This window comes from Bradyrhizobium ganzhouense (genome assembly GCF_049949285.1).
Lineage (GTDB): Bacteria > Pseudomonadota > Alphaproteobacteria > Rhizobiales > Xanthobacteraceae > Bradyrhizobium > Bradyrhizobium ganzhouense.
Window position 1 is genome coordinate 7443854 of sequence record NZ_CP181318.1, and the last position, 458105, is coordinate 7901958.

Here is a 458105-nt window from a genome sequence, read left to right on the forward strand (position 1 = left end):
CGGCCGGAGATGTCGACCGAGAACAGCGACGGTCCGCCATTGCCGCCGGGATCGCGGAAGAACATCAGCACGCGGCCGTTCGGCGAGAAGGTCGGGCCCTCATTGTGATAGCCGGAGGTGAGGAGCCGCTCGCCGGAGCCGTCCGGCTTCATGACGCCGATCGAGAACTGCCCGCCGCCCTGCCTGGTGAAGGCGATGTAATCGCCGCGCGGCGACCACACCGGTGTCGAGTAGGTGGCGTTGTTGTCGTCCTTCGAGAAGGAGATGCGCTGCGCCTGTCCGCCGCCCGCCGCCATCACATAGATCTGCGACCTGCCGCCGCGATCGGACTCGAAGCAGATGCGGGTGCCGTCCGGCGAGTAAGACGGAGACGTATCGATCGCCGGCGTGTCGGTGAGGCGCGTGGTCGAGCGCGAGCGCAGATCCATCGCGAACAGATTGGAATTGCCGCCCTGCTGCAGGCTCATGATGACGCGCTGACCGTCCGGCGAGAACCTTGGAGCAAAGGTCATGCCGGGGAAGTTGCCGACGATCTCGCGCTGGCCGGTCTCGATGTTGAAGAGATAGACCTTCGGATCGCCCTGCCCGAACTCCATATAGGTGATCTCTTGCGAGTTCGGCGAGAAGCGCGGCGTCAGCACGAGGTCGGCGCCCCGGGTCAGATAGCGCACATTGGCGCCGTCCTGGTCCATCATCGCCAGCCGCTTGACGCGGCGCTCCTTCGGCCCGGACTCGTCGACGAACACGACGCGGCTGTCGAAATAGCCCTTTTCGCCGGTCATCTGCTCGTAGATCTGGTCGGAGATGATGTGGGCGATGCGGCGCCAATATTCCGGCGAGGTGAAATATTGCTGGCCGGCGAGCTGCTGGCCGGTCACCACGTCCCACAGGCGGAATTCGGCCTTGAGGCGGCCGTCCGGCTGCCGCGTCATGCGGCCGGTGACGAGGGCCTGCGCGTTAAGGGTCTTCCAGTTCTGGAATTGCGGCGCGACGTCGATATTGCTGATGCGCTCGATGAAGGCGGCCTGGTCGATCGGGGCGAACAGGCCCGAGCGCTTCAGATTGTTGGTGATGACCTGCGTGACGCCGTTGCTGACATCGCCGTCGGCGGGCGAGCCCGGCACGAAATTGGTGATCGCGATCGGGATCGGGCGAAACTCCGTGGGATCGATGCGCAGCCGCCCCTGCGGCTGCGGCTGCTGAGCAAACGCCTGGCCGCCCCCGAGCAACGCGAGCGTCGACCCGGTCAGGGTCATGAAGCGGCGGCGGTTCATCGATCGAACGTCATTCATCGCAAAATTCTTTTGTTCGGATGTCACAACATGTCTTTCAGGCCGAAAGTCATCGGAATGAGCTTCCAGCTGTCGTATTGCTGCTTCGGCAGGAACGAATACACCTGGCACTGCACGATGGCGCGCTTGGCACTCTCCGCGACCGCCTGGGCGATCGACCGCGACGGTCCTCGCACCGCGACGATGACAGGCTCCGACGCCAGCGATCCGTCGACCCTCATGGGAATGTCGATGTCGGCTTCGTATAGGTTCGCGTCCTGCCCGTTATAGGTCGGCGTGAAGCAGCGCTTGACCGCGCCCTGGAATGCACCTTGCCAGGTCGCGACGTTGTTGGCGGCCGCCCCGGTCGTCGAGCCCAGTGACGCAGAAGCATTCAGCGCCGAGCCGGCGAGCTCGTGCCGGGTCGCAGCACGCTTGTCGAGGTCTCGGGCAATCTGCGCGGGATCGAAGGTACGTTCCTTGGGCTTCGGCTGCTGCTGCGGCTGCACCGCCGCGACCTTCTGCTCTACCGGCTTGGGCGGCGGCTTCTTGGTATCCAGCTTCTTCTGAAGCTCCGCAATCGGATCTTCCTTGGCCGGATCAGGCTTCTTCTCCTGCGGCTTCGGCTCTTCCTTCGGCTTGGTCTCCGCGACCGGCTTCGGCGGATCGGGCTTCTTCTCGACCGGCTTTTCGACAGGCGGCGGCGGCGTATCGGGGGTCGAGTTGGTCTTGATCAGCTCTTTCTTCTCGGTGACCTTGCCGGCGGCGTCTTCCTCGGGCTTGGCCTCGGCGATCTTCTCGACCTTGGGCTTCGGCTCTTCCTTCTTGCCGGTCTTCTGCCCCGACATCATCTGCGCGAGCTGGTCGCTGGAGATGATATCGACCGGAAGCGACTCTTCCGGCGCGATGAAGGCCTTGCTGCTAAAGGTGAGCAGGCCCCATCCAATCACGAGGACGTGGAGGGCAATCGACGCAACGAGTGTCTTGTCGACGTTCACCTTCACCGGCTTAGGACCCCTGATCCGCCTCGGTGACGAGCGCCAGCTTCTTGAAACCCGCGCCCGACAACAAACCCATCACCCTCGCCACCGTGCCGTAGTCCGCCTTCTTGTCGGCGCGCAGATAGATGCGTTCCTCGAGCCCGCCGCGCGCGTCCGTTATCGCCTTCAGCTTCGGGATCAGATCGGTCAGCGCCACCTCGGCGTCGTTGATGAACACCTTGCCCTTGATGTCGACCGACATCTGCAACGGCTTCTGGTCGTTCTGGTCGAGGCTCTTGGCCTGGGTTTGCGGCAGGTCGAGCGGCACGCCCACGGTCAAAAGCGGCGCCGACACCATGAAGATGATGAGCAGCACCAGCATCACGTCGACCATCGGCGTGACGTTGATCTCGGCCATGACCGGCTTGCGCCGGCTGCGGCGCCCGCCGCCTCCGGACGAACTGGCTACGTTCATGCCCATGGCTTGGTGCCCAATCTCGCCTTCACACTATACATGCCGTCCGTCAGCCCCGCTCGTCGATCTGACGGGACAGAATGGCTGAAAATTCATCTGCGAAGCCCTCGAGCCGCTGCGCCTGCCGGTTCACCTCGGAAGTGAACTTATTGTAGAAAATAGTGGCAGGAATGGCGGCGATAAGGCCGACCGCGGTAGCAAACAGCGCTTCCGCGATGCCGGGCGCCACCACCGCCAGAGAGGTATTTTTCGACGCCGCGATCGACTGGAAGCTCGACATGATGCCCCAGACCGTGCCGAACAGGCCGACGAAGGGGCCGGCGGAGCCGACAGTCGCGAGCACCAGCAGGCGGCGTTCCAGCCGCTCGACCTCGCGGGCGATCGAGACGTTCATGACCTTGTCGATACGCATCTGCAGGCCCGCGACCGAGCGGGCGTGGCTTTCGAACGAGCGCTTCCATTCGCGCATCGCGGCGACGAAACAGGCCGCCATGGAATGGGTCGGCTTGGCCGAGAGCGTGCGATAGAGCTCCTCGATCGACTCGCCGGACCAGAACGCCTGCTCGAACCGGTCCATCGAGCGGCGGGTGCGGGCATAGAGGAAGATCTTGTCGATCGCGATGGCCCAGACCCAGACCGAGCAGGACAGCAGGCCCAGCATGACACACTTCACGATCCAGTGAGCCTGCCAGAACAGCGCGATCAGCGACACGTCGGCGGAGGCGGCAACCGGAAGGGCGGACTGAGCCACGTCGGCCGGATTCATCAGCAGTATCCTCTCAAGGCGATCGTTACCTACGTCCTGGCCCGCAAATGGCGGCCGGTTCCCGAGTAGCCGCGCTAGAACCGGCGCGGCTGGCAAGCCCGCTCAAAGCCTTGTCTTTCTGGGGTGCAGGGGCTTGTCCAAAGCCGCCGCCTGCATTCCCTGCCAAGATGTCAAAACTAAGGGCCCCGACCCGAGGGACTTGACTTCGGGCTTTGGGCGCGGCTGTCCGTAATTACCAGAGCCCGGCCATGGTTAATGTGCGGTTACCGCGACCGAATTTGGCTGCGGGAAAGACAGCCAACGCAGGAGGTTGGACGCGGGAAGAGACGGCATTGAGCGCCTCATGGGGATGGCTCCGTCCCTTTCCGATCCACCGGCTCCTCAAGCTGGTTCCACGGTGTCGTCCGGGCCCATGACCGCCACGACATGCTCAGCGGAGCAGACCTTCGCCATGCAATTTGTGCGACGCACGACGGTCGCTTCGCTTCGCGAATGGCGGCACAGCTCTATTGTTTTTGCCTGCAAACCGCCTGAGAGTGTCGGATGGGCCGCTCGTCAACCGATGGTAGTGGCGAATGAGCGGCCGTCATAGGGGAGGTCTTCATGGAACAGATTCTGATCAACCTCATCTCCGGCGCGCTTGGTGGAGTTGGCGCAGGCAAGTCTTCGCCGACATTTGATCTCGGAATGGCCGGCAACATCATTTCCGGTCTGGTCGGCGGCGGAGTGCTCGGCCAGGTCGTGACGTTGTTGCTTCCCTCCGTCGCGGCCGCTGTGCAATCGGGAAATCTGAGCGTCGGCGGTGTCGTGTCGCAGCTCGTCGCCGGTGGCGCCGGCGGGGCGATCCTCACCGCGATCATTGGCGCCATCAAGAACAAGGCTGCCGCCTGATCCTTCGGGCTGCGCCCTACCACTTCTCCTTCGAGGTCCGCACGTCGAGTTCGAACGACCAGGCGCGCTCCGGCTGGCGGTAGAGGAAGGCGAAGGCATCGACGATGCCCTCGATGCTGATCAGGCTGTCCTCGCGACCTGCAGCGTCGGGAAAGCGCGAGAAGATCTTGTCGCCGGCGATCGCGCCGTCGACCACGACATGGCCGACATGGATGCCGTCGGGCGCATATTCCTTGGCCATGGCCTGCGCCAGCGTGCGCACGCCGGATTTGGCCGAGTTGAACGCGCCGTAGCCGGAGCGTCCGCGCAGCGAGGCGCTGGCGCCGGTGAAGAGCAGCGTGCCGGTCTTCTTCGGCACCATGCGGCGCACCGCTTCGCGGCCGAACAGGAAGCCGCCGAAGCAGACCACGCGCCAGGCATTCTCGAAGTAATCGGCGTCCATCTCGATGATCTTTCCCGGCGTGTTGTTGCCGGCGTTGTAGATCGCGAGGTCGAGGTCTTCGCCGGCGGCATCGAACAAGGCGGTGATGTCGCTCTCCCTGGTCGCGTCCGCGACGACAGGCGTGGCCACACCGCCTGCCTTTGCGATGTCATCCACGACCGCCTGCAACGCCGACAGCGTCCGGCCCGCAACGATCACCTTGAGCCCTTGGGCCGCAAAACGCTTGCAGAGCTGGGCGCCAAGGCCCCGCTCCGGTCCGACGCCGATCACGATTGCAGTCTTCATTGCACGCTCCGACAATTGAAAGGTGATGAGGTGAATCACACCGCCGAGGCGGGCTCGGGGCAGTTGGTGAGCCGCGCGGGATTGCCGACCGCGGTGCAGCCGCCGGGCACATCCGATGTCACGACCGTGCCGGCGCCGATTTTTGCAAAATCACCGATGCTGATGTCGCCGAGAATGGTCGCGCCGGCGCCGACATAGACGCCGCGCCCGATGCGGGGCGAGCGCGTCGGCAGTTCACCGCTGCGGCCGACGCTGACGTTCTGCAGGATCGTGACCTCGTCGCCGATCACGACATTGGCGCCGATCATGATGCCGGTGGCGTGGTCGAGATAGACGGACGAGCCGATCTGCGCGGCCGGGTGAATGCTGACCTGCAGGATGTTCGACGCCTCGTTCTGGAACAGCAGCGCCGCATCGCGATGGTCATGACGCCAGAGCCAGTTCGAGACGCGCCAGGCTTGCAGCGCGACATAGCCCTTGAAATGCAGCAGCGGCGCCAACGGGCTGGCGATGGCTGGATCGCTGCGCACGATGGCCTGCAAATCGCGGCCGGCCGCTTCGATCAATCCGGGTGAGCCGCGAAAGGCGTCGAGAGCAAAGGCGGTGAAGCGCGCACGCTCCGTGCCATCACCACCAAGCCTGCGCCCGATCAGATCGGCCAGGGCGGCGCCAAAACCGTCATGAACGAGGACCGCATCGGCAAGAGATTTGCCAAAGACAGGATCGGCCGCCATCGCGCGCTGCGCCTCGCCGCGTATCGTCTGCCAGAGACTGTCGTTGGTCGCAGCTGCCATCGTTGCCGCCTCCGGTATTTCAGCACTGATATCTCAAATATAGGCCGTGGGCAGCCCGCGCGCCACGCCGCGTCAGCGGCACTGTCGCTCTCCGCGCACCATGCCGCAGGTCCCCGTGAGGCTACGAGCTTGCATGCCAGGCATCTCCGACCATATAGTCCATTGAACTTTTGGCCGGCTCTGCGTCGGCCGGGGATGCCCACGTAAGGCGTCTCGTTCGAGCCCCGCGGTGGTCTGCCATCCGCGGGTTTTTCGTACCCGGCGGCCTTCGGCGCCGCCGACACGAATCCCCTCACCCAAGGTCACGCCAAGACATGTCGCCCAACGCGCCCGCCCACGACCACCACGACGACGTCATGTACCCCTCCGCCGTGCCGTTCGTGCTGGTCCATCTCGGCTGCTTCGCGGCCATCTGGTCAGGCGTCACCTGGCAGGCCCTCGCGATCTGCGGGTCACTGTATGTCGTGCGCATGTTTGCGATCGGGGCAGGTTACCACCGCTATTTCTCGCACAAGGCTTTTGCGACCGGCCGGGTGTTTCAGTTCATCCTGGCCTGGCTTGCGCAAAGCACCGCGCAGAAGAGCGTGTTGTGGTGGGCGGCCAAGCATCGGCACCATCATCTGCATTCCGATACCGAATTGGACGTGCATTCGCCGCGTCAGCGCGGTTTCCTGTACAGCCATCTCGGCTGGATTTTTTACCGGGAGCACGATGCGACCGACCTTGTGAAGGTCGGCGATCTCGCAGTCTATCCGGAACTGATGTGGCTGCATCGGCTGGAGCTTCTGCCGGCCGTGACGCTTGCGCTGCTCTGCTTCCTGGTAGCGGGCTGGTCGGGTTTCGTCGTCGGCTTCCTGTGGAGCACGGTGCTGGTCTATCACGCGACCTTCTGCATCAATTCCCTCGCGCACGTGCATGGACGCAAGCGCTACGTGACGGGCGACGATTCCCGCAACAACTGGCTGCTGGCGCTGCTCACCATGGGTGAAGGCTGGCACAACAATCACCACGCCTACCAGAGCAGCGTGCGACAAGGCTTTCGCTGGTGGGAAATCGACGTGACCTATTACATTCTGAAGATCCTGTCCTGGTTCGGAATCGTCTGGAACATGAAGGCACCGCCCGAGCAGGTGCTGCGCAACGAGCAGCCGCTCGGCGCACGTGTCATCAATCGCGCAGCCCGCGAGCTTGCCGGGCGGTTCGATGCGCACGCTCTGGCGCACGCGATCTCGTCGGCGCTGCACCGGGCCGATCTTGCCCCGTTGCAACTGCCGACGCTGCACGACATCCTCAATCGCGCGCATGACCGCGTCGATGCGCTGACGCATCTGCATCTGCCGAAGATTCCGACCCGCGAAGAGTTTCTCACGGAAGCCAGGGCGATGTTCGCGCGAACGCGATCACTCAACGAGATCGTCGACCACGCCTACGAACACTTCCTGACATCGGTCCGCGCGCAGCTCGTGACGGTGCGCTGAAGCTCGCGGCCATCGCGCGCATGGCCTGATCGGGTTCGCTTGCGCAAGCGGGGCGAGGTTGAAAAACCAAACCGCCCGCCTGCGGGGTGCGCAGGCGGGCGGCTCGGGGCCATCAGGACTTTGGGGGCATGCGCCTGAAGGCTTTGAGGGGTATCAGCCCTGCTGCTGGTCGGCCGGCGGCGGGGTCGGACGCGTCTTGTGCTGGGCCATGAACTGGTCGAACTCTTCCTTGTCCTTGGCGTGGCGCAGACGGTCGAGGAAGTTCTTGAATTCGACCTGCTCCTCCTCGAGCCGCTGCAGCGTCTCGGTGCGGTATTCGTCGAAGGCACGGTTGCCGGAGGACGGCGGGCCGAAGCCAAAGCCGAAACCACGGCGCTCCATGCGGCCGCGCATGCGGTCCATCTTGTACTGCATCCGCTCCATCTTGTTCTGCCAGCGATCCTGATTGCTCCAGCACGACATTCTTCTGCTCCCGAGTGTGAAAAAGAGAAGGGCAAGTCCGATCGGCCACCAGATGATGAAGCCGAGAATGGTCACGGCAATCCAGCCAGGATGCCAGGGCGTATCGAGCATGTGGGGCCGCTCGTACTGTTGCTGCTGATCCGAGGGGCCGCGCCAGCGATTGACATCAGCGGTGTAGGCCATTTCCCTTCTCCATCACGGCATCTGCCGTTGTGAATGTAAATAACATTTACATAGCTAGACCATCCCGCGATTTTGTCAAGCTGGCGGCCTGACGGGGTCGCGGAATTATTTGCGCAACTTTATTTCGGCTTGCCCCAGGGCCCACCTGGGGGGACGCCAGAACCGGAGGACGCCTCCGGTGGGACCGGCGGCGGCTCGGCGCTTTTTGCCTGCGGCCGGCGGTCGGTCGGGAAGCCGAGGCCGCGCAGATAGATCAGCACCTCGGCCTCTAACAGCTCATCCGGCGACATCGGCAGCTTTCGCCGCGCGGCGTCCCCGCGTGAGAACAGGGAGGCGACGCCGTGCGCCATCGACCAGATGTGCAGCGCCATCATCATCGCCGGCGGGCGCGGCGTACCAGGCGGAGCGAGCGCCGCGAGGCGCTCCGCGGCAGCGCGAATGACGTTAAAAGCGCGCTCGCTTGCGGCCTGCAGCGCCGCATTGGCATCGACCGGCAGGCCGGATTCGAACATCGCATTGTAGAAGGCCGGCTCCTCGCGGGCGAAGGCGAGATAGGCCCGGCCGACGCGCTCGAACGCGGTGACGGTGTCGGGGCGTCCGTCGTCCCAGGCGGCCGTGAGACGCGCTTCGAACTGCTCAAAGCCGCGCTGGGCGATCGAGGACAGCAGCTCGTCACGATCTCGGAAATGCCGGTAAGGCGCCGCCGCACTGACGCCGGCCATGCGCGCGGCATCGGCAAAGGTAAAGCCCGCCGCGCCCTTCTCGGCAATCAGCCCGAGGGCGGCCTGCAACAGGGCTTCCTTCAGATTGCCGTGGTGATAGCCGCGCTCGGCGCGGCCCTGCTCCTTGCGCCAGCTCATGTGAACGGCTTTTACATGAGCCGGCGGCGAAGGTCACTAGCGGCGATGGGGCGTGATTGACCCGTACTTCCACGGTCAGGCCGGGCCGGCAGCATCGCACCCCGGCACGACTTTCCCGGGAACTACATCTGCGGGATGGCCAGCACGGGCATGACCTCGACGGCCTCGCCGGGAAAGATCGCGAAGTGCGGATGGTTCTCGAACAGCTTTGCGGCGGCCTCCTGCGAGGCAGCCCGCACCACCGTGAAACCGGTCAGCGCATTGCTGACCTCGGTGATGCCGCTCGCGTCGATCTTGCGGGTCTTGCCGAGCGGGCCGCCCATCTCGACGATGACGTCCTTGTGCTTCTCGACCCAGCCATGCCATGCGGCCATGCCCTCGCGCTCCCTGGCTTTCCGATCGGCTTCGGGAAGTGCATTCCAGGCCGCCATTTTCGACCCGCTCACGCTGCCGAGATAGACGGCGAGGAATTTGTGTTCGGCACTCATCGGTTCTCTCCCTTGTTGATGGATGGACGACAGACGCGATCGCATCGCGACCGCCGCGACTAAGTCTTCAGATGGTCGAAACCGGCCGCGGCCGCCTGCACCTCCGGCGGAAAGTCGGACATTTCCTGCACCTGACGGATCTCGATGACCTCATTGGCCGAGGCCGGGCACTTTTTCGCCCAGGCAATCGCCTCCTCGCGCGAGCCGACCTCGATCATCCAGTAGCCGCCCAGCACTTCCTTGGCCTCCGTGAAGGGACCGTCGGTCACGATAGGCACGCCGGTCGCAAACGAGACTCGAGCGCCCATCGACGGCGGATGCAGGCCGTCCAGCGTGATCAGCACGCCGGCATCCTTCAGCGCCTCGTTGTAGCGCATCATCGCGGCGACCCGTTCGGGATCGAGTTGCACGTCCGGCGACGCGGTCTCGTAACCGGCCGGGATCATCAGCATCATGAATCGCATGCGGTTCCTCTCGAGCTTCGTCATTTCACATGACGCATGGGCGCGCGCCGCCGGCGCTGCCACGGAATGACGGGGAGATGGACGGGCCACCTGACCCGCGCTCCCTTGTAAGACGAACGAGCTTTTACAAGGCCGACAGGGCCGTGAAAATTATTTCGGAGGTCATTGCCGCGCCGACAGTCTGTCGCGACGGAGTGCGAATTTTTTCTCGAAGCGCGCCCGTAAAACTACGGTTGCATGATGTTCCCGTATGAATTGCGCTGTGCTTATGGAGCCAGAAGGCCCGTGAACTGAACGACATCGGAATCGCACGTGAAATTGCGGAACGCCTGCAGCTCCGTGCACAAGTTTACGGTTGCTCAACGAGCCTATGCAACTTTTTAGAGAAAGCGAGACGATACGTTGATCTCGTCGATTCGCCCCCAATTATTGCGGAGCATCACGTGTTCAATTTTCAGAGCAAGAAGGTCAGGCACGCGGTCGCTGAAGTCGAGGCGCTCGACCGGTCGCAGGCGGTGATCGAGTTCGGCCTCGACGGCACCATTCTCGACGCCAACGAAAATCTGCTGAAGATGAGCGGCTACTCGCTCGCTGAGATCAAGGGCAAGCATCACAGCATCTTCGTCAGCCCGGCCGAGCGCGAGAGCGCCCGCTACCGCGATTTCTGGGCCAGCCTGAATCGCGGCGAGTTCCAGACCACGCAGTACAGGCGCTACGGCAAGGGCGGCAGGGAAATCTGGGTCCACGCCTCCTACGCGCCGCTGCTTGACGAGAACGGCAAGGTGATCAGCTTCATCAAGTTCGCCACCGACGTCACCGCCTACAAGATGCGGAGCATGGAGGAAGCCGGCAAGCTCGCCGCGATCAGCCGCGCCCAGGCCGTCATCGAGTTCAACATGGACGGCACTATCGTCACCGCCAACGAGAATTTCCTGGGCGCGATGGGCTACTCGCTCGACGAGATCAAGGGCAAGCACCACAGCATGTTCGTGACGCCGGAGGATCGCGCAGGCTCGGCCTATGCCGATTTCTGGGCGCGGTTGAATCGCGGTCAGTTCGAGGCGGCCGAATACAAGCGGCTCGGCAAGGGCGGCAAGGAAATCTGGATTCTGGCGACCTACAACCCGATCCTCGACGACATGGGCCGGCCGTTCAAGGTGGTGAAGTTCGCAACCGACGTCACGGCGCAGAAGATGAAGGCCGCCGACAGTGACGGCCAGCTTGCTGCGATCCAGAAGTCGCAGGCGGTGATCGAATTCAACATGGACGGCACAATCCGTACCGCCAACCAGAACTTCCTGGCCGCGATGGGCTATTCGCTGGCCGAGATCAAGGGCCAGCACCACAGCATGTTCGTCGAACCGAGCGAGAAGAACTCGGTGGCCTACCGCCAGTTCTGGGAGACGCTCAATCGCGGCGAATACCAGGCCGCCGAATACAAGCGGATCGCCAAGGGCGGCCGCGAGATCTGGATCCAGGCGTCCTACAACCCGATCTTCGACGTCAACGGCAAACCCTACAAGGTGGTGAAATACGCCACCGACATCACCGCGCAGGCGATCGGGCGCAAGAAGGCCGACAATGCGCGCGGGTTGATCGAAGCGGTTGCGGCCGGCAGCGAGGAGATGAGCGCCTCGATCCGCGAGATCTCCGAGACCATGGCGAAGTCGCGCGAGACCTCCAAGGTCGCGACCACCCGGGTCGACGCCGCCGACGGCCAGGCGCAGCGGCTGAACGCGGCCGCGCAAGCCATGAGCGGCATCGTCGAGATGATTGCCGGCATTACCAGCCAGATCAATTTGCTCGCGCTCAATGCCACGATCGAATCGGCGCGCGCGGGCGAAGCCGGCCGCGGCTTCGCGGTGGTTGCCTCCGAGGTGAAGAACCTCGCCAACCAGGCCAAGCAGGCGACCGACACGATCACCTCCGAGATCGACGCGCTGAACACTATCTCCGGCGATGTCGTGAGCTCGCTCACTGCGATCAAGGTCGCGATTGCCGGCGTCAACGAGTTCATCGCCACCACCGCCGCCGCGGTCGAGGAACAGAGCGCGGTAACCGCGGACATGTCGGCGAACATGCAGCGGGCATCTGCCGAGCTGTCGTAACCTTCCTCGGCTCGTTTACTCCATCTCCGTCATCCCCGCGCAACCGCGAAGCGGTTGTCGCTGGAGGCGCTCACACTGCAACGCAGTGTGAGCCTCGAAGGATGAATCGGCCCGGATGCAGCCGGGCCGTCGCCCTTCGAGGGCCGCTGAAGAAGCGGCCACCTCAGGGTGACGGTTCAAACGGGTGAACGCCTGGCTCCATCAACACAGGCCCCTCCTCGTCGAGACGAAAGCGCAGTAAAAGGAGCGCGCCCCTTTTTCGAGACAGGACAGATCAACCAATGCCGCAAGCCCCGCAAAAAGTCGCCCTCGTCACCGGCGCCGCACGCGGCATCGGGCTTGCGACAGCCAAGAAGTTACTGGCCGAGGGCTGGCGGGTGGCGCTGCTCGATATCGAGGGCGAGCTGCTCGGCCGTGCGGTCGCCGAGATCGACCAAAGCGAGGCGACGCTGGCGCTGACCTGCGACGTGTCGGACGCAGCTGCCGTAGGCGCTGCAATGGCCGCGGTCATGAGCCGCTTCGGCCGGCTCGATGCGCTCGTCAACAATGCCGGCGTCGCCGTGTTCGCGCCGGTGCTGGAGACCAGCAATGCCGACTGGAACAGGATCATGGCGGTCAACCTCACCGGCCCGTTCCTGTGCACCAAGGCGGCCGCGCCGTTGATGCGCGAGCAGGGCGGCGGCGCCATCGTCAACATCACCTCGATCTCGGCCGTGCGCGCATCGACGCTGCGCGCGGCCTACGGCACCAGCAAGGCCGGGCTTGCGCACCTCACCAAGCAGCTTGCGGTCGAGCTGGCCTCGCTCAACATCCGCGTCAATGCGGTCGCACCAGGGCCGGTCGACACCGCGATGGCGAAGCAGGTGCACACCAAAGAGATCCGCGCCGACTATCACGACGCCATCCCGCTCAACCGCTACGGCCTGGAGGAGGAGCTCGCAGAAGCGATCTTCTTCCTGTGCTCGGAGCGCGCGAGCTACATCACCGGCCAAATTTTGGCCGTCGATGGCGGCTTTGATGCAGCCGGCATCGGCCTGCCGACGCTGCGCGGCGAACGGCGGAACGGATAGGAGCCTGTAGGGTGGGTTAGCCCTGCAGATGCGCGAAGCGCTTCTGCTCGGCGTAACCCACCTCTTCTCACGCGGCGACAAAAGTGGTGGGTTACGCTAGCGGACTGCGCTTCGCGCAGCCGCAGTGCTAACCCACCCTACGGAACCGAGCTGGTGGAGAGTTCATGCAACGCGTTGCTTTTGTTCCGGCCGCAATGCTTGCAGCAGCATTGCTCGCTTCCGTCCCGGCCAAGGCCGAGATCCGCATCATCCAGAGCCCCGGCGGGCAGGTCGGGCCGTTCCTCGACCTGTTCGAGAAGGTGCGCGAGAGCGGCGACCGCGTGGTGATCGACGGTCCCTGCCTGTCCGCCTGCACGCTGGTGCTCAGCATCGTTCCGGGCGAGCGCATCTGCGTCACCAAACGTGCCGTGCTCGGTTTCCACGCCGCGCGTTCGGTCGACCGGCGCGGACGCTTCTATGCCGAGCCGGAAGCATCCGAAGCCGTGCTTGCGGCCTATCCGGGCCCTGTTCGCGACTGGATCAGCCGTCGCGGCGGCCTCACCTCGCGGTTGCTGTTGCTGAAGGGACGCGACCTCGCCGCGATCTATCCGCGCTGCCGGTGACAATTCGATTGCAGAAGGCGATGTGACCGCGATGAATCCCGCGCTGTCCGACGATTAGGCAGATCCCGGCGGTTTCGGCCCTATCGGAGCGAAATCCGCTTAAGTGCTTCGCAACGCGTGCACAATTTACGCGGTTTCCAGCTTTTCCCCGGCGCCTATGATGATGCAGGCCATGTCGAGGCCAGTCCGGCTCGCCATGGCTGCGGAACCGTCATATCTCGGCAGCGGCGGCGGAATATGATGGTTCCACTTTTTCAGGATCAGTCATTTTCAAATGGTACGTTTATGGAGTCCATCGATTTTCGCTACCGCCTGTCGGATCAGGGACGGATCGTCCTCGGCCCACTGAGCTCCGAAGAAACCCTCGAATTCGAAGAGCTGTCGCGGCGCGACCGCGAGGGCCTGATCGACCTGACGTCGGAACTGCGGCTGCTCGAGCTGTACGTGAAGTACATCGGCTCGGACGCCAAGGTCTCGCTCGCGCCGTCGGAGCCCGTGCCGCTGATGAGTGAGTTGCACGTGAGTGAGACGCCGCGACGACGAAGACCATTGCCGCGACGACCCTCACGTCAGCGCGACTTTATTGTTCCCATGATCGTCGTGGTGGGCATGAGCTTCATGCTGATTGCACTGTTCATCAGCTGATGCATGGCGTCATGCGCCGACAACCAGACGCAGTGTGAACCGCGTCTTACGTGCTCGCACAGGGAGCCGTGGCCGTCGCAAACTGGCTGTTCCTCTAGTGAAAAACGATCTGCACAACCGGCGCAAGCTTCACGCTGGCGCAGATCAGCATTCCCCAAAGAGCAAAATTGATTTGTAGCGCCGCCGCCATCGGTCGCTCCCTTCCGAGTCACGCCCACCCTAATTTGTAGGTATTGTGACCGAAGCTAGCGATTCGGGTGCGAAGTTCACAGCCTAATCTTGCGCCAGTTGTTGTGCGATGCAATTCGCTTCATGTCACAATGGCGCTCGCGCTGTTCTCGCCAAGTGAATCGAGCGCACGAATCTCCTTTCGGCCATGGCGGTGACGCCGTTTTCCCTTAAGTCCCGGGTAAGCGTCGCGCTGCAAAGTTTTCCACGCGGATTTGCGTGGCGTACCGCACGGCAGGTTCGGCATGGCTCGACATATTCTCGTGTTGCTCAGTTTTTGCGCAGCGCTCGCGGGATGCGCAAGCGCGCCGGCGGCGGAGCGTCGCCCGATCGCATGGGACGGACTCGGTCAGGATCCCAATCGTCCTGCCGTCACAAAACGCCGACTTGCCAATCACACGGCGCCAGAGAGCGATCCCAATCTGGAGCGGCAAAGGGTGCTGGCCACGCTGCGTCCCTATTCCGACGCATGGTGGGCTGTCCAGGACGAGATCGAGGCCGAGAACGACAGGCAGCTCGGCTCGAAGCTCGTGATCTGCCGTAGCTGCGTGACGCAGCCGCCGGGCGAGGACGTGACCGGATCGATCCGCTGACGAGGCGTGCTCCCTCTCTCGAGACAATCGAGAGAGGGAGGCGCATCTCAGGGAATCAGGGGAATTTCGCGCTCACATGCCTTCCGCCGGGCAGTTCACCATCCAGGGGATGCCGAACTTGTCGACACACATGCCAAAGCCCTTGGCCCAGAACGTCTTGCTGAAGGGCATGGTGACGGTGCCGCCGTCGGCAAGCGCGTTGAACTTGCGCTCGCCCTCCGCGGGATCCGCGACCGTGACCGAGATCGAAAAGCCCTGCGGCTTCTGGAAATGCTCGGGCGGCGTATCGGAAGCCATCAGCACGGCGCCGCCGGGCAGCGACAGCCGCGCATGCATGATCGTCTTCTCGCGGCCGGGCGGGCCGGGAGGCATATCAGATGGCGGAGCGTCCGACAGACGCATCATGGCGTCGACCTTGCCGCCGAGTACCTTTGCGTAATAGTTGAACGCCGCTTCACAGGTGTCCTGATAGAACAGATAGGCACTGACCATCGTTTCTCTCCTCTTTGCGACTTGGTTTGGGTCTTGGGGCGGTGGCTGGCGTTACTTCTCGGTGAGCTTCTTCAGGCTGGCGAGGCCAGCCTCAAAATCCTTGCCGATCATGGTGTCCATGTTGATGAAGACCTGCATCACCTTGGACATGAAGGGAGCCGGACCGTACATCGCCCACGTGACCAGTGTCGCATCGCCTTGCGGCACAAAAGTGAACTCGGCAGTGTTGTGGCCCTCGAAAGGCCGTTCGAAATCGAGCTTGATGCGGAGTTTCGACGGCGTGCTCGCCTCGAGGATCTCCATATGACCGGCGCCGACATTGTTGTTGCCGTCCCAGGCATAGGTCGCACCCTTCCCCTTCGCAGTTCCGCCATAGGTGCGCTTCATGCCGGGGTCGCGCCTCTCATAGGGCGACCAGCTGGTCCAGAAGTGGAAATCGGAGACGAGCGGATAGATCGCCTCGGCCGGCGCCTTCAGCGCGAGCGAGCGCTCGACACGGAACGTGTCGGGTTTTGTGAGGGCGAAGACGAGGATGCCCGCGATCCCGACCGCGATCACGATGGCGACAATGGCAATAGCTTTCAGCATGAATGGCTCCCTGGATACGGGATTAAGACGAAGGGAGACGGCTGGGGCCGACAATTGGCGGGACAAAATTTTTGGCCGTCACCTTGACCGTCACTTGACCATCACTTGGCCTTCGCGCCCTGCCTGGCGCCGCCATCCTTCGGCTGGCTGTCCCGGATCAGCCGATCAATGTGCATGCGGATGTGAGCGGCCTCGGCCGAGGTGTTGGCCAGCGCGATGGCGCGGTCGAAGGCGACGCGGGCTTCGTCGTTGCGGCCAAGCTGCATCAGGAAGGCGCCGCGCACGCCGTAGAAATGGAAATAGTTGGCAAGCTTCGGCGCCAGCGGCTCGATCAGGTCGAGCGCGGCTTGTGGCCCGCGCACCTTGGAGACGGCGACCGCGCGGTTGAGCGTCACCACCGGCGAGGGCTGCATCACTTCGAGCGCGCCATAGAGCAGGTCGATCTGGGTCCAGTCGGTCTCCTCCGGCGTCGCTGCGCGCGCGTGCAGCGCGGCGATCGCGGCCTGGATCTGGTAGGGCCCGCTGCGGCGGTGGCGCATCGCCTTGTCGATCAGCGCCAACCCTTCGGCGATCATGTTGCCGTTCCACATCGAGCGATCCTGGTCATCAAGCAGGATCAGCGAACCGTCCGCGGCAAAGCGCGCAGCGCTACGCGCGTGCTGCAACAGGATCAGAGCAGTCAGGCCCATGATCTCCGGTTCGCTCTGGAACAAGCGCAGCAACAACCGCGCCAGCCGGATCGCTTCCTCGCACAGCGGCTTGCGGATCTCGGCAGTGTCGCCGCTCGCCGAATAGCCCTCGTTGAAGATCAGGTAGATCATCGCAGCGACGCCCACGAGCCGCTCGGAGCGCTCGACCGGCCCCGGTGTCTCGAAAGGCGTCCCGGCTTCCGCGACCTTCGCCTTGGCGCGCGTGATGCGCTGCTCCATCGCCGCGTCGGAGACCAGGAAGGCGCGCGCGATCTGCTTCACGGTGAGACCGGAGACGATGCGCAGCGCGAGCGCGATCTGCTGTGTCGCCGGCAATTGCGGATGGCAGCAGATGAACATCAGCCGCAAAATGTCGTCGCGGTAATGCGAGCCGTCGAGCCGCTCGGCGAGCGCGCCTTCGGCATCATCGAGATCGGAGATCGCCTGGTCGTCGTCGGGCAGCGGCTGCTGCTTGCGGGTGCGGCGCACCTCGTCGATCGCGACGTTGCGGCCGACCATGATCAGCCAGGCCGCGGGATCGCGCGGCGGCCCGTTCTGCGGCCACGTCTTGAGCGCGCGCAGGCAGGCGTTCTGAAACGCCTCCTCCGCCGTATCGAGGTCGCGGAAATAACGCAGCAGCGCGCCCACCGCCTGGGGTCGCGCCGAGGTCAGCGCGGTCTCGATCCAGCCGGTGTCGGCCTCGCTCACGCGGAAATTCCCCCGGGCCTGAACACACCGACGGGACGCACTTCATAGGCGCCGCCGGGATTGGCCGAGCCGAGATCGCGCGCAACATCGAGCGCCTCGTCGAGATTCTTGCAGTCGACGATGTAGAAGCCGAGCAGCTGCTCCTTGGTCTCTGCATACGGGCCGTCAAGCACCAGCGGCGGGTCTTCCTTGCGCAAGGTCGCCGCCGCTGTGGTCGGCAGCAGCCGGGCCACCGGCCCGAGTCGGCCCTGCTGTGTGAGCTTATCCTGCACCACGGCGAGCTTCTTCATCACGGCTTCGTCCTGGTCCTTGCTCCAGGAGCCGACGAAGTCCTCGTCGTGATAGCAAAGGATCGCATAAAGCATGGGCAGCACCTTCCGTGAACGCTTGTTTTGAAGACGATCCACTATGCCTCGCCCCGACAGGGCTGCGGAAAAAAATTGCAAGAAAAATCCGACAGATCATGCCAAGGAGGGCCTTCAAGCGGAACCCGACGAGGCACTTCGAATGACCAAAGGCACACTGGCCGTCCTGATCAACAGCACGCAGCAGAACTGGCTGCCGGAGCGCTGGAAGGCCCGGTTCGACTCGGTCTGCGGCGGCCGCCGCGTGGTGCTGCTGCCGGACGGCGGGCTCGATCCGGCCGACGTGCACTATGCCGCGGTGTGGAAGCCGGTACCCGGCGACCTCGGCTCCTTTCCGAATCTGCGGGCCATCTTCAATCTCGGCGCCGGCGTCGATGCGCTGATGGCGGACAAGAGCCTGCCTAACGTGCCGCTGGTGCGCGTCGCCGTGCCTGATCTGACCAACCGCATGACCGAATATGTCGTGCTGCACGTGCTGATGCACCACCGCCAGGAGCTTTACCTGCGCGACTCGCAACGCGCGAAGCGCTGGGAGCCGAAATATCAGTGGCCGGCGAGCGCGGTCACGGTCGGCGTCATGGGCCTCGGCACGCTCGGTGCTGACGCGGCCGACGTGCTGCGGCGGCTCGGCTTCCGCGTCGCCGGCTGGAGCCGTAGCCCACGCACGATCGAGGGCGTCGAGTGCTTCCACGGCACGGCCGGAATGGAAGCGTTCCTGCGCAAGACCGACATTCTGGTGTCACTGCTGCCGCTGACGCCCGACACCAATGGCATCCTCAACCGTGACGTCTTCGCAAAACTCAACCGTACCAGCCCGCTCGGCGCGCCTGTGCTGATCAATGCCGGCCGCGGGGCCTTGCAGAACGAAGCCGACATCCTGGCCTGCCTCGACGACGGCACGCTGGGTGCCGCCTCGCTCGACGTCTTCGTCCAGGAGCCGCAGCCGAAGGACAGCCGGTTCTGGACCCATCCCAAGGTCGTGCTGACCCCGCACAACGCCGCCGACACCGACGCGGACGCAATCTCGGCCTATGTCGCCGAGCAGATCGCAAGGTTCGAGGCGGGTGGCGCGCTGGAGAATGTCGTGGATCGCGGGCGGGGGTATTGAGACCGTACGCCCGCGCCTCCCTCTCGGAGTCGTCCTGGCGAAAGCCAGGACCCATTACCCCAGGGAGGAGTTGCGAAGCGAGGCGGTAACCCCGAGTCTTCGTCAAACTACTCCCTGGGGTAATGGGTCCTGGATCTGCGCTTCGCTTGTCCAGGACGACACCATTGATTTGGCTGGCACCCCCCAAACCATGACCAACCCTCCCCGCCCCATTCACCCTCTCTTAGCGAGAAGTTGATAGGCATTGTTAATCAATGCTCACCGAACGGGTCGGACATGCGCTCTCCCCTCGGCCTCAGGATGCGGATCACGGTTGCGCTGGCGCTGACGGCGGCGGCCACCGCGCTTATTGCCGTGCTCGGGGCCATGTGGATCATCGCAGGCATCATCGACCGTGCCGACCAGCGCGAGCTACGCAATTACTATGATGCCCTGCTGTCGCGGATCGCGGAAGAGTCCCATCGCGCCGCCGCCATGAGCGCGGTGGTGGCCGCGATGCCGGCGACGCAGGAGGCGATGGCCAGGCAGGATCGCGAGGCGCTGGTGCGCCTGTTCGGGCCGGTGTTCGCCGCCACCAGGTCGGAGTACGGCGTCGAGCAATTCCAGTTCCATACGCCGCCTGCGACCTCCTTCCTGCGCGTGCACCAGCCGGCGAAGTTCGGCGACGACCTCTCAAGTTTCCGCAAGACCGTCGTCGACGCCAATCAGGAGCACAAAGTCGTCGTCGGGCTCGAAGGCGGCGTCGCCGGGCTCGGCATTCGCGGCGTGGTGCCGATCGCTCAAGGGGCCAAACATCTCGGCTCGGTGGAATTCGGCCTGACCTTCGGGCAGTCCTTCCTCGACGACTTCAAGACCAATCGCCATGTCGACATCGCCTTCCATCTCGCCGATAGCGCGGGCTTCAAGCTGTTCGGCGGAACGCTGAAGGGCAAGAGCTTCTTCGACACGGCCGATTACGGTCGCGCCGCCGGCGGCGGCTTCACCGTGAAGCAAGCCAAGCTCGACGCGACGCCGATCGCCGCGCTGCTCGGGCCGATCAAGGACTTTTCCGGAAAACCGCTCGGCGCCGTCGAGCTGGTGATGGACAATTCCGATTACGAGGCCTCCGCCGATCGGGCCTGGATGCTCGCAATCGCCATCGCCGCGCTCGGGCTCGTACTGGCTGCGATCGTCGGCTATCTCATCGCCCGCGGCATCTCGCGGCCGATTCTTTCCATCACCGGCGTCATGCGCGAGCTCGCCGACGGCCGGCTCGACGTCGCGGTCCCCCAAAGCAAGGCGAACGACGAGGTCGGCGCGATGGTGAAGGCGGTCGCGGTGTTCCGCGACAATGCGGTGAAGTTCAGCAAGCTCCAGGCCGATCAGCTCGAGGCCAAGGCGCAGTCCGAGGCCGAGAAGCGGCGCGCCTTTGCCGCCCTCGCCGACAATTTCGAGGCCAGCATCCGCGACGTCGTCACCACGGTGTCCTCGGCTGCGGTCGAGATGGAGCACACCGCGCGTTCGATGTCCGATATCGTCGAGCAGTCGCGCAATCAGACCCGCACGGTGTCGTCGGCCTCGGCGCTGGCCTCGGAGAACGTGCAGACGGTGGCGGCGGCGGCGGAAGAATTATCCTCGTCGATGACCGAGATCAGCCGGCGGTTGGCGCATGCGACCGAGGTGGTGGGCAAGGCCGCCAGCGACGGCCGGCAGTCCAACGAGCGGGTGCAGAGCCTGGCGGATGCCGCGCAAAAAATCGGCGACGTCGTCTCCTTCATCAACGGCATTGCGGGCCAGACCAATCTGCTGGCGCTGAATGCGACGATCGAGGCGGCGCGTGCGGGCGACGCCGGCCGCGGCTTCGCGGTGGTCGCCTCCGAGGTCAAGGCGCTCGCGACCCAGACCGCGAAGGCGACGGAAGAGATCGGAGCGCAGGTGACCGCCGTTCAGGGTGAGACAACCGGCGCCGTCGAGGGTATCCAGTCGATCTGCGCGACGATTCAGCAGGTCGACGAAATCTCCGCCGCGATTGCGGCCGCCGTCGGCCAGCAGGGCACGGCGACGCAAGAGATCGCGCAGAACGTCCAGCAGGCCGCCGCGCGCACCGGCGAGGTCTCGCAGAACATCGCCGGCGTCACCGACGGCATCGCCGCCACGGGCACGGCCGCAGAAGAGGTGCTGGTCTCGGCGATCGAGCTGTCAAAGCAGTCGCAGCGCCTGCGCGACGAGGTGGACCGTTTCCTCGCGCAGATTCGGGCGGCGTAGCTAGCCAGGCTGGAGCCTCATTCTCGGTGTCGTCCTGGTTTTCGCCAGGACGACACCGGAAGATTGTCGCGCTTGTTCGGGACGACAGCTACCCCTTGGCGCCCACCATCACATCAATCGCACCCTTGACGATCGCTTCCAGCTCTTTCCGCGGGACGCGCGCGCGCGAGCGGATGGCAACCGTGTGGATGGTGGCGGAGGCGAGTTGCGCCAGCGCGGCCGGATCCGCGCTTTCCGGCAGCTCGCCGTTCTCCTTGGCGCGGCGAAAACAGTTTGCAAAGGCCTTGTCGAGCTCGGTCAGCCCCTCCAGCACCATGGCACGAATGTCGGGATCGCTAACCGCTTCGGACGCCGCCGTCACCACCGTGAAGCAGCCGCGCGGACCGGTCTCTCCGGAGAGATAGATGTTCAGCGCGGCGGCATAGATGCGCGCCAACCGCTCGCGCACCGGCATCTCCTCGCGAAAGATATCGACCATGCGTGCGCGCGCGTCTTCGCGGTAGCGTTGATAGCTCTTGATGTAGAGCTCACGCTTGTCGCCGAAGGCGCCGTACAGGCTCGGCCGGTTCATGCCGGTGGCCTCGCTGAGATCGTCGAGCGATGTCGCGGCAAAACCCTGCTTGCGGAAGAGATCGAGCGCCTTGCCGAGCGCGACGTCGGGCTCATAGGCGCGCGGCCGTCCCCGGCGCTTTGGTTCAGCGCGACGCTCAGGCTCAGTGGCAGCAGCTGGCGGCTTTGATTTTTGTACCATGTCGCAAATTAATCCTTGACCGACCCCATATTATGCAAGATGGTACAAAAATCAATCTGGCCAGGTTGAGCGACACTCACAAAGAGAATTGCCCAAGGAGGCCCACGATGGATCTTTATTTCTCGCCACTCGCCTGCTCCATGGCGACGCGCGTCGCGCTCTATGAGGCCGGCGCCGAGGCGAATTATCTCGAAGTCGATCCGCCGACCAAGAAGGTACTGAAGGACGGCTCCGACTTTCGCACCGTCAATCCGATCGGCCTGGTGCCGACGCTGCGCACCGACGAGGGCGTGGTGCTGACCGAGAACGCCGCGATCCTGCAATATGTCGCCGACCGCTTTCCGCAATCCGGGCTGGGCGCGAGCGCTGGCATCGATCGCACGCGACTGCATCAATGGCTCTGCTTCATCGGCACCGAGCTGCACAAGGGCCTGTTCGTGCCCGTGCTCGACCGCAAGGCGTCCCAGGAAGTGAAAGCCTACGTGCTGGAGAAGAACCTGTCGCGGCTCGACTATCTCGACAACTACCTGAAGGGGCGCGAGTTCCTGCTCGACCATTTCAGCGTTGCCGACGCCTATCTCGTCACGGTCATCAACTGGACCATGGCGACGCCGCCGATCGAGCTTTCGAAATGGCCGAACGTGAAGGCCTATTACGAGCGCCTGCGGCAGCGGCCATCGATCGTGAAAGCGATCGCGGAGGAATTCGAGCTGTACAAGGCCGAGCAGGCGCGAAAGAAGGCGGCGGCGTAACGTCGGTTCGTCAAGACATCGTCCCGGCCACCCAGGCCGGGACGAACCTTTTTCAGTTGCTCACCGCGCGTAGCCGTACACCGCGGCCGCGTTGTCTGACGACACCAGCCCGCTCTCGACATCGTCCTTCACTGCCGCGCGATCGCGCTCACTGGGCGTACCGATGCCGGCGCCACCTGGGGTCATCACCACGAGCCGGTCATCCGGCGGAATGGTCTGGAAGCCCTTGCCGCGCATCTTCTGGCCGGACTTCAGGCCGACATAGCCAGCCTCGCCATTCTGGCCACCATCGCGTCCGCGTGGCGGATGGTCGATGCGATCGAATGCCGCCAGGATGTCGAACGGTGCATCGATGCCGGTGCCGACCTCGATGATCTGCCCGAGGCCGCCGCGGGTGCGCCCTGCTCCGCCGGAATCCGGACGCAGCTCCTTGCGCCAGAAGATCAGGGGCGTCTGCGTCTCGGCGATCTCGACCGGCGTGCCGCGCACGCCGCTGGGATAGGCGGTCGCGGACAAGCCATCCTTGCCGAAACGCGCGCCTGTGCCGCCGTTGGACGTCACCGCCATCGAGAATCCGTAATTGCCGCCGACGCCCGAGCGGGTCTGACCGCGCACGTTCAGATTCCACAGGCACGAGGTGCCTTCTGCCGGCACGCGCTCGGGAATGATCTGTCGCAGGCAGCCGAACACCACGTCGGGCAGCATCTGGCCGACGATGTGGCGCGACGCCACGGGCGCCGGCTTTGGTGCATTGAGGATTGCTCCTGAAGGTGCCGACACCGTCAGCGGCGAGAGCGAGCCGGCATTGTTCGGGATCTGCGAGGCGACGACACAGCCGAGACCGAACACCGTGTAGGCCGTGGTGTAGGACAGCGGCACGTTGATGCCGAATTTGGACGCCGCAGAGGTGCCGTCGAAATCGACGTGGATGCCTTGATCCGAGATCGTCAGCGTCGCCGCCAGCGTGACCGGCGCGTCATAGCCGTCGACGACCATGCTGTTGCGCCAGCTCCCCTTCGGCAGTTTGGCGATCTCCGCGAGCACGGCCTCGCGCGAGCGGTCGCAGATGTAGTCGCCGAGCTCGTCGAGGGTGTCGATGCCGAACTCGGTCATCATCTCGACCAGACGCTCGCAGCCGACATCGTTGCAGCCGGCGAGGGAATAGGTGTCGCCCTCGGTGTCGATCGGCAGCCGCGTGTTGGTGCGGATCATCGCCATCAGCGTCTCGTTGACGACGCCCTGGTCGATCAGCTTCAGCATGGGGATGTAGAGCCCCTCCATGAACACGTCGGTGGCGTCGGGGCCAAAGCCGATGCCGCCGATGTCCATGAGATGGCTGGTGCAGGAGAACAGCGCGACGACCTTGCCGTCCTTGAAGCAGGGCGTGGTGACGACGAAGTCGTTGAGATGGCCGGTGCCCATCCAGGGATCGTTGGTGATGTAGGCGTCGCCTTGCTTCATCGTCTCCAGCGGGAAGTGGTTGATGAAGTGCTTGACCGATTCCGCCATCGAGTTGACGTGGCCGGGCGTCCCGGTCACCGCCTGCGCCAGCATCCGCCCCCTGAGGTCGAACACGCCGGCAGAGAGGTCGCCGCATTCGCGTACGATCGGGCTGAAGGCGGTGCGGAGCAGCACCTGCGCCTGCTCTTCGACCACGGCGATCAGCCGGTGCCACATGATTTGAAGGTCGATCAGGCTCGCGCCTTTTGCCTTGTTCATGATCAGGCCGCCTTCCGTTCCATGACGATGCTGCCGGCACCGTCGATATGGGCATCGAAACTGTTCGAGACAAACGTGGAGGTTTCGTCCTCGGCGATCACGGCAGGACCCGCAATCGTCGCGCCCGGCGCCATGTCCTCGCGGCGATAGAGCGGGATCTCGATCACCTCGCCTGCCCGTCCGTCGAAGAACTTGCGGCTGCCGGAGGCCTTGCCCGCGGGCCTGCGCGTGACAGAGGCCACCGTGGGCGGATTGCGCGCCTCGGTGGTCGCGAGCACCGACCAGCTCAGCACCTCGATCGCGGCGCCCGGGATCGGACGCTCGAACATCGCGGAATAGTCAGCCTCGAACATCTGGCGCAGGCCGGCGAGATCCGCACTCGTCAGCCGCCGGTTCGGCAACTCGATCGTGATCTCGTGGCCCTGGCCGACATAGCGCATGAAGGCGGCGCGCCGCTCGCGCACGGGCGCACCGGCAGCGCCGGGCTCGACCAGCGCACGCGCTTCGGACGCCATCTCCTGCAGGAGATCCGAGACTGCCGCGGTGTCGAAATCATCGAGCCGGACGTGACGGCTACGGACCAGTTCATAGGCGATCGGCGCCGCAAGAAATCCGACGGCCGAACCGACACCGGCATTCGACGGCACGATCACCCTGGAAACGCCGATCTTCTCGGCAACGCGCGCCGCATGCAGCGGCGCCGCGCCGCCGAAGGCGATCAGCGTGTGCTGGCCGATAATCTCACCGCGCTCGACCGCGTGCACGCGCGCCGCGCTCGCCATATTCTCGCAGACGACCTCGTGCACCGCATAGGCCGCGGTTTCCGCCGACAGGCCCAGCGCCTCGCCGACGTCGCGCAGCAGCGCCTGCTTCGAAAGCTCTGGATCGAGCTTGATCGTGCCGGCCGCAAACGCATCTGGATCGATCATGCCGAGCGCGACGTCCGCATCGGTCACGGCCGGGCGCTGACCGCCGCGGCCGTAGCAGGCGGGCCCCGGCTCCGACGAGGCACTCTCGGGGCCAACAGTCACCCGCTTCATCGCATCGACATGGGCGATCGAGCCGCCGCCGGCGCCGATCTCGACCATCTCGATCACGGGGATGCGGACCGGCAGGCCGGAGCCCTTGAGGAAGCGCGCGGCGCGATCGACCTCGAACACGCGCGAGGTCTCGGGCTGGTATTTCTCGATCAGGCAAATCTTCGCGGTGGTGCCGCCCATGTCGAAAGAGAGCACCTTGCTCTCGCCAAGACGCGCCGCGATCTGGGCCGCGAAGATGGCGCCGCCAGCGGGGCCGGATTCGACCAGGCGCACCGGAAAGCGCCGCGCCGTCTCGATCGAGGTGACACCGCCGCCGGAGGTGACGAGATAGATCGCGCCGCGATACTGTTCGACCTGCAAGGCATCGGACATGCGGGCGAGATAGCCGTCGATCAGCGGCTGCACATAGGCGTTGGCGACCGCCGTCGAAGTGCGCTCATATTCGCGGATCTCGGGGCACACCGCGGAGGACACGGTCACGGAGATGCCAGGCATCTCCTCACCGAGGATCGCGGCGGCGCGACGCTCATGCTCGGGATTGGCGTAGGAATGCAGGAACGCGATCGCGACGCTCTCGACCTTCAGCTCTCGCAATTTCGGCGCGAGCGCGCGCACGGCCGCTTCATCCAGCGGGAGGCGAACCGCGCCGTGCGCGTCGATGCGCTCAGGCACGGTGAAGCGAAGGGAGCGCGGCGCCAACGGCTTCGGCTTGTCGATGGAAAGGTCGTACTGGTCGTAGCGGCTTTCGGTGCCGATATCGAGCACGTCGCGAAAACCCTCCGTCGCAATCAGCGCGGTCTTGGCGCCGCGCCGCTCGATGATGGCGTTGGTCGCGAGCGTGGTGCCATGAATGAAGACGTCGATGTCGCTGATATGCGCGCGCGCATCGGTGAGAATGAGACGCATCCCGTCGAGCACCGCCTGCTCGGGCCGCTGCGGCGTCGTCAGCACCTTGCGCGTCTTGCGCACCTCACCCACGTCCAGCACGATATCCGTGAACGTGCCACCGATATCGACGGCAAGCCGCACTTCGGCTCCCTCAAGCATTTCAAAATTCTCCGTGCTGATCGTCAAACTGGGGGCAAACCCGCAGCAATTTCCATACCAGCGACCGCGCCGATGGTGAAGCGCGTGGCACCTATGCGATAGAGGGCGTGCCCGCCCTCCGCGTTCAAAGGAGGAATGCCAGCGCCGCCTCGCAGCGCTCCTCGACCTTGAGCGTCAGGAGATCGTCGGCACGGGTGCGCCCGAGATTGATCGCGGCGATCGGAATCTGCCGATCTGCGGCAGCCTTCACAAAGCGGAAGCCGGAATAGACCATCAGCGAGGAGCCTACGATCAGCATGGCCTCGGCCTGCGCCAGATGATCCTGCGCGGTCGCGACCACGTCGCGCGGGACGTTCTCACCGAAGAACACGACGTCGGGCTTGAGGATGCCGCCGCAAGCTTCACAAGGAGGTACCTTGAACGACGAGAAATCCGCATGCTCCAAATCGGCGTCGCCATCGGGCGCGTCCGCAGCGTCGAGCGTCAGCCATTCCGCATTGGCGCAGCCAAGCGCCTCCTGGAATTCGTTGCGCGGCGTCTTGCGGCCGCAGCCCATGCAGCGGACCAGGTCGAGCCGTCCGTGCAAATCGATCACCTGCCTGTGGCCTGCGGATTGATGCAGCCGGTCGACATTCTGGGTCAGCAGCATCTCGCACCGCCCGCTCGCCTCGAGCCGGGCGAGCGCACGATGCGCATCGTTCGGGCGCGCCTGGCCGAACCGCCGCCAGCCGATCAGGCTGCGCGCCCAGTAGCGCCGGCGCGTATGCTCTTCCGACATGAAGGCCTGGAAGTTGACCGGCTGGGTCCGCTTCCAGTTGCCGTGGCTATCGCGATAGTCGGGAATCCCTGAATTGGTGCTGCAGCCCGCGCCGGTCAGCACGAACAGCTTTTCGTGCCGACCGACGAAATCCTGGAGCGGCTGGTGTGCCAGCGGAGCATTTATCATGGCGCAGATGTAGTCCGTGCCGCCCGGTTTTGCCAGATCACCCCCCTCTCGGGCGGCGCGAAGCCGGTTCGCCCAAGAAAGCGGCAGGGAAGCCCTGATGCGAGTAGTCCGACTTTCACAATCTCCCCCCACAGGCCTCAGAAATATTCTGCAGTATTCGCGCAACTTGCTTGCGGCCGTGTGTTACGCTCTCACAGTCTGGCGGAAATGCCCGGGAATATCGCGAATGCATACCCGATGCGATGCGAGTTGGCCGTGACGTCTGAGGCCTCAATGCTCTCGGAGCTGATCGGCGACATCTACGACGCCGCACTTGATCCGACCTTGTGGATGCGGGCGCTGGAGCACTCGTGCTCGTTCGTCGGCGGCTCTTCAGCCGTCCTGTATTGGCACGATATCGCGACCGAGAGTTCGGCCGCGCTGCATTTGTTCAACGACGACCCACACTACACGCGGCTCTATTTCGAGAAATACATGCCGATGAATCCGGTATTCCCGGCAGCAACCTTTATCGAATCCGGATTGGTCTACACGCCGACCGACGTCGTCCCCGAAGCGGAGCTCGTTGAAACGCGCTTCCACAGGGAGTGGGTCGAACCGCAGGGGATCGCCGACGTCGTCTGCGTCAACCTGGAAAAAGGCACAACAAGTTCCTCCGTGCTCAATATCCGCAGGGATAAGACGCACGGGGTCGTCGATGACGCGGTGAGACAACGGGCTGCGCTGATCGTGCCGCATTATCAGCGCGCGGTCGCGATTGGCCGGTTGTTCGATCAGCGCAAGACGGCGCAGGCGGTTCTCACCGAAACCCTCGACAATGTCGAGGCCGCCATCTTCCTGTTGGGGCTGAACGGCCGGATCGTCTTTGTCAACGAGCAGGCGCGCGCCATGCTCGACGCGGGCGAACTGCTGCACGAGCGGCGAGGAGCGTTGGCGGCTGTCGCGCCCGAGGCGCAGCGCATGCTCCGCGATCTGCTGGCGGCGGCCGAGAGCGGCGACCTTGTGGCGGGACGCCATGGCGCGGCGATACCGCTTTCGGATTCACCCGCTCGCCGCTGGTTCGCGCATGTCTTGCCGCTGACGTCAGGCGACCGCCAGCGGGCCGGCGCGGTATATTCCGCGATTGCGGCGGTGTTCGTTCGCAAGACGTCGCCGGCCAGCCCGCCGCCGCTGGAAGCGCTGGCAAAGCTGTACGGGCTCACGGCGAGTGAAATCCGCGTACTCGACGGCATCATGAAAGTCAGCGGTGTGCAGGCCCTGGCCGACCTGCTGGGATTGTCGCAAGCGACCATCAAGACGCATCTTCACAACGTCTTTCGCAAGACCGGCACGGCGCGCCAGAGCGAGCTGGTGAAGCTGATTGCCGGCTTCGAACGGCCGGCCACAGGTTGATCCGCACCGGAAGATTGTCAGCGTACGCCTAGCTCGCCCAGTTCTCGCGGAACTCGGGGAACAGCGTCAGGCCACCGCAGGCGTAGATGGTCTGGCCGGTGATGTAGCTGGCATCATCCGAGGCGAGGAAGGCGAATACGGCGGCGATCTCTTCCGGCGTCCCGACGCGCCCGAGCGGGATGTGGCTCGCAACGTCGGCGCGCTTCTCGGCGTCGCCGGTCCAGGCCGCATTGATCGGCGTGTCGATGGCGCCGGGGCCGACCGCATTGACGCGAATGCCGCGCCCAGCGAATTCCAGCGCCAACGTGCGGGTCAGATTGGCTATGCCGCCCTTGCTGATCGAATAAGCGAGATAGCCCGGCTTCGGAACGATCTGGTGCACGCTTGAGCAATTGATGATGCTGCCGCCTGCGCCGCGCGCGACGAAATGCGCCAGCGCCTTCTGCGCGCAGAGCACGGCGCCGTTGAGATTGACGTCGATGATGCGGCGATAGGTTTCGATGTCGAGCTCCTCGCTCGGCGATTCCTGCTGGAAGCCGGCATTGTTGACGAGACAGTCGAGGCGTTTCCAGCGTGTCAGGATCGTCTCGAACATCGCAGCCACCTCCTGGTCGTTGCTGACGTCGGCCTTGACGACGACATGGTCGAGCTTGCCGTGGCCGCGATCGCCCGATCCCGTCCTTGCGAGCGCCAGCGTCTCCTCCGCCTTCTCTGGGTGATCGACATAATTGATGGCGACGGTCGCGCCTTCCTGGGCAAGCCGGACGGCGACTGCGCGGCCGATGCCCTGGGAGGCACCGGTCACCAGGGCATATCGGCCAACGAGGCGTGAGGGAAAGGCGGTTGAGAGATCGGTCTGTGGCATGAGCTTTCTCCGGGATGCCTCGTTATGGATCGAACCGGCATTTTGTTCCATCCCTCAGTGCATCCCTGCGATTCATTCCGCGCGGCGCGCGATCGGCGAGGTCAGGATCTGGTAGAGGATGATGGCGCCGAAGGTGGCGGTCCCGATTCCGCCGATCGTGAATGCACCGAATTTGAGCGTGAGATCGCCGGCGCCCGCGGTCAGCGCCACGGCGACGGTGATGAGGTTCGCCGGATTCGCAAAGTCGACCTTATTCTCGACCCAGATCCGGCCCGCCATCGCCGCGATCAATCCGAACAGCACGATCGAGAGGCCGCCGATGACCGGACCGGGGATCGACAGGATCAGCGCGCCGAATTTCGGCGAGAAGCCGAGCAGCAGCGACACGGTCGCGGCGAAGGCAAACAACAGCGTCGAATAGACCTTCGTCGCCGCCATGACGCCGATGTTCTCGGCGTACGTAGTGACGCCGGTACCGCCGCCACAGGCGGCCACGATCGTCGCGAGACTGTCGGCGAACAAAGCGCGGCCGAGATAGCCATCGAGGCTCCGGCCCGTCATGGCGCCGACGGCCTTGATGTGACCGAGGTTCTCGGCGACGAGAATGACCGCGACCGGCGCGATCAGAAAGATCGCATCGGCATGGAAGGTCGGCGTCGTGAAGTTCGGCAGGCCGAACCATGGCGCCGCCGAGAGTTGCGCGAAGTCGATCGGCTTGCCGAAGCCCAGGCCGTTCGCGAACAGCAGGTACAACAGATATCCGCCGATCGCGCCGAGGATGATCGGCAGGCGGCGCCACAGGCCCGGGGCGGCCACAGCAACCACGCCGATGATCAGAACGGTCGCGAGCCCGATCCAGGTCTCGAACGCGTTGGCGCTCACCGCCTTGACCGCCACGGGCGCGAGGTTGAGGCCGATCGCGGCGACCACGGCGCCGGTGACCGCCGGCGGCATCAGGCGCTCGACCCAGCCGATCCCCGACCACATCACGATCAGCGCGATGACACCGTACAGCACCCCGGCGCCAACAATGCCGCCGAGCGCAACGGAGATGTTCGGGTTCGGCCCATGCCCGGCATAGCCGGTGGCGGCGATGACGACGGCGATGAACGCGAAGCTCGAGCCGAGATAGCTCGGCACGCGCCCGGCGACGATGACGAAGAAGATCAGCGTGCCGACGCCGGAGAACAGGACCGCAACATTGGGATCGAACCCCATCAGGAGCGGCGCGATAATCGTCGACCCCGACATTGCAACGCAATGCTGGAGACCGGAGACGATGGTCTGGCCCCATGGCAGCCGCTCCTCCGGCATGATCACGCCCGAGGTCTTCAGCTTCCAACGCGGAAAATAGCTATGCGCCTGCTCGTCCGAGCCCGTTGCGTTCGACATGTTCCCCCCATTGCGGTGCAGCGATTGATCTTCGTGCGATCCGACAAAAATGTGATTGTTGCTTATGCGGCGAACATCACATGATGTAAATCATGCAAGATCAATGCGTTCCGGGGCAAGCAATATGACACAAATCGCGATCCAGCCAGCCGTCCACCGCCGGCACCAGCCCTGGTACAAGATCCTCTACGTCCAGGTACTGATCGCGATCGTGCTCGGCGTGCTGATCGGCTATTTCTACCCGGACCTCGGCAAGGCGCTGAAGCCGCTCGGCGACGCCTTCATCGCGCTGATCAAGATGATGATCGCGCCGGTGATCTTCTGCACCGTGGTGCACGGCATCTCCTCGATGGGCGACCTCAAGCGCGTCGGCCGGGTCGGATTGAAGTCGCTGATCTATTTCGAGACCGTTTCGACCGTCGCGCTCGCCATCGGCCTGCTGGTCGGCGAGATTCTCCAGCCCGGGCACGGCTTCAACATCGATCCCGCGACCATCGATCCGAAGTCGGTGGCGACCTACGTCACCAAGGCCAAGGAGGAAGGCATCGTCGCCCATCTGATGGCGATCATCCCGGACAGCTATGTGGGCGCGATCGCGCGCGGCGACCTCTTGCAGGTGCTGCTGGTCTCTATCCTCTCCGGCTTCGCCATCGCCTTCCTCGGCAAGACCGGCGAGCCGATCGCGGAGGCGGTCGATAAAGCTGCAAAAATGTTCTTCGGCATCATCCGCATCATCGTGCGCGTGGCGCCGATCGGCGCCTTCGGCGCGATGGCGTTCACCGTCGGCGCCTACGGCCTCGGCTCGCTGCTCAACCTCGCCGCCCTGATCGGCACCTTCTATCTCACCAGCATCCTGTTCGTGCTGATCGTGCTGGGCTCGATCGCCAGGCTTGCCGGCTTCTCGATCCTGCGCTTCATCGCCTACATCAAGGACGAGTTGCTGATCGTGCTCGGCACCTCCTCATCGGAAACCGTGCTGCCGCAGATGATCCAGAAGATGGAGCATCTCGGCGCCTCGCGCTCGGTGGTCGGACTCGTCATCCCGACCGGCTACAGTTTCAACCTCGACGGCACCAACATCTACATGACGCTGGCGACGCTGTTCCTGGCGCAGGCGACCAATACGCATCTGACCATCTGGCAGGAGCTTGGCATCTTGGGCATCGCCATGATCACCTCGAAGGGCGCATCCGGTGTGACCGGCGCCGGTTTCATCACGCTCGCCGCAACGCTCTCGATCGTGCCCGACATTCCGATCCAGTCGATCGCGATCCTGGTCGGCATCGACAAGTTCATGAGCGAGTGCCGCGCACTGACCAACCTGATCGGCAACGGCGTCGCCTGCGTCGTCATCAGCATCTCGGAAGGAGAGCTCGACCGCGACGCGCTGCACGAAACCATGGCGCATCCGCTGGAGATGGGCGAAGCGCTGGAGCCTGGCGGCGGCGGGTAGAGCCGCGACGCACCGGCAGGTGCAACCGCGTTCCGTTGCGGTAGTTTCCCGGAGTGGTAAATTGTTGCGGTGCGAGTCACAACAACGGTGTTGGGATCACCGATCGATACTCATTCATTCCACCCGACGCGCTGGGGGCAGAGCGTCGGGTTTTTGTAGAATTCTCGCCAGCGCAGACGTATCAGGCCAGCTTTCTGGGCTTCAGCAGATCGCTGAGGCCCACCCGGTGCAGCATCTCGGCGCGGACGCGATCGAGCACGGTGAAGCCGACATCGGCGCCGTCTTCCGAGGGATCGATGTGGACGCGGAACGGCCGCTTGCCGAACGGAGCACCGACGATGTTCACGACCGCCTCAGCCACCAGGCCAACATCGGCATCCTCAGGCACGATCGCCGCAAACGCCTTCTGCACCTGCTCGCCAAAACCCTGATACGGACCGGCCTCGTATTCCGCGGCACGCGCGCTATCTGCCGGGCGACCCGAATGGGCGAAGTGATTGGTGCCGGAGGTGAAGGCGCCGGGCACGATGATCGAGGTCTCGATGCCCCAGCGCGACAGCTCGCGGGCGTATTGCACGGCGATCGAATCCATCGCCGCCTTGGCCGCAAAGTAGGGCGCGAGGTAAGGCGGCGTGCCGCCGGCGGAACTGGACGAGGAGATCCAGACCAGCAGGCCCTGCTTCTGGCGGCGCATAAGCGGCAGCACCGCTCGGTTGACGCGCTGCGTGCTCAGCACGTTGACGTCGTAGAGCTCGGCATATTGCTCGGGCGTGAACGCCTCCGCCGGGCCGAACACCATGTGGCCGGCATTGTGGATCAGGACGTCGATCCGTCCCGCTTCGGCGATCACCTGTGCGACCGCGGCGTCGACCGAGTCCTGCGATTGCACGTCGAGCTCCAGCGCGCGCAAATCGACACCGTTGTCGCGCGAAAATGCCGCCATCTGCTCCACTACGGCTGCGTTGCGGACTTTCGTCTGGCGCATCGAACCGTAGACGGTGTGGCCAGCCCTGGCCAAGGCTTCAGCCGTGAGACGGCCAAAGCCGCTGGATGCGCCGGTGATCAGAACAATCTTGGTCATGGGATATCTCCTTCGATTTTCGCGGTTGATGTCTGTCTTGATGTCTGTTCTTGCGGGATCAGATGATCCCGCCATTGGTCCGCAGCACCTGGCCGTTGATCCATGCGCCATCGGGGCCGGCGAGGAACGCGACCGCGGCAGCGACGTCGGCGGGCTGGCCGAGCCGCTCAAGCGGCGCGAGCTTGGCGAGATGGTCGATCACCTCTTTGGTCTTGCCGTCGAGGAACAGCTTCGTCGCGGTCGGGCCCGGCGCCACGGCGTTCACGGTGATGTTGCGACCGCGCAGCTCCTTGGAGAGCACATGCGTCATGGCTTCGACCGCCGCCTTGGTGGCGGCATAGACGCCATAGCTCGGCGACAGCAGTCCGGTCTGGCTCGAGGACAGGTTGATGATGCGGGCGCCACTGCGCAGCCGGCGCGACGCCTCGCGCAGCGTATTGAAGGTGCCCTTCAAGTTGATCGCCATCTGACTGTCGAACAGGGCGTCGTCGGCCTCGGCGATCGCGGCAAGCCGCATAATGCCGGCATTGTTGACGATGACGTCGACACCACCGAAGGCGGCGTCCGCCATGTCGAACATGCGCGCGACCGCAGCGGGGTCGCTGACATCGGCCTGCGCCGTCACGGCGCGGCCGCCGGCCTTCTCGATCTTGCCAGCCAGCGCTTCCGCGTCGGCGGCGCCACCCGCGTAATTGATGACGACCGTGAAGCCGTCGCCCGCGAGCCGTTCGGCGATCGCAGCGCCAATGCCGCGCGAGCCACCGGTGACGATTGCGACTTTTCCGTTTGCGTTGGACATTTGCCTTCTCCGTGGTTCCGAGCCGCTCCTTGCGGCTGACACGGAGGAAATTGCCCTTTGCGGGGCCAAAGATAATCCGGCATAAATTGGCATCATTGTTCTGACGAAGCGAACAATAGCCATGGACCGTCTGGACGCGATGCGGCTGTTCACGCGCGTGGTCGAGCGCCGCAGCTTCACCCAAGCCGCCAACGACATCGGCCTGCCACGGTCGAGCGCGACGCAGGTGATCCACCAGCTCGAGCGCCGGCTTGGCGTGCGGCTGCTCCAGCGCACAACGCGGGTGGTCCGCCCGACGCTCGATGGCGAGGCCTATTATCGCCGTTGCCTTGCCATTCTCGAGGACGTCGAGGATGCCGAGGGCGCGTTCTCGGGGACGAAGCCCAAGGGCATGCTGCGCATCGAGGTGCAGGGCACGCTGGCGCGGCACTTCCTGATGCCGAACCTGCCAAGGTTCTTCGCGCAATATCCCGACATCGAGATCGCGATGAGCGAGAGCGACCGCTGGGTGGATCTGGTCCAGGAGGGCGTCGACTGCGCCCTGCGCTGGGGCGAACTCGCCGACAGCGGCCTGATTGCGCGTCGGATGGCGGTGCTCGATCGCGTCACCTGCGCCGCGCCCGCCTATCTAAAACGCACCGGACGGCCGAAATCGATCGAGGATCTCGCGCGTCACCACATGGTCGGGCTGCGGCGGCTCTCCAGCGGCGATCTCGAACCGCTGCGGTTTGCCGTCGACGGAAAGCTGCACGACCTTTCGCTGCCCGCGCCATTCTCGGTCACGGGTCCGGAGAGCTATCTGCTGGGAACACGGCTGGGCCTCGGCATCGCCCAGATGCCGCGATTCCACATTGCCGACGATCTTGCGCGCGGAAGGCTCGTGGCCCTGCTCCCGGATAACCCGCCGCCGTCGGCGCCGGTCTCGCTGATGTATGCGCAGAATCGCCAGCTCACGCCGCGCGTGCGCGCCTTCAGCGACTGGGTGGCGCAGGAGTTTCGCAAAGACGGCTCATGACGCTGGCGTGCTGTCGGTCACACAGAGATCGAGCCGACGCGTGACCCCGATGGCCTGCAGGAACGCCTCGTCGTGGCTGACGACGAGCAGCGCACCGTCATAGGCGCGCAAGCCGGCTTCGACGGCTTCGATGGACCCGAGGTCCAGGTGATTGGTCGGCTCGTCCAGGATCAGCAGTGACGGTGGGCTCGATCCGCCCAGCACGCAGGCGAGCCCCGCGCGAAACAGCTGCCCGCCGCTCAGGCTACCGACGATCTGCAGGGCCGCATCGGCACGAAACATGAAGCGCGCCAACGCAGCATGGCATTCATTGGCGCCCGCCTTTGGGTTGAGACGTCCAAAATTGTCCAGTATCGAGATCGCGGGATCGAGCAGGCTGACCTTCTGGTCGAACAGCGCGAAGTCCGGCCTGACCTGCACGGTGCCCGAGACGGGGCGGATCTCGCCAGCAATGAGCTTCAGCAGCGTGGTCTTGCCGGATCCATTCGGCCCGGCAATCGCGACGCGCTCCGGCCCAACGATGGTGAGCGACAGATCACGCAAGACCGGTCGCTCCGGCTGATAGCCCGCACTGACGCAATCGAGCCAAACCACTTCCCTCCCCGCCGGCAGCTGCGTCGAGGGCAGCTTTACGGACAGCGGCTGGAGAATCTCGATGCGCCGGCGTGCGGTATCGACCGCATCGAGCGCTTCCGCGCGCCGCCGCTCGGTGATCTGCGCAGTCTTGCCGCCGCTGTCCTCGCTGCGATCCCGACGTGCGCCAGCGAGAATACGCGGCATGTCGCCCTTGGCGCGCTTCTTCTTGCCGCCGCTGTCCTTGCGCGCCTTCCGCTCGGCCGCCTCCTGCGCCTTGCCGTCGATCTCGGACAGGTGCTTCTCGGCATGCGCGAGGTCGTGCCTGACGGCCGCGAGCTCGACGGACTTCTGCGCGCAATAGCTGCTCCAGTTGCCGCCATAGCGCGCGGCTCCGAGCGACGTCAGCTCGACGATAGCGTCCATCGTCTCGAGCAGCGCCCGGTCATGACTGACGACGATCGCGCCGCCACGCCAGGCGGCCAACAGATCGATCACGGCGCGGCGTCCTTCTCGATCGAGATTGTTGGTGGGCTCGTCCAGCAGCAGGAAGTCCGGCTCGGCGAAGAGCAGCGCGGCGAGACGAACGCGCGTGACCTGCCCGCCCGACAAGCGGTCCAGTTCCGTGTCGGGCGCGATATCGAACCCAATGCGGGCCAAGGCCGATGCGAGCCGCGTCTCGAGAGTCCAGTCGACATCGGCGATAGCCTCGGCCGAGGCATCGCCGCGCTCGGCACGGCGCAGCAGCTCCAGGGCATCGCGCGCGCCGAAGAGGTCAACGACAGTCGCGCCCGCGCGGAGCTGGGCATCCTGGCGCAGGAGCCCGACTGTGCCGTTGGCGATCACACGGCCCGACTGCGGAACGTGCTCGCCCGTGATCGCGGCGAGCAGAGTTGTCTTGCCGACGCCATTGCGGCCGACAAGGCCGGCTCGCTCAGTGCCGAAGGTCAGATCGATGTTGGAGAGGAGCGAGCGGCCGTCAGGCGTGGACAGCGACAGGCGCGACAGGATGATTGAAGCAGGCATGGAATTCCCCGTGAGCAATGCGGATCGGCGTTGCGGTCGGGGTAAAATCCATGGCTGCGAATATCCTTGTTGAGCGTCTGCTCATAATCCCGCAGCGCGGCAAGATCAAGCCGTGTCCTCTCCGCGCAGCGCTGGCTGCGCGAGACCCTGGTCGGGATGTTCGCCAAATCGGACTGACCGGATCAGCCCTTCAGCGCCGTCACCACCACCTCGATCAGCGCGCCGCCGCCGAGATCGGCGACGCCGACGGTGGCACGGGTCGGCAGATTGTCGCCGAAGAACTCGGTCCAGGCCGCGTCCATCTCCTTCTTCTTGGAAAGATCGGTCACGAAGATCGAGGCGCTGACGATTCGGCTCTTGTCGGTGCCGGCTTCCTTCAGATAGCCGGCGATCTTGCCGAGGATGTTGCGGGTCTGGTCGCCCATCGAGACCGACGTATCGTCGGCGATGGTGCCGCCGACGAAGACGAAGCCGTTGGCTTCGACGGCGCGGTGCATGATGGGCGTGCGGATGCTGCGGGTGATGCTCATGATGTCCTCTTGGTCCTAGAGCGTGGAAGGATGGAAGCGGTCGATGCCGAGCTCGCTGACGCGGGTCTGTGTGCCGCCATTGACGATCAGCTCCGCCATCACGGCGCCGGCACCGGGGCCGAGCTGAAAACCGTGCAGGGAGAAACCGAATTGGTGATAGAGACCCTTGTGACGCGAACTCGGGCCGAACACGGGAATATCGTCCTTCATCTTCGCCTCGATGCCGGCCCAGGCGCGGACGATGGTGGCGCTGCGCATCACCGGAAACAGCTCGAACACGGTGCGCGCGCTGATCGCGAGGCTCTTCCAGTCCAGCACCGTCTCGTTGCGATCCTGATAGGGCGTGGCCAGATGACCGCCGCCGATCAGCACGGTGCCGTTGGAGAATTGCTTGAAGGACAGCTTTCGCCCGCGCAGGATCACGACGGGATCGATGAAGTGCGGCACGCGCGAGGTGATCATCAGCATCGGCGCCACCGTCTCGACCGGCACCGGCTCGCCGAGCGCAGCGGCGATCTTGCCGGCCCAAGCGCCGGCCGCATTGACCAGCACCGGCGCAGCAAACCTCTCGGTGCCGACATCGACGTGCCAGAGGCCGTTGCTGTAGCGGATGTTGCTGGCGGCCACGCCCTCGCGCACGGTGGTGCCAAGCTGCTCAGCCTTGCGCCGGAATGCCGTCGTCGTCTGCGCCGGGTTGGCGGCGCCGTCGCGGCGTGAGACCACGCCACCGGGGCAGGTCTCGGCCACCGCCGGCACCAGCCGGCGCAATTCGGTCGCGTCGATCAGTTCCTCGTGGGTGAACCCAAGCGCGTTGAGTTCGGCCACCCGCGCGCGGCAGACGGCAAGCTCCTCCTCGTTCTCCGCGACCAGGACCTGACCGTAGCTCTCAAAGCTGCAATCGTCGTCGAGAAGATCGTTGATCTTCTCCCAGATCCCCATCGAACGGATCGAGAGCGGGATTTCTGGAATGTGCCGTGCGAGCTGACGCACGCCGCCGGCGTTGACGCCAGAGGCATGCCGGCCGGCATAATCCTTCTCGATCAGCACCGGCTTCAGGCCGGCGAGGCACAGATGCAGCGCGGTCGAGCATCCGTGGATGCCGCCGCCGACGACGATCGCATCCACGTTTTGGGTCATCCGCGCACCACCGCCTTGACGTCATCTTCGCTCTTCGGAACGGCGGCGAGCTCGGCGAGCGTGATTGGCTTGACCGGCGCGCGCAGCCGGTAATAGCCGATCTCCTGCGGGCTCTTGCTGCGTGCCTGCGCCATCAGCTCGGTGACGGTGAGGCCGCAGAGGCGGCCCTGGCACGGGCCCATGCCGGTGCGCCGATAGGCCTTGAGCTGGTTGGGCCCGGTCGCACCGATCGCAACGGAATCAAGAACGTCTTTAGCGGAGACCTCTTCGCAGCGGCAGACGATCGTGTCGCCTGAGGGAATGCGGAACTGCACCGACGGGCGGAACAGCGTGTCGAGGAAAACGCGACCGCGCTCGGCTTTGGCGAGATCGGCGCGGAGCGTCGCCATCGCGGGCAACTTTGCAGCGGCGCCGGGCGCCAGTGCTTCGACCGCCGCGCGCGCAGCGATGCGGCCACGCACCACGGCGGAATTGGCGCCGCCGATGCCGGCGCCGTCGCCTGCGATCGCGATGCCGGCGACCGAAGAGTTGCCGCTGGCATCGAGCACGGGCGACCAGCACAGCTGCAAATCGTCCCAGCGATGCTCAACGTCTGCGGACATCGCAAGGTTGACGTTGGGCACGACGCCCTGATGCAGCAACAGCAGATCCGCAAGAATGGTCTCGCGCTTGCCACCGGCGACATAGCTGACGCTTGCGAGCTGGCCGTCACCTGAAGCAGAAAGCTCAGCGACGCCGGAGACGACCTGCACTTTCGCTTTCACCTCGCGCATCATCGACAGGCCCTTGGTGAAATAGGGCGAGGTCAGGAAGGCGAAGGCGTGCGGCAGCGCGGCGAAATAATTGCCGCGTTCGGTGGTGTCGAGGATGCGGTCGATGCGACCGCCGAGGCGCAATATCTGCGCGGCGAGCAGCCAGAGCAGCGGCCCCTGCCCCGCGATGACCGTGCGGCCATCGGGCACCAGCGCCGACGACTTCAGCATCGTCTGCGCGGCGCCTGCTGTCATCACGCCCGGCAGCGTCCAGCCGGGAATCGGGAACGGCCGCTCCAGCGCGCCGGTCGCGAGGATCACGCGCTTTGCCTTAACAAAGGCAGAGGCGCCACCGATCGAGACGGCGATATCGAGGTTCCGATCCAGGCTCCAGACGGTCGCACGGTGGATGACCTCGGCACTGCTCGCGCGGAGCGACTGCACGAGATCGGCACCGACCCAATAGTCGGCGCCAAGCTGGCTGCGCTCGGTCACCGGCGTGGACGAGATGGCACGAAACACCTGGCCGCCGGGACCGATGTTCTCGTCGAGCAGCAGCGTCGTGAGACCGGCTTCGGCGGATGTCGCGGCGGCCGCGAGGCCCGCCGGTCCAGCGCCGATCACCACGACGTCATAATCTTCGCGCTTGGGAGCCACAGTCATCGTCCGATCTCCCGCTTGCCCTTCTGGATTTCGATCTGCATGCCCTCGGCGACGGGCACGAGGCAGCCCTGGCGATTGCCGACGCCGTCGATGGTGACGAGGCAGTCGAAGCACACGCCCATCATGCAATAGGGCAGACGCGGCGCGCCGCTCACTGCGGTTGAGCGCCGCGCGTCCTGGCCGGATGCCAATAGCGCGGCGGAGACGGTGTCGCCCTCCCGTGCCGCGACGGCAACGCCGTCGACGAAGATTTGGACCTGCGGTCGCTTGTCCTGTTCGGATCGTCTAAACATGGGATGCCTCATGGCTCCTTCAGTATCTCTAGTAACCGCTGTTGTTCGCTGCGCCCGAACCGCCAAAGCGGCTCGCCGAGAACGCGCCGACCAGATCCGGCTCGAGCGCGCCTTGTGCGACCATGCGCGCGATCTCGAAAGCGTGGTTGGAAGCGAGCGTCACGCCGGAATGGCAGCAGGCGACAAAGGCGCCGGGATGCGTCACCGACTGGTCGTAGATCGGAAAACCGTCCTGCGGCATGACGCGGATGCCGGCCCAGCTCCTGACCACGTTGAGCCGCGCGAGATGCGGAAACATCCGCTGCGCGCGATCCGTCATCACCGCGCTGATCGAATGCTTCAGCGCGCGATCATCGAGCTCGTCTTCCTTGCTGTCGCCGATCATCACCGTGCCCTCGTCGGTCTGGCGGATCGTGGTCAGCGGATGCGGCAGGAACGGCATGGTGCGCTCGGTCACCACGATCTGGCCGCGGGTCGGGCCCATCGGCGCATAGAGGCCGACCATCGGCGCGAGCGTCTGGTTGGCATTGCCGGCGGCGAGCACGATCTTGGCGGCGCGCAGTTCGCCCTTCGGCGTGGTCAGGCGGAATTCGCCGCCACTCTTGCTGATCGCCGAGACCGGCTGCTCCGGGAAATAGTCGATGCCGAATTCCCTGAAGCCGGTGTGGAAGGCGCGAAACGTGCGCAGCGAATTGACGTGGCCATCGAGCGGACAATAGCTGCCGCCGGACACCTCCGGCCCGATCAGTGGAAGCGACTTCTTCACTTCGGAGGCAGACAGCATCTCCATCTTGTAGTCGGCCGCACCCGTCTGGTTGTGCATGCGCTTGACCAGCTCGGTGCGCTGGCCGAACTCGCCCTCGCCGAGCGTGAGATGAAAGCCGCCGTTCTGCTGGAGCGCAACGTCGAGCCCGGTCTGCTGTTTCAGTTCGGACGCGAGCCGGCCCCACGCCTGAGACGCCTGCACGGTCCAGACCGTATAGGCCGGCATGCCGAGCCCCTTGCTCTGGACCCAGACCAGCGCAAAATTCGCGCGTGACGCGCGCTTGGTGATGTCGCCTTCGTCGAGCACGGCAACGCTCTTGCCGAGCCGGCCGAGGCCCCAGGCAATGGCGGAGCCGAGCAGTCCGCCGCCGACCACGGCGACGTCGTATTCCCTGGACATGGGTTCTCCTATCGTCCCGTATCGCCCTTGCCGGCGAGCACACGGTCGAGCCCGTAGAAGCGATCGAGCAGAATGAGGGCGGTCATGGTGATCGCGATCACGCAGGCCGAGACCGACGTCACCAGCGGATCGATATTGTCCTGGATATAAAGGAACATGCGCACCGGCAACGTCTCGGTGCCGGGTGCCGCGAGAAAGACGGTCATGGTCAGATCGTCGAAGGACTGGATGAAGGCGAGCGCCCAGCCGCTGATGACGCCGGGCAGGATCAGCGGCAGCGTCACGCGGCGAAACAGCGTCCAGCCGCCGGCGCCGAGCGAGACCGCAGCCATCTCGACCGTGCGGTCCATGCCGGTCGCCGCCGCGAGCGTCAGCCGCAGCGCGAACGGAAACACGATGATGACATGCGCGATGATCAGTGCGGCAAAACTGCCGCCGAACCCGGCCGAGGTGAAGAACCGCAGGAAGGCGATGCCGAGCACCACATGCGGAATCATCAGCGGCGACAGGAAGAGAGCTGCCAGCGCATCACGCCCGCGGAAGCGATAACGCGCGAGCGCGAGCGCCGCCGGCACCGCAAACAGCAGCGCCACGAAGGACGACAGCGCTCCGAGGCCGAGGCTGACCCAGAAGGCATGGATGAACTCAGGATAATTGCCGATCGCCCTGAACCAGCGCAGCGAAAAGCCGTTGGTCGGCAGCGACAGAAAGCCTTCGGGCGTGAAAGCGACGAGGCAGACCACCAGGATCGGCGCCACCATGACGATGACGAAGATGGTGTGGAAGATCAGCGCGAGCGGGCCGTTCCGTCTCATCGGAACACCTCCGCGTAGCGACGTTCGATCAACGCGTTGCTGCCGACGACGATGAGCACCAGCGCGACCAGCAGCAGCGTGGCGACGGCCGCGCCGAGCGGCCAGTTCAGCGTGTTGAGGAACTCGTCGTAGGCCAGCGTCGCGGCAACCTTGAGCCGTCGGCCGCCGATGATCGCAGGCGTCGCAAAGGCGCTGGCCGAGAGCGAAAACACAATGATCGCGCCCGACAGCACGCCCGGCATGATCTGCGGCATGATGATGCGGCGGATGATGGTGATCGGGCCGGCGCCGAGCGACATCGCCGCATTCTCGATCTGCGGATCGAGCCGCTGCAGCGCGGCCCACACCGAGAGCACCATGAACGGCATCATCACATGCGCGAGCGCGACGACCATACCGGTTTCGGTGAACATGAAGGGGATGGGAGAGCGGATTACGCCTGCCGACATCAGCAGCTTGTTGACGAGGCCATTATTGCCGCCGAACAGCAGCGCCCAGCCGAGTGTGCGCGCCACCACGGAGATCAGCAGTGGCCCGAGAATGACCAGCAGGAAGAAGCTCTTCCAGCGGCCATCCATACGGTTGAGGATGTAAGCCTCGGGTGCACCGAGCGCGGCGGTGAGCAGCGTGGTCAGGATCGCGATGCGAAACGTTCGCCAGAACATCTCGGCGTAGTAGGGATCGGTCGCGATCTCCTGCCAGTTCTTGAGGATGAAGACCGGCTCGATGCCCTTGTACTGGCCCCAATCGTGGAACGACAGCATCACGGTCATCGCCAGCGGAATCAGCAGCACGCCGACGAACAGCATCAAGGCGGGCGCCGTCAGCGCCCATGGTGCACGCACGTTGCGTTCCTCGGCGGCCGCGCTCATGCGACGGTCCTCGCACGCACGCTCATGTCCTCGGGCCGCCAGGTGAGGCGAACGGCCTCGCCTTCGGCTGGCTGCCGCTCGCCGTCATTCTGGCGGATCACGATTGCCGGGCCACATTCGCTGTCGCACTGGAACAGCCAGTGATTGCCCTGGAAGATGCGCGTGACGATCTTTGCGCCGAGACCCGCATCGCCAAAGCCGATCCGCTCGGGGCGAATGCTGACGGTGACAGGGCCGCTAAGCCCGGCCGGCGCCGGTGCGCTCCAGGAGCCAGTAACCAACCGCGCCGGGGTCGCGGTTCGATCGATCGTCCCGGCAAAATCGTTGGTCTTGCCCAGAAACTGCGAGACGAAGGCCGAGGCCGGCTTCTCATACGTCTCCTGCGGCGTGCCGATCTGCTCGATCTTGCCCTGGCTCATCACCACGATGCGGTCGGACAGTGACATCGCCTCGTTCTGGTCGTGGGTGACGAGGATCGTGGTGGTGCCGATGGTGCGCTGGATCTGGCGCAGCTCGATCTGCATTTCTTCGCGCAGCTTGGCGTCGAGGTTGGACAGCGGCTCGTCGAGCAGCAGCACGCTCGGCTTGATCACCAGCGCGCGCGCCAACGCCACGCGCTGCTGCTGGCCGCCGGACATGCGGCGCGGATGACGATCCTCGTAGCCGGCAAGGCCGACCATTGCGAGCGCGGCGCGGACGCGCTCGGCTCGCTCATTGCGCGACACGTTGCGCATCTCGAGGCCGAAAGCCACGTTCTCCGCCGCGGTCATGTGCGGAAACAGCGCATAACTCTGGAACACGATACCGAGGCCGCGCTTGGCCGGATGGATCGCGGTCAGATCCTTGCCCTCCAGGCGGATCGCACCGCGTGTCGGATCCAGGAAGCCCGCGATCATCTGCAGCGTCGTGGTCTTGCCGCAGCCGGAGGGGCCAAGGAAGGAGATGAATTCCCCCTTGCCCACCGACAGACTGAAGTCGTCGACTACAGTCTGCGCGCCGAACTGTTTTGCCACCCGATCGAGCTCGAGATAGGCCATGAGCTGTCTCCGCTGCGGACGATCAGGTCAGCGCTCGACCTCGCGATTCCAGCGCTTGGTCCACTCCTCGCGCTTGTCGTTGATGACCGTCCAGTCCGGATTGTAGAGCTTTGCCGCGCGCTCGCCGATCGGGGCCATCTTGCCGAGCTCCGGCGGCACCACCAGCGATTTCAGCACCGGGCCGTAGCCGTAGTCCTTCAGCATCACAAGCTGGATTTTGGGATCAAGCAGCATCTTGACGAAGTTTGAGGCGAGCGGCGAGGCGTTGGGCTTGGCGATCGGACAGGCCGTCGTCAGCAGTGTGGCTGCGCCTTCCTTGGGATAGACGAAATCGACGGGGAAGCCGGTGTTGGCGAAGCTCTGCACGCGGCCGGTGCCCCACACCGCGATCACGGCCTGGCCGGACTGGAACAGCTCGGTCATCTTGCCCGGCGATGGCTCATAGGCGAGCACGTTCGGATTGATCTGCTCCTTGAAGATCTTGAAGCCGGAATCGACGTTGGACTCGCCGCCGCCATTCATCTTCGACAGCATCACCAGCGCTTCGAGGCCATAGGTGTTGTTGATCGGCGGAATGACCAGTTGCTTGGCGTATTTCGTGTCCTTCAGGTCATTCCACGAGGTCGGCGGCGCCCAGCCTTTCTCGGCAAACACCTTGGTGTTGTACATCAGACCGGTGGCGACGATGCCGATCGCGACGGCGCGATCGTCCTTGAAGCGGGCGGTGTCGTAGAGATCGGCGGCCGGCAGGCCATCGAGCTTGCCGCAGAAGCCGAGCTGGATCGCCTGATACATCGGGCCGTCGTCGACGATGGCGACGTCGATCTGCTGATTGCCCTTCTGCGCCTGGAGCTTTGCCAGCGTGTCGGTGGAGTTGCCGGCAACGTATTCGACCTTGACGCCGTTCTCCTTCTCGAAGGCCGGGATCACCTCGTCGCGGATCGTCTTCTCGAACGAGCCGCCATAGCCGGCGACATAGAGCGTCTTTTGCTGGGCCGAGACGGCCGTCGGGATGGCGATGAGCGCTGCGATGCTGACCGCGGTCAGAAGGCGAAAAGTCTTCATGTGGTCCGATCTCCAATACCGGAATGAGGTGACGTGCCGACGAGTCTCGCTGACTGAAGCGCCTTCCGCATTCCCTTCCGCGCAATCCCTCTCCGACCAGGGCTCCGGCCCCTGCTCGGCAGGTTTTGGCGCGATTCGGAGGTTTGAACCCCTCCAATCTGCCGAAAAAGCGGGCTGTCTCCAGCTCTGATGAAAAAGATCGCAAACCCTGGCTTCCATCGTCCAATGAATAATGGCACCCTTTGCATGCCAAAATGTTATGAATGGAAAACGAGATGGTGCGGATCAATTCGCGGCAGGTGGAGGCTTTCCGCGCGACGATGCTGACCGGCAGCGTCACCGAGGCGGCGGCGCTGATGACCGTGACGCAGCCGGCGGTGAGCCGGTTGCTGCGCGACCTTCAGGCGTTGCTGAAAATGGAGCTGTTCGAACGGCGCGGCACTGGCCTCGTGCCAACCGCAGCGGCGATGGCGCTCTATACCGAGGTCGAGCGTTCCTTTGTCGGCCTCGAACGCATCACCGCTGCAGCCGAGGAAATCCGCGGTCGCCGCACTGGCTCGCTGCGGATCGCAGCATTGCCGGCGCTGTCGAACGGCTATTTGCCGCGGCTGACAGGTCACTTCCTGAAGGAGCGGCCAAACCTCAACCTTGCCTTCTTCGGCGTGATCTCGCCGATCGTGGTCGATTGGGTGCTGAACAATCAGTGCGACGTCGGCTTTGCCGAGGTGCCGATCGCGCATTCCGGCCTGCCGAGCCAGAAGCTGCCGGCGCCCGCGCGCGTGGCAGTGCTGCCGACAGGTCATCGCCTCGCGGAAAAGGAGGTTCTGGAACCGCACGATTTCGAGGGCGAGACCTTCATCTCGCTGTCGGCGGGATCGTCGAGCCGGCACCTCGTCGACCAGATCTTCCATCGTCACGATGTCCGCCGCGTGCTGCGGGTGGAGACGGCGCTGTCCGAGATCATGTGCGGCATGGTGTCGTCGGGACTTGGCGTCGCGATCTGCGATCCATTCACCGCACAGGAATTTTCGACCCGCGGCGTCGTCGTGCGCCGCTTCCTGCCGCGCATCGACTTCGAGTTCTCCGCGGTGTTTCCCGCCCAACGCAGCCCTTCGCCGGTGGCGCTCGATCTGGTCGAGACCATGCGCAAGTCGCTCGTCGAGTTCGAGAGCTAGCCGTTGAACGCGGCTTGCGCTTCCGGCAGGTCCCAGATCTTGCCGATCGCGGCGGTGCCTGCCGCTGTGATCGCCGCCTCGTCGGCGCCGAGATAGCGTCCCTCATCGACCAGCACGCGGCCGTCGACCATGACCTGATCGATATTGGCGCGGTTGGCGAGCGCGATCAGCGCGCGGCGCGGATCGAACAGCGGTTGAAGATGCGGATGGGTGAGATCGACGACGGTGAGATCGGCGGTGGCGCCCGGCTCGATCCGGCCGAGGTCCGGCCGCTTGATGACGTCGGCGGCAACAGCCGTGTTCGCCTCGATCAGCTCCGGCGAGTTCGCAACGTCGGCGCGCGCAGAGGTGACCTTGGAGATCAGCGACGCCGCATTGAGCTCGCCGAGCAGGTCCATGTTGTAGCCGTCGGTGCCGACCACCGTGCGCACGCCGTGCTCGGCAAACCGGCTGAACGCCGCCGTGACGCCGGCGCGCGCGAACACCCGCGGGCAATTCAGCACGGTCATGCCGCGCGCGGCCATCAGCTTGAGATCGTCGTCGCTGCTGAACATGCAGTGCGCCGCCATCAGGTCGGGCGCCAATAGCCCGAGCCAATCCAGATATTGCGCCGGCGTGCGACCGCCATAGCGCTTGCCGATGGTCTCGACCTCGGCGCGGCTCTGCGCCATGTGCGTCGTGATCGGCACGCCAAGCTCGCGCGCCCGCGCGGCGCAGGCTTTCAATAGATCGGGACCACATGTGTCGGTGGCGTGCGGGCTCATGGCCAGGCTGATGCGGCCGTCGCCGCGATTATTCCAGCGCTGATAGAGCGCATCCCAGGTCGCCATGTCGGCGGTGCCGTCATCGCCGGAATATTGCACCACACCGTCCGGGCCAGCCTTGGCGTCGGAGGTCGAGAACAGATAGGGCGCGCCGTAGAAGCGGATGCCCATCTCCTCCGCCGCGTCGAACATTTCCGGGATCGAGTTACGGAACGGCTCCATCACCGTGGTGGCGCCGCCCTTGAGGAGCTGGAGGATGCCGAGCCGCGCCACAGCCATGCGCTCTTCGGCCGACAAGATATCGGCGCCGCGCTTGGTCAATGGCAGCAGCACCGTATAGACGATGCTCTGGTTGTTCTTGCGGCCGTTGCCGTCCTCGCTGTGGCTGCGCGCCACCGCTTCGGAGAAGCAGTGATTGTGCAGGTTCAGCAGGCCCGGCAGCACGAAGCGGCCGGGACGATCGTAGACCTGATCCGCGCTCGGCTTGTCGCGCGTGATCGCGGCGATTGTCTTGCCTTCGACCAGAACCCAGTGATCGCGCAGCACATCCTGCGCGCCGTCTTTGCGTGACAGCACATAGCTGCCGAAGATTGCTGTGGTGCTCATGCGGGGCGTACGTTCCAGAAGACGGCGGTGCCGTCGAGAATGCCGGTGATGGCTTTGCGATAGGCGGTCGGCTGCTTGTACAGGCCGATCGGAATATAGGGGATTTCCTCGAACGCCACCGCCTGGATCTCGCGGCAGATGCGCTGCTGCTCGGCAAGCTCGGACGCCGCGAGCCACTGGCTGCGCAATGGCCCCATCTTCTCGCTCGCATACCAGCCGGCGACCTTGCCTTCGCCGCGGATGTTGGTGTTGCCGGCCGGATTGAGCCAGTCGATCCCCTGCCAGTTGCCGACCGCCGCACTCCAGCCGCCCTGCCCGATAGGTTCTTTCTTCAACTGGCGCTGCAACACGACGGCGAAATCGAGCCCGGCATACTCGACATTCATGCCGGCCTTGCGCAGGCTATCGACCGCAATCTCGCCGAGCGGCTTCTGCGCCAGCGAATTGGTGGGGACCAGCACCACGATCTTCTCGCCATTGTAGCCGGCGGCTTTCAGGTCGGCCTTGACCTTGTCGTAGTTGCGCGGACCTCGGAACACATCGAGGCCGATATCGCTCGCCATTGGCGTGCCCGGTGCGAAGAAGCCGATCGGCGACACCTGAAACGCCGGATCGGTGCCGGCGACCGCCGTCATGAAGGCGGACTGGTCGATGGCGCCGAGCAAGGCGCGGCGGACGGCAGGATTGTCGAACGGCGGCTGTAGATGATTGAGGCGCAGCATGCACGCGTAACCGCGTGGATCAAGGATGCGTGTCTCGATGTCGCCGGCCGCCTTGATGATGGGCAGAAGATCGTGCGGCGTGGTTTCCTGCCAGTCCTGCTCGCCGGTCTGGAGCGCGGCGACGCCGGTGCCGGCGTCGGGCGTCGTGGTCCAGACCACGCGATCGTAATGCACGATCTTCGGCCCCGCGGTCCAATCCGGTTTGCCGTCGGTGCGGGGCTGGTAGCGATCGAATTTGGCGTAGGCGTTGCGGGCGCCCTGCACGCGTTCGTCAGCGAGATAGCGGAACGGACCGCTGCCGATGACTTCGGTCAGTGGCTTGAACGGATCCTGGCTCGCAAGCCGCTCCGGCATCATGAAGCAGGGATTGATCGCGGCCTTGCCGAGCGCCTGCGGCAACAACGGGAACGGACGCTTGAGACGGAAGCGGATGGTTCGGTCGTCCGCAGCCGAGAGTTCAGCGGTCGCCTCCATCAGTTCGCCGCCAAAACCGTCGCGCGCAGCCCAGCGGCGGATGCTCGCGACGCAGTCGCGGGCGAGCACGCGCTCGCCGTCATGCCAGAACAGGCCATCGCGAAGCGTGAGGTCCCACTGGAGCTGGTCGCCGGAGATCGCGTGGCCCGACAGCATCTGCGGCGAGACCTGCAGCGAGGAGCTCATGCCGTAGAGCGTGTCGTAGACCATGAAGCCATGGTTTCGCGACACCTGCGCGGTCGAGTAGATGGGATCGACGAAGGCGAGGTCGATGACGGGAATGAAGCGCAGCGTGCTCTGGGATTCGGCGCGGACGATGCCCGGCAGTGAAAGCGCCGGCACTGTTGCGGCAGCCTTGAGGAGCGAGCGGCGGGAGATAGGCATTACAAGAGACTCCTAAGGGTATCTTACATGTTCAACAAGACGGCGCCGATCGCAACCGCGACCGCCTGCTGTGCTGGCTCGACCACAGGCACACCGATCGCATCCGCAATCGCCGCGCGGTGCGAGGCCATGCCGGCGCAGCCCATCACGACGACGTCGGCGCGACATTGCGTGACCAGCGCGCGGCCGGCTTCGATCAAGCGTCCGCGGATATCGGCGCCTGCCGTCTCCGCCGCGCTTGCGCCGACCGACCAGCTTCCGGCATAGCGGCTGTCGACGCCCATGACCCGCGCCATGCGCTGCTGGCGGCGGATGCTCGACGGCGACAGCGCGATGATGCCGAAACGTTCGCCCAGCATCAGCGCGCGAAAGATGCCGCATTCGGCGATGCCCAGCACCGGCCGGCCGCCGGCCGCCTCGCGCACCGCATGCAGGCCGGGATCGCTGAAGCAAGCGAGCACGAAGGCATCGGCATTGTCATTCGACACGCGATTCACCAGCGGCATGACGACACTGTCGGCATCGCGCTGCGAGCTGATGCCGGGCGGCCCCTCGGCGAGGCCGACCACCTCGATCTCGGGCCCGCCGGCGACGCGCAGCGGCGCCACCGCATCATCGATCGCCGCCGTCACCGACGCCGAAGAGTTGGGGTTGATGACGAGAATGCGGCGACGGGTCATGGCAAGGCTCACTGGCATGGCTCAACGGTTGGCGGCCTCGTGGCGCAGGAAGTTTTCAGCGATCTTCTCGCCGGTGGTGATCCAGACGTCCGGGCACGACTTTGCGTAGGTCAGAAACTCGCGCAGCAGGCGCAGCCGCATCGGACGGCCGCTGCATTGCGGATGCAGCACCGTCGTCACCATCGCGCCCCAGTCCCTGGTCTCGTCGAGCTCGTCTTTCCAGATCGAGAGCACATGCTCCTTCGGGAAGATCGAACGCGGGCTGAAGCGCGCCGAGAGGCCGTGCATCCAGTCGTCATAGCTCGCCGTCACCGGCAGCTCGATCGTGCCCGGCTTGCCGTCGGCGAGACGATGGCGATAGGGCCGCACGTCATCGCGGAACGAGGACGTGTAAACGATGCCGTGGCGCACGAGCGCGACACGCAGCTCCTCGGTGAATTCGCCGTAAGGAGCCCGATAGCCGGTCGGCTTGACGCCGAGCCGGCGCTTCAACGCCTCGAAACCGCGCTCCAGCTCGTCCTCGATCCAGGGATCGCCGGGATCGGGCAGCAGATGGTGATAGCCGTGATGGCCGATCTCGTGGCCGGCCTTGAGGATCGACTCCGCCATCGCCGGATGCGCATCGACCGACCAGCCCGTGACGAAGAACGTCGCCTTGAGATCGAGCTGGTCCAGCAGCCCGAGCAATTTTGGCGTCCCGACACGGGCTTCATAGCCGCCATAGCTCATGGTGATGAGCCGCTGGGCATGCACCGCGTCCTTGCTGGTCCACGCGCTCTCCGCGTCGACGTCGAAGGACAGGAACATCGCCGACTTGTATGGCTTGGGCCAGGGGTATTCCGGCGCAGGATCTGCGGTGTTGGCTGGGGTGAGCGGAATGCTCTGGAGTGCCTTACTGTCCAGCATTGATGGTCGCCTTTTCGAGTGCGTTGTCCGTCAGCTTCCACTTCGCAAGCAGGGTCTTGTAGGTGCCGTCGGCGATCAGCGCGTCGACAGCCTCAAGCATCGCCTGTTGAAGCGTCTTTTCCTTGACCGGCAGCGCGATGCCGGTGAACTGCGTTGCGAAGGGATCGCCGACCGGCGCGTAGATGCCGGGCTCGAGATCCATCAGATAGGGCAGCGTCTCGTTGCCCTGCACGGCGGCGTCGATACGGCCCTGCCTGAGCTGCGTGCGCGCATCCGCCGAGCCGTCCGTGCCGACGAACTGGATCGGATTGCTGCCGCAATTCTTCTGGCTCCACTTGTCGATCTCGGCCGGAAACATGGTCCGGCGGCTGGCGCCGACTTTCTTGCCGCACAGCGCAGTCATGTCCTTGAACTCGGACGCACGGGATTGCTGCACGAAGAATTTTGGACCGCTGCGCAAATAATCGACGAAGGAGGCAATGTCGTGCCGGCTCGCATAGTCCGTGAAGCCGGACAGGATGGCATCGACCCGGCCCGTCGAAATCGACGGCATGAACTCGGCAAAGCTGGTTTCGGTCCATTCGATCTTGACGCCGAGCTTGCGCCCGAGCGCCTCGCCGAGATCGACGTCGAAGCCCGACAGCGCGTTGTTGGCGGGATCGCGGAACTCCATCGGTGGATAGTTCGGCACCAGCGCGACCTTGATGCTGCCGCGCTTGGCGATGTCAGGCGGCAGCTCGATCGCCCAAGCCTGAACATTTAGAGCCGACACAGCCACGGCCCCCAAAAACGCCGCCACAACCAAGACTCTCTTCATCAACACGCCCCCAATTTTCATTAGTACTCAGATCACCGCCGAAAGAAATGCCTTGGTGCGCTCCTCGCGCGGCGCGCCTAGAACGTCCGAGGCGCGGCCCTGCTCGACGATTGCACCCTGGTCCATATAGACGACGCGGTCGGCGACCTCGCGCGCGAAGCCGAGCTCGTGCGTCACCACCATCATGGTCATGCCGCTCTTCGCCAGCTCCTTCATCACCGCGAGCACCTCGCCAACGAGTTCGGGATCGAGCGCACTGGTCGGCTCGTCGAACAACATCAGCATCGGTTTCATGGCGAGCGCGCGTGCAATCGCGACACGCTGCTGCTGACCACCGGAGAGCTGGGCGGGATAGGAATTCGCCTTCGTCGACAGGCCGACGCGCCGGAGCAATTCGAGCGCCTCGGCGCGCACCTCGTCGGCTTTGCGGCCCTGCACCTGGAGCGGGCCCTCGATGATGTTCTCCAACGCCGTCTTGTGCGGAAACAGGTTGAAGCGCTGGAACACCATACCAGTCTTCAGACGCTGCTGCCCGATCTCGCGTTCACTGAGGCGATGCAGCCGTCCATTTTGCTCGCGCACGCCGAGCAGCTCACCGTCGAGCCAGATACCGCCGCTATCGATGACGGCGAGCTGGTTAATGCAACGGAGCAGCGTGGTCTTGCCCGAGCCGGAGGCGCCGATCAGGCACATCACCTCGCCGGGCCAGACGTCGAGCGAGACGTTTTTGAGAGCCTGGAACTCTCCAAAGCTCTTACTGACGGAGCGGATCGCGACGAGGGGCTTTGTCATCGCGCAAATCGCAATGTGCCGCGTGCAAAACGGCGCTCGAGCAACATCTGGAGCGGCGTCAGGATCGAGACGACGAGCAGATACCAGAGCCCGGCAACGATCAGGAGCTCGATCACGCGGGAATTGGCGTAGTAGATGTTTTCGGCGTTGTGCAGCACTTCGGGATATTGAATCACGCTCGCAAGCGACGTCGCCTTCACCATGCCGATGAACTCGTTGCCGAGCGGCGGGATCACGACGCGCATCGCCTGCGGCAAAATGATCCGGCGCAACGCGCGCAGCCGCCCCATGCCGATCGCCTGCGCCGCCTCATATTGTCCGATATCCACCGACAGCATGCCGGCGCGCATGACCTCGGACGTGTAGGCGCCCTGGTTGATACCGAGCCCGAGCAGCGCCGCCAGGAACGGCGTCATCACGTCGACGGCGCGCGCACTCCACAGACCGGGAATCCCGATGGTCGGAAACACCAGCGCGAGGTTGAACCAGAGCAGCAATTGCAGGATCAGCGGCGTGCCGCGGAACAGCCAGGTATAGCCGGCCGCAACCGTCTTCAGCACCGGATTGGGCGACAGCCGCATGACCGCGACGACCACGCCGAGAAAGATGCCGAGCGCCATCGCCAGCACCGCCATCACCATGGTGTTGGTGATGCCTTCGAGGATCACCTTTGCGGTGATGAAGCGGCTGACATAGGACCATTCGATCTGGCCATTGGCAAACGCTCGCCCGATCGCCGCCAGCACCAGGACGATCAGTGCTGCGCTGAGCCAGCGAAACCAGTGCGGCTCGCGCGCAATCCGCATTCCCGACAGATCGGGAAAACCTTCCGCGAGTGCCGGCGCCGGCCTCATTGCGGCGCCGCGTTCAGCATGGGCTGGGTCACGGCATTCGCGCCCAGGCCCCATTTGTCGAGGACGGCCTTGTAGGAACCATCGGCGATCATCGCCATGAGCTTCTCCGTCACGATTTCACGGAGTGCGGCATCATCCTTGCGGAACATGATTCCCTGATAGCCCTTCGCAAAGGACTCGCCGACGACGCGGTATTTGCCCGGCTCCTGCGTCTGCGCATAAGGCAGCGTCTCGCTGCCTTGCACCGCGGCGTCGATGCGGCCCTGCTTGAGCTGGTTGCGGACATCGATCGAGTTCTCGCCCGGCACATATTGAATCGCCGGCTTGCCGCCCGCCTCGCAATTCTGCTTGCTCCACTTCTCGATTTCGACGGGGAAGCTGGTGCTGCGGGTGGTGCCGACCTTCTTGCCGCAGAGATCGGTGGCGGCCTTCGCGTCGCTCTCGGCCATCACGAAGAACTGCGGGCCGGTCGTGAGGTAATCGACGAAATCGGCACTCTCGCGCCGCGAGGCGCGATCGGAGATGCCGGAGATGATGAAATCGGCGCGCTTGGTCTGGAGCGAGGGGATCAGCTCGGCGAACGGCGTCTCGCTCCAGACGATCTTGAGGCCGCCGAGCCGCTTGGCGAGCTCGTTCGCAAGATCGATGTCGAGTCCCACCAGCTCATTGCTGGCGGGATCGCGATATTCCATCGGCGCGTAGGTCGAGTTGACCGTGAGCTTTAGCGCGCCCGCCTGCTTGATCTCCGCCGGAAGCTCCGCCGCTTGCGCAGACGTCACGACTGCCAACGCTGCAAGAGCGAAAAGATGCGAGAGGCGTGTCATGTCAGCTCCTTTGTCAGCCTTTTGCTGTGCCAATCGTTACCAGCGCAGTCCTTTGCCAACGGCGTGCCAAATGCCAACGGCGTGCCAAATCCTCAGTCCGCGTCGAACACGGCCGGCTCGATGACACCGGCGCGCTCTGTGATCACCCTGTATTGCTCGGGCCGCCGGTGGGCGGCGAAATTGAACATCTTGTCCTTGCCCTGGCGACAGAGGTCGAGATCGATATCGGCGACGATCACCTCGTCGGTCAGTGTCGCGGCCTGCGCAACGATGCGGCCGTTGGGATCGACGATGCAGGAGCCGCCGATCAGGCCCGAGCCGTCCTCGTCGCCGGCCTTGGCGACCGAGATCGCCCAGGTCGCATTCATGTAAGCGTTGGCCTGCGTCACCAATGTCGAGTGGAATGTGCGCAAGGACGCGTCTTCGGTAGCGCCGCCATTGGGATCATAGGCCGCCGAATTGTAGCCGATGCAGACCAGCTCCACGCCCTGCAGGCCGAGCACGCGCCAGGATTCCGGCCAGCGGCGATCGTTGCAGATCATCATGCCCATGATCGCATGTGCCCAGGCCGAGCCGGCGCGGAACGCGGGAAAGCCGAGATCGCCATATTCGAAGTAGCGCTTCTCGAGCTGCTGATAGCGCGCGCTCTCGCGCGGCTCCACCGAGCCCGGCAGATGCACTTTGCGATAACGGCCGAGAATCTCGCCGTCGCGATCGACCAGGATGGCGCAATTGTAGCGGCGGCCTTCGGCGGTCTGCTCGGCGTAGCCGACATAGAAGCCGACGCGCAGCGCCCGCGCACGATCGAACAGCTTTGCCACGGCGGGGTTCGGCATGCCGTGCTCGAAATACTTGTCGAGCGCATCGCCTTCGAGCAGCCAACGCGGAAAGAAGGTGGTGAAGGCGAGCTCGGGAAACACCACGAGGCTGGCGCCGCGGCTCGCCGCTTCCTCCAGCATGGCCAGCATCCGCGAGAGCGTATGCTCACGCGTATCGGCTTTTTGCGTCGGCCCCATCTGGGCGGCGGCGGCGCGAAGGACACGAACCAAGATTGCCTCCAATCTGTGCGCAATGCTGCCTCAGTGGGCGAATGAACCCCTTGATCCAGCATGCAAATCCGCGACCATTAGGCGCAACGAGGGCTGCAAAAGCAATTCATCGTGCTATGATGTTTTGGCCCGGAGTATAATTGGCAGTGATATGAACCTGCGCCAGCTCGAGATCCTGCGTGCCGTCATCCGCCATCGCACCACGGTGGCGGCGGCCGACGAGCTGGCGCTGTCGCAGCCCGCGGTCAGCAACGCGTTGAAGACGATGGAGGCGCAGGCGGGCTTTGCGCTGTTCGAGCGCGTCAACAACCGGTTGTTTCCGACCGCGGAGGCGATGGCACTCTACAAGGAGAGCGACGCGATCTTCGCGCTGCACGCCAAGCTCGAGAACCGCGTCCGCGATCTGCGCGAGAACCGCTCAGGACATCTCGCGATCGTGGCGACGCCGCCGCTCGCCTACAGCATCATTCCCACCGCGCTATCAGGCTTCCTGCGCCGCCGTCCGGAGACACGCGTGTTCTTCGACGTAAGGCGCTATGAGGGCATCATCGAGGGCGTGCTCAGCCGCGTCGCCGAGCTCGGCTTCGCGCTCGGGCTGACGCATCATCCCGGCATCGCGCATGAGGTGGTGCACACCGGCGAAATGGTCTGCGTGCTGCCGCCGCAGCATCCGCTCGCCGACAGGCCGGTGATCTCGGCCGCGGATCTGTCCGGCCTGCCCTTCATCGGGCTCGAGCGCGGCACCCGGCTTGGAGAGGCCGTGCGCGACAGCTTTGCCCGCGCCGGTGCGCCGTTCCAGCCGACCGTCGAGGTGCGTTATTGCAATACGGCCTGCGTGCTTGCGGCCGCCGGCGTCGGCGCCGCCGTGGTCGATCCCTTCTCGCCGCGCCAGAACGGCGGCCACGGCCTCGTCGTCCGGCCGTTCACGCCGACGACCAGCGCGGTCGCCTACATGCTATGGTCGGAGGCAGAGCCGCTGTCGCGTCTGGCCAGGGCGTTTCTCGGCGAGATCCGCAAGGAGAGTGCGCTGTTGGGGCGCACAGCGCCACACCAGCAACATGGGGCAGGAAGCGACTGAGCTTCGCAATCTTTGACCTGAGGGGCACATGGCACGCATCACCATCATCGAGACCGGACAGGTTCCACCAAAATATCGCGAGCAGCACGGCTCGTTTCCGGACATGTTCGAGCGCATGGTCCGCGCCGAGGATCCCACGGCTAGTGTTGATGTCGTCAGCATCCCGAATGGCGATGCGCTGCCCGATCCGAGCAAGCTCGAGGCCGTGCTGATCACCGGTGCTGCTGCCGGCGTCTATGACGGGCTCGACTGGATCGCGCCGCTGGAAGATTTCGTGCGTACCGCGTACGCCAACAAGACGCCGATGGTGGGCATCTGCTTCGGCCATCAGCTGATCGCACAGGCGCTCGGCGGCACCGTGCGTAAGTCGGACAAGGGCTGGGGCATCGGCCGGCACGTCTATCAGGTGCTGCCGGAGAACGGCGTCGTCGAGGGTGAAGCGGTTGCGATTGCCGCCTCACATCAGGACCAGGTCATCGAGCCGCCGAACGATGCGCTCACGATCCTCTCGTCGGAATTCACGCCGCACGCCGGCCTGCTCTACGCCAACGGCGCGACGCTGACCGTGCAGCCGCACCCCGAGTTCGACGTGGCGTTCGCGCAAGTGTGCTGCGAGCTGCGCGACGGCAAGGCGCCGGATGATGTCGTGGCAACGGCGAGGGATTCGCTGACGCAGCCGCTGGACAACGCGAAGCTGGGTGGAGCGATTACGCGTTTCTTGGCGAGGCGCGCGGCCCTTTAGTTCGCGACGCTAGCCGCGAGCACCTCTTCCCTTCTCCACTTGTGGGAGAAGGTGGCGCGAAGCGCCGGATGAGGGGTTGCCTCCGCGAATTCAGACGGAAGAGAGCCACGCGCGGAGAGAGACCCCTCACCCGTCTCGCCGCTACGCGGCGAGCCACCCTCTCCCACAAGGGGAGAGGGACAACAGCGTCGCTTGTGGGAAATTTCAGAACGGATCCGTTCCAAGCCCCGGCACATCCGCCGGCCGCGGCCCGGGCGCTGCCCAGTGAAACCGCCGATCCTTCTCGGCAATCGCGATGTCGTTGATCGAAGCCTCGCGCCGCCGCATCAGGCCATGCTCGTCGAACTCCCACTGCTCATTGCCGTAGGAGCGATACCACTGGCCACTCGCATCGTGCCATTCGTACTGGAAGCGCACCGCGATGCGGCTTTCGTCGAAGGCCCAGAGGTCCTTGATCAGGCGGTACTCCTGCTCCTTCTCCCATTTGCGGGTGAGGAATGCGACGATCGCCTCGCGGCCCTGGAACACTTCCGCGCGATTACGCCAGCGGCTGTCCTCGGTATAGGCGAGCGAGACGCGCACCGGATCGCGCGAATTCCAGGCGTCCTCGGCCATGCGCGCCTTCTGCGCGGCGGTCTCTCGGGTAAAGGGCGGCAGCGGCGGGCGCGACATGATGACCTCATCGGTTGATAAGGGCCGCAATCTATCGCTGCACGCGCCGGAGTCGATAGGCCGTCCCCTATCGGGCGATCAGGAACTCAAATCGGCCTTCATCAGCGCGCGGATCGATTTCGGGATCGGCTGCGCCCGGCCGCCGCTGATGAAGGCGACGCGCACCTCGGCCTTGACCAGCACATCCTCACCGCGCCGGACCTCCTGCGCCAGCATGATGGAGGCGCCCTTGACCGCAACCGGCCAGGTCACGACGTCGAGCACGTCGTCCATCCGCGCGGGCTTGTAAAAATCCAGATGCATTGAGCGCACGACGAAGGCAAAGCCGGCGCCCTCGGTCTCGGGCTGATCGAACAGCGCCTGCTGCTCTGCGCCCATCAGCCGCAGATGATTGGTGCGACCGCGTTCCATGTAGCGCAGGTAATTGGCGTGATAGACGATGCCCGAGAACACTGATTTGACGATGTCGCAACAGAAGCCTAACGGGTTGCTTTCATTGGGTCGCTGGACGGCTAAGCCGTAAGACGCGATAGCTAGCAGACTCTAAATCTAAGCCGCTGATGATAGCGCCTCATCTCCAACAGGTTTGAGTTCTTCGACACTCATAGTCCGGACGGGTGGCGCCATCCGCAAAGGTAAGTTCCATAGGACACGGTTGTAAGGGGATTCCGCCACAATTGGGTAGGCTGCAGCCCAAAGGTGACCATGGCTATCCGACGAGGCAGCGCTTCAAGTGCGTTTCCCAAGGCCAGAAAGGCGAAAGTCGTCGAATTTCCTTGCAATCAGAGCCGAATCCCGCCTCTTTATTGAAGTTTTTAGAAATAACCTTGAATATGGATATATATAGAGCCTCCGTACCCAAGGTTTTCCGTGAACCGCGACCATCTCAGCCATGCCATCCGGGAGCGACTGAAAAGGCTCCCCCCGCCGTTCGACTCCCATTACGGGGTCGTTCCACTGCCACCGCCCGAGGAAGGGATTGCGGTGGGGCCGATCCTCGCACGGCTAAAGGCGGCGGACGCGGCCCTTGTCAGGATTGAGACACTCGCGGCGGAACTCAAGGACCCCTACCTTATCAGCCGTATATTGCCTCGGCGCGAGGCTGTGAGCAGTTCGTCGATCGAAGGGACGAATAGCACACTCGACGAACTGCTGTCAGTTGAGGAAAGCGAAGATTTCCCGCAAGGCGAAGCCGCTGCGCAAGTACGCGACTACGCACTCGCGCTCGATGATTTTCTACCCCGCGCGCGCAAAGAAAAGCTGAAACTGTTCACGACGGCTCTGGTTCAGGATTTGCATCGTGCCGTTATGCGTGGCGATGCTGATTATAAGGACAAGCCCGGCGATTTCCGAGAGCGGGTGGTGTGGATCGGCGGCAGAGGCGACATCGCGTATTCGACCTATAATCCAACGCCTCCCGCCGATATCGTGGCCTGCCTCGAAGACACCATGACATACATGCGCTGCGAGGGGATGCAGGCGATGTACCAGAGCTTCATCGTGCGCATGTCAGTGGCGCACGCGCATTTCGAGGCAGTCCATCCATTCCGCGACGGCAACGGCCGGGTTGGACGTCTGCTGCTGCCGCTGATGATGGCGGCGGAGGGAATGATGCCGATTTATCTCTCTCCCTACATCGAGGCCCACAAGACTGCCTATTACGACTCCCTCAAGGCGGCACAGCAACGCCTGGAATGGCACGAAGCAGTGGGGTTCATGGCAGACGCAGTAGTCGGCACGACCGACGAACTGCTCCGGACGCGAGAGGCCTTGGCCACGCTCGGCGCAATGTGGCACGAGCGTCGGAAATTCCGGCAGGGCTCTGCCAGCCTTCGCGCGCTCGATGTCTTACCGCATTATCCAGTTCTAACCGTGAAGCGCCTGGCTAAACTTCTCGACATCACTGTGCAGGCAGCTTCCCAAGCAGTGGAGCAACTTGTCGAGCGCAAGATTCTCGTGGAGCGGACCGGCTATGCCCGCAACCGCGTATTCACTGCGCCTGATGCGCTGTCGATTATCAACCGCCCGTTCGGCGAAGACCCGATTCTTCCCAGCCCACCTTCATGACGATTATCAGTCCATGATGATCTGATGGTCGTTCATGCCGGACAGTCTAGCACAAACGTTCGCATGCTATTGTCCACATACTATTGCTGAGTCAGGGCGATCATGAGCGATTTCTCGAATTTCCGTGCCGTCTATAACGAGCTGACCGACGCTGTAAAGCTCGGGAAGCCAGATTGGGCTCTGCTCGGCGTCGATGGAGCGGCAGAGCTTCCCGCAGTCCGATGGAAGCAGATCAATCTTGATAAGCTGCGTGCCGCAAATCGCGAAAAGCTTGTGGCTCAGTTAATCGCAGTTCTTAATTGACTGCATCGGGATGCATCGGGTCGTAAGCGCATGGGCATGCAGTAGGGTTGTGGAGTAGGCTCCGTCGCTACCGGATAAAGCAGGAGCCCTCATCGTACGTTGTCGCAACAGAAGGCTAACGGATTGCTTTCGTTGGGTCGATGGACGGCCGAGGCGTGAACGAGGAGCAGATTTTATCTGTGCCCTTCCATAGCAAGTCGCAGCGCCTTGGGAATGCGCTGCGCCCTTCCGCCTGAGATAAACGCCACGCGTACACGCGCCGCAACTAGGAGATCGTCTCCGCGCCTGCATTCCTGCAGCAAGGCAATCGACGCGCCTCTCACCTCTTGCAGGAGCGTTACGACGTCAAGCACGTCGTCTAACACCGCGGGCTTTAGAAAATCGATTGTCATCGAACGGACAACGAAGGCAAAGCCGGGCGCATCGTTCCGAGCTTCTGCGAGCAGCGCTCGCTGATTGGTTCCGAGCAGGCGCAAGTAATTCGTTCTGCCGCGCTCCATGAACCGCAAAAAATTTGCATGATACACAATCTGGCCAGAGTCGGTATCTTCAAAATAGACGCGGACCTGCATATGATGGCTTCCGCCGCGAATTTCGCCATCAAGAGAGGCTGTCACGGTACGTTCCTTGTTGCGCTTCCGGGAACCATTTGTCTTGCACAGAGGCGGCTTTCTGAGCAAGCGCCAAAAACCTTGAGCTCCACGCCCCGTCAAAGCCGATGCTCAGTCCGTGAACCTCGTCGGGCACGTGCTGCCAAAGTCCTCAATCCGTAGATGGTAGCCTGCGTCGCATAGTCCGCATCCCGGATGAGCTGCATCTGTGCCCGGAGCACCCGGCCGAATTTCAGGGTTCCAGCGACGCCAACCGCGGCGCCCGAATGGCAAACCGCATCTGGGAGCTGATGCTGGCCGTTGAGCCAACTGGTCGACCATCCTGTGAATCGGAGCGCAACATTGACCCCGTCGATACGAAGTTGATCAAGCACTTAGGATGGCCTATCGGCGCTCGGACCCCACGCCGATTTACACTGGTGCACGTATTCCGACGCACCGGCACCGAATTTGTCAGGTTCGAGACAAGTATCGATGTTTCGAAGGCACGCACAAACCACGAAGAATTCGCAAATCTGCATCGTGTAAGAGGCACGGCACTTGCTTTTGTTCACGGCGGCGCCACCCGAGTTTCGGGGCGTCGATCATTTGGTGACGCTCACATACGGCGTCGTTTTTGCTCCCGAGAGAACCAAAGACCTTGGCAGTTTTTGGGGCATTGACATCTGAGCCACCGGCGAGGGGAGCGACTAGTCGTCGGCGATCGCCCCGCTACGATCGGCGGTGGATTCCTTAGCTATGCTAGTACATAGGCCAATTCCAAGATACCAATGTTTGCCGCACCTGTATTTGGCGGGAATCATGTTGCTCGCCGCCGCGTCCATGTTGGTGGCCAGCATACCTGGTGTGCTGGCCACGGACTCGGATGACTGCGGTCCGACGAGTTCTCGAGCAAAGATCCTTGCGCTGTACATTTTGGATTACAGACAGTCGAAACGACGCTCTGTGTTGACCAAACCCGTCATGGATCTTTTCTGTATCGATCGGGCCAATGCTCCGCTGGGTACCGCCAGCCTTCCATCACTCTCGTGTCTTGGCCATTGGACTAAGTCGCGGCCCAGCAATGAGAGACCAAACTGCACTCGCCACATTCTAGAACACTGCGCGGAGGATCAAATTGCCGAATTTGTTAGAATAAGAGTTGTCGGGCAGCAGCGTCCGAAACTCTATGCGGATGGTCTTACCAATTTTGTCCTGATATCTACTTTCGCTTCCGTCGGAATCCATACATTTACATCATCCGACGGCACCAAGATTACCTACACCCTGATCATGGCCTTCAATGCCAGCCGCGACGCCTTTGGACCTCAGGTGTATATGGACGCAGACAATAAAGCTGTGATGTGCGCGATCTCGTCCTCGAACACGCAAACAATCTCCGGATTCCGGCGTTCTTTGGCTGACGCGTTCGTCAAAGAGGCTGCCGATCCCGGCAGAGGGCTTCCTCGCGTAGCGGTCGAACGATCCATTGCGGATGACTGGGCCGCCAAGGCTACGAATGGCATTATGAGCCGTTGTCTGCTTGCGAAAAATGGCGGAGGCGCTCCAATAATGATAGCCGCTCATGATCAGGGTCTTAACTTTTATTGAGTTCAGGCTGGTTGGAACACCGTTTCCACGGGAGCGACTGCAACCAAAGGCGTGAGTGATGCTTGCTGTTGCGTGATGGCAACGTTCCGGCGTCCAAGGTGAAGCAGCACAGATCCTGTGGCAGGCGCAGTGCCGGCAGTTGGAACCACTGATTGCCTTCTTGGCCCGCCATCTCATTGGCCTTTTTCATAGAAGTATATCCGACCAGAGGACGGACGGAAAATCACGCAAGGTTCGCTGAGGAAGAACACATGCTCAACGAGCACAAGGTCGTCTGGCCCGATCTGGCGGCTTGCTGAAGGAGCTGCCGGTATGGCAGACCCGGCGCGACCGCCTTGGCGGGTTGGTTAACGCCCGCAACTCGCGCGGCACGCGCGTTGTAGTTCATCTCGCTTACGGGCCGCGTTAACGCTGGCCGAGAGAGCGGTATGGCAGCGGGGATTTCGCTGACTAGACTTGGAGAATCGTCACCATGGGCGATTCATGTTGTTGTCGTGGCGATCCGCGTCCGATCTGAGGCGTCAATGTCCCGAACCCCACGGTATGACGGCAGGGTTCGCCAACGCACCAAAGATGCAATGGCACGTCGATTGCTTCAGATGCGAGGCATTCCGTTACGTCGATGACGGTTCGCAGCCCCTTTAACGGCTCAGATGGAACCTCGTCCGATTGATTCAGACTAGTGCGATGACGGACCTGTCGCGTGGATCGTACGGCGCGATCGTTAGCTGGGATTGTTGCGGTGCTTCTCCCGGTCGGCAGGAGCGCCTTACCGAGCTCGTGGAGTGTGTATGCGTGATCGCTCGCCGCCGAAGTTTAAGGCTTATCATCGCGGGTGTTATTACTACTTGCGGCGTTATTGCGCCCGCGACAGCATGGGCGGAAGCCTTCATCTACAATCAGCACCAATCGCGAGCTGCCCGACCGAAAGTGATCGGCGACAACCACATGCTCGTTCAGGCGACCGAGGTCGATTACGACTACAACAACAGCCGCATCTCGGCCGTCGGCAACGTGCAGATGTTCTACAACGGCACCAGCGTCGAGGCCGACAAGGTCATCTACGACCAGAAGACCAAGCGTCTTCATGCCGAAGGCAACATCCGCATGACCGATGCGGAAGGCAAGATCACCTACGCCAACATCATGGATCTCAGCGACGACTACCGCGACGGTTTCGTCGATTCGCTGCGCGTCGACACTGAAGACCAGACCCGCATGGCGGCGACGCGCGCCGACCGGTCCGGCGGCAATTACACGGTGTTCGACAACGGCGTTTATACTGCCTGCGCGCCCTGTAAGGATGATCCGAAGAAGCCGCCGCTGTGGCAGGTCAAAGGCGCGCGCATCATCCATAACCAGACCGAGAAGATGCTCTATTTCGAGAACGCCCAGCTCGAATTCTTCGGCGTTCCGATGGCCTATCTGCCCTACTTCTCGACGCCCGATCCGACCGTGAAGCGCAAGAGCGGCTTCCTGATGCCGGGCTTCACCAGCTACACGGCCTTCGGCTACGGCGTCGAAATCCCCTATTATTGGGCGATCGCGCCTGACATGGACGCGACCTTCAATCCGCGCATCACCTCGAAGCAGGGCGTGCTGTTCCAGAGCGAATTCCGCCAGCGCCTGTCGAACGGCTCCTATCAGGTTCGGCTCTACGGCATCGACCAGCTCGATCAAGGCGCCTTTGCCGGCCAGCCGGGTGACCGCCAATTCCGCTGGGGCGTCGACACCAAGGGCAAGTTCGCGCCGAACGACAAATGGGTCTGGGGCTGGGACGGCGTGCTGCTGTCCGACTACTTCTTCATGTCCGACTATCGGCTCGCCCAGTACAAGGACCCGTTCGGATCGATCCAGTCGCTGCCGACGGAAGCGATCACGCAGCTCTATCTGACCGGTGTCGGCAACCGCAGCTTCTTCGACGCGCGCGCGATCTACTATCTCAACTACTCGGGCAACCAGAACCAGGTCCCCGTGGTCGCTCCCGTGATCGACTACAACAACGTGATAAACAGCCCGATCCTGGGTGGCGAGTTCAGCTACAAGATGAACTTCACCAACCTGACCCGCGAGACCGCGTTGTTCGATCCGATCACGACGCTCGCCAACACCAACAGCCTATGCACGACCGCCTCCGCCGATCCGATGGCACGCTTGCCGTCGCAGTGTCTGCTGCGCGGCATGCCGGGCACCTACACAAGGCTGACGGCCGAGGCGCAGTGGCGCAAGTCCTACACCGACCCGCTCGGCCAGATCTGGACGCCGTTCGCCAGCGTCCGCGCCGATGCCATCAACGCGGATATCTCGAACCAGCCGGGCGTTTCCAATTTCCTGCCGGTCGGCGACACCCAGACGGTCCGTCTGATGCCGACCGTCGGCCTCGAATACCGCTACCCCTTCATCAATGTGCAGCCGTGGGGCACGACGATCGTCGAGCCGATCGCGCAAGTCATCATCCGGCCCAACGAGCCCGATGCCGGCAAGCTCCCGAGCGCGGACGCACAAAGTTTTGTGCTCGACACCAGCAACCTGCTCGCGGTCGACAAGTTCTCCGGCTACGATCGCGTCGAAGGCGGCAGCCGCGCCAATGTCGGCGTGCAGGCCACCACGCAGTTCGACCGCGGCGGCAGCATCAAGGGGATGTTCGGACAGTCCTACCAGATGTTCGGGATGAACTCGTTCGCGGTCGCCGACGTCACCAACACCGGCATCGACTCCGGCCTGCAGAACCCGCGTTCGGATTATGTCGCGAGCCTCGCCTATTCGCCCAACCGCACCTATACGTTCAGCGTCCGCTCGCGGATGGACGAGGCGACCTGGAACATCAACCGGTTCGAGGCCACGGCGAGCGCAAATTTCGACCGCTGGTCGGTCGCCGTGACGTATGGCGATTACGCAGCGCAGCCGGAACTCGGCTACCTGACGCACCGCGAAGGCATTCTCACCAGCGGATCGGTCAAGGTAGCGTCGAACTGGGTGGTTCAGGGCGCGGCGCGCTGGGACCTTGAAGCGAACAAGATCAACCAGTATGCCTTCGGCGCGGGCTTTGTGGACGACTGCTTCGTGCTGGCGGCAAATTACGAAAGTTCCTACAACTACTCTGTTGGTTCGGCACCGCCCGTGCTGAACAAGACCTACCTGCTCACTATCGGTCTACGAACGATCGGGGTAAATTCGGTCAGTTTTTGAGCGACGGTGTCACTGCTGAAGAGAAACAATTCACAATTGATGCAATTCCAGATGACACTCGGCCAGTCGAATGTTCAGCGCTTCGCAAACGGTCTGCGCCTCCACCTCACTCTGGCAGTGTATTCAGCCTTTGGCACCAACAGCGCGCAGATGTTCAAGCGCTGCTGCCTTTACACGCCCTACTTCATCATCGCTTCAACCTCGGCACGAAAGGCCTGGCGCGAGGCGTCGCGTGAATAGAACATGTGCCCGCCCGGATAGACCGCGAATTTGACCCGCGGCGCCGACGCAAAGGGCGGCAACTGATCGAGCGCCAGCTTCGAGCCGAAATAGGGCGTAACAATATCGAACAGGCCGTGCCCGACCATCACGTTCATCGTCGCGTCCGTGGCAAGGATCTCGCGCAGCTCTGAACGCGACTCCGGTAGGCTCTGGTGGCCGAAATCCCAGGCTCGTGTGACCGCGCGATTGAGCAGTTCATACGAGCCGTCCGGCCGCCAGTTGAGCTTGCGCGTCAGGACATCGACGGCGGCACTGCTCAACGGCGCCGCGAGCGCATCGCCCGAGGGATCGCCGAAGCGGGAGCTATCCAAGTCCGGATAGGGATCGAGGCCGCGCACCGAGGCGTCATAACCGCCGGTCACCTTGCCGCTCTTGCGGTCGAACTCGCGGCGGAATTCGCCGCGGTCAAAGCGCCCGGCGAGCCGTCGGCTTACGGCCTTGTCAATGCCGGTCAAAGCGGCGACCTTGTCGGCGAGACGGTTGGTGGCCTCCTTGTCTGCTTGGCCCTTGATGAGGTCGGCCAAAAATTCGCCACGCGCGTAAGCTTCGACATCGGCGAGATCGGCGCGTTTGACCGCCCCCCTGTCCTCGCCCTTGGCTTCGCGGGCCACCGCGACATAGCTTGGCAGCGATGCGACAAGTCCCAGAAGGCTCGTGCTTGTGAACTCTCGGTAGTCGAACAGCGGCGAGAGCAGGATCAGGCCCTTCACGCCGACGCCCTGCTCCATCTGCAGATTGCGCACAACCTTCGGTCCGCGAATGCCGCCATAGCTTTCGCCCGCGACGTATTTCGGCGAGGAGAGCCGCTCGTGCTTCTCGAGCCAGCGGCGGATCACAAGCGCGATTGAACTGGCGTCACCATCGACCGAATAGAACCGCCTGCGCACATCTTCGCCCGTCGCCACGAAACGGCTATAGCCGGTACCGACGGGATCGATGAACACGAGGTCGGTGAAATCGAGCCACGTCTCGGCGTTGGGCCTGACCTCGGGCGAGGCGGACGCTGTGACGGTTTCCGCATCGATCGGCAGCCGCCATGGCCCGGCATTGCCGAACTGCAGCCAAGCAGAGGATGACCCGGGGCCGCCGTTGAAGAGGAACGTCACCGGACGCGTGGCGTGATCTGTCCCGTCGAGCTGATAGGAGGTGTAGGCGATGTCGGCCTGCGGCTCGCCCTTGTGGTCGAACACGTGGATCGAGCCCGCAGTCGCGATGAAACGAAGCGTCCGCCCGGGCAGCTCCAGCGTCTGTTTGGTGGTGGAATCCGGCGGCAGGCGATGCTGCTCGGCCCCCGATGGGGAAGTCGGCGCGCTGGCGCTGCGCGCGCCGGGCCCGCCCTTCTGGCCGACCGGCGTCGGGGCGTCGGGACGCGGCGGCGGATCGTCGGCGCGGGCGCTCCCCATCACGGTGCACGCAAGTAGGGCCAGCGTAAGAGGGATGTGGCGCAGTGCGGTTAAATCGAACAGCATAGAGTTTTCTCCCGGTCCGGCTGCACCTTTCTGTCAGCGGCCGATTGCGACGGTTTAAGGTTGCGGGACAGCCTGGACTGTCGTGGTTCTGCCTTATGTTGCACTAGGCGTATCTGCCAAACGGCTCTCTTCAGTTAGCTAAGAGTCGGGAACAACAAACCTACTAAGTCTAGTAGTCGCCTCTATTCCTGAGGGCACGCGCCGCCTGCGCGATGGCACAAAGCCTACCTGCGGGCCAAGGGTGAGCATCGCGGCTTTTGAGCCGGCGCTACAGGCGTATTTTAAGGAACCGCGAACCGAAGCGGAGATTGCGGACTATCGCGCCAAGCGCGGCTTTTGTAAAAAGCTTCAGGACGAAGTGATGCCCGCTCTGCGCCATCTCCGGTTCGTAGGCGCGACCGGCGAAATCCGCTTCGAGCTTAACAGCAATGTTCCCGACTGCTGGCTCCGTGATGGCGTCGCCTCGGCGTCCCAACGTCTTGAAGTGACCCTGGCGCAATCGAGAGAACAGCATCTCGTCGGCATAGAACTCAACAAAAACGGCATCGGGCGAGGATTTCTTGGCTTGCCGGACTATGCTCCCGCCGAAGCTTTTTCCCAAGTGATCGCCCTCGCCCTCGCCATGTATTCAACGGAAGGTGCGCGCCGACTGCCGTTGGAAGCGGCATCAAGCGTTGTCTTGACAGCCCTTCCCATCACCATCGCGATCACCATCGCGCCACGTTCCAAGGCGCTCGAAACCCGACCTTTGATGGTGCGCCTAAATCCGCTCCTTCGGCGGCGACGGATTCTCCTCCCGATCTCGGATGCTGACGCGAGCGTGCCGCCGAAATCGGTGCGAAATAGTTCGTCACATCTCAGTGACAACTTCGCGCGAAGCCACATCACCGGGGCTTTGGAAGAGCATCGCGACCGATCTGTTTTAGGCGGTCAGGACTTATTTCACCTGTGGTCGCAGCTTCCAGAATTGTCGAGGCGACATGGGTGCGAGCACCGGTATCGTACCGGGAAAGATTTTTGCAGACATCGTCGAGGACCACCCGCAGGAGCGCAGTGGTGGGGGCATCTAGCATTTGGAGATCTCCCTCATTCTACAGGAGGCAACGATAGCGTCGATTTCGCGTTAGGAGCGCCACGTGCAAAACTACCCAAAGTAGAATAGCCATTAATTCACTATGGAAGAAGAAGCTGACAAAAGCGCAACAAGCAGATGTCTGTTTGAATTAAAGAGCGACTGCGCCTGACGCCCACGGGCCACTGCGTTCCAATCGTTGTTGCTTCGCGTTTTGATGCACCTGAGGAGATAGCATCGCGATGGCAGTCGCACGGGGGACGTCCGATCAGGCGGAAGTCTAACGTCTCTCAACCTTGCACGGAACGTCCATCTATATGAGCAATACTCAGAGGAATGTCTCGATCATGCTTGACGATCACACATCAGCGCAATTGTCCTCCCTGTCGCTGGAACGCGTAGATCGGATTCATACCGCAATAGGCGTAGGTGCCGGATGCGGTGGCCATGCACTGGTCATAGGTCGAGAACTGGCAATTGCCCGGATATCCCCAGGTACGCCCCTGCAGGCAATAAATGTCCTGCCGAGCCGGGGGGACGTACGACCGCCCCCGCTGAGCGGCGGTCGAAGGCGATCCAAAGCCGACAAGGATGGGAAGTGCAAGCACGCCGATAAACAGAAGGTTGCGCATGAGACCTCTAGCCTCCGTTAAGTCTTGCTGAAGGATAGAGGATTCTCATCTGATGTTTTGATCTTAATCAATGGCAAATAGCCGGTCGCAGCCCGTCCGGCGAACGCCTGCGAAAGAAGCTCGAGCGTGACGGCGCTCCCTGGAGCAGCATTCCTGCTATTTGCAGGAGAGGAACGCATCTTTCCAGCGCGGTGAGGGGTACATGTGCGGCAAACAAATCCCTGCGGCAAAGGATCAATCGAGCTTGAGAACTCTCGCGCTCCGGAATGAGCCGGTTCGGATCGGCGGCAAGCCCTACGACGAGCTTATCAAATGACCGAAGCGGCAGAAAATTCACCGTCTCAGGCCTGCCGTAGATCGCGTAGCGCTTGAGCTGCACGATCCCAAGGGACCTGACAGGGCTCATGAAAGGTTGAACGAGCTCTTCTAGGTGATCGGCCTGATTCGGCGCAGCAGCGAGTCGGCATACTCCTCGCGCTCGCGCATGAAGCGCTCTTGATGCGCTTTGAAGCACTCGACCCGCTTCCTGATCTCATCGCGTTCGCTGGCGCCATAGTCGGGCAAGCTGAGGACAACTCGCTCGTCGACTATTTTTGGGTGCGGCCGGGGCCGCTCGATCTCCACCTTCAACGATTTGGCGAACGCCATTGTTTCAGCGACGAGCGCATCGAGTTCGCTCTTCCAGTCATGCATTGACGTACCCCCCACGACTCGACCACGCTAGACGAGCCAGTTCATCACAAGCCAGGCATGCGACCATGGCGCAGACGCCAATCGCCAGATAGGGCAGCGTATCCCTCATCCGCTTCTCCTTGAAAAAGGCCGCCAACAATAAATATTCCCGGCGGCCGTCCGGGTTCAAAATGCCCATCGTGAAACAATGTAGTCCAGCCCCGGTCGCAACGATCCTAGACCTAGAACGCGTCGTTTCCTAGTTTTGCCATTCAGGAGGCTTAACGTAGCTCGATGCGGCCCCCGCTGGGAACAGGATGCGGTCTGGAAGGGATTACCACCACCTTCTTTCAAACAATCTGCACGGCCTGGACCTCTCTCGGACGGCTTGCATCAAGGCGTGTAATGGTCTTGTCTCGACGCGGTCAGCCGTATTACGGCGACCGCAAGAGGTGTTGGCCAAGATTAGCAGCTGGTGACGCCCGGCCATACATCGTAAACTGGATTTCTGAGTTAGTGAGCGGTGGAAATGATAGATTGTGTGATTGTTCGGGCCTCCGGCAGGCAATTAGACCATTTGCGCGAAGAGGCATCGCGCATTGCACGAAAAAACAAAGTCGACTGGTCGATTGAGCGGGGCTCCGAAGGGGCGCATTTTTCTTCGAGGACACAGAGGCGAAGAAGGCATTCGTCTCGATCTGCGAAGAGACTTCGCTGTTTCGTATAGAGATGCTAAACGGCCGAGGTCATGTGCAATACGTAGCGATGAGCCAAAGTGACACTGTGCCTTTTCAGGCGCAGATTCACATGACTGGGAGAGGATTCGATCCGAACAGAGAGCCAGCAGAAAGGCCAGCGTGAGCGGCGGTGGGCTCGCAAGCCTGCTCCCTTGGCGAATGCGTCCGAGAAGGAACGATCGACACTATCCGCGGCAACAAGCTTCCACTTGATGAGACCCCAGCGGAAGTAGAGGTCGATCGTGCCCTGCTCGTCTTTCGTCACACTGTCGTCGATCGGCACAATGCGCACCTTTGCGCGCGCGAGCCAATTCAGCGGCACCACGGCCGGCGATATGGGATTGCCGGAATGCCGGCCACCCTGTAAACGATCCCGGCACGCCGTCCGGCCGCCTTTTAGCGATTGCCCGCGGCGGGGGCCTGTAGCTCAATGGTTAGAGCCGGCCGCTCATAACGGTCTGGTTGCAGGTTCGAGTCCTGCCGGGCCCACCAGCATGATCAGTAGCTTACGTCGTTCTTGTTGCCTGCAGCACGGCCGCCGCACCAGGAACCGCACCAGATACATCCTCATTTCGTTCGTAAGCGAAGGCGGCTCAAACTCCACGATTGTCGTTCCCTCGCAGCAAGTGCCACGTCTGTTGAGGTCTGAGCTCGAGAACAAATTTTCAAATCTTGGTTGGCCCGCAGAGGCCAGAAGCGGACAGGCTTGGCTGTTCGTGAGCCTTCTCGACTGAGAGCACCACAGCAAGCGTCGGCATTGGAATACGGCATCGCCGTCGAATTGGCCCATCAAATAGCGTGCACCCGCCGTCATCCGGGTTCAAGGTCACCGAAGCCCGACAACCTCTCCCCTTTTCGGTCGACAATTCAAGTCGTCGGTTCGACTCGGCCGGACGCGTGATGCCCGAAGCATTGCTGAATGGCAGGGACCACGGCGACGATCCGCGCGCCTTTGAACTGATCGATACCCCGGCACATCTTCACCTCGTCTGGGCCGCAGGACCGACTTTAGACTGGCCCTGTCGAAGCGCGATGAGCGCCTGGAACAGCCGCTCCAGTTCGGCGCCTGACGGCACACCTCCGATGATCTGGTTCGCCCCGACGCAGATGCTGAGGAACGTCGCGCATGCGAAATCGAGCGTTTGCAAGGTCTCGCCTTCATCCGTAAGCCCATCGGCGACGATCGCGATGGAATGGTCGCTGTTTCGTTGAATGTGCCGGCCCAGCGAATCCGCCGAAGGGTGCGCGGCATCTGAAGACAGCTGGCCGTAGATGACGTAAGAGTCCTTGAGAACTCCGGCTTGAGCCAAGGCTTTGACGCTGAGCAGCTCTTTCGGCCTGCCCTTGATGCCCTTCAAATACGCATGCAAGTCCTTGGCAAAAGGAAGTTCGTTTTCCTGGCTGGACGCCCACTGCGCCAGCACCTGGCCGCGCATCTCCCTGCTCTTGTACTCGTTCGCTACGATCTCCTTGACGAAGCCAGCCCCATCTCTGGCAAGCTTGTCGATCCAGATCAGGTTCTCGACGCAGGAGCGCGTGAGTGTGCGCGCCTCGACGATCAATTGCTGCTCGATCATCGAGAGCGCACCACGGAAATTGCCGACCGTACGGCATAGCAAAGTTAGCGCGATCACCCGCGGATCGGCGGCCCCTGCTTCCGTCTCCATAAAGTCGGCCTCGGCATAGATCGCGCTCGCGAGTTCGAACAGTTCGTCAGCGAAAGCGAACCATTTCGATTTCTGATCCGTCGCGTCCGGGCTCATTGAGTCAATCCTTTCGCGAAGCGACGATGTCTCGCTTTCCTTAGTCATCGTCTTCCCCGTCTCCGGTTTGCTTGATTTCGTATTGGACGCCAGCATGCGGATAATTGAGATAGCGCTCGCTGTCATCGTCCCACCGGCGATACATGAACGACGGATCAACCACCGCGCATATTTCACGCAAGGCGAGTTGCGCGGCCCTTCGTAGACTCTTCATGTCGAGACGGCGGTAGAGGATCGCCCAAGCGACCGCGTAATCGTCGTAGTTGAGGCTCTTTCTGGAACCGAAGATGATTTCAGGGCGATCATCGCAATCAGCGAAGGCCTCGCTGATGCCGCTCGACGCGCCTTTACAGGCCGACATGACGAGCACAGCCGGGCAGTACCTGCCGCCTTGAAAATACGTGGCCAGCGACGCCCAGCTGACCTTGGTCAGGTCACCCAGAAAAATGCCCGTGCTGCTGCCGTGACAGGACAGGTGAACCACCCGATACCGGCTCGCCGTGGCTTCTGCGATGGCGCGCTTGAGATGAGTGCGATCGAGAGCATATCGGATATCTGGTTTGTAGCCCTGGAGCTTGAGCAACTGAAGGGTCGACGGACCGTCCAATTCATCATTGTAGAAATCGTCGGCGCGGCCCGACTCGATGATGAGCACTCGCATCTTCCGACCTCGTGGAAGGAATTGATTCGTCTCGAATGTAGTTCATTATATGCGAGGCGCCCCGTCGCCGCTCGATGTCGGGACAATGCCGGCACTCGGCATTGATCTGCGGTGCCGTTGGTCCGAGCCGTAGATGGCCTCGGTCAATTCCCGGTCGGTGATGCCGGGACGTCGTCGAATGACATAGGTGATCACGTCGCGCAATGCGGTCATGGAAGCCTCCGTGTCGGAGCTTCCTCATTACAGACGGGATTTTCGCAAGGCTAGTTCAGCCTGCCAGTTTATTTTCACGGGATCCAGGCGGTTGGCGGCCCCGTCGCTCTCTGTCACACATGCACGTGCTGAATGGATTGCGCTCGCTTAAACCCGCCGAGAAAAGCGGAGTTCGCATCTGGAAGGGCGGTGAAAACGGCGCACAGGGGCTCCGCCGCCGCCATGACGCTCGCGAAAGGTGACGGGCTCGCCCGGCCGGCTGATCGCGCTGAACCTCCCGCAAGAGTCGAATGGACTTCCGATCGGGATTTGCTAGGCGAAGAGCTTCAAGGCAGAATATCAATTTTGGATTGAACTGATTGATGCCCGATCCAGACTCCACCATTGAAAGTCTCCCCGATTATCCTGCACTGCAGCAACTGGCTCGCGCGCTCTGGCGGGACGGCTCGGTTCGCGGTGCTTCGATCCTTGTGGGAGCCGGCCTGAGCAAGAATGCGGTTCGTACCTCGCATCAATCGCCGGAGCCGCCGTCATGGTGGGATCTGAAGAAGAGGATGGTCCAGCGGCTCTATCCGCACGATCCGGAGGCTGCTCCGAGCGATCCACTGCGTATCGCCGAAGAATACCGCACCTATTTCGGCCAGTCCGGCCTCGATGAATTCATTCGCGACAACTTTCCCGAGAAGTCCTGGGCCCCGGGGCCATTGCATTCCGCGCTCCTGGAATTGCCGTGGGCCGATATCTTGACGACAAATTGGGACACGTTATTGGAGCGGGCTGCCGAGAGCAGCGACCGCGCCTACGAGACGGTGCGAACGGAGACTGACCTGACCTATGCAAGGTCGCCGCGGATCGTGAAGCTTCACCGCACGCTCGGCGATGCATGGCCTCTCATCTTCGCCGAAGAGGATTACCGGACTTATCCCGCGAAATTTGCCGCCTTCGTCAACTTTGCCCGTCAGGTCTTCATCGAGAACGAGCTTTGCTTGGTTGGCTTCTCCGGCAACGACCCCAACTTCCTGCAATGGGCGGGGTGGGTACGCGACCACCTGGGTGGCAGCGCACGGCGGATCTATCTCGTCGGCAATTTGCGGCTGGAACGGGCGACCCGGCGCTATTTCGAGGCTCATAATATCGCACCGATCGATCTTGCGCCGCTCGTGGAGCACCTGCCACGAGATGTCCGGCATTCGGAGGCTACGAGAATCTTTCTCGATGAGCTCCGCAAGGCCAAGCCCCCGCTTCGGCATGAATGGCAGCTGATTCCGCCCGACCGATTTCCGATATCCCGGGCGGAAAGCACAGCATATGACCGTTTGCGCACTGATTATGCTTTCGTCGCCGAGTTGGCCAAGGAAACCATCCCTCTGCTCCGGAACGATCGGCTTTCCTATCCTGGCTGGCAGGTCTGTCCGAGCCATCACCGGCAGCCCCTGCTCGATGCCGGCGGCGCTCGCTGGATGATGCGCAGACAGGTGCTCGATCTGCTCGAACCGGCTGTGCGTGCGGAAGCTCTGTCCGAAATTCTCTGGCGGCGAACGACGAGCCTCGCACCGCTTGATACGCAGCTGGCAGCAGCGCTGACGGAAGTGCTCAAGACCGAGCCCCTCGCGATTGATTCTACTATGCGCCTGGATTTCGCGCTGGCGCTGTTGCGCGACGCCCGGTTTTCCGCGGACGACGATGAGCTTAACCGATGGGCCCGCCTAATCGAAACGGAAGCCGCGCCTGGCTCGGCTCTGCGCCACGAGGTGACCTATCAGCTATGCTTGCGCGCACGCGATCGGATGGATCTCACGAAGCTCGAGACGCAGCTTGCGCAGCTGCCATCGGAGGAGCCGGTCTGGAAGCTGCGTCGCGCTGCGCTTCACTGCGAGCTCGGCGAATATGCGACCGCGACGAGGCTGATCAAGGAAAGTACGGCCGAGCTCGAACGGCGTCACCGGCTCGACCGAGATTCACTGGCGATCAAGTCGCAACTCTCTTGGGCGGCCTGGTTGAGCCGCGCCAGCGACGTGGGATCCAGACGGTGGTCCGATCTGCCGGTGCTGCGCGATTTCAGCGGTGAGGGCATCGATCCAATGAAGGAGCTGCAATATTTTAAGACCGAAGCCGCTTCGATCGAGAAGGAGCGGCGCGAAGATCAAGTAAAGGTTCAGGCCGCTTTCGAGACCGGTCACTATCGCGATGGGTCTGGCAAGATCAGGCTCGGAGCGGAAAATACTGGCATCTTGCTATTCTACGAATTCGATCAGCTGATCGAGCAGGTCGGCCTGCCCATCCGCATCAATTTCGCCAATATCTGCGAAGACGCTGCGATTGCAGTCGTCGAGGAAGGTCAACAATCGACCGTCGAATGGTATGTCTGGCTGCTGCGCGCGATAAGTAGCCATCGGGACAAACCGTTCGACCGTCATTTCGGCCGGCTCGCCGCCGCTCGTATGAGCGCCGGCTGCAGTTCATCGCTCCTCGCCACGATCGGTACCGCGGTCACTTTCTGGGCGCGCCGGATTGCCGAGTTGCGCGCGCCGGGCCTTCAACGCGATCGCCGCCGGGCCATCAATGCGCTTCGCGTGTCCCTCATGGCGCTTTCACGGCTGACGGTCCGGATGTCGCCGGACCGGGCTGGCACGCTGCTCCGCAGTGCCGTCGCGATGGCCAATGATTCCAACATTTTCGAGATCGGGCTGATCGAGGCACTAGGCGAAATCGTAACCCATGCATCCGCAGCGATACCTGTCGCCGAAAAGGGCGCCTTCGTTCTGGCGGCTCTCGAGTTTCCGCTACCATCGGAGAAGAATTCGAACATGCAGTTGTGGCCTCGGGCCGTGACCGCGATGTGGAAGGCGCAACCGGACCGCGAGCTCGGCGATCTGCGTTGGGACCGTCGGATTCAGCAGTTGCTGATCATGATGCAAAAGGGTCATCCGGATCGGGAGCATGCGAGCCTGCCGCTCGCCTACTTGTCTTTGCGCGGCATCCTGAAACCCGAAGAAGCGACCGCGTTCGGAACGGCACTTTGGTCCGACCTCGATGCGGAAGATCACACCGGTCTGCCGAGGAACACTTTCTTGATCGCCGGCAGTCTGCTGAAATGTCCGGTTCCTGACGGCGTCGATCTGAAGGCCAGGCTCACCGCGCGCCTACTTGACCCTGATCTGAGCGATGTCATGAAGATAGAACCGTCGGTCAGCTCGCTCGATGTCGGCCGAAAGGCGGACCATCTCCATGCAATCACCCTCGCGGTCAAACTCGGCTTGACACTGCCGCCAGATGTGGCCGCGCGGTTGTTCGACGAAATTGTCGCCTGGGAGCTGCAGACAGTCGATCGGCAGGATCCCTTCGCCCTTGCCTTCGCGAAAGGATTCAACGACAGCATCCGTAGCGCAGCCGGCGACGCAATTGCGGCAGCCGTCGCTCCCAACCTGCCGAATCAACAAGGTAGCGGGCAACGCACGCATGATCTCATGACGTTCATCGGGCGGACCGGATCATGGCGAGCCCTTTCGGCACTGCCGCTTTTCTGGGCACCGGCGGAGGGCGAACGTGATCAGATCGTCTCGATGATCCGCCGCAGCCTTGTCGCTTCGGACGACGTGAGGGTCGGCGCTGCGGCGATGGCCATCAGCCGCTGGGTCAAGCTATCGAAAGCCGGAACCGCTGCGGACATCCCCCGTGTCCTGGCCGATCAATTGATCGCGACGATCGAGACGTGCCATGAGATCGGACTTGCGATCATGCTGAGCACGGCGCGTAAGCTCATTGAAGACGGCATTTTGAACGCCGAAGATCACAAGCGCCTGGTGGAGACGATGGCCGTCATCCGCGACGTGTTTCGTTACGAGGACACTCCAAACGAGGGCATGCGCGCGGTCGTGGTCTCGTCCGTCCGCGCCGAATGCGTCAGGCTGGCAAAGGTTCTCGAGAGGTATGTTGCCGGTGTCAGCACTTTGCGGGCTTGGATCGACGATGCAGGATCGGATCCCTTGCCCGAGGTCCGCTTCGCCTTGCGGGATCAGAGCGAGCAAGCGGCTGATCCATGGGGGGCTCGTGACGCAGAGGTTTGAGGATATCATCGAACGCGAGGCTTTCCGGGTCTGTCCGCTGTTGCCTGCGTCGAATTTCATCAGCTTTTGCTGCAATCGAAACCTGAAAGTCGATGCCGAGCGCCTGCGGCAACTGGAGCGCGTCGGCTTGTTTCTTCCTTTGCTGCGGATTTACCGGATCGACATCACACGCAAGATCAAGCTGCTCGATGGCGTCCAGCGCTTCAGCTATATGGATTATCTCCCGAAAGACGAGCCTTGGGACGGAGATGTCCGCGTCGAGCTCGCCGATTTCGATTTCAGCCGGCGAGTGATCCGGAGCTGGCTCGAACATGGCAATGCCTGGGACCCTCGAGATAGAGCGGCGCTGCACCGGGCAACGATCGACACCGAGATGCGGCGGCACGAAGCCTATTACTCGCAGTTCCAAATCTTCGAGCTCGATCGCCTCCTGCGATCGATGACAGGAACCGTTGAGCTCGAATGGGCACTTCGCGAGGACGGGAGCATCGATCCGGAATGGGGCGACCAGCTCGGACCCAATCTGGCCACGGCCGCTACCCACATGGCTGGGACCGACAGGACGAGCGATAGCATGGTCGGCACCCTATGTCAGATCATCTCTGACCGATACTATCCGCGAACGCAGGGCGACGAGCGTGAGATTTCCGTCCCTACCCGCATCAGTCATTCCTTGGATTGGGACTGGTACGCATTCGCGCGCCAGTGGGATGCGGCAGGCATCGCACGCTCTCTCGGGCTCGACAAGGCCGAACTCAAGCGCCACTACGAGAATGTGTTTAGGTATTGCCGCCAACTCGACCCGCTGGAGAACTGGCGCATTCTGGTGCGTTTCGTCCGGCTTGAGAAGCGGCAGCGTTTGAAGGACGATGCTCTCAAGGCGCGGTCCTTCGATGAGATGGCTAAGATGTTGCGCCTGTTCTACGCGGATGCTTTCGGCGAGCAGCTCGACCCGGATGAGGATCTCGGCCGAACGCTCATCGACCGCATTCCAGATATCAGGGTCCAAGACGATCCACGGCGGGCACTCGAACTCGTCGTCAATGACTTCAGGCTGAACCCCAAACCTGATCTGGTCTTGTTCGTGGAGGGGCCGACCGAACTTGCTATCGTGCCGCACCTGATCGACAAGATGTATGCCACGAGCCTGAGTGTGCTTGGCATCGAGATGGTGAACCTCCGCGGCGTCGGGAATGCGACCGGGGGCAAGGACAGCTCCTACAGTGCCTTGTGGCGCTTGATCGACTATCTGCATCATCACCAGACGATCGCCTTCGTCCTGCTCGACAACGAGGGTCTTGTGCCCGTCAACATCGGCAAGGGCCTGCGGATCGCGCATTCCATTCATTCGAAGAATCGGCACGTGACGCGGCCTGACTATGTCAAACTTTGGAAGCTTTGCTTCGAGCTGGATAATTTCAACGACACCGAGCTTGCGAAAGCGCTGACGATCTATGCGGCGGGACAGGCACGGTTTACGGTCTTCGACGTCAAGCCGTGCCGCGAGAGCGCACGCGAACCGAAGCGTAAGGGCAAGTTGCGAACTCTGAACGTGCTCTACGAGGAGCGTACCGGGCTGGAGCTGAACAAGCCCCTCTTTGGCAAAGTGCTGTTCGATCTCATGGTGGATCCCGCGGCCAGGCGGAAGCCTCAACATCGACCGATCGTGCGGTTTCTGGAGAAGGTCGTTGAGCGCGCAGCGCGCAATCCCCAGCCGATAACTCAGGCGATGTGGGAATACAACCAGCTCACGGGCTATTTCGGAAAGCTCCATCCCGGCGCCGTCACGAAACGCAAGCCTCCGTTTTCGCTACATAAGCGTCGTGCCAAGTGATCCTGTTACGCGTACCTGGCCCTTCAGGACCGGGTTGTGGCGATGACTTCCGGCACGGACTGAGCGCGCAATCGCCGCCACGATGCAAATTCTGCCCGCACGGCCCCGTTTGCTGCAGTGCCCCGCAGCACGAACGCCGGCGGAGGGACGCGCCGCCTCGACGCCGGTTAGGGGGCCGGACCGGCGAAGGTTCTCCGCCGCGTCCTCGAGCGGAACGGAAACCGCTTACAGCGCCGTGGAGCAAAACTGCTACCGCGTCGGCGAGGCCGGTTCTTGTCTTCTCGGCCGCACGATATCGCCCAAGCGGAGCACGCCTCGAAGGCGGCTGGCCACAACCAAGCTGTGATGAAGAGAAAGTACGCACGAGCGCGCTTCCAACCGTTCTGCATCCGAAACACTGCACGAAACGAGCTGGCGCGAGATTCAAAGCAAAGGCCGCCATGGGTCGGGGTTCAGCGAGCATCTGACACGTCCGCCCTGCGCGCGACGAGCACGTATCTCCCTCTCAAGCGACGTGATAAACCGATTCGTCGCGGCGGCTGAGGTCTTGATGGCCCGCCGCGCGCAGTGCAGATTGATGGGAAGCCTCGACATTGGGAGCTGTTCGCGTGCCAACGACCTCGAAACCCGCGACTTACGTGGTCGAGCTGAATCTGACGAACGTTAAATCGTTCGCCGGAAGTCATACACTCAGTTTGCGCAATCCCAAGGGGGGAGCTGCGCGATGGACCCTCATTCTTGGCGACAACGGCGTCGGCAAGACGACCTTGCTCGAATGCATCACGCAGCTGACTCCCGTGTTTAACAGCGATGACCAGGGCAGCAAAGAGAATCCCAAGATGTTCGTCGAGCCGCGCATGGCTCAGGCCGAGAATCAAGTCTTCGAAAATCTAGCCCGCAACGGTGATGTGAAATGCGAGGTGAAGGCTAGCTTTGCGGTCGCGGTTCGCCTCGACAAAAAAATGGACTCCGCCGAAGTGGTCGAGACGTCGGTCCTATTCTCAAGGGTCGCAGGGAAACCCGAAATCATCGACGCATCGAGCTGGCCGGAAAAGCCGGAAGACTGGCCCAACCAAGACCGCGGCGTCGAGCTGCGTCGATGGAAACGCTTCTCGAAATTCGAAGAGCCGTTGATCTTGGCCTATGGCGCCGGGCGGCATATGGGAGTTGACAACGTCGACTTCAAGAGGGCGCCCGACGCAACGGACTCTCTACTGAAAGGAACGGGAGAGCTATTCGACGCCGAGGAATTGCTAAAGCAGATCGACTATGCGTCGACCGCCAAGGGTGAAGGCGCCAAGCGCGCGAAGGCGCAGAAGAATACCTTTCTGAAACTGATCGCGGCGCTTCTGCCGGAAGTCGAACATCCCAACAACATCGTGATCCATCGACCGGGTCCGCTCGGCGGAAACGATAGATACGGTGTCTATGTGACGACACATGACGGCGAAGTCAGGCTGCGTCAGCTGAGCTACGGCTACCAGACGATGGCCGCGTGGCTGGTCGACATCGGCTGGAGGCTTTTTCAGCGATACCCCCAGAGCACCAATCCCCTAGTCGAGCCGGCCATCGTGCTCGTCGATGAGATCGATCTGCATTTGCATCCAAAATGGCAGAGACAGCTGAGAGAGCGTCTGTCGAAGCACTTCCCCAACGTCCAGTTCATCGCGACCGCGCATAGCCCGCTGATGACGCAAGCGTTTCTGGACGCCAATCTCGCTGTCGTCATGCGCGACGGCGACCATTCGGTGATCGAGAACGATCCGGCTGTGCTCGAAAACTGGCGGGTCGATCAGATTGTGACGTCCGACCTCTTCGGGCTGGAAAGCTTCTGGCCTCCCAAAGTCGACGCGCTGTTCGAGGAGCAGCAGCGGCTCGCGGACAAACGGCGCAGAACGCCCGCCGAAAACGCGCGCCTGCGTCAACTTCAGAAAGACATGCTCGACCTGCCGACTGAAACCAATCCCGATGTCGAAGAGGCAATGCGTATCGTGCGCGACGCCGCAGCACGCCTCGCATCGAAGGGGTAGGCATTGATTAGGGTACAAAAGCCCAATGCGGCGCCTCAGCGTCTCGACGCAGGCGTCGCTCTTGTCGCAGCTTTGGAGCATGCCCTCGCGCTCGATCCCGCTGCTGGCGCAAGCAGCAAGACTGCATTCAAATTCGACAAGAGCGTTTATGGACACACTGACGTCAAGAACGCGTTGAAGGCGGCGCAGCACGACAAATGTTGCTATTGCGAAGCGAGGGTTTCACACATTGCCGCGGGGCACGTCGAGCATTATCGCCCAAAGACCTGTTCGCAGCAGGCCAAGGGCGAGTCCCTGCTCTATCCTGGCTACTACTGGCTCGCCTACGCGTGGCCGAACCTTTATTTCGTTTGCGAGCGCTGCAATTCGAGCGGCAAGAAGAACCTCTTTCCCTTGCGGATTACCAACCATCGTAACCGGAGGCGCACCGACGATCATGTTGAGGAGCCGTTGATCTTGGATCCCGGCGGCCCAACAGATCCACGTCGGCACATCAAATTCAACGGTCCGGCGATCGTGGCGACTTCCAGAATCGGCAAGACGACGGTTGCGTCGCTCGGCCTTAATCGCATCCCATTGAAAACGGCGCGGTTGAGCCACTTGAAATTATGCACGACGATTAGAGATTTCGTGCGGATACCGAGTGCTTCCTTTAACCAGGCCGTGCAACAGGAGCAAGAGCTGGCTCGGCAACAGCTCGCCCGTCTCGCGACTAGCGAGGCCGAATATAGTGCGATGGTGGGCGACTTTCTCGCCTCCCCCTGAGGCGCGGATCTGGTTCCCGCGGAGAACACATCGCATTCGATTGCGGCGGAGCTTCGCCGTGATCATGAGAAGGTGTAGACGAGCGTATACCTTTCGCCATGACGGATTTCGGACACGGCATGAAACGAACGCGGTGAAATCTCGAACGCGAAACCGCTGCCGTGCTGCGGCAGCAGGACTTGCCGGACCGTCTCGACGTTGTCTTCTTCGAACAACATCAGGAGTCCCCCCTGCGCGGCGGTCCAGCCTGTATTCAGCTGAATGAGGAAACGATGGGTTTCGGCTCCCTCGATATAATCGTTATGGACCCGAATGACCTGCTTCGAGGTCAGCCGGTGAGCGTTCACATCGACGAGGTGCAGGGTTCGATCAAGCGAAAAAGTCCGCTCGAGGAATTCACGAACCTGATCGATGAAGGCGCCGCTTGCGAGTGGTGCGATCGCATCGCCGAGCGCTACGTTGAGCAAGCTGAACTCGTGCTGAACGTAGAAGTCCTCGACCCGCAAGTCCCACGGCGCCTCACTAACCAGCCAAGAGAGCGCGGCGTTTGACGCGTCACGCGGAATGGCGATTGGCAGCAAGGCGTGAGGGAATGGCTTGTTTGAGGCTGCGGCCCGGTTGAAATCAAGTGTGATCATGCCGCCCCCCGATTTGCCGTCAAAATCGAACGCATACGCGCGATCAAGAGCCTCTGGTCCGAACAGAAGACACTTGGATTGTCGAAACCGTTGGCGTCGCGCCATCGGTGCGCCGGCATGCCGCCGCCACAGACGCCTAAATCCGGGCATTCGAGACATTGCGGTGCGGACGGACGCTGCAAAGCGTAGTAGCTGGCGAACTCCTCGGACGCCATCAGATTCACCAGATTGCCATCCATGACGGACCAGGACGCTTCGAACTGATCCGACGCCGAACCTGCGCTTTTCAGCGTATCGTTTTTGTTGATCGTACCGTCGGTCTCGACAATGAGAATGCCGTAGCTCTCCGTACCGGCGCCCTCCTTAACGCCGCGCCCACCTAGGATCAATCGCAGGAAGTCATCGAGAATGCGAACACGAGGCGGCGATCGGTCGGATAGGTAGATGTCCAAAAGCCGGCACATCCAGTTGCCGTATTCGACCGACTCGAACGAGGCCTTGCCGAAGGGCAACTGGCTGTGGTTGCCGTCGCGATAAAGGAAATCGAGACTGGGCGCCTCAGTCGACTTGAGGAAACTGTAAACCTCGGCCGGATCGCTGGCCGGATCGACGACGCACAATATGCCGGAGAACAGCCAACGCGCCTTCGGACGATCCCGGAGCAATGCGATGCCGCGAAGCACGCCAGCGTGAGAGCCGTGACCCGCATGGTCGATACGAAAGCGATCATGCAGCCTGGCGGGACCATCGAGGCTGATTGAGATTCCGACACGATGTTCAAGGCAGAGATCGACTATCTGGTCGTTCAGCAGCACGCCGTTGGTCTGGACATGCAGCCCGCAATCGGGCGGCAGCGCGGCACGCAATCGGGAGAAAAGGTCGGCGAGAGCGGCACCCCCCAGAAGCAACGGTTCTCCGCCATGAAGGACCACGCTGAATGGGCGGCCTTGCGCGCGCGCCAACTCGCCGAGCTGTTCGCATGTCCGCCCGATCACGAGCCGCGACATTCGCTTGGGCTGGTTCTTCCAGGCATCGTCGCCGAGATGATAAACGTAGCAGTAGGTGCAATCGAGATTGCACCTACTGGCAACTTTCAAAAGTACGGTGTCGACTTCCACCGTTCTCGCGCCACTTACCGGTTGTGTCGATTATAGGTACGATTATAGGCCGCCGGCGTGAACGACGTATCGTTGCGCACCTCTTCGAGGAGCCTGGCGAGCGCTTCGCTATCGAGACCTATGTCTCTTAGATCGCCAGGCAGACGATCTTGCTCCGAGGGTAGAGCTTGGCCTTCGCTCGATTTGTCCATGGTGATCTCCGACTCTCCACGCTGCTTATCATCTTCCGAGCGCAATAGATAGAAGAGCACGGAACCTTATTCGCATAATGTAGATGAATCTATCGCGCGACTTCTTGAAATATAGTTCTAATCTAACCTTTTAAATTGAAGTATTTTATCATATCGCTACGATAGAAATTAGATTTAGACAATATAAACTGGCCTGTCGGTTTTCGTGACTTGGATATAGCGAGATCAAATACTTAGTAGATGAATTTTGGTGGAATTTTTATTAGTATAGACTCACGCAATAGCACCACTCCGAGAAGCTAAATGGCCGCTGCTCGTCTCATCAGCAGCGTTGCTTGGGCTCGACCCGCAGAGTCTTCACGGCCGCCTGCGCGAGCACTGAGCCCATCCGACAGGACGCGACCGAGCAGTCGGAGGAAGTCTCCAGCGGCATGGCGTAGATTTCACCGATTTGCGTTGGTGAAGCGCGCCACAATCGCATTCAAGAGCAAGGTCCCAACGTCCGTCAAATCCTCCCTAAATACTGGGGAAGTGGCTTCGGTCACCTCTTCGGCAATCTGCGCACGGCGATCGCGGACATAATGGATGGTCTGACTGTCGCATGAGCCTTCGACCACCTCGAGGAAGGCATCGATGACGCCGAAGACATAGAGTCCGTGCATGACACCCTGAATCGGTCGCGCCATGCGCTTCCATGGCGAATAACGCGCGGCCTCCGGACGCTTCACCAGTGGCGTATGTCCCTCCAGAAGCGTGAGCTGAAGGTGCATCGCTTCGTGCAGGATTTCCTCCGCAAGCCTTAGTCGTCCCCGCTCGGTCTCATCTTCAGGCAGTGAAACAAATACCGAGAACGGGACCTGCGGGTCGCTGTGACTGACATCATAGGCAGGATCGGGTGGCCGGACTATATGAATGACCCGAACGAGATGCAAAATCGAAGCTATCAAGTCTTGCGCGAGTGAAAGACAATCAAACGCCGACCGGATCTTTCGGATCACCAGGAAGGCGTCGAGCTCGCGCGCCCCGTAAAATGATATGTCAAGCGTTCGATAGTAGCTTTCGGACCGGAACGGATGTTCGACGATCATGGCGGGCATTGACAGCTCGATCGCCTCGGGCGTCCTGATCTCGGCAAAGACATTGAGAGCACCTTCCGGGTCGCCCTCACGCACACGGTCAGTCCCGTAGGATGGGGGCAACAGCCCAGATTGTCGCTCCAGTGCCGCCCATTCGTGCTTAGCCAGCAAAGGCGCCATGCCCGGCAGCCAGATCAAGCCTTGCGCGAGCAGGTCAGCGGCCTGACGACCAATCTCCGCGGCGAGAAGTTCTAATGTGTCATCAGGCATCGCGCGGCTTACTTTTGTGGAGCCACCACACAAAGCTCAATTCAAAGCGGTCTATCATTGCCGTCAGGATCGTCGTTTGCTGTCCTCGATCTGCACTGTTGCTTAAATCAAGTAACCGCTTTCAGTTCGCAGTGACGCCAACATACTTCCCTTACCTTGTCTAGCTCTCCTTGAGAAGACTGCCGCTGCCCAGCAAACCAATGAGTGCAAGCACTCCCTTAGCTTACAAAGGCGCGCCCTATCGGACTGGGTCAGGGCCGTGGTTCATCCAGCGCTCGTAGTCTCGGATCGTCTCCTCCGGAAAGTTGGCCGACTGCTCGTCGTCCTGCCGCATCAGCCGAATTTCCCCGCAAATGCTGTGCACTAGGGAAGACGATAGGCCGAGTGCAGCGCCAACCCTGATCTCCGCTTCGGCCGAAGCGCCTTTCTCCCCTCGCTCTTGAGCCAATCTCAGTTCGCCCCGATAGTACGCTTCAACATGATGCTTCCACCACGGCCAGGTTCTGAAACACCTCCTTCGGTCATGGGCCGAGCTTTCCGGGCTTAGCAAGACTGAGAAGGCATTCAACCTTTCGAGGACGAACTCTTCGATAGATTGCGGTTGGCTAACCACCGGACGTCCAAGTCCTGCCACGGCTTGCATCCGCCGGCGAGCGACGGGATTGACGTCGAGCTTCTCAAGCCTTGAAAGGTCGGACTTCTTCCATTCGTGCCGCCGACGGTAAGCCTTTAGCAGCAATCCGCGGCGGTAGTTCCGCTCGAGGCTTTCGGCCCAGCCCGCCAGTGATTGGCTGACGGCGACCACGAGCACGCCGACAAGCGCGAACGTCCCCACCGTCTCAGGCGATAACGGGCTGCCCGGCCCCTTCCCATCATTCGAAATATTCAGCTCGGTCATCTTCACTACCTTCTGCGGTGAGTTGATGCCCCAATTTCCATCCGTCGGCCGCTCCGATCACGACAATTTAAGTCCAAGCGGCAACCACATCCCGCCGCGCAGCTTGGTGCCGTCTGCGCCGGCTGGAGCCGCAAGCGTTCCAGGTCGCCAGAACCCAAGGGACGCCTGAAGATCGGCAGCGCATCCGATAAGAAGATGCGATCAAGTTTGCATCGCCAGAGCATTAGCGTGCTTCGCGATAAATCCATTAGCCAAGTGAAACAACCCAGTAGCATAAGATCCCTTAAAGCCGAATACGTCGTATTCGCCCACAAGCGCGCTCAGCTTGTCGTCTAGCACGCCAAGATCATCCAGGCTCAGCCATTCTACAGTCGATGAGAGATCAACAGTTTTGAAAAGATCCCCCACAAAAATGACCTTATCTGCCGCATTGCAGACCTCAGCGACAATTGCCGCGTGCTCATTGTGCGTGAGAGGCCCGAGGTCACGCATCTCGCCAACCACCGCCAAGACGCGGCGACCTATACTTCGTTCGAGGGCCAAATGAGATATGAATCGTCGCATAGATAGAGGGTTCGAATTGTAGGCGTCGTTGACGACAGTTACGTTCGCGAGCTCAATTCTTTCAAGTCGACCCGGCGCTCCCGGAAACTCCGCCAAGCGATCGGCAAACTCATTCGCCGGACATTCATCCCCAGCCATCACCCTCCAAGCACCGTAGGCGCAGCCAATTACATTTGGTGGTATCAGAACATCGGACTTCAAGATGCACTCAATCCGAATTGCCCGAGGTTTATCAACTACGACGATCTTCCCATCGCTTTCCATGGCAATGATATCAGCGTCACTAGACTCATTGGTCGACGTTCGGAGAACGTTGACTCGACGCTCGCTTACGACCTTTTGTTTTTCGACAGCACGTCGGATAAACTCATTGTCAAAGTTGGCCACGATCGTCGAACCATCCGACATGTGTGTCGCAAGCATCGCTTTCTGATCAGCAATTTGTTGCAAGTCTTGAGAAAACGATGTGTGCACTTTGCCAACGGAAGTGAACACCAATACATCTGGAGGCAGCAACTTACCCATCAGACCCAGGTGCGCGCCGAGCGCAGCTTCCATCACGAACAAGCTGCACCAAGAACTGTTATTGTGAATCTGACTGCAAATCTCATGTGGGAAATTCCATGAGTCGGTAGAGTGTATCAAATCGCGCAATGGTTTCAGCAACCAGCTTAGCAGCTCCTTTGTGGTTGTCTTTCCGACCGAACCGGTTACAAAAATTAGGGACGCACCTTTTCGCCGGACCACCTCATGCGTCTCGCGAAACATGCTCTCGAACGGAATGGCCTGCAATCGATACCGGTTTCGGTAAAACGACGATTGATTCCGCTCACGAAATGCCGCGCTGACGATTTTCGTTGCCTCTTTTCCGATGTTAATCGAAAAATTAACGATCGACTTTTCGTTCAAACATATCTCTACTGTATGCAGCCCCAGCCGGGTCGCAGGAATTGCTTCAAACACTGCAATTGTATCCCGGCTAACTTTATGAACCACACTGCAAATTTTCTCTTCGTTGGGGCTAGAGACACTTATCGATAATGTCCCTTCTTGAAATACGAATGCGGGCTCAATTCTAACGCACAACGCACCCCGCACCGTATAAATATCTCCAGCACGAACAACGCGAACACCCTCAGAATCCAAGAGAATGATGTTCGCGATATTCATGGATTGGCGTTCGCGAAAAGTCTGGCGACGGCACGTGCGGCTCGAGCGGCATGAACGCCATAGTCCACCCGTACATGCTTATCTAGAAGGGAATAGGGCATTGCCCCGACTAAACTTGTCGATCCATGAGGAAGCATTGCAACGCCCTCATCGAACTGACAGCGAAATAGGAATCCTACCGCCTTGAGCAACCTGAGTTTTACCGCCTGCCTTTCTTCCGGTGTCAAAGGCACATAGGGAAGGAGTTCACCGACGGCTTCGACCGGAAGAGCAGTCTGGAACGACTCCAATCGCTCGAAAGCGCCGTCCTCCGCTGCACCAATGCTTGATGGCTGTCCAATGATCTGCGCTATAAGATCGCCAGCCAGGCAATGCGAAGCCCTGTCACCACAGCTGCAATTGAAAGCGATGATTTGTGCCGCGGCTAGCGAATAGAACAAGGCTTCATCTACCCACTGGCTGACCTCTGACGATTCGATAAGTTCCTGACGTAGATCGCCAACGCCCTGAACCTGGGGACCTAGCTCCCTCATCATACTCGCCAGATGTCCTAGGAACAGTCGAGCGGCTTTGTCTTGGCGGAGATCAACCGACGCTTTGCGGAAAAGCGGCGACCATCGTTGGAATTCTTCTATCGCCGCGGATCGATCATGAAACAGTTTGGCTCGAATATAAAAGACAGCCGCAGCGAGTTCTTGGAGGTTCAACGGCTGGTCGATCTCGCGAGGCAATAGTTTGCGGGATAATTGAGCGTCCAATCTTGTTGCAAGGTCGGCGCAACCACCTCCAACATCGTACTCGCGCAGATAGGAAAGAACGAGAGAGAAGTGAACTAAGTCGAGTTCATAGGTAGGCACTCGCTCGTGATGCGAAATAATATAAGGCGGAACATCTCCCCGGTGCTCTCGTCCCAGCCATCCATCGAACCGTCCCGGCAACAAAAACGGTGCATCTGCAACGCGGTAGAAGCCGGAACGTGGATTTGCATATTGAACGGGGACTACGGCCTCTTGGTTGAGAAGAAGCCATTCATCGACGAAGGACTTTTCGAGGTAGAATGGCGTGCCTGGCGCCAAGCCAGCCTTTTGTTCAAGGGCCTTATATACACGACCGGAGACATTTACCCGATCTGAGATGCAGGAATACGGAGTGATATATGTCGGAATATCGCTCGCATCTGAAGTCGAGCGGAACACGCAGGCGCCAATATCGCTCTCTAGAATATTCCCATCCATTAGAGGAGTGAAGCCATGAGGAATGGTGACCACGTAATAGGGCCAGCTTCCAACTGCGGCGATTGCGTCTGCGATGGACAGGGCGATTGATCGCCGGCGCGATCCGACGCAAACGCCAGACTTTTTTACATCGTAGCCATGAACAAAAATATGGGCGGATGGCTTAGAGGATTCCGACTTCACAGGGGTTCCGCAATCCAGATCCAAGTATTCGCCCATGGCTAAGGTGCGAGCAACCTCGCGAGGTTGGGGAATATTTTCCGGGCAAACTGATTCGTCGACCGTATCCGAGGCCAAGAACAAGGTCCTCCAATGCCACGGCTCAAAGCCGATTCGATCGCTTGCGAGGAATGGGCGAAAAAGACTACACGGAAGTTTCTGAGCCAATGTTGACAAAAAGAGCGTTAGTCGCTCTCCGTCTTCAACATCTAGCGCTGCGTCGACAATGCAATGATCGCTAAATTTTGGTGGCAAACAAAGGTATCGTCCTTTTTCATCGAATAAGGTTCCGTCAAGATACCTTGCGGCGAACAGAAGCGCCTGAAAAGTCGGGGATCGATAGGCTGAGAGCACTGCGGTGCTGTATCCGTAACTCTCCAAGCATTTCAGGAGATCGGCTTGCTGAGGCCCGAGCCTGGCGTTCGGATGTTCCGCCGCCGCAGCATCTACTTGGATTTCGGCTGCTCCCTCCACCGGATAGAGTTCAAGACATGCGCAAGCGCACCCCAAGAGTTCCGCCGGCAAGCCACGATACTCTAGTCCCTCAAACGAACTCACATCGTGAGGAATGGATATTAGGCTCTGTTCGGCATGTTTTCCGGATCCGTATACGAATCCCATTCTGGCCATCGCCGCCAACACAAGCGAGCCACTTGGTATATCCCTATATTCCGAATCGAGCAGACGGACGCTAAACACCGTTGCGACCAATTAGGACTGCCGACGCGTCGTTCCTTCCGCCACGCGAGCTTCGACAGTCCCGCCACCTTCGGCAACGCGCGAGCCTGTGGAGCCGCCTCCCTCTGAAACGCGCGAGCCCGTCCCGCGACTTCCTTCCGAAACCCGGCTTCCGTGAATATTGATTTCGACAAAAACGGATTCCGCCACTCTCGTCCCGCCGCCTTCTGCAACACGGGTGCCAGTTCCCCCTTCAGATACCCTCGAGGTCGTCCCCTCGGACGCTCGTGATCCAGTAGTACCTTCGGCTACTCGATCACCGTAGATATTGATCTCCACATAGACCGACTCGGCGATCCTGGTCGTCGACGTCCCCTCGGAGACACGCGTGGTCGAACCACCCTCTGAAACTCGTCCTGTGCTCGTGCCCTCGGCGACGCGAGTAGAAGTGCCCTCTGATGTCCTTGCCACGACAACCCTCGCTACTTCTGCCACTGGTTGCACTAATCAATCACAGCGCCAAGAACGAGTAAAGAGGGTTAGCGCCTGAATTCTGCCGTGCTCTGGCTGGGAGCACTGGGGATGAGCCCAAAATCGTGAAGGGACGCCCGCTCAAGGGAGCCCGGTACCGGTCACCAAATGACCAGTGCTACCATACAGTGGGCATTGACCAATGCTGGCAGCCTTCATGACGCGCAACAACAAGTAGCTCGTTGCATTGCCGAACCTCGACTTGTGAGGCACGAGAATCGTCGATCAAGGCCAGCCGCGGCTCATCTATCTTCGCTCGCATTCTCCTTGCCCGCCGATAGGCTTCCGCATCTTAGCGGCCAATGAGCGGTTTTCTCACGTGCCCCAAAAATCGCAGATTATTTCGTACAGGAACCGTCTCCTAACGCCGGTAGATTTTTCCAATTGCTCGTGAGCACTTCAAAATCTGCGGACGCACTCGGCGTGGTATCGCCGGTACTCGTCAAGAACACCGCATCATCTTTAATGCCGAATCGATCCTTTAACTCGTCGACTACTTCTTGGACCGCCGCCACGATTCGGTAATTAGGATTATGAGCAGAAGCGGATGATGAGATGAGGATACCGATCTCGCGGCCAGTACATTCCGAACCGGCAGTTGAAGGGATTCCCAGCCGTTCGATCTCAGCAACGAGGCCGTCGGGACCCACAAGATAATGATAGGAAACACCACCTTTGAGCTGTGCGTCCGGTTGCTTCAGATACGACAGCACCTCCTCTGTCGTAGCCAATCCACCTGTAGGCAACATACGAAGGACGATACGCTGATATCGTTGTGTTTCCCCGCCCAACATTCCGGCAGCTATTCCAGGATTCTTTTCACCTGGAGGATACAATCTAAAAGACGCAAGCTGGCATCCTCCCGCCCAAGTCTCACCCCGGACCTTTCGCTTCAGGTTCCTTATCATCATCGAAACTATCTCATCGTCATAACCACCGCGCGTATCTTCTGCCGACGCGCAAGTTTTCGCGATCGTCGTGTCTTCAACCTTGTTCGGATAGCGGCGCGCAAGCGCACAACCCAAAAACATCATGTCGCGAATCGGTTTTTCTCGACACATTCCTATCTCTGGAAGTGTAACCACTCTCCAAGCATTTGCAGAAGGCGCCTCGACATCCTTGCAATCGGTCGAAGGCCCACCCATACGATCGAACAGATCTCGCAAATAGCGACTCGACTTATCGCTGTCGCCCATCCAGAAGGCGATTACTGCTAGATGGAATCGCGCGGACTGACTATGGTCATCGCAACCGGACTCTCTAACGAATTGAGCAAAGCAGTTTTCTGCAAGTTCCGCGGCGCTTCTTGCTGAAAACCGTAATGCGGTCATACAAGTTAAAATCGAACCTTGGGCCGAAAGCCGCCGAGCTTCTGGCGTTGCCGGACGAATTGAATTCAAGATTCTTCGGAGCTCTACTTCGGAATAGTTTCGTGATTGCGCTGACAGTTCGACAAGATTGCACGCAGTACCAGTCAAACGATGCCACATCGTGCAGTCAACCATTTGAAGATACGGGACCCAAGCACTGTAGTATATCGCCCGCGCCCGTTCCGTTTGGTTCAGGTCCTGGGCATCTGCGAGTGCGCTGAACCAAATTGACGCAAGCCGATAAGCGCGATCACCGAGCAATGAATAAGCCTGAGAAAAATCTGCTTTGACATTGATAGAGAGTTCGGCGCGAGCATCGTGATCACGCCAACCTCCTGAGAGCGCAATTAGGGAAACGCCAACGTTCGCGAGGCGTCCGGCGTTGAGAATACAATCAGTTACATCCAGTTTGGTTAAGTCAGTTTCAGTAGATTGAATTTGACCGCAGGTTGTCTCGTACCTGACCGCCGCGCCGCCCTTAGCCTTTAGAAACAAGAACGCCCGCCAGCCCTTTTCCGTGCCATGGCCGGTTGCAAGCTCTACGCGCGGAGTACAGTTGAATGTCTTTGAGGTGCTTTGCTCCTCCGTAACCTGACACCTGGTATCCAATTCGACGAGTTCACGGATATCTCGTGACCCAGCAGACACCAGGAGATAGTAAGCTGAAAGCAGGGCTACCATTGCAAATGAGGCAAAGCCAATTTTGAAGAGTCGCGCTTTGTGACCGCTTTCACTTGCGGACACCAGGCGTCCCTCGTCGGGAGTCAGGGCGCGCATACCGAACCTGCCCCTTCTCACCAATTTGAGATCTTGCGATCCTAAGGTTGCGCCCTCTCCGCCGTCGCTCCAGTCCTTGGCTCGGCTCTCCAGCAAACGGCGAGCTCGTTGGCCAGGCAGGCGACTTCGATCGAGCTCCCGGATTGCTAACGGCGCAAGGGTATCGTGGACTAGACGTGTGCCACCTCGGGCATGTGTCTGAGCTTCGCCCCCAGAATCAACCAGGAGTGTGTGCAGTTTCAGGGTTCGTGCTGCGGCCACTGACGCTGCCCCAGCGTGGCTGTACTGCTCGTTGAGTTCTGATGGCGTGAGGAATTTCGACGTACCAAGTGAGGTTGTGTGCGCACTAAGGATGTCGAGGGTAAGGCCTGAGTTCCAGGCTTCTGGCGCGTCGCTTCGAGCTCGTTCCAATCGCTGTTTCAAGTAATCGTAGAGGCCAAATCCCTCCTTTGCGATGTTTCCATAAAGTTGAGACGTAAACGTGGGAGCTGAGTATGAGAGTCGCCTCGCTTCTACCCACATTTTTGTAAGTAGAACTTGAAGGGTCGGCGCAATGGGCGCATCCACGTCTTCGAGGAGTCTGTCAGCAATCCGTTCAGCGAGGCCCGTTTCGATCGACAGACCCCATTTCTCGCGCGAACGCTTCGTCTTGGCTACGCCTACTACGGCCTCGACAATCTCGGCTCTTGTCAATGAGGAGACAAAGATTCCAGGAGCGACCAGCCCCGCACGGCGAAGGCCTTGCTCAACTTCGGGCAGCCATTCCTTGCGGAAACTGAGGATGATGTTGCCTTGAGGTTTTCGAGGTGCATCTTCGAAGACGGACTTGATGCTCTGAACGAATTGTCTGAATTCGAGATAATTTTCTTTCTCCTGTCCGATTAGGACCTCTTCCAACTGGTCGACGATCACGACTAATGGTCTCTTGGATGAGTTCTCAATTTCGAGCCAAGACTCGACAAGATCATCCTGGTTCGCTCCGTCGCCGGCAACGCAAGTCACTAAAAGGCTGGCCAATGATTGCGCCGTCGTGGCACGGGCATATCGAACGGCATGACTTAGCTCCAACCTCGGTAAAATTCCCGCCGCGAGGAGCGATGATTTACCGACCCCAGATTGACCGTAAAGGAGAATGACTGGCTTTGCTGGTTGCGTCGTCAGTAAGCGGAAGAACTTGCGCATGACGGCGCATCGACCGAAAAATGCGTGCGCATGCGCGCTGCCAAAATACTCCAGGCCGACATAGGGTTCTGGTGGAAGATCCACCGTTGCGGGGGATGGAAGACCCCAACACAAGTCAGGATCGGGAATCTTTCCACCGCTCCCATTGACAACATCGGCGATCGGAACCGCAAAGACAGTTCCCCCCTTGGTCCGACGATCATCCTCCATTAGTGCGAACCGAAGGAGACCGACGACTACACCGTCTATAATGACTGGGGCTCCCGAGAGGCCTGGAAGCGGCGCTCCCTTTCCGGCAGATGCTTCCTGACAAAATAGCTGGATTACCATCGACCGTTGGAGCGGAACAGATGACGCCGTAACGGTGCCAACCACATCCATACCGTCGGGCTTGATGTCTGGAAACCCATGGCTCCGCCATGCGATCGTCGCAGAGTCTTCTTCCGCGTACTCCAAGTGCCCGAGCAGCAGAGGCTTGAGTTCGCGCGGCTTTGAGCAACGTAGAACCGCCCAATCCGCGAGATCATCGTAGCACCCGGGCTCAATGGTCGCATCGGTCTCACCGGAGGGAAATACCAATCTTACCGCACCGCGAAGCTCGGCCGTTGGCGCGGGATTATTGCGATCGCAAACAACATGGAATGCAGTCACCACCAACTCTGCGGTAACAAGGAATGCTGTGCCTCGAATAACGCCGCCATCTGGCAACGTCACTTCAACGCGAGCTATCGCATCCCTGAACGTGCTCAAATCAGCCCTCGTACTCCATCAGGTCCGCGGAAACCACTCTTCGGTCTGCGGAAGATATCAAGCGGACATATGTGGGCCTGAAGTAAAAGTACTTCTCAACGTCATTACGTCCCACGTCCATAACAAATTCTCGAAGCGCATCGTTCGCGATATTTGCGTCAACGTCGAAAATACTTTTCGGAAACCGCATCAAATTGGCCCAAGTACCCGAATTTAGATAAGCCCCGGTTTCCAGTTCAATCTTTTTTGCCAGATGGGTGTGGCCGAAGATGACAAACTTAAAGCCGCCATTCCTTATCAAGGTGCGAGCAGCGCTGAGGTAGGGTTTGTCAGCATCAATTGTTAGCTCGAAAGACGTATCGGTTTGTAGCACCCGAACTGCCTTCATCAATAGACCAAGCCGCGCTTTGAAATCGGAAGATGGATACGCCAGAAGCTGCAACAAACTCTGCAGTTGCTCACGAGATCCGATTTCACCTAGCTCTCGGTCTACCGGCCCAAATAGCGCGTCCATGAAGACTTGGCTATCGGCGGTCGACATCGTCCTGCGAAGCTCATCCGTCAAAATTCCTACCGGTTCGGGCGCTCTGCTTGGCGCGCTCACAAGATCTCCTTGATACACCTGCGACGAACCGCCAGTTGAGCCGATTTCACCTGCCCGAAGTGGCGTGACGCTATCGCGCAAACCATGGGTGGCGCCTCGCAAAAGGACTTTGATCGCGCGGGTAATGGTTGTCCGTGCTGCGGGCTCTAATGTGAGCAGCAACGGAAGCATTCCCTCATTCTCTGGCTTCAACAGATCAATGAAGCGATATTTTTCCTTCAACGGGTTGATCACCTCCGAAACCAGGCAGCTTCCCACCGGTGCGGACGGCATCAGATTGGAACCATCCAATCCGCGAGACAGTTGTGACCTGAAACGCCGGAAGGCATCGTGGTCCACCTGATTATATCGATCATATCGGTTGCCATGCTCGATAACGGCGTCGCCGACAGTGTAAGCTTCCCCGTCGAATATAAACTCAAAATCCGTGCCATTCACCACGTTCAACCGTTCCCGCAGCAGCTGTCTGATGACTGGGTACGTCAGTTCTAGGTCGTGGTTTCCCAATGTCATCACTAGACGATTGCCGCGGCATAGAAAGTGCTCTAGCGCCGAAAACACCAAGTGCTCTCGTTCACAGACGCGCCGGAAAGCCAAAGCTGCAGATTCGACAGAGTGCAAAGATGTCCAGCTATTGGAGTCAGCGCTTGGCTCGGTAAGAAAGTCCAAAAAGTCTCCATTGATCACAAGTTCGATCGATCCGTCGGCGGATGACCCATTCGCCAAATCTCGAATAAAACGCGCTATGGTCGCTCCTTGCGTACAAATCGCGAAACCCGGGTCGGTCGCCCCCGCAGCGCCTGCTGATCGCCCACCCAAATGTAGATCCGAGATGACGTATGTTTCACGCACGTCTAAAACTCCAACAGAACAGCATGCTCGCTCGCAAATATCCAACTAAGTCTGCGATGCTTCTAACACGCAATGGTAGCAAATGTCTGCCGCAGCGTCGCCAAGACCTGCCAAGGCTTTGGTCGGCATTCGCCAGAGGGCGTATGGCTTCAGTATTTTCGAACCGCGCGCCGCACCAGTTTCGCACCAGAAACATGGCGAACACGACGCCACGAACGCAGTCAAAATCGACGAAAGCGCAACAAAATCAACAAGGTTGGCGGGTAGCCGGCCGCTCATAACGGTCTGGTTGCAGGTTCGAGTCCTGCCGGGCCCACCAGAGATCTCAAGAGAATCACTTATTAGGTCTTGATTTCGTCGGCCGTCGGTCACCGCACCAGAAACGCATCGGTCCATTCCTCATCGCTTCAGTTCTGAGGTCCTCGACCTACCGCTCTACATGCGATCCCGCTACGGTCTCTCCGTAACGATCGTAGATTCGGATGCGCTATCGCAGAAATGGAAAATAGCTGATGGCATGATTATCTTCGGACTAGCCGACATCAGTGCTGACCTACCGACGGCCGGTGCGGAGATAGTGTCTCCAATCCAAAAACATCTGAACTTCATCTCAGGAGCGGCCCATGGAATAGAACTCGAAGTTCGGACGCATGCTTGTCACGTTGGCAAGCCGGTTCGACAGACCGAAGAAGGCTGAGATCGCGGCGATGTCCCAGATGTCCTCCTCGGTGAACCCGTGCGACCTTAGCGTAGCGAAGTCGCTCTCGGACACCTTTTGGGCCTCGATCGAGACCCGAACAGCGAAGTCCAGCATCGTCTTCTGACGATCGGTGACGTCGGCCTTGCGGTAGTTGACCGCTACCTGATCCGCGATAAGCGGGTCCTTAGCACGTATCCGCAGGATCGCGCCATGTGCGACCACGCAGTACTGGCACTGGTTGAGGTTGCTGGTCGCAACCACGATCATCTCGCGCTCGGCTTTGGTCAGGTTGCCGGGTTTGTCCATCAGCGCGTCGTGGTAGGCGAAGAATGCGCGGAACTCTTCCGGTCGGTGCGCGAGTACGAGAAAGACATTCGGAATGAAGCCCGACTTCTCCTGAACGGCCAGGATGCGGTTCCGGATGTCGTCGGGCATGTCGGCGAGATCTGGGACAGGGAAGCGACTGACTGCAAGTGTTTGGGTCATGACTTTGGATCCTGGGTTGCTACTCGTTGGAAATTGGTACGATCACGCGGCGCCGCACCGCTCCGCCGAGCTTCTTGAGTTAATCCGACGCCTCGATACTGGTATTCGGTTTGCGCGCAGAAGCTGCCGTCCTTATTGAATGCCTCGTGATCCACTTTCGCTATCGAGTTCATGGCAGTCGCCCGACGTCTGGATGAAGCAGGGGAGCGTCCTTCAGCCAGATTTTCGCACCTTCCGCACCGGAGACAGCGCGCAGCGCTTGTCCGGCCGGCAAGCGGATCCAGCTTTGCGAGATCAGCGTCTGATCGCCGACCGACAGGTTTCCCGCGAGTACGAGCATTTCGAGCCCCCGGACGTTCTCGACGGTGACGGGACTGCCGGGCAGCCAGCTCTCGAAACGTACGTTTTCCGATTCGTCGTCGAACAATTCGATTGCGCGCGCGGCGCCCGATCTCGGCTCGAGCGTACGACCTTCTCCGGGCCGCCGCACGATCTGCGCGCGATCGTCCGCCCGGAATTGCCAAAGGCGGACGAAGATCGTGCAACCATCCTTCGATGCGGGAACGTGCGAGGTGCCGGGAGGATTGCGGAAATAGCTGCCCGCCGGATAATCGCCGTGCTCATCCTGAAAAACCCCGTCGAGAACGACGATCTCCTCGCCGCCACCGTGCGTATGGCGGGGGAACGCGCTACGCGGGGCGTATCGCACGATCGACGTGGCGCGCGCGACCTCGTCGCCGATACGAAACAGCATGCGCCGGTCGACGCCGGCCGCCGGGCTTGATGCCCATGGGAGTTGCGCGGCGTGAACGATCACGGGAAGGGTCAGGTCGTCATTGATGCGCATGGCTCTTCTCCGTCATGTTCAACACCATTCCGAACTTGGCCTGCCCCGACCGCATCCGTGCGACCGGCTCCGCGGCTCTCTCCAGCGGGATGGTCTCGATGCACGGAAGTACGCCCGCGAGCACGCTGAAATCCAGCATCTTTCATTCTGGAAGGGCGTGCCTGTCATCGAACCCAACAAGCCGCGCTCGCCGCGGACGAGATGTCCCACCGATACGGGCAGAGGGTCCTTTCCCGCGCCCAACAGCACCAATTTTCCCTGCGGAGCGAGAGCGTCCATGAGCGCCGCAACCGCCTGAGCATGGCCGACCGTAGTGACAATCGCCCTCGCACCGCCCAAGCGCTGCAAACGGGCGACCGCATCTTCCTTATTCGTATCTATGTAGACATGCGCTCCCAAACGGAGCGCGTCATCTGCGATATCGGCGCCGCGTCCGGCGGCCACGACCCTGAAACCCATCTTTCTTGCGTATTGAAGCGCGAGATGTCCCAACCCGCCGATCCCCTGAACGACCGCTGTGTCGCCGGCTTCCGCACCCGACTTCTTGAGCGCGTCGAACGTCGCGATGCCCGCGCAAAGAAGCGGCGCGGCCTCTTCGGAACTCAGTTCATCGGGCACCGAGACGAGCCCGGTCGCGCGGGCGATCATCATCTCGGCGTAGCCGCCATCGCACGACGATCCAACGACCGGCTGGTTGAGACAGAGCTGAAATTCACCCCGCCGGCACTGGACGCATTCATTGCAATGGCCCCCGAGCCTTCCAACTCCAACCCTTTGACCGACCTTCCAGATCGACGGCGTTTCGGCACCGAGGGACGCGATGCGCCCCACCACTTCGTGACCGGGAACGCGCGGCGGTCGCATCGCGGGATCGGCGCGGTCGATGTCGGCGGCGTCCGCGCCGCAGATCCCGCAGGCTTCGACCGAGATCAGCACCTCTCCCGCGCCTGGCGACGGCGTCTCACGTTCCGCGATTTCGAGCGTGCCTGGCTTCGAGACCTGCGCGACGCGATGGTAGCGTTTCATGGTGTTGCCTCCGATGGGCATCGCTAGATATTTTCTCTGGGCGAGGCCCGATTAGTGGCGCGGGCGACTTCACCGCCAATGCGGAACGGCTTGCGGCGAGAGTTACTACGGGAAAGCTGCAGTGATCCGTTCTAGATTCCGACGAGTGGAACGCCGCTTGCCGCGTTCTGCGGTCGTCGCGACGCGATCAGGCGCCGCGCTTCGTCGGCGCGACCACTGCGCAGCAGCCCGCAGGTCACGGAATATTCCAGGAGGTCGCGCTGGGCGCGGCTGCCCCCGACCCTTTCATGGGTCTGCAAAACGGGTTTTAGTTCGTCGACGACCCGTGTCCAGTCGCCTCTCGCTAGACCGTCGAAGCCGCGCGCAATGGGTACCAGAATATCAGCAGCGGGTCCCTTTGGGGTCTCGATGATCCTCGCCAGAGCCTCCGCATCATCAGCCATCGCAAAGGCAAGCGCACTGTGCATATCGGCAAAGATGATCCCCGAGTTGGGAAACCACTTCGCCGCATACTGGCTGATCTCTCTCCACAATTCCGGAGATCGCGGCTCACCTACCATCTCGGCCCGTGCAAGGAACGAAGCGCAGTCCGTAAGGACATTGATCTGCGGGCCCCACGAACCGCCCGGATGCAGCGCTTCGCGATATATTTTCCATGCCTGGTCCCGCCTGCCGGTCTCCAGGGCCCAGAGGGCAAGATGCCAGCTTATATGGCAATGCAATTGTCCCCCGCGTGGATAGGCGGCATTCCATTGGTCGAGATAGGCGAGCCCTTCTTCGCGCTGCCCCTTCTCATAGAACAGATGGGCCTTGATATGCGCAGCGTGCGCGTTGCGGGGAAAACCGCGAAGTGCGGCCTCGATATTCTTGAAGCCAGTATCGAGCCTATGCAGCTCGATTTCGGCAAACGCGAGCACTGTTCGAAACCACCAATCATCGCCATAGTGCTTGGCAAGTGGCTCCAGCAGTGCCAGTTGCTCGACCTCGCGCCCGGACTTGCCCGAGAAGCCGATCAAACCAAACACACCGGTGGCCGGCGCCAGCGCCATGGCGTCGCGCGGCCAATCCTTGATGTGCTCGGCGATCATTGAAACTGCTTCAGCGCCCTGACCGCTCAGGATCGTGGCAAAGATCGCAATATGACTTTGCTCGCGAGCCGTCGTAGCTGGCGCGAGCGCCAACGCACGCTCGAGCGGCGCTTTTGCTTCGCCAACCCGGCCAAGCACTTGCAAGGTTCGCGCAAGTGCGATGTACGCCAGAGCAAAACCTTCGTCCGCGGCGATCGCGTCGCGGAATGCCCGGTCAATCCCCGTTCCGGCCGAGAGCAGCTTGTCGACGCCGCTCACATAAGCGTCGCGGGCGGTGCCGGAGCATGTGCTCAGCTTGTTGCCGTATCGGTCTTCAAGAACGCGCATACGATTTCTCACCGAGTTTTCAGTCATTATGATGACTACTCCTCAGCAGCCTGTTTGGCCTTTGCCTGCCGCAAGCGACGCTCATCGCCCAGTTTGAGCAGCCGCTCTCGATCCTCCGGATCCACTCTTCCGTATCGGGCCCGCCAGACGGCTCCTTCTTCGTTCCACCCAAACGGCGCTTTAACGGTTGTTCGGGGCGTCTTCGCCGTATCAAAAAGAGTGAGCGCCTGGCGTAGGATTTCGCGCTGCATATCGGGCCGCCAGGGATGCCCGCACGGATTACCCAATGGAAAATCCGTGAAGTAGAATCGTGGAACGCCGCAGTGCTCCACAACGTCCAGCGCCGAGCCGACGATGACGGTCGGAATGCCGTTCGCTTCGAGATGCCGGGCTACCAAGCTTACGGTCTGGTGACACACAGGGCAAAGGGGACAAAGGATTGCGGCATCCGGCCCATCTTTTCGAACGCGCGCCAGGATTTCAGGTGCATCCTCGGTGTTCGTTTTCCGTTGGCTGTATTCTGTCGGCACACCGTGAAAGTGCCGGGTCAATCCGACGAGGGCGCCTTCGCCGACTAATCCGAAAGCTGCTTCTATCGGCAAGAAGCTGCCCGGGTCATTGGTGTGGGTCGACTCCTTGTCCCATGCAACGTTGTCGGTAAACAGCCTCTTAGGCGGCGGCGAAACCAAACCTGACCACACCCGCTTCGCGCCGTCAAAATCAGGGGGACTAGCCGTGGTGATAAGTGCGATACGCAGGTCCGATGACGATTTGGCAGGTTTGGTGAAAGGGACATCATCGAAGCTCGCCCAGACATAATCGTTGTCGTAACCGAGGGCACGGTAATAGTGGCGCGTTTGCTCCATATATTGAACGGGGGTTTCCGCTACGGTCATGTGGTTTCTCCTCAAGACGCTAATTTGGTCGTGCGGCGGGCCGATATGAAAAGCCAATGAGTGCCAACAGCGCGGCGAGCAACGGTGCGAACGACAGCATCAGGACGGTCGACCAGCCGAAGGACGACAGCAGTCCGCCCGAGAGGAATGATCCGACCGTCATCGTGCCAAAAACTACGAAGTCATTGAGCGATTGGACTCGCGCCCTTTCCTCGGGACGATGGCACTCCAGAACCATCGCCGAAGCGCCGATGAATCCGAAATTCCAACCGATCCCGAGCAAGCTCAGAGTCACCCAGAAATGCGCGACGTCGATGCCGAGTAGACCAATGGACGAAGAGGCCGCGATGAGCGCCAGCCCGACCGCAACGATAGCGGATGCACCGAAGCGCGTGATCAAGCGTCCCGTCCAAAAGCTCGGAGCATACATCGCGATGACATGCCACTGCAGCCCAAGGTTGGCCGACTCCTGGGACAGTCCGCAGAACTTCATCGCCAGAGGGGCTGCCGTCATGAGGAAGTTCATGAGGAGATAGGATACGACCCCACAGATCACTGCCAGGATGAAACGCGGCTGCCGGGCGATGATAGCGAGCGGCCTTCCGGCGCTTAGATGAGCTGCAGTTAGCGGAGGAAGCTCAACGCCCGCCAGAATGACTGCGGAGAGAGCGGCAACTGCCGCCTGGCCGACAAACGTCACAGCAAAAAGGTAAGGCCCACAGGTTCATGGTGTGTGTCACGAGCTGTGGACCGATCACACCGGCGAACACGCCGCCAGCCATCACGGCAGAGAGAGCGCGCGGACGTCGTTCCGCCGCTACACAATCGGCGGCAGCAAAGCGAAAGGAGAGCACCACTGCCGCATAGACGCCACCGAAGAAGGTCCCCGCGCAGAATAGCCAGAACGACGAGTGGAGTACCGCGAGGAGCGCAATCAAGCCCGCGAGGACGCCGCTGCCTGCACCGAGCAGGAATGTCATGCGCCGGCCATACCGCTCGGCGACAGCGCCCGCCGGCAGTGTGCACAGGGCCATGCCGACGACAAAAACCGAAACCGGCAGCGTCGCAAGTGCCTTGGTGGGCGCCAGCATGTCACCGACCACGGCCCCGGTTGCGTAGACGACCGTGGAATTGGCGCCTGCGAGGGCCTGGGCGACAGCAAGCCTTACGACATTGCTGCGCTCTCGGCGAATAGCTGCCGACGCATCCGGCGCAAATCCGGCTATTTGCAATCCGTCTTGCATTTCATGTTCTCTGCGTCGGGTCGTCCGTCCGGAATGAACCCTTCTGCGTTTGCTACGGCAATCGATGCGCCTTCAGGCGCTCCCTCAGCCTAGAAATATTGCGCTGGTCTTTCCCTCTATAAAATGCCATTTTATGTCGATGAAACGACAACCGCCTCGGAAGGTTGGCTGGAGGCTGCTCGAGGCCCCTCAGGGTCTTGGTTCACCGAAACCGATGATCGTTCGGGTTGAATCGCTTCCGGCCAAGAGCTACTTCGCCGAACACAGTCACGGTTGGAATCAGCTGGTCTACGCGATTGCAGGCGCGCTCACAGTCAAAGCCGACGGAAGAAGCCTCGTCATTTCCCCAGAACAAGCCGTCTGGCTGCCGACCGGCACCAAACATTCGGTTGGATCCCTCATGGGCGCGGAATTCCGAAGCCTTTGGGTAGCCAATGAGGCAAGTCCCGGTATTACGTCCCGAAGCACCGTCATTCACGTATCTCCGCTTCTGCGAGCGCTCATCGTCGAGGCTGCATCGCTGAATCAGGAGGATCGTCACTACGCCGGTCGTGTTATCGCACTCATCCTCGAGCAGTTGCGACGGGCACCGCCCATCTCGGGAGCGCTGCCATGGCCAACCCATCCGCGGTTGCTTGCGCTTTGCGAGACCCTCTATGCCGATCCTGCAAATCCCCGACACAGCGACAAATGGGGAGCAGAGATCGGGATGTCCCCGCGAACCCTGACCCGGCAATTCGAGCGCGAAGTAGGCATGAGCTTGCGTACCTGGCGCCAGCGTCTGCGCCTCTTCAAGGCGATCGAATTGTTGGGCAGTGAGCTCCCGATCACGGAGATCGCGTTGCGTCTCGGGTACTCATCAGCGTCTGCATTCATATTCATGTTTCGCTCGGAAATGAGCATTAGTCCCCTGCAGTACAGACGCAATCTAACTTACGCAGGTAATACAGGGACTGCATGAAGACTGGCCAGAATCGTTTTGAGTCCAGGACGGAAAGGCTCTATCTGAACAGATGAATTTCCGCTTCTTATCCGATAGCGGAAGCTCGTGCGGCCATGCCTTGTTCATCCCCGATGGCCAAGACGATACCGCACCAGAAACAACCTTATCGAAACACAACGAACGCGATCTAGTTCAAAAGAAATCGCAGCCACCACTGCGTCGAGCGGTGCACTCACGGATCTGGACCCAGTTGAGAAAGAGATCGACCTGACGTCAATTCGAACAGATTGGAAGCCAACGATTGTGGTCGAGCCATTGGCGGAGATCGCGCTCAAGAAGATGTACCATCGGGCGACCATGTTGAAGCCTCGGGACATCTTCGAAATCACGGTCATCAAGAAGCTCGACGGCTGCTCCCTCACCACAAACTTGAGTGCAGTCGCTTCGAAAAAGGACGACCTTCTTCGCCGCGTCCACAGCATCCGCGCCGACTACCTAAGAGCCGACCTCGCAGAGCTCGACATCCAACCTGGATGGGAGCAAGAGCAAGAAACGTGTCTCGAAACGGTTCGCGCTCTCGTGGAGCAGATTCCAAAAGCCGGCTAGCTGCGCGATACGGGAACTCGGGCTTGATTCCGGGTCTTCAACACCGCACCAGTTTCGCACCAGAAACGGCCTTGCCAAAGCGCAACGAACGCGATCGAACCCAAACTAAATTGCAGCAAAATCAACAAATCCAACCATTCTCCGGCCGCTCATAACGGTCTGGTTCCTGGTTCGAGTCCAGGCGGGCCCACCAACAAGAAGAAGATGTATACGTCCACTATAAGAACGACTCGCTCGGGCTTTAAGAGCGACTCGATTCCGGGCTTTAAGAACGACTCGATTTTGTAAGTCGATGCCCGGTCATCGGAAATCAGCGGCCAAGTCGGGAGCCAAACATTAACGCCGCGAAGATTTCGCCGTAGGTAGCGTAAGCGGTTTTGCGGTGATCGCAATCGATTTTGATCGTTCTCCGGCGCCAGCAGCCGCTGGGCTGCCAACAATGCCGGTGGTCCATCGCGATGCCGATGCTGGTGCTGAGGGTGATGATGACGGTGATGATGCCGCCACAATGATGGTCGGCATGCCGATGAGCAGCAGCATCATGCTGATCATCATCATGGTGCCGCTGATGATCGGCGCTGGATATGCCGACCCCGGTCTTTTGAGCCTGACTGTTACGCCCGGGCCGCGGTGTCTTTCCTAACGAAAAGCGGCTCCGCGCTGTCTACACTTCTTTCGGAAGCATCCTTAGCTGTTCTGCGTCGAACGCTAGGTGAGTGAGATAGTTCGCGACCAGAGCCCCGACAGCTTCCGCCTGCGCTGCATCGCGTTGTCGCTTAAGCGGCTCCCTGTCCGCACGCCGGGACAGCCAAAGCTTATGTGCGGCCCAGACCCGCGGGTCTGGAGCGACGATGCGGACAGGTTCGCCCTTCTCGTCGATCGCGGTTGCCTCGAAAGCTGGTGAATTCTGCAGCCAATCGAGCCCTTCGATTTGAACGGCAGTCAGGTCTTCGGGGTCGGAGCCAATTTTATCCGGCGCCTTCCTCCAGGGAGGGCTCTGCATAGGCTTGATGAGATCGACGAGATAGCCGTCCCGGTTTACGGCGCGGAACGTCTGCTTCGTGCGCTCAAAGCTGGTATCGACACGTTGGAGTATCTTTAGCAGCGAAGACTTGGAAACGTCCTCGTTCGCCACAAACATAAGGCCGCCGCGCGCGTCGAACAGAAGATCGATGTCTTCCGTCGTGGTCAAGCCAGGATCGATTCTGACGCCGGAGGAAGCCTCATAGGCATAGATCGCGTTCGCTCCGAGAATCCGAATGCCGGAACCTAACATCCCGAAGCCGTCGAGAGCGCGCATGATGCGGGCACCGATCAGAGGCACGCGACCCAAGCCGAGGGCGCGATTGACCGCGGCTTGACGGTCCATGGTCTCGCGCAAGTTCTTCAGTCGGTTTTCCGCCGCTGCTCGCTTAGCCTCGAAGTCGGCCTTCATCTTTTCGGTGTCGGCCGAACGCGGGCCCAGCGAGCTTTGCTTTCGGAGGCCCGCTTTATCGTAGTAGCTCCGGATGAGGTATTCGTGGCCTTTTGACGCTACCCAGGTCAGGGAACCGCGATGAGCGTCATACGCCTCCTTGGCGTCTCGCAAGGCCTGGAAGCGCTGCTGGCTATTGACCACCTCGCGGCGCTGATCATTGTTAAGCTCTTGAAAATTCATGGTTTCAACACTTCGATCAGTTTTAGGGTCGTTCTGTTGAAACAACATTTATCATGCCAAATCAAAGGTTTCAACAGTTCCACCTCATATGAGGCCAAACTGTTGAAACCAGGAACTTTCCCTATTCGCATCCGCCTTGCTACCCGAACCACCGGTCCAGCTCCACGTAGTGGAGCCGAACACCGTCGACATCGATAAACTTACCCCGAGGCGGATTCTCGCGTTCCGCCTTCCGCGCCAGTTGCCGGTTCACCAGCGCCGTCGCCGCCAGCAAGGCGGCTCCCCCGGCAACCGCCGCGATGGCGGGCCGATGCCGGAGCAGGGCCGCGAAATCGAGCAAAAGCGATGACGAACGCGGGCGCGAGAGAGTCATGTGCCGTGCCTCGGGATGGTCCGCACGATGACCTGGGCAGCGCGGCATGGAGCAGAGCGACCCCCCATCGCTCCGCTACGTTCCTGCCGCGCTTGCCCTTAGGCCGACTTTTTCACCTTCAAGGCGCTCTCTAATCCTTGTCGCAGGGAGTCCGGGGTATACGGCTTCACGACAAGCACCGCGCCCAATAGTGCCGCCTCAGATCCGACGCCGCTGTCTCCGGTCGCCAGAACAAGACAAAGATCCGGCCGCCGTGCGCGCGCGTCCTTTGCCAGTTGCAAGCCAGACACCCCGGGAAGGCCGACGTCCGTGAGAAGGATCGTCACAGCAACTTCGTCCAGAACCTTCAGAGCCTCATGTGCCGTGCCGGCTTCTCGGACATGGCACCCGAGATCGCTCAGCATCTCTGTTGTCGTCAAGCGGATCAGTTCGTCGTCTTCGACGAGCAGCACGGTCGCCCCTTTCACCGCGTCTTGGTCGGCTGGCGGAGCTGATTTTGGAGCCGCGACGCGCCGTTGAGCGTGATTGGCCAGCACATGCCTGACCTTTCGGGCAAGCGCCTCCCGCGTGTAAGGCTTTGCCAACAGATCTACTCCGAGATCGAGCCGTCCGCCGTGCACGATGGCGTTCTGCGTGTAACCTGACGTGAAGAGGACAGCTACGTCGGGAAGCCGTTCCTTGGCTTTGCGCGCCAACTCCGGGCTGCGCAGCGTGCCTGGCATCATCACGTCGGTGAAGATCAAATCGATCGGTATGCCGCTATCGACGATGGCGAGCGCTGCAGCCGCGTCTCTCGCCTTGACGACGCGGTAACCAAGCTCGGTAAGCATGGAGACCGCGACCTCACGTACTTCGTCATCATCCTCGACGACGAGCACGGTTTCTTCGCCGCCTTTGATTTCGCCGGTGGTGGCGCTAACGAGCCTATCCTCAACCGCCATCTCTCGCGGAAGGTAAAGCTTCACTGTCGTTCCAGCGCCGACCTCGCTGTATATTTTGACGTGGCCGCCCGATTGTTTGAGAAAACCGTAGACCATGGCGAGCCCCAAACCTGTCCCTTTGTCCTCCGATTTGGTGGTGAAGAAGGGCTCATAGACCCGTTCCAGAATGTCTGGCGGGATGCCGGTGCCCGTGTCGGTCGCCGCGATCATCACATATTGTCCGGCAGTCAGATCGTCGTATTGGCGCACATACTCGTCGTCGAGAAAGGCGTTGCTGGCTTCGATCGTCAACCGGCCCTCGCCATTCATGGCATCGCGAGCATTGATCGCCAGGTTTAGAATGGCATTCTCAAGTTGATCCGGGTCGACAAGGCTGTTCCACAGCCCGCCACCGACCACCGTTTCCACTTCGATCTCTCCGCCCAGCGCGCGACGCAGCAGATCGTCCATGCCTTTTATCATACGGCCGACGTTGACCACGCGAGGCTCCAGCGGCTGTCGTCGCGCGAAGGCAAGCAATTGAGAGGCAAGTTTTGATCCGCGGGCGACGCCAGCCAATGCGCTTTGGACCCGCGTCTCGGCCCGGGCATTGCCCGCGATGTCTTTACTGAGCAGTTGCAGATTCCCGCTGATGACCTGCAGCAGATTGTTGAAATCGTGAGCGATGCCGCCGGTGAGTTGCCCGATGGCCTCCAGCTTCTGCGAACGGAGCATCGTCGCTTGCGCCGCCTGGAGCGCGGCTTCGGCTTCACGCCGCTCAGTAATATCGCGCGTTACCTTGGCGAAGCCGACCAGCTTGCCGTCGTCGTCCCGGATCGCGTCGATGACGACGTGCGCCCAGAATGGTGTGCCATCCTTTCGAACCCTTTGACCTTCGTGCTCCCACCGGCCTTCCCGTGCCGCGGTCTCCAGGCCTGTTCGTGGAAGACCCGCGGCGCGATCCGCTTCCGTGTAGAAATTGGAAAAATGGCGACCGATAATCTCTTCCGGGGCGTACCCCTTGATGTGCTGCGCGCCGGCGTTCCAGCTCGCGACGTTGCCGTCAACATCCAACATGTAGATGGCGTAGTCGGTCACACCCTGCACCAGCAGCCGAAACTGCTCTTCGCTCTCTCGTAATTTCGCCTCGGCCGCTCTTCGTTCGGTCAAATCGCGGGTGATCTTGGCGAACCCCACGAGGTCCCCCTCAGGTGAGCGGATTGCGTCGATGACTACGTGAGCCCAGAACTGCGTGCCGTCTTTGCGCACGCGCCATCCCTCGCGTTCGAAACGGCCGGTGCGCTCGGCCTCCTCCAGAGCCAACGCAGGCACTTTTTGCTCCCGCTCGGCGTCCGTATAGAAGGTCGAAAAATGACGACCGATGATCTCTTCCGCTTCATAGCCTTTGAAGCGCCTGGCACCCGGATTCCAGCTGGTTACGTGGCCCTCGCGATCGAGCATATAGATCGCATAGTCGGTGATCGCCTCGACAAGGAGACGGTACCGCCCCTCGCCAGACTGCGAGGCTTCGAACCGATCAGAGGTTTTCATGCGAATCCTATCCCGGTCCCAGCCGGGAGCGGGACCGTCTACGGTGAAACAATACTTTGTTGATCAGGTTCCATATGACGCGGCTTGCCGATCCCGATCCGAGCCCCGGCGGGGCCTCTATCTCCGGCCCGATACCGGGCTTACCTGGCCCGGGTCGATCCCATTTTGAGAGCCAGGTCACACGTCCCGATGCGATAGTCCGCTAAGTTCAGTGTCGTCCCTGTGAAGGAGATCGGACATGGAATGGGCGGCTAAGGCGCTGGCGCGGGCGACCGGTGCGGACGTGGACGTGGAAGAAATCAAGGCGGTCGCGATCTTCTGCTGCGCCGGACTGCTGCTGTCCCTGGCAGTGGCCATGGTCTTCGGCCCGAACGTCTGGGCCGCTCTCCTCTGAGCGAGATCTTCATCCTGACCGCCGAGCTGGATGCCGCGACCTTCGCTTAGCTGGACGGGCTCCGTCGCGACCACTTTCCACGGGAGCGCAATCTTCTACCGGCCCACCTCACGCTATTCCACCGCCTGTCGTCGGCGCAGACGGCCCGTCTGAGCGATTTGGCCGTCCTGGGTGATCCCGTGCCCATCCATAGCCTCCTCCTGCTCGGGTTCGGGGTCGCCGTCCGGATCGGGTCTACCAGGTTCGCGCAACTGCAGGTGGCAGCGCGGGACGTCATGCGCGGCGAATTCTCCCGCCAGGACAGCCAGACATGGCGGCCTCACGTCACGATCCAGAACAAGGTCACGCCGGACGCCGCGCAGCGGCTCCATGGTGACCACCGCGCCCGGACACAGGCCAGCCGGAGTATACTAATCCGCCTCTGCGGTGCGGAAGACGATAATAAAAGACCCCAACTCGGGTTTGGTGGAGTTGAGGCCAAGTTACTGGACCAGCTAGGCTTACCCTGACTCAGTACGTCAGCATGCACTAAGACAGCCTTGTGCGCGCGATACAGCGAGCGGCGTACCTCGAAATGGCAGGATGTTCTCTGTCCTTACCCGGCTGAAACTTGCTCGTCGGAGCGTATGGCGCATCGTCGGGTCGCGTTTATTGACCCGCTGCAACTTGCGATGACCATCGGTCAGACCTGTCACCTCGCCCCGCGCCTGCGCCCCATCGTATTCATCCACGAGCCGGCGTTTTGCCTCGATATCAAGCGCGTCGGCCTGCGCGCTAACGTCCTCGCCGTTTGCCGCGCGTCATCTGATCGCTGGACCATCGGGTGAAGCTAGAAGAGGAACGCCACCCCGGCGAAAGTATTGCGACGCCACACCAAGCGGCAAGCGAAGCTCGTTCGAAATTCGTCGAAGGATAGGTCGAAGTCAGTCGACGGGATCGGCGCATCTTCTGGCAGTATTCCGGCACCGAAAACTGAAAGGTCTCTCATTGCGCAGGGCGTGACTGTTGCACCGCCTGAGAGCGAAAGCATGACTGTCTGGTCGACCGTCTTGCGTGTGACGCGTCGCCGCTCAACACCCGCGCATTCAGACACCTTCGGCCTCCGAGGTTACCAGCATGACAGGGCGGGGCCGCCGACCGAGAGGGTGGCGCCCCCTCGCCGCGAAGGCGCCGGTACGCGAAACAAAGACGACTTCGCGACTGCATCCAGCTTCGGCTCCACAGTCTGCGAGCGCAATGAATTATGATCGTTAGCGTTACTTGGTTTGCTTAGTGACAGCTCACTTGGCTGCCGGCTTGCGCGAGGTGATCGCTTCGACCTTCTTCAGCGTCTGAAGAAACTGAGATCGAAGATGTTGTTCGTGCTCAGCATCGTTCGGCTCTGAGAGGAACGCGATCTTGACGAGGAAGTGGTTCAATAGCGACGCGATCCGAAGATCGTCCGAGTATTGAGAACGCAAGGTTGCCGACGCATCTCAATGAGATCGACAGTTTCGCGATATGACTGGCTCTTCAAATTGAACTCGCGCGCGAAGCCTACAATTAAACGAAGCCGCCGCGTCGAATATGATGGCGAAGCGGCTTCGCCACTGGGGACCCGGACTAAGGGCAATGTCCGGTGGCGAGGAAGCTATTGCGCGCCGCGTCCGATGCAATCGAAGACGCTGGTTAAGCTTGATGTCTCCGCGAAAGGTTAAATGTGGAACAGGCGCGTTGCTCTAAATCGAGCCGACGCGATCAAGATCAGAGCCAAACACCTTTGGCATGGATCGGCAGCGAAGACATGGCTCCGGATTGCGTCGACCAGCGGCATCAGGGTTGCCGCTGCTGCGCCCACCCAGTCTGCGAGCGTCGACACATCGAGGTCGATGCCTTCGCGCTGATAGACGTCGCTCTGACGATTGAGAGGCAGGTGCAGACCGTACTTGGCGAACAAGACATGGGGAAGGAGCCTGGGACCGGCAAGTCCACGCGCGATCGGGTGCGAGGGGGCCGGCGGTTGGGTGATCGCTTCGCAGCGCCCGGCAGACGAACTTCTCGCGCACGTGCTGGATCACCTTCCACTGGCGCGGAATGAGCTCCAGCATCTCGGTCACGTCCTCGCCGATCTTGCGCAATCGGTTGTCGCCGCAGCATGGGCCGATCGCAGGCACCGGATAGGGGATGTGGAGAACCGTCGGCTTAGATCGGTTTGTATTCGGCATCAGCTATCAACGCGGCAGTTCCGCGATGGCTTGACGAAGCGTGATTTCGATGCACCGAGCGCAAATCAACGCCATGACCGGACGGTGGCGCAAGAACGACTAGCACTTCTGGCGCAAATTCTTCTTTGCAGTGGTCGCAGCGGATGTGTTCGGACATGCGGCTCTTTGCTCACGCGCGTACGGCGGAATTCGGTAACCAACACGCGTGCAAATAAGAGGCCCGGCGCTGGTTTTGTTGGAGAAACGGCGTGCCCTATTTCATTCGCCAGTCTACCGCGTGTTCTGTTCACTAGTGAACAAATCGCGCAGACGCCTGTTAGCTCAGTATTCCCCGGTACGGCCCCACTACCTAAAGGGTAGTCCCGGTTCGCGTTCGGGCGCTCCTAAGTTGAATTGACGCCCGTAGGTTTCCTAGTTGAAACTGCAGAGAGGGGACTACGATGCAGGACATGTTGGCCCGGCTTGAAAAGTTGCGCACCGACGCAGCTGAGTGCGCCCTGATCCGCGATCTTGCAACTGATCCGGCTAAGCGCGCGCTATTCGACCGGCTCGCCAGCCAGCTAACGAGTCTGGCCGATCAGGTTGAGATGGCTATGCAGGAGCGGAAGAACGGCACCAAGTAAGGCCGCGCTTGCGCGCTGAGCATGAAGGCGCAAAACGACTGGCGTTCCGGTCTGGTCGTTATCTAGGACAGATCGATCCTAGTCCGCCAAGCTGTAAACGGATTGAAGCCTTTTCTCAATCGCCGCCAGCCGCCGCGTGCCATCACCTTGCATGTAGTGCCTGCTTCTAGCCTCCACGACGACACGCCAGTCAGTTCTCTTGCGACCGGAAACGATCGCAATGCCAACTGGGCTCATGCCGTCCTGTCTCAACTCTTCAAGAATAATCCAGCTCAAATCAGTTCCGGAAATAGGCTTCCTGGCCATAGGTTCTCCTCAAACCCTGCCAGAGCCTACCTAGGGGTGCTCCCGGCGCAAGCCCCGGCCGTCGGCATGGGTCAACGAACGGTTGCGGGTCGAAAAAGCCCCAAACCTGGCTCCTCCGTCCAAAGAGGCCCCCGGCCCCAACGGAGGGGATGAGGCCGGGACCAGTCATTCCCACATTCCCATCTTCCATAACTCGGGTGGGCACCCGAGCACCAAAATAAGAATCCATGCCAGTGAGAGTTCCGAAAAACAGCAATGTCTTAATCTGCTGACAGCGTCGAACGAGACGCCATTGCCGCAGTCGTGGCAGGAGATGAGTTCTGTCCGGACCATTTGAGGATCATCTATCCGTACGTCTTCCCGCCGGTGCTAAACTCATAGAGCGTACTCGAATAGGGCAAGCGAGCGATTATGGTGGCCTCTTTTCCCACCTGACCGAACACAGCTACGGGGCATGGCAGTTTACACCTCCCATTTTGCGAGCACAGATTGCGTCGGCACTACCGATGAAATTTACGTTCGTAAGCCGAGTGATGATAATTGTTCGGCCATCAGGTATTGCGCCAATAGGCTGAATGGCAAAAATCGTAACGAATTGCGTCGCGAAGACTGCCGCAACTGACACGCCGGCTACCTGCAACCAGCCTTTCATGATGAGCCTCCCCAGCCCATCGCCACCATAGGGCGAGGCTTCCGACCGCTGCAAGGTGCCCTTGATTGGTCCGACCGGTTGGGTTCTGATGCGAAGCGCTGGGGGAGCGTTAAATGTCAATCATAACAGGATGGCTGATACTATCGGCCGTTGTCTCGGTCGCGGCATCATCGCGCGGTCGAAACGGCGCTTGGTGGTTTGTAATCGCAGTCATTACGTCGCCGTTGATCGCGGTTCTTTTTGTATTCGCGCTGCCAAACCTGAGGCATGAAGAATTACTATCCAAGCTGGCCCACCGAGAGCCCGAGCGCCCTCTAAGGAGAATTGGCGGCCACTCTTCGCGCGTGACCGTGGACCGCTCTCCAAAACCGTTCGAGCCTGACGGCGTGCTTGGGGGCGTACCTTATCGTGTAATCGACGATGGATCGATCCACGCCATCATGCAGGGCGCGCTAGTGAAGTTCGCGAGCCTTGAACAGTTCACAAAGGCGGTAGGAATTAGGGTTTGGGGTCCTTCAGCGCCGATCGCATTAGATTTCGTAACCAACGAGCCCGCGGCGCTGAAGGCACCCCGTCAGAAATGGCGGCGTGTTTTGCTTGCTCTACTTACCCACTAGCTTTAACGCTGACTCTTGGCTGCCCAAGGGGAATACAGTGAGCAAGGTTCGCGAGTTTGTCGACTTCTGGACGGAGAACAGCATTCACGCCGTCGAGCAGTATCGGACTGCCGGTGCGTCGCAGGATGTGGCGGACCTCAGCCGACGTCTTGTCGAGGCTGCCAAGGGACAGGGCATTTCGGAAGCCGACTTGCAGGCTGAGATTGGCGAAATCTCTGGCTATATTGGAGAACGGCTCAAGGCAGTGAACAGTGCCGAGCGTGAGCGGCGCAGATCGACTTAGGCGTGAGAGGGCTCACTTGTCCAACCTGTGGACATCCCCAGGCGCCAGACTAAGTTCCTCGAAGAGGCGCTGCCGCTCGAGCGTCAGCGGGACATTCATTAATTCCGCAGTCGAACCCTCCGGTGCGGCAGCGAGGACCAATGTCAGAGCCTGGCTGGGCTTTGCAACGGCAACCCAAATCTGCGTCTTGTTGTCGTCGATCGTCACTTCAACAACGGTAAATGCCCCCCCGAAAGACTCGCCCATGTTGTCCACTCCGGCTACGAACAAAGGGAGGTTGGATCTCAGTCTGGCGGCTTTAGGCCCGGCAAGCGGAGCCACTCGCTGATATGGGAGCCAGTTTCGGCTTGGCGGGCCTTCTCCAACAGGCTCTCTCGCCTCTTGCCCGGCGGAAGCTTCTTCGCTTCCTCGCGCAAGATCTTTGCCTCTTCGTCCAGACGTTCTTCAAGGGATCGGGTGTGTTTGATGCGGCGCCTTTTTAATCCCATGCTGCTCGTTCCCTCATGTGATACCTGCCCAAAACGAAGATTAAAACATGGGGGGGAGGGCGCAAGGTTCCGGGCCAACGGCCGTTCTATTTTCAGGGTCTCCCGCGTTCGGGCGGCGTCTAGGCCTAGGCTGGCGTCAGAGCGATTGCCTTGAGATATTTCGCCCTAAGCTGCAGCCCGTAAACTCGTCGGTTAACTCCTCTGGGCACTCCACGGCCTTTAGGCGATCTTTGAGGCTGTGCCGAAACGAATAGGCTCCTCTATCTGCCGCCTTATTCTTCGCCAGACCTCAATCCGATCGAAATGGCCTTCGCCAAGCTCAAAGAACGCCCTTCGAAAGGCCAGCCAGATCAATCGAGGCCTTGTTCAACGCTATCGCCGGCGCCATAGGCGCATCCTCGGCCTGCTGAGTTGGCCGCTGCTGTCAGGTTGTTCTCGAACGTCGCACTACGAACCGCGAGTTCATCGCTTTTGCAACACCGCCGACAGTGCGACACCGTTGCCCAAAATCGAAAAAACCTCCCTGGACGAGAGATGCGCAGCGGCCAGCTCGAAGGTATCGCTCGCTTCGACCTTGGCACGACCGACGGCCAGGTTCGCGTCGATCATGTCAGGCCGAACGGCCCGAGCAGGCGGCAACTGGGCAATGTGAAAGGCCAACAGCGCGGGATCTTCGCGCAGCTCCAGCATGGCGGGCTTGATATCCGTATTCGCCGACGTGCTCAGTTCGTTCGCCCGACGCAGGACCGGTGGCGCCTCTCTTTCTTCGGGAGTGGCGAATTGCCCGCCGAACGCGGGCAAGGAGGTCAGAGCGCCCAGGGGAACAGCGAACAGCAGGCCGATGATTACGGGCGACATCCAGAGCAGAAGCGGAAGCGAGACGGCATACGCGCTTGCTGCCATCGCGACGCCGCACAAGGTTGGAATGCCGTATTTCCGGTAGAGCTCGCGGCGCTCTACCGTGCCGTCATCGCGCCTCTGCGTCTGCCACCCTGCATCGCGGCCGGCCAGGATCTCGATGACCGCGATCGACTGAAAGATCATCATCACGGGAGCCAACAACGCCGAGAGGACGATCTCCACGAAAACCCCGGCCGAGACACGAAATGCGCCGCCGAATTGCAGTCTCGCCGACCTGCGCGTCCAGACGAGGATCAGGCTGAGCAGTTTCGGCAACAGAAGCATACCCATCGTGGCGCCGAATACCCAGATGGCGAGTACCGGATCCTGGGCCGGCCACGTCGGAAACAAGGAGAAGCCTTTCGGGAAATATTCGGGACGCACGAAGCGGGCCTGCAGCGAGATCAACATTCCCAGCAGCAGGAACAGGAGCCAGAGCGGGGCCGTGAGGTATGCTCCGATGCCCACCATGAAGTGCAGACGCGACACCCAATGCAGTCCGCGCGCGGGAACGACCGCGAGATGCTGGAGATTGCCCTGGCACCAGCGTCGGTCGCGCGCGGCGAAATCGAGCAGCGAAGGCGGCACCTCCTCGTAGCTTCCGCCGAGCGTGGGCAGCATGTAGATGCCCCAGCCGGCCCGTCGCATCAGCGCAGCTTCAACGAAATCGTGGCTGAGGATGTGCCCACCGAACGGCTTGCGCCCGCGCAGCTGCGGCAGCGCGGCCGTTTCGGCAAAGGCCCTCACACGGATGATCGCGTTGTGGCCCCAATAGTTGCCTTCAGAGCCGTGCCACCAGGCGACACCGGCGGCGATCACCGGTCCGTATAGGCGCCCCGCGAATTGCTGAACGCGGCTGAAGAGACTTCTTGCGTTGACAATCATCGGAAGAGTCTGAATGAGCCCGGCGGTCGGATTGGTCTCGATGGCATGGACCAATCGAACGATGGTCTGTCCGCTCATGAGACTGTCGGCGTCGAGTACGATCATGAAGTCGTAAACGCCGCCGAAACGCGTGATCCACTCGGAGATGTTGCCGGATTTCCGCGCCGTGTTGTCGGCACGGTGGCGATAGTACAGCCGTGGCGTTCCGACGTCCTGTCGCAACGCGAGAAGTGCCTTTTCTTCCGCCACCCAGATATCCGGATCGGTGCTGTCGCTCAGAATGAACCAGTCGAACAGCTTTCCGTGCGAAGTCGCCTCCAAGGATTCGATGATCGCGCGCAGCCGTGCCGTAAGCCGATGCGGGTCTTCGTTGTATGTCGGAAGCAGCATGGCCGTGCGGCTTGCGATAGGCTGTAGTTCCAAGCCGGGCGCCGCCGCGTCCCCGTCCGGATGATGAGCCAGCAGGACAAAGAAGCCTGCCGCCGCCGACGCGAACGAAAAGGCGACCCAGGCGAACAGGACCAGGAAAAGGGTCAGCACCATGGCTTCGAGGACGGTAACGCCGCCGACCTCCAGCACGCGATACATCTCGTAGCCGCCCGCTCCCGTGAGCGCAGCCGTCGCGAGGAGGATGAGACCGCGTCTCCATACCATCGTGGTTGCGATGGGCGCAGGAACACGGTCCGACACCCGCTTCTGCCCCAAATCGCCAGGAGCCATGGGGAGGGGCGACTCGCGCGGCAGCAGGGGTTGGGTCGCGATATCACCGGCCGCGGACCGCGGTGCCGTGCTCAAGGTGCCCATCGATAGACCCAGACTTCGGACAAGGGCTTGTCGCCTTCGGCGAGAAACGCCCGCAGCTCGATCGGCTCACCCTTCAGCTGGCATTGGAAGCTGAGACGCCACCCCCCGGTATAGGGATTGGGCTGTGTGACGATGTTCTTCACCTCGGACTTCTCCGCCGTCACAACGGCTTTGACGCCCGCAGCGTCGACGCCTTTGAGGTTCTCGCCGAACAGATCGAGGACGAAGAGACGCTCGTCTTCGCCCCTCGCCCCTATTCCGGTTCGCGTGAACCTGGCGAGCGAGGACGGTTTGGGAGCATCCGGGCCCCAATGCAGGCGATAGGTGAAGTTGTGTTCGCCTTTGGCCTGCAGCGGGCTTTTGGGTCGCCAGAAAGCGGCGATGTTGTCGTGAACCTCCTCCTTGGTCGGAATCTCGAACAGCACCACGGCGCCCTCGCCCCAGTCTCCGATCGGCTCCATCCAGAGACTGGGGCGCTTTTCGAAGCTGGATTCGATGTCCTGATAGGCGAAGAAGTTTCTCTCCCGCTGCATCAAGCCGAAGCCGCGCGGATTGAGATCCTGAAAGGTGCTGATCTGGAGGTCGCGGGGATTGCTGAGCGGCCGCCACAGGCTTTCGCCCTTGCCGTTGAAGATCGCAAGTCCGTCGGAATCGTGGACGGACGGGCGGAAATCGTCGATGTCGTTGCGGTCGTTCGGACCGTAGAAGAACATGCTGGTCATCGGCGCGAGGCCGGCTCGCTGCATTTCGACGCGCGGGTATACCGACATTTCGACGTCGAACACCGTCGTGTCTCCGGGGCGTACGGTGAACCGGTAGCTCGCCGTGCAGCTTTTGCTGTCGAGCAGGGCGTGGATCACCAGCGAGGTCGCACCCGGCGCGGGCCGCTCGAGCCAGAAGGACTTGAAGAGCGGAAATTCCTCGCCCTTGGCTTCGCCCGTATCGATCGAGAGCCCCCGGGCGGAAAGCCCGTACGTCTGCCCCTTGGCGACGGCGCGGAAGTAGCTCGCGCCCAGGAAGACGCAGACCTCGTCATAGTAGTCGGCGCGGTTCATCGGCGCGTGTATGCGGAAGCCCGCGAAGCCGAGATCGGCGTCCTCGAACGCCGGGACCTTCTCGCCGAAGGAAAAGTCCGCCTTGCGATACTTGAGTTCAGTGGCCTTTCCCTCCGCGACCTCGAAGATGTTCACCCTGTTCTTGTAGAAGAAGCCGCGGTGGAAGAACTGCGCTTCGAAAGGAAGATTCTTGCCGCGCCACAGGGCGCGCTCCGGCAGAAAGCGGATCGAACGATACTGATCGTAGTCAAGGTCTTTCAAGCCGCCCGGCAGCTTCTCGTCCGGAGCCTCGTACGGTTTGGCCGCCAAAGCCCGTGCCAAGTCCCTTACGGTGGACGAGGCGAACACGTCGTCCGACGGGGCTGCGGCAGCAAGACCGCTCCGCGGAGCGACCAGAAGCGCCGACAGCACCGCCGACCCTTGAACAAGCTGGCGTCGATTCACGTGCTCTCCTACTCGCTACTGCTGCCGCAGGCCAAGCAACGGTCGCAGCGCCCGCGAGTTCCACCATCCAGGCTCGATTGCCGAGGCGCCCAAAAACCGACGGAATTCGGACCGCCATCAGTCCGAAGTACCGTCAGGCGGAACGTCTCTGCTCCGTGTGCCTTCTCCCGTCGGAGGCTTGAATGGCACGCGTTTGGGATACCCCCGTCTTCCTTGTCGCAACGGTCTATTTCACGATCGACGCCCTGTTTTCGACCGTCACTGGACCGATAACGGCATGGCTCAGCAAGAAGAGGTGGCTGGAACGGGTTCGGCGATGGGTAACGTCGTTGGGGCCCTACCAGTCCTTCGCCCTTTTCGCGGTGCCCGTCATCATATTGGAGCCCGCCAAGCCCCTGAGCGCCTATCTTCTCGGCACCGGTCATTTCCTTCCTGGGGCGATCGTCTTTATTGCCGCGGAAGTCCTGAAACTGACCGTTATCGAAAGACTGTTTCAGCTGAACAAGAAGAAGCTGCTGTCGATACCTCTGTTCGCCTGGGGTTACGGATACTGGCGGCGAATGATGGATTTTCTGGAGTCCACGTCGGCTTGGCGTACGTCTCGCCGAGTGTTCGCCGAAGCTCTGGAACGGATCCGAAATCTGAAATCGAGATTGCGATCCCGATTCAATTCTGTCCGGGCGAACCGGCTTAACTAGCTAGGATGGTGGGGCATTGGCGCTACGCTGGCGGTTTGCCCGGCCAATACCTGGACTTGGTCAATATCCATTCCTCGGCGTCCGCCTCGGTCTCAAAATCTCCAATATGGGAATCGGGCCCATACCCTGTTTTGACGGCCACAAACCAACGTCCACCCTTCATCATTTCGGTTCAAACTGGGGGAGTGTTTGCATCATCGTCTCAACGAGCGGCTGACGTCAGGCGCTGCCGACTACGGCCCGTTCTATCGCAGCAATAAACCCCGGATTTAATTAGACGGAACCGATTTAGTCAATGCTGCATTGTAAGCTGATTTCAGCGGAGTCCGGCTCCATGCATGACGCAGAAAAGGCCCTTCAAGCCGTCAGCGATGCGCAGCGCATTCTGGAAGAGTACTTAAAGCCTCAGCCGCGCAACAATGAGCGCGCTATTCTCGACCAACTGGTGGAAGTTCTTGAGCGGCCAGATCTCATTGCGGCGGTTGGTCGGATGCATCACCGGTAGCATCGCGGGCGAGCTTCAGCCATTCGTCAGCGAGCGCCAACCAAGCCTCCTCATCTGCACGATTGCGTGCATTGGTGGCGTGCCTTCTGCATTCTTCCGCGAACGCCAAGTATCTCGCTGACTCCTCGCCCATGGTGACATTACGCGGGGCGACGGCATTGGTTTCTACGACACAAAACCTTGGCACAACTTGTGCAGACTAATCCTCACCGGGGTTTTGCATCACACCCTCCCGGGGCTGGAAAGCCGCCGCCCGCGAGACATTGAAGCGGGCGGCGTTTTTGCATCCAATCCCGGGGCTGGTGAGGACTGGACTGCACCGACTGTACGCGCGTTGGCGCCGACGTCGTCATTCATATGAACAAATCCTTCGCAATCGCGCAGGGACAAATGCACCTGCCGAATTTCGATGGTGAGCGGTAGTGGACCGGGGATGCAGCACTGCACTTGCTGCTTCTATGTTGCCGCGTTGTCGAACGGGCCTTGGCATGACATGGGACAATCCACCTATCCTCATTTGTAAGGAATGTAGGCGGCGCATGGATTTCCTTGCGACTTTGCTGCGGCGCGTTCTTGACGTCGATAATTGTCAAAAGGGCAATGAAAACCGTCCTTGAAGCTCTGCTCCGTTATACCAGCGTAGAAATCCTTCGGCGTTGAGAAGCCAAGCAATGAGACAGTTGGGAAAAAGATTGGACTAGAGTCCTTCTTATCGTCGGCCTTCCCTTTGCCCGTCCAACGCTTAGTCGACCAACGGCAAGAAGCCCGAGCCGATCTCCATTGATCATGACCACAATCCCTTTGAGCGAATCGACGGCAGTAAGCTTCTTTGTTGGAGAACCGCTGGGAGCCACAGCCAAGGCAATATCTTACTCAAGCCACCCTAGTTGATTGCAATCAGTCCTATTTGTACGCCCCAGCTACCCGGCGGCCCTACCCGCGCTCTGGATTTCTTGCGCGAGAGCCCTGCGATCTTATTGCCTCCGACCGATCACGGTTTTGGACGGGCGCATGGGCCGCAAGGACGAAGAGATGCGGATCGGGATAACTGGGTCGCCAGACAGCAAGGAAATGCCGCCTGCCGCGAAGCGCCATCGCAAGAACCGTGGGGTGCCGCCGCCGGCGATGTTCGATATCGATGCGCTACCGGGCAGCTCCAATTTGACGGTATTAGAGGCGGCCGCGATCATCCGGCGCACGCCCGGAGCGCTGGAGCAGTGGCGGCGCGATCCGAACCATCCCCTGAAATGGCGCTATGTCGATGGTCGCCCCCTCTATCGTGTCGATGCGGTGCGCGACTATCTGGCCAAGTGCGATAAGACCACTAAGACGCCTCAACCGCATAATGCTCACGGAGACGGCCGAGGAGCTCGGCCTTGATCGGGTCCAGCGGATTCGTTCGCTGCAGGCGCACGATTTTGCCGACCCGTTTCGCGCCGACCAATTCCGCAATGTAATCGTGAGCCGCCTCGAACGCCATCTTGCGAATGATCCACTGTTCGTCGTGATTGTAGACCTGATCGATTCCACTTGGCTTTTGCCCGACACACAGCCGCTGGATCTCGTTGTCGTAGCCACAGCGTGACATGATGGTGCGCAAGCTGCGCCTTAAGTCATGCATGGTGAACTTGGCGACGCTCGCTTCCTTGACCATGCGGTTGACCAGCTTGGTGAAGCCAGACATCTGGCCGCCGGTCTTTGGTGACGGGAAGACATAGTCGGAAGTTGCCCGCTGGAAATGTTTTGCTGCCGTGAGCACCTCGTCAACCAGGTGAGTGCGGGGCACATCGTGGTGCAGCCCCATCTTGGTCCACGCCGCATCGAAGGTGATCCGATCGACCATGATGTGCTTTCGCCACTCGATCATGGTCGGCTCGCTGCGGCGCGGGCCGCCGAGCAGGCACATGCGTGCCAGGAGACCGAAAGTCCCGAGCTTGCCGGATGCATCCCAGACCTTGATGATTTCCTCATCGGTCAGCGCGCGGCCCTTCGTTCGGCGTCCGACCCTTTGCGCGCGGGTTTCCTTGGGCGCGCGATAGCCGGCGAGCACGTTGTGCTCGACATAGCCCTCGCCGACGCACCATTCGAGCAAGGTATGCACGTGCTTGCGCAAGTCCTTGGCTGCACCGCGCTTGCCGGTCTTGGCAATCTTGTCGACCGCAGCCATGATCTGCCGTCGCGTCAGGTCCCCCACGCCGCTCTCGGCGTGATCCTTGAGCCCGCGCCGCAGCGCCGACATTGCTGGCTTCCAGTTGACGACTTGACGTTCGGTCAAGGACGCCTGGTAGGGGCCATCTTCAACAATGAGGGTCGCGAGCGTGGTGCGCTGCTTCTCGGCTGCCTGTTGCCGCCTCGCCCCGCGCTTCGCGTCGTTCGGGTCCAAGCCCTTGACGACCTCGCCTGCGGCGATGGTGGCGGCCTTGCGCGCGGCCTTCTCATTATATTTGGGCCACGCGCCGAGGGTCTTGCGCTGGGTCCCCCTCACCCCCGGCTTGGTGAAGAGGTAGACCCAGGTCCGGCCGCCGGTGGCGCGCATGCGCAGGGCAAGGCCGGGCAGCTTATCGTCGTGGAGATAGTGCTGCGCCTTACCCGGCGGCAGCGTGGCGGTGCGGATCACTGCATCGGTGAGTGTCAGCTGGTTGGCCGGCCCCGTCATTATCCCTGCCCTTTCTTTGTGCCCCGGTGTGCCCCGCGGGAGGGTGATCAACCCCGAACAGAACCGGGTCTCAGACCTCCCCCCGTTTTTGTGCCCCAGGGGAAAATTCGCGGCGGGCACAACAGGGGCATACAAAATGCGGTATGGTCAGCTATGGCCAATTGAGGCCAGATATGGCCATAAGCCACTGCAATCGAATGGCTTATATCTATTCTACTATGGTTAGATCAGGTTGGCCATGGACTGCATATTGTGGTTCACACGGGAGAGGTCCAAGGTTCGATCCCTTGTGCGCCCACCATTCATCATCCTGAACCCGACCAGTTGCGGACGATCATCGACGCGGGCGGGTTTTCCGTCACCTGTGCCATCGAAAACGTCGAAACAACCCCATGCACAGTAGCCGGCGTCAGCCGGATCAATGATTTACGAATTTTCCGAAATTCACTTGCTCCGTCGGGCAAAACAGGGGCATGATGGCACCATTGGACGGCTGCGAGCGGTGCGCCGTCCGCGCGATGCAGACGGCGCCTTCACCAGCCTCACGCCGATGGAAACGGATCGGCGGCCTTGGTGTATTTCAGCGCGCCGATGCCAAAACCTTCCTGGCTGCGGTTTTGAATGAATTCCTTGTGCTCGTAGAACGGCGACAATTCGCGCCATAGCTGCGGGACGCCGCCGGCCCAGGCGCTGGTGTTGCCGCTGGACTCGCAGATGTCGTGGAACAGGATGATCCCGCCTTCGCGAACGAAATGCCGGTAGCAGAGAAAGTCCTGCTTGACGCCTTCGTAGCGGTGATCGCCGTCGATGAACAACGCGTCGATCAACCTGCCATTCAGGAATTTCTCGACCCGCTTGACGGTATCATCCGCGTAGGACGGCATGTCGAAGAAAGTCCATTGCTGCTTCGGCGTCGCAAGCAGCTTCAGCATTTCCTTGTTCTTCACGTGCAGATCGATGCAGATCATCGTCTCCATCGTTGGAAGAAACCGTCCGAACAGCAGCGAGGTTCCGCCGTTCAGCGTGCCGATCTCAACCACGAGCTTCGGAGCGGAGGCTGCGATGTAGTCGAGGGCCGACGAGATCTCCGTCTCGATCTGGCAGGAGCCGGTCCCCATATGCTGCTTGGTGAAATCGATGACGTCCTGCACGCTCGATCCGCGCTTGTACTCCCCGATGATCTCGTCTCTTTTTTGGGAGTTGAGCTTGAGACGCAATGCAGGCCCGCTATCGGCCAGCCGTTTCTTGATTTGTCTGACTGCGAGAACAGCGGGATGAAATTTCAGTTCCGTTAGACGCTCATTGAAGGCCTTGCTCAACGACATTATCGAACCTCACTTCATGCAGAGTTGCCCGACAGCTCCAAATGCTAGGATCGTTTCAAATGTTGATCAACTTAAGGTTTTTGCTTGACAGCAGGATGAACCGGGAAGCCCGGATCGCTACGCGATCTCGATAAGCTCAACCTCTTGTGTTCCCGAGCCGGCGACGTCACCAACCGCCTTGCCCATCAGCGACTTCGCAACCGGCGATACGAACGAGATCGACCCCGCCTTTGGATCGGCTTCGTCCTCGCCGACAATGCGATAGGTCTGCACGCGGCCGTCGGCGCGGCTGAACGTCACCGTGCTTCCGAAGGCGACGGTCGCGTTCGACGCGGGATTGGGAACCAGCTGCGCCGTGCGCAATCGTTCGGTCAGATAGCGCGCATCGCGCAACGGCACCGCCGATTGCCGGCGCTTTTCATTGACGTCATCGATGGCTTGCGCGGCTTCATAGGCCGCGCGCGCCTCCGTGAGCTGCGTCTGCAGCGCCTGCAAGCCTGTCTCCGTCACGAGGTTCGGATGCGGCGAGATCGGGCGATCCGGCAGCAGTGTCTCGGAGGCAGTCTCGGCGCTCTCTTCTTTGGTAAAGGCGACGCTCAATTCGAATATCCCGTCGAACAGTTTTGGAGTGACCACCGCGCCACCACACCGCGTTCCACCGCAATGAACCGCACCGGGCCGCCGGCGATCATCCTCCACTATATCTCAAGTTCGACGAAACGGCGGAGCTTGAAGACGAGGTCGGGCAGGGCCTGACGGAACCGGGTCGCGTTCCGGAACGTGGTCGAGAACGGCGCGAAGGTGATCATCGCGTTCCAGTGCCGATAGCCGTAGACCGTCACCGAGACGCCGGACGCCGGAAAATCCTCGATCTTGCGCAGCTCGCCGAGCACGAGATCGGCAATCGCGTCCGCCGGCAGAAGCCGCTTGCCGTCCGGCGTCGTGGGGTGACTGGGCGCAACCGGCTTCGGAGCCGCCACCGCATGATCGGATGCATCCTGGAGCTTCGGAGATTCCGCCTCCGGGATCTGCGCCAATTCCGCGATCGGTTCGGCCGCCGGCGCGACCGGCATGAAGTCGGCAAGCGGCGGCGGGCTGGCGGCCTCTGCGCGCTTGTTGCCTCCCAGGATGCTGCTGATCATGGCCACAAGGCCAGCATCCTTTGGATCGTCACTCATCACGGCTCCCCCCGGGCTTGGCCCAGTCTAACACCGGCGCCGGAGACCGCCACAGGGTCAGCTGATCCGATCACGCTATCGCTGCTGCATGGCTTCCGTCCGGCTCTACCGCGGCGCAAGGCGGAAGACACTTCGCGCCACGGTGCGATCGGTCACCGCTTCTCGAACGGAACATATTGCTGGTATTCTTTGGGCACCGAGCTGCGATAGCGCTCTGGCACGGTGCCGGTGTCGATCGAATGTTCGAGCTCCTGACGCCGCGTCATCTTCTTCGCCGGCTTCTTCACCGCACTCTTCTTCGAACCGGCTGGCGAGGTCGAATTGTCGATGGTCGCCGCCGGCGCAGTGGTGGCAGCAGGCGCCGTCGTGGTGGTCGCGGCGGCCGGCGGCGTGCCATCTGCGGCGGGCGCGCTCTGCGCCAGCGCGAGCGGTGTCTGCATGATGAGCGCGAGTGCGGCAGTCGCAGCCAGCAAATATGATTTTTGCATCAGAACCTCCAAAAGACCTGATCCCCAATGACGGAAGCGTAGTCCCGCGGGATCGATGCATGCAAGTCCGCCGAAGATAGGCCCGACCCGGACTGCCAACTGTGGCCGAGATCACATCGCCGAACACGGCGCTCGCTCCGAGACCAAAGCGCGCACGACAATTTTTACGCGAGCAGGATATTCGCCACGACGTCGCAAGTAGAGCATGCTGATCAAACGACTACGGCCCCTTCGGGCCAGACGCGGAGATTCGGCGCGCCGCGCAACTGCACTATCCGTCAAGCGGCAAATCGGTCGGCTCGTTAGCACGATGTTCACCCTAGATTTGGCGACAACCGAACATTGCTATAACTAATCATAAGTTGTTGGATCGATATGTTCTGCTCCAAGCGTACCGGGCTCAACCAGCACGAACGGGAGCAAGGGCCTTCTCACGATGGAATCGATCCGGCTCACGGCGACGACAAAAGACTTTTATGATCGTCTCAACGATCCCTCGCGATTGGCTCTGCGGGTTTTCGCTGTGTTGCTCATGGCACCGTTCCTGCTCACCACATTCTTGTGGTGTGACGACAAATTTTTCCTGCTCATCTCTTGCGTTGCAGGCCTTGCGATTCTGCTCTCGCTGCCGCGCGTGTTTCGCGGTGCGTATCTGGCATATCGAGGTGCCCCGGCTCTCCGGATCAATGAACATGGATTCTGGGCGCGCGAATGGTCTTATCTCGGATGGATCAGCTGGCGCGACGTCGTGTCAGTCGAGATTGAAGGTCAGAGGATTTGCCAGCTTGTCGTTCATCTTCGCGAAGGGGAATTTGCAGAACTGACCGGTCACGATCAGGTCGCGGTCATGCTGGCTCGGTTGACGGGCTTCTTGTGTTTCACCGACGCTGGTCCCAATACGTTACGGTTGGTAAGCTCATCGCAACTCATAAGCCGATGGGAGCACCTTACCGCGACGCTCGACCCGATCTTGGTCGCCAATGGCTTTCCAAGGCTTGATAAGCGACTTCCTGCGTAGCGTTGCCGCGGTGAGCTGTTGGCACACTGGCCAAGCCTTGAGTCCAACTAGATCTCCCCGCCCAATACCGAGCAAATGGCTTGTGGAGTGTTCAATGTTCCAGTTTTGTCATGAGCGACACACCCATACGGACTGGAGCATCGAGAACCACCAAATCAAGACCACGGAAGTGACAATCGACGCCGAGGTTTTGTGCCGAGATGACGGCTTCAAGCTGATCCGGCTCGGAAAGAAGTGGCGGTACGATGGCTATTTTCGATACGAGAAGAGCGGGCTTTCATTCGAGTTTCGGGCCACTCGCGCGCACCCACGCGGCACCATTACTGGAACCTACAGCGTGTTTCTCGAATTCAAGCTGGGACAGAGGCTTGGCGAGGCCCTCTGGCCACTTCCGCGCTTGAAGGTTGAGGAAGTAGCCGCCGACATTTATGCGGCATTATGTGCTTGGCCGACGCCGCCACAACAGGAGAACATTCCGGTAGGCGTGACATATTTCTTTGTTTTTACATCTGGCCCGATTCCCGGATGCGATCCTGACGCGATCAGCGACGATGATCGCAGATATGAATTTACCCTTGGGCATCCCGTTACTGTACGCCACGTGCCACCTTCCACGCGATGGCAGCGGCGCTTGATATCCTATCGAGGAGGCGACAGACGGAGGCCCGACGTCGTTGAAGAACGTGAGGCCCTCATTCGGGACGACGGGATACAACTTATCCGTTTTGCAACGATTATGGGTCCGGCGGATGACGGGCCAGACGCGTACCGATATTTGGAGGGAGACCTATCCTTCGATTTCTTCGCGGAACGTCGAGTGGGACCGGGACTCATGACCGACACGTGGGAAGTGCAACTCGATCCCGATCCACGGCGCCGCTTAGCCGGTCTCTCGTCGGAATTGCGGACCCGGCTAGGCCCAGACCGGTGTGCCGAGGTCGTGGGAATCATCGAAGAGGCGCTCTATGCGTGGCCGCAGTCGGGATACGCGTATGAGACTCCGACCAATCGTGTGGTCTTCCTCGACGCCGATCGCTTCCGCCAATAATGACGCTGAGCATCTAGTTGCCCGCGGCAACTTCCCCAGGGCGATCGGGGCGAAGCATCCCGGGCTCGTCCGCTCTTGCCGGGCCTGAACCAGCAAAAGCAAATCCCAACAGCGAGATGAGGATAAGAACAAAACGGTGCATGTCGGAAGCGCTCATCCTGCGTAAGCATATATGACGCGCTTGACCTCGGGGATGACAATGACGACTCCGAGCCTTCCGTACGAATAGAAACTTCCTGGTTTCGAGATTGCACCGTCTACCAGCGCCTGAACAGCCGGATCGACTTCAATTCCAAATCCGTATCGGTCGAGATATTCCGAGATGGTTTTGTCCATTGGGGTTTCATGCCACTCGGAATGCGTTCGTTGCATGTCAACGCGCCTAGCTACATTCTCCGATCGATGAAAGAAGTCCAGACCCTCACGAGCAATCCTGTTCGCGATCGCATCGGGCAGACCATACAAGAGAATGCCTGTCTCATTGTCGCCAGGCAGAGGCAGAAGGACTGAACCCCAATTTTGTCTATTCGAATACAGAATGCCGGACACTTCAAGATCGGCCGGCACGAAAGCCATCTCGGACTCATATTGGCCGAATTCGAACGCGCAGTACAACGCCGCGGCGATCACGACGATCGGCAGCACACAACCCAAGGCAAAGGTTCGAAATTTCCGCGCAAGAAGGAGCAGAAAAGGATACGTCAGAGCGAGAATGAGGATGATGTCGAAAGTGAAGAACCTGATCTGGCTGGCCAACGGAAACGGGGCAAACAGAAACAGCGGCGCGTAGACGAAGTTAACCGGCAAGTTCAGGAACATCTCGATCGAACGACGGGCCCAGCCTTCTCTGCAGATGAAACTGAGCGTTGCTCCTGTCGAACATGCAGTTGCCGGCAATTTGGGGTAAGCAGCAAGCAGGATTGCTGCGATAGCGGCGACCCCCAAGATGCAGAAGCAAATCAGGCATACACCCCGGAATATCCTCGACATTGCTTTTCCTGCCATTCACGCAAGCGTACTCATATTGATACCGGCTTGCGCTCGCCGGCGGCGAGCGCGCCCCGTGCATTCATAGACGTCATACGGTGACGATGATGCCCTCGACCGCAAGCGCGGCATTCGCGACCGCAGCTCAAATCCATCCAAAGCCAGCACCGGGTTGTGTGAATATTTCATATCTACCATAAAGGGAACCGCGCAAGCGTCGATTCCCGGACAATTTGGCCAAAATGCCTTGGCCGCGTACGGCCTTGTCCGTCAATGTGAGCAGCCGTGCGACCTAACGCAGTTTTGGTGAATGCGCACGACAGCAAGGGATGTCCGCTGCAGGTCCACCAGCCGCGGCCGGCCAGGCGGTCGCCAGGGCGATGCACCAGACGCCGCTGACCGACGAGCAGATCATCGTCGGCCGGGCCGTCGACCATCCCGATCCAACGGGCGATCCGCAAGTTCCGATCGCGTCGATTGCGAACGGTGCGTTCAAGGGCAACTGCCCGCTCTGGCCTACATCCTCGCGGAAGCGCGCCAGTTCCAGACCGCCGTCGCGATCCCGGCCACCGGCGCGCCGGCGAGCGGCATCAACACGCCGCAGCTCGGGCCCGTCGGTGGACGCATCGTCGCCGAAGTCTTCCTCGGCATGATGTTCGGCGGCGCCTCATCGGTGCTGTCGCTCGACCCGAACTGGGCGCCGGTGACCGGTCCCGATTTCCGGCTGAAGGATCTCGTGACCTATGCACTGGGCCAAGGCGCTCAGCTGCACTGAGCGGCGGTCGACGATGACGCAAGGCCGCCCAATTTGCGCGGGCGGCCCTTCCCGCTCAGGGCGTGATGAGAATAGATTCGCAGGCTGTCCCTGTCGCCGACGGGAAAAGGTGAACCACGTCCTGAGCGCGCATCGCCTCAATAGCAGGGCGGATAGGGATAGTATCCACAGGCTCTGCGGTAGCCATACGCTCCATAAGCCGCAGCTCCCGCCGCTGCCGCTCCATAATAAGCTCGCCGATGCACCCGGCGATTGACGCCTGCCACGCTCATCGGTGTGAGTGGTCGCCCTACCCTCGCTTCAGCACGGTCAACGGATACGGACAGCACTTTCACCGGCGAGTAACGAGGCGACAACGGAACGACCGCAAAAAGCGCAGCCGTCGCGATCAATCCAAGAAGCCTGGCATTTCTTGTCATGTTGCTCTCCCTGTAACGCGATGGTCAAACATGACGTGACACGACGCCTTGCGTCTCGCTGTTGATATGAATCAATGGGAACCCACGACAGGGCCGAGGTCGCCGCTCGGCTCCAGGACCGGCGCTAACGACCCTGCGCGGTCGTCGCCGTGTCAGATTGGCCCTGAGCACCACACCGGAACTGACCGCCTCGGTGGCTTCTTGTCGTAACCGTCCGACGTCAGCGCCAGAATAAGGCTAGAGCAAATAGCCCAACCGTCAGAGCGCCGGCGCAAACGACCATCGCGGTGTACCAGCGATCTTGCGAACTCATGGCTTGATCTAGGTCGCGCGGCCGCGCTTGTCTGTCGGATTGCCGACTCTAAGCTCGATGGGCCACAAACGAAGGCAAGGGGGGTGATATCCGTTGAGGGTCAGAAGCTGGCATCGGCTCCACGCATGACAAGGTCCGCTCCGGGTCAACAGTGTCGGTTTGGCCCCCTATGGCGGAGCGATTTCGGCTTTGCCCTCGAAATCTGACGCTAATGAGTACACGCCCTAATGGGCGGCCCCGAGGCCGTTCTCCGCGAGGCGCGCGGCAAACCAGAGCGACAACGGCTGATCGACGACGCCACTGACATAGACTTCCGACATCGTCACGCTGCGCTTATCCAGCACCAGCAGCACGCCGATCCAATAGGCGAACCAGACATGCGGATCGGTCAGCGCCATCAGCTTGTGCTGGTCGTGCTCGAGCGAGGTGTGATTGCTCGCCTTGCGGATCTCGACGGTGAGCAGATTGTTCGGGATCTCGCGCTGATGCACGACGACATCGGGGTAGATCGACTTCCCCAGATGATCGTCGGTCGAGATGATCGTGCCGTGCGGCAGATGCAACGTGCGTTCGCCGAGCCGGTCGAAATTGCAGTCGACCGCCCAGCCCGAAAACTGCCGCTCGAGATAGACGGCAAAGCGGTGCGTGATGGCACGCTCGCCGATGTCGTTCTCGAACAAGAATCCTTCCTGGGCGTAGAGATCCCGGAGCGCCGCGATCACCTTGTTCAGCTCGGTCTGCATCGTGCCTCCGGGCCCATCGCACCTGCATCGGTTGGATTCCGCACGGTCTCTCGCTCCCTCGCCCCGTTCTTACGGGGAGAGGGTGGGGTGAGGGGCCGCCTCCGCAAACTCGTTGAATGATAGGTGGAATACGCCGGGTGCGCGAGTCGGATAGTCCTTTGCCCGAGTTCGCAGCCTGCCTTGCCCCTCACCCGGATCGCACCGGACGATGCTTCGCATCGCCGGGAGCGATCCGACCTCTCCCCGCAGAAGGGCGGGGAGAGGTAAAGATGCATCCTACATCTGCACTTCGATCAGCCGCGGCCCCGGCTCGGCGACGGCCTCGGCCAGCGCCTTGTTGAACTCGTCGGCATTGGTGACGGCGCGGCCGGGTACGCCCATGCCCTTGGCCAGCGCGACGAAGTCGAGTGTCGGGCGGTCGAGCCTGAGCATGTCGTTGGCGCGCTGGCCGGGCTCGCCGGCGCCGACATTGTCGAACTCGCCGCGCAGGATCTGGTAGATGCGGTTGGCGAACACGATGGTGACGATGTCAAGGTTTTCGCGGGCCTGCGTCCACAGCGACTGGATCGTGTACATCGCGCTGCCGTCGCCGACCATGGTGATCACCTTGCGGTCCGGACAGGCGATCGCGGCACCGATCGACAGCGGCGTGGAGAAGCCGATCGAGCCGCCCATGTTCTGGAGCCAGTCGTGCGGCGCGGCCGCCGCGGTCGGCGGGAAGAAGCCGCGGCCGGTGGTGAGGGATTCGTCGACCATGATCGCGTTCTCGGGGATCGCGCATGCGATCGCCTGCGCGATCGAGGCGAAGGTGAGCGCGCCGGTCGGCTTCACCAGTTCAGGCAAGGCCTGCGGCTTGACGTCCCTGGCGCTGGCCTTCACGGCGCCGGCGAGCGCCTCCAGCGCCGCGACCGAATTCTCGCCCCAGGAGGTCATGCGATGGACCTCGCAGCCCTCGGGCTTGAGCATGCTCGGCTTGTTCGGATAGGCGAAGAACGCCACGGGATCGTCGGACTCGACCAGCACGATGTGACGGAATTTCGCCAGCATCGGCAGCGCGTTCTCGATCACATAGTGAATTCGGTCGATCGAATAGCGGCCGCGGCCGCGCGCCATCTTCGGGCGGAAGGTCGGACCCATCACGGTGCAGCCGGTCTTGGCAGCGATGCGCTCGGCCAGCGCCAGACCATGCTCGCTCAGGGCGCTGCCGGTCATCAGCAGCAGCGTCCCCTCGCCGTCACCGTGCAGGATTTTTGCGGCCTGCTCGACCGCCTGCGGCGAATAGCTGGCGCGCTGCTGCTCGGCCGGAACCTCGGCGATGCCGTCGGCCTCGTTCCACGCGGTATCGGCCGGCAGGATCAGGGTCGCGATCTGCGGCGGAGCGCTCTTGGCGGCAGCGATCGCCGCGGCGCCGTCAGCCGCGACCGATCTGGAATTCGGCGATGTACGGACCCAGGACGACATCGGCCGGGCCAGGCCCTCGATGTCGGAGGTCAGCGGCGCGTTGTAGTCGATATGGTAGACCGCGTGCTGGCCGACGATGTTGACGATGCCGGAATTGGCCTTCTTGGCGTTGTGCAAATTGGCAAGGCCGTTGGCGAGGCCGGGGCCGAGATGCAGCAGGGTCGAGGCCGGCGTGCCCTTCATGCGGAAGTAGCCGTCGGCCGCGCCCGTCACCACGCCTTCGAACAGGCCGAGCACGCAGCGCATGCCCGGCACGCGGTCGAGCGCCGCGACAAAATGCATCTCGGAGGTGCCCGGGTTGGTGAAGCAGACGTCCACCCCGCCCTTGACCATCGTCCGCACCAGGCTTTCCGCACCGTTCATTCTGTCTGCTCCCGCAACCGGTCATTTCCAGTGATCCGTCCGATCAATCATTGTTCGCGGGCCCCGTCAAAGCAATAGCCGGCATCGCGGCCCTGCCCCGCATGGCGACGCGCCGGTTTGGCTAATGCTTTTTCGATAAATTGGGTTGCCGATTTGGTAACGCCAATCGCCGGGCATGGCCTCCCTCACGGGGCCGTGGCTTGCGAAACGCCCGCAAATATGGCCTCTGGCTTTGGTTGAATCGATTTTTTGCTGGGGGAAACAATGATCCGGTTTTTTGCCGCGCAGATTACCGCAATGGCGCTCTTGCTGGCTGGTGCGGCCGACGCATCCGCGGCGGGGATGATGGACTTCACGGGCACCAGCTCCACCGGCTATCTCGGCGGCGGCGCGAGCCCGATCCCCCGCACCACCGTCATGTACAACGGCCATTATGCCCCCGGCACGATCGTGGTGAACACCGCCGAGCGCCGGCTGTATCTGGTGCTCCAGGACGGCCAGGCCCTGCGCTACGGCATCGGTGTCGGCCGCGACGGCTTCCGCTGGGGCGGGGTGCACAAGATCACCGCCAAGAAGGAATGGCCGGATTGGACGCCGCCGTCGCAGATGATCGCGCGCCGGCCCGATCTGCCGCGCCACATGAAGGGCGGCATCGAGAATCCGCTCGGCGCGCGCGCGATGTATCTGGGATCGACGCTCTACCGCATCCACGGCTCCAACGAGCCGGAGACGATCGGCCAGGCAGTGTCCTCCGGCTGCTTCCGCATGACCAATGACGACGTCACCGACCTCTACGGCCGCGTCGGGGTCGGCACCACCGTGGTGGTGCTCAACAACTAGGCCGACAGCGAGCTGCGGCGGGAACCCGCGGGGGCGCGCGTGAATCTGCGGACTTGTGTGCGCCTCGCGAATACGGCAGCGTTGCGCGACGATGAGCGCAATGAACTCGCCCTCGAACTTGCCCTTCCCTTGCCTCCGCATCGCGCTGGTGGCGCTCGCAACGCTGATCTGTGTGCCTGACACCGCACCCAAGGCGATCGCCGGCGAATTGCCCGCGATCACCTCACGCCAGCGCACCGAGAAGAAGAGCTTCACCGACGCCGAGATCGTCGACGGCTTTCTGAAGACCGCCTTCGGCGCCGAATACCACCTCGCCGGCCGCGTCGACCGCATCCGCAAGTTCGACACCCCGGTGCGGGTGTTCGCCGAGACCGACCGTGCCGACCGCAAGGCGCAGCTCGCAAAGGTCGTGGCCGACATCGGCACGCGCGTGCAGCATCTCGACATCGCCATGACCGCGACCGCCGAGGCGGCGAATGTGCGAGTCAAGCTCGTGCGCGACCGCGACCTCTATCGCACCATTGCGAGCTTCTACGGCGCGGAGAAGGCGCGCGAGATCCGCACCTCGCTCGATCCGCAATGCCTGTCCGGCTTTCGCAAGAACGACAATTTCGAGATCGAACATTCCGACGTCATCCTCACCGTCGACAATGGCGACTTCACCTTCCTCGACTGTGCCTATGAGGAGCTGCTGCAGTCGCTCGGGCCGATCAACGACACCGCGAGCGTGCCGTGGACGATGTTCAACGACAATGTGTCGATGGGCTATTTCGACGTCTACGACCAGTACATCCTCAACCTGCTCTACGACCCCCGCATCAAGCCCGGCATGACCGTGCTGGAGGTGAGGTCGGTGCTGCCTGAAGTGCTGATCGATGTGCGCGCGTGGGTAAGGCGGGTGAATGATCTGAAGGAGTGAGGCGGTACTTTCCCTCTCCCCTTGCGGGAGAGGGTGGCTCGACGCGAAGCGGCGAGACGGGTGAGGGGTATCTGTCCGCGAATTCAATTCGCATTTGAGTATGCGGAGAGATACCCCTCATCCGGCGCTTCGCGCCACCTTCTCCCGCAAGGGGAGAAGGGAAGGCAAACCTATTGCACCAGATCAGCGACCGTGGTCGCGGCCTTCAGGCCGGTGCCGGTGAGGACTGCGACCGTGGTCTCGCTGCCCTTGATCGCACCCGCGGCGGAGAGTTTCTCCAGCGCCGCAGCCGCGCTCGCACTGGTGGGCTCGGCGAACAGGCCTTGCCTTGCAAGACGGCGCAGGGCGGCGACGATCTCGTCCTCGGTGAGCGCAACGGTGGCGCCGCCGCTTTCGCGCAGGGCGCCAATGATCTCGCGCAGCCGCAGCGGATGCTTGATCGCGGTGCCCTCGGCGATGGTCTTGTTGACTTCGCGCGCGACAGGAATATCGACGCCGGCCTTGAAGCTGGCATCGATCGGCGAGCAGTTGAGCGGCTGGGCCGCGAACAGACGCGGCAGTTTTGCAATCTGCCCCGCCTTCAACAACTCGCGGAAGCCGAAGGCACAACCGAGCAAGCTGCTGCCGGCACCGACGGGAACGATGACGTTGTCGGGCGCGCGAAATCCGAGGTCTTCCCAGATTTCATAGGCAAGCGATTTTGTGCCTTCGAGGAAAAACGGTTGCCAGTTGTGGCTGGCATAGAAGGTCTGGCTCGACTGCCGGATAGCCTCGGCCTCCGACTCCTCACGCGGGCCCTCGACGAGCTGCACCTCGGCGCCGTAGGCGCGCACCTGCCCGATCTTGGCCGGCGACGTCGAGGCCGGCGCCAGAATCTTCACGCGCATGCCGCCGGCCGCACCAAGACCTGCCATCGATGATCCGCCATTGCCGGAACTATCCTCCAGGATGGCGTTGACGCCGATCTGCCGCAGGAACGACAGCATGACCGCCGAACCCCGGTCCTTGAAGCTGCCGGTCGGATTGAACCATTCGAGCTTGAAGAACGGACGCAGATCGCCCCACCCCTGCTGGACCAGCGGCGTGCAGCCCGCGCCGAGCGAAATCGGATCCTTGATCTCCACCGGCAGCGCCGCGCGGTAGCGCCAGAGCGACCGCGTGCGGCCGTCGATGTCCGCGCGCGCAATCCCCGCCCCCGGCGTCACCAGCAGCGGCGTGCGCTCGTCCGAGCACCAGCGCGGCTCATTGAGCGGATAGAGCTTTCCATTGCGGGGATCGATATAGCTGGCGGCAGACATTGGCGTTCTCCGGGGCGATCCGCCCGATATGTCCGAATATGCAGCTTTTATCCAGTCGCCTGTTTTTTCGGGGCTGTGGGCACACCCCTTCCAAAATCCAAACAATTACATAGATATAGGGCGCATTCCGGCGCCGTTCTCCGATCCGGATGGGCGCCGGAAGGGCCAATAGCCGCCCCGCACGATTAACTTGTCTGTCGCCGAGGGCCGCTACAATATGTTGGATTGAGCTTGCGTCGCCGGTGTTCGGCATTGGCGGTGCAGATGAGCCAGGCCCGTCCGAGCGGCGGGCCGTTGGCTTTTTGGGAGCCTGGACATGAGCCGCGCGAACCGTACCGACCACATCCGCCTCACCTCGCACCCGGAGCCGGGCCGCAAGGCGGCCTTTCCGATTCACTGGGGTGCTGCCGATGCCCGCGCCCGCGGGCCGATCATCGGCACGGTGTCGCGCGCTGGGGATCGCAATGTGATCGGCAGCCATGGCGGCTCCTATGCGATGTATCGCGCGCTCGCCGTCTCCGCCGGCGCGCTCGATCCGATCCGGCGCCCCGATCTCACCAACACGTTCCCGGCGGCGACCATCGGGCCGTTCGAGCAGTGGCGCGATCCCGCGAAAATCGTCGCGCTCGATCCCTGGGGCCATCTCGTCGCCGAGAATTTCGGCAAGGACATCGCCGAGGGCGTCGACATCCGCCCGAGCATCGCGGTGACGCGCGCACGGCTCGACCTGCCTGAAATCCGCGAGGCGCTGGCCGCGAAGCGGCTACGCGCCGACGGCGAGGTCGTGCATGCCAATGGCAGCGTCTCGGTGGTGAAGATCGCGATCGATCCGGTCTGGTATCTGCCCGGCCTTGCGGAGCGCTTCGCGACCGGCGAGACCGAGCTGCGCCGCACGCTGTTCGAGCAGACCGCCGGCATGTTCCCCGAACTCGTGACCCGGCCGGACCTGAAGGTGTTCCTGCCGCCGATCGGCGGCACCACGGTGTACATGTTCGGCGATGTGACAAAACTGCCGGACCACCGCACCAAGATCACCTGCCGCGTGCATGACGAATGCAACGGCTCCGACGTGTTCGGCTCCGATATCTGCACCTGCCGGCCCTATTTGATCCACGGCATCGAGGAATCCGCGCGCGGCGCGCAGGAGGGCGGGCTCGGGCTCGTCGTCTACAACCGCAAGGAAGGCCGCGCGCTCGGCGAGGTCACCAAATTCCTGGTCTACAATGCGCGCAAGCGCCAGGAGGACGGCGACGCCGCCGCCGCCTATTTCGAGCGCACCGAATGCGTTGCCGGCGTTCAGGACGCGCGCTTCCAGCAGCTGATGCCCGACACGATCCACTGGCTCGGCCTGAAGCGCATCGACCGCTTCCTGTCGATGAGTGACATGAAGTACGACGCGCTGACCTCGCAAGGCATCGACATCGTCGAGCGCGTGCCGATCCCGCTGGAGTTGATTCCGGCCGACGCCCATGTCGAGATCGCCGCGAAGAAGGCCGCCGGCTATTACTCGACCGACATTGCGCCCGAGAAGGACGTCGACGGCGTGGTCGGACGTTCGCTGGAAAAATACTGATCAGGCGATGGCGGACGTTTTGGAACTGCAAGCACGCGCGCTCCTCTCCGCAAAGGCGGTCCGCGCGCGCGCCAGGCAAATGCTGGACATCGGCCTGCACAACGGGCTCACGCATTTCACCATCGATCTCGATCGCATGGATGGCGTTGCAGATGCCGTGCTGGCGGTGACGCGCGCAGCCTATCCGACGCTGGACATTCCCTTCCATGCGCGGTGGCGGCATTTTGTGTTCGGCGGCGTCGACCGCTGGGCGCAGCTTGCCGACGCAGCACCGTGGCCCGATCGTGCGGCACGGGCGCGCGCGGAGTTCGACCTCGCCATCGTCAGTGTGCTGCTCGATGCCGGCGCAGGCGCTGCGTGGCGCTATCGCGACACTGTGACGGGGCAAGGCATCGGCCGATCCGAGGGACTTGCGCTTGCGAGCCTCGACATGTTTGCCGGCGGACTTTTCTCCGCCGACGCGCGCGCGCCGTTCAGGGTCGATGCGGACGCGCTCGCAAAGCTACCGCTCTCGGCACTGACATCGGCCTTCCAGGCGAGCGATGCCAATCCGTTGCTCGGCCTCGAGGGACGCACCGACCTGCTGCGGCGCCTCGGCAAGCAGGTCGCGGCGCGCCCCGATGTCTTCGGCATGCACGACACGCCACGACCGGGCGGCCTGTTCGATCATATCGCCGCGCAGGCGACGAACGGCGCCATCCCCGCACCCGCAATCCTGTCCGCGGTGCTGAACCAGCTCGGGCCGATCTGGCCATCGCGGCTGGAGCTCGCAGGCGTCCCGCTCGGCGATTGCTGGCGTCATCCGGCGATCAAGGCCGATGATGCGACCGCCGGCCTCGTGCCGCTGCACAAGCTGTCGCAATGGCTGAGCTATTCGCTGATCGAACCGCTCCAGCGCGCCGGATTTGAGGTCACCGACATCGATGACCTGACCGGGCTCGCCGAATACCGCAATGGCGGCCTGTTCGTCGATCACGAGGTGCTGCGCCTGCGCGATACTGCGGACGCCGATCGTGCGCATGCGGTGGATTCGCTGCTCGTCGTGGAGTGGCGCGCGCTCACCGTCGCGCTGCTGGATCGTGTTGCCGAACTGGTTCGCGCCAAGCTCGGCCGCACGCCGCAATCGCTGCCGCTCGCCAGCATCCTGGAAGGCGGCACCTGGGCCGCCGGCCGGTCCATCGCGTTTGCGCGTCGTCCCGACGGTTCACCGCCGCTCAAGGTGATCAGCGACGGCACCGTGTTCTAAGCCGTCTTTGCCGCCCCACATTCACTTGATGAATTTCAGGAGCACCCGATCATGGAAGGCGTCACGATCGTCGATCATCCGCTGGTGCAGCACAAGCTGACGCTGGTGCGGGACAAATCGATCTCGACAAAGTCGTTCCGCGAGCTGATCAAGGAGATCGGCATGCTGCTGTGCTACGAGGTGACGCGCGACCTGCCGCTCGCCGACACCGTCATCGAGACGCCGCTGGCGACGATGCACTCGGCCAAGATCGCCGGCAAGAAGCTGGTGTTCGTGCCGATGCTGCGCGCCGGCACCACCTTCGTCGACGGCATGATGGATCTGGTGCCGACCGCGCGTGTCGCCCATATCGGCCTCTATCGCGAGCCTGAGAGCTTTGCCGCGGTCGAGTACTTCTTCAAATCGCCGTCCGATCTCAGCGAGCGCCTCGCGATCGTGGTGACGCCGGTCGTCGCGACCGCCAACACGGCGGTGGCCGCAGTCGACCGGCTGAAGGAGCGCGGCGCCAAGGACATTCGCCTCGCCTGCCTGATCGCAGCGCCGGAGGGACTCGAGCGGCTGCGCGGCTTGCATCCGGACGTGCATATCTGGACCGCCGCGGTGGATGAAGGTCTCGACGAGAACGGCTTTATCCTGCCGGGCCTCGGCGACGCCGGCGACCGCGCTTACGGGACGCGATAGGCGGCAAGCTTAAACCTTCCCGCTGCCGCAAATGCCCTTCAGCGCCTGCCATTCCTTGTTCGTCAGCAGCGGTGGGCCGCTGGCGGGGCGGTCTTCTCTTGTCATGCGGGCGAGACGATCCTCGGTCAGCGGATGGCTCGCCAGGATCGTGAAGCCTGATCCGCCTTCCTTGCCGGTGATACGGAACATCAACTCCGCCGCGGGCTTCGGCGAGCGGCCGAGCTTGTGCATGATGTCGATCGCGAAAGTGTCGGCATTGGTCTCGGCCTCGCGCGAATAGGAGGCTTCGACCAGGCTGCGCGAGGCGAAGATCACCGCGGACGAGCCGGTGACGTCACCGAACAACAGGCCGATCAGGAACGAGGTGCCGCCGTTGTAGATCAGGCCGCGCATGTTGTCGTGATGCTTGAGATGGCCAAGCTCGTGAGCAAGGATGCCGGCGAGCTCGTCGGGGCTCTCGGCCTTGTCAATCAGGGCGTTCAGCACGTAGACCTTGCCGCCCGGCAGCGCGAAGGCGTTTGGTATCGAAGACGGCAGCACACCCGCCGTCATGCTGTCGTCGTCGAGGCCAGCGGCGTCGCGCAGGCGGTTGACGAGCTTGGAGAAGGCAGCCTGGCCGGCCGGATCGGTGCAAGCGGAACGGCCGAAGATGGTTTTCACCTGAACCTCGGACGCATCGCCGATCCGCCGCTCGATCGGTTTCGGCACCAGCGGCGCCAAACGATCCGCCGCGAGCGGCACGCCGAACAGCACGACGCAGACGATGGAGATTGCGGCCGCAACCGACCAGCCGACGATTTTTGCGATACCGCGGCGCGTGGTCTGATGCTCGTCGAGCCGCGGACAGCGTGCGACGAGATCGGCTCCGAAAGCGGCATCGCGGATTTCGAGCCGCGCCAGCGGCGGCGCGGACGTCGCGGTCAGGCGCAGGATGCCGGCCGGACTGTCGGCGCGACGGATTTCGTCATAGACCCAGCGCGTGACGGTCCCGCCCTCCTGTACGTCGCCCAGCTCGGCGATCTCGAGCGCGTCACCCAGCGTCAGCATGACCTGACGCCGGCGGCTCGATCGTCCGTCGAAGAAGATCGCCGGTTGTCCGGGCTTGGTCTCGGCGCCGGGTTCGGCGGTCACATCACTCACGATTTAGAATCCTGCGACATCGAGACCATCGGCAAAGCCTTCGCCGAGCGCGCTGGCCAGCTCGCCGCTGGCGCGGACATCGGCTGCGGCTCCAATATCGTGCACCGCGACGGTCTCCAGCACCTTGGCCCAGAGATCGCGCTGGAGATAAACGCGCATGATGATGTTGATGGCAAGCGCAAGCGCGAAATAGCCGATCACCATCATCACCAGCATCGGGATGCTCTTGGCGGCGTGGTCCGGTCCGAACACCTGCTCAGCCGGCACGCCACTCACCTTGACGACGAGCATGGTGGCACCGCCGAGATAGAGGCCGAACAGGGTCGAGAGCAGTATCCACCAGCCAACCATCTTCCAATAAAGGCCGTAGAACGCATTGTGCGGCAGATCCGAGGACAGGCTGACGCCGCCGATGCGGATGCCGTTGAGCCACCAGCGCCATTCGCGCGCCTTGAACTCGGCATAGAAGAACTGCGCGAGCGGGAAGATGATGATCGCGATCGGGCTCAACAGCCACAGCCACCAGCCGCGCTTGAAGAACTCCCAGCCGTCACCTTCGAAGTCGCCCTGCAGGTCGCCGAAATACGTGTGCCGCATCTTGTAGCGCTCCAGCGACGCCTCGCGCCACGGCAGCGCCAGGCCGAGCGTCAGGAACACCAGCAAGCCCCATAGCATCGCGCGGAACGAGTAGGCCCAGCCGGAGCCGTCCATCGAGAAGCGGACGCCACGCCAGACCGTGCGGGTCAGGCGATAACGCCGTGCGCGAAAAATCGCGAACTGGCCGAAGGCGTAGAAGGAGATGAACAGCGGCGTCGAGGCAAAACCCCGCCAGCGCTCGAACTCGATACCGACGAGGAAATAGGCAAGATAGATCGGCACCAGGATCGCGAGCGCGAACAGGAAGCCGACCAGGAGCTCCTTAGCCCGGCCGGTATATTCGGCGGCGTCGCCGTCGATCGCGGTGTTCGACCACAAATGGCGGCGGATGTCGGTGACGAGCCAGAACCGGTAGAAGCCGAAGGTGACGAGCTCCAGCATGGCACCCTTGGTGACCATTTTGCGGAACTCGGTGCGATTGCCGGTGAAGTCGACCCGCGAGGGCGGCAGCGGCGGCGGGACCGGCTCGGAGGGGCCGATAGGGGTCCATTGCATGTCGTTCACGGCAGCAACCTCGGGATGCTGATCTGATCCGCTCAAACTATAGATCAGAGATTGGTCGATCCCCAAGATGGCGGGTTCGATTTACCTCGGTTTCGAGCGATTTCTCGCACCATTCGGCAGGCAATGGCGTGCTGGAGATCACGTTGGTGAATGATCGGTAGCCCGGATGGAGCGCAGCGCAATCCGGGACAGTGAGACTGGCGGCCCGAATCCCGGATTACGCTTCGCTCCATCCGGGCTACGCCCGAAGGTTGGATGTGGCAAAACTCGCCCTTGCTCCGACGCAGACAACCGGCTGTAATTACACCCCAAATACCGTAGCGCAGAATTCAAGAAAATCGCGCGGTTCATGCCAGGGAGAGCGGTCATGCACGGGACCATCGAGAATCCGGCCAAGCTCGACGCATTGCGTGAGCGCGCCTCATCGTTGCCACTGGAGCAATACGATCCGGGCGATCCGGAATTGTTCAGGACCGATACGTTCTGGCCGTATTTCGATCGTCTGCGCCGGGAAGATCCCGTGCACTATTGCAAGGACTCGATGTTCGGGCCGTACTGGTCGGTGACGCGCTACAACGACATCATGGAGATCGAGACCAACCATTCGGTGTTCTCCTCGGCCTCCGCGCTCGGCGGCATCACCATTCGCGACATCGACCCCGACCTGCGCCGCGAGAGCTTTATCTCGATGGACCCGCCGCGCCATGCGGCGCAGCGCAAGACCGTCGCGCCGATGTTCACGCCGACGCATCTGGACAATCTCGCGCTCAACATCCGCAAGCGCTCGGCCGAGTGCCTGGACAATCTGCCGCGCGGTGAGGTGTTCGACTGGGTCGACCAGGTCTCGATCGAACTCACCACGCAGATGCTCGCGGTGCTGTTCGACTTCCCCTGGGAAGACCGCCGCAAGCTGACGCGCTGGTCGGATATCGCCACCACCATTCCCGGCCCCGACGGCCTGGTCGCGACCGAGGACGAGCGCCAGGTCGAACTGACGGAATGCGCGCAGTATTTCGCGCGGCTCTGGAAAGAGCGCATCGAGCAGCCGCCGAAGAGCGACCTGCTCTCGATGATGGCGCATGGCGCCGCGACGCGCGACATGGATGCCAGGAACTTCCTCGGCAATCTCATCCTGTTGATCGTCGGCGGCAACGACACCACCCGCAACACCATGTCCGGCTCGCTTCTCGCGCTGAGCCAGCATCAAGAGCAGTATCGCAAGCTGCGCGAAAACCCCGCGCTGCTCGACAGCTTCGTGCCCGAGGTGATCCGCTGGCAGACGCCGCTGGCGCATATGCGCCGCACGGCGCTTGCCGATTTCGAGTTCCGCGGCAAGCAGATCAAGAAAGGTGACAAAGTCGTGATGTGGTACGTCTCGGGCAACCGCGACGAGGAGGCGATCGAGAAGCCCTACGATTTCATCATCGACCGCGCCCGCCCGCGCACGCATCTGTCCTTCGGCTTCGGCATCCACCGCTGCGTCGGATTGCGGCTTGCCGAACTCCAGCTCAAGATTATCTGGGAGGAGATCCTGAAGCGGTTCGACCATATCGACGTGGTCGGCGAGCCGAAGCGGGTGTATTCGAGCTTTGTGAAGGGTTTGGAAACGCTGCCGGTCAAGATTGCGGTGTGACCGCAGAATTATAGTGTATAACATTGGCACTTGCGACGAAGCCCTCGCGGGCGCTGCGGGGTGAACGAACACAGGGAGCGACTGCCCATGAACATCCAAACCCCGGTCAAGGCCGACAAGGCCGAACGCATGCGGCGCGCGCGCGAGGAAGCCTACGCGACGCCGCTGAAGAATTTTCATCCGGGCGCGCCGCGACTGTTTCAGGACGACACGCTGTGGCCGTGGTTCGAGCGGCTGCGCAAGGAAGAGCCGGTGCATTACTGCACCAACGCGCCGATCGAGCCTTACTGGTCGGTGGTGAAATACAACGACATCATGCATGTCGACACCAATCACGGCCTGTTCTCCTCGGACTCGACGCTCGGCGGCATCGGGATCCGCGACGTGCCGCCCGGCTATGACTGGCCGAGCTTCATCGCGATGGACCAGCCCAGGCACTCGTCGCAGCGCAAGACGGTGTCGCCGATGTTCACGCCGACGCATCTGGACGATCTCGCAAAGCTGATCCGCCAGCGCTCGCAGACCGTGCTCGACAATCTGCCGCGCAACGAGACTTTCAATTTCGTCGAGCGCGTCTCGATCGAGCTGACCACGCAGATGCTGGCGACCCTGTTCGACTTCCCCTGGGAGGAGCGGCGCAAGCTGACGCGCTGGTCCGATGTCGCGACCGCGCTGCCGAAGAGCGGCATCGTCGAATCCGCCGAAGAGCGCCGCCGCGAGATGGACGAGTGCTACGCCTACATGTCGAAGCTGTGGAACGAGCGCGTCAATTCGGCGCCGCGCAACGATTTGCTGTCGCTGATGGCCCACAGCGACGCGACGCGCTTCATGGATCCCGACAACCTCATGGGCAACATCATCCTGCTGATCGTGGGCGGCAACGACACCACGCGCAACACCATGACCGGCTCGGTGCTGGCGCTGAACGAGAATCCCGAGCAGTACGACAAGCTGCGCGCAAACCCTGATCTGATCGACACCATGGTGCCCGAGGTGATCCGCTGGCAGACCCCGCTGGCGCATATGCGCCGCACCGCGCTCCAGGATACCGAGATCAACGGCAAGCACATCAAGAAGGGCGACCGCGTCGTGATGTGGTACGTCTCCGGCAACCGCGACGAAGAGATGATCGAGCGTCCCGAGGAGTTCATCATCGATCGCGCCCGGCCGCGCACGCATCTCTCGTTCGGATTCGGCATCCACCGCTGCGTCGGCATGCGGCTCGCCGAGCTGCAGCTGCGGATCGTCTGGGAGGAAATGCTGAAGCGGTTCGACCGCATCGAGGTGGTCGGCGAGCCGAAGCGGATCTATTCGAGCTTTATCAAGGGATATGAGTCGCTGCCGGTCCGGATACCGGGGTAGCGGCTCCATCCTCCGTCATTGCGAGCGCAGCGAAGCAATCCAGAATCCCACCGCGGCAAGACTCTGGATTGCTTCGCTACGCTCGCAATGACGGGCGCTTTGGATACAGCTGCCTGTCACACGCGCAGCAGCGGGTCGCGCACAGCCAGCTATAAAATTCCGGCATGACAGGTCGCGCCAGATGCGAAGGCAAGACGGCGCCTGACTGGTCTAGGACACGCATCTAACTCAATTTGATGTCCCACACGCCTTCCTTGCGGCAGGCGGCAACCTCGTCGCGCAACAGTGCGGTGACGGCCAGCGAGGCCGTCGAGGCCGGGCGGTCGATCGGAGAGGCGAAAATGAGCTCGCGTGACATCGGCTTGGAGACGGCAGCGGTTTCCAGCCGTCCGTCCGCGACCTCGGCGTGGACCGACGATGGCGGCAGCAGCGCGAAGCCGAGGCCTTCCTCGACCAGGCTCGTCAGCACGCGGAACGAGTCCGCTTCCAGCTGGACGTCGAGCTTGATCTTGCGCTGCGCGGCCGCGTGCTCGATCAGCGCGCGGAGGCCGTGCGAATGACTGGGCAGTACCAGCCGCTGCCGCAGCAGCCAGCCGATATCGACATTCTTCTTGCGCGCGAGACCGCAGCCGCGCGGGCCGACCGCGACGATGTTGTCGCGCCCCAAGCTCTGCACATTGAGATGCAGATCGGCGGAGCGGCCGTAGAGGATGGCGAGATCCATCTCGCCGCGATGCAGCCATTCGACGATGTGACCGCTGTAGCTTTCGACGATCCGCAGCGAGATGCCGGGATATTTTTCGACGCAACGCCGCGCGAAGCGCGCCGACAGCACGCAGCTCACGGTCGGAACAAGGCCGAGCACGACCTGGCCGGACGGCGGCCCCTTGGCGGACTGGATGTCGTCGCGAATCTGGTCGATCTGCCGCACGATGCCGGAGGTGCGCGCCAGCAGCAGGCGCCCAGCCTCGGTCAGCACCATGCCGCGGCCGTTGCGGGTGAACAGCTCGACACGCAGCTCGTGCTCCAAGAGCTTGATCTGCCTGGAGAGCGCCGGCTGCGCCACGCGCAACGTGTCGGATGCCTTCGAAAGGCTGCCGAGCTCCGCCACGCAACTGAAGGTCCTGAGCTGCCGGAAATCCATGCTTGCCAATCCTGGAAGGCTACTTCATACGCTATAGCAAATGAGCATAGGGGGCTGGCGATGTTTTCACAACGCCAGAGGATCGGCCGGCGTTATCTTAACTGCCGCTAGATACGGGAAACGCCATGAGTGAAGACCACCACAGCGAAGATCACGCCGACATCCGCGAAGCCGTCGCAAAGCTCTGCGCGCAGTTTCCCGGCGAATACTGGCGCAAGCTCGATCGCGAGATGGCTTACCCCAAGGCCTTCGTCGATGCGTTGACTGAGGCCGGCTATCTCTCGGTGCTGATCCCAGAGGAATATGGCGGCGCGGGCCTGAAGCTGTCGGCCGCAGCTGCGATCCTCGAAGAGATCCAGCGCGCCGGCTGCAATGGCGGCGGCTGCCACGCCCAGATGTACACGATGGGCACGGTGCTGCGGCACGGCAATAACGAGCAGAAGGCAAAATACCTGCCGAAGATCGCCAGCGGCGAATTGCGGCTGCAGGCGTTCGGCGTCACCGAGCCGACCAGCGGCACCGACACCTCCTCGCTCAAGACCTTCGCGCGCAAGGACGGCAACGACAGCTACATCGTCAACGGCCAGAAGATCTGGACCAGCCGCGCCGAGCATTCCGACCTGATGGTGCTGCTGGCGCGCACAACGCCGAAGGAACAGGCCAAGAAGCGCACCGATGGCCTCTCCGTATTCATCGTCGACATGCGCGAGGCCAAGAACAATGGCCTCGAGATCCGCCCGATCCGCACCATGATGAACCACGCCACCACCGAAGTGTTCTTTACCGACATGAAGGTGCCGGCGGAGAATTTGATCGGCGAGGAAGGCAAGGGCTTTCGCTACATCCTCTCCGGCATGAATGCCGAGCGCATTTTGATCGCGGCCGAATGCGTCGGCGACGCAAAATGGTTCATTGCCAAAGCCACCAACTACGCCAAGGAGCGCGCGGTGTTCGGCCGCCCGATCGGCCAGAACCAGGGCATCCAGTTTCCGATCGCCAAGGCCTACGCCTCGATGCGCGCGGCCGAGCTAATGGTGAAGGAAGCCACGCGCAAATACGAGGCCGGGCTCGACTGCGGCGCGGAGGCCAACATGGCCAAGATGCTCGCGGCCGATGCGTCCTGGGAAGCGGCGAATGCCTGCATCCAGACTCATGGCGGCTTCGGCTTCGCCGAGGAATACGACGTCGAGCGCAAATTCCGCGAGACGCGGCTGTATCAGGTCGCGCCGATCTCGACCAATCTCGTGCTGTCCTTTGTCGCCGAGCATGTGCTCGGCATGCCGCGCTCGTACTGAGGTCCGGCCATGGGAGCTCTTGACGGGATCAGGGTGATTGCGGTCGAGCAGGCTGTGGCCGCGCCGTTCTGTTCGTCGCGCCTGGCCGACGCCGGCGCCGAGGTGATCAAGATCGAGCGGCCGGAGGGCGATTTCGCCCGCGGCTATGATGCGGCAGCCAAGGGCCAGAGCAGTTACTTCGTGTGGCTCAACCGCGGCAAGCAATCGGCGGTGGTCGACCTCGCCACCAAGGAGGGCCGCGCCGAACTGGAGAAGCTGATCGCGAGCGCCGACGTGCTGGTGCAGAACCTCAAGCCGGGTTCGATGGACAAGCTCGGCTTCTCTCGCGAGCGTCTGTTGAAGGACTATCCCAAGCTGATCTCCTGCACCATCACTGGCTATGGCGACGAAGGCCCCTACGCGCACCGCAAGGCCTATGATCTCTTGATCCAGGCCGAGAGCGGGCTCGCCTCGATCACCGGCAATCCCGACGGCGCCTCGCGCGTCGGCATGTCGATCGTCGATGTCGCGACCGGGGCCACCGCGCATGCGGCGATCCTGGAAGCGCTGATCGCGCGCGGGCGCACCGGCAAGGGCGCGGACATCCGCATCTCCATGTTCGACGTGATGGCGGACTGGTGCACCGTGCCGCTGCTCAACGCGGAGGCCGGCAATCCGCCCAAGCGCATGGGCCTGCGTCATCCCTCGATCGCGCCCTACGGCGTGTTCACGTCGAAGGACGGCAAGGACATTCTGATCTCGATCCAGAGCGAGCGCGAGTGGAAGACGCTCTGCGCCGAGGTGCTGGACCAGCCCAACCTGCCCGCCGACCCCCGCGTCGCCAACATGGTGGAGCGCGTGCGCAACCGCGATTTCACCGACACAACGGTCGCAGATATCTTTGGTAAGATGACGCGCGACGAGCTGCTGAAGCGGTTGTCTGATGCCGACATCGCGTTTGCCGAGGTCAACACCATGGCCGACCTCGCCAACCATCCGCATCTGCGCCGCATCGAAGTGGATACGCCGAACGGCCGCGTCAGCTATCCCGCGCCGGCGCCGATCATCGTCGGCGAGACCCGCGCTTACGGTGCTGTGCCCGCGATCGGCGAAAATCCCAAGAAGTAAGAAGAGCGAGGCGTCATGACCGAACAGCTCGACATCGATCATTTGCGGCAATGGATCGGCCGCAGCACGGAAGCCACCGACATCGTCACCGCGCAGCTCGTCATGGGCCTGCGCGCGACGCTATTCCAGGAGGTCGGCGAACCCAAGACGGGCGACGCCGCGCCGTTTACGGTGCATTGGTGCCTGGCGCAGCCGGTGTTTCCGATGTCGATGCTCGGGCCCGACGGCCACCCGACCCGCGGCGGCTTCCTGCCGCCGGTGCCGCTGCCGCGCCGGATGTGGGCCGGCGGCGAGATCGAGTTTTTGCAGCCCTTGCGCGTCGGCGATGAATCAACCAGGACCTCGCGCATTGCCGACGTGCAGGTGAAATCAGGCTCGACCGGCACACTGTGCTTCGTCTCGGTTGAGCACAGCATCTCCTCGCCACGTGGCGTTGCCATCCGCGAGCGGCAGGACATCGTCTATCGCGAGATGACGACCAGCGCGCCCGCCGGCGGCAAGGCCCCGCCACCGCCGCCGAAGGCGCAGCACCGCGAAACCCATGTCTCCGATCCCGTGCTGCTGTTTCGTTATTCCGCACTGACCTTCAACGGCCACCGCATCCACTACGACCGCGATTACGTCACCAAGGTCGAGGGCTATCCGGGCCTAATTTTCCACGGGCCCTTGCAGGCGGCGCTCATCATCGAGATGGCGGCGAAGTTGCACAGCGGAAAACCGCCGAAGAAGTTTTCATATCGCGGATTGCAGCCGCTGTTCGAGGGCAGCGAGTTCTCCATCAATGCCAACGAGACTGAGGCGGGTATGGAGCTGTGGACTGCGAATGCGGAAGGGCAGCCGACGATGAAGGGCACGGCGGTGTGGTGATGCTCTCTCCTCGTCATTGCGAGGAGCGAAGCGACGAAGCAATCCAGACTGTCTCTGCGGAAACAATCTGGATTGCTTCGCTGCGCTCGCAATGACGGGGTGAGGCTGCTACCGTCGATAAACAACAGGGGACGGAAACCAATGTCCAAGAACGGCAAGACCGGCAGCAAGTCCGTCACCGTCAAGCAGGCGACGCTCGACCTGCTGCGCTCCTTCGGCATCAAAAAAGTGTTCGGCAATCCCGGCTCGACCGAGCTGCCGTTCCTAAGCGACTGGCCCGACGACATCGACTATGTGCTGGCGCTGCAGGAGGCCTCCGCCGTCGGCATGGCCGATGGTTATGCGCAGGCGACGCGCAATGCCGGCTTCGTCAATCTGCACTCGGCGGCCGGCGTCGGCAACGCGCTCGGGAATATCTACACCGCGCATCGCAACCAGACGCCGCTCGTGATCACCGCCGGCCAGCAGGCGCGCTCGATCCTTCCCTTGCAGGCATTCCTCTATGCCGAGCGCGCCTCCGAGTTTCCGCGACCTTATGTGAAATACAGCGTCGAGCCGGCGCGGCCCGAGGATGTGCCGGCCGCAATCGCGCGCGCCTATTACACGGCGATGCAGGCGCCCTGCGGGCCGACCTTCGTCTCGATCCCGATCGACGATTGGGCGCACGCGACGGCGCCGGTCGAAGCGCGCAAGGTCAGCCGCGAGATCGGACCGGAGCCTGAGACGATGAAGGCGCTGGCCGCCGCGCTCGGTTCTGCAAAACACCCTGCCCTCGTCGTCGGCCCCGGCGTCGACCGCGCCGGCGCGGTCGATCTGATGGTGCGCGTGGCAGAGAAAGCCAAGGCCAGCGTTTGGGTCAGCCCGTTCTCGGCACGCTGCTCGTTCCCCGAGCGTCATCCGCAATTTTCCGGCTTCCTGCATGCGTCTCCAGCGCAACTTTCGGACGCACTGCGCGAGCACGATCTCGTCGTCGTCATCGGCGCGCCCGTCTTCACCTTCCATGTCGAGGGCCATGCCGCGATTTTCGATGGCGGTGCGACGATCTTCCAGATCACCGATGATGCGGATGCGGCCGCGGTGACCCCCGTCGGCACCAGCATCATCGCTACGATGAAGCCCGCGCTGAGCGCGCTGCTGGACCTCCTGCCCGAGAGCAAACGCGCCACGCCAAAAGGCCGCACGCTGCCACCGGCGCCGCAGGCCGCCGATCCGCTGCCGGTTGAATTCCTGCTGCACTCGCTGTCGCAGGCGATGCCGGATGGCGCCTCGCTCGTCGAGGAAGTGCCCTCGCACCGCCCGGCGATGCAAAAATTCCTGCCGATGCGCGGCCAGGACAGCTTTTACACCATGGCAAGTGGCGGCCTCGGCTATTCGCTGCCCGCCGCCGTCGGCATGGCGCTCGGCAAGCCGAAGACCCGCACGGTGTGCCTGATCGGCGACGGCTCTGCGATGTATTCGATCCAGGCGCTGTGGACCGCCGCGCAACGAAAACTGCCGCTCACCATCGTCGTCATCAACAATTCCGGCTACGGCGCAATGCGCTCGTTCAGCCAGGTGATGCAGGTGCGCAACGTGCCGGGACTGGAGCTGCCGGGGATCGATTTCGTCCGGCTGGCCGAAGGCATGGGATGTCATGCGGTGCGGGTGAGCAAGGCCGCGGAGCTTGGTGAGGTGCTAAGGCAGGGGATGACGCACGAGGGCACGAGCCTGGTGGAGGTCGTCGTGGATTCGGCGGTGCCGGTGCTGTACGGGCAGAAGCATTAACGCGGCTAAGCCGCCAGGAATCCCCCGTCCGCCGCCAGCACATGGCCGACCACATACGACGAGGCATCCGACGATAGCCACACCACGGCCTCCGCCACCTCCTCCGGCGTGCCCATCCGCCGCAGCGGCAAGCCGGCACCGACGGTTGCGACATCGCCGACGCCGGCGCTGAGCATCATGTCGGTGATGACACGTCCGGGCGCAACGGCGTTGATGCGGATGCCGCGCGGGGCATTCTCCATCGCCGCCGAACGCGTCAGCGAGATCGCGGCCGCCTTCGAGGCCGAGTAGAGCGAAAAGCCGGGATTGGGATTGCGCACGCCGCTGACGGAGGCATTGACCACGATGCTGCCGCCGCCATTCGCCAGCATCGCCGGAAGTTGATGGCGCAGGCAGAAAAACAGCGCGCGGACATTGGTATCGAACACGCTGTCGTAGATCTCCGTGCCCTGCTGCTCCAGCGGCGCGCGGCGCTCCTGGAAACCGGCATTGTTGAAGGCGACATCGAGCCGGCCGCAGCGTTCAACAGCCGTGCGGACCAGACGTTCGACGTCGTCCTCTCGCGTGATATCGGTTTGAACAGCAATCGCATCCGCACCGAGCTCGCGGCAGGCGCCCGCGGCGGCCTCGATCTCGGCCTCGCGCCGGCCCGCGACAACAACCGCCTTTGCGCCTTCGGCCGCCATCCGCAGCGCCGTGGCGCGACCAATGCCGCTGCCGCCACCCGTGACGAGACAGACCTTGCCTCTCATCCGCATCCCGGCCGGCAAGGTTCCGCTCATGGCTCACTCCAAAACGCTTGCGCGCGCCGTTGCGCGCATATAGTTGTATGGTACAACTATATGCCGGGAGTCAAGATGGCCGAGCTTTCGCTGATCGACGACATCCGCGCCGCCTCGCGCCTGATGGTGCGCGAGCTCGGCTTCATGGACACGACGGTGGCGGCATCGGACTATCCCCCCTCGGCCGTGCACACGATTCTGGAGATCGGCATCCGCGGCCCGCTGACCTCGGGCGAGCTCGGCGATTTCCTGCGGCTGGAGAAATCCAGCGTCAGCCGGCTGGTGCGCAAGCTGATCGATTGCGGCGAGCTCAGGGAAACACCGGATGAGCTTGACGCACGCAGCAAGCTGTTGTCGCTGACCGCGAAAGGCCGGCGCACGCTGGAGGCGCTGCATGCGTTCGGCCGGCAGCAGGTGTGCGGCGCGCTGGCGGCGTTGACGGCCGCGGAGCAACGCACCGTGCGCGAGGGGATGATGCTCTACGCTCGGGCGTTGCGGGAGAATCGGGTGGGGGATGAGGTGGTGGCGGTGGCGTGAGGTTGCCGTAGCCCGGATGGAGCGCAGCGCAATCCGGGGCCTTTCACGCTACGGAAAGACTGTCCCGGATTACGCTTCGCTCCATCCGGGCTACGAGAGATCACTTCCCGAACTCCTCCCGCATCTTCGCCTGGATCTTGGCCATACCGCCGATCCAGCGGTCGTAATTCTCGGTCTTCTTGCGCATGTAGCCAAGCACCTGGGGGTGCGGCAGGATCAGGAAGGTTTCCTGCTCGAGGCCGGCGAGCACGTCCGTGGCAACCTGCTCGGGCGTGAGGTCGCCGTCGCCGGATTGCGGGCCCTTGGGGATCGAGCGCAGCATGTTGGTGTCGACGCCCTGCGGGCAGAGGATCGAGACCTTGATGTTGTCAGCCTTGTGCGAGATCGCGAGGTTTTCGGCAAAACCGACCGCGGCGTGCTTGGTGGTGGAGTAAGCCGGGCTACCGACCTGCGACAGCAGGCCCGCGGCCGAGATGGTGTTGAGGAAATAGCCGCCGCCGCGCGTCTTCATGCGGGGGATGAGATGCCGCGCCGCATAGACATGCGCCATCACGTGGATCGCCCAGCTGCGCTGCCAGGGCTCATCGGAGGCGCCGCCGGCATTGACCGACATCGGATCGAAGCCGCCGCCGATGCCCGCGTTGGAGCAGAACAGCGCGATGGGCCCGAACTGCCGCTCGGTCTCCTCGATGACGTGGGCGATCTCTTTCTCCTGCGCGACGTCGCATCTGAAGGCCGCGCCATCCACCGTGGCGGCGACGGCTCTTGCGTTGGCGGCGTCCATGTCCGCGACCACGACCTTGGCGGCGCCCGCCTTGTGAAAGGCCTCGCACAGCGCCTTGCCGATGCCGTTTGCGCCGCCCGTGACGACCACGACCTTGCCGGTCACCTGCATGCGACGTCTCCTCTTGTCTTGGATAGCTTCTTGGACCGCTTCTTGGACCGCTTCTTGCGCCGCGCCGCTTATGCCGCTTCGCGGAACTTAGCTAGCTCAACACGAGGTCGAGCACCGCGGTATAATGGCACGCCGCGCCGGCCAAGACAAAGCCGTGCCAGATCGCATTCTGGAAGCGCAGCCGCCGCCAGGCGTGGAAGATCACGCCCAGGCTGTAGAGAATGCCGCCTGCCAGCACGAAGCCCAGCGCCAGCGCGGGCAGCGCCTTGACCACGGGGCCGTAGAGCATCACGCCGCTCCAGCCCATCGCGAGATAGATGCCGACGGCGACGCGGTCGAACCGGCCGGGATAGCGAAGCTTCAGCACAATGCCGACGATCGCGACACACCAGACGCAGACCAGCAGTGCCAGCGCGAACACACTGTCCTTCACCTCCAGGATGAACGGCGTGTAGGTCGCGGCGATCAGGAGATAGATCGCGGAATGGTCGAACCGCCGCAGCAGCCATTTCACCGGCGAGACCGGCCAGAGGTTATAGGTCGCGGACAGCACCAGCATCGAGAGCAGGCCGGCGACGTAGATCGAGACCCCGACGACATCGGTGGCATCGGCATAGATCGCCGCAAGCACGACGAGAACGGTCGCGGCAATGATGCCGGCGAGGACGCCGATGGCATGGATGATTCCGTCGGCAATCAGTTCGGCGCGGTCGTAGGGCCAGCCGACCGCATCGGCTGCGGCATGGACGGAATGGGAGGCGAACTGTTTCAGTTGGAAGACGGTCATGGCAATCCGCAAAGGCTTAAGACAATGTCTTCTTCTATCGGTGTTTCGGAACCGGCGCGTCGTTCAATCGGTTGATTTGCCGAGAAAGACGGTGGAAGTATGAAGCTTGATTTTCGTCAGGCAGTTGCCACTTTTGTGACTAGTCCATTTTGCGTACCCCGCCCGAGATCCCCTGCGTTCATATGGCATTCAGTTTCCAGGATATGGTCGAAGAGGCGCGCCTGTCGGCCCGGGCGCTGATCGACTATGGCGAGCACTTCTTCAACCCCACGGTGCGTCTGGGCGTCACCGGCCTGTCGCGAGCCGGTAAGACCGTATTCATCACCGCGCTGATCCATGGCCTCACGCGAGGAGGCCGGTTTCCGGTGTTCGAGGCCTATGCCTCGGGACGGATCGCGCGGGCGCATCTGGCGCCGCAGCCGGACGACGCCGTGCCGCGCTTTTCCTATGAAAGTCATCTGCGCGCGCTGATCGAGGAGCGGCGCTGGCCGAGCTCGACCGTCGACATCAGCGAGCTGCGTCTCGTCATCGACTATCAGCGCCCGAACGGCGCCGACCGCACATTGACGCTCGATATCGTCGACTATCCCGGCGAATGGCTGCTCGACCTGCCGCTGCTGCAGAAGAATTTTGAGCAATGGTCGGCGGAAAGCCTGGCGCTCTCGCGTGAGGCGCCGCGCGCGCATCTCGCCGCCGATTGGCACGCGCATCTTGCGACCTTGAAGCCCGAAGCGCGCGAGGACGAGCAGGCAACGCTCACCGCTGCAAAGCTCTTCACCAGCTATTTGCGCGCCTGCCGCGACGAACGGTTTGCGATGAGCCTGTTGCCGCCCGGCCGCTTCCTGATGCCCGGCAGCCTCGCCGACACGCCGGCGCTGACCTTCGCCCCGCTCGACGTGCCCGTCGGTGGCCAGGCTCCGGAGGGATCGCTGTGGGCGATGATGGTGCGTCGCTACGAGGCCTACAAGGACGTCGTGGTGCGGCCGTTCTTCAGGGATCATTTTGCGCGGCTCGATCGCCAGATCGTGCTCGCCGATGCGCTTTCCGCATTCAATTCGGGACCCGAGGCACTGCACGATCTCGAAGCGGCGCTGGCCGGCATTCTCGACTGCTTCAACATCGGCCGCAGCACGATCCTCTCCAGCCTGTTCCGGCCGCGCATCGACCGCATCCTGTTCGCGGCGACGAAAGCGGACCATCTGCATCATTCCAGTCACGACCGGCTCGAGGCCGTGCTGCGCCGCGCGGTGACCCGGGCGCTCGCGCGCGCGGAGAATACCGGCGCGCAGATCGATGTGGTGGCACTCGCCGCCGTCCGCGCCACCCGGGAAGCCCAGGTCAGCCGTGGCCGCGACAAATTGCCCTCGATCCTGGGAACGCCGGCCGCAGGCGAAAGCGCCGGCGGTGAGTTCTTTGACGGCAATACGGAAGTCGCGACCTTTCCGGGCGACCTGCCGCTGGATCCCGAACCGCTATTCAACGGCACTGATGCATTCCGTGGATCGTCGACACAGGCTGCCGAGAAAAGCGATTTCCGCTTCCTGCGCTTCCGTCCGCCAAAGCTCGAACGCGAGGGGACGGAAGAGCCCGCGCTGCCTCATATCCGCCTCGACCGTGCCTTGCAGTTCCTGATCGGAGACAAGCTCGCATGAACGACCGATCCCAGCCGCGGCGGCCGGCGACGTTCCGGCTGGACGATCCCGGCGTCGTCGTGACCGAAGCCGACGAGACAAGCCGGCTCGGTCGCGCCACCATCCAGATCACGCCGGAGCCCGATCCGGCGACATTGCCGGTGCCGATCGAAACGGCGCGCACCGCCCGACGCGGTTTTCCCTGGGGCGCGCTGTTCTGGTCCGGCATCGCCGGGTTGACGCTGCTCGGCACCGGGCTCGGCGTCGTGCGCTTGATCGAGGATCTGTTTGCGCGCAGCGAGAGCCTCGGCTTCGTCGGGCTTGCGCTCGCCTTCGTCACCACACTTGCGCTCGCGGTGGTGATCGGGCGCGAGGCGTTTGGCCTCGCACGGCTTGCGACCATCGAAAAGCTGCATCGGCGTGCCGCCGAGGTGCTCGCCAGCGACGATCGCAAGGAGAGCCGCGCCATCGTGCAGGAACTGATCGCGATCGCGCACCAGAACCCGCAGCTTGCCCGCGCCCGTGCCGCACTCGAAAGTCATTCCGGCGAGATCATCGACGGCGCCGACATGATCCGGCTCGCCGAGCGCGAGTTGATGTCGCCGCTGGATGCGGAGGCGCGGCGACTGGTGTCGTCGGCGGCGCAGCGGGTCTCGATTGTCACCGCCGTTTCGCCGCGGGCGCTGTTCGACGTGCTCTTCGTGTTCGTGGCCTCGCTGCGTCTGATCCGCCAACTCGCCCGGCTCTATGGTGGCCGGCCCGGCGCGCTCGGCATGATCCGCCTGCTCCGCCACGTCATCGCCCATCTCGCCATCACCGGCGGTCTCGCCGCGAGCGACAGCCTGGTGCAGCAGATGCTCGGGCACGGGATTGCAGCAAAGCTGTCGCAGCGGCTCGGTGAAGGCATGCTCAACGGGCTGTTGACGGCGCGGCTGGGATTGGCTGCGATCGACGTTACGAGGCCGCTGCCGTTCGCCGCGCTGCCGCCGCCAAAGCTGTCGGATCTCGCAACGGATTTGCTGCGGAGGAAAGAAGCAGAGGAGTAGCGGTGCCACGTTACGCGTGTGAACGCGCTTCAAATTCCCCCGCCAGCACGCGCCACTGAAACAGCGGCGAGTCCTTTGGCGGAGAAAGCTCCGGGGTCCAGCCGGTGAGCTTGTCGATCGTGTAGGTGTCGATCAGGACACCGCGCCAGCGGCGTTCGACTTGCCCCAATAGCATGCGCGTCGCGGGAATCGACTCCCAGAGCGGCGAATGGTCATCGGGCTGGCGACCGACATAGATCCCCGCCTGCCCCCTGATCCGGTCCATGCCGGGATCACGAAAATCCTGGAAACGACCGCGCTCGTTGATCTCGACCACGGGCACGCGGCCGCGGAACAGCCAGCGCATCATGGCATAGGTGCGGTAGTCCGTGGTCGCGATCCAGGTCGCGCCGGTCTCATCCAGCGCGGCCTGCGCGCGCGCGGCGACCTGCTCGTAGCCGGCCTCGGCGCCGATCGGATCCATCTTGCCGAGCAAATTCCAGGGCGCGGCGACGTAATAAAGGAACACGATCACGACGAAGGCGATCCCCGACACCAGCGCCGCCTTCATCCAGAAGATGCTCGACCGGATCAACCACGCCGAACAGCCGTCTTCCGGCATCATCGCGAGGTTCACCGCGGCGGCAGCGAAGCCGACCGGCCACATGAACATCGGCCAGGTGTCGCCAACCCTGAGCGTCAGTGACTTGAAGAAGAAATAGCCGAGCGGCACCAGCACTGCGGTCGACAGCAGGATCGCCACCGGCTCGCGCCTGCGATAGCCGCGCCACGCCGTCATCAAGACGCCTAACAGCACCACAGGCAGCATGACGAAACCGACGAGGCCGAATTGCAGGCCGATAAAATCGCCGATGGTGCGCAGCGAGATGCCGTAACTGGCGGTGGCGCGCACGCCCTGGAACCGGAACGAAGCCCAGTCGTGCTGCGCGTTCCAGATCAGCACCGGCGAGAACATTGCGATCGCGATCAGCACCGCGAAGTAAGGGTAAGGGCTGCGCAGCCAGCGCCGGCGCCAATCCGGCACCAGCAGAAACGCGGCGACCGCAGGCGCGAACATGATGGCGGTGAATTTCGAGAGCAGCGACAGGCCGGCGAACAGGCCGGCCGCGAGCCACCAGCGTCCATCCCCGCTCTGCGCCAACCGCACCAACGACCACATCATCGCCATCGCAAACGGGATCATGACGACGTCGGGGGCGACCTTGGCCATCAGCAGGCCGTAATAAAGCGCGGCCTCCGGCATCAGCACCGCAACCACAACCGCGCGCACATCATGGGTGAGGCGGCGGACGATGTCGGCCAGCAAGAGCTGGGTCACCAGCATCGCAACGATGCCGCCGAAGCGGACCCCAAGCACGGTGTCGCCGAAGATCGCGGTGCCGAAGTGGATCAGCCAGGCGATGCCTGGCGGATGATCGAGGAAGCTCAGCGCCGCCTCCTTCGACCAGGTCCAGTAGTAGGCCTCGTCGGTGCGCAGCTCGATAGCGGAGGCGTAGACGATGCGCAGCACCGTCATCGCGGCGATCACCAGCGCGGCCACGACGAGCAGCCGGCGCGACGCGCCGTTGGGCTTCACGGTGATGTCGGGAGCGATCGTCACGGCCGAGCTTTTCCCCGACTTGCGAGGGGGAGTCAATGTGGCCACCGTCGTCCCGGGCAAGCGAAGCGCGACCCGGGACCCATAACCACAGGAAGCTGTGCGGGCGCGAGCTGGTAACTCCGAATCTTCGCCAAACGTCTCCCTGTAGTCGGGTCCCGGATCGGCGCGCGCTTCGGGCGCGCTTGTCCGGGACGACAGCGGAGGGATGGACGCAACGGTGGGCACGGCGCAAGAGCGCCTGTGCCCACCCTAGATACTTACTGTTACGTAACCTTGTCGCATATGTGATCCGTCGGGCCGTTCACCTGCGGAATTTAACTCTCCGCTGGCTGTTCTCCTCAGTGAAAGATAAAACCGAATCATGGCCACGACCGCCCTTTCACGATTGCCCGAACTCGTCCGCTCGACCAGCGCGAGGCAGGTGCGGCTGGTCTGCGGCGTGATCCTGTTCGCTTACGTGCTCAGCCATTTCCTCAATCATGCGCTCGGCAATATCTCCGTCGATGCCATGCAGATCGGGGTCTACTACCACACGTCGTTCTGGCAGTTCTTGCCCGTCGCGATCGTGTTCTATGGCGCAGCCTTGACCCATATGGGGCTCGGCATCTATGCGCTGTACCAGCGACGCCAGTTCCGCTGGCGGACGATCGAGCCGTTGCAACTCGTGCTGGGGCTGAGCATCCCGGCGCTGGTGATGGCGCATGTGATCGGCGTGCGGCTCGGCCAGACATTGTACGGCCACGAGAAGCTCTATCCGCAGGAGCTCTATCTGTTCTTCGTTTCGGCGCCCAACCGGCTCTGGACGATGACGATCCTGCTCATCGTCGCCTGGGTGCACGGCTCCATCGGCATCTATTTCTGGCTGCGGCTGAAGCCGTTCTTCATCCGCGCGGCGCCGTATTTGCTGGCGGCCGCCGTGCTGATCCCGACGCTGGCGCTGCTCGGCATCTACCAGGGTGGCCGCAGCGTCGCCGCCGAGAGCGAGGACGGCGAGTGGCGCACCCATAATTTCACGCAGCGCCAGGTCGGCACGGTCGCGGAGGCCGATACGCTCGACCGCATCACCGGCGGTCTCACGATGGGTTACATCGGCCTGCTCGGGCTGGCGCTGCTCGCGCGCGGCGTGCGCGGCTGGCGTGAGCGGCGCGGCGGCATGATCGCGCTGTCCTACGGCAACGGCAAGACGGTGCGCGTGCCCAAGGGCCTCTCGGTGCTGGAAGCCAGCCTGCGCCACAACGTGCCGCATGCCAGCGTCTGCGGCGGCCGCGCCCGCTGCTCGACCTGCCGCATCCGCATCATCGGCGACCACGGCACCCTGCCCGAGCCGTCGCAGCGCGAGGCCTTCGTGCTGGCCCGCGTCGGCACCGCCGATCCCTCGATCCGGCTTGCCTGCCAGCTGCGACCGAACTCCGACCTCTCCTTCTTCCAGCTGTTTATGCCGCAGATGCTGTCGGCCAACGCGCCGGCGTCCTCGCCTTCGAGAATCGGCCAGGAGCGCTATCTCGTCAGCCTGTTCGTGGACATGCGCGGCTCGACGCAGCTCGCCGAGAAGCGGCTGCCGTTCGACACCGTCTTCATCGTCAATCGCTTCCTCGGCGCGGTGTCGCAGGCCGTGATCGAGAATGGCGGCCAGCCGAACCAGTTCGTCGGCGACGGCATGCTGGCGCTGTTCGGCCTCACCAGCGATCCGCAGACCGCCTGCCGACAGGCGCTGAAGGCGGTGGCCGCCATCGCGGCCCATGTGGACGAGCTCAACGAGCTGCTGAGCCACGATTTGCGCCAGCCGATCCGCTTCGGCATCGGCGTGCATGGCGGCGAGGTCATCATCGGCGACATCGGCTACCGTGACCACATCGTCTTCACCGCGCTCGGCGACGCCGTGAACGTCGCGGCCCGGCTTCAGGACATGACCAAGACGCTGGCCTGCGAGGCGATCGTCTCCGAGGAAGTCCGCCGCACCGCCGGCCTTCACGACGATGCGCTACCGCAGCAGGAAGTCGCGATCCGCGGCCGCGACGAGCCCATGGTGGTGCGCGTCATCTCCGACACCAGGACATTGTCCGCCCTCATCGCCGGCGGCGAGCGCGTCGCGGCGTAACACCGGCTTGTTGCAGCGCAACGGCATGGGCTTGCTGCGAAAGCACGAATTGACTCCACCCCAGTCGTTGCGACAGATGGGCACAGGATCGCGGTGATGACCGCGAGCCAACGAAAAGCTCCGGGAGGAGACTAAATGTTCGACCGACGCGACCTGCTCAAAGGAGCGGGCCTTGCCGCTGTTGCTGCTACACTGAACTCCACCAAAGCACTCGCACTCGACACCGTTACGCTCCCCTTCGCAAATGGCGAGCGGCCGCTGGTGAGATATCCGCAGAAGCGGCCGATGATCGGGCTCACCAGCCGGCCGCCGCAGCTCGAGACGCCGTTCGCGGTGTTCAACGACGGCCCAATCACGCCGAACAACGCGTTCTTCGTGCGCTATCACCTCGCCGGCCTCCCCTACGATCTCGATCCCGACAAGTTCACGCTCGAGGTCAAGGGCAAGGTCGACAAGCCGCTGAAGTTGTCGCTGAAGGACATCCGGAAGATGAAGGCGACCGAGATCGTCGCCGTCAACCAGTGCTCCGGCAACAGCCGCGGCCTCGTGGAGCCGCGCGTCGCCGGCGGCCAGCTTGGCAATGGCGCGATGGGCAATGCCCGCTGGCGCGGCGTGCCGCTGAAGGCGGTGCTGGAGATGGCAGGCGTGCAAGCCGGCGCCAAGCAGGTCGTATTCGCTGGTATGGATGGCCCGGTGAGCGACAAGACGCCCGACTTCGCCAAAGCGCTCGACCTCGCTCACGCCACCGACGGCGAGGTGATGCTGGCCTATGGCATGAACGGCGACGATTTGCCGTTCCTCAACGGCTTCCCGCTGCGCCTGGTCGTGCCGGGCTATTACGGCACCTACTGGGTCAAGCACCTCAACGAGATCACCGTCATCGACAGCGTCTATGACGGCTTCTGGATGAAATCGGCCTATCGCATTCCGGACACGCCGGACAATTCGATCGAGCCCGGCACCGCGCCGAAGGCGACGATCCCGATCAACCGCTTCACCATCCGCTCCTTCATCACCAGCCTCCCCGACGGCGCCAAGCTGAAGGCGGGACGCACAACCCTGCGCGGCATCGCCTTCGACGGCGGCAAGGGCATCAAGGACGTCTCGGTCTCCATCGATGGCGGCAAGACCTGGATAGCCGCGACCCTCGGCAAGGATCTCGGCAACTACTCATTCCGCGAATGGAAGCTGCCGGTAAAGCTTGCCGCGGGCCAGGTCGAGCTCAGGGTGCGCGCCACCAGCAATTCCGGCGAGACGCAGCCGGAGACGCCGCGCTGGAATCCGGCGGGTTATTTGCGCAACGTCGTCGAAGCCGTCCGCGTCAGCGTGGCCTGAGGAGAATGATCATGCAGCGCACCGTTCTCAGCGCCATCACCCTTGTTGTCGCCACCCTGGTGGGTTCGGCCCTCGCAGCGCCGGTCGATTACAAGACGCCGGATGAGGTCGCAGCCTTCAAGCCCGGGCCCAATCTCGAGGTGGTTCAGGGCAATTGCGCCGCCTGCCACTCGTCCGACTACATCGCCACACAGCCGCCGATGAAGGACAAGAAAGGGTTCTGGCAGGCTGAGGTGACCAAGATGATCAAGGTCTATGGCGCACCGATCGACGATGCCGACGTCGGCAGGATCGTCGACTATCTGGCCGCGACTTATTGACGGAGGGCGTGGTGCGTCCGGCAGAATTGACCGCGAAACGGGCAAAACCGGTAAAAACGCCGCGAAGTTGAGCGAATTTCCGCGAAATGCCGATGTGGTTTGATCTACCAAGCCCGCCACATTCCGCGTATCCTATAGGACCGAACCGGCCGGTTGGCGGGGACTGGCGGTTCGCGATCTCGGAGGAAGACCCGCGGAGAAGTCGTGATGGCTAAAGGTACGGTCAAGTGGTTCAACCCGACGAAGGGTTATGGATTTATCCAGCCTGCGTCGGGCGGCAAGGATGTGTTCGTGCATATCTCGGCAGTGCAGAAGGCCGGTCTGTCCTCCCTCAACGAGGGCCAGACGGTTGAGTATGAAGAGATCGCAAACCGGGGCAAGACGTCCGCAGAGAACCTCAAAGTATAAGCCCGCCAGCCTTTGCTGCCTCCCGGATCTGTCCGGGAGTTGGGCCAAGAAAATTTTAGAAGACGATCAGTGCATTCGACGACAGGCGTTGCGACTGCGCGCGGAAACTATTTGTCTGTAGAGATCGCCGATCAACGCCGCAGCAGTGACAATCGCGACCGCATTTCGTCAGCCAACCGGCAACGGTGCGTCGCGCTTGATCTCCTCCATCACCGCATAGGTGCGCGTTTCGCGCACACCCGGCATCGACAGCAAGGTCTCGCCGAGGAAGCGCCGATACGCGCTCATGTCCGCCAGCCGCGCCTTCACTAGATAGTCGAAGCCTCCGGCAACCATGTGACACTCCAGCACTTCGGGCGCGAGTTTTACTGCGCGCGCAAAACGCTCGAAATTGTCGGGCGTGGTCTTGTCGAGCAGCACCTCGACGAACACCAGCAGGCCGAGACCAAGCCGGTGCGGATTGAGCCGTGCCCCATAGCCCTCGACGACGCCCTCGCGCTGCAGGCGCTTCAGCCGCTCGCCGACCGAGGTCGGCGACAGCCCAATGCGCTCGGCCAGCTCGACATTGGCGATTCGCCCATCCTCCTGCAAAATCGAGAGGATTTTCCGGTCGATTCGATCGAGTTCCATGTTTTATTCGGCTGATAAGCTAATGGTCTTCATTTCCTAAGGCAAATCGGCTAATTTGTCTATCGAACTACGGTAACGCGGGCATTATCCTGGATTTCAGCCACAGGACACGCCATGCCGAACATCCCGCCGCCCTTCTCCGCCCCCTACGCGCCCGATGACGCCGACATCGCTGCGCGTCTGCTGGCGTCGGCACATCTGAGCCCGCCGCAGGAGGCGCGGATCGACCGCACCGCGACCCGGCTGATCGAGGCGATCCGCAAGCGGGACGACCGGCTTGGCGGGGTCGAGGACATGCTGCGCGAGTTCGCGCTCTCGACCAAGGAAGGCCTCGCCCTGATGGTGCTGGCGGAAGCGCTGCTGCGCGTGCCCGACGCACGCACCGCCGACCAATTCATCGAGGACAAGCTCGGCGAGGGCGATTTCATCCATCACGAGACCAAGTCCACGGCGTTCCTGGTCAACGCCTCGGCCTGGGCGCTCGGCCTGTCGGCGCGCGTGATCCAGCCCGGCGAGACGCCGGACGGCACTATCGGCCGCCTCGTGAAGCGGCTCGGCGCGCCGGCCGTGCGCACGGCCACGCGCCAGGCGATGCGGCTGATGGGCAATCATTTCGTGCTGGGCGAAACCATCGAGCAGGCGCTGGAGCGGGGTAAGCCGCGCTCCGGCCAGAAGCCGCGCTACTCCTTCGACATGCTCGGCGAAGGCGCGCGCACGGCGGCCGACGCCAAGCGCTATTTCGACGCCTATGCGAGCGCGATCGAAACCATCGGCAAGGCGGCGGGCAACCATCCCCTACCCGACCGGCCCGGCATCTCCGTGAAACTCTCGGCGCTGCATCCGCGCTTCGAGGCGATCAGCCGCGCCCGCGTGATGGCCGAACTGGTGCCGCAACTGCTGGATCTGGCCCGGCGCGCCAGGGCGTACGACCTCAACTTCACCGTCGATGCCGAGGAAGCCGACCGGCTTGAGCTGTCGCTCGACGTCATCGCGGCAACGCTCGCGGATGCCTCGCTCAAAGGCTGGGACGGGTTCGGGCTTGCGATCCAGGCCTATCAGAAGCGCGCCAGCGCGGTGATCGACTACGTCCACGAGCTGGCGCGGGCGCACGACCGCAAGCTGATGGTGCGGCTGGTCAAGGGCGCCTATTGGGACACCGAGATCAAGCGCGCGCAGGAGCGCGGTCTCGACGGCTATCCGGTGTTCACGCGCAAGGCGATGACGGATCTGAATTACGTCGCCTGCGCATCAAAGCTTTTGAGTCTGCGGCCGCGCATCTTCCCGCAATTTGCGACCCACAACGCGCTCACGGTCGCAACCGTGCTGGAGCTGGCCGGCGACGCCGGCTCGTTCGAATTCCAGCGCCTGCACGGCATGGGCGAAGCGCTCTACGAGCAGCTCGCCAAGGATCACCCCGACATCGCCTACCGCACCTATGCGCCGGTCGGCAGCCATCGCGACCTGCTCGCCTATCTGGTGCGGCGGCTGCTCGAGAACGGCGCCAACTCATCCTTCGTGGCGCAGGCGGCCGACTACCGTGTCCCGGTCCCGGCGCTGTTGAAGCGCCCGGTCGATCTCATCGTCCGGCCCGATCACGCGCATCACGCCAAGATCCCGCTGCCGGGCGATCTCTTTGCGCCGGAGCGGCATAATTCAGCCGGGATCGAGTTCGGCGAGCGCGCGGCGCTTGACCGGTTGCTGGCCGAGGTCAAGGCCGCGGCGTCCGACAAGCCGGTCACTGACGCAACACCTGAGCAGGCGGGCGCAGCGATCGCTGCGGCGCGCGCCGGCTTTGTGACCTGGAGCCGGACGCCGGCCCCGACACGCGCAGCGGCGCTGGAGCAGGCCGCGCATCTCCTGGAGAGCCGCAGCGCGTATTTCATCGCGGCACTTCAGCGCGAGGGCGGCAAGACGCTCGACGACGCGCTCTCCGAGCTGCGCGAGGCCGCCGATTTCTGCCGCTATTATGCGGCGCAGGGCCGAAAACTGTTCGGCAGCGAGGTCGCGATGCCGGGCCCGACCGGCGAGAGCAACACGCTTGCCATGCGCGGCCGCGGCGTGTTTGTCGCGATCTCGCCGTGGAACTTTCCGCTGGCGATTTTCCTCGGCCAGGTCACCGCCGCGCTGATGGCCGGCAACAGCGTCGTCGCAAAACCCGCCGAGCAGACACCGCGCATCGCGGTTGAGGCCGTCGCCCTGCTGCATGAGGCCGGCATCCCGAAAAACGCGCTGCATCTCGTCATCGGCGACGGCCGCATCGGCGCGGTGCTCACGGCGCATCCTGATATTGCCGGCGTCGTCTTTACCGGCTCGACCGAGGTCGCACGTCACATCAACCGGACGCTCGCCGCCAAGGATGGACCGATCGTGCCACTGATCGCGGAGACCGGCGGCATCAATGCCATGATTGCCGATGCAACCGCGCTGCCCGAACAGGTTGCCGACGACGTCGTCACCTCCGCGTTCCGTTCCGCGGGCCAGCGCTGCTCGGCGCTGCGGCTGCTGTTCATGCAGGAGGACGTCGCCGACCGCATGATCGAGATGATCGCGGGCGCGGCGCGCGAATTGAAGATCGGCGATCCCGCCGACATCGCGACCCATGTCGGCCCGGTGATCGACGAAGACGCCAAGCAGCGGCTCGATGCGCACATCGCGCGGATGAAGACCGAGGCGCGGCTGCACTTTGCAGGCGCAGCACCAGAGGGCTGCTTCGTCGCGCCCCAAATCTTCGAGCTCCGCGATGCCGGCCAGCTCACGGAGGAAGTATTCGGCCCGATCCTGCATGTGGTGCGCTACCGCGCCGAGACCCTCGCGCGAGTCCTGCAAGCGATCGAGCGCACCGGCTACGGCCTGACGCTCGGCATCCACTCCCGCATCGACGACACGGTCGAGGCCATCATCGACCGTGTCCAGGTCGGCAACATCTACGTCAACCGCAACATGATCGGCGCCGTGGTCGGCGTCCAGCCGTTCGGCGGCAACGGCCTGTCCGGAACCGGCCCCAAGGCCGGCGGCCCGCACTATCTGGCGCGCTTCGCCACCGAGCAGACCGTGACCATCAACACCGCTGCCGCCGGCGGCAACGCTGCGCTGCTCGCCGGCGAGGCGCTCGCACCTTACCGGGAGATATAGCCCGCGGCCTCCGGCTTGAACCGGTAGATCAGATAGGGCGTCTTGTTCTCTGCCTTGCCGTTGTGAAACATCGCGGCAGCAGAGACCTGGGACGCCGAGACGTACATGTACCCGTCGGGAGACGCCGTAATGCCGTCCGGCCACACCATGTCGGGGTCATTGAGATAGGTTCGGTATTTCCGGTCCGACCCGATGATGCCGATCGATTTGGATTCGACGGCGGTCAGGTAGATGTTGCCGGCATAGTCGATGGATAGCCCGCCATTGTTCGGCTTGTCGGAGTAGCGTTCGACCCTTTTGCTCAATTCTTCGGAGCCGAGCTTCTCGTTCCCGAGGTCGGCGGCTTTGATCCGGTAGAGAGATCGGCCGCTAAGCGGAGCGAAGTAGACCCACTCCGAGTTGACGTCCATCGTGATGCCGTCGCAGCCGACCTTGATGATGGACGCCTTGCCGTCCTTGCCCGGCACGGTCAGATCGTTGCCGTCCACCGTGATCGGGATATTTTCCGGAACGGTCGATCGATCGCCATCCAGCACGCGCCGCGCGGCCCCGGTGTCCATGTCGATCACGATGATCGCCGCGTGGGAACCATCGCCTCCCGGCCCGATGTTTTCGTCCGCGATGTAGAATTTGCGATGCTTCTGATCGATCACGATGTCTTGCGGCTGAGATCCCGTCACCGTGACCGGCTCCGGCATATAGTAAATTCGCTCGAGCTTGTTCGCCCGCGTATTCCAGCCGACGAGTTTTGGCGTAATCCGGGTTCGAAACCCCATATCGATGATCCATACGATTCCACTTTCGTCGGACCGCAGACCCAGCACGTTGTCGAGGTACTGATCCGTTCCCTTCCTTGGAGCGTTCCACTCGGCATTCGGAAAGGGCTCGAAAGTCGTCGGGGATGTCAGCCTGGCTACTCTCAGATCGGGCTCATAGAATGGATGGTGACTGAAGATCAGCTGATTGTCCGGCGTGAACGCAATATTGCCGACGGACTGAGGCAGTCTCGCGAATATCTCCGCCTTGCCGCCTTGGGCCTGCGCCGCTCCACCCAGACATGTAATCGCTATCGATGCACAGATCAGATTCCGCCTCACAGTTTTCATGTGTCTCACTCCCTTGGTCGTCATTGTTGCTTATGAAGGCTTGGATGTTTCGAGGACCGCAGCGTCCGCCCGTATGCGGCAGTCGCCGACTTGTCCGGACCACTGTTAGCCGGTAGCCTCAGATCTTGCGATACGCACAAGAATTGCCACTAGTATCGAAAAGGATACCGTCATGGCCAAACCTCGGCACTCGCGCTTCGATTGCGCCCCGGGCTGCGCGGTCGAAGCCGCCATCAGCCTCATCGATGGGAAATGGAAATGCGTCATCCTCTTCCACCTTCTGGAAGGGACGGTTCGCTTCAACGAAATCAAGCGGCGAATTCCGACCGTCACGCATCGGACGCTTACAAATCAACTCCGCGAGCTCGAGATGGACGGATTGATTGTACGAACGGTCTATCCGCAAGTGCCGCCGAAGGTGGAATACAGCCTTTCGGAATTGGGAAGAAGCATGACGCCTGTGCTGAAGGCGTTGAAGGCGTGGGGAGACTCCAACATCGGCCTGTTCGGCAACCGCGAGTCCGTCGCGGCCTGACAAGAGATGCCACTCGGTCGCGTTGATCGGCCACAAGGCGGCCTCCTTGCTGATGATCTGGTCGGGCGCGAACGACGTTGCATCCGGCCTGAACATCGGTCAAATGATTGTGCTGTCAGGGATTACAGAATTCCAGCCAGCGGGAAACAACAAGAGCGAGGAGCAACGCCGCGATGGAAAAAGGCATTTTTGCAGGTCTCAAGGTTCTGGACTGCGCGAGCTTCATCGCGGCGCCCGCGGCTGCCACCGTGCTGTCCGATTTTGGCGCCGACGTCATCAAGATCGAACCACCCGGCGCCGGCGACCCCTACCGCAATCTGCCCAACCTGCCCGGCTATCCCACCGGCGAGCACAATTTCGCCTGGCTGCTCGAGGCCCGCAACAAAAAGAGCCTCGCGCTCGACCTCTCCAAGCCCGAGGCCCAGGCCGTGCTCTACAAGCTGGTCGAAGAGGCCGACGTCTTCATCACCAACATGCCGCCGCCGGTGCGAACCAAGCTCGGCATCACCTATGACCACCTCGCGCATCTCAACGACCGGCTCATCTACGCCTCCTTCACCGGCTATGGCGAGAAGGGCGAGGAAGCCAACAAGCCCGGCTTCGACAGCAACGCCTATTGGGCGCGCTCCGGCCTGATGGATCTCGTCCGTGCCGACATCGACACGACGCCGGCCCGCTCGGTCGCCGGCATGGGCGACCATCCCTGCGCCATGGCGCTGTACAGCGCGATCGTCACTGCGCTCTATCAGCGCGAGAAGACCGGCAAGGGCTCGCATGTCGCCTCCAATCTGATGGCCAACGGCGTGTGGGCCGCAAGCGTGCTGGCGCAGGCCAAGCTCTGCGGCGCCAAGTTCGGCGAGCGGCGCCCGCGCGAGCGCGCGCTCAACGCGGTCGCCAACCACTATCAGTGCAAGGACGGCCGCTGGTTGATCCTGTCACTGCTCAACGAGGAGCGGCAATGGCCGACACTGGCCAAATGCCTCGGCCGCGAAGACCTGGTCACCGATCCGCGTTTTGCCACCAAGCCCGACCGTCACGCCCGCTCGATCGAGCTGATCAAGATCTTCGACGAGACGTTTGCCACCAGGGATCTCGCCGAATGGCGCAAGATCCTCGACGGCAACGGGCTGGTGTTCGGCATCGTCGGCATTCTCGACGACATCCCGAACGACAAGCAGATGCTCGACAACGAGGTGCTTGTGCCGTTCGAGAACGACACCATGCTCACCATCTCCAGCCCGATCTGGATCGACGGCACCAAGAAGGTGCAGCCGCGCAAGCCGCCCGGCGTCGGCGAGCACAGTGACGAGATTTTGCGTGGCGCGGGATACGACGAGGCGGCGATCAAGCAGCTGCGAGGTTCGGGAGCGGTGGGGTAAGGTCGCGCCTCACACTCCGCCGTCGTCCCGGCGAAAGCCGGGACCCATTACCACAGGGAGTGGTTTGGCGAAGACTCGTCGTTCGGTACGCCGACCACCCGCAATCGATGGATTCCGCGGTATGGGTCCCGGCCTTCGCCGGGACGACGGTGGAGAGCGCGGATGCATTGCTGGATTGCTTCGCTGCGCTCGCAATGACGACGCGGGACCAGAGCGATATAACAATCGGCAAGATACCAATGCCGTGAGGTCCCATGCCCCTCTATCGCCTGCATTACTTCCCCGAATCCGGCAACAGCTACAAGCTGGCGCTGATGCTCACGCTCTGTGGCGAGACGTTCGAGCCGGTCTGGACCGACTTTGGCGGCGGCGTCACGCGCACGGCGGAGTGGCGCAAGGCCGTCAACGAGATGGGCGAGATTCCCGTGCTCGAGGTCGATGGCGTGAAGATGACACAGACGGCGCCTCTCCTGCTCAAGCTCGCCGATCAGTACGGCCGTTTCGGCGCCGAGACAGAGGCGGAAAAATTCGAGCTGCTGCGCTGGCTGTTCTGGGACAACCACAAGCTCACCGGTTACATGGCGACCTACCGCTTCATGCGGGCCTTCACCGAGAAGAACGATCCGCAGGTGCTGAAGCATTTTCGCCGGCGGCTCGAGGATTTTCTCGGCATTCTCGACGGGCATCTTCAGCACAATGCTTTTGCGATCGGCAGCAAGCCGACCGTCGCTGACATCTCGATGATGGCCTATCTGCACTATCCGAGCGACGAGCACGGCTTTGATTTCGCGGCGAGCCATCCCTCGATTCACGCCTGGCTCGGCCGCATGGCCGCGCTACGCGGCTGGAAGCCGGCGTATGAACTGCTTCCGGGAAAACGGATGACGAACTACGCCAAGTGAGGGCGCCGATTATTTCAGCACCAGCCAGCCGAGCGTGAACAGGATGCCGCCGATGATGACGACGACCGCGACCGCCCAGGTGCTGACGCGGATGCTGCCGGTGACCTGTTTGGCTTCCTCATTGCGCGCGATCTCGCGATTGCGCTCCTTGTTGGCGTCGCTGGTATCCGTCATGGGTCATCCAAATCGCTTGGGAGCGGGCCTAACGCGTCTTGATGAAGCACATGCCAATGCGGCTCGAGGCGGCCGCGGGCTGACAGGTGAGACCTTTAGCACAGGTCCATGACGTAAAACTCTCATCGGGCGTTCCCGATCCCGCATTTTGTAAAGAACAATGGGCGCCCCAGCCGTCCTGATATTCGGTGCCGGCGAGCTCCCGGCTGCCGCGGGTCTGCGGCCGGCTGGCAAATCCGCGCGAGAAATCAGGGCGTTTGCCGGCGGCAAAGGCGGCCAGGATGTCGCGGCGGCGGAGCTGGTCGCCGACGAAATGCGGCGAGGCCGGCACGATGGTGGAGTTCGACGCCTTGTCCGTCAGCCAGTCCACGCCGGGAAAATGGAAGCCGCCGATGCCGCGGGTCTGGTGGCAGCCCGAGCAGGTGACGTCGTTGAGACGGCGTTGGAAGCCCGCCACCGAGCGGATGTTCTCCATGCCGATGCCGTGTGCCGCGGCCTGCTTCAGTGCACCGACGACGTCGTTGTCGGTGAAGACGGGATCGCTCTTGCCCTCGCCTTTGCCTTCCCCTTGCATCATCCCGAACTCGGGCTGCATGTCCGATGCATCGAAGCCGGCCGGCGTCGGCGCGATCGCGGCCTTGGCCAAAAACTTCTCCGGGATCAGCACGGTGCCGCGATCGAAGTCGCGAAGATTCTCCGGCGCAAGCAGCCAGGCCTTGAAGTCGCGCCGCAGCGAATCTTCGGCGAGGATGCGGTCGCGGTCGATCTGGTTCTCCAGCGTCGATTCCTCGAACGTCTTGGTCGCCGCGTCGTATTTGAACACCTTGAGCAGATAGTCGGAGCGGAAATCGTGCAGCGCCGATTTCGGTGCGATCGAGATCTGGATGTTGGTCTCGACGCGATCGATCATCGCATCATAGGGGACGGTGCGGCTGCCGATGAGCCCTTGCCAATCGCCATTGTCCAGCCAGCGCCGCGCGACCTCGGCGCAGGTGACAGGCTTGCCGTTGCCATCGGTCTGGTGTGCATCGCGCGCCTTCATCACCAGATTGAACGTCATCGGCAGGCGCGTCGCGGACTTGCTGCCGTCGGGACCTGTCTCGAATCGCGCCAAACGATAGATCAGCCGGATCTCACCGCATTGCTCTTCCGACACATAGGCGCGGTCCATGCGGTTGACGATGCCGGCCAGCACGAAGCGCGTGTTGGCGGATTTCAGGTTTGCCCGGTCGAACAGCTGGACGTCAAAACCTTCGCCGACACCGATGGTCTCGCTTGGAGAAGTCGCCTTTTGCCGCGCAATGTAGCGATCGAACTCCGCATCGATTGCCGCGGGAATCTCCTTGAGCTGCGGCAGCGAGGCGAACAGCAGATCGCTCGTCAGCGGACCATCCGCGTTCCGCTCCGGCTGCAGCAGCCGGGGAATCGACAGAGCATCGCTCCGGTCGAGCTTGCGAAGGAGATCGGGATCGGTGATCGCGGTGCCGCGCGCGAGCGGCGCGTTCTCTACTGCCGAAAGCGACATGACGCTGCCAAACAACATAGCGGCAGCCAGAAGGATTTGGGCAGCCAGGAGAATTCGCAGCGCGCGGCTCATGCCTCCACTAACACCGCGCTCCGCCGCCTATTCAAGCAAAAAGGCGCTTCACGCGGTGGTGAAGCGCCTCTTGAAAAGTCGGCTATCTGACGCCTAGCGCGAGACGATCAGGCCCTTGGCGGTGACGACCACCCAGCGGCCGTCCTGGCGGCGGATCGCATCGACGCGGCCGATGCCGGGGATGGGATCGCCGGCATAGACCTCATACAAGCCATTCCGGCCCTCGATCAGCGCGCCGCCATTGGCAACGTCACGCAGCCTCCAGCCGTCGATCGTCGGCAGGCGGCCGACCTCTGTCTTGGGCGCGGCGGGCACGGGCGCCTGCGCAGCAGCGGCCGCCTGGGTCGGGGCCGGCGCGATCGAGCCGGTGGTCTCCTTCGCGGGCGCCGCGGCTGCGGCCTGCGCGGGGGCTGCCGGCGGCGTGGCGCGGAGCTTGTCGACGGTCTCGGACAGCTTTGCGAGCTTAGCCATCGGTTCGGCCTGCGCCTTCTCGAGCTTGTCGAGGCGGTCGTTGGCCCGGTTGATCTGGCTGAGGCCATTCTTCGAGGTGTGCTCGACATTGGCCTTGAGCGCGACGATGTCGGCATCGATCCGGGAGACCGAGGCATCCAGCGCACTGGTATCGGCAACCTGCGCCGGCGCGGGACCAGCGAAATGCATCATGCCGGCGGTTGCGAGCGCGCCGCTGACGGCGCCAACGCAGGCCGCGATCGCCACCACCGCAGCCATCGCCGACAGGCGGCGCTTGCTGCCGGTGTCGCGCACCTCGTCGGCCTTCACATGCGGGGCAAACTCTTCGCGGTCCCAGGACCGCTCCGAGGGCGCCATGACAATGAGCTTGCCGGGTTTCGGCTCGGGCTTGGTCTCGGCCTTGGCTTCAAGCTTCGGCACCTCAATCCTTGAAGCCTCGATCTTTGGCGGCTCGACCTGCGGAGCGTCCGCTTTGGGCGGCGTCTCATGGTCAGGGGCGATCGAGGGGGCCTCGATGCCGGCGGCAGCCTCGACGGCCTGCGGCGCGGTTGCGGCGGCGTCAGTCCGGTCACCCGCCTCTTGGCCGGCCAGTTCGGGCATTGCTTCGCTCACGGCTCAAATACTCCAGTCTAGGTTGACTTTTTGGTAACTTTCATTGCTTGCGAATTCCTTACCTCGGGATCCGCTTACCGAAATTTTAGGAACTCGTCCGAGGCCGAATTGGGTCGGGAAAGTGGAACCGGCGTGGCGCCGTGCAACAAATTGTCAGCCGATGCTGCCCTGCGGCATGCCGCGCGCCTTAGCCGAAGGGGTTGTTTGCGCGCCATTGTTCCGCGGCTAACATGGGCCGTCCCGTCAGCCAGAAGGCGTTTAGGGAGTGCCATGACGATCGAGAAATGCATCAACGCGTTTGCTGTCGATGACGTCATCTTCGAGGAGGGCTCGACCGGCCGCGAGCTGTTCGTCGTGCTCGACGGCGAGGTCGAGATCGCCAAGATCGACGGCGCGCGCAAGACCAGCATCATCAAGCTCGGCAAGGGCGAGTTCTTCGGCGAGATGGCCGTGATCGACGGCTCGGCCCGTTCAGCGACCGCGATCGCATCGGCCCCCAACACGAAGGTGATGCGGATCAACCATGCTCGCTTCGTCTATCTCGTCAGTCAGCAGCCGGCATTCGCGCTGATGGTGATGGACGCGCTGTCGAAACGCCTGCGCGCCTCCAACGCCGTCACCTACCGGGCGGCGCAATCATGAGCGAGCGGAAGCCGACCGCATTCCCGATCCTGATGAAGAACGACACCTGCTCGCTGATCCAGGCGGCCGACGACGTCTACCAGATCCGCTTCTCCAACCGCGCGGCCAACGCCTATCTGGTGCGCGGCTCGGCGCGCACCATCCTGATCGACGTCGGCCTGTCCTCGAACTATCCGGCGATGGTGGAATGCCTGAACTTCGTCGAATGCCCGCCCGAGAAGATCGACATGGTGGTGCTGAGCCACGAGCATCTCGACCATATCGGCGCGGCCTGGCACTTCAACGAGCGCCGCACCTATGTCGCCGCCCATCGGCTTGCCGCCAACAAGATCATGCTGCGCGACGACTTTTCCATGCTGCGCAAGATGTTCAACGAGCCGAACGTGCCAATCAACATCGACATCTGGCTCGAGGAAGGCAATCTGATCGACCTCGGCAATTTCCGCCTCAACGTGATGTACACGCCGGGCCATACCTCGGCCTGCATCACGCTGTTCGAGCAGGACAAGGGCCTGCTGTTCGCCGCCGACACCTTGATGCCGGGCGGCGTCATGGGCGGCGTGTTCGGCTCGGGCAGCATCGCCGACTACATCCAGTCGCTGGAGCGCATCAAGGGGCTGAACACGAAGATCCTGCTGTCAGGGCACGGACGGCTATCGGATACGCCGCAGGAGGACGTGCGCATTGCCATTGCGCGCTCGCACGGCCTGCTGGAGGACACCGCGCAATTGTTCGACGCGCTGGACGCGCGCTCGAATTTCGAGCCGATCATGCAGTCGGTGCGGGATTTGAACAAGCTGGATGATTAGGGGTTCAACGTTTCTGTTAGACCCGTCATCCTGAGGTGCGAGTGGCGCGGTGCGTAGCACCGCGCCGGGAGCCTCGAAGGATCAACGGCCGCGCTGTCGCAGCCGGGCCGGCGCCCTTCGAGGGCCGCTGAAGAAGCGGCCACCTCAGGGTGACGGGGAGAGAGTGTCAGCGATCCTTCACATCACCACCGGCGCATCCGGCAGCTCGTTGCGATGCGGCCCTCTAGGCGGGAAGTGCTTCGCCAGCTCACGCGACACCGCCGCGATGCCGTCGACCACGCCGCGCTCGAATTGGCCTGAGCCAAACTCCGCCTCCATCGCGCGGCAAATGCTCTCCCAGCCCGCAGCACCCACCTTCGCATCGATGCCGCGGTCGGCGATGATCTCGACGTCGCGGTCGGCCAGCAGCAGGTAGATCAGCACGCCGTTATTGTGCGCGGTGTCCCAGATCCGCAAATGCGAGAACACGTCGAGCGCGCGCTCGCGGGCATGCTGATTGCGGAACAGCGGACGGCCGTCGAGCGCGCCTTCGACGACGAAGCGGACCTGGCCGGAATGCGTCGCTTCGCCTTGCTTGATGGCCTGCTCGATACGGTCGAGCACGCTCTGCGGAAACACTTGCCTGGCGCGCCAATGGTGCTGGAGGAGATGCCGGGTGATGCGCCCAATGCTCATGACTACCAGCTCCCCGAGGCGCCGCCGCCACCAAAGCTGCCGCCGCCTCCGCTGAAGCTGCCGCTGTCACTGGACGACGATCCGCTGCTCCAGCCCCCCGACGAGGAACCGCCCGACCACGACCCGCCACGCGACGACCCCGTCGATGCCGGAAAGAGATCGGCGATGAAGGACAGCACAAAGCCGATGATCCCGGCGAGCAGGGCTAACGCACCGGATCCGACGATGAGCAACGCCAGGATGGCGATCACGCTGCCGGCCGCGACCGAGCCCAGCAATCGCCCCAGCAGCGCGCGCAGGAAGCCGCCGACGGCGAGCGAGGCAAACAGGATGACCGGGGCGAGCGGCCCGATCTGGTCCAGATTGGCAAAATTCACGCTGCGTGAGGGAACCGGCAGCGGCTCGCCGTCGACGACGCGCATCATCCTGTCGACGCCGGCCGAGATGCCGCCGGCGAAATCACCGTCCCTGAATTTTGGCGTGATGACCTCGTCGATGATCCGCCGCGAGGTGATGTCGGTGAGCGCGCCTTCGAGGCCGTAGCCGACCTCGATGCGCAGATGCCTGTCGTTCTTGGCAACAACGAGGATCGCGCCGTCGTCAACCTTCTTGCGGCCGATCTTCCAGGCCTCCGCGACGCGGATCGAGAACTGCTCGATCGTTTCCGGATCCGTCGTCGGCACGATCAGTACGGCGATCTGGCTGCCTTTGCGCGTTTCGAAATCGCTGAGCTTTTGCGACAGCGCAGCGATATCGCTGCTCGACAGCGTACCGGTCCGGTCGACCACGCGGCCGGTGAGTTGGGGCACCGCGACATCGGCGAAAGCGGAGACGACGAAGGCGAGGAAGAGCGCCGCAACAATGGTTGCACGCCACACATTCAGTGTCATCGCCCGGCTTGCCGTCTTCGCTAACGCTTCGCCGGCCCAATACTGCGGCGCCCGGCGAAGCCTTTGGCGGAGCCGGGACCGGGCGATCCAGTATTCCAGAGACGCCGGCGGATTGCGGAGAAGCCGCGGCATACTGGATTCCCCGCTTTCGCGGGGAATGACGGCGGTGGGTGGGGCGCGCATCGTGGCGGACGCGCTTACTTGGACGGCGCGGGCGCCGGGTTGAAATCAACCTTCGGCGCGGTCGAGATCTCCTTCTCGTTCTCGACCGAGAAGTTCGGCTTCTCCTTGTAGCCGAACATCATCGCGGTGAGGTTGCTCGGGAATGAGCGGATGGTGACGTTGTAGTCCTGCACCGCCTTGATGTAGCGGTTTCGCGCAACCGTGATGCGGTTCTCGGTGCCTTCGAGCTGGGACATCAAGTCCTTGAACAGCGCGTCCGACTTGAGCTGCGGATAATTTTCCGTGACCACAAGGAGCCGCGACAGCGCGCTGGAGAGCTCGCCCTGGGCGGCCTGGAATTTCTGGAACGCGGCGGGATCGTTCAGCACCTCCGGTGTCGCCTGGATGCTGCCGACCTTGGCCCGCGCATTGGTGACGCCGAGCAGCACATCCTTTTCCTGCTGCGCAAAGCCCTTCACCGAGTTGACAAGGTTGGGCACGAGATCGGCGCGGCGCTGATACTGGTTCACCACCTCGGACCAGTTGGCCTTGATCTGCTCGTCCTCGCTCTGGATCGCGTTGTAGCCGCAATTGGTCAGGCTGAGCGACGCCAGCGCCGCCAGCACGGTCAGGATCTTGCGCATCAAATTTCTCCCGGTGGAATCGGGCGCAAACTACCAGATTGAGCGCACACGGCGCCAGCTATCCCGCGCGAACGGCGCGAAAAGCAGCCAACTGACGCAAGCCTCTTGCCTATCACCGGGCGGCATAGTCAACTCGAAGCAAACAAGACGAAAAATGGTAGGGGAGCGCGCCATGTCCTCGTTCGAGACCATCCTCGTGGAGCGGCCGGAGCCGGCGATTGCCCGGATCGTGATGAACCGGCCCGACGCGCGCAATGCGCAGAACCTGCAAATGACCTACGACCTCAACGCCGCCTTCGACGCGGCGGTCCAGGACGACGCGGTCAAGGTGATCATCCTCGCGGGCAACGGGCCGCACTTCTCCTCCGGCCACGATCTACGTCCCGGGGCTAAGAATGCCGCAGGTATCGATTTTCCGCCGATTGGAAATTGGGGCGGCTTTGCCGAGACCAACGCGCACGGCCGCTTCGCCCGCGAGCAGGAAATATATCTCCAGATCACGCGGCGCTGGCGCAACCTGGCGAAACCGATGATCGCCGAGGTGCACGGCAAGTGCATCGCCGGCGGGCTGATGCTGGCCTGGGCCTGCGACCTCATCGTTGCCAGCGACGACGCGCAGTTCTGCGATCCCGTCGTCACCATGGGTGTCTGCGGCGTCGAATGGTTCGTTCATCCCTGGGAGCTTGGACCGCGCAAGGCCAAGGAATTCCTGTTCACGGCCGACAGCTGGAGCGCCGAGGAGGCGCATCTGCTCGGCATGGTCAACCAGGTCGTGCCGCGCGCCGAATTGTCCGCGCGCGTGCTGGAGCTGGCGCGCCGGATCGCAGCAAAACCGTCCTTTGCGCTGAAGCTGACCAAGGAAGCCGTGAACCGCTCCGTCGACGTGATGGGCCAGCCCGCCGCGATCGACCAGGCTTTTGCCCTGCATCAGCTCTGTCACGCCCACAACCTTCAGGAGTTCGGCATGGTGGTCGATCCATCCGGACTGCATCCCTCCGTGCGCAAGCCGGCAGCCGCGGAGTAAGGACATGGATCTCAATCTCACCGACGAGCAACGGCTGCTGCGCGAGAGCGCGGAACGCTTCGTGGCCGAGAGCTACGATGCCGACCACCGCCGCAAGACGGCGAACGATCCGCTCGGCTTCAGTCCAGCGGTTTGGAAGCAGTTCGCAGAGCTCGGGTGGCTGGCGCTGCCGATCCCCGAAGAGTTTGACGGCCTCGGCGGCGGGCCGGTCGAGATCGGCATTTTGATGGAAGCTTTTGGCCGCGGGCTGGTGTCGGAGCCGTATATTGCGACCGTCGTGCTCGGGGCCGCGCTGATCGAGAAGTGCGGCAGCGCAGCTCAGAAGCAGGCGAGCCTGCCAAAGGTCGCGGATGGATCATTGAAACTTGCGTTTGCGCATTCCGAGCGCGCGGCGCGGTTCGATCTCGCCAAGGTCGCGACCACCGCCAACAAGACGGCGCAGGGTTGGCGCCTCTCCGGCAGCAAGATCGCCGTGCTCGACGGTCATGCCGCCGACGAGATCATCGTCTCCGCGCATGTTCATGATCATCAGGGGCCATCAGGGCGGATCGGCCTGTTTCTGGTGCCGGCAACGGCGCCAGGCCTTGCGATCTCCGACTATCCGCGCCTCGGCGGTGGGCGCGCCTGCAACATCGAATTGTCAGGCGTGCAGCTGGCGGACGATGCCCTGCTCGGCGACAGCAAGGACGCGCTGCCGGCGATCGAATGGGCCGTCGATCGCGCCATGGCGGCGCTCGGTGCGGAAGCCGTCGGCATCATGCAGACGCTGCTCGACACCACGCTGGACTACACCAAGATCAGGAAGCAGTTCGGCCGGCCGCTGTCCGCCAACCAGGTGATCCGCCATCGCCTCGCCGACATGGCCATCCAGGTCGACGAAGCCCGTTCGATTGCGCTGCGTGCCGCGCTGAAGGCAGATCAGCCGCCGGTCGAGCGAGCGCGCGCCGCTTCGGCTGCGAAGGCCAAGATCGGCAAATGCGCGCGCTTCGTGGGAGAGCAATCGATCCAGCTCCACGGCGGCATGGGTGTCACCGAGGAGCTTGAGGTCGGCGCTTATTTCAAGCGGCTTGTTGCCTTCGACACGCTGTTCGGCGGCAGCGCGCACCACTATGGCCGCCATGCCCAGCTCAGCCGCACCACCCAACCCGCCTGACACGAGGAGCGCATCATGGACCTGTCGTTCAATGCCGAAGAGCGCGCCTTTCAGAGCGAGGTGCGCGGTTTCATCGCCAAGAATCTCACCGACGAGATCAAGCGCGCCACCGCGCTGACGCCTTCGGTGTTCTCCGACCCCGACATCGGCATGGCCTGGCAGCGCGCGCTGCACAGGCAGGGCTGGGGCGCGCCGGGCTGGCCGGTCGACCATGGCGGCCCGAGCTGGACGCCAGCGCAGCGCTGGATCTTTGAGAGCGAATGCGCGCGGGCTGGCGTGCCCAATGTGAATGTAATGGGCGTGAAGATGGTCGGGCCCGTCATCATCGGCTTCGGCTCGCCTGAGCAGAAGAATTTCTACCTGCCGCGCATTCTCTCCGGTGAGGACTACTGGTGCCAGGGCTATTCCGAGCCGGGCTCCGGCTCCGATCTGTCCTCGCTGAAGACGCGCGCCGTGCGCGACGGCGACGACTACATCATCAACGGCACGAAAATCTGGACCACGCATGCCCACCATGCCAACCGCATGTTCGCGCTGGTGCGCACCAGCGATGGGCCGCGGCAGCAGGACGGCATCAGTTTTATTCTGATCGACATGAAGACCCCGGGGGTCACGACGCGCCCGATCCTGACCATCGGCGGCGACCACGAGGTCAACCAGGTGTTTTTCGACGACGTGCGGGTGCCCGTGGCCAACCGCGTCGGCGACGAAGGCAAGGGCTGGACCTACGGCAAGTACCTGCTCGAATTCGAGCGCGGCTCAGGCATTGCGTCCGCCAAGCTGCGCGAGGGGCTCCGCGCCATCACCGAGCTGGCGGAGTCCGATCTCACAGGACGCGCCATCGACAGCCCTGACATCGCGTCCCGCATCTCGGAGGTCGAGATCGACATCGACGCGCTGGAAATGACGGAGCTGCGCGTGCTCTCGGCACTGCAGACCGGGCAAAATCCCGGTGCGGTGTCGTCGATCCTGAAGCTGCGCAACAGCGAGATCCGGCAGGCCGTGACGAAGCTCGGCGTCGACGTGATTGGCCACGATGCCCTCGCCGTCGAACCGATGCGCCCGCTCTACAAGCTCAACCACGAGCCCGCGCTGCCTGAGGACATGCTGACGGTGGTGCCCGAATATCTCAACGGCCGCGCCTACACGATCTTCGGCGGCACGTCGGAGATCCAGCGCGATATTATTGCGAAGATGATGCTGGGGATTTAGCCGAGCTGGCGCTGCACACTCCGCTGTCGTCCCGGCGAAGGCCGGGACCCATACCCACAGGGAGGAGTTGTGGCGCGAGCTGACAACTACGAGTCTTCGCTAAACCACGCCCTGTGGTTATGGGTCCCGGCCTTCGCCGGGACGACAGCAGAGATTGTCGCAGCAGCACTAGCTGCAACTAAGCCGCCTTCGCGTCCTTGATCGCCTTCCAGATCTTCTGCGGCGTCAGCGGCGTGTTGAGCTGGGTGATGCCGAGCTCGGCAAGCGCATCCATCACGCCGTTGGTGACGCAAGGCGGGCCGCCGATGGCGCCGGATTCGCCGCAGCCCTTGGCGCCGAGCGGATTGGTGCGGCAGGGCGCGGAATCGTCCAGCGTCACCACGATCGGCGGGACGTCATCAGCGCGCGGGATGCAATAGTCCTGATAGCTTGCGGTCAGCAGCTGACCATCGGCATCATACGACACGCCCTCATACAGCGCCTGGCCGATGCCCTGCGCGACGCCGCCATGGATCTGCCCCGTGACCAGCATCGGGTTCACGGCCACACCGACGTCGTCGACCGTGGTGTAGCGCACGACGCGGGAGACGCCGGTCTCCGGATCGATCTCGACCTCGCAGATATGCGTGCCGTTCGGCCAGCTGGGACCATCGACCTCACCTTCGGAATCGACGCTGAGCTTGGCGCCGGTCTCCTTTTCAGCAATGTCGAACAGGCTGATGCGGCGGTCGGTGCCGACCACGGTGAGCATGCCGCCCTGATACTCGATGTCCTCGACCGAAGTCTCCAGCACGTTCGCTGCCTTCTCGCGCGCCTTCTGGATCAGATCGTTGGAGGAGACCGCCACGGCGGTACCGCCGACGAACAGCGAGCGCGAGCCGACGCTGCCAAAACCCGTGGCCAGGTCAGTATCGCCCTGGACGACGTCGATCTTGTCCATGGGAATGCCGAGCGAGTCGGAGATCATTTGGGTGTAGGTGGTCTGCAGCCCCTGCCCCATCGCCATGGTGCCGGAATGCAGCACGACCCGGCCTTGCGAGGTCGCGTGCAGGCTGACCTTCTCGGTGTGGGCGCGGCCGCCGGTCCATTCGATGTAGGAGGTCAGGCCGCGGCCGTAGAGCAGGCCTTTCTTCTTCGCCGCCTTCTTGCGCGCGGCAAAGCCATCCCAGTCCGCAAGTTTGACCGCGCGATCGAGCATGTGGGCGAATGCGCCGGAATCGTACACCTGACCGGCGGCATTGGTGTAGGGCAGCTGCGCCGGCTTGATGTAGTTCGCCTTGCGGATCGCGCGCGGATCCATGCCGATTTTTCGCGCGGCGGCGTCGAACAGGCGCTCAACGATGAAGACAGCTTCCGGACGACCCGCACCACGATAGGCGCCGACCGGTGCGGTGTGGGTCATCACCGACTTGATCTCGAAATGCACCAGCGGCAGGTCATAGACGCCGGTCTGCACGAAGGGACCAAGCACCAGCGGAATGATGTTTGCCGCGCCCGAGGAATAGGCACCGGTGCAACCGATCGAGGTGACGCGATAGGCCAGCACCTTGCCCTTCTCGTCCAGCGCGAAAGAGGCCGTCGAGGTGAGATCGCGACCGTGGGTGCCGCCGACGAATTCGTCGGTGCGGTCGCCGCGCCAGCGGATCTTCCTGTTCAGCTTGGTCGCGACATAGGCGACGATGCCGTCTTCCGGATAGAGATTGGTCTTCTGGCCAAAGCCGCCGCCGATGTCGCCGACCAGCACGCGCACGCTGTCCTTGGGACGCTTGAGCACAGCTTCAGCCAGCACGTCGCGGGTCGAGGCCGGTGTCTGCGACTGCACGTGCAGGAGGAGACGGCCGGTCTTCTTGTCGATCTCGGCAATGGTCGAGCGCGGCTCCATCGCCGAGGGCACGAGGCGCTGGCTGACGAGATCGAGCTCGACCGTGTGCGCGGCCCTGGCGAAGGCCTCGTCCACCTTCGCAGCATCGCCATAGCTCATCGCGCCGACGATGTTGTCGGGCGCCTCAGGCCACACCACCGGCGCGCCGGGTTTCACGGCCTCCACGGGATCGACCACCGCGGGCTGCACGTCGTATTCGATCACGATCGCTTCAGCCGCGCTCTGGGCCTCCGCACGCGACGAAGCCACCACCGCCGCCACCGCCTCGCCGGTGTAGCGCACGACCTCATGGGCGAGCAGCCGGCGCGGCGGCACCGTCATCGGCTTGCCGTCTGGGCGCTTGAAGATGCTCAGCGTCGGGATGGTGCCGACGTCGTCCTTGATCAGATCGGCGCCGGTGTAGATCGCGGTGACGCCAGCCATCGATGCAGCCACGCCGGTGTCGATCGAGACGATCTTCGCGTGCGCATGGGGCGAGCGCAGCACGTGCAACCACAGCGCGCCATCCTCCGGCTTGTCGTCGATGAATTGCCCCTTCCCGGTGAGCAGCCGCTGGTCTTCCAAACGCTTGACGGGCTGGCCCGCTCCGAAACGCAAATTGCCGGGAAGAATGTTCATTCCGCAGGGTCCTCAGGGTCTCTTGAAATTCGGGCTGCCTTTTAGCGGATCGAGGCATGCGAGGCCAGCCGCGCTTTTGGGCGGTGGGATCATGGATTCGTCATGCCCGGCATAGACGAGCGGAAGCGAAGCCGTCCTATGGGCGGCTACGCCAGCTCTCGCAATGCCGCCTCCACGACCTTGCGCGCATCGGCCGTCAGTGCGGCCTGCGGCGGGACGGGGTCGCCGACGTCATAGCCCTGGATCGCGAGGCCGGCCTTGATGCAGGCTGCGAGATTGAAGCGGGCGAAGGCCTCATTGATGCGCCACAGTCTGCGCTGGAGCGCCATGGCCTCATCCCAGCGGCCGGCCTGGCAGAGATCGTAGAGCGCCACGCTCTGGCGCGGGATGATGCAGGCCGGTCCCGCCATCCAGCCGAGGCCGCCGATCAGCATCACCGCGGCCGGGATGTGGGCGGAGGCCGAGAACACGCGCAAGCGATCGCCGCAGCGGTTCATGATCGAAAGCAACCGCCCGGTGTTGGTCGAGGCATCCTTGATGTAGCCGATGCGCGGATGCTCGGCGAGACGCGCGATGATGTCGAGGGTCAGGTCCGAGCGCTGAAATTGCGGGTTGGTGTAGATGACGACCGGAATGTCCACGGCATCCGCGATACTGCGGAAATAGGATTCGACCTGGGCATCGGCGAGCGGGAAGTAGGCCTCGAGAATCGCCAGAATGCCGTTAGCGCCGAGCTTTTGGTAGGCCTTCGCCTGTGCCACTGCATCGGCCGTCGAGGTCGAGGCGACGCCGGCCACGACCGGCACGCGTCCCCTCGCGGCCTCGATCGTGGCCTGCACGATCGCCATGCGCTGCGCGGCATTGAGATAGGCGAACTCGCCGGTCGAGCCGAGCGGCGTCAGCCCGTGCACGCCGGCCCCGATCAAATCGTCGCAGAGCTTTGCGAGTACGTCCGTCCGCACCGTGCCGTCAGTGCCGACGGGCGAGACGAGGTAGGGAAAGACGCCGCGAAAATCGGTCATGTCGGGAATAAAATCCGGGGGAAGCAAGTCTGCTCTGGCAGGCGCGTGATCCATCGCGTGCTACCATGGGGTCCAATTGCCAGCAAGCGACCTGCTTTCGAAGAGCGCATCTGTGGTTTTGGGAATTGTCCTGCAGCGTTGGCGGGTTTTGTTGTGTTGCGCCGGCCTCCTTGCCGCCGCGCAATGCCCCGGCATGGCTGAGGCCGGTGAATGTCCCTCACCGCAATCGGAGATCGCGACCGATCGCCCTGACGTGACCAATTCCAGCCTGGTCGTGCCTGATGGCAGCATCCAGATCGAGAATGGCCTCAACACCTCCGGCCAGAGCGCCGGCAAAGGCTTTGACGGCAGCAACAGCCGTCTCCGCTTCGGCGTCGCGCCCTGCCTCGAAGTGCTGGTCGATGTTCCCAGCTATGTCGGGCGGCTGACCGGCACGGTCGACTCAGGTTTCACCAATGTCACCCCCGGCGTGAAATGGCAGGTCAGCGGACTGCCGGAGCCTGCGAACCTCTCGGTGGTGTTCGGCGTCGGCCTGCCGACCGGCACGCCCGCGATCACAGGCGCAGGCTTACAACCGTATCTGCAATTTCCCTGGTCCTACGAGCTCGGTGGCGGCTGGGGCATCAGCGGCATGTTCACGAGCTTCTTCCGCCCATCGGATCTTCCCAATCACCAGACCAGCGAGGCGACCTTCGTGATCGAACGGAAGGTCAGCGAGAAGCTGGCGCTGTTCGCCGAATATGTCGGCGAATATCCGTCGCGCGGCGCGAACACGGCGCTGCTCAATGTCGGCGGCGGCTACCTCTTGAACCGGACCGAGCAACTCGACTTCCACGTGGCCTTCGGCCTCAACCGGAATTCGCCGGACTACATCATCGGCGTCGGCTATTCCTATCGCTGGGACAACGTCATCGGCACGGCGGCGCGACCGCGGCTTTGGCATTGACCCGCTCCCGAGCAGCTTGCGCGCCCGGCTATCAGGTCGCCCACTCCCCTGAGGCCTCACAACGCAGTTTAAAGATTGCCACACGTTCCCGTGAGCGGCCCCCAATCCCCTGTTCGTCGGCCGTGGCCAGGGAGGACTGGCCACCCGGCCAGTTTCGCAATGGCCCGCGACATCCCAGATTGTGGACAACTTACAGGAGCCTTCCATGACCGACCTCACTCCTCTCACCTCATTATCGTCCGCCCTCGCGGACGTCGTGGCGCGCATCGCGCCGTCCGTCGTCACCGTGCATTCGCATCGCTCCCGCTCAACCGGCTTCGTCTGGAAGCCCGGCCTGATCGCGACCGCCGACGAGGCGCTGGCCGACGAGGGCGAGGTCCAGATCGCCCTTGCCGACGGCAGCACGGTTGCCGCCACCATCGTCGGCCGCGACCACACCACCGATATCGCGTTGCTGCGCGCCGATACCAACCTCACGCCGGTCAAGCTCGCCGCGACGGTCCCCGTCCTCGGCACGCTGTCGGTCGTGGTCGCTACCAATCGCGATGCGCCGAGCGCGGCGCTCGGAATGGTGTCGGTTTCAGGCAAGGGCTGGCGCTCCTTGCGCGGCGGCGAGATCGATGCGCGGATCGAGCTCGATGTTCGCCTGCGTCCGAGCCAGGAAGGCGGCCTTGCCCTCGATGCCTCGGGCGAGGCTTTCGGCATGACCGTCTTGGGACCGCGGCGCGTGCTGGTGATCCCGACGGCGACGATCGAGCGCGTCGCGGCGCAGCTCGAAACGCGCGGCCGCATCGCGCGCGGCTATCTCGGGCTCGGACTGCAGCCGCTGCGGCTCGACGACGGCATCGGCGCGATGGTGATGAATGTCGACAAGGCAGGTCCGGCGGCCACGGCCGGCATCCGCCAGGGCGACGTCATCGTGGCGGTCAACGGCCAGAAGCTCGCCGGCGTGCGCGCGCTATTGCGGACACTGGGACCCGCGAGCGTCGGCCAGGTGGTCGATGTCGCAGTCCGCCGCGGCGGCGAGCCGGTGAACTTCAAGGTCACGATTGGCGAGAGGCCGGAGGCGTGAGCGACGACAACGTACCCGAGATCGTGCTGTCCCTGGAGATCGACGATCCTGCGCTGGCCGACCGCCTCGCGACGCTGCTCGGCAGTGTCGCGGGGCTTCGCCTTGCCGCGCCCGGCGAGACCGCCAATGCGAGCGTCGTCGCGCGCGATCGGCGCGTCATGCCTGAAGACATCGCGCTGACGCAGCGCGAGCTCGACGTGCTGGCATTGATGGCGGAAGGCGCCTCCAACAAGATGATCGCGCGTCAGCTCAGCATCTCCGTGCATACCGTGAAATTCCACGTCGGCTCGCTGCTCGACAAGCTGGATGCCACCGGCCGGACCGATGCCGTGGCGCATGCGGCGCGGCGTGGCGTGATCGAGCTATAGGGCGATCGGGAAGCTGAGCTGGACCGTCAGGCCCGGCGCGTTGTCATGCAGCGCGATCTCGGCGCCGTGGAGCCGCGACACCGCCGCGACCAGGCTCAGGCCCAGGCCGTTGCCGGGCGTATAGCGGCTCTGCTCGAGCCGGTAAAAGCGCTTGAACACGTGATCATGCTGATCGGCGGCAATGCCTGGACCATCATCGGCAATGGCGATCGTCGCGCCGTCCCGGGTGTTGCGGCAGGTCACCGTCACCTTTCCACCCGGGCGCCCATGCTTGATCGCGTTGTCGACCAGATTAGCGATGGCATCGAACAACAGGTCGCGGTCGCCGGTCACGGCGACCTCGCGATCGCCGCCGAGGTTCAGGCGCGTCGCGACCTGTTCGGCGGCGGCGTCGTAGAGCTCGACGACCTCACCGGCGATCTCGGCGAGGTCGAGCGCGCGAAACGCGCTCCTGCGGGCGCGAGTCTCGATCTCCGAGATCCGTGTGATCGAGGCGAACATGCCGAGCACCGCATCGAGATCCGCGATGGTATCGCCGATCAGGCCGGCGTCGGCCTCGCTGTTGCGCGGGGCGTGATAGGCCTTTTCTAGCCGGCCACGCATGCGCGTCAGCGGCGTGCGCAGATCGTGGGCGACATTGTCGCTGACCTGCTTGACCTCGCCCATCAGCGTCTCGATGCGGTCGAGCATCTGATTGAGGTTTTCGGCGACACGGTCCCATTCGTCATGGCTGCCGCGCAGCGGAATACGCCGGTCGAGGCCGGACAGCATGATGGCGCGGCTGGTGGCATTGATCTCCTCGATCCGCCCGACCGTGCGCCGCGTCACCAGCACGGCGGCGAGGCCGGCCAGCACCACGAGCAGTACGGCAACCGCGATCATCGCAAACTCGAGCATCGCGGTGAAGCCGCTGTGGTCGCCGGTATCGCCGACCCGGCTCCGCACATAGGCGAGCGTGCCGAAATAGACATACGCCATGATCGCCGCGACGATCAGGCCGAAGATCGCAATCGCGATCAGCGCCAGGCGGAAGGTCGAGGAACGAAGCGTGTTAGCCAGGAGCACGGAGGCAATATCCAATGCCGCGAATGGTGTGGATCAATGGATAGGCCTGGGCATCGTCGACCTTGCGGCGGACGCGTCCGACATAGACGTCGATGATGTTGGTGGAGGGATCGAAATGCAGGTCCCAGACATGCTGGAGCAGCATCGCGCGCGAGACCACGCGGCCCTCGTTGCGCACGAGATATTCGAGCAGCTGGAACTCGCGCGGCAGCAGCGGAATCTTGCGGCCGCGGCGGCTGGCATTGCGCGCGATCAGATCGACCGCGAGATCGCCGACACGCAGAATCGTTTCCTTGGCGATGGTCTCGCTGCGGCGACCGAGCGCCTCGAGGCGCGCGAGAAGCTCGACGAAGGAGAACGGCTTGACGAGATAATCGTCGCCGCCGGCGCGCAAGCCGCGTACGCGGTCGTCGACCTCGCCGAGCGCGGAGATGATCAGGAAAGGCGAGGCAACGCCGTCGTCGCGCATTTGCCGCATCACGGCGATGCCGTCGATGTCGGGCAGCATGCGGTCGATGGTGATCACGGCATAGTCGCGCGCCACGCCATGGCTGAGGGCTTCGCGCCCGGTGGCGGCGAGATCGACGTCATAGCCAGATGTCGTCAGCTCCTCGACGAGCTGGCCTGCGGTTTCCGGATCGTCCTCGACGACCAGGATGCGACGGTGGCCTCCGGTCATGACAAACTCCGCGCGACGATCGCCACCAGACTATCCCGTTCCGGGGCTGAGCGGAACCACCCGGTGGCGATCGCGACAATGGTGCGGTACGGCGATGCTAGTACCAATTTCCCCCGCACACATTGACCCATTGCCACCCATAGGGCGTCAAGCTCCTGCGCCAACAGCCATCGTCGTAATAGTTGGAGTAGTAGTAAGGCGCGCCGAAGACGGCGAAACGGCGGAAATGATGGTGGTGGAAGAAGAAGGCATGCCGGCCGATGAAGGGCCGGCCGTGCCAGCCGGCGCCGGCGCCGACGAAGCGCGGCCCGATCGCCGCATGCGCGAAGCGCGCGCCGCCGAAGGCCGCTCCACTAAAGCCTGGTCCACCGACATGGGCGAAATGCGCACCGCCGCCCATGCCGCCGACATGCATTCCTCCGAAGCCACCCGCGTGCATGCCACCACCGAAGCCACCGCCGTGCATCCCACCGCCGAAGCCGCCGCGTCCACCTCCGCCGAAGCCGCCACCGCCATGGCCGCCGCCACCGCCGCCACCACCACCTCGGGCGAGCACAGGCGAAGCGAGTGCCATCACCGCTGCGATCGTCGCCGCAGTGAGACCTTTGAGAAGCTTGTTGTTCATCGAACCATCCTCCTTGCAGTGCGGCGGTGACCGCGCCGCACGAGGATGCTCAGATGAGAAGAAGGAGCCTTCTCCTTCAACTTACAAATGCGCCAGATTCTGACGCTGGTGTTAGGGGCGTGTCACTCCATTACTCCCTCGCCCCGTTCTTACGGGGAGAGGGTGGGGTGAGGGGCTCTTTCCGCGAATGTGATTTTGAGTTGGGATTGCGATGCGCGGGAGTCGGATAGAGCGTTGATCTGGCCCGCAGGTTGCCCGGCCCCTCACCCGGAATCCGCGCTGCGCGCGAATTCCGGCCTGTCCCCGCAAGCGGGGAGAGGTTCGAGACCTACGCCCGCTTGCCGCCGTTCTTTTCCGCCGCGCGGCGCATTGCCTCGGCGAGGGCTCCGCCACCGCCGGAAGACTCCTGATTGCGCGGGGCCGATGACGTCATGCGGGCGGGGTTGCGTGCGCTGTTGTCGCGCTGCATGCCGGGGGCGTCCTTCTTGGCGCCGACCTCGTCGTCGAGCCGCAGGGTCAACGAGATGCGCTTGCGGGCGACCTCGAAGTCCAGCACCTTCACCTTGACGATGTCGCCGGGCTTCACCACCTCGCGCGGATCCTTGATGAAGGTTTTCGACATCGCCGAGATGTGCACGAGGCCGTCCTGGTGCACGCCGATGTCGACGAAGGCGCCGAAGGCGGCGACGTTGGTCACGGTGCCCTCGAGGATCATGCCCTTCTGGAGATGCTTGATCTCCTCGACGCCCTCCTTGAATACCGCGGCCTTGAACGCCGGACGCGGGTCGCGGCCGGGCTTCTCCAACTCTCGCAAGATATCGGTGACGGTCGGCAAACCAAAAGTCTCGTCGACGAAATCCTTCGGCTTCAGCGTACGAACGACCTCGCTGCTGCCGATCAGCGCCTTGATGTCGCTCTTGGTGGCGCTGAGAATCCGGCGCACCACCGGATAGGCTTCCGGATGCACGCCCGAGGCATCGAGCGGATCCTCGCCGCCGAGGATGCGCAGGAAGCCGGCGCACTGCTCGAACGCCTTCGGGCCGAGCCGCGGCACTTCTTTCAGCGCCTTGCGCGACTTGAACGGGCCGTTGGCGTCACGATGGGCCACGATGCTCTGGGCCAGGCCGGAGCCGACGCCCGAGACGCGGGCGAGCAACGGTGCCGAGGCGGTGTTGACGTCGACGCCGACCGCGTTCACGCAATCTTCGACCACGGCATCGAGCGACTTGGCGAGCTTGGCCTGGCCGAGATCGTGCTGGTACTGGCCGACGCCGATCGCCTTCGGCTCGATCTTGACGAGCTCGGCGAGCGGATCCTGCAGACGACGGGCGATCGAGACCGCGCCGCGCAGGGTGACGTCCAGATCAGGCAATTCCTCCGAAGCGAAAGCCGAGGCCGAATAGACCGACGCGCCGGCTTCCGACACCACGATCTTGCTCATCTTCAATTCGGCGAGGCCCTTGACGAGATCGCCCGCGAGCTTGTCGGTTTCGCGCGAGGCGGTGCCGTTGCCGATCGCGATCAGCTCGACGCGATGCTTGATGGCGAGCTTGCCGAGGATCGCGAGCGACTCGTTCCACTGCCGCTGCGGCTCGTGCGGATAGATCACGGCGGTATCGACCACCTTGCCGGTCGCATCGGTCACCGCGACCTTGACGCCGGTGCGGTAGCCGGGATCGAGCCCCATGGTGGCGCGGGTGCCGGCGGGCGCCGCCAGCAGGAGGTCGCGCAGGTTCGAGGCGAACACCCGCACGGCCTCGGTTTCGGCCGCATTCCACAACCGCATGCGCAGGTCGATATTCAGATGCACCTGGATCTTGGTGCGCCAGGCCCAGCGCACGGTGTCGATCAGCCAGCGGTCGCCGGCGCGCTTGAGATCGGCGATGCCGAACCGCTTCATGATCTTCAGTTCATAGGCGCCCGGGACGCCCGCCGGCGGCACTTCGGCCTCGGCCTGGATCTGGAGATCGAGGATCTCTTCCTTCTCGCCGCGGAACATCGCGAGGATGCGGTGCGACGGCAGTTTTGTCAGCGGCTCGGAGAACTCAAAATAATCGGCGAATTTTTCGCCCTCGGTCTTCTTGCCGTCGCGCACCTTGGAGGCCATGCGCGCATTGGTCCACATCTCTTCGCGCAGCACGCCGATCAGATCGGCGTCTTCGTCAAAACGTTCGACCAGGATGGCGCGGGCGCCGTCGAGCGCAGCCACGGCATCAGCAACGCCCTTCTCGGCGTTGACAAAACCTTCGGCGACGACCTTGGGATCGTTGCCGGACTCCGCGATCAGCTGGTTGGCGAGCGGTTCGAGGCCGGCCTCCTTGGCGATCTCGGCCTTGGTGCGGCGCTTCGGCTTGAACGGCAGATAGATGTCTTCGAGGCGTGCCTTGCTGTCGGCGGCGAGAATGGAGGCCTCCAGCGCGGCGTCGAGCTTTCCCTGCTCGCGGACTGATTCGAGGATGGCCTTGCGGCGGTCTTCGAGCTCGCGCAGGTAACCCAGGCGCTCCTCCAGGGTGCGCAATTGCGCGTCGTCGAGCGCACCGGTCGCTTCCTTGCGGTAGCGCGCGATGAAGGGAACCGTGGCGCCGCCGTCGAGCAGCGTCACCGTCGCCTCGACCTGCTCCGCCCGTACCCCAAGCTCCTGCGCAATCTTCTGGTTGATATTTGCCACGCGAGAATCCCTTTTATATCCAAGCACGCGACGCAAACCGAAATCCGGCCGCGGGACGCCGCTTATGAACCAACCTTAGTTGATTCATCAAGGTGCGGCGCGCAACCGTCGACAGAGGATTTTTTGTTGAGGGGATGCGATCTCGCCACAATCGTGGGGGTGTTGCCGAGGGCTTCTCTCTTGCGTCGCGGCAGACCAAAATAGCCGATCCGTCATCCTGTGGCGCTAGCAAAGCGAGCCTCGAAGGATGACGGGGTGAGATTGTGCGGTTAGTCGCTTGACATCCAGCCGCTTCCACGGCTGGTTGCCTCTGCCGGACCACCGAACTTCCCACGAGGACCATCAATGCGGACAACATCGGTCGGCGTCTTCAAGGTCGCCACCAGGGGCCCCGGCGACGTTTCCGGCCTCATGAACCTGATCGTTACAGGCGCGATCGATCCGGCTTCCATCCTCGCGATCCTCGGCAAGACCGAGGGCAATGGCGGCGTCAATGATTTCACCCGGGAATATGCCGTCGCCGCGCTGTGCACGGCGCTGGCGCCAAGGCTTGATCTGACGCCGCACGAGGTCGAGCAGCGCATTGCGTTCGTGATGTCCGGCGGCACCGAGGGCGTGCTCAGCCCACACATCACGGTGTTCACGCGCCAGCAAGTTGTGAAGCCGCTCCCAGGCATCACCGGCAAGCGCCTGAGCATCGGCATGGCGCAGACCCGCGATTTTCTGCCTGAAGAGCTTGGCCGCTCGGCACAGATCACCGAGACGGCCGAGGCGGTGAAGGCCGCGATGGCGGATGCGGGCATCACTGACGCTGCCGACGTCCATTTCGTCCAGATCAAATGCCCGTTGCTCACCAGCGAGCGTGTCGAGGCGGCGGCAGCGCGCGGCAACAAGACGGCGACGATCAGCGCCTACAGCTCGATGGCCTATTCGCGCGGCGCCTCCGCGCTCGGCGTTGCGGTCGCGCTCGGCGAGATCGCCGCCGACATCAGCGACAACGACGTGCTGCGGCGCTACGATCTGTTCTCGAAAGTCGCCTCGACCTCATCGGGGATCGAGTTGATGCACAACGTCGTCATCGTGCTCGGCAATTCGGAGACTTCAGCGAGCGAATTCGCGATCGGGCATGCCGTGATGAGCGACGCGATCGATGCGCCTGCAGTGGTATCCGCATTGAAAAGTGTTGGCCTTGACATCGCGCCACAAACCAGCACTGGCCGCGAGCTCGTCAACATCCTCGCCAAGGCCGAGGCCTCGCCTGACGGCACCGTGCGCGGCTTCCGCCACACCATGCTGGAAGACACCGATATCAGCTCGACGCGCCATGCCCGCGCCGCGGTCGGCGGCCTGATCGCCGGCCTTGCCGGCACCAGCGCGGTCTACGTCTCCGGCGGCGCCGAGCATCAGGGGCCGGCCGGCGGCGGACCGGTTGCGGTGATCGCGCGGCTGTCCTAAAGCGCGGTCGACGTCGCGCTTTAGGTTGTTGTTTGAGCATGATCTTGTCGGAAAACCGCGGCACACTTTTCCGGATCATGCTCTATGACCCCGCGACCTCTCCGCCCGGCGCAACCCTGCCCTTCGCGCCGGCTCAGTTGATTCACGCGGGCCCTTGCGAAAAAGGTGGCCCGCACCTTAGAGGATTTGGACTTCATGACTTTGCCGATGAGCTGGAACGAATGGGCGCAGCACGATGGCGTAGGCCTGGCGGCGCGCGTCCGTAAGGGCGAGTTGACGGCGAAGGAACTGGCACGTCAGGCTGCGGCAGCCGTGGCCAAGGTCAATCCGACGCTGTCGGGCGTGGTCGAGCTGTTCGATGACGTGATCGCCGATCCCGCCAAGGACGGCGCCAATCTCGCCGGCCCGTTCGCCGGCCTGCCTTTCCTGATGAAGGATCTGGGTCCGACCATGAAGGGCCGGCTGCAGGAGATGGGCTCGCTGCTGATGCGCGGCAATCGCGCAGCAGCTGACACGTTCCTGACAGGCAAATTCCGCCAGGCAGGCCTCAACCTGATCGGGCGCACGACGACGCCGGAATTCGGCGTGTGCTCATCGGCCGACAATCCCGCCGTCTATGTCACTCGCAATCCCTGGAATACCGACTACACCACCTGCGGCTCGTCGGCGGGCAGCGCCGCGATGGTCGCGGCCGGTGTGGTGCCGATCGCGCACGCCACCGACGGCGGCGGCTCGATCCGCATTCCCGCCGGCGTCAACGGCAATATCGGGCTGAAGGTCTCGCGCGGCGTGTTCTCGCTGGCGCCGCACATGTCGGACCTCACTGGCCTGGTCTCGATCCAGGGCTGCCAGTCGCGCACGGTGCGCGACACCGCCGCTTTCGTCGACCATGCCCGCGGGCCGGCGCCCGGCGAGTTCATGCCGTTCTGGACCACGGCGCAGCCCTACAGCGAGATGATCAAGCGCGACCCGTCCAAGCTGCGCATCGCGCTGTCGCATACCTGGGGCGACTACACCGCGACGCCGGAGATCGCAGCCGAGCTGGAGAAGACCGGCCGCTTCCTCGAAGGCCTCGGCCACCACGTCGATTATGCACTGCCCGAGCTCGATTTCCGCGCCGCCTTCGCAGCGCAGACCACCTGCTACATCTCGAATTTCTCGGTGGTGATTTCCAATATGCTCGCCGCGCGCGGGCTGGAGCGCCCGCCGGAGGATCTGATCGAGCCGATGAACATCCGGATCTGGGAGGCTGGGCTTCACACCAGCTTCGCCGACCGGGCGAAGATGCAAGGCGTATTCAACACGACGTCGCGTGGCTTCGGCAGCTTCTTCGAGCAGTGGGACGTGATCCTGACGCCGATCACGGCGCTGCCAACACCGAAGGTCGGTACCAGGGAATATCTCACCATCTCCGATAATCCCGATGTACTCGACTGGTTCGGCAATCTCTGGCGCTTCTTCGCCTTCACGCCGCTCGCCAATCTCTGCGGCATGCCGGCAATCTCTATGCCGATGGCAAGCCAGGACCACGGCCTGCCGCTCGGCATCCAGGCCATCGCGAAGCAGGCCAATGACGGCCTGCTGCTGCAACTCGCCGCCCAGATCGAGCGCGCGCTGGACGGCAAGTGGAACGGCGGCAATACCGCAAAGGTTCACGTGACGAAGGCGTAAGCGGGCTGCGCACGCTAGCCTGCACCTCGCGCAATCGCGTTGACGGCACCTCCGCGGGAGACGCCATGCTCGGTGAGCAGGCGTACCGCGGGGCTTCGCGTTTCCGGAAACAGGGCAATTAGAGCGTTGGCGCCGGTCACGGCAGTGTAACCCACCTCCTGGGCGTGGAGTGCGGCGCGCTGATCAACGCGATTGAAGGCCGCCGTGGGCTCGGCGCTCCCGACCTCGGTCACGATATGTTTGAGATCGTTGTCGAGATATTGCACGAGTCCCTGCCTCAAACCGGCGAGATCGGCGTTGCAGGCCCGCAACACGGCGGATGCTTCTGCATCATCGATCAGCGCGAGCAGCAAATGCTCAAGCGTCGCATATTGATGGTGACGGCGGTCGGCGTGATTGAGCGCCTTCCGTATCGTGGCCGCGTAGTTTGCTGAAACCGGGCGCTGCGGCAGGTCAAGCAGTGCCTCGATGCGCTCGAGCCGCTTCACGGGATCAAGCGTCGCCAACAGCTCGTATTTGCCGCTGACCGGCAACTTCATTCGGGTCGCAATGATATCAGCGATCTGTCCGGCATCTCGGGTTTGATCGAAGAACAGCCAGATGTCCGGCACAAGAATTCCGTGAGCCGCCGTGTAATCCTGAAAGCGCTGATAGATCCGTCGGATCAGGTCCCTTGCATCACGAGCTATGCCCTCACTGACGTCAGCGACCTCGGCCTGATACGCGACCGATTCAGCAGCGAAGCTGCGTAGCGCGACACGCCGGAGACCTCGTGTCAACACCCTGAGCGTTCCATCGCCGAGCGGTTCGAGCTCGAGCAGCTGGGCCAGGATGCCGATCTCATAGACATCCGAAAATCGGGGATCGTCGACGGCCGCTTCCCGCTGGATCGCCACCACGACTTCCCGTCCACCTTCGAACGCCTGGTTCAAGGCGTGCATCGTTTTCTCGCGTCCCACAAACATCGGATAGGTCGCGTTCGGAAACGGAACGAGATCGCGCAGCGGAATGGCTGGATAAAGCGCCGTCGTCGTCTTGAGCCGCGCAGGCGGCGCAGCCGTGTCGCGCCGCTCGGCGTGAAGCAGCGCCGACAACGTATTCCAGTCGGCAACGCCGAGCATCCTCGACACCAGCTCGAGGCTCTCGCTGTGACTGATGGTGACGGCCTTGGTGGTCAGGGTTTCGCGCAGGGTCTGCGCCATAGCCTTGGCATCGCGAAAATCGCGCATCGGTTCGTCCTCTGCATGAGCGATCCAGGTGTGTCAGGTGGTTGCGTTGCTGACCCGGTCGCTCGGGCAAAGGGGGCCGATCAGGGCTCGATACATTCACCGTTCCACGGAGGGCGCAACCGGCAGGTCGTATCAACCTGCGCGAAAAGTGACGTAAAGCCGGATGGCTGTCAATCTCAGTTCTTGCTCAGTTCTTGCTCAGTTCTTCACCGCCGGAATCGCTTCATCCGGCTGCTGCTGTCCGAGCTTGAGCATCGCAAGCGCCTTGTCGAGCGCTTCGCGCAAGGCCAGCGCCGCGGCCGGGCTGCAGCGCAGATGCGCGGTCTGGACCACGTCGACCCTGACAGCGGGACCGATCGGCATCAAGAGGTTCGCGGCGAGCTCGATCTGGATCGCACCGTTGTGATGGCCGAAGCAGGACGCGCCGTCGAAATAGATGATTGGCGCCCGCTCGGAGCTCGAGCTCGAAATGGTGACAGGCCCCTGATTGGCGGGCGTTTCGGGGTCGGCCATGGGATACTCCTCGCGGTGGACGAACGCCCACCATCGTTGCTTCGGCCGGCTCTGTCGAGGCCAAACCGGCCCGGCCGACCCGCCGTACAGCAATGCATGCGATGTTTTGCGCGGCGCGCGACACTGGTCTAGAACGTCACCATGTCCACCTCATCGACCACGCTTCCTTTCGAGGAACTCGCCGAAGTCATCAAGGGCCGCCGATCCGATTACGGCCATATCAGCGGGCTCCAGCTCGACCGGTTCGCGCCGGGCGAAGCCTGGTCGAGCCTGCCCTACCGCCCCGTCTTCGTCGGCGACACCGAGACCGGTGTGCTGCACGGCGGCGTCGTGACCGCGATGCTGGACGAGAGCTGCGGCATGGCGGTACAGCTCGCACTCGACGGCACCAGCGCGATCGCAACGCTCGATTTGCGCATCGACTACCAGAAGCCGGCCACGCCCGGGCTCGCCATCAAGGCGCATTCGGTCTGCTACCGCACCACCCGGTCGATCGCCTTCGTGCGCTCCACGGCTTACCAGGAGTCCGAGGACGATCCGGTGGCGACCGCCACCGCCTGCTTCATGATCGGTGCCAACCGCACCAACATGCTCGCGGACCGCAGGATGGACTCGCGCAGCATTCCGACGCTGGAAGCGCCGGAGGATCCGGACGGCCCGTTCGCCAACAGCCCGTTCGCGCGCTGCCTCGGCATTCGCGTCAATGATGACGGCACCCTGACAATGCCGTTCTCGCCAAGAATCATCGGCAACCCGATCCTGCCCGCCATCCATGGCGGCATGACCGGCGCCTTCCTCGAGACCACCGCGATCCTCGGCGTGCGGCGCGAGCTCGGGATCGCCACCCTGCCCAAACCGATCGGGCTCACCATCAACTATCTGCGCTCCGGCCGGGCGCTGGACACCCTTGCCAACGTCTCAATCGTGAAACAGGGCCGGCGTATCGTCGCCTTCGAGGCGCGGGCCTGGCAGGACGATCCGGACAAGCCGATCGCCTCTGCTTTCGGTCATTTCATGCTGCGCCCGACGCCTGGAAACGACGAGGAATAGGCGTATTTTACTTGACGACCGGGATTCGGGACACAACGATAGCGCGTTCCCACGAGAGGTATTGGGTTGCGGCATCCGATCGACATTATCGCCATGTTTGCCGCCATCTGGCTGTTGGCGTCGATGGTGCTCGACGCGGTGACGCCGAAGGAGCTGACCGCGGTCATGATCGCCATCGCGATCGGGCCCGCCGTGGTCATCACCGCCGTGTTCTACTATCTGCGCTGCCCCCGCACGGATTTCGCGGTGATGTTCGCAGCGCTCTGGCTGATCTCGGACATCGCGATTGCCTTCATCTCGCCGAAGGAGCTGCCGCACTGGCTGATCGTGCTCGGCTTCGTCCCTGCGGCGATCATCGGCATCGTGCTGCACTGGCAGCGCTTCCAGCGCCGCCACGAGCGCTTGCCGTTGCCGTCGGCGAAGCGCGGCTAGCGCGATAGCAGATTGGTCTTCGCGAGGTCGATGACCTCGTCGCCACGGCCACTCATCACCGCGCGCAGCACCCAGAGGCTGAAACCCTTGACCTGTTCGGCCGTGATGGTCGGCGGCATCGACAGCTCCTGCTTGGCGGTGACGACGTCGAGTAGCGCCGGCCCGTTATGGGCCAAAATCTCCTTCATCGCGCCGGGGAGCTCGCCGGGATCCTCGACGCGTTTGGCGAAGATGCCCATCGCGCGCGCCATCGCCGCGAAGTCCGGATTCTCCAGATCGACATTGGTGTCGACGAAGCCTGCGGCCTTCATCTCCAGCGCGACGAAGCCGAGCACGCCGTTGTTGAAGACCACCACCTTCACCGGCAGCTTCATCTGCGTCAGCGTGATCAGATCGCCCATCAGCATGGTGAAGCCGCCATCGCCCGACAGCGAGATCACCTGGCGGCCGGGCTGCGAGGCCTGCGCGCCGATCGCCTGCGGCATGGCGTTGGCCATCGAGCCGTGCACGAAGGAGCCAATCAGCCGGCGGCGGCCGTTCATGTTGAGATAACGCGCAGCCCACACCGTCGGCGTGCCGACATCGGCGGTGAAGACGGCGTCGTCGGACGCGTGATCGCTGATGATTTTTGCGAGATATTGCGGATGGATCGGCTTAGCTCCGGGCGTGCCCTTGGCGAGCGAGTCGAGGCCCTCACGCGCCTTCTTGTAATGCGCAACGGCATCGTCGAGATGCTTGCGCTGTGTCTTGGTCTTGAGCAGCGGCAGCAGCGCCTCGATCGTCTGCCTGACGTCGCCGACAAGGCCGAGATCGATCTTGCAGCGTCGGCCGAGATTTTCCGGGCGAATGTCGATCTGCGCAACCTTCGCATCATCAGGGAAGAACTGCTTGTAGGGAAAATCAGTCCCGAGCATCACCAGCGCGTCGCAGGCGTGCATCGCGGCGTAGCCCGAGGAGAAGCCGATGAAGCCGGTCATACCGACGTCGTAGGGATTGTCGTATTCGACATGTTCCTTGCCGCCGAGCGCATGCACGATCGGGCTCTTGAGGCTTTCTGCGAGCTGCATCAGTGGCGCATGCGCGCCGGCGCAGCCGCGGCCGCAGAACAGCGTGATACGCTCGGCGCTGTTGAGGAGATCGGCGAGGGCCTTCAACTCGTCGGCCTGCGGCACGACCTTCGGCGCTGACAGCGCGAGTCCGCGCGTCGTCGACAGCGCGCGCTTCGGCGGTGAGCGGAAGGCGACGTCGCCGGGCATGGCAATGACGGCCACACCGCGCAGACCGACAGCCGCGCGAATGGCGTTCTCCAGCACGTAAGGCAGCTGGCTCGGATCCGAGATCAGCTCGCAATAATGGCTGCATTCGCGAAACAGATTTTGCGGATGGGTTTCCTGAAAATAGCCGCCGCCGATCTCGGCCGACGGGATCTGCGCCGCGATCGCGAGCACGGGCACGCGGCTGCGATGCGCGTCGAACAGGCCGTTGATCAGATGCAGATTGCCCGGGCCGCAGGAGCCGGCGCACACCGCAAGGCTGCCGGTCATCTCGGCTTCGCCCGCGGCCGCGAACGCCGCGACTTCCTCGTGGCGGACGTGGATCCATTCGATGGTGCCGCGGCGGCGCAGCGCCTCGGTGAAACCGTTCAGGCTGTCGCCGACAATGCCATAGATGCGCTTGACGCCGGCCTGTTCGAGCGTTGCCACGAACAGATCGGCTATGTTGTTGATCGCCATGTCGGTCTCCTGATCTCGCTGGTAGAGCAAGATAGGATACAAAGCCGCTGTGACGGCATCACGGCTTGTTTATTCCTGCTCAGTCTTTCACAATCGCCCGATCATAGGCCGCGATTGTCGCCTTCGCGCGGGCCGCAACATCGGCCGCGCTCATGCCGGGCTTGTAGAGGCTGGAGCCGAGCCCGAACGCCGTCACACCGCCCTTGATGTATTCCGCAAAGTTCTGGTCGGAGACGCCGCCGACCGCGGCGATCATCACGCCCGCCGGCAGCACGGCGCGGATCGCCGCAATGCCGGAGGCGCCGAGCACGCTCGCCGGAAAGAACTTCAAGCCGGATGCGCCGGAGCGTGCCGCAAGCAGCGCCTCGGTCGGCGAGAACACGCCCGGCAGTGTGATCATGGCGTACTGATGTGCACGCGCCAGCACCTGCGTATCCACATTCGGCGAGACCATCAGCGTGCCGCCGACGTCGTTGAGGCGATCGACATCCGCCGTGGTCAGCACGGTGCCTGCGCCGATCAACACGCCGGCCGGCGCCTGCTTCACCGCGAGTCCGATGGAGCGGAACGGATCGGGCGAGTTCAAGGGGATCTCGATCGCGGTCATGCCGGCCTCGATCAGCACGCCGACGATGGCCTCGGTCTCCTCGGGCTTGACGCCGCGCAGGATCGCGACCAGGGGCCGCTTCATCGCCGGAAAGGGAACGCTCATCTCAAGAATCCTTTTTACTTCGTCCAGATCGCCGCAGCCGCCATCGACAAGCCGCGGCGCACCGCTTCATCCGCATCGATCGGGTTCATGTCGACCTTCAGCGCGTCGAAGGCCTGCCGGTACAGAGCCGCCAGCCGCCCCGAGGCGATCAGCGTGATGCCGGCTTTCGGCAGAGAGCCTGAAAGACCCGCCGCCAGCTCGACACCGATCAACGTCCCCGACAGCGTCTCGCGCGCCGCGGCCGGCGTGCCGCCGAACAGCAGCTGCCGCGACCGCGCACCGAACAGGAGATTGGCGGCAAAGGCCGGTGCTTCGTACGCGGCTTTCACCGCCGCCTTGAAGCTCGCGACATCCTCGGCCTCATCGGCACCAGCTACCGCGAGCGACAAGATCGTCTCGCGCGACACGACGCTGAAGAGCTCGCCGGTCATGAACGTCGAAAAATGCGCGACCGTGCCGTCCTTGACCCGCACCCATTTCGAATGGGTGCCGGGCATGCAGACCAGCGCCTCGCCCGCGGCAGCGAGGCCGAGCGCGCCGAGCAATTGCGTCTCCTCGCCGCGCATCACGTCCGGCGCTCTTGCGTCGCGCTGCGCGATCCCCGGCAGGATGCGGATGTCGCGCGCCTCCCCCGGCACGCGCGCGGCCTGCTTCAGGATCGCCGGCAGCGACGCCGGCGTGTCGACATAGCCGGCCTCAACCCAGCCGGTCTTGGCACCGGCCATGCCGCAAACGAGAACGGGCAGATGAGCCGGCGCCTCGACCGCGGCAAGGTGCGATTGCAGCACACCGGGAAAGCCGGCCTTGGCCGCGGCCATCATGCCCTCATCGCTGCGGCGCTCGGCCAGCACCTTTCCGGCGCGATCGACCAGCCAGAGCCGAAAGCTGCTGGTGCCCCAGTCCACCGCGACAAAAGCGGGTTCGGTCATTTCGAATCGTATCCTTGAGTCTCACGGCCAAGACGCCGTCTCGCGACAATGAGACGGGCGTTTTGCAAATCTGCCCCGGGATATCGGCTATTGCGGCCCCAAACCAGCCTTTTCTCGCAGGTCTAGGCGCGGGGCGCGCTGGCACACCGCTTGCTGAAGCTGTTCCTGCTCACGTCAGCGAACGCGCAGCAAGACGCGTCAACATCAGATGAGGAAACCCATGGAGATCGGCTATTTCACGATGCCTTCGCATCCGCCGGAGTGCGGCCTGAAGGAAGGACACGACTGGGACCTGCAGGTCCTGCGCTGGCTCGACGAACTCGGCTATCAGGAAGCCTGGATCGGCGAGCACCACACCGCGCCCTGGGAACCCAATCCCACGCCGGACCTGCTGATCGCACAGGCCCTGATGCAGACCAAGCGCCTGCGCATCGGACCAGGCGGCTTCCTGCTGCCCTATCATCACCCGGCCGAACTCGCCAACCGCGTCGCAATGCTCGACCATCTCTCCGAGGGCCGGCTCAATTTCGGCGTGGCGGCCTCAGGGCTACCGAGCGACTGGGCGATGTTCAACGTCGACGGCATGAGTGGGCAAAACCGCGACATGACCCGCGAGGCGCTGGAGATCATCCTGAAGCTTTGGTCCGATCCCGCGCCCTTCACCTACAAGGGCAAGTTCTGGACGGTGACCAAGCCGGACACGATGTTCGACTTCCTCAAGCCTCACATCAAGCCGTTGCAGGCGCCGCATCCGCCGATCGGCGTTGCCGGGCTGTCGAAGAACTCGGACACGCTCAAGCTCGCGGGCGAGCGCGGCTTCATCCCGATGAGCCTCAACCTCAACCCGGCCTATGTCGGCAGCCATTGGGATTCGGTCGAGATCGGCGCCGCCAAGACCGGGCGCAAGCCGAACCGCGCGGACTGGCGGCTGGTGCGCGAGGTGTTCGTCGCCGACACTGACGAGGAGGCCTGGAAACTCTCGACCGGCGACATGATGGGCCGGATGATGGGCGAGTACTTCCTGCCGCTGCTCGGCCATTTCGGCTTCAAGGACTATCTCAAGCACACACCCGACGTGCCGGATAGCGACGTGACCGTCGAATATTGCGCCAAGCGGAACTGGGTCGTCGGCTCGCCCGCGACCGTGGCCGAGAAGATCGAGAAGATCTACGACGAGGTCGGCGGCTTCGGCGTGCTCTGCGTGTTCGGCTTCGACTACAAGCACAAGCCGGAAGCCTGGCACCACTCGCTCTCGCTGCTCAAGAACGAGGTGATGCCGCGCCTGAAGCATCTCGGCTCCGCAAAGAAGGCAGCTTGACCCGATGCGGGTGCGGCGCGAACCTGCCGCACCCGCATTTATTTTCGGAGATTTCGGCTTGAGCGTCGATGCAAAGGATTTCAAGCAGGCGATGCGCCAATGCGCCGGCGCGGTTGCGCTGGTCACGGTCGGCGCCGAGCACGGCAAGCGCACCGGGCTCACGGTGACATCGGCCACCTCACTCTCGGACAATCCGCCGTCCCTGATCGTCTGCGTCAACCGCAACGCCAGCGCGCACGCCCGCATTCGCGAGGAAGGGGCGTTCGCGATCAATTTCCTGCATGAGGATCACGCGCTGCTGGCGCTGACCTTCAGCGGCCAGAAGGGCGTCAACGGCGACGATCGCTTTGCGTTCGGCCAGTGGACGCGCGGAGACACGGGCGCGCCAGTGCTGACGGACGCGGTCGCCGCGTTCGACTGCGTGCTGGCGCAGGAATTCGAGACGAAGACACATTCGATCTTCGTCGGCGAGGTGCGTGGCGCGACGCATTCGGATTCGGCCAAGCCGCTCGTTTACTTGCGCAGCAGTTTCCACACGCCGCAGGAAATCCGCGAGACCGTTTCAGTCGGCGACCTCGATTCGCGGCATCTGAGCTGGACGGATTTTTCGTAAGCGCTGCGCCGCTTCCCACATGGCGCAGCGCCGACGAATCTGATGACCGCCCGTCCTCAGACGGCAGCAGTCGCGCTCAATGCGGGGTAGTCGGTGTAGCCCCGGGCGGTGCCGCCGAAGAACGTCGTCCGATCGGCCTCGTTCAGCGGCGCACCGGATTTCAGGCGTGCGGTGAAGTCGGGATTGGCCAGGATCATCTGGCCGTAAGCTTCCAGATCGGCCAGTCCCGCAGCGACGTCCGATCCGATGCGATCGCGCGGACGCCCCGGCCGGTTCACGATCAGCTTGCCGCGCCAGAGCTTGCGGAGATCGGCCAGAAGGTCGTCGTCGCCCTGATGCAGGGTGTGGAGATAGGCGAGCGAGAGCTTGTCGAGCTCGGCGACCAGATGACGATAGAGGTCCGGTCCTTCGGCGCCTTCGTCGATGCCCCACATCTTGAGGCCCGGCGACAGGCGGATCGCCGTCTTGTCCGCGCCGATCTCTGCGGCGATGGCGGCAGCAACCTCGATGGCGAAGCGCGCACGATTTTCGATCGAACCGCCATATGCGTCGGTGCGGGCGTTCGCATTCGGCGCGATAAACTGCTGGACCAGATAGCCGTTCGCACCATGAATCTCGACGCCGTCCGCACCCGCCGCGATGGCGTGACGCGCGGCGTCGCGGAAGTCGGCAACGGTTTTACGCACTTCGTCAGTCGTGAGCGCGCGTGGCTGCGGGATGTCCTGCATGCCCGTCGGCGTGAACATCGGCGCACCCGGCGCGATCGCGGACGGGGCCACGCCCTGCCGGTGATGCGGCGTGTTGTCGGGATGCGACATGCGTCCGGCATGCATCAGCTGGATGAAGATTTGGCCGCCCTTGTCGTGCACGGCATCGGTGACCTTGCGCCAGCCGGCGACGTGGGCGGGCGTGTAGATGCCGGGCGTGGCCATGTAGCCCTGTCCGTCATCGGATGGCTGCGTGCCCTCGGTGACGATCAGGCCGACGCCGGCGCGCTGCCCGTAATACTCGGCGGCGAGCACACCGGGGACGCCATCGGCGTCGGCGCGTGATCGGGTCATGGGCGCCATGACCAGGCGGTTCGGAAGCTCAACACCGCCGAGGCGGACGGGACTGAATAGCGGGTTCATAGCGGGTTCCTTCTCGATAAGACCGAGAAGGGCAGATGGAGCTTCCATATGATGGAATAAATATCGTATATTGGAAAAGATTGATCCATAAATGGGATAATTCTATGGAGCTGCTGAACGACATGGCGCTCTTCGTCGAGGTGGTGAAAGCCAGAAGCTTCCGGGGCGCTGCCGCGACCCTCGACATGCCCAACTCGACCCTGTCGCGACGGATCGGCCTGCTCGAGAAGGAGATCGGGCTTCGCCTGCTGAACCGGACCACGCGCAAGATCGAATTGACCGAGGCTGGCCAGCTCTATTTCGAACGTTGCAAGCGCATCGTCGACGAAGCGCGCCTCGCGCACGAGCAACTCGGCGAGATGCTGGCCCACCCGAGCGGACTTCTGCGCGTTTCACTGCCGGTCGACTTCGCGAACACCTATCTGGCGCCGCTGATCACCGAATTCGCGCAGCACTATCCCGGCATCGATTTCGAATTCGACCTGACGCCGCGACGCGTCGACCTCGTCTCCGAGCCGTTCGATCTGGCGATCCGGATCGGAGAATCCCATGCATCTCATATGATCGCCCGGCCGCTCGCCCGCCTCCACGGTTATCTCTATGCCTCACCGCGCTATCTCGAGCTCAACGGCGAGCCGCGCGAGCCAGCCGACCTCGCGCGCCATCAATGCCTTTGCCAGACGCGGGTGAGCACCTGGACGCTGCAAAATGGAACACAAACGGTTGAGGCCGAGGTGAACGGCCGTTTCCACCTCAACGGCATCGGCATGCTCCGCCGCCTTGCGACGCTCGACATGGGCATCACCCTCCTCACGCAGGAGATCGTCGCGGACGAAGTCGCAGACGGCCGACTGCGTCGCATCATGCCGCAATGGCAGGGCTTGCCCATCCCCATCTACGCCGTCACCGAGACCAGACTACTTCCCGCAAAGACGCAGCGCTTCATCGAATTTCTGCGCGAGCGGTTGAATCGGGGTAGATTGGGCGCGCCAGGCTGAAACCGAGACTATTGCGCTGTCTCTATCTTCAGCTGCTTGATCTTGCGATACAGCGTCGCGCGGCTGAGTTTTAGCGCACGCGCTGCCTCCGTGACGCGACCGCCGTGCTTGCGGAGCGCTTCGATGATCGTGGCACGCTCGGCCGCTGCGAGATCGGTCTCCGCGGTCCTCCCGCCGAACGGCGGCAGGTCGAGATCGGCGTCGGTAATCAACCCATCCTCCGCCGTGCAGCCGGCGAGCCGCAGCACGTGGCGGAGCTGGCGCATGTTGCCGGGATAGGGATAGGCCGACAGCAACGCCCAGGCGTCACCCGAGAGACGACAGTTCGGCGCCTCCTCGCGCGCGATCTGGCGGATGATGTCATCCCGGTCGGCGCGCTCACGCAGGGCCGGCAGCCGCACCTCCATGCCGCGCAGACGGAAATAGAGGTCGGCGCGGAAGGCGCCCTCCTCGGCCATGCGGCCGAGATCGCGATGGGTGGCGCTGATCAATCTGATATCCACCGGCACTGGCTTCAGCGCACCGAGTGGCCAGACCTCGCGATTCTCCAACACGCGCAGCAGACGCGTCTGCAGCGCGATCGGCATGTCGCCGATCTCGTCCAGAAACAGCGTGCCGCCGTCGGCCTGTACGATCAGGCCCTTCGAGCCGTCGCGCCGTGCGCCGGTGAAGGCTCCGGCCTCGTAACCGAACAGTTCGGCGTCGATCAGGCTCTCCGGCATCGCCGCGCAGTTCAGCGCGACATAGTTGTTACGAGCGCGATTGCTCGCGGCATGAATCGCGCGCGCGAACACATCCTTGCCGACGCCGGTCTCACCATGCAGCAGAACCGGCAGATTGTGATCGCCGATGCTTCGCAGCCGCTTTACGCTCTTGACCAGGCCTGGATCGCGGCCGGCGAGCCGATGCAGCGCGTCGAAGCGATCGACAGGCGCGTCACGACGTAACGTCGAGGACTTTGCACGCTGCGGCGGGGCGACATGACCCTGTCCCAGTGGACGGCCATCGGCGCGGCGCAGCTCGACGATCTCGTCCGAATGGCGCGAATGGTCGAGCTTGACGTAGCGCGACAGATCGATGCCTGATGCGATCAGGCCGTCGGTCAGCCCCAGCAAGGCGCGCGCCGATCGGCAGGCACCGACGATGCGGCGATCGTCGTCATAGGCGAGCAGTCCGCTGCCGCCGTCGCCCGGCACGGTGGCGATCCAGGCGTTGCGGAAATGATCGCGGAAGATCGCGCCTTCCATGCGCCGCGTCGCCTCCATCGTCACTGCGAGCGCGAGCTGATGTGCGGCCCGTTCGAGATCCTCGCGGCACGAGGTGATGTTGACCGCGCCGGCAAGGCGCCCGGCCTGATCGAACAGCGGCGCCACCGCACAGGAGAACATGTGCCACTGCGCGCGAAAATGCTCGTCGCGATGCACCAGGATCGGCTTCTGCTCGGCGAGGCAGGTCCCCAGACCGTTGGTGCCCTCAAATGTCTCGGCAAAGTTCGAGCCGGTATAGATCTTCCAGTCCATGAACATCCGCGCGTCGGCCTCGCCCGGCAGACGGCTGAACAGCATGGTCGCGTTCGCGTCAGCGAGATTGACGCAATAGCCGGCGTCGCGCAGCACACGGGCAAGATCGTCGAGCTCGGGCGTGAGCAGCCGGATGGTCTCCTCCATCGGCTCGGCGACGTGACGGATCTCGGCTTCGGTGAGCGTCTGCGGCGGGCCCTGGCGGGCGGGATCGAGCTTGTGGCCGATCAGGCAGCGCCGCCAGGAGGTCGCGATCCGCGACTCCGCATCGACGTCGGCCACGTGATTGGCGACGGACAAGACACGGGCGACATGGTTCGAGGCCGAAAGGCTGGCCATCGCGGACGTCTCCACCCTGTATTATTGTGCAAAGTCTGGCACCGCAGGCGGGGATGTCAATCGGGAACCGGGACGCACCTATTGCTGCACTGCGCTCACCAAGTGTCGATACACGGCCGCTTCTTCTCCGTCCGCACCGGCGGCTTCGGCACCGAGCGGAGCCCCGCCATGATCCAGTGCCGCGTCTCGGCGGGATCGATGACGTTATCGATCTCGAACACCGAGGCGATCGAGACCGCCTTGCCGTTGGCATAGAGCTCGGCGACCTTGTTGCGGTAATAAGTCTCACGCTCTTCGGGGTCGGCGATCGCCTCCATCTCTTTGCGGAAGCCGAGGCGAACATAGCCCTCCAGGCCCATGCCGCCGAACTCGCCGGTCGGCCAGGCCGCCGTGAAGAAGGAGGCGTGGAAGCCGCCGCCGATCATCGACTGCGCGCCAAGACCATAGCCCTTGCGCAGCACGATGCCGAACAGCGGCACGGTGAGGCTCGCGCCGGTGACGAACATGCGCGAGACGTGGCGCACGATCGCGGTTTTCTCGGCTTCCGGGCCAACCATGAAGCCGGGCGTGTCGCAGAGCGAGACGATCGGCAGATCGAAGGCATCGCAGAGTTGGAGGAAGCGCGCGGCCTTGTCGCCGGCGTCGGCATCGATGGCGCCGCCGAGATGGCGCGGATTGTTGGCGATCAGGCCGAACGGCTTGCCTTCGATGCGGATCAGCGCAGTGATCATCCCGACGCCGTAGTCGCGGCGCAGCTCCAGCACGCTATCCTTATCAGCCACGAGATCGATAACGGTACGGATGTCGTAGACGCGGAGACGGTTCTCGGGGATGGCGCGGCGAAGCAGGCGCTGATCTGCGGCCTGCCAGTCCGTCACCGCGCCCTGGAAATAGGACAGGTATTTTTGCGCGACGGAGGTTGCTTCTTCCTCGTCTTCAACCACGATGTCGATGACGCCGTTCGGCGACTGAAACGAAACCGGGCCGACCTCGGCCGGGTGATAGACGCCAAGCCCGCCGCCTTCGATCATCGCGGGCCCCCCCATGCCGATCGATGCATTCTTGGTGGCGATGATGACGTCGCAGCAGCCGAGCATCGCCGCGTTGCCGGCGAAGCAATAGCCGGAGACGACGCCGATCACAGGCACAAGGCCGGACAGCCTTGCGAACTGGACGAAGGATGGGCCGTCAAGGCCGGTCATGCCGAGCCGGTCGGTGTCGCCCGGACGGCCGCCGCCGCCTTCGGCATAAAACACCAGCGGAACGCGCCAGTCTTCCGCCAGCGTAAGCATGCGATCGATCTTCTTGTGGTTCATATGGCCCTGCGTGCCCGCGAGCACGGTGTAGTCATAGGCCACGACGATGCAGCGCGCGGCCTCGCCGCCGAACTTTTCGGCGTTGACGGTGGCAACGCCCATCACGAGGCCGTCGGCCGGAGTGTTCTTGATGAGATCGTCAAGCTTGCGACGACGCCGCTGCGCGGCAATGGCGAGGCTGCCATATTCCATGAACGAGCCGTCGTCGACGAGCTGCGCGACGTTCTCGCGCGCGGTGCGCTGATTGGTGTTGCGGCGGCGCTCGACCGAGGCCGGGCGGTTCGCATCGAGCGTGTTGGCCTGGCGCGCAATCAGCTCGGCCAAATCGGGGCGGATGTGGTCGAGATCGATATCGGTCTCGACAGCCGACGCATCCGCGGCGACGTCGAGCGGCTCGAGATAGAGGATCGGCTCGCCATGCAGCAGCGTGACGCCGTCGCCGGCCGCGAGTTTCATGACCCGGCCACCCTGCTCGGCCATCACCAGATGCTCCATCTTCATGGACTCGATCACGGCGAGTTGCTGGCCGGGGCGCACGACCTCACCTTCCTTCACCTGGATGGTGACGATGGTGCCTTGCAGGGGCGCAGCGACCATCACCGCACCCTCAGGCACGATCTGCGCGACGTGGATCTCGGCGCCGTGCGCGCCGCTTCGCTCGGCCGCGGCAAAATAGAGGGGCTTGGCCGCGCCATCGGCCGCCTCGACCAGTTTTGCGATGTTGCGATCGATGAAGTCGGTCGCGATGCGGTTGGTCCGGAAATCCGAATGCGCCAGCACCGCCTGGAGGAAGGCGATGTTGGTGACGACGCCATCGATCCGGAACTCCCGCAAAGCGCGCGAGGCTTTTGCCACAACGTCATGCCAAGCCTCGCCCGGCGTATGCACGATGACCTTGGCCAGCAGCGAGTCAAACGCCGCGCTGGTCTTGTAGCCGGCATAGCCAAAGCTATCGACGCGGACGCCGGGCCCCGACGGCGGCTCGAACACGGCGAGCATGCCGCCGGTCGGATGCGTCGCGCCGGTCTCGTCCAGCGTCTCCATGTTGACGCGGAGCTGCATGGCGTAACCGCGCGGCTTCGGGATCGCGCCTTGCGCAAGACCGAGCGAGGCCAATGTGCTGCCTGCAGCAATCGCAAGCTGGGCGCGCACGAGGTCGAGGCCGAGCACCTCTTCCGTCACGGTGTGCTCGACCTGCAGCCGCGGATTGGCCTCGATGAAGGCAAAGCTGTCCTCGGCGGTGCCGTCGACCAGGAACTCGAACGTGCCGAGATTGTCATAAGCTGCCGCAGCCGCAAGCTGCTTCGCCGCCTCGATGATGCGGCCACGCAAGCCGTCGCTGAGCGACGGGCTCGGCGCCACCTCGATCAGCTTCTGGTGCCGGCGCTGGATAGTGCATTCGCGCTCCCAGAGATGCGAGATCGCGCCGTGACGATCGCCAATGATCTGGACCTCGATGTGGCGGGCCTGCCGGATCAGCCGCTCGGCATAGACGCCGTCGAAGCCGAACGCCGCCTTGGCCTCGGACTGGCAGCGCGCATAGGCTTCCGCGAGATCGGCCGCGCTCTCCACCACACGCATACCGCGGCCGCCGCCGCCAGCCATCGCCTTGATCACGATCGCGGCGTCACTGCCGAGCGACGTGAAGAACGCCGTGATTTCGTCGAGCGACGACGGGCCGCTGGTACCAGCGATAATCGGCACGCCGCAGCGCTTTGCCAGTTGCCGGGCCGCCACCTTGTCGCCGAACAGTTCGAGTGCGGCCGGCTTGGGTCCGACAAAGACGATGCCCGCATCGGCGCAGGCCTTTGCAAACGCCGCGTTCTCGCTGAGGAAGCCATAGCCGGGATGCACGGCATCGCAGGAGGCAGCCTTCGCCGCCTTCACCACGGCCTCGATGTCGAGATAGGCCCGCGCTCCGCGACCGGGAATTTCGACCGCGTCATCGGCGACACGCACATGCAGCGACAGCGCGTCATCAGAGGGGTGGATCGCGACCGTGGCGATGCCGGCATCAGCCGCCGCGCGTGCGATCCGGATGGCGATCTCGCCGCGATTGGCGATTAGGAGTTTTTTGAACGACATCGATCTCTCACTCAGACTGCAGCAGGCTGGTTCGGGTTGAGGTCCTGCTTCTTCACTTTGCCAGTGGCCGTCAAAGGCAGCGCCGCGATGATGCGCACCTCCGGGACCTTGTAGACGGCCATGCGCTCGGCGCACCAGGCGCGCAGATCTTCGGCGGAGATCGTGCCGACCGCCTCCGGCTTGAGCTGGATATAGGCCACCGGCACCTGCCCCTTGTCAGGGTCATCGCGCCCGACCACGCCGGAGCCCAGCACCTTCGGATGCTGCCCCAGCAGCGCCTCGATCTCCGGGGGAAACACGCTCATGCCCTTGACCTTCAGCATCTCCTTGCGGCGGCCGAGGAAATGCAGAAAGCCGTCCTGGTCGATCACGCCGATGTCGCCGGTGCGCAACCAGCCATCGATCAGCGACTCCGCGGTCGCCTCCGGCTTGTTCCAGTAGCTCTTGAGCAGCGACGGCGTCCGCACGCGGATCTCGCCTTCCGCGCCGAGCGGCAACAATGCGCCGGTCTCGAAATCGGTGATCTTGAACTCTGCGCCGGGGACCGGGAGGCCAACGAAGATCGGCTGGTTGTTGAGATCGAAATCGTCGTCCTGGAACCCGGCCGTGAACGTGTTGGAGGTGTGGGTCTCCGTCATGCCCCAGGCCGCTTCCATCAGGATCGTGCCGGTGAGATCCTTCCAGCGCTTGCGATAGTCGGCGTTGAGCTTCTTCACGAAGGAGACCACGCGGACCTGCTTCAGCGACGACAGGTCGAACTCGCTCCAGCGCGGATGGTCCATCAACTCGACCGCACCATCGACCGGCATCGCGGTGATCGTCACCTTGTACTTGTCGATCGCGGCCATCGCGCCGACGGCATCCCAGCGCGCCAGCAGAATCAGCGTTCCGCCGGAGAACAGCGGAAAGATCAGGCCAAAATTCTCGCCGGCAATCCAGAACTCGGGAAAGAACGACAAGAAGACGCTGCTCTCGTCCGACAGCACCGAGATGCCGTAATTAGCGGCGGCCGTATAGACCATGTCGCGATGGGTATGGACGCAGCCCTTGGGCATGCCGGTGGTGCCGCCGGTGTAGTTGAGTGCCGCGACCTCATCGAGCCCAGGTGGCGGCAGCGGTAACGGTGCGGGCATCGCGGCCAGCGCGGGCAGCAGATCGGTCGCGCCGGAGACCGCGACACGGGGCGCGCGGATCGAATCCGGCGTCGGAAATGCCGGCGCGGCCGGTACGACATCGGCAAAGCTGGTGACAATGATCTCGCGGAGGCTCACCTCGCCTTTCACGTGCTCGACGATTGGGATGAGCTGGTCCAGCGCCACGATCACTTCGGCCTTCGTGTCGTTGAGCTCGTAGGACAGTTCGAACGCCCGCGACAACGGGCTCACGGGAACGTGGACCGCGCCGAGCTTCAAAATGCCGAAGAACACGGTGTGGAATTGCGGACAGTTCGGCAGGAAGACGGCGACGCGATCGCCCTTGCGCACGCCCTTGGCCTGCAACAGCGCGGCAAAGCGATCGCTCTGCTGGTCGAGCTCCGCATAGGTCGTGACGTGACCGTAGAAGATCACCGCAGGTCGCGCTGGACTCTGCTTCGCCCAGGCGCGCAGATATTCCGTCAGAGGAACTTCGCCGTGCAGGTAGTTCGGCGAGCGCGGCATGCCGTTGGGCCAGGCCTTCTCCCACAGGCCGCGCAAGGTGACGAGGTAGTCCTTTTCGTTGAGACCTGCACTCATGACGTCTTTCCCGTGTGACTTTTCTTGTCGCGAAGGCTCGCGCTTGCTCCAATCGACATCGTTACACGTCGAGCACGGCAGGGGTCATGTCAAGGAAAACAGTTTTCCGCATCACGGCCGATGCCGCGTCGCGGAAAAATTACGCCGTCACGAGGCGAATGATCCGCCTGACGGCAGACAGGATCGGCGCGATCACCGGCACGGTGAACATCGGCTCCAGTTCGCGCGCGGCTTCGCCCAGCGGACCGCCGCCGATGATGACAGCCTCGGCGCCATCCTGCGCGATGCAGGCCTCGATCGCGCCGGCGAGCGCTGCGCGCAGCCGCGCCGGATCGCGCATCAACTCTTGCGGATCGCCGTCGGCGAAGCGGGTGCCGGTGTAGTGGGGTCGCAATCCCAACGCGACCGGGAGCGCGTCAATCTTCGCTTTCAGCAGCGGTGTCGTAGTCGCGACGCCGAAGCGACGGCCGCCTTCAGCAGCCTCCAGCATCGACGCCTCGCCGATGCCGACTGCGGGCAGCTTCAGCGCCGACTTGATCCCGGCAAGACCGGGATCCCCGAACGCCGAGACGATGACGCCATCGCAGGAGCTCCGATGCGCGAGTGCGATCTCTTCGACCTCGGGCGCGGCAGTATCGAGCGCCTCGGATGTCACGATCATCGAGGGCGCACGTGTCGCCGTGGCGCCGACGATGTCGAAGCCATCGATGGCGGCAGAGCTCGCGATGGCGACCATCATCGCGGTCGTCGCCTCGTTGCTGTTTGGATTGATCAGGAGAATGCGGCGAGGATTGGAGACCATCCCCCCGCTATACTAGGCCGCCCGCACACCCGCAACGAAGGTGCTGAGGTTCCCGACGCATCCCGGTCGTTGAAGATTAGAATTCATCGATGTTTCCGTCTCAATCTAGAAGACCTCGATATCGCTTCTCCACGCGTTGACTTGGCAGAGGCTCTGGCAGAACGATCGGCGCAGATAGCGAGCGCCGGACACGGCGTGAGCGCAGCCGAGGGCCAGAGGCTCAATGCATCAATCGACATACACGAGACCCCTCGACCTTCCCGCGCTGAGCGCGGCGGAGCGGCTCTTCATCTGGGGATTTCGCGCGAAGGCGCGAAGCGGGACCGCCGTTCCGACTGCGGCCGACATCCAGCAGGTCTACGACCATTTTCGCGTCGGCGACGCCGTCCCGTCGCTGGAAGCGATCATCGAGATCTTTGCGTGTACGGCGCATACGGCCATTGAAGTTCATTGCCCCACTTGCCCGAAGATGTCGGAGAGTGAGCACGGAATCTTGCACGCGATCGCAGCGGCGCAAGAGGAGCGCATCGATATCGCGCGCGAGCAGTTCGAGAGCTGGCTGCCTCCGGTCGGCGCGGATTGGGCGCTCGCGCCTGTCAGAGGGCTTGCGACGATCTTTCGCATGGCCGGTCTCATCCTGCCGGATCGACAGTTGCGGACTCCCAACGTTGAGCGGACGATGGCGATGAAGAGCTGGTTCGTCGGAAGCCCGACATTGCATTGACGGGATCGTGTCATGACCCAGGATGCGCGCTGTTCGAACGTCGAAGGCTGCGATGATTTTTGCCGCATTGCGCTCTCGCTGTTCCGTTTCATTGGGGCAGCCTATGCGACCGGCGCGTCCGATTGCTGGGAGGCCGCCTATCGCTTCGCCGACGAGGCGCCCGGCATTGCCGACAGCCCGCTGCTGGTCGCCCGCGTGGCCGCGCTGGTCAGGATCCTGCGCAGCGGCCGGCCCTGCGATCTGTGCTTCATGCCGCCGTCGTGCCGGCGGCTGTCAAGGGACGAAGCGGAATTGATGCGGCTCCTGGCCGTTGCGCGTCGCAGGGAGCCAGGTGAACTCAAGACAGCCGTCGGCCAGTTGGTCGGGACCGAGCGAGAGAGCGCGGCCACGCAGGCCGTCAACGCGCTTGCATTCTGCTGAGGCCTAGCGCGCGCCCTTGCCGAGCACGAGGTCGATGGTGTGGGCGGCGATCTTGCGCAGCTGGGGCTCGTCACCGAAGGCGCGTTCGAGCACGGCGAGGCCGCGCGTGACCGTAACGATGTGCAGCGCTGCGGCCGCAGGGTTGCCGTCGAACTCGCCGCGTTCGGCGCCTGCCGACAGCGCGTCCCGAACCAGAGCGGTGATGCGCGACACGAGGTTTGCGAAGGCCTGACGCGCCTCCTCGTCCAGCCCCTCGCCTTCACCCGCACCAAGCTCCATCAGCCCCCGCGTCGTCGGACATCCGCGCGGCGGCGAGCCCGAACGGAAATTGGTGATGGTCAGGTCGAAGAACGCAGTGAGGCGTTTGCGCAATGAGCCTGCGCCGAGCGCCTTCTGCAGGGCGACGAGATAGTCGTCCGCATAGCGCTCATAGGCCTGGAGGAAGAGCGCCTCCTTGCTGCCGAACGCATTATAGAGGCTGCCGCGCTGAACGCCGGCGTCGCGCGCGATATCCGACAGCGAGGTGCCGCGGACGCCCTTGCGCCAGAACTGGTCGAACGCGATGCGCAGCACCTCGTCGTGATCGAATTCGCGCGGCCTCACATCGTCCTCCTTGGCAAGGGTATTTGACATGGTGTCAAAAACATGCTTTTTGGACACCGCGTCAAAAATGTATTGGGATTGATAGCCCGTTTCGTCAATGGGCCGAACGGCCGGCACTCGCCTGCGCCCGGCCGATTGGGCCCGCATGCAAAGGGACCAGCTGATGCCTCTCCTTCACATCTCGATGCGCGCCGGAAAGCCGGAGGCCTACCGGACGGCGGTTCTCGACGGTCTCTACCGCGCCATGCGCGAGGCGCTGAACGTGCCCGAAGGCGACGAGTTCATGACCATCAGCGAGCTTTCGCCGGCAAACTTCCGCTGCGGCAATGCCTACAGCGTGACGCGAAGCGACGACGCCGTGTTGATCCAGATCACCGTGTTCGCCTCGCGCACTGCGGAGCAGAAGAAGGCGCTGTACCGGCGGATCGCGGAACTGCTCGGCGAGAACCCGGGCATCGGGCCCGAGGACGTGTTCGTGAACGTGCTCGATGCGCCGGCGGAGAACTGGTCTGTCGGCCACGGGCTGGCGCAATTCGCGTGAGTTTACCGGACTTGCCGACGCCCTCTTGAGAATTGCCGGCCGGAAGGGTCTGATAGGCCGCGGGGTAAACCTCCGCCGAGCCGAACCCGGGACCTGAACGGCATGACCTTGTCGGTCGAGCAATTGTGGAGCCTTCCGGAGACCGCCCTGGTCGGCGCCTATGCGGAAGCGCGGCGCCGCTACGCGGAAAAGAAATTCGAGCGCGACACCCAGCGGGCGCGGCTGGAATGGATGCGCGCAAAGCTGTTCGTCAACACCCAAGGCAACGTCACTGAGCGCAAGATGGCGGTCGACGTCTCCGAAGAACTGGCGCGCAAGGGCCAGGAGGTGCGCGAGATGACGCGCGATCTCGACATGCTGAAGGTCGACGTCGACGTGATCGATACCATGATCCGGCTGCGCGGCGCGCACGGCGCTCCCCCGGTCCATGCAGAAGAGGCAGCCGAGAGGCCGGCTGAGCCGGAGGGAGAGTGACATGGCGGCATTCCGGGGAAGCTGCCTGTGCGGCGAAGTCGCGTTCGAGGTCGAAGGCCCGTTCGACCGCTTCCTCAACTGCCATTGCTCGCGCTGCCGCAAGGCGACCGGGACCGCGCATGCCTGCGAAGTGACCGTGAAGGCGCAGGCGCTGCGCTGGCTGCGCGGCGAAGCATTCGTCGCGCGCTTCGATCTTCCCAACACGCGAAGCTTTGCGACTGCATTCTGCAAGGCCTGCGGCAGCCCGATGCCGCATCTCACGCGCAGTGGGCGCGAGGCGATCATCCATGCCGGAGCGTTCGACGAGCCGCTTGGCGCAACGCCCGATCGGCATGCGCAGTGGACCTCACGGGCAGACTGGTATGTGCACGGGGAAGGATTGCCGGCGGAGGACTGAGGCTCAGCTTTGCGCATGCGCACCGTGGCCGCGGTGATACTCACTTGGCAACGGCCAGCTCCAGGCCTTGAGTGTCGCCCGGTCCGGCTCGAAGATCTCGATCTTGAGCGGGTGGCATGCCGCAGCGTCGCTGGAATGGGTTGCGCTACAGTCTCCACCGGGACAGGCCGACAGCGCGCAGAGCAGATCGATCTCCGCGAAGAACTCGATGAAGTCGCCGGGGCGGACGGGGCTTGCCTTCATGAAATACTGGTGTGTGTCCCTGGTGAAGCCGGTGCACATGAAGACGTTGAGCACGTCGTGGACGTGATGCTCGACCGCACGCGGCTCCGTCTTCAGCTCGTCGGCAAGCGCGCGTGACAGGTTGGAGTGGCAGCAGAAATCATAGCTGCCGCCGTTGAGCATCAGATTGGTGTAGGGATCGCAGCGCGTGCCGATGACGTCATGAATGCCGGCGCCGTCCTCGTCAAAACCGTACCAGCCCAGCGTATCGTGACTGATGGTCGCCATCGGCCGAAGATAGGGCATATTGCTCCAAAGCCGGTCGCCGGCGCCGACATGCGTACCATGGAGCGCCCGCGTCTTGCCGCTGAAGAAACGCTCGGAGAGATCATCCGCGTTCCAGAGATTGAGATCGCCGACCTGAGGGCCTTCGATGCTGACGATGCGGAAGAACTGGCCGCGCGACACGCGAAATGTCCTGGCGTCGCGAGGCGGCACGATGAGTTCGTGCGTCTTGACCATCGTGCTGCGAGCTTGCTCGAGCGCGGCCAAATCGGGCCCGGGCATCGTGCCGGCCGGATAGACGATGGCCGGCTTGGCGGCGCGGCGCGAAGCGGCGTCTGCGGGTGCGATTTTGGACGACATGCCAGGCTCATCCCTGTGATTGCGATCCATCCTATCGCCTCATCTCATCCACTCGCAACGCAGCCCTCCATGATCCCGTCGAGCTCGGCCTTCGAGAGCACGCCGAGCTCGGCGATGAAGACGATCCGGGCCCGCGGCACGCCTGCCGTCGGCACATCGCCCGGCGCCAGCGTGGCGCGGCCGCCGGCGAACTGAAACACCATCAGGCGTCCGGGCTGCTCGATCGTCTCGAACAGGCCTTTTGCGCGCGCCAGCTTCGGCGCCAGCTTGCCGATCGCCTGCTGCAGGCGCGGCAGCGAGAGCGGCCGATCGGAGGTCCAGCTCAGCGTCTCGAAGCGTTCCTCGGCCGGCCGTTTCGGCCCCGGCTCGCGCGGCGGCGGCGCACGATCGCTCGCGGGAAACAGCAGCGCGGACGGAATCGCGCCGAGCTTCGCATCGACCACCACGGCGGGCACGCGCTGCGCGCGGATGGCTTCGCGCATCCGCACCCCCGCGCCCTCGTCGGCCAGATCGAGCTTGCTCAACGCAACGATATCGGCGACTCGCAGCTGCGAGCGCTGGAGCGCATCATCGAGTGCAGACGGCGGCATTGCCGCGTCGATCACGCAAAGCACGGTTTCCAGTGGCGCCTCGCGCAGGATCACCGGGTCCATCAAATTGCGGACGATGTCGGCGGGATCGGCGACGCCGCTGGTCTCGATCACGATGTACTCGGGCTTCGGATCACGCCGCAGCAAGGTCGAGAGCGTGCGCAACAAATCGCCCTCGAGCGAACAGCAGATGCAGCCATTGGCAAGGCTGACCACGCCATCGCTCGCGCCCGCGACCAGCTCCGCATCGATGTTGATCGCGCCGAAATCATTGACGATTGCGGCGATGCGCCGGCCGTCCGCGTTTGCCAGCAGATGGTTGACGACCGTGGTCTTGCCCGCCCCCAAAAAGCCCGTCACCAGGAGAATGGGGACCGGCATGGCTCAACTCCCGACGACGGGACGGCGGACGGGCCGGCCGGGCCGCGCCGCAACGTCGAGCACGCCGTCCGTGATCAGCATCTGCCCGCTGACCACGAGATGGCGGACGCCTTCGGACGGACGGTTCATCGCGGTGAATGTCGCGCAGTCCGAGAGCTTCTCGTAGTCGAACACGACGATGTCGGCATCGGCATCCTGCGCGAGCCGACCCTTAGCCCGCATCGCGGGCGTGCTCTGCGACAGGATCTCCGCGGGAATCAGCGCGCATTTGCGCACGCCTTCGAGCAGCGACACGGTCTTGCGCTCGCGTACCCATTCGCGGATGAACTTCGTGAAGCAGCCGGCCGAGCGCGGATGCGAGGTGGCGTCATCCGGCAGCGGCCAGGCGTCGCCGGTGTAGGTCTTGCCGTCCGATGTCGTCCACGGCATCGCGTCGGAGGCGATCGCACCGCCGGGATAGAGCACCGACATGTCGAGGAGATCGCGGTGATGCGCATTGTGCTCGGTGTCGAGGATGTGCCAGAGCACCAGCGAGGACGGCTCCTCGGCCTGCGCCTTCAGCAGCTCCTCGCGGTCGTGGAAGCGATAGCCGTCGGTCACGCGCTGCACCGAGTCGTAGCCGGTGCCGTTGCGCTCGACGAACTGGGGATCGCTGAAGAACGCCGCCGCCAGCACGGTCGAGCCGGTGCCATAAGGATAAGCCTCGACCGTGATGGGCAGGCCCTGCGCCTGCGCCTTTTCGATCAGCACCCGGCAGCGCTCGATGTCGGTCTTGCTCGACGAATTGAAATGGCAGATGTGCATGTGCGCGCCGGTGGCACCGGCATAGCCGATCAGGCGGATATAGGCCTCCGCCGCGCTCTCGGGGTCGATACGCGACATGTAGGCGACGTGGGTGAAGGTCGGCACGTTCTGCTTCGCGGCGAGCTGGCACACCGCGGTCAGCTCCTGCACGCCCGCACCCGGCGCATAGGCGTTCAAGATGCCGATGCCGATGCCGCCCTCGTTCAGGCCGCGCCCGAGGCGCTCGAGGATGCCCGCCACCTCCGCATCGGTCGCAACGTTGTCCATCCAGCGGCGATCCCGCATGGCATTGCCGAACGCTTCCAGCGAGCTTTCCGCGTTGGAGCCCGTCATCGCGCCGATGCGCGCAAAGGCCCAGTTGGTGGCGGCGCCGTAGTTCAGCACCCGGCCCTTCCTGGCCTGGCGCTCATACCAGGACCCGACCGGCAGCACGCCGGCCTCGAGATCGAGCGTCGTCGTCACCCCGTCGAACGCCTGCATGCGGTCGGCGGGGATCGACTGGCCATGGGCGTGCAGGTCGATGAAGCCGGGCGCGACCACGAGCCCGGTCGCATCGATCACCCGCTCGGCGCCGCCGAGCGAGGAACCGACGGCGGCGATCTTGCCGTCCACCACCGCCACGTCGCCAATAGCGTCCATTCCGCTCGCCGGATCCACCACCCGGCCGCCAGAGATCACCAAACCGCTCATATCGTCACTCCGCCAAGCTATTTCCAAAGCCCCCAAAGGCCCGGCAGGAGCTTCGGAGGCAAGTTCACGTCCATAGAGACAGATTTTCGGGGCAACGACCACCACTGCTGATGCCGATGCAGCATGCTTACGCGGGAGGTCCAGGCGTGTGGTCGCATTCTCGCGGCATGTCTTGCCCGAGCTATGCTTCTCTCTTCACACCCTCTCCGAAGACAGGGCGCAGGGAAGACCGGGCGCCGGCTGGCACCCATAAGGCCCCCATGCGAAAATGATGCACACGCAATGCACAGGGGAAGTACAGGGCAACCGAAACTCGGCCTTCCCTGCGCGATGGTTTGACGGCTTATGCGCGCTCTCCCCGGAGACGAATTCCTTTTGCCTCCGTCGCCGTCGCGAAATTCACGCCACCGCGCCGGTTGACGCGTGTGACGCCTTCGCAAAGGCTTGACCGTAGCGACGACGGCCAGGACCACACGGTTTCGCCGTACGCAAGCAACTCTGCTTCGCCACGAGGCTTGGCAGGGTTAAACGCCGTTCGTTCACGCGGCTTGCAGCGGCTCACGGGGCTCGGCTCAATCCACTGCCCCGCCCTACCACGACATCCGCGACGACGCCGCTCGCGTCCACCGCAAATCCAGCCCGCGTTCGTGACGACGTACGACCGCCCCTTTGGTGGGCTGGGATGGGCGATACATACGACAAATCCGAATTTCGGCAAAGTGGAATATTTTTGTGGGGAGGGATTGACGGCGATGAAGGGTGTTTTGCCCGGCCCTTCGCCCAGTTCTGCCCGTGAATGGTGATGTTGACGTGGCTGGTGCCCAGAGCTAGCCGGTATCGTCAGGACGTTTCATGTTGGACTCGAGTTGGTGACGCGGGCCATCCCGCGATCACGAGCAGGATGTCGTTTGGCGTGAAGCGACAACCAACTAGCTAGGACGCCAATCTCTGCTCGGCGGCGATCCGTACCGGCGGAAACACAACGCAGTCCACCACGTCGAACATCACCTCGATACTGCGATCGAACGCCTGTGCAAAGGCAATGGCATCGTTGCGCCGTTCGTCGGCAATGGCCGTAGCCAGCGTACAATGCGGGATCCATGCACCCGGCCGATAATGAGGACGACAATGTGCCGGATCGATTGCCGCGCTGATAGTGCCATGGATGCGAGCCAGGGCCTCGTCGACCGCCGGCTCCGCCCAGAGGACAAGCGGAGAGCCTTGGAACCACCGAATTCGCTTGAATTGGATCAGCAATTGCGTTTCGCCAGCTACGGCTGCCAGCATGGCGTCCCACGCGATCCTTTCGTCGATCGCGGGCCCGTCGTAGATCGCAAATGTAAAATGCGGACGGTAACCAAGCGTACGCATCGACGGCTTGGCCTCGAACGCGCTGACCTGATCCCACAGCCGCTCGATCTCGCCCGCTGAACTGTTGTCGGCGCGGATGTTGATCGCCAATGCCACAGGCTGCTCCCTCTTGTGTGATTGAAATGACAAGTACTTCACGTCCGGCGCTGCGTTGGCCGAGCAGATCAAGCTGAAGGCCTTGCGAAGGCGTCGCGCCCGGGCGGCGGCTCGATTTTGCGCCACTGAGCCGGCGTGATGCCCATGTGGCTCTTGAAGGCGCGCTGGAACGCCGCTTCGGATTGATACCCGACAGCTTCCGCCACGGCGCCCGTCGAAAGCGAAGATGTCCTCAGTTCGTTCGCTGCGAGCGCCATCCGGATATCGGTCAGGAGATCAGCGGCTGAGCGCCCGAGCTTCTCCTGGAATTGCCGCGCGAGCGTGGCTCGCGACATGCCGCACAGACGCGCCAGCTCGGGCAGCGACCATGCGCGCGCCGGCTCCTTGAACAGGACGGCCACCGCCGGCGCGAGACGCGGATGACCGGCTAATGCGAGCAGGCCGCGTGGCGCGTCGTCCGTCAGGCTGGCGAGCCGCAGCACCAGCGCGAACATCGCGCTCGACAGCGCGTTCAACATCGCACGTCCACCGAGACGATCGCCTGCGGACTCACTGCGCATCAAGGCGACGAGACCGGCGAGTTGCCCCGCCGTGTCTCTGTCGCCAGCGTCAGCGCCAGCATGCACGACGAGGCGCGGTGGCAGGTAGCCGCGTAGCAGGCGGTCATGCGGCGGCGCGATGGCGAAGTGTCCGCACAACAGATCGAGCCGTTCCTCCGAGCCGAGATTTTCGCTGATCGTGAAATTGAGAGACGCGCGATTGCGCGCCGGCAGCGGCATGGCCCCGCTGCCGTCGTGCATGACGTGCCGGGGATTGCCGGGAAGCAGCAGGATGTCTCCGGGCTTAAGCTTCAGCGGCCGGCCCCCCTCCGGATCGTCCAACATCGCCGAGCCGGCAAGCACGGCGTGATACGGAATTTCGTTCGGCTCGCCCGGCCCCTGGTCGATGCGCCATGGCGCGCCGTAGGCGCAGCGCAAATCGAGCCGCCCGCGCACGGGCATCATCTCAAACAGCTGGCTCAGCCAATCCATCGCGGTCTCCCGAGCTCACCTCAACATGAGATGATTTAGCATATAATCGAGATTTTACGACATTCAAAGTATCAGACCGGGACCCTATTGTCACTCCGCAATCGTTCACCAACCCGAACCAAGGAGTGCCAACAATGTCCCGTCTTTCCGTTCCCAATCTCGAAACCGCAACCGGCGCGACTGCTGAAGTCTATGGCCAGATCAAGAAGGCGATCGGCAGCGTGCCCAACACGTTTGCCGCGATCGGCGCCCATGGGCCGGACGCGCTCAAGGCTGTCCTGCTTGCCGACAGCGTGCTCGCGTCGGGCTCGCTCACGAAGCGCGACCAGGAAACCATCAAGCTCGTCATCTCCGAAGTCGCCGGCTGCGACTACTGCGTCGCCGCGCACAGCCTGCTTGGAAAGCTCGCGGGCCTGAAGCCCGACGAGTTGAAGAAGATCCGCGAGCGCCGCGCGACCGGCGATGACAAGCGCGATGCGCTGATCCGCTTCGTCCGCAAGCTCACACAATCCAGCGGCACTGTCAGCGACGCGGATTTCGCCGCGATCAAGGCTGCCGGCTACACCGACGCGCAGCTCGTCGAGATCAGCCTGGCCTTCGCGACCACCGTCTTCACCAACGTGTTCAACCGCATCAACGACACCGAGATCGACTTCCCCGCGCTCGCCTGAAGCGACCGTCCAGTCAGATCTTGAATGAAAGGATCACGACAATGACCGCGATTACCAGCAACATGCAAAATCCGTTTGTCCGCGCGATGCAAAAGTCCGGGCTGCTTGCGGAGGATCTCGACTACCACGTCGTTCGAGCGTCGATGGTGATCATGTTTCTCTTCTTCGGTTACCAGAAGTGGTTCCCATATGAATTCGAGCGACTGGTCCCGTTCATCAGCAACGGGCCGCTGATCTGGTGGCTCTATCCCGTCTTCGGTCACGCGGGCGCCAGCTATTTCCTTGGCGCTTCGGAGTGGACGTTTGGGACGTTGCTACTCGCCGGCTTCTGGGACAAGCGGCTCGGTGTCCTTGGCGCCCTCGGCTCGACCGGTACCTTCATCGCGACGGTCACGATCATTCCGTTCATGCCGGATGGCTGGGACGTCGCTGCGGGAGGATTCCCTGCGATGAGCGGCAACGTCCCCTTCCTGATGAAGGACGTCGTTCTGCTGGCGGTGTCGTTCTATCTGCTGAAGCAGGATGCGGTTCGGCTGATCCGGCAATAGGGTTGGATCAACATATTCGGTGGCGGGGCCCGTTCGCTCGGCGGGCCTCTGCCACCGCGCACCGCTCTCCGGTAGTATCTCATCGAGATCCGAAGGCCGTGCCGAAAGCTGATCATGGTGGACGTCGCCGACTTTCTCGATGCATTGAAATCGCCTCCCAACAACCGCCTTGAACAGCCCGGGGCATTATTGGCCGATGGGGCGTCGGTTCATGTCCTCCAGGAGCTCGCGCATCGCATCGAAGTGCGTGCCGAAACCTTTCCAATCCCCTGCCTTCAATCGCTCCACGGCCTGGTTGTAGCGATCAAGCGCCTCCCTGGACTGATTTTCGGTCGGGCTTGCCAGGGGCGTCTCCTCCGTCCTGCTCGAGGCGACCGGCGCCGAACCGGATTCCGTGAACAGAGCCGACAACGCCTCGGCGAGCGTTTCCTTCATCACGACGCGCTCACCATAAGCTGCGATCACGCGCTTCAGCTCCGGCAGGTGCCCATGCTCCGCCCGCAAATAGAGTGGCGATACATAAAGAATCGAGTTGTCGATCGGGATCACAAGCAAATTCGCGCCGCGGATCACCCGCGAGCCCATCTGATTCCATAGCGTGAGCTGTTGCGAGATCTCGGTCGTCTGATTGATCCGCGCCTCGATCTGGAACGGCCCATAGACGAGCTTGTCCTTGGGGAACTCGTAGACGATCAGTTTGCCGTAGTCGGGCGCGTCGCAGCGCGCGGCGAGCCACGCGATCATGTTGTCGCGGCGGCTCGGCACCATGGGAAGCATGAGGAAGAACTCGGCCTGCGGTTCGCCGGGTAATCGCATGATGATGTAATAGGGGGTCATCGTCGAGATGCCGTCGCCACCCGGCTGACGCGGAAATTGCCAGAGATCCTCGCGGTTGTAGAAAACGTCGGCCGCCTCCATGTGGTAGGCTTGGTACAGTCGGGCCTGAATCAAGAACAGGTCTTCCGGATAGCGAATGTGCTTCCGCAAGTCCGGTGGCATCGTCGTGAACGGCTTGAACAGGCTCGGAAAGATGCGCTGGTAGGTCGCCGCAATCGCGTCGCCGGGATCAATCAGGTAGAAGTCGACAGTCCCGTTATACGCATCAACGACAACCTTCACCGAATTGCGAATGTAGTTGAGATCGAGACCTTGTGCGAACTCTGCATACGGGAAATAGGAGCTCGTCGTGTAGGCGTCCTGCATCCAGAACATGCGCCCACTGCTGACGACCAGATAAGGATCATGATCGAGCCTGAGGAACGGAGCGATCGTGCTCACCCGCTCCTGGATTTTGCGGCGGATCATGATCCGGCTGTCGATCGTAATGTAGTCTGAAAGAACCAGGTTCGGGTCGTTGAAATAGTATGCAAACAGCGTTCTGGTGGCCATTCCCCCGATCGGGATGCCGCCGGCGCCGCCATAGGCCGCATAGACGTTCTCTTTCCCCTTCGGATAATCGAACTCCGGCGTGCTGCCCTTGACGATGACGTAGTCGTCGGTCTGCTCGCCGAAGTAGATGCGCGGCTCGTCGATCCTGGGGCCGGCGTCTGCGACAGGAGGAATATTCCGCAGATAGAACAACGGCAGTCCCTCGGCACTCTTGCGTGTGACCGGGCTCATCACCGCGCCATTGCCGTGGGTGAACAGCACGTGGCGGTTGACCCAGGTCTGGGCATTCGGCGGCAGCAGGGAGGACCGCAGTTCGCGGGCCGAGAGCATCACGCTCTGGTAGGAGCCATCGAGCCAGTAACGATCGACGTCGAGGTCATGGAATTTGTAGTAGGTGCGGATTTCCTGCAATTGCGCGTAGGTATCCGACAGCGGCAGCCAGTCCCACAGCCTGATATTTTCAATTGTCGCCTTGTTGGCTTCGAGCGCCTCGGGGGTCAGCTTCTGCTCAGCGGTAAACGGCTTGGCTGCGATCTGATCGAGATTGTATGCCTGCCGGGTAAGCGCGATGTTGTGTTCGATGTAGGGCTTCTCCAGCTCCAGCTCGCTTGGTTTGACGAAGAACTGCCGGAATAGCCCAGGGACGACGCTGGACAGCACGAACGTGCCGACGCCGACGAGCACGATCGCCACGGCCGGAAGCCGGTAGGTGCAAACCCGGACGTTCGCCCAGGCGGCAAGCGCCGCGATGATCGAAAGTCCGATCATCAGCCACAACGCCGGCAGCCCCACATGCACGTCGGTGTAACTTGCGCCGACGACGACGCTATTGTCGCCGTAGAGCAGGAGATAGCGGTCCAGAACGTAGGACCAGGCTTTGACCGCGAAGAGAAAACCAAGCAGAGCGGAACCATGAGCGATCGCTGTCGGCGAAATCGATCGGCCGTAAGCGTCGTATTCGATGTCGCCGTGCACCCAGTAGATCGCCGCGGCGAAAAGCCCGTTCAGAACGAGCGCGAGCATCATCCAGTTCTTGATGAGGATATAGGCGGGCAGTGAGAAGAGGTAGAAGCCGATGTCCTTGTTGTACAGCGGATCGTCTGCGCCGTAGGGCACCTGATAGACAAATCGCAGGAAGACGCTCCAGTTGCCGGCTTCGGCCGCCGCAACAAGAAGAGCGAGCAAAGCTGCACCGCCTGCGACCAACCGGGGCCACGGCGGTCGATCGCGCACAAACGCAAGCAGATCCGGCGGCGCGTTGCCCGCGGCGCTCCACGGCGGAGCGGCGACAGGCTGCATCGACCGCCGTCGGGCAAAGTGCAGTGCGAGCCATCCGTTCAACCAAAGGATGGCGGTGGTTGCCGTCCAGACTGCAAGAAAGATGACGGCTTCGGCGCCGATTGTTGTCCAAAAAACCTGTAGATAACCGATCGAGGAGAACCACAGCCAGTCGACCAGGAAGTCGCTCGCCAGCGCGAGCAGGATGAGGCAGGTCCCGATGACGACGGCCGCAACGGTGAGCCCGACCAAGGCACTTTGCCTTGGTACCTTGCGTCCGGGTCCGGTGATCCCGATCGTCATGGTTTCATTATAGCGGAAATGAGAGACGCCCGTCGCTCGATTTCGCGGTCGGGCGCGCCACCCTGAAAAAAATTGCGAACCCGTATATAATTGCGGATGGAAGACCTATGTTGGGTCTATAGTCAGGCAGCCGCCCATCCTACGGCGAGAGTCTGCGGGGAAGACCTCACGGTGGACGGTTTGCATTTTGCGCCGGAGGTCACGTCATGGCCATTGCTCCCACGCTCCAGAAGTACCTAGCCGCCGAGAACATCCAATACGAGGTGGTCCCGCACGAACTCAGCATGACATCCACTCGCACGGCTGAGGCATGCCATATCTCGGGCGATCGCCTCGCCAAGGGCGTCGTGTTGCGGCGCGACGGCGAATTCATGCTGGCTATCTTGCCCGCATCGCATCACCTCCGCCTGTCGGACCTGAGGACAAGTCTCGGCGACAATGTCCTCATGGCCAATGAAACCGAGATCAATCGGCTGTTCAGCGACTGTGCACACGGTGCAGTTCCTGCCGTTGGCAAATGCTACGGGCTGGATATCATCGTCGACGACAGCATCGAGGCACAGCCGGACATCTATATGGAAGCCGGCGATCACGAGACGCTGCTTCATATGGGTCACGCGCAGTTTGCGCGCCTGACGGCCAACGCACCACACGGGCGCTTTAGCGCGCACGACTGAGGATTTTGCGCACCACTTGCCTTTGCGATCCTGGGCGGGAACCTTGGCCGCGAAGCCGCTGTTAAATTGTTCAGGAGGGTTGCGGCGACAGAGTCGGCGTGTGTCTGGTCGGATCGCCAGGGAATGATGCTTTCTCCTGCGACCTCGCACCCGATCGGTAGTACAGTTCAGAAAATGGGGGGCGCTGCTGCATTGCATCAATGCACCTGAAACCCAGGAACGGAGGCTCCGCCATGAAAGTCAAAGACGTGATGCACAAGGGTGTCGACTGGGTCAGCCCCGACACCCCACTCACCGAGCTTGCCAAATTGATGCGGGCGCATGACATCGGCTGCATTCCAGTTGGCGAGGATGACAAACTGGTCGGGATGGTGACCGACCGCGATATCGTCTGCAAAGGGCTCGCGAGCCACAGCTTCGATGCCGGCCGCGCGACGGCGCGCGATGTGATGACTGACGGTATCCATTGCTGCCGGGAGGACGATGATCTCGCAAAAGCGATGCATCATATGGAGAAGCTGCAGATCCGCAGGCTGCCGGTGATCAACAAGAGCAAGCGGATGGTCGGCATCATCAGTCTGGGTGACGTCAGCCGTTCCGCGTCCGGTGATATGCTGACCGAGACCGTCAGGAGTATTTCGGCGCATCACTGAAATACAGCCAGGGCTCGCCGCTCGATCAGGCATTGGGCGGAGCTTGAGCCATGCACTTGTCATGCATCCACCGCGCGGTGCGAAAGCGACGATCGCGACTGCGATCGGACGGCGCGGCAAAGGGAGGACACTATGGCTTGGCGTGACGACAAAGCCCGTTCAACCCTGATCCGGGATGCAGCGGGAAGCGTGCAGCCAGGCAGGGCTCCCCGGACATTTGCCGAGCTCCTGTTCGGCTACACCAATGTCGAGGATCTCGCCAATCACGACGCCGCGTCGCTGGCCTTCCTGGCGGAGCAGGCCTGGGAGCACGTGCAACAGCGCACGGCCGGCAGCGCCGATATCCGCGTCGTCAATCCGATGATGCCGGACGGGCGCGAAATTTCCGTGCTCGAGATTCTCAACGACAATATGCCCTTCCTGTTCGATTCCACGATGGCGGAGCTCACCGAGCAGGGCATCGAAGTCACCCTCGTCGCTCACCCCATCCTCGCGGTGGAGCGCGATGATCAAGGCAAGCTCCTGCGCTTCCACGGTGAAGCGTTACCGGAAGGGGCGCAAGGTGCGCGCGAGAGCCTGATTCACCTCCACATCACCCGCCTGGACGCCGATGCCGATCGCCAGAGGCTGATCGACGGCCTCACGAGGACGTTGAACGACGTCCGCGCCTGCGTCACCGACTGGCGCGCCATGCGCGACCGGGTCGAGCAAGCGATCAAGACGTTCTCGTCCAACCCGCCGCCGCTGCCGATCGACGAGGTCGCGGAAGCCAACCAGTTCCTGCAATGGCTGTGCGCGGACAATTTCACCTTCCTGGGGGTACGCGAATATCGCTTCTCGCCCGACAGCGATGCGTCGGACGACATCACGAGCGGCGAAGGCCTCGGCATCCTCCGCGATCCCGATGCGAAAGTCCTGCGCCGCGGCAACGACATGGTGGTGATGACGTCGGAAATCCGCGAGTTCATGCACGAACCTACTTTGCTCATCGTCATCAAGGCCAACGTCTCCAGCCGCGTTCATCGTCGCATTCGCATGGATTATGTCGGCATCAAGCTCTACACGCCCGACGGCCGGCTGGAGGGCGAATTGCGCGTCGTCGGCCTGTTCACCTCGGGCGCCTATACCCGTTCGGCGCGACAGATCCCTTATGTCCGCCACAAGGTTTCGCGGGTGCTGCAACGTGCCGGCTTCGACCCGAACGGCCATTCCGGCAAGGCGTTCATGCATATTCTCGAAGAATATCCGCGCGACGAACTGTTCCAGATCGACGTCGACACGCTCTACAATTTCGTCATGGAGGTCCTGATCCTCTACGAGCGCCCACGCGTCCGGGCGCTGGCGCGGGTGGACAAGTTCGACCGCTTCGTCTCCATCCTCACCTTCATCCCGCGCGACAAATACGACACCGACGTCCGCACGCGCGTCGGTGCCTTCCTGTCGCAGGTCTACAAGGGGACGCTGTCGGCCTCCTACGTTTCATTCCCTGAAGGGGCGCTGGCGCGCGTCCACTACATCGTCGGGCGCTATGAAGGCAAAACTCCCGTCGTCGAGCGCGCCACGCTCGAAGCCGGGATCAGCGCCATTGCCGCGACCTGGGCTGACAAGCTGAAGGCCGCGCTCACTGACTCCACCGATGGCATGCGGGCGCGCATGCTCGCCAATCGCTATGCCCAGGCCTTTAGCGGCGGCTATACCGAGGTATTCACGGCGGAACAGGCGATCGCCGATATCGCGACCATCGAGAAGCTCACGCCGGCCCGCCCGGTGACGATTTCGGTTCATCGCCTGGAGGAGGACGATCCCAGGCGCTTCGGCCTGAAGGTGTTCTCGGACGCCGCACCGTTGTCGCTATCCTATCGCGTACCGGTGATCGAAAATCACGGCCTGCGCGTGGTCAACGAACGCACTTATCAGATCGTGCCCGGTCACAGGCCCGAGCCGGTCTGGCTGCACGACATGACGATCGAGACCAGCGACGGCCAGCCGATCGAGATCAGCCGGGATTTCAGCCATCGCCTGGAAGCCTCGATCATGGCGGTGGTCGCCGATCGCGCCGAATCCGACGGGTACAACGCCCTGATCCTGCGCACGGCCCTGGGCTGGCGGGAAGTCTCGACCATCCGGGCGCTGTCCCGCTATTTGCACCAGATCCGCGCTCCCTTCACCCAGGATTATATGTGGGAGACCTTGCGCAAGAACGCTGCGATCACGGCCAGTCTCGTCGCGCTGTTCCAGACGCGCCTCGATCCACGCCTCGCCTCCACGGATGGCGCGCGCTCGGCACGCGAGACGGCCCTGCTTGCCGAGGTCGAAGAGCAGCTCAAATCCGTTGCCTCGCTCGACGAAGACCGCATCCTGCGCCGTTTCACCAACCTGGTGCAGGCCACGATTCGCACCAATCTGTGGCAGATCGGCGAGGATGGGCATCCGCGTCCGGTGATCTCCTTCAAGTTCGACGCACGCAAGATCGAGGACCTGCCGGCTCCACGACCACTCTACGAGATCTTCGTCTATTCGCCTCGTGTCGAAGGCATTCACCTGCGCTTCGGCAAGGTTGCGCGCGGTGGCTTGCGCTGGTCCGACCGGCCTCAGGATTTCCGCACCGAGATCCTTGGCCTGGTGAAAGCGCAGCAGGTCAAGAACGCCGTGATCGTGCCGGTCGGCGCCAAGGGCGGCTTCGTGCCCAAGCGCCTGCCGCCGCCTTCTAATCGCGACGCCTGGCTCGCGGAAGGCACCGAAGCCTATCGCATCTTCGTTCGCTCGCTGCTCGAACTCACCGACAATCTCGACGGCGACATCGTCGTGCCGCCCGATTCGACCGTCCGGCATGACGGCGACGACCCCTACCTCGTCGTCGCCGCCGACAAGGGCACCGCCACCTTCTCCGACATCGCCAATGCGATTTCGGCCGAGAAGAACCATTGGCTCGGCGACGCCTTCGCCTCCGGCGGCAGCCAGGGCTACGACCACAAGAAGATGGGGATCACGGCGCGCGGCGCCTGGGAAGCGGTCAAGCGCCACTTCCGCGAGCTCGGCACCGACATTCAGACCATGCCTTTCACCGTGGTCGGCGTCGGCGACATGTCCGGCGACGTTTTCGGCAATGGCATGCTGCTCTCGCCGGCGACAAGGCTCATAGCGGCTTTCGATCACCGCGACATCTTCATCGATCCCTCGCCCGATCCGGCGATCAGCTTCGCCGAGCGCCGGCGCCTGTTCGACCTGCCGCGATCGAGCTGGCAGGACTACAACAAGTCGCTGATCTCGCAGGGCGGCGGCGTGTTCTCGCGCACGCTCAAGGCGATCCCGCTGGCACCGGAAGTGCGCAGCTTGCTCGATCTCGACAAGGAGCAGGCCACGCCGTTCGAAGTGATGACCGCGATCCTGAAGGCGCGCGCCGACCTTCTGTGGTTTGGCGGTATCGGCACCTATATCCGCGCATCGGCAGAGAGCGACGATCAAGCTGGCGACCGCGCCAACGATCCGATCCGCATCGCAGGCGCCGATGTTCGCGCCCGGGTGATCGGCGAAGGCGCCAATCTCGGCGTCACCCAGCGCGGCCGCATCGAAGCCGCGCAGAAGGGTGTCAAGCTGAACACCGACGCCATCGACAACTCGGCCGGCGTGAACACGTCCGACGTCGAGGTCAATATCAAGATCGCGCTCGCTCGCCCCGAACGCGAGGGACGCCTCAGCCCGGCTGATCGCAACAGCCTGCTGGCGGCGATGACCGACGAAGTCGGCACGGTGGTGCTGCGCAACAACTACCTGCAAACGCTGGCGCTCTCGCTTGCCGAGCGCAAGGGCGTGGCCGAGACCGGCTTCCTGACCCGCCTGATGCAGTCGCTCGAGCAGCGCGGCTTGCTCAGCCGCGCCGTCGAGTTCCTGCCTGACGACGCAGCGCTCACCGAGCGCACACGGCGCGGCCAAGCCCTGACACGGCCGGAGCTTGCCGTATTGCTCGCCTACGCCAAGCTGACGCTCTACGAAGACCTGCTCCTCACCAGCGTGCCGGACGATCCTTATCTCGCCCGCAGACTGTCGCTCTACTTTCCGCGCGAGGTTCCCGACAAGTTCCCGACCGCGGTCGAGCTCCATCGCCTCCGACGCGAGATCATCGCAACCAGTCTCGTCAATGCTGTGATCAACCGCGGGGGCCCGGCCTGCATCGTGCGCCTGACTGACGAGACCGACGCCGATATCTCGACCATTGTCATGGCGCAGGTGGCGGTGGACGCGATCTACGAGCTCAGGCGGCTCAATGACGCGATCGACGCGCTCGACACACGTATCGACGGGCAGTTGCAGCTCAGCCTCTACGCGGCGGTCCAGGATCTCCTGCTCTCCCGCATGGTCTGGTACGTCCGCAATGTCGATTTCAAGGACGGGCTGGAGGCTGTCGTCGCGCGCTTCGGCCCGGCTATCCGCCAGATCGTCGCCGGACTCGACACCACCCTGCCGCCGGACCTGCAGCCCGCACGTGCCAAGCGGCGGCAGGACCTGATCGATGCCGGTGTCCCGGCCGGCCTCGCCGGCGAACTCGCTGATCTCGACGCTCTGGTCTCGGCACCCGATATCGTGACGGTTGCGGAGCGCACCACCCGCCCGATCGGCGACGCCGCCGCGACCTTCTTCGCCGCCGAGGCGAATTTCCGTCTCGACCGGATCATCGCCGCCGCGCGCAGTGTGCCGGCAAACGATTATTTCGAACGTATGGCCATCGATCGCGCCGTTGAGCAGATCGCCGGCGCGGAAAGAAGACTGGCCGCGGATATGCTGGCGACCGGCCAGTCCGGCCAGCAAGCCGTCGAGACCTGGCTCGCCGCTCACCCCGAAGCGACGCGCATCCGCCGCTCGGTCGAGGAGATTGCCGCCAGCGGCCTGACGCTCGCCAAGCTGACGGTGGCGGCGAACCTGCTAGGGGATCTGGTCAAAGCCTGAGGGCGTACGAGGCAGCGATGGGAAACTTAGCCGGCGAACGGAGCAATCCAATGATCCACGCGACGTGCCACACGGCCGACAATGTCCGCTGCATCGAGTTCGATGCCACACCCTGGTTCAGCGAGGCTGACGCTCCGAGCATTGTCGATTTGGCCCAACGAGGATGGGCCAGCACGGCGATTGCAGATTCCCTCGAGCACCGACGAGGATACGAACGCTTGCACGAGCTCGTTGCGTATGCAGCAAACCGGCTGCAACCGGAATCCCTGGAGGACCCAACCTGGGAAACCTTCGAATGCGTCGTCGATGGACCCGACGCCGTGGCCTGGCTCGAGACGAACCGGCCCGAAATTGTGGCTAGGATCGCTAAGCCAGGGGAAGCGCAGCAAGGCGATGATCGCAGGCGAAACGAAAATGGCGCTCCCTAGGGGAATCGAACCCCTGTTTCAGCCTTGAGAGGGCCGCGTCCTAACCGCTAGACGAAGGGAGCGTGAGGGCTAGCCAATAACCTCGAAATTTGTCCGCCGCAAGGACTGAACCGGCCTTTTATGGCTCGTTGGCAAATTTCAGCTTTCCGGCCGGCTTGAGCGTGTGGGCATCGAAAGTGCGGATCTCGGTGACCCCGCCGATATCGAGCGTGATCACGAGGCGGTCGCCGGCCACGCCGGTGGAAACGATCCTGGCGCCCTTCGGCAGGGTGGCGGTGACGTCGCCCACGGGCTCGGGCGCCCTTCCCTCCGACTTGAAAAGGCGGTAGCCCACCGCGATCAGGACGGCGCAGATGGCCAGCGCCGAGGTCAACCCCGCGATCAGCATCATCCGCCGCACCCGCGCAAACAGCGCGGCCTGCTCGGGGGTCGGTTCGGGAACAGCGGTATCAGACGTCGTCATGGATAGCTCAGGCTCAGCGCAACGGTTGGAGGTCACGGTCGAAGGCGACGAGGGCTCGGCCCGGCTCGACCGCGTGCTGGCGGCGCGCCTTCCCAACCTGTCGCGATCAAGGCTCAAAACCCTGATTCTGGCGGGCGCCGTGAGCCTGAAGGCCACCGCGGTCCGCGACCCCGCTTATCACGTCGCATCCGGCGATACGATCATAATCGACGTGCCGGAGGCCGCGCCGCCGGAGCCCAAGGGCGAGGATATCGCCCTCGATATCGTGTTCGAGGACGACGACATCATCGTCATCAACAAGCCGAAGGGGCTGGTGGTGCACCCCGCGGCGGGCCACGAGACCGGCACCCTGGTCAATGCCCTGATCGCCCATTGCGGCACCTCGCTGTCGGGCATCGGCGGAGTGCGCCGGCCCGGCATCGTGCACCGGCTGGACAAGGACACGACCGGGCTGATGGTGGTCGCCAAGAACGACCTGGCGCACGCCTCGCTCACAGCGCAATTCGCCGACCACGGCCGGACGGGCGCGATGCGGCGCGGCTATATGGCCTTCGCCTGGGGGCTACCGGGCCGGCACCGCGGCACGGTCGACGCACCGATCGACCGCCATCCGCATGCGCGGGAGAAGATGGCGGTGCGCCAGGGCGGACGCGAGGCGGTGACGCATTGGGAGCTGCTCGAGAGTTTCGCGGCCCGCGACGGCAAGCCGATCGCGGGGCTGCTCGCCTGCGAGCTCGAGACCGGGCGCACCCATCAGATCCGCGTCCACCTCGCCCATATCGGCCACCCCCTGATGGGTGACGCAGTCTACGGCCCGCATTTCAAGACCAAGGCAAACCAGCTGGGGCCGGAGTCGCAAGCAGCTTTAACGGCACTTGGACGGCAGGCCTTGCATGCGTATTTGCTGGTACTTGAGCACCCCCGCACCGGAGAACTTCTTCACTGGGAAGCGGGCCTGCCGGAGGATTTGCTTCTCCTAGAGAGCGCTTTGAAAGCGGCGCTATGACGCAGGGGCTTTGAGAAAACCCTTACCTTACAAAAAGTTATAGCTGCCACACGGGGACGTGACGTCAGCAATCCTTCCCTTTTTGACCCCCCATGGGGTATATTGCGCCTGCGTTGGAAATGACCAACGCGGAACATCGCAGCTACGGCCGGCTTTAACCAAGCGGTCGTCTGCCTGGCCCGCCGCTATCGGGGGCCTGAACCTTTGGAGGGCTTAACAATGGCCCGTACCGCTGCTTTGCCGGTCCTCAATGGAGAATCCGGCCTCTCTCGCTACCTCGGCGAAATCCGCAAGTTCCCGATGCTGGAACCCCAGCAGGAATACATGCTCGCCAAGCGTTGGCGTGAACACGATGATCGCGACGCCGCACATCAACTCGTTACCAGCCATCTCCGGCTCGTGGCCAAGATCGCCATGGGCTATCGCGGCTACGGCTTGCCGATCTCCGAGGTCGTCTCGGAAGGCAACGTCGGCCTGATGCAGGCGGTGAAGCGTTTCGAGCCCGAAAAGGGCTTCCGTCTCGCCACCTACGCCATGTGGTGGATCAAGGCGTCGATTCAAGAGTACATTCTGCGTTCCTGGTCGCTCGTGAAGATGGGCACCACCGCGAACCAGAAGAAGCTGTTCTTCAACCTGCGCAAGGCGAAGAGCAAGATCAACGCGCTGGACGAGGGCGATCTCCGCCCCGACCAGGTGAAGATCATTGCCAAGCGCCTCGGCGTCACCGATCAGGACGTGATCGACATGAACCGCCGCCTCGGTGGCGACGCATCGCTCAACGCTCCGATCCGCGACGACGGCGAAGCCGGCGAATGGCAGGATTGGCTGGTCGACAATACGCCCAACCAGGAAGCCATGCTGGCCGAGCATGAGGAATATGACGAACGCCGTGACGCGCTGAACGGCGCCATGGGCGTGCTCAACCCGCGCGAACGCCGCATCTTCGAGGCCCGTCGCCTCGCCGATGAGCCGATGACGCTGGAAGACCTTGCTGCCGAGTTCGGCGTGTCGCGCGAGCGCGTCCGCCAGATCGAGGTCCGCGCCTTCGAGAAGGTGCAGTCCGCGGTCAAGGGCACGATCGCAAGGGCCGAACAGGCCGCGCTGGAAGCCGCGCACTAAGCGCAAGCTTTCGCGGCCCACGAATTGGCGGATCGAAAAGAGACGAAAAGCCGGCGGCAACGCCGGCTTTTTTTGTTGTATGTGAGCTGCAGCATGTTCGTTCGCAGGGTGCGCCGGCGGTTCATCTTGAACGCACGCGACGGGTCAGCCGACCCAATAGTGTCGGGCCACATCCAGAGAACGGACACACGCCGTGTCGATCATCCTGCAATCCACCGTCGGCGGCTTCTCCGCCCAGTTCATGCGCAAGCTGCCGCTGGTCGAGCAGGCCATGCGCGACCACGGGCTCGATCCCAGCGAGTTCGTGATCTCCAAGGACTATGCCTCGACCGCGACGATCCCGATCATGGGACCGTTCTTCTTTAATTACAGCGTGTACTTCGGCGAGGAGACATTCACCGTCACCGAGCCGAACGACATGGTGTTCCTGGACTACTTCTTCAAACGCGTGCTCGCCGCAGACGGACCGCCGCAATTGCCAGAGCAGCCGGGACTGATCCGGCGCTTGTTCGGCTGGATGGCGCAGCCGGTGTGACGCCGCTCGTCTCGATCACGCTTGTCGCAGGACATGGGCTGGTGTATGTGCTGCCGCCCGGCGCAATACCGCGCCGCTTTGTTCACGCTCTCGAGGGAGGCGGCATGAAGTTGAGATCGACACGTTCCGACCGCTGCCCACCAGGGACCGGCGATCGGTCATGAGCTGAACGCCGCGTCGCGGCTGTTCTTCATCCATCCAATCCGGCTACGAGGGGCGTGACGCAACACGGCGTCGCGCCGTGTCGTCATGTATTTGCGGTTCGTTACACCGCTCATCCACCCGCATAGCCGCGTGGAGAGCGGCTTCTTTCGCGCGTCCTGGTACATCCAGCGAAATAACTGCCCGGACTGGATTCGGCAGGAGCTCTCGGACCAGTTCACTTGGTTTGGGCAGCATTTGCCGATTCCCGGGCGCATTGCGCGGCACTTCAAGCGGCGCGACTCGATCTGGGGCATTTGCTGGTTCGATCCTCAGGCACGCGAGGCTGTCAGCCGCGCGCGTTACTGCGCCTGGCTGCTTGAAGAGGGTGGTCTGCCGGTGCGTACGATCACGACCTCGCGCCAGCGGGAAGTGATCTGGCGCGACGCGCACCAGATCGTCACGAAGCCTTCCAGCGATCTTCCCAAGGCCTTCCCTTGAATGGGGAATGCTCGCTCGGCTTCGGTCGTTCGGCACCGGCGGTTTCGGCCGCCGGTCGTCCGGACGCGGCCGAAGGAAGACACCGACCGTCCTCTACTCCCCCCACGTCCGCGCCAGCGTCGCGAGCCAGCAGCCTTCGCAATAGCGGGCGTCCTTGAAGTCGATCCAGTTGTGGGCATAGACGTGGTCGAGCGGAATGCCGTAACGCGCGCGCAGGACCTGGACCAGGATCTTCCAAGCCGCGACCTGCGCCGCGGTCGGGCCGATTGCGACATCGGGATAATTGCCGGCGAACTCGACGCCGATCGAATTGTCGCGCACGACCTGGTGATAGGTCACGCTGTTGTCGATGTATTTGTTGTCGTTGCGGTTGGCGCCGTCGGTATGGGTTGGCACCAGATTGTCCGCGACCGACCAGTACACCGTGCCGTCGGTCTCGACCCAGACCATCACGCCGCGCCGGGTGGGATTTTTGGACTGCTCCTGCGCGCCGCCGCGCGCTGAGCCGGTTGGCCCTTCGGTCTGATGCACGATGATGTTGCGCCAGGCATGGGCGTTGGCGACATCGCCCCATGGCGCGAGCCAGACGATCTTCAGGCCGGGAATGTCGGGCGTACCGCTGCTGCGCGCGAGCTTTGTAAGCTCGGCGTCCATTGCGGCGGCGGGAGCGATCAGAACAGCGGCGAGAACAGCCGCCAGAAGGCGAGACAGCATCACGGGGATCCAGCAACGGACCCGAGCGTAGCAGGGTTCAAGCGAATTTGCGCGCGGCTTCGACCGGCTCGGGCGAGAGCGGCGGGGCCGGATCATAGACCGCAAAATCGTTCTTGCCGTTCTTCTTGGCGGCATAAAGGGCGTGGTCGGCGTGGGCGATCAGCCGGTCCGGGAATTGGCCGATGCTGCGGTCCCATTCCGCGACGCCGATCGAGATCGCGATCGGGATGTCCTTGCCCGTGCAGACGGCGGCGTCCCGGCGGCAGACCTCGAGCACGCGGCGGGCGATCAGCGCGCCCTCGCGCAAGGAGGAGGACGGCAGCACGACGCAGAACTCGTCGCCGCCGGTGCGGGCGAGCAAGTCGCCGGGCCTCAAGCGCGTCTGCGCCATCAGGGTGAAGTGCTGGAGGCAGGCATCGCCCGCGGCATGGCCGTGGGTGTCGTTGATGGTCTTGAAGCCGTCGAGATCAATCACCAGCAACGAGAACGGCGCACCACTGCGCTCGGAGCGGGCGCATTCGTCGGACAGCCGCTGCAACAGATGGCGGCGATTGGCGACACCGGTGAGATCGTCGAGCAGCGCGAGGTCGGCAACCTCGCCCCGCAGTCGTTCGATCGCCATCAGGAGACAGGCGAAATTCCAGCCCATCGCCAGGAACACCAGCAACAGGATCATCAGGGCTTGCAGACCATTGAAGTTGATCGCGGTGATCGCCCCGCCATAGCCGACCAGCACCGCGGCACAGCGGACCGCGTGGATGGACAGCAGCAGGAAACCCACGATCGCAGCAAGGCGCGCACCCGGATTCTCCCGGCCCTCCTGCCCGCGCAGGAGCAGCGGCAGCGTCAGCACAATCGGCGTCGATTGCGCCAGCGAGTAGATCACGACCCGCATCGCCATGTTGTCCGTGACGAACAGGAAGAATGCGAGGCCAGCGCTGCATAAAAGAGAATTGGCGATTGCCGCGGTCCAGGCCACCGGACGGTGATAAAATTTGGCCACGCCCATGCAGGCGAGCCACGACGAAAAGATCATCAGGGCGCCGCCTGCGATCAACGGAAAGCCCGGATCCATCACTTCGCGCAGCATCGTTATGGCCGCGCCGACGGCCGCCAGTACCGCAGCCGCGGTCCAGTATCGCGCCGCCTCGAACTTCGGATAGGCACGGGCGACATAGGCCCAGATCAGACCCAGCGCGAGAAAGTTGATGATGATGACCGTCCAAAGCGTCGGTACGCTCAGCATGGCGCCCGCAGTACGCGCAGCGTCCCGCCCCCTGTCTCCGGCAGAAGTTCGTTCATGGCCCGTCCCCGTGTTCTTGCGGAGGATCATGCGCGGGTGCACTTAACGGAACCTCACTGCGATCGTCGAAAGCGCGCCCTTGGTTTTGGATTCATGAACAGCGCGTCTCGATTATCAGATCGTTAGGCACGTCGCCGGCGTCGTTGCGGCGTCGCGCCGGCGTGCTTCGCGATGCGGATTCGCGACCAAAAATCACCCGAAAACGCATCTGAGCTGTGGATAACGTAATGACACAGATGTGACAGCGCGGGGCAGACGCGCGCGAATCTGCTGAGTTCGTCATCGAGGATGTTGCGAGGCTGGCCCTCCGCCGAGCGTTCCTCGTGTCGCGTTTCACCATTAACCCTTAAGAGGATCCTATGGCTAAGAAAGCGAAGAAGGCGAAGAAGGCGACGAAGAAAAAGGCCAAGAAGGCTGCGAAGAAGAAGTAGCGCAGCTGCTTTTATTCGCCCGGGTGGAGCATGCTCCGCCCGGGCATCGGGTTAGGTTGAGAGATTGAATACGGCGGGCGCGAGGCCCGCTTTTTTGTTGGCTACCGCTCGGCGAACGCGAGCTTGGCGCCCAGCAGGGCAAAGCCCGCCGCAAAGGAGCGCCGCAACCAGGCCATCACGCCGGGACGGGAGATGACGCGCTCGCGCACGGAGGCCGCGCAGAGGCCGTAGATCACGAACACCACAAAGGTCATCGCCATGAAGGCGCCGCTCAATTCCAGCATCCGCGCCAGCACGGAAGCCTCGTCCGCCGCGATGAATTGCGGCAGGAAGGCGAGGAAGAAGATCGAGAGCTTTGGGTTGAGGATGTTGATGAGGAAGCCGGTGACGATGACCCGGCTGCTGGAGCGCTCCTTGATCTCGCCGTCGACCGCAAGCGCCCCGGTTTCGCGAAGCGCCTGCCAGGACATGTAGAGCAGATAGGCCACGCCGCACCATTTCAGCGCGGCGAAGGCGAGCGCGCTGGTGTGCAGCACGGCGGCAAGGCCGAGCATCGCCGCGATCATGTGTGGCACGATCCCGAGGGTGCAGCCGAAGGCCGCCGCCACGCTGGCGCGCGAGCCGCGCGTGAGGGCGGCGGCCAGGGTGTAGAGCACGCCCGTGCCGGGCGAGGCGACGACAATGAGCGAGGTGAGCAGGAAGGACCAGGACATGGCTCGTCCCTACCACCCCTGACGCGTGCCGAGAAGTCACGACACGGTCAGCCGCGCCGCGAGGGCCGCCAGGGGGCGGCCCGAGGTGACGACCACGTCGGGCTTCGGATTGGGGTCCTTGGCGAGGTGGGCCAAAACGAGCGGGATTAAGCCGCAAGGGGGCTAGCTGGTTCGGATCCAAATTGGGAAAATAGCCCTGCACCGCATGCAATCAGTTCGGATGCGCATTCCTCAGAACCCACCGATGGAGCCCTCATGACTGCGATTAGCGGCGCCGCCGCCATCACCGGAGCGGCGAGCGGCATCGGCCGTGCGCTGGCCATCGAACTGGCAAGCCGCGGCTGCGACCTCGCGCTCGCTGACCGCGACGAGGGGGGCTTGAAGAGCCTCGCTGCCGAGATCGGCGCTCAGCGCAAGGTCAGCGTGCATCGCGTCGATGTGAGCGAACCCGCTGACATCGCACAATTCGCGAGCGAGGCGATCGCGGCGCATCCCGCGCTCAACATCCTCGTCAACAATGCCGGCGTGGCGCTGCTCGGGCAATTCGAGGAGATCGACCAGGCGCAGATGGACTGGCTGTTCGACATCAATTTCTGGGGCGTGGTGCACGGCACCCGCGCCTTCCTGCCGCACCTGAAGACGCGGCCACAAGCCCATATCGTCAACGTCTCCTCGATCTTCGGCATCATCGCGCCGCCCGGACAATCGGCCTATGCGGCCGCCAAATTCGCGGTGCGCGGATTTTCCGAGAGCGTGCGGCATGAGCTTGCAATCGCAGCCAGCCCGGTCAGACTGTCGGTGGTTCATCCCGGCGGCGTTGCGACGTCGATCGCGCGTTCCTCACGCACCGGGGTTGGCGTCACCGACAATGCGCGCCGCGCGCAGATGATCGACCGGTTCGAGACCGCGGCGCGGACCACACCGAAAGACGCGGCGCTCCGCATCATCAGGGGCATCGAGAGAAACGAGCCGCGCATCCTGATCGGCAACGACGCAAGGTTCATGGATATCTTGCAGCGCTTCCGCCCGGGGACGTACTGGGCGCCGTTGCAGCGGCGGCTGGAGAAGATGGCGAAGGGGAAGTAGTCGCGTGGCACGAGAGCCGCGCCTCGCGCACCGCGTCATGCCCCGGCTTGACCGGGGCATCCAGTACGCCGCGGCTTTTCGGATCAATCACTGACGTCTCGGAGTACTGGATCGCCCGCCTTCGCGGGCGATGACAGCGCGTGTGTCGCGCCCGCCCTACTGCCCGACCAGCCGATCCGCAAAATACCCGATCGTCTTGCGGTAGATCACTGCCCTGTTCCACTCGCGCATCGCGTCGAAATTGGCCGAGCCTTCGTCATAGGGCTGGCCCATCTTGAAGCCGTTCGAGTGCAGCAGGTTCGCGGTCGAGGCGAGCACGTCGGCGACGCTGTGGCGGAGGTCGACATGGCCGTCGCCGTCGAAATCGACGCCGTATTTGATGTAGGACGACGGCAGGAACTGGGTCTGGCCGATCTCGCCGGCATAGGCGCCTATGAGGTCGCGCAGCGGCAGGTCGCCGCGCTGCACGATCTTGAGCGCGGCAAGCAGCTCGCCCTGGAACAGCTCGGTGCGGCGGCAGTCATGCGCGAGCGTCGCAAGCGTGCGGATCACCGGCAGCTTGCCCATGTCGCCCTTGCCGAAATCGCTCTCCAGGCCCCAGATCGCGACCAAAATCTGCCGGGGCACGCCGAACTGCTGCTCAATGCGCGAGAGCAGCGCGGCATGGCGCTGCAGCAGCGCGCGGCCGCCATTGATGCGGCCGGGACCGACGCGGGTCGAGACATACTGCTCAAAACTCTTGTTGAAGGTGTAGCGCTGGCGCCGGTCGAAGGCGAGCACGGCGCCGTCCTGGGTGATGCCGCTGAACGCCGCGCTGGTCACGCCTGCCGAGACGCCGGCTCCTTGCGCTTCCGCGCTCATGCTGGCGACAAAGCTGTTGAAGTCGCCGCCGCAACGCGCGGCCTCGGCCGACCCGCCGGCCAGACAAGCAATGGAAGCGACGGCGAAAACGTATCTCAACATGCGGGAAAATCCTTGAGAAACATGCGCGGAAGGCGGCGCGCGATCATGCCCGGGAACTGGATTCGCGTCAAAGCGGACACGGAACCGATCATAGCGATCAAACTGCGCCGAAACAAAAACCGAAAAACAACCCCATGCACAGTAGGAGCACAGCGACGATCGAATGCTATTTTTCCGAATCCAGGTTGACGCGTCGGGCAAAACAGGGGTATTGTGCCAGCATCGCAGACTCCGGTCGTTGGCGCCTGCCCGCGCCGCATCCGGAGAGCGTCGTGCGATCCTCCATCATGCCCGACGACACGGACGTCCCGCTGCGCATGGTCGCAAGCCCCTCAATCGCAAGCCTCCTGCAGCTCAATCCCGGCCACCGCGCGCGTGCTTGCTGCGCTGCGAGAGCGCGATGAGATGAACAAACTATTTTAGGAATCCAAGCGTCTGCTTTGCGAAACTGCACGAACCCGTGATGCCATCAGCTGCATGTCTGATGCGCTTGCTGCGACATCAATACCACGACGATTTATCTTGCCACACCAGGGCGCAAGCTATAGCCTTCTATCTCAGGTTGTTGCCCTGCCAGCCCCGGGCGCCGCTGAAGACCAAACATAAGCGGCGGGCTTATCGGCCCGCCGTTTGTTGAGGGCAAGGGTCGCATCGGACCTTGCGGGACGCTTGGCGCCCCGGTCGGGCAAACAGATCGCCAAACGATTGCACAGAAAGCTGCCAGATTGACGCTGGCCACTGCCGAAGTCATTTGACTGCGGCGCCCTTATCGACGACAAGCCCGCCATGGCCAAAAAACCCGGAACCAATCCCAAAGGCGAATTCGCCTTTTTCAACGTCTTCTACGAGGACGGCTCCCAACGCTCCAACCGGCGCGTGCCCTCGGAGCTGCTCGGAGGCCTTGATGGCGATGAGCCCGCCCGCGCCTTCATCATGGAGCAGGACCGCGAGATCGCCGAAAAATCCGGCCGCCCGCCGCTCGAGATCAAGAGCCTCGACCGGGTTGGGGCGAAGAAGAAGTAGGCCGATATGAGCCCCGGCTAGCCTTGCCAGCCGAGCGATGCTGGGTAAAAAACAAGCGGCCCGCCACTTACTGGAAGTCGATGATCGGCGCCACAACAATGTGGGCACCGTGACTACTGACGTCGCGATGACGATGAAGCTATCGCCGACCGCTCGAAATCGTAGAGCCTTAGTAGATCGTCAAATCGGTCTAGCGTTGCTTCTGGTTCAGTTCCACGTGCTTGCTCGCGCAACCCATCCTCTCTGGCTACGTCTGCCTCGGTCCAATGCGTGACGCGAACCAACGGCGGCCAGAGGTCTTTGTCGTAGAGCGTTCCGAACTTGGCCCATGCCGAATGGAGACCGGCGCGTTTCGCCATATAGACGTCGCGAACGAGACTGTCTCCGACATAGAGCGCCTTTGATGGAGCGATCGAGTATTGAGCACAGATGTCAAGAAGTGTCTGAGGATTAGGCTTTCGATCGCTTGCCCCAAGTAGCCGGACAAAACCGCCCTCGGATATCTCCGCATCCAACTCTTTTGATACGTGCGCTGGCGCATACAACGCTGAAAAAAACGACCTAATATGCAGATGGTCTAGCCTGAACAAGCAATTGATCACTCGAGCATCGGTGTACGCTACGACCGGGATCGAGCCGTCTGACCAATAGCGAAGAGCTTCTAAGACCCCGTCATAGAGCTTGAGATTTTGTTTACGAACTCGATTGAACGCGTGAAACGCTGGATCGAGATACTCTGCCACATTAATCGAGTCTGCCCTGAGCAGCCTCTGAACTGATTGCGTCTCCAACAAAGCGAACGGATGCTCTGAATCTCCATGCCGTTGATGAACGGCTTTCAATTCGTCTAAGAGCACATCCTTCGAGACACCTATTAGGGGTGCAGCCACTTCAACCATGGCATAAAACGCCGGCACAAATGCTGCTAGCCAATCGTAAACAGTGTTATCCAGGTCAGTGATGACAAGAGATATTGCTGGCCGCTGCATCACTGGACCTTATTCCAATCACCCAGTCTTAAGCCAGTCTCGCTCTCAACCGACAGCTTCGCGCTCCAACCGCTTATAACTCCAAAAGCACCTTGAAACATCGATCGATAGATGTCGAGCCGCATTTCACCTGGGGTAATCGTCAACGTATTGAAATAATTCGAAGAACCGTCGGTTTCACGAGACCCGCAACTTCCGCCACCAACGATCGACAACTCGCCAAGCCGATATTGAGTCTGCGCCCGCTCCGGGAGTTCATAGACAGTCGAGCGCCATATGAACGAGCGGTGTTTATGGCCATGCAATGCTAGGTGAACTCCCTTACGGGCAGCTAAGCGTTGCACACGCACCGCATCTACCGCTAGCCCGTAACCTCTGCCGTAGCCTTCAGCAAGCTCCAGATCTTCCGTTAGAGCGAGATGGTGATGAATAACAAGGATTCTCATAGCCAACGATTGATTTGTCGCCCACCCGAGCCGCTGAGCTGCGTCAACGAATGCGCCCTCATCAATCCGGCCCATCCCGGCAAGAAAGTTCGCTCCTGTTTCAAGCGAGCTGGAATTTAGAGCGCAGACCTCAACGATAACACCGCAAGGCATTGCGAAGCGGCGTCCCATTGAGAGATATCTACCAGGTTCGTGTCGCATAAGACGCCTATAGAATTGCTCATAATTCGCCTTGGCTTTGGCAGGCGCCTCCACTACGGGAAGATTATGATCGAAGGTCTCATTAGTCGTCCATTGAATATCGTGGTTTCCTGGAACCAAGATGAGATGGTCAGTGCTAAGATCGAGAATTCCCAACAAGTGCAGAATGGCGGTCGTGGCCTCTTCAAACTCGGCGGCGCTGCCGATAAAAGTAAAATCGCCGCTCAAGATAACCAGTCCAACTTTCTTACCTCCGAGGGCGGTAGTAATCGCCTCGACCATCGTCTGCCGCGTGCCATTCCCTTCGCTATCATAGCGCCACACATGCTGGCTGCGATTTTTCCCCTCGGCAAAATGAGCGTCAGTAAGGTGAAGGATCGTGTCGCTCTTGCACCTCACGACTTCCGCTGAGATTGCTTCGGACAGAGACTGGACGCTTAGCAATATCTGTTCGGCGGGGTCGGTCGGCAACGAGGGACGAATACGCCAAATAGTGGTATCCATGCTTCGAAGTTCTTCAGCACCGACAATTTTTTTGCCCGAGAAGCGCATCAAAGTCGAAGGCGCATAGTTCGGCAATTTGGGAGCTTCAGCAAAAGAGTAGTTCTCGAAAAAATCTAGAGGTTGCGGATCAATTTCCTGAAGCTTCATCCAAGCACGACTGAATGGGCTTTCCCGATAATAGGAGGGAACATGGCCAGCTTGTCCCTCTGGAATCTTGATCGTGTTTTCGGCCCCCGATTGGCTCGGCTTTGTGACACCGACAACTTTAGCTCGGTACACCCTGCCTGTACCCGAATCAAAAAGCCCAACATCAACCGATTTTCCTCCCTCGGTCTCCTTCGCCAGCAAATCCCAGATGTCGCTTCGACTATCTTCAGAAGGGCGCTTCCACCAACCCCACCAACACCAACCGTGCTGAGAGATAATCTTCTGGTGTTCCTCGATCGTTGCCGCCACCAAATCGCGAAAGCGAAACAGATAGTGAATTTCCGACAAATTATCCTCCCAGCGCTCCGATAGTCCCAATGGGTCTCAGCCCATCTTGAACCGCGACAACTACTCATAGTTGCACAGATGGTCGGCGAGCAAAACTAGACCAACGGCCAAAAACAAACGGCGGGCTTCGCAGCCCGCCGTTCATTGAGATCAAAGGCCGGGATGAGCCGGCCAACCGATCTGGATCAGTTGTCGAGGAAGCTCCGCAGCTTCCGGCTCCTCGACGGATGCTTCAGCTTGCGCAGCGCTTTCGCTTCGATCTGACGGATACGTTCGCGCGTCACCGAGAACTGCTGGCCGACTTCTTCCAGCGTGTGGTCGGTGTTCATGCCGATGCCGAAGCGCATGCGCAGCACGCGCTCTTCGCGCGGGGTGAGCGAGGCGAGCACGCGCGTGGTGGTTTCGCGCAGGTTCGACTGGATCGCGGCGTCGATCGGCAGGATCGCGTTCTTGTCCTCGATGAAATCGCCGAGGTGTGAATCCTCTTCGTCACCGACCGGCGTCTCCAGCGAGAGCGGCTCCTTGGCGATCTTGAGGACTTTTCGCACTTTCTCCAGCGGCATGCCGAGCTTTTCGGCCAATTCCTCTGGCGTCGGTTCGCGGCCGATCTCGTTGAGCATCTGGCGCGAGGTGCGCACGATCTTGTTGATCGTCTCGATCATGTGCACGGGGATGCGGATGGTGCGGGCCTGGTCGGCGATCGAGCGGGTGATCGCCTGCCGGATCCACCACGTCGCGTAGGTCGAGAACTTGTAGCCGCGGCGGTACTCGAACTTGTCGACGGCCTTCATCAGGCCGATGTTGCCTTCCTGGATCAGGTCGAGGAACTGCAGGCCGCGGTTGGTGTACTTCTTGGCGATCGAGATCACGAGACGGAGGTTGGCTTCCACCATCTCCTTCTTGGCCTGGCGGGCTTCGCGCTCGCCTTTCTGCACGGAGTGCACGATCTTGCGGAACTCGACGATCTCGAGGCCGGTCAGCGCAGCAAGCTGATGCACCTCGTGGCGGAGGTCCTTGATGCGGTCCTTCTCGTGATGGACGAAATTCTTCCAGCCTTTTGCGGACAGCTTCGAGACGCGGTTGAGCCAGCGCGGATCGAGCTCCGAGCCGGTGTAGTTGCGCAGGAAGTCCTCGCGCGCCACGCCGTGGCTGTCGGCGAGACGCATCAGGCGGCCCTCATGCGAGACGAGGCGCTTGTTGATATCGTAGAGCTGCTCGACGAGTGAATCGATACGGGCCTGGTTCAGGCGTAGCGATTTCACCTCGACGATGATCTCGTCCTTCAGCTTCTTGTACTTGCGCTCCTGGTGCGGCGAGAGCGACTCGTTCTGGAGCTGGTTCTGGATGTCCTGCTCCTGAAGCTTACGCAGCTTCTTGTAGCTGTCGGCGATCTTGTCGAAGATCTCGACCACCTTCGGCTTGAGCTCGGCCTCGATGGCCGCGAGCGACATCTGGTTCTCGAACTCGTCGTCCTCGTCCATGTCGGCTTCGGCGGCGGACTCGGCGGGATCCTTCTCGGCCTCGCCGACATTGCCGCCGGCGGGCGCGGCGCGGAACGGGGTCGGCGCCGGAGGAGCGGCGGGCGGCGCGACATGGGCGGGCGCACCCACGGCCACTGCAGCAGCCTGACCGCCTTCGGCCGGGGCCTCGCCGTTCTCGCCGTTGGGACCGGCGATCATCGCAGTGTTCATGCCGGCCTTGGCATCGGGGCCGGCATAGGTCGCTTCGAGATCGATGATGTCGCGAAGGAAGATCTTTCCTTCGTTGAGCTCGTCGCGCCAGATGATGATGGCCTGGAAGGTCAGCGGGCTTTCGCAGAGGCCCGCGATCATCGCCTCGCGGCCGGCCTCGATGCGCTTGGCAATCGCGATTTCGCCTTCGCGGGAGAGCAGCTCGACCGTGCCCATCTCGCGCAGATACATGCGCACGGGATCGTCGGTGCGTTCGCCCGGCTCGCTCTTCTTGACCTCGGTGACGGCCTTCTGGGTGACCTCGACGAGCTCGTTGTCGGTCTCGTCCTCGCCGCCCTCGTCCTTGTCTTCCTCGCCTTCGCTGTCGTCGGCTTCGGTGACGTTGATCCCCATGTCCGAGAGCATGGACATGATGTCCTCGATCTGCTCCGGCGAGGTCTGATCGGACGGCAAAACTTCATTGAGCTGATCGAAGGTCACGAAGCCGCGCTTCTTGGCCTGCTTGATCATCTTCTTCACTGCCGCGTCGGACAGATCGAGCAAGGGAGACGGCGCGTCCTGGGAGTCCTTCTCCGGCGCGTCCGCTGCCTTGTCGTCTTTTTCCTTGTCCTTCGCCTGCAGCGTCTTTGCCTTGGTGGCCATCCATTGCTCCTAAACGCGCTTCATACGGAAGGCCGATCGGCCCGCCCGCCTGAATTCACTTGAACCTGTTGCTCGACGCTCTCGCTTCGCCAGATCTCGACACGGAAAGGGCGGCGCGCACAATCTCTCGCCACCCCGACCTTTCTCTCGCCGGATTTGCCTAACGCTTCGTGAGCCTCTTTGTCACAGCGGATGCAGGTGAAGTGCCAACAGCTATTGCGCGGATTCATTCCTGACGCGTCTGTTCTGCCTGCGGCCGCCTGGGGGCCAAAGTGCTACAAGACCGTTAAGCCTCGATTAACCCTGTTTTTGCCGCCAAACCTTGGATTTGGCGAGTCTTTTAGCGGTTCCGACCCCAGCCGTCCGCATGATTCTTTCATCACACGCTCTTCTGGAACCGGCCCGACAGCTCGCCAAAACCCTCAATCAGGGCCTCGGTGCCGTCGACCTCGGCCAGTCGGGCCTTGACGTCACGCAGCCACGCCAAATTGGCCTCGCTGGGATCGTCCCCCAAGGCCAGCTCAGCGTCTTTCAGCTCTCTAAGTAGTGAATGGTACTGCCGATGCAAGACAACGAGCTGGTGCCAGGTCGCAAGAACGTCATCCCGCGCCGCCCCCTCGCGGGCGCCCCACACCGCCGCAGTGGTGATGCCACCCTCAACTCTTTGAAGAAGCTGCGAAAATCCGCCTTTTTCGATATCGGCCCGCATCTTTTCGGCCAGCTCGCCGGGGTCCGGTGAGTGGTGATGATCGTTGGCGAAAGCGGCGATGATGCCGGCCCTGAGCTTGTGGGCCTCGGGGTGGGCGAATTCCAGCGCCATCACCTCTTCAAGGTACTCATGCAGCAGCCAGGGGTGGTTGATCAGGCTTTGCAGGATCAGGGCCTCGCGGCGGGAGATGGCGCTGCGCTGGCCCCGCATGATTGGGCTCGCCGCCAGCTGGGGGCTCGCCGCCTGGTAGGGGCCGGAGGGGAGCGGGGCCGGACCGGGCGGGCCGCGGCGGCCTCCGCCAAAGCCTTGGCCGAATCCCTGGCCACCGAATCGATTCGCCTGCCCCCCGCCCCGGGGCTGGAAGGGACGGCCACCGCCCCCTTGGCGGAAATTGCCCCGGCCGGCATAGCCGCCGCGCCCGCCATCGGGCGAGAAGGTGCGCTGGAGCCGCTCGACGAACTCGTCGCGGTAGTAACGGCGGACCACCTCGTCGCGGATGCCGTTGGACAATTCCTTGATGCGCGCTTCCAGCGCCGCGCGGCGCTCGGGCGTGGCAAAGTTGCCGCCTTCGAGCTCGCGTGACCAGATCATGTCGGCGAGCGGACGCGCCGCCGCGATCACCTCTTCGATCGCGCCGCGGCCGCCGGAGCGCGCGAGATCGTCGGGGTCCTGCCCTTCGGGCAGTAGCGCGAAGCGCAGGCTCTTGCCTGGCGCGAGAAACGGCAGCGCGAGGTCGGCAGCGCGATACGCGGCCTTCTGCCCGGCGCGGTCGCCGTCGAAGCAGAGGATCGGCTCGTCCGCCATCTTCCACAGCAGCGCGAGCTGGTTTTCGGTCAACGCAGTTCCGAGCGGCGCAACGGCGCCGGGAAACCCCGCGGTGACCATGGCGATGACGTCGACATAGCCTTCGACCACGATCAACGCGCTACCGTCATGGGTGGCTTTGCGCGCGGTCTGGTGATTGTAGAGATTGTCGCCCTTGTGGAAGAGCGGTGTCTCCGGCGAGTTCAGATATTTGGCCGGGACGTCCTTCTCCAGCGCGCGTCCGCCGAAGGCGATGACGCGGCCGCGTAAGTCAGTGATCGGAAACATCACGCGATCGCGAAAGCGATCATAAGGCACGGGGATGTCGTTGCCGGCCACCAGCAGACCGGTCTCGATCATGTCCTCGACGGAGACGCCGAGCTTGCCGAGATGCTCCTTCAACGCGAAGCGCTCAGGCGGTGGCGGCGCATAGCCCAGCCGAAACTGCACTTGCGCTGCCGGCGAGATCGCGCGGTCGGCGAGATAGCCCCGCGCTTTCGCACCGACGCGCGAGGCCAGCGTCTCGGAGAAGAACTTCGCCGCGAGCTCCATCACGTCATGCAGCGTGCGCCGCCGCTGCTCGTGCCGCGCCGCATCCGGCGTCACCGCCGGCAGCGGCAGGCCGGCCATGCTGGCGAGCCGCTCGACCGCTTCGGCAAACGGCAGGCCGTCGGTCTCCATCACGAAGTTGATGATGTCGCCGTGCTTGCCGGAGGAGAAGTCGTGGTAAAACCCCTTCTGGTCGTTGACGTAGAAGGACGGCGTCTTTTCCTGCTGGAACGGCGACAGCCCCTTCCACTCCCGCCCCGCCTTCTTCAGCTTGACGCGCTTGCCCACGACTTCGGAGACCGAAAGCCGGGCGCGAAGCTCGTCGAGGAATTGGGGCGTGAAGCGCATGGCCATTGGCGGTGTGTAGCGCAATCCAAAGTGAGTCGGGCGAAGGATCAGGGATATAGGTGCGGCCGACCTAAAAGTCAGGTTTGTCGGGATTATCCGGGTTATTCGACCTATGCACAGGCCCTCTCACCGTCACCCTGAGGTGCTCGCCCCCTTGGGCGAGCCTCGAAGGGCGACGGCCCGACTGCATCCGGGCCGATTCATCCTTCGAGGCTCACACTGCTTTGCAGTGTGAGCACCTCAGGATGACGGGACGGGCACAAGAGCCACTTGAACCCCGCCCGGTTCCACGCTTCCATAGGCCATGTTCAGGACCTTTCGGGGTGGCCAGACCGGGGGCTGGCGCGTGACCTCGCTGTCACCAGTGACGGGCGAGCCCCTGCCGTTCATGCCGGCGCTGTCAGTGACCGACGGCGATGCGGTCTCGTTGCCGCTGGTGCCCTCGCGCAACGCGTGGCGGCTGGTGGGCGCGGCGAGCACGCTGCGCTACACCGAGCGCGCCGAAAAGCAGCAGCTCACCGCGATGCAGGCCGGGCTCGGCCGGATCGAGGCCACTTACGCCGCGCTGATCCCGATCCGCAAATCGCCGGCGTGGTGGGAGCTGACCCAGGAGGAGCGGCGCAAGATTTTTGAAGATAGATCGCACCACATCGCGAGCAGCCTTCGTTTTCTGCCCGCCATCGCACGCCAGCTCTATCACTCCCGCGACCTCGGCGAGCCCTTCGATTTCCTGACCTGGTTCGAATTCGCACCCGCGCATGCCTCGCTGTTCGAGGAGCTGGTCGGCATGCTCAGGCAGACCGAGGAGTGGACCTATGTCGAGCGCGAAGTGGATGTGCGCGTGGTGAAGGAAGTGCTGTCGGCCTAGTGGTCGAGGAAGCGGCCGGACTCGATGTGCGGCAGATCGGTGACGGGCCAATTGTAGATGTAGGTCCAGGCCGGCGCAGTCGTGCCATCCGTGCCGGTCACGTCGATCAGCCGGCGCAGATATTCCGTCGGCTCCGGAAAGCCTTCGCCACAGGCCTCGTACATGTCGAGTTCGCGCAGGAGTTCGTCACCTGCGCGCAAGCGGAAGAGTTCACCGTGCGCGACATCGGATGAGGCATTGGACAGCAGTAATCCTGGATAATGTTTTACGAGCACGAGCCGGCCGCGGCAGGTCGCTTCGCCCAGGAAATCCGCATGCTGCGCGAGCAGCCGGGCCATCGGATGGTCGAAGCCGCGCATCAGGGTGCCGTAGACGAAGAGACGATCGGAGGTCATGGGGCTCTATAGCTGTGAATGATGCGGAGCGACAGTGCCGCATGTTCGCTGTCGTCCCGGCCTACGCCGGGACGACAAGGGAGAAGCCTCGTGCACCTTCGTCTACAAAGCCTCCGCTTCAAGCTCCGCGCCGCTGCGTTCCTCGTCCGAGACCACCTTGATGCTGACGTCCATGAGGTCGAAGGCGTCCTGGGTGCCGATATAGATGCCGTGCAGCGGGATCGCCTGGCGCGGGTCGCGCGCGACGGCGACGCGGATGAGATCGCGGGTGCCGACAATGCCGTTGGTCGGATCGAACTCGATCCAGCCCGCGCTCGGCAGATAGACCTGAACCCACGCATGCGTCGAGCCGCCGCCGACATGATGCTGCGCGATGTCTTCGGGCACAAAGATGTAGCCGGAGACGAAGCGCGCGGCGATGCCGAGACGGCGCAGCGCCTCGATCATGAACAGCGCATAGTCGCGGCAGGTGCCGCTGCCCCACTGCAACGTATCGAACGGGGCTTGCGTGCCCGGCTCGTGACGCCTGCGATATCTAAACTGCTTGCGGATGGCATGCGTGATGCGGCTCAGGATTGCGAAGGTCGGCAACGGCGCGTCATCGTCGAGAAAGCTGCGCGCCCATTCCGCGATCTTTCCGTCGGGATCAGGATATTGCGCGGTGATGTACTGGACGAGATCGGGCAATTCCGCGTCGGAATAGACGAAGGGATAGAAGTAGGCGGGATCGTCCGGCGTCAGGGCGAATTCTTCCACCGGATTGTGCTCGACCGTGACGTGCCAGTCGAAGATCAGACGGTCCGCGCGCGCGTCGAAATCGGCGATTGCGACCGAATTGCCGAACACGTCGTGGATCCAGCGCAGCGACATCGGCTCCGGCGAGATCTTGAGCTTGCTGTCGAGCACGCGCAGATCATGGCCGTCGCTTGGGCGCAGCATGAATCTGTGCTCACCGAAGGCCACCGGACGGTTGTAGCGATATTCGGTCTTGTGATGAATCGTCAGCAGCGGCATCGTCAGGAGATCATGGTGATTTTGGGCAGACCCATTGTTAACGATTCTTTGCCCAATTTCCGGGGCGACTGCTTTTTCAATAGGCAATCAGGATGGCTTTCAACACAGCCGAGGCGACGGATCAACTCCTGGGACAGGGCGATATTCCGCCAGTGCATGAGGTGAATGCAGAGGGCACATCGCCCTTCCTGCTCACATCGGACCATTACGGCCGCATTCTGCCGCGCGCGCTGGGCGATCTCGGCGTCTCGGAGAGCGAGCTTGTCAGGCACATCGCCTGGGACATCGGCATTGCCGGCGTTGCCGAACAGATGGCGGAGATGCTGGATGCCCATCTGATCGCACAGCGATATTCGCGGCTCGTAATCGACTGCAACCGCCCACCCGGCGCAGCGAGCTCGATCCCTGTGATATCAGAGGCGACCACAATCCCGCGCAACGCGGGTATTTCGGACAGTGAGCGTGCGGCACGGCGTCGCGAGATTTTTGAGCCCTATCATCACCGCATCGACGCGGTGATCGACAGCCGGATACACGCCAAGCGGCCGACGGTGCTGGTGTCGCTGCACAGTTTCACGCCTGTCTATGCCGGCGTCGCGCGGCCCTGGCACATCGGCGCGCTGTACAACCGCGACACCGTGCTGCCGAAACTGCTGCTGAAACATCTGCGCGCCGAGGGAGATCTCGTCGTCGGCGACAACGAGCCCTACGCGGCGAGCGATCTCACCGACTACACCATCCCCGTGCACGGCGAAGCCCGCGGCCTCGTCAACACCGGCATCGAGATCCGCCAGGATCTGATCGCGGATCAATCCGGCCAGCAGCAATGGGCGGAGCGGCTGGCAAGGATCTTTGCGGCGATCGAGATGGAGTTGAAGCCGGAGCTGTTGGCCGACTAGCCCCGCGTCGCCACGAAGAGCAATGCTCCCTTGGACGCATCGCCGCGGATGAAGCCGGCAAGGCTCATTTGGCCCGGATCAACGCCAGCCAGATGCCGCCGCCGATCATGAAGCCGCCGGACACGCGCGACACCATGCGGGTGCGGCGCGCCGAGAAAAAGCCGCGGACCTGTCCGGCAAGCAGTGCGTAGATTCCGTCCGTCAAGCCGGCAAGCACCATGAAGGTGATTCCGAGCAGCAGGACCTGCGACAGGTGATCCTTGCTCATGTCCATGAATTGCGGAATGAACGCGCCGAAGAACACCAGCAGCTTCGGGTTCGACAACGCCACGACAAAGCCCTGCAAAAGGAAACCACCGCGCGGGGGCGGCGGAGGCTCATCAGCGGAGACGCCCTCAACCGGAGAGCGGATCAGCTTGATGCCGAGCCAGACCAGATAGGCCGCACCCGCAAATCGCACCCAGTTGAACCAATAGCCCATCGTCGCCATCAGCGTGGTGAGGCCGACCGCAAGGATGCCAATCACGATCAGCAGCCCCACCTGCACGCCGAGAATGTTGGTGAGCGCCGCGCGGGTGCCGTGGCGCAGGCCGTTGGCGATGACGAGGGTGACGATCGGCCCCGGCAGCAGCGCGAGCGCAATGCAGGCGGCAACGAAGGCAAGATAGGCTTGCATGGACATCATGGGGAGGACTCAGACTGGGGGCGTTTTGCCGGTATTAATGCATGGCACTTACTTCCCGTCCAGCGCCGCTGTCACCCAAGTTCTCATCTCCTGCGTCTCCAGGAATGCGAGCGCCGCATGCTGCATCGCGTTGGCGTCGCCCCGCCCCTGCGCCGCCGCGACGAAGAGATCGCAGCGCCGTGAGACGGCAACGCCGACCGCGGCGTGGCTCGCACCGTCATATATTGCGAGATCATAGCGCCGCGTACGACCGTGCATCTCACCGACATGGACCACCTCGCCCGGCGCAGTCGCCGCAAAGCGCGGGGTGATCAGGTCGATGTCGGCGACGCGATCGACCTCGTCGTCATCGGCGACGCCGCTGTCGCAATTGCAGAAGCCGCGTTTGGCGCGGACGTAGAGCTCGGCGCCGTCGCAGCCACCGCCCTCGCAGCGAAAGGCACGGCCCGCGGGCCAGCCATCGCGCGGAAACGGCCAGGCGAGCTCGCGCCAATGCGCTGATGTCGGCACGGACGGCGGCGCGAGCTGATAGGCCCCGACGCTGGATGCGCCGAGCGCGGCAAGGACGAGCGCGATCGTCGCCGCGCGCCGCATCGTCAGTTCTTCGGGAGGCCGGCGACGGCACGTGCCGGCCCGGTCAGCTCGAGAATGTGCAGGCCAGTATTGGCGCGGTCGACGATATAGATATAGCCGCGGTCGTCGGTTTCGACATTGTTGGTCTGGATCGCGACCTTGCAGCGCTCACCGCCTTCGATCGGAATGCAGCGCTTGTCGGTCGCCTGCGTGATCGCAGGAATGAAATAGCCGACTTCCTTGGGATGATAGGGATCGCGAATGTCGAGCGCGCGCACGCCGGCATTGAAGAAGGCAATGAAGGCCATCTTCTTGTAGTAGACCGGCGCCATGCTCTCGTTGGAGGAATGCGAGCCGAAGCGGCCGCCGCGCTGGCAGAACTGCCCGCTCGCCTCCGGCACGGTGTAGCTCGAGATCATCATCGGCCGCGTTTCGGTGGTGACGTCGGCGAACCACACCATCTGACGCGCCTCGCCGCATTCGTTCAGGATCGCCTCGTCGACGATCATGACGATGTCGCGGGTCTTGCCGTCCTTGTCTTCGGCGAATTCCGCAACCGGCATGTCGAGCATCGGGAACGTGGTGTGCGCCCCGTTGAACGCCGACATCGGCATCCGCGAGATCTCGGGAAGGCGCAGATTGTCCGGCGTCGGCTCTTTCGGTCCGTTCAGAAGCTTCTCGCGATCGACGATCTGCAAGATGCCGCCCTTGTTGGTGCCGTAACCGAAATAGACGCGGTTGCCATTGGGCCCGGTCGAGATCGGCCCATGCAGCTCGGTCGGCACCGCGCCGGTCGATCCGGGCTCCTGGCCGGGCAGGCCGAAGTCGCGGATTTTTTGCGGGTGGGCGGGATCAGAGAGATCATAGATCTGCGTCATACGCCGTGTGCGCCAGTCCGGCGCGCCCGAGACGAGATAGGCAATGCCGGTGTCGCATTCCCACCAGCTCTTGTGCGTGTCCTTCAAGCCACTGAGGCGCGTGATCAGCGCGGGATTGGCGGGATCGGCGACGTTCCAGATCTCATGCGCCTCGCTGCCGAAGGTGCGCAGCATGTAAACCGCGTTGGGATCGCCCTTCGGCAAGGTCTTGCCGTCGCACACGCGCACCATCTGCGCGCCGCCGGATTCATACTTGCCTTCCTGCCCCGGCAGATGCCTGAGATATTTGGGATGCGCGGGATCGGTGACATCGACGATCGAGGTCCCGTTCGGCTCCGCCTGGCCTGTCATCGGATTGACGGGAGCGGGCACGTCATCGGTGCCGCCATGGTGTCCGATATAGGCGATCCAGCGGTCGCCCTGGTGATGGATGGTCGGCTGATAGGCGCTGCGCGCCTGCAGATCGTTGGTGCCCACCAGCTTCATGTTGGACGACTCAGGCGGCGCACCGATTGTCTGCTTCTGGGCGTGAACAAAAGTGCTGCCAGCGAAAAGGACGAGGGCGGCAGCAGTCAAGACGCAACGGAACATCAAAGTCCTCCCGGGACCAATCTGCGTTGGCTGAGATTCAAGGCTAGCACAACCGTTTGCAGGCGCCAAAGACACCATCTTGACATGCAACCATTCGGCTGCCTATTATCACCGCCATGGATGAGGTCTTCAAAGCGCTCGCCGACACTTCGCGACGATCGCTGCTGGACAGGCTTCACACCAGGAACGGCCAGACCTTGAACGAACTTTGCGAAGGCCTGGAGATGACGCGCCAGGCGGTGACGAAACACCTGGTCATCCTGGAGGAGGCCAATCTGGTCACGACCATCAAGCATGGCCGCGAGAAGCTGCACTATCTCAACCCGGTGCCGATCCACCAGATCGGCGAACGCTGGATCAGGAAATTCGAACGCGGCAGGCTCGCCGCGCTCAGCGAGTTGAAACGCCAGTTGGAGAAGCGTGATGAGTAAGCCGCAATTCGTCTATGTCATCTACATCGAGACCACGCCGGAAAAGCTGTGGGAGGCGCTGACGTCGAGCGCGTTCACACGGCAATACTGGTTCGGCGCCGAGGTCCGCTCCGACTGGACGGTCGGCTCGCCCTTCGCGCTCACGCTCGACGGCGAGGTCACCGATTCCGGCGAGATCCTTGAGGCCGATCCGCCGCGACGGCTGTCCTACAGCTTCAAGCATCAGAAATATGAAGAGCTGCGCGGCGAGCCGATCTCGCGCGTCGTCTTCACCATCGAACCCTTTGGCTCGCTCGTGCGTCTGACCGTGTTGCATGACGGCTTCGTTGAGGGCGGCAAATATCTCGGCGCCGTCTCCAACGGCTGGCCGGCGATCCTGTCCCAGCTCAAGAGCATGCTCGAGACCGGCAAGCTGCTCGGCATTCCGCGCGCGGCGCTCAACAAGGGGTTCGACGCAAAATGAATCTCGATCAATTCAAACCGCTGACGGTCTACACCATCTACATCGCCTCCACGCCGGAGAAGGTGTGGGAGGCGCTGACCTCGGCCGAATTCAGCCGACAATATTTTTCCGGCTTTGCGGTGGAGATGCAGCCGAAGCTCGGCGGCACATTCATCGTGCGTGCGCCCGACGGTTCGGAGCACATCTCCGGCGAAGTGTTCGAATACGATCCGCCGAGGAAGTTGACGGTGACGTGGAACGTCAACTGGCCCGACCTCGTCGCAAAGCTCGGCACCACGCTCGTCACCTACGAGATCGAGCAAGCCGGTGAAGCCGTCCGCCTCACCATGAGCGAGCGCCACGACCGCGATCTCAGCGACGACATCCTCGAAGGCGGGCGCACCGGCTGGCCCGCGATCCTGTCGGGACTGAAGAGCCTGCTGGAGACGGGGAAGGCGCCGCAGATCAAGATGGCACCGCCAGCGCGGATGCTGGCGGCGTTGAAGGCGATGGGGATCAAGACGCCGTAGCGGCCGGAACCTGCGGCTTCATCGCTTCTTCTTCACCACCGGCGGATGAATTTCGTCGATCTTGCGAAGGCAATCCCCTTCCGAGCCGTGCGGGCCCGAGACGAAGGTCCCGCTGACCTTGATCGCATACCAGCCCGACTCCACGCCGAGCCGCAGCGCTTCTTCTGTCTTGACGTGCCGTGGGGAGAGAATTTGCATCAGGTGCTTTCAGTTGGCGTTCGATCTCATATCGAAGCTCAGTGGAATCTTTCAGGTATCCGCCGTGATGAGCAGGCTCCGCGCGAGGAATGAGCGGCTTCACGTCACCCGCGCATCGTCGTGGCGCCGCGGGTGCGCAGAGACGACTGTTCTTTCCGGCATCCGCGCACCGTGCGCGCAATCACAGCAATTAGCTATCGTTTTCTCGCCCGCGCCAGGTTTTTGCAGCGCTGAATGCTTGTCGCGATGCTACGGTCCGCCGTCGCGGTAGAATATGCCCTACCCCCTCGCCCGCAGCTCGCGCCGGAGCACCTTGCCTGTCGCCGTCATCGGCAAGGTCTCGACGAACTCGACGAAGCGCGGATATTCGTGCGCTGCAAGCTGCACTTTCACGAATTCCTGGATCTCGCGCGCAAGCGTATCGCCCGCAGCAAAACCTGGGCGTAGCACGATCCAGGCCTTGATCGATTCCGTGCGGATCGGATCGGGAATGCCGACCACCGCGGCCATCGCCACCGCTGGGTGCTTCATCAGTGTATGCTCGATCTCGGACGGGCCGACGCGATAGCCGGCGGTGGTGATGACGTCGTCCTCGCGGCTGACGTACCAGAAATAGCCGTCCTCATCCTGCACGCCGAGATCGCCGGTTAGCAGGAATTCGCCGGCATATTTCTTAGCCGTCGCCTCCGGATTGCGCCAGTACTCGAGCATGGTCACGGGGCATGGCTGGCGCACGCCGATGATGCCGCGCTGTCCGTGTGGTTGCTCCTCCCCCTTGTCGTTGACGATGCGGACGTCAAAACCCGGCGTCGCCTTGCCCATCGAGCCCGGGCGGATCGGAAACAGATTGGAGTTGCTGCCGATCACGAGATTGCACTCGGTCTGGCCGAACACTTCATGGGCGTCGACGCCAAAGGTCTCGCGCACCCAGCCGAGCAACTCACCGCCGAGCGATTCACCGCCGGTAAAAATGCTGCGCAGCTTGACATCAGGATGCTTCACGCCGGCCTGCCGCATCAGCTTGAGCGCGGTCGGCGGCAGGAAGACGTTGCGCACGCCGAGATCGGCCATCATCTGCATCGCCGCCTGCGGCTCGAATTTTCGCGCGCGATGACCGACCAAGGGAATGCAGTGATACCAGAACGCGAACAGGCCGTTGACGAGCCCGCCGATCCACGCCCAGTCCGCCGGCGTCCACATGAGATCGCCGGGCCTGGGCAGGAAGTTGTGGCACATCTCCACGTTCGGAAGATGACCAAGCACAACGCGGTGGGCGTGAAGCGCGCCCTTCGGATTGCCGGTCGTGCCTGACGTGTAGATGATCAGCGCGGGATCATCGGCCGAGGTGTCGACGGTCGCAAAGTCCTCCGAGGCGGTTTCGATCGCCGACCAGAACGGTTTTGCGCCGGCGTGAACGGCGCCGCTCGTGACATAGATGTCCTGCAGATAGGGCAACCGGTCGCGGACCTTTGTGAGCTTCTCCCAACCAGCCTCATCGGTGATGATCGCCCTCGCTTGTGAATTCGACAGACGGAACTCCAGTGCGTCCTCGCCGAACAGCGCGAACAGCGGGACCGAGATCAGACCGGAGCGGAACGCGGCCATATGCGCGATCGGCAATTCCAGCGATTGCGACAGGAACACCGCAACGCGGTCACCGCGGCCGAGCCCATCCGCCTTCAGCACGTTGGCGAAGCGGCGCGACATCTCCGCGACCTCGTCGAAGGAGGTGTGCGTGGTGGCGCCGTTCTCGTCGACATAGACCAGCGCAAGACGGTCGGTGCCGTCGGCGTGGCGATCGCAGCAGGCTTCCGCCATGTTGAAGCGCGCCGGGATGTCCCAGCTGAAGTCGCGATAGAGTTCGTCGTAGCTCTCGGCTTCGGTCAGCATGGCTCAGCGCACCGTCGCAAAGAATTTTCTGACATCGCGCACGAACAGCTCCGGCTGCTCGAATGCGGCAAAGTGCCCGCCCTTCTCCATCTCGCTCCAGTGGGTGATGTTGTGGAAATTCGGCTCCATCCAGCGCCGCACCGGCGTGATGATCTCCTTGGGAAACACCGCAACACCTGTCGGCACCTTCACGAGCGGCGCCGTGCGGCGCTTGCCAAAGCTTTCCCAATAGAGCCGCGCCGACGACGTCGCCGTCTCGGTCGTCCAGTAGAGCATGACGTTGTCGAGCAGCTCGTCCTTGTCAAAGATGTTTTCGGGATGGCCGTCGCAATCGGTCCAGGCCCAGAATTTTTCCAGGATCCAGGCCGCCTGCCCGCTCGGCGAATCCGTCAGGCCATAGCCGAGCGTCTGCGGCCGCGTCGATTGCTGCTTGGAGTAGCCGGAGTCGAGATCGACGTAATGCTTGAGCCCCGCAAGCGCGCGCTTCTCCTCCGCCGTCGGCTCGCCCTCGACTCTCGGCGCCGTGTTGAAGGCCAGCGTGATGTGGATGCCGGCGCAATGCTCCGCATCCTGCCCACCGAGCGAGGTCGTGACTGCCGAGCCCCAGTCGCCGCCTTGCGCGCCGTAACGCGCGTAACCGAGCCGGTCCATCAGCTTGGCCCAGGCCGCGGCGATACGGTCGACGCCCCAGCCGGTGCTCGTGGGTTTGGCAGAAAAGCCGAAGCCCGGCAGCGATGGGCAGATCACGTGAAAGGCATCCGCGGGATTGCCGCCATGCGCGACCGGATCGACCAGCGGCGCGATCACCTTCTGAAATTCGACGATCGAGCCCGGCCAGCCATGGGTGATGATCAGCGGCAGCGCGGCCGGCTCTTTCGAGCGCACATGCAGGAAGTGGATGTCGAGCCCGTCGATCTCGGTGGTGAACTGCGCGAAGCGGTTGAGTTTTGCTTCACGCGCGCGCCAGTCGTAGCCATCAGCCCAATAGGCGCAGATCTCCCGGATCCATTTCAGCGGCGCGCCCTGGCTCCAATCGTCGACCAGCTCGGCTTCCGGCCAGCGCGTACGGGCAAGTCGCGATTTGAGGTCGGCGAGGATGTCGTCGCTGATGGCGATGTGGAACGGTTTGATCGCGGCGGTCATCGGCGGCCTCCTCAGTTTCTTGTTGTCATTCCGGGGCGCGCCGCTTGGCGCGAGCCCGGAATCCATTTCGCAACAGAGCCGGCAGCGCGATGGATTCCGGGCTCGACGCTAACGCGTCGCTGCGGAATGACAGCTCAGCCCGTCAGCGCCGCCTTCACCTGGCCGCTGGCCTTGCCGAAATCCATTTGCCCCGCGTATTTCGCGCGCAACGCCGCGATCACCTTGCCCATGTCCTTCATTCCGGCGGCGCCGGTTTCGGCGATAGCGTCCGCGATCGCCTTCTTCACCTCGTCGTCGGACATCTGCTTCGGCAAATACGCCGAGATCACCGCGATCTCCTCGCGCTCCTGCGCCGCGAGCTCGGCCCGGCCGCCCTTGTCGTAGAGCTCGACAGACTCCTGGCGCTGCTTGATCATCTTCTGAAAGACGCCGAGCAAATCCGCGTCCGACAGCGGCGGCTTGCCGTTGCCGCGCGCCTCGATGTCGGCGTTCTTGATGGTCGAGTTGACCATGCGCAGCGTGGAGAGCTTGCGCTCGTCCTTGGCCTTCATGGCCTCCTTGACCGCATTGTTGATGTCGTCGCGCAGCATGGCCGTGATCCCTTCAATCCGTTGCGCCTGATCTAAGCCGTTTGCGGGAAAGAGGCCATACCGGGCCCACGGTTCATTGTTTCCGATCCGGCTGCCGAAACTGCGCAAAAATTACCCGTTCCAGCTTAAGTGCCTGAGGGGACCTGTCAAATATGCAAAAACGCATGTGAATCCGCCGTTTCTCGCTTTGACGGGCGCGCGTGGGGGCCTTATGAAGCGGGCTCATGACACAACATGAAAACGATACCGCCTGGCCGGACCACAAACCGACCGCGCTCCTCGTGCTCGCCGATGGTACGGTGCTCGAAGGCTTTGGTCTCGGCGCCGAGGGCCAGGCCGTCGGTGAAGTCTGCTTCAACACCGCGATGACCGGCTATGAAGAGATCCTCACCGATCCCTCCTATGCCGGCCAGCTCATCACCTTCACCTTCCCGCATATCGGCAATGTCGGGACCAACGAGGAAGACATCGAGACGGTGAACATGGCCGCGACGCCCGGCGCGCGCGGCGTGATCCTGCGCACCGCGATCACCGATCCCTCGAATTACCGCGCCACCAAGCATCTCGACCTGTGGCTGAAGGCGCGCGGCATCATCGGCCTGTCCGGCATCGACACGCGCGCGCTGACTGCGCTGATCCGCTCGAAGGGCATGCCCAACGCCGTGATCGCACACGCCAAGGATGGCGAGTTCGATCTGCACGGCCTGAAGGAAGAAGCGCGCGAATGGCCTGGTCTCGAGGGCATGGACCTCGTACCGATGGTCACCTCCGGCCAGCGCTTCACCTGGGACGAGACGCCCTGGCTGTGGGACAAGGGTTTCGGTCGCCAGGACAAGCCTGAATTCAACGTCGTCGCCATCGACTACGGCATCAAGCGCAACATTCTGCGTCTGCTCGCCGGCGTCGGCTGCAAGGTGACGGTGGTGCCGGCAACGACCTCATCCGAAGACATTCTGGCGATGAAGCCGGACGGCGTGTTCCTGTCGAATGGACCGGGCGATCCGGCCGCGACCGGCAAATACGCCGTGCCTGTGATCCAGGACGTCATCAAGTCGGGCACGCCGACCTTCGGAATTTGCCTGGGTCACCAGATGCTCGGCCTCGCCGTCGGCGCGAAGACGAAGAAGATGCATCAGGGCCATCACGGCGCCAATCATCCCGTGAAGGACGAGACCACCGGCAAGGTCGAGATCACCTCGATGAACCACGGTTTCGCGGTGGACGAGAACACGCTGCCGAAGGGCGCGACGCAGACCCACATCTCGCTGTTCGACGGATCCAATTGCGGCATCCAGCTCGACGGCAGGCCGGTGTTCTCGGTGCAGTATCACCCCGAGGCTTCGCCGGGTCCGCGCGACTCGCACTATCTGTTCCAGCGCTTTGCCGATCTGATGCGGCAGAAGAAGAGCGCGTAAAGGCTATCGCTCTCGCGCCCCGGGCGCAGTGCAGCGCGTCGAAGACGCGCGTAAACGCGCTTCAGGCGCTGCATCGCGTCCGGGACACGAGACCTTTGGAGGAACGCCTCCTCCCGCTTCAATGTTGTCTCGGTACCTTCGTGACGCAGGAGCCCTGCCATGTCCGTCGTCCGCGACTATGCCGAACCGCTCGCCATCGTGTTCGCGGATGACGGGCTGGTGCCGAACAACATCCTCCCCTTCCTGGTCTATCAGGGTGCGGTGAAGCTCGATCCGAGGCGCCCCGAGGAGACCATCGAGAACCTGTTCGAAACCAACAATTGGGGCGCCACGTGGCGCAACGGCGTCTACGATTATCTGCACTACCACGCGACGGTGCATGAGGTGCTCGGCGTCGCGCGCGGTCATGCCCGGGTTCGCTTCGGCGGCGATCACGGCCAGGAGTTCGACATCAAGGCCGGCGATGTCGCGATCCTGCCGGCCGGCACCGGACATCAGTGCATCAAGGCGAGCGATGATTTCTGCGTGATCGGCGCCTATCCGCCGGGCTCAAAGATGGAGATCACGCGGGCAACGCCGGAGAACCACGCCAAGGCGCTGAAGACGATTCCAAACGTCGCGCGGCCGCCGGCCGATCCGGTCACGGGCAAGCACGGCGCGTTGATGCGGCTGTGGCGGAGTTAGCGGCGCTCGTTCAACAAGCTCCGCCGTCGTCCCGGCGCAGGCCGGGACGACGTTGTGGATGCAGCCCGACCTGAAATTACGCCTCGTTGCCGCCTTCCTGGCGGGTGGCTTCGAACAGGAACCAGGTCCGGCGCTCGGTCTCGTCGATGAAGTTCTCGAGGATGCTGGCGCTGGCGACGTCGCCGGCCTCGTCGCAAACCTCGTGCGCCTTGCGCATTGCCGCGGCGACATGCTTGTTGTCCTGCATCAGCTCGCGCAGCATTTCGCGCGGCGGGACGTAATCCTCGTTGTTGTCCTTGATGGTCTGGAGCTTTGCGATCTGGCCGATCGACTTCACCGTGCCGCCGCCGATCTTGCGGACGCGCTCGGCGAGCTGGTCGGTGGTGGCAAAAATCTGGTCCGACTGCTCGTCGAGCAGCAGGTGATAATCGCGGAAGTGCCGGCCGCTGATGTGCCAGTGGAAATTCTTGGTCTTGAGGTACAGCGCGAATGCGTCGGCCAGAAGCACGTTGAGCGCCTCGGAAACCTTCTTGACGGCTTGGGGCGCCAGATCGGTAGGGGTGTCGAGGTCGGGCGAGACCTTGCTGGGGGCTTTGCTCACTTGAAACCTTCCTGTTAGGACGCGGACATTGACGGCGCGCCGTCGCACCCCTAACGCAAGGCTGGCAGCGGGGTTCCAACACAGGAACCGCTGGGCGGGATACCATGGACGATTGGATCGATTATTACGACTCGACGCATACGATCTATGTCAGCAAGCTGCATCGCGATTTGCACTTCCAGATCATCGCGCGGGACATCATCGGCTACATCACCTCGCCCGAGGCGACCGTGCTGGACTATGCCTGCGGCGAGGCGCTGTCGGCGAGCCAGGTGGCAGCCGCCTGCGGCCAGTTGATTCTGGCCGAGCCCGCGCCCGGCGTGCGCGGCCGCCTGATCGCGCGGTTTGCGCCGAACACCAAGGTCCGCGTCCGTTCGCTCGACGACGTCAGCAAGATGCAGGAGCAATCCATCGACCTCGTCGTGATGAACTCGGTCGCGCAGTACATGACGGCGGAGGAGCTCGATGCCGCGCTCATCGATGTCAGACGGATCCTGAAACCGTCCGGCAAGCTGGTGCTCGGCGATATCCTCCAGCCGCATGTCGGCATGGGGCGAGACGTGGCGGCGCTGCTGTCCTTCGGCCAGCGCCACGGCTTCCTGAAGGATGCGCTGATCGGGCTCGTCAGCACCGCGCTGTCAGATTATCGTCATCTGCGCGCGCGCATCGGGCTCAAGCGCTACAGCGAGGACGAGATCACGGCCAAGCTGAAGGCGGCGGGCTTCGCCAGCCAGCGCGCCAACACCAATATCGGGCACAACCGCTGGCGCATGACCTTCATCGCGCGGCCGCCTCTGGTCCGTTAAGTTCCCTGGGTGCGTTAAGCATAACGATTGGCTGAGGTGGCTTGTCGCGCCTCGATCGGCAATGATCGCCGCGGCCCGGTGGCGGAAGCGTCTACGCGAGAGCAGTGCATCGCTCTTCATCCTGGTTCAAATCCAGGCCGGGTCTCCAGCCTTCGCTGGCTCCGCCAGCTTCGGCTCGGCAAGCCCTATCGTGGCGAAGGCTGCCGCGGCGAAGCCCGAAGGGCGAAGCCGGGCGTGGCGCAGCGGACAAAGCGCGCGCCTTCGCGCAATCTTCACCCCGCCTCCCCCACATCACACTCCGCAACAAGCTGAAGCCTGTCCGCGTCCCTGGCTGCTGACTTGAGCACTGCATCGAGCAGGCCAGGAAAGCGTGCCTCGAGATCCTCGCGGCGCAGCCGCATGAAGCGGTTCGTGCCCGCCACGCGCGTCTGCATCAACCCGCAATCGCGCAGCTTTGCGAAGTGATAGGTGAGGTTCGACTTACCGGAGAGGCCGTTGAAGTCGCCGCAGCGAAGCTCGCTGCTGACACGTTCCTGCTGGGCGAGCTGATACACGATCGCCAACCGGATCGGATCGCTCAGACAATCCAGAACCAGCGGCAGCTCGATCTGCTCGCGGGTGGGGTGGGGAGGCGTGCGGCTCATGATCCGGGAATCATAGCGATGCGGCCAGAATGTTCAATAGTTCTTGAACCAATTGACTCTCAGGTCATCAGCTTCGATAGTTCAATAAACATTGAACATAAGGATTGTTTGCAATGAGCGTGTTCTGGCTGGCCCTGGGGGCCTTTGCGATCGGCACGGAAGGCTTTGTCATTGCTGGGCTTTTGCCGTCGATCGCCAGCGACCTCTCGATTTCGGTCTCGGCCGCCGGCCAATTGGTCACCGCCTACGCCCTCACCTATGCCGTGGGCTCGCCGATCCTGGCGGTGACGCTGAACAATATCGACCGCCGCACCGTGCTGGCGCTCGCGCTCTTGACCTTCATCGCCGGAAACCTCGCTGCGATGGTCGCATCCAACTACGCCCTGCTGCTGGCCTCGCGCATGCTGATGGCGTTGGGATCAGGACTGTGCATGCCGACTGCGCTGGCGGTGTCCGTGGCGGTCGCCTCGCCGGAACGGCGCGGCCGTGCGGTGGCGCTCGTCACCTCGGGCCTCACGGTCGCGACCGTTATCGGCGTGCCCCTCGGCAATCTCGTCGGCAGCCTGCTCGGTTGGCGCGCGACCTTCGGCATGGTCGCAGTGATCGGCGCTGTTGCGCTCGCTGGCCTGCTGCTCGGCCTGCCTCGCGGGCTGCCGCGCAACACGGCCTCGCTCAACGAAAGACTGGCGGTAGCGCGTCACAGCAATGTCGTGATCGCGCTTCTGATCACGATTTTATGGGCGCTGGGCGGCTTCACCGTGTTCACCTATTTCGCGGTCCCGCTGCGCGCCCTCGGCTTCGGCGCTTCGCAGATCAGTCTGGCACTGCTGGTGTTCGGCGGCGCGGCCGCGATCGGCAACATGCTCGGCGGCGTCCTGGCCGACCGGCTGGGCACGATGGCCACCGCGGCGCTCGGGCTCGCCGGCATGGCAACCGCCCTGATCCTGCATTCGCTGGTCCTGAAGCTCTTGCCCGGACAGGCGCATTACGCGGTGCTTGGCGCGATCTTCCTCTGGGGCCTCTCGGGCTGGGCGTTCTATCCGGCCCAGATCGCCAGCATCATCCGGATCGAGCCGCAGGCCTCGATGATCGCTCTCTCGCTCAACGCGTCGGCCATGTATCTCGGCTTCGCCATCGGCGGGGCCCTGGGCGGGGCCGTGCTGACCACCCTCTCGCCAAACGACCTCGGCTGGATCGGCGGAACGAGCGTCGCGGCCTCGCTTCTGGTGCATCTCGCCCGTGGTTGGCAGGCGCGGCCGAAACCCGTCAAAATTGCTGGTTGATGGGGCGTTTTTCGGGGTTTCGCCGCCCCGAAAACTGGTCTAAGACCCACCCGCGCGCGAGGGAAGACCCCGCGCTCTCGCACAAGGGGACGCGCGGCAAGCGCGCCCTTTTTTTGTGCCCGAATTCCAGCCCGCGAGCGGTGATGCCTAAACGAACCGACATCTCGACCATCCTGATCATCGGCGCCGGTCCCATCGTGATCGGCCAGGCCTGCGAGTTCGACTATTCGGGCACGCAGGCGGTGAAGACGCTGAAGGAAGAGGGCTATCGCATCGTCCTCGTCAATTCCAACCCGGCCACGATCATGACCGACCCGGAATTGGCCGATGCGACCTATATCGAGCCGATCACACCCGAGATCGTCGCAAAGATCATCGAGAAGGAACGTCACGTCGTTCCCGGCGGCTTCGCGCTGCTGCCGACCATGGGCGGACAGACCGCGCTGAACTGCGCGCTGTCGCTGCGCCGGCAGGGCACGCTGGACAAGTTCGACGTCGAGATGATCGGCGCGACCGCCGATGCCATCGACAAGGCCGAGGATCGCCAGCTGTTCCGCGAGGCCATGACCAAGATCGGGCTCGAGACGCCGAAGTCGCGTCTCGCCAATGCGTCCGAGCTGAAGAAGTCGTTCCGCGACAAGTACCACGCCGAACGCGAGAAGCTGTCGGGCGCAGCGCTCGAAGAACTCGATCGGCAGTGGACCCTCGGCGAGAGCGACCGCCGCAAGCGCTACCAGGAATATGCTTTCGGCCAGGCCATGATGGCGCTGTCCGAGATCGGCCTGCCCGCGATCATCCGCCCCTCCTTCACCATGGGCGGCACCGGCGGCGGCATCGCCTATAACAAGGAAGAGTTCCTCGACATCATCGAGCGCGGTCTTGATGCGTCCCCCACCAACGAAATCCTGATCGAGGAATCCGTCCTCGGTTGGAAGGAGTTCGAGATGGAGGTGGTGCGCGACAAGAAGGACAATTGCATCATCGTCTGCTCGATCGAGAATTTCGATCCGATGGGCGTGCACACCGGCGACTCCATCACGGTCGCTCCGGCGCTGACGCTGACGGACAAGGAATACCAGATCATGCGCGACGCCTCGCTGGCGGTGCTGCGCGAGATCGGCGTCGAGACCGGCGGCTCCAACGTGCAATTCGGCGTCAATCCGGAAGACGGCCGCATGGTCGTGATCGAAATGAATCCGCGCGTGTCGCGTTCATCCGCGCTGGCCTCGAAGGCCACGGGCTTCCCGATCGCAAAGGTCGCGGCCAAGCTCGCGATCGGCTACACGCTCGACGAAATCGCCAACGACATCACCGGCGGCGCGACGCCGGCCTCGTTCGAGCCGACGATCGATTACGTGGTGACCAAGATCCCGCGTTTCGCCTTCGAGAAATTCCCGGGTGCATCGACCACGCTGACAACGTCGATGAAGTCGGTCGGCGAGGTCATGGCGATCGGCCGCACCTTCCAGGAGAGCCTGCAGAAGGCGCTGCGCGGGCTCGAGACCGGTCTGACCGGCCTCGACGAGATCGAGATCGAGGGACTGGGCCAGCACGACGACAAGAATGCGATCCGCGCCGCGCTCGGCACGCCGACGCCGAACCGCATTCTCCAGGTCGCGCAAGCCATGCGGCTCGGCTGGTCGAACGAGGACATCTTCAACTCCTGCAAGATCGACCCTTGGTTCCTCGGCGAGATGCGCGGCATCGTCGACATGGAGGAGAAGGTCAGGAAGCACGGCCTGCCCGGCAATGCCTTCGGCATGCGTACGCTCAAGGCCATGGGTTTCTCGGACGCGCGCCTTGCGGTGCTCGCCGAGACGACGGAGGCCGAGCTCACCGCGAAGCGTCACGCGCTCGGCGTCCGTCCGGTCTACAAGCGCATCGACACATGCGCGGCCGAATTCGCCTCGCCCACCGCCTACATGTACTCGACCTACGAATCGCCGTTTGCTGGCAGCGTTGCCGACGAGAGCACGCCGTCGGACAAGAAGAAGGTCATCATCCTCGGCGGCGGCCCGAACCGTATCGGCCAGGGCATCGAGTTCGATTATTGCTGCTGTCACGCCTGCTTCGCGCTGCATGACGCCGGCTACGAATCCATCATGGTCAACTGCAATCCGGAAACGGTGTCGACCGACTACGACACCGCGGACCGGCTCTATTTCGAGCCGCTCACCGCCGAGGACGTGCTGGAGATCATCGCGAAGGAGCGCAGCAACGGCACGCTGCATGGCGTGATCGTGCAGTTCGGCGGCCAGACCCCGCTCAAGCTCGCGCGGGCGCTGGAAGCTGCCGAAGTGCCGATCCTCGGCACCTCGCCCGACGCCATCGACCTTGCCGAAGACCGCGACCGCTTCAAGCGCGTGCTCGACAAGCTGCGGCTGAAGCAGCCTAAGAACGGCATCGCCTATTCGGTCGAGCAGGCCCGCCTGGTTGCGACCGATCTCGGCCTGCCCCTGGTGGTGCGCCCGTCCTATGTGCTCGGCGGCCGCGCGATGCAGATCATCCGCGAAGAGAACCAGCTCAGCGATTACCTGCTCGGCACGCTGCCCGAGCTGGTGCCGGCCGACGTCAAGGCGCGCTACCCGAACGACAAGACCGGGCAGATCAACACCGTGCTCGGCAAGAACCCGCTGCTGTTCGACCGTTATCTGTCCGACGCCACCGAGATCGACGTCGACTGCCTCTGCGACGGCAAGGACACCTTCATCGTCGGCATCATGGAGCACATCGAGGAAGCCGGCATCCATTCCGGCGATAGTGCCTGCTCGCTGCCGCCGCACTCGCTCGACGCCAAGATGATCGAGGAGCTGGAGCGGCAGACCCGCGAGCTCGCGCTCGGCCTCGACGTCGTTGGCCTGATGAACGTGCAATACGCGATCAAGGACGGCGAGATCTACGTGCTCGAAGTCAATCCACGCGCCTCGCGCACGGTGCCGTTCGTCGCCAAGGTGGTCGGCACGCCGGTCGCAAAGATCGCCGCGCGGATCATGGCCGGCGAGAAGCTCGCCGACTTCAAGCTGAAGAAGGCCGACTTCAAGCATGTCGGCGTGAAGGAATCGGTGTTTCCGTTCGCCCGCTTCCCCGGCGTCGACACGGTGCTTGGTCCGGAGATGCGCTCGACCGGCGAGGTCATGGGCATCGACCGCTCCTTCGCGGTCGCATTCGCCAAGAGCCAACTCGGCGGCGGCACGCGGGTGCCGCGCAAGGGCACGGTGTTCGTTTCGGTGCGCGAGAGCGACAAGACGCGCATCGCGGAGGCCGTTCGCGAATTGCATTCGCTCGGCTTCAAGGTGCTGGCGACATCGGGAACGGCACGCTTCCTGACCGATGAGGGCATCCCGACCGAGAAGGTGAACAAGGTGCTGGAGGGGCGGCCGCACATCGTCGACGCGATCACCAACGGCGACGTCCAGCTGGTCTTCAACACCACCGAAGGCCCGCAAGCGCTCGCCGACAGCCGATCGCTGCGGCGCGCGGCCCTCTTGCATAAAGTGCCGTATTACACCACTCTTTCCGGGGCCGTGGCGGCCGCGCAGGGCATCCGCGCCTACCTTGGCGGAGACCTTGAGGTTCGTACCCTGCAGAGCTACTTTTCGGAAACCTGATCGCGAACGGCGGCTCCGCTGCCGCTAAGTGATTGGCAATGAAGCCACAATGGCCGGAGGAACTGTCCGGCCATGTGGTTGTTCTGTTCCGGCGCCAGACCCACATAACGTTCCGGTGCCACGAGTTCAGCGCCGGACACAACTGACGAATCAAGGTTGGCGCGCCCTTTACATTTGTCGGGCGCACGACCGAAGGACGAGAGAAGAGATGGAAAAGGTTCCGATGACTGCGAGCGGCTTTGCCGCACTCGGGGAAGAATTGAAGAAGCGCCAGTCCGAGGACCGTCCGCGCATCATCGAGCATATCGCCGAGGCGCGTTCGCACGGCGACCTGTCCGAGAACGCCGAATACCATGCCGCGAAGGAAGAGCAGTCCCACAATGAGGGCCGCATCGCCGAGCTCGAGGACAAGCTCGCGCGCGCCGACATCATCGATATTTCAAAGCTCTCCGGCGACACCATCAAGTTCGGTGCCACTGTGACGCTGGTCGACGAGGACACCGAGAAGAAGGCGGTGTGGCAGATCGTCGGCGAGGTCGAGGCCGACGCCAAGAAGGGCCGCATCTCCATCACTTCGCCACTGGCGCGCGCGCTGATCGGCAAGAAGAAGGGCTCGACCGTCGAGGTCAACGCCCCCGGCGGCGCCAAGGCGTATGAGATCACCAAGGTGGAGTGGCGGTAAGGATTTGCCGTCGCCCGCGCTAACGCCTTGAAAAGGCCGCGCCCCGCGCGGCCTTTTTTATGTCTGCTCGTTTCCGCGCTCGATTGTGAACCCCTCGCGCCTCCGCCATGCTGGCGTCGCCGTACGCCAGGCCTCAAGGAGGACACGATGGACATCGATCGCATCGCCGCGCAGAGCCAGCCCTATCTGCTCAGCCTGTTCAGGTTCGTCACCGGGCTTCTCTTCTTCCACTACGGCGTCGCGAAGCTGTTCAAATATCCGCCCATCGACATGTTTGCCGACGTCACGCCGCTGTCGCTATGGGGCGTCGCCGGCATGCTCGAATTCGTGCTCGGTGGGCTGTTGATGCTGGGCCTGTTGACCCGCTTGGTCGCCTTCATCCTGTCGGGCGAGATGGCCTTTGCCTATTTCATCGAGCATTTGCCGCACAGCTTCTTCCCGCTCGTCAACGACGGCGCGCTGGCGATCGTGCTCTGCTTTGCCTGCCTCTATCTCGCAGCGGCAGGCGGCGGTCCGATCAGTATAGACGCGATGCGGCGGTGACCGTTCGCCTTCCACCCGTCATTGCGAGCGCAGCGAAGCAATCCAGTCTGTCGCTGCGGAAAGATTCTGGATTGCTTCGCTCCGCTCGCAATGACGGAGGAGGTCCTACCGTCTTCCCTTCACGTCCAGCGGGACCGCCGCCTCATACTTCGAATTGTGCAGCACCAGCGAGGTCCGCACGTTCCGCACGTGCGGTGCGGCGGTCAGGTGCGTCACGAAATCCTGGAAGGTCGCCATGTCGGGAGCGACGCATTTCAGGATGAAATCGACCTCGCCGGACAGCATCCAGCACTCCCGGACCAGCGGCTCGGCGCGCACGAACTCCTCGAAGGCGCGCAAATCCGCCTCTGCCTGGCTGGAGAGGTGCACGGCTGCGAACACCGTGACGTCGAAGCCGAGCTTTCGCGCATCCAAGAGCCCGCGGTAGCCGTGGATGTAGCCCTCCTCCTCCAGCGCCCGGACCCGGCGCAGGCAGGGCGGAGGCGAAATGCCGACCCGTTTGGCGAGCTCGACATTGGTGATTCGACCGTCGGCCTGGATTTCGGACAGAATCTTGAGGTCGATCTCGTCTAGGTTCCGCGACACGTGATTGGAACTCCTGGCCTTACGGCGGTATCGGGTGGGTCTGTCGCAATCCTCATAGCCCAATCCAAGCCAACTGAGCAATTTTATTGCGCGTGCAGCGCAATCGACTTTTGTTCCTTGTTGGAAAAATCCGCCGACAGGGAATGCAATTCTTGCATAGCTCACCAGAAGGCTTAGATTAGCTCTGATATTTCAGCGCCTCCGCGAGGCCTCCCGGCACGTTCCGCGCGCGCGCTGCAATCCCCCGGTGAAAGGCGTCCGTGAATATGTCCGCCCCTGTCCATGCAAAGGTCGTCATTATTGGCTCCGGCCCCGCCGGCTACACCGCGGCGATCTACGCCGCGCGCGCGATGCTCGAGCCGATTCTGATCCAGGGCATCCAGCCGGGCGGCCAGCTCACCATCACCACCGATGTCGAGAACTATCCGGGCTTCGCCGACGTGATCCAGGGCCCTTGGCTGATGGAACAGATGGAGAAGCAGGCGGTCCATGTCGGCACCAGGATCGTCACCGACCTGGTCACCAAGCTTGAGACCGGGCGGCGGCCGTTCCGCCTGACCTGCGATTCGGGCGACGTCTATCTCGCCGAGACCGTGATCCTCGCCACCGGCGCGCAAGCGCGCTGGCTCGGGCTGCCGTCCGAGGCAAAATTCCAGGGCGGCGGCGTGTCGGCCTGCGCCACCTGCGACGGCTTCTTCTACCGCAACAAGGACGTCGTGGTGGTCGGCGGCGGCAATACCGCAGTCGAGGAGGCGCTGTACCTGACCAACCATGCCTCGCAGGTCACCATCGTGCATCGCCGCGATCACTTCCGCGCCGAGCGCATCCTGCAGGAGCGCCTGTTCAAGCACCCGAAGATCAAGGTGGTCTGGGACTCCGCCGTCCACGAGATCTGCGGCACCGAGAACCCGAACAAGGTCACCCATGTGCGCCTGAAGAACGTCAAGACCGGTGCGCTTTCGGATTTGAAGACCGACGGCATCTTCATTGCCATCGGCCACGCGCCGGCGACGGAGCTCGTGAAAGACCAGATCAAGCTGAAACCGTCGGGCTATGTCGAGGTCGCCCCGAACTCGACCGCGACCTCCGTGCCCGGCCTGTTCGCCGCCGGCGACGTCGCTGACGAAACCTATCGCCAGGCCGTGACGGCCGCCGGCCTCGGCTGCATGGCAGCCCTCGAGGCCGAACGTTTCTTGGCCCTGCGCGCCAGCGAGCGCGCGGCAGCGGAATAACGATCATGCCTCGAACACGCGACGGATTTACGGATATGGATTGGGACAAGCTGAAGGTGTTTCACGCGGCGGCGGAAGCGGGCAGCTTCACGCATGCGGGAGAGCAGCTCGGCCTGTCGCAATCGGCGGTCTCACGCCAGGTCTCGGCACTGGAGCAGGAGCTCTCGGTCTCGCTGTTCCACCGCCACGCCCGCGGCCTGATCCTCACCGAGCAAGGCGACCTCTTGTTCCGCACCGCGCATGACGTGTTCATGCAACTTCAGGCGGCGCGCGCGAAACTGACCGACAGCCGCGAGCGGCCGAGCGGCGATCTCAAGATCACCACCACGCCCGGCGTCGGCATCAACTGGCTGATCCCTCGGCTCGGCGAATTCACCGCGCTCTATCCGGAGATCCGGATCTCGCTGATCGTCACCGACGAGGAGCTGGACCTGTCGATGCGCGAGGCCGACGTTGCGATCCGCACCCGCAAGCCGACGCAGCCGGATCTGATCCAGCGCAAGCTTTTCGCGATGGGCTTCCACGCCTATTGCTCGCCGGATTACATCAAGCGCTTCGGCACGCCGCGGACGCTGGAGGAGCTCGACTCCCACCGCATCATCACGCTGTCTGACGGCAACTTCGCGCCGCATCTTCAGAACCGCAACTGGCTGGTCGAAGCCGGGCGCAACGGCTCGGGTCCGCGCGAGGCTTATTTCAGGGTCAACAACATCCTTGGCCTGGTGCGCGCCTGTCAGCAGGGCCTCGGCATCGCGGCACTGCCGGATTACCTGATCGAAGAACAGAGCCGCCTCGTACAACTGTTCGGCGAATCGGATTCGATCCAGCTCGATACGTATTTCGTCTATCCGGAAGAGCTGAAGACCGTCGCGCGCGTGCAGGTGTTCCGCGACTTCGTGGTGAGCAAGGCGCAGCGCTGGCCGTCGTGATTTCCGCATGACTGACATGCGGCCTCGGCTGTTGCTGCATGCCGCTCGTCAAGCCCATACTGCTTGCACGCTGAGCCTTCGCGTTGCGCATTTGTCCCCCTCCTCCAGTGGCGCGGGAGTTCAGTAATCCCTCTTGGAAGGTGATTGTGTCGGCCTCACGTGGCCAATACCTAAGCCGGGCCTTCGGGTCCGGCTTTTTTTCTGCCCAATTCGGCTTTCGCCTTCCGCGTGTATTGACAGTTTTGGGCATACCCCGCATCATTTCCAAATGATCACGAAGTCGTGCGCAATCGTCTCGAAAAAAGGCCCCCACCCGGGGACCTCGGATTCTTGCGCGCGCTAATCACCGCTTCGTCATCGCAAGCAAATCCCGAAAACCCCGCCGCCTGGACGGGGTTTTTTCATGAGCCTCCGTCTCAGGTTTTTCTTTGAGAAGGAGAATAAACATGACCGACTTGCGAACCCATATGCATGGGCTCTGGCTGCCGCTGGTGACGCCGTTTCGGAACAGTCGCCTCGACGAGACGTCGCTGCGGCGGCTGACGCGACACTACGCCGCGCAAAGCATCGACGGCTTCATCCTGGGGGCGACCTCGGGCGAAGGCATGACGCTGCGCGACGCCGAGCTCGAGCGCCTCGTCGCCATCGTCAGCGACGAGATGGCGGCCGGCCGCCGGACGTTGCCGATCGGCCTCGGACTGTCGGGCGCGGACACGTCGCGGATGAAGGAGCGGCTGGATGAGACCGCGGACTGGCCGATCGACTTCTATCTGATCGCAAGCCCCTATTACGTGCGGCCGTCGCAGCGCGGCATCCTCGCGCATTTCGAGGCGCTGGCCGATCACGCCGCCTGGCCGCTCGCGCTCTACAACATCCCCTATCGCTGCGCCGTCGGCATCACCAACCAGACCATGCTGCGACTCGCCGAGCATCCCAACATCATCGGCCTGAAGGATTGCGGCGCGAGCCGCGAGCAATCCATCGGCTTGCTGCGCGATCGGCCGAAGGGCTTTCGCGTGCTGACCGGCGAGGACGCGAACTACTTTGAGGCACTCAGCGACGGCGCCGATGGCGGCATTTTACTGTCGGCCCATCTCGAGACCGCAACCTTCGCCGCCGTGCATGCCGAGCTGAAGCGCGGCAACCAGGACGCGGCGCTGGCGCGCTGGCAGGACGTCACGGAGCTGACACGGTTGCTCTTCACTGAACCGAGCCCCGCGCCGGCGAAGTACTGGCTGTGGCGAGCGGGCCTGATCGACAGCCCCGAGGTGCGCCTGCCGATGGTGGAGGTGAGCAGCGAGCTCGCGGCCGCGATTGATCGCGAGATCGAGCGGAGGTCAGAAAAATCGGTCTATGAGGAACCGTTGGTGGCACTACGCCCCGACAGCCATATGGCAACACCTTTCATCCAGACCTGAGCATGGACGGGTCGAGACATTTCCGATGTCCGCGTGGCTGCGCCGCGACATCGGGCTGAGCGAGGACGTCGTGACATCGGTTTGGGATCACCTGGACGAGATCAGGCGCAAGCATAGTGGGTGGTGTTAGCCCCTCACCCACCCTCTCCCCAGAAGAACGGGGAGAGGGTGTGAGAGAGCATCGTGTGGTTAACCGGGTGCGAACGGACTTCGCACCTGCCGCATGGCGCATCCACGCCGCGTTTACGCAATCGCGCCTATCGTTCCCTGCAGAGTCTTCAACAGGGGGGAATGACCATGGGGCAACGCGTTCGCCCGACCGCGGCGGAAATCTTCGCGCCTGCCGATCTTTTGCAGGGAATTCTGGTGGTGTCGTCGTTCGGCTTCTGGGCCGTGCTGCTCGGCCTGATGCCGGTGCTGCTGTTTCGGGTCTGGCTCGCCTGACGACGCGAGATCGCGGGCATGGTTAAGCCGGGGTCACAAATGCGCTCAAAATGCGAGCGCCGCAGCGAGCCTGAATTTTAAAACATCCCGCGTATCGTTCGGCCCATAAGCGAAGAAATCGCGGGGGCGATCTTGAACAATCAGAATGATGCGGCGTCGCATTATGACGCCGGACAGCAGGGCTTTTCCACCGAAGACATCATCTGGGCCGTCGGCATCTGGTCGGTGATCCTGACGCTGTCGCCGGTCATCGTGTTCTACATGCTGATGATCGCGTAACGTCACCATCAGTCCCCAGAAACGCAAAACGCGCGAACATCCGCGCGTTTTTCGTCCGGGGAAATGATTGATGAAATTATGCCGCCTGCTTGTGCATTGCGCCGGAAGCCGACGCCGTGCCGCGAATAGCTTTCACTGAACGCTCGATCGCCGCCCACAGCCTCGCAATTTCCTGAGCTGCACGGCTCTCGGCCTGATACTCCCGCGCGCCTTCGCCGTGGCTGAGTGCCATCAGCAAATCCGAACGGTTGGTGATCTGACCGCCCCACACCGGAGCGCGGAATTTTGCCAGCGCCTCGCGGGCGATGGTGACGATCGGGCTTTCGGACTCGTCGCGCCGCGCCGGTGCACCGTTGAGCACGACCGCATAGGGCTTGCGCGCCGCACGGCACATCTGGATGGTTTCCTGGACCGCGTTGACGTCGAACACGCCGGGCCGTGCCGGGATGACCACCATCGTCGCGTTCTTGATCGCGTCGTCGACCACGGCCGAGAGATTCGGCGGCGTGTCGATCAGCACCCATTCGTAACCGTCGCGCTTGGCAGCGGAGACGATGCCGCTGACCGAGTTCACCGCTGCCTTGATCGGCGGCTCGTTGGTGCCACGCAGCTTGTGCCACAGCGTGAGCGAGCCTTGCGGATCCGCGTCGACAAGCATTACCTGCTTGCTCGCCTTGATCTGCGCAGCGAGATGTGCGGCCAGGGTACTCTTGCCCGAGCCGCCTTTACGCGATGCAAAAACAATAACGTTCATACCTCTGGCCTCCAGATTGACCCCAGGCCGCGAAAATGAATCACCGCGCTGATTCGTGAAAGAAAAATCTATCGGGAGTTGACTCAGAGCCACGAAATAACAAGACGTGTTGGCTTTGAGTCACACTGCTGCGTGCGACGACAGACACGAACCGTCATGAATCGCTGTTCACGCGGGCAATCGAGCGTTTTGCAGGCCATTTCAAGGGGAAGAGCGGATTGCAACCTCGCCGCGCAAATCTTCACGCGGTCTTTCCCATTGCGCGTGGTCGCAATCGCTGCAGGCGCCCGCGCGGCCTACGCGAACAAAACGAGTCCGGTGGCTGTCGCGTGGCTGATGCACCCTAAGTCATTTTGACGGGAGGGGGGCGTGACCGGTTTCGAGGGCGAACGCGGACGTCTAGCCGTCGTCGGTCTTTTTCTTCTTCTTCGGCTTGGTCTTCTTCGCCACGACCGGCTTGATGTTGGTCGGTGCACCGGCGACCGGCTCCGGCCCGCGGCGGAAGAACACCGCGCATTGCGGCGACAGCTGTGCCTTCTTCCGGATCATGCAGGCGGTGATGGCATCGACGTTCGGGACGAACTCGCCGCACAGGTTCATCGCATCAGGCGTGCAGGCCTGCTGCTGCTCAGGCGTGTAGGCGAAGCCTGTGCCCGGCTGGAGCAGGACGGCGAGCGCAAGCGAGAGGCCTGCGGCGGCCAAGGATGTCTTCAAGCGAAACGCCGGCATCGATCCCCCCAAGTGTCGAGTCGCAGGGGATAGTGGGTGAACGGGCGTTCGTTGGCAACGAGGCGTGGAGCGAAACCCGAGAGCTGTGCGCTCTCGGCAACAGGGAGGGAAGCCTGCCGTCTTCTCCGCTGTCGTCACCCGCCCTGTGCGCAATTGCGCACTGGAGCGGGTGACCCAGTATTCCAGAGGCGCCTGACGTTCCCCGAGAGGCCGCGGCGTGCTGGATCCCCCGCTTTCGCGGGGGATGACGGCGGTGGGTGGGGTCGCCCCGCGGCTAGACTTCGCCAAAACAACCCCATGCATAGTAGCCAGAGCCCTGGGCGCCCTCGCGAATTCCCGACATTTGCGGATTTTACGAATTTCCTTTGACACGTCGGGCAAAACACCGGCATGATGGCAGGATCGAGAGCTGCGTGGGGTGGTCGGCCTAATCTCCCCGTGAGGGGGAGGACCGCATGGCCACCGTGTTGATCGTCGCGCCGGTGTTTGCGCTGATCGCGGCCGGCTATGCGTCGGTGCTGTTTCGCTTCGTCTCGGAGGGCGCACACAAGGGCATCTCCGAATTCGCCTTCAGCATCGCGATCCCCGCCCTGCTGTTTCGCACCATCGTCGTCTCGGAATTCCCCGACGTCAGTCCCTGGCGGATGTGGGGCGCCTATTACGGCGCGCTCGCCGTCACCTGGATCGCGGCGCTGATGATCTCGGCAGTGATGCGCGAACGGCGTGAGGACCGCGAGGACGGCGTCGTGTTCGCGATCGGCTCGGTCTACGGCAACATCGTGATGCTCGGCATTCCGCTGGTGATCTCGGCGCTGGGCAACGAGGCGGCGGGCCCGATGTCGCTGATCCTGTCGGTGAACACGCCGCTGCTCTGGCTCTGCGGCATTTTGCAGATGGAGCTTGTCAGCCGCAAGCGAACGGGCTCGCCGCTGGCGGTGATCCGGCCCGTGCTCGCAGATCTCGCGCGCAATCCGCTGATGCTGGGCATCGGTTTCGGCGTGGTCTGGCGTTTCACCGGCCTCGGCCTCAACCCCGTCGTCGACAAGACCATCGAGCTGCTCGCGCAGGCGGGATCGCCGGCCGCCCTGATCGCGCTCGGCATCAACCTGTTTCGGTTCGAGGTGAAAGGCGAGATGAGAAGCGTCGCCGCAATGAGCGCATTAAAACTGCTGGCGATGCCCGCGGTGGCGTTCGCAATGGCAAAACTCTTGAACCTGCCGCCGATCGTGACCGGCGTCGTCGTGCTGTTCGCGGCGATGCCGACCGGCGCGAATGCTTACATCTTCGCGGTTCAGTATCAGCGGATGGTGAACCCGGTGTCGGGCGCAGTGGCGCTGTGCACGCTGCTGGCGGCGGTGACGTTGCCTGTGGTGGTGATGGTGGTGGCGGGGGTGAGGTAGGTTGCACTTTGAACGCCGCCCGTTCTCGAAGCGAAGGGAAAGCGTCCAATCAGGTTATGCGCCCGACGACTGCCGAAAGGGTCATTGAACACGCAGGCCCGCGCGCCAGGCCATCTCCCAAAAGTCTGCCTCGAGTCGGGTGGCTTCCTTGAAGATCGCAATCAGCTCTGTCTCGCGCGCCGGCGTGGCGTAGAGATCGGCGAGATGCTCCAGGTGCGCCCGCGCCTTGGCAGCGACCTCCTGGTACGGCACGCCGGCGTACTCGGCGATCCAGACGCGATAGGCGTTCGTCGCAGCGTCCGCATCGGGGCGCGAGGCGAGCCGCGTTGCAATCTCCGCGTACCCGATCACGCAGGGTGCAAGAGCCACCTTGAGTGCCAGCAGATCGCCGCGCATTCCCGCGTCGAGCACGTAGCGTGTATAGGCCAGCATCTCGGCCGCCGGTGGGGTCTGTTCAAGGTCGGCCGGGGATAGACCCCAATCGGCACAGAGCTTCACATGCAGGTTCATCTCGACATCAAGGATGGCCGAAAGGCCGGCCGCTGCTTCACGCATGTCGGCAAGTCTGGGCGACTTGTAGACCGCGAGCGCGTAGGCACGAGCAAACTCGATGAGGAACAGGTAGTCTTGAACGAGGTAGTGACGAAACGCCGCCCCGGGGAGCGAGCCGTCTGCCAAACCGTTGGTGAAGGGATGCTCGGTGTAGGCCCGCCACTCAGCGGATGCTTCTGTCTTTAGACGCTCGAAGAAACTCACGGTCATTCTCGCCTGGTTGCTTTTCCATAAACGTCTTTGGCTCGCTACCGATAGCGCATTGCGAACCGAGGAGCTACGGTGACCGCGGTGGCGCTATGCACGCTGCTGGCGGCGGTGACGTTGCCGGTGGTGGTGATGGTGGTGGCGGGAGTGAGGTAGCGGCGGAGATACCGCGCCACCTGCGCAGGCCTCACGCACGCGCCCGCCACGCGATGGCCATTTTGCTCTGGCTCAACTCAGCGTGGATATCGGTTGTGATGGTGGGCTTGATTGATCACCCCGGGCAAATATTCGGTCTGGTTCAAGACGCCGGTTGGCGAAGGCGCGGGAGTCGTCGAATTCGCCCCTGACGGGACACTGGACGGCGGCGATTCCACCTTTGCTTATGCGGGAAGCTGGACCATGGCGGGCGGGCATTTCAAAGCCAGTCTCTCTGCCCGGCGTGTGACGCCGGGACCGCCGGGTGTCTTTGGATTGGATGAGATCGACATCGTGGTGTCAGGCCGCTCGACCGATGGCTCGTCCACATTCTGCACGGGCTTCGCAAAGCAAGCGCCCGGCTTGAGGCTCGAAGTGGAGCTTGTCCGTATTCTTAGCGATCACTGACATTGCAGCGCGGCCTCACGTGCTCGCTGGATCGTGTCGAGGATCGGCGCACACGACGCGGTGCAACGAAAGCCCCAGCCAGGCCGGGGCTTTTTGCGTTGGGGGAAAGCCCATCGCGCGGATGCGCGGCGTCGCGTTTCCAGCACCTGCACCGCAATGCCACTTCGGGCCCGCCGCCAGCGATCGATCAGTGCAGTCCCAGGAACGAGAGAATTGCGCCAACCACGACGATGAGACCGACGAGATAGATAATACCGTTCATTGCTCAGCTCCCTCAGCGTTGTTTGTCCCTGCTGCAACGACAAACACGCTGGATCATAAAAAGGTCCTCCACGCCGATTGCCGATTTTTCCCGAACGATGGAACGAAAGGACCCCAATGGTGCTTCTGAATTGAAAGCTATCTTGAGGAAGAGGGAACGATGAGCGCCTGGCACCAGATCGCGAGTGCGACGACGACGATTGCATTTTCGATTTGTCTCTTCCTAGCCTCGCAGATGTACGTGACGTCTCGCGTATCCGCGGCCGAGTCCGCAACCTTGCACGTGCTGAAGCTGCGAAACGCGGGGTATCGCGCGCTGCACGGCCATTGAGCCATTGAGCCCAAGCAATTGCGGTGACGGTCGACAAAGTTGGCCCTGATCAGCGTGGCGGTTAGCACACGCGCTACAGGTCTGAAATTTAGTGCACTGTCACCGTACTCCTGCGGGAACTACGACAGGAGGTTGAAGTGTCGGTCACAAGAAGGCGCTTGACCGAGAACCAGTTACGATAGATCAGCAGGATTATTTGCGCTTCCGATCCCAAGTGCCCAAGTTGGGATTGCCATCGTTCACCTGGTCAATGTCGAACGTCGGGTCTTGGCCGTGTGGGACACCAACCCACCCGTCGCATGGCAGCGATTCCCTCGATTGCAGAAGATTCACCTTGGCCGGTTTCGCCATCAGCTTCTTGAAATAATCCGAATCGCGGCCCGCAGCGCTCACCCACATATGCGGGAGCTTTAGATCGTCGCCCACACTGCACATTTCAGCCGAGCAATATATGCCGATGTCGTAGCCCGGCACCTTTTCTTTCTTGGCAAAACTCGCGAACGCCGCTTGGATTTCCTGGAAATAAGTCTTTACCACAAGCCGCATCTTTCCGATCAGTTCATCATCCTTCCCGTCGCCAAATCGTTGCCGAAGCTCATCTTCTTCAAAAGGCCCATCAATCCCAAAATAGATCGCCGTCTTGTAGGGCTGCTTGTTCTTCTCCGCGAGATTCCAGGCGAATCCTGCATCCTTGGTGCCTTCGCCATCTTGAAATTTCGATACCGAATGGCTCTTGTGCTGAAAGACCACAGCAATTTTAAATTTCGCATGTAGGATCGCTGTAGACTCATCCTCCTTCAGAATCTTGCCGGCCAGCGTAGGGTTATCGGGATCATCATAGTAACGGATGATCGTATTGACCTTGAAGTCATCCCGTAACGCGTCCAGCATCGACTTTTTTCCGTTCTGCACACTCAGTGTATGAACGGGCATCGAGATGTCGAAGACCGGGAATTTTGATTTCCCCGTACATGAAGGCCTTTCTCCCGGATACTCTAGCGGTGCCGCTTGCGCACCGAAAGCAGCAGAGGCGAGTAGGACAACGAATAGGTGACGGGCAATATGCACAGAGCAATCCTTCACGGTTGAATTTTGAGATGCTAAGATAGGTTGAATGCAGCGTCTACTGCAATCTTTCGGTTTCTTCTTGCGGCGCGTGGTTTGCAAACTGTTCGGCCAGACAAGCCACAACATGTCGATCGCAAAGGTCGGCATTGTGTTCTGCACACGCTGTCTTCTTATCGTTGAGTATCGAACTGTCCGGCGCCAAACCACAAGAGGCGACGTCGAACGCCGCATGGCAACTCAACCGCCCGAGGGCTTTAGCTTCGTTGATTGCAATCGGAAGAAACGGAAGGCGAAGTTTGTCAGCCCGGCTGGGATTTGGAAGTTTGTCAATTACGGTGAGCGCTGTCACCGTAATCCGATCTGTCGATCAACCTCAAAGCCACCAAGGCACTCGGGCTCACGGTGCCGGAGACGCTGCTGGCAACCGCCGCAAAGGTGGTGGAATAATTCGAAATGACGGTGGCGGCGAGGTCAGCCTCGCTATGATTTTGCCTTTGCACGCAAAGGTAGCTATCCTGCGATGACACGCATCACGGGGAGGCGGACATGGGACATCGCGAGGAGATACTCGAAATCATCAAGCGCGCTTACGCCGCGCGCGCTACCGGTGACCTGGACGGCCTGGTGGCAGCTTTTCATCCCGAGGGCTCGTTCAACCTGATCGGCGACAAGAACGCGCTGCACCTGACAGGAAGCTTTCAGGGACACTCGCTATTGCTGGAGGCTTTCGGTCAATTCACCGCCCATTTCGCCTTCGAACAGCGCGATATCCTGACCGAGGTGGTTGAGGGCGATCATGCGGCAATCCGGTCCCGCCTTGTCATCCGATACCGTCCAAACAAGAAGGTCTTCACCACCGAAATCCTGGACCTCTTCAGATTTCAGGATGGCAAGATCATTGAGCTGATCGAGTTCGCGGACACCGCGCTCGTCAAGGCCATCGTCGCCTGAAATCACGTTGACAGCCCGTAGGATGGGTTGAGCCCTTGCGAAACCCATCTAACCTGTTTCGTCCTAGTGTCACATCATGACAGCGTACCGTCGTAACTTCGTTCCGGGTGGATGCTTCTTCACCGTCGATCTGGCGGAGCGGAAGCTGCCGTTGCTGACGCATCATGTCGCGCTTACGGAGAGCCGCGGCCAAGAAGAGATGGGTTTCGCAAGGGCTCAACCCATCCTACGAGCATACTGCGCGCTTACATAAACTCTTTTGGCGAGATGCTGCCCCTAAATTACAAATTCTGAAATAATCGCATTAGGCGCTTTGGTGTGTCGAATGGAGGCAAACAGTGCCAAAAGGAAAACTCTCACCCGACGGCGAAGTTGCCGCAGCCCACGGCGCCGCGATGGTCGCGGCATTCCAAGTGCTGATCAATTGCCTTGAGGAAAGAGACGCACTTCTACCCCGGACAGTTTCCTGAGGCGCTTGGCGTCTACATGGAAATGGTGAAGAGCCGAAAGGGTGGCGCGAACGATATGACGCTTGCGGTGCTGCACGACATTCGGGCGGCTACACTAGATTAAGCGCTTGTGGTGAACCTTGGAAACAAAAGGAACAGGCTCTCAATCATGATTTGAGATCGCGAGAGACTAATTCGGCGCCAGCTAAAGCCGCCAAGGCCGTTCCCCTATCACATGTGACGGATAGTCTCTGGCTCTTGCCGGGGTGAATCAGGTTGCGAAAGTCTCTTGCTTGACTGCACTGCAGCGCTGTCTCGGGCCTGATCAAGTTAAGCATTCCTGCCCCTTCAATTAGTTGAGCAAGCGTCCAACCTTCTGGCGATCCCTTTGCTCCGCTCTTCATACCGGTGACAGGCCCTATCTGACCCGCATTCTGTAGGGTCCATAGCAGAAGTGCCTCAATAGCGGAGCCTGACAATACTGTAGCGGCCTTGAAGTCGCTGCGATGAAGGGCCTCGGAAGCGCTGCTGATATCTAGACGGATACTCTCGCGCAGCGCCGCGTCGCGGACGAACCCTAAGTCGCTAGTACTAGGCGCTGGCTGCTCATCCTGACATTTGCCGAGCGCAGCCCTCACAAGGTACAGGGGGCTTTTTCCATCATAGTTACGAGGCGGCTCGTCTCCGCCTCGGTGATTCCATCGGTCGATGGCCGCACCCATGGATTCCAATCCAACTACGAGGCCGGTGTAGTCCTCCCCGCTTATAGTGAGGAGTTCGACCGGTACGTCGTCCACTAGATTGATGATCGCGGCTAAAATCGCTGCGTCACCTGAATACACTTTCATATCAGGCGCAGATTGCGCAGAAGGGTAGACACGATCTATCAGCGCGACGATCTGCGACGGCACAACCTTTGTCATGACACTTCTCACTTAGTTGTCTTCTACTAGTTCGCTTTCTACTTGGCTTATTCATCACTAAGCAGGACAGAGCGGGCAAAGTTCATGCCCAGCAACCTGACCAACGCACCTTCCTCCGAGATGCCAGCAGGCCATCCTTGGGAATTACGGTGACAATGCACTAAATTGATGACGCCTGATGTTGTGGAATTTCGTGCACCGTCACCTTAATTCCAGCACTGTCACCGTAACTCGACACGAGGTAAGGCGATCATGCAACGCTGTGAAGATTGCGTTTCTCGACCTCTTGCCGGCCGAGCTTAGTAAGGAAAAATTGTCCTAATTCATTCTCGTGAAGCAAGGCATCATCCACCATCCCACTCAATGTGCGCCGGAGATTTGAGCGCATAGTCGGGCGCACCCATTTCTCTAGCTCGGCAAAAGTAGCTCCGGCCGTCCCCCGCTCGTACAACAGGACGAGGACATAGCCAGAAACCCTAAGCTTCGGATTGAGCACTTTGAGGAAGCCATCAAAGTCTTCGATTACTGGCACCCTCCGAGTGACAATCGCTTCAATGATCCTTGTAGCTTCGTCCGCGCTGACCCCGTGATAGAGCCGAATGAATTCCGCTAGGACCCAATCGAGAGCGGACACGACAAGGGTCGCGTCCTGCAGGTTAGGATCTATGTCATCGGCTAGGTGCGCAGCATCCCGCTTGTTGCGGATGTCATAGACGACGCGAATAGCCCTCGGAATGTGGACGCGAATGCTTTCCGGAAATTGGGCCTTTGGATAGTTCGATAAAGTCTCAAAAAGCTTGTCGCTGGCAACCATTCGACCAAGATCGGTGAACTTGTTGGTCGTTGCATGTTCAAGCATCCGCATCGCGGCTTCGCAGAAACGGCCGCCCTCGACCGCACTTAAGCGTAAGCCGCCAAGGAAGAAATTATGCTTCGCATCCTGGTAGGCGGAAAGCAGTTCGTCGACGAGCTTGTCAGGGAAGTGAGCTTTGAAGCCTGCGGTTATTTGATCGAGCATTAATCCTCAAATTATTTTTTCTTCTTCACGCCCTTTTTCTTGCGTCTCGTCCCCAAGGGATGCTCAGCCATTGCTGCCTTCACCGCTTCGCGATCCGGAAGCGCTTCTACGACTGCGTCCCCCCGAATAGTCATTTGCTTGCTGCGACCAGAGGCAGCGATAAAGCCATACTTGCTCGCGGTGTCCTTCACGCGCTGAGGCAGGTTTGAAATAGGTTGCTGAGCAGCTTCTTTGTTTATCTCCCTCAGTTCCTTGGCTCCAAACTCGGAAGTTTCCCTTTCCGTGTGTAAGAAGTAGCCGAGGCAAGCGATCCGCTCATAAAGAGTGGTTGGCTTCTTCTGCGCCAGAAATTGCTTCGCGCTTAGCCCCGAGGAGTGTTGGCCGGCCGCCTTGTTCCCGGCGCCTGCCCCAGCATTGCCTGCACCAGCGCCGTTGCCATTTCCAGCACCAGCACTTGGCAATGCCGAGCCGGTCATCACAAAGCTCATGATCGAAGTAGCCTCAGCCTTCTCGATGGACTGATTGAAGTCGAGCCCAGGACCGTTGATTGTAACCTTGAACGTCTCTTCCGCCATCTCATCACCTAAAGGTTGAGGTGAAGAACAAATCACGAAAAAAGCAAATCAAGCAACGACCGAGTTCCGCTATCCCCGGGAAAGAGCGGAAGGAACCGCTGTACCAGCGGTGATATAACCGTTGCGGAAAAGCCGGAGACGAAATGCCAAAGCCGGCACTGGTACAGTTGGGTGGGCTCGAACCACCGACCTCCTGTTCCACAGACACCGCGACGACTTCGCCGGGGCTACGCCATTCCCGCCGTTCGTACGAAAACTGCAGTATTATCAATGCATAAGCCCGCCGTGTCCCGCCTTGCCCGCGCTGCAATTGGCGCTATGGTGGTAGCTACGTGGTAGCTACAGAGGCGACAGATGGCTGTTTCGAGTGTAACGATCCGTGCAGTGCAAGCGCTCAAGCCTGGCGAGACTATTTGGGACGCCGACCACCGCGAAGCAGTGCGGGGTTTTGGCGTTCGGCGTCAACGTGACCAAGCGACCTACGTCCTTAAGTACCGAGTGTTCGGTCGACAACGCTTCGTCACGATCGGTCCTCACGGCGCCCCTTGGACACCCGAGCTTGCGCGCAGGGAGGCCAAGCGGCTTTTGGGCCTGGTTGCCGATGGCAAAGACCCGGCGGACGAGAAAGCCAAGGCGCGCCTGCAGGCGGCCGACACACTCCGGACAATCGCGGATCAATATCTCCGGAACGCCAAACAAAGGCTGAAGCCGAACACTTATTCGGAAATTGAACGCTACTTGTTGGTCAGTTGGAAACCCCTGCATCCGGTCTCGGTTTTCCAGATCACCCGCCGTCATATCTCGGCTCGTATCGCTGACATCGCATCAGCTCATGGAGCGGTCTCGGCAGCCCGCGCCCGTACAGCCCTGTCCTCAATGTTCAACTGGGCAATACGGGAGGGCCTCGACATTGCCGCGAACCCGGTTCTCGGCACTAATCGACCCGCACAGCCGGGAAGCCGCGAACGGGTCCTCACAGAGACGGAGCTATCAGCCATCTGGCGGGCCAGCGGCGATGACGATTACGGACGCATTGTGCGTCTGTTGCTGCTCACGGCCCAACGCCGTGATGAGGTGGGCAGCATGCAGTGGGCCGAACTTGATACTATTTCGGGGCTCTGGACGCTGCCGGGCGCCCGAACCAAGAACCATCGCGAGCACTTGCTACCACTGGTTCCCGCCGCCCTCGCCCTACTCCCACCCCGTCGAAATGGTCGAGACTTCCTCTTTGGTGACGGACCCCGACGCGGCGGTGACCCGCATCGTGGGTTCTCCGGTTGGTCAAAGTCGAAGGCAGCGCTTGACGCGCGCATCGCGGAAGCCCTGGGCGCCCCCCTGCCCCATTGGACAGTTCATGATCTTCGGAGATCGGCGTCCACGGTGATGGCTGACCGGCTTAGCGTGTTGCCACACATCGTGGAGGCTATCTTAAACCACGTCAGCGGCCACCGGGCAGGCGTTGCTGGTGTATATAACCGCGCCCGGTACGCGGGCGAGATGCGCGAGGCGCTCGAACGCTGGGCAGAACACGTCGCGGCCCTGCCAGCCCAAAAGCCGGGACGGGCTGACATTGTGATAGCAGGCGCCGGCCTCTCTCATCCTGGTTTCACCCATGGACCGTCGGAATCCGCTCCTAGAGCGTTTCATTGCTTAATTGAATCGGCGGGGATTCCGGTTTTTGGCGGTTTGTGATTCAAGATGCTGACTGGATTGGAGGCCAGCATCGCATGACCCGACCTCTTTCCCTGGATCTTCGCGAGCGTGTGGTGGCGTCGGTTTTGGCGGGCGAGAGCTGCCGGTCTGTGGCGGAACGGTTCGGTGTTGCGGTCTCGTCGGTTGTGAAGTGGTCACAGCGGCAGCGAGCGACCGGCTCGGTTGTGCCCGGCAAGATGGGCGGCCACCGCAAGCCCGTGCTTGATCCGCACCGCGCCTTCATCGTCGAGCGGATCACTCAGACGCCGCACCTGACGCTACATGGTCTGAAGGCGGAACTGGCAGCCCGCGGGGTCAAGGTCTCGCACAACGCGGTCTGGCTGTTCCTGCGCCGGGAAGGGCTGCGGTTCAAAAAAAACACTGTTCGCCCTCGAACAGGCTCGCGCCGACGTCTCTCGTAGGCGCCAGCGCTGGCGATCCTGGCAGGCCGGGCTCGATCCGGGCCGGCTCGTCTTCATCGATGAGACCTGGATCAAGACCAACATGGCCCCTTTGCGGGGCTGGGGCCCCAAAGGGACCCGTCTGCGCAGCTTCGCGCCGCACGGTCACTGGCGTACCCTCACATTCCTCGGCGCGCTCCGCCATGACCAACTCACGGCACCCTGCGTCTTCGACGGCCCGATCAACGGCGAATGCTTTCGCGCTTATGTAGAGCACCTTCTCCTGCCAACTCTGCGCGAAGGCGACATCGTCATTCTCGACAATCTCGGAAGCCACAAGTCTAAAGCCGTCAGGCAGATGATCCAGGCTGCTGGCGCCAGGCTCTGGTACCTGCCGCCATACTCGCCCGACCTCAACCCGATCGAACAGGCCTTCTCCAAGATCAAACACTGGATGCGGCAAGCTCAGAAGCGCACCATCGAGGACACCTGGCGCCACATCGGTCACCTCGTCCAGGACATCCAGCCTCGCGAATGCGCCAACTACTTCGCTAACGCCGGTTATGCTTCAGTCAAAATGTGAAACGCTCTAAGGAGCTGGCCTGCGAGAGGTCGGGGACTTGAGTGAAGGGAGCGCACTGCTTCTCCCAACACAAGCCAAATCTACAATTTTTTCTCCGGGCGTCCGCCTAAGAGTCTGCATCCCCATCGAGCGGTAGGTTCAAATCAGGGACGTGCAACCATCTCAAATTACTGCTTCAGGCGGTGGCCTGACCGGACGGGTATCAGTTCGGAACGTCAGGCGGGGCTCCGTCTAGTCTGCGTCTGCGGCCTAATTACCGAAGCGGGTGAAGCAAATCGAACCCTCGTATTCAGCTTGGAAGTCTCCGAATTTCAGCAATGTTTTCAAGAGCCGCTCCGACATTTCTCAGCTTTTTTGGCGATTGAGATCACTGCGGAATTTCTCTTTGTCGGAATGGCGACTACACCTTAAGCCTTGATTCTTTGTAGCTCAGTAATTGTGGTGCACAAAGATCCCACTCGATACCCCACTTGCACGTTTGGTGATTTCTGATCCCGCAACCGAAATGATCAAGCATGATCCAACGCTTCTGCATAAATCGAAGTGGTCGAGCCCCTAATCGCGGCTGATGCCGTCATCTCGCAGGCGCACGTCGCCTCATCAGGCGGTGGGAGGCACGTAAACGGCACGGCGGCGCGGCCGCCGTCAGTCTATAAGTCTTGATCGGCAAGCGCCCTCGCATAGCTCTTTCCATACGGGTGGAAGCGATCTTTCTCGCCACGAGCCCATGCGGCCTTTTGATCAGTGGAAGTGATGTCCCAATCAGGCCGACACTTCCTTAAAACGGCACGCAGGTCTAGTCGAAGTTCCTCGTTGGTCGGTCGTCCAAAGAACCAGTAGCCGTTATAGACCTTGAACACGACGAGCCCCGGCTCCAAAACAATCGTGTGGGGGATCATGGGATTGTGTGTCGGGTCCGTGTACTCAGCGATATCGAGATCCTGTTGAATCGAGCGGCGGGCATCCGACAAGAACGGCCAGTGTGCGCCGACACCGGTGCGATATTCGTTTGTCTCGAGCAAATTGTCGGTGCTGATCGTGACTAGCCGGCAATAAGCGACTTCGATCTCGCGATAGAGTTGAACCAATAGCTCAGCCTGACGCCGGTCTTTCGGGCAGTAGCCTCCCCGGCTCAGCACGAGGACCATAGGATCCGGCCCCTGTAAATCGGAGAGTTTGCGTCGAGTCGCGGTGTGGTCACTCAATTCGTAGTCGGGAAACACGGAGCCCGGTAAGATATCTGCTCTCATGATCAATCTCCTTTCCTTCGGCTTTTCCTCCTGAATGGCTGTGTACCGACTCCGCGGGAGAACAGCACGACCATCTCGGGGCTGTTTCATCATGGTCGTGCGGTCATTACTTAGCCGGCAAGAGCGCCAAGGCTGCTTTCGCGCAATCGACGTCGTTCTGCACTGTGGGTGCCCCGCTCACCCCGATCGCTCCGACAATCTCCCCGTCCACCTTGATGGGAAACCCTCCTCCGTACGCCGCCACACGCGGAAGCGTGGGAAGGCCGGCCAAAAGCGATGGGTCGCCCTGGATGAAGTTGAAGAAATCCTGCGTGGAGACGCCGAACAGAGCCGTGTACGCCTTGTTCTGCGCAATCTCGACGGAAAGGAGCGGGGCCCCATCCATCCGGTTGAAGGCTTTGAGATTGCCGCCGTCATCGAGGATCGCCACGTTCTCGGCAACGCCAATTTCTTTGGCCTTCGCCACCGCTGCATCCACCATTTTCTGAGCCAGTTCGGAAGAGATGCTGTGTTTCTTCACCACGTTAGCCATCGGACTCCCTCCACTTGATTTGTATTGCGCGTTGATCGGGTGTGGATCGTAAAAGTTGCGCCCGGACTGGATCAGTTGGCGCTGTGACCGCCGTCGACGTTGAGGACGTGACCTGTGACGAACCTGGCTTGGTCCGAACCGAGGAACACGATGCCATCGGCGACCTCCTCCGAGAGACCGAGCCGACCCAGCGGAACCTGCGTCGCCAGCGCCGCCTTGTTCTCCGCCGTGCCGGTGAAGCGGGTCAGCATCCCGGTGTCCGTGGGGCCGGGCGCGACGGCGTTCACGCGACCCCCCGACTTGGCAACCTCGAGCGCCACCGACTTGGTGATGCCTTCGACGGCGTGCTTGGCGCCGACGTAGATCGAGGCAAAGGCCGCGCCCTCGTGCCCATAGGTCGACGAGATGTTGATGATGCTGCCGCTCCCCGGGGCCTGCATGGCTCGCACTTCGTGCTTCATGCTCAGGACCACGCCGAGAACGTTGGTCTCGAATGTCGCGGCAAAGCTTTCCGCGGTCTGGTCCGTGATCGGGCCGACCGCACCTTCGGTGGCGGCGTTGTTCACTGCGACATCGAGACGGCCAAACCGTGCGACGGTCTTGTCGACCATCGCGCGGACGTCATCCTCCTTGCGGACGTCGGCGTTGATGAACTCCGCCTCCGAACCCAAAGAGCGCAGCTCTTTAACAAGCGCCTTGCCGGCCTCATCACGCCGACCGGCAACCACCACCTTGGCGCCCTTCCTGGCGAAGGCGACGGCGGCGGCGCGACCAATGCCGGTGAGTCCACCGGTTATCAAAACAACGGGCGAAGTCATGACCATCTCCTTGACCGATCTCGATTTAAAGCCGCAGAAGGCGCTTGCTCGGTGAGACCGAAATGTTCGTCCCACAGAATGCCGTCTGACACGGGCCAGAGATGAACTCTCCCGAAGGCTTGAAAAATGGGCCATAGTTCCAAACATATCGGACTTGATTGTCCGCAATGGAGGTTCGCGGATGGACAGTCTGGGATCGCTGAATGCCTTCGTTCAGGCCGCGGAAGCCCGAAGTTTCACCGTCGCGGGACGCCAACTTGGCGTGTCTTCGTCGGCGGTCGGCAAGGCGGTGGCGCGGATGGAGGAACGGCTCGGCGTGCGCCTCTTTCATCGCAGCACGCGCAGCATCACGCTAACTGCGGAAGGTGCGTTATTCCTCGAACGCTGCCGGCGCATCTTTTCAGAAATCGAAGCGGCAGAGCTTGAACTCTCTCAGACGCAAGAGGCTCCGCGCGGCACACTACGTGTCGGCCTGCCATTGGTCGGCATGCTGATGATGCCTACTCTTATCGCCTTCATGCGCGCCTATCCCGAGATAACATTGGATCTCGATTTCAGCGATCGGGTCGTCGATGTGATTGAGGAGGGCTTCGACGCCGTAGTGCGTTTCGCGGAGATTGGCGACTCGCGGTTGATGACCCGGGCTTTGGGCACATATCGCAAAAGCCTTGTGGCAGCACCGGCCTATCTGGCGGCCAAGGGTGTTCCTCTGATCCCCGACGACCTCAAGGCTCATGCCTGCCTGCATCATAAGTTTCCGACCAGCAGGAAGTTTGAGCGATGGCCGGTTCGGCCCGAGCATGCGGGCATCGAGACCGAACTGCCCAGGACAGCCGTAGCAAGCACGATTGAACCACTCATTTGTATGGCCGAAAAAGGCATGGGTATCGCTTGTCTGCCCGACTTCGCCATAAGCCGGCAACTTCGTGAGGGCGTACTCGTCGCCGTGCTAGACGACTATGCTGAGCCCTGGGAGACCCTTCACGTCCTGTGGCCGTCGAGCCGGCATTTATCTCCCAAGCTCAGAGTCTTCGTGGACTTCCTTGCCACGAACCTTTTCCTGCGGGTCCAGGACCGTCAATAACTCAGAGCGTTTTCGTGCAGTGCCCCCCAGTGCTGACGCAAGCTAACGACCATTGGGGACTATGGTCCGGTCAGCTTCTTCCAGACCAGCGATGGCGATGCGTTGCGGGCGCTTGCGCTCAACGAGGTCGGCCTAGTTCGATTGGCCTGTTTCCAGGTCAAGGATGATATTGCCGCCAATCGGCTTATCCCTGTCCTTGAGGCGTTTATCCAGGCGACATCGACGAATTACATGCCGTCTATCTTGGGGTGGACTCCTGCCGCTCCGGATCCGTGTCTTCCTCGAGTTTCTGGCCCAGCGGATCAAGATCGGCGATCCATAAAGTCTAAGGCGGCAAAGCCTTCTATCGCAAAGTCGCGGTCGCATGCGTTGCCCTTCATCGAAGGAAGTTCGTTCGCGCCAGTTCCACGATCTCGTCGGCGCGACCATTCAGTACCGCTTTCAACATGTAGAGTGTGAAGCCTTGTGCCATTTCAGCAGTCACCTTGGGCGGCATGGCAAGCTCCATGCGGTTGACAACGGCGTCGACGAGCACCGGACCGGGATGAGCCAGAGCTTCGGCGATCTTGCTCTCAGCTTCAGAGGGATCCTCGATGCGAACACCCTTAATTCCGGCCGCCTCCGCCATGGCGGCAAAGTTCGGATTAGCGAGTTCGGTGCCGGTATCGAGAAAGCCGGAGGACTTCTGCTCGAGTTCGATGAAGCCAAGCGCCCCATTGTTGAAGACGATCACTTTCACGGGGAGTTGCAGTTGGGAGAGACTAAGAAGGTCGCCCATCAGCATGGTGAAACCGCCATCGCCGGACAGAGACACGACTTGGCGTTGTGGGAATGCGGCCTGCGCGCCAATGGCCTGCGTTGGCCATCGAGCCATGCCAGAACGATCCGAGAAGTCGACGCTTTCCGTTCATCTCAAGGTAGCGCGCCGCCCACACCGTCGGCAGGCCGACGTCGCAGGTGAAGACCGCATCGTCGCTCGCGAGATCGCTGACCAGGCGGGCGATATGCTGCGGATGCAATGTCCCGCCGGACCGCCCATCGGCGAGATCATCTAGGCCTTGGCGCGCCTCCGCATAGTGCCTGAGCGAAGCATCGAGATGCGTCCGATCGGTCTTCGCCGCCAGTCGCGGCAGAAGCGCGCGAAGCGTAGGCCCGACTTGGCCGACGAGACCGAGTTCCACCGGCGCTCGACGACCAATGGCCTCTGCCCTTACGTCGATTTGGGCGATGCGAGCGCTGTTCGGAAAGAATTGCCGGTACGGAAAGTCCGTGCCCAACATCAGAAGGGCGTCGCAGGCTTCCATGGCGTGGTAGCCGGAGGCGAAGCCGATCAAGCCGGTCATGCCGACTCCGTAGGGATTGCCCCATCCGACGTGCTCCTTGCCCCGCATGGCATGGACAATCGGTGCCTTCAATGTTTCGGCGAGTTGCATCAATTGATCATGCGCACCTTCACAACCACTGCCACAGAGCAGCGTCACGCGCCGCGCAGTATTCAGGAGGTCGGCGAGGCGATCGAGCGCAGGGTCGGACGGCACAATGGTCGACTGTGCCGGGACGAGCCCCATCGGCAGAGGTGCGGAGGCATTTGGCGCCGGCTTGAGTGCAACATCGCCGGGGATGACGATAACGCTGACGCAGCGCTCGTAGATGGCGCGCCGCACGGCGATCTCCAACGCGCGTGGCATCTGCTCTGGAGTCGAGACCAACTCGCAGTAGCTCGAGCATTCCCGAAAGAGCTGCTCGGGATGGGTTTCCTGGAAATAGCCCGAGCCAATCTCCGGCGAGGGAATCTGCGCGGCGATGGCGACCACGGGCACACGGGAGCGTTGACAGTCGAACAGGCCGTTGATGAGGTGCAGGTTTCCCGGCCCACAGCTCCCGGCGCAGACTGCAAGCCCGCCCGTGACATGCGCATCGGCGCCGGCGGCGAATGCGGCGACTTCCTCATGCCGGACGTGTAGCCACCGGATGCCGCCATGGCGGCGCAGCGCATCGGTGAAGCCGTTGAGGCTATCGCCTACGATTCCGTAGATCCGCTCAACACCGGCGGCAGCCAGTGTCTCGACCATCTGGTCGGCGACAGTCTTGGCCATGATATCCTCCTCAGATCAGGTGCAGTGCCTTGGCAGCGGCGGTGAGTTCGTCGCGAAACTCCGGATGAGCGAGGCCGATCAGCGCATGCGCACGCTCGGTCGAGGACCGCCCCTTGAGGTTGGCGGCGCCGAACTCAGTGACGATGTAGTGTGTGTCGATGCGCGGGGTGGTCACCGGCCCGTCGAGCCGCGCGACAATGCGCGATACTTTGCCTTTGGCTGCCGTCGAGCGAGCGGCGATGATCGATTTGCCGCCCTTCGACGCATAAGCACCGCGCACGAAGTCGAGTTGGCCGCCTGTGGCGCTGTACTGATGACCGAGCATATGCTCCGAATTGCAAGCGCCGGTCAGGTCGATTTGCAACGTCGCGTTGATCGAGACGACGTTGTCGTTCTGCGCGATGATCCGCGGGTCATTGACATAGTCGACCGGGGCGCTCGCGATTGCCGGATTGTCGTTCAGGAAGTCGTACATCGCCTTCTGACCCATTGCGAAGGTGAAGACTGTCTTGCCGCGATCGATCGCCTTGCGCCGGTTGTTGACGACGCCGGAACGCACGAGATCAACGAGGCCGGGATTTAATGCTTCGGTGTGAATACCGAGATCGCTGCGGCCTTTCAGTTCTGCGCAGACGAGGTTTGGCAGCACGCCGACACCCATCTGCAAGCAGGCGCCATCGGATACCAGGCTCGCGATCGTCCGGCCGATCACCTCATCCTCGGCCGCAGGTCCACGTACAGGGAGTTCGAGCAAAGGCACATGGTGCTCGATAATGGCGTCGAGGACGACGCAGGGCACGGCTTGCGTCTTTGACATGCGCTTCTGCTTGACCAGGAGCTCGAGAGCACGGTAGCGCCTGCCGCCGGCCGGCACCTCGAACATGCCGGTCTCGTTGCCCTCTTCATCCACGATGGCGCGGACATTAAGACTTTGCAAAAGCGTGCGCTGGGCGATGCTCTCGGCAAGCTGCTCGATCGAGACGCCCGCCTTGACGCGCCGAACGTTGGACTGGCTCAGCACCAGCTTGTTGAAGGGAATGTCACGCGAAGGCGACAGCGTGATCTTTTGGACTGGCTTTGTCATTTCGGTTCTCCACAACGGGCAGCCGAAAGCCTCTCTCGACTTCCAACCCGTCGTGGCATTCCACGCTGCCCTCTTCCTCTCTCTCTTGCGGTTTGAATCCCGCTGCTGCGGCACCGGGCGTGCATTGGCCGAAACGGCCGCAGCGCCTGGCAGGAACCAAGGTGTGAGCTGCTGTCAGTTTCTGTCCCACTCGGCGGCCTTCAGCGTGGCGACCTCACGGCGGTCGACCTGATCCGCACTGCTATGCTAGGAGGAGCGTCTAGAGCCTTTTCCATTCCGATGGAATCGGAGCGGGTTCTAAATTGCCGGAATTACTCCGCAACGGGGTCACGGCGTCGACGTCAATCTGGGCGATGGCTCGATCTGTCTCGCTCTACGGTCGGGAGAGGCTTTTCGACATTTCTCAGGATCGCGACGCGGCATTTGTCGAGCAATTCCTTCGTGTATACGACGCCGAAATAGTCCAGCACGAAGGTGCCAGCATAGCTCAGATCATCAATGCCGCTGATTATCCTATTGAGCATTGCACCAATTTCTCCAACGCGGTCGCGATAGCGTGCGCGGATCACGTTAACGGCGTTCATCGAGTGAACCGCCTCGTCGGCAATCACCTCTCGCAGCCAATGATGGAAGATGTCGTTGCGAAGTTCGGTATAGAACGGCTTCTCGGCGGCATAGGCGTGGCAAGTGCACATCTCATCAAAAGCGATCATAACCATCACAGAGAATTCGTCGGCGAGGTGGTCATTGATCGCACCGAAATCATGCGGTCGAGCCTCCAACCTCTCTCGGAGGTTCCTCTCGGATCCATTGGTGACAAGTTCAATGATGCGGATAAAGCCATCGGTGTGACGCTCTTCGTCTGCGGCCCAGACAGTAAAAAACGCCCGAGCTTCATCGGTAGCGATCAGATTGCGGACGGATAACTCGGTTTTCAAATGCCTGGCGTCATATTCCGTGCACAGGTCAGGCCACAATTTATTCCAACGTGCGCGCACAACCGACGGTTCGGCGCTGAACATCGCCGGCGTCAGAGCATTGAACATTTCTTTTGGACTCCAGTTCCGTCGAACCGGCGTAATCATCCGACTGCTCCTGAGCGTGAGCGCTGCGAGCGGCTCTGGTGGACGAATTGTCCTTTCAAACGTTGGCAAAGAAGTTTGCCACACACAAAACATGCCGTCGCCTCTCTGTTTTGGTGGGGTACAATTCCGGACGCTGCACCTTTCGACTTGGCCTGACCTGTCGTCTTGAACGGTCCAGGGCGGAATCTTCGGGGGCGCACCGCCGAGCCAACAATGCTCGCGATTCCGGGAAGTTTTGGGGATGACTTCATAAGCTCAGGCTGTCTGACCAGGCCTCAGGTCGTGGACCATTTCTATGGGGCGGGTTGATCACACTCGGAATCGCACGCACTGCTGACGGGACATGGCGAGGTCATGATCGCGCCGCGTACCATGGGTGCTCCACCAATGGCGTGGATCTGTGCTCCAGCCGGGCTCTGCGTCACCCAGTCCGACAGCGGCCAGGTGTGGGGCTTCGCGATCAAAGGCGTCGAGCCCTGCGATGCCAAGCCGGTCAGGACCTTCGAGCCTGATACCGTCGATGGGCCTTCTCACCAAGGTCACCAGCAGGCTATTCGTCGCGCATCTCAAGAGGTCCGATCGCCATCATGACGATTCCAGCCGCAGCTGCCTTTTTTGGCTCTGGTGTGGTTCATATAGAGATCATGAATCGCGCGCTGAACCCATGCGGCCGGCTACCTTAGCAAACCCCACCTACGAGGTTGTGACGTCGGAATAGCCTTCACAACCACTTGCGCTCGCTTGCGATAGGCAGTTGTTGTCGCCAGCGCGACCGCGCTTGATGTCTGGAAGCCGCCAAATTGCTTTCGAGCACGACGTCTTGCAACCTTGCGGTTATGCGATCTGCGATTCTTATCGACGGAGAAGAGTGTATGAAGTTTGCTGGCAAATGCCTGTCGATCCTGTTGTCCTTGCTTTCGGCGGCGAGCGTGAGCTCGATGGCCAGAGCGGATGAGCCCTCGCCGAAATACGCCGAGGTGCTCAATCCCTGCAGGCCGGCAAAAATGTGAAGCTCATACTGGACATGAACCGCTGTACCACCGCCGAGGGTGGCAACCCCGGTCCGGCGACGCAGGCCGGTCTGGTTGTCAATGCCTTCAGGGTGACCGGCCAAAACGGCATTAGCTTCGTCAATGCGCATCAAACCACCCGCGGCAAGCGTCGGGAGCCGCGGCATGGCCATGAAGTCTCTCGAGCACGGATGCCCGGATCATGCGCTGCCTAACGCCCAAAATTGCGCTCTTAAGCCTCGACCATTGGATGGAGATTGCAACTTCGAGCACCTTCCAATTCTGGTTGGAGTACATCGAGAGCAATGCGATGGCTTCGCAATGATCATGACTCCAGTTGTAAAAGGCAGCGCCAGATAAATTCCAATATTAGAAGGTACCTTTCACCTTGCTTTTGCATCAGGCGATGAGCTCAATACTGAAAATTGTGGCGGTGGGGGCGATTTTCTTTGGAGAAGCCCTTTCGATAGTCGCCGAGTTGATTGCCTCAAAGCAATTTGGGAAAGCTGGCGGGCATTTCACAACGCTCCTGCCGATGTTCCTGTTGATATCTGTGGGCGGTATCCTGCTCGTCTGCGGATACGCACTCGGCTACATGTATCTCAAGAATATCTGGATCATTGTCGCAATATCGGTGGGAGCAATTCTAGTTGTGGAACCGATTCTGGCGCTTCTGCTCTTTCGAGACGTGCCGACAGCCGGTTCGCTGATCGGGCTGGTGTTCGGCGCGCTTGGCACGCTAGCTGCGATAATTTTCTGAGACGCGTTCAGCTCTTTGCTCAGACCCCAGGTACGCATACGACGAAGACTGCCTGATCGACGCGGGCGCGCGGGCGCGGCGGGCTGTGGTGCGGGTTGTCACGCCTCACCGATATCGCGCTGGGTGGATAATTGAAAGATTCTCGGTCAGCGTGCGGCGGATCTGGTGCGGCTCATCAGAGCCGGACCGGCCGATATTGTCCCAGACCTGCTCCAGGCGCGCGTGATCGCCGCTCACCGAGAACGACATGCGCTTCTGCCGGACCAGGAGCTCGAGAGCACGGTAACGCCTGCCGCCGGCCGGCACCTCGAACATGCCTGTTTGGTAGCCCGCGGCATCCACGATGGCGCGGACATTGAGACTTTGCAGCAGCGTGCGCTGGGCGATGCTCGCGGCAAGCTGCTCGATCGAGACGCCCGCCTTGACGCGCCGAACGTTGGACTGGCTCAGCACCAGCTTGTTGAAGGGAATGTCACGCGAGGGCGACAGCGTGATCTTTTGGACTGCCTTTGTCATTTTGCTTCTCCACGACGGGCGGCCGAAAGCCTCTCTCTCGACCTCCGACCCGTCATGGCGCTCGGCGCCGCCCTCCTCCTCTGTTTCGCAGCTCAACTCCGCTCACGCCGCCTCCTGATCTGCCTCGGCACAATCGGCCGAAGCGGTTGGACTATCTGCTGGCAGGAAGCCAAGCAGGTAATCCGCGGCTTTGCTCGCCTGTGAGGCCGCGCGCACGATCGCGCGGTTGTCTTCACGCAGGACTTCCAGCCAGGAACCGATATAGTCGGCGTGTCGCACGGTCGGCACGATGCCGAGCGAAGCGCAGGAAAACGCTGCGCACAATTCGGCGATCAATTCCTCGAACGCGTATTTTTTTGTGCCGTACGAACCGCCGAGATCGCGGTTGAGGCGCGAAGGATGACCACTGGCGTGGCCAAGCTCATGCAGCGCGGTCCGGTGCCAATTGATCGGTTCGAAATAAGCCGCCGGCGGCGGCACCTGCACGTAATCTTCTGCCGGCATATAGAAGGCGCGATTGCCGCCGATGCGGAAGTCGATGCCGGTTGCCTTGATCAGCGCCTCGACCTGCGGCTCGATCATGCCCGGCAGTGGCATCGGTGCGGTGGTTGCGATGTCGGCGGACAATCCGTCGCATTGATCGGTGTTGAAGACGGTGAACCGCTTCAGGAATGGAACGGCCTGCGCCTCTTCGCCTGTCTCACGCGCACGGCGACGTTCGTCGGCCGGCACGAAGCGGTCGGCATAAACCACGGTTATGCCGCGCTCGCCCTTGCGGACGTTACCACCGAGCGCAAGCGCCTGGCGGAAGGTCAGCCAGCTTTGGCCCGCAAAACCGCGCTCGATCACCGCCCCCCAGAGGATGAGAACGTTGATGCCGCTGTAGGGCCGGGCAGACGCGGCGTTCCTCGGCATCGACAGCGGCGCCTTTGCTGCCTCCGTCCCCCAGGGCTGAACCCAGGGCACGCGGCCGGCCTCAAGCTCGGCGATGATCTTGTCGGTGATTTCGTCATAAAGGGTGGCCCGGTCCTGGCCGGTGCGCTTGCGAGGATGTCTGGACATCGCGGGTCTTTCGCGACGGGCGCTGCAAGCCTCTCTCGCAGCTCCAACCCGTCGCGGCCGAACCCGGCCAGCCCTCTCACTCTCAATGTTTATTGCAGGCGCGTTGTGTCTGTTACAGGAGCAAGGTGCCGCTGCGAGATCCTCAGATGAGCGCCGGCCTTCGCGTCAGGGATGGAAGCCCGAATGGGTGAAAACCCGGCCAAGCCGGGGTTTCAGCGCAGCCGACAGCCCGGCCCCGCAGGGAGACGCACGACGAATCCAATGCGGATGGAACGACCAGGCGCCTGGACCTAGACCTCTTCTCGAATCTTTGTCTGCGCGTCATAGATTCTGACTCGAAGCATGGGAAAACGCTTCTTCAGCTCTTCGGCACCCGTTTTGGCTCCGTCCCTGGTCGCAAATTCGGCCTTGAGTCGGCCATCTACTTCGAGCGCATATCCTGAAGCTGGCAATTCACGGGCAGCTGCAACCATCTTATTCCTTTTGCGCAGTGAGGAGATTGACGACAACGGCATACCGCGAGTCGCGCAAATCGCGCCAGCTCACTTAGATCTTGATTTGCTCCTAAACTGCAGAACTTCGATTCGAAGCCAGTTTGACAATATCCTTTGAAATCAATCCAAATTTTATAAACCTGCAAAATTACAAACCAACCCGCCTGGTTCGGGGAATGAGATCGGATTGGGGACAGGCCCTTCAAAGGCGAAAGAGCTGGTGACAAAAGCGCGAAAGGAGATTCGATTGTCAGGCATTGATCCGGCCCAGCTCCACGCGGTTGCGGACGACGATGCGGCGGGAGGTTTCCAGGGCGATGGTTCCGGACTGCACCAGCTGACTGAGCGTCCGCGACACCGTCTCGATCGTCAAGCCGAGATAGTCGGCGATGTCCTGACGCGTCATCGGCAGTTCGATCGACTGAGCGGCGGCATTGCGGCCCGCCATTTCCAGCAGAAACCCGGCCACCCGTTCTTCCGCGCTTTTCATCAGCACCATCGAGTGCTCGTGCATACGCTGCAGCTCGCGGACCGCAAGCGTCCAGAGCTGTCTGGCAAAATCCTTTTCGTACTCGGCCCGGGCCATCACGGCGCTGCGTTTGGCGACCACGACATGCGCCTCCCTGATCGCTTCCGCCGAGGCAAGATGCACCTCGGTGGCTTCGACGTCAAAGATATCGCCGGGCAGATAGAAGCTGCCGATCTGGCGACGGCCGTCATCCAGCGTGCGACAGGTTCGCACCGCGCCGGAGATGACCTGGTAGAGGTATTCCGCCGGATCGTCTTCGCCGTAAATTTCAGCGTTGCGCGAAAAGTGCGTCGAAGCGCCGATCAAACCCAGCGGGCCTTCGGGCAGGGAGTTTGACCGAACCGCAGCGGCCGGACGCGCGTGGATTGAGGACCCGGCGGTTGCGGCGGTGAGCATGGCAGAAACTCCGGTTTCGATCGTCGGTGACGGCAGTCTGCCCGCTTCCCCGGGTTTCGAAACTCGTGTTATTCCCCTAAGTATAAATCCGGAGGCACCTGCAATTTTTCGGTTGCGTGGCGGATCGAGCGACCCTTGACGCAGCTCAAGGCGGCCTCACGCATGTCTGCGCTACCATCGCCCGCCATTCATCAGGATGGCGGAAAACGCAGCCATGATCCGACTCAGAGCATATTTGTCGCGCCTGCTGCGCAATGAATGGCGCGAAATCGCCAATGCGCCCCTCGATCGAGAGATTGAGCTTGCCATCATTGACCGCGGTACCACCGTGTGCGGCGGCTCATGGCTGCGTCACCGCGACGGTTGGCTCGATGCCGAAACGCTGAGGCAGGTCGATGTCACTGCCACGCACTGGCGCTAAAGGCGGCCGGTAGCGCCGCCGATCAGCTGCTGTTGATAGGTGGGCGGTAATCGCTGAGCGGTGGCGATCCTCCCATTTGTCGAACCCCGCTCGGTTCGCCGCGCAGGCGTCCTGATGGACGGTGCTGATGGCCTTCGCCCGGGTCGTGATCGCGTTGCTGATGCTTGGCGCTCGCCGGGTGCGCCGAGGTGGAGGATGTCTCAGACGGCTCATCGTCGGCGATCGCCCGCCAGGCGGCGCCATCGAGATCGTCATACTGGCCGTTCCTGAGCGACCAGAGAAAGGCCGCAAGGCCGAGCCCGCCAAGCGCGATCGCAAGCGGCACCAGATAGAGCAGGACTTCCATCAGGCAGTTTCCCTCTGCCGGCGCGCGCGCAAGGCGTTGAACATGACGAGCAGCGATGAGCCGGACATCGCTGCCGCGGCGATCAGCGGCGTCACCAGGCCTGCCATGGCCACAGGCACGGCGAGCGCGTTGTAGATCACCGCCAGCCAGAGGTTCTGCCGCATCAGCCGCAGCGCCTGGCGCGAAACCCCGATTGCGGCTTCCACGGGTGCAAGCCGCTCACCGAGAAACACGGCATCGGCGACCGACTGACTCAGATGCGTCGCGGTGACCGGCGACATCGAGGCATGGGCGGCTGCCAGCGCCGGCGCATCATTCAGGCCGTCCCCGACCATCAGCACCTTGTGGCCGAGGCGCTTGAGATCGTCGATGCGCGCAATCTTGTCGACCGGCGTCACCTCGGCGCGCCATCGCTGAATGCCGAGCGCCTCGGCAGCCGCCCTCACGGCCGGCTCCCGGTCGCCGGAAAGCATCTCGACGATCAGACCCAGCCGATGCAGTGCAGAAACGATCTTCGCCGCGTCGGGACGGATCCGCTGCCTGACCGCGAAGACATGGCAGGTCTCACCATGCCGGAACGCAACGACGGATGCCTCGGGATCGCTCTGGAGGATTTGGTCGGCCGCCTTGTCCGCGCCGCACCAGGACGGACGCCCGAGCTTGATGTCAACACCATCGACCACGCCAAATACACCCTGCCCCGGCTCCTCTTCGATGCCTGGCAGCGGCGTTTGGGCGCCGGCCGCACGTGCCACGGCGGCAGCGACGGGGTGGCGGCTCGACAGCGCCAGGCGGCCCGCAAGACCGAAGACATTTGGAGGGATCGCCGCAGCATTCGCAACGTCGAGCTCGGGCAAGGTCAATGTGCCGGTCTTGTCGAAGATCACGCGATCGACCTCGGCGATCCGCTCGATCGCGTCACCCGCATTGAGCAATACGCCCGAGCCGAACAAGGCGCCGGAAGCGACCGTCTGCACGGCCGGAATGGCGAGGCCGAGCGCGCAGGGACAGGTGATAATGAGGACCGCAATCGCCGTCACGATCGAATCGTGGAGCGTGGCGCCTGCGATGAGCCAGCCGATCATCGTCAGCAGTGCAGTGGCGTGGACGAGCGGGGCATAGAGCCTCGAGGCACGTTCGGCAAGGCGCAGATAGCGCGAACGCGATTGCAGGGCATTCTCCAGCAGCCGCGATATTTCAGACAGAAGCGTTGCTTCGGAGGCCGCCGAGACGCGGACACGCAACGCGCCCGACCGCACCAGCGTTCCCGCATAGACCGCGCTTCCCGCTATTACCGTCGTCGGCACTGTCTCGCCGGTGATCAGGCTTTGGTCGATCTGGGAGCGGCCGCTGATGACGTTGCCGTCGACGGCCGAACGCTCGCCAGGACGGAGCAGCACGATGTCGCCGGGGCGGATCGCGGCGACGGGGACCGTGCGGATCTCCTCATCGCTGACGAACTTGGTCGCGGTCTCCGCCTTCAGCGCGGCAAGATTGCCGGCAAAGGCGCGGGTGCGCCGTCGCATGTTCTGGTCGAGATAGCGACCTGCCAGCAGGAACGCGATCAGCATGATCGCCGCGTCGAAATAGGCGTGCTCGGCATGCATGGCCGTTTCGAACAACGACATCGCCAGCGCCAGGACGATGCCGACCGAGATCGGCACGTCCATGTTGACATTGCGGGCGCGGAGCGCCGCCCAGGCCGAGGAAAAGAACGGCTGGGCCGAATAGGCCGCGGCCGGCAACACGATCAGCGCCGAGAGCCAGAGGAAGAAGTCGCGCTGCTCGCCCAGCATGTCACTGAGATTTCCGGACCAGACCGGCACCGACAGCATCATCACGTTCATCGCCGCGAAAGCGGCAACACCCAGGCGCCGCAGCAACGCACTTGCGCGCTCGGCCTCCCGTGTCTCGGCGTCGGCGCGCTCGAACGGATAGGCCCTGTAACCGAGCTCGGCAAGACGAACGACGAATAGCGCGGGATCCACCGCGCCCGCCTTCCACTCCAGCGCCAGGCGCCGATCGGTCAGATTGACTCGCGCCAAGGTGACATCCGGGATCTGCGATAAGTTGCGCTCGATCTTGGCCATGCAGGCGGCGCAACGGATGCCGTCGACTGCGAGATCGAGGCGCAGATTCGAGCCGGACTTCTTCAGGAAGTGCGAAAAATCGATCGTCGACTGCATTGCAGCGCTCCGTCAGTTCAGGACCACACGATTGCGCGACAGGAACAGGCGCTTTCCGTCCCGGTCGGCCTCGATCACCAGCTCCCACTGTCCCGCTGCAACGCCGTGCGCGATGCCGCGGTAGCTGCCGCCACCGCCCTCGATCATCTCGAGCAACTGGTCCGCTCTGCGATCAGTGGGACGCTCGAGCCGGCCGAAGACCGACAATCCGGCAAGCGGCGCGCCGTCCTGCGCCGTTGCATCCAGATTCAGCCGCGCCGTCCCGTCGGCCTGGCGCTCGATATGCGCATCGACTTTCCAATCGCGCCCGTTCTGCTGATGCGCAGCCTGGATTTCCTTCTGATAAGCCAGGCTCGCGCTATAGGCGCTGTCGACGTCGGTCCCCGGCAGCGTGGCGATGGCAAGCCGCATCATCACCGTGTTGACGCCGATCACGACGGCAAAGAAAGAAACCACGGCGATCAGGACGAAGCGCCCGGTGATTGGCCGTATGGCGGATGAAGACGTTGTCATGTCCGGTTTCCTCTAATCTCAGGGCGTCACAAAATGATCGGTGGCGGAGGCAACCTCGCCGAGCCCGATGTCGGTGATGCGGAATTTGACCGGCTGGGTCTTCTCCACTTTCTCGTCGAAAGGTGCAGTCACCAGCACGCGCAACTCGGTGGTGGCATCACGCGCGAGGACGATCATCGGCCGCTCGGGCGTGACGGAGTCGACGCCGACGATATGGATTTGCGCATTGGCGGGCCCGTCGACATCGACGGCAATCACGCGATCAAAGCCGCGCTTGTTGAGGAAGCGCAGCGTATAGCCGTTGCGGATCGCGCCATCGCTGAGCTTGACCGCCACGGGGTTACGGTCGTGCAGCACGTTGACGTCCAGCAGCGAGCGCGTCAGCAGCGTATGCAGCATCACCGCGCAAACCAGGGAGATCAACGACGCATAGACCACCGTCCGGGCACGGATCGGCTTGAAGACTTCCGTCTTGCCGGATGTCCGGCGCTGAACATTGATGTCGTTGTCGTAGCCGATCAGCCGCATCGGCCGGCCGATCCTCTTCATCACGTTATCGCAGGCATCGATGCAGAGGCCGCACTGGATGCAGCCGAGCTGCGCGCCGTTGCGGACATCGATGCCGGTCGGGCAGACCGCGACGCACTGCTTGCAATCGATGCACTCACCGATCTTCTCGCCCAGCGCGCGCAGGTCTCTTCCCTTCTTCATCGAACAACGCGGCTCGCCGCGGTCGTATTTGTAGGTGACGTTGAGCGCCCACTCATCGGTGAGCGCGGCCTGGATGCGCGGCCATGGGCACATGTAGAGACAGACCTGCTCCCGTGCGTGGCCGGCCAGGAGATAGGTGGACGCCGTCAGAATGCCGATCCAGATGTAGGCGATCGCCGGCGCCTGGAAGGTGGCGAGATCCCTCACCAGCGTCGGTGCATCCGAGAAATAGAGGACCCATGCGCCGCCGGTCCACCAGGCGATGATCAGCCAGATCGCCTGCTTCAACGCGCGCCGCGCCAGGCGCTTGGCAGTCAGCGGACCGGCATCGGTTTTGATTCGCTCGCGGCGGTCGCCCTCGGTCCAGCGCTCCACCGCGTAGAACAGGTCGGTCCACACCGTCTGCGGACAGAGGTAGCCGCACCAGATGCGGCCGCCGAGCGCATTCATCAGAAACAAGGTGAAGGCAGCGAGGATCAACAGCCCGGTGAGGTAGTAGATCTCCTGCGGCCACAGCTCGATGAAGAAGAAATAGAAGCGCTGGTTTGGAAAATCGATCAGCACGGCCTGGTCCGGCGCGCCGAGGCCGCGATCCCAGCGCACCAACGGTAGCAGGTAATAGACGCCGAGGCAGAGCGCCATCAGCCCCCATTTGAGTCGCCGGAAGGTGCCGGAAACCCGCTGGGGATAGATTTTCTTCTGTGGTGCATAGAGCGGCAGATCATCATCGCCGCCCATCAGCACCTTCGGCGTGACGTTCTTGGTCATCGGAAGGCCCATCAAAATCCCCCGATAAGGCTCCATTACCGCTTCACCTGGGTGAACCGCTCAAACCTCGCCCGGCATTGCTATTTGCCGCCGCCCAGCGAGTGGACGTAGACTGCGAGCGCCCTGGTCGTGACCAGGTCCAGCCGTCCGCTCCAGGCGGGCATGACGCCGGCGCGGCCCTTGGTGATCGTCTCCACAAGGGTGGACTCGTCCGAGCCATAGAGCCAGATCTGGTCGGTCAGGTTCGGCGCGCCGAACTCCTGATTGCCCTTGCCCTCCTCGCCGTGACAGCTCACGCAGTTCTCGGCAAAGATCGTCTTGCCGGCGGCCGGGTCATAGCCGGCCGCGGTCGAAAGTCCCGAGAGAGAGCGCACGTAATTGGCAACCGTGACGATCTCGTCCTTCTTCAGGATGCCATCGCGCCCGAAGGCGAGCATCTGGCCTTCATGCGCCTTCGCGTTCCCGGATCGCGCGCCGAACTGGATGGTCTGCATGATCTGGACGAGCGTGCCGCCCCAGAGCCAGTCGTCGTCGTTCAGATTTGGATAGCCCTTCGCGCCGGCGGCGCCGCTACCGTGACAGGGCGCACAATTGTCGCCGAACACCGCCTTGCCCCGCGCCCGCGCCAAGGCCAGGAGGGCCGGGTCCTTCTCGATGTCGGCAAGAGACGCGGTGCCAAGCGCCTTCATCTTTTCGCCGCGCAAAGCTTCGAGTTGGGCGAGATTCGCGGTAACGGCGGCGCGATTGGTGGTGTGCAGGACACCGGTCGTATAGCCGCTCACCAGTGGCCACGCCGGATAGATCAGCCAATAGCCGAAGGCCCAGATGATGGTGGCGTAGAAGGTCAGCACCCACCAGCGGGGAAGCGGCGTGTTCAGCTCCTTGATGCCGTCCCATTCGTGGCCCGTGGTCGACCGGCCGGACACGCGGTCGATGTCGTTGTGCGCGCTCATCTGTCAATCCTCCCGCAGCGGCATTTTCGCCGCGGCATCGAACGGCACCTTGTTGCGGGGACGCAGCGCGTGAAAGACGATGGCAAGGAAGATGCCGACGAAGATCGGCGTCCAGAAATTGAGCACGAACTGCAACACCAGGTTGTCAACGGAGACAATCGCCTTCATCACAAATCACCTTCACCGCAGATTGGCTTTTTCGTCATAGAGCTTGAAGTCGACCAGCGTCCCCAGCATCTGCAGGTAAGCGACCAGCGCATCGAGTTCGGTGGGTTCGCCAGCCTTGCCGTCGAAGTTGCGGACAACCGCATTTGGATAGCGCCTCTGGAACGCTTCGGCATCCGCACCATCGGGATCGAGCTGAGCCTTGACGTCGGCTTTGGCATTGGCGATCTGGTCGTCGGTATAGGGTACGCCGATCGCGCGGCTGGTCCGCAGATGCGCGGCGACGTCCTCAAGCTCGAGTTCGGTCGCAGCCAGCGATGGATACCCCGGCATCACCGATTGCGGCACGATCGCCCGCGGATTGATCAGGTGCCGGACATGCCAATCATCGGAATATTTGGCGCCGACGCGGGCGAGATCGGGCCCGGTCCGCTTCGATCCCCACTGGAAGGGGTGATCGTACATGCTCTCGGCGGCCAGCGAGTAGTGGCCGTAGCGCTCCACTTCGTCGCGCAATGGGCGGATCATCTGCGAATGACAGAGATAGCAACCCTCACGGACATAGATGTTGCGCCCGGCAAGCTCGAGCGGCGTGTAGGGACGAACGCCGTCGACCACCTCGATCGTGCTCTTGAGATAGAACAGCGGCGTGATTTCGACGAGACCGCCGATGGCGATGACCACGAGGATTCCACCGATCAGGATGGTCGCGTTCTTCTCGAAGATCTTGTGTCGATTCCAGAAGGACATGGGATGACCTATTCGGCAGGCTGGAGCCGTCCGGCGGCTCGTGCCCCCTCGGCTTCGCCGGCCCTGACAGTCATCCAGAGATTGAAGGCCATGATCAGCGCGCCGATCAGGAACAACGCGCCCCCGGCTGCACGGATGATGTAGAAGGGATGCATGGCCTCGACGGTCTCGATAAAGGAATATTCGAGGAAGCCGAGCGAGGTGTAGGCGCGCCACATCAGACCCTGCAGGATTCCGGACACCCACATGGCGGAAATGTAGAGCACGATGCCGATGGTGGCGATCCAGAAGTGCCAGTTGACCAGCTTCAGGCTGTAGAGTCCGTTGCGATTCCACGCCCACGGCACCAGGCAGTAGAGCGCGCCGAAGGAGACGAAGCCAACCCAGCCGAGCGCGCCGGAATGCACGTGGCCGATGGTCCAGTCGGTGTAGTGGCTGAGCGAGTTGACGACCTTGATCGCCATCATCGGGCCTTCGAACGTCGACATGCCGTAAAAGGCGACGGAGACGACGAGCATGCGCAGCACCGGATCGGTGCGCAGCTTGTCCCAGGCGCCGGACAAGGTCATGAGCCCGTTAATCATGCCGCCCCAGGAGGGCATCCACAGCATGATCGAAAAGGTCATGCCCAGCGTCTGCGCCCAGTCAGGCAGCGCGGTATAGTGCAGATGGTGCGGGCCGGCCCAGATGTAGAGGAAGATCAGCGCCCAGAAATGGATGATGGAAAGCCGATAGGAATAGATCGGCCGCTCGGCGCGCTTCGGGATGAAATAGTACATGATCGCAAGGAAGCCGGCGGTGAGAAAGAAGCCGACCGCGTTATGGCCGTACCACCATTGGAACATCGCATCCTGCACGCCGCCCCAGGCGACATACGACTTCGAGCCGAAGACAGATACCGGCAGCGCCGGATTATTGCCGAGATGGAGCACGGCAATCGTGACGATGAACGCCAGGTAGAACCAGTTGGCGACGAAGATGTGCGGTTCCTTGCGCTTGACCAGCGTCATCAGGAACACCAGCAGATAAGTCACCCAAACGATTGTCAGCCACAGATCGGCGTACCACTCGGGCTCCGCATATTCCTTGGATTGCGTGACGCCGAGCAGATAGCCGGTGCCGGCGATCAGGATAAAGAAGTTGTAGCCGAGCACGACGAACCAGGGCGCAAGATCGCCGGCAAGCCGCGTGCGGCAGGTCTTCTGCACGACGTAGAACGAGGTCGCGATCAGGACGTTGCCGCCGAAGGCGAAGATCACGGCCGACGTGTGCAGCGGACGCAGGCGGCCGAAGGTGGTCCAGGGCAAATCGAGATTAAGCGCGGGCCATGCCAGTTGCGAGGCGATGATCAGCCCGACGGCAAAGCCGGCAATGCCCCAGAACATCGCCGCCACCGATGCGAACTTGATCGGACCCATGTTGTAGTTGGGACGCCCGTTGATCTCCTGCGGGGGCAGTTTGGCCGGGCGATCATAGTAGCGGTTGAGGATCGCAAACGCAGCCGCGATGCTGGCGGCGCATCCAAGCGAGGCGTGAAAGGCGAACGGGGCGTCATGCGCGAATCCCGCACCGATCAGGCACAGGAATGCGAGCACCGCAAACAGCGGCCACAACACCGTTTCTCCGATCGTCATCGATTTTGCGCCAGCGGAGACGTTCGTCATGGTGCGACATCCTCGATGAGTGGATCAGGGAGGCACGCGCGGCGCCCGGGTTGATCGACATCAATTGCGGGTGGCGGGGGCCGGCAGAACCGGTGGGGCGCACCGCTGCACATCGTCCGCCAACGCCCGCAGCGTCTGCTCATTTGGGCAGTATTTTGCTGGGCTCGCTTGCCGCTCGTGATTCAAGTCCCGGGCGCAGCGCGCCTTGGACGAGCATTGGCAGCACACGCGTCGCAGATCGCGGAGCACGTCACCGCGAGATGCTTCCAGGTCGTCCTCGGCAAGGCCCGCATGGGAGAGGCGTCTGCTCAGGGACTGAAGCGACCCCGAAGGCTTGAAGATCAGCGCAGCGAGCTCCGTCCTGGAAAGATTCAGCTCGCGCGCGATAACCTCGATCTCCCGCTGGTCCAGCCGCTGCAACTCGTTCCTGCGATCCATGACGCCCTTCAAGCAGTCACGGAGATTGCCGAACAGTGTGCTGCACGCGTTGCCGGCCGCTTCAATCAACATTTGACGATTTGTGCCCTTTTTTTTCCGGTGACGTCTTAAATCCACCAAGGGGCTTTGTCGTTGATGCAGATCAAATTGCCTTGCTGAACTGTGCGGCCCGAGAGCATCTATAGGTATCGAAAGTTGCGGCGATGACGCGAACGACGAGCCGGCCGGCGTCCGTTATTGTCAATTTCGCGCCCTCGATCTCGACCAGCCCCTCCGATTGCATCGGTGTCAGCCTCGCCAGTTCATCGCGAAGATCGGCATTTGGCGCGACGTCATCGAGATCGACGGCGAAATCGCACATCAGCCGCTCGATGATTCGCGCGCGCTGTCGGTCGTTTTCATCGCATCGGCACCCCCTGGCAGAGGCGAGTGAGCCGGCAGCGATGGCGCCGACATATCTTGGAACATCCGCGACGTTCTGCACGAAGCCGTCCGCGAAAGTCGATATCGAAGAGGCGCCGAGCCCAAGAAGGACGCCGCTGGCATCCTCGGTATAACCTTGGAAATTGCGATGCAGCTTCCCGCCTGCCGCAGCTCTTGCGAGCGCATCGCCAGGCCTGGCAAAATGATCCATGCCGATTCTCACATAGCCGGCGGAAATCAGCTCCTCGGACATGACCTCGGCCTGCTCGATGCGCTGATCCTGCGACGGCAGCCCGGCTTCGTCGATCCGCCGCTGGTTGGCCTTGAACCGCGGCAGGTGCGCATAGCCGAAACAGGCGATGCGGTCCGGCCCCATCGCCGCAACCGAGGCGCAGGTCTTTCGAACCGAGTCGGCGGTCTGCAGCGGCAGCCCATACATCAGATCGACGTTCAGATTTCTGATTCCGGCCGACCGCAATCGCTCGACGGCCGCCTCGATGACAACGCGTGGCTGAAGGCGGCCGATCGCGGCCTGGACTAAAGGATTGACGTCCTGCACGCCCAGACTTGCACGGCCGACGCCGAGTTCCGCCAGAGCGTCCACGGAGGCGACAGTCACGTGACGTGGATCCAGTTCGATCGCGTGCTCGAGGCCGTTCGCGAACGGGAATTGACGGCGGAGTACGGCGACGACGGATCGCAAGCCGTGAGGTCCGAGAATGCCGGGCGTGCCGCCGCCCCAGTGCAGACGGGCAATTTTGGGCCTCGCCCCGACCAGGCTCGCAACAAGATCGATCTCGGCTTCAAGCGCGCGGCGATAGCCATCGATCACATCGTCACGGACCGCCATCTTGGTGTTGCAGCCGCAGTACAGGCATATCTTTCGGCAATAAGGCACGTGAAGATAGACCGAGACGGCCTGAGGCGCGTTGAGGCCGGCGAGCCAAGTCTCGTGGTCTTTCGCGCCAACCTCAGGCGAGAAATCGGCGGCAGTCGGATAAGACGTATAGCGCGGCACATTGTGGCCCGCATAGCGGCGCACGACGGGGTTCAAGACACATCGACCTTGCTAGGAAGCCCGGGCCCGCTCCAGCGCGGCCGGCGCCCGGAATTCGACGGCATCCGCGAAGATCGTCCAGTCGTGGACGTGCCTCTGCCTGCAGAAGTCCGCTTCCGATCGTCGCACCGCTTCCGTCAGGGACGGAGCGTCGATGGTGAACGCCGCCTGGCAAGCACGATGCTCGTGCCCAGTGTCGTCGCAGACGGTCTTGATGAAGCGCACCTCAAATAAGGGCATTATGTTCTCCTATTTGCCGACATGTCGCTCAGAACCGGAGCGAAGTCCTTGAGCAAGATCAATCAGACATCGCGCCCGATCGCCCATCCCACTGCAACAACGGCAAAGCCGATGATCAGGATGACAGCAACGAAACTCACAACGGGACCAAGACCCCAGCCTTCATTTGCAACTGATAACCCAACATCAAGCGTCGGGAACTGCCCGGAAAGCTCGCGGGTTAAACCATGGCTCCACCTCGCCTGTCGACTGCAGCCGGCTCCGGGTCCAACTCGTTCACTGTGTTGCATGACGGACCCGATCGGCCGAGACGCTGAAGGCGCGACGCGGCTTGTCTTCACTTCTCGGATGGCTCCGACCGAACCATCCAGCCGTCCATAAGTGGACAGCCCGAAGACGCCATAAGGCGAGCAAAAGAGAAAGGGCGCGGTCGCCAGCCGATTGGCGGCGATAAAGGCCGTAAGACATAGGCCTTCGAACGCAAGGTCCATTCTTAGGCGATCGCGGCAAAGCCGACTACGGCGTGGACCACTTCCAATATTTGGGGCATGTCCCGCCTCCCGGTTTCGCTAAGAGATCCTTAGCCCGGGGGAACGGTCGGCGCGTTGATCTCAATCAACTGTCGCTATCACTTGATCCAGTTCAAGGAGCGGTCGCGCCATCGCTGGATGATCGCGCAATCAAACCCGCGACCGCGAAGAGGCTGTCTTGTACGAATGTCTCAAGGAGACGGTTCAGCATGAACGCGTGTTTCACCCAAGCCCTGTGCCGCGGCCGGCCGTTGTCGGCTGAGAGGCGAGGATTTCGCTGGAGCCGATGGCGAACGCATGTATCGTTTTGTCATGGCGATTCGTCCCGAAGCTCTCCCGACTGACGCAGCGGCTCTGACCGAGATGGTGCTCGCGCTCGACGCCGAGAATGAGATGCGGCGCGTGGCGATGCAGACGCTCAAGGAGATGATCTTCGGCAAGCGTTCGGAGCGGCTTGCGGCAATCGTCGCCGAGCAACTCGCGCTCGAGCTGGACGATCTCGCGACCGGCGCCACGCCGCCTCTGTCTGCGAACGACGATGCCCCTGCGACGAAGCCGCTCGGCAAGCCGCGCAAGAAGGCGAGGCGCAACATCGGCGCGCTGCCCAAGCACTTGCCGCGCTACGAGCAGGTGCTCGAGCCGGACGCGACGGCGTGCCCGTGCTGCGACGGCGGTCTGCACAAGATCGGCGAAGACGTGAGCGAGGTGCTGGACGTGATCCCGGCGCTCTGCGGGTGCTGCGCACGATCCGTCCCAAATATGCCTGCCGCGGCTGCACCGACGGCGTGGTACAGGCGAAGGTGCTGCCGCGGCTGATCGAGGGCGGCATGGCCTCGACGGCGCTGGTGACCCACGTGGTGGTGTCGAAGTTCGCCTGGTATCTGCCGCTGTATCGGCAGGTGCAGATGCTGGCCGGCCAGGGCATTCATCTCGACCGCGCGACGCTCGCCGGCTGGGTGAAGCGTGCCGCATGGTGGCTCGAGAGCCTCTATCAGTTGCAACTCAAGACGATCCAGGCCTCGCCGCGGCTGTTCAGCGACGAGACGCCGATGCCCGGTGCTTGATCCTGGGCGACATCGCACCCGCATCTGCCAGTTCTGGGCGCATGCGATCGATGATCGCCCACGGGGCGGCCCGTCGCCGCCGGCGGTCGCCTATGTGTTCGCCGACGGCCGCGGCACCGACAAGATTGCCGTGCAATTGACGGCTTTTCCGGCATTCTGCAGGTCGACGGCTATGCCGCCTACAAGGCGCTGGCGCGCAATCATGGCGGCGCGATCCAGCTGGCTTTTTGTCTGGCGCACTGACGCAAGTTCGTCGAGGTGTACAAGACGATGCAGTCGCCATTCGCTCATGAAGTGATCGAACGCCTGCAGGCGGTCTAGCCGAACAGCGGCTTGCGGCCCGCCGCACGCAACTTGTCAAATGGTGCGCGGACCGAACGTTCCGACGTGACGAGCGGGACGAAGAAGTACTGTTTGCTGGGTCCATTTCACCAACTTACGAATCGCCCTCGGTCATCGATCCCGTGCACAATTTGGCACTTGGCCAAACCATGCTTGGCACCTACGAGGAGTATGACTCCACGCTCCATGTCATTGATATTCTTTGATATTCTTTTGGACGATTAAGCCTCAGAATTCAGCCGCTGCGTCGGACGGACACCATCAACCAAGTTGCCGGGCGAAACGCTCCGCCCACAGAAAACGCACCAAGGCACTCGTCGCAGAAAATTCGCGCGTTGCTATTACCTTGTTCAGAAGCGTCATAACCGAATCTGGCGAAACCAAGCCTAAGTCCGCCAATGCGCAAGACTTTAGCTGGCATGCAAGTGAGTCCGCCCGCGCGGAAATCGCCCTTGGCAATACAAGCTCGAAACTCTCCTTCTTATAGTCTCGCGGAAACATCTCAAGGCCGTTACGGACACGCATGCAAAGACGGAGCATCTGCTTGTTTGCTCGAAGTTCGAGCGGTAGGGTCGCTGAAAAGTTGATCAATCGCGGATCGCCTAGCGGGGTCACTGGCCAAAGTCCTCGCATCGCGAGAGGTCGAGCATGACACAGTTTCCCTATAAGAGTCGTTGACGCGATGACGCCAGGAGGCGCGCTAAATAGGAAAGACGAACGCGCGGCATCAAGGCCGCGTCTCGTTAGCAAGGCTTCCGCATGTCCAACGGCGATATCGAAGCAACGTGACGACGGAGACCTTGCTTCACCATCCTCGCCAGAGTAGCGAAAGAAGAGCTCATCTCCTCCTATACCGGACCAGATTATCTCGCAACCCGCGTCACGAAACCTACCCCAAAGTGCGTCGAACGCCTCAAGGTAATATTCCGAAACAAGTGGCAGGTGGTGGATTAAGTCGAGATTCAGATCAATCGCCGGCATGTAGGCGTTCATTTCGATCGCGTAGTCGCGGCAATTCAGTGCGGCCACAATACTATTTCGTCTATCAGTCTGGTTGGGGCTACTCTCATCACCCAGTAGTATGCCCCCACATGTTAACGATCCGACGCCCTCGCCGACAGCGATCGCGACGGAAGCGGAATCCATTCCTCCGCTCAATTCCACCGCACTTGCACCACAGTTGGTTGGTCGAGAAACGACAACCTCATGCAGCAATTGATGAAACTCACGAATCGCATCGGTGGTCGTTAACCCAGCGTGCGCATCAGGTAGTGATCGTCTTGGGCCGCAATCAAACAGTGTGTCCGACGTGTCGACGTATAAACTCGCGCCAACTGTTAGTAGGTTAACGCCGAGGCAGGCTTGCCGTGCAGAGTAGAACGTTCTCATCGCCAGATGATGCGCGATCACTTCGGTGTCAAGCGCGCGCGATTCACGCAAGAAATCAGCAAAGTCCCAGGAAAGCGTCACCGAGCGAATGCGTTCCTCAACGGTGAAATAGATCGGCAGGCTCCCCAATTGGCCAGCTCGCACACGGAGCCGGCCGCCGCTGCGGGCCGCCTCGACGATAATGAAGTCGAGAGGCCAATTCAGGCTCTCCTGATAGCACTGGCGAAAGTGATCGGCAGAGACGTTAGCGGCGACAGCAATCGGGGCGCTCAAGTGAGCTTCCGATCGCAGGCGCTCTCGCGTGACGACGAACCATTGTTCAGACGTCTTGAGGAGAAAGCTCTCGAGACTCTGATGATGGAAAGGGTGAATATAGCTGTCGCCAATTGATATTGAAGAGCCATTGGCCACAGGATCAAAGAGTTCAAGGTCGCGTATCCTCAGGCAGGCCTTGAGCATTGTTTTATAACTCGTCCGCCCCTCGTCTGAGGGGCGGCGCCAAGTAGGCATAATCCGATAGACTCAGGTGAGATAGCCGGCATAAGCGCTGTCATTCGGGAGAGAGCCCTTGGGCCACTTAATAGTCGGAGGTGCCACTGCCGGAAGTGGAAGGTCCGCTGGCATGGGCCGGGACCGCTCCTGAAGGAGCGCTTTGGCGTTAGTCATGTGATACTCCCTTTAACAAGGATTTGAGACGCTAGTGCGCATGTCGTCCGGACACGTTCTGCGGAAGCAATGGCTTGATGTTGTGGCCGACCCCGTCAGTGTGAACTCTCACATGTGACGCTCGGCGACACAACCTATCAAAATCGCCAGGTCCCCATTCGGACGTGCCGGCCGCCGTCCATCCGAGCTGATGCGCCTCCACGTGCGGCGCGACGATCAAAGTGACAGTGCGTATTGCCGCACATATCGATGCTCCCGAGTGTGATGGGTTGCCTCATCTATTTTGCTCCCGGCTAGGGTTGAGGAGGAGGCTGGGTACGGAGATGGCCGGGGTTTCGGAGCGCCCGGCCTCCACCGCTGGCACTTGGCACATCGTCGGGTTGTCGTGAGCTCATGCCCCGGCGGCGTTTTCTCCGTAGGAATCGGACGACTTCTCCTCAGTTAATGCGCCTTTATAGAGGAGGCTAAGCACGTACCGTGCCAAAGGAGAAATCGTTCTCTGTCAATATGCTAGCCCTAATACTGCTATTTCACTCGTCCGATATTGTCGGGCATCTAACGTACTTGCGTTATCCACTCCGATTGGATTCGCTAGCTCCGTTCGCAGCCACAAAAGACATCTCGACGAAGTCCTTATCTCGATTCCGGCGAACAACATTGGTTCTGGCGCGCTGTCGACCAGAATGGCCTCGTTCTCGACGTCGTGATCAAGCGCCGACGAGATTCGCGCGCGGCGCAGCGGCTCATGAAGAAGCTCTGCAGGGGCGAAAATCACCTTTTACGTCCGCAGCACAACTCTCTCAACAATCGGGGTCCGAGAATTCTCATCAGCCGGCCTGGCGACGCGATCGGATCATGACGCGTTCAAATCGCAGCGTCAGTCTCAACGGTTCCGTCAGTTCACGATCGGGTCGTGAACTTTCCCACATCCCCTGTCCTGGATCCGTCACTGTCGGTGAGTTTGACCTTCGCGCCTGCCAGCAGCTTGAGCGTCCAGCGCGCACGGCCCTTTGGGGGACTGGCACAGGCGGTCGCCACCAGCAAGGCTTCTTCCTTGCCGGTGAGTTTGCGCTTCGCTCCGGGGCACGGCTCTTCGCTCAGCGCCCGCTCCAGATTGCCTTCCACGAAGCGTCGCTTGGTCCGATATCCGGTCGAGCCGCTTACGCCAACGCTCCTTGCGACCTCCTCGTCGCTGGTCCCGGCATCGGCGGCCAGCAAAATCTGCGCTCGCTTGAGCTTGCGGGACGCCTGCTTGCCGCCGCTGAGCAGCGCCCTCAGTTCGGTGCGCTCGATTTGGCTGAGTTCGACCCGATAGCGTACATTCATGGCGTGCCGACCTCGTTCGAGGCACGCACGAACAACTGAATCGGATGGCCGGCTTGAGTCCTTCGTCAAAACCCTTCACGCCCACGCAGGGGCAGTATCTGGCTTTTATCCACCTCTATACCCGGCTGCATCGCAGGCCCCCGGCCGAGACCGACATGCAGGAATATTTCCGCGTCAGCCCGCCTTCGGTTCACCAGATGGTGCTGACGCTGGAACGCGTCGGCCTCATCAGACGGCAGCCAAGGACGCCTCGCAGCATCGAGGTCCTCATTGATCCGAAACTCCTGCCGGAGCTAATCTGACCGCCGGACCCAACCTGTCAAAATCACTGTGCAGAGCCACTAGGCGGGATCGTCTCGAAAGCCGATGCATTGAAGGCTTTGTTCCCAGTCAAGCGGCATCCTGCCGCACGACGTGACATGATGGGTACGGCCATCGACGAGATCATGTTGCACCACATCATGAGGGTCCGAGGAGATTGCAGCGCGTGCTGCAGCTGATGGAAAAGCGGAATGATGTCGCTGTGTCACTGGCGGAGGCCGCCAACTGAGACGGCCCTACTTTTCCGTTCCGTTGTTCCGTTCGAGCATCGCCATCTCAACGTGTTCCGCAAGACCCGTCAGATGGCTCGCTAGCCGATCAAACAGATCGCTTGGCCTTGTCGGTCGCAAGGTCCCGGATCAGGGCGCACTCAGCGGCATCTCTGTGAAGCTATTTCGAGATGCCTGGTTGCCCAGCCCTCACAGACCCGCAGCGAGCGCGAGACGCATCAGTTCGGACATGCTGCGCGCCCCCGTCTTCGCCATGAGGTTGGCACGATAGACCTCAACGGTGCGCGGACTGATGCTGAGGTCATGCGCAATGACCTTATTGATTTTGCCTGCCACAAGCCCCTGCAGGACATCCCGCTCGCGCGGTGACAGATCGGCAAGCCGCGCTTCAGCCTCCTTCTTCGCCGAGCTCTCGCTTCCTGCCGCGGGCCGCGCCTCCAGCGCAGAGCGGATTGCCCCCAGCAGCGCGGCATCGTCGAACGGCTTTTCGATGAAATCCGCGGCACCCGCCTTCATCGCCTCCACGGCGAGCGCGACGTCGCCGTGACCCGTGATCAGGATGACCGCGCTGGATGTTCCTTGGCGTTTCAGCTTCCTCACCAGCTCGATGCCGCTTATGCCCGGCATGCGAATATCGGAGACGACGCAGCTCAACGTCCCGGCGCAGGCGCCAGCCAGAAAAGCGTCGGCCGTCTCGTAGACCTGCGACTTGTATCCATTGACGTCGAGCAGGAACGCCAGCGAATCCCGCATCGCAGCGTCATCGTCGATGACGTGAATGACCGTCTTATCGTTCATCGCCCGCCTCCGTTTCGGCGAAGGGCAGCGTAAACTCAAAAATTGTGCCGCCGCCGTCATTGGGGCGCGCCGCGACGCGGCCGCCATGTGCTTCGATGATGGTTCGGCAGATTGAAAGACCGACACCCATGCCGTTTGCCTTGCTGGTGACGAAGGGTTGAAACAGCTTCTCGTCGATCTCCGGCGCGATGCCCACGCCGGTATCAGTGACGGAGAAGAATGCGAACCTGTTTTGGCGGATGACACCGATGGTCAGCTCGCGCCGGCTACTCGTTTCCATCGCCTCGATGCCGTTCCTGATGAGGTTGAGCGCGACTTGCTGAATCTGCACCTTGTCGACGACGATATCGGGAAGATTGTGGTCACAGCGCAGCGAAACGCGCACCCCCTGTTCCCTGGCGCCGACCAGGGCCAGGGCCGCCGCCTCCTCGAGCAGCGTCGCCGGGTTCTCGATGGTGTGCTCGGTCTCGCCTTTGGCGACGAACTCCCGCAGGCGCTTGATGATGTCGCCGGCGCGCAACGCCTGGTCGGCGCTGCGGTCCATGGCCTCGCGCACGCGCTCCTTGTCGACCTCACCTGCCTTCAGCAAGGTCGCGGCACCGCGCAGATAACTTGTGATCGCGGACAATGGCTGATTGAGTTCGTGCGCGAGCGAGGACGCCATCTCGCCCATGGCGGTCAGCCGCGACACGTGCACCAGCTCGGACTGCAATTCCTGCATCCGGCGCTCCTGGGTTCTCCGTTCGGTCAGGTCGCGGACAAAGCCGGTAAAGTATCGCTCGGCGCCGGCCTTGGCCTCGCCCACTGCGAGCTCCATCGGAAACGTCGAGCCATCCTTGCGCTCGCCGACCACGATCCGCCCGATCCCGATGATGCGACGCTCGCCCGTAGAGCGGTAGCGATCGAGATAGCTATCGTGCTCCTGCCGGTACGGCGCGGGCATGAGGATCGAGACATTCTTTCCGATCGCCTCCGCGGCCGACCAGCCGAAGAGGTGCTCGGCTGTGACGCTGAAGGATCGCATGATGCCCCGCTCATCGATCAGAACCATGGCTTCCGGGACGGTATCCAGGATCGACTGGAGCTGCGCCTGCCGATATCGGGCGTCTTCCGTCTCCCGCAACAGCCGGTCGCCCATCACGCCGAGGATGAGCCCCATGACTGCGAAGAACGAGACATCGATCAGGTTCGCCGGGTTGCTGTAAAGGCTCGGTCCCAGGAAGTAGCTGGCGCTCGCAAGACACAACAGAGTGGCGAAGATTGCAGGCCCGCGGCCGCCAGCAAATGCCGCAAAGACCACGACCGGAACATAGATCACGGTGAAGGTCCGATCCTCGAAATAATGATGCAAGGCAAGGCGCACGCAAAATATGGCAGCGACGGCAGCGGCCGCCGCCCCGTAGCGAAGCCAAAATCGGCCTTGTGCTGTCATTCAGTAGCCCGATGCAGAAACGAACGCGCCTTTGCGAGACTGGGACGGTGATCGCCTCATAGCACGACTGGCCGTCTCTTCGGCAAGAGGGGAGCTGGAGCAAACTAGTCTTTCGAAGGCCATGGACGCCAGTGCGTCGGATGGACGACAACCCGCTCACGGGTCGTATCATTGACCCAGCCGCTCGGAGTGCGACGGCAGGCGAAGATCAGCGGATGCACGCGATTGCCTTCGATCACAGCGAGCTCGAGCGCTCGCTCGTACGGGGCAGTCGAAATCCCTTCCCACATTGCTCGCTCGTCCATTGCTTCCATCTCGCAGGGTACCCTCGCCCGCCTGAGGAGCATGCAACGGTCGTGCATCCAGCGCCTTGGCGAGACTTCTACAAAGAGTGCACACTAGCAACGCTTGCCGCCGGGGCATTGACGCAGGTCAAGAACGACGCGCAGCCGTTGTCCGTCAATCCGGCGAAGCGGTCATCGCCGTGCTGCTTGCATTAACACAACAGGCGGCAACGCCAGACGCGCAGACCGGCACCATGATAGAGATCGCGTTCCCGACCATCGAGCTGATTGTCGACACAATCATACAGCGTTCGCCTTCGAGCATCCGAATCTCCCTCGATTTCAACATGCATTTCGCCGGCGGCCTGATCGCGACCTTCCACGCGGTCGACGAGGCCTACCGCGAACACGGGATCGATCTCGAGAAATTTCTGGAACGGCTGCGCGAGCCCGCGCAAATTACGTTGAGCTTGGCCGAAACCGCCTCGGCTGGCCTCGGCAAGCCCGAACGACTCATGAGGTTGCGCAGAACGATCCACTGGCGACCGCCTTCAACCAACTCGCGTTGCGCCATACACCGAGGATTTGGCTGACCGGATGCAGGATATCGATCCCCGGGTCGGTCTTGCCGCCGACCTGCTCGGAAAGGCGTAACAGCATGCGAAACCCGCTGCTCGACCGGCTGGCGCGACATTTCCAGCACCCGCGTCTGGGTGTCCTGCAGCCGGCGGCCGACGGTCTGTAGCGCATTCACCGCAAGCACCGCAAATTTCGCCGCCAGCCGTTGCCGCGCTACCGACGGACAGCACGGCGTCGTGTTGTCAACGCGCAAATGGCCGTGCAACAGCACGAGAAACAACTTCGCATCGGGCCCCGCTCGACGACAGCGGTGTCCTTCTCATAGCGGACGGAGCGCGCCTGACGCGAAGTTTCGAGTTCTCCAGGTGAAAGTCAGGAAAACAACGGGATCCCGACCGAACGGTCGATTGCCGGCATTTCCTCTCCGCGGCAGCTCCAGAGTGATCACAAAAGGGAGATTCTTCGGAAAGATTGCGTCAGCTCAAATCTCGACCGGCCTTCCAGCTCTAGTTAGTGGCCCGTCAACTCGCGACGACAGGAAATTGCAATGCACAAGGCGCTACTTCTGGCCGCCGCAGTGATGCTGACGATGACGAGCTTCGCTGCCGCGGCCGAAATCGAGATCAAGATGCTGAACAAGGGTTCTGACGGCAGCATAATGGTGTTCGAGCCGGCGCTGGTGAAAATCGCGCCCGGCGACACCGTAAAATTCGTTGCCTCCGACAAGGGACACAATGCCGCGAGCATCAAGGGCATGCTGCCGGACGGCGCGGCTCCCTTCGTCGGCAAGAATGGCGAAGACATGAGCGTGAAATTCGATCAGGCGGGCGTCTATGGCGTGAAGTGCGTGCCGCATTACGCCTTGGGCATGGTGGCGATGATCGTGGTCGGCACGCCGACCAACATCGAGCAGGCCAAGGCGGTGCCGCAGGTCGGCAAAGCCAAGCAGATGTTTGCGACGCTGTTCGAGAAACTGGAAGCCGCCAAGACTCCCTCCAAGTAGGAGAGCTCCCGTATGTCGGTCGCGCGCCTTCGCGCAACTATCAGGGTCCCGTAGAACGACATCGCGTTCTGGAAGGGCGATCACTTGTCGCGCACGACATCTGACCGCCGCCGCACGCAACCGGTCAAAACACCGTGCAGAGCCACCTGGCTTGTCAGTCAAATTTGTAGGAGGCCTGGATGAACGTGCCCCATCGTTCCATGCGGTATTTCGCAAGAGCAGGCCCTTGGACGCGGGTATTCTCTAAATTGGCGTTGTAGGTCACATCGCTGTCCTTCCTGGTCCACATTGACCAATATCGGCCACCAACTCCGATGCTGACATTCTTGGTGAGAAAGTAGGAGAGCACCCCTTCCACCTGAAGGCCTCCACCACCGTCTCCGCGCTGATCGTAGAAAGTTGTCGCTGGGCGGAGGAGATGGTTGTCGCGACCAGTGAAATCGGTCCATGGCAGGTACGCTACGTCGGCGCTCACGCGCCAGCGTTCAAGCACCAAAGCCTCGGCGCTGAGGCCGATGCGCGGCGCATTCCAATTGGTGTCTTGACTGCCGATGATCTGCCGCTGCCCCGCGCATGCCCGGGCCGGCGAGGACGAGGCGATCCGCACGCAACCTATCGAATCAGACTTCTGGCCGTAGGAGGTCCATCCGATAAATGCGCCCAGCTTGTAGGTGCTGCCGCGCAGAAAATCGTAGCCGGCGTCCGCCGTGTAGTACACGAACCGTCCGTTCGCCTGACCTGATAACGTGTTGGAATAGGCACGGTTCAAGATGCTCGAATCCTCGTCGTTCATCTTTCCTTTGTTGAAGCGTCCGAGGCCGATATTGCCCTTCAGGAATATCCCAAAGGGGCTGTCAAGGCGTCCGAACAACTCGCCGGACACGCCGTCGAGCCCCTGATAGGTGAGCCTGGAACTGGGAACGCTCTCATCTCCTGGAAACCGGGGCGGAATTGTGTAGTCCCACTGGAAAGCTCCCCGGCTGAGCCAGACCCGTGAGCCGCCTTCGAGCGACCAGTCGCCTGTCGATAGAACAGGCTTGGCTTCGGCGGTCGCTGTTGCGGGGTGCAGCGGCGCATCGGCCCATTCCGCCCTCGGATCGACGCCAAAGTGATAATTCAAGCCGATTTTACCGACGTGATAATCGCTGGATAGGCTGCTGGTGCTGGCAGGAATGATCGCAAGGGGCGGACGCTGCACGGTTGGAGGGGTCGCCACACGAGGGCCGGCAAACCCCATATAGTCGTACTCAAATTTGACGGACCAGGCGGGTGTGAGCTGCTGCTCGATGCCGACGCCGACAGTCCCGCCGAAGCGACCGTCATCGAACTGCGTCGTATGCCGCGGGAAGCCGGCAAAGTTCCTGTCCCGGAATTCGTTATGATTGGCGATCGCACCGCGATTGTTTTGCCAAGCGGCGCCGCCTTTGACGTAGGCCAGCGTGTGGCCGTGCGGGCCGAAAGCGTAACCCACACGACCGGTTGCCGTGGCAAGGACGCTTGGACCCGCGTTGCAGGTTGCGATCACAGCAACGCTGGAGAAGGCAAGACAGGTGTTTGTGCCGTCCGAGACGGTACGGCTCGCCTCCAGTTCGACGCCGAACACCCAGCGGTCACTCTGCCAGTTGTAGCCAAGCTGTCCGCCAGCCAGGAATGCAGGCGTGTCAACGCGTCCCCGTAGATTGACGGACCATAGGGATCACTGAACGACGTCCGGCCGTAGCCCCCGGCGACCTGACCGCCGATATATCCTCCGCTCCAGCTCCACGGTCTCGGCGGGACTTTTGCTGCCGGCTTTAGATCTGTTGAATTGGCCGCTCCGCTTGCAACGAGCGCAGCTGTTGCGGCCCCCCAGGTAAGAACTTCAAATCGCATCATCACCCCATAATGTGCGTCATCATCGAACGAAGGCTGATCACGCACAGAAATTTGCACCCGTCCTTCGGTGGACCGGGTACGACATCTGTTTCACGCATGTCGCCGCAGCGCATGCATCAGCGACACACCGAGATGGAAATGCGTCGAAGCTCACCCTGCGACGGGCAGAGGGTCATCGCAGTCCAAAATCGTTGCGTTCCTGATGCTGTTGCGCCGCTTTACACACGCAGCGTTCGCGACTGCAGGATTGAGGCCAGTGCCAAAGCGGCCTTCATGGCCTCTGGCTTGTCGCGTCCAATGTCGCGTTCGCGGTAGCTTGGCGAGCTTCGGACAAGCCGTCCGTTTGCTTTCGGACATAAGCGGCTTGGAGGCGCCGCTACCCGCCTCCGACCGCACGCGTGCCTCTGCATAGCGATCATGACTCTTTGGAAGGGTCTGGGATCGGCTTCGACCGATTTTGGCGCGGGCCTTGTCAGTAGCGAACATCCATTTGATGCGGGAGCATCCCGGCATCCCTCGGCCGTTCTCAAGCGGTGATCGCGCGGCGCAATCGGTGAGATCATCGATCCAGCGATAGACGCATTTTCCCCGCAAGATGTTCGATCTCGATCTCAATCATGTTGAGCCAGCTCGCACCCTTGGAGGTGTCGTGGAAGTCCGAGCCGCCTGGCTTCGGCGGGCGGGAATGTCTGATCAGGGCGCCGGCGATGTGGGTCGATCATTATCCTGCGCGATGCCGATGGATGTCACCGGCGGCGTCTTGCTAGCGAGGATCGGACGGCAGCTTCGATCGGTCATGGAAGAAGGCGCCCAAACGCGGGACAGTGATAGCGACGCCGGCATGCAATTGCCGCGGGCCGCCGTCCAGCGCGCAGAGTGCTTCCAGGATCTCGTCGATGGTCACCGCCGCCTTGAGCCCTTCGGGAGCCCGCAGCGACGGGCACGACGCGATCGCGGTCGCATCCGACGCCCATGAGGCCAGGATGGCGCGCTTCCCGGAAAAGCTGAGGCCTGGGCGTGAGACTACACCCCGCGGGTGCTCGAACGGGCGCCGGGATGAAGGTAAGAGTTGAAATCGACAATGTTGTCGTCAGGCGCGGTCGTCGGCCGCATGGTCGCCTCCTGATCCAGGACGAGTTGCAGCATCCGCCGCGCAGGTCCTCGCGGCGGCAGTTTCGGATTTTTCAGATTTCGGGACCGATCAGGCGAACCGGGATCCGATCTGTGTGACGTTGCTCGCAGCGGTGCCGTCGATCGCGATGCGGCGCGGCTTCATCGCCTCGGGGATCTCCCGCTGCAGGTCGACGATGAGCAGACCGTTCTCGAAGCGCGCGCCCTTGACCTCGACATGCTCGGCGAGCGTGAACTGGCGCTTGACATTGCGCGCCGAGATGCCGCGATGCAGGTAGGTCTTCTCTTCCTTCTCGCTCTTGCGGCCCTCGAGGGTCAGGACGTTCTGCTCGACCGTCAGCGCGACCTCGTCCGGCGTGAATCCGGCCAGCGCCACCGAGATCTGGAAACGGTTCTCGTCGAGACGTTCGATGTTGTAAGGGGGATAGCTCTCCTCGGCAGTCCGCTGCACCTCGTCGAGAACGTCGAAAAGATGGTCGAAGCCGATGGCGGACCTCCCGAGGGGAGTCCAATCATACCTCATCGCCAAATCCTCCCTGGAGCAAGATGGGTACGAGCAGGCTTTGGACACCGTCCGGCGCCCGACTCATTCGCGGGCCCCGAGAGCATCCCGATCGCCGCGGTCGCGACGCCGAAAAGATTAAGAAGGCCGGAAAAGGTTTCAAGGGGCGGCGCGAATTTTTCCCGACAAGGACTCGCGTTGGTTAGCCCCCTCCATCTGTGCTGCTCGGTCGCTTTGACATCCTGGATGTCGTCGAAGTCCGTCAACGCGAGACGACAGGAGATCACAATGCACAAGGCGCTGCTTCTGGATGCCGCAGCGATGCTGACCGTGATGAGCTTCGCTGCTCCGACCGAAATCGAGGTCAAGATGCTGAACAAGGGTTCAGATGGCGGCCTCATGGTGTTCGAGCCGGCGCTGGTGAAAATCGAACCCGGCGACACCGTCAAAATTCGTTGCCGCCGACAAGGGACACAATGCCGCGAGCATCAAGGGCATGCTGCCGGACGGCGCGGCTCCCTTCGTCGGCAAGAATGGCGAAGACATGAGTGTGAAATTCGATCAGGCCGGCATCTATGGCGTGAAGTGCGTGCCGCACTACGCCATGGGCATGGTGGCGATGATCGTGGTCGGCGCGCCGACCAACATCGAGCAGGCCAAGGCGGTGCCGCAGGCCGGCAAGGCCAAGCAGATGTTTGCGACGCTGTTCGAGAAACTGGAAGCCGTCAAGCCCCCACTCCAAGTAGGGGAAGCCCGGTATGTCGGTCCCGCGCCTTCACAACGACCAGGGTCCCGCGACGTCCTACAGCTTCCGCGTTCTTCCTGCTGGGGTTAATCTATGCCGGCGCGGTGATCCCACTGTGGCTGGCGTATTTGCGGGAGACCTTCGAGGAAATGCGGTTCGGCTGCCTCGCGGCAAATGCTCGGCTGGCTTCTGCATACGGCCGTTCCGAACTGGACCGGCCGGCTTCCGCTGCAGGGCACGCCGCGAGTGCCGGTCTCCACCTGGCCCGCTGGACGGATCGCGGTGTTCTTATCGGCGTCGATTGGATGCGCGGCTCCTTGTGCGATCGACGCGGCAATTTCTCGCTTCGTTGCGACGAGGATTGTCGCAGCCGCATCGGGGCCGACCTCGGTGACGAGATCGGGAAAGAGCTGATGCGCGGGCGAATATCGGCGCCTTCAGCCGCAGAAAGAAGATCGCCTTCGAGAACGAGCCGTCGCCTCTTGATTGGCATGATGCCCGGAAGGCTGGCTGGAAAATCTGTGAGCGAGCGCATTCGGCAACGTCCCTTATGCGATGGCAGGATCGGGTGATGTGCGCTTCAAGACCTGCCGACCTTAAAGGTCGAGGATGGCTGCCATTTCATCGACATGCGCATCGATCCGCTCGAGGACCTGCGCAGGCACAACATCGCGTTCGGGAAGAGCCGACCACTTGTCGCGCGCAACCGCCGCAGTCTCAGCGACTGCTGTCACCACGGCCCCTTCCGGAAGACGGCTGCGGTTTGCAAAATTGCGCCAGCGCTCCTGGGTCAGCGCCTTGAATGACTTTTCGCCGGCAAGGCTGAGCGCCATGCCGTCCTTTGGGATGTAGGGAATCGTTGAAAGCACGTCATAGACAGGCGACAGTGTTGGTGTCCGGCCATCTCCGGGATACAGCAGCGACCAGTTCTTCAGATGCATGTCACCGTTGCCGGTGAGCGCTGTGAGGGCGAGGCGTCGCACAAATTCGATAGCTGCATCGAAGGAGACGCCGCTGTTCAGCGCTGCCGCGATGTTGTGATAGGCTGCGCCGGTGTATTTCTCGGACGGATATCGGCCAAACACTTGCGCGAAATCCTCCATGTGCACGCGCGCGCCGCTAGCCTCGCGGTCGAAACGGCGGACAAGCAGAACCTTGCCCGTGGACATGGTGTTGAATTCTTCCGGGATGCCGGCAAACTCTGATCTGTCGACGAGTTCGCGGGCGGGCACGTCCATCCCCAGCGCTTCCGCAAGGGCGAGGATTGCGAATTCGTTCTCCGATAGGCCGATGTGCGTGAGGGAGGGAAATTTCGCGATGTATTGCCCTTGTTCATCGTCCACCGCGAGCGTGATCCCGCCTTCCTTTCCCGTGTTTTTCATGACCGACAGTTTCATCTGCACGCCGGCGAGCGAAAAGCGCGCCTTCTTGTTGCCCTCCGCTTTCGAACCAATGGGAACGGGGATGCCGTCACTTGGCAGCGCGCGCACCGCGCCGGGCAGATTGGTTCCCAGAGCTGCGAGGAGATCGAAATCGTTGCCCGGCCTGACTGACGCCGCGTGGTGCTTTTCCATCGCCTCGCGCAGCTTCTCTTCGGGCAGCAGGTTTGCGAAGAACGGTGGAAGTGCGCCGCGGATCGGTTTCGGGTCCCTGCGAAGGCCGCCATCGATCGATCGAAGCGACAGGCTGAAGATCGGCGGGTTGTTCAAGCTCCGATAAGAAGGCAAGAGGTTGAACGCGTTGTAGTCGCCCGGCGTCCGGACGAGGGTGCCGACCGGAAGATTGTTCAACGAGATATCGAGCGCCTGGATACGCTCCGCGGCGTGGGGTGTCGCGCTCATGATCCTTCCTCGTCTTCGACATCCGACGTGAACGCAGGACGATCATCATTACTATCCGCCGGCTGAAGCATCGACTGAACAGCGGGCACCATCGCCTGGGGGATCAGCATCATCTCCATGCCAAGTGCGCGTGCGACGTTGACAAGTGTGGTTGCACGGGCGGCGGCAGCCCCCGTTTCGATGTCCCGATAGCGAGGCCTGCTGATATTGGCCCGCTGGGCGATTTGCTGCTGCGACAAGCGAGCGGCCAACCGCGCCTTGCGAAAGCGCAGGCCAAGGTCCTTGAGGAGCGGATCCGGTGCGCGCGACATGATACGTTCTCGATTCATCCAAGAGCTAGATGATACGTATACAGATCATACGAGCTGTCGTCAATTTGATATGTCTACGTATCTTCCGGATCATCAATGATCCCTAAACGAGTCTTTTGCAGAGCCGAGCCGTCAGTTCCCTGGTGGTTCTCCCGCCCTTCTGAGCCCCTTCACGGCGCTACCTAGGGGGCTGATGAGAAGACCCGAAGCGCCATTCACCCTTTGGCAATTGGCCTGGTTACTAGGCCCTGGCGCTCGGTCGATCTTTCCGGCTGCGCCCGTAGCGGCCTGCATTTTCCAAGACCGCAACTCATGGAATTGAAGCGCCCTTCGATGCCTCCGATCCCATGCATCAAGTTTGGTCTTCCGCAGTGAACCTGGTCTGCTGGATGATCTGATCCAGACAGTTCCTGCCCCCGCTCGGTAGGAGAGCGGGGACGGCTTTCCGTCTCGCTCGCTTTCGACAGCACGCTCGCCATCCAACAGGATGACGTGGCCGGCGATTTTTGCGAAACGAAGCCGATCAGGCGATGCAGGATATGCGCGATGCTCTTGCCGCCGGAGGAAACCGTGTGATCGCCTTCATCACCGCCAATTCTCGCTTGCCGGTGCCGTCGGCGCGAAAAGCGGCGCCCGGCCTCAGTCCCGGGTGCAATTGTTGGCGGAAAGCAGCCGTTTCATCCCGGAAAGCTCGAGAATATAGCCACCGTCCAGGAGTGCCTTCATGGCTCCCGCTTCCTTCCCGTCACGTGCGGCTGCGATTTTCACGACCGCCGCCCTGGTCGCCTTCGGCACGATCATCACGCCGTCATCATCCGCGCTGACGATGTCGCCCGGCTGGACGGCGACACGCCGATGACGATCGGCTGATTGATCGTCCCGAGCGTCTCCTTGACGGTGCCCTTCGTGAAGAGCCCCTAGCTGAACACCTTGAAGCCGAGCTTGCAGATCGCCGGCACGTTGCGACGACAGTGTCTTGCAAGAACAAGTCGCTGATTTTGCAAAATTTTTTATGTTGTTGAATTTATTTGATCGAGTGGGATGAAAACGTGCCGCAGGCTCGCCTACCCGAATGAGATTCAGCTGTTCGCCAACCCGATGGGGGCGCGGGCATTGGAATGCCTCGATCAAGGCGGTGAAGAATGCAAAAACGACCGGACTGGGTGGACGACATCGATTGGGACGACCTCTATCCAAGAGTCCTCGCTGTCGCCTATCGGATGAGTGCCGGCCGAGCGAACAGGCGGCACGAAGCCGAACAACTTGCGCAAGAAGCCATTACGCGGAGCTTCACAACGAGGACGGTTGACTTAAAGAAATACGAACTCTTCGTCTATCTCGTCGGCATCATGCGAAGCATTCGCAGCGATCAGATGAGATCATCAGGCGCAAGGTTGTTCGATTTCGATGATGAAGCGGTGATCCGCTTCCCCGCGCGTCCCACTCAAGACGACGCACTGTCGATTGCGGGTCTTTCGCAACTCATCGAACAACAGGACCCAGGGGCCAACCAAGTGGCGATGCATTTGCTCGCAGGACTGAGAACCTCGCGTGAAATAGCCGAGGCCATGAGTGTTTCTCCTCAGAAAGTGGACGCGCTCAAGAAGAGTTTGCGCCGCATCATTCTGGAGCTTGGAGGGAACGACTTGCGCCTCAAGCGTAAGCCGCCGTCTGGCACCAAGATCGCTGAATTGGAGGAGTAAACATGGATAAACCGCTGATCGAAACGATCTTGGCTCGCCTCGACGCGAACCCGCCGGAAGATCATACGGATGTTCTTGATTATCCGGACGCCGTTATTCGAGAGGAACTGCGAGCCGCGGGACTGCGCCCCGAAATGCCGCAGGCCTTGCGCGAGCTGACGGCAAAGTCTCAGGGCGATCCGAAGCCTCGAGGAGACCTCCACCCATATGGGCGGTTCGGCGCTGCTGCAAACGCCATTGCGCGCTTCTTCACGACGCGATGGTGCTTGCGTCTAGGGTTTGGAATAGCTGGCGTCGCTCTCGTTGTGAGTACGATTACGATGATCGAATTCTCTCTCCAGTTGCGAGCTGAAGTTGCCGAGATGCACTGGATCAACCAGTCCCTTAAGCCTGCGCGCTCGGAATCGCTAGCAGATGTCGTCGCCTCGTTTGTGAGGCAGCAAAAGGAAGTCACAGCAGAGCTAAAGAAAAGGCAAAATGAGATTTCCGAGATCGCCTTACAGATCAAGACTGCGCGGGCTACCTTTGCCAATCGGGAAGGGCAGATCATGTTCTCCCCTCCGACACTCCAAGAGACTCAAGCCTCTGGAATGAAGGATCGGACATTGTCTTTGGCTCATGCAATGCCATCCACATCGAAGGTCATCGAGATGCCAAGATTGAATCGCGACGTTAACTCGTCCATCGACCTCGAGAAACTCGGATATATGAGCAGTGTTCGGTGCTCGCCATTGCCAACCAATACCGACAAAATCCGGCCCTGAGAGCTAGCAATCAAGCCGGCGAGTGCACTCTCACTCGCCCGCTTCTTCTAAATGCCCACCGCATGAGCAATCGCCATCGCGAAGTAGATCAGTGCGATGGCGGCGTAACTCGCGCAGATGATCAGGGTCTCCTTGTTCATTCTCTGGCTCCTTGCTCATTCGATTCGTCCGTCGTCGATTGGCTGGTCGCAACGTGAGCATTGTTTGAAAACCGCCAATGAACCCAGGCGACGACCAAATAGATGACCGAAATTGCGATATATCCTTGCGCCTCAAGCATCCAAAACGCCTCCATCAAAGCCTGTCGTTACTCAGTAAGGCGACCCAGGTTCTGGATTTCGGATCGCGCGACGCGCGATTGCTCAAGGAAAGCAAATTGCAATTCAAATGAGATGTTCACGCCGCGGCTCCCGACTGGCGCGAGATTCTCATCCCGAGGTCGATTTTAGTTCACCTCATGCTTCGCCAATTTCCCAAAACCACCGTAACCGACATGAGGCCGCCACCTCGTCATCGCGCGGTTCGCTTGGGATACAGGCTGGCATGAGCTGATGGGAGGAGGTGAAGCGATGGCAAATGCCATGCTTGATGATGCCAGGCAGGAAGGTGAGGCGCTTGGGGTGACGGAAACAGGTCGTTTCTGTGCAGAGCCGAAGACGATCGGCGGACCCGCATCGCGCGTCGACGGAACAGATCTGCGTCACCGACGGGACAATAGTGTTGCGCGTCGTGTCGCATCGATGACGCGCCCCGTTCCGCCTATTCCAAGAAATCCAGGACTTCTCCCCTTGGCACGTATGTTGCTGAGCGGACTCAAGCGGTGGCCGTGCCTGATGATCGGGCCATGTCGTCACAGCCAAACCGCAAAAAGCCCCGCCGCGCCAGGGAAAGGAGATGAGCGATGACTGAGGCACTCACACTCAACAAGATCACAAGCCAGAAGGGCATCAGTATCGGGGAGGCGACGCGCCTCATCGCCGATCTGGGCTGGACCCCGTCCTATGTGCAGGACGCGATGGCGTTCCCGACCGACTACAAGATCAGCAAGGCGCCGCGCGACCCGATGAAGCAGGTGCTGCGTTCCTATTTCCCTATGCAGGAAGAGAAGGACAATCGCGTCTATGGCGCGCTCGACGCAGCCTTGCGCGGCGACATGTTCCGCAACGTCGAGCCGCGCTGGATTGAATGGATGAAGCTGTTCCTGGCGATCATCCCCTTCCCCGAGATTTCGGCCGCCCGAGCAATGGCGCCGCTCGGACAGCTCGCCCCCGGCGATCATCTGCGCACCGGCTTCACGATGCAGATGGTGGACGAGTTCCGGCACTCGACCATCCAGATGAACCTCAAGAAATGGTATATGGAGAATTATATCGATCCGGCCGGGTTCGACATCACAGAGAAGGCGTTCGGCAAATGCGCTGCGACGACGATCGGGCGGCAGTTTGGCGAGGCCTTCCTGACCGGTGATGCGATCACCGCATCGAATATCTATCTCCAAGTCGCCGCCGAGACGGCGTTCACCAACACGCTGTTTGTGGCGATGCCGTCGGAGGCCGCACGCAACGGCGACTACGCGTTGCCGACCGTATTCCTCTCGGTCCAGAGCGACGAAAGCCGCCATATCGGCAACGGCCATTCGATGCTGATGTCGGTACTGAAGGAGCCAGATAATCATCTGCTGTTGGAACGCGATATTCGTTATTCCTTCTGGCAGAACCACATGTTCGTTGACGCGATGATCGGTACGATCATCGAATATGGCACCAAGAATCGCGACAAGAATAAGGAGAGCTACGCGGAGCTGTGGCACCGCTGGATCTTCGAGGACTATTATCGCACTTATATGCTGCCGCTGGAAAAATACGGCATCAAGATCCACCACGACGACGTCCATGAGGCGTTCGACTCGATCGTCAAGAAGGGCTATGTCCACAAGGTCGCGCAGGCCATCTCGGCCGGCTGGTGGGCGAATTTCTGGCGGATCGAGGCGCAGACCGAGCGCGACTTCGAATGGTTCGAGGCCAAGTATCCGGGCTGGTACAACGAGTTCGGCGCCTGGTGGGAGAATTACGAGAAACTCTCCAAACCCGGCAGCGAGATCATCACCTTCGCCGACACCGGCTACGTTTATCCGCATCGCTGCTGGTCGAGCCTGGTGCCATGCGTCGTCCGCGAGGACTTCTGCGTCGACGAGGTGGACGGCGAGTTGTTCACCTATGCCAGCGAGGTCGACCGTTGGACCCACAAGGAAGCGTTCGCCGCCGAATATCAGGGCCGTCCGACCCCGGCGATGGGCCGCCTCTCGGGCCGCCGCCAGTGGGAAGAGGTCTACGACGGCTGGGATCTCGCCGACGCCATCGTTGACATGGGCTTCGTGCGTCCTGACGGCAAGACGCTGATCGCTCAGCCGCACATGTCGTTCGAGGAGAAGGACATGTGGACGCTTGACCATGTCCGAGGCCACACCATCCGCAGCCCGCTGCTCGCGCTGCGCGAACTGAAGCCCGAGGCGCGGGCCAAACATGTCGAGGACTATCGCAAGGGTTTCAAGATCCGCCGGATCTGACCCCCACCGGCGCCCGGGGAGGTGGTGTCGCCGCCTGCCCCGGCCTCCGCTGCGACTGCCTCACGGAGAATGATCATGGGACAGGAAATGCCTCAGCGCAGGCCGGCGGTGCACAAGGTGCGTCTCGAGCCGGTCGGGGTCGAGATGGAAGTGGAGGAAGGTGAGACTGCCCTCGACGCAGCCTTCCGCCAGGGCGTCGCGCTGCCGCACGGCTGCAAGGAAGGGCAGTGCTCCGCGTGCAAATGCATCCTCAACGAAGGGGATGTGGAGATGCTCAAATATTCGACCTTCGCGCTCTCCGAGCCGGAGAAGGAAAGCGGTCAGGTCCTGCTGTGCCGGACGCTCGTCTATAGCGACGTCGAGGTCGAGCTGCTCAACTATGACGAGGACCTGCTGTCGCGCTCGATCGCAGTCAAGGCGTTCAACGGAAAGCTGGCGAGCGTCGAGCCGCTGACGCACGACATCGTTCGCATCGCGATCGACCTAGACGAACCGATGAAGTTCTGGGCCGGACAGTTTGCGGACCTGACGCTTCATGGCGCGGAGATCACGCGCTCCTATTCGATGGGCAATCCACCGAGTGAGCCCGATCGCCTGGCGTTCATCATCAAGCGTTATCCCGGCGGTGCCTTCTCGACCGCGATCGGCGAGGCGAAGATCGGTGATCCGATCACGGTGAAGGGGCCTTATGGCTCTTGCTTCCGTCGCGAGCAGCGCGACGGGCCGATGATCCTGGTCGGCAGCGGATCGGGCATGGCACCGTTGATGTCGATCCTGCTCGACCAGGCGGCAAGCGGCGAGACGCGCCCGGTTCGCTTCTTCTACGGCGCCCGGACAACGAAGGATCTGTTCGCGCTCGACGTCTTCGCCGACCTTGAAGCGCGGATGCCCGACTTCAAGTTCATTCCCGCCTTGTCACATGTCGAAGCGGGTTCGGAGTGGAACGGCGAAACCGGATTCATCCACCACGTGCTGCGCCGCCACCTGCTCGACATGGAGAATACCGAGGAAGCGGACGCCTATAGCTGCGGTCCACCGCCGATGATCGATGCCGCACTGCCGATCCTGCAAATGGCCGATATCGACCCGGCCAGGATGTATTTCGACAAGTTCAGGCCCGCCACCCAAGCATGAGGCCGAATGCCCAAGAGAGAGAGGGAGAAGACGATGTCTGGACGAGTGATGGAGCAGGAGCAGAGGTCCGCAGCGGCGGGCGCCAAGACCTTCCCGGGATCGGATAGCCGAGCCTATAATTATTTCGAGCCGAAGGGGCGTCGGGCGACGCATTACGAGGACGTCACCGTTGACGTCCAGCCGGCCCCCGAACGCTACCTCCTCCAGAATTGGATCATTTCCTTCGGGGACGGCACGCCGACATACTCGAAGGAGTGGACCGCGCTGAAGAGCAGCGACTGGCACCTCTATCGCGCGCCCGACCAGGAATGGGAACGGACGCACTATCAACGCCAGTCGAACATCTGCGGCATGATCAAGAACGTAATCGACAACGCACGGCGCGCCGGCGCGCCGAGGCGCTTCGACAAGGCGTGGGTGAAAATATTGCAAGATCATCTGGGTGCCTTCAAGCATGCCGAATATGGCCTGGGCACCGCGCTGATGCGCGCGCAGCGCTACGGCTATACCCAAATGGTCAACAACGCGATCCTGACCAACTCGTCCTACAAGCTGCGGCTGGCGCAGGATCTAACGCTGTATATCGGCGAGATTGCGCTCGACATCGAAGGCTTCGACGTCGACGCCGGCAAGCGCAATTGGCTGGAGAACTCGATCTGGCAGAAGGCTCGCGAACTCGTGGAATCTGCACGCGGCGCCGAGGATTTCCTGGAGCAGTATTTCATCGTCAACGTGCTATTCGAGCCACTGGTAGGCGAGTTGTTCCGCTCTGGTTTCGTCATGCAGGTCGCGGCGACACAGAGCGACTATTCGTCGCCCGTCGTCATCTCAGCGGCGGAAGCGGATTACGAGCGCAACCTTGCCAATACGGTTGAGCTGTTTGCGACCCTCGTGCGCGATCCCGCGCATGGTGAGGACAATCGGCGCCTGCTGCACGATTGGTTTGACAAATATTCGCCGATCGCGACCCAGGCGGCGCTCGATCTGCAACCCATCTGGTCACAGCCGCGCGTGAAATCCGCGCAGTTCGTCGAATCTTATGCGTCGGCGATCAACCGCCTGCAGGCGATCGTGTCGGAGATCGGCGTCTTCTCGACGCAAATTCCGATGCCGGAGCTGCAGGTCGCCGAGCCCGTCGAGTAGTCGCGTCACGAAAGGAACCCACACCATGGCCGTTACCACCGGGCAGCAGCTCTTCACGCCGCTCAAGGACATCACCCAGGAACGCACCATCTCGCATCAATGCGGGGTGACGATGAATGACAGCGTCGAGGCACGCTGCATCGCCGAGATCATGGAACAGCGTCCCGGAATCAAGGTCACCTACCTGCCGGCGATGATCCGTGTGGACGGCGAGGGTAAGATCGTCTTCGACATGGCCGAGATCAGCGAGGCGCTCGGCCGCGAGATGACACCGCACATCTTCGAGATTTCCACCTCCACCCATTACGGCCGGATGGTGATGATTGACGAGAACACCGTGATCCTCTTCGGGGACATGGACGAGGCACTCCAATACGAATGACACGATCACGCGCCGGCGGCCGCGCCACCGGCGCGTGCCGATCCCGCTAGCCAGACCGGAATGACAAGGCTCTGCCCAACGGATGGCGGCGCACACAGGAGACGATAGATGGCCAAGATCATGCTTTACGATGCTGAAGCTAGGGCGGCGCTTGCGCGCGGCGTGGACCAGCTTGCCCGCGCTGTCGTCGGTACGCTCGGCCCCACGGGAACCAACGTCATCATGGATCGCCCGATCGGGACGCCGTTGGTGTCGCGCGATGGTGTCAGCATCGCGGCCGAGATCGAGTTACCCTGCCGGTTCGAGAATCTGGGCGCGCAGGTTGTTCGCGAGGTGTCCGCCCAGACCAATGAGATCGCCGGTGACGGCACCACGACCGCGACAGCGCTCGCCAATGCGCTGGTGCAGGATGGCGTGAAACTGGTCGAGCACGAGCACAAGGCGGTCGACGTTGTCGCCGGCATGGACCACGCCCGCGATCTGGTCATCAAAGCACTGCGAGAGGGCTCTCGGCCGCTGCGTCAGGGCGAATTGCGCATGGTTGCAAGCGTCGCGGCCACCGAGACGTCACTGGGAGAGCTTATAGCGGAAGCGCTCGAGCGGGTCGGCATCGAAGGCGTCGTCCATGTCGAATATGCGTTGCCGGGCTCACCGACGCGGCTGGAGGTCGACGAAGGGCTCGTGCTCGATCGCGGATTCGTATCGCACCATATGGCGACCGACAGTTCGAGCCTGGCCGCCGAACTCGACAATCCGGCGATCCTGCTGACCGACCACAAAGTGCCATCGGCCGAGCCGATCCTGCGTATCCTCGACCAGCTCAAGGAAAGCGGGCGTCAGCTGCTGCTGGTAGCGGACGAGATCGCGCCTGAGGTCATCGCGGCCGTGATGCAGGCTCGGCTTCAGGGACGTGGCACCGTCGTCGCGATCAATCCGCCGGAATTCGGCCATTGGCGCAAGGCGATGATGGAGGATCTCGCGATCATGACGGGTGGCCGGGTGATCGCGCGCGACCTGGGTGCCCGGATCGAGGAGGCGACGATCGCCGATCTGGGCAATGCGACGCGCGCGAGGGTATCCGCATCCGCGACCGTGATCCTGGGCGGCAATGGCGACAAGGCGGCCATCGACGGGCGGCGGCAACTGGTCCAGAAGCTGTGGGACGAGGCACCGCAGAATATCGAGCGCGACAAGCTGGCCGATCGCCTAGCAAAGCTCACCCGCGGGACCGCAGTCCTGCTCGCAGGCGGCGCCACGCCGGTCGAGCAAAAACGCACGGCGCAACTGCTCGAAGATGGCCTTAACGCAGCCCGGGCTGCCCGTGGCGAAGGTGTGGTGGCCGGTGGCGGTACCGCCCTCGCGCAGGTCGCAGCGCGGCTCGATCCGTTGGTGGATCAGGAGGTTGATGGCGCGCAAGCCGGTGCGATGCTGGTCCGCGACGCGATCAAGCGCCCATTGGCGATCATCGCCGGCAATGCCGGACAGGATGGCGCTATGATCGTGACACGGGTCGCCGCCGAGCAACCCGGCACGGGCTTCGATGCCAGGAGCGGCAGATTTACCGACATGTTCGAAGCCGGCGTGATTGATCCCGTCAAGGTTACCTGCGCCGCTCTCGAGAATGCGGTGTCGGTGGCCAAGCTGATCCTGACGACCCATTCGCTCGTCGTCGATCTTCCTGAAGGCGCCGATCCTACCGCCGGCCCTGCGCGCGGCGGCGGTGCCGAAGTTTACGGCCGGAGCTGATCGGCGCGGACCGACGATCGCCATCGCGTTCGTTCCGCTCCGAGCGGTGCTTTCCGAGAACGGCACGGAAAGCACCCCATTGTGTTGGCTGCTATGGGGCCGGGACAGGATATGACGTCTGCCCGGACCCTTTGCCAGAATCTCATGAAGCATACGGCGGCCCTGTCGGAGCAAATAGCAGAACTGGAGAAAGGACTACGCATGCGTCGCCAGACGGGACGAGGTCGCTTCACGTTTAATGACCATTCCGGGGGTCGGAGCAATCTGCGCCACAGCGATAGAGGCCGTGGTGCCCTCAGCGGAGACCTTTTCCAAGGGTCGCGATCGGGAGGACGGTGATCCATCTGCGCTTCGTTCCGTGCGATACGTTCGCCCGTAACGGCACAGGAAACCAAGCCGTCAGAACCGCTGTGGGTAGCGAAGAAATTATCGCGGGCCTTGCAAAGATCCAAGCGCACCGTACGTCGAAGAGCTTGGGCGACCTCCTGCTTACGGCTCGGTGGCCGCTGGGAGATGCAGTGTGGATAGGAGAAATCCGTGCCGCTGCCATCCGTGCGGACGATCCGGAAGCATTGCGTCCCATGCTCGGTCATCATGACTTGGAAATGGCCGACGCCACAGCCCACCTTGGCGACATATTCAGTGTGGCGCTCGAGAAGGGCCGCAACGTCGAGGCCATCCTCGTCACTCAGCCGCTCACCGGGCCGGTAGCGGTTAAGCATGGCCTTGAAGAAAGCCGTGGCGTCGCCTTGCTTTTCGAAGCTGCGCGTCGCCAGCTCGACGGGTTTTGAACGCCCTGCCATTCAGCCCCCTGCCGCTGCTGCCGCAAACTCGAACTGCGCCTCGCAACTATCATGCGCGCATACCGGCTTTTTGAGAGCAAAGGGCCGCTGGAACTTCGTCCGGCTGCACTTCTTGCAGGCGAACTGGCTGCGGAAAGCCTTGAACTCCTCCCAGCGCGCCTTCTCGTCGCCTATCGAGCCGTCGCCATAAGGTCCGTCCTGGAAGTGGCTGCCAAAGTTCTCGATCTCGCCCTTCACCAAGCTGTCGAGAAAGCGATTGTTGACCCCGGGGCACCAGCGCAGGCGCGAGCTTGGCATCCTTGAGCAGGCCGGCGAGTGCCGATGCCAACTCGCTGCGTTCGTAAGAATAGGGCCTCTCCAGCGACCGGATCCGCACGCTGACCACGAAATCCCGACAGATGCCGAGAAGCCATTCCTCCTCGGCTTGGCGCATCTCGTTGGCCGCCGACTGGCCCGCAGCCCAACGCGCCTCGATCATCTCGTCGCTCACTTTGTGGTCAGCGAAACGCGGCCCGTAGGCTGGATCGGGGCCAATGATCCGAGTGAAGTGCCAGGCCTTCGCCTCGAGCTGGTCCTTCAAACAGTTGAAAGACCGCTCGTCGTGGGTGGTAATCAGGATTTGGCTGCCACCGAACATGGTGGTGATGAGCCCGGCAATGGTACGCCGATGATCGACATCATAGGAGGTGACGATGTCATCCAGCGCGATGATGGGCGCGCCGACATAAACTGCTGGATCGCAGCCAATCTCAACGCCAGCGCCACCGAATGGATCTGGGAGTCGCTCAAATAGCCGCCCGGTTGCACGCCTGTGCGGTTCTTGGCGAAATCGATCAGCAGGTTGAGCCGCTGCTGGTTCGTGTCGTCTTAGCCTCCATGTCGAGGCGAGCATCCTGATGGGGCTTGTCGCGTGCGACGGCGGTGATGCCGGCGAAGTAGAACCAGTCGCCGTCAGCCAGCATGAAACGATGTGCCTACCTTGGCTGCAATGGTGAAATAGGAGCGAACGACGTCGCCTGGGGGAACCGGCCTGGGCGAAAGAAAGGCGGGAAACATCACCGGCGAGCAACGCCCTGGCGCAGCCGCTACGTCTGGCACGGCCCGTGGCCGTAACGAACTGCAAGGTTGCTGGCTATCTGAGAAGCCCAACGGTGCCCAGGGGCGGATTGCGCTGCCCGACGCTGTTGCCCTTGAAATATCTGAAGATTTTCTAGCAGCCAGCGAGGATGTTTACCAGTCCTGTTACTCAGCGGAGAAAGCGTTGTGGCAGCAATACCCACATCACTTTTTCTGCGATTTAAGCATCTTCAGAATCAAATCGAAGTTTGTAAGCGGCTTTTCCTTCAAAGCATCGGGGTTAGCGAAAAGCATTGCTTCCTTCGGAAAGAACTGGACCTGCTGTTCGCGTGTCACCAGAACTAGATTGTCGCCCTTTTTCTCGATGTTGAAGATGGCATAAACAACCTCTCTCCCACCAATGTAGTCGAATGCATAGGCGTCCAGTTTACCGTGACGGAGGTCGCCGCCTAAGAGAATGGTGGGATGGATCGTGTCGCTCAAACCGTTAGACCATATTTCTCCATCCACCTTCCCACCGTAGACGCGTATCTTCAGCGCAACCGGCATTGCGCCGCTGGTTGAGGTTATATCGCCATCGTTGGTCCATGAGCCGGTGAACTCGGTATTGAGATTCCACCACGTTACGACATCTTCTTTGGCAGCCGGCAGTGTTTCAGAGAACGAATGGATTTTCTGTGGCAGGTCGAGAACCCCGACGAAAAGCGTCGCGACCCAACCGGACACGAGGATAAGAGTTTTTCCAGCTTCTCGAAAATTCATTGAATCATCGCCAGTCAAGGATCAATAGATTCGGGGCAGTTCCAACCGAGCCACCGGCACGCCAAAGGAGTCGTCATTGGCCGGGCTAGGCGACTCAGCCGCACAACATCGTCCCACCTTAAAAATTCGACGCGATTGTTTGCGGCGTCCCTCACGAGCAGACCCTTGTCTAGACTGCGCAGCATAATGCGATGAATTGTGCCGCCACTCCTAATCTCAATGTCGTATGGACTGTCAAACGTCCGCAAGTCTTCCCGGCCATGGGAATATCCGTGATCAAACAGTAGAGCGCTCACAACTGGCAGGACCACCATCGCCCTTCGAAGAAGCAACAGTGTCTCATCTTCCGCATCCTCGAACGGCAAAAGCTTATCGCTGTACATCATCCAAAGAAGAGCAATCGCCCAAACCCAAGCAGCCGGTCCGGCGAAAGGCAAAAAGAGCGCGGTAACTGGCCAGACCACAATCAAGGCAAACCAGAAAAGACTGCCCCAGTTAATTCCGAACGGCTTAATGATCCGCCTGCCAAGTAAGACGTTCCAGTCAATGCTGATGTACATCGTGACTACCATGAAGGGAAGCCAGAGGACTGCGTTTCCAAAGTAGTCGGTTGTGGTCAGGATGGTCTGGAAGTGCTGGCCTACAGCAAGAAAATATCCATACTCGTGACACACCGACATTAACAGCAGTGCAACTGTGACCCCGCCTAGGATCGAACCAAAATTTTCTAAGAATGATTTCACCCGGCCCCCGCCCCTGATTCGCGCTTGGATATTTTATAAGGGTCCCTCACGCGAGCCCTAGGGCCTACCAACGGCAAAGCAACTTCCCCCGTATGCCTCCACGAGGCCGGGACCTGGTGGGAACGTGCATACCCCCGACCACGCGGCACGAAGCCTTACGCCTCAAGCCTCCGCAGTAGGTTAGCCGCCGAAGACGGATACCAGCGGCCACCACGCGGCGTCATCCTCTCACGGCCGTTCAGCTCGTTCGCGATGGCTTCCAGCGTCACCGCACCGCTTGCCCGGATGTCCTTCACCACCTCAGCGAGGTCACGTGCGCGTTGGTCCGCGTTACCTGAGACGGTGGCGATGGCAGTCGCGTTGCCTTTCCCTGCCCGCCTCAACGCCGCTGCTCCGTTCGGGTTACCGAGCCGCTTGATCCTGCGGTGTGCCTTCTGGCCAGTCTCCGCAATGCGCTTGCGGGCTACCTTCAATGCGTCCGTGGTGCGCCTGGAGATGGCTTGCGCTTCTGCCTGAGAACCACCGCCAACACACCGATGGTGGGTCATTGGCCTTGGGCATGTCGCAGCATACGAACTTCACGCCGCTGTCTCTCAGGGTGAGGGTGAATGATGCTGAACGAGATAGACGGTCAAGCTTGGCAATCACCAGCGTGGCGCCCGTGACCTTGGCGTGGTGGAGTGCCGCCGCGAGCTGTAGCCGCTCGTTGGTCTTACCGCTCTCCACCGCGGAGTATTCTCGGATGATCCTCCCGCCCCGAGTACGGGCGAACTCTTGGATGGCCGCCACTTGGGTTTCTAGACCCAGCCCGCTCTTGCCTGCTTCTGCGTCGAAACGCGCCTATAAGCCACGATCTTCATGCCATTGGCTCCATACAAAACCGTCTAACGGACGTTACTCCGATTTGTAGTTTCGCATTCGGCAGATTGTCTCTGCAACATCCTGACCCATCGCCAACCGCAGGAGCGGGCGCGTCTAGCGATGGCGCGTCTAGCGATAAAGAGCCACATGCCAAACCGAGGCTGAAGGCCGCGCGGCCCGACTAAGAAGAGGCTAGTCGACCTCGGTAGTTTGATCGCCAAGGAGGCCACGAAAGTCCCTTTGCAACTCCCTGGTTGCCGGGCCAGAAAGCCTTTCTATCTTTTCTTGAATCTCAAGCCATTTCGTCGTTCTTTCTGCACCCAGGTCTCCATAGTCCACACCGTAGAGGAACTGAAAGAACGCAAACTTCAATTCGTCGGCAATAACACGCATTTTATCAGCAGCAGCCTCTGGGAGATAAATCTCTTTTGTTCGAAATGTACGAATGAACTTGTTCGTTGCCTCTGCCGCTTTCAGTCCTCGCTCCGCGCGTGACGTGCCACCAACGGGTTCGAACGCCTTAGTATAGTCGGCCGTTGCATCCAATGCATCGCGCAGATCGGCATGGACCTCCGCAAGAACCTCTGCTCGCTTTGAGTGAAGGTGTGAAAACTCGACATTGCGTTGAGCAGCAACGACAGCCAGTTCGCTCTTCAACCGTTCAATCGCTACATCACCCTGCGCTTTTAGTTGCGCTTTCAACTTCTCCAATTCTATATCGTTGCTTGCCTTGAGGTCAGCCTTCAGAATTTCTAACCTTTCCTCATATTCGCTTCTGATCGCGGCTTTGATCTTTTCTGACAGATACGTTTTCGCCACAAGTACGCCGCCGCCAGCGCCGACAAAGCATGCCAGCACGTAAGTCCCCAAGAGCTGAAAGATAGCCATCCCGATGTGCACGGCATCGGTCGCAGAATTCTCCGTCATCAACCCGCTCCACCGCCGCTCGGAATCTCAGATAAGGGTGCTATAATTACAACCTTTGAACGATTCGCAACGTCCTGCGAGGCACGACCGTGAACTCACGAGATGAATTGCTTAAACGCGTGCGAGACGATGTGGATACCATCGCCGATCTCGCTAGGCGCACGAATTTCCCCCTAGAGCACGTCCTCGACAAAACGAGCCTTGACGCTCTCTGCGACTCACTAAGACTTGATCCAGACTATTGGAGCGAGGAGTTTTTCGAGACGATTTTTATTATCCGTGATGGCCTTTACCAATTCCGGAATGATCTCCGGGATAAGGATGACGAGGAGGGCGTCTACTCAGCCGAACAGCTGCTCTCCGCTATGGACCGCTTGTACGCGGATCTAGAGCGGGCGATGCGATCCTTGAACCCTGAGATAATTATAAGCGCCCAGGCGGAGATCGCTGCGCTTATGCGTACCCCCTACATAGACGTGCGGCTCATCCAGCAAAGCGTGTTGGAACTTAAGGACGACGTTAATGAGCTACTCACTCGCACACACATAACGTACCAGCACTTTGAAGTTCATCTAATGCGCGTGAGCAACACTGAGGTTCTTCGAACCGCAAAGTTAGTCGTTCAACGACTGAGCGCCACTGCTTTCGCGATCAAGCTCTCTCTGGAGCAGGATGTCGTTTATCAGGGTATATTCCGATTCCTGCAACAAGGAGCAGACAAGATCGTTGATGAGCTGAGAGCACTAGCCGAACATTTCAAGAAGGCATATCGGGACGAGAGCGAGTTCACCGAGGACCTTTCGACTCTCGTGGCCAAGAGCAACAAAATCTCCCGTGATATCGCGAACCTCCTGCATCAAGTTTTTAGCGATAAGCCGATTGAGCAGAAGCAGCTCAAGCTCAAGACACGCGCTGCTTCCATTGGCGAGCCCATGGTTTGCGCTACTCGACTGGGTGAAAACAAGCTAATCCTAGGGGGAAAAGACGGCTGGGTTTACGTACTGGACGTCCTCACTGGCAAAGTTTCCGACCGTCATCGAATTGGCGAAAGAACCATCAATTGCCTCGCCCGCTCTTCCAAGGCCGTGGTGGCTGGAAATGAAGAAGGTCTCGAAACGATAAACCCCGCCACTCTTGTAAGCTTGGAGTTCGATTCAATCTATCAGGAAAATGTGTCAGCGGTTGCTGTTGTCAGTTGGGGCGTCGTGAGCGGGACGCGAGATGGAATCGCCAGACGTTGGACACTAGATGAGACCACGCTGTTGAAATATGGAGCCGAAAAGCTCACGCTCGGCAGAAGTATTCAACGCATGAGCGTCCTTAAAGAAGAGGTCGTAGTGGCAGCCGGACAAAACCTCTTCTTCATCAACGACCACTTCTCGGTAGATCGAAAAATTCCGATTGACTTTACCATCTCGGATATGTGCCCGATGGATCACAGCAGCTTAATTCTCTGCGGCGAAGGAGCACTGGCCCAGGTTAAGCTTTCAGCGGGAAAATACACCAAATACATCGCGGCGTCAGAATCGACAAAGTACACCTGCGTGGCCGGTATCGATAACAAGACATTTTGCGCGGGAAATGATGACGGTCTTTTGACCGTATTCGACGTTGAGTCCGAGGCAGAGATCGGTGCGGCCAACGTCCAGTTTCCGCTCCGAGGCATGATGCGGGTTAACGACAAGCTAGTGGTCTACGGGGGAAGCTGGAAGGGCCGGTCCCAGAAGACGATCGCCATTCTGGACTGGGAAGAGATTATTCATAGATCGAAAGAGTTTGATCCTAAGCGCTAGCGTTACGTATTCATCCGCGCTCGCATACCCCCCTGTATCCCGCAGGCACCCCTCGGCTAGCTAGATTTGTGCGCCCGATGGGCATTGATATCGAACGCGCGGCGTGCCTGTTTCGCTCCTGGGCAAGTGACTTTCGGTACCACCTCAGGGCTGGCACTGAGGCCGCGCGTTGCGCTTGCCAATGGCACGCACATCGCAACACAGATTCGAAGCGGCGCATCTAACGCACGCGATCCTTGCGGCTCTCCTCTTCCTCCACCATCAACATCAGGACGAACCAACGGATGTCACAACGTCCCACCGAACGAACTCGCCCGGCGTTGCGGCGGCCCACCCTCGAAGACCTCCCAGACCTCCATCGCCGCACCGGACGTAAGCGCGGTGGTTTGATGAGGCCTTAAGCTCTTGGGCCAATACGGTCACGATGTTGATGAAGCCGTAGTTCGCCTGGAGCGTGAGGAGCACACCACCTTGAGGGCGCTACCTCGTGCGCCGTGGCCTAACGGTCCGACCTAGGAGGCATTCCCGGCACGTACGGTCACCAGCCGAGGTGACACGCGCGGCCTCCTTGCGTCCGATGGTACATTCACCGCAGCAAAAATCGGTCCGGGTGGCGTTCAGGTCGCCGGTCTTGGCGCTGTTATGCTTGAGGCAGTTCACGAGCTTGCTCAGTTCATCCAATATCTTCGCGTCGACGGCGATCGTGGCGGCCGTCAGCGCCACGATCAAATCCGCATTGTTTGGACTCTTCTTCTTAGTGTTACAGCCAGATCATTTGCTGCTTCGCTGCGTTGCGATAGGTTTAGCCGCATCGCTCCTTTGCCGAACTTCAAAAGGAGTCGGCTCATGAAATGATTGCGCTTGCCCGGCACAGTAGTCGTATTGGTGCGATCGATGAATGCAAGTGGCCGGCCGCTGACGCTTTAATTCCGCGCTGTGATGCCTCCTTTTGACGGATTTCATTACTGATCGCCAGCTATGCCGAGAGCGCTCTGGAAGGATTTGGAGTCCGATATGCAACAGTCCAGTTCTAATGCACGAGCCGGCTCACCACGACAGCGCTGATGATTTGAGGTTGTAAGAAGCGCCTCACTGAGATAATCATCCGGAGAGCGCAATTTCGCTTAACCGAGCGCATCGGTTGTAAATAGCCATTTTCGGGTTATCGGGACATGCCCGACTAAGGATTTCGCATGGGGGCGCGGTATGACAGCGGTAGAGGATTTTCGTGAGACAAGATCCTATGGGTTGACCTCGAAGGAGACGCAATGCCTTCAGTGGTGCAAGGAAGGAAAGACCAATTGGGAAATTGGGGAGATCTTGTCGATCTCAGAAAAAACCGTCGAATTTCATCTCGGCAACGCAATGAGGAAACTCGGCGTGGGAAACCGAATATCGGCTGTAATAATCGGCATTAAGCGCGGCGTGATCGGCCTTTAGCCAGAGATGAGAAGCGCCCCTCGCGGCCCTGCCGATGAACTCGACAAGTGTATGCAACCATCTGCTCGCGGCCTGGCGCAGTAAGTGACCTCGAATTCGTCCAGCGCCGTTCAACTTAGATGCTTCAGAACTTGCTAGGCGCCTCCGAATTTGACGCCTGGCTTCGCGCTCCTTGGGACGAAGCCGAAGGCGCTGCAGCGCCCCTTACCTGACCACACACTGAAGGTCGTGGTGACGGGCGAAAGGAAGATAAGGTGCTCGAGACTTAGGCGCATCGGAACGACCGAACGCAACGGAGGCGATCCCGTCGCCTGCCTCTCCGAACGGCGCAAATGATGGCATCAGAGCTGGAGCACCTTGATCGGGCCTACTTCCGTCCGGACTGCGACTGAACGTTCGCGTTGTTCGGGTCTTTCTCGTTCGCTTCGTGGTGCCCGATGACGCACCCAGCGGCCGCACCCAGCTTTCCATGCCCAGCCATGTGCGCGGCAAGGCCGACGGCGACGGCTCCCTTGATACAACCCTTGGCATCCGCAGCGGGTGCGCAAGCGAGCGGAATCGCGGCTGCGCAAGCAGCCACCATCATCCATTTCATGAGCGTTCCTCCGTTCGGGAAATCGGCTGGCCAACGCGGCCCGAACGAATTTCGTTCCGGTCGGAGCCGTTCGCCCGAGCACGTTCTCGCGCCTCGCGGCGACGCTCGCGCCTAAGCTGCGCTCGTGCAGCGCGCTGAGGCAGCGGATGCAGCAGCGCCTCGACCTTTTTCGGTGGGGGCCCGTTTCGACCGTCTGCTCGACACCGGGACGGGTTTCCATAAACGCCAGTTCTGATCGCCCTATTTCGGTGATCCGCCAACCACCCATTTGCCCATCGATCAGCCCGTTCGAAAAGATATCGAGGTCCGGCACGCGCGAGGCCAAGCGCTTGGTGCGTTCGCCCCACTCGGGGCCGCTGGTCGCCAGAATTGCCATATCGAGTTGAGATCCGCCATCAGGGCGAATCCAGCCGGGTAACTCACCAGGATCATCAACACCGTGACCTGAAAGTTCAATCTCGCCCCCTCGCCGCGTCAGCGCCACATCGTGGGCGCTCGCGAGAGGGCTCGCGGCCGACCAGCCTGAGTCCCTCCGGACAAACCTCTCCCTGTGGGTGCCTCCAGAATTTTGGAAGCGATGTGCGTGCGCGCTTCGATTTCGCACTGTGAAACGCTCTCACAAACCTCGTCGAGGATTGCGCGCAAAAGCGCGGTAGGTGCCGTGTCCAACATGAGATGCCCCCTTACGGGAAAGCCCCATGTTATCGCAGCTTTTCGATGTTGGGATTAAGAAATTATAAACCCAAACGACCGCCCGCTTCACGTTCTACGGATAACCGCCTCGCTACACCCATGCCGGAGGTCTCCGAAGAAACGGAACCTATCGTTCGTCGAACTCCACCAGACCTTTTTCGATCGTATCGCGGATGGGTTGGGCGAAACCGCCGCAACTGGCGTCGGCATAGATCTCCAACAGCCGTTTGGCACGGCTAGCCCCAAGGTAGACGCCTGAAATGAACCGCTGCAGGCCATTAAGGCCGGATCCAAGCCGCGTTATGAGCGTCGAGTTCGCATCCATCAACAGCACGGACTCGAATTGCAGCCCTGCGACGTTGGAAAGAACGGCCCGCTTCGGATGCCTCTGGATCAAACCGATTTCGTCTCGGCTTGAAATGATGACGAAGTCCTCGTGGAAAGCGGAAGCCTCCCGATACACCGAAAAGCGATGGGGATCGAGACAAAGCACCGCTACCCGCGCCCCCCTCCCTGGCTTGATTGGCCAGTTGCTTTGCTCGAATTGCGACCGCCTGCGCCATGCGGACGCCCACCGACCCTTTGTCGAGGTTGAAGCCGCCCGCGGCGGTATCCATGCGGACATCGCCCAAAAACAGAAGGGCCTTCGGAACCGGACCTTTGGCTGCGCCTGATACGGCAAACTTCGGAAGCTCCCATTCTTCCGAGAGATCGTTCGCCGGGAAATGAAGGTTCAACTGCTCCATGAACGCCGCGATTTGAGACGTGTAACGGAAGACCGTCGTGAGCTCGAACTGCTGGGCATTAGATTCCAATCGAGCTTCGGCCCAGATATTGTCACGGTCCCGGCGAGCCAACGGGAAGAAGCTGTTGCGCGGCGACTGCCGCGGATCGTACGCGATCGCCACGCGCGGCGAATGAGCATCCTTAAGCAGATAGCCAATCACTGGTCGCTCTTGCCGGTTGAAAAGATGCAGTTCGTCCGCGAAAACGAAATCGAAGCCCCGCCGAGACCGAATGGTATCCCATCGGAAGGACTGCAGGTACCTCATGAAATCGGAAATGAACTGATCGAGGCTAACCACCCCCATCTGCACGAGTTCGATTCGAAAAGATCGATACAACTCCAGAACGATTTGCTTTTCGGCTGGCGTTTGGCAAAGTCCGCGGGGGCCTGATGCCAGCTTTATGTACTTTTCCGCGATCTCGTCGACTTCGCGGGTACCAAGCGCTTCTAGAACGTTCGCAAATTCGTCGATCAGATCGACACAGAATGCCTTGTTGAGGTCGCTGCCGGCGGGAGCCAGGAGCGCGTCACGAAAGACAGGCCGACATTGATCAGCCATTTTGGCGACCGCTGCCGAATTCGCGATATCGCGCGTCAACGACGTGACCAGCTCGAGCTGCAGGATACGTCCCTCGGAGCCATCGAGTGACAACGGCTGAACGATCTCGCTATCGACGTTGATGAATTCGCTGGCGATACCGTGCAGCGTGGTAATCTGCATATCCAGTTGGGCGGGGGGATCGAAGAGCAAGTTGCGCTCGTCGATCAACATCAAGTAATTCCGGATGTTATCGGCAGTTTCCTGCCCATGCGCAATGAATGCGGCGCGGATCGGCTCAGAAGTACCGGCGTCGAGCCGATCGTATATCTCTTTCAGGAACCTCATGGTCAAAACGACGGTCTTGCCCGTGCCGGCGGCACCCCGAACTCGCAGTGGCCCCTGAAAGGGCGCCCTGAAGAATGTGAGCTGCTCCGCCGTCAGCTTGCTGTCGCGCCAAACGGTGTAGGGCACTCCCTGGGTAATGTTGCTGTCGGCAAAATTTCTGGTCAGAGCGATTGACGTCTCGACCGACCCAGTCGCCGCCGGTGCCGAGGCCTTCGCCAACGCGTCGGCATAAAAGAGTACAGCATCTTCGAAGAGCCCCACATCGAACCCCGCCCGAGTGAGCGGAGCGTTGGTCGAATTCACGATCGAAAATGCAAAGACGTGGTTCGTGCCCTCTGGAGACAAATCGACGTAGACCCTCGAGTTCAGCCGACTTCCCCAGCGGTTGCTTTGAAAGGATGCGGCTCAAGCACGTCGATTCTGGGGACGCGCCGCCGACGATATTTGACCGGAAGCGGCCTTTTCACTTCCTCGAAACAATCAGCGGAAAAAATCGGCTCAAGCGGATCGTCGAAGGTCTTGAGATCGCAATGAATCCATTGATTTCGTGGGCGCACTGCGCGATCCGGCCCCGCGGCGGCAACGACGTGAATTCCGTATTTCGATAAGACATAGATGGGCTCACCACCCGCCACATATGCAAATCCGTCGCAGATCATCAGATACGACAGCGCCTTTCGACGGCATTCCTGCAGCGTGGTCTCGAATTCATCCGAAATCAGCGTTCGAACGGGAAATTCATTCCTCCTGGGAAGGGGCGGCTCAAGGACGCCCCGGCGCATGTGCTGCCTGAACACATCTTCATTCAGGTGCGCCAGCTCACCTAACAATTCGGCTTCGGTCACATGTTCTTCCGAACCGCAGGACCATCTGAGGGGCCACCACAGCTTTTCTTTCCAGGCCAGAATATCCTCGGAAAACCGGCGCCGACCAATCAACGTTGTATCTGTGATGCGAAAGACTGGTTTTGCATCCGCTGCATCGGCTTGGTTCAGGATGAGCGATGCGCTCTTTTCCTGGAAATATTTCTTACGAGCCCTCCGACAACCATAGGGAATGAACTCGACCTCATAGCGGCACTCGAACGGCACAGAGAGATACACGGAGGACTCCGACTCGAGAGACATGGTCGCGCAATGCCCCTTGATATGCGCAGCTTGCTTCGAATTCATTAGCTCGTGGCGTCATCGGATTGTGAACGATTTGCGTTTCCGTCGCTCGGAATGGTGGAAAACCTGGGGAAACGATGGGAAGCTAATACTTCAACGCACTTGCACAGGTAGCTTAAACTGCATCACTCGCTCTTGAGCACGGATCTGTGGGACCTGCCATCGCGCCTTGGTTAAGACGCCATTGTCGGTCGGCGCGGTGTTAAGCATGCTCGAAATGCAACTTTTACATCATCCTAAGAGCGAAGCACCTCAGCCGGGTTGTCGCGAAGAAAAGTTAGCTTCCCAATTTCGGGTTTTCCACGGGCCCAAGAGGGTAGCTTGCGCATTTTTCTAGCCTAGCTCTGCTGGAAGCAGGAAGATTATCAAGCCGAAGAGACCTGATCGTCAGCGTCGAGAATCGTCAAGATTCCCGAGCGTTCCAAAATCGGCTCAAATGAGAGGGGACTACAGCATGGCAAAGCGTAAGCAAGAGACTTGCGTGGCCTGGAATATCACGGCGAAAGGCATCTCTTTTGTGCTGCCGAAAACAGATGATCTTTCGCCCACGTATTCGCGCAAGGAGGTGAAGCGCATTATCGCCCGTTTGCAGGACGCGCTCGACGACGAAATGGGGGCCACCCTGTTGCGGTGAGTAGCTCCTCTCGGTGAGCCCGTACGAGCCAGCGAAAGAACGGCGCAAATGATCTGCGCCGCCGGCACCGCGGGACTTTTATAACGGCCGACCGGCTACGCTAACGTAGTGATCAGCGAGGATAGTGTGAACCCCCAACTCTTCTACTACACGCAGCCGACCTTCCGGGCCGACAGCCCGGATCTCAAAAAGCTGAGTGCACGGGCGCAGTCCGATTGGACACTGGACACCCCCGGCATCGCGCTGGCCCTCGCCCTCGACTATTATCGTTTCGAAGCGTTCGCTACCAAGCGCGAACGGGACGCCCATTGCGGTGCGACCGGTCACCCGGACGTTCGATACGAACCGGCGACGCTGGAGGATCTCAAGCATAACAATGTCTCCATGGACATGATCGCGTGCGGGCACACCATCGATCATCCGCAGTTCGATGCAGTCGCACGCCGCTGTTCGACGGTGCTTTCGGGCGGCTGATTGAGGATCTTGTCGAAGCCCCGAAGGGTGCGAACGGCGTTCTCGCGTCAACAGAGATCATCATCGCGAGGACGCGATACTCGATCAAGGCCGTGGCGGTCGACGACTGGATCAAATTTCCCGTGTCCGCGATGACGGTCTTCGAGAAGGGAGATCCGGAGGTCGCGAAGCGCACCATCGCCTGGCTTGAGCACCGCGTCGAGCTCACGGCCTCGCCGTCCCTGTTCGGTCCGAAGCTGAACTAACAGTCGCCCGGCGAGCCTCGCCGCCTATTTGGCACCCTACGTGCCGGCCGGTCGGCGTAAAGGACGCAGCTTCCTGGAGCAAGCTGCCCGTCCACGCCGCGAGCCGGCGGGCCGAACGAACCCATCGCAATCCGTTGGTTCCCGAATGCGCCATTGTGGATGCTTCGGCTGAGCTCATCCCAACGAGGCTCGCCGATTCTGCGCGCACCGGGCAACGGCATACCGGCCTAAGCGACGGTCTACGAGGTCATTTGAAGCGCTCTGAGCGCACCGTCCGAATATACTTGCGCGATTTGGAAGCCGTCATCTTGTGTTTCTGCGAATCGCGATCTTAGGTTCGATACCAAACCTTCGCGCCGTCCCCTGAGACACCTTCAGCATGTCAGATTTTTGGAACACGACATTCGTCGGGCTTACCAGCGAAGCGGACGTCGAACATAGGCTCGTCGTTCCGCTTCTACTTGCGCTCGGCTATGAACTGGACGATATCGCCTCCAAGTACCCCGTAGAGTTCCGAGAAGGTCGACCAGGACGGCGGCCCGAAGCGGACTATGTCTGCTTCAACGGTCCGCTGCGCACACGCGATGCCTCGCTCGTCGTGGTCGAAGCCAAGAGGCCCGGAGAGGCATTGCCGGACGGCAGGCTCCAGGGTGAGTCGTATGCAGCCAACCTACGAGCCCCTCTATTGCTGCTCACCAATGGCGAGCGAATGGAGATTTGGCAGCTCAAGCCAACACAGGAAAGCGAGCGGGTACTGGACGTCTCCATCTCGGATTTGGCGGCAAACCGGGGCATCATCGAAATTTTGCTCAGCAAGATCGCGGTCGTGAACTACTGCCGTACTTTCCACGTGAAAACAGTGCTGGAGGCGTCCGCCGATTTTGGCCGCTACGAAACCGCAGAGCTGAGGCGGTCGCTTCCGTACGCGGCCTCCATCGATCGAACCGTCAGAGGCGCGGCGACCACAGTCGAGCTTACTACGGAGCGACTCCTCGCCGAATGTCCGACAGGCTGCATCATCGGCGGTCCATCCGGCTTCGGGAAAACAACGCTTTCAAAACGCCTGTTTCGGCAGGCGATCGAAGCCCGGTGGCAGGACGGTAGTTCGCGACTCCCTATCGATGTTCCGGCGCCGGACCTTGAACAGACGGGCATTTCCCTGTTAAATTTCATGCAGGCTCGAGTGGCGGCGCACGTGCCCGGCTTCACGAGGGCTGCTCTGGAGGACCGTATCCGGTCATCGGGCGTGGTCGTCGTCATCGACGGCTTCGACAGGGCGTCGCCCTCATTTAGATCCCGCTTGACGGCCGATCTGACGAACCTTTTACGCGACTACCCGCTGGTTCAGGTATTCGTATTCTCTCGCGAAGCGGTTCGTCCCGATATTGCGCTTCCATTGTTTTCGCTCGCCGCCCTGACGGAAGCAGAAATGCGCGCGCTCGAAACGCTCGTTTTGGCCGAAAGCGGCGATAGCTTTGTATCGATCATCGGGATGATGCCTCCGATCTTATTGGCATTGTGCGATAACCCGCTCCTGCTTCAGCTGACACTGGAGTACTGGAAGCGCGAGAAACAATTTCCGGCGACACTCCTTCCCCTTTTTCGGTCCTGGCTGGAAAACCTATTGAAGGCCAAAGGGAGCAACGTCGTCTCTTCGATACACCGAGAGAGCGCTCTGACGCTCATCGCGGAGGCGACGTTCCATGGTCCGACCTCGGGCGAGCACATCCTGAAGCTCTTTGAGCAGGCCGGGATTCCTTCAGACGTCTTGAACGAGCTCGTCGCCTGCGATGCCGCGCGTACCAGCGGCTCCTTGATCGAAGTGCATCACGAGGCGCTTGCCGACTATCTTCGGGCAAGCAAGATGGCCATTGCATCGGAAGCCGAAATGCTCGCTAGGATCCCAGGACTAGCGCTCTCGGCCGGTTCCTTCTTCCCGGTTCTGTTGATATCGCTGCTTCCGAACCGCCGGTTGCAATCCGCCCTGTGGAAGCGCCTTACCGAGGCGGGCCCTCGGGTATATTTCGACGCATTGCGATACAGGTTCGATGTTTCGTCGGAGCTAAGCAAGCTCGATCCGAGGCAGCTCGCGGAAGAATATCTTGGCGATCTGCTCGAAGGCATCGAGCAACCGCTTGACAACTTCTTTCCTGCTCTGAGACCGCGCCTCGTCGAAGCGATTACGAGCGAGCCAGGCGACCGTCTCGGAGTCGTCGGAGATCTGCACCGTCCATCGAATGGACTCGCATACAAGCTATACGCGAGGAGCCCCCAAGACGAAGCTTCCGTTCAGATACAGAAGCCTACATTACCCGGCATACTGAGAGGCGTCAGCCTTGACCTTTCGAATTACCGGCTAGATAGCGCTCGGTTGGTGGGCATAAATCTGTTGAAGGAAGGTGTTCTGGAGGTAGTGGCGTCGGAATTCTTCCAGGGCGGCCACGCATTGGCTCAGGAAAGGCTTATGGGTCGCTGCCGATTTTTGGCTCAAGAGTACGACTTCCCTGTCCGACTGGATATGGATCTCGACGTTCTCGAGAATGCTTTGCTTCCCTACCAAAATGAACGCGTTATGCCGCGTCCGTTCTCGCATGATGAGAGCTTCTCCGTGAGAGAAATGTTGAGCGATTTGGAGATTCTACGTTCGCTTGGCGTATCTTCGCTCGATCCGTGGTGGAATCGGCTTGGTTGGAATGCGCAGGGTGAAATGCTATCCGACGACGCCATAGCTCGAGTCCTCGATGAACTTTATCGTCGAACTCAGATGGTCTACTATGAAGTCGTGAAGACATCTTTTCCGAAGATAGCACAGGAAATGGCGTTCTTTCCGGTGCTTCCGATCAAATGGGCGCTTACCGTCGTGCGAGGCTCGCCGCGTGGCACAGGCACATCGGTCTACTACGCATGGTCTCCTGTCGCGAAGTGGGAGCAGGCCGGTGCGGACGTCAGCTTCTGCGAGACTCCTCCGAGGGAAGAGCTGGAAGAGCTGAGAAGAAATGTCGAGCAAACCCGCGCTGAACTTGCCTCATTCGGGCGGCCCAACTCGAAGCTTCCGCGCTTCAACGGCTTCACCCAATTGCCCGACTTCTCGGGCCAGCAATACAACGGCCGCTTCGATGGAGGCACTCCAGCGATTCACGAAGCGTGTAGCTGGTTGAGAAGCGATCTCAACGACATATTTTCGTCGATGCCTCACCGCGACTGATCCGATAGTCTGGGTTGCCGACTTCGCTCGGCTACGACGCGATCCGGAACGACAGCTTCGCCTTACCGCACTGCTTCAGCGCGGTAGGCAGGAGTTCCGCCTCTCCGTCGACCGTAGTCTGAAATAACGCAAATGAGATCCGCCATCCTCCCATTTCGTCCCGCCAGGACGGGCAGACCTGCGATTACACGTTCCGTCCCAGGCGCATGATATGCTCGCGGAGTTCATTGCAAGCGGGAGCAATGCTAGAGGCCGGCTCCTTTGGATCGAAGCGGTAGCTGATCGCCGTGACGCCGGCGAGGTCGCTGGGCAGCTTGACGCGCGTAGCTCGTGGCTCCATGAGTATCGCGCGACTGCGCCCCAGGCGCCCCATGAAAAATCCGAGTTCGAAAACGACGTTGTCGCGTGGGGTCGGCCAGCTCTCGTCGCGTACCTCGGTCCGGTCGTCGCCGTGGGCAATGGCAACGGCGAAGTCGGACCGGTCGAGCTCGTTCTCCAATGACTCGAGCGTGTAGTTGGTGACGCGGAAGACGCCATCTGTCCAGACGATGGTGGCGAAAGGATCGTGTGCGAAGGCGCTCTGTATGGCGCGAGCGACCTTGACCGCTTCCGCCGACGAGATCAAGAAGACGCGGATCTTCTCGTTAGGCTCCCTGATCAGCACGTTTCGCTGCTCGAGCCGTCGTGCCACCTCCTGGGCAACGCGACGCCAGACTTCGGGAAACTTCGTCGCGATTTCGGAGAACTGCGGCTCCGCGACCTTCAGGACCACGGCATCCTCGTCGCAGATGACGGTCGCCGACCGCTTCTGTATCGGCGACACGGTCGCCATCTCGCCGATCGAGTCGCCGCTGAACCGACGCGCGACCTGCTTGCCGTTGACGATGACGCGGAATGCTCCAGAGACGATGAGGAAGATATCGTTGTCGGAGCCGTTCTGCTCCAAGAGGGTCTGGTTCTTGCCGACCGCCTCCAGAGCGCCACTATCCGCCAAGGCCTCGGCAGCACCGGCAATGCCCGCCACGATCTTTTGCTTTCTGAGTTCCTCGATCAGAAGAGCTCGGCCTCTTTCACCTTGAAATCTGTTGATCATCACGCGGCCTCCGTCCGCAACGGGCAGTCGTCCATCGTTCCGCAGCACTTGGTTCCCTTGGCAGTGTGGGCGGCGTAGAATTTCGCTTCTTCCCTTTCCCACCGGTGAAGGGCCAGAGTAAGGTCAGTGAGGGCGGCTTCATGCCCGCTGCAGCCGCTGATGGGCAGCCGGAGCCGAGCGGCGGCGTCGCATTTGCAACGAGCTCGCTTGGTCATGAGACGGGGCCCGTTCTCGGCCACCGTGACGAGGCGCCGGCCATCCTGCATAAGACGGATGCGGCGCTCGCCGCCCACCGACTTCCGGACGGTAGTGAGCCGAGATGCGTCCAAAAGCTTCTTGAACTTCTCCCCGAGATCGGAGGCGGCGCGCTCCGCGATGGATTGTTGCCTGGCCGCGGGCGCACCGTGGGCTCTCGCCTCAGATTTCGCGGGCCATCGGCGTTGAGAAGCGGCGATCCGCTGCCTGCGCAGGAACGTGAGCAGCTTGCCCATCCAAAGCGAACCGCCCTCCTCGTCAGTTATCGCCAACTCCTCAACTTCGTGCCAGTAGAGACAGAAGCTCCCGTCCCGGTTGATGTGGCGTTCCGGACAGCAGGCCGGCAGCAAGGCCGGCTCGGCCTCGCGCGCGATCGCAGTCGTGCCGACCTGCTCGATCCGCAGCCGATAAGTGGGCCCCGGCGCGCCGGACACGGTCGGCGGAGCAACGTCGATGATGGCGTGATCGCCATGAAATTCGATCGGCTGCGCGTGATGCGTCGCCGAGATCTGCTTGATGATGTCGAGCGGATCGGGAGGCATTCACACGATGTCGCTAAAGGGGCGGAAAGGCTGCTCGACGGCCTTCGCCATCGCGGGCGCCGCTACGGCGTAGGCGGCGATGGCGGCGTCCTTCGCGACCTTGTCCCCCTCGGCCTCGAGCGAGTCTACCGCGGTGTCGTAGTCGAGGTCTGCCTTCTTGCGGCTCTTGCCGAAGAGCTTTCGCACCGCCTCGCTCCCGCCGTCGTAGGCCGCTTGACCGATCGCCGTCTCGACGCCCTTGCACCGACACTGTTCGTTTTCAGACGCGAGAACGCCGCGACTTACCGAGCACCGGACCCGGTCGCCTTGCATGCCGAGCCGTGTCACCGTCATGGGGCCGAATTCATAGCCGATCGCCAAACCAAGCCCGGCGACATCGACCTTGTTCGCCTTGAGACGTTCCAAGGCAAGATTGAAGCTGCTCCTCAGTGCGCCGGCGCAAAGCGTCGCGGTCGAGATCGTCTCTTCTTCGCGAGTCGTATAGGCGGTGCCCTCCATCAGAAGAGCGTGGATGCAATCCCCGATGAATCGGATCCTTCGCCCGCCGAAGTCGGACGAGACGACGCGATCGAGCTCAGAGCGGATGACGTGGAAGCAACGCACGACGTCGGCTGCCTTCTCGTCGATGTTCGCTGCGACATATTTCGTGAATCCGTCGATGTCGGCGTAGACGGAAGCAGCCTCCATTCGTCGGGAGTTGCCGGGCGTCAGGACCGAAATGTCCAGGTTGCGCAGAGGCGGGGTCGGGCGCGAGAATTCGAACGACCCGATCGGGTTGTCCTTGTTGTCCTGCCGCCACTCCTTCACGATGGCGTCCTTACCCACGTCGAGCTTGGCGATGTCTTGGCAATGTGCGATCTGTTCGGAAGTGAGCGGCGTCGTTCCTTCTTTGCCGGCTTCGACCTCTTCAAGTCCGGCGGCCTTGCGTGCGTCGTTCGTGAGATAGATGCCCTCGGCGCGCCAGTTGGAGGCCAGCTTGGCGGCGAGATTGGCCGCGGATCCGAGAAACAGCGGTTCGCGGTTGCCGTTGCGGCCGTTGTTGACGGCCAAGGTCAGACCGCTGTCGATACCGATCCTGACCTCGGCGTTCGGGATGTCCTCGTCGTCATCTCCGGTCTCGGCAAGGACGTCGATCACAAGCTTGCCGATCGCCACGGCCCTGCAGACCCGCTTCTTTTCCTCGTCCCCTCCATAGGGCTTGGCAACGAGGGAATGAAGGCGTTGATTGTGAAAGTCCACGCGTGATGCGTCGCAGCGGGAAAGGATCCTGTGAACGGCACGCTGGTGGAGGTTAAGGAAGCGCAGCGTACGCTTGTGGCAGCGCTCCCCCTCCTTGTCAGTCGTGGCCAGGATATCCTCCATGTTGAGGATGTCGATGTAGAGGTGGGCCGCGTGGACGCGGTAGGCTTTGTTCGTGGGGATCGATTGCAGAGACATCTCTCGCTTGTAGTCCGCGATCTCGACGGTCTTGACCTCGTCGATGCGCTTGTCGATAGCTTCCTTTGCGCGGTCGTATTTCCACGAATTGCCCACGAGAAATTCCTCAATCTACAGCCCGCCTGCGAGAGCCATCGGGATCAAGGAAGCGGACCGGTCTTCGCAAGATCCATACGAAAATGTTCGGTATATCGAACAGCAAAAGTGTTCGCTTGTCAAGCACGGATCCGTGCGGTATACCGAACATCGCCTATCGCGTTGTCATCATTGAGGAATTGTCCGAATGCCTGCTTCGCTCCGGGAGAAGCTCAAGGAACTTCGTAAGAAGAAGGGCTATTCGCTCGACGAACTCGCGCGTCTTAGCGGCGCAAGTAAGAGTTACCTGTGGGAGCTCGAGAACCGAGAGGAGCGCAAGCCGTCGGCGGAGAAGCTCGTCGAGATCGCTCGCGTACTCGACACGACGACGGACTATCTTGTCGATGACAAGGCATCCTTCGACGACAACCAGGTCAAAGAGGCGTTCTTTCGCAAATTCAACAAGCTGGATGACGACACAAAGGGACGCGTCATGGACATGATCGAGACCTGGAGCCGCAAGAAATGAAGATGCCCACGACGTGGGAAGGTTGGGCGTCCAGGGTCTCGCTCTATGTCCGCGAAGGGAAGAAGCTACTGGGAGAGCCCCGCTTTCCGATCCGGATAGCGGAAATCGCGCAGGATTATTCGCGAAACGTGTTCCCGGTAGACCCGATCGTTCACGTCGAGGGAAATGACTTCGCGGGAAAATTCGAAGGCGCCCTCGTCCCCAATGAAAGCAAGCAATGGGCGATCTTCTACGATACCGGCCACACGTCCAAAGGACGCATCAACTTTACCATGGCCCATGAGCTAGGCCATTACCTCGTGCACCGTCACCTTTCGGGAGAGCCCTTCTACTGTTCTAGGCGCGACATGTGGGCATGGAGCTCGGAGTACGGCCGCATGGAAGCGGAGGCAAACAGTTTTGCCGCATTCGTTCTCATGCCACCTGACGACTTTCGCGAACAGACGCACGACTTTCTCAAACCGACGCTGGCTCAATTCGAGGTGCTTCGGGACCGATACGAGGTTTCGCTCACCGCCGTCGTCCTCAACTGGCTGAAGACGACGAAGCGTCGCGCGATGCTGGTAGTCAGCAAAGACGGCTTCATCGACTGGTCATGGGGAAGCGAGCCGTTGTACGCATCCGGGGTGTTCTTCAAGGCCAAGCAGATCACCACGCCGGTCCCGGATCGTTCGCTCGCGGCTCTCGGCTCCGCTGCGGGCGTCACCGAAATTCAACACCCGGCGGGCGTATGGAATCGGCGCGAACCGGTGGTCGAATCGGTCGTGTTCTCCGAATACCACGACATGACCTTGTCACTGCTGATCTTTCCTGCTCACGGTCACGTCTCCGCGTCGTCCGGATACGAAGGAGACGAGCTCATGGACACCTTTGAAGCATTTCGCAGGTAGGGGTACTTCCCGCGGCGGTTAGCTAACGTCGGCGGCAGACCTGCCAGGCAGCGACTGCTGTGTGACTGACGCCTTGGTCTAGCCGCCCACCTGTGAGCATCCCCGCGGGACCTATCTTCTCGACACGCGCCGAGACTCTTCGGCCGACCTGATTGTTGCGCGAGTGCAGACCCCGCGGTCGATCATGGAGCGGCGTTCTCGCCGACCGTGATGTTGTTGCCGATACACGCGTTTAGGGTGCCGGCGCCAGCATTGGGTGTGGATCCGCCAACTGTCTTTTCCGCGATGGCAATGAGCTCGTCGTGCCGGATTTATCAGCCGATTGCCCGTTCAGAACGTCGCCGCTTTGACCGAGCGCGACCAGATCGGACCGCGATGCTGTCAACGTGTCGTGGGCGCCTGCAGCGATCAGAATGTCGCTCCCGGCTCCGTCCGTCACTTTCTGCCCTGCGTCGGAGGCGACCACGATGGATGTGGTGCCAGCGCCTGCGGTTACCTCGATCAGCAACACATAGGAGCCAAACGTCCTGTTCTAGAACGGCTCTTCCAGATACGGACGGCGTCATGGACATGCCCGTCATCGATCCACAACGATGCTGGTTGTTACTGACAGGGCATGAGCCCGCAGTATTCCAAATAGTAGTTCTCGTACTTGCAGATGTATGTTGCGTTGTTGAATTTATGAGAAGGATTTTCCTGCCATTCGACCAAGAACCTGAGCTTGCTGCTCTTCTTTGGTGAATACCAGTAGTAATAACCTTTGACGGGGCGTCGCTCGTCGCTTCTGTAAGTTGCCTCGCCGCTGTCCACAACAGCCCCCCAAATGTTGGCATTGATGCTTGAAAATCGGGTTCATCAACTCGGTTTTGTTGCAGTCATCGCCCCCGGTAGATGAGTTTATTGCCAAGCTTCTCAGCCAACTCTTGAAGAAGTAAAAATATATTCCATCCAGGTGCATCGTCGTTTCGCGCCCGCTCTCCGTGATTGGTTCAGAGACGTCTGTAAGGATCCCAATCAATTTGTTCTCTACGCTGACTTTTGGAATGCTCGCAAATCTGCTGATGTCCTCGCCAATAAGACCGGGGGAGTTCGCGAAGTAGCTATAACGCGGCCTTGCGAGTTCAGTACGTGGTGCCGGCGCGCTGCACTGCTTTATCGCTTCTTGCGCCATTTTTTGCCGGCAATCGCGCCCGTCGTGACGATCCTTGGCGAGTTCGTCGCGTATAACCCCTTTGTAGGCATCCGTCTTGCCCTCGAGATTTATCTTGCCCGAGCCGGCGAGCGCCCGAGCCATCAAGCCATCTACCTTGGCCTCGATATTCCCCGTCAGGCTGCTGCCTGATCCTTCATTCGCTATTTCACCGCAAATGCTTGCAGCGAACTTGGCTGCGTCCTCGAGGCAACCGGCGTGTGCCGCAGAACAGGTCGCAAGCAAGCCTAACAAAATTAGAGATGCCAGCTTCGACAATGGAGTCTCCCATGTTGTTGAGCCAGCTCTATTATCGCAGAAATTGTATAGGTTGCACAACCTTAGGGAATCTATCGAACCATTGGTTGCTCGTACATTTCAGCTGATCCCGCGCCCCGGGAGCGGGGCCCGCAGCCGTCGAACAGGCGATAGTCGAGACTGCCGCTACCGGCGACACGGCCGTCCGTGCCCTCAGCTCGACTGCGAGGGCTGGGAGGCGCGATAGCGTCTGCCGAGTTCCCGTCCAACCGCAGAAGGGCGAGCCAAGCTTGAAGCGGTATCGCTCATGAGTGTCATAGCGAGCGAGAAGTAAGCGGATCTCCGTAGACAGTCATCGCAAGATCGGTTGCGGGATCATCGCCCAAGACTTTACGGACCGCGCAATTGGCGTCGAAGCACGCGTCGATGACTGCCGCAGACCTGCTCCACCGGTCGAGGAAGGTGGGCAACCAGTACGGCGGGACGTTGGTCCGCAGCGGCCAAGGAGGCGCCACCACCGCCCGGCATCCGTTGTCCAGCAAGCGCCTCGCAAGCCCCACCATCGCGCTGGCCCCTGGATGCTTATCAAGCCTGCCGCCTGAACAAACGAACAGCACGACCACGCCTATCTGCTCCAGGGCTCCCGATATGGTAGACGAGGCCAAAGCCAGATCGACGTCGTCGGTGACGACGCGAAAGAAGCGCTTGTCTTCAGCGACTCCCCCATGGGCGGCCACGATCATCATGTCGCTTCCCTTGATGCCGGCCGGAGGTTCGAACCCGCTAGATAGCGTGACCCCGTGGTCTGCAAACGTGCCCGCCAGGCGGCTGGCCAGAACTGCCAGCGTCGGCAACCCCTCCTCGGGGATCGCGTCGGGAATCCAGGCCGAGATACGTCCGTCGCCCTTCCACTTGGAACGACGCGAGGCACGCAGCCAACCCAATGAAGGAGAAGCCGCCAGACGTCGTTCCTTTCCCGCGAGATCCGGGCCTATCCGAAGGAGATTGGGCGGAAAGCCTTGCAAGTCCGCACTCGCGATGACCACGGCGCGCTCCGGCATTTCCGAGACGCCGATCCCTTCCGTGCTGGTGTAGAACTCGTTGAACGCTTCGACGTCGCGATATCCATACGGGTAGGATGCTTCCCATTCGGCCAGCCGATCATTTGCGAACACATCCTCCGGCTCCAGGCAGGCTCCCACCAAGTCTCCGTCGATGGCGACTGCTCGCACAAGACCCGCATCTGTCCGACCCAACCCGACCACTGCAAGTCCCTCGCCGGAAATCTTCATTGCTGCTGCGGCCGGGGCTCCTGCACCGTCGAGCGCACTCGCAACCGGGCCGCCGTCCGCAGGCCTCGCCGTCTGATCGGCAAGAACCTCGATGCCGTAAAACGCCGCCATGTCGTCCCGCGGACCTTCGGCTTCCAGCAACCTACGGGCCGCAACGACCAACATCCCCATGTCGTAGCCGGCGTCCTCGCCGTACCGTGCCTTCTCCAATCGCGCGGCGAGGGCTACGACATGGCCGAGAGAGGGATTCGTTGATCCAAGCGCGTCGAACAGAACTGCCATACCTGGTCCCGCTTCGACGCGTGCCTGTTGCATGGTCTGCCTTGCGCTTGCGGAGATTTCGACACCTTGCTGCTCTGCGAGCCGCATGATGTTGGCGAAAAGGATCGTCGCCGGCTCGGCTTCGTCTTTCGAAGCAAGAACTCTCCGCAGGTTGGCCTCGGATCTCTCGATCAAGCGGCGCAATCGATCCGGCTGCACGCTCTCTTCGCGATCGTAATCCGCAAAATCGAGCTGAAGTTCGACGGTGTCTATGCGGTCGCCGTATCGTACGCTGGCACCCATCTCTTGCAGAGCGCGACGGGCAGTCGCGATGAGAGGGCGCGCCAGCGTAAGAAGGCCGACATCGCGTAGAATACGAAGCAATAGCAAGATTTCATAGAATATCTCGTCCCAAGTGGCTTCGTCATCCGCCGAGAATGCGCAAGCTAGTCCGATCATCGATTCCAGACCGTTGCCCAAACGAGCGTATGTATCGGCGAATGCGAACCAGGCGAGCCTCCGCCGGTGAGGGCTTCCTCGGCCCGATACCAAGGTTTGTTCGACGAGGTCTCGAGCCCGCTGGACGCGACCGGCAATCGCGAGCCTGCCCGCTGCGAGCCTCATGATGACGAGATCTTCGTCCGGCTCGGACCCGAGTGGGGCTATCGAGGCGGCCATCAGCAGGCAAAGGTCGATCGTACGGACATCTGCGTCTTCCAGAATCCGCTCGCCCATGTATTCGACTAAACGAGCCAACCCGAGCAGCACTGCTTCGGGCGTTTCGGTCAGTCGCTCTCTGGGGTAGATGAACTTGCCCAGGATAGCTCCTCCTTGAGCTCCCATTAGCGTTAGCCCGAGTCTCATGATGCCTTCGAGCTTGTCCGGCGAGCATGCAGGAATGCGATCCTCGACTTTCGGTCTTTGGCGGATCCGCACTCCAGCTGCCGTCCGGTCGATCAACAGTTTGGCCATCATGGGTGCGGCGATTGTACCCAGTACTTCCGGCGACAATATCCGCATCAGTGCGAGCCGCGACGCGCCATCGAGCGGATCGCTCGCAAGACGTGAAACTGCGACACCCAAGGCCCTAAGTACCAGTCCGTCATCGATGGCAATGTCCAGAACAAGCCTTCCTCGCTCGATCATGGAGAAGGCCAACCCAAGCGAGCGACGATCGCCGTCGGAATCCGACAGAAGAGAATCTATCGCCTCTACGCGGCGCCCCCTGACTTCCAGGGATTCCGCAACTATGCGAAGCGCGTCATTTCGTGCCTCGGGAAAACGACTGCGAAGCTCATCGAGCACTCTGTCCCCGTCCAACTCGGCGCCCGATCCGATCAGGTCCGCCAACAGGCCGTAGAACTCCGCCAACCTCTGATCCTCGGCTCCGCCTTGCCTAAAGACATCCGCAGCTTCGCGAAATCTCCGGTCTCGAACCAAAGCGAGCGCTCGATAGGCCCGCAGCACGGATGAGCTCGGAAATAACGACGATAGCGAAGAAGCAGCGGCCGCTGCCGCATCTCTATCGCTTAATCGGTCCGCGAGATGCAGGGCGGACTCGATATGCTTCAAGTCGTGGAGCTCTGATATTGACCTATTCAAAAGGACAGCCGACATTCTCCCTGCATCGACCTCTTCGGCGAGTATGGCGGCCCGGAGCGCGACTTCGCCGTGGGTCTCCTCGAAAAGGTCCGGGTCGGCCTCGAGCAAGGCCTTCGCGATCGGTAGCGCTCCCACGATCTTGAGAATTTGCGCCTTGAGCAGTACTTTGGTGATTGGCCGCAGGTCCTGACGGTCGATGTCCGCCAGGACTGGGCCAATACGTCCTTCCTCGGCGGTCGACCGCCATTGCTCGAACTGAGCCGCCTTGGAAAGCGAGTTCGCCTCGACCTCCGCAAATCCCAAAAGTCCGTCGCGCGTCTTTTGAAGCAGATCTCGGTTTTCCGGTCTCTCAGGCAGGAATTGGCCAACATCGAGCACGACATAGGCACGCGAGATATCGGCGACGCTGTGGATCAGCTGCGTCGCTGCATCGAGATGCGAAACCCAGGTATCCTCCGGTAGCGGCGGATTGAACTGCCTTACGTCTACTCCGGAAGCCCGGTACTTGGCAGCCTCCACGACGATGAATGCACTCTGAGGGGGCGCTCCCTGCACGATCTTGACGATCGAGCTGGCCTCGAGGCTTGGACTGACAGCACAACGGATTGCGCGAAAGGCCAAATCCAGCTGTTCCGGTGCCAGCTCGGAACCGGCCCATTGGGCCCAGCCGCTGGTGAATGCCGATCTCAGCGCGGCGAGTGCCTCCCTATCGCTTCTTCCAGGCGGCAGTACGAGCGTTACGGCCGCAAAGGCCGGATGATCCGCGTTACGAAACATTCGCAGCAGCGCTGCCATATGGGCGGCCCGCTCTATGCGATCTTCACCTAGCAGGAAGAGATCTACGCACCCTGGGCACGGGGCATTCCTTCCGAAAAAGTCGCGAATGCTGTCGTCGCTTGACTTCGGGGACTTCGCCAAAAGCAACTCCTAACGTTGTGTCATCAGCTTCACCTCGGCAGCCGGAACTGACGCGCGAAAGTACAGCCCTCGAGTCAAGTTGATACGCTTGAAAGAGGCGAGACGCGATGATCGTCGAGATACAATGGTCGCGTCGCAGTCCGCAACAGCAGAAAGATTTGCAATCGCCGGACGCCCAGAATGCCTCGCAGCCACTGCCCCTAAAGAACAGCGGGAGCAACAGTCACCGGGTGTGGGAACGTCCCATACGTCGGATGATCACCGGCAACTCGAACTCCGCCCAAACTCCGGTCCGAGAACTTCTGTTGTAGTAGAACTTGCCGCCGGCATTCTCTACCACCATCGCGCAGACGCCGAGGCCTCCAGGCGTCGTATGAAGCGTCTCGAGATTCCAACTGGCTTCTCGGGTGAGCCTGACGGTGAACGCACCGAGCTTTCGCGGCAACAACCGAGTGCGCCTTAGGCCTCTCCGTCGGAAAGACTCCCCCGTCTTGGCCGTTCGGTGTCGCGGCGCCCTCATCAGCAGATAGGCAGAAAACCCGTCGTACTCGACGACTGTCGGCTTCTCCCGCTGTTGCGGGATGGTGCCGGCCAAGCTCCATAATTGCTGCTCCAAAGTGCGCAAGGCCACCGCCAAACAGCGGATGAGAGCTTCCTTCGTTGCCGTAGTTCTTGGCGACAAAAGAGGGATGCGCGAGAGAGCTTCGTTCGGGGTCAGTGCGTCAACTTCCGCCTGAATACCCTGCTCGTCCAAGCCCCGGAATAGATCCTTTACGTTTTCATCCGCAGCTTCCACCGCAAGCCACGTAGCGAGGATCGCCTTCCTGGTGCCTCGGATACCTTTCCTGAGTTGATCCGCGGCACCAACATTTCTTCTGACTAGCTCGATCCATGACATGGCGCCGAACGTATTCCTCCCAGGGGCTTTTCACCTTCGCCCTCACCAAACCGTGTTCTATCGGTTTAAGGTCGGATGGCCACACTGGGGAATTCCCTAGCATTCCGAGATTGTAGGCGACACATGACGGCCGGTGACTCAACGCATTGGCCCAGAATGAGCTGTATCTGGTCGACGACGGCAACCAACGAGTTGGCTAAGTTAGTCCGCTGAAGCGTCAGGGACTGATTAAATGCAGCCGTCTTGCATTCATGCGCCGATCGTCGCCATTTGTGCACCGGCTCGAATGCAGTTGCCCAGGCGGCGGACGTAGTCCGTTCTCTCCGGCTGCGGTCGCCGCATCATGAAGGAGGGATGCTCTAGCCGCATGATCCGCGGTCCGGACTTGTAACCTGCTGCAAGCCTTGCACTGGCGACGCGTTGAAGAGCATCCCCGACCACCGCGCTCAAGCCGATCACCACGTCGGAACTATCGAGAGTCCAGAGCGAATGGCTTTCCAATTCCTCCACGAGCTCGGCGCAGGTCGGATATCGCTCTCGCCCTTGCTTGTCGAAGAGCGCGCGAGGAATGACGTTGTCGAAAGAGATGGAGACCGACTTCCGCAGGCCAGCCGTATCAATGGCGCTCCGCAGAAATTTACCGGATCGAGAGCTGGGCGAGAAAGCAGGAAACGGCTTTTCGGTCGCTGGATCAAACTTCCTGCACGGCCCGAGAAACAGGACGGAAGCTTTCGTCGTCATTGTTGTCTCTGCTCCCGCATGATGTCCGCCAGATTTCGCCTGACGGTCGCCACAGGCACCTCGCCGAACTGAAGGCCCGTCGAAAAATTGAACTCGTCGCGATCAGGTGAAAACGGCTCGTCATCGAGACTATCGGAATAGTTCAACATGGATTCCGGCAAATACCCAGCCGCCAACAATCGTTGCCAATCGGGCGTCCCCGGGTAAGGCCGATATTCGAAGACGCTGCAACGAAAACGTCCCGGCAGCCCCGCCGTCTCGTCCCAGAGGCGTCTGACGAGGTCCAGAGTCGCCTGGTGTTCGTCTCGCGTTTCAGTAGGCAGCCCAAGTATGAAATAACCCTTAACGTCGATGCCCCAGCGGCAAAGGCGGGTGACCGCCCTAACGACCTGGGTCACGGTGATCTTCTTGTCGACGTGGGAAAGCAGGCGATCGCTGCCAGTTTCGATGCCGAGCGCCACCTCTCGGCACCCGGCTTCGCTCATCGAAGCCAAAAGGTCGTCGCGTGCGTGTGCCAGGACGTTGATACGCCCGGTGGCGTCCCACCGCATGTCGAGGGACTCGTCGATGAAGGCCTTCAAGGTCGTCCGCATCAATCGCGAGTTAGCCAGGAACAGGTCGTCGACAAAGCGGATTCTTTGCACGCCGTGCTGCGTCCTCAAGCTGCGGATCTCGGCCATTATCCCGTCCGGTTTACGCATTCGCACCGTCACGTCCGGGTTGCTGCTAATCGCGGCGCCACAGAACGAGCAATCGAATGGGCATCCGCGCGACGCCACCATCGCCGACTCCAATACGCCGTCGTCCGAATAGGGATCCTGCGTCAAGAACTTGCGGTCCAGAATCGGCATCGCGTCCACATCCGGCGCCAGAAGATTCGGATCTCTTGCGCAGACCGCGGGCATGATTCCCTGACCGTTCTGCCGCCAATATACGCCCGGCAGCTCGCCTCTGGCGCCGGCACCGGCAAGCAGGCGAGGCACGCGCGTCTCGGCCTCCCCAATGACCAGCGCGTCGATCCGCGGGATGCGAGCGTCCTCGAGAATGGCCCGCGGCATGGCCTTGGCCTGGTGCCCGCCCAGCATCACCGAGATCCCTGGATCCAGAATCCGCAGGAGCGCAACGCTGTTAATGTAGGTCGGAGCCAGAAGGTTCAAGCCGACGAACCGGGGCCGAGCGTCATTGATGAGTTTGGCCACCTGGGACAGCCCTAAGCCGAGCGCCTCAGCGTCCAGGACGTCCACGATGAAGCCGGCCTTCTCAGCGCAGGTGGCGATGTAGCCCAGCCCGAGAGTCGGCAGCGTGAAATCGTTCCTTCTCGGAGAAATGTCGTAGTTCTTGAGCGGCGAATTCACCAGAACGAGGTCCGCCCCTGCGGAGATCTTCCGATCCGGTTTCATGAGCGGCGAAACTTCGCCCATAGGGAAGCAAGCTCAACGGAGAGACCTTCCACGATGGCGACCTTGTCCATCGATGCATCGACGATGCGTACGTCATGGCCCTTCTGCACTAGATAAGTGGAAGCCTCTTCGTACATTTCGACCTCACGTCGAACATCCAGGCGGTCTTTGAACCAATCCGATTTGTGTGCCCGGCTTTTCCGTCGCTCCGCCAGTTCCTCTGCTTCCAGCCGGAGTGCGAAGGTGACCGAGCCAGCAAGCAAAGGGCGGTTGACGACATAGAGATAATCCATCGAGATGCCCGCGAAACGCTGATAGACAAGCGTCGAAAGCACGTACCTGTCGCAAAGAACGGGCCCTCTGGCCGCCTCTCGCAACTCAGCCCTCGCCGACGCTGTCGACAGAGCGAGCGTCAACGGATGCTCCGGGGAGCCGGCCAGCTCCCTGATGACCTGTCTCCACCGACCGCTGTCATTGTTGCTGGCCAGCTCCATGCGAACAGCAGAGCGTCGGAGTCGATCGGCGATCCCCTCCAGTAAAGTCGTCTTGCCAACGCCGCTAGGGCCGTCCAATGCGGCTATCGGCAGCCACTCTCTGGAGACCAGCATATCGTCAGTCATCGATCGGAACTCCATTCAATCCCGACGCCTTCCGAACGCAACTGGCTCAACTTCCGAGCGAATCATTCTCAGCATCATAACTCAACTGCCATTTACGCTCGCGCCATGGCACTCCGGCGATCTGATTGGGCTCGGTAGGAGTGCTCAGTGCGGAAGCGGTACGATCATGAGCAGACCTGATGCGGCGATGAACTAGGGTTTTCCCTAGCTTCCCCCGGACCCATGAGATCCTATCAACACGGCAACGTGGTTCTCGACGAACGTCGTTCGTCCGAGCAGGCAAAAGCGAGGAAGAATGTCGAACTTGCGTCCAGCGCCTTCGTCTCTTCCGGAGAACTTGCGGGCGGTCGTCGACTACCGAAAATCAGGCCTTAGCCTCAATCACGTCGTCGGCTGCCCATTGGACTGCGGGTATTGCGTACGGCATCTGTTCGGCAACTTCGGCATGAAGCAGCCGCACCTCGTCATGGATGATATCGCCGCTGTCGATCAGCTTGTCGGGCACTGGGCTTTCCGTCCCCACACCACTCCGTTGCAGATATTCAATCGGGCAACAGATCCATTTCTGCCAGGCGTCAAAGACCACCTGTTCGCCACTCTCGAGGAGCTGGACCGAAGGGGCCTCCGCAATCCGGTGCTCGTGATCACTAGGTGGAAGATCGAGCCTGACGATGTCTCCCGACTGGACCGACTTAATCACGTTCGGCTGACGATCCTGGTTACCTGGTCAGGGATTGATGACGACCGGATCGAACCAGTCGCCAGTTCCATCGCCGAGAGATCGATGCAGGTGCTCAAGGCGACGGCCCAGCGAACCAAAACGATCCTATATTGGCGGCCGGTCATCGCAGCGCTCAACGACAGCGACGAGCATCTCGAGCGCGCCCGCGAGCTCTCGTTTCTCACGGACGCAACGGTATTCACCGGCCTCTTCCACCGGCAGGAGATGAAGGACTACTTCCGCCAGGCAGGCGTACCGGACCTTTACCCGTCCGTCGCGCGGCGGAAGATCCTGCCCGCCCTAACGGAACGACGAATTATCGATGCTCTCGCCGGTCGCCCGCTTTTCCGGAAGACCTCCTGCGGGGTAGCGTATGCCCACCGAACGGCCGACTACAACGGCCATTTCGGCATCCGGGAGATCTGCGACATCTGTCCAACCGAACAGTTCGCGCGGTGCGAAGCTTCGCATCGCACTCCCGAGCTGACAGAGATCGAAGGGCTTGCCCAGACCGCGAGACTTGACCGCACCAGGATAGAGGTCAACGAACAACGGATCGAGGTGGAAGGCAGTACCGAACAGCAGCGCTATTTCATGCAACATTCGTTGAACTATCAGGTTCACGACAGAAGCAGCCCTCACTTCTACGGACGCCACGGGCGAGCGGAGGTCGGATGGGACTAGATCGCTTCTACGTCGTCGATGTCGAAGGGAACGGCGGCACCCCTCCCCAAATAGTCGAGTTGGCCATGATCGAGCTTGACGGCCTGGCTTTGACGGATCGCCACCGGCACTGGCTGGTCCAGCCCGACGATCCTATACAGCCCTCCGCCATGCGAATACATGGGATTACCGACGCCGATCTTGTCGGTGCGCCAGCGATCGAAGATATCGCCGAAGACATTCTCGCGTGGCTCTCCGACGCCTCGATCGTAGGGCACAATGTGAGGATCGAAGTCGAGATCATCGCTCGGTCGCTCGAAGATTGGCGCCCCTCGGCTGCAATCGACACCTTGAAGCTCGCGAAAAACCTCCGTCCTGGACTGGCGTCATACGGTCTCGAAAATCTTGGTCGCGAGCTTGCCCTTTCCGATAGGGCGGCGGAACTAACAGGCCGCAGCCATCATTCGGCGCTCTACGACGCGACCTTGACGGCCCTGATCTTCATTGAACTGCTTTCGCCTCTAACTGACGAACTGCGCGCAGCCGCTATCCGCGAGGCCAATATCCTCGATCCGAAGCAGGGGTTGCTATTGTGAGCACGCGCGTCGTGAAAGTGGCCGTGACCGGCACGCATTCGACGGGGAAATCGACGTTCCTGGACGAGTTGGAGCCGCGGCTGAGCGCTTTCGGCCTGAAGGTGGCAAGAATAGGTGATCTGCCGAGAGCCGCATTCGCTGCCGGCTTTTCCATTCTGCGCGATCACACGTACGAGAGCACACTGTGGCTGATCGCCGAATGCATGCGACAGGAGGCTGCCGCGTCCCTGGCCCACGACGTTATCCTCGTGATCGGCCGGTCTGTGATGCGCTCGGCTATCTTCACGCCGCCCTGGAACTGTCTTCTCGAGAAATTCCGGTTCGCAGGCTGGAAGCCCTTTCGACCATCGTCGAAGCGCACACGCCGGACTACGGGATCCTTATCGCCACGCAACTCGATCTCAGCATTCCGCTCGGACCAGGTCGGGACAAGGATCCGGAACTCCGCCGGCTCGCGGCGGAGCACATCGAGGCTTTGACCACGAAAATCGCGCCGTCAGCTCCGAGGATGAGACCTGACAATCGGCATGAAATTCTCGAGCGCACAGTGGAGAACGTAACCGCGCTCCTCGCGGACGCCCGACCTTGATGGACCCCGGCCGGATCGGACTTGGATGCATGGCGCTCACCGGCATCTATGGATCCCTGTCGCGAGACGAGGCTATCGCGCTCGTCCGACACGCTCTCGAAATGGGGGTCGTCCATTTCGACACCGCCGAACTCTACGGTCCGTACGTGAATGAGGAGTTGCTCGCGGAAGCGCTTGGACCCCGGCGCCATGATGTGGTCATAGCGACAAAATTCGGATATCGCATCGAACAGGGCAAGATCGTAGGCCGCGACAGCACGCCTTCGAACATCCGGCGAGCTGTCGACGGTTCACTGCGGCGGCTCCGGCGGGATTGGATCGACATACTCTATCAGCACAGACAAGACCCTGCGGTCCCCGTAGAAGACGTCGTCGGCGTGATGTCCGATCTGGTCCTAGAAGGCAAAGTACGGGCGTTGGGACTATGCGCCGTGAACGGCGAGCTCCTGGATAGAGCCCGGAAGATTGCGTCGATAGCGTACGTTCAGAACGAATACTCGCTGATCCGACGTCCGACCGAGCTTGCTTCGCCGCAGGGGTTGGATCGGGCAACAACAATGTTCGTTTGCTATTCGCCTCTCTGTCGCGGCATATTGAGCGGCAAGACGTACCAGACGGCGGATCCGACCGACTACCGCCAAAGCGATGCGCGTTTCGCAGCGGACCGTCACCTCGCCGTCCAAGACGAATTGGGTCCGCTTTGGGAGATCGCGAGCCACAACGCGACATCTCCCGCCGCAGTGGCTCTCGCCTGGCTGTTAGCCCTTGGTCCGAGCGTTCACGTCATACCTGGGCCGAAAACAATCGAGCAGCTGAAGGCCTGTCTCTCGGCTGTCGAGCTATCGTTGAGCGATTCCGACTTGTCGCAATTGAGCAATCTGCCGATCTCCCACTGATCGGCTGCTGTCGCACCTGTCCTCCTCTCCGATTCGCAAACCTCACCCTAGGGGAACTCCCAGTAGCGAGCCACGAAACTGCCTGCTTCGGTGGCCCGGCCCATACTCTCTGAGCGCCAACGATATGCCCGCCTCTCGCTTGTTCTCGGCCCTTTGCGGGTCTAAAGCCCCCCGAAAGTCTTCCCATCGCCAGCGAGCGCGATCGGCTTCGGCAGCCGCTATTCTGATCGCAGCGTTGCAATCGGCATCTGCGCAGTCGCCGAACAGGAGCGTGGGAGCAGCTCTCGATGACGTTCCCCTGGTCGTCCGGCCTGGTGGGACGCTGCAGTTGAGACCGATCTTCTTCGCTACCGATCGGAAGATCGACTTCGACGCTCTGGCGAAGGCGAAGTCCGGTGGCATTCTCATCGGGTCTGAAGACTATTTTCTGAACCGCTTCGATCCGATGCTGCGATACGGCTACGTCGAGGTGTCAGCCCCACCTCGTCGATCTGTCGCTGACCAGAACTACGAATCGAACAGCAGAAGCCAGAACACATCCAAGCATTTTGCCTTGTGGAACGCCTTCCTGGCGAACTCGACCGCCGAGCTGAAGGAATGGACCGCAAAGAAATACCAGCAGCCGGCCCCGACAATCCTTTACGTTCATGGGATCGACAACAGCTTCCATGATGCGGCGGAGCGGTTGGCGCAAATGGAGATCGATTATCGCTGGGAGGGGCCGCCCCTACTCTTCAGCTGGCCTTCCGACACTTTCCGCTGGTTCAAGACGGTACCAGGCCTACCCCTCACACCGGAGAACTACAGGAAGATTCAGCGCGTCGGCTTGGCATCGGAGCTATATCTGGTCCAGACCATCAGGGATCTGCTTTCGCCTGGACCCTATCATATCGAAGCACATAGCATGGGGAGCCTGCTCACAGCCGATGCGATCCACTTCATCGCTGACTCAGAAGGCCTAAGCGCGCCGGCTCAAGGGATACTTCCCACCAAGCCGGTCGTTCGGACGGTAAGCCCATCGCTGAGCACCAATCTTCTTCTGGTGGCACCGGACATCGCGACCAGAGAATTCATGAAGATGCGCGAGGCGATCCTGACCAAGGTGCGGCACATTACTATCTATTGCTCCGACGATTCGATCCTCGGCCTCTCGCGCCGCGTCAACGGAAATGAGCGTTTAGGCTCTTGTCCCAAGGAGCGGACCCCAGCCGAGGCAGTGTCGGGTATCGATTTCGTGCGCGTCACCGGGTGCACGTCATCGACGTGGGACAGCCATTCTGTCCATTTGAGCGTTCCCGAGGTTATCGCGGACATCAGCAAAACTTTGGCCGATGCACAGGAACTGGGGCTGCCACCGCCTGGCCGAGATCGGGAAATCCGATGTACGCGTTAAGGAAACATTGAAATTTCGAGTTTTCCGGCCCGGCGACCATTCTGCCGCCTCGGAAACTGCAAGGAAGTCCTATATGATGGGCATTATAGCCGGAGGTTCACCATGAAGCTCGCCCCCCTCGTCCTCGCGATCACCTTTTTCGCTGCCGGCACGCACTCGATGTCCGCCGTCGAGGTCGAAACCAAGCGGGAGTTCGGCATCTGGACCGTCAAATGCGTCAAGCAGCCTGCCGGCGCGCTCCAGGCGGATTGTTCGATGGTGACAGGCGGCGTCGCACCTGACGACCCAACACATTGGGCGAAGGTCGGTATAACGATGGTCGGTCACAACTCGCCCTCCAAGATGACTTTGCGAGTTCCGGGCTTCACGCCGGTAGGAGATGGCATTTCGGTCGGCTTCGACGGCCAGCAGTTCGGACGCGTTTTCATCCGCAATTGCGACTTCGCAAATCGGGTCTGCGAAACCACCTTCGACATCAGCCCTGACTTTCAAAGTATGTTGTTGAAGAAGTCGTCCATGAGCGTCGAATACAAGTTCGATGCCGATAAGACGACGTACATCGAGTTTGATCTGAAGAACATGCTCGATGCCACCGCCTACCTGGCGAATCTGGCAGATCCGGCGAGCGCCGCGATGGCTTACGTCCCGGGAGGGACTACGACCGGCTCGAAGAGCAGCACGACGACTGGCGCTCAGACAACCGCGAGTTCTGCCGCTTGTTGCGAGAGCGACACCAAAAACGAGGCTTTGCAGTTCATCGTCGAGCGGAGGAAGTCGCCTTACAACTACAGAATCGCCTCCTTCAGTCGCGTTTGGGACGCACCGTTGCAAAAGTGCCCCAGCCTACCGGACAAGAAGGAGGTTGCCGTCAATATCGAAATGTCCGATGGCAGGTTCGCAAACGTGAGCTACAAGGTCGAGAATGAGCCGAGCCTGAAACTATGGCTCAATCAGTCGACCCAGTGCTCTCAGGACCAAGAGCCAGTCTTTTGGATCCGCGTAAAGCAGCCTGCGTCCGGACGAGAAGTGACCGCGGCCAACGTTGTGAACCCGGTATCGCTGGCTTCACAGGCGCTTTATAGGACCGTGACGAAAGCCGGCGCGGTGGCCGGCATCGTGCCCAGCGAAGGTGTCGCCCCCACGTTGCCGTCGCAGACCGGAATGATCGAGTCCGACTCGCGGTTCGACAGCTTCAACTCCATAAAATAATCAGGGACACCATTCGTCAGTTTCGCGAAAGGCTACGACGCTCTCAGACTCGCGGCCCGTCTGCCTCATCTGCCTGACTTTCAGGTCCTCGACGACGACCACGCCGTGGCTTGGCGATGGTCGCGGTTGCCTTGTGCTGCGACGAGCGGCTTTGGTGCAGCCCGGCCAGTCTCAGTTTTGCCGTCTCCGTTTCTTCGCCCCTTCTTGCGGCGATGGACCGTCTGGCGGCTTTCTCGAGCCGCCGGCGCGCGGCCGGCGTCGCAAGCGGTCGGCCGAAAACCGCCGTCGGAGAGGACGATCGGCTGAGCGCGTCCGAGATCGATGCCGACCGCCGGACCTGAATTGATCGGAAACACCGCCTCCAGCTCGGTTTGTGCCGACACGACCATTCGTCGGCGACCGTCGACCCGTTGACGTTCTTGATTTTCCCGGCATTCGGCTGATGGATCGCGATCCGGACCCAGCCGGCCTTTGGCAGGAGTACGCGGTCGGACGTCCACAAAATGCCTCGGTCAGATGCGGCAGCGCATTATTCCAAAAAGGTTTTCCCCGCCCTGCGTCGTGGGCTGCAGGTATCCCCCAGCGTTAAGTGCCAATGGCCTTTTCGTTACGGAGTCGCCAACGTTGCCGCCAACAATTTGGACCTGGTCTCCGTTGACTTCGACGACCAGATCGCAATGTCCGGCATAATCCCCGCCATTCTGGTGCTGATAGTCGATCCCGGCCTGGCGAGCCCAGCACACGAGATCGCCCACTTGTGGCTTCCATTCCTGCAGTTGGTAGCAATAGAAACCAGCCTGCGGCTTGCCCTGCAGAAGGTCCTTGATGGCGCGGAAGATGTAGACCGAATGCTGGGGACTGTAGACGAAGCGGTCCCCGGCGCCGGCGGTTCGCATGACCCAAGAGATGAAGGCGGCTGACCATGGCACGCTATGATCACGCCCGGTCAACGTGTCGTTGTTAACGCCCACGCGCCAATATTCTCCCACGTATTGATACTGAGGCGTCTCGCCCTCCTTTTGACCTACGTGCGTGGCATGTCCATGAATGTCATAAGTCTGGTTACCGAATTTTTCCCACTCGCCAAGTGCGATGGCCGCAGCCTGCCGCACGAAGGCGCTCGGGCCGTTCACTGTCGCGGCGGAGGGAGGAATGCCTCCCGCGCCACCGGGAGTGGAAGGAGAGACTATGGAGGCAACATTGGCGAGCGAGGCTTCCATGTTGGCGCTCGCGCGGCTGGTGGACCCCTCGCTTGCGAAAGCGGAAGCCTGTCTCCAAATCTCCTTGGTCCGCCTCAACCAGATGCGCCGATCTTCGATGCCGGTCTGACCGCCGTTGATTGCATACGTGACGCCGATTATGTCGTCTGCATCCGCCAGAGCGTTACACGATCTTCCATGATAGCCGCTTGCAGCCCATTCGGCGGCAGCGATCTCGAGGCAATTTGCCCGCTGGAAGGCCAGCTCGGGCTGGGCTTCGAGGGGAATTCCGATCGCCGTGCCATATTTCGCGTAGGCCCCCCGCCCCGTGATCTGGAGCAATCCTCTGCCACGATAGAGAAAGCCGTCCCCTGGATTTACGTTGCCGAGGCGCCCGCCGTACACGTAGTTCCCCAGCTTCTCTTCGTTGTGGGCATATTCCGCAGCGATATCGAGATTCGGAAATCTCTTCGGCCAGACCTGCATCAGCCGAGACGGAGAGTAGTTGAGGCTTTCGATCTGAATCCGGAGCCCGCCCGTTTCTTGAAGGGCCTGCGCAAAAAAATGCGCCACGCGAAGCGGATTATCGTTGATCCCATATTTCGCGAGCACCGCGTTCACTTGCGGGTCGCGAAACGCCGCCGCGTACTCATCGTTTAAATGCGGTACCAGTGACTGAATTTGGCTGAATTGCACGTCTATCATTTTGGCCTCCAAAGTGAATTTGTCTCAAACATCCAAATTGGCTTGCGCCCTCGAACTAGGAGCGGTCGTCAAAGGCGCTCCAAAGTTGTCGACCGCGGGAGTTGACGCAGGCTCGGCCGGGTCGGGTTCTTCGAGCACCGCGTCTTCCGCCCGAGCGGGAGGAGCATCCGCATTCCTCCCGTCCTCCGGAGCAGCCTTCGAGGTGAAGGCGCCTACGATCCGATCCATCGCTGCAAAGACCAGCTCGGCGCTGTATCCCGCTACGAATGCAAGCGCGAAAGGCGACAAGGACGAAACGACCGTCGCGGCCGTCGGCTGAAGCAGCCATCCTGCAGCGAGACCGGAAAGAGCACCGATCGGAACGCGAAGCGAATAGCGGTTCCGGAGATCGCGGCTTACCTCCCGCCCGGCCCAATCGTCCGAGAGGCGGCGGAGAACGAAGGCGATAGCACCGAGCATTCCGTACAGCACGGGAAGTAGAAATCCGCCCACGAACGACGTTGCCAATTCGAGCTCGACTCTGGCGACCGCGTCTTCACGCAGACCGATAGGAGTTGCCGTCCCGAAGCTAACTAGCTTCGCCAACACCGCCGGGCCGGCCATGAGATACCGGGTGAGATGAAGATAGGCGCCCTGCTCCTTCTCGAGATCGGACCGCTTGGCCGCCGCTTTCGCGATGACTTCGGCAGAGGCGCCGGCCGGACTGTCAAGCGCCTGAAGGGCTTTGCCCGTGTCGATCAGCCGTGCCTGTACCGTGATTGACGCGGAATGGTACAACTGCAGGAGAAGCAGCGATGCCAAAATGACGTAGAAGAAATGCCGATAGTAAGTTTTGGCATCCTCTCTCGGCTTAATCCTGGAATTCAGCGTGCCGTAAGCCGACCAAAAACTCCGTTCAAGCTCCGGATCTGCATTCTTGAGATCGCCGACCTTCTGCGCGCGGATGATCGGAGCGGCGACTTCGTTTGGAATTCTCACACCCCGTTCCGACAGTGTTCGGAGCGATGCTCGTGCGGTTTCGATCGGATTCTGCTGTCCCTTCGTAGTATTGAGGTTCTGAAGGCCAAAAAGCATGCGAGCACCGCGGACCAATGATCCTCGAAGACCGAGGGGTCCCGCGACTCTGCCTCAACCCAGGCATTTCGGAGCCTAGGAGGTTCACTAGGTATCGATCTAAGAGCCGTGTGCGATGATCACGGATACTAGCGCCACATACGGCTGTTTCTCGCAGCAGTGTGCGCGCTGGCTCGTCGGTCGTGGGGCTGAGCTTTGCCCCCAACGACACGAATGAGGCGTCACAGGGCTGGTCACCTATCAGGCATAGAGCGGCTCTCCATCTGGCGGCGAGAAGGAGCGAGTGGGAAGTGGTCAACCAGGATATCGCAGCACCACCGGGCAACTGGTGGGCTAAATGGGGAAAGTGGTTCGCGTCTGGGCTCGTGGGGCTGATCGTCGTCGGCTTCATCCTCTTTTACGTCAAGCCATTTGGCCACGCTCCCGAGCCTACGTCGGACGATGTGGCAACCGCCTGGAACAAGAGCATCGGTCGTCTTGGCATCCAGCCAGTCTACCCTCCGTCCGAGGATCTATTTGTGGGAGATGTTTGGGCTGTAGTCGCGGACTCGGATGACACCCCACTCCTTGGAAAATCTGTACGCATCGGCCGATTGGATTTGAAGCCCGAGCTGGTGGCTAACGGGCCACCTCTCGTTTTCGCCGACACCGCAGCGAACGATTCCGCTAAGAACTATCGCCCTTCCGACCGCCTCGAATCCGCTCCGGCGGCCGCGGGAAGCAGGATTGCACTTACCTTGAGTGCCTTTCCGGGAATCACCATCGTACACTCAAAATCTGCCGCCGCTTCGGCAGGCGAGTTCGGTTGGTTCGGCGCCCGGAAAGACGAAAATCGGAACGAGACGATACGCATCAACACTGCCGAAAGCTACGGAGTGCCATCGGTCGATGCGCTGCTCAAGTTCGATGACTGGTGCGCGGCCGCGGCGACGAAGCTGATGTGCAGCGATACTTTCGTCCGGAAAGTTCTTTCCTATGCCGTTAGCGACAAGGTGCTCGCCACAAAGGACGGAGCCTACACCAGTCGTCTTCAACTGGTTCTGGTGACAAGAGTGTATCTGACTCGGGAAATCGAACAGGGGAGCACTACGGCGTCACAGGGGTCCGCGTCCGCGCAAGTCGGAGCCGATCCGACGCAGACCAGCGAAGAAAAAGATAGTAATGGCAAGCCCGTAGGAAAATCGTTGGCTGCAACCGGAGCTACCGGAGCCCGGCTGACCTCTACCCGGACCGACTCGTCGGAAATGGCAGTAAAGCAAGTGTTTCAGCGCCCACTCGTCTTCGGCTTCCGGGGAATTACCATCGTGCTTCCTCAAGCCAAACCGTCGGAGGCTCGGCCATGAAAATTTTCTGGATGCTCGTTTGGGCTCCGATCCTGATCTCATGGGAGGCAAGCGCGGATGACAAAGACACTTGTCAGCCTCAGCCGGCATGCAGGATAGAATTCATCGAGATAAAGCCGGGGGCTCCGGGAACGGGCTTGAAGCCTCAAGCAGAACCGCCGGAAAGAGGTCCAGGCATCATAATCAATGGTATCCGCCCGGATGCTCCGCGCGATACGTATCGGCTTCCTTCGAAGTGAGTATTTCCGTTGTCTCGTGCTTGCTGCAAGTTATCTGGCCACCTCGACCGCGTCGGCAGCGCGGGGGTCAGCGTTTCGACCTTCGGTCCAGCCATTCTCTGGCGGCCTGTTCGAAGAGCTCACTGGCCGTAGTATCGTCCTCGAGTGCCGCCTGCTTCATGGCCTTGATAACGTCCGCGGATAGCGTGGCGAAGAAGCTACGCTTTTCCTCGGATGATTTCGGCAACTCTCTTCCTCGCTTGGATTGGGCCATTGCATCTCCAAATTGGCAGGGCGGCGGTCGATCTCGCGCCAAAGCTCGCCCAAACCAAGCCTAGCTTGGTTTGCGCCTAGTATCCATAGGTGCATGTACACCTATCAACCAGTTTATCTTTATACCTGTGGACGCCCCCTTTCCAGGGAGGGGACCCTCAAGCCCGGCCGTTCCCCTTTGGGACTCGCCGAACGGCTCATAGCCCGTCCCGGTGTCTGGGCGGGCGAAAGTACTAGAGAGTCGCCTGGGGGCCAAACTCTCGCAGTCCCGATAGCGTACTCCGTCGTCAGTACCGTGCGGAGTGTGTCTCTAAGCGGCAACAGCGCCATCGACGTGAGCACACCTACCTCGTGCTCAGCATGGTCGTCACGGTCGTCAACGAGCAGTTCGCGACCGCGGTCGATCTGCGCGCATCTCCGGGCTTGCATCAAAAGAATGCCGCTCACTTTCGAGGTGTTTCTTCTTTCAAGTACGGAGCCAGCAGAATACCATCGACGCTATCGGGAGACAAAAGCTCACCGTCCCATCCGACAATTCCGATTTCAGGATTGTCGTCTCCGAAGCCTTTGGCGAGCACCTGCAGGATTCCCAAGAGATTGCGGGCCTGGTACCCGGAATCGGCCACACAGAAGGCCCGGAAAAGGGCCGACACGTGGACCCGTTCTTCGATTGGTTGCGCGTGGCGATTACGACTGACGTTCACGATCATCGGTATTCGGCGTCGGTTCGCCTCGACCCGATAGTTCGAAATCGAGCGATAAGCAAAAGCGAAGAGCTTGTAGACGAGAGTCCGCGAATCGTGGAGGGGCGCTTGTGCACGAGATCTGATCTCCTCGTCGCTCAGATCCTTCCAGCCCAGTTCGTCGATGGGAAAGTCCGGATAGTAGTGGCGAACCCTTTTTATCATCCAATCTACAGGGATGTCCTCCAAAGCGCTCGTTCGAACGCCGGCGCTGTCTTCGTCGACGTAACCGCCGCCGACGTCGGCGTGTGCGCCAGCGAACCAAACCTGTTCGGTCTTCGTGGCGAAATTCTTGAACTTGCTCTTGCGCCAGACGGACGCTTCGAAGGGAGGTCGGTGCTCGTCGATTGCGAGCGCATGAAGATTGACATCGGTTATCGCCGAGAGTTCGACGTCGTGGAACTCGTACTTGTCGCGATTGGCGACGCGGAAAGCACCTAGCGGGATCCCAAGAGCTCCGACCGTATCGAAAACGCCCAGCAAAGCGATGCGGAATTTGGATCGCTCGTGGACATGGGGAAGCAGAGAAGACCAGATGCCCGGCAGCCTATCGTTGGGCGACGTCCGATAGAAATTCCACGCTTCCTGCTCGAGTTCGGGGGTACAACACTCCCGTCGCAGCAAGCCCGCGGCATGAAGGTATCCGACCAACGACCGAGCCGTATAGGCGCCGCGCGAGAAGCCAAAGATGAATATCTCGTCGCCAGGCTCGTAGTGGAAAGACAAGAACTTGTAGGCTCGCCGGATATTTGTGCTCAAACCTTGGCCAAGCGCTCCGCCGAAGAACCTATCCAGGAAGGCGCCGGTGCCGACACCCCGCTCGTAGAAGACGATATTGTTCTTCTCGTCGGTGACGGTCGACTCAACTTTGCGGTCGCTTGGGACGTCGCGTAAGTCGGCGCCGCTCTTTGCCGATCCGCTTGTCCGCAATGTCCTGGAAATCGCCTCGCGCAGCCGGACGATGTTAGTGTCGTATGAGCCAAATTCCGAGTCATTCCAGGTTCCATCCAGAAGCAGGATGATGCGTTTGGCCATGGTGGATAAAACCCCAAGTACTCTCTTCGCACGCGACTGCGTCACTCAGGGCGACGCTCGCGCATTCGCTTCCTCGCCCTTCATGCCTCCTCTTGGGCAATCGGGCTGCTAGGGGACCTCCTAGGGTCGAGCAGGCTCCCTGCAATTGCGCAAGCCGCCGTTCCTTGCCGCCAAGGATCGCCCGAAGAGAGCGGTCTTCCTCCCTAGGAACTTCCCTAGTCGCGGTCACCACCGTGCTGCTTCAAGATCGGTCGAGGGCTATGCAGGCCGGGATTCGAAATGTGAGCGATGGGAGCATGCGATGGGACGATCTCCTAAACGGCCGGCAGCAGCTAAGTCTGCCGCGAAAAAAGCGCCCAAGAAGCCTGCACGGAGGCAGGCTATCGCCGGTACTGCTCAGGCGAACAACCTGGTCCTCGAAAGTCTTGCTTCGGATTCCAACAGAGTGATCTTCGATCATATAATTGGCACTCACTGGCCCGATGATCGCAAGCTCGACCCGCCTTTCGACAGGATGGCTCTTGCCGGATTGGCCGCAAACATCAAGGCGCACGGCGTCCCGGTGCAGACGGCGCAGGTGCAGCTGTGCGATGATGTCAAGTGCGTGCTCGGTCTGATGCGGGCCGCCAACCCGGGGGGCGGTTAATGAAGCGCGCTCTCGTGACGCTCTTGTTGCTGGCGTTCAGTGGGCCATCGTGGTCTGCGGGACTTACTGACGACGAATTGCGGGCCTTGAAAAACATCGCGCAGGACAAGCAAAAGCTTGCCGACGCGCAAAAACTGCTTAAGCTCCGCTCGGCACCTCGCGAGGTCCAGCAGACCGCGCAACCCTCCCCGCCAACTGTGCCGGCCAAGAAGGTCTACGCGGACCACATGGCCGATCTCGTGCATAAACAGGAAGCTTCCCGAGAAGCGATCGTCGCGGGCGCCAAGCTCAAGGAGTTCAGTCCTTGTGCGGGTTTCAAGTTCTTGTTGCGCCAAGATTGGAAGGACATCGGCTTTCTCGAGTGCCCGCAGTCTGTCGATAAAGCGACCGGCGCCGAAGTTGCGTTCACGAATGACCTCGGTAAGCACAATCGCATATTGTCGGCCAACGGCACCGCCGCCCTTGTCTATAGCTCATTGACCTCGGACCCGCCCTTTTGGTGGATGCCGTACTACACCTCGTTCGCGAGCTACGTTACCGCCAACAAGACCGTGAATTCCTCGCCGGCGTTCTCAAGCAGCGACGTCGAGAAGCTGACCTATGGCGCCGCCCTCGAACTCGGCTGGGAGACTTCCGGAGGCGCAAACTACTTTCGGATTCGCGGCGACCAAGTCGAGAACAATCTAAAGGGGACCATCTCCGCGACGGCGACCGCCGAGTTCATCCCCGTGTACTATCCGCTTTACATACACTACCCGATCATCCGGCCAGGTGGTCTTCCGTTAGATGTGCGCTTCGACCCGGAATTAATCGTTCAATACGCGCAGATTACGGGAAGGAAGGGGGTTTTAGACTTCAACGGAATGACGCAGGCGTTGAGGGTCGGTCCTCAGCTTTCGCTCTATCTATTCCCCGAGGTGGACCCTTCGAACTTCCTCTCGCGAATGCACGCGAACCTGACGTACCACTGGGCCTACGAAACCTACTCCGGAAGGCCCATCGATTGGTTGCAGGCGGCGATCACCTACAACATCGATGACGCCGGCCACTTCGCCCTGTCGACGACCTACAAGCGCGGACGGGACGAAGATACCGGCAGCTTCGCGCACGTCTACCGTATAGGACTGACCGGCAAGATTTAGAGCGATTACTGTCTCAAGGCCCGAGAACGCTGCTATCATTTTGCTGCCAGCATTGGCCGGCATCCTAGGACACAATCGAGGAGCTGTGGAAAGCACGGCAGCCATCCGACAGGCCGAGGCTAAGGTCGAGATACTGAAGCAGAACGCTACGTCCGCCTAGAACTCCTCCAGGTGGCCGTGCTGGGGCATATCATCCTTGTAGGGCGAATGCTTCAGGAAAAAATCTCGCCAGAAGATCACCATGTTCTCGATGAGGATAGGCGCTTCGATCCAAATTTTCGATCTTCCGTGGGATGATCGGTCGCAATCTAAAGCGACGGGACGCCATAGCCGCCGACGCCTCCCTCGCCGTTTCCGCCGGAGCGCAAAGTCGATTGCGATATCTGACTGACGAAGTGCTTTGAACCGTTCGCAATTCTCTGCATATCCTTGAAGAACGTGGGCTGCGCGTCCAGCCCGGCCTTAAAGGTCTCTTCGTCCCGGATGCCGAGCTTCCGTTCTGCGCCGGTTGCAGTCGCTCGTCAAAGGGTATGGAGGATTTCCCGCTGCTCGAATGTGCGGTCGCTGCGGTACCAGCTCTCATAAACCTCTCCAGCCTTGTCGCCATAGAAGGCCGAGTGGATGCCGCATTCGTTGGTGTCTTTGAACCAATAACCTTCCATAGATTCCGCGATGTCGTAGAGCTTGTAGACCGCAAAATCCCGCGATTCATAAAGCTTTTCGCTATCCGGCGTATCGAAGCTGGGCGTTTTGGCGAAACGGGCCGCATCGTATTCGCGGACAGCCTGCTTCAGTCGCTCCTTGACCCACGGCTTCCGCCTGTGCAGCATCTAGTTGGCGCTTGAGCGGCTTCCTATCGGCACGACGGGACAACCAAAGCTTATGGGCGGCCCAAACCCGCGGGTCTGGAGCGACGACGCGCACTGGTGCGCCTTTTTCGTCGATCGCGATATCGCGATCGCCTCGAAAGCGGAAAAACCTCCGGTCGCGTGACCCGCTTTATGCGCGGATCTCCGAAGCCGTTGAGGCTTCGGCCCAGCCGGCGAAGTCAGCCGTAGAGCCTGGGCAAGACTGTGGGCCCTTGGATAAGCTTGAAAAAGCGAGGCTTGCAGCGGCGTATGGATACGGACTGATCGACAACCTTGAGCGTCTCCTGGACGAAGAAGTGCTGAAGCAAATCGGCGTCCATAGGGTTGAGTTCTTTTTCCGAGTCTGGAATGCGCCGATAGCTCAGGTGGCCATCCGACTGGGCATGAAAACGCACCTGGTCGTGAAAGTCTGCGAGGAGCTCGATGTCCCCACGCATCCGCCGGGCTATTGGCGGACGAGCATCGATCGCCGCCCTTTCCGAATAACGCCGGTCTCATTCGCGGCGGCAAAGAGCCGTGATCAATCCAGAACCGCTGCTCTACGAAGAGCACGAGGTCCTCGAGCGATTGAACCTCCGAGGCCACGAGCTCGAAGGCCTCTTGAACGTCGGCATCATCGAGCCGGTGGCCCGCGGCGTGATGGGGCAGCCGCTCTACGACGCAGAGGCAGTCGCTCACCTGGCCACAAGGGAGCAAGGGCGCCGATTGGCCGACGCACTCTGGTGGGACTTCGATCTACAGCGGCCGAGCTACTTGCCGGGACACCTGCCCTGGGCGCGTGCGGTCGACCTGCCCTGCTATCCCTTCGACACGAACGGAAAGATCATCGCACGTGAAGCGTGCACGTTGAATAACTTCAAAGATGTTCGAACCTGCATCAATTGGGACGATGGGACCTCTCATCAAAATGTCGGCGATGGTGAAAAGGTCCAGCTCGTGGGCCAGAGCATATATTCGGACGATCTCGGGACGGACGCCGACTTCTGGCGCAGCTGCGCGCAGGAGCGCGGCGACGGCTATCGCAATAAAGTCAATCGACACAACGCCAGTTGGTTCGAGGCCGATCCGGGCAAGGATGCCGATCTACGAGCCGTCGATCGGGTATCGATGGAGTGGACCAAGGCGGTCGCGGGGGTGAAGGAGCTGATGCCTAACGGATAGGCGTACGATCGCCCCCTTCGCGTTGCTGTTCCTCGATCCGCGTTATCCGTGAACTGACCCCTTTCGTGCTCGATGATCTTCTTGATGTTCGGGACGGCGGTCGGCGTGTCGATGCGGACCGCTTCCGAACATACGGCGTTGCCGCCGGAGAGCGCGGCAATGCCACAGGAGAGCTCCTAAGAGAGTTGGACGTAGGTCTTGGGACCTTCGTCGCCGTCACGCGCAAGTATTTTTACTCCGCTTTGCTTAGCGAGTCTGCTCCCGCCTACGACCACCATCGCAGGAGTGCGCTAACACCCGATACGGAGCATTGAGATATTTGAAGAATCTCATTTTCATTCGCCGCCGCCGCGGTCAACATGAATGGACTCACAACTGCGCAGATCGCGACTTCCATGAAATGCTCCACAGGCAAAGGTCACGTGTGGTCCTGTGATCCTGTCGGGTCGCGGCCACGGCCGAGGGAAGCTGTGGCTGAACGACGATCTGGATCGGATCATCGCAGCAACAAAAGTCGTGAAATTGCAGAGAAGTTCCGGCGGGCACAGGAGCGATCGGAGATGCGAATGGTGGAAGCAAGCGCCGCAAGTAATCACAGCCGCCCGGCTGTAGCGCAGGGCGGAAATTTACGTTAGCTTCTGCTGGCGAGTTTGCAAATGCGTACCCGCATCCGATCTCTCCGAGGACAACGGGCTATCGTTCGACCGCTTGACCCCTCCCACCCTCAGAGCTGGGATAATCCCGACAATGAGGAAATCTGGTTTGACCTGGCGCGCGCCATCGGACGCCAGATCGCACGGGATGAAAACGATGGTTTGGGGCAGCCGATAGAGGACCGGCATGACGACAGCGTCATCCAAGAAAACGGCCGTACTGTACGCCCGCTATTCCAGCGACATGCAAAAGGCGACCTCGATTGACGGTCAGCTATTGCTCTGCAGGAAGGTTGCGTTGCGCAGCAATCTCGATGTCATCGGGGAATTTGTGGATGCCGCAAAATCTGGTCTTACCGAAGGTGCGCGGGACGGCTATCAACGCCTGCTCAACGGTGTGCGAAATCATGACTTTGACGTGGTCGTCGTTGAGCACTTCGACCGCTTGTCGCGCGATCCCGCAACCATCCAGCGTCTCAAGCAGATTTTCGAGTTCAACCGCGTTGAGCTGATGGATCAGAAGGGCGTCTATGCGACCGCCACCGACATCAGCATCGCAAGTCTCTACAACACGATTTACAAGCCGCAGCTCGCCGAAAAGGTTCGGCGTGGCCATGACAACGCTGTTGCCAACGGAAGAATTCCTGGCTCACACGCCTATGGTTATCGGCCGAGGCCGGGCGCGCCCGGCGAACGCGTGATCGATGAGAACGAAGCAAAGATCGTGCTCCGCATTTTCACCGAATATGCGGTAGGCCGCTCGACCCGAACTATCGCCGCTGATCTCACCCGCGAAGGTGTGCCCTCACCCGGGGCAACTCGTCACAAGAACAAGGCTGGTCGCACCACCTGGAATCATCAGTGCATCACAGGCGGTCGGCATGGTCGCGGCATTATCGGCAACCAGCTATATATCGGCGAGATACATTGGAACGTTCGCTCGACAATTCTCAACCCGGAGACGCAGAAGAAGCAGAAGCGCCGCAATCCAGAAGAACGCCATATCATAGTCAAAAAGCCTGAGCTGCGGATCATTCCGCAAGCGCTCTGGGATCGAGCGCAGAAGGTTCGTAGCGCGCGTGCCGTACATATGTTCGGGCCGACTGGCAAGCCGCGCCGCCGCCTCGTGATTCCGCGGAACAATGAACACCCGCTTGCCGGCGTTTTGCGGTGCGGGGTCTGCAACGGCCATATGCGAATCGCTCAATCCTCCCGAAATGGCGCGCCGCGCGCCGCATGCGCCAACGCGCATCAGCGGGGCACCTGCGAGCACACCCGTAGCTTTGACATGGACATTCTGCTCAAGGATGCCTCCGAAAAAATCGAAGCGAAATTGCTTTCGCCGAAGGCCACTGAAGAGGCGATGCGTGCTTGGAAGGAGGAATGCAAAAACGGTCGGAACAAGGGCGACAGCGAACGCGCTAAACTGGACCGTCGACGCCGTGTGTTGACTACCGAGATCGAACGGCTGACATATGCCATCGCGAACAGCCGTCGCAAACCGGATGAGTTACTCAAGCGGATCGATGAATGCGACCTGGAACGGGAAACCGTTGAAGAGCGCTTGCGGCTGATGGGCGGTGGCGGCGAAAATGTGATCCCATTCGACCACCGAAAATTCAGTGACCGATATCGTTCGGAGACTCGAAGACTGGTCACTGCGCTCAAGTTCGACCCGAAGGCGATCGAAACTCGCATCGCCTTCCGCAACTTGATCGGCTGCATTGTAGTGCATCCGGTTCGCAAACGGATGCCCTACGAATATACACCCTACATGAACAGCGCCGCCCTTCTCGGTGAGAAACTTTTCCCCGAAAACCGCAAGGCAGGAGAAATCAGCACGTTTGCCTACTACGACAATGGCAAGTCAGGGAAATCCGTGTCCTCGTAATAGACGCGGACCTGCATGTGGTGGCGGCCATCGCGGATCTCGCCGTCGAGATGAGCTGTCACGTCGCGAGCCTCTTCGCTTGTCGCTAACGGCCCCGTTTTGCGCAAAAACGGCCCCCCGCGCAAGCCGGCTAGGACACAGTTGCCACCGGCGCCCGCCCCAGGGTCACCTCCACGATCTCCGGCGGCACGCCGACGCGGACCGGCATGATGCTGCAACCGAGGCCGCCGGAGATGATGACGTCGCACTTCAGCCGCAGATGGCCGTAGACGAGCGGAACGCCGTGCTGCTGCGGAAGCGCCGGCGACCAGCCGAACAGGCGGACCTGACCGCCATGGGTGTGGCCGGACAGCTGGAGCGCGACACGCGCAGGCACGCGCGTCGCGATATAGGGCTCATGCGCGAGCAGGATGATTGGCGCGTCGTCGGTGACCTTCGCGAGCGTCGCGGTGAGATCGTCGGCACCGAAGCGCTGAGCGCGGCCGTAGCGCTGCGACGGCGCATAGGCGAGTTGATCGCCGAGGCCGGCGAGCCAGAACGGGCGACCATCCTTGCTAAGACGCACGACGTCGTTCTCGTAGACGGGAATACCGGCCGCTTCCAGCGCGCGGTGCGCGACCGTCGGCCCGTGCCCGATCCGCTGCACGACCTTGTCGTCCCAATAGTCGTGGTTGCCCATGACGGCGTGAACGCCGAGCGGCGCCCTCAGGCCGGTCAACACCCTGGCCCATTCATCGGCCGGGATAAGGCGCGTGACGTGGTGATGACCAGCGACGTAGTCCCCGAGCAGCACGATGAGATCGGGGCTGAGCGCATTCGTGCGCTCGACGATGGCCTCGATTCGGTCCAGCGACATCCAGGGATCGCAGGCATGGATGTCGGCGATGACGGCGATCTTCAGCGGAAGGTCCGCTGGCCATTGCCGCGGCATTGGACGATAGCGCGTCACGCGTAGCCGCAACACGGGCTCGACGCCAACGCCGTAAGCCGCGGTCGAGACGCCGAGGGCGGAGAGACCACCGATGGAACGGATGAGATGACGCCGAGAGATCATGGAAGCCCGCTTCTGATGCACTTCCTCGATGCGGCCGGATTGGAGCGGAATTGGGGTGCGCTTGTGCAGATCATCTGCACAGAGATTACCGGAAGTTCATGACACCAGGGCAATGCGCGCTGGCGCAGATCACTCGTCGCTTTCGTCGGTACCGAACAGGCCGAACTGCGCCGCCGCATCGCGCGACGGCTCGGCGATGCCGAGATGGCGGAAGGCGTGCGAGGTGAGCAGGCGGCCGCGCGGCGTACGCTGGAGATAGCCGCACTGAATCAGATACGGCTCGATGATGTCCTCGATCGCATCACGCGGCTCGGACAGCGCGGCTGCCATCGTCTCCACGCCGACCGGGCCACCGCCATAGTTCATTGCGATGGTCGTGAGGTAGCGGCGGTCCATGGCATCGAGGCCGGCGGCGTCGACCTCGAGCGCGCTGAGCGCGTGGTCGGCGATCTTGCGGTCGATCGACGCTGCATCGGCTGCCGAAGCGAAATCACGCACGCGACGCAGCAGGCGGCCGGCAATGCGCGGCGTGCCGCGGGCGCGGCGCGCGATCTCGTTGGCGCCGTCGGCACTCATGCCGACATTGAGCACGCGCGCGCCACGGGTGACGATGCTCTCCAGCTCCTCGATCGTATAGAAATTGAGGCGAACCGGAATGCCGAAGCGATCGCGCAGGGGATTGGTCAGCAGGCCGGCGCGCGTGGTGGCGCCGACGAGGGTGAACTTCGACAGCTCGATCTTCACCGAGCGTGCCGCCGGGCCCTCGCCGATGATGAGGTCGAGCTGAAAATCCTCCATCGCGGGATAGAGCACCTCTTCCACCGCGGGACTGAGGCGATGGATCTCGTCGACGAAGAGCACGTCGCGCTCTTCGAGATTGGTCAGAAGCGCGGCGAGATCGCCGGCCTTGGCAATGACAGGACCCGACGTGGCGCGAAAACCGACGCCGAGCTCCTTGGCCACGATCTGCGCCAGCGTGGTCTTGCCGAGGCCGGGCGGGCCGACGAACAGCACGTGATCCAGCGCCTCGCCGCGCTTGCGGGCCGCCTCGATGAAGATCGAGAGATTCTTGCGCGCCTGCTGCTGGCCGACGAAATCGGACAGCGACTGCGGGCGCAGCGCGGTGTCGCCGACATCGTCGCTGCGGCGCTCGGCGGACACCATGCGGTTGGCCTTGGGATCGCTCACTTCGAGAGCTCCTTCAGGCCGAGGCGAATGAGCTGCGCCGTTTCGGCATTCTCACCCGCGCTACGCGAGGCAGATGCAATCGCCGCAGCGGCCTGCGGCTGGCCGTAGCCGAGATTGACCAGCGCGGAGATCGCGTCCGCCACCGGGCGCGGCGCGCGCTGCTCGTCGACGGCGCCGGCAAGATGCACGACGGCCGGATCAATATTGGCAAAGGCCGGCGCCTTGTCCTTCAGCTCGGTGACGATGCGCTCGGCCACCTTGGGCCCGACGCCGGGCGTGCGCGCCACGGCAGCTTTGTCGCGCAGAGCAATCGCATTGGCGAGATCGGCCGGTGCCAGCGTGCCGAGCACGGCGAGCGCGACCTTGGCGCCGACGCCCTGCACGGTCTGGAGCAGGCGAAACCATTCGCGCTCCTGGTCGGTGCGGAAGCCGAACAGTTTTATTTGATCCTCACGGACATAGGTCTCGATCGAGAGCACCGCTGCTTCGCCGGGCGCGGGAAGATGCTGCAGCGTCCGCGCCGAGCAATGCACCTGATAGCCAACGCCGCCGACGTCGAGGAGCACATAATCCTCGCCGTAGGAATCGATCAGGCCCTTGAGCTTGCCGATCATTTCGGTTCCTCGGCTACGGCAGGCACTTCTCTCTCGTCATGGCCGGGCTTGTCCCGGCCATCCACGTCTTTGACACCGGCAAGAAAGAACGTGGATGCCCGGGACAAGCCCGGGCATGACGACCGTGATTTGTGTTGGCAAATCATAATCCCACCACCTTCAGCCTGAGCGCCGCGCTCTGGCGATGATGGGCATGGGTGATGGCGATGGCGAGCGCATCGGCGGCGTCGGCCGACGGCGGCTCGGCCTTGGGCAGCAATATCTTCAGCATCATCGCGATCTGTTGCTTGTCGGCGTGGCCGGCGCCGACCACCGTCTTCTTCACCTGGTTCGGCGCGTATTCGGCGACACTGATGCCGAACATTGCGGGCGCCAGCATGGCGACGCCGCGGGCCTGGCCGAGTTTCAGCGTCGCGACGCCGTCCTTGTTCACAAAGGTCTGCTCGACCGCGGCTTCCATCGGAGTGTGATGGGAGAGAACCGCCGTGAGCCCCTCATGGATCGCGAGCAGGCGGCTCGACAGCGGCAAATCGTCCGGTGGTTCCACCGAACCGCAGGCAACATAGATCAGGCGATTGCCGTCGGCCTCGATCACGCCCCAGCCGGTGCGACGCAGGCCGGGGTCGATGCCGATGATGCGAACGGGTTGGCGAATCGGGAGCGCGGTCATGGGCCAGTGATAGCGGTTGGCCCATGATAGCGAAACAGAAACAGAACAGAAGTCCCCGGAGAAAGGCGGTCTCCCAGGTGGAGCGCCACTCTGAGGCCTCAGCCGCCCATCTTCGCGACCAGCGCGTCCGAAATCTCGAAATTGGCGTAGACGTTCTGGACGTCGTCGTGCTCGTTGAGCAGGTCCATCAGCTTCAACAGCTTCTCGCCGGTCTCGTCGTCGACCGCGACCGTGTTCTGCGGCTTCCAGATCAGCGCGGCCTTGCGCGGCTCGCCGAACTTGGCTTCCAGCGCCTTGGCGACGTCGCGATAGCCTTCGGTCGAGGCGTAGATCTCGTGGCCGCCTTCGCCCGAGACCACGTCGTCGGCGCCGGCCTCGATCGCGGCATCGAGCACCGAATCGTCATCGGCGACGCTGCGGTCATATTCGATGATGCCGGTGCGGTCGAACATGAAGGACACCGAGCCGGTTTCGCCGAGATTGCCGCCGGATTTGGTGAAGAAGGAGCGGATGTCGGAGGCTGCGCGGTTGCGGTTGTCGGTCAGGGCCTCGACGATGACGGCGACGCCGCCCGGGCCATAGCCCTCGTAGCGGATCTCGTCATAGTTCTCGCCGTCATTGCCGAGCGCCTTCTTGACGGCGCGCTCGATATTGTCCTTCGGCATGTTCTCCTGGCGCGCCGCGATGATGGCCGCGCGCAGGCGCGGGTTCATGTTGGGGTCGGGCGTGCCCAGCTTGGCGGCGACGGTGATTTCCCGCGCCAGCTTGCCGAACAACTTCGACTTCTGGGCATCCTGCCGCCCCTTGCGGTGCATGATGTTCTTGAATTGGGAATGTCCGGCCATGCGTGATCTTCTCTAGGAATCGTGCGCCAAAGGTGAGCGTTGGGAAGCGCGGCCTTATAGGCCGCCAACCCACCGGAATGAAAGAGCCTCTCATACTTTAAGGTAATACAGTAGTCACCCGTGCCCAGAAGTCAGGCATCGTTAACCCTGATTTCATTCCGGTCTGCGAAAATAGCGTCCGCCCGTCTCCCGACAAGAGTAGACCCAATGGCGTTCGCATTATTTCGGAAGCGCCTGCCGGACATGGCCGCGCCAGCGGCGGTCCCGCAGGCCGCACAGTCGGCGGCCCCGCCCGCTCCGGCCGCCGAGGTCGATTCGGCCCGGGAAATCCTGGAACTGCTGGAACTCGAGCTCGGCGCCATGATCCGCCAGCTCGAGCGCGCCGCCAATTCGGTGGCGGGCGGCGCCGAGGCGACCGCCGCGACGCTCGCCGATATCCGCCAGCGCACCGACGCGCTGACCGGGCGGACCAATGCCGCCCAGTCGAACGCCTCGGGCTTTGCCCATGCCGCCGACAAGTTCACCCAATCCGCCCGAGGGATCGGCGCGCAGGTCCGCGAGGCCGGCAAGCTCGCCGATGAGGCCAGCGCCGCCGCGCAAGAGGCGCGCGCCAATGTCGACCGCCTCCGCGAATCCTCCGCGGCGATCGGCAACGTCGTCAATCTGATCGCCCAGATCGCGCGGCAGACCACGCTGCTCGCGCTCAACTCCACCATCGAGGCCGCGCGCGCCGGTGCCGCCGGCAAGGGCTTCGCGGTCGTTGCCACCGAGGTCAAGGCGCTCGCGGTGCAGACCCAGGGCGCGACGGAAGAGATCTCCAAGAAAATCGACGCACTCCAGCGCGACGCCGCCGGCTCCGCGGACGCGGTGCACCGGATCTCGCAGGCGATCGAGGCGATCCGCCCGGTGTTCGACACCGTCAATGGCGCGGTGGCCGAGCAGAACGCCACCACCAGCGAGGTCTCCGGCAACGCGGCCAGCGCATCGCAGTTCATCATCTCGGTCGGCGAAAGCGCGGCCGAGATCGACGCAGCGACCAAGGCCGCCGAGACCCATGGCGAGAACGTCGCCAGCGCCGGCAAGGCCGTGACGACCTTCGCCCAGAAGCTGAAATCGCGCTGCGCGGTGCTGCTGCGCCAGAGCGAGCACGACGACCGCCGCAGGACCGAGCGGCTGCCCTGCCACCTCAAATTCGAAACCACGCGCGGCGTGTTGCCGGTCTACGAGATCGCGATGGATGGCGTGCTGATCGGCGGTGCGGACGCCAGCCGGCTCGCGCCGCAGGCGGTCATCGACGGTAGCCTCGAAGACGTCGGCGCCTGCCGCCTGCGTGTGATCGAGCAGTCCAAGGCCGGCGCCCGCACGCAATTCGTCACCCCCAATGCCGCGCTTCGCGAGAAGATCGAAGACAAGCTCTGGTCGATCCACGAGGAGAATACCGAGTTCGTCACCCGCGCGATGGAGGCGGGCAACGCACTCACCAAGCTGTTCGAGCAGGCGGTCGCGCGCGGCGAGGTCAAGATCGATGACCTGTTCGACACCGACTACGCCGAGATCGCCGGCACCAATCCGCAGCAATACCGCACGAAATATCTGGACTGGGCCGACCGCACATTGTCGCCCTTCCAGGAAGCTTTCCTCGTCAAGGAGCCGCGCATGGCGTTCTGCGCCATGGTCGATCGCAACGGCTTCCTGCCGGTCCACAACAAGATCTATTCGCATCCGCAGCGGCCGGGCGACACCGCCTGGAACATGGCCAACAGCCGCAACCGCCGCATCTTCAACGATCCGGCGGGGTTGGCTGCGGCGCACAACCTGCGCTCGTACCTGATCCAGAGCTATGCGCGCGACATGGGCAACGGCAACACCGTGATGATGCGCGAGATCGACGTCCCGATCCGCGTGCAGGGCCGGCACTGGGGCGGGTTCAGGACGGCTTACAAGCTGTAGTGCACGCTCAGGCAAGACGCCGGACGCGAATCACGTCTTTAAGTGAGGCTGGAATGGGAATGCCGTGGAGGGCCGGCGAACGGCTCCGACTGGAGGAAGCCCGTCAATGTCCCTCGCCCAGCTTGCAGTCATGGACACTGGATCCAACCGGACGCTCGCCGAGCGGCTGATCGACCAGCTTGCCGACCGCATTGGCGGCCTCGGCGTCGAGCTTGCCGACATCGCCGGCAACGTCCAGGAGGTCGCAAGCCGCGTCGCCAACCAGTCGGAGCGGTTCCACCACCTGCAGAAGACGGCCGAGACCATGGTCTCGGCCAACCACGACATCGCCAACGCCTCGCAGGCCGTGCAGTCGACCACATCGGCCGCGGTCGGCGAGATCGCGCAGTCGCGCAGTGCGGTCGACACCGCGGTCAGCCACATCTCCGAGCTCGTCGCGGCGGTGGAGCGGATCGAGGCGCGCTTAAGCGCCGTCGGCTCGGCGCTGGCGCAGGTCGCAAAAGTCTCCGGCTCGATCGAGGCGATCGCCAAGCAGACCAATCTGCTTGCGTTGAACGCAACGATCGAGGCCGCACGTGCCGGCAATGCCGGACGCGGGTTTGCCGTGGTCGCAAGCGAGGTCAAGAACCTCGCCGAGGCGACCCGGCAGGCCACGCACCAGATCTCCGACACCGTGCGCGATCTCGACGGCCAGATCGAAGGCCTGATCGGCGAGAGCAGCGATGCATCCCAGCGCGCGAAGACCGCCGGCGAAGGCGCGCAAGCGATCTCCGGCATCATCTCGCGCGTCCAGCAGGGCTTTGCCTCGGTGGAAGCCGAGATCGACAGCGTCACGCGCGCGGCGACCTCCAATCTCGGCCATTGCGACACGGTGATCAGCGAGCTCAACGAGCTCGCCAAGGGCGTCGACTTGTCCTCGCGCGATCTCAAGAGCGCGGACCAGCGGGTCACAAAACTGCTCGACACCTCCGAGGGGCTGATCGCGCTGATCGCCGACAGCGGCGTGGAGACGTCGGATGCGCCGCTGATCCGAATCGTCGTCGACACCGCCAAGCGGATCTCGGCCGAGTTCGAGGCCGCGGTCGATCGCGGCGAGATCACGCTCGACCAGCTCATGGATGAGAACTACCGGGAGATCGCCGGCACCGATCCCAAGCAATATCTCGCCAAATATGTCGACTTCACCGACCGCGTGCTGCCGGCCATCCAGGACCCGATCCAGAAGTCCGATCCCCGCATCGTGTTCTGCGTCGCCTGGGCGAGGAGCGGCTATCTGCCGACGCACAATCCGAACTACCGGCTGCCGCAGGGCAAGGACCCGGTCTGGAACAACGCCAATTGCCGCAACCGCCGCCTGTTCACCGATCGCGCGGTGAAGAAGGTCGCGGCCAACACAAAACCCTTCCTGCTCCAGACCTATCGCCGCGATATGGGCGGCGGGCAGTTCGTGCTGATGAAAGACCTGTCCTCGCCGATCATGGTCCGCGGCAAGCACTGGGGCGCATTCCGGATGGGCTTTCGGCAGGGCTGAGTCAAAGACCTCGAAAACAACCCCATGCACAGTAGCCGGGGTGCGCGGAATCAATGGGTTAACGACCAACACCTTTTGCTGGGCTACCCCCTCTTCCTAACCCTCCCCCACAAGGGGGGGAGGGAACGCACTTCCGTCGGAGCGCTCGTCGAGTCTCATATCATCACGCGCCATAGCCGTTGACCCGTCGGGCAAAACAGGAGCACGATGCCATCATCGGGCAGGTCGGCTCTCGCGTCGTTGCGGCTGATCCCATCAGGCGAGCAATGGGCTCGCCATCGCCCGCCTTGCACAATCGCACGAGTTTCGTCTTCGCATGGTTTTGCGAATTCGCACGGTGATGTGCGATGGCCAAAGGCACGCATGATGCAAAAGCGTCAGAAAATGACGCGCATCATATCAATTAGCCTAAAAGCGCTGCACGGATCGCCGCACAAATTCGTGAACGTCATGGCCCGATGCGTCGCCTACGCAAATATGCATCGCCAGAAATGTTGACGCTTCATCGTTCCACATCGGTATGATTATTGTCGCGCGCGAGTTCGCCAACTAGATCGCCGTAAGCGATCTGGCGAAGAAGGGGATGCATATGGCAACGACTCTCACCATCAATGGCGAAACAAAGTCCTTCGACGCGCCACCCGAAATGCCGCTGCTGTGGGTGCTGCGCGACATCTTAGGCATGACCGGCACCAAGTTCGGCTGTGGCATCGCACAATGCGGGGCCTGTACGGTGCATGTCGACGGCAAGGCAGTGCGCTCCTGCGTACTCCCGGTCAGCGCGGTCGAAAACCGCGCCATCACCACCATCGAACATGTCGGCAGCACGCCGTCGGGCGCGAAGGTGCAGAAGGCCTGGCTCGATGCTGAGGTGATCCAGTGCGGCTATTGCCAGTCCGGCCAGATCATGTCGGCCGCGGCCCTTCTGGCGGCAACGCCGAACCCTGACGATGCCGACATCGATGCGGCGATGGCCGGCAACATCTGCCGCTGCGGCACCTATGTGCGCATCCGTGAAGCCATCAAGCTCGCCGCCTCCGGGCGTCAGTCGTGAGGTCCGCCATGAATGCACATAACAGCGTCTCCCGCCGCGCGCTTCTGACCGGCGGCCTCGCCACCGGCTTCCTGCTCGCCTTCCACCTGCCGCTGCGCGCCGCCAACGAGCCGGTGCAAAAGGATGCGACCGACGGCAAGTTTGCGCCCAACGCCTTCATCCGCATCGACGAGACCGGCCGCACCGTGTTGATGATGCCGCAGGTCGAGATGGGCCAGGGCACCTACACCTCGATCTCTGCCGTGCTCGCCGAAGAGCTCGATGCCGACTGGAGCAAGGTCGAGGTGCAGCACGCCCCGCCCAACGACAAGCTCTACGCCAACCCGACCTTCGGCCTCCAGGTCACCGGCAATTCCAACTCGATCCGCGCCTGGTGGCTGCCGCTGCGCAAGGCCGGCGCCACCGCGCGCGCGATGCTGGTGCAGGCCGCGGCAAGCCAGTGGGGCGTCGAGCCCGCAAGCTGCACGGCATCGAAGGGCGAGGTCGCGCATGCCGCGAGCGGCCGCAAGCTTGGCTATGGCGAGCTGGCGCTCGCAGCCCAAAGCCAGACGCCGCCCAAGGACGTCGCGGTCAAGGACCCCAAGGATTTCGTCCTGATCGGCCAGCCACTGAAGCGGCTGGACACACCGGACAAGGTCAACGGCAAGGCGCTTTATGGCATCGACGCGATCCTGCCCGACATGAAGATCGCCGCGATCGCCAATTGCCCGGTGTTCGGCGGCAAGGTCGGCAAGGTCGACGACAGCGCCGCGATGAAGGTCGCCGGCGTGCGCAAGGTCGTCGTGCTCGACGACGCCGTCGCCGTGATCGGCGATCACATGTGGGCGGCGAAACAGGGTCTCGAAGCGCTCAAGATCGAGTGGAACGAAGGCCCGAACGCGAAGATCTCCACGAAGGACATCTGGGAGGACCTGCGCAAGGCCAGCGAGAAGGATGGAGCGGTCGCGAAATCCACCGGCGACATCGCAAAAGCGCTCGCAACAGGCGATAAATTCGAGGCGATCTTCGAATTGCCGTTCCTGGCGCATGCCTCGATGGAGCCGATCAACGCCACCGTCCATGTCAGGCCGGATGCTTGCGAGATCTGGACCGGCACGCAGATCATGACCCGCGTGCAGTCTGCGGCCGCGAAGGCGGCGGGCCTTCCCGTCGACAAGGTGATCGTCAACCAGCATCTGCTCGGCGGCGGTTTTGGCCGCAAGCTCGAGCCGGACATGGTGATCGCGGCGGTGAAGATCGCAAAACAGGTCGACTATCCCGTCAAGGTGATCTGGACCCGCGAGGAGGACATCCAGCACGACATCTACCGTCCGGTCTATCGCGACCAGATCACGGCGTCGCTGGTCGACGGCAAGGTCGCGGCCTGGAAGTACAAGATCGCGGGTTCCGCCGTGATCGCGCGCTGGCTGCCGCCGGCGTTCCAGAAGGGCATCGACATCGACGCGATCGACGCCGCGGTTGACGCGCCCTACGACTTCGCCAACTTCCAGGTCGAATATGTCCGCGCCGAGCCCCCGGCCGTGCCGACCGGCTTCTGGCGCGGCGTCGGTCCGAACAACAATGTGTTCGCGATCGAATGCGCGATGGACGAGCTCGCGCGCAAGGCCGGCAAGGATCCGATCGACTTCCGGAAGTCCATGCTGACCAAGAACCCGCGCATGCTCGCGGTGCTCAACCTCGTCGCGGAAAAGTCCGGCTGGGGCCAGCCGTTGCCGGCCCGCGTCGGACGCGGCGTCTGCGTGCAGCCATCCTTCGCGAGCTTCATCGCGACCGTGGTGGAGGCGGAGATCGACGACATCGGCGAGATCACGCTCCGCCGCATCACCTCGGTGGTCGACACCGGCATCGCGGTCAACCCCGACACGGTGAAGGCGCAGATCGAGGGCGGGCTCATCTTCGGCCTCACGGCCGCGCTTTATGGCGAGATCACCATCGAGAAGGGGCGCGTACAGCAGTCGAACTTCCACGACTACCGCATGATGCGCATCAACGAGACCCCAAAGATCGAGGTCACCGTGGTCAAGAGCGGCGAGGCACCTGGCGGCATCGGCGAGACCGGCGTCAATGCCGGTCCACCCGCGCTACGCAACGCGATTTACGCAGCAACCGGCGTGGCGCTGCGGCGCCTGCCGATCGACCGCAAACTCCTGGCTGCCGGGAGGAAGGCATGAGCCGGACAATGCGTATCCTTGCAAGCCTCGTCGTGATCGCCATCGTCGCGGTGGCACTCGGCGTCTTCATCATCCGCGGACCCGGCCCGCTCGACTTCGCCGGCGGATCCAAAGTGGCGCTGGCGGATTATCGCGCCGGCAAGCCCACGGGCGTGCCGGCGAAACTCGAGAAGGCGAGCCTGGTCGAGCGCGGCGAATATCTGGCGAAGGCGGCCGACTGCATGGTCTGCCACACCAAGCCCGGCGAGAAGGACTATTCCGGCGGGCTGGCCTTCAAGCTGCCTTTCGGCACGCTCTATTCCACCAACATCACGCCGGACAAAGACACCGGCATCGGCAATTACAGCGACCAGGATTTCCTCAACGCGGTCCAGCGCGGCAAGCGGCATGACGGCGCCCGGCTCTATCCGGCGATGCCGTACACGTCCTACACCTACATGACCGACGAGGACGTGCTGGCGGTGAAGGCGTATCTGTTCAGCCTGCCGGCGGTGCGCGCCAAGGCGCCGGAGAACACGCTGTCGTTCCCGTTCAACCAGCGCTGGGCGATGATTGTCTGGTCGGCCGTGTTCAATCCGGACACGCGCTTTGCGCCCGATACGTCGAAGAGCCCGGAGTGGAATCGCGGTGCGTATCTGGCGGAAGCGCTGGCGCATTGCGGCGAGTGCCACACGCCGCGCAATCTCGGCTTTGCGCTGGACAACCGCAAGAAGTTCGCAGGCGCGATCACGGCCGGCTGGCGCGCCTTCAACATCTCCTCCGACAAGGCCACCGGGCTCGGCAACTGGCGCGACGAGGATCTGATCGCCTATCTGTCGCTCGGCCACGCAGCGGGCCATGGCTCGGCCTCGGGTCCGATGGGCGAAGCGGTCGACCATAGCTTCAGCCAGTTTGCGCCGGAGGACATCCGCTCCATCGTTGCGTATTTGCGCAGCGTGCCGCCCGTGCCCTCGCCCGACCTGCCGGCCACCACGGCGCCCGTCGCACCGGCCTCGCACAAGGACGGCGTCACCGCGGACGCCCGCGGCAAGAAGGTGTTCGCCAGCGCCTGCGCCAGCTGCCACGGCTGGAGCGGCGAAAGCCCGGTGTCGCCGATGGCGACGCTGACCGGCACCTGGGCCGTCAACGACCCCGCCGCCACCAACGTCGCGCAGATCGTACTCTCAGGCACCAAGCGCCACACGCCCGACGGTGCGCTGTCGATGCCCGCGTTCGGCAACGCGTACACGGACGACGAGATCGCCGCGGTAGCGAACTACGTGACGGCGCGGTTTGGGACGAAGGGCTCGAAGCTGACGGCCAAGGATGTCGCGGAGTTGCGGGAGCAGACGGCGGAGTAACGCAAGGTTGGCGCATCAACCACCAGTGTCGTCCCGGCGAAGGCCGGGACCCATAACCACAAGCCACAGTTTGGCGAAGACTGGTTGTTTCGGTATGGACACCGTTCGCGATCGATAGATCACGCGGTATGGGTCCCGGCCCCCCGTGCGCAATTGCGCACTAGGCCGGGACGACGCTGAGCTTGTGGAGCTAGCTCAACCAGAATTTCGGCGTCGCCGGCTCCAGCCGGCCGCCGACGCGCACCGGCGCAATCTTCAGAGCGAGGCCTGTCGTATCATCCGTCTCCACCGCAACGCCGCTCAGCGTCGCAACACCCGCGGCCGGCTCGAACCGCCCCGACGGAATTCCCGACGTGAACCGCCGCAGCGGCTCTTCCTTCTGCATGCCGATGATGGAGTCGTAGTCGCCGGTCATGCCGGCATCGGTCATGTAGGCGGTGCCGCCGGTGAGGATCTGGTGGTCGGCGGTCGGCACATGGGTGTGCGTGCCGACGACGAGGCTGGCGCGGCCGTCGCAGAAGAAGCCGATGCCCTGCTTCTCGCTGGTCGCCTCGCAATGGAAGTCGACCACGATGGCGTCGGCCGCAACGCCGAGCGGACAGGCGCCGAGCTCGCGCTCGAGCGCGGCAAAGGGATCGTCGAACGGGGTCATGAAGACGCGCCCCAAAGCGTTGACGACGAGGGCATGCTTGCCGTTCTTGGTCTCGACCAGGGCTGCGCCGCGACCGGGCGTGCCGCGCGGATAGTTCGCCGGCCGCACCAAGCGCTCGGCGCGCTCGATGAACACGAGCGCCTCGCGCTGGTCCCAGGAATGATTGCCGAGCGTCACCGCATCGGCGCCGGCATCGAGAAATTCCTGATAGATCGCTTCCGTGATGCCGAAGCCTCCGGCCGAATTCTCGCCGTTGACGACGACGAAATCGAGCGACCAGTCCTTGACCATGCCGGGCAGATATTCGGCGATGGCGTTGCGGCCGCTACGGCCGACGACATCACCCACGAAGAGAATGCGCAACTTCAGAACTCCGGAAATCGAAAACGTCCGATTCCGTTAGCACATAATCCAGCGCGACGTCGTGGGATAGTGCCGGGACGGCCTTGATCTCCTGCGCTGCAAAAGCGAGCCCGATGCCGAGGATGTTCTTGGCCTTGCGCAGATGCGCAAAGGTGAAGTCGTAGTGCCCCGCACCATAGCCGATGCGATGACCCAGACGATCGAAGGCCGCCAGCGGCGTCAGCATGATGTCGGGGATCACTTCGGCCGCCGCCGGCGACGGCTCGGGAATGCCGAGCGGGCCGAGCATCAGGCGATCGTTGGGATGAAAGAGGCGGAAGACCAGCGCCTGGCCGCGGGCGGTGACGCAGGGCAGCGCGAGCCTGGCGCCCTCTTCGGCGAGCTTCTTGAGCAGCGGCATCGGATCGATCTCGCTGCGGATCGGCGAATAGCCGGAGACGATGCTGCCGGGCACCAGCTTGAACGGCAGCCCGCGCTTGGCAAGCTTGGCCGCGGCGGCGGTGCGCTTCTTGTCGCTGAGCGCGTCGCGCGCCGCGAGGGCTTTGGCACGGAGCTCGGATTTGGTGTTGGTCATGTGCGCTTTCCCCGAAGGCGAAACCTTGCTCCGCCGTCATCACCCGCCTTGTGCGCCCTTACGCACTGGAGCGGGTGATCCAGTATTCCAGAGACGCCAGTGCTAAGACCTCGACGCCGCGGGGTACTGGATGCCCCCGGTCAAGCCGGGCATGACACCGAGATCGAACCGCAAGCGTATCGGGGACGCAATTTCGAGAGGCACGAACCGGAAGAAAACAAAAGTGCGAAGCCGCGGACGCCGTTGAAGCACTCGATCCCGGAGTTCCCTACGAAAGTAGGTGGGCACCATATGTCCGAGCCCACGGGCCCGGCCAGGGACAGTTCCCTAAAGGATCGATAAGGCCCCGGGGATATATGGCTCCGGACGCGCGCAGCAGCCTCGCTCGGTCAATGTAACAACGATACTGACGAATCACCAGCCCGGCGAGCGGCCGTCCACGGTCAGCCGATCGCGATGCCGTTGCCGACGGTCCGGTTCAGGACCTGGGTCGACTTCTCGATGCGCTCGGCGGCGGCGTTCAGTGCGTTGACTACGGCGGTCTGGGTCATCCGGGCGCGCTCGACGGCGGCGTTGCGGAAATCCCGCAGCTCGGTCAGCTCCTGCTCCATGGTGCGGATGCGGTTGCCGGCATCGACCAGCTCGTCGCAGACGGTCAGCGCCGCCATCACGGTAAGGCGCGCATCGCCGATCTCGCCGAATTTTCCGCGCAGCGACTGAATCCGCGTCTCCAGGCCTTCGGCGAGCTTCAACAGCCGCACCTCCTGGCCCTCCTCGCAAGCCATGCGGTATTGGCGCGCGTTGATGGTGACGTTGATGTGGCTCATCCGTCCTCTCCGGTATCAAGTACCGAGCGTATCGTGACGATCGCGGAATCCAGCCGATCGGAGATCTCGCGATTGGTGCGCTCGAGCTTGCGCGCCTTCACCAGCGCGCCGTCGAGCTCGTCGGCAAGACGCGAGCGGTCCGCACCCAGCGCCTGGATTCGCGTCGCGAGCTCGTTCTCGTCGCGATCGGCATCGCGCCTTCGCTCGACCGCGCTTTCGAGCGCGTCGAGCGCCGCCATGAGCCTGCGGGTCGCGATCTCGATCTCGACGGCGGAGGACTCCGTCATGGCAGAGCTGTTGGATACGCGATCGTTCATGCAGTCAGCGGCGGAACCTGTGGGCTTGACCCGTGGCCTTTACCTGGGAGCTTGCCGGCCGGCAAAAGACTCGGTTCGGCAAGCGGTTAGAAGCAGAAATTTACGTGGCAAGCTAGCCGAGCGCAACGTCGCCGCGAAACTATGCACTGCTAAGCAACTTTTACGGCCAAACCGGCGTTTGACTGCCTTGGCCTCCCGGAACCGAGGTGCTATCCCAGCCCCGACCTTCAGTGGCCGAAAGGCTCCTTTCCGCGCGGGCGTCGACCGTCGCCAAGCGCCTCATTTCAGACGGATTTCAGACATGACGCAGGTCGATCACACCCGTATGGCCAACGCGATCCGCGGCCTCGCTATGGACGCTGTCGAAAAGGCGAAGTCGGGCCATCCGGGCCTGCCGATGGGCGCCGCCGACATGGCCACGGTGCTGTTCACGCAGTTCCTGAAATTCGACGCCGCTGCAATCGACTGGCCCGACCGCGACCGTTTCGTGCTCTCCGCCGGCCACGGCTCGATGCTGCTTTATGCGCTGCTGTATCTCACCGGCAATGCCGACATGACGCTGGATCAGCTCAAGCAGTTCCGCCAGCTCGGTTCGCTGACGCCGGGCCATCCCGAAAACTTCCACACCAAGGGCATCGAGACCACCACCGGCCCGCTCGGCCAGGGCATCTCGACCGCGGTCGGCATGGCGCTGGCGGAAAAGATGCTCGCCGCCGAGTTCGGCAAGAAGATCGTCGACCACCACACCTATGTGCTCGCCTCCGACGGCGACCTGATGGAAGGCGTGTCGCAGGAAGCGATCGCGATGGCCGGGCACTGGAAGCTCAACAAGATGATCGTGCTGTACGACGACAACGGCATCTCGATCGACGGCCCGACCTCGATCTCCGATTCCGTCGACCAGGTGAAGCGCTTCAAGGCGTGCGGCTGGGCCGCCGAGAAGATCGACGGCCAGGACCAGGCCGCGATCGCAGCCGCGATCACCCGCGCGAAAAAGTCGAACAAGCCGACGCTGATCGCCTGCCGCACCACTATCGGCTACGGCGCGCCGCATAAGGCCGGTACCGCGAAGGCGCATGGCGAGGCACTCGGCGCCGACGAGCTGAAGGCCGCCAAGGAAAATCTCGGCATTTCGCTCGAGCCGTTCTCGGTGCCGGACGACGTGCTCAAGGCTTGGCGCGCGGCCGGCAGCCGCGGCGCAGCCGCACGGCAGGAATGGGAAGCAAGGCTTGGCGAACTCGGTAGCCGCAAGCGCGCCGAGTTCGAACGCCGCCTGCGCCACGAGCGTCCGGCGTCGCTCGCAAAGGCCGTGCGCGCCTACAAGAAGGAGCTGCTGGAAAAGCCGATGATCGCGGCGACCCGCAAATCCTCGGAAGCCGTGATCGAAGTCATTGCCGGCGCGATGCCGATGGAGTTTCTGGCGGGCTCGGCCGACCTCACCGGCTCCAACAACAACAAGGCGAAGTCGGCGACCGCCTTCTCCGCCAAGACGCCGAAAGGCCGCTTCATCCATTACGGCATCCGCGAGCACGGCATGGCGGCTGCGATGAACGGCATCTTCCTGCACGGCGGCTTTGCGCCGAACGGCGCGACCTTCCTGGTGTTCACCGATTACGCACGGCCCGCGATGCGCCTCGCCGCGCTGATGGGCACCGGCGTCGTCTACGTGATGACGCACGATTCCATCGGCCTCGGCGAAGACGGCCCGACCCACCAACCGGTCGAGCATCTCGCAGCGCTTCGCGCCATTCCGAACATGCGCGTGTTCCGTCCCGCTGATTCCATCGAGGTCGCCGAGTGCTGGGAGCTTGCGCTCAATCGTATCGACGGTCCGACCGTGCTGGCGCTGACGCGGCAGAACCTTCCGCAGCTCCGCACCTCCGTGAACGAGAACCTCTGTCAGTTCGGCGCCTATGAGCTGGTCGCAGCCCAGAGCGAAGCCAAGGCCACGCTGTTCGCCTCCGGCTCCGAGGTCGAGATCGCGGTGGCCGCCCAGAAGCAGCTCGCCGAGCGCGGCATCGCGTCGCGGGTGGTCTCGGTGCCCTCGCTCGAGCTGTTGTTAGCGCAACCAGAGGCCAAGCGTGCCGCCATCATCGGCAATGCGCCGGTGAAGGTCGCGATCGAGGCCGCGGTGCGCTGGGGCTGGGATGCCGTGATCGGCCAGGATGGCGAATTTATCGGCATGCATTCCTTCGGCGCGAGCGCGCCGGCGAAGGACCTTTACAAGCACTTCGGCATTACCGCCGAGGCTGCGGTTAACGCCGTGCTGAAGCGCGTATCCTGAGAGTTGAGCTTGCCAAAAAAAAGGACTACGTAATCTCTCATATGATCAAGCACCGCCCGGCCGAACCGGGCGTCCGCCCCTAAAAAACCCTCGCAGGCGCGTACAGCGCGTTGTGCGGGAAGACTAGGCGTTATCGAGCCCGTCATTGAACGGTCATAAGGAGATGAAACATGGCAGTCCGCGTCGGAATTAACGGTTTTGGCCGCATCGGCCGCAACATCCTGCGGGCTATCGCCGAGTCCGGCCGCAAGGACATCGAGGTCGTCGGCATCAACGACCTCGGCCCGGTCGAGACCAACGCCCATCTGCTCCGTTTCGACAGCGTCCATGGCCGCTTCCCCGGCACCGTCACCGTCGATGGCGACTCGATCAGCCTCGGGGCTAACAAGATCAAGGTGACCGCCGAGCGCGATCCCTCGAAGCTGCCCTGGAAGGATCTCGGCGTCGACATCGCGATGGAATGCACCGGCATCTTCACCGCGAAGGACAAGGCCTCCGCGCACCTGACCGCCGGCGCCAAGCGCGTGCTGGTCTCCGCACCGGCCGACGGCGCCGACGCCACCATCGTCTACGGCGTCAACCACGACACGCTGACCAAGGACCACATGGTGGTCTCCAACGGCTCCTGCACCACCAACTGCCTGGCGCCGGTCGCCAAGGTGCTGAACGACCTCGTCGGCATCGAGACCGGCTTTATGACCACGATCCACGCCTATACCGGCGATCAGCCGACGCTGGACACGCTGCACAAGGATCTCTATCGCGGCCGTGCGGCGGCGATGTCGATGATCCCGACCTCGACCGGTGCAGCGAAAGCGATCGGCCTGGTGCTGCCGGAACTGAAGGGCAAGCTCGACGGCGTCTCGATCCGCGTGCCGTCGCCGAACGTCTCGGTCATCGACCTCAAGATCGTCGCCAAGCGCGCCACCGACGCCAAGGAAATCAACGCGGCGATGAAGCGCGCCTCCGAGCAGCAGCTCAAGGGCATTCTCGGCTACACCAACCAGCCGAACGTCTCGATCGACTTCAACCACGATCCGCACTCCTCGACCTTCCACGAGGACCAGACCAAGGTGCAGAACGGCACGCTGGTGCGCGTGATGTCCTGGTACGACAACGAGTGGGGCTTCTCGAACCGCATGGCGGACACCGCCGTTGCGTTCGCGAAGGTGATCTAACTCCGCTCTCGTGTCCCGGACGCGATGCAGCGTGAAACGCTGCTTCGCAGATCCGGGACCCATTCGACCGCGGGACTCGCTGCAATGTGGGTCCCGGTTCTGCACAGCAGCGCTTCGCGCCGCAGTGCGCCCGGGACAAGAGAGAGTGTCCAATGGCCAACAAATTCCGCACCCTCGACGACGTCGACGTGAAGGGCAAGCGCGTACTGCTGCGCGTCGATCTCAACGTGCCCATGGACAATGGCCGCGTCAGTGACGCGACCCGGCTCGAGCGCGTCGCGCCGACCATCACCGAGATCTCGGACAAGGGCGGCAAGGTCATCCTGCTCGCGCATTTCGGCCGGCCCAAGGGCCGCGACCCCAAGGAGTCGCTCAAGCCCGTTGCGGAAGCGCTGGCGAAGGTCGTGAACAAGCCGGTCGCGTTCGCCGATGACTGCATCGGCGAGCCCGCGGCGACGGCCGTGGCCGCGCTGAAGGACGGCGACATCCTCTGCCTGGAAAACACGCGCTTCCACAAAGAGGAAGAGAAGAACGATCCCGCCTTCGTCGCGGAGCTGGCAAAACTCGGCGACATCTGGGTCAGCGATGCGTTCTCGGCCGCCCACCGCGCCCATGCTTCGACCGAAGGCCTCGGCCACAAGCTGCCGGCCTATGCCGGCCGCACCATGCAGGCCGAGCTCGATGCGCTGGAGAAGGCGCTGGGTTCGCCGACCAAGCCGGTCATCGCGATCATCGGCGGCGCAAAAGTCTCGACCAAGATCGACCTGCTCGAAAACCTCGTCGACAAAGTCGACGCGCTCGTGATCGGCGGCGGCATGGCCAACACCTTCCTGCATGCCCAGGGCGTCGGCGTCGGCAAGTCGCTGGCCGAGAAGGATCTCGCGCCTACGGCGCTGCGCATCATGGAGAAGGCCGAGGCCGCCAACTGCGCCATCATCCTGCCGGTGGACGCCACCGTCGCCTATCATTTCGCCGCCAATGCGCCCTCGCACGCCTACGGGCTCGACGCGATCCCGGCGGACGGCATGATCCTCGACGTCGGCCCGCAATCGATCGTGCGCATCCACGCCGCCATCGACGACGCCGCCACGCTGGTCTGGAACGGACCGCTCGGCGCCTTCGAGATGCAGCCGTTCGACCGCGGCACGGTCGCGGCCGCCAAGCATGCCGCCGAGCGTACCAAGGCGAAAAAGCTGATCTCGATCGCGGGCGGCGGCGACACCGTTGCGGCCCTCAACCAGGCCCATGTGGCCGGTCAGTTCACCTATGTCTCAACCGCCGGTGGCGCATTTCTTGAATGGATGGAGGGCAAGCCCCTGCCCGGCGTCGAAGTTCTGCGCATCAAGTAATCAGACGGCAAGAAACAAGCGGCCCTGAGGCCCGAACGGAGAAAAAGACAGATGGCTCGGATCACGTTGCGTCAATTGCTCGACCATGCGGCTGAGAACGATTACGGCGTACCGGCCTTCAACATCAACAACATGGAGCAGGCGCTGGCGATCATGGACGCGGCCAACCAGGTCGACGCGCCCGTCATCATCCAGGCCTCGCGCGGCGCGCGCTCCTACGCTAACGACGTCATGCTCAAGCACATGATGGACGCGGTGACCGAGATCTACCCGCATATTCCGGTGTGCGTGCATCTCGACCACGGCAACGAGGCCGCGACCTGCATGACCGCGATCCAGGCCGGCTTCACCTCGGTGATGATGGACGGCTCGCTCAAGGCCGACGGCAAGACCCCCGGCGACTGGACCTACAATGTCGGCGTCACCAAGACCGTGACCGACATGGCCCATCTCGGCGGCATCTCGGTCGAGGGCGAGCTCGGCGTGCTCGGCTCGCTCGAGACCGGCATGGGCGACAAGGAAGACGGCCATGGCGCCGAAGGCAAGCTGAGCCACGACCAGCTGCTGACCAATCCCGACGAGGCCGTGAAGTTCGTGCAGGAGACCAAGGTCGACGCGCTCGCGATCGCGATGGGCACGTCTCACGGTGCGTACAAATTCACCCGCAAGCCGGACGGCGACATCCTCGCCATGAACGTGATCGAGGAGATCCACCGCAAGCTGCCGAACACGCATCTGGTGATGCACGGCTCCTCCTCGGTGCCGCAGGACCTCCAGGACATCATCAACGCCTATGGCGGCAAGATGAAGCCGACCTGGGGCGTGCCTGTCACCGAGATCCAGCGCGGCATCAAGCACGGCGTGCGCAAGATCAACATCGACACCGACAACCGCATGGCCATGACCGGCCAGATCCGCAAGGTCCTCAAGGACAATCCGGAAGAGTTCGATCCGCGCAAGTACCTGAAGCCGGCGATGGAAGCCATGACCAAGCTGTGCAAGCAGCGGCTCCAGGAGTTCAACACCGCCGGCCAGGCCGCCAAGTTCAAGAAGATCCTGACCCCCGCCGACATGGCCAAGCGCTACGCCAAGGGCGAGCTGGATCCGAAGGTGGCGTGATGTATCCCTCCCTCTCCCCGTTCTTACGGGGAGAGGGTCGGGGTGAGGGGCTCTCTCCGCGAGGCGCAGCCCTATCGATAGACCTGTACCCCCTCACCCGGATTTTACGCTACGCGCAAAATCCGACCTCTCCCCGCAAGCGGGGCGAGGTGAAGGGTCGCCCGGCCGCTCTTTTTGCCCCACCTGACCTCCCCCCCTTTACCCTGCGACCAACGTTAACTCGGCAATTGCCCGAGAACCGTCTATTTTCACAGGCAAGGGCAGAATCGTTTTGGGAGGACCTCTCGATGAATCTGACTGAGCTCAATGGAATCGCGACCGCCATGGTCGTATCAGGCAAGGGCATCCTTGCCGCCGACGAATCCTCCGGCACCATCAAGAAGCGCTTCGACGCGATCGGCGTGGAATCGACCGAAGGCAACCGCCGGGACTATCGCGAGATGCTGTTCCGGTCGAAGGAAGCCATGAGCCAGTACATCTCGGGCGTGATCCTCTATGACGAGACGATCTGGCAGGACGCCAAGGACGGCACGCCGCTGGTCAAGCTGATCCAGCAGAGCGGCGCCATTCCCGGCATCAAGGTCGACGAGGGCACGCAGGCCCTGCCGATGTGCCCGGGCGAGCTCGTGACCGTCGGGCTCGACAAGCTCGCCGAGCGGCTACAGAAGTATTACGAGCGCGGCGCGCGCTTCGCCAAATGGCGCGCGGTGATCGATATCGGCAGCGGCATCCCCTCGATGACCGCGATCAGCGTCAATGCCCATGCGCTGGCGCGTTACGCCGCGCTGTGCCAGGCCGCGCAAATCGTGCCGATCGTCGAGCCGGAGGTGCTGATGGACGGCGATCACGACATCGATCGCTGCTATGAGGTCACGAGCCGCGTGCTCAACAAGACGTTCCAGGAGTTGCGCGTGCAGCGCGTCGCGCTCGAAGGCATGGTGTTGAAGCCGAACATGGCGATCTCAGGCAAGAAATGTGCAAAGCAGGCTTCCGTCGAGGAGGTCGCGGAGAAGACGATCCGGCTGCTGAAGGCATGCGTGCCGGCGGCGGTGCCCGGCATCGCCTTCCTCTCCGGCGGCCAGTCCGACGAAGAGGCGACCGCGCATCTCAACGCCATGCACAAGCTAGGCCCGCTGCCCTGGGGCCTGACCTTCTCCTATGGCCGCGCGCTGCAGGCCGCGCCGCAGAAGGCCTGGTCGGGCAAGGCCGAGAACGTCGCAGCCGGACAGAACGCATTCAGTCATCGCGCCCGCATGAATGGCCTCGCCTCCAAGGGCGAATGGCAAAGCAGCCTGGAAAAGAAGGCAGCCTAGATCTTGTCGAACAAATCGCCTCCGCCGCGCCCGGCGCCGCGCCTTTATCTCGCGACGCCTGTTCTCGACGATCCCGCCTCGCTCCTCGCCGAATTGCCGGCGCTGCTCGCAGCCGTCGATGTCGCAGCCGTGCTGGCGCGGCTGAAGGAGACCGACCAGCGCACCATGATCTCGCGGATCAAGGCCTTGGCGCCGATCGTGCAGAACGCGGGCGCGGCCCTGCTCGTCGACGGCCACCCCGAGCTCGTCGCGCGCGGCGGCGCCGATGGCGCACACCTGCCGGGCATCGCCGCACTGAAAGAGGCGATGCCGTCGCTCAAGCCAGATCGCATCGCCGGCGTTGGCGGGCTGACGACACGGCACCATTCCATGGACGCGGGCGAGATGGGCGCGGACTATCTGCTGTTCGGCGAGCCCGATGCCAACGGCGAGCGGCCGTCATCCCAGGCCATTGCCGAGCGGCTGGACTGGTGGGCCGAGTTGTTCGAGCCACCCTGTGTCGGCTTCGCTGTTTCGCTTGAGGAGGCCTACGACTTCGCTGCCAGCGGCGCCGATTTCGTGCTGGTCGGCGATCTCGTCTGGGCCGACCCGCGCGGGCCGAAGGCCGCGCTGATCGAGGCCGACGCCGCGATCAAGAAGGCCTTCACGGCTGTTGCCACGGGCCAGGGCTAGCGCCCGCCATGACGCTCCCGCGCATCACCCTTCTGGCCACGCTGCTGCTGGCGGCGCCTGCGGCCGCGCAGCTCCAGATCACGCCGCCGGCGACGATCCCGAGCCCACCGGCCGAAAAGCAGAAGCCCAAAGAGCCGGCAAAGGACAAGCCGAAGGTCGCGCCGCACACGATCACCAAGAAGAAGGAGGCCGCACCGGCGCCAAAGCCGTCGGCCTCGCCAAGCCCGACGCTGCCGGCAACCGTGATCCCCGCGCCGGCGACCGACAATTCCAACGTCGATCTGGTGTTCGGCGCCTATCAGCGCGGCCAGTACAAGACCGCCTTCGATCTCGCCAGCGCGCGCGCCAAGACCGGCGACGCCAAGGCCATGACCATGCTGGGCGAGCTCTATTCCAACGCCATGGGCATCAGGCGCGACTACGCCAAGGCGATCGAGTGGTACAAGCGCGCCTCCGACGCCGGCGACCGCGAGGCGATGTTTGCGCTCGCCATGCTGCGCATCGCCGGCCGCGGCGGCCCCGTCGACAAGGGCGAGGCGGTCAAGCTGATGGCCTCCGCCGCCAAGCTCGGCGAGCCCAAGGCAGCCTATAACCTCGCTCTGCTTTATCTGGACGGACAGACCCTGCCGCAGGACGTCACGCGCTCCGCCGAGCTGTTGCGCCAGGCGGCCGATGCCGGACTGCCCGAGGCGCAATACGCACTTGCGACCTTCTACAAGGAAGGCACCGGCGTGCCGAAGGACCCTGAACGGTCGGTGCGGCTGCTGCAGGCCGCCTCGCTGGCCGACAATGTCGATGCCGAGGTTGAATATGCCATCGCCATGTTCAACGGCACCGGTACGCCGAAGAACCAGCCCGCGGCCGTGGCCTTGCTGCGCAAGGCGTCCCGCCAGGGCAGCGCGATCGCGCAGAACCGCCTCGCCTGGGTCCTGATCAACGGCATGGGCACATCCGTGGACAAGGTCGAAGGGTTCAAATGGCATCTGGTGGCCAAAACCGCCGGCAAGGGCGATCCGGAGCTGGACAAGCAGCTGGCCGATCTGCCGGCCGACGACCGCGCCAAGGCGGAGGCCGCTGCCAAGAAATGGCTCGGAAACAAATGACCTGACGCCAAATGACCTGCAAATGGCCTGCAAGAGACCTGAAGACTTGACCTTTGGCCCCTCGCGGGGCACCCAATCCCCTCAAATGGCGCCCTTTCGCGCCTCCTCCCCCCATCAAGACCAGAGCTCATGCTGTATTCCGCCACTATCAACGTCATGGTCAAAGCCGCGCGCCGCGCCGGCCGCAGCCTCAAGCGCGATCTCGGCGAGATCGAGCATCTGCAGGTCTCGCTGAAGGGGCCGGCCAACTTCGTCTCGCTCGCCGACAAGCGCGCAGAAGAAATCCTCTACCAGGACCTCGCCAAGGCGCGGCCAGGTTACGGCTTCATCGGCGAGGAAGGCGGCACGCGGGAAGGCTCCGACAAGAGCCACACCTGGATCGTCGACCCGCTCGACGGCACCACCAACTTCCTGCACGGCATCCCGCAATTCGCGATCTCGATCGGTCTCGTGCGCGAGGGCACCATCATCGCCGGCGTGATCTACAACCCCGCCAATGACGAGCTCTACATCGCCGAGCGCGGCAAGGGCGTCTTCCTCAACGACCAGCGCCTGCGCGTGGCCGGCCGCCGCCAGCTCAACGAATGCGTGGTGGCCTGCGGCCTGCCCCATATCGGCCGCGGCGACCACGAGGAATTCCGGCGCGAGATGACCGCGATCCAGGACCGCGTCGCAGGCCTGCGCCGCTTCGGCGCCGCCTCCCTCGATCTCGCCTTCGTCGCCGCCGGCCGCCTCGACGGCTACTGGGAGCGCAATCTGCAATCCTGGGACATCGCCGCCGGCATGCTGATGGTGCGCGAAGCAGGCGGCACGGTGAGCGACATCAGCACGCCGGGCGATGCCCTGGTCACCGGCGACGTCGTGTGCGGGAACGAGTTCGTGCACGGGGAGCTGGTGAAGATTTTGCGGAAGGCGGCCTAACCTCTCCCCGCCCTTAAGCGGGGAGAGGTCGGATTGCGAAGCAATCCGGGTGAGGGGCAAGGCAGGGCGCCGACCAAATTGACAGTCCATCCGACGCGCGCCACGATCATTCGGATCGAGCGTTCTGACTGCAATCCAAACCGAGTTCGCGGAAGCAGCCCCTCACCCCACCCTCTCCCCGTAAGAACGGGGCGAGGGAGTGAGACAGCGGTGCGTTGCTCAATTGCTTTATGGGTTCACCGGCGCTGGCGGCCCATACGCCTCGGCCTTCGCCACCTTCTCCCGGTCCCCCGCCAGCACGCGCTGCACCGAGACGAAGAACACCGGCACCATCAGCAGCGCCAAAATCACCACCGCGATCATGCCGCCCATCACGACGGTGCCGAGCGATTGCTGGCTGGCGCCGCCGGCGCCGTGGGCGATCGCCATTGGCAGCACGCCGCAGATGAAGGCGAGGCCGGTCATCAGGATCGGGCGGAAGCGCAGGCGGCAGGCCTCGATCGTGGCGTCCACCAGCGGCTTGCCTTCCTTGCGCAAATCCTTGGCGAACTCGATGATCAGGATCGCATCCTTGGCGGCGAGGCCGATGATGGTGATGAGGCCGACGGTGAAATAGACGTCGTTCGGCAGACCGCGCATCATGGCCGCAACCACGGCACCGACGATGCCGAGCGGCACGGTGAGCAGCACCGCAAGTGGAATGGTCCAGCTCTCATAGAGTGCGGCAAGACACAGGAACACCACGAACACCGACAGAGCGAGCAGGAACGGCGCCTGCGAGCCCGACAGCTTTTCCTGGAGCGACTGTCCGGTCCATTCGTAACCGAAGCCGCGCGGAAGCTTGCCGGCAAGCTTTTCCATCTCGGCGATGGCATCGCCCGAGGTGAAGCCGGGTTTGGCTTCGCCGGAGATACGGACCGCCGGATAATAGTTGAAGCCGGCGATCTGCGTCGGACCGCGCGACCATTCCACCGTCGCAAAGGAGGAGAACGGCACCAGCTGGCCGTGGGAGTTCTTGACGTTGTAGTTGAGGATATCCTCGGTTTTCATGCGGTCGCGGCTGTCGGCTTGCACCACGACGCGCTGCATGCGGCCGCGGTTCGGGAAGTCGTTGATGTAGTTCGAGCCGAGATTGGTCGAGATCGTGTTGTTGATGTCCTCGAAGGTGACGCCGAACGCACCAGCCTTCTCGCGGTCGATCACGAGATTGACCACGCCGGCCTCGGGCAGGCCTTCGACATAGACTTTCTGCAACACGGGGCTCGCATTGGCCTCCGCGATCAGCTGGTCGGCGGCGCGCATCAGGGCCGGATAGCCCTTCTGGCCACGGTCCTGGAGACGGAATGAGAAGCCCGAGGAGTTGCCGAGATTGTCGATCGGCGGCGGCTGCAGCGCCGAGATCTTTGCGTCGCGGATCGACGACGACAGATCGCGGTTGATGTCGTTGACGATCGCCGCGGCGGATTCCTTCGGCCCGCGCTCCGACCAGTCCTTCAAGGTGATGAAGGCCTGCGCGGTATTCATGCCCTGGCCGGAGAAACTGAAGCCGGTGAGGAAGGTGACGTTGTCGACGCCCGGCCGCTGCGCCAGATATTTTTCGACCTTCTCGATCACGGCCTCGGTGCGGCCGTAGGACGAGTCGGACGGCGTCTGGACGTCAGTGGTGACAAAGCCCTGGTCGTCGACGGGCAGGAAGCCGCCGGGGAGATTGACGAAGGCCCAGGACAGGCCGGCCAGCAACGCGACGTAGACCAGCATCAGGCGTCCGGTGCGCTTCAGCGAGAAGCCGACGGTGCGCGAATAACCCTCCTTGCCGCCCTCGAGCATGCGGTTGAACCAGCCGAACACGCCCTTCCTGGCATGACCGTGGCCGGCCGCAACGGGCTTGAGAATCGTCGCGCACAGCGCCGGCGTCAGCGACAACGCCAGGAAGGCGGAGAAGCCGATCGCCGCGACCATGGTCACCGAGAACTGGCGGTAGATGATGCCGACCGAGCCCGGGAAGAATGCCATCGGCACGAACACGGCCATCAGCACCAGCGTGATGCCGATGATGGCGCCCGAGATCTGCGACATCGCCTTCCGCGTCGCTTCCTTCGGCGGCAGGCCCTCCTCGGTCATGATGCGTTCGACGTTCTCGACCACGACGATCGCGTCGTCGACGAGGATGCCGACCGCGAGCACCATGCCGAACATCGAGAGCATGTTGATGGAGTAGCCGGCGAGCAGCAGCGCGGTACAGGCACCCAGCAGCGCCACCGGCACCACGATGGTCGGAATGATGGTGTAGCGAATGTTCTGCAGGAACAGGAACATCACCACGAATACCAGCACCACGGCTTCGACCAGCGTCGTCAGCACCTTCTTGATCGAGGCCTCGACCACGGGCGTGATGTTGTAGGGGATCTCGTAGGAGATGTTGGCCGGGAAGAAGCGCGACAGCTCCTTCATCTTCTCCTCGACCGCGCTTGCGGTCGCCAGCGCATTGCCGGTCGGCGACATCAGCACGGAGAGGCCGGCCGTCGGCTTGCCGTTCAGGCGGGTGTTGAACTGGTAGCTGAGGCCGCCGACCTCGACGCGCGCGACGTCGCGCAGCCGCACGGTGGAGCCGTCGGCATTGGCACGCAGGATGATGGCGCCGAATTCGTCCGGCGACGACAACTGGCCCTTGACCAGCACCAGTGCGGACGTACGCTGGCTCGACGTCGACGGCTCCGCACCGATGCTACCCGAGGCGACCTGTGCGTTCTGTGCGGCGATCGCCTTGTTGACGTCGTCCGCCGTGAGCCCGTAACCGACCAGCTTGGCCGGATCGACCCAGACACGAAGACTGCGCTCGGTCGAATAGAGCGTGGCGCGGCCGACGCCGGGGATGCGGCGGATTTCGCCGAGCACGTTGCGGATCATGAAGTCGCCGAGGCCAACCTCGTCGAGGCTGCCGTCGGTCGAGTTCAGCGTGATGATCTGGAGCACCGCGCTCGAGGCTTCCTCGATCAAGATGCCCTGCTGGATCACCGCGCGCGGCAGGCGTGCCTCGACGCGCTTGATGCGGTTCTGCACCTCGACGGACGCCGCGCTGGTGTCGGTGCCCGGCTGGAAATTGGCTGTTATCTCGACCTGGCCGAGCGAGTCGCTGGTCGATTCGAAATTGAGAATGCCGGAGGCGCCGTTGAGCTCCTCCTCGATCAGGCGCGTGACGCTGTTGTAGAGGTTTTCCGGCGACGCGCCGGGATAGCTCGTCGAGATCGAGATCGAGGGCGGCGCGATGATCGGATATTGCGCGATCGGCAACAGCGGGACCGAGATCGCGCCGATCAGACAGATGAACAGCGCGACGACCCAGGCGAAGATCGGCCTGTCGATGAAGAAGCTCGCCATGATGCGTTACCGCGCGACCTTGAGGGCGTGCCGGTCGTCCGCGCTCGCTTCGGCTTCGGACCATGACTGCGGCTTGACCTTGTCGCCGGCCGCAAATTTCTGAAAACCTTCGACCACGACCTTGTCGCCGGCCTTCAGGCCCTCGGTGACGAACCAGATTCCGTCCTGCACCGAGCCGGTGCGGACCGGCTGCACCGCGATGCGGTTATCGTCCTTGACGACGAACACCTCGCTGCCGCCGCCGCCATTGCGCTGGACCGCCTGCTGCGGCACCGCGATCGCATCGGAGTCCAGGCCCTGGTCAAGACGCACGCGGACATACATGCCCGGCAGCAGCTCGCGCTTCGGATTGCGGAACTCGCCGCGCAGCGTCACCTGGCCGGTATGGGCATCGACCTTGGCCTCGGAGAACAGCAGCTTGCCGTCGAGCCCATAGATGGTGTTGTCGTCGAGCACGAGTCGCACCTTGACGGCATCGGACTCGATGCGATCGAGGTCGCCGCTTTCGAATGCGCGGCGCAGCTGATTGAGCTCGGTCACCGACTGGGTGAAGTCGGCATAGATCGGATCGAGCTGCTGCACGGTGGCAAGATTGGTCTCGTTCTGCACCACGAGTGCGCCTTCGCTGACCAGCGCCGCGCCGACCACGCCGTCGATCGGCGCGCGCACGGTGGCATAATCGAGATTGAGCTTGGCGCGCGCGAGGTCGGCCTTGCGGCCCTCGACTTCGGCCTGCGCCTGTCGCTCGGCGGCAATGGTCTTTTCGTTCTCCGCCTCGGGCGCGGCGCGCTGGCTGGTCAGCGTCGCGATGCGGCGCGCCTGCTGCTGTGCCTGCATCAACGCAGCCTCGGCCTTGTCGACCGCCGCGTCGTTGGCCATCACCTCGACCTCGAACGGGCGCGGATCGATGCGATACAGCGCATCGCCCGCCTTAACCTCGCTGCCCTGACGGAAAAGCCGCTCGACCACGATGCCCGACACGCGCGGCCGCACCTCGGCAACGCGCGTCGGCGAGATCCGGCCCGGCAGCTCGCGCACCACCGCGCGTGGTTGCGGCTTGACGGTGACGATGCTGACATCGGGTTCGGTAGGCTGGGCAGCGGAGACGGCGGAAGAGGATTCGTTGCAAGCGCCGAGCAGCGGCGCAAAGGCCGCGAGCATCATTGCAACGCATGCCGATCGCGCTCGAAGTCCTGACATGAAGTGGGGTGCCCCAAAATTGTTGAAACTGATCACGCTTCTCGCGCAACACCCGTTCTGGGCAATGTCTGCGCGGCTGATGCGATCAAAATAGAATGGACTTGCTGCGGCGCAACGCATGCTGCGGGCGGCTCAATGCCACATGCGCTATCGTGCTGAGGTCAGGCTGATTTTTTGGACTCACCAGATTGTGAGTCGGGTTCCATCGCCGCGCGCTGCGACAGAACATCGCAATCAGTCCACCGCCCTCATCCGGTAGTGGCTCACGCCCCACTCCGTTCCGTCGGCGTAGCCGAACAGACCGGCAGTGGCGAGGAAGAACCAGCGCCAGCGCCGCATCCACAGATAGGTCTCGTCGCCATAGACACTGCGCAAGGAGGCTTCGATCGCGTCGCGATGCGCATCGAAATTGGCGAGCCAGCCAATTGCGGTGCGCTGATAATGCGTGCCGCTCCAGCGCCATTCCTTCTCGATATCGAAGATGTCGGCATATTGCCTGACGAGCTGATGGCTCGGCATCACGCCGCCGGTAAAAAAGTGCTGCGCGATCCAGTCCTCGCGATTGGCGCGGTCGAATGCATAGGAGCCGGCGCGATGGGTGAAGATGTGCATGAAGAAGCGCCCCTCGGGCGCAAGCCACGCGCGCACGCGCGTCATCAGCTTGCGCCAGTTCATCATGTGCTCGAACATCTCGACCGAGACGATGCGGTCGAACCGGCCCTCCGGCGCGAACACGTTCATGTCGGCGGTGACGACGCGCAGGTTCGTTAGCCCGCGGCTCTGCGCGATGTCCTCGATATAGGCGCGCTGCGATTGTGAGTTCGACACCGCGGTCACCTTCGCATGCGGAAACTGCCGGGCGATCCACAGCGACAGCGAGCCCCAGCCGCAGCCGAGCTCGAGGATCGTCTGCCCGTCGGCGAGGCCGGCATGCTCGACGGTCTGGCGCAACGCTTCCTCCTCGGCTTCCCGCAACGTCGTCGCGTCGTTACTGTAGAAGCAGGAGGAGTATTTGCGGTTCGGACCCAGCACCTGCGCGAAGAAGCTTTGCGGCACTTCGTAATGCTGGGTGTTGGCAGCCTCCGTGTGCTCGGCGATCGGCCTGATCATCATTCGTCCGGCGAAAGCGGCTTCGTCGGCTGCGGTATGCGCGGCGAGGCGCGTTGCGGTGCGCGAGCACAGGCGCTGGATGGCGGCGCGGACCACGAGATCCGGCAGCGGCACGCGTTCGGCAGTCCCGATGATCGTGGACACGACGCTCATGCGGCCATTCCCTCTCTCGGTGGCAGGGGAAAGAACATGCTGGTGCGGGATTGATAGGCGCGATAGCGCTCGCCGCGCGATCGCAGCATCTGCGCTTCCAGAGGCGGGATGCCGGTGACGTGGACCAGGATCCAGTACATGAAGATGGGCGCGAGCAGGCTGGCCCATCCCCAGGGATATCCGGCCGACAGGCCGATCACGGGATAGGCGAGCCAGCCGAGCCATTCGAAGAAATAATTGGGATGGCGCGACCAGCGCCACAGCCCGGCATCGCAGACCTTGCCGTGATTGGCGGGGTCTTGGCGGAAGCGGCGCAACTGCGCATCCGCCAGCGCCTCGCCCGCGATCCCGATCAGCAGGATCGCGGCACCAAGGACGTCCCGGATCCGCAAGGTGGCCACAGGGACATGCGCGGCGACGAAAATCGAGAACACCAGTGGCACCGAGCCCAGCGCCTGGTTCTGCAGGAAAATGAACATCCGCCGCGGCGCGTTGAGGCCCCATTCCGCGGCAAAGGCGGCATAGCGGGGATCATCCGTGATCCCCGCGGTGCGGATCGCGATATGGGTGCCCAGCCGAAGCGACCAGACCGAGACGAGGCCGGCAACCAGCCATTGTCGCGCATTGGGCCCCTCGCCCGCGAGCGGCCACAGGGCGCTGCCGGCGCCGACCAGCCCGACCGCGAACGTCCAGATCGTATCGACCCAGCCGGAATTGCCGGTGCGCTGCTGCACCACCCAGGCGAGCGCCATCAGGACCGCGAGCGAGAGCGCGATGGCCGCCAGCCCTTCAGGATACGTCGCCATGCAAAAATTCCGAGCCAAGCCTGTGGAATGCCGAAGTTTTGCAAAATACGTCTGTATCAAAGCCGGGTTTCAGCTGTGGGTTCCCCGCCCCTTCCCGAAATCCGCACATCCGGCGCTTTTTTTGGGCGAGCGCTGTGCCATAGTGCGGATGCAAGCAAGCTTTCGTAACGGATGATACCGGCCATGCCGTCAGGCGCCTCGCCCCGCTCCTCCCTCGACATCGAGTACACCAAGCTATCCTCCCCCAGCGTGTTCCTGGTGCGGATGCTGGTTTTCCTGGTGCTGTGCACACTGGTCGGCGTGGTGCTCTACAAGCAGATCATCCAGGCCTTCTTCGCCAATCCCGGGCTCAACGCCTTGATCGGCGGCGTGATGTTCATCGGCATCATCCTGGCCTTCCGCCAGGTGATCCGGCTCTATCCTGAAGTCTCCTGGGTCAACAATTTCCGCATCGCCGACCCCGGCCTGGCGCCGGCCCGGCATCCCAAGCTGCTGGCACCGATGGCGATGATCCTGGGCGGCGAACGCAGCGGGCGGATGTCGATCACGCAGACGACCATGCGGCATCTGCTCGATTCGATCGCGACCCGCCTGGATGAGGCCCGCGATATCTCCCGCTACATGACGGGCCTGCTGGTCTTCCTCGGCCTGCTCGGCACCTTCTGGGGTCTGATCGAGACGGTCGGCTCGGTTGGCAAGGTGATCGACGGCCTCAAGGTTGGCGGTGATTCCGGCGCGCTGTTCGACACGTTGAAGGAGGGCCTGGCCGCCCCGCTCGGCGGCATGGGCATCTCGTTCTCGAGCTCGCTGTTCGGCCTCGCCGGTTCGCTGATCCTCGGCTTCCTCGACCTGCAATCGAGCCAGGCGCAGAACCGCTTCTACACCGACCTCGAGGACTGGCTCGCCACCACCGTGCGCGAATACGGTAGCGGCGAGGTCGCCGTCGCATCGAGCGGCGGCGTTGCGAGCGGCGAGCTCCAGGCCGCGGTCGAGCGGCTGCGCATCGTGCTCGAGGAAGGCACCGCCAGCCGCAGCACCACCGCGTCGATGGCCAGTCTCGCCGAAGCGATCCAGGCGCTGGTCTCGCACATGCGGACCGAGCAGCAGATGATCCGCGAATGGGCCGACGGCCAGGGCGAGCAGAACCGCGAGATCCGGCGCCTGCTGGAGCGCATCGCGCGCCAGCCCGAGAAGAGTTGATAGCCAGGCGCTCTCGTGCCCCGGACGCGACGCAGCGCGAAGCGGTGCGGCGCAGAGCCGGGGCCCAGAGAAGCGAAACATGGGTCCCGGCTCTGCGCAGCAGCGTTGCACGCTGCAGCGCGTCCGGGACACGAGAGAACGGAGACGTAAATGGCTCTAGCCCGCGGCCGCCGCAGCGAAGGCGCCTTCAACTACTGGCCCGGCTTCGTCGACGCGCTGTCGACGCTGGTGCTCTCGATCGTGTTCCTGCTGTCGGTGTTCCTGGTCGTGCAGTTCTTCCTGTCGCAGGAAGTGACCGGCAAGGACAAGGCGCTGGAGCAGCTCAACGCCAAGATCGCCCAGCTCAACGAGCTCTTGTCGCTGGAGAAGCTCGGCAAGCTGACGCTCGACGACCAGGTCTCGCAATTGAAGGCCGGCCTGGCATCGGCCGAGAGCGAGCGTGATCGCATCAAGGGCCTCTATGACGGGCTCGCCGCCGCCGGCAATGACGCTCAGGGCAAGACCTCCGAGCTCGGCAAGGCGCTCGACTCCGAGAAGGCGGTCTCGGCGCGGGCGCTGGCGCAGATCGAGGTGCTGAACCAGCAGATCAGCGCGCTGCGCCGGCAATTGGCGGCACTCGAAGAGGCGCTCGACGCTAGCGAGAAGCGCGACAAGGAATCGCAGAACCGCATCGCCGATCTCGGCTCACGCCTGAACGTCGCACTGGCGCAGCGCGTGCAGGAATTGTCGCGTTACCGCTCGGAATTCTTCGGGCGCTTACGCGCCATTCTCGGCAACCGTCCTGATATCCGCGTGGTTGGCGACCGCTTCGTGTTCCAGTCCGAAGTGTTCTTCGACACCGGACAGGCAACGCTGCTGCCCGAGGGCCGCGCCGAGCTCGACACCGTCGCCGCCGCGCTGATCGAGCTCGACAAGAAGATCCCGGCCGAGATCGCCTGGGTGCTGCGCGTCGACGGCCACACCGACGTGCGGCCGGTGAGCGGCGCGAACTTCAAGTCGAACTGGGACCTGTCGGCGGCGCGCGCGATATCGGTGGTGCAATATCTGATCACGCTCGGCGTGCCGGCGCAGCGCCTGGTCGCCGCCGGCTTCGGCGAATTCCAGCCACTCGACACCGCCAACACCGAGGACGCCTACAAGCGCAACCGCCGCATCGAGCTAAAGCTGACGGAGCGGTAGTGAGCGCGCTCCACCTCCGCCCCTACGTGGCCGCCGACGAAGCGGCGACGATCGACCTGTGGCATCGCACCTGGCAGCAGGCCTATCCGCAGATCGATTTTGCCGCGCGGGTGGAGTGGTGGCGGGAGCGCTGGCGCAACGAGCTGGTGCCGAAGGCCGCGATCGTTGTCGCCGAACAGAACGGCGTCCAGACCGGTTTCGTCACCATCGACGGCGACGGCTATCTCGACCAGCTCGTGGTCGATCCCAATCATTGGGGCTCGGACGCGGCAAGGCTGCTGGTGGATGAGGCCAAGCGCCTGTCGCCGTCGGGCGTCACGCTGCTGGTCAACAAGGACAACAGCCGCGCCATCCGCTTCTACGAGCGCAACGGCTTTGCGCATGACGGCGAGGACGTGAACCCGACCTCGGGCCGGCCGGTGCTGAAGATGGCTTGGCGGCCGTGACATCCGTCACGGAGAAGCCCGACGTCGTTTGCTAGTGTTGCAACCAGCAAGCAGATGGAGAGGATCGATGCGGCTGAGCGATCTGGCCAAGGGGTCTTCGGTTGTCCTGGGCGTTATCGTCGCGGGATATGTGTCGACGATCTATGTCGACCAACGCCTCACGCCGGCGCCCAAGACGGCGAGTGAGACGACGGGTTCGCCTGCGCCGACGAGCACGCCTGCTCCAACAGAGAGCCCGGCTCCGGCCAACGGCGGGTCACCCTGTATCGGCGAGGGCGGCAGCTGGAAGAACTGGCCGTGGCCGAACGTGCCCATGGGCTCGCCGAAGTGCCCGTGAGATCAGCGACGCCTCACGCCCCCTCGAACTGCAACCTCGCGAGCCGCGCATAGAGCCCGTTCACCGCGACGAGCTCGGCATGCGTGCCCTGCTCGACGATCTTGCCCTGGTCCATCACCAGGATACGGTCGCAGGAGAGCACGGTGGCGAGGCGGTGCGCGATCACCAGGGTGGTGCGGTGGCTCATCAGCTCCTCGAGCGCGGTCTGCACCAGCGTCTCGCTTTCGGCGTCGAGCGCGGAGGTGGCTTCGTCGAGCAACAGCAGCGGCGCATCGCGCAGGATGGCACGCGCGATCGCGATGCGCTGGCGCTGGCCGCCGGACAGCGTCACGCCGCGCTCGCCGAGCGGGGTCTCGAAACCTTCGGGCAGTCGGCGGATGAACTCGGTGGCATGCGCGAGCTCGGCGGCGCGCTCGACCTCGGCGTCGGTCGCATCGGGCCGGCCGAAGCGGATATTTTCGCGGGCGCTCGCGGCAAACACGTTCGATTCCTGCGGCACCAAAGCAATGTGGGACCGGAAATCGCGCGGGTCGGCGGACTTCACCGGCACGCCGTCGAGCGAGATCGCACCATTGCGCGGATCGTAGAAGCGCAGCAGCAGATGGAAGATCGTGCTCTTGCCGGCGCCGGACGGGCCGACGATTGCAACCTTCTCGCCGGGCCGCACCGTGAACGAGACCGCGTCGAGCACTTTGACGTCGGGCCGCGCCGGATAAGAGAAACTCACATCGTCGAAGCCGACCTCGCCGCGCCCGGGCACCGGCAGCGCGCGCGGCGACGCGGGCGCCTTGATGTCGGGCTGCACGTGCAAAATCTCGAACAGGCGTTCGGCAGCGCCTGATGCAGCCGACACCTCGCCCCAGACCTCGCTGAGCTGGCCGAGGCCTGCGGCCGCGAAGGCCGCATAGAGCACGAACTGGCCGAGCCGGCCCGGCGTGATCGCGCCGGTCAGAACGTCGTGCGAGCCGATCCAGAGAATCCCGACCACGCTTGCGAACACGATGAAGATGACGATGGCGGTGAGAACCGCACGGGCCTGGGTCGAGGTGCGCGCCGCCTCATAGGCCTGCTCGACCTCGCCGCCAAAACGCTTCGCGGCCAGCCCTTCGCTGGTATAGGCCTGCACGGTGCGGATCGCGCCAACCAGCTCGCCCGCATAGGCGGACGCATCGGCCAGCGTGTCCTGCGCATTGCGCGACAGCCGCCGCACCCAGCGCCCGAAGGCGACCAGCGGCAGCACGATCAGGGGGATCGCCAGCAGCACGAAGCCTGATAGCCGCGGGCTGGTGATCACCATCATCGCGGCGGCGCCGAAGAACATCATGAGATTGCGCAGCGCGATCGACACGGAGGCGCCGACCGCGGATTTGATCTGCGTGGTGTCGGCGGTGAGCCGCGACACCAGCTCGCCGCTGCGCGCGGAATCGAAGAAGGCCGGCGAGAGCGACAGCAGATGCGCAAACACGTCGCGCCTGAGATCGGCAACGATGCGCTCGCCGATCGTCATCACGAGGTAGTAGCGTGACGCGCTCGCCAGCGCGAGCACGGCGACCACCGCGATCATCACCGAGAAGTAGCTGTTGATCAGCGCGATGCCTTCCGGCGTCAGGCCGAAATCGATCATCCGGCGCACCGCGACCGGCACCAGCAGCGTGGTCAGCGCCGCAACCGTCAGCGCGACGAAGGCGAGCGCTGCCCGGCCGCGATAGCGGGCCACATAAGGCGCCAGCGCCATCAGCGGCCGCAGCTTGGCGCGGCTCTTGGCGGGTTGCTCGATCAATTCGGCTTCGATCGACGGGGCTTCTGCGGGCCCGGTTTCAAGCCGTTCTACTGCGCTCATGAGATCCGACCAAAAGAGATAAGTCTGCTCCAGATAGGCCGGGGGACCGGTCGTGGCAAATCCGGGATGTCCCTTAGGGGACGGCCCGGTTCTCCTGTCCCCACAATGGCTTGTTTTAAGGGGGGCCGTGGGGTATAGACCCGGCCAAATCCGTCATTCGATAGTCACTCTAGCAAGGCGCCGGGCGCCCTAGGAATTGCCATGAAAGCCGAAATTCATCCGGATTATCATACGATTAAGGTCGTCATGACCGACGGAACCGAGTACCTGACCCGCTCCACCTGGGGCAAGGAAGGCGACACGCTGAACCTCGACATCGACCCGAAGTCGCACCCGGCCTGGACCGGCGGCAACGCCCAGCTGATGGATCGCGGCGGACGCGTCTCGCGCTTCCAGAAGAAGTTTTCGGGCTTCCTCAAAAAGGATTGATCCTGGCCGCAAGGCTGGAGACGAAAAACGCCCCCGGACAACCGGGGGCGTTTTTGTTTTTCGACCCGTCATCCTGAGGCGCCGGAGCGAAGCGGAGGCCTCGAAGGATGAACGGCCCCCGATGTAGCCGGGCCGTCGCCCTTCGAGGGCCGCTGAAGAAGCGGCCACCTCAGGGTGACGGTTCAACATCAGATGCGCGGATAGAAATTATCGCTCGAACGCGGCTTTCAGCGCGTTGAGGTGCGGCACCAGCGGGTTGCCGATTGCGATGTGGTCGGCCGGCGGGGTGTGGATGGTGGTGTCGAGACGGCGGACGCGGGTCTGAAGGCTCATCGAGCGATGGATCAGCTCCTGGAGCATCGACGGCAGCTTCTCGATGGTGTCGGCGGGGCCGGGATCGGCGGCGGTGAGCTTGACCTTGGTCTTTTCGCGGTTGGCCTGGACCAGCGTCATCTCGCCTTCCTTCACCGCGCGGTGCAGCAGCAGCCACGAGGCGAGCTGCATCAGGCGCGTGGTCAGGCGCATGCTCTCGGTCGCGTAGGTGAGGCTGACGGCGCGATCGAGCGCCTTGGCCTCGTTGCGGCCGGCGCCGTCGAGATAGGCGGCGGTCGCTTCGACGAGATCCATGCCTTCGCGGAACAGGGCGCCAAACGCCGCAGAATTGGTGAACCGCTCGCTGAGTTGAACGAGAGCGCCGTCGGCTTGCAAACGTTCCATGGTTAACGCCCCTTACGCAACTGTTTACCCGTCCGGCTTTGGCGCCGGCTTATGATGAACAAATCATTGCGCGGGCGGATCGCGGAGTCCAGCGGCAAGCGCGGATATGGTTTCCGCGGGTCATTCCTCGGAATTCAACCCGAACGAGACGCAGAAACCAAGAATGAGACGAAAAAAGAGCCGCCGGAAAACCGGCGGCTTTGAAAGTTGATAACAGGGAGGCGTCAAACAGAGTGGACAGGAGCCACTCGGTGTCCAAACGAGGACAGTTCCAGTCATAAAGTGAAAAGCTTAATTGACCGTAAACGAACGAATTTTTTGAGGGTTCGTTAGCCATGTCGGTCACTGGCCGAGCGAGAGGCGGAGCAAGCTCTCACCGCCGCCCCGGCGAAGGCCGGGGCCCATAACCACAGGGAGGAGTTTGACGAAGACAAGTCGTTCGGTACTGCTGTCCATGCCCATAGACGGATCACGCGGTATGGGTCCCGGCCCCCGTGCGCAATTGCGCACTAGGCCGGGACGACACCGATGGTGAAGCGACTACGACTTGAAGACGCTGTTCGCCGCATCGCGCGAGGCGCGCTTTATGGTGGCGACTTCTTCCAGTCTTGCGATCTCGGTCTTGAGCAGGGCGACACGCTCGGTCAGTTCCTCGACCGACAAGAGTGAGAGATCCTGTCCGATCTCGTGGGTGACCTTCTTGCGCGGGCGGTCGTCGTCTTCCATCGGCATCGTCGTTGCTCCGATCAGGTCCGCCAGGCGGTCAAACGAAGTTGAAGCGGTTGCCAGCGCCGGGCGCTCTGGTTAATCAACTGGCCTGTTCAATCCTGCCCTCTTCTCCAAGGACAAATCATGGAAAAGCTGCCCGCGCAAATGACCGTGGTCGCCATCTCCAAGCCCGGCGGACCGGAGGTGCTGGTGCCGGAACAACGGGCCCTGCCGCAGCCCGGTCCCGACGAGATCCTGGTCAAGGTGCAGGCCGCCGGCGTCAACCGGCCCGACGTGGCACAGCGCTCCGGCGCCTATCCGCCGCCGCCCGGCGCCAGCGACCTGCCCGGCCTCGAAATCGCCGGTGAAGTGGTCGCCGTCGGCAGCAACGCCAAGCGGCACAAGATCGGCGACAAGGTGATGTCGCTCGTGGCGGGCGGCGGCTATGCGCAGTACTGCATCGCGCAGGACGCCCAGGCGATGAGCGTGCCGCCGGCGCTGTCGATGAAGGAAGCCGGCGCGCTGCCGGAAACCCTGATGACGGTCTGGCACAATGTGTTCGAGCGCGGCGGGCTGAAGGCCGGTGAGACGCTGCTGATCCATGGCGGCTCCTCCGGCATCGGCACGCTGGCGATCCAGCTCGCAAAAGCGTTCGGCGCAAAAGTGTTCGTCACGGTGGGATCGCAGGACAAGATCGATGCCTGCCTCAAGCTCGGTGCCGACCGCGCCATCAATTACAAGACCGAAGATTTCGTCGCCGTGGTCAAGGAAGAGACCAACAAGGCCGGCGTCAACCTGATCCTCGACATGGTCGCCGGCGACTATGTTGACCGGAACTACGATGCCGCCGCAGTCGACGGCCGTATCGTGCAGATCGCGACCCTCAACGGCCCCAAGGTCAGCGTCAACATCGCCAAGGTGATGGTGAAGCGGTTGACCCATACCGGCTCGACCTTGCGTCCCCGTAGTAATGCGGACAAGGCGGCGATGGTGGCCGCAATCGAGGCCAAAGTGATGCCGCTCCTGCGCGAAGGCCGCATCAAACCGCTGATGGACAGCTCTTTCCCGCTGGAAAAGGCATCGGATGCGCACCGCCGCATGGAGACCTCAGCACATATTGGCAAAATTGTGTTGGAGGTCTAGGCCTCTGGCCCACTCGGCAAGGCGGAAACCCTTTGATTTTCCTCGCTTTCGTGGCATCTATCGCGACGCGCCGAACCATATCTGTCCGGTCTGAAATCGCCTTGCACACGAAGTTTGCGTCGAACGCGGAGAACTGACCTTGCGTCTGATCAGGTGCCTCGCGCCCATCGCGCTGGGCCTCATGATTCTTGTCGCCGCGTCGCCTGCACGCGCGCTTGACGCTGTCAGCGTTCGCGGCGACGCGCCTGCGATCGACCTCACCGGCGTGCTCGAGCATCAGCGCAGCGACGCCGACCGCATCCAGGTCTCGACCGCGCCGGGCACCGACGGCATCGTCCGCCGCATCGAGGTGCGCGCCCGTGAGGGCGGCCAGAACTGGGTGGTGTTCGCGCTCGCCAACAACACCGACGACCAGCTCGATCGCCTGATCGTCGCCCCGCATTACCGCATCGTGTCCTCAGGCCTGTTGTGGCCCGACCTCGGGCTGTCACGCATCGCGACCATCACGCCCTCGACCGGCGACCGGCCGGAACGGCAGGAAAGCCCGACCGCCGACGTGTTCCGCATTACGCTCGATCCCGGCGCCGTCGTCACCTTCGTCGCGGAACTGCGCACCGACAAGCTGCCGCAGCTCTATCTGTGGGAGCCGGAAGCCTACAAGGACAAGGTCAACTCGTTCACGCTGTACCAGGGCATCGTGATCGGCATCTCCGGGCTTCTCGCCCTCGTGCTCACGATTCTGTTCGTGGTGAAGGGCAGCATCATGTTCCCGGCGGCCGCGGCGCTGGCCTGGGCGGTGCTGGTCTATATCGGCGTCGATTTCGGCTTCTGGGGCAAGGTGCTCGACATGTCGAACAACGCCGAGCGCATCTGGCGCGCGGCGGGTGAAGCGATATTGGCGGCGACGCTGCTGGTGTTCCTGTTCGCCTATCTCAATCTCAGTCGATGGCATGTGCGCTACTCCCACATCACGGTGGGCTGGCTCGCCTTCCTCGGCTCGCTGGTCGCGCTCGCTCTGTTCGACCCGGCCGTCGCCTCCGGCATCGCGCGCATCTCGCTGGTGCTGATCGCCTTCGCCGGCTTCGCGCTGATCGTCTATCTCTCGACCCACGGCTTCGACCGCGCGGTGCTGCTGATCCCGACCTGGTTCCTTCTGGTGGTCTGGGTGGTCGCGGCGGGCATGGCGGTGGCCGGTTCCGTGACCAACGACATCGTCGGCCCGGCGCTGCTGGGCGGCCTCGTGCTGATCGTGATGCTGATCGGCTTCACGGTGATGCAGCACGCCTTTGCGGGCGGCGGCGCCACCACCGGCGTCGTGTCCGACATCGAACGTCGGGCCCTGGCGCTCGCCGGTTCCGGCGATCTGATCTGGGACTGGGACGTTTCCGCCGACAAGGTCTTCACCAGCCCCGAGACCGAGGCGCTGCTCGGGCTCAAGCGCGGCACGCTGGAGGGCCCGGCGGCCTCCTGGTTAGAGGTGCTGCATCCGCTCGACCAGGACCGTTTCCGCGCCGCGCTCGACAGCGTGCTCGACCAGCGCCGCGGCCGGCTGGTGCAGGATTTCCGCCTGCGCACCCCGGACGGCCACTTCATGTGGTTCGCGCTGAAGGCGCGCCCGGTGGTCGGCTCGGATGGCGAGGTCTCGCGCGTGGTCGGTACGCTCACCGACGTCACCGAGCTGCGCAACGCCGAGGAACGCCTGCTGCACGATTCCGTGCACGACAACCTTACCGGCCTGCCCAACCGCAAGCTGTTCATGGACCGGCTCGGTGCAGTCGCGCATTTCGCCAAGTCGATGCCGACGCTGCGGCCGACGCTGATGGTGATCGACCTCGACCGCTTCAAGCAGGTCAACGATTCCGTCGGCATCGCGGTCGGCGATTCCATCCTGCTGACGCTGGCCCGCCGCCTCACCCGCATCCTGAAACCGCAGGATACGCTGGCGCGGCTCGCCGGAGACCAGTTCGGCCTGATCCTGCTGTCGGAGCAGGACCCGGCCCGCATCACCGCCTTTGCGGAAACCATCCGCAAGACCATCCGCGCGCCGATCGCCTTCAACGACCGCGAGATTTTCCTGACCGCCTCGATCGGGCTCGCCCTTTCTGATCCGCAAGTTCAACTGACGGACGAGATCATCAAGGACGCCGAGCTTGCGATGTATCATTCCAAGCGCATCGGCGGCGACCGCATCGACGTCTACAAGCCCGCGATGCGCGCGCGGAAGACCGATCGCCTGACGCTGGAGAGCGAGCTGCGCCGCGCCATCGAGCGGCAGGAGCTCACGATCCTGTACCAGCCGATCGTTCGGCTGGAAGATCGTTCGGTCGCCGGATTCGAGGCGCTGGTACGCTGGGACCACCCGAAACTCGGCCGCATGGCGCCGTCGGAATTCATCACCATCGCGGAAGAGACCGGCCTGATCGTCGATCTCGGCATGTTCGTGCTCGACCAGACCGCAAAGCAGCTCTCGATCTGGCAGCGCGCGATGCGCTCGCGCGAGCCGATCTTCGCATCCGTCAACGTCTCCTCGCGGCAGCTTTTGCGCCACGACCTGATCCACGACATCCGCACCGTGCTGTCGCGCTCATCGGTGGCGCGCGGCACGCTGAAGCTGGAATTGACGGAATCGCTGGTGATGGAGAATCCGGAGCACGCAGCCCAAATGCTGACGCGGATCCGCGAGCTCGGCACGGGGTTATCGCTCGACGATTTCGGCACTGGCCATTCGTCGCTCGCCTACCTGCAACGCTTCCCGTTCGATACCATCAAGATCGACCAGTCTTTCGTCCGCACCACCAATCGCGGCACGCGGCCGGTGATTCTGAAGTCGATCATCGCGCTCGCGCATGATCTCGGCATGGACGTGGTGGCGGAAGGCGCCGAGACCGATTCCGACGCGGTCGAGCTGTATCAATTGGGCTGCGAATACGCGCAGGGCTTTGCCTTCGGCGAGCCGATGGACGCGGACGCGGCGATGCGGCTGCTAACCGAAGTGCGGCTGGAAGCAGCGAGCTGATCGCTCCTTACGCCGGGCGCCGCCGGTCACTCTTCATCTTCGTGAACCGCACCGTCTGGCCGTCCGGCATCCGCGTGGCCTTGAAGCCCGCGGCAAGGCAGGCTTCGCGCTGCGGCATCTGAATATCGGGGCTGCGCGAGGTATCCCACCATGAGGCGCGGTTGGCCGCGCGCGGCAGGGCTGCGCCGATGATCTCCTCGATCTGCTCGAAGGTCAGCACGAATTCCGTCTGCTTGTGCCGCATCAGATAGTCGCGTAGCGCGTCGTAGTCGTTCACAATCGTCCTCTCGTCCGAAGCCGGATCCAGCCGATCAGGTCTGCCGAAAACCGCTAGCTGGATAAACCAACTCTTAACTGATCGCGACACCGCCGTCGCGGTTTAAACACTACGCAAGCTTTCAGGCGCATCCACTTATGTCGGGAGCAATGGATGCTGTCTGCATGGCGCGAAGCCACGGCCCGCCGGCCCTGGCGCATTTCGGCGAAGCTACTGATCATCTCGTCCGTCGTGACGGTGATCGGCTTTTCCGCCATTTGCGTCAACGTCATGCTGGACATGCGCCGCGGCGAGGAGGCGCTGGCCCGCCAGACGCTGGAAAACCTGGCCACGTCGATCGACGCCGACATCAGCCGCAACATCGATATCTACGACCTGTCCCTCAAGGCGGTCGCCAGCAACATGCTGCTGCCCGAGATCAACGCGGTCTCCAAGCCGATCCGCCAGCTCATCCTGTTCGACCACGCCACCACCGCAAAACATTTCGGTGCCATCCAGGTGTTCGATGCGGACGGCAATCTGACCATCGATGCTTCCACGCTCGACCCGACGCCCGAAAATCGCGGCAGTGAGGAGTATTTCACGGTCCACCGCGACGATCCCAATGCCGGCCTCTTCATCAGCCGCCCGATGCTGTTTCGCGGCGCCTACTCCATCGTGCTGAGCCGGCGTCTCAGCGATACCGACGGCGGCTTCATGGGTGTCGTCGCCGGCTCGATCCGCTTCACCTATTTCCACGAACTGTTCGAACGGCTGAACCTCGACCCCGAGGACACCATCACCGTGCTGAAGCGCGACCGCACCATCATCATGCGGCGGCCGTTCGATCTCGACGTGATCGGCAGGAATCTGAACGACCGCCAGGCCTGGAAGGTCGACAATCTCCGCGTCGGCGGCTCGTTTTCCGGACGGGGCCCGGTCGATCCGACCGCGCGGCTCTATGCGCGCAGCGGCGAAGCCGGCCCGCTGTTCGTGGTGGCGGGCAAGCCGCTGAGTACGGTGTTCGCGCTGTGGCAGAAGGAAGCGCTTCGCATCGGCGCCGTGGTTCTGGTGCTCGCGCTGTTCGTGCTGGGCTCGGCCATCGTGCTCGCCCGCGAGATCGGCCGGCGTGCCGATGCTGAAAGCAAGCTCGAGGAGATGGCGACGACGGACGCGCTGACGGGCCTGCGCAACCGCCGCAAGTTCGACCATGTCATCGACATCGAATGGCGCCGCGCCATGCGCCAGAAGACGCAGGTTGCGCTACTGATGATCGATGCCGATCACTTCAAGGCCTACAACGACACCTTCGGCCACCAGGCCGGCGACCAGGTGCTGGTCGGCATCGCCATCTGCATCTCCGATTCGGTGCACCGCGCCGGCGACTGTGCCGCGCGCTATGGCGGCGAGGAGTTCGCCGTGCTGCTGCCGAACACGTCCGCCACCGACGCCTTCAAGATCGCCGAGACCATCCGGGCCAAGGTGCTGGGCTGGTCCGACGGCGGCGCAGGATCGACCGTCTCCTGCGGCATCGCCAGCCTGGCGCCCACCAGCGGCATGGACTGGGCCGTGCTGGTCGCCGCCGCCGATAAGGCGCTCTATGCGGCAAAAGCCGGCGGCCGGAATCAGTCGGTGGTGGCGAGCCTGCCGAAGCTGTCGCTCGTGGCTTAAGTCGCCGTCACGACATCGGTGTCGTCCCGGCGAAGGCCGGGACCCATAACCACAGACAGCAATTTGGCGAAGACCAGCAGTTCGGTACTTCTACCGGTCACGCCCGATAGATCACGCGGTATGGGTCCCGGCCTTCGCCGGGACGACAGCTGAGCCTACTGCCCCAGATACTTCTTCATCTCCGCGATCAGGCCATCACGCAATTCCGGGCGCCTGAGGCCGTAGGCGATGTTAGCGCGGAGGAAGCCGGGCTTGGAGCCGCAATCATGGCGCTCGCCCTCGAACTCGACACCGTAGAACTTTTGCGACTTGGCGAGGCCGATCATGGCGTCGGTGAGCTGGATCTCGCCGCCGGCGCCGCGCTCCTGGGTTTCCAAGATTTTGAAGATCTCGGGCTGGAGAATGTAGCGGCCGGTGATCGAGAGGTTGGAGGGCGCGGTGCCCTTGGCCGGCTTCTCGACCATGCCGTCGACCTCGAACATCTTGCCGGTGCGCTTTCCGACGCCGCAGATGCCGTATTGATGGGTGAGATGGTCGGGCACCGCCTCGACCGCGATGACGTTGGATTTCTCGCCGAGCTTGGTCGCCGTCTCGATCATCTGCTTCAGGCAGCCGGGCGTGTTGAGCACGAGCTCGTCGGGCAGCACCACCGCGAACGGCTCGTTGCCGACGATGTCGCGCGCACACCAGACCGCATGACCGAGGCCGAGCGGCGCTTGCTGGCGGGTGAAGCTGACGGCACCGGCTTCCGGCTGGTTCTGCGCCAAAATCTCCTGCTCGGCCTTCTTGCCGCGCAAGCTGAGCGTCGCGTCGAGCTCGAACATCTTGTCGAAATGATCTTCGATGACATTTTTGTTGCGGCCGGTGACGAAGATGAAATGCTCGATGCCGGCTTCCCTCGCCTCGTCATAGACGTATTGGATCAGCGGCTTGTCGACGATGGTGAGCATTTCCTTCGGCATCGCCTTGGTGGCGGGCAAGACGCGGGTGCCGAGGCCGGCGACGGGGAATACAGCTTTGCGGATTTTCATGTGATTGATCGAATACCTTAGGGCACACGTGAAAGAAGCAATGGCATCTTGCTAACCGTTTTGCAGCCGGTAACAAAGGCGGATGTAGGGCTCGGTCTCAGGGAATTCGAGAAAAAGGTGACCAGCAAAATTTCACCTTTGTTAAGATATTGGCAACCGTAACGAGGCCTCCTGATGGCTGATTTTTGGCCGGACGGGTGGGACATGAGGCAATTGGTGACAGCGGTAGCTTTATCTTTGACCGGCGCAACAATGCTCGCGGCCGCGCTGCTGTTCCCAGTGTCCGCGCAGGCCCAGGGACAACAAGGACAACAAGGGCAAAACGGCCTGTCGAACCTGTTCGGCGGTATTTTCTCCGGCTCGAACCCGGCGCCCGCGCAAGCCCCGCCCGGCCCCGGCGGCGCTCAGACGGGAGCTCAGCCTTGGAGCGGCGAGGACGGTGCCTCCGGCCATCCGCTGATGACCGCGGCCGCGATCCGCGAGGCGGCCGGCAATTTCGACAATTGCGTTGCGGGCATGTGGCCTGATGCCGCACGCCGCAACATCACTCAGGAAAACTTTCAGCGCTTTACGGCAGGGCTCTCGCCCGATCTGCGCATCATGGACCTGATGGATTCGCAGCCCGAGTTCACCAAGTCGATCTGGGACTATCTCGACATCCTCGTGAACGACAACCGGCTCGCCAAGGGCAAGGAGGTTCTTGCCAAGTACAAGGCGCAGTTCGATGCGACCGAGAAGGCCTATGGCGTCGACCGCTATATCATCGCGGCGATCTGGGGCATCGAGTCCAATTATTCGACGCAGATGGGCGACCGCAGCGTGCTGCAATCGACCGCGACGCTCGCCTGCGTCGGCCGCCGCCAGGCCTATTTCAAGGACGAGTTCCTCTCGGCGCTGGAGATCCTCAATCGCGGCGATTTGCGCCCGGAGCAGATGCGCGGCTCCTGGGCCGGCGCGTTCGGCCCGACCCAGTTCATGCCGACCGCGTTCAAGCGCTTTGCCGTGGACGGCGATGGCGACGGACGGCGCGACGTCGTCGACAACGCAAGCGACCTGATCGCCTCCACCGCCAACAATCTGAAGAAGGACGGTTGGCAGAGCGGCCAGACCTGGGGTTTCGAGGTCGTGGTGCCGCAGGGCTTCAACTACATGCTGGCCGATCGCGCCAAGGCGATGACGATCGCGCAATGGGAGAAGCTCGGGCTCAAGCGCGCAACGAACCAGCCCTTCCCGCATCCGGCGGACAAGGCCTATCTGCTGGCGCCGGCCGGCGCGCAGGGGCCCGGCTTCCTGATGCTGCAGAATTTCCGGGTCATCATGAAGTACAATCCGGCCGAGGCCTATGCGATGGCGATCGGCCATTTCGCCGACCGCCTGCGCGGCGCCCAGCCTTTCGTCCAGCCATGGCCACGGCAGGAGCGGGAGCTGTCCCGCACCGAGCGGCTGGAACTCCAGCAACTCCTGGTCCAGCGCGGCTTCTACAAGGGCATCCCGGACGGCCAGTTCGGTGGCCAGACCCGGGATGCACTCCGCAACTTCCAGGCCTCGATCGGGGTGCCCGCGGACGGGTTTGCCTCCTCCGACGTGCTGGACCGGCTGCGCGGGCGGTAAAATCGCGCCGAAAGTAACCCTGAAGCGGGATTTTGGCCGCTCACTGGTGTATCGCCCCAAGAATCTGCAAGAGAATTTGCCCGTTTGGCGCCCGATTCCGTTATTATATTGAGCCAATTCCAGACCCCGTCGCGCGCGCCCGAGATCGCATGTCGAAGCCAAAATCGTTTTTCAAGGCGCTGACCGAGACCGGCCCGTTGATCGCGCTGGGGACGGCGCTCGCGATCCTGGTCTCGATCGCGGGACCGGCTTCGGCGCAGTTCTTCAACTTCCCCGGCTTCGGCGGTCCGCCGCAGCGCCAGGCCCCGCCACCGCGAAACGGTGGAGGCGGAGGTTGGTTCGGCGGCGATTTCTTCGCGCCATTCCAGCAGCCGCAACAGCAGGCCCCGCGCCAGGATTTTTCGCGCGCGCCGTCGCCGGCCAAGCGCGAGACGATCCCCGACAAGAACGTGCTGGTGATTGGCGACGCCATGGCGGACTGGCTCGCCTACGGCCTCGAAGACGCCTACACCGAGCAGCCCGACATGGGCGTGATCCGCAAGCACAAGACCACGTCCGGCCTGATCAAGTACCAGCCGAAGGGTGAGCCCTCGGACTGGGCGGCTGCTGCGAAGGGCATCCTCGACACAGAGAAGCCGGACGTCATCGTCGTCATGCTCGGCCTCAACGACCGCATCTCGATCCGCGAAGCCGCGCCGGACAAATCCGACAAGCCGGCGGACAAGGACAAAGACAAGAAGAACGACAAGGCCGCGCGCACCAAGCCGACGGGAAAGCCGGGTGACGCCAAGCCCGGCGATGCCAAACCTGACACCGCTGCCAAGCCCGACGACAAGCCTGTCGACACCGACCTGCCGCAAGACGACGCCGATAACGCCGATACGCCGGCCGCCGCGCCCGAAAAGACCGCGCGCAATCCGAACGGCCTCTACGAATTCCGCGACGACCACTGGGTCGAGCTCTACAGCAAGAAGATCGAGGAGCTCGCCAACGTCCTCAAGGCCAAGGGCGTGCCGGTGCTCTGGGTCGGCCTGCCTGCGATCCGCGGGCAGAAGGGCACCGCCGACATGCTGTTCCTGGATTCGCTCTATCGCGAGGGCGCGGCCAAGGCCGGCATTACCTATGTCGACGTCTGGGACGGCTTTGTCGACGAAGCCGGCCGCTTCCTGCAGAAGGGTCCGGATTTCGAAGGCCAGATCCGTCAGCTGCGCAGCGGTGACGGCGTCTACTTCACCAAGCCGGGCGCGCGAAAACTCGCTCATTATGTCGAGCGCGAGATCACGCGTCTGCTGGCGGGACGCTCCGGCCCGATCGCGCTGCCGAGCGAGCCGGCGACGCCGGACACCAGCGCCGAGCCCGGCAAGCCCCCGCCACGACCGCTGGCGGGCCCGATCGTGCCGCTGGTCGCGGCCTCGATCTCGACCGATCAGTTGCTGGGTGGACCGGGCACGCGTCCCGCCGCCGTCGATGCGCTCGCCGCGAAGACGCTGGTGAAGGGCGAGCCGCTCGCCGCGCCCGCGGGCCGTGCCGACGATTATTCCTGGCCGCGCCGCGAAGTCGGTCGCGAACAGGCCAAGGGCGATACGCCGATGGCGGCAACGACGCCTGACGGGGGTGCTGCGGCTCCCGGCACGCCGGGTGCAGCCGCTGCGATCGTGGCGCCCAAGCCGCTCGCGCCGAAGAAACCAGCACCGCCGCAGCAGCCGGCACAGGCCACGCCGTCAATTCGCGATTTCTTCGGCTTCGGTTTCGGCGCGCCACAGCCAGCGCCGCGTCAACTGGCGCCGGCGCCGCGTAACCCGAATCCGAACCCAGCGATTCCGCGCCCACCCGCCAATGTCGGGCGTTCGGCGGAAGTGGTTCGGTAGTCGTTGCTCTGAATTAAACTGTCATTCCGGGGCGCGCCTCTTGGCGCGAACCCGGAATGACGAGCGGCTACTAGCCGTAATAGCGCCACCGCGGGGGCGGGCGACGTGCGGGGCGCGACATCAGAAGCGCGAGCGCGAAGCCGATGCCGCCGGCAACCAGCAGTGCACCGAGCGGATTGTCCTGCACCTTCTTCGACAGCGCCTCCGAGCCGCCGCGAAATGTCTCGCCACTGTTGTCATAGGCATCCTTGGCGTAGTTCGTGGCGGTGTCCGCGGCGTCACGCACGGCGTCCTTGGCCTGGCCGTAGAGATTCTGCACCGTGCCGGCGGCTTCGCGCGCCTTGCCGGATGCCTGTGTCTGCGCATCGCCTGCGAGATCGCCGACGGCGCCTTCAGCGCGTCCAGCGAATTCCTTGGCCGATCCGACGATCCTGTCCTTGTCCATGATGCTCCTCCTCGGGGTCTGCCGGAGTAACAGACCAGGAGCAGCGCAGTTCCAATCGAGTTAGAGAATGAGCCCGCCATCAACGACCAGCGTCTGGCCGATGATGTAGGACGACAGCGGCGAGGCCAGGAACAGCGCCGCGCCCGCCATGTCGGCCGGCGTGCCCAATCGCCGTAGCGGAATGCGCGACAACGCACCTTCGAGCCGCTTGGGATTGTCGGTCGTCACCTTCGTCATCTTGGTGTCGACCAGGCCGGGCGCAATGCCGTTGACGCGGATGCCATCCTCCGCCCACGCCTCGCCCAGCGTCCGCGTCAATCCGACCGCGCCGGTCTTCGACGCATTGTAGGCGGGATTGCCCATGGTGGAGTGATAGGCCGCTGTCGACGACACAATGATCAGCGCGCCGCTGGAATCCCGCAACATGGAATGAAATCGCGTCGCGCACGCCATCAGGCTCATCAGATTGACCTCGACAACCTTGCGAAAGCCCTCCATCTCGAACTCGCCGCGGCGATAGATCACCGCGCCCTGCGCGAGCACCAGGATTTCGAGCCTATCGAAGGACGGCTTGAACGCCTCGATCGCACTGGGGTTGCTGACGTCGAGCTGCGAATAAGCAAGCCCAGTGAGATCGGAGCCCTCCTCCGCCGAATATTCCGTGGGCTCGGCACGCGTGCCGCACACCGCAACTGCTGCGCCCCTCGCGCGAAAAGCTTGCGCGATGCCGTTGCCGATACCGCTGGAACCACCGACGACAAGAACCTGCTTGCCTGAGAAATCGAGCTCGTGCGCCATCGCGGCCTCCCCTTTTGTTTTGCTTGTTTGACCTGTCTGCGGATCGATGCCAGCCTTGTCAATCTCAGAACAAGAAACAAGAGACGCGAGGAAACAGCATGTCCGAATTCAGAGAGCTCAGCCGCTCCGTGAAAGGCCTGACCGTTCTCGTCACCGGCGCGGCCAGCGGCATGGGGCGCGCCACCGCGCGCGTGTTCGCGTCTGAAGGCGCGAACGTCGCCGTCACCGATTATGACGAGCAAGGCGCGCAGACGGTCGCGAAGGAGATCGCGGCGAGCGGTGGTTCGGCGAAGGCCTGGAAGCTCGATGTCGCCGACGGCGGCGAGATCAAGCGCGTGGTCAGTGACGTCGCGGCGCATTTCGGCGGGCTCGATATCGTCGTCAACAACGCCGGCATCTCCGTACGCGTCGCGATCGACGATGAGGCTTACGAAGACGCCTGGGCCAAGGGCATCGCGGTGATGCTGACGGCGCATCCGCGCATCATCCGCGCCGCCTTGCCGCATCTGCGCAAGTCGAAGAGCCCGCGCATCGTCAACATCGCGTCCACCGAGGCACTCGGCGCCACCGCATTGCACAGTCCCTATTCGGCCGCGAAGGGCGGCGTCGCCAGCCTCACCCGCTCGCTCGCGGTCGAGCTCGGCCGTGAGGGCATCACTGTCAACTGCATCTGTCCGGGCCCGATCCGCACCGCCATCACCGACCGCATCTCCGAGGAGCACAAGACCATCTACGCCAAGCGCCGTACCGCGCTCGGCCGCTACGGCGATCCCGAGGAGGTCGCGCATATGACGCTGAGCCTGTGCCTGCCGGCGGCGTCTTTCCTCACCGGTGCAGTGATCCCGGTCGACGGCGGGTTGATGGCGCGCAACGCGTGAAGGCGTAGCCCGGATGGAGCGCAGCGTAATCCGGGAAGGTCTTTCCGCGGGGTGAAAACCCCGGATTACGCTTCGCTCCATCCGGGCTACGGGCTGCCATGCGTGGCCAGCGTTGACAACCACGAGTGCGGGAGTAGCTTTTTCACCGACAGAGCGGGACCAACTGCTCGCGGTTCGCGGGAGAGACGCCATGACGATCGCCATCCGGCAGCTTCAGAAGCATTTTGTCGGCGAGGTTTCCGGCCTCGACCTGCGAAAGCCTCTCACGCCGGATGAGGCCCGCGAGGTCGAGGCCGCCATGGACAAATATGCGGTACTCGTCTTCCACGACCAGGACATCACCGACGAACAGCAGATGGCCTTTGCGCTGAATTTCGGTCAGCGCGAGGATGCACGCGGCGGCACCGTGACCAAGGAAAAGGACTACCGTCTCCAGTCCGGCCTCAACGACGTCTCCAATCTCGGCAAGGACGGCAAGCCGCTCGCAAAAGACAGCCGCGCGCACCTGTTCAATCTCGGCAACTGCCTGTGGCATTCCGACAGCTCGTTCCGCCCCATTCCGGCAAAATTCTCGCTGCTGTCGGCGCGCGTGGTGAACCCGAAGGGCGGCAACACCGAATTCGCCGATATGCGCGCGGCCTATGACGCGCTCGACGACGAGACCAAGGCCGAGATCGACGATCTCGTCTGCGAGCACTCGCTGATGTATTCGCGCGGATCGCTCGGCTTCACCGAATACACCGACGACGAGAAGGTGATGTTCAAGCCGGTGCTGCAGCGGCTGGTGCGGACGCATCCGGTGCATCGCCGCAAGTCGCTCTATCTCTCATCGCATGCCGGCAAGGTGGTGAGCATGAGCCTGCCGGAGGGACGGTTGTTGCTGCGCGACCTCAACGAGCACGCGACCAACGCAGAATTCGTCTACGTCCACAAATGGAAGCTGCATGATCTCGTGATGTGGGACAACCGCCAGACCATGCACCGCGTCCGCCGCTACGATCAGTCGCAGCCGCGCGACATGCGGAGGGCGACGGTGGCGGGGACCGAGCCGACGGTGCAGCAGCAGGCTGCGGAGTAGGCCTTCACACACCGCTGTCGTCCCGGACAAGCGAAGCACAGATCCGGGACGACACAGCGACGACAAAGCGCTACGCGTGTCCCGCCTCGTTCGAGAGCATCCCGGGATCGATGCCGATCTTGCGCAGCGCCCGCCCGTATTTCTCGTCGACGTCGTCGCCGAAGATCAGATCCGCATCCGCGTCGCAGTGCAGCCAGCCATTGCTCTGGATCTCGGTCTCGAGCTGACCCGGGGCCCAGCCAGCGTAGCCGAGCGCGAGGATGGCGTGCTTGGGGCCGGAGCCGTTGGCGATCGCGCGCAGGATGTCGACGGTCGCGGTGAGGCAGACGCCCTCGTCGATCCGCAGTGTCGCGTGCTCGATGTAGAAGTCGCTGGAATGCAGCACGAAGCCGCGGCCGGTGTCGACCGGGCCGCCAGCCAGCACCTTCATGCTTTCGGCATTTTGCGGCAGCTTGATGTGCTCGCCCTTCTTGACGATGCCGAGCTGCTCCAAAAGCTCCGGGAAATCGATGCTGCCGGCCGGATGATTGACGATGATACCCATCGCGCCCTCGGCCGAATGCGCACAAAGATAAATCACCGAGCGCTCGAAGCGGGAGTCGCCCATGACAGGCATCGCGATCAGGAGCCGGCCGTCGAGATAGCCGGCCGAATTGGGGAGCCCAGCGCCTGCGCTGCGGGTGCTTTCGCCCGTCCTTTTGCCTGGGGGAGCCATGGATGAAGCACTCCGGTTTCAATTCCTATCCTGATGTCGGGCCGCCCTGCTGTCAAATCAAGGCTTGCAGAGACTTGAATCCAGTGCATCCATCACAAGCAATTCAATGGTTTGCCTAGGGCCGACCCTGTAAAGACGTGACATGCTGACAAGAGTTCCCCTGCATGCGGCGATTGGCGTCGCGACAACCTTGCTTGCGTCGTCGCTGGCGATCGGTGCCCATGCCGACGATGCATCACTGTGGCAGCGCGACATGCATTCCGCGGTGCGGTTGCTCGCGGGATCGCGCAGTGGCGCGGTGCTGCTCGGCGGTATCGCTTTCCAGCTCCAGCCCGGCTGGAAGACCTACTGGCGCATGCCGGGCGATTCCGGCGTCCCGCCGCGGTTCGACTTCTCCAAGTCTGACAATGTCGAAGCGGTGACCGTAATGTGGCCGGCGCCACTGAAATTCGACGACGGCGCGGGCGGTCATTCGATCGGCTATCACGACCAGATCGTGCTGCCCTTGCGTATCGTCGCCAAGGCCGCCGACAAGCCGGTGACACTGCGCGCCGAGATCAATTACGCCGTCTGCGAAAAGCTCTGCGTTCCCGTCGAGGCCAATGTCGAACTCGGCTTCAATAACGTCGCCTCGACCGAAGATGCCAATCTGCGCGCGGCGCTCGACACCGTGCCGAAGCCCGCCACGATCGGCGATCCCAATCCGCTGACCATCCGTGACGTCAAGCGCGACGGACCCAAGAAAGTCGTGGTCGACGTTGTTGGGCCCGCTGACAGCAAGGTCAATCTGTTCGTGGAAGGGCCGACGCCCGAGTGGTCGTTGCCCATTCCTGATCCGGTCGAGCACGGCCCGCCCGGCGTGAAGCGATTTTCCTTCGAGCTCGACGGCTTGCCGCCAGGCGTCAAGCCCGACGGCGCAGCGCTGAAGTTCACGCTGGTGGGGCCGGAGAAATCGTACGAGTTCAATACGAATTTGGAGTGACTTCTCTTGTCGTCCCGGCGAAGGCCGGGACCCATAGCCACAGGGAGAAGTTTGACGAAGGTTGGTCGTTCGGGATTATCACCGCGCACCCTCGATAGATCACGCGGTATGGGTCCCGGCCTTCGCCGGTACGACGTTGAAGCACCCAACCGAATCTTAACGAATGGTTGCTAATCCCGGGGATCACCGCATCAAGCCTGCCGCAGCACGCGGGACGCCTGGGGATCTCGACGTGGCCGTGATGGATGCAGAACCCGCAACGACCGGACCGGCCGGGCTGATCGCGCGGTTGCGCGCCAAGCTTTCGGGCGGATCGAGCGAAGCGTCGCTGACGCGGCGGCTGGCCGGCACCATCTTCATCATCCGCGTCATCAGCGCGGGCGTTGCCTATTTCTCGCAGATCCTGCTCGCGCGCTGGATGGGGACGTCCGACTACGGCATCTATGTCTACGTCTGGACCTGGGTGCTGCTGCTCGGCAGCATGATGGATTTTGGCATCTCGGCCTCCGCGCAAAAAATCATTCCGGAATATCGCGCCAGCGGCGACCATGCGCTGCTGCGCGGCTTTCTTTCCGGCAGTCGCTGGCTCACCTTCGCGGTGTCCACGCTCGTCTCACTCGGCCTTGCCGGCATCGTCAAGCTGCTGTCGCCCTGGATCGATCCGGCCGAGGAGCTGCCACTCTATATCGGCTGCATGACGCTGCCGGCCTTCGTCGTCGCCAACACCCAGGACGGCATTGCGCGCTCGCATGACTGGATGCAGCTTGGGTTGATGCCGCAATTCATCATCCGCCAGGCGCTGATCATCGGCATCACGGCGGGCGCCTTCCTGCTCGGCTACCATCTCGGCGCGGTCGCCGCGATGGTGGCGAGCGCCGGCGCGGTGTGGATCGCGATGACCGGGCAGATGGTGGTGCTGAACCGCAAGCTCGCCGAGCACATCACACCCGGCCCCAAAGCCTATGACGTCAGTGGCTGGCTCGCAGTCTCGCTGCCGATCCTGCTGGTCGAAAGTTTTTACCTGCTCCTGTCCTACACCGACGTGCTGGTGCTGCAGCAGTTCCGCCCCTCAGACGAAGTCGGCGTGTACTTCGCGGTGGTGAAGACGCTGGCGCTGGTGTCTTTCATCCACTACGCGATGTCGGCAACGACGGCGCATCGCTTTGCCGAATACAACGCGCTCGGCGACAAGGCGCGGCTGTCGGCCTATGTCGCGCACGCGATCAACTGGACGTTCTGGCCGTCGCTGGCCGCGACCGCCGTGCTGCTCGCGCTGGGCAAGCCGCTGCTCTGGCTGTTCGGGCCGCAATTCGTGGTCGGCTACGACATCATGTTCGTCGCCGCGATCGGTCTCGTGGTGCGCGCCGCGATCGGGCCGGTGGAGCGCCTGCTCAACATGCTGGGCCAGCAGAAGATCTGCGCGCTGGCCTATGCGCTCGCCTTCGTGATGAACGTCGTGCTCTGCATCGCGCTGGTGCCGCGCTTCGGCGGCCACGGCGCCGCGGCCGCGACCTCGATCTCGCTCACCTTCGAGACAGTGCTGCTGTTCTGGATCGTGCGGCAGCGACTGGGATTGCACGTGCTGGCGTTTGGTCGATAGGTACGACGCGCCCGTACCTGCCCCGCCCCTCGGGGAACGACTATTTCGCAACGCGCCCAAGGACGAGGCGAAACATCTGCCTATTTCCGGTTCGGAGCACAATTTTTCTTATTACACCCAAGAGGTTGCACGCCAGGGGAAATTTATTCTACGTCTTATTGCCCAACTGACGAGATAAACCTAGATTTCCCGAACCATGATTGATCCGCTTTACGTCGCCTCGGGATTCGGCGTCGGCCTGCTTGTCGGACTGACCGGCGTAGGGGGCGGCTCATTGATGACGCCGCTCCTGATCCTGCTGTTCGGCATCCACCCGACCACCGCCGTCGGCACCGACCTGCTCTATGCCGCCGCCACCAAGACCGGAGGCAGCGTGGTCCACGGCTGGTCGCGCAGCGTGCACTGGCCGGCGGTGCTGCGGCTTGCCTGCGGCAGCATTCCGGCGAGCGCGCTGACGCTGCTGGTGCTGTGGAAGCTCGATCTCAGAGGCGATGTCGAGCGCAACCTCGTCAACCTGGTGCTGTGCTTCGCGCTGATCCTGACTGCGACATCGCTGATCTTCCGCAAGTCGATCATGGAGCGCTATCGCCGGCGCATGGCGCAGATCAGCGAGCGCACCACGGTGATTGCGACCGTCGTCACCGGAGTCGTGCTCGGCGTGCTGGTCTCGATTTCGTCGGTCGGTGCCGGCGCGGTCGGCGTGACCGTCCTGCTGCTGCTCTACCCGCGCCTGCCGATGGCAACCATTGTCGGCTCCGACATCGCGCACGCGGTGCCGCTGACGCTGGTGGCCGGCATCGGACACTGGATGCTCGGTTCGGTCGATTGGGCCCTGATGGGTGTGCTGCTGCTGGGCTCGCTGCCCGGCATCGTCCTCGGCAGCTACAGCGCGACGCGCGTGCCGGAGACGGTGCTGCGCGTGGCGCTCGCCAGCGTCCTCGTCGTGGTCGCCGGCAAGATCATGTTCGCGGAGCTGAACCTGCAATCCGCGATCGTGACGGCGCTGGCCTGGAGCCATTGACCGGGGAGCGGCCGCCTCGTTCTGACTGTCATCGCCCGCGAAGGCGGGCGATCCAGTATTCCAGAGACAGCATTGATAGAATCGAGACGCCGCGGCGTACTGGATGCCCCGCCCCAGTGCGCAAGTGCGCACAAGGCGGGGCATGACAGAGTGTGGAATTACTCCGCGGTCCAGCCGCCGTCGATCGACAGGTTCGTACCCGTGATCTGGGCTGCATCGTCGCTGCACAGGAACAGCGCGAGTGCTGCAACCTGCTCGGACGTCACGAACTCCTTGGTCGGCTGCGCGTCGAGCAGCACGTCGTTGATGACTTGCTCGCGGGTGAGGTTGCGGGCCTTCATCGTATCGGGGATCTGCTTCTCGACCAGCGGCGTCCAGACATAGCCGGGGCTGATGCAGTTGCAGGTGATCTTGCTGGTCGCGACTTCGAGCGCCACGGTCTTGGTCAGGCCGGCGATGCCGTGCTTGGCCGACACATAGGCCGACTTGAAGGGCGAGGCGACCAGCGAGTGCGCCGACGCGGTGTTGATGATCCGGCCCCAGCCCTTCTTCTTCATGCCGGGGACAGCGGCGCGAATGGCGTGGAAGGCCGAGGACAGGTTGATCGCGATGATCTGGTCCCACTTCTCCGGCGGGAATTCCTCGATCGGCGAAACGAACTGGATGCCGGCATTGTTGACGAGGATATCGACTGAACCGAACGACTTCTCACCCAGCGCGATCATCCCGGCGATCTCGGCCGGCTTGGTCATGTCGGCGGGCGAGTAGACCGCCTTCACGCCGAAATCGGACTCGATCTTGGCGCGCTCCTTCTCGATGTCCTCCGGCGAGCCGAACCCGTTGATGACGACATTGGCGCCGGCAGCCGCGAAGGCGCGCGCATAGGCGAGCCCGATGCCGCTGGTCGAACCGGTCACGACGGCGTTTTTGCCTGACAGAGTACCCATATCATTCGCTCCTTTTTGGCGGGGGCGCGGTGACGTCCCCCGTGAGATCGTAAGTCACCATGGTCTCGCCGGACTGCGGCTTGTCGAGCCAGTCCTTGTGGCGCATCGACAGATGCACGTCGCGCACGCCGCTTTCCCAGTGCTCGACCATCGCGACATGCGAGAAGTCATAGTCCTTGGACGAGGATTCGTAGTTCTTGCTGCGATAGATCAGGTGCACCACGGTGACGGTGCTTTCGCGCGCGGCCTTGGCGAGGTATTCGACGGACGGATCGTTCTTCAGGTAATCCGGCAATTTGGTGATGAGGTCGCGCACCGCCCTGCGGGCGTTGTGGATCTGCCTGTTCTTGTCGGTGTTCATGCGCGTACGGCTGGAAAAGCGGATGTCCTTCTCGCGCTCGGCTGCCTCGAGCAGCGAGTTCGGCAAATCGCCGCGCGCGCTGAACAGGTCGACCTGGAAGATCAGGAGGTCGCGATCGAGCTCCGCATCCAGCACGTAGTCGAGCGGCGTGTTGGAGGCGATGCCGCCATCCCAGTAATGCTCGCCGTCGATGATCACGGATGGAAAGCCGGGCGGCAGCGCGCCGGAGGCCATGATATGCTCCGGGCCGATCTTCTTGCCGAGTTTCTTGAACTCGTAATTGTCGAAATATTTGAAATTGCCCGAGGTGACGCTGACGGCGCCGACCGACAGGCGCGTCTTGAGGTCATTGATGCGGTCGAAATCGACCAGCCGCTCCAGCGTCTTCTTCAGCGGCGCGGTGTCGTAGTAGCTTTCCGCCTCGGGATGGCCCGGCGGCCACATCGGCGCGGGCGGGACGCGCGGCACGAAGAAGCCCGGCACGCCGAACGTCGCGATCAGCGCGGCGCTGGTGGAGTTGAACAGCTCGCGGCTGTGATCGCTCTTGCCGATCGGCTTCCACGGCACAGGAGCCGAGACCATCTCCCAGAATTCCTTGAGCCGCTTGACCCGGGTGTGGCCTTCATTGCCGGCGATGATGGCAGCGTTGACCGCGCCGATCGAGATGCCGGCGACCCATTCCGGCTCGAAGCCATAACCGCACAGGGCTTGATAGCCCCCGGCCTGATAGGAGCCGAGCGCGCCGCCGCCCTGTAGCACCAGGACGCGTTGCGCATTCGCAGGGACACTGGCGGCTTCGGGACTGTGATCTGTCATGTGGGAACAATAGCAGATGGCGAGCGACCGTGGCGACAGTTCACCGCGGCGTCAATGCATCCTGGGATCAAGTCTGGCTTATCGGGGGTCCGTCGACGCCAGGATCATGGTCCAGAACACCTTGTATTTGGTGCCTGGAGCATAGCTGGCCGCTATGCCCAATTTTGTGACACCGCCCTTGAGCATATTGGCGCGGTGCGGAGGCGAGTCGCGCCAGCCGGAAAACGCTTCCGCCAGCGTATGATAGCCGGCCGAGATGTTCTCGACCGCCACGGTGGCCGGATAGCTGCCAGCGGCAAGGCGTTTGGCCAGCGGCGCGCGGACGTCATGGTCCATCTTGTTGGCGGCAGCCATGGCATTGGACTGGGATTCGGCGAGCCGCATCAGATCGGGGTCGACGACGACGGTGCCCAGACCGTTGTTCTGGCGGTACTGCGAGATCATGATCGCGGCCGCCGGGGCATCGAGCTTGGTGCCCGGGACCGACATGTCGGCATACATCGACGGCTGCTGGACCGGCGCTTCGTTGCCGGCGCAGCCGGCGAGAAGCAAAGTAATGAGAATTGCGGCCGCAGCGCGCATGAATCGAGGCCCCCAGAGGAAGGGCCGTTGTTGCATACCAACCGTGGCTGAAAGGTGAATTTTGAGGAAAATTCGCCCCGTTAAGGTGCCTCAGGCGCTCGCAAATATGCGGTAGCGGCGGGGCTCGAGGCCGATCGTGTCGCCGGCGCGCAGTTCCCTATCGCGGGGGGCGTCGATCTCGATGGTCTCGCCGCCGGACAATGCGACCTCGGCCCGCTGCACGGGGCCGAAATTCCGGACGTGCTGCACGGCGCCTTCGAAGGCACCCGAACCGGGCGGGCCGACCAGCATGTCGTGTCGCCGTACGAACAGTTTTGACGCGCCAGGCGCAAGCCCGTCTGCCGCAAGCCGCAGCGGCCTGTCGCCGAGCCTGATGACGCCGCCCTCGACCTGGACCGGCAGCTCGATGGATTCACCGATGAAGCCGTGCACAAAGGCGGTCGCCGGCGTCTCGTAGACGTCCTCGGGCGAGCCGATTTGCTCGATCCTGCCCTTGTCCATCACCACGACACGGTTGGCGACTTCGAGCGCCTCTTCCTGATCGTGGGTGACGAAGATCGAGGTGACGTTGATCTCGTGATGCAGCGAGCGCAGCCATTTGCGCAGTTCTTTGCGCACCTTCGCATCGAGCGCACCGAAGGGCTCGTCGAGCAGGAGGATGCGCGGCTCGATCGCGAGCGCACGCGCGAGCGCGATGCGCTGGCGCTGGCCGCCGGAGAGCTGGCTCGGATAGCGGTCGGCAAGCCAGTCGAGCTGCACGAGATCGAGCAGTTCCTTGACCCGGGCGCGGATCGTCGCCTCGTCCTTGCGGACCGCGCGCGGCTGCACGCGCAGGCCGAAGGCAACGTTCTCGAACACGCTCATGTGGCGGAACAGCGCGTAGTGCTGGAACACGAAGCCGACATGGCGTTCGCGCGCGCCCTGCGCCAGCGCATCCTCGCCGTTGAAGGCGACGGCGCCCGAGTCAGGCCAGTCGAGGCCGGCGATGATCCGCAGCAGCGTGGTCTTGCCGGAGCCGGAGGGGCCGAGCAGCGCGAGCAGCTCGCCGTCATTGACCTTGAGGTCGACGCCGTCGAGCGCTGCAAAGCTGCCGAACCTCTTGACGAGATTTCTGACTTCAATGGTCACGGCTGTCGTGTCCTTCGTCGAGATGACGTTCGAGAATGGTCTTGGCGATCAGCGTGATCAGCGCCAGCATCGCCAGCAGCGAGGCAATCGCAAACGCGGCGACGAACTGGTACTCGTTGTAGAGAATCTCCACCAGCAGCGGCATGGTGTTGGTCTCGCCGCGGATGTGGCCGGAGACGACGGAGACGGCGCCGAACTCGCCCATCGCGCGCGCGTTGCAGAGCAGGACGCCATAGAGCACGCCCCATTTGATGTTGGGCAGCGTGACGCGGAAGAAGGTCTGCAGGCCGGAGGCGCCGAGCGAGATCGCGGCCTCTTCTTCTTGTGTGCCCTGCTCCTGCATCAATGGAATCAGCGCCCGTGCCACGAACGGGAAGGTCACGAAGGTGGTGGCGAGCGCGATGCCAGGCACCGCGAACAGGATCTGGATATCGTGATCCCTCAGCCAACCGCCGAAATAACCCTGCGCGCCGAACAACAGCACGAAGACGAGGCCCGAGATCACTGGGCTGACCGAGAATGGCAAATCGATCAGCGTGATCAGGAAGGTTTTTCCGCTAAACTCGAACTTGGCGATCGCCCAGGCGGCGATGAGGCCGAACACGAGATTGAGGCCGACCGAGATCGCCGCGACCAGCAGCGTCAGCTTGATCGCAGCCAGTGCCTCCGGCTCGGCGAGCGCGTCGAAATAGGCCAGAATGCCCTTCGAGAAGGCCTGCGCGAACACCAGCACCAGCGGCAGCACGACGAAGACGGAGAGGAACAATATCGCCAGCGCGATGATTGCGATGCGCACCGCCTTTGGCTCGGCGCGGAGATTGTTGCGCGTGGCGGCGGCGTGCGCGCGCGACTTCGCCTCGGGCGAGGACAGCGACACGGAGTCGGCGATCTGCATCGTCATCGCATCCCGCCCTAGTGCACCGGGATCCGGTTCTGCGCCCAGCGCTGCAACCGGTTGACCGCGAAGATGATGACGAAGGAGACGACGAGCATGACGACGGCGATCGCGGTCGCGTCGGCGTAGCGGAATTCGGACAGGCGGATCACGATCAAGAGCGGCGCGATCTCGGAGACATTGGGCAGATTGCCGGCGATGAAGATCACCGAGCCGTATTCGCCGACCGCGCGCGCAAAGGCGAGCGCGAGCCCGGTGAGCAGCGCCGGCGCGAGCGAGGGCAGGATCACGCGAATGATGGTCTGCCAGCGGCTGGCCCCTAAGCTGCCCGCGGCCTCCTCGATCTCGGGGTCGAGATCCTGCAGCACCGGCTGCACGGTGCGCACCACGAAGGGAATGCCGATGAAGATCATGGCGACGAAGATGCCGAGCGGCGTGAACGCCACCTTGATGCCGAGCGCGGCAAGCGGCGCCCCCAGCCAGCCCTTCTCGGCAAACAGCGAGGTCAGCGCGACGCCGGCCACCGCCGTCGGCAATGCGAACGGAACATCGACGATGGCGTCGAACAGCCGCCGTCCGGGGAAGCGGTAGCGCACCAGCGCCCAGACGATGATGCTGCCCATCACGAGATTGACGCAGGCCGCCGCAAAGGCGAGTCCAAATGAGACGCGGAGCGCGTTCAGGGTACGGCGGCTCGAGAGGATGTTCCAGAATTGCTCGGGGCTAAGCTCGAGCGATTTCAGGAACAGCCCGGCGAACGGAAGCAGGATGATGACGGACAGCCATGTCAGCGTCAGTCCCATCGTGAGACCGAAGCCCGGCAATGTCCGGCGTCGTGCTGCGATTGCGCTCACCAGGCCCCCTATTCCCCCTCCGACAGCACCCGATCAGTTCTTGTAGATCTGATCGAAGACGCCGCCGTCGGCAAAATGTTCCTTCTGCGCCTTGGTCCAGCCGCCGAACACTTCGTCGATCGTGAACAGCTCGACCTTTGCGAAGGAGCTTTCATACTTCTTAGCGATCTCGGCATCGCGCGGCCGGTAGAAGTTGTGCGCGGCGATCTCCTGCCCTTCCTTGGTGTACCAGTACTGGAGGTAGGCATCGGCGACGTTGCGGGTGCCCTTCTTGTCGGCAACCTTGTCGACGATCGCGACCGGCGGCTCGGCGAGGATCGACAGCGGCGGCGCCACGATCTCGAATTTCTCCGGGCCGAATTCCTTCAGCGCGAGATAGGCCTCGTTCTCCCAGGCGAGCAGCACGTCGCCGACGCCGCGCTCGACGAAGGTCACAGTCGCGCCGCGCGCGCCGGTGTCGAGCACCGGCACCTGCTGATAGAGCTTTCCGATGAAATCCTTGGCCTTGTCGACCGAGCCGTATTTCTTCTGCGCAAAGCCCCAGGCCGCCAGATAATTCCAGCGCGCACCGCCCGACGTCTTCGGGTTCGGCGTGATCACGGCGACTCCAGGCTTAAGCAGATCGTCCCAGTCCTTGATGCCCTTCGGATTGCCCTTGCGCACCAGGAATACGATGGTCGAGGTGTAGGGTGATGAATTCTGCGGCAGGCGCTTCTGCCAATCGGCCGCGGTGAGGCCCTTGCCGGCGATGGCATCGATGTCATAGGCGAGCGCGAGCGTCACCACATCGGCCTGCAACCCGTCGATCACGCTGCGCGCCTGCGAGCCGCTGCCGCCATGCGACTGCTTGATCTCGACGCTCTTGCCGGTCTCCTTCTGATAGGCGTTCGCGAACGCCTTGTTGAATTCGACATAGAGCTCGCGCGTCGGATCGTACGACACGTTCAAGAGGTTGATATCAGCAGCGAGAGCCGCGCTTGCCAAGAATCCCGTCGTGAGAAGTCCTGCAACGAGCGGAACGATACGGCGCATCATGTCCATCTCCATTCACCTCGACGACGTCAATGTCGGCGAAGGCATGCAGGCGAAACTCATGGCGAAACGCACCCAAGTCAACGGAACCGGATTTTCTTGTTCGGAGCCGGGCAGCTCGACTGTGCTACGAAGTCTTCATCGTGTGGATGCCGCATTCTGTCTTGGCGCGGCCGCGCCAGCGACCGGCGCGCTCATCCTCGCCCTCGGTCGTTCTGCTCGTGCAAGGCATACACCCAACCGAGCGAAATCCGGACGCCGCAAGTGGATGACGCGGCAATTTGGCGCGGATGAAAATCTCCTCGAGTTCCTCGCGCGAGACGTTGGCGAACGGATTGAACTTCAACCGCGCGCCATCGTCCTCGACGACAGGAATGTCGGCGCGCAAATTGCCCTGGAAACGCTTGCGCCCGTTGAGCCAGGCCGAGAACGGCTTGAGCGCGCGAGCCAGCGGTTCGACTTTGCGGATACGGCAGCAGGCGTCGGGATCGGAGAACCAGAGGTCGCGGTCGGGATCCTCTCGCGACAGCGTCTCCTCGGCCGGCTTGATCGAGCGAACGTCCTTCAGCCCGAGCATCGCGATCAGCTGGTCACGATAGGCCAGCGTCTCCTCGAACAGCCAGCCAGTGTCGAGAAAGATCACCGGGATGGCCGGATCGACATCCGCCACCACCTTGAGCAGCGTCGCCGATTCCGTGCCGAAGGACGACAACAGTGCGAGCTTGTCGCGCCCTACCGCCTTCAACGCGGCCGAAACGACCTCCTCGGGAGACGCATCGCGCAACGCGCGATCGAGCTCCACCGCCGAAGGCAGCGTGGACACGGATGAGACCTGAGGCGCCATCGCGTTCACGTGCCGACACCTTCGGAGTGACGCAGCTGCATGCGCCGGTGAAGCGCCGTGATCCGGCCGTCGCCGGTCGGCTGGTAGAACACCGAGTAGCGCTTCGCGGTCTGCATGAAGGCTTCCGCATCCGCCTGCTTCTTGACCTCAAAGGAATCGAAGCCGGCGCGCAGCATGAACACGAACTGGTCGCGCAGGATCTGGCCCGTCGCGCGCAGTTCGCCGCGATAATTGTAACGCTCGCGCAGCAACCGCGCCTGGCTGTAGGCGCGTCCGTCGCGGAAGGTCGGGAACACCAGCGCGACGGCGGCGACCTTGCCGAGATACGGCACGAGCTCGTCGATATCGCGGTTGTTCGGCCAGATCACGCCAACCTTGCCGGCGCGCTTGAGCAACGCCTCCGCCTCGCCGACGAAGCGCTCGGCCGGCACCAGGATGTCACCGCTCTCGGGCAGCGGCGTGTCGACGGCCAGCTTGACGAAACTGTCGTCGGCGATTTTTCCGCCGTTAACGAGTGGCATAGACGCGCTCCTTGAAGGGTTCGACACCGAGGCGCTTCACCGTGTCGATGAACAGCTCATCGGGCCGCTCGCGTAGCGCGAGATAGGCCTCCACAACGTCCTCGATGACGTCGGCGACCTCGTCGAACTTGACGCCCGGGCCGATCAGATTGCCGAGCGCAGCGCCCTCATCGGCACGACCGCCGATGGTGATCTGGTAGACCTCCTCGCCGTTCTTCTCGACGCCGAGAATGCCGATATGGCCGACATGGTGGTGACCGCAGGCATTGATGCAGCCGGAGATGTTGATGTGCAGGCGGCCGATCAGATTGGCGAGCTCGTGGTTGGCGAAGCGCCGCGTCAGCTCCTGCGCGATCGGAATCGATCGCGCATTGGCCAGCGAGCAATAATCGAGACCAGGGCAGGCGATGATGTCGGTGATCAAATTGACGTTCGGCGTCGCCAAACCAAGCTTGTCGAGCGCCTTCCACAGCGCCGGCAGGTCGCGCTTGGCGACATGCGGCAGCGCCAGGTTCTGCTCGTGGCCGACGCGAATCTCCCCGAAGGAATATTTGTCGGCGAGATCGGCCAGCGCATCCATCTGCTCGGCCGTGGCATCGCCCGGAGGCGCGCCGATCGGCTTCAACGAGATCGTGACGATCGAGTAGCCCTGCACCTTGTGCGGCGAGACCGAATTCTTGCGCCACGCCTCAAAGTCGCTATCAGCCGCTGCCTGGCGCAGCTCGTCCGGCATGTGCGGCAGCTTCTCGTAGTTCGGATAGGTGAAGCGCGAGCGGATGTCCTCGACCACCTCGTCGTCGATCTGGAGCGAGGAATTGCGGATGTGCTGCCACTCCTCCTCGACCTCGCGCGAGAATTTCTCGATGCCGAGCTCGTGCACCAGGATCTTGATGCGCGCCTTGTAGATGTTATCGCGGCGGCCGTACTGATTGTAGACACGTAGGATCGCCTCGATATAGCTGAGAATATCGCGGCCATGCACGAAGTGCTTGATGGTCTTGCCGATGAACGGCGTGCGGCCAAGACCGCCCCCGACGAGCACCTCAAAGCCGGTCTCGCCCTTCTCGTTCTTGATCAGCCTCAAGCCGATGTCGTGAATCTTGATCGCGGCGCGATCATGGTCCGACGCGGTGATCGCGATCTTGAACTTGCGCGGCAGGAACGAGAATTCCGGATGCAGCGTGGTGTGCTGACGGATCAGCTCCGACCAGATGCGCGGGTCCTCGATCTCACCGGGCGCGACGCCGGCCCACTGGTCCGAGGTGACGTTGCGCATGTTGTTGCCGGAGGTCTGCATCGCATGGATGCCGACCTCGGCGAGATCGGCGAGCGCATCCGGAAGCTCGGCGAGCTTGATCCAGTTGAACTGGATGTTCTGCCGCGTGGTGAAGTGGCCGTAGCCGCGGTCGTATTTGCGCGCGACATGGGCGAGCGCGCGCAACTGGTTCGACGCCAGCGTTCCGTAGGGAATCGCGACGCGGAACATATAGGCGTGCAGTTGCAGGTAGACGCCGTTCTGAAGGCGCAGGATCTTGAATTCGTCCTCGGTGAGCTCGCCCGAGAGGCGGCGCTTCACCTGGTCGCGGAACTCCGAGACGCGCTCGTTGACGAGCGTGCGGTCGATTTCATCGTAAGCATACATCAGAGAGTGCCTTAAGCCTGGGCCGACGACCCGATGGTCACGCCGGTGCGGCGGATCTGTTCGCGCAGATTGCCGGGTTCGATCTTGCCGTCGGCGCCGACCTGCACCGGGGCGATATAGGGACCGATCGCGCCGACGTCATCGGCGACCGACTCCGCAAGCAACGCTTTCGCTTCATCCGAGTTGCGCACGATCGCTGCTTCCGACAGGTCCGCGGACCAGCTCTTGGCGGCAGTGCGATACACCACAATGCCGTCCCAGGTGCGGTTGGCGGTCACGACCGAAGGGCCGGCGATTTTGATCTTCTTCTGTTCAAGCGGGGAGGTCATTCGGCTGCATCCAATAGGTCAGAGATGATTTGCTTTGGAGTTTGACGGCGAAGCGACCCGGCATGCCGGACCACGTCGCCGATGATGAGAATGGCGGGACCGCCATTGGTCCGGCGCACCAGCTCGGGCAGGTCGCGCAGCGTGCCGATCGCGCCTCGCGCATCGGGCCGCGTGACGCGGGCGAACACGCCGACCGGCGTCTCCGGCGAACGGCCGGCGGCGAACAGGCCGGCGCGGATCGCGGGCGCAGCGGTCATGCCCATGTAGACCACGACGGTCATCCTGGTGTCGGTCATCGTGGACCAGTCCACGGTTTCAGCATCGCGCGCCTTATGCGCGGTGAGGAACGTGATGCGGGTCGCTTCGTGGCGGTAGGTCAGCGGCACCTCGAAATCGGCAGCGCCGCCGAGGCCGGCAGTGATGCCGGGAATGATCGAATAGGCGACACCGGCCGCCCGCAGCGCTTCGACTTCCTCGCCGCCGCGGCCGAATACGAAGGGATCGCCGCCCTTCAGCCGCACCACGCGTTGGCCAGCTTGCGCGGCCTCGATCATACGCTTGTTGATGGCATCCTGGCCGATACCGGGCTTGCCGACGCGGCGGCCAACCGGAACGCGCGTGGTGTCACGGCGGATACGGTCGAGAGTCTCCGGAGAGACCAGCTCGTCGTGGAAGACGATGTCGGCATCCTGCAACGCGCGCAGCGCCTTGATGGTGAGAAGATCGGGATCACCGGGACCGGCGCCGACGAGCGCGACTGAGCCTTCCGGCTTGTCGGCGCGCGCGAAATCGGACGGATCGGAGATCGCCTTGAGCGCCGCATCGGCCTCGCCCTTGCGGCCAGCCAACACGGCGGCGCCGATCGGGCCGTCGATGACGCGCTCCCAGAAGCGGCGGCGCAGCGGAAACTCGGCAATGCGCTCGTTGATGGATTTGCGGAAGCCGCCGATGAACTCGGCGAGCTCGCCGATGCGCGCGGGCAGCAGCGCCTCGATCTTCTCGCGCACGCGCCGCGCCACCACCGGTGACGTTCCGCCGGTGCCGACCGCGACCACGACATCGCCGCGATCGACGATGGCCGGGAAGATGAAGTTGGAATGCTCGAGATCGTCCATAACGTTGACCGGCAGACCGAGCGACTTCGCCCGCGCCGACATCGCCACGCCGACATCGCCCGCGCCTGCGCACACGATGGCAATGACACCCGCAAGATCAGCCGTGAGCGGATCGCCGGTCGCGATCTCGATACGCGTCACGTCATCGGAGCTCAGGCCTAGCTCATGATTGCCGTCGATCGCATGCACGCGGATGCACGCACCGGCAGCAGTGAGCACGCGCAATTTTGCGCGCAAAAGCTCACCCGCGCCGATGAGGACCACCGGGCCGGCCTTGAGATCGAGGAACACCGGCAAGAACCGCATGCGATACTCGCTTCCCCCACATCCGGGGTTGACTGGAATTATTTTCTATATATGTGTCGTTTCCAGCACGCAAAGAGAAAATTTCTTCTTCTCTTCTGCACCGCAACTATAGAATTTTCGCCTCCAAACGCAAAGTGGCAGAGATGCATCTTCTCAAGGACAATTCCGGTGCAGATGGACGGGACTCCCAGGCTCCCGTTTCCCAGCAAATTCCGGTCGAGCTGACTGGCCCGAGCATGGACCATCTCGACCAGCTGGAAGCGCAGAGCATCTACATCTTCCGCGAGGCTTTCGCCCGCCTGAAGAAGATCGCCCTGCTGTGGTCGCTCGGCAAGGACTCCAACGTGATGATCTGGCTGGCGCGCAAAGCGTTCTTTGGTCGCCTGCCGTTCCCGGCGCTTCACGTCGACACCGGCAAGAAGTTTCCGGAGATGTATCGATTCCGCGATCACTACGGGAAAGAGTGGGAGCTCGATTTGCGCGTCGAGCCCTGCCCGCCCATCGATGCCGTCGACCCAACGCTGCCGCCGGCCGCCCGTTCCGCCGCGCGCAAGACCGAAGGCCTCAAGATGGCGCTGGCCAAATTCGGTTTTGACGGCCTGATCGCAGGCATCCGCCGCGACGAGGAAGCCACCCGCGCCAAGGAGCGCGTGTTCTCGCCGCGCGGCCTCGAAGGCAATTGGGACGTGCGCGACCAGCCGCCGGAATTCTGGGATCATTTCAACGCATCGCCGCCGCAGGGCGCGCATTTGCGCATCCACCCGATCCTGCATTGGACCGAGGCCGACATCTGGGCCTACACCAAGCGCGAGAACATCCCGATCATCCCGCTCTATCTCGCCAAGGACGGCAAGCGCTATCGCTCGCTGGGCGATCAGGACATCACCAATCCGGTCGCGTCGACAGCAACGAACATCGACGAGATCCTGGCCGAGCTCGAGCAGACCAAGGTGCCGGAGCGCGCGGGCCGCGCGCTCGACCACGAGACCGAGGATGCCTTCGAGCGCCTGCGCGTCGGCGGCTATCTCTGATCAAGGACGCGAGCGTCGTATGAACATGATCGTCACCCCCGCTTCGCCTGCCACGCCGAACGGCACCACGCGTCCGCAGGTCCGCATCGTCATCGTCGGCCATGTCGACCACGGCAAATCGACGCTGGTCGGCCGCCTGCTGCATGAAACCGGCAGCCTGCCCGACGGCAAGCTTGAGATGCTGAAGGCCGTCAGCGCGCGGCGCGGCATGCCGTTCGAATGGTCATTCCTGCTCGATGCACTGCAGACCGAGCGCGACCAGGGCATCACCATCGACACCACGCAAATCCGCTTCCGCACCAATTCGCGGGACATCGTGCTGATCGACGCGCCCGGCCACGCCGAATTCCTGCGCAACATGATCACCGGCGCCTCGCAAGCCGACGGCGCGGTGCTGATCATCGACGCGCTCGAAGGCGTGCGCGACCAGACCCGCCGTCACGGCTATCTCCTGCATCTGCTCGGCGTGAAGCAGGTCGCTGTCGTCGTCAACAAGATGGACCGCGTCGATTTCTCGGACCTGCGCTTCAAGGAGATCAGCGACGAGATCTCCGCGCATCTCAACGGCCTCGGCATGACGCCGGCCGCAATCATTCCGATTTCCGCGCGCGACGGCGACGGGGTTGCCGAACGCACCGACCGCATCGGCTGGTACAACGGTCCGACCGTGGTCGAGGCGCTCGATCGGCTCGAGCCGGCACGGCCGCTGGAGGCACTGGCGCTGCGCCTGCCGGTGCAGGCGATCTACAAGTTCGACGATCGCCGCATCGTCGCGGGCCGCATCGAATCCGGCAGCCTGATTGCCGGCGACGAGATTGTCATCATGCCTGCCGGCAAGATCGCCAAGATTAAGACGGTCGAGAGCTGGCCGGTGACGCCGGTCGCAACGCGTCAGGGCGCGGGCCGCTCGGTCGGCATCACGCTCGACCGCGAATTGTTCATCGAGCGCGGCGACATTATCGCCCATACCGACGCCGCCCCGCGCGAGACGCGGCGGCTGCGCGCGCGCATTTTCTGGCTGCATGACAAGCCGCTCGCCAAGGGCGATCAGCTTCTGGTCCGCTGCGGGCCGAAGGAGAGCCGCGCCACCGTCGTCGCCATCGAGAAGGCGGTCGATCCCGGCGAGCTCGAGAGCCGTGAGAACAAGGCGATCGGCCGCAACCATGTCGGCGAGATCGACATTTCTCTTTCGAGCCCGATCGCTGCCGATCCCTACACCGAGAATCCGCGCACCGGCCGCCTCGTGATCGAGGTCTCCGGGCGCATCGCCGGCGGCGGCCTGGTGCTATCGGTCGATGCCGGCCAGCGCGCCGTGCCTGTTGATATCGTGCCGGTGGAATCGGCGCTGCGCGCCGACGAGCGCTCCGCGCGCTATCGCCACAACGGGGCCGTGGTCTGGCTCACCGGCTTGCCGGCCTCCGGCAAGTCGACACTGGCGAAGGCGCTGGAGCGACGGCTGTTCACCAATGGCGGCTCGCCGATCCTGCTCGACGGCGACACGGTGCGGGCCGGGCTCAACAGCGATCTCGGCTTCTCCGCAGCCGATCGCAGCGAGAACATCCGCAGGCTTGCCGAGGT

Annotated in this window: 415 protein-coding genes, 2 tRNA genes, 1 other RNA gene and 13 pseudogenes (2 of these 431 running past the window's edge); 185 read left to right on the top strand and 246 right to left on the bottom strand. The window is 62.4% G+C overall.

The annotated features are described in order from the left end of the window. The 4 genes in view from tolB to tolQ are tightly spaced (at most 43 nt apart) and all read right to left on the bottom strand, a layout consistent with a single transcriptional unit that may run on beyond the window. Window positions 1-1274, bottom strand: the 5' portion of a protein-coding gene (tolB, locus tag ACLFLU_RS34605; protein WP_426414131.1) for a Tol-Pal system beta propeller repeat protein TolB. It extends 82 nt beyond the left edge of the window; 1274 of the gene's 1356 nt are visible here — the first part of the coding sequence; its start codon is at window positions 1272-1274; its stop codon lies beyond the left edge, outside the window. 41 nt (window positions 1275-1315) lie between these two features. Then, on the bottom strand, window positions 1316-2275 hold the full coding sequence (locus ACLFLU_RS34610) for a protein TolA (protein ID WP_426409165.1): 960 nt from the start codon (window positions 2273-2275) through the stop codon (window positions 1316-1318). A gap of 4 nt (window positions 2276-2279) precedes the next feature. Then, complete coding sequence (gene tolR, locus ACLFLU_RS34615) at window positions 2280-2732, bottom strand: protein TolR (protein WP_426409166.1); 453 nt, start codon at window positions 2730-2732, stop codon at window positions 2280-2282. 43 nt (window positions 2733-2775) lie between these two features. Next, entirely contained in the window at window positions 2776-3492 is a 717-nt protein-coding gene (tolQ, locus tag ACLFLU_RS34620; protein WP_027532430.1) for a protein TolQ, read from the bottom strand. Window positions 3493-4095: 603 nt separating this feature from the next. Between tolQ and ACLFLU_RS34625 the strand changes: the two genes are divergently transcribed. Further along, window positions 4096-4383, top strand: a complete 288-nt coding sequence (locus ACLFLU_RS34625) for a hypothetical protein (RefSeq protein ID WP_426409167.1) — start codon at window positions 4096-4098, stop codon at window positions 4381-4383. A gap of 16 nt (window positions 4384-4399) precedes the next feature. Here ACLFLU_RS34625 and ACLFLU_RS34630 read toward each other — a convergent pair whose 3' ends face one another. Continuing rightward, window positions 4400-5110 carry an SDR family NAD(P)-dependent oxidoreductase gene (locus tag ACLFLU_RS34630; RefSeq protein WP_426409168.1) on the bottom strand — a complete coding sequence of 237 codons (711 nt, stop codon included), beginning with the start codon at window positions 5108-5110 and terminating at the stop codon, window positions 4400-4402. Between the two features lie 35 nt (window positions 5111-5145). Further along, window positions 5146-5904 (bottom strand): serine O-acetyltransferase, encoded by a 759-nt coding sequence (locus tag ACLFLU_RS34635; protein ID WP_426409169.1) that lies wholly within the window; start codon window positions 5902-5904, stop codon window positions 5146-5148. 314 nt (window positions 5905-6218) lie between these two features. Between ACLFLU_RS34635 and ACLFLU_RS34640 the strand changes: the two genes are divergently transcribed. After that, on the top strand, window positions 6219-7382 hold the full coding sequence (locus ACLFLU_RS34640; RefSeq protein ID WP_426409170.1) for an acyl-CoA desaturase: 1164 nt from the start codon (window positions 6219-6221) through the stop codon (window positions 7380-7382). 153 nt (window positions 7383-7535) lie between these two features. On the opposite strand, the gene ACLFLU_RS34645 is transcribed toward ACLFLU_RS34640, so the two are convergent. From ACLFLU_RS34645 to ACLFLU_RS34660, 4 genes are all read right to left on the bottom strand, one after another. Then, window positions 7536-8027, bottom strand: coding sequence for a DUF2852 domain-containing protein (locus tag ACLFLU_RS34645; protein WP_426409171.1), 492 nt, complete (start codon window positions 8025-8027; stop codon window positions 7536-7538). A gap of 119 nt (window positions 8028-8146) precedes the next feature. Then, window positions 8147-8887: a TetR/AcrR family transcriptional regulator gene (locus tag ACLFLU_RS34650; protein WP_426409172.1), complete on the bottom strand. Its 741-nt coding sequence runs from the start codon at window positions 8885-8887 to the stop codon at window positions 8147-8149. A 122-nt stretch (window positions 8888-9009) separates the two neighbouring features. Next, a complete protein-coding gene (locus ACLFLU_RS34655) occupies window positions 9010-9375 on the bottom strand; it encodes a hypothetical protein (RefSeq protein WP_426409173.1) in 366 nt (121 codons plus the stop codon). Between the two features lie 59 nt (window positions 9376-9434). Beyond that, a complete protein-coding gene (locus ACLFLU_RS34660; protein ID WP_426409174.1) occupies window positions 9435-9839 on the bottom strand; it encodes a YciI family protein in 405 nt (134 codons plus the stop codon). 443 nt (window positions 9840-10282) lie between these two features. Between ACLFLU_RS34660 and ACLFLU_RS34665 the strand changes: the two genes are divergently transcribed. The 5 genes from ACLFLU_RS34665 to ACLFLU_RS34685 all read left to right on the top strand — a co-directional run bounded on the left by ACLFLU_RS34665 (window position 10283) and on the right by ACLFLU_RS34685 (window position 15085). Continuing rightward, window positions 10283-11947 carry a PAS domain-containing protein gene (locus ACLFLU_RS34665; RefSeq protein WP_426409175.1) on the top strand — a complete coding sequence of 555 codons (1665 nt, stop codon included), beginning with the start codon at window positions 10283-10285 and terminating at the stop codon, window positions 11945-11947. 281 nt (window positions 11948-12228) lie between these two features. Next, window positions 12229-13017: an SDR family NAD(P)-dependent oxidoreductase gene (locus ACLFLU_RS34670; RefSeq protein ID WP_426409176.1), complete on the top strand. Its 789-nt coding sequence runs from the start codon at window positions 12229-12231 to the stop codon at window positions 13015-13017. A gap of 164 nt (window positions 13018-13181) precedes the next feature. Continuing rightward, window positions 13182-13619, top strand: a complete 438-nt coding sequence (locus ACLFLU_RS34675; RefSeq protein ID WP_426409177.1) for a hypothetical protein — start codon at window positions 13182-13184, stop codon at window positions 13617-13619. A gap of 237 nt (window positions 13620-13856) precedes the next feature. Then, entirely contained in the window at window positions 13857-14264 is a 408-nt protein-coding gene (locus ACLFLU_RS34680; RefSeq protein WP_426409178.1) for a hypothetical protein, read from the top strand. A 473-nt stretch (window positions 14265-14737) separates the two neighbouring features. Then, entirely contained in the window at window positions 14738-15085 is a 348-nt protein-coding gene (locus ACLFLU_RS34685) for a hypothetical protein (protein ID WP_426409179.1), read from the top strand. Window positions 15086-15157: 72 nt separating this feature from the next. Here ACLFLU_RS34685 and ACLFLU_RS34690 read toward each other — a convergent pair whose 3' ends face one another. From ACLFLU_RS34690 to ACLFLU_RS34705, 4 genes are all read right to left on the bottom strand, one after another. Next, a complete protein-coding gene (locus tag ACLFLU_RS34690; protein ID WP_426409180.1) occupies window positions 15158-15577 on the bottom strand; it encodes a VOC family protein in 420 nt (139 codons plus the stop codon). Between the two features lie 51 nt (window positions 15578-15628). Further along, entirely contained in the window at window positions 15629-16165 is a 537-nt protein-coding gene (locus ACLFLU_RS34695; RefSeq protein ID WP_426409181.1) for an SRPBCC family protein, read from the bottom strand. A gap of 101 nt (window positions 16166-16266) precedes the next feature. Beyond that, on the bottom strand, window positions 16267-17562 hold the full coding sequence (locus ACLFLU_RS34700) for an RNA polymerase sigma factor (protein WP_426409182.1): 1296 nt from the start codon (window positions 17560-17562) through the stop codon (window positions 16267-16269). Then, entirely contained in the window at window positions 17559-17927 is a 369-nt protein-coding gene (locus tag ACLFLU_RS34705) for a YciI family protein (RefSeq protein ID WP_234680602.1), read from the bottom strand. Before ACLFLU_RS34705 ends, ACLFLU_RS34700 begins: the two co-directional genes overlap by 4 nt. A gap of 142 nt (window positions 17928-18069) precedes the next feature. Between ACLFLU_RS34705 and ACLFLU_RS34710 the strand changes: the two genes are divergently transcribed. Next, window positions 18070-19035, top strand: a complete 966-nt coding sequence (locus tag ACLFLU_RS34710; protein ID WP_426409183.1) for a 2-hydroxyacid dehydrogenase — start codon at window positions 18070-18072, stop codon at window positions 19033-19035. Window positions 19036-19311: 276 nt separating this feature from the next. Beyond that, window positions 19312-21279, top strand: a complete 1968-nt coding sequence (locus tag ACLFLU_RS34715; protein WP_426409184.1) for a cache domain-containing protein — start codon at window positions 19312-19314, stop codon at window positions 21277-21279. 88 nt (window positions 21280-21367) lie between these two features. Here the strand turns inward: ACLFLU_RS34715 and ACLFLU_RS34720 are convergent, their stop codons facing one another. Further along, window positions 21368-22030, bottom strand: coding sequence for a TetR/AcrR family transcriptional regulator (locus tag ACLFLU_RS34720; protein WP_426409185.1), 663 nt, complete (start codon window positions 22028-22030; stop codon window positions 21368-21370). Window positions 22031-22137: 107 nt separating this feature from the next. On the opposite strand from ACLFLU_RS34720, the gene ACLFLU_RS34725 reads away from it, so the two are divergent. Next, window positions 22138-22782, top strand: coding sequence for a glutathione binding-like protein (locus ACLFLU_RS34725; protein ID WP_426409186.1), 645 nt, complete (start codon window positions 22138-22140; stop codon window positions 22780-22782). A 60-nt stretch (window positions 22783-22842) separates the two neighbouring features. Here the strand turns inward: ACLFLU_RS34725 and ACLFLU_RS34730 are convergent, their stop codons facing one another. From ACLFLU_RS34730 to ACLFLU_RS34740, 3 genes are all read right to left on the bottom strand, one after another. Continuing rightward, window positions 22843-24501: a hydantoinase B/oxoprolinase family protein gene (locus tag ACLFLU_RS34730; RefSeq protein ID WP_426409187.1), complete on the bottom strand. Its 1659-nt coding sequence runs from the start codon at window positions 24499-24501 to the stop codon at window positions 22843-22845. 2 nt (window positions 24502-24503) lie between these two features. Next, complete coding sequence (locus ACLFLU_RS34735) at window positions 24504-26588, bottom strand: hydantoinase/oxoprolinase family protein (RefSeq protein WP_426409188.1); 2085 nt, start codon at window positions 26586-26588, stop codon at window positions 24504-24506. Between the two features lie 124 nt (window positions 26589-26712). Then, complete coding sequence (locus tag ACLFLU_RS34740) at window positions 26713-27534, bottom strand: NAD-dependent protein deacetylase (RefSeq protein ID WP_426409189.1); 822 nt, start codon at window positions 27532-27534, stop codon at window positions 26713-26715. 330 nt (window positions 27535-27864) lie between these two features. On the opposite strand from ACLFLU_RS34740, the gene ACLFLU_RS34745 reads away from it, so the two are divergent. Next, window positions 27865-28926 carry a helix-turn-helix transcriptional regulator gene (locus tag ACLFLU_RS34745; protein ID WP_426409190.1) on the top strand — a complete coding sequence of 354 codons (1062 nt, stop codon included), beginning with the start codon at window positions 27865-27867 and terminating at the stop codon, window positions 28924-28926. Window positions 28927-28954: 28 nt separating this feature from the next. Here ACLFLU_RS34745 and ACLFLU_RS34750 read toward each other — a convergent pair whose 3' ends face one another. Both ACLFLU_RS34750 and ACLFLU_RS34755 read right to left on the bottom strand, forming a co-directional pair. Further along, entirely contained in the window at window positions 28955-29791 is an 837-nt protein-coding gene (locus ACLFLU_RS34750) for an SDR family oxidoreductase (RefSeq protein ID WP_426409191.1), read from the bottom strand. 72 nt (window positions 29792-29863) lie between these two features. Next, window positions 29864-31183 (bottom strand): solute carrier family 23 protein, encoded by a 1320-nt coding sequence (locus ACLFLU_RS34755; protein ID WP_426409192.1) that lies wholly within the window; start codon window positions 31181-31183, stop codon window positions 29864-29866. A gap of 124 nt (window positions 31184-31307) precedes the next feature. On the opposite strand from ACLFLU_RS34755, the gene ACLFLU_RS34760 reads away from it, so the two are divergent. After that, window positions 31308-32636, top strand: a complete 1329-nt coding sequence (locus ACLFLU_RS34760; RefSeq protein WP_426409193.1) for a dicarboxylate/amino acid:cation symporter — start codon at window positions 31308-31310, stop codon at window positions 32634-32636. A gap of 181 nt (window positions 32637-32817) precedes the next feature. On the opposite strand, the gene ACLFLU_RS34765 is transcribed toward ACLFLU_RS34760, so the two are convergent. Both ACLFLU_RS34765 and ACLFLU_RS34770 read right to left on the bottom strand, forming a co-directional pair. Continuing rightward, window positions 32818-33717, bottom strand: a complete 900-nt coding sequence (locus tag ACLFLU_RS34765) for an SDR family oxidoreductase (RefSeq protein WP_426409194.1) — start codon at window positions 33715-33717, stop codon at window positions 32818-32820. A gap of 58 nt (window positions 33718-33775) precedes the next feature. Further along, window positions 33776-34516 carry an SDR family oxidoreductase gene (locus ACLFLU_RS34770; RefSeq protein WP_426409195.1) on the bottom strand — a complete coding sequence of 247 codons (741 nt, stop codon included), beginning with the start codon at window positions 34514-34516 and terminating at the stop codon, window positions 33776-33778. 121 nt (window positions 34517-34637) lie between these two features. On the opposite strand from ACLFLU_RS34770, the gene ACLFLU_RS34775 reads away from it, so the two are divergent. Continuing rightward, window positions 34638-35531 (top strand): LysR family transcriptional regulator, encoded by an 894-nt coding sequence (locus ACLFLU_RS34775; protein ID WP_426409196.1) that lies wholly within the window; start codon window positions 34638-34640, stop codon window positions 35529-35531. On the opposite strand, the gene ACLFLU_RS34780 is transcribed toward ACLFLU_RS34775, so the two are convergent. The 10 genes from ACLFLU_RS34780 to ACLFLU_RS34825 all read right to left on the bottom strand — a co-directional run bounded on the left by ACLFLU_RS34780 (window position 35526) and on the right by ACLFLU_RS34825 (window position 45459). Continuing rightward, entirely contained in the window at window positions 35526-37130 is a 1605-nt protein-coding gene (locus tag ACLFLU_RS34780; RefSeq protein WP_426409197.1) for an ABC-F family ATP-binding cassette domain-containing protein, read from the bottom strand. The genes ACLFLU_RS34775 and ACLFLU_RS34780 overlap by 6 nt on opposite strands. Window positions 37131-37312: 182 nt before the next feature. Further along, complete coding sequence (locus tag ACLFLU_RS34785; RefSeq protein WP_426409198.1) at window positions 37313-37660, bottom strand: RidA family protein; 348 nt, start codon at window positions 37658-37660, stop codon at window positions 37313-37315. Between the two features lie 15 nt (window positions 37661-37675). Then, on the bottom strand, window positions 37676-38797 hold the full coding sequence (locus ACLFLU_RS34790; RefSeq protein WP_426409199.1) for an NAD(P)/FAD-dependent oxidoreductase: 1122 nt from the start codon (window positions 38795-38797) through the stop codon (window positions 37676-37678). Then, window positions 38794-40212, bottom strand: coding sequence for an FAD-dependent oxidoreductase (locus tag ACLFLU_RS34795; RefSeq protein WP_426409200.1), 1419 nt, complete (start codon window positions 40210-40212; stop codon window positions 38794-38796). Before ACLFLU_RS34795 ends, ACLFLU_RS34790 begins: the two co-directional genes overlap by 4 nt. Beyond that, window positions 40209-40505 carry a (2Fe-2S)-binding protein gene (locus tag ACLFLU_RS34800; RefSeq protein WP_426409201.1) on the bottom strand — a complete coding sequence of 99 codons (297 nt, stop codon included), beginning with the start codon at window positions 40503-40505 and terminating at the stop codon, window positions 40209-40211. Before ACLFLU_RS34800 ends, ACLFLU_RS34795 begins: the two co-directional genes overlap by 4 nt. A 28-nt stretch (window positions 40506-40533) precedes the next feature. Further along, window positions 40534-41670, bottom strand: coding sequence for an NAD(P)/FAD-dependent oxidoreductase (locus tag ACLFLU_RS34805; protein WP_426409202.1), 1137 nt, complete (start codon window positions 41668-41670; stop codon window positions 40534-40536). An 8-nt stretch (window positions 41671-41678) separates the two neighbouring features. Next, on the bottom strand, window positions 41679-42485 hold the full coding sequence (locus tag ACLFLU_RS34810) for an ABC transporter permease (protein WP_426409203.1): 807 nt from the start codon (window positions 42483-42485) through the stop codon (window positions 41679-41681). After that, window positions 42482-43357, bottom strand: a complete 876-nt coding sequence (locus tag ACLFLU_RS34815; protein WP_426409204.1) for an ABC transporter permease — start codon at window positions 43355-43357, stop codon at window positions 42482-42484. The genes ACLFLU_RS34810 and ACLFLU_RS34815 overlap by 4 nt, the downstream gene beginning before the upstream one ends. Then, window positions 43354-44394, bottom strand: coding sequence for an ABC transporter ATP-binding protein (locus tag ACLFLU_RS34820; protein WP_426409205.1), 1041 nt, complete (start codon window positions 44392-44394; stop codon window positions 43354-43356). The genes ACLFLU_RS34815 and ACLFLU_RS34820 overlap by 4 nt, the downstream gene beginning before the upstream one ends. Window positions 44395-44421: 27 nt before the next feature. Then, the gene (locus ACLFLU_RS34825; RefSeq protein WP_426409206.1) at window positions 44422-45459 is read right to left on the bottom strand and encodes an ABC transporter substrate-binding protein; all 1038 of its coding nucleotides are present in this window, start codon (window positions 45457-45459) and stop codon (window positions 44422-44424) included. Window positions 45460-45734: 275 nt separating this feature from the next. Between ACLFLU_RS34825 and ACLFLU_RS34830 the strand changes: the two genes are divergently transcribed. Further along, a complete protein-coding gene (locus ACLFLU_RS34830; protein WP_426409207.1) occupies window positions 45735-46634 on the top strand; it encodes a LysR substrate-binding domain-containing protein in 900 nt (299 codons plus the stop codon). On the opposite strand, the gene ACLFLU_RS34835 is transcribed toward ACLFLU_RS34830, so the two are convergent. The 9 genes from ACLFLU_RS34835 to ACLFLU_RS34875 all read right to left on the bottom strand — a co-directional run bounded on the left by ACLFLU_RS34835 (window position 46631) and on the right by ACLFLU_RS34875 (window position 55473). Then, the gene (locus ACLFLU_RS34835) at window positions 46631-48004 is read right to left on the bottom strand and encodes an amidohydrolase family protein (protein ID WP_426409208.1); all 1374 of its coding nucleotides are present in this window, start codon (window positions 48002-48004) and stop codon (window positions 46631-46633) included. The two genes, ACLFLU_RS34830 and ACLFLU_RS34835, sit on opposite strands and share 4 nt — an antisense overlap. Continuing rightward, the gene (locus tag ACLFLU_RS34840) at window positions 48001-49584 is read right to left on the bottom strand and encodes an ABC transporter substrate-binding protein (RefSeq protein ID WP_426409209.1); all 1584 of its coding nucleotides are present in this window, start codon (window positions 49582-49584) and stop codon (window positions 48001-48003) included. Before ACLFLU_RS34840 ends, ACLFLU_RS34835 begins: the two co-directional genes overlap by 4 nt. A gap of 23 nt (window positions 49585-49607) precedes the next feature. After that, window positions 49608-50264 carry an aspartate/glutamate racemase family protein gene (locus ACLFLU_RS34845; RefSeq protein ID WP_426409210.1) on the bottom strand — a complete coding sequence of 219 codons (657 nt, stop codon included), beginning with the start codon at window positions 50262-50264 and terminating at the stop codon, window positions 49608-49610. 21 nt (window positions 50265-50285) lie between these two features. Continuing rightward, window positions 50286-51170 carry a polysaccharide deacetylase family protein gene (locus tag ACLFLU_RS34850; protein WP_426409211.1) on the bottom strand — a complete coding sequence of 295 codons (885 nt, stop codon included), beginning with the start codon at window positions 51168-51170 and terminating at the stop codon, window positions 50286-50288. Further along, the gene (locus tag ACLFLU_RS34855) at window positions 51157-51987 is read right to left on the bottom strand and encodes an ABC transporter substrate-binding protein (protein WP_426409212.1); all 831 of its coding nucleotides are present in this window, start codon (window positions 51985-51987) and stop codon (window positions 51157-51159) included. Before ACLFLU_RS34855 ends, ACLFLU_RS34850 begins: the two co-directional genes overlap by 14 nt. Window positions 51988-52014: 27 nt before the next feature. After that, window positions 52015-52779 (bottom strand): amino acid ABC transporter ATP-binding protein, encoded by a 765-nt coding sequence (locus ACLFLU_RS34860; RefSeq protein ID WP_426409213.1) that lies wholly within the window; start codon window positions 52777-52779, stop codon window positions 52015-52017. Then, window positions 52776-53633 carry an amino acid ABC transporter permease gene (locus tag ACLFLU_RS34865; RefSeq protein ID WP_426409214.1) on the bottom strand — a complete coding sequence of 286 codons (858 nt, stop codon included), beginning with the start codon at window positions 53631-53633 and terminating at the stop codon, window positions 52776-52778. Before ACLFLU_RS34865 ends, ACLFLU_RS34860 begins: the two co-directional genes overlap by 4 nt. Then, window positions 53630-54457: an ABC transporter substrate-binding protein gene (locus tag ACLFLU_RS34870; RefSeq protein WP_426409215.1), complete on the bottom strand. Its 828-nt coding sequence runs from the start codon at window positions 54455-54457 to the stop codon at window positions 53630-53632. Before ACLFLU_RS34870 ends, ACLFLU_RS34865 begins: the two co-directional genes overlap by 4 nt. Before the next feature lie 92 nt (window positions 54458-54549). Continuing rightward, window positions 54550-55473 (bottom strand): N-carbamoyl-D-amino-acid hydrolase, encoded by a 924-nt coding sequence (locus ACLFLU_RS34875; RefSeq protein ID WP_426414132.1) that lies wholly within the window; start codon window positions 55471-55473, stop codon window positions 54550-54552. Between the two features lie 184 nt (window positions 55474-55657). Here ACLFLU_RS34875 and ACLFLU_RS34880 point away from each other — a divergent pair, with 184 nt between their 5' ends. Next, window positions 55658-56584: a LysR family transcriptional regulator gene (locus ACLFLU_RS34880; protein ID WP_426409216.1), complete on the top strand. Its 927-nt coding sequence runs from the start codon at window positions 55658-55660 to the stop codon at window positions 56582-56584. Between the two features lie 28 nt (window positions 56585-56612). Next, a complete protein-coding gene (locus tag ACLFLU_RS34885; RefSeq protein WP_426409217.1) occupies window positions 56613-57326 on the top strand; it encodes a type 1 glutamine amidotransferase in 714 nt (237 codons plus the stop codon). A 204-nt stretch (window positions 57327-57530) separates the two neighbouring features. Here the strand turns inward: ACLFLU_RS34885 and ACLFLU_RS34890 are convergent, their stop codons facing one another. After that, window positions 57531-57998, bottom strand: coding sequence for a DUF1348 family protein (locus tag ACLFLU_RS34890; RefSeq protein ID WP_426409218.1), 468 nt, complete (start codon window positions 57996-57998; stop codon window positions 57531-57533). 78 nt (window positions 57999-58076) lie between these two features. Next, a complete protein-coding gene (locus ACLFLU_RS34895; protein WP_426414133.1) occupies window positions 58077-58538 on the bottom strand; it encodes a YbgC/FadM family acyl-CoA thioesterase in 462 nt (153 codons plus the stop codon). A 330-nt stretch (window positions 58539-58868) separates the two neighbouring features. On the opposite strand from ACLFLU_RS34895, the gene ACLFLU_RS34900 reads away from it, so the two are divergent. Together ACLFLU_RS34900 and ACLFLU_RS34905 are read left to right on the top strand one after the other, a co-directional pair. Further along, complete coding sequence (locus ACLFLU_RS34900) at window positions 58869-60065, top strand: Fic family protein (RefSeq protein WP_426409219.1); 1197 nt, start codon at window positions 58869-58871, stop codon at window positions 60063-60065. A gap of 102 nt (window positions 60066-60167) precedes the next feature. Beyond that, on the top strand, window positions 60168-60368 hold the full coding sequence (locus tag ACLFLU_RS34905) for a hypothetical protein (protein ID WP_426409220.1): 201 nt from the start codon (window positions 60168-60170) through the stop codon (window positions 60366-60368). A 173-nt stretch (window positions 60369-60541) separates the two neighbouring features. Here the strand turns inward: ACLFLU_RS34905 and ybgC are convergent, their stop codons facing one another. Beyond that, window positions 60542-60985, bottom strand: coding sequence for a tol-pal system-associated acyl-CoA thioesterase (ybgC, locus tag ACLFLU_RS34910; RefSeq protein ID WP_426409221.1), 444 nt, complete (start codon window positions 60983-60985; stop codon window positions 60542-60544). Window positions 60986-61780: 795 nt separating this feature from the next. Between ybgC and ACLFLU_RS34915 the strand changes: the two genes are divergently transcribed. Then, window positions 61781-62569 carry a hypothetical protein gene (locus ACLFLU_RS34915; protein ID WP_426409222.1) on the top strand — a complete coding sequence of 263 codons (789 nt, stop codon included), beginning with the start codon at window positions 61781-61783 and terminating at the stop codon, window positions 62567-62569. A gap of 825 nt (window positions 62570-63394) precedes the next feature. Continuing rightward, the gene (locus tag ACLFLU_RS34920) at window positions 63395-65758 is read left to right on the top strand and encodes an LPS-assembly protein LptD (protein WP_426414134.1); all 2364 of its coding nucleotides are present in this window, start codon (window positions 63395-63397) and stop codon (window positions 65756-65758) included. Between the two features lie 179 nt (window positions 65759-65937). Here the strand turns inward: ACLFLU_RS34920 and ACLFLU_RS34925 are convergent, their stop codons facing one another. Beyond that, the gene (locus tag ACLFLU_RS34925) at window positions 65938-67509 is read right to left on the bottom strand and encodes a S10 family peptidase (protein ID WP_426409223.1); all 1572 of its coding nucleotides are present in this window, start codon (window positions 67507-67509) and stop codon (window positions 65938-65940) included. Between the two features lie 241 nt (window positions 67510-67750). Here ACLFLU_RS34925 and ACLFLU_RS34930 point away from each other — a divergent pair, with 241 nt between their 5' ends. Next, window positions 67751-68671: a hypothetical protein gene (locus tag ACLFLU_RS34930; protein ID WP_375864702.1), complete on the top strand. Its 921-nt coding sequence runs from the start codon at window positions 67751-67753 to the stop codon at window positions 68669-68671. Window positions 68672-68946: 275 nt separating this feature from the next. Here ACLFLU_RS34930 and ACLFLU_RS34935 read toward each other — a convergent pair whose 3' ends face one another. From ACLFLU_RS34935 to ACLFLU_RS34945, 3 genes are all read right to left on the bottom strand, one after another. Continuing rightward, on the bottom strand, window positions 68947-69213 hold the full coding sequence (locus ACLFLU_RS34935; RefSeq protein ID WP_084302866.1) for a DUF3551 domain-containing protein: 267 nt from the start codon (window positions 69211-69213) through the stop codon (window positions 68947-68949). 426 nt (window positions 69214-69639) lie between these two features. Continuing rightward, on the bottom strand, window positions 69640-69906 hold the full coding sequence (locus ACLFLU_RS34940) for a hypothetical protein (RefSeq protein WP_426409224.1): 267 nt from the start codon (window positions 69904-69906) through the stop codon (window positions 69640-69642). Between the two features lie 711 nt (window positions 69907-70617). Further along, window positions 70618-70905 (bottom strand): hypothetical protein, encoded by a 288-nt coding sequence (locus ACLFLU_RS34945; RefSeq protein WP_426409225.1) that lies wholly within the window; start codon window positions 70903-70905, stop codon window positions 70618-70620. Between the two features lie 133 nt (window positions 70906-71038). Here ACLFLU_RS34945 and ACLFLU_RS34950 point away from each other — a divergent pair. Beyond that, window positions 71039-71114 (top strand) — tRNA-Ile (locus ACLFLU_RS34950). A gap of 488 nt (window positions 71115-71602) precedes the next feature. Here the strand turns inward: ACLFLU_RS34950 and ACLFLU_RS34955 are convergent. Genes ACLFLU_RS34955 through ACLFLU_RS34965 form a run of 3 tightly spaced genes read right to left on the bottom strand, consistent with a single transcriptional unit; the run spans window position 71603 to window position 73259 of the window. Beyond that, the gene (locus tag ACLFLU_RS34955; protein ID WP_426409226.1) at window positions 71603-72385 is read right to left on the bottom strand and encodes a DUF5677 domain-containing protein; all 783 of its coding nucleotides are present in this window, start codon (window positions 72383-72385) and stop codon (window positions 71603-71605) included. 40 nt (window positions 72386-72425) lie between these two features. Continuing rightward, complete coding sequence (locus ACLFLU_RS34960) at window positions 72426-73046, bottom strand: hypothetical protein (protein ID WP_426409227.1); 621 nt, start codon at window positions 73044-73046, stop codon at window positions 72426-72428. Window positions 73047-73091: 45 nt separating this feature from the next. After that, window positions 73092-73259, bottom strand: a complete 168-nt coding sequence (locus tag ACLFLU_RS34965; protein ID WP_426409228.1) for a hypothetical protein — start codon at window positions 73257-73259, stop codon at window positions 73092-73094. Between the two features lie 362 nt (window positions 73260-73621). Here ACLFLU_RS34965 and ACLFLU_RS34970 point away from each other — a divergent pair, with 362 nt between their 5' ends. The 4 genes from ACLFLU_RS34970 to ACLFLU_RS34985 all read left to right on the top strand — a co-directional run bounded on the left by ACLFLU_RS34970 (window position 73622) and on the right by ACLFLU_RS34985 (window position 81955). Next, window positions 73622-77326, top strand: coding sequence for an SIR2 family NAD-dependent protein deacylase (locus ACLFLU_RS34970; protein WP_426409229.1), 3705 nt, complete (start codon window positions 73622-73624; stop codon window positions 77324-77326). Further along, a complete protein-coding gene (locus ACLFLU_RS34975; RefSeq protein WP_426409230.1) occupies window positions 77310-79160 on the top strand; it encodes a TOPRIM nucleotidyl transferase/hydrolase domain-containing protein in 1851 nt (616 codons plus the stop codon). Before ACLFLU_RS34970 ends, ACLFLU_RS34975 begins: the two co-directional genes overlap by 17 nt. A gap of 608 nt (window positions 79161-79768) precedes the next feature. Next, window positions 79769-81190, top strand: coding sequence for an AAA family ATPase (locus ACLFLU_RS34980; protein WP_426409231.1), 1422 nt, complete (start codon window positions 79769-79771; stop codon window positions 81188-81190). 3 nt (window positions 81191-81193) lie between these two features. Then, window positions 81194-81955, top strand: a complete 762-nt coding sequence (locus ACLFLU_RS34985) for a hypothetical protein (RefSeq protein ID WP_426409232.1) — start codon at window positions 81194-81196, stop codon at window positions 81953-81955. Between the two features lie 62 nt (window positions 81956-82017). On the opposite strand, the gene yhhC is transcribed toward ACLFLU_RS34985, so the two are convergent. From yhhC to ACLFLU_RS35065, 16 genes and pseudogenes are all read right to left on the bottom strand, one after another. Continuing rightward, window positions 82018-82593, bottom strand: a complete 576-nt coding sequence (gene yhhC / locus ACLFLU_RS34990) for a cyclophane-containing peptide 2OG-Fe(II) oxygenase YhhC (RefSeq protein WP_426409233.1) — start codon at window positions 82591-82593, stop codon at window positions 82018-82020. After that, complete coding sequence (yhhB, locus tag ACLFLU_RS34995; protein WP_426409234.1) at window positions 82590-83711, bottom strand: cyclophane-forming radical SAM/SPASM peptide maturase YhhB; 1122 nt, start codon at window positions 83709-83711, stop codon at window positions 82590-82592. The genes yhhC and yhhB overlap by 4 nt, the downstream gene beginning before the upstream one ends. A 14-nt stretch (window positions 83712-83725) precedes the next feature. Further along, the gene (yhhA, locus tag ACLFLU_RS35000) at window positions 83726-83902 is read right to left on the bottom strand and encodes a YhhA family cyclophane-containing RiPP (protein WP_426409235.1); all 177 of its coding nucleotides are present in this window, start codon (window positions 83900-83902) and stop codon (window positions 83726-83728) included. A gap of 443 nt (window positions 83903-84345) precedes the next feature. Next, window positions 84346-85248, bottom strand: a complete 903-nt coding sequence (locus ACLFLU_RS35005; protein ID WP_426409236.1) for an aKG-HExxH-type peptide beta-hydroxylase — start codon at window positions 85246-85248, stop codon at window positions 84346-84348. A 238-nt stretch (window positions 85249-85486) separates the two neighbouring features. Continuing rightward, window positions 85487-86146, bottom strand: a complete 660-nt coding sequence (locus ACLFLU_RS35010) for a hypothetical protein (RefSeq protein ID WP_426409237.1) — start codon at window positions 86144-86146, stop codon at window positions 85487-85489. A gap of 201 nt (window positions 86147-86347) precedes the next feature. Continuing rightward, window positions 86348-87880, bottom strand: coding sequence for a Mur ligase family protein (locus ACLFLU_RS35015; RefSeq protein WP_426409238.1), 1533 nt, complete (start codon window positions 87878-87880; stop codon window positions 86348-86350). After that, window positions 87877-90045 carry a hypothetical protein gene (locus tag ACLFLU_RS35020; RefSeq protein ID WP_426409239.1) on the bottom strand — a complete coding sequence of 723 codons (2169 nt, stop codon included), beginning with the start codon at window positions 90043-90045 and terminating at the stop codon, window positions 87877-87879. Before ACLFLU_RS35020 ends, ACLFLU_RS35015 begins: the two co-directional genes overlap by 4 nt. An 836-nt stretch (window positions 90046-90881) precedes the next feature. Continuing rightward, window positions 90882-94622, bottom strand: coding sequence for a trypsin-like peptidase domain-containing protein (locus ACLFLU_RS35025; protein WP_426409240.1), 3741 nt, complete (start codon window positions 94620-94622; stop codon window positions 90882-90884). A 1-nt stretch (window position 94623) separates the two neighbouring features. Beyond that, entirely contained in the window at window positions 94624-96078 is a 1455-nt protein-coding gene (locus ACLFLU_RS35030) for a hypothetical protein (protein ID WP_426409241.1), read from the bottom strand. 610 nt (window positions 96079-96688) lie between these two features. Next, window positions 96689-97264 (bottom strand): peroxidase-related enzyme, encoded by a 576-nt coding sequence (locus ACLFLU_RS35035; RefSeq protein WP_426409242.1) that lies wholly within the window; start codon window positions 97262-97264, stop codon window positions 96689-96691. Window positions 97265-97433: 169 nt separating this feature from the next. Beyond that, on the bottom strand, window positions 97434-98111 hold the full coding sequence (locus ACLFLU_RS35040) for a cupin domain-containing protein (protein ID WP_426409243.1): 678 nt from the start codon (window positions 98109-98111) through the stop codon (window positions 97434-97436). Further along, complete coding sequence (locus tag ACLFLU_RS35045) at window positions 98098-98250, bottom strand: hypothetical protein (RefSeq protein ID WP_426414231.1); 153 nt, start codon at window positions 98248-98250, stop codon at window positions 98098-98100. Before ACLFLU_RS35045 ends, ACLFLU_RS35040 begins: the two co-directional genes overlap by 14 nt. A gap of 65 nt (window positions 98251-98315) precedes the next feature. Continuing rightward, window positions 98316-99158 (bottom strand): annotated as a pseudogene (locus ACLFLU_RS35050) (alcohol dehydrogenase catalytic domain-containing protein); the annotation flags it as partial. Window positions 99159-99268: 110 nt separating this feature from the next. Then, window positions 99269-100579, bottom strand: coding sequence for a tetratricopeptide repeat protein (locus ACLFLU_RS35055; RefSeq protein ID WP_426409244.1), 1311 nt, complete (start codon window positions 100577-100579; stop codon window positions 99269-99271). Between the two features lie 8 nt (window positions 100580-100587). Beyond that, window positions 100588-101448: a glycine reductase gene (locus ACLFLU_RS35060; protein ID WP_426409245.1), complete on the bottom strand. Its 861-nt coding sequence runs from the start codon at window positions 101446-101448 to the stop codon at window positions 100588-100590. A 19-nt stretch (window positions 101449-101467) separates the two neighbouring features. Next, window positions 101468-102692: pseudogene (locus ACLFLU_RS35065) on the bottom strand (MFS transporter). 214 nt (window positions 102693-102906) lie between these two features. Here ACLFLU_RS35065 and ACLFLU_RS35070 point away from each other — a divergent pair. The 3 genes from ACLFLU_RS35070 (at window position 102907) to ACLFLU_RS35080 (ending at window position 104884) form a co-directional block, all read left to right on the top strand. After that, window positions 102907-103653 (top strand): AraC family transcriptional regulator, encoded by a 747-nt coding sequence (locus ACLFLU_RS35070; protein ID WP_426409246.1) that lies wholly within the window; start codon window positions 102907-102909, stop codon window positions 103651-103653. Window positions 103654-103938: 285 nt separating this feature from the next. Continuing rightward, the gene (locus ACLFLU_RS35075) at window positions 103939-104241 is read left to right on the top strand and encodes a hypothetical protein (protein ID WP_426409247.1); all 303 of its coding nucleotides are present in this window, start codon (window positions 103939-103941) and stop codon (window positions 104239-104241) included. Window positions 104242-104623: 382 nt separating this feature from the next. Further along, the gene (locus ACLFLU_RS35080) at window positions 104624-104884 is read left to right on the top strand and encodes a hypothetical protein (RefSeq protein WP_426409248.1); all 261 of its coding nucleotides are present in this window, start codon (window positions 104624-104626) and stop codon (window positions 104882-104884) included. 21 nt (window positions 104885-104905) lie between these two features. Here ACLFLU_RS35080 and ACLFLU_RS35085 read toward each other — a convergent pair whose 3' ends face one another. The 3 genes from ACLFLU_RS35085 to ACLFLU_RS35095 all read right to left on the bottom strand — a co-directional run bounded on the left by ACLFLU_RS35085 (window position 104906) and on the right by ACLFLU_RS35095 (window position 108742). Beyond that, window positions 104906-105946, bottom strand: a complete 1041-nt coding sequence (locus ACLFLU_RS35085; RefSeq protein WP_426409249.1) for a GSU2403 family nucleotidyltransferase fold protein — start codon at window positions 105944-105946, stop codon at window positions 104906-104908. A 91-nt stretch (window positions 105947-106037) separates the two neighbouring features. Further along, complete coding sequence (locus ACLFLU_RS35090; protein ID WP_426409250.1) at window positions 106038-106271, bottom strand: hypothetical protein; 234 nt, start codon at window positions 106269-106271, stop codon at window positions 106038-106040. 98 nt (window positions 106272-106369) lie between these two features. Beyond that, window positions 106370-108742: a PAS domain S-box protein gene (locus ACLFLU_RS35095; protein WP_426409251.1), complete on the bottom strand. Its 2373-nt coding sequence runs from the start codon at window positions 108740-108742 to the stop codon at window positions 106370-106372. A gap of 238 nt (window positions 108743-108980) precedes the next feature. Here ACLFLU_RS35095 and ACLFLU_RS35100 point away from each other — a divergent pair, with 238 nt between their 5' ends. From ACLFLU_RS35100 to ACLFLU_RS35110, 3 genes are all read left to right on the top strand, one after another. Next, on the top strand, window positions 108981-109136 hold the full coding sequence (locus tag ACLFLU_RS35100) for a hypothetical protein (RefSeq protein ID WP_426409252.1): 156 nt from the start codon (window positions 108981-108983) through the stop codon (window positions 109134-109136). A gap of 50 nt (window positions 109137-109186) precedes the next feature. Further along, window positions 109187-109645, top strand: a complete 459-nt coding sequence (locus ACLFLU_RS35105) for a 2'-5' RNA ligase family protein (protein ID WP_426414135.1) — start codon at window positions 109187-109189, stop codon at window positions 109643-109645. 117 nt (window positions 109646-109762) lie between these two features. Next, entirely contained in the window at window positions 109763-109963 is a 201-nt protein-coding gene (locus ACLFLU_RS35110) for a hypothetical protein (protein ID WP_426409253.1), read from the top strand. Between the two features lie 941 nt (window positions 109964-110904). On the opposite strand, the pseudogene ACLFLU_RS35115 reads toward ACLFLU_RS35110, so the two are convergent. Together ACLFLU_RS35115 and ACLFLU_RS35120 are read right to left on the bottom strand one after the other, a co-directional pair. Next, window positions 110905-111286: pseudogene (locus ACLFLU_RS35115) on the bottom strand (IS66 family transposase); the annotation flags it as partial. 31 nt (window positions 111287-111317) lie between these two features. Continuing rightward, complete coding sequence (locus tag ACLFLU_RS35120; RefSeq protein WP_426409254.1) at window positions 111318-111497, bottom strand: hypothetical protein; 180 nt, start codon at window positions 111495-111497, stop codon at window positions 111318-111320. 283 nt (window positions 111498-111780) lie between these two features. Here ACLFLU_RS35120 and ACLFLU_RS35125 point away from each other — a divergent pair, with 283 nt between their 5' ends. Then, window positions 111781-111963 (top strand): hypothetical protein, encoded by a 183-nt coding sequence (locus ACLFLU_RS35125; protein WP_426409255.1) that lies wholly within the window; start codon window positions 111781-111783, stop codon window positions 111961-111963. A 78-nt stretch (window positions 111964-112041) separates the two neighbouring features. Here the strand turns inward: ACLFLU_RS35125 and ACLFLU_RS35130 are convergent, their stop codons facing one another. Further along, window positions 112042-112269 carry a hypothetical protein gene (locus ACLFLU_RS35130; RefSeq protein ID WP_234683488.1) on the bottom strand — a complete coding sequence of 76 codons (228 nt, stop codon included), beginning with the start codon at window positions 112267-112269 and terminating at the stop codon, window positions 112042-112044. Window positions 112270-113034: 765 nt separating this feature from the next. Here ACLFLU_RS35130 and ACLFLU_RS35135 point away from each other — a divergent pair. Both ACLFLU_RS35135 and ACLFLU_RS35140 read left to right on the top strand, forming a co-directional pair. Continuing rightward, on the top strand, window positions 113035-113538 hold the full coding sequence (locus ACLFLU_RS35135; protein WP_426409256.1) for a hypothetical protein: 504 nt from the start codon (window positions 113035-113037) through the stop codon (window positions 113536-113538). Window positions 113539-113575: 37 nt separating this feature from the next. Further along, a complete protein-coding gene (locus ACLFLU_RS35140; RefSeq protein ID WP_426409257.1) occupies window positions 113576-113821 on the top strand; it encodes a hypothetical protein in 246 nt (81 codons plus the stop codon). Window positions 113822-113833: 12 nt separating this feature from the next. Here ACLFLU_RS35140 and ACLFLU_RS35145 read toward each other — a convergent pair whose 3' ends face one another. The 3 genes from ACLFLU_RS35145 to ACLFLU_RS35155 all read right to left on the bottom strand — a co-directional run bounded on the left by ACLFLU_RS35145 (window position 113834) and on the right by ACLFLU_RS35155 (window position 118397). Beyond that, window positions 113834-114067 (bottom strand): hypothetical protein, encoded by a 234-nt coding sequence (locus ACLFLU_RS35145; RefSeq protein ID WP_426409258.1) that lies wholly within the window; start codon window positions 114065-114067, stop codon window positions 113834-113836. Window positions 114068-114771: 704 nt separating this feature from the next. After that, entirely contained in the window at window positions 114772-116898 is a 2127-nt protein-coding gene (gene mdoH, locus ACLFLU_RS35150) for a glucans biosynthesis glucosyltransferase MdoH (RefSeq protein ID WP_426409259.1), read from the bottom strand. After that, entirely contained in the window at window positions 116886-118397 is a 1512-nt protein-coding gene (locus tag ACLFLU_RS35155) for a glucan biosynthesis protein G (protein ID WP_426409260.1), read from the bottom strand. Before ACLFLU_RS35155 ends, mdoH begins: the two co-directional genes overlap by 13 nt. Before the next feature lie 182 nt (window positions 118398-118579). Between ACLFLU_RS35155 and ACLFLU_RS35160 the strand changes: the two genes are divergently transcribed. From ACLFLU_RS35160 to ACLFLU_RS35170, 3 genes are all read left to right on the top strand, one after another. After that, window positions 118580-119095: a hypothetical protein gene (locus tag ACLFLU_RS35160; protein ID WP_426409261.1), complete on the top strand. Its 516-nt coding sequence runs from the start codon at window positions 118580-118582 to the stop codon at window positions 119093-119095. A gap of 334 nt (window positions 119096-119429) precedes the next feature. Then, entirely contained in the window at window positions 119430-119600 is a 171-nt protein-coding gene (locus tag ACLFLU_RS35165) for a hypothetical protein (RefSeq protein WP_234683495.1), read from the top strand. Window positions 119601-120611: 1011 nt separating this feature from the next. Then, window positions 120612-120980, top strand: a complete 369-nt coding sequence (locus ACLFLU_RS35170; RefSeq protein ID WP_426409262.1) for a hypothetical protein — start codon at window positions 120612-120614, stop codon at window positions 120978-120980. Here ACLFLU_RS35170 and ACLFLU_RS35175 read toward each other — a convergent pair. The 5 genes from ACLFLU_RS35175 to ACLFLU_RS35195 form a co-directional block, all read right to left on the bottom strand. Then, the gene (locus ACLFLU_RS35175) at window positions 120925-122256 is read right to left on the bottom strand and encodes a tyrosine-type recombinase/integrase (protein ID WP_426414136.1); all 1332 of its coding nucleotides are present in this window, start codon (window positions 122254-122256) and stop codon (window positions 120925-120927) included. The two genes, ACLFLU_RS35170 and ACLFLU_RS35175, sit on opposite strands and share 56 nt — an antisense overlap. A gap of 542 nt (window positions 122257-122798) precedes the next feature. Further along, a complete protein-coding gene (locus ACLFLU_RS35180; protein WP_426409263.1) occupies window positions 122799-123581 on the bottom strand; it encodes a class I SAM-dependent methyltransferase in 783 nt (260 codons plus the stop codon). Between the two features lie 117 nt (window positions 123582-123698). Beyond that, on the bottom strand, window positions 123699-124181 hold the full coding sequence (gene greA / locus ACLFLU_RS35185; RefSeq protein ID WP_426409264.1) for a transcription elongation factor GreA: 483 nt from the start codon (window positions 124179-124181) through the stop codon (window positions 123699-123701). A 98-nt stretch (window positions 124182-124279) separates the two neighbouring features. Further along, window positions 124280-124759 (bottom strand): hypothetical protein, encoded by a 480-nt coding sequence (locus ACLFLU_RS35190; RefSeq protein WP_426409265.1) that lies wholly within the window; start codon window positions 124757-124759, stop codon window positions 124280-124282. 152 nt (window positions 124760-124911) lie between these two features. Beyond that, complete coding sequence (locus tag ACLFLU_RS35195) at window positions 124912-125247, bottom strand: hypothetical protein (protein ID WP_426409266.1); 336 nt, start codon at window positions 125245-125247, stop codon at window positions 124912-124914. 436 nt (window positions 125248-125683) lie between these two features. Between ACLFLU_RS35195 and ACLFLU_RS35200 the strand changes: the two genes are divergently transcribed. Together ACLFLU_RS35200 and ACLFLU_RS35205 are read left to right on the top strand one after the other, a co-directional pair. Beyond that, complete coding sequence (locus ACLFLU_RS35200; protein ID WP_426409267.1) at window positions 125684-126265, top strand: hypothetical protein; 582 nt, start codon at window positions 125684-125686, stop codon at window positions 126263-126265. Between the two features lie 94 nt (window positions 126266-126359). After that, complete coding sequence (locus ACLFLU_RS35205) at window positions 126360-127313, top strand: hypothetical protein (protein WP_426409268.1); 954 nt, start codon at window positions 126360-126362, stop codon at window positions 127311-127313. A 153-nt stretch (window positions 127314-127466) separates the two neighbouring features. Here ACLFLU_RS35205 and ACLFLU_RS35210 read toward each other — a convergent pair whose 3' ends face one another. Continuing rightward, window positions 127467-128303 (bottom strand): hypothetical protein, encoded by an 837-nt coding sequence (locus ACLFLU_RS35210; protein ID WP_426409269.1) that lies wholly within the window; start codon window positions 128301-128303, stop codon window positions 127467-127469. 307 nt (window positions 128304-128610) lie between these two features. Between ACLFLU_RS35210 and ACLFLU_RS35215 the strand changes: the two genes are divergently transcribed. Then, window positions 128611-129075: a hypothetical protein gene (locus tag ACLFLU_RS35215; RefSeq protein WP_426409270.1), complete on the top strand. Its 465-nt coding sequence runs from the start codon at window positions 128611-128613 to the stop codon at window positions 129073-129075. 956 nt (window positions 129076-130031) lie between these two features. Here ACLFLU_RS35215 and ACLFLU_RS35220 read toward each other — a convergent pair. Then, the gene (locus ACLFLU_RS35220) at window positions 130032-130550 is read right to left on the bottom strand and encodes a hypothetical protein (protein ID WP_426409271.1); all 519 of its coding nucleotides are present in this window, start codon (window positions 130548-130550) and stop codon (window positions 130032-130034) included. 276 nt (window positions 130551-130826) lie between these two features. Next, window positions 130827-132374, bottom strand: coding sequence for an acetolactate synthase large subunit (locus ACLFLU_RS35225; protein WP_426409272.1), 1548 nt, complete (start codon window positions 132372-132374; stop codon window positions 130827-130829). Window positions 132375-132638: 264 nt separating this feature from the next. On the opposite strand from ACLFLU_RS35225, the gene ACLFLU_RS35230 reads away from it, so the two are divergent. Both ACLFLU_RS35230 and ACLFLU_RS35235 read left to right on the top strand, forming a co-directional pair. Further along, a complete protein-coding gene (locus ACLFLU_RS35230) occupies window positions 132639-133214 on the top strand; it encodes a L,D-transpeptidase (RefSeq protein WP_426409273.1) in 576 nt (191 codons plus the stop codon). A gap of 91 nt (window positions 133215-133305) precedes the next feature. Beyond that, complete coding sequence (locus tag ACLFLU_RS35235) at window positions 133306-134133, top strand: DUF2927 domain-containing protein (protein ID WP_426409274.1); 828 nt, start codon at window positions 133306-133308, stop codon at window positions 134131-134133. Window positions 134134-134303: 170 nt separating this feature from the next. Here ACLFLU_RS35235 and ACLFLU_RS35240 read toward each other — a convergent pair whose 3' ends face one another. Further along, window positions 134304-135431 (bottom strand): threonine synthase, encoded by a 1128-nt coding sequence (locus ACLFLU_RS35240; RefSeq protein WP_426409275.1) that lies wholly within the window; start codon window positions 135429-135431, stop codon window positions 134304-134306. Window positions 135432-135747: 316 nt separating this feature from the next. On the opposite strand from ACLFLU_RS35240, the gene ACLFLU_RS35245 reads away from it, so the two are divergent. Genes ACLFLU_RS35245 through upp form a run of 3 tightly spaced genes read left to right on the top strand, consistent with a single transcriptional unit; the run spans window position 135748 to window position 138931 of the window. Continuing rightward, window positions 135748-137004 (top strand): GTP cyclohydrolase II, encoded by a 1257-nt coding sequence (locus ACLFLU_RS35245; RefSeq protein ID WP_426409276.1) that lies wholly within the window; start codon window positions 135748-135750, stop codon window positions 137002-137004. Window positions 137005-137011: 7 nt separating this feature from the next. Then, a complete protein-coding gene (locus ACLFLU_RS35250) occupies window positions 137012-138250 on the top strand; it encodes a URC4/urg3 family protein (protein ID WP_426409277.1) in 1239 nt (412 codons plus the stop codon). A 51-nt stretch (window positions 138251-138301) separates the two neighbouring features. Further along, on the top strand, window positions 138302-138931 hold the full coding sequence (upp, locus tag ACLFLU_RS35255) for a uracil phosphoribosyltransferase (RefSeq protein ID WP_426409278.1): 630 nt from the start codon (window positions 138302-138304) through the stop codon (window positions 138929-138931). A gap of 9 nt (window positions 138932-138940) precedes the next feature. On the opposite strand, the gene ACLFLU_RS35260 is transcribed toward upp, so the two are convergent. Together ACLFLU_RS35260 and ACLFLU_RS35265 are read right to left on the bottom strand one after the other, a co-directional pair. Continuing rightward, window positions 138941-140071: a M48 family metallopeptidase gene (locus ACLFLU_RS35260; protein ID WP_426409279.1), complete on the bottom strand. Its 1131-nt coding sequence runs from the start codon at window positions 140069-140071 to the stop codon at window positions 138941-138943. Between the two features lie 3 nt (window positions 140072-140074). Next, complete coding sequence (locus ACLFLU_RS35265; RefSeq protein ID WP_426409280.1) at window positions 140075-141223, bottom strand: YjgN family protein; 1149 nt, start codon at window positions 141221-141223, stop codon at window positions 140075-140077. 376 nt (window positions 141224-141599) lie between these two features. Between ACLFLU_RS35265 and ACLFLU_RS35270 the strand changes: the two genes are divergently transcribed. Both ACLFLU_RS35270 and ACLFLU_RS35275 read left to right on the top strand, forming a co-directional pair. Beyond that, the gene (locus ACLFLU_RS35270; RefSeq protein ID WP_426409281.1) at window positions 141600-142865 is read left to right on the top strand and encodes a cytochrome P450; all 1266 of its coding nucleotides are present in this window, start codon (window positions 141600-141602) and stop codon (window positions 142863-142865) included. A gap of 87 nt (window positions 142866-142952) precedes the next feature. Next, the gene (locus ACLFLU_RS35275; RefSeq protein WP_426409282.1) at window positions 142953-144227 is read left to right on the top strand and encodes a cytochrome P450; all 1275 of its coding nucleotides are present in this window, start codon (window positions 142953-142955) and stop codon (window positions 144225-144227) included. Window positions 144228-144450: 223 nt separating this feature from the next. Here ACLFLU_RS35275 and ACLFLU_RS35280 read toward each other — a convergent pair whose 3' ends face one another. Next, a complete protein-coding gene (locus tag ACLFLU_RS35280) occupies window positions 144451-145371 on the bottom strand; it encodes a LysR substrate-binding domain-containing protein (protein WP_426409283.1) in 921 nt (306 codons plus the stop codon). 125 nt (window positions 145372-145496) lie between these two features. On the opposite strand from ACLFLU_RS35280, the gene ACLFLU_RS35285 reads away from it, so the two are divergent. The 4 genes from ACLFLU_RS35285 to mdlC all read left to right on the top strand — a co-directional run bounded on the left by ACLFLU_RS35285 (window position 145497) and on the right by mdlC (window position 150404). Then, the gene (locus tag ACLFLU_RS35285; protein WP_426409284.1) at window positions 145497-146666 is read left to right on the top strand and encodes an acyl-CoA dehydrogenase family protein; all 1170 of its coding nucleotides are present in this window, start codon (window positions 145497-145499) and stop codon (window positions 146664-146666) included. Between the two features lie 9 nt (window positions 146667-146675). Further along, a complete protein-coding gene (locus ACLFLU_RS35290) occupies window positions 146676-147773 on the top strand; it encodes a CaiB/BaiF CoA transferase family protein (RefSeq protein ID WP_426409285.1) in 1098 nt (365 codons plus the stop codon). Between the two features lie 15 nt (window positions 147774-147788). Then, the gene (locus tag ACLFLU_RS35295) at window positions 147789-148640 is read left to right on the top strand and encodes an FAS1-like dehydratase domain-containing protein (protein ID WP_426409286.1); all 852 of its coding nucleotides are present in this window, start codon (window positions 147789-147791) and stop codon (window positions 148638-148640) included. A gap of 141 nt (window positions 148641-148781) precedes the next feature. After that, window positions 148782-150404: a benzoylformate decarboxylase gene (gene mdlC, locus ACLFLU_RS35300; protein WP_426409287.1), complete on the top strand. Its 1623-nt coding sequence runs from the start codon at window positions 148782-148784 to the stop codon at window positions 150402-150404. Window positions 150405-150409: 5 nt separating this feature from the next. Here the strand turns inward: mdlC and ACLFLU_RS35305 are convergent, their stop codons facing one another. Next, a complete protein-coding gene (locus ACLFLU_RS35305; protein ID WP_426409288.1) occupies window positions 150410-151186 on the bottom strand; it encodes an SDR family NAD(P)-dependent oxidoreductase in 777 nt (258 codons plus the stop codon). 75 nt (window positions 151187-151261) lie between these two features. Between ACLFLU_RS35305 and ACLFLU_RS35310 the strand changes: the two genes are divergently transcribed. Further along, on the top strand, window positions 151262-151723 hold the full coding sequence (locus ACLFLU_RS35310) for a MarR family winged helix-turn-helix transcriptional regulator (protein ID WP_426409289.1): 462 nt from the start codon (window positions 151262-151264) through the stop codon (window positions 151721-151723). A gap of 100 nt (window positions 151724-151823) precedes the next feature. Here ACLFLU_RS35310 and ACLFLU_RS35315 read toward each other — a convergent pair whose 3' ends face one another. Further along, complete coding sequence (locus tag ACLFLU_RS35315) at window positions 151824-152618, bottom strand: SDR family oxidoreductase (protein WP_426409290.1); 795 nt, start codon at window positions 152616-152618, stop codon at window positions 151824-151826. A 91-nt stretch (window positions 152619-152709) separates the two neighbouring features. Beyond that, window positions 152710-153405 (bottom strand): PAQR family membrane homeostasis protein TrhA, encoded by a 696-nt coding sequence (trhA, locus tag ACLFLU_RS35320; protein WP_426409291.1) that lies wholly within the window; start codon window positions 153403-153405, stop codon window positions 152710-152712. A gap of 182 nt (window positions 153406-153587) precedes the next feature. Between trhA and ACLFLU_RS35325 the strand changes: the two genes are divergently transcribed. Then, window positions 153588-155057: a YcjX family protein gene (locus ACLFLU_RS35325; protein WP_426409292.1), complete on the top strand. Its 1470-nt coding sequence runs from the start codon at window positions 153588-153590 to the stop codon at window positions 155055-155057. After that, the gene (locus tag ACLFLU_RS35330) at window positions 155054-156082 is read left to right on the top strand and encodes a YcjF family protein (protein WP_426409293.1); all 1029 of its coding nucleotides are present in this window, start codon (window positions 155054-155056) and stop codon (window positions 156080-156082) included. Before ACLFLU_RS35325 ends, ACLFLU_RS35330 begins: the two co-directional genes overlap by 4 nt. Window positions 156083-156092: 10 nt before the next feature. Here the strand turns inward: ACLFLU_RS35330 and ACLFLU_RS35335 are convergent, their stop codons facing one another. Beyond that, window positions 156093-157598 (bottom strand): glycosyltransferase family 39 protein, encoded by a 1506-nt coding sequence (locus ACLFLU_RS35335; protein ID WP_426414137.1) that lies wholly within the window; start codon window positions 157596-157598, stop codon window positions 156093-156095. A 445-nt stretch (window positions 157599-158043) separates the two neighbouring features. Between ACLFLU_RS35335 and ACLFLU_RS35340 the strand changes: the two genes are divergently transcribed. The 4 genes from ACLFLU_RS35340 to ACLFLU_RS35355 all read left to right on the top strand — a co-directional run bounded on the left by ACLFLU_RS35340 (window position 158044) and on the right by ACLFLU_RS35355 (window position 161843). Next, complete coding sequence (locus ACLFLU_RS35340; RefSeq protein ID WP_426409294.1) at window positions 158044-159780, top strand: adenylate/guanylate cyclase domain-containing protein; 1737 nt, start codon at window positions 158044-158046, stop codon at window positions 159778-159780. Between the two features lie 135 nt (window positions 159781-159915). Continuing rightward, entirely contained in the window at window positions 159916-161115 is a 1200-nt protein-coding gene (locus tag ACLFLU_RS35345; protein ID WP_426409295.1) for a molybdopterin-dependent oxidoreductase, read from the top strand. 11 nt (window positions 161116-161126) lie between these two features. Continuing rightward, a complete protein-coding gene (locus ACLFLU_RS35350) occupies window positions 161127-161435 on the top strand; it encodes a cytochrome c (RefSeq protein ID WP_426409296.1) in 309 nt (102 codons plus the stop codon). Between the two features lie 207 nt (window positions 161436-161642). Further along, a complete protein-coding gene (locus ACLFLU_RS35355; protein ID WP_008134691.1) occupies window positions 161643-161843 on the top strand; it encodes a cold-shock protein in 201 nt (66 codons plus the stop codon). 168 nt (window positions 161844-162011) lie between these two features. Here ACLFLU_RS35355 and ACLFLU_RS35360 read toward each other — a convergent pair whose 3' ends face one another. Further along, complete coding sequence (locus ACLFLU_RS35360; RefSeq protein WP_426409297.1) at window positions 162012-162473, bottom strand: Lrp/AsnC ligand binding domain-containing protein; 462 nt, start codon at window positions 162471-162473, stop codon at window positions 162012-162014. Window positions 162474-162587: 114 nt separating this feature from the next. Here ACLFLU_RS35360 and putA point away from each other — a divergent pair, with 114 nt between their 5' ends. Further along, window positions 162588-165605, top strand: coding sequence for a bifunctional proline dehydrogenase/L-glutamate gamma-semialdehyde dehydrogenase PutA (putA, locus tag ACLFLU_RS35365; protein WP_426409298.1), 3018 nt, complete (start codon window positions 162588-162590; stop codon window positions 165603-165605). On the opposite strand, the gene ACLFLU_RS35370 is transcribed toward putA, so the two are convergent. Next, window positions 165590-166381: an L-dopachrome tautomerase-related protein gene (locus ACLFLU_RS35370; protein WP_426409299.1), complete on the bottom strand. Its 792-nt coding sequence runs from the start codon at window positions 166379-166381 to the stop codon at window positions 165590-165592. The genes putA and ACLFLU_RS35370 overlap by 16 nt on opposite strands. A gap of 502 nt (window positions 166382-166883) precedes the next feature. Here ACLFLU_RS35370 and ACLFLU_RS35375 point away from each other — a divergent pair. The 3 genes from ACLFLU_RS35375 (at window position 166884) to ACLFLU_RS35385 (ending at window position 169527) form a co-directional block, all read left to right on the top strand. After that, window positions 166884-167246, top strand: coding sequence for a winged helix-turn-helix transcriptional regulator (locus tag ACLFLU_RS35375; protein ID WP_426409300.1), 363 nt, complete (start codon window positions 166884-166886; stop codon window positions 167244-167246). Window positions 167247-167419: 173 nt separating this feature from the next. Next, window positions 167420-168625, top strand: coding sequence for a CaiB/BaiF CoA transferase family protein (locus ACLFLU_RS35380; protein WP_426409301.1), 1206 nt, complete (start codon window positions 167420-167422; stop codon window positions 168623-168625). A gap of 254 nt (window positions 168626-168879) precedes the next feature. Next, on the top strand, window positions 168880-169527 hold the full coding sequence (locus tag ACLFLU_RS35385) for a glutathione S-transferase family protein (RefSeq protein WP_426409302.1): 648 nt from the start codon (window positions 168880-168882) through the stop codon (window positions 169525-169527). Between the two features lie 9 nt (window positions 169528-169536). On the opposite strand, the gene ACLFLU_RS35390 is transcribed toward ACLFLU_RS35385, so the two are convergent. From ACLFLU_RS35390 to ACLFLU_RS35400, 3 genes are all read right to left on the bottom strand, one after another. Next, on the bottom strand, window positions 169537-169701 hold the full coding sequence (locus ACLFLU_RS35390; protein WP_426409303.1) for a hypothetical protein: 165 nt from the start codon (window positions 169699-169701) through the stop codon (window positions 169537-169539). A 28-nt stretch (window positions 169702-169729) separates the two neighbouring features. After that, complete coding sequence (locus ACLFLU_RS35395) at window positions 169730-171298, bottom strand: hypothetical protein (protein ID WP_426409304.1); 1569 nt, start codon at window positions 171296-171298, stop codon at window positions 169730-169732. Window positions 171299-171391: 93 nt separating this feature from the next. Then, window positions 171392-172369, bottom strand: a complete 978-nt coding sequence (locus ACLFLU_RS35400; protein WP_426414138.1) for a hypothetical protein — start codon at window positions 172367-172369, stop codon at window positions 171392-171394. Between the two features lie 282 nt (window positions 172370-172651). Between ACLFLU_RS35400 and ACLFLU_RS35405 the strand changes: the two genes are divergently transcribed. Both ACLFLU_RS35405 and ACLFLU_RS35410 read left to right on the top strand, forming a co-directional pair. Further along, complete coding sequence (locus tag ACLFLU_RS35405) at window positions 172652-173023, top strand: Crp/Fnr family transcriptional regulator (RefSeq protein WP_426409305.1); 372 nt, start codon at window positions 172652-172654, stop codon at window positions 173021-173023. Continuing rightward, a complete protein-coding gene (locus ACLFLU_RS35410) occupies window positions 173020-173832 on the top strand; it encodes an MBL fold metallo-hydrolase (RefSeq protein WP_426409306.1) in 813 nt (270 codons plus the stop codon). Before ACLFLU_RS35405 ends, ACLFLU_RS35410 begins: the two co-directional genes overlap by 4 nt. Before the next feature lie 177 nt (window positions 173833-174009). On the opposite strand, the gene ACLFLU_RS35415 is transcribed toward ACLFLU_RS35410, so the two are convergent. The 3 genes from ACLFLU_RS35415 to ACLFLU_RS35425 all read right to left on the bottom strand — a co-directional run bounded on the left by ACLFLU_RS35415 (window position 174010) and on the right by ACLFLU_RS35425 (window position 176203). Further along, entirely contained in the window at window positions 174010-174507 is a 498-nt protein-coding gene (locus ACLFLU_RS35415; RefSeq protein ID WP_426409307.1) for a TPM domain-containing protein, read from the bottom strand. A 2-nt stretch (window positions 174508-174509) separates the two neighbouring features. Continuing rightward, window positions 174510-175397, bottom strand: a complete 888-nt coding sequence (locus ACLFLU_RS35420; RefSeq protein WP_426409308.1) for a TPM domain-containing protein — start codon at window positions 175395-175397, stop codon at window positions 174510-174512. A gap of 197 nt (window positions 175398-175594) precedes the next feature. Beyond that, window positions 175595-176203, bottom strand: coding sequence for a LemA family protein (locus tag ACLFLU_RS35425; RefSeq protein ID WP_426409309.1), 609 nt, complete (start codon window positions 176201-176203; stop codon window positions 175595-175597). A 172-nt stretch (window positions 176204-176375) separates the two neighbouring features. Here ACLFLU_RS35425 and ACLFLU_RS35430 point away from each other — a divergent pair, with 172 nt between their 5' ends. The 3 genes from ACLFLU_RS35430 to ACLFLU_RS35440 are packed head-to-tail and all read left to right on the top strand — an operon-like array spanning window position 176376 to window position 179592. Then, window positions 176376-177227: an enoyl-CoA hydratase gene (locus ACLFLU_RS35430; RefSeq protein WP_426409310.1), complete on the top strand. Its 852-nt coding sequence runs from the start codon at window positions 176376-176378 to the stop codon at window positions 177225-177227. A gap of 4 nt (window positions 177228-177231) precedes the next feature. Next, window positions 177232-178380 (top strand): acyl-CoA dehydrogenase family protein, encoded by a 1149-nt coding sequence (locus ACLFLU_RS35435; RefSeq protein ID WP_426409311.1) that lies wholly within the window; start codon window positions 177232-177234, stop codon window positions 178378-178380. 15 nt (window positions 178381-178395) lie between these two features. Then, complete coding sequence (locus ACLFLU_RS35440) at window positions 178396-179592, top strand: acyl-CoA dehydrogenase family protein (RefSeq protein ID WP_426409312.1); 1197 nt, start codon at window positions 178396-178398, stop codon at window positions 179590-179592. Between the two features lie 178 nt (window positions 179593-179770). Here ACLFLU_RS35440 and ACLFLU_RS35445 read toward each other — a convergent pair whose 3' ends face one another. Together ACLFLU_RS35445 and ACLFLU_RS35450 are read right to left on the bottom strand one after the other, a co-directional pair. Next, window positions 179771-182092 carry a xanthine dehydrogenase family protein molybdopterin-binding subunit gene (locus ACLFLU_RS35445; RefSeq protein ID WP_426409313.1) on the bottom strand — a complete coding sequence of 774 codons (2322 nt, stop codon included), beginning with the start codon at window positions 182090-182092 and terminating at the stop codon, window positions 179771-179773. Between the two features lie 146 nt (window positions 182093-182238). Further along, on the bottom strand, window positions 182239-183114 hold the full coding sequence (locus ACLFLU_RS35450; protein ID WP_426409314.1) for a dihydrodipicolinate synthase family protein: 876 nt from the start codon (window positions 183112-183114) through the stop codon (window positions 182239-182241). 193 nt (window positions 183115-183307) lie between these two features. On the opposite strand from ACLFLU_RS35450, the gene ACLFLU_RS35455 reads away from it, so the two are divergent. From ACLFLU_RS35455 to ACLFLU_RS35465, 3 genes are all read left to right on the top strand, one after another. Beyond that, on the top strand, window positions 183308-184060 hold the full coding sequence (locus ACLFLU_RS35455; protein ID WP_426409315.1) for a transporter: 753 nt from the start codon (window positions 183308-183310) through the stop codon (window positions 184058-184060). Between the two features lie 205 nt (window positions 184061-184265). Beyond that, on the top strand, window positions 184266-185132 hold the full coding sequence (locus ACLFLU_RS35460; protein ID WP_426409316.1) for a S1C family serine protease: 867 nt from the start codon (window positions 184266-184268) through the stop codon (window positions 185130-185132). Next, the gene (locus tag ACLFLU_RS35465; RefSeq protein ID WP_426409317.1) at window positions 185129-185500 is read left to right on the top strand and encodes a response regulator transcription factor; all 372 of its coding nucleotides are present in this window, start codon (window positions 185129-185131) and stop codon (window positions 185498-185500) included. Before ACLFLU_RS35460 ends, ACLFLU_RS35465 begins: the two co-directional genes overlap by 4 nt. On the opposite strand, the gene ACLFLU_RS35470 is transcribed toward ACLFLU_RS35465, so the two are convergent. From ACLFLU_RS35470 to ACLFLU_RS35485, 4 genes are all read right to left on the bottom strand, one after another. Beyond that, window positions 185495-186565: a sensor histidine kinase gene (locus ACLFLU_RS35470; RefSeq protein ID WP_426409318.1), complete on the bottom strand. Its 1071-nt coding sequence runs from the start codon at window positions 186563-186565 to the stop codon at window positions 185495-185497. The genes ACLFLU_RS35465 and ACLFLU_RS35470 overlap by 6 nt on opposite strands. Next, a complete protein-coding gene (locus tag ACLFLU_RS35475) occupies window positions 186552-187244 on the bottom strand; it encodes a response regulator transcription factor (RefSeq protein ID WP_426409319.1) in 693 nt (230 codons plus the stop codon). Before ACLFLU_RS35475 ends, ACLFLU_RS35470 begins: the two co-directional genes overlap by 14 nt. A gap of 97 nt (window positions 187245-187341) precedes the next feature. Beyond that, window positions 187342-187869, bottom strand: a complete 528-nt coding sequence (locus tag ACLFLU_RS35480) for a hypothetical protein (protein WP_426409320.1) — start codon at window positions 187867-187869, stop codon at window positions 187342-187344. 328 nt (window positions 187870-188197) lie between these two features. Continuing rightward, window positions 188198-190537, bottom strand: coding sequence for a Tex family protein (locus ACLFLU_RS35485; RefSeq protein WP_426409321.1), 2340 nt, complete (start codon window positions 190535-190537; stop codon window positions 188198-188200). A gap of 345 nt (window positions 190538-190882) precedes the next feature. Here ACLFLU_RS35485 and ACLFLU_RS35490 point away from each other — a divergent pair, with 345 nt between their 5' ends. Together ACLFLU_RS35490 and ACLFLU_RS35495 are read left to right on the top strand one after the other, a co-directional pair. After that, complete coding sequence (locus tag ACLFLU_RS35490; protein ID WP_426409322.1) at window positions 190883-191992, top strand: ring-opening amidohydrolase; 1110 nt, start codon at window positions 190883-190885, stop codon at window positions 191990-191992. Between the two features lie 195 nt (window positions 191993-192187). After that, window positions 192188-193663, top strand: coding sequence for an amidase (locus ACLFLU_RS35495; protein ID WP_426409323.1), 1476 nt, complete (start codon window positions 192188-192190; stop codon window positions 193661-193663). A 14-nt stretch (window positions 193664-193677) separates the two neighbouring features. Here the strand turns inward: ACLFLU_RS35495 and ACLFLU_RS35500 are convergent, their stop codons facing one another. Together ACLFLU_RS35500 and ACLFLU_RS35505 are read right to left on the bottom strand one after the other, a co-directional pair. Continuing rightward, window positions 193678-194892: an LON peptidase substrate-binding domain-containing protein gene (locus tag ACLFLU_RS35500; RefSeq protein ID WP_426409324.1), complete on the bottom strand. Its 1215-nt coding sequence runs from the start codon at window positions 194890-194892 to the stop codon at window positions 193678-193680. A 198-nt stretch (window positions 194893-195090) separates the two neighbouring features. Then, window positions 195091-195405 (bottom strand): hypothetical protein, encoded by a 315-nt coding sequence (locus tag ACLFLU_RS35505; RefSeq protein WP_426409325.1) that lies wholly within the window; start codon window positions 195403-195405, stop codon window positions 195091-195093. Window positions 195406-195546: 141 nt separating this feature from the next. On the opposite strand from ACLFLU_RS35505, the gene ACLFLU_RS35510 reads away from it, so the two are divergent. Together ACLFLU_RS35510 and ACLFLU_RS35515 are read left to right on the top strand one after the other, a co-directional pair. Next, a complete protein-coding gene (locus ACLFLU_RS35510) occupies window positions 195547-196455 on the top strand; it encodes a PaaI family thioesterase (RefSeq protein ID WP_426409326.1) in 909 nt (302 codons plus the stop codon). A 66-nt stretch (window positions 196456-196521) separates the two neighbouring features. Further along, window positions 196522-196887 (top strand): hypothetical protein, encoded by a 366-nt coding sequence (locus ACLFLU_RS35515; protein ID WP_426409327.1) that lies wholly within the window; start codon window positions 196522-196524, stop codon window positions 196885-196887. Here ACLFLU_RS35515 and poxB (ACLFLU_RS35520) read toward each other — a convergent pair. From poxB (ACLFLU_RS35520) to ACLFLU_RS35530, 3 genes are all read right to left on the bottom strand, one after another. Continuing rightward, window positions 196884-198620 (bottom strand): ubiquinone-dependent pyruvate dehydrogenase, encoded by a 1737-nt coding sequence (poxB, locus tag ACLFLU_RS35520; protein ID WP_426409328.1) that lies wholly within the window; start codon window positions 198618-198620, stop codon window positions 196884-196886. The two genes, ACLFLU_RS35515 and poxB (ACLFLU_RS35520), sit on opposite strands and share 4 nt — an antisense overlap. Before the next feature lie 79 nt (window positions 198621-198699). After that, window positions 198700-199332, bottom strand: coding sequence for a 2-dehydro-3-deoxy-6-phosphogalactonate aldolase (locus tag ACLFLU_RS35525; protein ID WP_426409329.1), 633 nt, complete (start codon window positions 199330-199332; stop codon window positions 198700-198702). A 14-nt stretch (window positions 199333-199346) separates the two neighbouring features. Next, the gene (locus ACLFLU_RS35530) at window positions 199347-200261 is read right to left on the bottom strand and encodes a 2-dehydro-3-deoxygalactonokinase (RefSeq protein ID WP_426409330.1); all 915 of its coding nucleotides are present in this window, start codon (window positions 200259-200261) and stop codon (window positions 199347-199349) included. A 220-nt stretch (window positions 200262-200481) separates the two neighbouring features. Here ACLFLU_RS35530 and ACLFLU_RS35535 point away from each other — a divergent pair, with 220 nt between their 5' ends. Both ACLFLU_RS35535 and ACLFLU_RS35540 read left to right on the top strand, forming a co-directional pair. Further along, the gene (locus tag ACLFLU_RS35535) at window positions 200482-201579 is read left to right on the top strand and encodes an LLM class flavin-dependent oxidoreductase (RefSeq protein ID WP_254134188.1); all 1098 of its coding nucleotides are present in this window, start codon (window positions 200482-200484) and stop codon (window positions 201577-201579) included. 58 nt (window positions 201580-201637) lie between these two features. Beyond that, window positions 201638-202192, top strand: a complete 555-nt coding sequence (locus tag ACLFLU_RS35540) for a flavin reductase family protein (RefSeq protein ID WP_426409331.1) — start codon at window positions 201638-201640, stop codon at window positions 202190-202192. Between the two features lie 56 nt (window positions 202193-202248). Here the strand turns inward: ACLFLU_RS35540 and ACLFLU_RS35545 are convergent, their stop codons facing one another. Next, window positions 202249-203322 carry an alkene reductase gene (locus tag ACLFLU_RS35545; RefSeq protein ID WP_426409332.1) on the bottom strand — a complete coding sequence of 358 codons (1074 nt, stop codon included), beginning with the start codon at window positions 203320-203322 and terminating at the stop codon, window positions 202249-202251. A 104-nt stretch (window positions 203323-203426) separates the two neighbouring features. Between ACLFLU_RS35545 and ACLFLU_RS35550 the strand changes: the two genes are divergently transcribed. After that, complete coding sequence (locus tag ACLFLU_RS35550) at window positions 203427-204320, top strand: LysR family transcriptional regulator (RefSeq protein ID WP_426409333.1); 894 nt, start codon at window positions 203427-203429, stop codon at window positions 204318-204320. An 8-nt stretch (window positions 204321-204328) separates the two neighbouring features. Here ACLFLU_RS35550 and ACLFLU_RS35555 read toward each other — a convergent pair whose 3' ends face one another. From ACLFLU_RS35555 to ACLFLU_RS35570, 4 genes are all read right to left on the bottom strand, one after another. Beyond that, window positions 204329-206179 (bottom strand): sigma-54-dependent Fis family transcriptional regulator, encoded by a 1851-nt coding sequence (locus ACLFLU_RS35555; protein WP_426409334.1) that lies wholly within the window; start codon window positions 206177-206179, stop codon window positions 204329-204331. A 95-nt stretch (window positions 206180-206274) separates the two neighbouring features. After that, window positions 206275-209580 (bottom strand): carboxyl transferase domain-containing protein, encoded by a 3306-nt coding sequence (locus ACLFLU_RS35560; protein WP_426409335.1) that lies wholly within the window; start codon window positions 209578-209580, stop codon window positions 206275-206277. Window positions 209581-209591: 11 nt separating this feature from the next. Continuing rightward, a complete protein-coding gene (locus ACLFLU_RS35565; protein ID WP_426409336.1) occupies window positions 209592-211313 on the bottom strand; it encodes an AMP-binding protein in 1722 nt (573 codons plus the stop codon). A 139-nt stretch (window positions 211314-211452) separates the two neighbouring features. Beyond that, window positions 211453-212115 carry an aspartate/glutamate racemase family protein gene (locus ACLFLU_RS35570; protein WP_426409337.1) on the bottom strand — a complete coding sequence of 221 codons (663 nt, stop codon included), beginning with the start codon at window positions 212113-212115 and terminating at the stop codon, window positions 211453-211455. Between the two features lie 223 nt (window positions 212116-212338). Here ACLFLU_RS35570 and ACLFLU_RS35575 point away from each other — a divergent pair, with 223 nt between their 5' ends. Then, the gene (locus ACLFLU_RS35575) at window positions 212339-212839 is read left to right on the top strand and encodes a hypothetical protein (protein WP_426409338.1); all 501 of its coding nucleotides are present in this window, start codon (window positions 212339-212341) and stop codon (window positions 212837-212839) included. 12 nt (window positions 212840-212851) lie between these two features. Beyond that, complete coding sequence (locus ACLFLU_RS35580; RefSeq protein WP_426409339.1) at window positions 212852-213259, top strand: hypothetical protein; 408 nt, start codon at window positions 212852-212854, stop codon at window positions 213257-213259. Between the two features lie 3 nt (window positions 213260-213262). Here ACLFLU_RS35580 and ACLFLU_RS35585 read toward each other — a convergent pair whose 3' ends face one another. Beyond that, window positions 213263-213862 (bottom strand): TetR/AcrR family transcriptional regulator, encoded by a 600-nt coding sequence (locus tag ACLFLU_RS35585; RefSeq protein WP_426414139.1) that lies wholly within the window; start codon window positions 213860-213862, stop codon window positions 213263-213265. Between the two features lie 163 nt (window positions 213863-214025). On the opposite strand from ACLFLU_RS35585, the gene ACLFLU_RS35590 reads away from it, so the two are divergent. From ACLFLU_RS35590 to ACLFLU_RS35600, 3 genes are all read left to right on the top strand, one after another. Next, window positions 214026-214403, top strand: coding sequence for a tautomerase family protein (locus ACLFLU_RS35590; RefSeq protein WP_426409340.1), 378 nt, complete (start codon window positions 214026-214028; stop codon window positions 214401-214403). 102 nt (window positions 214404-214505) lie between these two features. Continuing rightward, window positions 214506-214877, top strand: a complete 372-nt coding sequence (locus ACLFLU_RS35595; protein WP_426409341.1) for a hypothetical protein — start codon at window positions 214506-214508, stop codon at window positions 214875-214877. A 1-nt stretch (window position 214878) separates the two neighbouring features. Next, window positions 214879-215274: a GFA family protein gene (locus tag ACLFLU_RS35600; protein ID WP_426409342.1), complete on the top strand. Its 396-nt coding sequence runs from the start codon at window positions 214879-214881 to the stop codon at window positions 215272-215274. A gap of 3 nt (window positions 215275-215277) precedes the next feature. Here the strand turns inward: ACLFLU_RS35600 and ACLFLU_RS35605 are convergent, their stop codons facing one another. The 5 genes from ACLFLU_RS35605 to ACLFLU_RS35625 form a co-directional block, all read right to left on the bottom strand. Beyond that, on the bottom strand, window positions 215278-216141 hold the full coding sequence (locus ACLFLU_RS35605; protein WP_426409343.1) for an urea carboxylase-associated family protein: 864 nt from the start codon (window positions 216139-216141) through the stop codon (window positions 215278-215280). Window positions 216142-216185: 44 nt separating this feature from the next. Then, complete coding sequence (locus ACLFLU_RS35610; protein WP_426409344.1) at window positions 216186-217112, bottom strand: CobW family GTP-binding protein; 927 nt, start codon at window positions 217110-217112, stop codon at window positions 216186-216188. A 3-nt stretch (window positions 217113-217115) separates the two neighbouring features. Further along, window positions 217116-218606 carry an amidohydrolase family protein gene (locus tag ACLFLU_RS35615; protein WP_426409345.1) on the bottom strand — a complete coding sequence of 497 codons (1491 nt, stop codon included), beginning with the start codon at window positions 218604-218606 and terminating at the stop codon, window positions 217116-217118. A 933-nt stretch (window positions 218607-219539) separates the two neighbouring features. Next, window positions 219540-220073: a 2'-5' RNA ligase family protein gene (locus ACLFLU_RS35620; protein ID WP_426409346.1), complete on the bottom strand. Its 534-nt coding sequence runs from the start codon at window positions 220071-220073 to the stop codon at window positions 219540-219542. A 68-nt stretch (window positions 220074-220141) separates the two neighbouring features. After that, window positions 220142-221104 carry an AraC family transcriptional regulator gene (locus ACLFLU_RS35625; RefSeq protein WP_426409347.1) on the bottom strand — a complete coding sequence of 321 codons (963 nt, stop codon included), beginning with the start codon at window positions 221102-221104 and terminating at the stop codon, window positions 220142-220144. A 134-nt stretch (window positions 221105-221238) separates the two neighbouring features. Here ACLFLU_RS35625 and ACLFLU_RS35630 point away from each other — a divergent pair, with 134 nt between their 5' ends. Both ACLFLU_RS35630 and ACLFLU_RS35635 read left to right on the top strand, forming a co-directional pair. Next, complete coding sequence (locus ACLFLU_RS35630; RefSeq protein ID WP_426409348.1) at window positions 221239-221775, top strand: carboxymuconolactone decarboxylase family protein; 537 nt, start codon at window positions 221239-221241, stop codon at window positions 221773-221775. A gap of 41 nt (window positions 221776-221816) precedes the next feature. After that, a complete protein-coding gene (locus tag ACLFLU_RS35635; protein ID WP_426409349.1) occupies window positions 221817-222323 on the top strand; it encodes a YkgB family protein in 507 nt (168 codons plus the stop codon). Between the two features lie 186 nt (window positions 222324-222509). Here ACLFLU_RS35635 and ACLFLU_RS35640 read toward each other — a convergent pair whose 3' ends face one another. Continuing rightward, window positions 222510-225293 (bottom strand): UPF0182 family protein, encoded by a 2784-nt coding sequence (locus ACLFLU_RS35640; protein ID WP_426409350.1) that lies wholly within the window; start codon window positions 225291-225293, stop codon window positions 222510-222512. Between the two features lie 206 nt (window positions 225294-225499). Here ACLFLU_RS35640 and ACLFLU_RS35645 point away from each other — a divergent pair, with 206 nt between their 5' ends. The 4 genes from ACLFLU_RS35645 to ACLFLU_RS35660 all read left to right on the top strand — a co-directional run bounded on the left by ACLFLU_RS35645 (window position 225500) and on the right by ACLFLU_RS35660 (window position 231995). Then, window positions 225500-225970 (top strand): aminoacyl-tRNA deacylase, encoded by a 471-nt coding sequence (locus ACLFLU_RS35645; protein ID WP_426409351.1) that lies wholly within the window; start codon window positions 225500-225502, stop codon window positions 225968-225970. 233 nt (window positions 225971-226203) lie between these two features. Beyond that, a complete protein-coding gene (locus tag ACLFLU_RS35650) occupies window positions 226204-226623 on the top strand; it encodes a CBS domain-containing protein (RefSeq protein ID WP_426414140.1) in 420 nt (139 codons plus the stop codon). 132 nt (window positions 226624-226755) lie between these two features. Then, entirely contained in the window at window positions 226756-231567 is a 4812-nt protein-coding gene (locus ACLFLU_RS35655) for an NAD-glutamate dehydrogenase (RefSeq protein ID WP_426409352.1), read from the top strand. A 50-nt stretch (window positions 231568-231617) separates the two neighbouring features. After that, entirely contained in the window at window positions 231618-231995 is a 378-nt protein-coding gene (locus ACLFLU_RS35660; protein ID WP_426409353.1) for a hypothetical protein, read from the top strand. On the opposite strand, the gene ACLFLU_RS35665 is transcribed toward ACLFLU_RS35660, so the two are convergent. Beyond that, window positions 231983-232057 (bottom strand) — tRNA-Glu (locus tag ACLFLU_RS35665). The two genes, ACLFLU_RS35660 and ACLFLU_RS35665, sit on opposite strands and share 13 nt — an antisense overlap. Before the next feature lie 56 nt (window positions 232058-232113). After that, window positions 232114-232458 (bottom strand): hypothetical protein, encoded by a 345-nt coding sequence (locus ACLFLU_RS35670; RefSeq protein ID WP_426409354.1) that lies wholly within the window; start codon window positions 232456-232458, stop codon window positions 232114-232116. Here ACLFLU_RS35670 and ACLFLU_RS35675 point away from each other — a divergent pair. From ACLFLU_RS35675 to ACLFLU_RS35690, 4 genes are all read left to right on the top strand, one after another. After that, window positions 232457-233464, top strand: coding sequence for an RluA family pseudouridine synthase (locus tag ACLFLU_RS35675; protein WP_426409355.1), 1008 nt, complete (start codon window positions 232457-232459; stop codon window positions 233462-233464). The genes ACLFLU_RS35670 and ACLFLU_RS35675 overlap by 2 nt on opposite strands. 219 nt (window positions 233465-233683) lie before the next feature. Next, entirely contained in the window at window positions 233684-234583 is a 900-nt protein-coding gene (gene rpoH, locus ACLFLU_RS35680; RefSeq protein WP_426409356.1) for an RNA polymerase sigma factor RpoH, read from the top strand. 193 nt (window positions 234584-234776) lie between these two features. Next, entirely contained in the window at window positions 234777-235118 is a 342-nt protein-coding gene (locus tag ACLFLU_RS35685) for a hypothetical protein (RefSeq protein WP_426409357.1), read from the top strand. 249 nt (window positions 235119-235367) lie between these two features. Further along, window positions 235368-235760, top strand: coding sequence for a hypothetical protein (locus tag ACLFLU_RS35690; protein ID WP_426409358.1), 393 nt, complete (start codon window positions 235368-235370; stop codon window positions 235758-235760). 93 nt (window positions 235761-235853) lie between these two features. Here the strand turns inward: ACLFLU_RS35690 and ACLFLU_RS35695 are convergent, their stop codons facing one another. The 3 genes from ACLFLU_RS35695 to ACLFLU_RS35705 form a co-directional block, all read right to left on the bottom strand. Further along, window positions 235854-236477: a peptidoglycan recognition protein family protein gene (locus ACLFLU_RS35695; RefSeq protein ID WP_426409359.1), complete on the bottom strand. Its 624-nt coding sequence runs from the start codon at window positions 236475-236477 to the stop codon at window positions 235854-235856. Window positions 236478-236511: 34 nt separating this feature from the next. Continuing rightward, entirely contained in the window at window positions 236512-237720 is a 1209-nt protein-coding gene (locus tag ACLFLU_RS35700) for a GGDEF domain-containing protein (protein WP_426409360.1), read from the bottom strand. Window positions 237721-238309: 589 nt separating this feature from the next. Beyond that, window positions 238310-238921 carry a LysE family translocator gene (locus tag ACLFLU_RS35705; protein ID WP_426409361.1) on the bottom strand — a complete coding sequence of 204 codons (612 nt, stop codon included), beginning with the start codon at window positions 238919-238921 and terminating at the stop codon, window positions 238310-238312. Between the two features lie 255 nt (window positions 238922-239176). On the opposite strand from ACLFLU_RS35705, the gene ACLFLU_RS35710 reads away from it, so the two are divergent. Then, on the top strand, window positions 239177-240007 hold the full coding sequence (locus ACLFLU_RS35710) for an SDR family NAD(P)-dependent oxidoreductase (RefSeq protein ID WP_426409362.1): 831 nt from the start codon (window positions 239177-239179) through the stop codon (window positions 240005-240007). Between the two features lie 156 nt (window positions 240008-240163). On the opposite strand, the gene ACLFLU_RS35715 is transcribed toward ACLFLU_RS35710, so the two are convergent. Beyond that, entirely contained in the window at window positions 240164-240970 is an 807-nt protein-coding gene (locus tag ACLFLU_RS35715; protein WP_426409363.1) for a lytic murein transglycosylase, read from the bottom strand. Between the two features lie 786 nt (window positions 240971-241756). Here ACLFLU_RS35715 and ACLFLU_RS35720 point away from each other — a divergent pair. Then, entirely contained in the window at window positions 241757-241993 is a 237-nt protein-coding gene (locus ACLFLU_RS35720; RefSeq protein ID WP_027534326.1) for a hypothetical protein, read from the top strand. Between the two features lie 113 nt (window positions 241994-242106). On the opposite strand, the gene ACLFLU_RS35725 is transcribed toward ACLFLU_RS35720, so the two are convergent. The 4 genes from ACLFLU_RS35725 to dnaG all read right to left on the bottom strand — a co-directional run bounded on the left by ACLFLU_RS35725 (window position 242107) and on the right by dnaG (window position 249371). Then, the gene (locus tag ACLFLU_RS35725) at window positions 242107-242982 is read right to left on the bottom strand and encodes an HAD family hydrolase (protein WP_426409364.1); all 876 of its coding nucleotides are present in this window, start codon (window positions 242980-242982) and stop codon (window positions 242107-242109) included. Further along, window positions 242982-244628, bottom strand: coding sequence for a metallophosphoesterase family protein (locus ACLFLU_RS35730; protein WP_426409365.1), 1647 nt, complete (start codon window positions 244626-244628; stop codon window positions 242982-242984). The genes ACLFLU_RS35725 and ACLFLU_RS35730 overlap by 1 nt, the downstream gene beginning before the upstream one ends. A 185-nt stretch (window positions 244629-244813) precedes the next feature. Next, complete coding sequence (gene rpoD, locus ACLFLU_RS35735) at window positions 244814-246961, bottom strand: RNA polymerase sigma factor RpoD (RefSeq protein WP_426409366.1); 2148 nt, start codon at window positions 246959-246961, stop codon at window positions 244814-244816. Window positions 246962-247340: 379 nt separating this feature from the next. Beyond that, entirely contained in the window at window positions 247341-249371 is a 2031-nt protein-coding gene (gene dnaG, locus ACLFLU_RS35740; protein WP_426414141.1) for a DNA primase, read from the bottom strand. Between the two features lie 304 nt (window positions 249372-249675). Between dnaG and ACLFLU_RS35745 the strand changes: the two genes are divergently transcribed. Continuing rightward, window positions 249676-250239, top strand: coding sequence for a chlorite dismutase family protein (locus ACLFLU_RS35745; protein WP_426409367.1), 564 nt, complete (start codon window positions 249676-249678; stop codon window positions 250237-250239). On the opposite strand, the gene ACLFLU_RS35750 is transcribed toward ACLFLU_RS35745, so the two are convergent. Both ACLFLU_RS35750 and ACLFLU_RS35755 read right to left on the bottom strand, forming a co-directional pair. Continuing rightward, entirely contained in the window at window positions 250236-250634 is a 399-nt protein-coding gene (locus ACLFLU_RS35750; protein ID WP_426409368.1) for a gamma-glutamylcyclotransferase family protein, read from the bottom strand. The two genes, ACLFLU_RS35745 and ACLFLU_RS35750, sit on opposite strands and share 4 nt — an antisense overlap. A 102-nt stretch (window positions 250635-250736) precedes the next feature. Beyond that, complete coding sequence (locus ACLFLU_RS35755; RefSeq protein WP_426409369.1) at window positions 250737-251648, bottom strand: transglutaminase family protein; 912 nt, start codon at window positions 251646-251648, stop codon at window positions 250737-250739. 92 nt (window positions 251649-251740) lie between these two features. Here ACLFLU_RS35755 and ACLFLU_RS35760 point away from each other — a divergent pair, with 92 nt between their 5' ends. Next, entirely contained in the window at window positions 251741-252547 is an 807-nt protein-coding gene (locus ACLFLU_RS35760) for an N-formylglutamate amidohydrolase (protein WP_426409370.1), read from the top strand. A gap of 64 nt (window positions 252548-252611) precedes the next feature. On the opposite strand, the gene ACLFLU_RS35765 is transcribed toward ACLFLU_RS35760, so the two are convergent. Genes ACLFLU_RS35765 through ACLFLU_RS35775 form a run of 3 tightly spaced genes read right to left on the bottom strand, consistent with a single transcriptional unit; the run spans window position 252612 to window position 255169 of the window. Next, window positions 252612-253229: a LysE family translocator gene (locus ACLFLU_RS35765; protein WP_426414142.1), complete on the bottom strand. Its 618-nt coding sequence runs from the start codon at window positions 253227-253229 to the stop codon at window positions 252612-252614. Between the two features lie 51 nt (window positions 253230-253280). After that, window positions 253281-253826 (bottom strand): hypothetical protein, encoded by a 546-nt coding sequence (locus ACLFLU_RS35770; RefSeq protein ID WP_426409371.1) that lies wholly within the window; start codon window positions 253824-253826, stop codon window positions 253281-253283. Window positions 253827-253828: 2 nt separating this feature from the next. Further along, window positions 253829-255169 (bottom strand): LVIVD repeat-containing protein, encoded by a 1341-nt coding sequence (locus ACLFLU_RS35775; protein ID WP_426409372.1) that lies wholly within the window; start codon window positions 255167-255169, stop codon window positions 253829-253831. Between the two features lie 221 nt (window positions 255170-255390). Here ACLFLU_RS35775 and ACLFLU_RS35780 point away from each other — a divergent pair, with 221 nt between their 5' ends. Genes ACLFLU_RS35780 through ACLFLU_RS35790 form a run of 3 tightly spaced genes read left to right on the top strand, consistent with a single transcriptional unit; the run spans window position 255391 to window position 256677 of the window. Beyond that, the gene (locus ACLFLU_RS35780; protein ID WP_426409373.1) at window positions 255391-255705 is read left to right on the top strand and encodes an ArsR/SmtB family transcription factor; all 315 of its coding nucleotides are present in this window, start codon (window positions 255391-255393) and stop codon (window positions 255703-255705) included. Then, window positions 255698-256168, top strand: coding sequence for an SRPBCC family protein (locus ACLFLU_RS35785; RefSeq protein WP_426409374.1), 471 nt, complete (start codon window positions 255698-255700; stop codon window positions 256166-256168). Before ACLFLU_RS35780 ends, ACLFLU_RS35785 begins: the two co-directional genes overlap by 8 nt. After that, on the top strand, window positions 256165-256677 hold the full coding sequence (locus ACLFLU_RS35790; protein ID WP_426409375.1) for an SRPBCC family protein: 513 nt from the start codon (window positions 256165-256167) through the stop codon (window positions 256675-256677). Before ACLFLU_RS35785 ends, ACLFLU_RS35790 begins: the two co-directional genes overlap by 4 nt. A gap of 18 nt (window positions 256678-256695) precedes the next feature. On the opposite strand, the gene ACLFLU_RS35795 is transcribed toward ACLFLU_RS35790, so the two are convergent. From ACLFLU_RS35795 to ACLFLU_RS35810, 4 genes are all read right to left on the bottom strand, one after another. Beyond that, a complete protein-coding gene (locus ACLFLU_RS35795; RefSeq protein ID WP_426409376.1) occupies window positions 256696-256875 on the bottom strand; it encodes a hypothetical protein in 180 nt (59 codons plus the stop codon). A 279-nt stretch (window positions 256876-257154) separates the two neighbouring features. After that, a complete protein-coding gene (locus tag ACLFLU_RS35800) occupies window positions 257155-258765 on the bottom strand; it encodes an acyl-CoA synthetase (protein WP_426409377.1) in 1611 nt (536 codons plus the stop codon). Between the two features lie 3 nt (window positions 258766-258768). Further along, a complete protein-coding gene (locus tag ACLFLU_RS35805; protein ID WP_426409378.1) occupies window positions 258769-259908 on the bottom strand; it encodes an epoxide hydrolase family protein in 1140 nt (379 codons plus the stop codon). A gap of 134 nt (window positions 259909-260042) precedes the next feature. After that, entirely contained in the window at window positions 260043-260498 is a 456-nt protein-coding gene (locus tag ACLFLU_RS35810) for a GatB/YqeY domain-containing protein (RefSeq protein WP_426409379.1), read from the bottom strand. Between the two features lie 224 nt (window positions 260499-260722). On the opposite strand from ACLFLU_RS35810, the gene carA reads away from it, so the two are divergent. Beyond that, window positions 260723-261913 carry a glutamine-hydrolyzing carbamoyl-phosphate synthase small subunit gene (carA, locus tag ACLFLU_RS35815; protein ID WP_426409380.1) on the top strand — a complete coding sequence of 397 codons (1191 nt, stop codon included), beginning with the start codon at window positions 260723-260725 and terminating at the stop codon, window positions 261911-261913. A 159-nt stretch (window positions 261914-262072) separates the two neighbouring features. After that, complete coding sequence (locus ACLFLU_RS35820) at window positions 262073-262597, top strand: cupin domain-containing protein (RefSeq protein ID WP_426409381.1); 525 nt, start codon at window positions 262073-262075, stop codon at window positions 262595-262597. Between the two features lie 76 nt (window positions 262598-262673). Here the strand turns inward: ACLFLU_RS35820 and ACLFLU_RS35825 are convergent, their stop codons facing one another. Then, window positions 262674-263198, bottom strand: coding sequence for a Dps family protein (locus ACLFLU_RS35825; protein ID WP_426409382.1), 525 nt, complete (start codon window positions 263196-263198; stop codon window positions 262674-262676). Window positions 263199-263302: 104 nt separating this feature from the next. Between ACLFLU_RS35825 and ACLFLU_RS35830 the strand changes: the two genes are divergently transcribed. Further along, entirely contained in the window at window positions 263303-264004 is a 702-nt protein-coding gene (locus ACLFLU_RS35830) for a class I SAM-dependent methyltransferase (RefSeq protein ID WP_426409383.1), read from the top strand. A 272-nt stretch (window positions 264005-264276) separates the two neighbouring features. Here ACLFLU_RS35830 and ACLFLU_RS35835 read toward each other — a convergent pair whose 3' ends face one another. After that, window positions 264277-264648 carry an ArsR/SmtB family transcription factor gene (locus ACLFLU_RS35835; RefSeq protein WP_426409384.1) on the bottom strand — a complete coding sequence of 124 codons (372 nt, stop codon included), beginning with the start codon at window positions 264646-264648 and terminating at the stop codon, window positions 264277-264279. 113 nt (window positions 264649-264761) lie between these two features. Between ACLFLU_RS35835 and ACLFLU_RS35840 the strand changes: the two genes are divergently transcribed. The 4 genes from ACLFLU_RS35840 to ACLFLU_RS35855 all read left to right on the top strand — a co-directional run bounded on the left by ACLFLU_RS35840 (window position 264762) and on the right by ACLFLU_RS35855 (window position 270764). Further along, on the top strand, window positions 264762-265931 hold the full coding sequence (locus ACLFLU_RS35840) for an MFS transporter (RefSeq protein ID WP_426409385.1): 1170 nt from the start codon (window positions 264762-264764) through the stop codon (window positions 265929-265931). A 143-nt stretch (window positions 265932-266074) separates the two neighbouring features. Beyond that, window positions 266075-269539: a carbamoyl-phosphate synthase large subunit gene (gene carB, locus ACLFLU_RS35845; protein WP_426409386.1), complete on the top strand. Its 3465-nt coding sequence runs from the start codon at window positions 266075-266077 to the stop codon at window positions 269537-269539. A 208-nt stretch (window positions 269540-269747) separates the two neighbouring features. Next, window positions 269748-270221 (top strand): transcription elongation factor GreA, encoded by a 474-nt coding sequence (gene greA / locus ACLFLU_RS35850; protein ID WP_212236205.1) that lies wholly within the window; start codon window positions 269748-269750, stop codon window positions 270219-270221. Window positions 270222-270368: 147 nt separating this feature from the next. Next, entirely contained in the window at window positions 270369-270764 is a 396-nt protein-coding gene (locus ACLFLU_RS35855) for a DoxX family protein (RefSeq protein ID WP_426409387.1), read from the top strand. 105 nt (window positions 270765-270869) lie between these two features. Here the strand turns inward: ACLFLU_RS35855 and ACLFLU_RS35860 are convergent, their stop codons facing one another. Then, complete coding sequence (locus tag ACLFLU_RS35860; protein WP_057741909.1) at window positions 270870-271349, bottom strand: Lrp/AsnC family transcriptional regulator; 480 nt, start codon at window positions 271347-271349, stop codon at window positions 270870-270872. A gap of 266 nt (window positions 271350-271615) precedes the next feature. Here ACLFLU_RS35860 and trxB point away from each other — a divergent pair, with 266 nt between their 5' ends. The 5 genes from trxB to ACLFLU_RS35885 all read left to right on the top strand — a co-directional run bounded on the left by trxB (window position 271616) and on the right by ACLFLU_RS35885 (window position 275651). Then, window positions 271616-272581, top strand: coding sequence for a thioredoxin-disulfide reductase (trxB, locus tag ACLFLU_RS35865; protein WP_426409388.1), 966 nt, complete (start codon window positions 271616-271618; stop codon window positions 272579-272581). 5 nt (window positions 272582-272586) lie between these two features. Next, the gene (locus ACLFLU_RS35870; RefSeq protein WP_027534296.1) at window positions 272587-273510 is read left to right on the top strand and encodes a LysR family transcriptional regulator; all 924 of its coding nucleotides are present in this window, start codon (window positions 272587-272589) and stop codon (window positions 273508-273510) included. A 446-nt stretch (window positions 273511-273956) separates the two neighbouring features. Continuing rightward, entirely contained in the window at window positions 273957-274928 is a 972-nt protein-coding gene (locus tag ACLFLU_RS35875; RefSeq protein ID WP_426409389.1) for a 4-hydroxy-tetrahydrodipicolinate synthase family protein, read from the top strand. Window positions 274929-275225: 297 nt separating this feature from the next. Next, window positions 275226-275372, top strand: coding sequence for a hypothetical protein (locus tag ACLFLU_RS35880; protein ID WP_426409390.1), 147 nt, complete (start codon window positions 275226-275228; stop codon window positions 275370-275372). 132 nt (window positions 275373-275504) lie between these two features. Next, entirely contained in the window at window positions 275505-275651 is a 147-nt protein-coding gene (locus tag ACLFLU_RS35885; RefSeq protein ID WP_198029538.1) for a hypothetical protein, read from the top strand. Between the two features lie 76 nt (window positions 275652-275727). Here ACLFLU_RS35885 and ACLFLU_RS35890 read toward each other — a convergent pair whose 3' ends face one another. Both ACLFLU_RS35890 and ACLFLU_RS35895 read right to left on the bottom strand, forming a co-directional pair. Further along, window positions 275728-276405 carry a ParA family protein gene (locus tag ACLFLU_RS35890; protein WP_028150667.1) on the bottom strand — a complete coding sequence of 226 codons (678 nt, stop codon included), beginning with the start codon at window positions 276403-276405 and terminating at the stop codon, window positions 275728-275730. Window positions 276406-276804: 399 nt separating this feature from the next. Beyond that, window positions 276805-277134: a hypothetical protein gene (locus tag ACLFLU_RS35895; RefSeq protein ID WP_426409391.1), complete on the bottom strand. Its 330-nt coding sequence runs from the start codon at window positions 277132-277134 to the stop codon at window positions 276805-276807. Window positions 277135-277589: 455 nt separating this feature from the next. On the opposite strand from ACLFLU_RS35895, the gene ACLFLU_RS35900 reads away from it, so the two are divergent. After that, a complete protein-coding gene (locus tag ACLFLU_RS35900) occupies window positions 277590-278534 on the top strand; it encodes an AEC family transporter (RefSeq protein ID WP_426409392.1) in 945 nt (314 codons plus the stop codon). Between the two features lie 81 nt (window positions 278535-278615). Here ACLFLU_RS35900 and tenA read toward each other — a convergent pair whose 3' ends face one another. Together tenA and ACLFLU_RS35910 are read right to left on the bottom strand one after the other, a co-directional pair. Then, window positions 278616-279290, bottom strand: coding sequence for a thiaminase II (gene tenA, locus ACLFLU_RS35905; protein WP_426414143.1), 675 nt, complete (start codon window positions 279288-279290; stop codon window positions 278616-278618). A gap of 44 nt (window positions 279291-279334) precedes the next feature. Further along, entirely contained in the window at window positions 279335-279469 is a 135-nt protein-coding gene (locus ACLFLU_RS35910) for a hypothetical protein (RefSeq protein WP_426409393.1), read from the bottom strand. A 91-nt stretch (window positions 279470-279560) separates the two neighbouring features. Here ACLFLU_RS35910 and ACLFLU_RS35915 point away from each other — a divergent pair, with 91 nt between their 5' ends. Beyond that, window positions 279561-279896: a hypothetical protein gene (locus ACLFLU_RS35915; RefSeq protein WP_426409394.1), complete on the top strand. Its 336-nt coding sequence runs from the start codon at window positions 279561-279563 to the stop codon at window positions 279894-279896. A gap of 784 nt (window positions 279897-280680) precedes the next feature. Here the strand turns inward: ACLFLU_RS35915 and ACLFLU_RS35920 are convergent. After that, window positions 280681-281703, bottom strand: a complete 1023-nt coding sequence (locus ACLFLU_RS35920) for a glycoside hydrolase domain-containing protein (protein ID WP_426409395.1) — start codon at window positions 281701-281703, stop codon at window positions 280681-280683. Window positions 281704-282102: 399 nt separating this feature from the next. On the opposite strand from ACLFLU_RS35920, the gene ACLFLU_RS35925 reads away from it, so the two are divergent. Then, a complete protein-coding gene (locus ACLFLU_RS35925; protein ID WP_426409396.1) occupies window positions 282103-282507 on the top strand; it encodes a nuclear transport factor 2 family protein in 405 nt (134 codons plus the stop codon). A 616-nt stretch (window positions 282508-283123) separates the two neighbouring features. Here the strand turns inward: ACLFLU_RS35925 and ACLFLU_RS35930 are convergent. The 3 genes from ACLFLU_RS35930 to ACLFLU_RS35940 form a co-directional block, all read right to left on the bottom strand. Beyond that, window positions 283124-283879 carry a hypothetical protein gene (locus ACLFLU_RS35930; protein WP_426409397.1) on the bottom strand — a complete coding sequence of 252 codons (756 nt, stop codon included), beginning with the start codon at window positions 283877-283879 and terminating at the stop codon, window positions 283124-283126. Window positions 283880-284129: 250 nt separating this feature from the next. Then, complete coding sequence (locus ACLFLU_RS35935) at window positions 284130-284897, bottom strand: hypothetical protein (RefSeq protein WP_426409398.1); 768 nt, start codon at window positions 284895-284897, stop codon at window positions 284130-284132. Window positions 284898-284908: 11 nt separating this feature from the next. Further along, the gene (locus ACLFLU_RS35940) at window positions 284909-285472 is read right to left on the bottom strand and encodes a hypothetical protein (RefSeq protein ID WP_426409399.1); all 564 of its coding nucleotides are present in this window, start codon (window positions 285470-285472) and stop codon (window positions 284909-284911) included. Between the two features lie 354 nt (window positions 285473-285826). Between ACLFLU_RS35940 and ACLFLU_RS35945 the strand changes: the two genes are divergently transcribed. Both ACLFLU_RS35945 and ACLFLU_RS35950 read left to right on the top strand, forming a co-directional pair. Continuing rightward, on the top strand, window positions 285827-287164 hold the full coding sequence (locus ACLFLU_RS35945; protein ID WP_426409400.1) for a tyrosine-type recombinase/integrase: 1338 nt from the start codon (window positions 285827-285829) through the stop codon (window positions 287162-287164). A gap of 35 nt (window positions 287165-287199) precedes the next feature. Then, a protein-coding gene (locus ACLFLU_RS35950; RefSeq protein WP_426409401.1) for an IS630 family transposase occupies window positions 287200-288148 on the top strand; the annotation gives its coding sequence in 2 pieces (ribosomal slippage) (window positions 287200-287535 and window positions 287537-288148; 948 coding nt in all). A 650-nt stretch (window positions 288149-288798) separates the two neighbouring features. Here the strand turns inward: ACLFLU_RS35950 and ACLFLU_RS35955 are convergent. From ACLFLU_RS35955 to ACLFLU_RS35965, 3 genes are all read right to left on the bottom strand, one after another. After that, the gene (locus ACLFLU_RS35955; protein ID WP_426409402.1) at window positions 288799-289398 is read right to left on the bottom strand and encodes a redoxin domain-containing protein; all 600 of its coding nucleotides are present in this window, start codon (window positions 289396-289398) and stop codon (window positions 288799-288801) included. A gap of 106 nt (window positions 289399-289504) precedes the next feature. Then, on the bottom strand, window positions 289505-289930 hold the full coding sequence (locus tag ACLFLU_RS35960; RefSeq protein ID WP_426409403.1) for a GlcG/HbpS family heme-binding protein: 426 nt from the start codon (window positions 289928-289930) through the stop codon (window positions 289505-289507). Window positions 289931-290001: 71 nt separating this feature from the next. Next, window positions 290002-290748: an SDR family NAD(P)-dependent oxidoreductase gene (locus tag ACLFLU_RS35965; protein ID WP_426409404.1), complete on the bottom strand. Its 747-nt coding sequence runs from the start codon at window positions 290746-290748 to the stop codon at window positions 290002-290004. Window positions 290749-290929: 181 nt separating this feature from the next. Here ACLFLU_RS35965 and ACLFLU_RS35970 point away from each other — a divergent pair, with 181 nt between their 5' ends. Next, window positions 290930-291832, top strand: coding sequence for a LysR family transcriptional regulator (locus ACLFLU_RS35970; RefSeq protein ID WP_426409405.1), 903 nt, complete (start codon window positions 290930-290932; stop codon window positions 291830-291832). Window positions 291833-292208: 376 nt separating this feature from the next. Here ACLFLU_RS35970 and poxB (ACLFLU_RS35975) read toward each other — a convergent pair. From poxB (ACLFLU_RS35975) to ACLFLU_RS35985, 3 genes and pseudogenes are all read right to left on the bottom strand, one after another. Then, window positions 292209-293928 (bottom strand): annotated as a pseudogene (poxB, locus tag ACLFLU_RS35975) (ubiquinone-dependent pyruvate dehydrogenase). A gap of 10 nt (window positions 293929-293938) precedes the next feature. Next, window positions 293939-294907: pseudogene (locus tag ACLFLU_RS35980) on the bottom strand (acetyl-CoA hydrolase/transferase C-terminal domain-containing protein); the annotation flags it as partial. 446 nt (window positions 294908-295353) lie between these two features. Continuing rightward, the gene (locus ACLFLU_RS35985; protein ID WP_426409406.1) at window positions 295354-296097 is read right to left on the bottom strand and encodes a hypothetical protein; all 744 of its coding nucleotides are present in this window, start codon (window positions 296095-296097) and stop codon (window positions 295354-295356) included. Window positions 296098-296969: 872 nt separating this feature from the next. On the opposite strand from ACLFLU_RS35985, the gene ACLFLU_RS35990 reads away from it, so the two are divergent. The 3 genes from ACLFLU_RS35990 to ACLFLU_RS36000 all read left to right on the top strand — a co-directional run bounded on the left by ACLFLU_RS35990 (window position 296970) and on the right by ACLFLU_RS36000 (window position 297867). Then, window positions 296970-297107, top strand: a complete 138-nt coding sequence (locus tag ACLFLU_RS35990) for a hypothetical protein (protein ID WP_426409407.1) — start codon at window positions 296970-296972, stop codon at window positions 297105-297107. A 14-nt stretch (window positions 297108-297121) separates the two neighbouring features. Then, entirely contained in the window at window positions 297122-297322 is a 201-nt protein-coding gene (locus tag ACLFLU_RS35995; protein WP_426414144.1) for a VirK family protein, read from the top strand. 191 nt (window positions 297323-297513) lie between these two features. Then, window positions 297514-297867, top strand: a complete 354-nt coding sequence (locus ACLFLU_RS36000) for a hypothetical protein (protein WP_426409408.1) — start codon at window positions 297514-297516, stop codon at window positions 297865-297867. Window positions 297868-298005: 138 nt separating this feature from the next. Here ACLFLU_RS36000 and ACLFLU_RS36005 read toward each other — a convergent pair. The 4 genes and pseudogenes from ACLFLU_RS36005 to ACLFLU_RS36020 all read right to left on the bottom strand — a co-directional run. Next, window positions 298006-298383 (bottom strand): annotated as a pseudogene (locus ACLFLU_RS36005) (ParB/Srx family N-terminal domain-containing protein); the annotation flags it as partial. Between the two features lie 102 nt (window positions 298384-298485). After that, a complete protein-coding gene (locus ACLFLU_RS36010; RefSeq protein ID WP_426409409.1) occupies window positions 298486-299445 on the bottom strand; it encodes an ArdC family protein in 960 nt (319 codons plus the stop codon). Between the two features lie 290 nt (window positions 299446-299735). Continuing rightward, complete coding sequence (locus tag ACLFLU_RS36015) at window positions 299736-299918, bottom strand: hypothetical protein (RefSeq protein WP_426409410.1); 183 nt, start codon at window positions 299916-299918, stop codon at window positions 299736-299738. A 271-nt stretch (window positions 299919-300189) separates the two neighbouring features. Further along, window positions 300190-300864: a helix-turn-helix domain-containing protein gene (locus tag ACLFLU_RS36020; protein WP_426409411.1), complete on the bottom strand. Its 675-nt coding sequence runs from the start codon at window positions 300862-300864 to the stop codon at window positions 300190-300192. A 235-nt stretch (window positions 300865-301099) separates the two neighbouring features. On the opposite strand from ACLFLU_RS36020, the gene ACLFLU_RS36025 reads away from it, so the two are divergent. Beyond that, complete coding sequence (locus tag ACLFLU_RS36025; protein WP_426409412.1) at window positions 301100-301285, top strand: hypothetical protein; 186 nt, start codon at window positions 301100-301102, stop codon at window positions 301283-301285. Window positions 301286-301484: 199 nt separating this feature from the next. On the opposite strand, the pseudogene ccoS reads toward ACLFLU_RS36025, so the two are convergent. The 12 genes and pseudogenes from ccoS to ACLFLU_RS36085 all read right to left on the bottom strand — a co-directional run. After that, window positions 301485-301631 (bottom strand): annotated as a pseudogene (ccoS, locus tag ACLFLU_RS36030) (cbb3-type cytochrome oxidase assembly protein CcoS); the annotation flags it as partial. Continuing rightward, window positions 301631-303817 carry a heavy metal translocating P-type ATPase gene (locus tag ACLFLU_RS36035; RefSeq protein ID WP_426409413.1) on the bottom strand — a complete coding sequence of 729 codons (2187 nt, stop codon included), beginning with the start codon at window positions 303815-303817 and terminating at the stop codon, window positions 301631-301633. The gene ACLFLU_RS36035 and the pseudogene ccoS, both read right to left, overlap by 1 nt. Window positions 303818-303829: 12 nt before the next feature. Beyond that, entirely contained in the window at window positions 303830-304330 is a 501-nt protein-coding gene (locus ACLFLU_RS36040) for a FixH family protein (RefSeq protein ID WP_426409414.1), read from the bottom strand. 18 nt (window positions 304331-304348) lie between these two features. Beyond that, window positions 304349-305809: a cytochrome c oxidase accessory protein CcoG gene (gene ccoG / locus ACLFLU_RS36045; RefSeq protein WP_426414145.1), complete on the bottom strand. Its 1461-nt coding sequence runs from the start codon at window positions 305807-305809 to the stop codon at window positions 304349-304351. 80 nt (window positions 305810-305889) lie between these two features. Continuing rightward, complete coding sequence (gene ccoP, locus ACLFLU_RS36050; RefSeq protein ID WP_426409415.1) at window positions 305890-306762, bottom strand: cytochrome-c oxidase, cbb3-type subunit III; 873 nt, start codon at window positions 306760-306762, stop codon at window positions 305890-305892. A gap of 3 nt (window positions 306763-306765) precedes the next feature. Further along, on the bottom strand, window positions 306766-306930 hold the full coding sequence (locus ACLFLU_RS36055) for a cbb3-type cytochrome c oxidase subunit 3 (protein ID WP_426409416.1): 165 nt from the start codon (window positions 306928-306930) through the stop codon (window positions 306766-306768). 12 nt (window positions 306931-306942) lie between these two features. Beyond that, entirely contained in the window at window positions 306943-307677 is a 735-nt protein-coding gene (gene ccoO, locus ACLFLU_RS36060) for a cytochrome-c oxidase, cbb3-type subunit II (protein ID WP_426409417.1), read from the bottom strand. An 8-nt stretch (window positions 307678-307685) separates the two neighbouring features. Further along, a complete protein-coding gene (gene ccoN / locus ACLFLU_RS36065) occupies window positions 307686-309311 on the bottom strand; it encodes a cytochrome-c oxidase, cbb3-type subunit I (RefSeq protein WP_426414146.1) in 1626 nt (541 codons plus the stop codon). A gap of 90 nt (window positions 309312-309401) precedes the next feature. Next, on the bottom strand, window positions 309402-309851 hold the full coding sequence (locus ACLFLU_RS36070; protein ID WP_426409418.1) for a hypothetical protein: 450 nt from the start codon (window positions 309849-309851) through the stop codon (window positions 309402-309404). A 70-nt stretch (window positions 309852-309921) separates the two neighbouring features. Next, on the bottom strand, window positions 309922-311256 hold the full coding sequence (hemN, locus tag ACLFLU_RS36075; protein WP_426409419.1) for an oxygen-independent coproporphyrinogen III oxidase: 1335 nt from the start codon (window positions 311254-311256) through the stop codon (window positions 309922-309924). A gap of 15 nt (window positions 311257-311271) precedes the next feature. Beyond that, window positions 311272-311499 (bottom strand): hypothetical protein, encoded by a 228-nt coding sequence (locus ACLFLU_RS36080; protein WP_426409420.1) that lies wholly within the window; start codon window positions 311497-311499, stop codon window positions 311272-311274. Between the two features lie 62 nt (window positions 311500-311561). After that, the gene (locus ACLFLU_RS36085; protein ID WP_426409421.1) at window positions 311562-311990 is read right to left on the bottom strand and encodes a hypothetical protein; all 429 of its coding nucleotides are present in this window, start codon (window positions 311988-311990) and stop codon (window positions 311562-311564) included. A gap of 336 nt (window positions 311991-312326) precedes the next feature. On the opposite strand from ACLFLU_RS36085, the gene ACLFLU_RS36090 reads away from it, so the two are divergent. Together ACLFLU_RS36090 and ACLFLU_RS36095 are read left to right on the top strand one after the other, a co-directional pair. Further along, entirely contained in the window at window positions 312327-312845 is a 519-nt protein-coding gene (locus ACLFLU_RS36090; protein WP_426409422.1) for an IS66 family transposase zinc-finger binding domain-containing protein, read from the top strand. Between the two features lie 11 nt (window positions 312846-312856). After that, window positions 312857-313336 (top strand): annotated as a pseudogene (locus tag ACLFLU_RS36095) (IS66 family transposase). A gap of 360 nt (window positions 313337-313696) precedes the next feature. Here ACLFLU_RS36095 and ACLFLU_RS36100 read toward each other — a convergent pair. Continuing rightward, window positions 313697-315283, bottom strand: a complete 1587-nt coding sequence (locus tag ACLFLU_RS36100; RefSeq protein WP_426409423.1) for a hypothetical protein — start codon at window positions 315281-315283, stop codon at window positions 313697-313699. An 809-nt stretch (window positions 315284-316092) separates the two neighbouring features. On the opposite strand from ACLFLU_RS36100, the pseudogene ACLFLU_RS36105 reads away from it, so the two are divergent. Further along, window positions 316093-316441 (top strand): annotated as a pseudogene (locus ACLFLU_RS36105) (DDE-type integrase/transposase/recombinase); the annotation flags it as partial. Here ACLFLU_RS36105 and ACLFLU_RS36110 read toward each other — a convergent pair. Then, window positions 316442-316816 (bottom strand): annotated as a pseudogene (locus ACLFLU_RS36110) (helix-turn-helix domain-containing protein); the annotation flags it as partial. A 53-nt stretch (window positions 316817-316869) separates the two neighbouring features. Between ACLFLU_RS36110 and ACLFLU_RS36115 the strand changes: the two are divergent. Next, on the top strand, window positions 316870-317118 hold the full coding sequence (locus ACLFLU_RS36115) for a LexA family protein (RefSeq protein WP_426409424.1): 249 nt from the start codon (window positions 316870-316872) through the stop codon (window positions 317116-317118). A gap of 438 nt (window positions 317119-317556) precedes the next feature. Here ACLFLU_RS36115 and fixJ read toward each other — a convergent pair whose 3' ends face one another. Next, a complete protein-coding gene (gene fixJ / locus ACLFLU_RS36120) occupies window positions 317557-318165 on the bottom strand; it encodes a response regulator FixJ (protein ID WP_270172969.1) in 609 nt (202 codons plus the stop codon). Beyond that, window positions 318155-319597 (bottom strand): PAS domain S-box protein, encoded by a 1443-nt coding sequence (locus ACLFLU_RS36125; RefSeq protein ID WP_426409425.1) that lies wholly within the window; start codon window positions 319595-319597, stop codon window positions 318155-318157. Before ACLFLU_RS36125 ends, fixJ begins: the two co-directional genes overlap by 11 nt. Window positions 319598-320081: 484 nt before the next feature. On the opposite strand from ACLFLU_RS36125, the gene ACLFLU_RS36130 reads away from it, so the two are divergent. Continuing rightward, entirely contained in the window at window positions 320082-320474 is a 393-nt protein-coding gene (locus ACLFLU_RS36130) for a hypothetical protein (RefSeq protein WP_426409426.1), read from the top strand. A gap of 533 nt (window positions 320475-321007) precedes the next feature. Beyond that, window positions 321008-321463, top strand: coding sequence for a pseudoazurin (locus tag ACLFLU_RS36135; RefSeq protein ID WP_426409427.1), 456 nt, complete (start codon window positions 321008-321010; stop codon window positions 321461-321463). Window positions 321464-321617: 154 nt separating this feature from the next. Here the strand turns inward: ACLFLU_RS36135 and ACLFLU_RS36140 are convergent, their stop codons facing one another. The 3 genes and pseudogenes from ACLFLU_RS36140 to ACLFLU_RS36150 all read right to left on the bottom strand — a co-directional run bounded on the left by ACLFLU_RS36140 (window position 321618) and on the right by ACLFLU_RS36150 (window position 324992). Next, window positions 321618-323066 (bottom strand): outer membrane protein, encoded by a 1449-nt coding sequence (locus ACLFLU_RS36140; RefSeq protein ID WP_426409428.1) that lies wholly within the window; start codon window positions 323064-323066, stop codon window positions 321618-321620. A 1035-nt stretch (window positions 323067-324101) separates the two neighbouring features. Further along, window positions 324102-324451, bottom strand: a pseudogene (locus ACLFLU_RS36145) (hypothetical protein). Between the two features lie 88 nt (window positions 324452-324539). Beyond that, entirely contained in the window at window positions 324540-324992 is a 453-nt protein-coding gene (locus ACLFLU_RS36150) for an Hsp20 family protein (RefSeq protein WP_426409429.1), read from the bottom strand. Window positions 324993-325467: 475 nt separating this feature from the next. Here ACLFLU_RS36150 and ACLFLU_RS36155 point away from each other — a divergent pair, with 475 nt between their 5' ends. Beyond that, the gene (locus tag ACLFLU_RS36155; RefSeq protein ID WP_426409430.1) at window positions 325468-325806 is read left to right on the top strand and encodes a plastocyanin/azurin family copper-binding protein; all 339 of its coding nucleotides are present in this window, start codon (window positions 325468-325470) and stop codon (window positions 325804-325806) included. 506 nt (window positions 325807-326312) lie between these two features. Here the strand turns inward: ACLFLU_RS36155 and ACLFLU_RS36160 are convergent. The 3 genes from ACLFLU_RS36160 to ACLFLU_RS36170 form a co-directional block, all read right to left on the bottom strand. Beyond that, the gene (locus ACLFLU_RS36160; RefSeq protein WP_426409431.1) at window positions 326313-327557 is read right to left on the bottom strand and encodes a type II toxin-antitoxin system HipA family toxin; all 1245 of its coding nucleotides are present in this window, start codon (window positions 327555-327557) and stop codon (window positions 326313-326315) included. Then, entirely contained in the window at window positions 327554-327868 is a 315-nt protein-coding gene (locus ACLFLU_RS36165; RefSeq protein ID WP_426409432.1) for a helix-turn-helix domain-containing protein, read from the bottom strand. The genes ACLFLU_RS36160 and ACLFLU_RS36165 overlap by 4 nt, the downstream gene beginning before the upstream one ends. Window positions 327869-328507: 639 nt before the next feature. Beyond that, window positions 328508-328999, bottom strand: coding sequence for a hypothetical protein (locus tag ACLFLU_RS36170; RefSeq protein WP_426409433.1), 492 nt, complete (start codon window positions 328997-328999; stop codon window positions 328508-328510). 11 nt (window positions 329000-329010) lie between these two features. On the opposite strand from ACLFLU_RS36170, the gene ACLFLU_RS36175 reads away from it, so the two are divergent. The 7 genes from ACLFLU_RS36175 (at window position 329011) to groEL (ending at window position 337306) form a co-directional block, all read left to right on the top strand. Beyond that, window positions 329011-329571, top strand: coding sequence for an RNA polymerase sigma factor (locus ACLFLU_RS36175; RefSeq protein ID WP_426409434.1), 561 nt, complete (start codon window positions 329011-329013; stop codon window positions 329569-329571). 2 nt (window positions 329572-329573) lie between these two features. Further along, window positions 329574-330335, top strand: coding sequence for a hypothetical protein (locus ACLFLU_RS36180; RefSeq protein ID WP_426409435.1), 762 nt, complete (start codon window positions 329574-329576; stop codon window positions 330333-330335). 901 nt (window positions 330336-331236) lie between these two features. After that, window positions 331237-332901: a methane monooxygenase gene (locus tag ACLFLU_RS36185; RefSeq protein WP_426409436.1), complete on the top strand. Its 1665-nt coding sequence runs from the start codon at window positions 331237-331239 to the stop codon at window positions 332899-332901. Between the two features lie 75 nt (window positions 332902-332976). Next, a complete protein-coding gene (locus ACLFLU_RS36190) occupies window positions 332977-334035 on the top strand; it encodes an NADH:ubiquinone reductase (Na(+)-transporting) subunit F (protein WP_426409437.1) in 1059 nt (352 codons plus the stop codon). A 33-nt stretch (window positions 334036-334068) separates the two neighbouring features. Further along, complete coding sequence (locus ACLFLU_RS36195) at window positions 334069-335178, top strand: aromatic/alkene monooxygenase hydroxylase subunit beta (RefSeq protein ID WP_426409438.1); 1110 nt, start codon at window positions 334069-334071, stop codon at window positions 335176-335178. A 25-nt stretch (window positions 335179-335203) separates the two neighbouring features. Continuing rightward, window positions 335204-335560, top strand: coding sequence for an MmoB/DmpM family protein (locus ACLFLU_RS36200; RefSeq protein WP_426409439.1), 357 nt, complete (start codon window positions 335204-335206; stop codon window positions 335558-335560). A 108-nt stretch (window positions 335561-335668) separates the two neighbouring features. After that, complete coding sequence (gene groEL, locus ACLFLU_RS36205) at window positions 335669-337306, top strand: chaperonin GroEL (RefSeq protein ID WP_426409440.1); 1638 nt, start codon at window positions 335669-335671, stop codon at window positions 337304-337306. On the opposite strand, the gene ACLFLU_RS36210 is transcribed toward groEL, so the two are convergent. The 6 genes from ACLFLU_RS36210 to ACLFLU_RS36235 form a co-directional block, all read right to left on the bottom strand. After that, entirely contained in the window at window positions 337291-338109 is an 819-nt protein-coding gene (locus ACLFLU_RS36210) for a DCL family protein (RefSeq protein ID WP_426409441.1), read from the bottom strand. The two genes, groEL and ACLFLU_RS36210, sit on opposite strands and share 16 nt — an antisense overlap. Before the next feature lie 49 nt (window positions 338110-338158). Further along, window positions 338159-339001: a hypothetical protein gene (locus ACLFLU_RS36215; protein WP_426409442.1), complete on the bottom strand. Its 843-nt coding sequence runs from the start codon at window positions 338999-339001 to the stop codon at window positions 338159-338161. 389 nt (window positions 339002-339390) lie between these two features. Further along, window positions 339391-339948: a hypothetical protein gene (locus ACLFLU_RS36220; protein WP_426409443.1), complete on the bottom strand. Its 558-nt coding sequence runs from the start codon at window positions 339946-339948 to the stop codon at window positions 339391-339393. Between the two features lie 14 nt (window positions 339949-339962). Further along, the gene (locus tag ACLFLU_RS36225) at window positions 339963-340691 is read right to left on the bottom strand and encodes a hypothetical protein (RefSeq protein ID WP_426409444.1); all 729 of its coding nucleotides are present in this window, start codon (window positions 340689-340691) and stop codon (window positions 339963-339965) included. 402 nt (window positions 340692-341093) lie between these two features. Beyond that, the gene (locus tag ACLFLU_RS36230) at window positions 341094-341480 is read right to left on the bottom strand and encodes a recombinase family protein (RefSeq protein WP_426409445.1); all 387 of its coding nucleotides are present in this window, start codon (window positions 341478-341480) and stop codon (window positions 341094-341096) included. A 264-nt stretch (window positions 341481-341744) separates the two neighbouring features. Further along, on the bottom strand, window positions 341745-342479 hold the full coding sequence (locus ACLFLU_RS36235) for a hypothetical protein (RefSeq protein WP_426409446.1): 735 nt from the start codon (window positions 342477-342479) through the stop codon (window positions 341745-341747). Between the two features lie 131 nt (window positions 342480-342610). Between ACLFLU_RS36235 and ACLFLU_RS36240 the strand changes: the two genes are divergently transcribed. Both ACLFLU_RS36240 and ACLFLU_RS36245 read left to right on the top strand, forming a co-directional pair. After that, window positions 342611-344272 (top strand): hypothetical protein, encoded by a 1662-nt coding sequence (locus tag ACLFLU_RS36240; protein WP_426409447.1) that lies wholly within the window; start codon window positions 342611-342613, stop codon window positions 344270-344272. A gap of 1206 nt (window positions 344273-345478) precedes the next feature. After that, window positions 345479-345712: a helix-turn-helix transcriptional regulator gene (locus tag ACLFLU_RS36245; protein ID WP_426409448.1), complete on the top strand. Its 234-nt coding sequence runs from the start codon at window positions 345479-345481 to the stop codon at window positions 345710-345712. A 367-nt stretch (window positions 345713-346079) separates the two neighbouring features. On the opposite strand, the gene ACLFLU_RS36250 is transcribed toward ACLFLU_RS36245, so the two are convergent. The 3 genes from ACLFLU_RS36250 to ACLFLU_RS36260 all read right to left on the bottom strand — a co-directional run bounded on the left by ACLFLU_RS36250 (window position 346080) and on the right by ACLFLU_RS36260 (window position 349776). Further along, on the bottom strand, window positions 346080-346307 hold the full coding sequence (locus ACLFLU_RS36250; RefSeq protein WP_426409449.1) for a hypothetical protein: 228 nt from the start codon (window positions 346305-346307) through the stop codon (window positions 346080-346082). A gap of 971 nt (window positions 346308-347278) precedes the next feature. After that, a complete protein-coding gene (locus ACLFLU_RS36255; protein WP_426409450.1) occupies window positions 347279-348976 on the bottom strand; it encodes a UvrD-helicase domain-containing protein in 1698 nt (565 codons plus the stop codon). A gap of 62 nt (window positions 348977-349038) precedes the next feature. After that, complete coding sequence (locus tag ACLFLU_RS36260) at window positions 349039-349776, bottom strand: hypothetical protein (RefSeq protein ID WP_426409451.1); 738 nt, start codon at window positions 349774-349776, stop codon at window positions 349039-349041. A 520-nt stretch (window positions 349777-350296) separates the two neighbouring features. Here ACLFLU_RS36260 and ACLFLU_RS36265 point away from each other — a divergent pair. The 4 genes from ACLFLU_RS36265 to ACLFLU_RS36280 all read left to right on the top strand — a co-directional run bounded on the left by ACLFLU_RS36265 (window position 350297) and on the right by ACLFLU_RS36280 (window position 354400). Continuing rightward, window positions 350297-350476, top strand: coding sequence for a hypothetical protein (locus ACLFLU_RS36265; RefSeq protein ID WP_426409452.1), 180 nt, complete (start codon window positions 350297-350299; stop codon window positions 350474-350476). A 126-nt stretch (window positions 350477-350602) separates the two neighbouring features. Continuing rightward, the gene (locus ACLFLU_RS36270) at window positions 350603-350950 is read left to right on the top strand and encodes a hypothetical protein (RefSeq protein ID WP_426409453.1); all 348 of its coding nucleotides are present in this window, start codon (window positions 350603-350605) and stop codon (window positions 350948-350950) included. A gap of 92 nt (window positions 350951-351042) precedes the next feature. Further along, window positions 351043-351195 carry a hypothetical protein gene (locus ACLFLU_RS36275; RefSeq protein WP_426409454.1) on the top strand — a complete coding sequence of 51 codons (153 nt, stop codon included), beginning with the start codon at window positions 351043-351045 and terminating at the stop codon, window positions 351193-351195. 379 nt (window positions 351196-351574) lie between these two features. Further along, on the top strand, window positions 351575-354400 hold the full coding sequence (locus ACLFLU_RS36280) for a type I restriction enzyme HsdR N-terminal domain-containing protein (protein WP_426409455.1): 2826 nt from the start codon (window positions 351575-351577) through the stop codon (window positions 354398-354400). A gap of 184 nt (window positions 354401-354584) precedes the next feature. Here the strand turns inward: ACLFLU_RS36280 and ACLFLU_RS36285 are convergent, their stop codons facing one another. The 3 genes from ACLFLU_RS36285 to ACLFLU_RS36295 are packed head-to-tail and all read right to left on the bottom strand — an operon-like array spanning window position 354585 to window position 357823. Next, a complete protein-coding gene (locus tag ACLFLU_RS36285) occupies window positions 354585-355595 on the bottom strand; it encodes a TIR domain-containing protein (protein WP_426409456.1) in 1011 nt (336 codons plus the stop codon). Beyond that, a complete protein-coding gene (locus ACLFLU_RS36290) occupies window positions 355493-356290 on the bottom strand; it encodes an E2 domain-containing protein (protein ID WP_426409457.1) in 798 nt (265 codons plus the stop codon). Before ACLFLU_RS36290 ends, ACLFLU_RS36285 begins: the two co-directional genes overlap by 103 nt. Beyond that, window positions 356291-357823 (bottom strand): transcriptional regulator, encoded by a 1533-nt coding sequence (locus ACLFLU_RS36295; RefSeq protein ID WP_426409458.1) that lies wholly within the window; start codon window positions 357821-357823, stop codon window positions 356291-356293. A gap of 187 nt (window positions 357824-358010) precedes the next feature. On the opposite strand from ACLFLU_RS36295, the gene ACLFLU_RS36300 reads away from it, so the two are divergent. Both ACLFLU_RS36300 and ACLFLU_RS36305 read left to right on the top strand, forming a co-directional pair. Then, complete coding sequence (locus ACLFLU_RS36300; RefSeq protein WP_426409459.1) at window positions 358011-358331, top strand: helix-turn-helix domain-containing protein; 321 nt, start codon at window positions 358011-358013, stop codon at window positions 358329-358331. After that, window positions 358328-359221 carry an ImmA/IrrE family metallo-endopeptidase gene (locus tag ACLFLU_RS36305; protein WP_426409460.1) on the top strand — a complete coding sequence of 298 codons (894 nt, stop codon included), beginning with the start codon at window positions 358328-358330 and terminating at the stop codon, window positions 359219-359221. The genes ACLFLU_RS36300 and ACLFLU_RS36305 overlap by 4 nt, the downstream gene beginning before the upstream one ends. Before the next feature lie 679 nt (window positions 359222-359900). Here the strand turns inward: ACLFLU_RS36305 and ACLFLU_RS36310 are convergent. The 6 genes from ACLFLU_RS36310 to ACLFLU_RS36335 form a co-directional block, all read right to left on the bottom strand. Next, window positions 359901-360689: a hypothetical protein gene (locus ACLFLU_RS36310; RefSeq protein ID WP_426409461.1), complete on the bottom strand. Its 789-nt coding sequence runs from the start codon at window positions 360687-360689 to the stop codon at window positions 359901-359903. A gap of 293 nt (window positions 360690-360982) precedes the next feature. Beyond that, entirely contained in the window at window positions 360983-364618 is a 3636-nt protein-coding gene (locus tag ACLFLU_RS36315; protein WP_426409462.1) for a hypothetical protein, read from the bottom strand. 346 nt (window positions 364619-364964) lie between these two features. Continuing rightward, window positions 364965-365639, bottom strand: a complete 675-nt coding sequence (locus ACLFLU_RS36320; RefSeq protein ID WP_426409463.1) for a hypothetical protein — start codon at window positions 365637-365639, stop codon at window positions 364965-364967. Between the two features lie 249 nt (window positions 365640-365888). Continuing rightward, complete coding sequence (locus ACLFLU_RS36325) at window positions 365889-366380, bottom strand: hypothetical protein (RefSeq protein WP_426409464.1); 492 nt, start codon at window positions 366378-366380, stop codon at window positions 365889-365891. Then, entirely contained in the window at window positions 366377-367801 is a 1425-nt protein-coding gene (locus tag ACLFLU_RS36330) for a B12-binding domain-containing radical SAM protein (protein ID WP_426409465.1), read from the bottom strand. Before ACLFLU_RS36330 ends, ACLFLU_RS36325 begins: the two co-directional genes overlap by 4 nt. Next, entirely contained in the window at window positions 367777-368400 is a 624-nt protein-coding gene (locus ACLFLU_RS36335; protein ID WP_426409466.1) for a dTMP kinase, read from the bottom strand. The genes ACLFLU_RS36330 and ACLFLU_RS36335 overlap by 25 nt, the downstream gene beginning before the upstream one ends. A gap of 295 nt (window positions 368401-368695) precedes the next feature. Between ACLFLU_RS36335 and ACLFLU_RS36340 the strand changes: the two genes are divergently transcribed. The 6 genes from ACLFLU_RS36340 to ACLFLU_RS36365 all read left to right on the top strand — a co-directional run bounded on the left by ACLFLU_RS36340 (window position 368696) and on the right by ACLFLU_RS36365 (window position 374467). Next, entirely contained in the window at window positions 368696-369805 is a 1110-nt protein-coding gene (locus tag ACLFLU_RS36340; protein ID WP_426409467.1) for a radical SAM protein, read from the top strand. Next, a complete protein-coding gene (locus ACLFLU_RS36345) occupies window positions 369796-370380 on the top strand; it encodes an exonuclease domain-containing protein (RefSeq protein WP_426409468.1) in 585 nt (194 codons plus the stop codon). Before ACLFLU_RS36340 ends, ACLFLU_RS36345 begins: the two co-directional genes overlap by 10 nt. 184 nt (window positions 370381-370564) lie before the next feature. Further along, on the top strand, window positions 370565-370969 hold the full coding sequence (locus ACLFLU_RS36350) for a hypothetical protein (RefSeq protein ID WP_426409469.1): 405 nt from the start codon (window positions 370565-370567) through the stop codon (window positions 370967-370969). 29 nt (window positions 370970-370998) lie between these two features. Then, window positions 370999-371865 carry an aldo/keto reductase gene (locus ACLFLU_RS36355; protein ID WP_426409470.1) on the top strand — a complete coding sequence of 289 codons (867 nt, stop codon included), beginning with the start codon at window positions 370999-371001 and terminating at the stop codon, window positions 371863-371865. A 328-nt stretch (window positions 371866-372193) separates the two neighbouring features. After that, the gene (locus ACLFLU_RS36360) at window positions 372194-373258 is read left to right on the top strand and encodes an alpha/beta hydrolase (RefSeq protein WP_426409471.1); all 1065 of its coding nucleotides are present in this window, start codon (window positions 372194-372196) and stop codon (window positions 373256-373258) included. A gap of 102 nt (window positions 373259-373360) precedes the next feature. Then, a complete protein-coding gene (locus ACLFLU_RS36365) occupies window positions 373361-374467 on the top strand; it encodes an invasion associated locus B family protein (protein WP_426409472.1) in 1107 nt (368 codons plus the stop codon). Between the two features lie 80 nt (window positions 374468-374547). Here the strand turns inward: ACLFLU_RS36365 and ACLFLU_RS36370 are convergent, their stop codons facing one another. The 3 genes from ACLFLU_RS36370 to ACLFLU_RS36380 all read right to left on the bottom strand — a co-directional run bounded on the left by ACLFLU_RS36370 (window position 374548) and on the right by ACLFLU_RS36380 (window position 377445). Further along, complete coding sequence (locus ACLFLU_RS36370) at window positions 374548-374850, bottom strand: hypothetical protein (RefSeq protein WP_426409473.1); 303 nt, start codon at window positions 374848-374850, stop codon at window positions 374548-374550. A 129-nt stretch (window positions 374851-374979) separates the two neighbouring features. Beyond that, window positions 374980-376371 carry a DUF2272 domain-containing protein gene (locus ACLFLU_RS36375; protein WP_426409474.1) on the bottom strand — a complete coding sequence of 464 codons (1392 nt, stop codon included), beginning with the start codon at window positions 376369-376371 and terminating at the stop codon, window positions 374980-374982. Between the two features lie 24 nt (window positions 376372-376395). After that, window positions 376396-377445 carry a hypothetical protein gene (locus ACLFLU_RS36380; RefSeq protein ID WP_426409475.1) on the bottom strand — a complete coding sequence of 350 codons (1050 nt, stop codon included), beginning with the start codon at window positions 377443-377445 and terminating at the stop codon, window positions 376396-376398. Between the two features lie 290 nt (window positions 377446-377735). On the opposite strand from ACLFLU_RS36380, the gene ACLFLU_RS36385 reads away from it, so the two are divergent. Further along, the gene (locus tag ACLFLU_RS36385) at window positions 377736-378788 is read left to right on the top strand and encodes a hypothetical protein (protein WP_426409476.1); all 1053 of its coding nucleotides are present in this window, start codon (window positions 377736-377738) and stop codon (window positions 378786-378788) included. 306 nt (window positions 378789-379094) lie between these two features. Here ACLFLU_RS36385 and ACLFLU_RS36390 read toward each other — a convergent pair whose 3' ends face one another. Together ACLFLU_RS36390 and ACLFLU_RS36395 are read right to left on the bottom strand one after the other, a co-directional pair. Further along, on the bottom strand, window positions 379095-379280 hold the full coding sequence (locus ACLFLU_RS36390; RefSeq protein WP_426409477.1) for a hypothetical protein: 186 nt from the start codon (window positions 379278-379280) through the stop codon (window positions 379095-379097). A gap of 442 nt (window positions 379281-379722) precedes the next feature. After that, window positions 379723-381057 carry a DUF2235 domain-containing protein gene (locus tag ACLFLU_RS36395; protein WP_426409478.1) on the bottom strand — a complete coding sequence of 445 codons (1335 nt, stop codon included), beginning with the start codon at window positions 381055-381057 and terminating at the stop codon, window positions 379723-379725. A 301-nt stretch (window positions 381058-381358) separates the two neighbouring features. Here ACLFLU_RS36395 and ACLFLU_RS36400 point away from each other — a divergent pair, with 301 nt between their 5' ends. Beyond that, window positions 381359-381703 carry a hypothetical protein gene (locus ACLFLU_RS36400; RefSeq protein WP_426409479.1) on the top strand — a complete coding sequence of 115 codons (345 nt, stop codon included), beginning with the start codon at window positions 381359-381361 and terminating at the stop codon, window positions 381701-381703. Next, window positions 381703-382845, top strand: a complete 1143-nt coding sequence (locus ACLFLU_RS36405; protein WP_426409480.1) for a hypothetical protein — start codon at window positions 381703-381705, stop codon at window positions 382843-382845. The genes ACLFLU_RS36400 and ACLFLU_RS36405 overlap by 1 nt, the downstream gene beginning before the upstream one ends. A 521-nt stretch (window positions 382846-383366) precedes the next feature. Here ACLFLU_RS36405 and ACLFLU_RS36410 read toward each other — a convergent pair. The 3 genes and pseudogenes from ACLFLU_RS36410 to ACLFLU_RS36420 form a co-directional block, all read right to left on the bottom strand. Continuing rightward, window positions 383367-383675 carry a hypothetical protein gene (locus tag ACLFLU_RS36410; protein WP_426414232.1) on the bottom strand — a complete coding sequence of 103 codons (309 nt, stop codon included), beginning with the start codon at window positions 383673-383675 and terminating at the stop codon, window positions 383367-383369. Between the two features lie 25 nt (window positions 383676-383700). Beyond that, window positions 383701-383769, bottom strand: a pseudogene (locus ACLFLU_RS36415) (hypothetical protein); the annotation flags it as partial. Window positions 383770-383893: 124 nt separating this feature from the next. Continuing rightward, on the bottom strand, window positions 383894-384151 hold the full coding sequence (locus ACLFLU_RS36420; RefSeq protein WP_426409481.1) for a hypothetical protein: 258 nt from the start codon (window positions 384149-384151) through the stop codon (window positions 383894-383896). A gap of 79 nt (window positions 384152-384230) precedes the next feature. On the opposite strand from ACLFLU_RS36420, the gene ACLFLU_RS36425 reads away from it, so the two are divergent. Both ACLFLU_RS36425 and ACLFLU_RS36430 read left to right on the top strand, forming a co-directional pair. Beyond that, a complete protein-coding gene (locus ACLFLU_RS36425) occupies window positions 384231-384875 on the top strand; it encodes a hypothetical protein (RefSeq protein ID WP_426409482.1) in 645 nt (214 codons plus the stop codon). 840 nt (window positions 384876-385715) lie between these two features. Further along, window positions 385716-387419, top strand: a complete 1704-nt coding sequence (locus ACLFLU_RS36430; RefSeq protein WP_426409483.1) for a recombinase family protein — start codon at window positions 385716-385718, stop codon at window positions 387417-387419. On the opposite strand, the pseudogene ACLFLU_RS36435 reads toward ACLFLU_RS36430, so the two are convergent. The 6 genes and pseudogenes from ACLFLU_RS36435 to ACLFLU_RS36460 form a co-directional block, all read right to left on the bottom strand. After that, a pseudogene (locus ACLFLU_RS36435) lies at window positions 387401-387481 on the bottom strand (acyl-CoA thioester hydrolase); the annotation flags it as partial. The gene ACLFLU_RS36430 and the pseudogene ACLFLU_RS36435 sit on opposite strands and share 19 nt — an antisense overlap. Before the next feature lie 68 nt (window positions 387482-387549). Further along, window positions 387550-388473 carry a metallophosphoesterase gene (locus ACLFLU_RS36440; RefSeq protein ID WP_426409484.1) on the bottom strand — a complete coding sequence of 308 codons (924 nt, stop codon included), beginning with the start codon at window positions 388471-388473 and terminating at the stop codon, window positions 387550-387552. A gap of 129 nt (window positions 388474-388602) precedes the next feature. Then, a complete protein-coding gene (ruvB, locus tag ACLFLU_RS36445; protein ID WP_426414147.1) occupies window positions 388603-389637 on the bottom strand; it encodes a Holliday junction branch migration DNA helicase RuvB in 1035 nt (344 codons plus the stop codon). A gap of 20 nt (window positions 389638-389657) precedes the next feature. Next, window positions 389658-390275, bottom strand: a complete 618-nt coding sequence (gene ruvA, locus ACLFLU_RS36450) for a Holliday junction branch migration protein RuvA (RefSeq protein ID WP_426409485.1) — start codon at window positions 390273-390275, stop codon at window positions 389658-389660. A 142-nt stretch (window positions 390276-390417) separates the two neighbouring features. Next, the gene (ruvC, locus tag ACLFLU_RS36455) at window positions 390418-390945 is read right to left on the bottom strand and encodes a crossover junction endodeoxyribonuclease RuvC (protein ID WP_426409486.1); all 528 of its coding nucleotides are present in this window, start codon (window positions 390943-390945) and stop codon (window positions 390418-390420) included. 98 nt (window positions 390946-391043) lie between these two features. Further along, window positions 391044-391790 carry a YebC/PmpR family DNA-binding transcriptional regulator gene (locus ACLFLU_RS36460; RefSeq protein WP_426409487.1) on the bottom strand — a complete coding sequence of 249 codons (747 nt, stop codon included), beginning with the start codon at window positions 391788-391790 and terminating at the stop codon, window positions 391044-391046. A gap of 207 nt (window positions 391791-391997) precedes the next feature. Between ACLFLU_RS36460 and ACLFLU_RS36465 the strand changes: the two genes are divergently transcribed. The 5 genes from ACLFLU_RS36465 to ACLFLU_RS36485 all read left to right on the top strand — a co-directional run bounded on the left by ACLFLU_RS36465 (window position 391998) and on the right by ACLFLU_RS36485 (window position 399836). Beyond that, complete coding sequence (locus tag ACLFLU_RS36465) at window positions 391998-393740, top strand: methyl-accepting chemotaxis protein (RefSeq protein ID WP_426409488.1); 1743 nt, start codon at window positions 391998-392000, stop codon at window positions 393738-393740. A 106-nt stretch (window positions 393741-393846) separates the two neighbouring features. Next, window positions 393847-395271 (top strand): methyl-accepting chemotaxis protein, encoded by a 1425-nt coding sequence (locus ACLFLU_RS36470; RefSeq protein WP_426409489.1) that lies wholly within the window; start codon window positions 393847-393849, stop codon window positions 395269-395271. 589 nt (window positions 395272-395860) lie between these two features. After that, window positions 395861-396325, top strand: a complete 465-nt coding sequence (locus tag ACLFLU_RS36475; protein WP_426409490.1) for a (2Fe-2S)-binding protein — start codon at window positions 395861-395863, stop codon at window positions 396323-396325. Between the two features lie 8 nt (window positions 396326-396333). After that, window positions 396334-398496 (top strand): molybdopterin cofactor-binding domain-containing protein, encoded by a 2163-nt coding sequence (locus ACLFLU_RS36480; protein ID WP_426409491.1) that lies wholly within the window; start codon window positions 396334-396336, stop codon window positions 398494-398496. Continuing rightward, window positions 398493-399836: a c-type cytochrome gene (locus ACLFLU_RS36485; RefSeq protein WP_426409492.1), complete on the top strand. Its 1344-nt coding sequence runs from the start codon at window positions 398493-398495 to the stop codon at window positions 399834-399836. The genes ACLFLU_RS36480 and ACLFLU_RS36485 overlap by 4 nt, the downstream gene beginning before the upstream one ends. A gap of 190 nt (window positions 399837-400026) precedes the next feature. Here the strand turns inward: ACLFLU_RS36485 and ACLFLU_RS36490 are convergent, their stop codons facing one another. The 5 genes from ACLFLU_RS36490 to ACLFLU_RS36510 form a co-directional block, all read right to left on the bottom strand. Beyond that, window positions 400027-400851: a TIGR00282 family metallophosphoesterase gene (locus ACLFLU_RS36490; RefSeq protein WP_426409493.1), complete on the bottom strand. Its 825-nt coding sequence runs from the start codon at window positions 400849-400851 to the stop codon at window positions 400027-400029. Next, window positions 400829-401425 (bottom strand): 5-formyltetrahydrofolate cyclo-ligase, encoded by a 597-nt coding sequence (locus tag ACLFLU_RS36495; protein WP_426409494.1) that lies wholly within the window; start codon window positions 401423-401425, stop codon window positions 400829-400831. Before ACLFLU_RS36495 ends, ACLFLU_RS36490 begins: the two co-directional genes overlap by 23 nt. 224 nt (window positions 401426-401649) lie before the next feature. Continuing rightward, window positions 401650-401810, bottom strand: a non-coding RNA gene (ssrS, locus tag ACLFLU_RS36500) — 6S RNA. A 58-nt stretch (window positions 401811-401868) separates the two neighbouring features. Further along, window positions 401869-402252: a cell division protein ZapA gene (locus tag ACLFLU_RS36505; protein WP_426409495.1), complete on the bottom strand. Its 384-nt coding sequence runs from the start codon at window positions 402250-402252 to the stop codon at window positions 401869-401871. Beyond that, the gene (locus tag ACLFLU_RS36510) at window positions 402249-402569 is read right to left on the bottom strand and encodes a DUF4164 domain-containing protein (protein ID WP_063701112.1); all 321 of its coding nucleotides are present in this window, start codon (window positions 402567-402569) and stop codon (window positions 402249-402251) included. The genes ACLFLU_RS36505 and ACLFLU_RS36510 overlap by 4 nt, the downstream gene beginning before the upstream one ends. A gap of 301 nt (window positions 402570-402870) precedes the next feature. Here ACLFLU_RS36510 and tkt point away from each other — a divergent pair, with 301 nt between their 5' ends. The 8 genes from tkt (at window position 402871) to ACLFLU_RS36550 (ending at window position 412508) form a co-directional block, all read left to right on the top strand. Further along, window positions 402871-404853, top strand: a complete 1983-nt coding sequence (gene tkt / locus ACLFLU_RS36515) for a transketolase (protein ID WP_426409496.1) — start codon at window positions 402871-402873, stop codon at window positions 404851-404853. Between the two features lie 170 nt (window positions 404854-405023). Further along, window positions 405024-406031, top strand: coding sequence for a type I glyceraldehyde-3-phosphate dehydrogenase (gene gap, locus ACLFLU_RS36520; RefSeq protein ID WP_426409497.1), 1008 nt, complete (start codon window positions 405024-405026; stop codon window positions 406029-406031). Between the two features lie 152 nt (window positions 406032-406183). Then, window positions 406184-407380 (top strand): phosphoglycerate kinase, encoded by a 1197-nt coding sequence (locus ACLFLU_RS36525; protein ID WP_426409498.1) that lies wholly within the window; start codon window positions 406184-406186, stop codon window positions 407378-407380. Window positions 407381-407431: 51 nt separating this feature from the next. Continuing rightward, window positions 407432-408499 carry a class II fructose-bisphosphate aldolase gene (fba, locus tag ACLFLU_RS36530; RefSeq protein WP_426409499.1) on the top strand — a complete coding sequence of 356 codons (1068 nt, stop codon included), beginning with the start codon at window positions 407432-407434 and terminating at the stop codon, window positions 408497-408499. Between the two features lie 287 nt (window positions 408500-408786). Next, window positions 408787-409812 carry a class I fructose-bisphosphate aldolase gene (locus ACLFLU_RS36535; protein WP_426409500.1) on the top strand — a complete coding sequence of 342 codons (1026 nt, stop codon included), beginning with the start codon at window positions 408787-408789 and terminating at the stop codon, window positions 409810-409812. A 3-nt stretch (window positions 409813-409815) separates the two neighbouring features. After that, complete coding sequence (locus tag ACLFLU_RS36540) at window positions 409816-410484, top strand: thiamine phosphate synthase (RefSeq protein ID WP_426409501.1); 669 nt, start codon at window positions 409816-409818, stop codon at window positions 410482-410484. Between the two features lie 8 nt (window positions 410485-410492). Continuing rightward, window positions 410493-411587: an HcpA family protein gene (locus tag ACLFLU_RS36545; protein ID WP_426409502.1), complete on the top strand. Its 1095-nt coding sequence runs from the start codon at window positions 410493-410495 to the stop codon at window positions 411585-411587. A gap of 129 nt (window positions 411588-411716) precedes the next feature. Beyond that, on the top strand, window positions 411717-412508 hold the full coding sequence (locus ACLFLU_RS36550; protein ID WP_426409503.1) for an inositol monophosphatase family protein: 792 nt from the start codon (window positions 411717-411719) through the stop codon (window positions 412506-412508). A gap of 228 nt (window positions 412509-412736) precedes the next feature. Here the strand turns inward: ACLFLU_RS36550 and ACLFLU_RS36555 are convergent, their stop codons facing one another. The 4 genes from ACLFLU_RS36555 to ACLFLU_RS36570 form a co-directional block, all read right to left on the bottom strand. Then, window positions 412737-415886 carry a multidrug efflux RND transporter permease subunit gene (locus ACLFLU_RS36555; protein WP_426409504.1) on the bottom strand — a complete coding sequence of 1050 codons (3150 nt, stop codon included), beginning with the start codon at window positions 415884-415886 and terminating at the stop codon, window positions 412737-412739. A gap of 6 nt (window positions 415887-415892) precedes the next feature. Beyond that, window positions 415893-417086 (bottom strand): efflux RND transporter periplasmic adaptor subunit, encoded by a 1194-nt coding sequence (locus tag ACLFLU_RS36560; protein WP_426409505.1) that lies wholly within the window; start codon window positions 417084-417086, stop codon window positions 415893-415895. A 234-nt stretch (window positions 417087-417320) separates the two neighbouring features. Next, window positions 417321-418349 carry an SAM-dependent methyltransferase gene (locus ACLFLU_RS36565; RefSeq protein ID WP_426409506.1) on the bottom strand — a complete coding sequence of 343 codons (1029 nt, stop codon included), beginning with the start codon at window positions 418347-418349 and terminating at the stop codon, window positions 417321-417323. Beyond that, the gene (locus ACLFLU_RS36570; protein WP_426409507.1) at window positions 418346-419155 is read right to left on the bottom strand and encodes a DUF1295 domain-containing protein; all 810 of its coding nucleotides are present in this window, start codon (window positions 419153-419155) and stop codon (window positions 418346-418348) included. Before ACLFLU_RS36570 ends, ACLFLU_RS36565 begins: the two co-directional genes overlap by 4 nt. A gap of 183 nt (window positions 419156-419338) precedes the next feature. Between ACLFLU_RS36570 and ACLFLU_RS36575 the strand changes: the two genes are divergently transcribed. The 4 genes from ACLFLU_RS36575 (at window position 419339) to ACLFLU_RS36590 (ending at window position 422317) form a co-directional block, all read left to right on the top strand. Continuing rightward, the gene (locus ACLFLU_RS36575) at window positions 419339-420355 is read left to right on the top strand and encodes a flagellar motor protein MotA (protein ID WP_426409508.1); all 1017 of its coding nucleotides are present in this window, start codon (window positions 419339-419341) and stop codon (window positions 420353-420355) included. A 150-nt stretch (window positions 420356-420505) separates the two neighbouring features. Continuing rightward, window positions 420506-421534 (top strand): peptidoglycan -binding protein, encoded by a 1029-nt coding sequence (locus tag ACLFLU_RS36580; protein ID WP_426409509.1) that lies wholly within the window; start codon window positions 420506-420508, stop codon window positions 421532-421534. Next, a complete protein-coding gene (locus tag ACLFLU_RS36585) occupies window positions 421534-421980 on the top strand; it encodes a GNAT family N-acetyltransferase (protein WP_426409510.1) in 447 nt (148 codons plus the stop codon). Before ACLFLU_RS36580 ends, ACLFLU_RS36585 begins: the two co-directional genes overlap by 1 nt. A gap of 67 nt (window positions 421981-422047) precedes the next feature. Continuing rightward, on the top strand, window positions 422048-422317 hold the full coding sequence (locus ACLFLU_RS36590; RefSeq protein WP_426409511.1) for a hypothetical protein: 270 nt from the start codon (window positions 422048-422050) through the stop codon (window positions 422315-422317). Window positions 422318-422330: 13 nt separating this feature from the next. Here ACLFLU_RS36590 and ACLFLU_RS36595 read toward each other — a convergent pair whose 3' ends face one another. Beyond that, window positions 422331-424157: an ABC transporter ATP-binding protein/permease gene (locus ACLFLU_RS36595; RefSeq protein ID WP_426409512.1), complete on the bottom strand. Its 1827-nt coding sequence runs from the start codon at window positions 424155-424157 to the stop codon at window positions 422331-422333. Between the two features lie 201 nt (window positions 424158-424358). Between ACLFLU_RS36595 and rpmE the strand changes: the two genes are divergently transcribed. Continuing rightward, window positions 424359-424586 (top strand): 50S ribosomal protein L31, encoded by a 228-nt coding sequence (gene rpmE, locus ACLFLU_RS36600; RefSeq protein WP_027530154.1) that lies wholly within the window; start codon window positions 424359-424361, stop codon window positions 424584-424586. 207 nt (window positions 424587-424793) lie between these two features. Here the strand turns inward: rpmE and ACLFLU_RS36605 are convergent, their stop codons facing one another. Beyond that, the gene (locus ACLFLU_RS36605) at window positions 424794-425303 is read right to left on the bottom strand and encodes a DUF1465 family protein (RefSeq protein ID WP_426409513.1); all 510 of its coding nucleotides are present in this window, start codon (window positions 425301-425303) and stop codon (window positions 424794-424796) included. A 540-nt stretch (window positions 425304-425843) separates the two neighbouring features. Then, entirely contained in the window at window positions 425844-426035 is a 192-nt protein-coding gene (locus ACLFLU_RS36610; protein WP_426409514.1) for a DUF1192 domain-containing protein, read from the bottom strand. Window positions 426036-426155: 120 nt separating this feature from the next. Here ACLFLU_RS36610 and ACLFLU_RS36615 point away from each other — a divergent pair, with 120 nt between their 5' ends. Together ACLFLU_RS36615 and ACLFLU_RS36620 are read left to right on the top strand one after the other, a co-directional pair. After that, on the top strand, window positions 426156-427154 hold the full coding sequence (locus ACLFLU_RS36615; protein ID WP_426409515.1) for an NAD(P)H-quinone oxidoreductase: 999 nt from the start codon (window positions 426156-426158) through the stop codon (window positions 427152-427154). 139 nt (window positions 427155-427293) lie between these two features. Next, window positions 427294-430170, top strand: coding sequence for an EAL domain-containing protein (locus tag ACLFLU_RS36620; RefSeq protein WP_426409516.1), 2877 nt, complete (start codon window positions 427294-427296; stop codon window positions 430168-430170). A gap of 7 nt (window positions 430171-430177) precedes the next feature. On the opposite strand, the gene ACLFLU_RS36625 is transcribed toward ACLFLU_RS36620, so the two are convergent. After that, window positions 430178-430447 (bottom strand): DUF7662 domain-containing protein, encoded by a 270-nt coding sequence (locus tag ACLFLU_RS36625; protein ID WP_426409517.1) that lies wholly within the window; start codon window positions 430445-430447, stop codon window positions 430178-430180. Between the two features lie 153 nt (window positions 430448-430600). Between ACLFLU_RS36625 and ACLFLU_RS36630 the strand changes: the two genes are divergently transcribed. Then, the gene (locus tag ACLFLU_RS36630; protein WP_426409518.1) at window positions 430601-432097 is read left to right on the top strand and encodes a diguanylate cyclase; all 1497 of its coding nucleotides are present in this window, start codon (window positions 430601-430603) and stop codon (window positions 432095-432097) included. A 155-nt stretch (window positions 432098-432252) separates the two neighbouring features. On the opposite strand, the gene galU is transcribed toward ACLFLU_RS36630, so the two are convergent. Then, complete coding sequence (gene galU, locus ACLFLU_RS36635) at window positions 432253-433128, bottom strand: UTP--glucose-1-phosphate uridylyltransferase GalU (protein WP_426409519.1); 876 nt, start codon at window positions 433126-433128, stop codon at window positions 432253-432255. A 204-nt stretch (window positions 433129-433332) separates the two neighbouring features. Between galU and ACLFLU_RS36640 the strand changes: the two genes are divergently transcribed. Further along, window positions 433333-434739: a lytic murein transglycosylase gene (locus ACLFLU_RS36640; protein WP_426414148.1), complete on the top strand. Its 1407-nt coding sequence runs from the start codon at window positions 433333-433335 to the stop codon at window positions 434737-434739. A gap of 149 nt (window positions 434740-434888) precedes the next feature. Beyond that, window positions 434889-436607, top strand: coding sequence for an SGNH family hydrolase (locus tag ACLFLU_RS36645; RefSeq protein WP_426409520.1), 1719 nt, complete (start codon window positions 434889-434891; stop codon window positions 436605-436607). 70 nt (window positions 436608-436677) lie between these two features. On the opposite strand, the gene ACLFLU_RS36650 is transcribed toward ACLFLU_RS36645, so the two are convergent. Together ACLFLU_RS36650 and ACLFLU_RS36655 are read right to left on the bottom strand one after the other, a co-directional pair. After that, window positions 436678-437052 (bottom strand): CsbD family protein, encoded by a 375-nt coding sequence (locus tag ACLFLU_RS36650; protein WP_426409521.1) that lies wholly within the window; start codon window positions 437050-437052, stop codon window positions 436678-436680. A 60-nt stretch (window positions 437053-437112) separates the two neighbouring features. Further along, window positions 437113-437850, bottom strand: a complete 738-nt coding sequence (locus ACLFLU_RS36655) for an SDR family NAD(P)-dependent oxidoreductase (RefSeq protein ID WP_426409522.1) — start codon at window positions 437848-437850, stop codon at window positions 437113-437115. A gap of 98 nt (window positions 437851-437948) precedes the next feature. Between ACLFLU_RS36655 and ACLFLU_RS36660 the strand changes: the two genes are divergently transcribed. Then, window positions 437949-438728 (top strand): SDR family NAD(P)-dependent oxidoreductase, encoded by a 780-nt coding sequence (locus ACLFLU_RS36660; RefSeq protein WP_426409523.1) that lies wholly within the window; start codon window positions 437949-437951, stop codon window positions 438726-438728. A gap of 190 nt (window positions 438729-438918) precedes the next feature. Continuing rightward, window positions 438919-439806: a TauD/TfdA dioxygenase family protein gene (locus ACLFLU_RS36665; protein ID WP_426409524.1), complete on the top strand. Its 888-nt coding sequence runs from the start codon at window positions 438919-438921 to the stop codon at window positions 439804-439806. A 70-nt stretch (window positions 439807-439876) separates the two neighbouring features. On the opposite strand, the gene ACLFLU_RS36670 is transcribed toward ACLFLU_RS36665, so the two are convergent. Then, a complete protein-coding gene (locus ACLFLU_RS36670; RefSeq protein ID WP_426409525.1) occupies window positions 439877-440521 on the bottom strand; it encodes a YqgE/AlgH family protein in 645 nt (214 codons plus the stop codon). 142 nt (window positions 440522-440663) lie between these two features. Here ACLFLU_RS36670 and ACLFLU_RS36675 point away from each other — a divergent pair, with 142 nt between their 5' ends. From ACLFLU_RS36675 to ACLFLU_RS36685, 3 genes are all read left to right on the top strand, one after another. Beyond that, window positions 440664-441503 (top strand): protein-disulfide reductase DsbD domain-containing protein, encoded by an 840-nt coding sequence (locus ACLFLU_RS36675; RefSeq protein WP_426409526.1) that lies wholly within the window; start codon window positions 440664-440666, stop codon window positions 441501-441503. A gap of 232 nt (window positions 441504-441735) precedes the next feature. Then, window positions 441736-443103, top strand: coding sequence for an oligosaccharide flippase family protein (locus tag ACLFLU_RS36680; RefSeq protein WP_426409527.1), 1368 nt, complete (start codon window positions 441736-441738; stop codon window positions 443101-443103). Window positions 443104-443299: 196 nt separating this feature from the next. Then, window positions 443300-444124, top strand: coding sequence for a sulfite exporter TauE/SafE family protein (locus tag ACLFLU_RS36685; protein ID WP_426409528.1), 825 nt, complete (start codon window positions 443300-443302; stop codon window positions 444122-444124). 158 nt (window positions 444125-444282) lie between these two features. Here the strand turns inward: ACLFLU_RS36685 and ACLFLU_RS36690 are convergent, their stop codons facing one another. From ACLFLU_RS36690 to cysG, 12 genes are all read right to left on the bottom strand, one after another. Next, window positions 444283-445071: a 3-hydroxybutyrate dehydrogenase gene (locus ACLFLU_RS36690; protein ID WP_426409529.1), complete on the bottom strand. Its 789-nt coding sequence runs from the start codon at window positions 445069-445071 to the stop codon at window positions 444283-444285. A 1-nt stretch (window position 445072) separates the two neighbouring features. Then, on the bottom strand, window positions 445073-446248 hold the full coding sequence (locus tag ACLFLU_RS36695) for a DUF3734 domain-containing protein (RefSeq protein ID WP_426409530.1): 1176 nt from the start codon (window positions 446246-446248) through the stop codon (window positions 445073-445075). A gap of 78 nt (window positions 446249-446326) precedes the next feature. Continuing rightward, window positions 446327-446830: a CAP domain-containing protein gene (locus tag ACLFLU_RS36700; RefSeq protein ID WP_426409531.1), complete on the bottom strand. Its 504-nt coding sequence runs from the start codon at window positions 446828-446830 to the stop codon at window positions 446327-446329. Between the two features lie 90 nt (window positions 446831-446920). Further along, window positions 446921-447958 (bottom strand): sulfate/molybdate ABC transporter ATP-binding protein, encoded by a 1038-nt coding sequence (locus ACLFLU_RS36705; protein ID WP_426409532.1) that lies wholly within the window; start codon window positions 447956-447958, stop codon window positions 446921-446923. Then, window positions 447948-448859 (bottom strand): sulfate ABC transporter permease subunit CysW, encoded by a 912-nt coding sequence (cysW, locus tag ACLFLU_RS36710; RefSeq protein ID WP_426409533.1) that lies wholly within the window; start codon window positions 448857-448859, stop codon window positions 447948-447950. Before cysW ends, ACLFLU_RS36705 begins: the two co-directional genes overlap by 11 nt. Window positions 448860-448870: 11 nt before the next feature. Then, window positions 448871-449656: a sulfate ABC transporter permease subunit CysT gene (gene cysT / locus ACLFLU_RS36715; RefSeq protein WP_426414149.1), complete on the bottom strand. Its 786-nt coding sequence runs from the start codon at window positions 449654-449656 to the stop codon at window positions 448871-448873. A gap of 84 nt (window positions 449657-449740) precedes the next feature. Further along, window positions 449741-450754: a sulfate ABC transporter substrate-binding protein gene (locus ACLFLU_RS36720; RefSeq protein ID WP_426409534.1), complete on the bottom strand. Its 1014-nt coding sequence runs from the start codon at window positions 450752-450754 to the stop codon at window positions 449741-449743. 112 nt (window positions 450755-450866) lie between these two features. Further along, a complete protein-coding gene (locus ACLFLU_RS36725; protein WP_426409535.1) occupies window positions 450867-451592 on the bottom strand; it encodes a phosphoadenylyl-sulfate reductase in 726 nt (241 codons plus the stop codon). Next, entirely contained in the window at window positions 451589-452104 is a 516-nt protein-coding gene (locus tag ACLFLU_RS36730; RefSeq protein WP_426409536.1) for a DUF934 domain-containing protein, read from the bottom strand. The genes ACLFLU_RS36725 and ACLFLU_RS36730 overlap by 4 nt, the downstream gene beginning before the upstream one ends. Next, complete coding sequence (locus ACLFLU_RS36735; protein ID WP_426409537.1) at window positions 452091-453746, bottom strand: nitrite/sulfite reductase; 1656 nt, start codon at window positions 453744-453746, stop codon at window positions 452091-452093. Before ACLFLU_RS36735 ends, ACLFLU_RS36730 begins: the two co-directional genes overlap by 14 nt. An 11-nt stretch (window positions 453747-453757) precedes the next feature. Then, window positions 453758-454075 carry a DUF2849 domain-containing protein gene (locus tag ACLFLU_RS36740; protein ID WP_092216576.1) on the bottom strand — a complete coding sequence of 106 codons (318 nt, stop codon included), beginning with the start codon at window positions 454073-454075 and terminating at the stop codon, window positions 453758-453760. Then, the gene (gene cysG / locus ACLFLU_RS36745; protein ID WP_426409538.1) at window positions 454072-455496 is read right to left on the bottom strand and encodes a siroheme synthase CysG; all 1425 of its coding nucleotides are present in this window, start codon (window positions 455494-455496) and stop codon (window positions 454072-454074) included. The genes ACLFLU_RS36740 and cysG overlap by 4 nt, the downstream gene beginning before the upstream one ends. Before the next feature lie 236 nt (window positions 455497-455732). Between cysG and cysD the strand changes: the two genes are divergently transcribed. Both cysD and cysC read left to right on the top strand, forming a co-directional pair. Beyond that, on the top strand, window positions 455733-456527 hold the full coding sequence (gene cysD / locus ACLFLU_RS36750; protein ID WP_426414150.1) for a sulfate adenylyltransferase subunit CysD: 795 nt from the start codon (window positions 455733-455735) through the stop codon (window positions 456525-456527). A gap of 19 nt (window positions 456528-456546) precedes the next feature. After that, window positions 456547-458105, top strand: the 5' portion of a protein-coding gene (cysC, locus tag ACLFLU_RS36755) for an adenylyl-sulfate kinase (RefSeq protein WP_426409539.1). Its footprint extends 358 nt past the window's final position; only the first 1559 of its 1917 coding nucleotides appear in the window; it begins with the start codon at window positions 456547-456549; its stop codon lies beyond the right edge, outside the window.

Bases quoted from the DNA above. Each gene is read 5' to 3' on its own strand.
- ACLFLU_RS36055 (WP_426409416.1), bottom strand. From the start codon at position 306,930: ATGAAGGCGATTGTCTCCGTTGACAACCTGGTGTTGCAGTTCGTGCTC.
- ACLFLU_RS35895 (WP_426409391.1), bottom strand. From the start codon at position 277,134: ATGCCGGCGTTTCGCTTGAAGACATCCTTGGCCGCCGCAGGCCTCTCG.
- ACLFLU_RS36495 (WP_426409494.1), bottom strand. From the start codon at position 401,425: ATGACCAACACCAAATCCGAGCTCCGTGCCAAAGCCCTCGCGGCGCGC.
- dnaG (WP_426414141.1), bottom strand. From the start codon at position 249,371: ATGCGCTTCACGCCCCAATTCCTCGACGAGCTTCGCGCCCGGCTTTCG.
- ACLFLU_RS35770 (WP_426409371.1), bottom strand. From the start codon at position 253,826: ATGCGGCGCGCGGCGACGATCGCGCTCGTCCTTGCCGCGCTCGGCGCA.
- ACLFLU_RS36245 (WP_426409448.1), top strand. From the start codon at position 345,479: ATGACAGCGGTAGAGGATTTTCGTGAGACAAGATCCTATGGGTTGACC.
- ACLFLU_RS35925 (WP_426409396.1), top strand. From the start codon at position 282,103: ATGGGACATCGCGAGGAGATACTCGAAATCATCAAGCGCGCTTACGCC.
- ACLFLU_RS35490 (WP_426409322.1), top strand. From the start codon at position 190,883: ATGCGGACAACATCGGTCGGCGTCTTCAAGGTCGCCACCAGGGGCCCC.
- ACLFLU_RS34675 (WP_426409177.1), top strand. From the start codon at position 13,182: ATGCAACGCGTTGCTTTTGTTCCGGCCGCAATGCTTGCAGCAGCATTG.
- ACLFLU_RS35525 (WP_426409329.1), bottom strand. From the start codon at position 199,332: ATGAGCGTTCCCTTTCCGGCGATGAAGCGGCCCCTGGTCGCGATCCTG.
- ACLFLU_RS35315 (WP_426409290.1), bottom strand. From the start codon at position 152,618: ATGCAGGTGACCGGCAAGGTCGTGGTCGTCACGGGCGGCGCAAACGGC.
- ACLFLU_RS36645 (WP_426409520.1), top strand. From the start codon at position 434,889: ATGTCGAAGCCAAAATCGTTTTTCAAGGCGCTGACCGAGACCGGCCCG.
- ACLFLU_RS36535 (WP_426409500.1), top strand. From the start codon at position 408,787: ATGAATCTGACTGAGCTCAATGGAATCGCGACCGCCATGGTCGTATCA.
- ACLFLU_RS35165 (WP_234683495.1), top strand. From the start codon at position 119,430: ATGCATGACGCAGAAAAGGCCCTTCAAGCCGTCAGCGATGCGCAGCGC.
- ACLFLU_RS35970 (WP_426409405.1), top strand. From the start codon at position 290,930: ATGGACAGTCTGGGATCGCTGAATGCCTTCGTTCAGGCCGCGGAAGCC.
- ACLFLU_RS35160 (WP_426409261.1), top strand. From the start codon at position 118,580: ATGGCACGCGTTTGGGATACCCCCGTCTTCCTTGTCGCAACGGTCTAT.
- ACLFLU_RS34670 (WP_426409176.1), top strand. From the start codon at position 12,229: ATGCCGCAAGCCCCGCAAAAAGTCGCCCTCGTCACCGGCGCCGCACGC.
- ACLFLU_RS36430 (WP_426409483.1), top strand. From the start codon at position 385,716: ATGACGACAGCGTCATCCAAGAAAACGGCCGTACTGTACGCCCGCTAT.
- ACLFLU_RS35145 (WP_426409258.1), bottom strand. From the start codon at position 114,067: ATGGGCGAGTCTTTCGGGGGGGCATTTACCGTTGTTGAAGTGACGATC.
- ACLFLU_RS36100 (WP_426409423.1), bottom strand. From the start codon at position 315,283: ATGCTCAAGGCCTGCCTGAGGATACGCGACCTTGAACTCTTTGATCCT.
- ACLFLU_RS36475 (WP_426409490.1), top strand. From the start codon at position 395,861: ATGGCAACGACTCTCACCATCAATGGCGAAACAAAGTCCTTCGACGCG.
- ACLFLU_RS35285 (WP_426409284.1), top strand. From the start codon at position 145,497: ATGAGTGAAGACCACCACAGCGAAGATCACGCCGACATCCGCGAAGCC.
- ACLFLU_RS34710 (WP_426409183.1), top strand. From the start codon at position 18,070: ATGACCAAAGGCACACTGGCCGTCCTGATCAACAGCACGCAGCAGAAC.
- ACLFLU_RS35505 (WP_426409325.1), bottom strand. From the start codon at position 195,405: ATGGCCGACCCCGAAACGCCCGCCAATCAGGGGCCTGTCACCATTTCG.
- ACLFLU_RS36280 (WP_426409455.1), top strand. From the start codon at position 351,575: ATGTCAGATTTTTGGAACACGACATTCGTCGGGCTTACCAGCGAAGCG.
- ACLFLU_RS36325 (WP_426409464.1), bottom strand. From the start codon at position 366,380: ATGACGACGAAAGCTTCCGTCCTGTTTCTCGGGCCGTGCAGGAAGTTT.
- ACLFLU_RS35045 (WP_426414231.1), bottom strand. From the start codon at position 98,250: ATGCTGGATTTCAGCGTGCTCGCGGGCGTACTTCCGTGCATCGAGACC.
- ACLFLU_RS35795 (WP_426409376.1), bottom strand. From the start codon at position 256,875: ATGCAAATTCTCTCCCCACGGCACGTCAAGACAGAAGAAGCGCTGCGG.
- ACLFLU_RS36460 (WP_426409487.1), bottom strand. From the start codon at position 391,790: ATGGCCGGACATTCCCAATTCAAGAACATCATGCACCGCAAGGGGCGG.
- ACLFLU_RS36290 (WP_426409457.1), bottom strand. From the start codon at position 356,290: ATGCCTCCCGATCCGCTCGACATCATCAAGCAGATCTCGGCGACGCAT.
- ACLFLU_RS35560 (WP_426409335.1), bottom strand. From the start codon at position 209,580: ATGTCGTTCAAAAAACTCCTAATCGCCAATCGCGGCGAGATCGCCATC.
- ACLFLU_RS36605 (WP_426409513.1), bottom strand. From the start codon at position 425,303: ATGGAACGTTTGCAAGCCGACGGCGCTCTCGTTCAACTCAGCGAGCGG.
- ACLFLU_RS34830 (WP_426409207.1), top strand. From the start codon at position 45,735: ATGGTGCGGATCAATTCGCGGCAGGTGGAGGCTTTCCGCGCGACGATG.
- ACLFLU_RS35190 (WP_426409265.1), bottom strand. From the start codon at position 124,759: ATGAGTGACGATCCAAAGGATGCTGGCCTTGTGGCCATGATCAGCAGC.
- ACLFLU_RS34705 (WP_234680602.1), bottom strand. From the start codon at position 17,927: ATGCTTTATGCGATCCTTTGCTATCACGACGAGGACTTCGTCGGCTCC.
- ACLFLU_RS36315 (WP_426409462.1), bottom strand. From the start codon at position 364,618: ATGGCAGCGCTGCTGCGAATGTTTCGTAACGCGGATCATCCGGCCTTT.
- ACLFLU_RS35725 (WP_426409364.1), bottom strand. From the start codon at position 242,982: ATGCAGCGGCCAGCAATATCTCTTGTCATCACTGACCTGGATAACACT.
- ACLFLU_RS35710 (WP_426409362.1), top strand. From the start codon at position 239,177: ATGACTGCGATTAGCGGCGCCGCCGCCATCACCGGAGCGGCGAGCGGC.
- ACLFLU_RS35855 (WP_426409387.1), top strand. From the start codon at position 270,369: ATGGACATCGATCGCATCGCCGCGCAGAGCCAGCCCTATCTGCTCAGC.
- ACLFLU_RS35130 (WP_234683488.1), bottom strand. From the start codon at position 112,269: ATGGCCAGGAAGCCTATTTCCGGAACTGATTTGAGCTGGATTATTCTT.
- ACLFLU_RS35755 (WP_426409369.1), bottom strand. From the start codon at position 251,648: ATGCCGCTGCTGACGATTCATCACAAGACCGAATATCGCTACAACCGT.
- ACLFLU_RS36735 (WP_426409537.1), bottom strand. From the start codon at position 453,746: ATGTATGCTTACGATGAAATCGACCGCACGCTCGTCAACGAGCGCGTC.
- ACLFLU_RS36330 (WP_426409465.1), bottom strand. From the start codon at position 367,801: ATGGGCGAAGTTTCGCCGCTCATGAAACCGGATCGGAAGATCTCCGCA.
- ACLFLU_RS35660 (WP_426409353.1), top strand. From the start codon at position 231,618: ATGATCCACGCGACGTGCCACACGGCCGACAATGTCCGCTGCATCGAG.
- ACLFLU_RS36580 (WP_426409509.1), top strand. From the start codon at position 420,506: ATGGCTCTAGCCCGCGGCCGCCGCAGCGAAGGCGCCTTCAACTACTGG.
- ACLFLU_RS36700 (WP_426409531.1), bottom strand. From the start codon at position 446,830: ATGCGCGCTGCGGCCGCAATTCTCATTACTTTGCTTCTCGCCGGCTGC.
- ACLFLU_RS35390 (WP_426409303.1), bottom strand. From the start codon at position 169,701: ATGACGGATACCAGCGACGCCAACAAGGAGCGCAATCGCGAGATCGCG.
- ACLFLU_RS34685 (WP_426409179.1), top strand. From the start codon at position 14,738: ATGGCTCGACATATTCTCGTGTTGCTCAGTTTTTGCGCAGCGCTCGCG.
- ACLFLU_RS35220 (WP_426409271.1), bottom strand. From the start codon at position 130,550: ATGCAGACCGAGCTGAACAAGGTGATCGCGGCGCTCCGGGATCTCTAC.
- rpoH (WP_426409356.1), top strand. From the start codon at position 233,684: ATGGCCCGTACCGCTGCTTTGCCGGTCCTCAATGGAGAATCCGGCCTC.
- ACLFLU_RS35225 (WP_426409272.1), bottom strand. From the start codon at position 132,374: ATGAACGGTGCGGAAAGCCTGGTGCGGACGATGGTCAAGGGCGGGGTG.
- ACLFLU_RS34765 (WP_426409194.1), bottom strand. From the start codon at position 33,717: ATGACCAAGATTGTTCTGATCACCGGCGCATCCAGCGGCTTTGGCCGT.
- groEL (WP_426409440.1), top strand. From the start codon at position 335,669: ATGGCCAAGATCATGCTTTACGATGCTGAAGCTAGGGCGGCGCTTGCG.
- ACLFLU_RS34800 (WP_426409201.1), bottom strand. From the start codon at position 40,505: ATGTTTAGACGATCCGAACAGGACAAGCGACCGCAGGTCCAAATCTTC.
- ACLFLU_RS35370 (WP_426409299.1), bottom strand. From the start codon at position 166,381: ATGGGGTTTCGAACCCGGATTACGCCAAAACTCGTCGGCTGGAATACG.
- ACLFLU_RS34970 (WP_426409229.1), top strand. From the start codon at position 73,622: ATGCCCGATCCAGACTCCACCATTGAAAGTCTCCCCGATTATCCTGCA.
- ACLFLU_RS35990 (WP_426409407.1), top strand. From the start codon at position 296,970: ATGAAGTTTGCTGGCAAATGCCTGTCGATCCTGTTGTCCTTGCTTTCG.
- ACLFLU_RS36630 (WP_426409518.1), top strand. From the start codon at position 430,601: ATGCTGTCTGCATGGCGCGAAGCCACGGCCCGCCGGCCCTGGCGCATT.
- ACLFLU_RS35720 (WP_027534326.1), top strand. From the start codon at position 241,757: ATGGCCAAAAAACCCGGAACCAATCCCAAAGGCGAATTCGCCTTTTTC.
- ACLFLU_RS35170 (WP_426409262.1), top strand. From the start codon at position 120,612: ATGGGCCGCAAGGACGAAGAGATGCGGATCGGGATAACTGGGTCGCCA.
- ACLFLU_RS36000 (WP_426409408.1), top strand. From the start codon at position 297,514: ATGAGCTCAATACTGAAAATTGTGGCGGTGGGGGCGATTTTCTTTGGA.
- ACLFLU_RS35605 (WP_426409343.1), bottom strand. From the start codon at position 216,141: ATGTCGTCCAAAATCGCACCCGCAGACGCCGCTTCGCGCCGCGCCGCC.
- ACLFLU_RS35070 (WP_426409246.1), top strand. From the start codon at position 102,907: ATGATCGTTCGGGTTGAATCGCTTCCGGCCAAGAGCTACTTCGCCGAA.
- ACLFLU_RS36615 (WP_426409515.1), top strand. From the start codon at position 426,156: ATGGAAAAGCTGCCCGCGCAAATGACCGTGGTCGCCATCTCCAAGCCC.
- ACLFLU_RS35765 (WP_426414142.1), bottom strand. From the start codon at position 253,229: ATGTCCATGCAAGCCTATCTTGCCTTCGTTGCCGCCTGCATTGCGCTC.
- ACLFLU_RS34740 (WP_426409189.1), bottom strand. From the start codon at position 27,534: ATGATAAATGCTCCGCTGGCACACCAGCCGCTCCAGGATTTCGTCGGT.
- ACLFLU_RS35610 (WP_426409344.1), bottom strand. From the start codon at position 217,112: ATGCCGGTCCCCATTCTCCTGGTGACGGGCTTTTTGGGGGCGGGCAAG.
- ACLFLU_RS35705 (WP_426409361.1), bottom strand. From the start codon at position 238,921: ATGTCCTGGTCCTTCCTGCTCACCTCGCTCATTGTCGTCGCCTCGCCC.
- ACLFLU_RS35565 (WP_426409336.1), bottom strand. From the start codon at position 211,313: ATGAGTGCAGGTCTCAACGAAAAGGACTACCTCGTCACCTTGCGCGGC.
- ACLFLU_RS35095 (WP_426409251.1), bottom strand. From the start codon at position 108,742: ATGAAAACCTCTGATCGGTTCGAAGCCTCGCAGTCTGGCGAGGGGCGG.
- ACLFLU_RS34630 (WP_426409168.1), bottom strand. From the start codon at position 5,110: ATGAAGACTGCAATCGTGATCGGCGTCGGACCGGAGCGGGGCCTTGGC.
- ACLFLU_RS36730 (WP_426409536.1), bottom strand. From the start codon at position 452,104: ATGCCACTCGTTAACGGCGGAAAAATCGCCGACGACAGTTTCGTCAAG.
- ACLFLU_RS36505 (WP_426409495.1), bottom strand. From the start codon at position 402,252: ATGAGCCACATCAACGTCACCATCAACGCGCGCCAATACCGCATGGCT.
- ccoO (WP_426409417.1), bottom strand. From the start codon at position 307,677: ATGTCCTTCTGGAATCGACACAAGATCTTCGAGAAGAACGCGACCATC.
- ACLFLU_RS34890 (WP_426409218.1), bottom strand. From the start codon at position 57,998: ATGTCGCGCCCGCCGCTGCCGCCCTTTACCCGAGAGACCGCCGCGCAG.
- ACLFLU_RS36670 (WP_426409525.1), bottom strand. From the start codon at position 440,521: ATGGCTCCCCCAGGCAAAAGGACGGGCGAAAGCACCCGCAGCGCAGGC.
- ACLFLU_RS36080 (WP_426409420.1), bottom strand. From the start codon at position 311,499: ATGCCCTTATTTGAGGTGCGCTTCATCAAGACCGTCTGCGACGACACT.
- ACLFLU_RS35790 (WP_426409375.1), top strand. From the start codon at position 256,165: ATGAATCTCGATCAATTCAAACCGCTGACGGTCTACACCATCTACATC.
- ACLFLU_RS36570 (WP_426409507.1), bottom strand. From the start codon at position 419,155: ATGGCGACGTATCCTGAAGGGCTGGCGGCCATCGCGCTCTCGCTCGCG.
- trhA (WP_426409291.1), bottom strand. From the start codon at position 153,405: ATGACCGTCTTCCAACTGAAACAGTTCGCCTCCCATTCCGTCCATGCC.
- ACLFLU_RS35040 (WP_426409243.1), bottom strand. From the start codon at position 98,111: ATGCGCATCAATGACGACCTGACCCTTCCCGTGATCGTTCACGCCGCG.
- ACLFLU_RS35335 (WP_426414137.1), bottom strand. From the start codon at position 157,598: ATGACGGTGCTGCGCATCGTCTACGCCTCCGCTATCGAGCTGCGCACC.
- ACLFLU_RS36375 (WP_426409474.1), bottom strand. From the start codon at position 376,371: ATGATAGACGTGCAATTCAGCCAAATTCAGTCACTGGTACCGCATTTA.
- ACLFLU_RS36150 (WP_426409429.1), bottom strand. From the start codon at position 324,992: ATGAGGTATGATTGGACTCCCCTCGGGAGGTCCGCCATCGGCTTCGAC.
- ACLFLU_RS35445 (WP_426409313.1), bottom strand. From the start codon at position 182,092: ATGAACATTCTTCCCGGCAATTTGCGTTTCGGAGCGGGCCAGCCCGTC.
- ACLFLU_RS34680 (WP_426409178.1), top strand. From the start codon at position 13,857: ATGATGGTTCCACTTTTTCAGGATCAGTCATTTTCAAATGGTACGTTT.
- ACLFLU_RS35750 (WP_426409368.1), bottom strand. From the start codon at position 250,634: ATGACCTCCGATCGTCTCTTCGTCTACGGCACCCTGATGCGCGGCTTC.
- ACLFLU_RS36175 (WP_426409434.1), top strand. From the start codon at position 329,011: ATGCAAAAACGACCGGACTGGGTGGACGACATCGATTGGGACGACCTC.
- ACLFLU_RS34645 (WP_426409171.1), bottom strand. From the start codon at position 8,027: ATGGCCTACACCGCTGATGTCAATCGCTGGCGCGGCCCCTCGGATCAG.
- ACLFLU_RS35385 (WP_426409302.1), top strand. From the start codon at position 168,880: ATGCCCCTCTATCGCCTGCATTACTTCCCCGAATCCGGCAACAGCTAC.
- ACLFLU_RS36010 (WP_426409409.1), bottom strand. From the start codon at position 299,445: ATGTCCAGACATCCTCGCAAGCGCACCGGCCAGGACCGGGCCACCCTT.
- ACLFLU_RS36650 (WP_426409521.1), bottom strand. From the start codon at position 437,052: ATGGACAAGGACAGGATCGTCGGATCGGCCAAGGAATTCGCTGGACGC.
- ACLFLU_RS35400 (WP_426414138.1), bottom strand. From the start codon at position 172,369: ATGCCCGAACTGGCCGGCCAAGAGGCGGGTGACCGGACTGACGCCGCC.
- ACLFLU_RS35440 (WP_426409312.1), top strand. From the start codon at position 178,396: ATGGACCTGTCGTTCAATGCCGAAGAGCGCGCCTTTCAGAGCGAGGTG.
- ACLFLU_RS35430 (WP_426409310.1), top strand. From the start codon at position 176,376: ATGTCCTCGTTCGAGACCATCCTCGTGGAGCGGCCGGAGCCGGCGATT.
- ACLFLU_RS36070 (WP_426409418.1), bottom strand. From the start codon at position 309,851: ATGTTGATTGAAGCGGCCGGCAACGCGTGCAGCACACTGTTCGGCAAT.
- ACLFLU_RS35535 (WP_254134188.1), top strand. From the start codon at position 200,482: ATGGAGATCGGCTATTTCACGATGCCTTCGCATCCGCCGGAGTGCGGC.
- ACLFLU_RS36250 (WP_426409449.1), bottom strand. From the start codon at position 346,307: ATGAAATGGATGATGGTGGCTGCTTGCGCAGCCGCGATTCCGCTCGCT.
- ACLFLU_RS36695 (WP_426409530.1), bottom strand. From the start codon at position 446,248: ATGACAGATCACAGTCCCGAAGCCGCCAGTGTCCCTGCGAATGCGCAA.
- ACLFLU_RS34875 (WP_426414132.1), bottom strand. From the start codon at position 55,473: ATGGGGCCGACGCAAAAAGCCGATACGCGTGAGCATACGCTCTCGCGG.
- ACLFLU_RS35570 (WP_426409337.1), bottom strand. From the start codon at position 212,115: ATGGTCTCCAATCCTCGCCGCATTCTCCTGATCAATCCAAACAGCAAC.
- ACLFLU_RS36640 (WP_426414148.1), top strand. From the start codon at position 433,333: ATGAGGCAATTGGTGACAGCGGTAGCTTTATCTTTGACCGGCGCAACA.
- ACLFLU_RS35380 (WP_426409301.1), top strand. From the start codon at position 167,420: ATGGAAAAAGGCATTTTTGCAGGTCTCAAGGTTCTGGACTGCGCGAGC.
- fixJ (WP_270172969.1), bottom strand. From the start codon at position 318,165: ATGAACGATAAGACGGTCATTCACGTCATCGACGATGACGCTGCGATG.
- fba (WP_426409499.1), top strand. From the start codon at position 407,432: ATGGCTCGGATCACGTTGCGTCAATTGCTCGACCATGCGGCTGAGAAC.
- upp (WP_426409278.1), top strand. From the start codon at position 138,302: ATGGAAGGCGTCACGATCGTCGATCATCCGCTGGTGCAGCACAAGCTG.
- ACLFLU_RS35425 (WP_426409309.1), bottom strand. From the start codon at position 176,203: ATGCGCAAGATCCTGACCGTGCTGGCGGCGCTGGCGTCGCTCAGCCTG.
- ACLFLU_RS35820 (WP_426409381.1), top strand. From the start codon at position 262,073: ATGTCCGTCGTCCGCGACTATGCCGAACCGCTCGCCATCGTGTTCGCG.
- ACLFLU_RS36180 (WP_426409435.1), top strand. From the start codon at position 329,574: ATGGATAAACCGCTGATCGAAACGATCTTGGCTCGCCTCGACGCGAAC.
- ACLFLU_RS34755 (WP_426409192.1), bottom strand. From the start codon at position 31,183: ATGTCGAACGCAACGGGCTCGGACGAGCAGGCGCATAGCTATTTTCCG.
- ACLFLU_RS35235 (WP_426409274.1), top strand. From the start codon at position 133,306: ATGAGCGCAATGAACTCGCCCTCGAACTTGCCCTTCCCTTGCCTCCGC.
- ACLFLU_RS35250 (WP_426409277.1), top strand. From the start codon at position 137,012: ATGGCGGACGTTTTGGAACTGCAAGCACGCGCGCTCCTCTCCGCAAAG.
- ACLFLU_RS36155 (WP_426409430.1), top strand. From the start codon at position 325,468: ATGCTGCCGGACGGCGCGGCTCCCTTCGTCGGCAAGAATGGCGAAGAC.
- ACLFLU_RS36480 (WP_426409491.1), top strand. From the start codon at position 396,334: ATGAATGCACATAACAGCGTCTCCCGCCGCGCGCTTCTGACCGGCGGC.
- ACLFLU_RS35375 (WP_426409300.1), top strand. From the start codon at position 166,884: ATGGCCAAACCTCGGCACTCGCGCTTCGATTGCGCCCCGGGCTGCGCG.
- ACLFLU_RS35415 (WP_426409307.1), bottom strand. From the start codon at position 174,507: ATGAGCATTGGGCGCATCACCCGGCATCTCCTCCAGCACCATTGGCGC.
- yhhA (WP_426409235.1), bottom strand. From the start codon at position 83,902: ATGGACAAATCGAGCGAAGGCCAAGCTCTACCCTCGGAGCAAGATCGT.
- ACLFLU_RS36195 (WP_426409438.1), top strand. From the start codon at position 334,069: ATGTCTGGACGAGTGATGGAGCAGGAGCAGAGGTCCGCAGCGGCGGGC.
- ACLFLU_RS36165 (WP_426409432.1), bottom strand. From the start codon at position 327,868: ATGTCGCGCGCACCGGATCCGCTCCTCAAGGACCTTGGCCTGCGCTTT.
- ACLFLU_RS36465 (WP_426409488.1), top strand. From the start codon at position 391,998: ATGGCGTTCGCATTATTTCGGAAGCGCCTGCCGGACATGGCCGCGCCA.
- ACLFLU_RS35180 (WP_426409263.1), bottom strand. From the start codon at position 123,581: ATGTCGTTGAGCAAGGCCTTCAATGAGCGTCTAACGGAACTGAAATTT.
- ACLFLU_RS34870 (WP_426409215.1), bottom strand. From the start codon at position 54,457: ATGACACGCCTCTCGCATCTTTTCGCTCTTGCAGCGTTGGCAGTCGTG.
- cysW (WP_426409533.1), bottom strand. From the start codon at position 448,859: ATGACGATGCAGATCGCCGACTCCGTGTCGCTGTCCTCGCCCGAGGCG.
- ACLFLU_RS34725 (WP_426409186.1), top strand. From the start codon at position 22,138: ATGGATCTTTATTTCTCGCCACTCGCCTGCTCCATGGCGACGCGCGTC.
- ACLFLU_RS35310 (WP_426409289.1), top strand. From the start codon at position 151,262: ATGGCCGAGCTTTCGCTGATCGACGACATCCGCGCCGCCTCGCGCCTG.
- ACLFLU_RS35290 (WP_426409285.1), top strand. From the start codon at position 146,676: ATGGGAGCTCTTGACGGGATCAGGGTGATTGCGGTCGAGCAGGCTGTG.
- ACLFLU_RS35600 (WP_426409342.1), top strand. From the start codon at position 214,879: ATGGCGGCATTCCGGGGAAGCTGCCTGTGCGGCGAAGTCGCGTTCGAG.
- ACLFLU_RS35360 (WP_426409297.1), bottom strand. From the start codon at position 162,473: ATGGAACTCGATCGAATCGACCGGAAAATCCTCTCGATTTTGCAGGAG.
- ACLFLU_RS35775 (WP_426409372.1), bottom strand. From the start codon at position 255,169: ATGAAGCTGGTGGGCACCAACGATCTGCAGGCGCGCAGCGCCTATCAG.
- ACLFLU_RS36405 (WP_426409480.1), top strand. From the start codon at position 381,703: ATGAAGCGCGCTCTCGTGACGCTCTTGTTGCTGGCGTTCAGTGGGCCA.
- ACLFLU_RS34885 (WP_426409217.1), top strand. From the start codon at position 56,613: ATGGCACGCATCACCATCATCGAGACCGGACAGGTTCCACCAAAATAT.
- ACLFLU_RS35985 (WP_426409406.1), bottom strand. From the start codon at position 296,097: ATGATTACGCCGGTTCGACGGAACTGGAGTCCAAAAGAAATGTTCAAT.
- ACLFLU_RS36235 (WP_426409446.1), bottom strand. From the start codon at position 342,479: ATGACGGAGAATTCTGCGACCGATGCCGTGCACATCGGGATGGCTATC.
- ACLFLU_RS36390 (WP_426409477.1), bottom strand. From the start codon at position 379,280: ATGGCCCAATCCAAGCGAGGAAGAGAGTTGCCGAAATCATCCGAGGAA.
- ACLFLU_RS36400 (WP_426409479.1), top strand. From the start codon at position 381,359: ATGGGACGATCTCCTAAACGGCCGGCAGCAGCTAAGTCTGCCGCGAAA.
- ACLFLU_RS36470 (WP_426409489.1), top strand. From the start codon at position 393,847: ATGTCCCTCGCCCAGCTTGCAGTCATGGACACTGGATCCAACCGGACG.
- ACLFLU_RS35635 (WP_426409349.1), top strand. From the start codon at position 221,817: ATGACCGCGATTACCAGCAACATGCAAAATCCGTTTGTCCGCGCGATG.
- ACLFLU_RS35840 (WP_426409385.1), top strand. From the start codon at position 264,762: ATGAGCGTGTTCTGGCTGGCCCTGGGGGCCTTTGCGATCGGCACGGAA.
- ACLFLU_RS35780 (WP_426409373.1), top strand. From the start codon at position 255,391: ATGGATGAGGTCTTCAAAGCGCTCGCCGACACTTCGCGACGATCGCTG.
- putA (WP_426409298.1), top strand. From the start codon at position 162,588: ATGCCGAACATCCCGCCGCCCTTCTCCGCCCCCTACGCGCCCGATGAC.
- ACLFLU_RS34925 (WP_426409223.1), bottom strand. From the start codon at position 67,509: ATGCTGTTCGATTTAACCGCACTGCGCCACATCCCTCTTACGCTGGCC.
- ACLFLU_RS36035 (WP_426409413.1), bottom strand. From the start codon at position 303,817: ATGCAGTCGACGATCGATTTTTCGCACTTCCTGAAGAAGTCCGGCTCG.
- ACLFLU_RS34635 (WP_426409169.1), bottom strand. From the start codon at position 5,904: ATGGCAGCTGCGACCAACGACAGTCTCTGGCAGACGATACGCGGCGAG.
- ACLFLU_RS36410 (WP_426414232.1), bottom strand. From the start codon at position 383,675: ATGCTGCACAGGCGGAAGCCGTGGGTCAAGGAGCGACTGAAGCAGGCT.
- ACLFLU_RS35745 (WP_426409367.1), top strand. From the start codon at position 249,676: ATGTTCAGGACCTTTCGGGGTGGCCAGACCGGGGGCTGGCGCGTGACC.
- ACLFLU_RS36525 (WP_426409498.1), top strand. From the start codon at position 406,184: ATGGCCAACAAATTCCGCACCCTCGACGACGTCGACGTGAAGGGCAAG.
- ACLFLU_RS36685 (WP_426409528.1), top strand. From the start codon at position 443,300: ATGATTGATCCGCTTTACGTCGCCTCGGGATTCGGCGTCGGCCTGCTT.
- ACLFLU_RS35175 (WP_426414136.1), bottom strand. From the start codon at position 122,256: ATGACGGGGCCGGCCAACCAGCTGACACTCACCGATGCAGTGATCCGC.
- ACLFLU_RS34955 (WP_426409226.1), bottom strand. From the start codon at position 72,385: ATGAGCCCGGACGCGACGGATCAGAAATCGAAATGGTTCGCTTTCGCT.
- ACLFLU_RS36305 (WP_426409460.1), top strand. From the start codon at position 358,328: ATGAAGATGCCCACGACGTGGGAAGGTTGGGCGTCCAGGGTCTCGCTC.
- ACLFLU_RS36575 (WP_426409508.1), top strand. From the start codon at position 419,339: ATGCCGTCAGGCGCCTCGCCCCGCTCCTCCCTCGACATCGAGTACACC.
- ACLFLU_RS34855 (WP_426409212.1), bottom strand. From the start codon at position 51,987: ATGAAGAGAGTCTTGGTTGTGGCGGCGTTTTTGGGGGCCGTGGCTGTG.
- ACLFLU_RS34660 (WP_426409174.1), bottom strand. From the start codon at position 9,839: ATGCGATTCATGATGCTGATGATCCCGGCCGGTTACGAGACCGCGTCG.
- ACLFLU_RS35645 (WP_426409351.1), top strand. From the start codon at position 225,500: ATGGCCATTGCTCCCACGCTCCAGAAGTACCTAGCCGCCGAGAACATC.
- ACLFLU_RS35120 (WP_426409254.1), bottom strand. From the start codon at position 111,497: ATGTCCGAACACATCCGCTGCGACCACTGCAAAGAAGAATTTGCGCCA.
- ACLFLU_RS36185 (WP_426409436.1), top strand. From the start codon at position 331,237: ATGACTGAGGCACTCACACTCAACAAGATCACAAGCCAGAAGGGCATC.
- mdoH (WP_426409259.1), bottom strand. From the start codon at position 116,898: ATGGGCACCTTGAGCACGGCACCGCGGTCCGCGGCCGGTGATATCGCG.
- ACLFLU_RS35715 (WP_426409363.1), bottom strand. From the start codon at position 240,970: ATGTTGAGATACGTTTTCGCCGTCGCTTCCATTGCTTGTCTGGCCGGC.
- ACLFLU_RS36510 (WP_063701112.1), bottom strand. From the start codon at position 402,569: ATGAACGATCGCGTATCCAACAGCTCTGCCATGACGGAGTCCTCCGCC.
- ACLFLU_RS35340 (WP_426409294.1), top strand. From the start codon at position 158,044: ATGGCCACGACCGCCCTTTCACGATTGCCCGAACTCGTCCGCTCGACC.
- ACLFLU_RS36355 (WP_426409470.1), top strand. From the start codon at position 370,999: ATGGCGCTCACCGGCATCTATGGATCCCTGTCGCGAGACGAGGCTATC.
- ACLFLU_RS35005 (WP_426409236.1), bottom strand. From the start codon at position 85,248: ATGCCTGATGACACATTAGAACTTCTCGCCGCGGAGATTGGTCGTCAG.
- ACLFLU_RS35960 (WP_426409403.1), bottom strand. From the start codon at position 289,930: ATGGCTAACGTGGTGAAGAAACACAGCATCTCTTCCGAACTGGCTCAG.
- ACLFLU_RS35475 (WP_426409319.1), bottom strand. From the start codon at position 187,244: ATGACCGGAGGCCACCGTCGCATCCTGGTCGTCGAGGACGATCCGGAA.
- ACLFLU_RS35575 (WP_426409338.1), top strand. From the start codon at position 212,339: ATGCATCAATCGACATACACGAGACCCCTCGACCTTCCCGCGCTGAGC.
- ACLFLU_RS35670 (WP_426409354.1), bottom strand. From the start codon at position 232,458: ATGACGACGTCTGATACCGCTGTTCCCGAACCGACCCCCGAGCAGGCC.
- ACLFLU_RS34860 (WP_426409213.1), bottom strand. From the start codon at position 52,779: ATGACAAAGCCCCTCGTCGCGATCCGCTCCGTCAGTAAGAGCTTTGGA.
- ACLFLU_RS35580 (WP_426409339.1), top strand. From the start codon at position 212,852: ATGACCCAGGATGCGCGCTGTTCGAACGTCGAAGGCTGCGATGATTTT.
- tolQ (WP_027532430.1), bottom strand. From the start codon at position 3,492: ATGAATCCGGCCGACGTGGCTCAGTCCGCCCTTCCGGTTGCCGCCTCC.
- tkt (WP_426409496.1), top strand. From the start codon at position 402,871: ATGACGCAGGTCGATCACACCCGTATGGCCAACGCGATCCGCGGCCTC.
- ACLFLU_RS35830 (WP_426409383.1), top strand. From the start codon at position 263,303: ATGGACGATTGGATCGATTATTACGACTCGACGCATACGATCTATGTC.
- ACLFLU_RS34915 (WP_426409222.1), top strand. From the start codon at position 61,781: ATGTTGCTCGCCGCCGCGTCCATGTTGGTGGCCAGCATACCTGGTGTG.
- ACLFLU_RS35280 (WP_426409283.1), bottom strand. From the start codon at position 145,371: ATGGATTTCCGGCAGCTCAGGACCTTCAGTTGCGTGGCGGAGCTCGGC.
- ACLFLU_RS36485 (WP_426409492.1), top strand. From the start codon at position 398,493: ATGAGCCGGACAATGCGTATCCTTGCAAGCCTCGTCGTGATCGCCATC.
- ACLFLU_RS35550 (WP_426409333.1), top strand. From the start codon at position 203,427: ATGGAGCTGCTGAACGACATGGCGCTCTTCGTCGAGGTGGTGAAAGCC.
- ACLFLU_RS35055 (WP_426409244.1), bottom strand. From the start codon at position 100,579: ATGACTGAAAACTCGGTGAGAAATCGTATGCGCGTTCTTGAAGACCGA.
- ACLFLU_RS34750 (WP_426409191.1), bottom strand. From the start codon at position 29,791: ATGCCACAGACCGATCTCTCAACCGCCTTTCCCTCACGCCTCGTTGGC.
- ACLFLU_RS34880 (WP_426409216.1), top strand. From the start codon at position 55,658: ATGAACCTGCGCCAGCTCGAGATCCTGCGTGCCGTCATCCGCCATCGC.
- ACLFLU_RS35690 (WP_426409358.1), top strand. From the start codon at position 235,368: ATGTATTTGCGGTTCGTTACACCGCTCATCCACCCGCATAGCCGCGTG.
- poxB (WP_426409328.1), bottom strand. From the start codon at position 198,620: ATGGCGATCAACAACATAGCCGATCTGTTCGTGGCAACGCTCGAACAG.
- cysD (WP_426414150.1), top strand. From the start codon at position 455,733: ATGGACCATCTCGACCAGCTGGAAGCGCAGAGCATCTACATCTTCCGC.
- ACLFLU_RS36590 (WP_426409511.1), top strand. From the start codon at position 422,048: ATGCGGCTGAGCGATCTGGCCAAGGGGTCTTCGGTTGTCCTGGGCGTT.
- ACLFLU_RS35110 (WP_426409253.1), top strand. From the start codon at position 109,763: ATGGCGCATCGTCGGGTCGCGTTTATTGACCCGCTGCAACTTGCGATG.
- ACLFLU_RS34715 (WP_426409184.1), top strand. From the start codon at position 19,312: ATGCGCTCTCCCCTCGGCCTCAGGATGCGGATCACGGTTGCGCTGGCG.
- ACLFLU_RS35270 (WP_426409281.1), top strand. From the start codon at position 141,600: ATGCACGGGACCATCGAGAATCCGGCCAAGCTCGACGCATTGCGTGAG.
- ACLFLU_RS35200 (WP_426409267.1), top strand. From the start codon at position 125,684: ATGGAATCGATCCGGCTCACGGCGACGACAAAAGACTTTTATGATCGT.
- ACLFLU_RS35090 (WP_426409250.1), bottom strand. From the start codon at position 106,271: ATGACTCTCTCGCGCCCGCGTTCGTCATCGCTTTTGCTCGATTTCGCG.
- ACLFLU_RS36740 (WP_092216576.1), bottom strand. From the start codon at position 454,075: ATGACCTCCCCGCTTGAACAGAAGAAGATCAAAATCGCCGGCCCTTCG.
- ACLFLU_RS35305 (WP_426409288.1), bottom strand. From the start codon at position 151,186: ATGAGCGGAACCTTGCCGGCCGGGATGCGGATGAGAGGCAAGGTCTGT.
- ACLFLU_RS35450 (WP_426409314.1), bottom strand. From the start codon at position 183,114: ATGACCGATTTTCGCGGCGTCTTTCCCTACCTCGTCTCGCCCGTCGGC.
- ACLFLU_RS34825 (WP_426409206.1), bottom strand. From the start codon at position 45,459: ATGAAGACTTTTCGCCTTCTGACCGCGGTCAGCATCGCAGCGCTCATC.
- ACLFLU_RS36655 (WP_426409522.1), bottom strand. From the start codon at position 437,850: ATGGCGCACGAGCTCGATTTCTCAGGCAAGCAGGTTCTTGTCGTCGGT.
- ACLFLU_RS34840 (WP_426409209.1), bottom strand. From the start codon at position 49,584: ATGCCTATCTCCCGCCGCTCGCTCCTCAAGGCTGCCGCAACAGTGCCG.
- ACLFLU_RS34720 (WP_426409185.1), bottom strand. From the start codon at position 22,030: ATGGTACAAAAATCAAAGCCGCCAGCTGCTGCCACTGAGCCTGAGCGT.
- ACLFLU_RS35410 (WP_426409306.1), top strand. From the start codon at position 173,020: ATGAGCGAGCGGAAGCCGACCGCATTCCCGATCCTGATGAAGAACGAC.
- ACLFLU_RS35810 (WP_426409379.1), bottom strand. From the start codon at position 260,498: ATGCTGCGCGACGACATCAACAATGCGGTCAAGGAGGCCATGAAGGCC.
- ACLFLU_RS36215 (WP_426409442.1), bottom strand. From the start codon at position 339,001: ATGCTCGCCTCGACATGGAGGCTAAGACGACACGAACCAGCAGCGGCT.
- ACLFLU_RS36020 (WP_426409411.1), bottom strand. From the start codon at position 300,864: ATGCTCACCGCCGCAACCGCCGGGTCCTCAATCCACGCGCGTCCGGCC.
- ACLFLU_RS36545 (WP_426409502.1), top strand. From the start codon at position 410,493: ATGACGCTCCCGCGCATCACCCTTCTGGCCACGCTGCTGCTGGCGGCG.
- ACLFLU_RS34795 (WP_426409200.1), bottom strand. From the start codon at position 40,212: ATGACTGTGGCTCCCAAGCGCGAAGATTATGACGTCGTGGTGATCGGC.
- ACLFLU_RS36160 (WP_426409431.1), bottom strand. From the start codon at position 327,557: ATGAGCGCGACACCCCACGCCGCGGAGCGTATCCAGGCGCTCGATATC.
- ruvC (WP_426409486.1), bottom strand. From the start codon at position 390,945: ATGACCGCGCTCCCGATTCGCCAACCCGTTCGCATCATCGGCATCGAC.
- ACLFLU_RS36665 (WP_426409524.1), top strand. From the start codon at position 438,919: ATGACGATCGCCATCCGGCAGCTTCAGAAGCATTTTGTCGGCGAGGTT.
- ACLFLU_RS36265 (WP_426409452.1), top strand. From the start codon at position 350,297: ATGGCAAAGCGTAAGCAAGAGACTTGCGTGGCCTGGAATATCACGGCG.
- ACLFLU_RS36675 (WP_426409526.1), top strand. From the start codon at position 440,664: ATGCTGACAAGAGTTCCCCTGCATGCGGCGATTGGCGTCGCGACAACC.
- ACLFLU_RS35530 (WP_426409330.1), bottom strand. From the start codon at position 200,261: ATGACCGAACCCGCTTTTGTCGCGGTGGACTGGGGCACCAGCAGCTTT.
- ACLFLU_RS35245 (WP_426409276.1), top strand. From the start codon at position 135,748: ATGAGCCGCGCGAACCGTACCGACCACATCCGCCTCACCTCGCACCCG.
- ACLFLU_RS35920 (WP_426409395.1), bottom strand. From the start codon at position 281,703: ATGCCGACCTTTGCGATCGACATGTTGTGGCTTGTCTGGCCGAACAGT.
- ACLFLU_RS35940 (WP_426409399.1), bottom strand. From the start codon at position 285,472: ATGGCGGAAGAGACGTTCAAGGTTACAATCAACGGTCCTGGGCTCGAC.
- ACLFLU_RS35500 (WP_426409324.1), bottom strand. From the start codon at position 194,892: ATGCGCGATTTTCGCGATGCCAAGGCTATGGCGCAGACCCTGCGCGAA.
- ACLFLU_RS36040 (WP_426409414.1), bottom strand. From the start codon at position 304,330: ATGACAACGTCTTCATCCGCCATACGGCCAATCACCGGGCGCTTCGTC.
- mdlC (WP_426409287.1), top strand. From the start codon at position 148,782: ATGTCCAAGAACGGCAAGACCGGCAGCAAGTCCGTCACCGTCAAGCAG.
- ACLFLU_RS34790 (WP_426409199.1), bottom strand. From the start codon at position 38,797: ATGACCCAAAACGTGGATGCGATCGTCGTCGGCGGCGGCATCCACGGA.
- ACLFLU_RS34780 (WP_426409197.1), bottom strand. From the start codon at position 37,130: ATGCCTGCTTCAATCATCCTGTCGCGCCTGTCGCTGTCCACGCCTGAC.
- yhhC (WP_426409233.1), bottom strand. From the start codon at position 82,593: ATGATCACACTTGATTTCAACCGGGCCGCAGCCTCAAACAAGCCATTC.
- ACLFLU_RS35640 (WP_426409350.1), bottom strand. From the start codon at position 225,293: ATGACGATCGGGATCACCGGACCCGGACGCAAGGTACCAAGGCAAAGT.
- ACLFLU_RS34935 (WP_084302866.1), bottom strand. From the start codon at position 69,213: ATGCGCAACCTTCTGTTTATCGGCGTGCTTGCACTTCCCATCCTTGTC.
- ACLFLU_RS35655 (WP_426409352.1), top strand. From the start codon at position 226,756: ATGGCTTGGCGTGACGACAAAGCCCGTTCAACCCTGATCCGGGATGCA.
- ACLFLU_RS35010 (WP_426409237.1), bottom strand. From the start codon at position 86,146: ATGACCGAGCTGAATATTTCGAATGATGGGAAGGGGCCGGGCAGCCCG.
- carA (WP_426409380.1), top strand. From the start codon at position 260,723: ATGACACAACATGAAAACGATACCGCCTGGCCGGACCACAAACCGACC.
- ACLFLU_RS35455 (WP_426409315.1), top strand. From the start codon at position 183,308: ATGGCTGAGGCCGGTGAATGTCCCTCACCGCAATCGGAGATCGCGACC.
- ccoP (WP_426409415.1), bottom strand. From the start codon at position 306,762: ATGAGCGCGCACAACGACATCGACCGCGTGTCCGGCCGGTCGACCACG.
- ACLFLU_RS35545 (WP_426409332.1), bottom strand. From the start codon at position 203,322: ATGAACCCGCTATTCAGTCCCGTCCGCCTCGGCGGTGTTGAGCTTCCG.
- ACLFLU_RS36565 (WP_426409506.1), bottom strand. From the start codon at position 418,349: ATGAGCGTCGTGTCCACGATCATCGGGACTGCCGAACGCGTGCCGCTG.
- ACLFLU_RS36550 (WP_426409503.1), top strand. From the start codon at position 411,717: ATGCTGTATTCCGCCACTATCAACGTCATGGTCAAAGCCGCGCGCCGC.
- ACLFLU_RS36610 (WP_426409514.1), bottom strand. From the start codon at position 426,035: ATGCCGATGGAAGACGACGACCGCCCGCGCAAGAAGGTCACCCACGAG.
- ACLFLU_RS35880 (WP_426409390.1), top strand. From the start codon at position 275,226: ATGGGGCAACGCGTTCGCCCGACCGCGGCGGAAATCTTCGCGCCTGCC.
- ACLFLU_RS35785 (WP_426409374.1), top strand. From the start codon at position 255,698: ATGAGTAAGCCGCAATTCGTCTATGTCATCTACATCGAGACCACGCCG.
- ACLFLU_RS35210 (WP_426409269.1), bottom strand. From the start codon at position 128,303: ATGTCGAGGATATTCCGGGGTGTATGCCTGATTTGCTTCTGCATCTTG.
- ACLFLU_RS34845 (WP_426409210.1), bottom strand. From the start codon at position 50,264: ATGACCCGTCGCCGCATTCTCGTCATCAACCCCAACTCTTCGGCGTCG.
- ACLFLU_RS34695 (WP_426409181.1), bottom strand. From the start codon at position 16,165: ATGCTGAAAGCTATTGCCATTGTCGCCATCGTGATCGCGGTCGGGATC.
- ACLFLU_RS35230 (WP_426409273.1), top strand. From the start codon at position 132,639: ATGATCCGGTTTTTTGCCGCGCAGATTACCGCAATGGCGCTCTTGCTG.
- ruvB (WP_426414147.1), bottom strand. From the start codon at position 389,637: ATGGTGTCCGCCGAGCGCCGCAGCGACGATGTCGGCGACACCGCGCTG.
- ACLFLU_RS36090 (WP_426409422.1), top strand. From the start codon at position 312,327: ATGTATCGTTTTGTCATGGCGATTCGTCCCGAAGCTCTCCCGACTGAC.
- ACLFLU_RS35035 (WP_426409242.1), bottom strand. From the start codon at position 97,264: ATGACCCAAACACTTGCAGTCAGTCGCTTCCCTGTCCCAGATCTCGCC.
- ACLFLU_RS34960 (WP_426409227.1), bottom strand. From the start codon at position 73,046: ATGCGAGTGCTCATCATCGAGTCGGGCCGCGCCGACGATTTCTACAAT.
- ACLFLU_RS35460 (WP_426409316.1), top strand. From the start codon at position 184,266: ATGACCGACCTCACTCCTCTCACCTCATTATCGTCCGCCCTCGCGGAC.
- ACLFLU_RS35395 (WP_426409304.1), bottom strand. From the start codon at position 171,298: ATGAGCCGCGCGCTGCGAATTCTCCTGGCTGCCCAAATCCTTCTGGCT.
- ACLFLU_RS34835 (WP_426409208.1), bottom strand. From the start codon at position 48,004: ATGAGCACCACAGCAATCTTCGGCAGCTATGTGCTGTCACGCAAAGAC.
- ACLFLU_RS36135 (WP_426409427.1), top strand. From the start codon at position 321,008: ATGCACAAGGCGCTACTTCTGGCCGCCGCAGTGATGCTGACGATGACG.
- ACLFLU_RS36085 (WP_426409421.1), bottom strand. From the start codon at position 311,990: ATGGACCTTGCGTTCGAAGGCCTATGTCTTACGGCCTTTATCGCCGCC.
- ACLFLU_RS34865 (WP_426409214.1), bottom strand. From the start codon at position 53,633: ATGAGGCCGGCGCCGGCACTCGCGGAAGGTTTTCCCGATCTGTCGGGA.
- ACLFLU_RS36420 (WP_426409481.1), bottom strand. From the start codon at position 384,151: ATGCGTGGGGACATCGAGCTCCTCGCAGACTTTCACGACCAGGTGCGT.
- ACLFLU_RS35555 (WP_426409334.1), bottom strand. From the start codon at position 206,179: ATGGCCAGCCTTTCGGCCTCGAACCATGTCGCCCGTGTCTTGTCCGTC.
- ACLFLU_RS36395 (WP_426409478.1), bottom strand. From the start codon at position 381,057: ATGGCCAAACGCATCATCCTGCTTCTGGATGGAACCTGGAATGACTCG.
- ACLFLU_RS35215 (WP_426409270.1), top strand. From the start codon at position 128,611: ATGCGCACGACAGCAAGGGATGTCCGCTGCAGGTCCACCAGCCGCGGC.
- ACLFLU_RS34730 (WP_426409187.1), bottom strand. From the start codon at position 24,501: ATGAACAAGGCAAAAGGCGCGAGCCTGATCGACCTTCAAATCATGTGG.
- ACLFLU_RS36220 (WP_426409443.1), bottom strand. From the start codon at position 339,948: ATGAATTTTCGAGAAGCTGGAAAAACTCTTATCCTCGTGTCCGGTTGG.
- ACLFLU_RS34770 (WP_426409195.1), bottom strand. From the start codon at position 34,516: ATGTCCAACGCAAACGGAAAAGTCGCAATCGTCACCGGTGGCTCGCGC.
- ACLFLU_RS35100 (WP_426409252.1), top strand. From the start codon at position 108,981: ATGGAATGGGCGGCTAAGGCGCTGGCGCGGGCGACCGGTGCGGACGTG.
- rpoD (WP_426409366.1), bottom strand. From the start codon at position 246,961: ATGGCCACCAAGGCAAAGACGCTGCAGGCGAAGGACAAGGAAAAAGAC.
- ACLFLU_RS35195 (WP_426409266.1), bottom strand. From the start codon at position 125,247: ATGCAAAAATCATATTTGCTGGCTGCGACTGCCGCACTCGCGCTCATC.
- ACLFLU_RS35510 (WP_426409326.1), top strand. From the start codon at position 195,547: ATGTCCACCTCATCGACCACGCTTCCTTTCGAGGAACTCGCCGAAGTC.
- ACLFLU_RS36720 (WP_426409534.1), bottom strand. From the start codon at position 450,754: ATGGAGATGGACATGATGCGCCGTATCGTTCCGCTCGTTGCAGGACTT.
- ACLFLU_RS34775 (WP_426409196.1), top strand. From the start codon at position 34,638: ATGGACCGTCTGGACGCGATGCGGCTGTTCACGCGCGTGGTCGAGCGC.
- ACLFLU_RS35595 (WP_426409341.1), top strand. From the start codon at position 214,506: ATGACCTTGTCGGTCGAGCAATTGTGGAGCCTTCCGGAGACCGCCCTG.
- ACLFLU_RS35965 (WP_426409404.1), bottom strand. From the start codon at position 290,748: ATGACTTCGCCCGTTGTTTTGATAACCGGTGGACTCACCGGCATTGGT.
- ACLFLU_RS35275 (WP_426409282.1), top strand. From the start codon at position 142,953: ATGAACATCCAAACCCCGGTCAAGGCCGACAAGGCCGAACGCATGCGG.
- ACLFLU_RS35800 (WP_426409377.1), bottom strand. From the start codon at position 258,765: ATGCTGACCGAAGCCGAGAGCTACGACGAACTCTATCGCGACTTCAGC.
- ACLFLU_RS34745 (WP_426409190.1), top strand. From the start codon at position 27,865: ATGCGGGCGCTGGAGCACTCGTGCTCGTTCGTCGGCGGCTCTTCAGCC.
- ACLFLU_RS36560 (WP_426409505.1), bottom strand. From the start codon at position 417,086: ATGTCAGGACTTCGAGCGCGATCGGCATGCGTTGCAATGATGCTCGCG.
- ACLFLU_RS34690 (WP_426409180.1), bottom strand. From the start codon at position 15,577: ATGGTCAGTGCCTATCTGTTCTATCAGGACACCTGTGAAGCGGCGTTC.
- galU (WP_426409519.1), bottom strand. From the start codon at position 433,128: ATGAAAATCCGCAAAGCTGTATTCCCCGTCGCCGGCCTCGGCACCCGC.
- ACLFLU_RS34965 (WP_426409228.1), bottom strand. From the start codon at position 73,259: ATGACCGCATTGCGCGACGTGATCACCTATGTCATTCGACGACGTCCC.
- ACLFLU_RS36595 (WP_426409512.1), bottom strand. From the start codon at position 424,157: ATGAGCGCAGTAGAACGGCTTGAAACCGGGCCCGCAGAAGCCCCGTCG.
- ACLFLU_RS34905 (WP_426409220.1), top strand. From the start codon at position 60,168: ATGAGCGATTTCTCGAATTTCCGTGCCGTCTATAACGAGCTGACCGAC.
- ACLFLU_RS34735 (WP_426409188.1), bottom strand. From the start codon at position 26,588: ATGCTTGAGGGAGCCGAAGTGCGGCTTGCCGTCGATATCGGTGGCACG.
- greA (WP_212236205.1), top strand. From the start codon at position 269,748: ATGGAAAAGGTTCCGATGACTGCGAGCGGCTTTGCCGCACTCGGGGAA.
- ACLFLU_RS35900 (WP_426409392.1), top strand. From the start codon at position 277,590: ATGGCCACCGTGTTGATCGTCGCGCCGGTGTTTGCGCTGATCGCGGCC.
- ACLFLU_RS36210 (WP_426409441.1), bottom strand. From the start codon at position 338,109: ATGGCAGGGCGTTCAAAACCCGTCGAGCTGGCGACGCGCAGCTTCGAA.
- ACLFLU_RS35615 (WP_426409345.1), bottom strand. From the start codon at position 218,606: ATGAGCGGTTTGGTGATCTCTGGCGGCCGGGTGGTGGATCCGGCGAGC.
- ACLFLU_RS34815 (WP_426409204.1), bottom strand. From the start codon at position 43,357: ATGAGCGCGGCCGCCGAGGAACGCAACGTGCGTGCACCATGGGCGCTG.
- ACLFLU_RS34820 (WP_426409205.1), bottom strand. From the start codon at position 44,394: ATGGCCTATCTCGAGCTCGATCGGGTGGCAAAACAGTTCGGCGCGCAG.
- gap (WP_426409497.1), top strand. From the start codon at position 405,024: ATGGCAGTCCGCGTCGGAATTAACGGTTTTGGCCGCATCGGCCGCAAC.
- ccoN (WP_426414146.1), bottom strand. From the start codon at position 309,311: ATGACGATCGGAGAAACGGTGTTGTGGCCGCTGTTTGCGGTGCTCGCA.
- ACLFLU_RS35870 (WP_027534296.1), top strand. From the start codon at position 272,587: ATGCCTCGAACACGCGACGGATTTACGGATATGGATTGGGACAAGCTG.
- ACLFLU_RS36555 (WP_426409504.1), bottom strand. From the start codon at position 415,886: ATGGCGAGCTTCTTCATCGACAGGCCGATCTTCGCCTGGGTCGTCGCG.
- ACLFLU_RS35240 (WP_426409275.1), bottom strand. From the start codon at position 135,431: ATGTCTGCCGCCAGCTATATCGATCCCCGCAATGGAAAGCTCTATCCG.
- ccoG (WP_426414145.1), bottom strand. From the start codon at position 305,809: ATGACCAAGAACGTCACGCCGAAGGTGCTGATGGGCGGCGATGATGAT.
- ACLFLU_RS35330 (WP_426409293.1), top strand. From the start codon at position 155,054: ATGAACGACCGATCCCAGCCGCGGCGGCCGGCGACGTTCCGGCTGGAC.
- ACLFLU_RS36125 (WP_426409425.1), bottom strand. From the start codon at position 319,597: ATGACAGCACAAGGCCGATTTTGGCTTCGCTACGGGGCGGCGGCCGCT.
- ACLFLU_RS36200 (WP_426409439.1), top strand. From the start codon at position 335,204: ATGGCCGTTACCACCGGGCAGCAGCTCTTCACGCCGCTCAAGGACATC.
- ACLFLU_RS35085 (WP_426409249.1), bottom strand. From the start codon at position 105,946: ATGTTGTTTCAACAGAACGACCCTAAAACTGATCGAAGTGTTGAAACC.
- ACLFLU_RS36345 (WP_426409468.1), top strand. From the start codon at position 369,796: ATGGGACTAGATCGCTTCTACGTCGTCGATGTCGAAGGGAACGGCGGC.
- ACLFLU_RS34810 (WP_426409203.1), bottom strand. From the start codon at position 42,485: ATGAGACGGAACGGCCCGCTCGCGCTGATCTTCCACACCATCTTCGTC.
- ACLFLU_RS36365 (WP_426409472.1), top strand. From the start codon at position 373,361: ATGAAGCTCGCCCCCCTCGTCCTCGCGATCACCTTTTTCGCTGCCGGC.
- ACLFLU_RS36340 (WP_426409467.1), top strand. From the start codon at position 368,696: ATGTCGAACTTGCGTCCAGCGCCTTCGTCTCTTCCGGAGAACTTGCGG.
- ACLFLU_RS35015 (WP_426409238.1), bottom strand. From the start codon at position 87,880: ATGAATATCGCGAACATCATTCTCTTGGATTCTGAGGGTGTTCGCGTT.
- ACLFLU_RS36440 (WP_426409484.1), bottom strand. From the start codon at position 388,473: ATGATCTCTCGGCGTCATCTCATCCGTTCCATCGGTGGTCTCTCCGCC.
- ACLFLU_RS34785 (WP_426409198.1), bottom strand. From the start codon at position 37,660: ATGAGCATCACCCGCAGCATCCGCACGCCCATCATGCACCGCGCCGTC.
- ACLFLU_RS36300 (WP_426409459.1), top strand. From the start codon at position 358,011: ATGCCTGCTTCGCTCCGGGAGAAGCTCAAGGAACTTCGTAAGAAGAAG.
- ACLFLU_RS35675 (WP_426409355.1), top strand. From the start codon at position 232,457: ATGGATAGCTCAGGCTCAGCGCAACGGTTGGAGGTCACGGTCGAAGGC.
- ACLFLU_RS36190 (WP_426409437.1), top strand. From the start codon at position 332,977: ATGGGACAGGAAATGCCTCAGCGCAGGCCGGCGGTGCACAAGGTGCGT.
- ACLFLU_RS35935 (WP_426409398.1), bottom strand. From the start codon at position 284,897: ATGCTCGATCAAATAACCGCAGGCTTCAAAGCTCACTTCCCTGACAAG.
- ACLFLU_RS36335 (WP_426409466.1), bottom strand. From the start codon at position 368,400: ATGACTGACGATATGCTGGTCTCCAGAGAGTGGCTGCCGATAGCCGCA.
- ACLFLU_RS36690 (WP_426409529.1), bottom strand. From the start codon at position 445,071: ATGGGTACTCTGTCAGGCAAAAACGCCGTCGTGACCGGTTCGACCAGC.
- ACLFLU_RS35700 (WP_426409360.1), bottom strand. From the start codon at position 237,720: ATGCTGAGCGTACCGACGCTTTGGACGGTCATCATCATCAACTTTCTC.
- ACLFLU_RS34805 (WP_426409202.1), bottom strand. From the start codon at position 41,670: ATGTCCAGGGAATACGACGTCGCCGTGGTCGGCGGCGGACTGCTCGGC.
- ruvA (WP_426409485.1), bottom strand. From the start codon at position 390,275: ATGATCGGCAAGCTCAAGGGCCTGATCGATTCCTACGGCGAGGATTAT.
- trxB (WP_426409388.1), top strand. From the start codon at position 271,616: ATGTCCGCCCCTGTCCATGCAAAGGTCGTCATTATTGGCTCCGGCCCC.
- ACLFLU_RS35930 (WP_426409397.1), bottom strand. From the start codon at position 283,879: ATGACAAAGGTTGTGCCGTCGCAGATCGTCGCGCTGATAGATCGTGTC.
- ACLFLU_RS36320 (WP_426409463.1), bottom strand. From the start codon at position 365,639: ATGTCATGGATCGAGCTAGTCAGAAGAAATGTTGGTGCCGCGGATCAA.
- ACLFLU_RS36380 (WP_426409475.1), bottom strand. From the start codon at position 377,445: ATGCTTTTTGGCCTTCAGAACCTCAATACTACGAAGGGACAGCAGAAT.
- ACLFLU_RS35495 (WP_426409323.1), top strand. From the start codon at position 192,188: ATGACTTTGCCGATGAGCTGGAACGAATGGGCGCAGCACGATGGCGTA.
- ACLFLU_RS35355 (WP_008134691.1), top strand. From the start codon at position 161,643: ATGGCTAAAGGTACGGTCAAGTGGTTCAACCCGACGAAGGGTTATGGA.
- tolR (WP_426409166.1), bottom strand. From the start codon at position 2,732: ATGGGCATGAACGTAGCCAGTTCGTCCGGAGGCGGCGGGCGCCGCAGC.
- ACLFLU_RS35350 (WP_426409296.1), top strand. From the start codon at position 161,127: ATGCAGCGCACCGTTCTCAGCGCCATCACCCTTGTTGTCGCCACCCTG.
- ACLFLU_RS35835 (WP_426409384.1), bottom strand. From the start codon at position 264,648: ATGAGCCGCACGCCTCCCCACCCCACCCGCGAGCAGATCGAGCTGCCG.
- ACLFLU_RS34850 (WP_426409211.1), bottom strand. From the start codon at position 51,170: ATGCTGGACAGTAAGGCACTCCAGAGCATTCCGCTCACCCCAGCCAAC.
- ACLFLU_RS35405 (WP_426409305.1), top strand. From the start codon at position 172,652: ATGACGATCGAGAAATGCATCAACGCGTTTGCTGTCGATGACGTCATC.
- ACLFLU_RS35955 (WP_426409402.1), bottom strand. From the start codon at position 289,398: ATGAGAGCAGATATCTTACCGGGCTCCGTGTTTCCCGACTACGAATTG.
- ACLFLU_RS35420 (WP_426409308.1), bottom strand. From the start codon at position 175,397: ATGACACTGAATGTGTGGCGTGCAACCATTGTTGCGGCGCTCTTCCTC.
- ACLFLU_RS35135 (WP_426409256.1), top strand. From the start codon at position 113,035: ATGTCAATCATAACAGGATGGCTGATACTATCGGCCGTTGTCTCGGTC.
- ACLFLU_RS34760 (WP_426409193.1), top strand. From the start codon at position 31,308: ATGACACAAATCGCGATCCAGCCAGCCGTCCACCGCCGGCACCAGCCC.
- ACLFLU_RS35125 (WP_426409255.1), top strand. From the start codon at position 111,781: ATGCAGGACATGTTGGCCCGGCTTGAAAAGTTGCGCACCGACGCAGCT.
- ACLFLU_RS35205 (WP_426409268.1), top strand. From the start codon at position 126,360: ATGTTCCAGTTTTGTCATGAGCGACACACCCATACGGACTGGAGCATC.
- cysT (WP_426414149.1), bottom strand. From the start codon at position 449,656: ATGGGACTGACGCTGACATGGCTGTCCGTCATCATCCTGCTTCCGTTC.
- ACLFLU_RS35265 (WP_426409280.1), bottom strand. From the start codon at position 141,223: ATGCAATGGACCCCTATCGGCCCCTCCGAGCCGGTCCCGCCGCCGCTG.
- ACLFLU_RS35295 (WP_426409286.1), top strand. From the start codon at position 147,789: ATGACCGAACAGCTCGACATCGATCATTTGCGGCAATGGATCGGCCGC.
- ACLFLU_RS35435 (WP_426409311.1), top strand. From the start codon at position 177,232: ATGGATCTCAATCTCACCGACGAGCAACGGCTGCTGCGCGAGAGCGCG.
- ACLFLU_RS35325 (WP_426409292.1), top strand. From the start codon at position 153,588: ATGGCATTCAGTTTCCAGGATATGGTCGAAGAGGCGCGCCTGTCGGCC.
- ACLFLU_RS35995 (WP_426414144.1), top strand. From the start codon at position 297,122: ATGAACCGCTGTACCACCGCCGAGGGTGGCAACCCCGGTCCGGCGACG.
- ACLFLU_RS35345 (WP_426409295.1), top strand. From the start codon at position 159,916: ATGTTCGACCGACGCGACCTGCTCAAAGGAGCGGGCCTTGCCGCTGTT.
- ACLFLU_RS35890 (WP_028150667.1), bottom strand. From the start codon at position 276,405: ATGAACGTTATTGTTTTTGCATCGCGTAAAGGCGGCTCGGGCAAGAGT.
- ACLFLU_RS35060 (WP_426409245.1), bottom strand. From the start codon at position 101,448: ATGACCGTAGCGGAAACCCCCGTTCAATATATGGAGCAAACGCGCCAC.
- ACLFLU_RS35650 (WP_426414140.1), top strand. From the start codon at position 226,204: ATGAAAGTCAAAGACGTGATGCACAAGGGTGTCGACTGGGTCAGCCCC.
- ACLFLU_RS35805 (WP_426409378.1), bottom strand. From the start codon at position 259,908: ATGACCGCCGCGATCAAACCGTTCCACATCGCCATCAGCGACGACATC.
- ACLFLU_RS36015 (WP_426409410.1), bottom strand. From the start codon at position 299,918: ATGGTTGCAGCTGCCCGTGAATTGCCAGCTTCAGGATATGCGCTCGAA.
- cysG (WP_426409538.1), bottom strand. From the start codon at position 455,496: ATGCGGTTCTTGCCGGTGTTCCTCGATCTCAAGGCCGGCCCGGTGGTC.
- ACLFLU_RS35945 (WP_426409400.1), top strand. From the start codon at position 285,827: ATGGCTGTTTCGAGTGTAACGATCCGTGCAGTGCAAGCGCTCAAGCCT.
- ACLFLU_RS34940 (WP_426409224.1), bottom strand. From the start codon at position 69,906: ATGCATGACTGGAAGAGCGAACTCGATGCGCTCGTCGCTGAAACAATG.
- ACLFLU_RS34650 (WP_426409172.1), bottom strand. From the start codon at position 8,887: ATGAGCTGGCGCAAGGAGCAGGGCCGCGCCGAGCGCGGCTATCACCAC.
- ACLFLU_RS34625 (WP_426409167.1), top strand. From the start codon at position 4,096: ATGGAACAGATTCTGATCAACCTCATCTCCGGCGCGCTTGGTGGAGTT.
- rpmE (WP_027530154.1), top strand. From the start codon at position 424,359: ATGAAAGCCGAAATTCATCCGGATTATCATACGATTAAGGTCGTCATG.
- ACLFLU_RS34655 (WP_426409173.1), bottom strand. From the start codon at position 9,375: ATGAGTGCCGAACACAAATTCCTCGCCGTCTATCTCGGCAGCGTGAGC.
- ACLFLU_RS35625 (WP_426409347.1), bottom strand. From the start codon at position 221,104: ATGGATTGGCTGAGCCAGCTGTTTGAGATGATGCCCGTGCGCGGGCGG.
- ACLFLU_RS35480 (WP_426409320.1), bottom strand. From the start codon at position 187,869: ATGAACAACAAGCTTCTCAAAGGTCTCACTGCGGCGACGATCGCAGCG.
- ACLFLU_RS35760 (WP_426409370.1), top strand. From the start codon at position 251,741: ATGGCTTTCAACACAGCCGAGGCGACGGATCAACTCCTGGGACAGGGC.
- carB (WP_426409386.1), top strand. From the start codon at position 266,075: ATGCCTAAACGAACCGACATCTCGACCATCCTGATCATCGGCGCCGGT.
- ACLFLU_RS34640 (WP_426409170.1), top strand. From the start codon at position 6,219: ATGTCGCCCAACGCGCCCGCCCACGACCACCACGACGACGTCATGTAC.
- ACLFLU_RS36660 (WP_426409523.1), top strand. From the start codon at position 437,949: ATGTCCGAATTCAGAGAGCTCAGCCGCTCCGTGAAAGGCCTGACCGTT.
- ACLFLU_RS35875 (WP_426409389.1), top strand. From the start codon at position 273,957: ATGACCGACTTGCGAACCCATATGCATGGGCTCTGGCTGCCGCTGGTG.
- ACLFLU_RS35630 (WP_426409348.1), top strand. From the start codon at position 221,239: ATGTCCCGTCTTTCCGTTCCCAATCTCGAAACCGCAACCGGCGCGACT.
- ACLFLU_RS35590 (WP_426409340.1), top strand. From the start codon at position 214,026: ATGCCTCTCCTTCACATCTCGATGCGCGCCGGAAAGCCGGAGGCCTAC.